This is a genomic window from Klebsiella sp. H-Nf2 (assembly GCF_002806645.1).
GTDB classification, from domain to species: Bacteria; Pseudomonadota; Gammaproteobacteria; order Enterobacterales; family Enterobacteriaceae; genus Klebsiella; species Klebsiella variicola.
Genome location: NZ_PIBL01000002.1, coordinates 55,986 through 512,650, shown reverse-complemented (window position 1 = coordinate 512,650; position 456,665 = coordinate 55,986). Strand labels below are relative to the sequence as shown.

Annotated in this window: 454 protein-coding genes, 6 tRNA genes, 2 other RNA genes, 5 pseudogenes and 2 riboswitches (2 of these 469 cut by a window edge); of the genes and pseudogenes, 213 read left to right on the top strand and 254 right to left on the bottom strand. The window is 57.6% G+C overall.

Annotation, left to right across the window (positions count from 1 at the left end):
* From CWM58_RS09220 to syd, 5 genes are all read right to left on the bottom strand, one after another.
* Nucleotides 1–1,353, bottom strand: the 5' portion of a protein-coding gene (locus CWM58_RS09220) for an MFS transporter (protein WP_061153492.1). Its footprint begins 6 nt before the window's first position; the window shows 1,353 of its 1,359 coding nt (coding positions 1–1,353); the start codon lies at nt 1,351–1,353; its stop codon lies off the left edge, out of view.
* 471 nt (nt 1,354–1,824) lie between these two features.
* Nucleotides 1,825–2,268: a flavodoxin gene (locus tag CWM58_RS09215; protein ID WP_008806253.1), complete on the bottom strand. Its 444-nt coding sequence runs from the start codon at nt 2,266–2,268 to the stop codon at nt 1,825–1,827.
* A gap of 4 nt (nt 2,269–2,272) precedes the next feature.
* Nucleotides 2,273–3,067, bottom strand: a complete 795-nt coding sequence (gene truC / locus CWM58_RS09210; RefSeq protein WP_100680784.1) for a tRNA pseudouridine(65) synthase TruC — start codon at nt 3,065–3,067, stop codon at nt 2,273–2,275.
* Nucleotides 3,067–3,396, bottom strand: coding sequence for a YqcC family protein (locus CWM58_RS09205; protein WP_100680783.1), 330 nt, complete (start codon nt 3,394–3,396; stop codon nt 3,067–3,069). The genes truC and CWM58_RS09205 overlap by 1 nt, the downstream gene beginning before the upstream one ends.
* Before the next feature lie 631 nt (nt 3,397–4,027).
* Nucleotides 4,028–4,573 (bottom strand): SecY-interacting protein, encoded by a 546-nt coding sequence (syd, locus tag CWM58_RS09200; RefSeq protein ID WP_061153491.1) that lies wholly within the window; start codon nt 4,571–4,573, stop codon nt 4,028–4,030.
* Nucleotides 4,574–4,641: 68 nt separating this feature from the next.
* Between syd and queF the strand changes: the two genes are divergently transcribed.
* From queF to CWM58_RS09175, 5 genes are all read left to right on the top strand, one after another.
* Complete coding sequence (queF, locus tag CWM58_RS09195) at nt 4,642–5,487, top strand: NADPH-dependent 7-cyano-7-deazaguanine reductase QueF (protein WP_100680782.1); 846 nt, start codon at nt 4,642–4,644, stop codon at nt 5,485–5,487.
* 111 nt (nt 5,488–5,598) lie between these two features.
* Entirely contained in the window at nt 5,599–6,966 is a 1,368-nt protein-coding gene (ppnN, locus tag CWM58_RS09190; protein ID WP_061153489.1) for a nucleotide 5'-monophosphate nucleosidase PpnN, read from the top strand.
* Nucleotides 6,967–7,475: 509 nt separating this feature from the next.
* The gene (locus tag CWM58_RS09185) at nt 7,476–8,765 is read left to right on the top strand and encodes an HAAAP family serine/threonine permease (protein ID WP_032731171.1); all 1,290 of its coding nucleotides are present in this window, start codon (nt 7,476–7,478) and stop codon (nt 8,763–8,765) included.
* Between the two features lie 65 nt (nt 8,766–8,830).
* Nucleotides 8,831–10,198: an L-serine ammonia-lyase gene (locus tag CWM58_RS09180; protein ID WP_012540721.1), complete on the top strand. Its 1,368-nt coding sequence runs from the start codon at nt 8,831–8,833 to the stop codon at nt 10,196–10,198.
* A 138-nt stretch (nt 10,199–10,336) separates the two neighbouring features.
* Nucleotides 10,337–11,278 (top strand): aliphatic sulfonate ABC transporter substrate-binding protein, encoded by a 942-nt coding sequence (locus tag CWM58_RS09175; RefSeq protein ID WP_061153486.1) that lies wholly within the window; start codon nt 10,337–10,339, stop codon nt 11,276–11,278.
* 45 nt (nt 11,279–11,323) lie between these two features.
* On the opposite strand, the gene CWM58_RS09170 is transcribed toward CWM58_RS09175, so the two are convergent.
* From CWM58_RS09170 to CWM58_RS28515, 9 genes and pseudogenes are all read right to left on the bottom strand, one after another.
* Nucleotides 11,324–12,547, bottom strand: a complete 1,224-nt coding sequence (locus CWM58_RS09170; RefSeq protein WP_100680781.1) for an acyl-CoA dehydrogenase family protein — start codon at nt 12,545–12,547, stop codon at nt 11,324–11,326.
* 10 nt (nt 12,548–12,557) lie between these two features.
* Entirely contained in the window at nt 12,558–13,979 is a 1,422-nt protein-coding gene (locus CWM58_RS09165) for an MFS transporter (protein WP_074387726.1), read from the bottom strand.
* A gap of 194 nt (nt 13,980–14,173) precedes the next feature.
* Nucleotides 14,174–15,052 carry a MetQ/NlpA family ABC transporter substrate-binding protein gene (locus CWM58_RS09155; RefSeq protein ID WP_100680780.1) on the bottom strand — a complete coding sequence of 293 codons (879 nt, stop codon included), beginning with the start codon at nt 15,050–15,052 and terminating at the stop codon, nt 14,174–14,176.
* A complete protein-coding gene (locus CWM58_RS09150) occupies nt 15,049–15,747 on the bottom strand; it encodes a methionine ABC transporter permease (protein WP_061153483.1) in 699 nt (232 codons plus the stop codon). The genes CWM58_RS09155 and CWM58_RS09150 overlap by 4 nt, the downstream gene beginning before the upstream one ends.
* Nucleotides 15,744–16,765: pseudogene (locus CWM58_RS09145) on the bottom strand (methionine ABC transporter ATP-binding protein). Before CWM58_RS09145 ends, CWM58_RS09150 begins: the two are co-directional and overlap by 4 nt.
* On the bottom strand, nt 16,762–18,168 hold the full coding sequence (locus CWM58_RS09140) for an LLM class flavin-dependent oxidoreductase (protein ID WP_100680779.1): 1,407 nt from the start codon (nt 18,166–18,168) through the stop codon (nt 16,762–16,764). The pseudogene CWM58_RS09145 and the gene CWM58_RS09140 overlap by 4 nt, the downstream one beginning before the upstream one ends.
* A gap of 73 nt (nt 18,169–18,241) precedes the next feature.
* Entirely contained in the window at nt 18,242–19,639 is a 1,398-nt protein-coding gene (locus CWM58_RS09135) for an FAD/NAD(P)-binding protein (RefSeq protein WP_100680778.1), read from the bottom strand.
* 46 nt (nt 19,640–19,685) lie between these two features.
* Nucleotides 19,686–20,858 carry an FMNH2-dependent alkanesulfonate monooxygenase gene (ssuD, locus tag CWM58_RS09130; RefSeq protein ID WP_100680777.1) on the bottom strand — a complete coding sequence of 391 codons (1,173 nt, stop codon included), beginning with the start codon at nt 20,856–20,858 and terminating at the stop codon, nt 19,686–19,688.
* A 77-nt stretch (nt 20,859–20,935) separates the two neighbouring features.
* Nucleotides 20,936–21,052 carry a hypothetical protein gene (locus CWM58_RS28515; protein WP_162676980.1) on the bottom strand — a complete coding sequence of 39 codons (117 nt, stop codon included), beginning with the start codon at nt 21,050–21,052 and terminating at the stop codon, nt 20,936–20,938.
* A gap of 77 nt (nt 21,053–21,129) precedes the next feature.
* Between CWM58_RS28515 and CWM58_RS09125 the strand changes: the two genes are divergently transcribed.
* Complete coding sequence (locus tag CWM58_RS09125) at nt 21,130–23,073, top strand: sigma-54-dependent Fis family transcriptional regulator (RefSeq protein ID WP_100680776.1); 1,944 nt, start codon at nt 21,130–21,132, stop codon at nt 23,071–23,073.
* Nucleotides 23,074–23,169: 96 nt separating this feature from the next.
* Nucleotides 23,170–23,925 (top strand): flap endonuclease Xni, encoded by a 756-nt coding sequence (gene xni / locus CWM58_RS09120; RefSeq protein WP_100680775.1) that lies wholly within the window; start codon nt 23,170–23,172, stop codon nt 23,923–23,925.
* 70 nt (nt 23,926–23,995) lie between these two features.
* Here xni and fucO read toward each other — a convergent pair whose 3' ends face one another.
* Together fucO and fucA are read right to left on the bottom strand one after the other, a co-directional pair.
* Nucleotides 23,996–25,144, bottom strand: coding sequence for a lactaldehyde reductase (gene fucO / locus CWM58_RS09115; protein ID WP_100680774.1), 1,149 nt, complete (start codon nt 25,142–25,144; stop codon nt 23,996–23,998).
* 27 nt (nt 25,145–25,171) lie between these two features.
* A complete protein-coding gene (fucA, locus tag CWM58_RS09110; protein ID WP_064187453.1) occupies nt 25,172–25,819 on the bottom strand; it encodes an L-fuculose-phosphate aldolase in 648 nt (215 codons plus the stop codon).
* 566 nt (nt 25,820–26,385) lie between these two features.
* Here fucA and fucP point away from each other — a divergent pair.
* From fucP to fucR, 5 genes are all read left to right on the top strand, one after another.
* Nucleotides 26,386–27,696 carry an L-fucose:H+ symporter permease gene (gene fucP, locus CWM58_RS09105; protein WP_061153477.1) on the top strand — a complete coding sequence of 437 codons (1,311 nt, stop codon included), beginning with the start codon at nt 26,386–26,388 and terminating at the stop codon, nt 27,694–27,696.
* Nucleotides 27,697–27,728: 32 nt separating this feature from the next.
* The gene (gene fucI / locus CWM58_RS09100; RefSeq protein WP_046622622.1) at nt 27,729–29,504 is read left to right on the top strand and encodes an L-fucose isomerase; all 1,776 of its coding nucleotides are present in this window, start codon (nt 27,729–27,731) and stop codon (nt 29,502–29,504) included.
* Nucleotides 29,505–29,611: 107 nt separating this feature from the next.
* Nucleotides 29,612–31,030: an L-fuculokinase gene (fucK, locus tag CWM58_RS09095; protein ID WP_100680773.1), complete on the top strand. Its 1,419-nt coding sequence runs from the start codon at nt 29,612–29,614 to the stop codon at nt 31,028–31,030.
* A gap of 1 nt (nt 31,031) precedes the next feature.
* Nucleotides 31,032–31,454, top strand: coding sequence for an L-fucose mutarotase (gene fucU, locus CWM58_RS09090; protein WP_017899197.1), 423 nt, complete (start codon nt 31,032–31,034; stop codon nt 31,452–31,454).
* Nucleotides 31,455–31,512: 58 nt separating this feature from the next.
* Nucleotides 31,513–32,223 (top strand): L-fucose operon activator, encoded by a 711-nt coding sequence (fucR, locus tag CWM58_RS09085; protein WP_012540709.1) that lies wholly within the window; start codon nt 31,513–31,515, stop codon nt 32,221–32,223.
* 56 nt (nt 32,224–32,279) lie between these two features.
* Here fucR and rlmM read toward each other — a convergent pair whose 3' ends face one another.
* From rlmM to CWM58_RS09065, 4 genes are all read right to left on the bottom strand, one after another.
* Nucleotides 32,280–33,380, bottom strand: coding sequence for a 23S rRNA (cytidine(2498)-2'-O)-methyltransferase RlmM (gene rlmM, locus CWM58_RS09080; RefSeq protein ID WP_061153473.1), 1,101 nt, complete (start codon nt 33,378–33,380; stop codon nt 32,280–32,282).
* Entirely contained in the window at nt 33,373–33,768 is a 396-nt protein-coding gene (locus tag CWM58_RS09075; protein WP_002915543.1) for a DUF423 domain-containing protein, read from the bottom strand. Before CWM58_RS09075 ends, rlmM begins: the two co-directional genes overlap by 8 nt.
* A gap of 19 nt (nt 33,769–33,787) precedes the next feature.
* Complete coding sequence (gene gcvA, locus CWM58_RS09070; RefSeq protein WP_002915545.1) at nt 33,788–34,705, bottom strand: glycine cleavage system transcriptional regulator GcvA; 918 nt, start codon at nt 34,703–34,705, stop codon at nt 33,788–33,790.
* A 351-nt stretch (nt 34,706–35,056) separates the two neighbouring features.
* Complete coding sequence (locus CWM58_RS09065; RefSeq protein ID WP_002915549.1) at nt 35,057–35,281, bottom strand: YgdI/YgdR family lipoprotein; 225 nt, start codon at nt 35,279–35,281, stop codon at nt 35,057–35,059.
* 197 nt (nt 35,282–35,478) lie between these two features.
* On the opposite strand from CWM58_RS09065, the gene csdA reads away from it, so the two are divergent.
* The gene (csdA, locus tag CWM58_RS09060; RefSeq protein WP_008806276.1) at nt 35,479–36,684 is read left to right on the top strand and encodes a cysteine desulfurase CsdA; all 1,206 of its coding nucleotides are present in this window, start codon (nt 35,479–35,481) and stop codon (nt 36,682–36,684) included.
* Nucleotides 36,684–37,121 carry a cysteine desulfurase sulfur acceptor subunit CsdE gene (csdE, locus tag CWM58_RS09055; protein WP_100680772.1) on the top strand — a complete coding sequence of 146 codons (438 nt, stop codon included), beginning with the start codon at nt 36,684–36,686 and terminating at the stop codon, nt 37,119–37,121. Before csdA ends, csdE begins: the two co-directional genes overlap by 1 nt.
* A 141-nt stretch (nt 37,122–37,262) precedes the next feature.
* Here csdE and tcdA read toward each other — a convergent pair whose 3' ends face one another.
* Together tcdA and mltA are read right to left on the bottom strand one after the other, a co-directional pair.
* Nucleotides 37,263–38,072 (bottom strand): tRNA cyclic N6-threonylcarbamoyladenosine(37) synthase TcdA, encoded by an 810-nt coding sequence (gene tcdA / locus CWM58_RS09050; protein WP_008806278.1) that lies wholly within the window; start codon nt 38,070–38,072, stop codon nt 37,263–37,265.
* 88 nt (nt 38,073–38,160) lie between these two features.
* Nucleotides 38,161–39,258 (bottom strand): murein transglycosylase A, encoded by a 1,098-nt coding sequence (gene mltA, locus CWM58_RS09045; protein ID WP_071839043.1) that lies wholly within the window; start codon nt 39,256–39,258, stop codon nt 38,161–38,163.
* Nucleotides 39,259–39,468: 210 nt separating this feature from the next.
* On the opposite strand from mltA, the gene CWM58_RS09040 reads away from it, so the two are divergent.
* A tRNA-Met gene (locus CWM58_RS09040) sits at nt 39,469–39,545 on the top strand.
* A 32-nt stretch (nt 39,546–39,577) separates the two neighbouring features.
* Nucleotides 39,578–39,654, top strand: a tRNA-Met gene (locus tag CWM58_RS09035).
* A 94-nt stretch (nt 39,655–39,748) separates the two neighbouring features.
* Here the strand turns inward: CWM58_RS09035 and cobT are convergent.
* The 21 genes from cobT to pduF form a co-directional block, all read right to left on the bottom strand.
* Nucleotides 39,749–40,804: a nicotinate-nucleotide--dimethylbenzimidazole phosphoribosyltransferase gene (cobT, locus tag CWM58_RS09030; protein ID WP_100680771.1), complete on the bottom strand. Its 1,056-nt coding sequence runs from the start codon at nt 40,802–40,804 to the stop codon at nt 39,749–39,751.
* Between the two features lie 43 nt (nt 40,805–40,847).
* Nucleotides 40,848–41,393: a bifunctional adenosylcobinamide kinase/adenosylcobinamide-phosphate guanylyltransferase gene (cobU, locus tag CWM58_RS09025; RefSeq protein ID WP_004205511.1), complete on the bottom strand. Its 546-nt coding sequence runs from the start codon at nt 41,391–41,393 to the stop codon at nt 40,848–40,850.
* Nucleotides 41,387–42,910 carry a cobyric acid synthase gene (locus CWM58_RS09020; protein ID WP_100680770.1) on the bottom strand — a complete coding sequence of 508 codons (1,524 nt, stop codon included), beginning with the start codon at nt 42,908–42,910 and terminating at the stop codon, nt 41,387–41,389. Before CWM58_RS09020 ends, cobU begins: the two co-directional genes overlap by 7 nt.
* Complete coding sequence (locus CWM58_RS09015; RefSeq protein ID WP_100680769.1) at nt 42,907–43,731, bottom strand: energy-coupling factor ABC transporter ATP-binding protein; 825 nt, start codon at nt 43,729–43,731, stop codon at nt 42,907–42,909. Before CWM58_RS09015 ends, CWM58_RS09020 begins: the two co-directional genes overlap by 4 nt.
* Nucleotides 43,732–43,739: 8 nt before the next feature.
* The gene (locus CWM58_RS09010; protein ID WP_023323211.1) at nt 43,740–44,417 is read right to left on the bottom strand and encodes an energy-coupling factor ABC transporter transmembrane protein; all 678 of its coding nucleotides are present in this window, start codon (nt 44,415–44,417) and stop codon (nt 43,740–43,742) included.
* Nucleotides 44,404–44,685: an energy-coupling factor ABC transporter substrate-binding protein gene (locus CWM58_RS09005; RefSeq protein WP_012967312.1), complete on the bottom strand. Its 282-nt coding sequence runs from the start codon at nt 44,683–44,685 to the stop codon at nt 44,404–44,406. Before CWM58_RS09005 ends, CWM58_RS09010 begins: the two co-directional genes overlap by 14 nt.
* 1 nt (nt 44,686) lies before the next feature.
* Entirely contained in the window at nt 44,687–45,424 is a 738-nt protein-coding gene (gene cbiM, locus CWM58_RS09000; RefSeq protein ID WP_061153455.1) for a cobalt ECF transporter S component CbiM, read from the bottom strand.
* Entirely contained in the window at nt 45,421–46,134 is a 714-nt protein-coding gene (locus tag CWM58_RS08995) for a cobalt-factor II C(20)-methyltransferase (protein WP_100680768.1), read from the bottom strand. Before CWM58_RS08995 ends, cbiM begins: the two co-directional genes overlap by 4 nt.
* Nucleotides 46,131–46,925 carry a sirohydrochlorin cobaltochelatase gene (gene cbiK, locus CWM58_RS08990; protein WP_100680767.1) on the bottom strand — a complete coding sequence of 265 codons (795 nt, stop codon included), beginning with the start codon at nt 46,923–46,925 and terminating at the stop codon, nt 46,131–46,133. Before cbiK ends, CWM58_RS08995 begins: the two co-directional genes overlap by 4 nt.
* Nucleotides 46,926–46,935: 10 nt before the next feature.
* The gene (locus tag CWM58_RS08985; RefSeq protein ID WP_008806289.1) at nt 46,936–47,721 is read right to left on the bottom strand and encodes a cobalt-precorrin-6A reductase; all 786 of its coding nucleotides are present in this window, start codon (nt 47,719–47,721) and stop codon (nt 46,936–46,938) included.
* Nucleotides 47,718–48,443, bottom strand: a complete 726-nt coding sequence (locus CWM58_RS08980; RefSeq protein WP_025713317.1) for a precorrin-3B C(17)-methyltransferase — start codon at nt 48,441–48,443, stop codon at nt 47,718–47,720. The genes CWM58_RS08985 and CWM58_RS08980 overlap by 4 nt, the downstream gene beginning before the upstream one ends.
* Nucleotides 48,443–49,498: a cobalt-precorrin 5A hydrolase gene (gene cbiG / locus CWM58_RS08975; protein WP_100680766.1), complete on the bottom strand. Its 1,056-nt coding sequence runs from the start codon at nt 49,496–49,498 to the stop codon at nt 48,443–48,445. Before cbiG ends, CWM58_RS08980 begins: the two co-directional genes overlap by 1 nt.
* The gene (locus CWM58_RS08970; protein WP_004149602.1) at nt 49,479–50,252 is read right to left on the bottom strand and encodes a cobalt-precorrin-4 methyltransferase; all 774 of its coding nucleotides are present in this window, start codon (nt 50,250–50,252) and stop codon (nt 49,479–49,481) included. The genes cbiG and CWM58_RS08970 overlap by 20 nt, the downstream gene beginning before the upstream one ends.
* On the bottom strand, nt 50,245–50,814 hold the full coding sequence (locus tag CWM58_RS08965; RefSeq protein ID WP_016161750.1) for a decarboxylating cobalt-precorrin-6B (C(15))-methyltransferase: 570 nt from the start codon (nt 50,812–50,814) through the stop codon (nt 50,245–50,247). The genes CWM58_RS08970 and CWM58_RS08965 overlap by 8 nt, the downstream gene beginning before the upstream one ends.
* Complete coding sequence (locus tag CWM58_RS08960) at nt 50,804–51,409, bottom strand: cobalt-precorrin-7 (C(5))-methyltransferase (RefSeq protein WP_016161751.1); 606 nt, start codon at nt 51,407–51,409, stop codon at nt 50,804–50,806. Before CWM58_RS08960 ends, CWM58_RS08965 begins: the two co-directional genes overlap by 11 nt.
* A complete protein-coding gene (gene cbiD, locus CWM58_RS08955) occupies nt 51,403–52,542 on the bottom strand; it encodes a cobalt-precorrin-5B (C(1))-methyltransferase CbiD (RefSeq protein WP_100680765.1) in 1,140 nt (379 codons plus the stop codon). The genes CWM58_RS08960 and cbiD overlap by 7 nt, the downstream gene beginning before the upstream one ends.
* Nucleotides 52,539–53,174: a cobalt-precorrin-8 methylmutase gene (locus CWM58_RS08950; RefSeq protein WP_061153447.1), complete on the bottom strand. Its 636-nt coding sequence runs from the start codon at nt 53,172–53,174 to the stop codon at nt 52,539–52,541. Before CWM58_RS08950 ends, cbiD begins: the two co-directional genes overlap by 4 nt.
* Before the next feature lie 10 nt (nt 53,175–53,184).
* On the bottom strand, nt 53,185–54,144 hold the full coding sequence (gene cbiB / locus CWM58_RS08945; RefSeq protein ID WP_100680764.1) for an adenosylcobinamide-phosphate synthase CbiB: 960 nt from the start codon (nt 54,142–54,144) through the stop codon (nt 53,185–53,187).
* A complete protein-coding gene (locus CWM58_RS08940) occupies nt 54,141–55,517 on the bottom strand; it encodes a cobyrinate a,c-diamide synthase (protein WP_032755427.1) in 1,377 nt (458 codons plus the stop codon). Before CWM58_RS08940 ends, cbiB begins: the two co-directional genes overlap by 4 nt.
* Nucleotides 55,518–55,609: 92 nt before the next feature.
* A riboswitch (cobalamin riboswitch) is annotated at nt 55,610–55,788 on the bottom strand.
* Nucleotides 55,789–56,068: 280 nt separating this feature from the next.
* Nucleotides 56,069–56,980 (bottom strand): transcriptional regulator PocR, encoded by a 912-nt coding sequence (gene pocR, locus CWM58_RS08935; protein WP_012967304.1) that lies wholly within the window; start codon nt 56,978–56,980, stop codon nt 56,069–56,071.
* Nucleotides 56,981–57,182: 202 nt separating this feature from the next.
* Nucleotides 57,183–57,992: a propanediol diffusion facilitator PduF gene (gene pduF, locus CWM58_RS08930; protein WP_012967303.1), complete on the bottom strand. Its 810-nt coding sequence runs from the start codon at nt 57,990–57,992 to the stop codon at nt 57,183–57,185.
* A gap of 524 nt (nt 57,993–58,516) precedes the next feature.
* Here pduF and pduA point away from each other — a divergent pair.
* The 21 genes from pduA to CWM58_RS08825 all read left to right on the top strand — a co-directional run bounded on the left by pduA (nt 58,517) and on the right by CWM58_RS08825 (nt 75,296).
* On the top strand, nt 58,517–58,801 hold the full coding sequence (gene pduA / locus CWM58_RS08925) for a propanediol utilization microcompartment protein PduA (RefSeq protein WP_002915737.1): 285 nt from the start codon (nt 58,517–58,519) through the stop codon (nt 58,799–58,801).
* The gene (pduB, locus tag CWM58_RS08920) at nt 58,798–59,610 is read left to right on the top strand and encodes a propanediol utilization microcompartment protein PduB (RefSeq protein ID WP_012540676.1); all 813 of its coding nucleotides are present in this window, start codon (nt 58,798–58,800) and stop codon (nt 59,608–59,610) included. The genes pduA and pduB overlap by 4 nt, the downstream gene beginning before the upstream one ends.
* Nucleotides 59,611–59,628: 18 nt before the next feature.
* Complete coding sequence (gene pduC / locus CWM58_RS08915; RefSeq protein ID WP_100680763.1) at nt 59,629–61,293, top strand: propanediol dehydratase large subunit PduC; 1,665 nt, start codon at nt 59,629–59,631, stop codon at nt 61,291–61,293.
* A 10-nt stretch (nt 61,294–61,303) separates the two neighbouring features.
* Entirely contained in the window at nt 61,304–61,984 is a 681-nt protein-coding gene (gene pduD, locus CWM58_RS08910) for a propanediol dehydratase medium subunit PduD (protein ID WP_100680762.1), read from the top strand.
* Between the two features lie 14 nt (nt 61,985–61,998).
* The gene (gene pduE, locus CWM58_RS08905; RefSeq protein WP_012540674.1) at nt 61,999–62,523 is read left to right on the top strand and encodes a propanediol dehydratase small subunit PduE; all 525 of its coding nucleotides are present in this window, start codon (nt 61,999–62,001) and stop codon (nt 62,521–62,523) included.
* 12 nt (nt 62,524–62,535) lie between these two features.
* Nucleotides 62,536–64,368, top strand: a complete 1,833-nt coding sequence (locus tag CWM58_RS08900; protein ID WP_100631316.1) for a diol dehydratase reactivase subunit alpha — start codon at nt 62,536–62,538, stop codon at nt 64,366–64,368.
* On the top strand, nt 64,358–64,708 hold the full coding sequence (locus CWM58_RS08895; protein WP_100680761.1) for a glycerol dehydratase reactivase beta/small subunit family protein: 351 nt from the start codon (nt 64,358–64,360) through the stop codon (nt 64,706–64,708). Before CWM58_RS08900 ends, CWM58_RS08895 begins: the two co-directional genes overlap by 11 nt.
* 18 nt (nt 64,709–64,726) lie before the next feature.
* Nucleotides 64,727–65,002, top strand: coding sequence for a propanediol utilization microcompartment protein PduJ (gene pduJ / locus CWM58_RS08890; protein ID WP_002915806.1), 276 nt, complete (start codon nt 64,727–64,729; stop codon nt 65,000–65,002).
* Between the two features lie 21 nt (nt 65,003–65,023).
* On the top strand, nt 65,024–65,491 hold the full coding sequence (locus tag CWM58_RS08885) for a BMC domain-containing protein (protein WP_012967299.1): 468 nt from the start codon (nt 65,024–65,026) through the stop codon (nt 65,489–65,491).
* Nucleotides 65,491–66,123, top strand: a complete 633-nt coding sequence (locus tag CWM58_RS08880; protein ID WP_008806307.1) for a phosphate propanoyltransferase — start codon at nt 65,491–65,493, stop codon at nt 66,121–66,123. Before CWM58_RS08885 ends, CWM58_RS08880 begins: the two co-directional genes overlap by 1 nt.
* The gene (gene pduM, locus CWM58_RS08875) at nt 66,120–66,611 is read left to right on the top strand and encodes a microcompartment protein PduM (protein ID WP_100680760.1); all 492 of its coding nucleotides are present in this window, start codon (nt 66,120–66,122) and stop codon (nt 66,609–66,611) included. Before CWM58_RS08880 ends, pduM begins: the two co-directional genes overlap by 4 nt.
* 3 nt (nt 66,612–66,614) lie before the next feature.
* A complete protein-coding gene (locus tag CWM58_RS08870; protein WP_008806309.1) occupies nt 66,615–66,890 on the top strand; it encodes a EutN/CcmL family microcompartment protein in 276 nt (91 codons plus the stop codon).
* A 10-nt stretch (nt 66,891–66,900) separates the two neighbouring features.
* Nucleotides 66,901–67,917 carry a two-domain cob(I)yrinic acid a,c-diamide adenosyltransferase PduO gene (pduO, locus tag CWM58_RS08865; protein WP_100680759.1) on the top strand — a complete coding sequence of 339 codons (1,017 nt, stop codon included), beginning with the start codon at nt 66,901–66,903 and terminating at the stop codon, nt 67,915–67,917.
* A complete protein-coding gene (pduP, locus tag CWM58_RS08860; protein WP_100680758.1) occupies nt 67,914–69,302 on the top strand; it encodes a CoA-acylating propionaldehyde dehydrogenase PduP in 1,389 nt (462 codons plus the stop codon). Before pduO ends, pduP begins: the two co-directional genes overlap by 4 nt.
* 11 nt (nt 69,303–69,313) lie before the next feature.
* Nucleotides 69,314–70,426 carry a 1-propanol dehydrogenase PduQ gene (gene pduQ / locus CWM58_RS08855; protein ID WP_032740964.1) on the top strand — a complete coding sequence of 371 codons (1,113 nt, stop codon included), beginning with the start codon at nt 69,314–69,316 and terminating at the stop codon, nt 70,424–70,426.
* Nucleotides 70,423–71,775, top strand: coding sequence for a 4Fe-4S dicluster domain-containing protein (locus tag CWM58_RS08850; protein WP_100680757.1), 1,353 nt, complete (start codon nt 70,423–70,425; stop codon nt 71,773–71,775). Before pduQ ends, CWM58_RS08850 begins: the two co-directional genes overlap by 4 nt.
* 2 nt (nt 71,776–71,777) lie before the next feature.
* The gene (gene pduT / locus CWM58_RS08845) at nt 71,778–72,332 is read left to right on the top strand and encodes a propanediol utilization microcompartment protein PduT (RefSeq protein ID WP_100680756.1); all 555 of its coding nucleotides are present in this window, start codon (nt 71,778–71,780) and stop codon (nt 72,330–72,332) included.
* Nucleotides 72,332–72,682, top strand: a complete 351-nt coding sequence (gene pduU / locus CWM58_RS08840) for a propanediol utilization microcompartment protein PduU (protein WP_016161761.1) — start codon at nt 72,332–72,334, stop codon at nt 72,680–72,682. Before pduT ends, pduU begins: the two co-directional genes overlap by 1 nt.
* Nucleotides 72,683–72,686: 4 nt before the next feature.
* The gene (gene pduV, locus CWM58_RS08835; protein ID WP_100680755.1) at nt 72,687–73,127 is read left to right on the top strand and encodes a propanediol utilization protein PduV; all 441 of its coding nucleotides are present in this window, start codon (nt 72,687–72,689) and stop codon (nt 73,125–73,127) included.
* Nucleotides 73,124–74,338, top strand: coding sequence for an acetate/propionate family kinase (locus CWM58_RS08830; protein ID WP_100680754.1), 1,215 nt, complete (start codon nt 73,124–73,126; stop codon nt 74,336–74,338). Before pduV ends, CWM58_RS08830 begins: the two co-directional genes overlap by 4 nt.
* 91 nt (nt 74,339–74,429) lie before the next feature.
* Nucleotides 74,430–75,296, top strand: coding sequence for an L-threonine kinase (locus tag CWM58_RS08825; protein ID WP_133122420.1), 867 nt, complete (start codon nt 74,430–74,432; stop codon nt 75,294–75,296).
* A gap of 3 nt (nt 75,297–75,299) precedes the next feature.
* Here the strand turns inward: CWM58_RS08825 and cobD are convergent, their stop codons facing one another.
* Nucleotides 75,300–76,376 carry a threonine-phosphate decarboxylase CobD gene (cobD, locus tag CWM58_RS08820; protein WP_100680753.1) on the bottom strand — a complete coding sequence of 359 codons (1,077 nt, stop codon included), beginning with the start codon at nt 76,374–76,376 and terminating at the stop codon, nt 75,300–75,302.
* Nucleotides 76,377–76,393: 17 nt separating this feature from the next.
* Nucleotides 76,394–77,647: an N-acetylmuramoyl-L-alanine amidase AmiC gene (gene amiC / locus CWM58_RS08815; protein ID WP_008806319.1), complete on the bottom strand. Its 1,254-nt coding sequence runs from the start codon at nt 77,645–77,647 to the stop codon at nt 76,394–76,396.
* A gap of 227 nt (nt 77,648–77,874) precedes the next feature.
* On the opposite strand from amiC, the gene argA reads away from it, so the two are divergent.
* The 3 genes from argA to CWM58_RS08800 all read left to right on the top strand — a co-directional run bounded on the left by argA (nt 77,875) and on the right by CWM58_RS08800 (nt 80,147).
* The gene (gene argA, locus CWM58_RS08810) at nt 77,875–79,206 is read left to right on the top strand and encodes an amino-acid N-acetyltransferase (protein WP_061153427.1); all 1,332 of its coding nucleotides are present in this window, start codon (nt 77,875–77,877) and stop codon (nt 79,204–79,206) included.
* A gap of 231 nt (nt 79,207–79,437) precedes the next feature.
* Nucleotides 79,438–79,758 carry a hypothetical protein gene (locus tag CWM58_RS08805; RefSeq protein ID WP_100680752.1) on the top strand — a complete coding sequence of 107 codons (321 nt, stop codon included), beginning with the start codon at nt 79,438–79,440 and terminating at the stop codon, nt 79,756–79,758.
* A gap of 68 nt (nt 79,759–79,826) precedes the next feature.
* A complete protein-coding gene (locus CWM58_RS08800) occupies nt 79,827–80,147 on the top strand; it encodes a hypothetical protein (RefSeq protein ID WP_100680751.1) in 321 nt (106 codons plus the stop codon).
* Nucleotides 80,148–80,206: 59 nt separating this feature from the next.
* Here the strand turns inward: CWM58_RS08800 and recD are convergent, their stop codons facing one another.
* From recD to rppH, 12 genes are all read right to left on the bottom strand, one after another.
* On the bottom strand, nt 80,207–82,051 hold the full coding sequence (gene recD / locus CWM58_RS08795; protein WP_100680750.1) for an exodeoxyribonuclease V subunit alpha: 1,845 nt from the start codon (nt 82,049–82,051) through the stop codon (nt 80,207–80,209).
* Entirely contained in the window at nt 82,048–85,584 is a 3,537-nt protein-coding gene (gene recB / locus CWM58_RS08790) for an exodeoxyribonuclease V subunit beta (RefSeq protein WP_100680749.1), read from the bottom strand. Before recB ends, recD begins: the two co-directional genes overlap by 4 nt.
* A complete protein-coding gene (ptrA, locus tag CWM58_RS08785; protein WP_061153423.1) occupies nt 85,581–88,466 on the bottom strand; it encodes a pitrilysin in 2,886 nt (961 codons plus the stop codon). Before ptrA ends, recB begins: the two co-directional genes overlap by 4 nt.
* Nucleotides 88,467–88,586: 120 nt before the next feature.
* The gene (gene recC / locus CWM58_RS08780; RefSeq protein WP_100680748.1) at nt 88,587–91,964 is read right to left on the bottom strand and encodes an exodeoxyribonuclease V subunit gamma; all 3,378 of its coding nucleotides are present in this window, start codon (nt 91,962–91,964) and stop codon (nt 88,587–88,589) included.
* A 12-nt stretch (nt 91,965–91,976) separates the two neighbouring features.
* Nucleotides 91,977–92,300, bottom strand: coding sequence for a prepilin-type N-terminal cleavage/methylation domain-containing protein (locus CWM58_RS08775; protein ID WP_074387663.1), 324 nt, complete (start codon nt 92,298–92,300; stop codon nt 91,977–91,979).
* The gene (locus tag CWM58_RS08770) at nt 92,285–92,692 is read right to left on the bottom strand and encodes a DUF2509 family protein (RefSeq protein WP_061153420.1); all 408 of its coding nucleotides are present in this window, start codon (nt 92,690–92,692) and stop codon (nt 92,285–92,287) included. The genes CWM58_RS08775 and CWM58_RS08770 overlap by 16 nt, the downstream gene beginning before the upstream one ends.
* On the bottom strand, nt 92,689–93,246 hold the full coding sequence (locus CWM58_RS08765) for a prepilin peptidase-dependent protein (protein WP_100680747.1): 558 nt from the start codon (nt 93,244–93,246) through the stop codon (nt 92,689–92,691). The genes CWM58_RS08770 and CWM58_RS08765 overlap by 4 nt, the downstream gene beginning before the upstream one ends.
* Nucleotides 93,243–93,794: a prepilin peptidase-dependent protein gene (locus CWM58_RS08760; protein WP_061153418.1), complete on the bottom strand. Its 552-nt coding sequence runs from the start codon at nt 93,792–93,794 to the stop codon at nt 93,243–93,245. The genes CWM58_RS08765 and CWM58_RS08760 overlap by 4 nt, the downstream gene beginning before the upstream one ends.
* A gap of 185 nt (nt 93,795–93,979) precedes the next feature.
* On the bottom strand, nt 93,980–94,774 hold the full coding sequence (gene thyA, locus CWM58_RS08755; protein WP_061153417.1) for a thymidylate synthase: 795 nt from the start codon (nt 94,772–94,774) through the stop codon (nt 93,980–93,982).
* A 6-nt stretch (nt 94,775–94,780) separates the two neighbouring features.
* Nucleotides 94,781–95,656, bottom strand: a complete 876-nt coding sequence (gene lgt, locus CWM58_RS08750; RefSeq protein ID WP_100680746.1) for a prolipoprotein diacylglyceryl transferase — start codon at nt 95,654–95,656, stop codon at nt 94,781–94,783.
* Nucleotides 95,657–95,902: 246 nt separating this feature from the next.
* A complete protein-coding gene (gene ptsP, locus CWM58_RS08745; RefSeq protein ID WP_100631300.1) occupies nt 95,903–98,149 on the bottom strand; it encodes a phosphoenolpyruvate--protein phosphotransferase in 2,247 nt (748 codons plus the stop codon).
* Between the two features lie 12 nt (nt 98,150–98,161).
* The gene (gene rppH / locus CWM58_RS08740) at nt 98,162–98,692 is read right to left on the bottom strand and encodes an RNA pyrophosphohydrolase (RefSeq protein WP_004205443.1); all 531 of its coding nucleotides are present in this window, start codon (nt 98,690–98,692) and stop codon (nt 98,162–98,164) included.
* Nucleotides 98,693–99,145: 453 nt separating this feature from the next.
* Here rppH and CWM58_RS28510 point away from each other — a divergent pair, with 453 nt between their 5' ends.
* The 5 genes from CWM58_RS28510 (at nt 99,146) to CWM58_RS08715 (ending at nt 102,450) form a co-directional block, all read left to right on the top strand.
* Entirely contained in the window at nt 99,146–99,295 is a 150-nt protein-coding gene (locus CWM58_RS28510) for a hypothetical protein (protein ID WP_165785751.1), read from the top strand.
* A gap of 79 nt (nt 99,296–99,374) precedes the next feature.
* Nucleotides 99,375–100,070: a DNA mismatch repair endonuclease MutH gene (gene mutH, locus CWM58_RS08730; protein ID WP_008806331.1), complete on the top strand. Its 696-nt coding sequence runs from the start codon at nt 99,375–99,377 to the stop codon at nt 100,068–100,070.
* Between the two features lie 63 nt (nt 100,071–100,133).
* A complete protein-coding gene (locus CWM58_RS08725; protein WP_074387658.1) occupies nt 100,134–100,847 on the top strand; it encodes a TerC family protein in 714 nt (237 codons plus the stop codon).
* Between the two features lie 123 nt (nt 100,848–100,970).
* Nucleotides 100,971–101,189, top strand: a complete 219-nt coding sequence (locus CWM58_RS08720) for a YgdI/YgdR family lipoprotein (RefSeq protein WP_002915974.1) — start codon at nt 100,971–100,973, stop codon at nt 101,187–101,189.
* Nucleotides 101,190–101,409: 220 nt separating this feature from the next.
* Entirely contained in the window at nt 101,410–102,450 is a 1,041-nt protein-coding gene (locus tag CWM58_RS08715; protein WP_008806332.1) for an NADP(H)-dependent aldo-keto reductase, read from the top strand.
* A gap of 103 nt (nt 102,451–102,553) precedes the next feature.
* Here the strand turns inward: CWM58_RS08715 and lplT are convergent, their stop codons facing one another.
* Nucleotides 102,554–103,747 (bottom strand): lysophospholipid transporter LplT, encoded by a 1,194-nt coding sequence (gene lplT / locus CWM58_RS08710; protein WP_061153413.1) that lies wholly within the window; start codon nt 103,745–103,747, stop codon nt 102,554–102,556.
* Nucleotides 103,740–105,899: a bifunctional acyl-ACP--phospholipid O-acyltransferase/long-chain-fatty-acid--ACP ligase gene (gene aas, locus CWM58_RS08705; RefSeq protein ID WP_100680745.1), complete on the bottom strand. Its 2,160-nt coding sequence runs from the start codon at nt 105,897–105,899 to the stop codon at nt 103,740–103,742. The genes lplT and aas overlap by 8 nt, the downstream gene beginning before the upstream one ends.
* Nucleotides 105,900–106,520: 621 nt before the next feature.
* Here aas and galR point away from each other — a divergent pair.
* Nucleotides 106,521–107,537 (top strand): HTH-type transcriptional regulator GalR, encoded by a 1,017-nt coding sequence (gene galR / locus CWM58_RS08690; RefSeq protein WP_008806335.1) that lies wholly within the window; start codon nt 106,521–106,523, stop codon nt 107,535–107,537.
* Here the strand turns inward: galR and CWM58_RS08685 are convergent.
* The 4 genes from CWM58_RS08685 to CWM58_RS08670 form a co-directional block, all read right to left on the bottom strand.
* Nucleotides 107,498–107,977 (bottom strand): GNAT family N-acetyltransferase, encoded by a 480-nt coding sequence (locus CWM58_RS08685; protein WP_080835452.1) that lies wholly within the window; start codon nt 107,975–107,977, stop codon nt 107,498–107,500. The two genes, galR and CWM58_RS08685, sit on opposite strands and share 40 nt — an antisense overlap.
* The gene (locus CWM58_RS08680) at nt 107,974–108,747 is read right to left on the bottom strand and encodes a GntR family transcriptional regulator (protein ID WP_004205433.1); all 774 of its coding nucleotides are present in this window, start codon (nt 108,745–108,747) and stop codon (nt 107,974–107,976) included. Before CWM58_RS08680 ends, CWM58_RS08685 begins: the two co-directional genes overlap by 4 nt.
* A 67-nt stretch (nt 108,748–108,814) precedes the next feature.
* Nucleotides 108,815–110,242, bottom strand: coding sequence for a glycoside hydrolase family 1 protein (locus CWM58_RS08675; RefSeq protein ID WP_100680743.1), 1,428 nt, complete (start codon nt 110,240–110,242; stop codon nt 108,815–108,817).
* A gap of 7 nt (nt 110,243–110,249) precedes the next feature.
* Nucleotides 110,250–111,587, bottom strand: a complete 1,338-nt coding sequence (locus CWM58_RS08670; RefSeq protein WP_061153407.1) for a PTS sugar transporter subunit IIC — start codon at nt 111,585–111,587, stop codon at nt 110,250–110,252.
* Nucleotides 111,588–111,886: 299 nt separating this feature from the next.
* On the opposite strand from CWM58_RS08670, the gene CWM58_RS08665 reads away from it, so the two are divergent.
* Nucleotides 111,887–112,888, top strand: coding sequence for a LacI family DNA-binding transcriptional regulator (locus tag CWM58_RS08665; protein WP_162493303.1), 1,002 nt, complete (start codon nt 111,887–111,889; stop codon nt 112,886–112,888).
* Here CWM58_RS08665 and lysA read toward each other — a convergent pair.
* A complete protein-coding gene (gene lysA / locus CWM58_RS08660; RefSeq protein WP_100680742.1) occupies nt 112,881–114,143 on the bottom strand; it encodes a diaminopimelate decarboxylase in 1,263 nt (420 codons plus the stop codon). The two genes, CWM58_RS08665 and lysA, sit on opposite strands and share 8 nt — an antisense overlap.
* A gap of 137 nt (nt 114,144–114,280) precedes the next feature.
* Here lysA and CWM58_RS08655 point away from each other — a divergent pair, with 137 nt between their 5' ends.
* Nucleotides 114,281–115,207 (top strand): LysR family transcriptional regulator, encoded by a 927-nt coding sequence (locus CWM58_RS08655; protein ID WP_100680741.1) that lies wholly within the window; start codon nt 114,281–114,283, stop codon nt 115,205–115,207.
* Here CWM58_RS08655 and CWM58_RS08650 read toward each other — a convergent pair.
* Nucleotides 115,173–115,886, bottom strand: a complete 714-nt coding sequence (locus tag CWM58_RS08650) for an aspartate/glutamate racemase (RefSeq protein ID WP_074387652.1) — start codon at nt 115,884–115,886, stop codon at nt 115,173–115,175. The genes CWM58_RS08655 and CWM58_RS08650 overlap by 35 nt on opposite strands.
* Before the next feature lie 139 nt (nt 115,887–116,025).
* Here CWM58_RS08650 and CWM58_RS08645 point away from each other — a divergent pair, with 139 nt between their 5' ends.
* The 5 genes from CWM58_RS08645 to CWM58_RS08625 all read left to right on the top strand — a co-directional run bounded on the left by CWM58_RS08645 (nt 116,026) and on the right by CWM58_RS08625 (nt 121,035).
* The gene (locus CWM58_RS08645) at nt 116,026–116,352 is read left to right on the top strand and encodes a cupin domain-containing protein (protein WP_012540645.1); all 327 of its coding nucleotides are present in this window, start codon (nt 116,026–116,028) and stop codon (nt 116,350–116,352) included.
* A gap of 454 nt (nt 116,353–116,806) precedes the next feature.
* A complete protein-coding gene (locus CWM58_RS08640; protein WP_004205419.1) occupies nt 116,807–117,697 on the top strand; it encodes a carbohydrate ABC transporter permease in 891 nt (296 codons plus the stop codon).
* Nucleotides 117,690–118,592 (top strand): carbohydrate ABC transporter permease, encoded by a 903-nt coding sequence (locus CWM58_RS08635; RefSeq protein WP_008806346.1) that lies wholly within the window; start codon nt 117,690–117,692, stop codon nt 118,590–118,592. Before CWM58_RS08640 ends, CWM58_RS08635 begins: the two co-directional genes overlap by 8 nt.
* A 12-nt stretch (nt 118,593–118,604) precedes the next feature.
* Nucleotides 118,605–119,732, top strand: a complete 1,128-nt coding sequence (locus CWM58_RS08630; RefSeq protein WP_008806347.1) for an ABC transporter ATP-binding protein — start codon at nt 118,605–118,607, stop codon at nt 119,730–119,732.
* A 16-nt stretch (nt 119,733–119,748) separates the two neighbouring features.
* Nucleotides 119,749–121,035: an ABC transporter substrate-binding protein gene (locus tag CWM58_RS08625; RefSeq protein WP_061153405.1), complete on the top strand. Its 1,287-nt coding sequence runs from the start codon at nt 119,749–119,751 to the stop codon at nt 121,033–121,035.
* Nucleotides 121,036–121,094: 59 nt separating this feature from the next.
* On the opposite strand, the gene CWM58_RS08620 is transcribed toward CWM58_RS08625, so the two are convergent.
* The 4 genes from CWM58_RS08620 to CWM58_RS28505 form a co-directional block, all read right to left on the bottom strand.
* The gene (locus CWM58_RS08620) at nt 121,095–122,438 is read right to left on the bottom strand and encodes a carbohydrate porin (protein ID WP_100680740.1); all 1,344 of its coding nucleotides are present in this window, start codon (nt 122,436–122,438) and stop codon (nt 121,095–121,097) included.
* Nucleotides 122,439–122,559: 121 nt separating this feature from the next.
* Nucleotides 122,560–123,993 (bottom strand): glycoside hydrolase family 32 protein, encoded by a 1,434-nt coding sequence (locus CWM58_RS08615; protein WP_100680875.1) that lies wholly within the window; start codon nt 123,991–123,993, stop codon nt 122,560–122,562.
* 19 nt (nt 123,994–124,012) lie between these two features.
* Complete coding sequence (locus CWM58_RS08610; RefSeq protein WP_100680739.1) at nt 124,013–125,254, bottom strand: MFS transporter; 1,242 nt, start codon at nt 125,252–125,254, stop codon at nt 124,013–124,015.
* A 12-nt stretch (nt 125,255–125,266) separates the two neighbouring features.
* Entirely contained in the window at nt 125,267–125,401 is a 135-nt protein-coding gene (locus tag CWM58_RS28505; RefSeq protein WP_046621754.1) for a hypothetical protein, read from the bottom strand.
* Nucleotides 125,402–125,495: 94 nt separating this feature from the next.
* On the opposite strand from CWM58_RS28505, the gene CWM58_RS08605 reads away from it, so the two are divergent.
* Nucleotides 125,496–126,491 (top strand): LacI family DNA-binding transcriptional regulator, encoded by a 996-nt coding sequence (locus CWM58_RS08605; RefSeq protein ID WP_100680738.1) that lies wholly within the window; start codon nt 125,496–125,498, stop codon nt 126,489–126,491.
* Here the strand turns inward: CWM58_RS08605 and araE are convergent.
* Nucleotides 126,488–127,909, bottom strand: a complete 1,422-nt coding sequence (araE, locus tag CWM58_RS08600; protein ID WP_061153401.1) for an arabinose-proton symporter AraE — start codon at nt 127,907–127,909, stop codon at nt 126,488–126,490. The genes CWM58_RS08605 and araE overlap by 4 nt on opposite strands.
* Nucleotides 127,910–128,207: 298 nt before the next feature.
* Nucleotides 128,208–128,969: a 2-dehydro-3-deoxy-D-gluconate 5-dehydrogenase KduD gene (gene kduD / locus CWM58_RS08595; RefSeq protein ID WP_057213035.1), complete on the bottom strand. Its 762-nt coding sequence runs from the start codon at nt 128,967–128,969 to the stop codon at nt 128,208–128,210.
* Nucleotides 128,970–129,455: 486 nt separating this feature from the next.
* On the opposite strand from kduD, the gene CWM58_RS08590 reads away from it, so the two are divergent.
* Entirely contained in the window at nt 129,456–130,631 is a 1,176-nt protein-coding gene (locus CWM58_RS08590; RefSeq protein ID WP_012967272.1) for an oligogalacturonate lyase family protein, read from the top strand.
* Nucleotides 130,632–130,764: 133 nt separating this feature from the next.
* Here the strand turns inward: CWM58_RS08590 and ompK26 are convergent, their stop codons facing one another.
* From ompK26 to CWM58_RS08575, 3 genes are all read right to left on the bottom strand, one after another.
* Nucleotides 130,765–131,460, bottom strand: a complete 696-nt coding sequence (gene ompK26, locus CWM58_RS08585) for a KdgM family porin OmpK26 (protein ID WP_012967271.1) — start codon at nt 131,458–131,460, stop codon at nt 130,765–130,767.
* A gap of 257 nt (nt 131,461–131,717) precedes the next feature.
* A complete protein-coding gene (locus CWM58_RS08580; protein ID WP_100680737.1) occupies nt 131,718–132,896 on the bottom strand; it encodes an acetyl-CoA C-acetyltransferase in 1,179 nt (392 codons plus the stop codon).
* 118 nt (nt 132,897–133,014) lie between these two features.
* Nucleotides 133,015–133,884 (bottom strand): LysR family transcriptional regulator, encoded by an 870-nt coding sequence (locus CWM58_RS08575; protein WP_100680736.1) that lies wholly within the window; start codon nt 133,882–133,884, stop codon nt 133,015–133,017.
* 102 nt (nt 133,885–133,986) lie between these two features.
* Here CWM58_RS08575 and CWM58_RS08570 point away from each other — a divergent pair, with 102 nt between their 5' ends.
* From CWM58_RS08570 to mkrJ, 6 genes are all read left to right on the top strand, one after another.
* Nucleotides 133,987–134,448: a multidrug/biocide efflux PACE transporter gene (locus CWM58_RS08570; protein ID WP_061153397.1), complete on the top strand. Its 462-nt coding sequence runs from the start codon at nt 133,987–133,989 to the stop codon at nt 134,446–134,448.
* A 124-nt stretch (nt 134,449–134,572) separates the two neighbouring features.
* On the top strand, nt 134,573–135,802 hold the full coding sequence (locus CWM58_RS08565) for an amino acid permease (RefSeq protein ID WP_061153396.1): 1,230 nt from the start codon (nt 134,573–134,575) through the stop codon (nt 135,800–135,802).
* Between the two features lie 119 nt (nt 135,803–135,921).
* Nucleotides 135,922–136,800 carry an aldo/keto reductase family oxidoreductase gene (locus CWM58_RS08560; protein WP_100680735.1) on the top strand — a complete coding sequence of 293 codons (879 nt, stop codon included), beginning with the start codon at nt 135,922–135,924 and terminating at the stop codon, nt 136,798–136,800.
* Between the two features lie 381 nt (nt 136,801–137,181).
* Nucleotides 137,182–137,886, top strand: coding sequence for a transcriptional activator MrkH (gene mrkH, locus CWM58_RS08555; protein WP_061153394.1), 705 nt, complete (start codon nt 137,182–137,184; stop codon nt 137,884–137,886).
* A 17-nt stretch (nt 137,887–137,903) separates the two neighbouring features.
* Entirely contained in the window at nt 137,904–138,476 is a 573-nt protein-coding gene (locus CWM58_RS08550) for a LuxR C-terminal-related transcriptional regulator (RefSeq protein ID WP_100680734.1), read from the top strand.
* 143 nt (nt 138,477–138,619) lie between these two features.
* Nucleotides 138,620–139,336 carry a phosphodiesterase MrkJ gene (gene mkrJ, locus CWM58_RS08545; protein WP_074387641.1) on the top strand — a complete coding sequence of 239 codons (717 nt, stop codon included), beginning with the start codon at nt 138,620–138,622 and terminating at the stop codon, nt 139,334–139,336.
* 34 nt (nt 139,337–139,370) lie between these two features.
* Here the strand turns inward: mkrJ and mrkF are convergent, their stop codons facing one another.
* The 5 genes from mrkF to mrkA form a co-directional block, all read right to left on the bottom strand.
* Nucleotides 139,371–140,006, bottom strand: coding sequence for a type 3 fimbria minor subunit MrkF (gene mrkF / locus CWM58_RS08540; RefSeq protein WP_049008697.1), 636 nt, complete (start codon nt 140,004–140,006; stop codon nt 139,371–139,373).
* A gap of 13 nt (nt 140,007–140,019) precedes the next feature.
* Complete coding sequence (gene mrkD / locus CWM58_RS08535; protein WP_061153390.1) at nt 140,020–141,015, bottom strand: type 3 fimbria adhesin subunit MrkD; 996 nt, start codon at nt 141,013–141,015, stop codon at nt 140,020–140,022.
* On the bottom strand, nt 141,006–143,492 hold the full coding sequence (gene mrkC / locus CWM58_RS08530) for a type 3 fimbria usher protein MrkC (protein WP_100680733.1): 2,487 nt from the start codon (nt 143,490–143,492) through the stop codon (nt 141,006–141,008). The genes mrkD and mrkC overlap by 10 nt, the downstream gene beginning before the upstream one ends.
* Nucleotides 143,493–143,503: 11 nt before the next feature.
* Nucleotides 143,504–144,205: a type 3 fimbria chaperone MrkB gene (gene mrkB, locus CWM58_RS08525; protein WP_061153388.1), complete on the bottom strand. Its 702-nt coding sequence runs from the start codon at nt 144,203–144,205 to the stop codon at nt 143,504–143,506.
* A 95-nt stretch (nt 144,206–144,300) separates the two neighbouring features.
* Nucleotides 144,301–144,909, bottom strand: a complete 609-nt coding sequence (mrkA, locus tag CWM58_RS08520) for a type 3 fimbria major subunit MrkA (RefSeq protein WP_100680732.1) — start codon at nt 144,907–144,909, stop codon at nt 144,301–144,303.
* A 716-nt stretch (nt 144,910–145,625) separates the two neighbouring features.
* Between mrkA and CWM58_RS08515 the strand changes: the two genes are divergently transcribed.
* Nucleotides 145,626–145,835, top strand: coding sequence for a DUF1471 domain-containing protein (locus CWM58_RS08515; protein WP_002916131.1), 210 nt, complete (start codon nt 145,626–145,628; stop codon nt 145,833–145,835).
* A 95-nt stretch (nt 145,836–145,930) separates the two neighbouring features.
* Here the strand turns inward: CWM58_RS08515 and CWM58_RS08510 are convergent, their stop codons facing one another.
* A complete protein-coding gene (locus CWM58_RS08510) occupies nt 145,931–146,827 on the bottom strand; it encodes an EamA family transporter (protein WP_012540631.1) in 897 nt (298 codons plus the stop codon).
* An 81-nt stretch (nt 146,828–146,908) separates the two neighbouring features.
* Between CWM58_RS08510 and CWM58_RS08505 the strand changes: the two genes are divergently transcribed.
* Nucleotides 146,909–147,415, top strand: a complete 507-nt coding sequence (locus CWM58_RS08505; protein ID WP_012540630.1) for a MarR family winged helix-turn-helix transcriptional regulator — start codon at nt 146,909–146,911, stop codon at nt 147,413–147,415.
* Here CWM58_RS08505 and CWM58_RS08500 read toward each other — a convergent pair.
* From CWM58_RS08500 to yehD, 5 genes are all read right to left on the bottom strand, one after another.
* Nucleotides 147,412–148,368 carry a nickel/cobalt transporter gene (locus tag CWM58_RS08500; protein WP_100680731.1) on the bottom strand — a complete coding sequence of 319 codons (957 nt, stop codon included), beginning with the start codon at nt 148,366–148,368 and terminating at the stop codon, nt 147,412–147,414. The genes CWM58_RS08505 and CWM58_RS08500 overlap by 4 nt on opposite strands.
* 154 nt (nt 148,369–148,522) lie before the next feature.
* A complete protein-coding gene (locus tag CWM58_RS08495) occupies nt 148,523–149,512 on the bottom strand; it encodes a fimbrial protein (protein WP_100680730.1) in 990 nt (329 codons plus the stop codon).
* A 12-nt stretch (nt 149,513–149,524) separates the two neighbouring features.
* Complete coding sequence (locus CWM58_RS08490) at nt 149,525–152,005, bottom strand: fimbrial biogenesis outer membrane usher protein (RefSeq protein ID WP_100680729.1); 2,481 nt, start codon at nt 152,003–152,005, stop codon at nt 149,525–149,527.
* Between the two features lie 12 nt (nt 152,006–152,017).
* Nucleotides 152,018–152,701 carry a fimbria/pilus periplasmic chaperone gene (locus CWM58_RS08485; protein WP_061153383.1) on the bottom strand — a complete coding sequence of 228 codons (684 nt, stop codon included), beginning with the start codon at nt 152,699–152,701 and terminating at the stop codon, nt 152,018–152,020.
* A 61-nt stretch (nt 152,702–152,762) separates the two neighbouring features.
* Nucleotides 152,763–153,305 (bottom strand): fimbrial protein YehD, encoded by a 543-nt coding sequence (gene yehD, locus CWM58_RS08480; protein WP_061153382.1) that lies wholly within the window; start codon nt 153,303–153,305, stop codon nt 152,763–152,765.
* A gap of 351 nt (nt 153,306–153,656) precedes the next feature.
* Between yehD and CWM58_RS08475 the strand changes: the two genes are divergently transcribed.
* Nucleotides 153,657–153,902 carry a hypothetical protein gene (locus CWM58_RS08475; protein ID WP_061153381.1) on the top strand — a complete coding sequence of 82 codons (246 nt, stop codon included), beginning with the start codon at nt 153,657–153,659 and terminating at the stop codon, nt 153,900–153,902.
* Between the two features lie 408 nt (nt 153,903–154,310).
* On the opposite strand, the gene CWM58_RS29390 is transcribed toward CWM58_RS08475, so the two are convergent.
* The gene (locus CWM58_RS29390) at nt 154,311–154,439 is read right to left on the bottom strand and encodes a hypothetical protein (RefSeq protein WP_264753724.1); all 129 of its coding nucleotides are present in this window, start codon (nt 154,437–154,439) and stop codon (nt 154,311–154,313) included.
* A gap of 313 nt (nt 154,440–154,752) precedes the next feature.
* On the opposite strand from CWM58_RS29390, the gene fimB reads away from it, so the two are divergent.
* The 10 genes from fimB to CWM58_RS08415 all read left to right on the top strand — a co-directional run bounded on the left by fimB (nt 154,753) and on the right by CWM58_RS08415 (nt 164,901).
* Nucleotides 154,753–155,355 (top strand): type 1 fimbria switch DNA invertase FimB, encoded by a 603-nt coding sequence (gene fimB, locus CWM58_RS08465; protein ID WP_061153380.1) that lies wholly within the window; start codon nt 154,753–154,755, stop codon nt 155,353–155,355.
* Nucleotides 155,356–155,823: 468 nt separating this feature from the next.
* Entirely contained in the window at nt 155,824–156,432 is a 609-nt protein-coding gene (fimE, locus tag CWM58_RS08460) for a type 1 fimbria switch DNA invertase FimE (protein ID WP_074387636.1), read from the top strand.
* 480 nt (nt 156,433–156,912) lie between these two features.
* Nucleotides 156,913–157,461 (top strand): type 1 fimbrial major subunit FimA, encoded by a 549-nt coding sequence (gene fimA / locus CWM58_RS08450; RefSeq protein ID WP_061153378.1) that lies wholly within the window; start codon nt 156,913–156,915, stop codon nt 157,459–157,461.
* Between the two features lie 70 nt (nt 157,462–157,531).
* Complete coding sequence (locus CWM58_RS08445; RefSeq protein ID WP_012967260.1) at nt 157,532–158,068, top strand: fimbrial protein; 537 nt, start codon at nt 157,532–157,534, stop codon at nt 158,066–158,068.
* Between the two features lie 49 nt (nt 158,069–158,117).
* Complete coding sequence (locus tag CWM58_RS08440) at nt 158,118–158,822, top strand: fimbria/pilus periplasmic chaperone (protein WP_162676943.1); 705 nt, start codon at nt 158,118–158,120, stop codon at nt 158,820–158,822.
* Nucleotides 158,823–158,902: 80 nt separating this feature from the next.
* On the top strand, nt 158,903–161,518 hold the full coding sequence (locus CWM58_RS08435) for a fimbrial biogenesis usher protein (protein WP_100680727.1): 2,616 nt from the start codon (nt 158,903–158,905) through the stop codon (nt 161,516–161,518).
* A 10-nt stretch (nt 161,519–161,528) separates the two neighbouring features.
* Nucleotides 161,529–162,056 carry a fimbrial protein gene (locus CWM58_RS08430; RefSeq protein ID WP_100680726.1) on the top strand — a complete coding sequence of 176 codons (528 nt, stop codon included), beginning with the start codon at nt 161,529–161,531 and terminating at the stop codon, nt 162,054–162,056.
* A 27-nt stretch (nt 162,057–162,083) separates the two neighbouring features.
* On the top strand, nt 162,084–162,569 hold the full coding sequence (locus tag CWM58_RS08425) for a fimbrial protein (protein WP_074194464.1): 486 nt from the start codon (nt 162,084–162,086) through the stop codon (nt 162,567–162,569).
* 17 nt (nt 162,570–162,586) lie between these two features.
* Complete coding sequence (locus CWM58_RS08420; RefSeq protein WP_012540615.1) at nt 162,587–163,492, top strand: fimbrial protein; 906 nt, start codon at nt 162,587–162,589, stop codon at nt 163,490–163,492.
* Nucleotides 163,489–164,901 (top strand): EAL domain-containing protein, encoded by a 1,413-nt coding sequence (locus CWM58_RS08415; RefSeq protein ID WP_100680725.1) that lies wholly within the window; start codon nt 163,489–163,491, stop codon nt 164,899–164,901. Before CWM58_RS08420 ends, CWM58_RS08415 begins: the two co-directional genes overlap by 4 nt.
* A 42-nt stretch (nt 164,902–164,943) precedes the next feature.
* Here the strand turns inward: CWM58_RS08415 and CWM58_RS08410 are convergent, their stop codons facing one another.
* Entirely contained in the window at nt 164,944–165,216 is a 273-nt protein-coding gene (locus CWM58_RS08410; RefSeq protein ID WP_002916201.1) for a GNAT family N-acetyltransferase, read from the bottom strand.
* Between the two features lie 11 nt (nt 165,217–165,227).
* Nucleotides 165,228–165,458, bottom strand: a complete 231-nt coding sequence (gene yjdI / locus CWM58_RS08405) for a 4Fe-4S mono-cluster protein YjdI (RefSeq protein ID WP_012540613.1) — start codon at nt 165,456–165,458, stop codon at nt 165,228–165,230.
* Between the two features lie 206 nt (nt 165,459–165,664).
* Here yjdI and CWM58_RS08400 point away from each other — a divergent pair, with 206 nt between their 5' ends.
* From CWM58_RS08400 to CWM58_RS08385, 4 genes are read left to right on the top strand one after another with little or no spacing between them, the layout of a single operon-like run.
* Nucleotides 165,665–165,937 (top strand): YtcA family lipoprotein, encoded by a 273-nt coding sequence (locus tag CWM58_RS08400; protein ID WP_008806389.1) that lies wholly within the window; start codon nt 165,665–165,667, stop codon nt 165,935–165,937.
* Between the two features lie 6 nt (nt 165,938–165,943).
* The gene (gene mdtN / locus CWM58_RS08395; protein ID WP_008806390.1) at nt 165,944–166,969 is read left to right on the top strand and encodes a multidrug transporter subunit MdtN; all 1,026 of its coding nucleotides are present in this window, start codon (nt 165,944–165,946) and stop codon (nt 166,967–166,969) included.
* Between the two features lie 12 nt (nt 166,970–166,981).
* A complete protein-coding gene (gene mdtO / locus CWM58_RS08390; RefSeq protein WP_100680724.1) occupies nt 166,982–168,919 on the top strand; it encodes a multidrug efflux transporter permease subunit MdtO in 1,938 nt (645 codons plus the stop codon).
* On the top strand, nt 168,916–170,364 hold the full coding sequence (locus CWM58_RS08385; protein ID WP_100680723.1) for an MdtP family multidrug efflux transporter outer membrane subunit: 1,449 nt from the start codon (nt 168,916–168,918) through the stop codon (nt 170,362–170,364). The genes mdtO and CWM58_RS08385 overlap by 4 nt, the downstream gene beginning before the upstream one ends.
* Nucleotides 170,365–170,426: 62 nt before the next feature.
* Here the strand turns inward: CWM58_RS08385 and CWM58_RS08380 are convergent, their stop codons facing one another.
* Entirely contained in the window at nt 170,427–170,726 is a 300-nt protein-coding gene (locus tag CWM58_RS08380; RefSeq protein ID WP_061153372.1) for a DUF1889 family protein, read from the bottom strand.
* A 184-nt stretch (nt 170,727–170,910) separates the two neighbouring features.
* Nucleotides 170,911–172,464, bottom strand: coding sequence for a peptide MFS transporter (locus tag CWM58_RS08375; RefSeq protein WP_100680722.1), 1,554 nt, complete (start codon nt 172,462–172,464; stop codon nt 170,911–170,913).
* A 583-nt stretch (nt 172,465–173,047) separates the two neighbouring features.
* Between CWM58_RS08375 and CWM58_RS08370 the strand changes: the two genes are divergently transcribed.
* A complete protein-coding gene (locus CWM58_RS08370; protein ID WP_061153370.1) occupies nt 173,048–173,341 on the top strand; it encodes a YciI family protein in 294 nt (97 codons plus the stop codon).
* Between the two features lie 26 nt (nt 173,342–173,367).
* Complete coding sequence (locus tag CWM58_RS08365; RefSeq protein ID WP_100680721.1) at nt 173,368–173,940, top strand: DUF1349 domain-containing protein; 573 nt, start codon at nt 173,368–173,370, stop codon at nt 173,938–173,940.
* 6 nt (nt 173,941–173,946) lie between these two features.
* Here the strand turns inward: CWM58_RS08365 and CWM58_RS08360 are convergent, their stop codons facing one another.
* Nucleotides 173,947–174,222 (bottom strand): hypothetical protein, encoded by a 276-nt coding sequence (locus CWM58_RS08360; RefSeq protein ID WP_061153368.1) that lies wholly within the window; start codon nt 174,220–174,222, stop codon nt 173,947–173,949.
* A gap of 170 nt (nt 174,223–174,392) precedes the next feature.
* On the bottom strand, nt 174,393–175,292 hold the full coding sequence (locus CWM58_RS08355) for a LysR substrate-binding domain-containing protein (protein WP_100631284.1): 900 nt from the start codon (nt 175,290–175,292) through the stop codon (nt 174,393–174,395).
* Between the two features lie 138 nt (nt 175,293–175,430).
* On the opposite strand from CWM58_RS08355, the gene CWM58_RS08350 reads away from it, so the two are divergent.
* The 3 genes from CWM58_RS08350 to CWM58_RS08340 all read left to right on the top strand — a co-directional run bounded on the left by CWM58_RS08350 (nt 175,431) and on the right by CWM58_RS08340 (nt 177,210).
* On the top strand, nt 175,431–175,739 hold the full coding sequence (locus tag CWM58_RS08350; RefSeq protein WP_004151785.1) for a superoxide dismutase: 309 nt from the start codon (nt 175,431–175,433) through the stop codon (nt 175,737–175,739).
* Nucleotides 175,740–175,741: 2 nt separating this feature from the next.
* The gene (locus CWM58_RS08345; RefSeq protein ID WP_100680720.1) at nt 175,742–176,305 is read left to right on the top strand and encodes an NAD(P)H-dependent oxidoreductase; all 564 of its coding nucleotides are present in this window, start codon (nt 175,742–175,744) and stop codon (nt 176,303–176,305) included.
* A gap of 101 nt (nt 176,306–176,406) precedes the next feature.
* Nucleotides 176,407–177,210: a carboxymuconolactone decarboxylase family protein gene (locus CWM58_RS08340; protein ID WP_100680719.1), complete on the top strand. Its 804-nt coding sequence runs from the start codon at nt 176,407–176,409 to the stop codon at nt 177,208–177,210.
* A gap of 351 nt (nt 177,211–177,561) precedes the next feature.
* Here the strand turns inward: CWM58_RS08340 and CWM58_RS08335 are convergent, their stop codons facing one another.
* A complete protein-coding gene (locus CWM58_RS08335; protein ID WP_100680718.1) occupies nt 177,562–178,491 on the bottom strand; it encodes a LysR family transcriptional regulator in 930 nt (309 codons plus the stop codon).
* A gap of 129 nt (nt 178,492–178,620) precedes the next feature.
* Here CWM58_RS08335 and CWM58_RS08330 point away from each other — a divergent pair, with 129 nt between their 5' ends.
* The gene (locus tag CWM58_RS08330; RefSeq protein WP_100680717.1) at nt 178,621–180,009 is read left to right on the top strand and encodes an MFS transporter; all 1,389 of its coding nucleotides are present in this window, start codon (nt 178,621–178,623) and stop codon (nt 180,007–180,009) included.
* A gap of 164 nt (nt 180,010–180,173) precedes the next feature.
* On the opposite strand, the gene CWM58_RS08325 is transcribed toward CWM58_RS08330, so the two are convergent.
* Both CWM58_RS08325 and actS read right to left on the bottom strand, forming a co-directional pair.
* Nucleotides 180,174–180,247 (bottom strand) — tRNA-Gly (locus CWM58_RS08325).
* Nucleotides 180,248–180,327: 80 nt separating this feature from the next.
* Nucleotides 180,328–181,041: an amidase activator ActS gene (actS, locus tag CWM58_RS08320; protein ID WP_061153362.1), complete on the bottom strand. Its 714-nt coding sequence runs from the start codon at nt 181,039–181,041 to the stop codon at nt 180,328–180,330.
* A gap of 278 nt (nt 181,042–181,319) precedes the next feature.
* Between actS and idi the strand changes: the two genes are divergently transcribed.
* Entirely contained in the window at nt 181,320–181,874 is a 555-nt protein-coding gene (idi, locus tag CWM58_RS08315) for an isopentenyl-diphosphate Delta-isomerase (RefSeq protein WP_100680716.1), read from the top strand.
* Nucleotides 181,875–182,105: 231 nt separating this feature from the next.
* On the opposite strand, the gene lysS is transcribed toward idi, so the two are convergent.
* The 5 genes from lysS to xerD all read right to left on the bottom strand — a co-directional run bounded on the left by lysS (nt 182,106) and on the right by xerD (nt 188,188).
* Nucleotides 182,106–183,623 carry a lysine--tRNA ligase gene (gene lysS / locus CWM58_RS08310; RefSeq protein ID WP_061153360.1) on the bottom strand — a complete coding sequence of 506 codons (1,518 nt, stop codon included), beginning with the start codon at nt 183,621–183,623 and terminating at the stop codon, nt 182,106–182,108.
* Between the two features lie 9 nt (nt 183,624–183,632).
* Nucleotides 183,633–184,731 (bottom strand): peptide chain release factor 2 gene (gene prfB / locus CWM58_RS08305; RefSeq protein ID WP_100631279.1). Its coding sequence is split into 2 segments (ribosomal slippage): nt 183,633–184,655 and nt 184,657–184,731, totalling 1,098 coding nucleotides; the frame shifts between segments, so codons are not numbered across the junction.
* A gap of 85 nt (nt 184,732–184,816) precedes the next feature.
* Nucleotides 184,817–186,550, bottom strand: a complete 1,734-nt coding sequence (gene recJ / locus CWM58_RS08300) for a single-stranded-DNA-specific exonuclease RecJ (protein ID WP_100680715.1) — start codon at nt 186,548–186,550, stop codon at nt 184,817–184,819.
* Nucleotides 186,551–186,555: 5 nt separating this feature from the next.
* Nucleotides 186,556–187,269: a bifunctional protein-disulfide isomerase/oxidoreductase DsbC gene (gene dsbC, locus CWM58_RS08295; protein ID WP_008806425.1), complete on the bottom strand. Its 714-nt coding sequence runs from the start codon at nt 187,267–187,269 to the stop codon at nt 186,556–186,558.
* Between the two features lie 22 nt (nt 187,270–187,291).
* Nucleotides 187,292–188,188, bottom strand: a complete 897-nt coding sequence (xerD, locus tag CWM58_RS08290; protein WP_043876074.1) for a site-specific tyrosine recombinase XerD — start codon at nt 188,186–188,188, stop codon at nt 187,292–187,294.
* 100 nt (nt 188,189–188,288) lie between these two features.
* On the opposite strand from xerD, the gene fldB reads away from it, so the two are divergent.
* Nucleotides 188,289–188,810, top strand: coding sequence for a flavodoxin FldB (fldB, locus tag CWM58_RS08285; protein ID WP_008806427.1), 522 nt, complete (start codon nt 188,289–188,291; stop codon nt 188,808–188,810).
* A 6-nt stretch (nt 188,811–188,816) separates the two neighbouring features.
* On the opposite strand, the gene CWM58_RS08280 is transcribed toward fldB, so the two are convergent.
* Nucleotides 188,817–189,227, bottom strand: coding sequence for a protein YgfX (locus tag CWM58_RS08280; RefSeq protein ID WP_002916310.1), 411 nt, complete (start codon nt 189,225–189,227; stop codon nt 188,817–188,819).
* A complete protein-coding gene (gene sdhE, locus CWM58_RS08275; protein ID WP_002916312.1) occupies nt 189,208–189,474 on the bottom strand; it encodes an FAD assembly factor SdhE in 267 nt (88 codons plus the stop codon). Before sdhE ends, CWM58_RS08280 begins: the two co-directional genes overlap by 20 nt.
* Before the next feature lie 245 nt (nt 189,475–189,719).
* Between sdhE and ygfZ the strand changes: the two genes are divergently transcribed.
* The gene (gene ygfZ / locus CWM58_RS08270; protein WP_061153357.1) at nt 189,720–190,703 is read left to right on the top strand and encodes a tRNA-modifying protein YgfZ; all 984 of its coding nucleotides are present in this window, start codon (nt 189,720–189,722) and stop codon (nt 190,701–190,703) included.
* Nucleotides 190,704–190,897: 194 nt separating this feature from the next.
* Here the strand turns inward: ygfZ and trhA are convergent, their stop codons facing one another.
* Both trhA and yqfB read right to left on the bottom strand, forming a co-directional pair.
* Nucleotides 190,898–191,557, bottom strand: a complete 660-nt coding sequence (trhA, locus tag CWM58_RS08265) for a PAQR family membrane homeostasis protein TrhA (RefSeq protein WP_061153356.1) — start codon at nt 191,555–191,557, stop codon at nt 190,898–190,900.
* A 163-nt stretch (nt 191,558–191,720) separates the two neighbouring features.
* Nucleotides 191,721–192,032: a N(4)-acetylcytidine aminohydrolase gene (yqfB, locus tag CWM58_RS08260; protein WP_061153355.1), complete on the bottom strand. Its 312-nt coding sequence runs from the start codon at nt 192,030–192,032 to the stop codon at nt 191,721–191,723.
* Nucleotides 192,033–192,082: 50 nt separating this feature from the next.
* On the opposite strand from yqfB, the gene CWM58_RS08255 reads away from it, so the two are divergent.
* From CWM58_RS08255 to CWM58_RS08230, 6 genes are all read left to right on the top strand, one after another.
* Nucleotides 192,083–192,811: a MurR/RpiR family transcriptional regulator gene (locus tag CWM58_RS08255; protein ID WP_061156320.1), complete on the top strand. Its 729-nt coding sequence runs from the start codon at nt 192,083–192,085 to the stop codon at nt 192,809–192,811.
* Nucleotides 192,812–192,930: 119 nt separating this feature from the next.
* Nucleotides 192,931–194,364: a 6-phospho-beta-glucosidase BglA gene (gene bglA / locus CWM58_RS08250; protein ID WP_061153354.1), complete on the top strand. Its 1,434-nt coding sequence runs from the start codon at nt 192,931–192,933 to the stop codon at nt 194,362–194,364.
* Between the two features lie 124 nt (nt 194,365–194,488).
* The gene (locus CWM58_RS08245) at nt 194,489–194,848 is read left to right on the top strand and encodes a copper resistance protein (protein ID WP_100680714.1); all 360 of its coding nucleotides are present in this window, start codon (nt 194,489–194,491) and stop codon (nt 194,846–194,848) included.
* 49 nt (nt 194,849–194,897) lie between these two features.
* Nucleotides 194,898–196,907, top strand: a complete 2,010-nt coding sequence (locus CWM58_RS08240) for a protein-disulfide reductase DsbD family protein (protein WP_100680713.1) — start codon at nt 194,898–194,900, stop codon at nt 196,905–196,907.
* A 1-nt stretch (nt 196,908) separates the two neighbouring features.
* Nucleotides 196,909–197,520, top strand: coding sequence for a DsbA family protein (locus CWM58_RS08235; protein WP_100680712.1), 612 nt, complete (start codon nt 196,909–196,911; stop codon nt 197,518–197,520).
* Nucleotides 197,510–198,013 carry a protein disulfide oxidoreductase gene (locus tag CWM58_RS08230; protein ID WP_100680711.1) on the top strand — a complete coding sequence of 168 codons (504 nt, stop codon included), beginning with the start codon at nt 197,510–197,512 and terminating at the stop codon, nt 198,011–198,013. The genes CWM58_RS08235 and CWM58_RS08230 overlap by 11 nt, the downstream gene beginning before the upstream one ends.
* 147 nt (nt 198,014–198,160) lie before the next feature.
* Here the strand turns inward: CWM58_RS08230 and CWM58_RS08225 are convergent, their stop codons facing one another.
* The 8 genes from CWM58_RS08225 to CWM58_RS08190 form a co-directional block, all read right to left on the bottom strand.
* Nucleotides 198,161–198,904 carry an SDR family oxidoreductase gene (locus CWM58_RS08225; RefSeq protein WP_100680710.1) on the bottom strand — a complete coding sequence of 248 codons (744 nt, stop codon included), beginning with the start codon at nt 198,902–198,904 and terminating at the stop codon, nt 198,161–198,163.
* A gap of 60 nt (nt 198,905–198,964) precedes the next feature.
* On the bottom strand, nt 198,965–201,838 hold the full coding sequence (gene gcvP / locus CWM58_RS08220) for an aminomethyl-transferring glycine dehydrogenase (protein ID WP_100680709.1): 2,874 nt from the start codon (nt 201,836–201,838) through the stop codon (nt 198,965–198,967).
* 206 nt (nt 201,839–202,044) lie between these two features.
* Entirely contained in the window at nt 202,045–202,434 is a 390-nt protein-coding gene (gcvH, locus tag CWM58_RS08215; protein ID WP_023290979.1) for a glycine cleavage system protein GcvH, read from the bottom strand.
* Between the two features lie 24 nt (nt 202,435–202,458).
* Entirely contained in the window at nt 202,459–203,553 is a 1,095-nt protein-coding gene (gene gcvT / locus CWM58_RS08210) for a glycine cleavage system aminomethyltransferase GcvT (protein ID WP_008806440.1), read from the bottom strand.
* Nucleotides 203,554–203,975: 422 nt separating this feature from the next.
* Nucleotides 203,976–205,178: an FAD-dependent 2-octaprenylphenol hydroxylase gene (gene ubiI, locus CWM58_RS08205; RefSeq protein ID WP_061153347.1), complete on the bottom strand. Its 1,203-nt coding sequence runs from the start codon at nt 205,176–205,178 to the stop codon at nt 203,976–203,978.
* 10 nt (nt 205,179–205,188) lie between these two features.
* Nucleotides 205,189–206,367, bottom strand: coding sequence for a 2-octaprenyl-6-methoxyphenyl hydroxylase (gene ubiH, locus CWM58_RS08200; RefSeq protein ID WP_100680708.1), 1,179 nt, complete (start codon nt 206,365–206,367; stop codon nt 205,189–205,191).
* Entirely contained in the window at nt 206,364–207,680 is a 1,317-nt protein-coding gene (gene pepP, locus CWM58_RS08195) for a Xaa-Pro aminopeptidase (RefSeq protein WP_100680707.1), read from the bottom strand. The genes ubiH and pepP overlap by 4 nt, the downstream gene beginning before the upstream one ends.
* A 23-nt stretch (nt 207,681–207,703) precedes the next feature.
* Nucleotides 207,704–208,282: a YecA family protein gene (locus tag CWM58_RS08190; RefSeq protein WP_008806444.1), complete on the bottom strand. Its 579-nt coding sequence runs from the start codon at nt 208,280–208,282 to the stop codon at nt 207,704–207,706.
* Between the two features lie 166 nt (nt 208,283–208,448).
* Between CWM58_RS08190 and zapA the strand changes: the two genes are divergently transcribed.
* The 3 genes from zapA (at nt 208,449) to CWM58_RS08175 (ending at nt 209,699) form a co-directional block, all read left to right on the top strand.
* Nucleotides 208,449–208,778 (top strand): cell division protein ZapA, encoded by a 330-nt coding sequence (gene zapA / locus CWM58_RS08185; protein ID WP_004205298.1) that lies wholly within the window; start codon nt 208,449–208,451, stop codon nt 208,776–208,778.
* 41 nt (nt 208,779–208,819) lie between these two features.
* A non-coding RNA gene (ssrS, locus tag CWM58_RS08180) (6S RNA) lies at nt 208,820–209,003 on the top strand.
* 99 nt (nt 209,004–209,102) lie between these two features.
* Nucleotides 209,103–209,699, top strand: coding sequence for a 5-formyltetrahydrofolate cyclo-ligase (locus CWM58_RS08175; RefSeq protein ID WP_100680706.1), 597 nt, complete (start codon nt 209,103–209,105; stop codon nt 209,697–209,699).
* Between the two features lie 83 nt (nt 209,700–209,782).
* On the opposite strand, the gene serA is transcribed toward CWM58_RS08175, so the two are convergent.
* Together serA and rpiA are read right to left on the bottom strand one after the other, a co-directional pair.
* On the bottom strand, nt 209,783–211,015 hold the full coding sequence (gene serA, locus CWM58_RS08170; protein ID WP_074387601.1) for a phosphoglycerate dehydrogenase: 1,233 nt from the start codon (nt 211,013–211,015) through the stop codon (nt 209,783–209,785).
* Between the two features lie 269 nt (nt 211,016–211,284).
* Entirely contained in the window at nt 211,285–211,944 is a 660-nt protein-coding gene (gene rpiA / locus CWM58_RS08165) for a ribose-5-phosphate isomerase RpiA (protein ID WP_061153342.1), read from the bottom strand.
* Between the two features lie 167 nt (nt 211,945–212,111).
* Here rpiA and argP point away from each other — a divergent pair, with 167 nt between their 5' ends.
* Nucleotides 212,112–213,005 carry a DNA-binding transcriptional regulator ArgP gene (argP, locus tag CWM58_RS08160; protein ID WP_008806448.1) on the top strand — a complete coding sequence of 298 codons (894 nt, stop codon included), beginning with the start codon at nt 212,112–212,114 and terminating at the stop codon, nt 213,003–213,005.
* A 54-nt stretch (nt 213,006–213,059) separates the two neighbouring features.
* Here argP and CWM58_RS08155 read toward each other — a convergent pair whose 3' ends face one another.
* From CWM58_RS08155 to tkt, 7 genes are all read right to left on the bottom strand, one after another.
* Complete coding sequence (locus CWM58_RS08155) at nt 213,060–213,818, bottom strand: oxidative stress defense protein (RefSeq protein ID WP_061153341.1); 759 nt, start codon at nt 213,816–213,818, stop codon at nt 213,060–213,062.
* Nucleotides 213,819–213,907: 89 nt separating this feature from the next.
* Nucleotides 213,908–214,543: an arginine exporter ArgO gene (gene argO / locus CWM58_RS08150; protein WP_008806450.1), complete on the bottom strand. Its 636-nt coding sequence runs from the start codon at nt 214,541–214,543 to the stop codon at nt 213,908–213,910.
* A 151-nt stretch (nt 214,544–214,694) separates the two neighbouring features.
* Entirely contained in the window at nt 214,695–215,552 is an 858-nt protein-coding gene (locus CWM58_RS08145) for a small-conductance mechanosensitive channel MscS (RefSeq protein WP_061153340.1), read from the bottom strand.
* Between the two features lie 191 nt (nt 215,553–215,743).
* Nucleotides 215,744–216,823 carry a class II fructose-bisphosphate aldolase gene (fbaA, locus tag CWM58_RS08140; protein ID WP_008806452.1) on the bottom strand — a complete coding sequence of 360 codons (1,080 nt, stop codon included), beginning with the start codon at nt 216,821–216,823 and terminating at the stop codon, nt 215,744–215,746.
* A gap of 97 nt (nt 216,824–216,920) precedes the next feature.
* On the bottom strand, nt 216,921–218,084 hold the full coding sequence (gene pgk / locus CWM58_RS08135) for a phosphoglycerate kinase (protein WP_039102545.1): 1,164 nt from the start codon (nt 218,082–218,084) through the stop codon (nt 216,921–216,923).
* A 39-nt stretch (nt 218,085–218,123) separates the two neighbouring features.
* A complete protein-coding gene (gene epd, locus CWM58_RS08130) occupies nt 218,124–219,152 on the bottom strand; it encodes an erythrose-4-phosphate dehydrogenase (protein WP_061153339.1) in 1,029 nt (342 codons plus the stop codon).
* Between the two features lie 385 nt (nt 219,153–219,537).
* Entirely contained in the window at nt 219,538–221,529 is a 1,992-nt protein-coding gene (gene tkt / locus CWM58_RS08125) for a transketolase (protein WP_100680705.1), read from the bottom strand.
* A 279-nt stretch (nt 221,530–221,808) separates the two neighbouring features.
* On the opposite strand from tkt, the gene CWM58_RS08120 reads away from it, so the two are divergent.
* Both CWM58_RS08120 and CWM58_RS08115 read left to right on the top strand, forming a co-directional pair.
* Nucleotides 221,809–222,567 (top strand): M48 family metallopeptidase, encoded by a 759-nt coding sequence (locus CWM58_RS08120; RefSeq protein WP_012540572.1) that lies wholly within the window; start codon nt 221,809–221,811, stop codon nt 222,565–222,567.
* Nucleotides 222,568–222,945: 378 nt separating this feature from the next.
* On the top strand, nt 222,946–224,214 hold the full coding sequence (locus CWM58_RS08115) for an OprD family outer membrane porin (RefSeq protein WP_100680704.1): 1,269 nt from the start codon (nt 222,946–222,948) through the stop codon (nt 224,212–224,214).
* 131 nt (nt 224,215–224,345) lie between these two features.
* On the opposite strand, the gene speB is transcribed toward CWM58_RS08115, so the two are convergent.
* From speB to CWM58_RS29240, 4 genes are all read right to left on the bottom strand, one after another.
* Entirely contained in the window at nt 224,346–225,266 is a 921-nt protein-coding gene (gene speB, locus CWM58_RS08110) for an agmatinase (RefSeq protein WP_002916572.1), read from the bottom strand.
* A 233-nt stretch (nt 225,267–225,499) separates the two neighbouring features.
* Nucleotides 225,500–227,476 carry a biosynthetic arginine decarboxylase gene (gene speA, locus CWM58_RS08105; protein WP_008806456.1) on the bottom strand — a complete coding sequence of 659 codons (1,977 nt, stop codon included), beginning with the start codon at nt 227,474–227,476 and terminating at the stop codon, nt 225,500–225,502.
* Between the two features lie 8 nt (nt 227,477–227,484).
* Nucleotides 227,485–227,616 (bottom strand): acid stress response protein YqgB, encoded by a 132-nt coding sequence (gene yqgB / locus CWM58_RS08100; RefSeq protein ID WP_002916578.1) that lies wholly within the window; start codon nt 227,614–227,616, stop codon nt 227,485–227,487.
* A gap of 287 nt (nt 227,617–227,903) precedes the next feature.
* A complete protein-coding gene (locus tag CWM58_RS29240; protein WP_136027425.1) occupies nt 227,904–228,179 on the bottom strand; it encodes a hypothetical protein in 276 nt (91 codons plus the stop codon).
* Nucleotides 228,180–228,317: 138 nt separating this feature from the next.
* Between CWM58_RS29240 and metK the strand changes: the two genes are divergently transcribed.
* From metK to ruvX, 8 genes are all read left to right on the top strand, one after another.
* Nucleotides 228,318–229,472, top strand: coding sequence for a methionine adenosyltransferase (metK, locus tag CWM58_RS08090; protein WP_061153336.1), 1,155 nt, complete (start codon nt 228,318–228,320; stop codon nt 229,470–229,472).
* A 380-nt stretch (nt 229,473–229,852) separates the two neighbouring features.
* Nucleotides 229,853–231,247 carry a sugar porter family MFS transporter gene (locus CWM58_RS08085; RefSeq protein ID WP_061153335.1) on the top strand — a complete coding sequence of 465 codons (1,395 nt, stop codon included), beginning with the start codon at nt 229,853–229,855 and terminating at the stop codon, nt 231,245–231,247.
* A gap of 77 nt (nt 231,248–231,324) precedes the next feature.
* Nucleotides 231,325–231,825 carry a SprT family zinc-dependent metalloprotease gene (locus tag CWM58_RS08080; RefSeq protein WP_061153334.1) on the top strand — a complete coding sequence of 167 codons (501 nt, stop codon included), beginning with the start codon at nt 231,325–231,327 and terminating at the stop codon, nt 231,823–231,825.
* 94 nt (nt 231,826–231,919) lie between these two features.
* Nucleotides 231,920–232,627, top strand: coding sequence for a deoxyribonuclease I (endA, locus tag CWM58_RS08075; RefSeq protein WP_100680703.1), 708 nt, complete (start codon nt 231,920–231,922; stop codon nt 232,625–232,627).
* A 91-nt stretch (nt 232,628–232,718) separates the two neighbouring features.
* Complete coding sequence (rsmE, locus tag CWM58_RS08070) at nt 232,719–233,450, top strand: 16S rRNA (uracil(1498)-N(3))-methyltransferase (protein ID WP_061153332.1); 732 nt, start codon at nt 232,719–232,721, stop codon at nt 233,448–233,450.
* A gap of 20 nt (nt 233,451–233,470) precedes the next feature.
* The gene (gshB, locus tag CWM58_RS08065; RefSeq protein ID WP_008806462.1) at nt 233,471–234,421 is read left to right on the top strand and encodes a glutathione synthase; all 951 of its coding nucleotides are present in this window, start codon (nt 233,471–233,473) and stop codon (nt 234,419–234,421) included.
* Nucleotides 234,422–234,595: 174 nt separating this feature from the next.
* On the top strand, nt 234,596–235,159 hold the full coding sequence (locus CWM58_RS08060; RefSeq protein WP_012540566.1) for a YqgE/AlgH family protein: 564 nt from the start codon (nt 234,596–234,598) through the stop codon (nt 235,157–235,159).
* Nucleotides 235,159–235,575, top strand: a complete 417-nt coding sequence (gene ruvX, locus CWM58_RS08055) for a Holliday junction resolvase RuvX (protein ID WP_012540565.1) — start codon at nt 235,159–235,161, stop codon at nt 235,573–235,575. Before CWM58_RS08060 ends, ruvX begins: the two co-directional genes overlap by 1 nt.
* 52 nt (nt 235,576–235,627) lie before the next feature.
* On the opposite strand, the gene CWM58_RS08050 is transcribed toward ruvX, so the two are convergent.
* Together CWM58_RS08050 and CWM58_RS08045 are read right to left on the bottom strand one after the other, a co-directional pair.
* Complete coding sequence (locus tag CWM58_RS08050) at nt 235,628–236,281, bottom strand: LuxR family transcriptional regulator (protein ID WP_100680702.1); 654 nt, start codon at nt 236,279–236,281, stop codon at nt 235,628–235,630.
* A gap of 348 nt (nt 236,282–236,629) precedes the next feature.
* Nucleotides 236,630–237,610, bottom strand: a complete 981-nt coding sequence (locus tag CWM58_RS08045; protein WP_061153330.1) for a type IV pilus twitching motility protein PilT — start codon at nt 237,608–237,610, stop codon at nt 236,630–236,632.
* Nucleotides 237,611–237,626: 16 nt separating this feature from the next.
* Here CWM58_RS08045 and CWM58_RS08040 point away from each other — a divergent pair, with 16 nt between their 5' ends.
* The 8 genes from CWM58_RS08040 (at nt 237,627) to CWM58_RS08005 (ending at nt 244,079) form a co-directional block, all read left to right on the top strand.
* Complete coding sequence (locus CWM58_RS08040; RefSeq protein WP_061153329.1) at nt 237,627–238,328, top strand: YggS family pyridoxal phosphate-dependent enzyme; 702 nt, start codon at nt 237,627–237,629, stop codon at nt 238,326–238,328.
* A 20-nt stretch (nt 238,329–238,348) separates the two neighbouring features.
* Nucleotides 238,349–238,915 (top strand): YggT family protein, encoded by a 567-nt coding sequence (locus CWM58_RS08035; RefSeq protein WP_004205182.1) that lies wholly within the window; start codon nt 238,349–238,351, stop codon nt 238,913–238,915.
* The gene (yggU, locus tag CWM58_RS08030) at nt 238,912–239,202 is read left to right on the top strand and encodes a DUF167 family protein YggU (RefSeq protein ID WP_002916614.1); all 291 of its coding nucleotides are present in this window, start codon (nt 238,912–238,914) and stop codon (nt 239,200–239,202) included. The genes CWM58_RS08035 and yggU overlap by 4 nt, the downstream gene beginning before the upstream one ends.
* A 12-nt stretch (nt 239,203–239,214) precedes the next feature.
* On the top strand, nt 239,215–239,808 hold the full coding sequence (locus CWM58_RS08025; protein ID WP_012540562.1) for an XTP/dITP diphosphatase: 594 nt from the start codon (nt 239,215–239,217) through the stop codon (nt 239,806–239,808).
* Nucleotides 239,801–240,937, top strand: coding sequence for a radical SAM family heme chaperone HemW (gene hemW, locus CWM58_RS08020; protein ID WP_100680701.1), 1,137 nt, complete (start codon nt 239,801–239,803; stop codon nt 240,935–240,937). Before CWM58_RS08025 ends, hemW begins: the two co-directional genes overlap by 8 nt.
* 305 nt (nt 240,938–241,242) lie before the next feature.
* Complete coding sequence (locus CWM58_RS08015) at nt 241,243–242,229, top strand: TRAP transporter substrate-binding protein (protein ID WP_100680700.1); 987 nt, start codon at nt 241,243–241,245, stop codon at nt 242,227–242,229.
* A gap of 45 nt (nt 242,230–242,274) precedes the next feature.
* Nucleotides 242,275–242,778, top strand: coding sequence for a TRAP transporter small permease (locus CWM58_RS08010; protein ID WP_100680699.1), 504 nt, complete (start codon nt 242,275–242,277; stop codon nt 242,776–242,778).
* Nucleotides 242,778–244,079, top strand: a complete 1,302-nt coding sequence (locus CWM58_RS08005) for a TRAP transporter large permease (protein WP_100680698.1) — start codon at nt 242,778–242,780, stop codon at nt 244,077–244,079. The genes CWM58_RS08010 and CWM58_RS08005 overlap by 1 nt, the downstream gene beginning before the upstream one ends.
* 47 nt (nt 244,080–244,126) lie before the next feature.
* On the opposite strand, the gene CWM58_RS08000 is transcribed toward CWM58_RS08005, so the two are convergent.
* The 3 genes from CWM58_RS08000 to trmB are packed head-to-tail and all read right to left on the bottom strand — an operon-like array spanning nt 244,127 to nt 245,942.
* Nucleotides 244,127–244,846, bottom strand: a complete 720-nt coding sequence (locus CWM58_RS08000; protein WP_100680697.1) for a DUF2884 domain-containing protein — start codon at nt 244,844–244,846, stop codon at nt 244,127–244,129.
* Between the two features lie 50 nt (nt 244,847–244,896).
* Entirely contained in the window at nt 244,897–245,223 is a 327-nt protein-coding gene (locus tag CWM58_RS07995; RefSeq protein WP_012540559.1) for a YggL family protein, read from the bottom strand.
* Nucleotides 245,223–245,942 carry a tRNA (guanosine(46)-N7)-methyltransferase TrmB gene (trmB, locus tag CWM58_RS07990; protein ID WP_061153326.1) on the bottom strand — a complete coding sequence of 240 codons (720 nt, stop codon included), beginning with the start codon at nt 245,940–245,942 and terminating at the stop codon, nt 245,223–245,225. The genes CWM58_RS07995 and trmB overlap by 1 nt, the downstream gene beginning before the upstream one ends.
* A 136-nt stretch (nt 245,943–246,078) precedes the next feature.
* Here trmB and mutY point away from each other — a divergent pair, with 136 nt between their 5' ends.
* The 4 genes from mutY (at nt 246,079) to CWM58_RS07970 (ending at nt 250,015) form a co-directional block, all read left to right on the top strand.
* The gene (gene mutY, locus CWM58_RS07985; RefSeq protein ID WP_061153325.1) at nt 246,079–247,137 is read left to right on the top strand and encodes an A/G-specific adenine glycosylase; all 1,059 of its coding nucleotides are present in this window, start codon (nt 246,079–246,081) and stop codon (nt 247,135–247,137) included.
* Nucleotides 247,138–247,164: 27 nt separating this feature from the next.
* A complete protein-coding gene (locus tag CWM58_RS07980) occupies nt 247,165–247,440 on the top strand; it encodes an oxidative damage protection protein (RefSeq protein ID WP_004105744.1) in 276 nt (91 codons plus the stop codon).
* Between the two features lie 48 nt (nt 247,441–247,488).
* On the top strand, nt 247,489–248,571 hold the full coding sequence (mltC, locus tag CWM58_RS07975; RefSeq protein ID WP_100680696.1) for a membrane-bound lytic murein transglycosylase MltC: 1,083 nt from the start codon (nt 247,489–247,491) through the stop codon (nt 248,569–248,571).
* A 190-nt stretch (nt 248,572–248,761) separates the two neighbouring features.
* Nucleotides 248,762–250,015, top strand: a complete 1,254-nt coding sequence (locus tag CWM58_RS07970) for a nucleoside permease (RefSeq protein WP_061153323.1) — start codon at nt 248,762–248,764, stop codon at nt 250,013–250,015.
* Nucleotides 250,016–250,126: 111 nt separating this feature from the next.
* On the opposite strand, the gene CWM58_RS07965 is transcribed toward CWM58_RS07970, so the two are convergent.
* Complete coding sequence (locus tag CWM58_RS07965) at nt 250,127–252,265, bottom strand: ornithine decarboxylase (protein ID WP_100680695.1); 2,139 nt, start codon at nt 252,263–252,265, stop codon at nt 250,127–250,129.
* Nucleotides 252,266–252,684: 419 nt separating this feature from the next.
* Between CWM58_RS07965 and CWM58_RS07955 the strand changes: the two genes are divergently transcribed.
* Together CWM58_RS07955 and CWM58_RS07950 are read left to right on the top strand one after the other, a co-directional pair.
* Complete coding sequence (locus tag CWM58_RS07955) at nt 252,685–253,398, top strand: DUF554 domain-containing protein (RefSeq protein ID WP_061153321.1); 714 nt, start codon at nt 252,685–252,687, stop codon at nt 253,396–253,398.
* 105 nt (nt 253,399–253,503) lie between these two features.
* Nucleotides 253,504–253,579 (top strand) — tRNA-Phe (locus CWM58_RS07950).
* A gap of 320 nt (nt 253,580–253,899) precedes the next feature.
* Here CWM58_RS07950 and CWM58_RS29235 read toward each other — a convergent pair.
* The 9 genes and pseudogenes from CWM58_RS29235 to CWM58_RS07905 form a co-directional block, all read right to left on the bottom strand.
* Nucleotides 253,900–254,400 carry a site-specific integrase gene (locus tag CWM58_RS29235; protein ID WP_227509574.1) on the bottom strand — a complete coding sequence of 167 codons (501 nt, stop codon included), beginning with the start codon at nt 254,398–254,400 and terminating at the stop codon, nt 253,900–253,902.
* Between the two features lie 595 nt (nt 254,401–254,995).
* Nucleotides 254,996–255,271, bottom strand: coding sequence for a hypothetical protein (locus CWM58_RS07935; RefSeq protein ID WP_023323268.1), 276 nt, complete (start codon nt 255,269–255,271; stop codon nt 254,996–254,998).
* A gap of 51 nt (nt 255,272–255,322) precedes the next feature.
* Nucleotides 255,323–255,892, bottom strand: coding sequence for a hypothetical protein (locus CWM58_RS07930; RefSeq protein ID WP_227520706.1), 570 nt, complete (start codon nt 255,890–255,892; stop codon nt 255,323–255,325).
* 55 nt (nt 255,893–255,947) lie between these two features.
* A pseudogene (locus tag CWM58_RS07925) lies at nt 255,948–256,427 on the bottom strand (TIGR03747 family integrating conjugative element membrane protein); the annotation flags it as partial.
* Nucleotides 256,428–256,756: 329 nt separating this feature from the next.
* Entirely contained in the window at nt 256,757–257,905 is a 1,149-nt protein-coding gene (locus tag CWM58_RS07920) for a DUF3322 domain-containing protein (protein ID WP_061153318.1), read from the bottom strand.
* Entirely contained in the window at nt 257,906–259,252 is a 1,347-nt protein-coding gene (locus CWM58_RS29475) for an SbcC/MukB-like Walker B domain-containing protein (protein WP_319826644.1), read from the bottom strand.
* A gap of 1,740 nt (nt 259,253–260,992) precedes the next feature.
* Nucleotides 260,993–261,196: pseudogene (locus CWM58_RS29470) on the bottom strand (ATP-binding protein); the annotation flags it as partial.
* Nucleotides 261,193–261,942, bottom strand: a complete 750-nt coding sequence (locus CWM58_RS07910; protein WP_077274660.1) for a DUF4194 domain-containing protein — start codon at nt 261,940–261,942, stop codon at nt 261,193–261,195. The pseudogene CWM58_RS29470 and the gene CWM58_RS07910, both read right to left, overlap by 4 nt.
* A gap of 5 nt (nt 261,943–261,947) precedes the next feature.
* Nucleotides 261,948–263,444, bottom strand: coding sequence for a DUF3375 domain-containing protein (locus tag CWM58_RS07905; protein ID WP_100680692.1), 1,497 nt, complete (start codon nt 263,442–263,444; stop codon nt 261,948–261,950).
* Nucleotides 263,445–264,311: 867 nt separating this feature from the next.
* Here CWM58_RS07905 and CWM58_RS07900 point away from each other — a divergent pair.
* Together CWM58_RS07900 and CWM58_RS07895 are read left to right on the top strand one after the other, a co-directional pair.
* Nucleotides 264,312–265,688, top strand: a complete 1,377-nt coding sequence (locus tag CWM58_RS07900) for a pyridoxal-phosphate dependent enzyme (RefSeq protein WP_165785748.1) — start codon at nt 264,312–264,314, stop codon at nt 265,686–265,688.
* Between the two features lie 10 nt (nt 265,689–265,698).
* The gene (locus tag CWM58_RS07895; protein ID WP_100680691.1) at nt 265,699–266,847 is read left to right on the top strand and encodes a trans-sulfuration enzyme family protein; all 1,149 of its coding nucleotides are present in this window, start codon (nt 265,699–265,701) and stop codon (nt 266,845–266,847) included.
* On the opposite strand, the gene CWM58_RS07890 is transcribed toward CWM58_RS07895, so the two are convergent.
* Entirely contained in the window at nt 266,848–267,759 is a 912-nt protein-coding gene (locus CWM58_RS07890; RefSeq protein ID WP_100680690.1) for a LysR family transcriptional regulator, read from the bottom strand.
* A 97-nt stretch (nt 267,760–267,856) separates the two neighbouring features.
* Between CWM58_RS07890 and CWM58_RS07885 the strand changes: the two genes are divergently transcribed.
* From CWM58_RS07885 to CWM58_RS07875, 3 genes are all read left to right on the top strand, one after another.
* A complete protein-coding gene (locus CWM58_RS07885; RefSeq protein ID WP_100680689.1) occupies nt 267,857–268,459 on the top strand; it encodes a short chain dehydrogenase in 603 nt (200 codons plus the stop codon).
* Nucleotides 268,460–268,545: 86 nt separating this feature from the next.
* Nucleotides 268,546–268,890 (top strand): hypothetical protein, encoded by a 345-nt coding sequence (locus CWM58_RS07880; protein ID WP_032733813.1) that lies wholly within the window; start codon nt 268,546–268,548, stop codon nt 268,888–268,890.
* A gap of 199 nt (nt 268,891–269,089) precedes the next feature.
* Nucleotides 269,090–269,278, top strand: coding sequence for a hypothetical protein (locus CWM58_RS07875; RefSeq protein WP_032733814.1), 189 nt, complete (start codon nt 269,090–269,092; stop codon nt 269,276–269,278).
* A gap of 196 nt (nt 269,279–269,474) precedes the next feature.
* On the opposite strand, the gene CWM58_RS07870 is transcribed toward CWM58_RS07875, so the two are convergent.
* The 3 genes from CWM58_RS07870 to CWM58_RS28480 all read right to left on the bottom strand — a co-directional run bounded on the left by CWM58_RS07870 (nt 269,475) and on the right by CWM58_RS28480 (nt 272,866).
* Nucleotides 269,475–270,656: a PLP-dependent aminotransferase family protein gene (locus tag CWM58_RS07870; protein ID WP_100680688.1), complete on the bottom strand. Its 1,182-nt coding sequence runs from the start codon at nt 270,654–270,656 to the stop codon at nt 269,475–269,477.
* Between the two features lie 145 nt (nt 270,657–270,801).
* Nucleotides 270,802–272,667 carry a bifunctional glutathionylspermidine amidase/synthase gene (gene gss / locus CWM58_RS07865; protein WP_100680687.1) on the bottom strand — a complete coding sequence of 622 codons (1,866 nt, stop codon included), beginning with the start codon at nt 272,665–272,667 and terminating at the stop codon, nt 270,802–270,804.
* A 76-nt stretch (nt 272,668–272,743) separates the two neighbouring features.
* Nucleotides 272,744–272,866: a hypothetical protein gene (locus tag CWM58_RS28480; RefSeq protein WP_046881918.1), complete on the bottom strand. Its 123-nt coding sequence runs from the start codon at nt 272,864–272,866 to the stop codon at nt 272,744–272,746.
* A gap of 20 nt (nt 272,867–272,886) precedes the next feature.
* On the opposite strand from CWM58_RS28480, the gene CWM58_RS07860 reads away from it, so the two are divergent.
* Together CWM58_RS07860 and yghU are read left to right on the top strand one after the other, a co-directional pair.
* Complete coding sequence (locus CWM58_RS07860; protein WP_004150918.1) at nt 272,887–273,447, top strand: DsbA family protein; 561 nt, start codon at nt 272,887–272,889, stop codon at nt 273,445–273,447.
* Nucleotides 273,448–273,494: 47 nt separating this feature from the next.
* Complete coding sequence (gene yghU / locus CWM58_RS07855; protein ID WP_061153312.1) at nt 273,495–274,361, top strand: glutathione-dependent disulfide-bond oxidoreductase; 867 nt, start codon at nt 273,495–273,497, stop codon at nt 274,359–274,361.
* Between the two features lie 72 nt (nt 274,362–274,433).
* Here the strand turns inward: yghU and CWM58_RS07850 are convergent, their stop codons facing one another.
* The 5 genes from CWM58_RS07850 to exbB all read right to left on the bottom strand — a co-directional run bounded on the left by CWM58_RS07850 (nt 274,434) and on the right by exbB (nt 277,607).
* Nucleotides 274,434–274,721, bottom strand: coding sequence for a DUF2623 family protein (locus tag CWM58_RS07850; RefSeq protein ID WP_061153311.1), 288 nt, complete (start codon nt 274,719–274,721; stop codon nt 274,434–274,436).
* Between the two features lie 77 nt (nt 274,722–274,798).
* On the bottom strand, nt 274,799–275,686 hold the full coding sequence (gene yghX, locus CWM58_RS07845) for a YghX family hydrolase (protein WP_100680686.1): 888 nt from the start codon (nt 275,684–275,686) through the stop codon (nt 274,799–274,801).
* A gap of 122 nt (nt 275,687–275,808) precedes the next feature.
* Nucleotides 275,809–276,303 (bottom strand): TIGR00645 family protein, encoded by a 495-nt coding sequence (locus CWM58_RS07840; RefSeq protein WP_008806498.1) that lies wholly within the window; start codon nt 276,301–276,303, stop codon nt 275,809–275,811.
* Nucleotides 276,304–276,443: 140 nt separating this feature from the next.
* The gene (gene exbD, locus CWM58_RS07835) at nt 276,444–276,869 is read right to left on the bottom strand and encodes a TonB system transport protein ExbD (protein WP_002916785.1); all 426 of its coding nucleotides are present in this window, start codon (nt 276,867–276,869) and stop codon (nt 276,444–276,446) included.
* A 6-nt stretch (nt 276,870–276,875) separates the two neighbouring features.
* Nucleotides 276,876–277,607, bottom strand: a complete 732-nt coding sequence (gene exbB / locus CWM58_RS07830; RefSeq protein ID WP_004174395.1) for a tol-pal system-associated acyl-CoA thioesterase — start codon at nt 277,605–277,607, stop codon at nt 276,876–276,878.
* A 250-nt stretch (nt 277,608–277,857) separates the two neighbouring features.
* Between exbB and metC the strand changes: the two genes are divergently transcribed.
* Both metC and yghB read left to right on the top strand, forming a co-directional pair.
* Nucleotides 277,858–279,045 (top strand): cystathionine beta-lyase, encoded by a 1,188-nt coding sequence (metC, locus tag CWM58_RS07820; RefSeq protein ID WP_100680685.1) that lies wholly within the window; start codon nt 277,858–277,860, stop codon nt 279,043–279,045.
* Between the two features lie 131 nt (nt 279,046–279,176).
* Nucleotides 279,177–279,836, top strand: coding sequence for a DedA family general envelope maintenance protein YghB (yghB, locus tag CWM58_RS07815; protein WP_061153306.1), 660 nt, complete (start codon nt 279,177–279,179; stop codon nt 279,834–279,836).
* A 49-nt stretch (nt 279,837–279,885) separates the two neighbouring features.
* On the opposite strand, the gene CWM58_RS07810 is transcribed toward yghB, so the two are convergent.
* A complete protein-coding gene (locus CWM58_RS07810) occupies nt 279,886–280,785 on the bottom strand; it encodes an AraC family transcriptional regulator (RefSeq protein ID WP_100680684.1) in 900 nt (299 codons plus the stop codon).
* Nucleotides 280,786–280,981: 196 nt separating this feature from the next.
* Between CWM58_RS07810 and yqhD the strand changes: the two genes are divergently transcribed.
* Nucleotides 280,982–282,145: an alcohol dehydrogenase gene (yqhD, locus tag CWM58_RS07805; protein WP_100680683.1), complete on the top strand. Its 1,164-nt coding sequence runs from the start codon at nt 280,982–280,984 to the stop codon at nt 282,143–282,145.
* Between the two features lie 145 nt (nt 282,146–282,290).
* A complete protein-coding gene (gene dkgA / locus CWM58_RS07800) occupies nt 282,291–283,118 on the top strand; it encodes a 2,5-didehydrogluconate reductase DkgA (RefSeq protein WP_061153303.1) in 828 nt (275 codons plus the stop codon).
* A gap of 86 nt (nt 283,119–283,204) precedes the next feature.
* On the opposite strand, the gene CWM58_RS07795 is transcribed toward dkgA, so the two are convergent.
* From CWM58_RS07795 to CWM58_RS07770, 6 genes are all read right to left on the bottom strand, one after another.
* Nucleotides 283,205–285,478: a YgiQ family radical SAM protein gene (locus CWM58_RS07795; RefSeq protein ID WP_165785745.1), complete on the bottom strand. Its 2,274-nt coding sequence runs from the start codon at nt 285,476–285,478 to the stop codon at nt 283,205–283,207.
* Between the two features lie 33 nt (nt 285,479–285,511).
* A complete protein-coding gene (ftsP, locus tag CWM58_RS07790) occupies nt 285,512–286,924 on the bottom strand; it encodes a cell division protein FtsP (protein ID WP_061153301.1) in 1,413 nt (470 codons plus the stop codon).
* 83 nt (nt 286,925–287,007) lie between these two features.
* A complete protein-coding gene (gene plsC, locus CWM58_RS07785) occupies nt 287,008–287,745 on the bottom strand; it encodes a 1-acylglycerol-3-phosphate O-acyltransferase (RefSeq protein WP_061153300.1) in 738 nt (245 codons plus the stop codon).
* Nucleotides 287,746–287,936: 191 nt separating this feature from the next.
* A complete protein-coding gene (gene parC, locus CWM58_RS07780; RefSeq protein WP_061153299.1) occupies nt 287,937–290,195 on the bottom strand; it encodes a DNA topoisomerase IV subunit A in 2,259 nt (752 codons plus the stop codon).
* A 121-nt stretch (nt 290,196–290,316) separates the two neighbouring features.
* On the bottom strand, nt 290,317–291,186 hold the full coding sequence (locus CWM58_RS07775) for an AraC family transcriptional regulator (RefSeq protein ID WP_100680681.1): 870 nt from the start codon (nt 291,184–291,186) through the stop codon (nt 290,317–290,319).
* Nucleotides 291,187–291,263: 77 nt separating this feature from the next.
* A complete protein-coding gene (locus CWM58_RS07770) occupies nt 291,264–291,653 on the bottom strand; it encodes a YgiW/YdeI family stress tolerance OB fold protein (RefSeq protein ID WP_100680680.1) in 390 nt (129 codons plus the stop codon).
* Between the two features lie 149 nt (nt 291,654–291,802).
* On the opposite strand from CWM58_RS07770, the gene qseB reads away from it, so the two are divergent.
* The 4 genes from qseB to CWM58_RS07750 all read left to right on the top strand — a co-directional run bounded on the left by qseB (nt 291,803) and on the right by CWM58_RS07750 (nt 294,892).
* Nucleotides 291,803–292,462 (top strand): quorum sensing response regulator transcription factor QseB, encoded by a 660-nt coding sequence (qseB, locus tag CWM58_RS07765; protein ID WP_100680679.1) that lies wholly within the window; start codon nt 291,803–291,805, stop codon nt 292,460–292,462.
* On the top strand, nt 292,459–293,808 hold the full coding sequence (gene qseC / locus CWM58_RS07760) for a quorum sensing histidine kinase QseC (protein WP_100680678.1): 1,350 nt from the start codon (nt 292,459–292,461) through the stop codon (nt 293,806–293,808). The genes qseB and qseC overlap by 4 nt, the downstream gene beginning before the upstream one ends.
* Nucleotides 293,809–293,914: 106 nt before the next feature.
* Nucleotides 293,915–294,496: an NAD(P)H-dependent oxidoreductase gene (locus tag CWM58_RS07755; protein WP_100680677.1), complete on the top strand. Its 582-nt coding sequence runs from the start codon at nt 293,915–293,917 to the stop codon at nt 294,494–294,496.
* Nucleotides 294,497–294,577: 81 nt separating this feature from the next.
* Nucleotides 294,578–294,892, top strand: coding sequence for a putative quinol monooxygenase (locus tag CWM58_RS07750; protein ID WP_008806512.1), 315 nt, complete (start codon nt 294,578–294,580; stop codon nt 294,890–294,892).
* A 72-nt stretch (nt 294,893–294,964) separates the two neighbouring features.
* On the opposite strand, the gene parE is transcribed toward CWM58_RS07750, so the two are convergent.
* Genes parE through nudF form a run of 5 tightly spaced genes read right to left on the bottom strand, consistent with a single transcriptional unit; the run spans nt 294,965 to nt 299,369 of the window.
* A complete protein-coding gene (gene parE / locus CWM58_RS07745) occupies nt 294,965–296,860 on the bottom strand; it encodes a DNA topoisomerase IV subunit B (protein WP_061153293.1) in 1,896 nt (631 codons plus the stop codon).
* Between the two features lie 30 nt (nt 296,861–296,890).
* Entirely contained in the window at nt 296,891–297,466 is a 576-nt protein-coding gene (yqiA, locus tag CWM58_RS07740) for an esterase YqiA (RefSeq protein WP_100680676.1), read from the bottom strand.
* The gene (cpdA, locus tag CWM58_RS07735; RefSeq protein WP_100680675.1) at nt 297,466–298,293 is read right to left on the bottom strand and encodes a 3',5'-cyclic-AMP phosphodiesterase; all 828 of its coding nucleotides are present in this window, start codon (nt 298,291–298,293) and stop codon (nt 297,466–297,468) included. Before cpdA ends, yqiA begins: the two co-directional genes overlap by 1 nt.
* Nucleotides 298,294–298,317: 24 nt before the next feature.
* Nucleotides 298,318–298,740 carry a DUF1249 family protein gene (locus tag CWM58_RS07730; protein WP_002916847.1) on the bottom strand — a complete coding sequence of 141 codons (423 nt, stop codon included), beginning with the start codon at nt 298,738–298,740 and terminating at the stop codon, nt 298,318–298,320.
* Entirely contained in the window at nt 298,737–299,369 is a 633-nt protein-coding gene (nudF, locus tag CWM58_RS07725) for an ADP-ribose diphosphatase (protein ID WP_100680674.1), read from the bottom strand. Before nudF ends, CWM58_RS07730 begins: the two co-directional genes overlap by 4 nt.
* Nucleotides 299,370–299,565: 196 nt before the next feature.
* On the opposite strand from nudF, the gene tolC reads away from it, so the two are divergent.
* From tolC to CWM58_RS07710, 3 genes are all read left to right on the top strand, one after another.
* Nucleotides 299,566–301,038: an outer membrane channel protein TolC gene (gene tolC / locus CWM58_RS07720; protein ID WP_100680673.1), complete on the top strand. Its 1,473-nt coding sequence runs from the start codon at nt 299,566–299,568 to the stop codon at nt 301,036–301,038.
* A 168-nt stretch (nt 301,039–301,206) separates the two neighbouring features.
* On the top strand, nt 301,207–301,878 hold the full coding sequence (locus CWM58_RS07715; protein WP_061153288.1) for a DUF1190 family protein: 672 nt from the start codon (nt 301,207–301,209) through the stop codon (nt 301,876–301,878).
* Between the two features lie 5 nt (nt 301,879–301,883).
* Complete coding sequence (locus CWM58_RS07710) at nt 301,884–303,044, top strand: glutathionylspermidine synthase family protein (protein ID WP_100680672.1); 1,161 nt, start codon at nt 301,884–301,886, stop codon at nt 303,042–303,044.
* 45 nt (nt 303,045–303,089) lie between these two features.
* On the opposite strand, the gene ygiD is transcribed toward CWM58_RS07710, so the two are convergent.
* Nucleotides 303,090–303,881 (bottom strand): 4,5-DOPA dioxygenase extradiol, encoded by a 792-nt coding sequence (gene ygiD / locus CWM58_RS07705; RefSeq protein ID WP_100680671.1) that lies wholly within the window; start codon nt 303,879–303,881, stop codon nt 303,090–303,092.
* Between the two features lie 186 nt (nt 303,882–304,067).
* On the opposite strand from ygiD, the gene zupT reads away from it, so the two are divergent.
* Nucleotides 304,068–304,838, top strand: a complete 771-nt coding sequence (gene zupT, locus CWM58_RS07700) for a zinc transporter ZupT (RefSeq protein ID WP_100680670.1) — start codon at nt 304,068–304,070, stop codon at nt 304,836–304,838.
* A 61-nt stretch (nt 304,839–304,899) separates the two neighbouring features.
* Here the strand turns inward: zupT and ribB are convergent, their stop codons facing one another.
* The gene (ribB, locus tag CWM58_RS07695; protein ID WP_061153284.1) at nt 304,900–305,553 is read right to left on the bottom strand and encodes a 3,4-dihydroxy-2-butanone-4-phosphate synthase; all 654 of its coding nucleotides are present in this window, start codon (nt 305,551–305,553) and stop codon (nt 304,900–304,902) included.
* Nucleotides 305,554–305,658: 105 nt separating this feature from the next.
* Nucleotides 305,659–305,810: riboswitch (FMN riboswitch) on the bottom strand.
* Between the two features lie 120 nt (nt 305,811–305,930).
* On the opposite strand from ribB, the gene ubiK reads away from it, so the two are divergent.
* On the top strand, nt 305,931–306,203 hold the full coding sequence (gene ubiK, locus CWM58_RS07690; protein ID WP_002916856.1) for a ubiquinone biosynthesis accessory factor UbiK: 273 nt from the start codon (nt 305,931–305,933) through the stop codon (nt 306,201–306,203).
* Between the two features lie 35 nt (nt 306,204–306,238).
* Here ubiK and glgS read toward each other — a convergent pair whose 3' ends face one another.
* Nucleotides 306,239–306,436 carry a cell surface composition regulator GlgS gene (glgS, locus tag CWM58_RS07685; protein ID WP_004205248.1) on the bottom strand — a complete coding sequence of 66 codons (198 nt, stop codon included), beginning with the start codon at nt 306,434–306,436 and terminating at the stop codon, nt 306,239–306,241.
* Here glgS and CWM58_RS28475 point away from each other — a divergent pair.
* Nucleotides 306,428–306,577 (top strand): hypothetical protein, encoded by a 150-nt coding sequence (locus CWM58_RS28475; RefSeq protein ID WP_032431268.1) that lies wholly within the window; start codon nt 306,428–306,430, stop codon nt 306,575–306,577. The two genes, glgS and CWM58_RS28475, sit on opposite strands and share 9 nt — an antisense overlap.
* Before the next feature lie 77 nt (nt 306,578–306,654).
* Here the strand turns inward: CWM58_RS28475 and hldE are convergent, their stop codons facing one another.
* Genes hldE through CWM58_RS07670 form a run of 3 tightly spaced genes read right to left on the bottom strand, consistent with a single transcriptional unit; the run spans nt 306,655 to nt 312,303 of the window.
* Entirely contained in the window at nt 306,655–308,088 is a 1,434-nt protein-coding gene (gene hldE / locus CWM58_RS07680; RefSeq protein ID WP_008806524.1) for a bifunctional D-glycero-beta-D-manno-heptose-7-phosphate kinase/D-glycero-beta-D-manno-heptose 1-phosphate adenylyltransferase HldE, read from the bottom strand.
* 58 nt (nt 308,089–308,146) lie between these two features.
* Complete coding sequence (glnE, locus tag CWM58_RS07675) at nt 308,147–310,984, bottom strand: bifunctional [glutamate--ammonia ligase]-adenylyl-L-tyrosine phosphorylase/[glutamate--ammonia-ligase] adenylyltransferase (protein WP_165785744.1); 2,838 nt, start codon at nt 310,982–310,984, stop codon at nt 308,147–308,149.
* Nucleotides 310,985–311,004: 20 nt separating this feature from the next.
* The gene (locus tag CWM58_RS07670; protein ID WP_100680669.1) at nt 311,005–312,303 is read right to left on the bottom strand and encodes an inorganic triphosphatase; all 1,299 of its coding nucleotides are present in this window, start codon (nt 312,301–312,303) and stop codon (nt 311,005–311,007) included.
* A 214-nt stretch (nt 312,304–312,517) separates the two neighbouring features.
* Here CWM58_RS07670 and CWM58_RS07665 point away from each other — a divergent pair, with 214 nt between their 5' ends.
* Nucleotides 312,518–313,138, top strand: coding sequence for a TIGR04211 family SH3 domain-containing protein (locus CWM58_RS07665; protein WP_008806527.1), 621 nt, complete (start codon nt 312,518–312,520; stop codon nt 313,136–313,138).
* A gap of 61 nt (nt 313,139–313,199) precedes the next feature.
* The gene (locus CWM58_RS07660) at nt 313,200–314,441 is read left to right on the top strand and encodes a multifunctional CCA addition/repair protein (protein ID WP_100680668.1); all 1,242 of its coding nucleotides are present in this window, start codon (nt 313,200–313,202) and stop codon (nt 314,439–314,441) included.
* Between the two features lie 11 nt (nt 314,442–314,452).
* Here the strand turns inward: CWM58_RS07660 and bacA are convergent, their stop codons facing one another.
* The gene (gene bacA, locus CWM58_RS07655; RefSeq protein WP_061153280.1) at nt 314,453–315,274 is read right to left on the bottom strand and encodes an undecaprenyl-diphosphate phosphatase; all 822 of its coding nucleotides are present in this window, start codon (nt 315,272–315,274) and stop codon (nt 314,453–314,455) included.
* Between the two features lie 199 nt (nt 315,275–315,473).
* Nucleotides 315,474–315,857 (bottom strand): bifunctional dihydroneopterin aldolase/7,8-dihydroneopterin epimerase, encoded by a 384-nt coding sequence (gene folB / locus CWM58_RS07650; RefSeq protein WP_004150923.1) that lies wholly within the window; start codon nt 315,855–315,857, stop codon nt 315,474–315,476.
* Between the two features lie 107 nt (nt 315,858–315,964).
* Between folB and plsY the strand changes: the two genes are divergently transcribed.
* Both plsY and CWM58_RS29465 read left to right on the top strand, forming a co-directional pair.
* A complete protein-coding gene (gene plsY, locus CWM58_RS07645) occupies nt 315,965–316,582 on the top strand; it encodes a glycerol-3-phosphate 1-O-acyltransferase PlsY (RefSeq protein WP_061153279.1) in 618 nt (205 codons plus the stop codon).
* Between the two features lie 170 nt (nt 316,583–316,752).
* Entirely contained in the window at nt 316,753–316,833 is an 81-nt protein-coding gene (locus tag CWM58_RS29465) for a hypothetical protein (RefSeq protein WP_319826643.1), read from the top strand.
* A 73-nt stretch (nt 316,834–316,906) separates the two neighbouring features.
* Here the strand turns inward: CWM58_RS29465 and CWM58_RS29230 are convergent.
* A pseudogene (locus CWM58_RS29230) lies at nt 316,907–316,990 on the bottom strand (short-chain dehydrogenase); the annotation flags it as partial.
* Here CWM58_RS29230 and CWM58_RS07640 point away from each other — a divergent pair.
* From CWM58_RS07640 to CWM58_RS07605, 8 genes are all read left to right on the top strand, one after another.
* On the top strand, nt 316,980–317,804 hold the full coding sequence (locus CWM58_RS07640; protein WP_100680667.1) for an urease accessory protein UreD: 825 nt from the start codon (nt 316,980–316,982) through the stop codon (nt 317,802–317,804). The pseudogene CWM58_RS29230 and the gene CWM58_RS07640 overlap by 11 nt on opposite strands.
* A gap of 9 nt (nt 317,805–317,813) precedes the next feature.
* Nucleotides 317,814–318,116: an urease subunit gamma gene (locus tag CWM58_RS07635; RefSeq protein WP_002916871.1), complete on the top strand. Its 303-nt coding sequence runs from the start codon at nt 317,814–317,816 to the stop codon at nt 318,114–318,116.
* Nucleotides 318,117–318,125: 9 nt separating this feature from the next.
* The gene (locus CWM58_RS07630) at nt 318,126–318,446 is read left to right on the top strand and encodes an urease subunit beta (RefSeq protein ID WP_061153276.1); all 321 of its coding nucleotides are present in this window, start codon (nt 318,126–318,128) and stop codon (nt 318,444–318,446) included.
* Nucleotides 318,439–320,142, top strand: a complete 1,704-nt coding sequence (gene ureC / locus CWM58_RS07625) for an urease subunit alpha (RefSeq protein ID WP_061153275.1) — start codon at nt 318,439–318,441, stop codon at nt 320,140–320,142. Before CWM58_RS07630 ends, ureC begins: the two co-directional genes overlap by 8 nt.
* Before the next feature lie 9 nt (nt 320,143–320,151).
* On the top strand, nt 320,152–320,628 hold the full coding sequence (gene ureE / locus CWM58_RS07620; RefSeq protein WP_061153274.1) for an urease accessory protein UreE: 477 nt from the start codon (nt 320,152–320,154) through the stop codon (nt 320,626–320,628).
* Between the two features lies 1 nt (nt 320,629).
* Nucleotides 320,630–321,304, top strand: a complete 675-nt coding sequence (locus CWM58_RS07615) for an urease accessory protein UreF (RefSeq protein ID WP_100680666.1) — start codon at nt 320,630–320,632, stop codon at nt 321,302–321,304.
* Nucleotides 321,305–321,312: 8 nt separating this feature from the next.
* The gene (gene ureG / locus CWM58_RS07610) at nt 321,313–321,930 is read left to right on the top strand and encodes an urease accessory protein UreG (RefSeq protein ID WP_002916877.1); all 618 of its coding nucleotides are present in this window, start codon (nt 321,313–321,315) and stop codon (nt 321,928–321,930) included.
* Between the two features lie 152 nt (nt 321,931–322,082).
* Nucleotides 322,083–323,690: a purine-cytosine permease family protein gene (locus CWM58_RS07605; RefSeq protein WP_032731264.1), complete on the top strand. Its 1,608-nt coding sequence runs from the start codon at nt 322,083–322,085 to the stop codon at nt 323,688–323,690.
* 44 nt (nt 323,691–323,734) lie between these two features.
* On the opposite strand, the gene tsaD is transcribed toward CWM58_RS07605, so the two are convergent.
* Nucleotides 323,735–324,748, bottom strand: a complete 1,014-nt coding sequence (tsaD, locus tag CWM58_RS07600; protein ID WP_100680665.1) for a tRNA (adenosine(37)-N6)-threonylcarbamoyltransferase complex transferase subunit TsaD — start codon at nt 324,746–324,748, stop codon at nt 323,735–323,737.
* 237 nt (nt 324,749–324,985) lie between these two features.
* Between tsaD and rpsU the strand changes: the two genes are divergently transcribed.
* The 3 genes from rpsU to rpoD all read left to right on the top strand — a co-directional run bounded on the left by rpsU (nt 324,986) and on the right by rpoD (nt 329,117).
* On the top strand, nt 324,986–325,201 hold the full coding sequence (rpsU, locus tag CWM58_RS07590; protein ID WP_001144069.1) for a 30S ribosomal protein S21: 216 nt from the start codon (nt 324,986–324,988) through the stop codon (nt 325,199–325,201).
* 111 nt (nt 325,202–325,312) lie between these two features.
* The gene (gene dnaG / locus CWM58_RS07585; protein WP_061153271.1) at nt 325,313–327,058 is read left to right on the top strand and encodes a DNA primase; all 1,746 of its coding nucleotides are present in this window, start codon (nt 325,313–325,315) and stop codon (nt 327,056–327,058) included.
* Nucleotides 327,059–327,275: 217 nt separating this feature from the next.
* Nucleotides 327,276–329,117: an RNA polymerase sigma factor RpoD gene (gene rpoD, locus CWM58_RS07580; protein ID WP_061153270.1), complete on the top strand. Its 1,842-nt coding sequence runs from the start codon at nt 327,276–327,278 to the stop codon at nt 329,115–329,117.
* A 99-nt stretch (nt 329,118–329,216) separates the two neighbouring features.
* Here the strand turns inward: rpoD and mug are convergent, their stop codons facing one another.
* On the bottom strand, nt 329,217–329,723 hold the full coding sequence (gene mug, locus CWM58_RS07575; RefSeq protein ID WP_061153269.1) for a G/U mismatch-specific DNA glycosylase: 507 nt from the start codon (nt 329,721–329,723) through the stop codon (nt 329,217–329,219).
* A gap of 124 nt (nt 329,724–329,847) precedes the next feature.
* Here mug and CWM58_RS07570 point away from each other — a divergent pair.
* Nucleotides 329,848–329,923: transfer RNA gene (locus CWM58_RS07570), tRNA-Ile, on the top strand.
* 157 nt (nt 329,924–330,080) lie between these two features.
* Here CWM58_RS07570 and CWM58_RS07565 read toward each other — a convergent pair.
* From CWM58_RS07565 to CWM58_RS07495, 15 genes are all read right to left on the bottom strand, one after another.
* Complete coding sequence (locus CWM58_RS07565; protein ID WP_032420109.1) at nt 330,081–330,299, bottom strand: DNA-binding transcriptional regulator; 219 nt, start codon at nt 330,297–330,299, stop codon at nt 330,081–330,083.
* A gap of 67 nt (nt 330,300–330,366) precedes the next feature.
* Entirely contained in the window at nt 330,367–331,524 is a 1,158-nt protein-coding gene (locus CWM58_RS07560) for a phage late control D family protein (protein ID WP_100680664.1), read from the bottom strand.
* Nucleotides 331,524–332,003 (bottom strand): phage tail protein, encoded by a 480-nt coding sequence (locus CWM58_RS07555; RefSeq protein WP_100680663.1) that lies wholly within the window; start codon nt 332,001–332,003, stop codon nt 331,524–331,526. The genes CWM58_RS07560 and CWM58_RS07555 overlap by 1 nt, the downstream gene beginning before the upstream one ends.
* Before the next feature lie 10 nt (nt 332,004–332,013).
* Entirely contained in the window at nt 332,014–334,455 is a 2,442-nt protein-coding gene (locus CWM58_RS07550) for a phage tail tape measure protein (protein ID WP_100680662.1), read from the bottom strand.
* A complete protein-coding gene (locus CWM58_RS07545) occupies nt 334,448–334,567 on the bottom strand; it encodes a GpE family phage tail protein (RefSeq protein WP_014838982.1) in 120 nt (39 codons plus the stop codon). The genes CWM58_RS07550 and CWM58_RS07545 overlap by 8 nt, the downstream gene beginning before the upstream one ends.
* Before the next feature lie 32 nt (nt 334,568–334,599).
* A complete protein-coding gene (locus tag CWM58_RS07540) occupies nt 334,600–334,875 on the bottom strand; it encodes a phage tail assembly protein (RefSeq protein ID WP_040230585.1) in 276 nt (91 codons plus the stop codon).
* A 60-nt stretch (nt 334,876–334,935) separates the two neighbouring features.
* On the bottom strand, nt 334,936–335,451 hold the full coding sequence (locus tag CWM58_RS07535; protein ID WP_014838984.1) for a phage major tail tube protein: 516 nt from the start codon (nt 335,449–335,451) through the stop codon (nt 334,936–334,938).
* 13 nt (nt 335,452–335,464) lie between these two features.
* Nucleotides 335,465–336,646: a phage tail sheath protein gene (locus CWM58_RS07530; protein ID WP_100680661.1), complete on the bottom strand. Its 1,182-nt coding sequence runs from the start codon at nt 336,644–336,646 to the stop codon at nt 335,465–335,467.
* A gap of 110 nt (nt 336,647–336,756) precedes the next feature.
* Nucleotides 336,757–337,836: a phage tail protein gene (locus CWM58_RS07525; RefSeq protein ID WP_100680660.1), complete on the bottom strand. Its 1,080-nt coding sequence runs from the start codon at nt 337,834–337,836 to the stop codon at nt 336,757–336,759.
* Between the two features lie 51 nt (nt 337,837–337,887).
* The gene (locus CWM58_RS07520) at nt 337,888–339,006 is read right to left on the bottom strand and encodes a hypothetical protein (RefSeq protein WP_048290778.1); all 1,119 of its coding nucleotides are present in this window, start codon (nt 339,004–339,006) and stop codon (nt 337,888–337,890) included.
* A 10-nt stretch (nt 339,007–339,016) separates the two neighbouring features.
* The gene (locus tag CWM58_RS07515) at nt 339,017–340,966 is read right to left on the bottom strand and encodes a CotH kinase family protein (protein ID WP_100680659.1); all 1,950 of its coding nucleotides are present in this window, start codon (nt 340,964–340,966) and stop codon (nt 339,017–339,019) included.
* Between the two features lies 1 nt (nt 340,967).
* Complete coding sequence (locus CWM58_RS07510) at nt 340,968–341,627, bottom strand: phage tail protein I (protein WP_100680658.1); 660 nt, start codon at nt 341,625–341,627, stop codon at nt 340,968–340,970.
* A 7-nt stretch (nt 341,628–341,634) separates the two neighbouring features.
* Complete coding sequence (locus tag CWM58_RS07505; RefSeq protein ID WP_100680657.1) at nt 341,635–342,543, bottom strand: baseplate assembly protein; 909 nt, start codon at nt 342,541–342,543, stop codon at nt 341,635–341,637.
* Nucleotides 342,544–342,547: 4 nt separating this feature from the next.
* On the bottom strand, nt 342,548–342,895 hold the full coding sequence (locus tag CWM58_RS07500) for a GPW/gp25 family protein (RefSeq protein ID WP_100680656.1): 348 nt from the start codon (nt 342,893–342,895) through the stop codon (nt 342,548–342,550).
* On the bottom strand, nt 342,892–343,527 hold the full coding sequence (locus CWM58_RS07495) for a phage baseplate assembly protein V (RefSeq protein ID WP_100680655.1): 636 nt from the start codon (nt 343,525–343,527) through the stop codon (nt 342,892–342,894). Before CWM58_RS07495 ends, CWM58_RS07500 begins: the two co-directional genes overlap by 4 nt.
* An 85-nt stretch (nt 343,528–343,612) precedes the next feature.
* On the opposite strand from CWM58_RS07495, the gene CWM58_RS07490 reads away from it, so the two are divergent.
* On the top strand, nt 343,613–344,683 hold the full coding sequence (locus CWM58_RS07490) for a hypothetical protein (protein ID WP_100680654.1): 1,071 nt from the start codon (nt 343,613–343,615) through the stop codon (nt 344,681–344,683).
* A 46-nt stretch (nt 344,684–344,729) separates the two neighbouring features.
* On the opposite strand, the gene CWM58_RS07485 is transcribed toward CWM58_RS07490, so the two are convergent.
* The 11 genes from CWM58_RS07485 to CWM58_RS07440 form a co-directional block, all read right to left on the bottom strand.
* Nucleotides 344,730–345,185 carry a phage virion morphogenesis protein gene (locus CWM58_RS07485; protein WP_100680653.1) on the bottom strand — a complete coding sequence of 152 codons (456 nt, stop codon included), beginning with the start codon at nt 345,183–345,185 and terminating at the stop codon, nt 344,730–344,732.
* A complete protein-coding gene (locus CWM58_RS07480) occupies nt 345,178–345,645 on the bottom strand; it encodes a phage tail protein (protein WP_100680652.1) in 468 nt (155 codons plus the stop codon). Before CWM58_RS07480 ends, CWM58_RS07485 begins: the two co-directional genes overlap by 8 nt.
* Complete coding sequence (gene lysC, locus CWM58_RS29225) at nt 345,608–345,859, bottom strand: Rz1-like lysis system protein LysC (RefSeq protein WP_133122418.1); 252 nt, start codon at nt 345,857–345,859, stop codon at nt 345,608–345,610. Before lysC ends, CWM58_RS07480 begins: the two co-directional genes overlap by 38 nt.
* Nucleotides 345,741–346,172: an Rz-like lysis system protein LysB gene (gene lysB, locus CWM58_RS07475; RefSeq protein ID WP_100680651.1), complete on the bottom strand. Its 432-nt coding sequence runs from the start codon at nt 346,170–346,172 to the stop codon at nt 345,741–345,743. The genes lysC and lysB overlap by 119 nt, the downstream gene beginning before the upstream one ends.
* Nucleotides 346,169–346,666, bottom strand: a complete 498-nt coding sequence (locus CWM58_RS07470) for a glycoside hydrolase family protein (RefSeq protein ID WP_085898483.1) — start codon at nt 346,664–346,666, stop codon at nt 346,169–346,171. The genes lysB and CWM58_RS07470 overlap by 4 nt, the downstream gene beginning before the upstream one ends.
* Nucleotides 346,653–346,943, bottom strand: a complete 291-nt coding sequence (locus CWM58_RS07465) for a phage holin family protein (RefSeq protein ID WP_004195910.1) — start codon at nt 346,941–346,943, stop codon at nt 346,653–346,655. The genes CWM58_RS07470 and CWM58_RS07465 overlap by 14 nt, the downstream gene beginning before the upstream one ends.
* Before the next feature lie 4 nt (nt 346,944–346,947).
* Nucleotides 346,948–347,151, bottom strand: coding sequence for a tail protein X (locus CWM58_RS07460; RefSeq protein WP_004175163.1), 204 nt, complete (start codon nt 347,149–347,151; stop codon nt 346,948–346,950).
* Nucleotides 347,151–347,657 (bottom strand): head completion/stabilization protein, encoded by a 507-nt coding sequence (locus tag CWM58_RS07455; RefSeq protein WP_100680650.1) that lies wholly within the window; start codon nt 347,655–347,657, stop codon nt 347,151–347,153. The genes CWM58_RS07460 and CWM58_RS07455 overlap by 1 nt, the downstream gene beginning before the upstream one ends.
* A gap of 96 nt (nt 347,658–347,753) precedes the next feature.
* Nucleotides 347,754–348,497, bottom strand: a complete 744-nt coding sequence (locus tag CWM58_RS07450) for a terminase endonuclease subunit (protein WP_100680649.1) — start codon at nt 348,495–348,497, stop codon at nt 347,754–347,756.
* Nucleotides 348,498–348,500: 3 nt separating this feature from the next.
* Nucleotides 348,501–349,559, bottom strand: a complete 1,059-nt coding sequence (locus CWM58_RS07445; protein WP_100680648.1) for a phage major capsid protein, P2 family — start codon at nt 349,557–349,559, stop codon at nt 348,501–348,503.
* 73 nt (nt 349,560–349,632) lie between these two features.
* On the bottom strand, nt 349,633–350,487 hold the full coding sequence (locus CWM58_RS07440) for a GPO family capsid scaffolding protein (RefSeq protein ID WP_100680647.1): 855 nt from the start codon (nt 350,485–350,487) through the stop codon (nt 349,633–349,635).
* 165 nt (nt 350,488–350,652) lie between these two features.
* On the opposite strand from CWM58_RS07440, the gene CWM58_RS07435 reads away from it, so the two are divergent.
* Nucleotides 350,653–352,422, top strand: coding sequence for a terminase ATPase subunit family protein (locus CWM58_RS07435; protein ID WP_100680646.1), 1,770 nt, complete (start codon nt 350,653–350,655; stop codon nt 352,420–352,422).
* Nucleotides 352,422–353,465: a phage portal protein gene (locus tag CWM58_RS07430; RefSeq protein ID WP_100680645.1), complete on the top strand. Its 1,044-nt coding sequence runs from the start codon at nt 352,422–352,424 to the stop codon at nt 353,463–353,465. Before CWM58_RS07435 ends, CWM58_RS07430 begins: the two co-directional genes overlap by 1 nt.
* A 319-nt stretch (nt 353,466–353,784) precedes the next feature.
* Here the strand turns inward: CWM58_RS07430 and CWM58_RS28120 are convergent, their stop codons facing one another.
* The 11 genes and pseudogenes from CWM58_RS28120 to CWM58_RS07375 all read right to left on the bottom strand — a co-directional run bounded on the left by CWM58_RS28120 (nt 353,785) and on the right by CWM58_RS07375 (nt 361,025).
* The gene (locus CWM58_RS28120; protein WP_133122417.1) at nt 353,785–354,447 is read right to left on the bottom strand and encodes a hypothetical protein; all 663 of its coding nucleotides are present in this window, start codon (nt 354,445–354,447) and stop codon (nt 353,785–353,787) included.
* Complete coding sequence (locus CWM58_RS07420; RefSeq protein ID WP_204274266.1) at nt 354,428–354,817, bottom strand: STAS-like domain-containing protein; 390 nt, start codon at nt 354,815–354,817, stop codon at nt 354,428–354,430. The genes CWM58_RS28120 and CWM58_RS07420 overlap by 20 nt, the downstream gene beginning before the upstream one ends.
* Entirely contained in the window at nt 354,814–355,944 is a 1,131-nt protein-coding gene (locus tag CWM58_RS28115; RefSeq protein ID WP_133122416.1) for a hypothetical protein, read from the bottom strand. The genes CWM58_RS07420 and CWM58_RS28115 overlap by 4 nt, the downstream gene beginning before the upstream one ends.
* Before the next feature lie 406 nt (nt 355,945–356,350).
* Complete coding sequence (locus CWM58_RS07410; RefSeq protein ID WP_100680642.1) at nt 356,351–356,791, bottom strand: DinI-like family protein; 441 nt, start codon at nt 356,789–356,791, stop codon at nt 356,351–356,353.
* Nucleotides 356,792–356,905: 114 nt separating this feature from the next.
* Nucleotides 356,906–358,978 carry a replication endonuclease gene (locus CWM58_RS07405; protein ID WP_165785755.1) on the bottom strand — a complete coding sequence of 691 codons (2,073 nt, stop codon included), beginning with the start codon at nt 358,976–358,978 and terminating at the stop codon, nt 356,906–356,908.
* A 148-nt stretch (nt 358,979–359,126) separates the two neighbouring features.
* Complete coding sequence (locus CWM58_RS07400) at nt 359,127–359,348, bottom strand: TraR/DksA family transcriptional regulator (protein ID WP_064388422.1); 222 nt, start codon at nt 359,346–359,348, stop codon at nt 359,127–359,129.
* Nucleotides 359,348–359,579: pseudogene (locus tag CWM58_RS07395) on the bottom strand (DUF2732 family protein). Before CWM58_RS07395 ends, CWM58_RS07400 begins: the two are co-directional and overlap by 1 nt.
* A 66-nt stretch (nt 359,580–359,645) precedes the next feature.
* A complete protein-coding gene (locus CWM58_RS07390) occupies nt 359,646–359,933 on the bottom strand; it encodes a hypothetical protein (protein WP_100680640.1) in 288 nt (95 codons plus the stop codon).
* Nucleotides 359,934–360,013: 80 nt separating this feature from the next.
* On the bottom strand, nt 360,014–360,214 hold the full coding sequence (locus CWM58_RS07385) for a phage filamentation protein Fil family protein (RefSeq protein ID WP_100680639.1): 201 nt from the start codon (nt 360,212–360,214) through the stop codon (nt 360,014–360,016).
* 7 nt (nt 360,215–360,221) lie between these two features.
* Nucleotides 360,222–360,731 (bottom strand): phage regulatory CII family protein, encoded by a 510-nt coding sequence (locus CWM58_RS07380; protein ID WP_100680638.1) that lies wholly within the window; start codon nt 360,729–360,731, stop codon nt 360,222–360,224.
* A 30-nt stretch (nt 360,732–360,761) separates the two neighbouring features.
* A complete protein-coding gene (locus CWM58_RS07375) occupies nt 360,762–361,025 on the bottom strand; it encodes a hypothetical protein (RefSeq protein ID WP_100680637.1) in 264 nt (87 codons plus the stop codon).
* 130 nt (nt 361,026–361,155) lie between these two features.
* On the opposite strand from CWM58_RS07375, the gene CWM58_RS07370 reads away from it, so the two are divergent.
* From CWM58_RS07370 to CWM58_RS28465, 4 genes are all read left to right on the top strand, one after another.
* Nucleotides 361,156–361,737 (top strand): phage repressor protein CI, encoded by a 582-nt coding sequence (locus tag CWM58_RS07370; protein ID WP_100680636.1) that lies wholly within the window; start codon nt 361,156–361,158, stop codon nt 361,735–361,737.
* Nucleotides 361,734–362,735, top strand: a complete 1,002-nt coding sequence (locus CWM58_RS07365) for a tyrosine-type recombinase/integrase (RefSeq protein WP_100680635.1) — start codon at nt 361,734–361,736, stop codon at nt 362,733–362,735. Before CWM58_RS07370 ends, CWM58_RS07365 begins: the two co-directional genes overlap by 4 nt.
* Before the next feature lie 15 nt (nt 362,736–362,750).
* Nucleotides 362,751–363,686: a hypothetical protein gene (locus tag CWM58_RS07360; protein WP_165785741.1), complete on the top strand. Its 936-nt coding sequence runs from the start codon at nt 362,751–362,753 to the stop codon at nt 363,684–363,686.
* 49 nt (nt 363,687–363,735) lie between these two features.
* Nucleotides 363,736–363,861, top strand: a tRNA-OTHER gene (locus CWM58_RS28465).
* 159 nt (nt 363,862–364,020) lie between these two features.
* On the opposite strand, the gene CWM58_RS07355 is transcribed toward CWM58_RS28465, so the two are convergent.
* The 3 genes from CWM58_RS07355 to CWM58_RS28110 are packed head-to-tail and all read right to left on the bottom strand — an operon-like array spanning nt 364,021 to nt 366,339.
* Complete coding sequence (locus CWM58_RS07355) at nt 364,021–364,593, bottom strand: GNAT family N-acetyltransferase (protein ID WP_100680634.1); 573 nt, start codon at nt 364,591–364,593, stop codon at nt 364,021–364,023.
* Between the two features lies 1 nt (nt 364,594).
* On the bottom strand, nt 364,595–365,407 hold the full coding sequence (locus CWM58_RS07350) for a sulfite exporter TauE/SafE family protein (protein ID WP_227520705.1): 813 nt from the start codon (nt 365,405–365,407) through the stop codon (nt 364,595–364,597).
* 11 nt (nt 365,408–365,418) lie between these two features.
* On the bottom strand, nt 365,419–366,339 hold the full coding sequence (locus CWM58_RS28110) for a TauD/TfdA family dioxygenase (RefSeq protein ID WP_133122415.1): 921 nt from the start codon (nt 366,337–366,339) through the stop codon (nt 365,419–365,421).
* 749 nt (nt 366,340–367,088) lie between these two features.
* Between CWM58_RS28110 and CWM58_RS07340 the strand changes: the two genes are divergently transcribed.
* Nucleotides 367,089–367,934 (top strand): MBL fold metallo-hydrolase, encoded by an 846-nt coding sequence (locus CWM58_RS07340; protein ID WP_100680632.1) that lies wholly within the window; start codon nt 367,089–367,091, stop codon nt 367,932–367,934.
* A 270-nt stretch (nt 367,935–368,204) separates the two neighbouring features.
* A complete protein-coding gene (locus CWM58_RS07335) occupies nt 368,205–368,474 on the top strand; it encodes a hypothetical protein (RefSeq protein WP_100680631.1) in 270 nt (89 codons plus the stop codon).
* A 68-nt stretch (nt 368,475–368,542) separates the two neighbouring features.
* Here CWM58_RS07335 and CWM58_RS07330 read toward each other — a convergent pair whose 3' ends face one another.
* Nucleotides 368,543–368,908: an HdeA/HdeB family chaperone gene (locus tag CWM58_RS07330; RefSeq protein WP_165785739.1), complete on the bottom strand. Its 366-nt coding sequence runs from the start codon at nt 368,906–368,908 to the stop codon at nt 368,543–368,545.
* A gap of 301 nt (nt 368,909–369,209) precedes the next feature.
* On the opposite strand from CWM58_RS07330, the gene evgA reads away from it, so the two are divergent.
* Both evgA and CWM58_RS07320 read left to right on the top strand, forming a co-directional pair.
* A complete protein-coding gene (evgA, locus tag CWM58_RS07325; RefSeq protein ID WP_074387553.1) occupies nt 369,210–369,824 on the top strand; it encodes an acid-sensing system DNA-binding response regulator EvgA in 615 nt (204 codons plus the stop codon).
* 4 nt (nt 369,825–369,828) lie between these two features.
* Nucleotides 369,829–373,071, top strand: coding sequence for an ATP-binding protein (locus tag CWM58_RS07320; RefSeq protein WP_100680629.1), 3,243 nt, complete (start codon nt 369,829–369,831; stop codon nt 373,069–373,071).
* Nucleotides 373,072–373,160: 89 nt separating this feature from the next.
* On the opposite strand, the gene CWM58_RS07315 is transcribed toward CWM58_RS07320, so the two are convergent.
* A complete protein-coding gene (locus tag CWM58_RS07315) occupies nt 373,161–373,823 on the bottom strand; it encodes a YfdX family protein (protein WP_162678240.1) in 663 nt (220 codons plus the stop codon).
* A 237-nt stretch (nt 373,824–374,060) separates the two neighbouring features.
* Between CWM58_RS07315 and CWM58_RS07310 the strand changes: the two genes are divergently transcribed.
* A complete protein-coding gene (locus tag CWM58_RS07310; protein ID WP_061153259.1) occupies nt 374,061–374,636 on the top strand; it encodes an HdeD family acid-resistance protein in 576 nt (191 codons plus the stop codon).
* 26 nt (nt 374,637–374,662) lie between these two features.
* Nucleotides 374,663–374,968, top strand: coding sequence for an acid-activated periplasmic chaperone HdeB (gene hdeB, locus CWM58_RS07305; RefSeq protein WP_012540524.1), 306 nt, complete (start codon nt 374,663–374,665; stop codon nt 374,966–374,968).
* A gap of 68 nt (nt 374,969–375,036) precedes the next feature.
* Here hdeB and CWM58_RS07300 read toward each other — a convergent pair whose 3' ends face one another.
* Genes CWM58_RS07300 through CWM58_RS07280 form a run of 5 tightly spaced genes read right to left on the bottom strand, consistent with a single transcriptional unit; the run spans nt 375,037 to nt 380,422 of the window.
* Complete coding sequence (locus CWM58_RS07300) at nt 375,037–375,840, bottom strand: MIP/aquaporin family protein (protein ID WP_100631944.1); 804 nt, start codon at nt 375,838–375,840, stop codon at nt 375,037–375,039.
* Between the two features lie 53 nt (nt 375,841–375,893).
* A complete protein-coding gene (locus CWM58_RS07295; RefSeq protein ID WP_100680628.1) occupies nt 375,894–377,717 on the bottom strand; it encodes a diol dehydratase reactivase subunit alpha in 1,824 nt (607 codons plus the stop codon).
* 12 nt (nt 377,718–377,729) lie between these two features.
* Nucleotides 377,730–378,155 (bottom strand): glycerol dehydratase small subunit DhaB3, encoded by a 426-nt coding sequence (locus CWM58_RS07290; RefSeq protein ID WP_023291057.1) that lies wholly within the window; start codon nt 378,153–378,155, stop codon nt 377,730–377,732.
* 2 nt (nt 378,156–378,157) lie between these two features.
* The gene (locus tag CWM58_RS07285; RefSeq protein WP_074387547.1) at nt 378,158–378,742 is read right to left on the bottom strand and encodes a propanediol/glycerol family dehydratase medium subunit; all 585 of its coding nucleotides are present in this window, start codon (nt 378,740–378,742) and stop codon (nt 378,158–378,160) included.
* Between the two features lie 12 nt (nt 378,743–378,754).
* Nucleotides 378,755–380,422 (bottom strand): propanediol/glycerol family dehydratase large subunit, encoded by a 1,668-nt coding sequence (locus tag CWM58_RS07280; RefSeq protein ID WP_061153254.1) that lies wholly within the window; start codon nt 380,420–380,422, stop codon nt 378,755–378,757.
* Nucleotides 380,423–380,836: 414 nt separating this feature from the next.
* Between CWM58_RS07280 and CWM58_RS07275 the strand changes: the two genes are divergently transcribed.
* Genes CWM58_RS07275 through CWM58_RS07260 form a run of 4 tightly spaced genes read left to right on the top strand, consistent with a single transcriptional unit; the run spans nt 380,837 to nt 383,355 of the window.
* Entirely contained in the window at nt 380,837–381,265 is a 429-nt protein-coding gene (locus CWM58_RS07275; protein ID WP_100680871.1) for a GlcG/HbpS family heme-binding protein, read from the top strand.
* A 21-nt stretch (nt 381,266–381,286) separates the two neighbouring features.
* Nucleotides 381,287–382,450, top strand: a complete 1,164-nt coding sequence (gene dhaT, locus CWM58_RS07270; RefSeq protein WP_100680627.1) for a 1,3-propanediol dehydrogenase — start codon at nt 381,287–381,289, stop codon at nt 382,448–382,450.
* 20 nt (nt 382,451–382,470) lie between these two features.
* Complete coding sequence (locus CWM58_RS07265; RefSeq protein WP_061153252.1) at nt 382,471–382,824, top strand: glycerol dehydratase reactivase beta/small subunit family protein; 354 nt, start codon at nt 382,471–382,473, stop codon at nt 382,822–382,824.
* Complete coding sequence (locus tag CWM58_RS07260) at nt 382,825–383,355, top strand: cob(I)yrinic acid a,c-diamide adenosyltransferase (protein WP_100680626.1); 531 nt, start codon at nt 382,825–382,827, stop codon at nt 383,353–383,355.
* Here CWM58_RS07260 and dhaR read toward each other — a convergent pair.
* Both dhaR and CWM58_RS07250 read right to left on the bottom strand, forming a co-directional pair.
* Nucleotides 383,333–385,258, bottom strand: coding sequence for a dihydroxyacetone kinase operon transcriptional regulator DhaR (gene dhaR / locus CWM58_RS07255; RefSeq protein WP_100631950.1), 1,926 nt, complete (start codon nt 385,256–385,258; stop codon nt 383,333–383,335). The genes CWM58_RS07260 and dhaR overlap by 23 nt on opposite strands.
* 101 nt (nt 385,259–385,359) lie before the next feature.
* Entirely contained in the window at nt 385,360–386,457 is a 1,098-nt protein-coding gene (locus CWM58_RS07250; RefSeq protein ID WP_061153249.1) for a glycerol dehydrogenase, read from the bottom strand.
* 252 nt (nt 386,458–386,709) lie between these two features.
* Here CWM58_RS07250 and CWM58_RS07245 point away from each other — a divergent pair, with 252 nt between their 5' ends.
* The 5 genes from CWM58_RS07245 (at nt 386,710) to CWM58_RS07220 (ending at nt 391,939) form a co-directional block, all read left to right on the top strand.
* Nucleotides 386,710–386,913, top strand: a complete 204-nt coding sequence (locus CWM58_RS07245) for a hypothetical protein (protein WP_100680625.1) — start codon at nt 386,710–386,712, stop codon at nt 386,911–386,913.
* Nucleotides 386,914–387,068: 155 nt separating this feature from the next.
* Nucleotides 387,069–388,139, top strand: a complete 1,071-nt coding sequence (gene dhaK, locus CWM58_RS07235) for a dihydroxyacetone kinase subunit DhaK (RefSeq protein ID WP_100680624.1) — start codon at nt 387,069–387,071, stop codon at nt 388,137–388,139.
* A 10-nt stretch (nt 388,140–388,149) separates the two neighbouring features.
* Nucleotides 388,150–388,782 (top strand): dihydroxyacetone kinase subunit DhaL, encoded by a 633-nt coding sequence (gene dhaL / locus CWM58_RS07230; protein WP_032736444.1) that lies wholly within the window; start codon nt 388,150–388,152, stop codon nt 388,780–388,782.
* A gap of 10 nt (nt 388,783–388,792) precedes the next feature.
* Entirely contained in the window at nt 388,793–390,214 is a 1,422-nt protein-coding gene (gene dhaM, locus CWM58_RS07225) for a dihydroxyacetone kinase phosphoryl donor subunit DhaM (RefSeq protein WP_100680623.1), read from the top strand.
* A gap of 75 nt (nt 390,215–390,289) precedes the next feature.
* Nucleotides 390,290–391,939: a glycerone kinase gene (locus tag CWM58_RS07220; protein WP_100680622.1), complete on the top strand. Its 1,650-nt coding sequence runs from the start codon at nt 390,290–390,292 to the stop codon at nt 391,937–391,939.
* Between the two features lie 101 nt (nt 391,940–392,040).
* On the opposite strand, the gene CWM58_RS07215 is transcribed toward CWM58_RS07220, so the two are convergent.
* On the bottom strand, nt 392,041–392,817 hold the full coding sequence (locus CWM58_RS07215) for a siderophore-interacting protein (RefSeq protein ID WP_165785735.1): 777 nt from the start codon (nt 392,815–392,817) through the stop codon (nt 392,041–392,043).
* Between the two features lie 237 nt (nt 392,818–393,054).
* On the opposite strand from CWM58_RS07215, the gene CWM58_RS07210 reads away from it, so the two are divergent.
* Both CWM58_RS07210 and ygjG read left to right on the top strand, forming a co-directional pair.
* The gene (locus tag CWM58_RS07210) at nt 393,055–393,609 is read left to right on the top strand and encodes a PadR family transcriptional regulator (RefSeq protein ID WP_004181384.1); all 555 of its coding nucleotides are present in this window, start codon (nt 393,055–393,057) and stop codon (nt 393,607–393,609) included.
* 257 nt (nt 393,610–393,866) lie between these two features.
* Complete coding sequence (ygjG, locus tag CWM58_RS07200) at nt 393,867–395,246, top strand: putrescine aminotransferase (RefSeq protein WP_100680620.1); 1,380 nt, start codon at nt 393,867–393,869, stop codon at nt 395,244–395,246.
* A 53-nt stretch (nt 395,247–395,299) separates the two neighbouring features.
* On the opposite strand, the gene lsrG is transcribed toward ygjG, so the two are convergent.
* The 6 genes from lsrG to lsrA are packed head-to-tail and all read right to left on the bottom strand — an operon-like array spanning nt 395,300 to nt 401,012.
* A complete protein-coding gene (lsrG, locus tag CWM58_RS07195; protein WP_100680619.1) occupies nt 395,300–395,596 on the bottom strand; it encodes a (4S)-4-hydroxy-5-phosphonooxypentane-2,3-dione isomerase in 297 nt (98 codons plus the stop codon).
* Nucleotides 395,593–396,480 carry a 3-hydroxy-5-phosphonooxypentane-2,4-dione thiolase gene (gene lsrF / locus CWM58_RS07190; protein WP_012967199.1) on the bottom strand — a complete coding sequence of 296 codons (888 nt, stop codon included), beginning with the start codon at nt 396,478–396,480 and terminating at the stop codon, nt 395,593–395,595. The genes lsrG and lsrF overlap by 4 nt, the downstream gene beginning before the upstream one ends.
* 11 nt (nt 396,481–396,491) lie before the next feature.
* Nucleotides 396,492–397,493 carry an autoinducer 2 ABC transporter substrate-binding protein LsrB gene (lsrB, locus tag CWM58_RS07185; RefSeq protein ID WP_004144833.1) on the bottom strand — a complete coding sequence of 334 codons (1,002 nt, stop codon included), beginning with the start codon at nt 397,491–397,493 and terminating at the stop codon, nt 396,492–396,494.
* 1 nt (nt 397,494) lies between these two features.
* Complete coding sequence (gene lsrD / locus CWM58_RS07180; protein ID WP_100680618.1) at nt 397,495–398,493, bottom strand: autoinducer 2 ABC transporter permease LsrD; 999 nt, start codon at nt 398,491–398,493, stop codon at nt 397,495–397,497.
* Nucleotides 398,494–399,528, bottom strand: coding sequence for an autoinducer 2 ABC transporter permease LsrC (gene lsrC, locus CWM58_RS07175; protein ID WP_100680617.1), 1,035 nt, complete (start codon nt 399,526–399,528; stop codon nt 398,494–398,496).
* Nucleotides 399,525–401,012 carry an autoinducer 2 ABC transporter ATP-binding protein LsrA gene (lsrA, locus tag CWM58_RS07170; protein ID WP_100680616.1) on the bottom strand — a complete coding sequence of 496 codons (1,488 nt, stop codon included), beginning with the start codon at nt 401,010–401,012 and terminating at the stop codon, nt 399,525–399,527. Before lsrA ends, lsrC begins: the two co-directional genes overlap by 4 nt.
* Nucleotides 401,013–401,230: 218 nt before the next feature.
* On the opposite strand from lsrA, the gene lsrR reads away from it, so the two are divergent.
* From lsrR to CWM58_RS07155, 3 genes are all read left to right on the top strand, one after another.
* Nucleotides 401,231–402,202: a transcriptional regulator LsrR gene (gene lsrR, locus CWM58_RS07165; protein ID WP_100680615.1), complete on the top strand. Its 972-nt coding sequence runs from the start codon at nt 401,231–401,233 to the stop codon at nt 402,200–402,202.
* Nucleotides 402,203–402,239: 37 nt separating this feature from the next.
* Nucleotides 402,240–403,838 carry an autoinducer-2 kinase gene (gene lsrK / locus CWM58_RS07160; protein WP_100680614.1) on the top strand — a complete coding sequence of 533 codons (1,599 nt, stop codon included), beginning with the start codon at nt 402,240–402,242 and terminating at the stop codon, nt 403,836–403,838.
* Between the two features lie 185 nt (nt 403,839–404,023).
* The gene (locus CWM58_RS07155; RefSeq protein ID WP_100680613.1) at nt 404,024–406,045 is read left to right on the top strand and encodes an NADPH-dependent 2,4-dienoyl-CoA reductase; all 2,022 of its coding nucleotides are present in this window, start codon (nt 404,024–404,026) and stop codon (nt 406,043–406,045) included.
* Between the two features lie 245 nt (nt 406,046–406,290).
* On the opposite strand, the gene rlmG is transcribed toward CWM58_RS07155, so the two are convergent.
* On the bottom strand, nt 406,291–407,421 hold the full coding sequence (gene rlmG, locus CWM58_RS07150) for a 23S rRNA (guanine(1835)-N(2))-methyltransferase RlmG (protein ID WP_100680612.1): 1,131 nt from the start codon (nt 407,419–407,421) through the stop codon (nt 406,291–406,293).
* Nucleotides 407,422–407,491: 70 nt separating this feature from the next.
* On the opposite strand from rlmG, the gene CWM58_RS07145 reads away from it, so the two are divergent.
* The 4 genes from CWM58_RS07145 (at nt 407,492) to sstT (ending at nt 411,776) form a co-directional block, all read left to right on the top strand.
* Entirely contained in the window at nt 407,492–407,992 is a 501-nt protein-coding gene (locus CWM58_RS07145) for a M48 family metallopeptidase (RefSeq protein WP_061153236.1), read from the top strand.
* Between the two features lie 73 nt (nt 407,993–408,065).
* Complete coding sequence (locus tag CWM58_RS07140) at nt 408,066–409,055, top strand: Gfo/Idh/MocA family protein (RefSeq protein WP_100680611.1); 990 nt, start codon at nt 408,066–408,068, stop codon at nt 409,053–409,055.
* A gap of 271 nt (nt 409,056–409,326) precedes the next feature.
* Nucleotides 409,327–410,298 carry a TerC family protein gene (locus tag CWM58_RS07135; protein ID WP_008806577.1) on the top strand — a complete coding sequence of 324 codons (972 nt, stop codon included), beginning with the start codon at nt 409,327–409,329 and terminating at the stop codon, nt 410,296–410,298.
* 230 nt (nt 410,299–410,528) lie between these two features.
* Nucleotides 410,529–411,776 carry a serine/threonine transporter SstT gene (sstT, locus tag CWM58_RS07130; protein WP_100680610.1) on the top strand — a complete coding sequence of 416 codons (1,248 nt, stop codon included), beginning with the start codon at nt 410,529–410,531 and terminating at the stop codon, nt 411,774–411,776.
* Between the two features lie 15 nt (nt 411,777–411,791).
* Here the strand turns inward: sstT and CWM58_RS07125 are convergent, their stop codons facing one another.
* The 3 genes from CWM58_RS07125 to uxaC form a co-directional block, all read right to left on the bottom strand.
* Nucleotides 411,792–412,346 (bottom strand): YgjV family protein, encoded by a 555-nt coding sequence (locus CWM58_RS07125; RefSeq protein WP_100680609.1) that lies wholly within the window; start codon nt 412,344–412,346, stop codon nt 411,792–411,794.
* 129 nt (nt 412,347–412,475) lie between these two features.
* Nucleotides 412,476–413,963: a UxaA family hydrolase gene (locus CWM58_RS07120; protein WP_100680608.1), complete on the bottom strand. Its 1,488-nt coding sequence runs from the start codon at nt 413,961–413,963 to the stop codon at nt 412,476–412,478.
* Nucleotides 413,964–413,981: 18 nt separating this feature from the next.
* Nucleotides 413,982–415,394 (bottom strand): glucuronate isomerase, encoded by a 1,413-nt coding sequence (gene uxaC, locus CWM58_RS07115; protein ID WP_100680607.1) that lies wholly within the window; start codon nt 415,392–415,394, stop codon nt 413,982–413,984.
* A 480-nt stretch (nt 415,395–415,874) separates the two neighbouring features.
* Here uxaC and CWM58_RS07110 point away from each other — a divergent pair, with 480 nt between their 5' ends.
* The 11 genes from CWM58_RS07110 (at nt 415,875) to CWM58_RS07060 (ending at nt 423,342) form a co-directional block, all read left to right on the top strand.
* Complete coding sequence (locus CWM58_RS07110) at nt 415,875–417,176, top strand: MFS transporter (RefSeq protein ID WP_061153230.1); 1,302 nt, start codon at nt 415,875–415,877, stop codon at nt 417,174–417,176.
* Nucleotides 417,177–417,303: 127 nt separating this feature from the next.
* Nucleotides 417,304–418,080: a transcriptional regulator ExuR gene (exuR, locus tag CWM58_RS07105; protein WP_012967188.1), complete on the top strand. Its 777-nt coding sequence runs from the start codon at nt 417,304–417,306 to the stop codon at nt 418,078–418,080.
* Nucleotides 418,081–418,421: 341 nt separating this feature from the next.
* A complete protein-coding gene (yqjA, locus tag CWM58_RS07100) occupies nt 418,422–419,084 on the top strand; it encodes a DedA family general envelope maintenance protein YqjA (protein WP_004206121.1) in 663 nt (220 codons plus the stop codon).
* An 8-nt stretch (nt 419,085–419,092) separates the two neighbouring features.
* Nucleotides 419,093–419,470 carry an EnvZ/OmpR regulon moderator MzrA gene (gene mzrA / locus CWM58_RS07095; protein WP_162493301.1) on the top strand — a complete coding sequence of 126 codons (378 nt, stop codon included), beginning with the start codon at nt 419,093–419,095 and terminating at the stop codon, nt 419,468–419,470.
* A 149-nt stretch (nt 419,471–419,619) separates the two neighbouring features.
* Nucleotides 419,620–419,988 carry a DUF1090 domain-containing protein gene (locus CWM58_RS07090; RefSeq protein ID WP_008806585.1) on the top strand — a complete coding sequence of 123 codons (369 nt, stop codon included), beginning with the start codon at nt 419,620–419,622 and terminating at the stop codon, nt 419,986–419,988.
* Nucleotides 419,989–420,033: 45 nt separating this feature from the next.
* Complete coding sequence (locus CWM58_RS07085; RefSeq protein ID WP_061153229.1) at nt 420,034–420,339, top strand: DUF883 family protein; 306 nt, start codon at nt 420,034–420,036, stop codon at nt 420,337–420,339.
* Between the two features lie 2 nt (nt 420,340–420,341).
* The gene (locus CWM58_RS07080) at nt 420,342–420,740 is read left to right on the top strand and encodes a phage holin family protein (protein WP_061153228.1); all 399 of its coding nucleotides are present in this window, start codon (nt 420,342–420,344) and stop codon (nt 420,738–420,740) included.
* Nucleotides 420,737–421,033 (top strand): YqjK-like family protein, encoded by a 297-nt coding sequence (locus CWM58_RS07075; protein WP_061153227.1) that lies wholly within the window; start codon nt 420,737–420,739, stop codon nt 421,031–421,033. The genes CWM58_RS07080 and CWM58_RS07075 overlap by 4 nt, the downstream gene beginning before the upstream one ends.
* Nucleotides 421,034–421,388: 355 nt before the next feature.
* Nucleotides 421,389–421,781: a DoxX family protein gene (locus tag CWM58_RS07070; protein ID WP_015703571.1), complete on the top strand. Its 393-nt coding sequence runs from the start codon at nt 421,389–421,391 to the stop codon at nt 421,779–421,781.
* A gap of 79 nt (nt 421,782–421,860) precedes the next feature.
* A complete protein-coding gene (locus tag CWM58_RS07065) occupies nt 421,861–422,847 on the top strand; it encodes a glutathione S-transferase family protein (protein WP_100680606.1) in 987 nt (328 codons plus the stop codon).
* Nucleotides 422,848–422,973: 126 nt separating this feature from the next.
* A complete protein-coding gene (locus tag CWM58_RS07060; RefSeq protein ID WP_008806590.1) occupies nt 422,974–423,342 on the top strand; it encodes a DUF805 domain-containing protein in 369 nt (122 codons plus the stop codon).
* Nucleotides 423,343–423,383: 41 nt separating this feature from the next.
* On the opposite strand, the gene CWM58_RS07055 is transcribed toward CWM58_RS07060, so the two are convergent.
* A complete protein-coding gene (locus CWM58_RS07055; RefSeq protein WP_061153225.1) occupies nt 423,384–424,280 on the bottom strand; it encodes a LysR family transcriptional regulator in 897 nt (298 codons plus the stop codon).
* A gap of 104 nt (nt 424,281–424,384) precedes the next feature.
* On the opposite strand from CWM58_RS07055, the gene CWM58_RS07050 reads away from it, so the two are divergent.
* On the top strand, nt 424,385–425,086 hold the full coding sequence (locus CWM58_RS07050; RefSeq protein WP_100680605.1) for a pirin family protein: 702 nt from the start codon (nt 424,385–424,387) through the stop codon (nt 425,084–425,086).
* Nucleotides 425,087–425,110: 24 nt separating this feature from the next.
* Nucleotides 425,111–425,278 carry a hypothetical protein gene (locus CWM58_RS28455; protein WP_008806592.1) on the top strand — a complete coding sequence of 56 codons (168 nt, stop codon included), beginning with the start codon at nt 425,111–425,113 and terminating at the stop codon, nt 425,276–425,278.
* 73 nt (nt 425,279–425,351) lie between these two features.
* On the opposite strand, the gene CWM58_RS07045 is transcribed toward CWM58_RS28455, so the two are convergent.
* Entirely contained in the window at nt 425,352–425,762 is a 411-nt protein-coding gene (locus tag CWM58_RS07045; protein ID WP_100680604.1) for a Spy/CpxP family protein refolding chaperone, read from the bottom strand.
* 312 nt (nt 425,763–426,074) lie between these two features.
* On the opposite strand from CWM58_RS07045, the gene CWM58_RS07040 reads away from it, so the two are divergent.
* Entirely contained in the window at nt 426,075–426,539 is a 465-nt protein-coding gene (locus CWM58_RS07040) for an OB-fold putative lipoprotein (protein WP_100680603.1), read from the top strand.
* A gap of 114 nt (nt 426,540–426,653) precedes the next feature.
* Here CWM58_RS07040 and rnpB read toward each other — a convergent pair.
* The 4 genes from rnpB to garL all read right to left on the bottom strand — a co-directional run bounded on the left by rnpB (nt 426,654) and on the right by garL (nt 429,966).
* Nucleotides 426,654–427,036, bottom strand: an RNA gene (gene rnpB, locus CWM58_RS07035) — RNase P RNA component class A.
* 32 nt (nt 427,037–427,068) lie between these two features.
* The gene (gene garK, locus CWM58_RS07030) at nt 427,069–428,214 is read right to left on the bottom strand and encodes a glycerate 2-kinase (RefSeq protein ID WP_100680602.1); all 1,146 of its coding nucleotides are present in this window, start codon (nt 428,212–428,214) and stop codon (nt 427,069–427,071) included.
* A gap of 64 nt (nt 428,215–428,278) precedes the next feature.
* Nucleotides 428,279–429,169, bottom strand: a complete 891-nt coding sequence (garR, locus tag CWM58_RS07025) for a 2-hydroxy-3-oxopropionate reductase (protein WP_100680601.1) — start codon at nt 429,167–429,169, stop codon at nt 428,279–428,281.
* 26 nt (nt 429,170–429,195) lie between these two features.
* A complete protein-coding gene (gene garL / locus CWM58_RS07020) occupies nt 429,196–429,966 on the bottom strand; it encodes a 2-dehydro-3-deoxyglucarate aldolase (RefSeq protein ID WP_023298255.1) in 771 nt (256 codons plus the stop codon).
* A 523-nt stretch (nt 429,967–430,489) separates the two neighbouring features.
* Here garL and garD point away from each other — a divergent pair.
* Entirely contained in the window at nt 430,490–432,061 is a 1,572-nt protein-coding gene (gene garD, locus CWM58_RS07015; RefSeq protein ID WP_022066325.1) for a galactarate dehydratase, read from the top strand.
* A 188-nt stretch (nt 432,062–432,249) separates the two neighbouring features.
* Here the strand turns inward: garD and rsmI are convergent, their stop codons facing one another.
* A complete protein-coding gene (gene rsmI, locus CWM58_RS07010) occupies nt 432,250–433,113 on the bottom strand; it encodes a 16S rRNA (cytidine(1402)-2'-O)-methyltransferase (protein WP_074387506.1) in 864 nt (287 codons plus the stop codon).
* 63 nt (nt 433,114–433,176) lie between these two features.
* Here rsmI and CWM58_RS07005 point away from each other — a divergent pair, with 63 nt between their 5' ends.
* The 4 genes from CWM58_RS07005 to dolP are packed head-to-tail and all read left to right on the top strand — an operon-like array spanning nt 433,177 to nt 436,830.
* Nucleotides 433,177–435,285 carry a penicillin-binding protein activator gene (locus tag CWM58_RS07005; protein ID WP_100680600.1) on the top strand — a complete coding sequence of 703 codons (2,109 nt, stop codon included), beginning with the start codon at nt 433,177–433,179 and terminating at the stop codon, nt 435,283–435,285.
* The gene (locus CWM58_RS07000) at nt 435,243–435,629 is read left to right on the top strand and encodes a YraN family protein (RefSeq protein WP_061153215.1); all 387 of its coding nucleotides are present in this window, start codon (nt 435,243–435,245) and stop codon (nt 435,627–435,629) included. The genes CWM58_RS07005 and CWM58_RS07000 overlap by 43 nt, the downstream gene beginning before the upstream one ends.
* 25 nt (nt 435,630–435,654) lie before the next feature.
* Nucleotides 435,655–436,245: a DnaA initiator-associating protein DiaA gene (gene diaA, locus CWM58_RS06995; protein WP_002918211.1), complete on the top strand. Its 591-nt coding sequence runs from the start codon at nt 435,655–435,657 to the stop codon at nt 436,243–436,245.
* Nucleotides 436,246–436,254: 9 nt separating this feature from the next.
* Entirely contained in the window at nt 436,255–436,830 is a 576-nt protein-coding gene (gene dolP / locus CWM58_RS06990) for a division/outer membrane stress-associated lipid-binding lipoprotein (protein ID WP_002918214.1), read from the top strand.
* Between the two features lie 121 nt (nt 436,831–436,951).
* On the opposite strand, the gene CWM58_RS06985 is transcribed toward dolP, so the two are convergent.
* Together CWM58_RS06985 and CWM58_RS06980 are read right to left on the bottom strand one after the other, a co-directional pair.
* Complete coding sequence (locus CWM58_RS06985; protein ID WP_061153214.1) at nt 436,952–437,992, bottom strand: permease; 1,041 nt, start codon at nt 437,990–437,992, stop codon at nt 436,952–436,954.
* A 75-nt stretch (nt 437,993–438,067) separates the two neighbouring features.
* Complete coding sequence (locus tag CWM58_RS06980) at nt 438,068–438,715, bottom strand: NAD(P)H-binding protein (protein ID WP_061153213.1); 648 nt, start codon at nt 438,713–438,715, stop codon at nt 438,068–438,070.
* A 128-nt stretch (nt 438,716–438,843) separates the two neighbouring features.
* Between CWM58_RS06980 and CWM58_RS06975 the strand changes: the two genes are divergently transcribed.
* Complete coding sequence (locus tag CWM58_RS06975) at nt 438,844–439,380, top strand: type 1 glutamine amidotransferase domain-containing protein (protein ID WP_008806618.1); 537 nt, start codon at nt 438,844–438,846, stop codon at nt 439,378–439,380.
* Here the strand turns inward: CWM58_RS06975 and CWM58_RS06970 are convergent.
* Complete coding sequence (locus CWM58_RS06970; protein ID WP_008806619.1) at nt 439,342–439,785, bottom strand: YhbP family protein; 444 nt, start codon at nt 439,783–439,785, stop codon at nt 439,342–439,344. The genes CWM58_RS06975 and CWM58_RS06970 overlap by 39 nt on opposite strands.
* Nucleotides 439,786–439,834: 49 nt before the next feature.
* Between CWM58_RS06970 and CWM58_RS06965 the strand changes: the two genes are divergently transcribed.
* Nucleotides 439,835–440,125 carry a GIY-YIG nuclease family protein gene (locus CWM58_RS06965; RefSeq protein ID WP_032731566.1) on the top strand — a complete coding sequence of 97 codons (291 nt, stop codon included), beginning with the start codon at nt 439,835–439,837 and terminating at the stop codon, nt 440,123–440,125.
* Here the strand turns inward: CWM58_RS06965 and CWM58_RS06960 are convergent.
* Entirely contained in the window at nt 440,112–440,615 is a 504-nt protein-coding gene (locus CWM58_RS06960; RefSeq protein WP_100680599.1) for a GNAT family N-acetyltransferase, read from the bottom strand. The genes CWM58_RS06965 and CWM58_RS06960 overlap by 14 nt on opposite strands.
* Nucleotides 440,609–441,133: a ubiquinone anaerobic biosynthesis accessory factor UbiT gene (gene ubiT, locus CWM58_RS06955; protein ID WP_008806622.1), complete on the bottom strand. Its 525-nt coding sequence runs from the start codon at nt 441,131–441,133 to the stop codon at nt 440,609–440,611. The genes CWM58_RS06960 and ubiT overlap by 7 nt, the downstream gene beginning before the upstream one ends.
* 221 nt (nt 441,134–441,354) lie before the next feature.
* On the opposite strand from ubiT, the gene ubiU reads away from it, so the two are divergent.
* From ubiU to CWM58_RS06940, 3 genes are all read left to right on the top strand, one after another.
* Complete coding sequence (ubiU, locus tag CWM58_RS06950) at nt 441,355–442,350, top strand: ubiquinone anaerobic biosynthesis protein UbiU (RefSeq protein ID WP_004206164.1); 996 nt, start codon at nt 441,355–441,357, stop codon at nt 442,348–442,350.
* Between the two features lie 5 nt (nt 442,351–442,355).
* Nucleotides 442,356–443,234: a U32 family peptidase gene (locus CWM58_RS06945; RefSeq protein WP_100680598.1), complete on the top strand. Its 879-nt coding sequence runs from the start codon at nt 442,356–442,358 to the stop codon at nt 443,232–443,234.
* A gap of 143 nt (nt 443,235–443,377) precedes the next feature.
* Nucleotides 443,378–444,385, top strand: coding sequence for a luciferase-like monooxygenase (locus CWM58_RS06940; protein WP_100680597.1), 1,008 nt, complete (start codon nt 443,378–443,380; stop codon nt 444,383–444,385).
* A gap of 44 nt (nt 444,386–444,429) precedes the next feature.
* On the opposite strand, the gene mtr is transcribed toward CWM58_RS06940, so the two are convergent.
* From mtr to nusA, 10 genes are all read right to left on the bottom strand, one after another.
* Entirely contained in the window at nt 444,430–445,674 is a 1,245-nt protein-coding gene (gene mtr / locus CWM58_RS06935; protein WP_061153208.1) for a tryptophan permease, read from the bottom strand.
* A gap of 143 nt (nt 445,675–445,817) precedes the next feature.
* Nucleotides 445,818–447,782 (bottom strand): DEAD/DEAH family ATP-dependent RNA helicase, encoded by a 1,965-nt coding sequence (locus CWM58_RS06930; RefSeq protein WP_100680596.1) that lies wholly within the window; start codon nt 447,780–447,782, stop codon nt 445,818–445,820.
* A complete protein-coding gene (gene yrbN, locus CWM58_RS06925) occupies nt 447,775–447,855 on the bottom strand; it encodes a protein YrbN (RefSeq protein ID WP_085954934.1) in 81 nt (26 codons plus the stop codon). Before yrbN ends, CWM58_RS06930 begins: the two co-directional genes overlap by 8 nt.
* Before the next feature lie 104 nt (nt 447,856–447,959).
* On the bottom strand, nt 447,960–448,844 hold the full coding sequence (gene nlpI / locus CWM58_RS06920) for a lipoprotein NlpI (RefSeq protein ID WP_002918241.1): 885 nt from the start codon (nt 448,842–448,844) through the stop codon (nt 447,960–447,962).
* 108 nt (nt 448,845–448,952) lie between these two features.
* Complete coding sequence (pnp, locus tag CWM58_RS06915) at nt 448,953–451,088, bottom strand: polyribonucleotide nucleotidyltransferase (protein ID WP_061153206.1); 2,136 nt, start codon at nt 451,086–451,088, stop codon at nt 448,953–448,955.
* Nucleotides 451,089–451,330: 242 nt separating this feature from the next.
* Nucleotides 451,331–451,600 carry a 30S ribosomal protein S15 gene (gene rpsO / locus CWM58_RS06905; RefSeq protein ID WP_004106090.1) on the bottom strand — a complete coding sequence of 90 codons (270 nt, stop codon included), beginning with the start codon at nt 451,598–451,600 and terminating at the stop codon, nt 451,331–451,333.
* A 148-nt stretch (nt 451,601–451,748) separates the two neighbouring features.
* Nucleotides 451,749–452,693 (bottom strand): tRNA pseudouridine(55) synthase TruB, encoded by a 945-nt coding sequence (truB, locus tag CWM58_RS06900; protein ID WP_100680595.1) that lies wholly within the window; start codon nt 452,691–452,693, stop codon nt 451,749–451,751.
* The gene (gene rbfA, locus CWM58_RS06895; protein ID WP_002918248.1) at nt 452,693–453,094 is read right to left on the bottom strand and encodes a 30S ribosome-binding factor RbfA; all 402 of its coding nucleotides are present in this window, start codon (nt 453,092–453,094) and stop codon (nt 452,693–452,695) included. The genes truB and rbfA overlap by 1 nt, the downstream gene beginning before the upstream one ends.
* A 102-nt stretch (nt 453,095–453,196) precedes the next feature.
* The gene (gene infB, locus CWM58_RS06890; protein ID WP_061153204.1) at nt 453,197–455,887 is read right to left on the bottom strand and encodes a translation initiation factor IF-2; all 2,691 of its coding nucleotides are present in this window, start codon (nt 455,885–455,887) and stop codon (nt 453,197–453,199) included.
* A 24-nt stretch (nt 455,888–455,911) separates the two neighbouring features.
* Nucleotides 455,912–456,665, bottom strand: partial view of a transcription termination factor NusA gene (gene nusA / locus CWM58_RS06885; protein ID WP_008806630.1) — the 3' portion only. The gene runs 734 nt beyond the window's last position; only the last 754 of its 1,488 coding nucleotides appear in the window; the start codon falls outside the window, past its right edge; its stop codon occupies nt 455,912–455,914.

Below are 456,665 nucleotides of genomic sequence, written 5' to 3'. Positions count from 1 at the left end.
TGAGCGCCCCACCACAGGTTTCAGTTCGATGCGTTTGATATCGCCCACCAGCACCAGGTAGCTCAGCACCGCCACCAGGGCATGGATGCCGACGTAGATCAGCGCGCCGTTGAACGAGCCGGTGGTGCCAACGATATAGCCGATGGCGATGGGAGTGACGATACCGGAGATATTGCCGAACATGTTGAACAGACCGCCGGAGAGACCGCTAATTTCTTTCGGCGCGGTATCCGCCATCACCGCCCAGCCGAGCGCGCCAATCCCTTTACCGAAGAAGGCCATTGCCATAAAGCCGATCACCATCCACTCCACGTTGACATAGTTACACATCAGCATGGTCATGGAGAGCAGCATCCCCAGCACGATCGGCGTTTTGCGCGCGATGTTCAGCGAGCCGGTGCGGCGCATTAACCAGTCGGAAATCACCCCGCCCAGCACCCCGCCGACAAAGCCGCACACCGCCGGAATCGACGCGACAAAGCCGGCTTTGAGGATCGACATACCGCGCGCCTGCACCAGGTAAACCGGGAACCAGGTGATAAAGAAGTAGGTTAAGGCGTTGATGCAGTACTGACCGATATAGATGCCGATCATCATCCGCGATCCGATCAGCTGTTTGATCTGCCCCATTTTGACGCTAAACGGCACTTTCTGCGCGCTGCTCTTCTGATCCATGTTGATCAGCGCCCCGCCTTCGGCGATATAGTCCAGCTCTTTCTGGTTCACGCCCGGATGGTTGTTCGGATCGTGGATCACTTTCAGCCACACAAAGCTGATCACAATCCCCAGGCCGCCCATAAAGAAGAACACGTGCGACCAACCCACCTCATGCGTCAGCCAGCCCATGATCGGCGCGAAGATAACGGTGGCAAAGTACTGGGCGGAGTTAAAAATCGATACCGCCGTCCCCCTCTCCTGCGCCGGGAACCAGGCGGCGACGATACGGCTGTTGCCGGGGAATGACGGCGACTCGGCAAGGCCGACGAGGAAACGCAAAGTGAACAGCGCGATGATAATGCCAAAGCCGCTGAAGATATCGACGAAGCCCTGCAGCAGGGTAAACATCGACCAGATGAAGATCGACCAGAAATAGACGCGCTTCGAACCGAAGCGGTCGAGCAGCCAGCCGCCCGGGATCTGGCCGATGACATAAGCCCATGAGAACGCGGAGAACACATAACCCATGCCAACAGGATCGAGGCCGATATCTTTGGCCATTTCCGAACCGGCGATCGACAGCGTCGCCCGGTCACCATAGTTAAAAGAAGTGACGATAAACAGCATCACCACTATCCAGTAGCGGGCGTTGGTGCGCTTTTCAGCCGCCGTCGCCGCCTGACTTAATGAACTCATTGTTGTACTCCTGAATCATAGCGTTTAGCTACGTTCATTCTGAACAGCACAACCTGTAGGGTAATCAGAATGACGTGGTCGTGTTTTGATAGTTGTCGTTATATCTGGCACTGCATTTATCACTGGCTGGAGCAGTATATGAAGAGGCACACCGCGGCTCACCGTGCATCTACACAGTTTTTATGCCGCTATTACAGGTGGTTTGTGGCGAATGCCTGAAAGAATGGGGGGAAGTTCACGGAAATGAAAAACCAGCGCCGCTGGAGCCGCAAAGCGCAGCAAAAAGAGCCGGAGTGTGAAATACCTCACTTGACCCGGTGAAACTGGCTGGCTTAAGCCATGATCTTTCTAAGGATATTGTGGCGTTTGCCTAAAGGCGTGGCGCCAGGAACGCGCTACCATTGTGACGTCCGCATATCTGGCCGCGACGTATTGAAAGAGCGCCCTCTGCGTAGGGAGAGGGCAGCGCTTTTATTCGAGCAGGGTGGCCCACTGCTCAACCCACGGATTGGAGACGCTCTCCGGCTCCGGGTCTTCGCTGGCGTCAATCTTCAGCATCTCGCCGATGCGCTTCGCGCCCTGCTCCTGCAGCAGCTGGTCGAACTTCAGCCCACCGCCGCAAAAGTTAGCATAGGTGCTGTCGCCGAGCGCGATAATGCCGTAGCGCAGATGGGGCTGATACATATCTTTCATCCCCTCATACAGCGGGACAATGCTGTCCGGCAGATCGCCCTGCCCGGTGGTGGAGGTGACCACCAGCACATATTTACCGGTATAGGATTCCCAGTCGTTGACCTGCGGATCCTCATACACGGTTGCCTTGTGTCCCAGTCCGCTGAGGATCGCTTCCGCTTCTTCCGCGACCAGCAGCGAGTTGCCGTACATGGTGCCGACAAAAATTCCGACTTCCGCCATGCTATTATCTCCCTGGATTGACCTTATTTACTTCATCCTGACCGCAGTCGTCGGCAAACTCAACCCTTTCATTTAGCGGGAGAAGCCCGCGCCAGCCAAACTGCGACAGGGCGCGCATCCAGACCTCGTCAAAACTGGCGCGCAGAGTCAGCGGCTCGCCGGTAAACGGATGGGTTAGCGACAGCTCGCTGGCGTGCAGCATCAGGCGGTGACAGCCAAAATGTTCCGCGGCGCTGCGGTTTTGCCGCAAGTCGCCGTGCTTGCTGTCGCCAAGGATCGGATGACGCAGATGGGCAAGATGGCGGCGCAGCTGGTGCTTACGGCCGGTTTTCGGCTCCAGTTCCACCAGCCCGTAGCGCGTAGTGGGATAACGCCCGGTTGCCACCGGCATCTCCACCGTCGCCAGGCCGCGGTAGTGGGTCACCGCCGGCTGCGGATCTTTGTCCTCACGAGCAAATTTATCGGCGATTTTATCCAGCTCTTCCACCAGCGGGTAATCCAGCAGCGCTTCGTCCATCAGCCAGCCGCGAACGATCGCATGGTAGCGCTTTTGGATCTGGTGCTGTTCAAATTGCTGCGCCAGCAGCCGGCCCGCTTCGCTCGACAACCCCATCAGCAGGACGCCGGAGGTGGGCCGGTCGAGACGATGGGCGGTAAAGACATGCTGGCCAATCTGATCGCGCACGGTCTGCATCACCACCACTTTCTCGTCGCGATCGAGCCAGCTGCGATGCACCAGCCAGCCCGAGGGTTTGTTGACCGCCACCAGCCAGTCGTCCTGGTAGATAATCTCCAGCATCAGGCCTGCTCACCGGCAAACAGCGCATCTAACAGCAGAAGTTCCGCCAGCATGGCTTCGCGAACCGGGTGGGCCTGATCCAGGGCCATCTCGTAATAAGGCGCGACGGCAAAATTTTGCGGCAGCGGCTGACCGCTCTCCAGCAGCTGATGCATACGCGGGATCAGCACCCATTGCAGCCACTCCAGCGGCTCCAGGGTATCCAGGCAAAACGGCTTATCGCTGGCGAAGGCGCTGCTGTTCGGCGCCGTCGCCTGCCAGTGCTCTGTTTCGCGCAGCAGGGCTTCAATGGCGCGCAGGCGATCGCGCACGCTATCGTGAAGAGTCATGGGAAACCTCGATGAGTTAAAAACCGGGCGCAGGATAGCAAATCCGCAGAAGAAATAAAAAAAGGGAGCACTGTAAAAACAGTGCTCCCGGTTCGTTTTGCAGCATTCCCGCTACATTGGTGCTCCCTGCTCGTCCTTGAAAACTTTTCCTGAGGTCTCCTGACCAATGTTCATCCATAAACTCGTGCATCCTGCTTTCACACCACCCCGATGTGAAATGACTTATCCATAAGTTTGTCCCGATCTTCCTGATCCACCGTTCATCCTGAGCGGCTCTCGTTCTCCATCCTGGAGGTGTCCATTACGCGATCCTGCGTTATCCTTGCTTCATCCTGAAGCCTGTCCTTGCAACGCCATCCTGACGGGTCCTGCAGAAGCGCCATCATCCTGATGTTCGCTTCATTTCGCGACTCCCTGTCGACAGACATAGGATCACTGATTCTGCCTCGTCTTACAACCCTTCTTGAGACAATCTCTTAAGATTAGTCCCCACTCAAAAGGACGAAAAAATTAAGATCTGATTTAATACCAATGAGTTATAAAAAAATGAAGGGATTAAATTTGCCTTAAATGATGACGATCTCTTACAGGTTTTGTAAGAGATCTCTCACAAACGACCAGGTAGACTGGATTACAGAACCGGCTCAAGGTGGCTAAGGAAACTCGCAAGCGAGGGGGAAAGCGTGATGCGTTTGGCGGTACCGAGGGTCTCTTTGATCACCTCGCCGCTGAGATTACAGACGGAAATAACATCCCGTTCACTCTCGAGGGTGGCGATAAACAGCGTCGGCGCCAGCTTCAAGCGCTTCTGTACCACCAGGTGTCCGATTAAGTTTTCCTGCACCCGCTGGAAATCCTCTTCACTCCAGGTCTGCAGCAGCGTCAGCGTTTCGCCGTCAAACCGGCCGGTCATGTCGCCGGCAAACTGAGTGGTATAATAAGAATGAAGCGGCTGTTGTACCACAATATCCAGGGCGCGTTCAACCGCGCTAATATTTTGCGCCAGCGAAAACGGCTGCGGCTGCCAGAATACGGCCTCGCCCTGGGTATCAACGACGCAAGGCGACGGGACGCCGTAAAGCTCTTCACTGCGCGGCAGGCTGTTACGCTGCTGCTGCCAGGCGGCGCAATAACGTTGGGTAAAAGCGCGCAGCGCTTCTGCGGTCTGATGGTCCACCGGTTTCTCTCTTCACGTTAGACAGGATACACTGGAGAGATAGTGTACCCGCTTTACTATGGTGAAACATGTCTTCTTACGATAATCATCAGGCGCTGGCCGGCCTGACGCTCGGTAAATCAACCGATTACCGCGATACTTATGACGCCTCGCTGCTGCAGGGCGTTCCGCGCAGCCTTAACCGCGATCCGCTGGGCCTGCATGCCGATAACCTGCCGTTTCACGGCGCCGATATCTGGACGCTGTACGAACTCTCCTGGCTGAACGGCAAAGGTCTGCCGCAGGTCGCTGTCGGCCACGTCGAGCTACCCGATACCAGCGTCAATCTGGTGGAGTCGAAAAGCTTTAAGCTGTACCTCAACAGCTTTAACCAGACGCGTTTCGCCAGCTGGCAGGACGTTGCAGAGACGCTGACTCGCGATCTCAGCGCCTGCGCGCAGGGTGAGGTCAAGGTGTCGCTGTATCGGCTGGATGAACTGGAAGGCCAGCCGATCGCCCATCTGCACGGCGCCTGCATCGACGATCAGGATATCGAGATCGATAACTATCAGTTCAGCGCCGACTATCTGCAGGGTGCCGCCAGCGGCAAAATCGTTGAAGAGACGCTGGTCAGCCATCTGCTGAAATCCAACTGCCTGATCACCCATCAGCCGGACTGGGGCTCGGTGCAGATCCAGTATCGGGGGGCGAAAATCGACCGTGAGCAGCTCCTGCGCTATCTGGTCTCATTCCGCCACCATAACGAATTCCATGAGCAGTGCGTCGAGCGCATCTTTAACGATATTCTCCGTTTCTGCCAGCCGGAATCGCTTTCCGTTTACGCCCGCTATACGCGACGCGGCGGTCTGGATATCAACCCCTGGCGCAGCAACGGCGACTTTTCCCCCGCCACTGGCCGCCTCGCCCGACAATAATAAATAATTTCACAATTTGCGTGCGTTTAGGCGCGCGCAAGGTTGTGGAAACGCCGCTCGCAGGGCTATTGTAATCACAGGAAGACCATAAGCGTCCTGTAAGGAGTTCACTTGATTACACATGTTAGCCCGCTTGGTTCAATGGATATGCTGTCGCAGCTGGAAGTGGATATGCTTAAGCGCACCGCCAGCAGTGACCTGTATCAACTCTTTCGCAACTGCTCGCTTGCTGTGCTCAACTCGGGGAGCCTGACCGATAACAGCAAGGAGCTGCTCTCCCGTTTTGAAAACTTCGATATTAACGTGCTGCGTCGCGAACGTGGCGTGAAGCTGGAACTGATCAACCCGCCGGAAGAAGCTTTCGTTGACGGGCGCATTATCCGTTCCCTGCAGGCCAACCTGTTTGCCGTGCTGCGCGATATCCTGTTCGTTTACGGCCAGATCCACAATACCGTTCGCTTCCCGAACCTCGATCTGGAAAGTTCGGTCCATATCACCAACCTGGTGTTTTCGATCCTGCGCAACGCCCGCGCGCTGCACGTCGGCGAAGCGCCGAACATGATCGTCTGCTGGGGTGGCCACTCCATCAATGAAAACGAATATCTCTACGCCCGCCGCGTCGGTACCCAGTTGGGACTGCGCGAACTGAACATCTGCACCGGCTGCGGACCTGGCGCGATGGAGGCCCCGATGAAAGGCGCCGCCGTCGGCCACGCGCAGCAGCGCTACAAAGACAGCCGCTTTATCGGCATGACCGAACCGTCCATTATCGCCGCAGAACCGCCGAACCCGCTGGTCAACGAACTGATCATCATGCCGGATATCGAAAAGCGTCTGGAAGCCTTCGTGCGTATCGCCCACGGGATCATTATCTTCCCGGGCGGCGTCGGTACTGCCGAAGAGCTGCTCTACCTGCTGGGTATTCTGATGCATCCGGAGAACAAAGCGCAGGTGCTGCCGCTGATCCTCACCGGACCGAAAGAGAGCGCCGACTACTTCCGCGTGCTGGACGAGTTTATCACCCATACTCTGGGCGAATCCGCCCGTCGTCACTATCGGATCATCATCGACGATCCGGCGGAAGTGGCGCGGCAGATGAAAAAAGCGATGCCGCTGGTGAAAGAGAGCCGCCGCGAAACCGATGATGCCTACAGTTTCAACTGGTCGATTCGCATCTCGCCGGACCTGCAGATGCCGTTCGAACCGACCCATGAAAACATGGCCAATCTCAAGCTCTCCCCGGACCAGCCAGTAGAAGTGCTGGCCGCCGACCTGCGTCGCGCCTTCTCCGGGATTGTCGCGGGTAACGTCAAAGAGGTGGGCATCCAGGCCATTGAGCAGTACGGTCCTTACAAGCTGCATGGCGACCCGGAGATGATGCGCCGCATGGACGATCTGCTGCAGGGCTTCGTCGCCCAGCACCGTATGAAACTACCGGGCGGCACCGCCTATATTCCCTGCTACGAAATCATCGCCTGATTTCTCGCTCTCCCGCCGGGGTATCTTCTGCAGCCTGCCCCCGGCGGGCTCTCTTCCTCTGACTTCCAGATCGCGCTAAAAACCTTTCTGTTATTATTCAGTCACCTGAATCATTTCTACAAAGCCAATCGTTTGCGTTTGTAAAAACTGCGACAATTATCACTGCAAAAAATGGTTTTAAGCGCAAAAACGTCGACTACTTCTCTTTTTTACAGTAAATCCCTCGTTATTACGCCACTCCGCTTTTATCTCATATGCTGCAAATGGTAGCCTGCGCGCCACAAATCGCTGGCTGATCACCAGAAACAGGCTGTTGGACTAAAAATACGCACATTGAAAGTGGATTATTGCATTTGAGATCGCGATCACTGATGCATAAACCATATAAATGTATCTTTCCGGCCCAATTATTACGGAGAAAATTTCTAAAAAAACCGTAATTAAACGAATTTCATGTTACGCAATTGTATTTGTTCATTAGATTTTGTTGATTCCTCCAGGAGATACAGATGGAAACCACTCAAACCAGCACCATCGTTTCGGGCGAAACCCGCAGCGGATGGCGTAAAACCGACACCATGTGGATGCTGGGCCTGTACGGTACAGCGATCGGCGCGGGCGTCTTGTTCCTGCCGATCAACGCCGGCGTCGGCGGCATGATCCCCCTGATTATCATGGCGATTCTGGCCTTCCCGATGACCTTCTTCGCTCACCGCGGTATGACTCGCTTCGTCCTCTCCGGGAAAAACCCGGGCGAAGACATCACCGAAGTGGTGGAAGAACACTTCGGCGTAGGCGCAGGGAAGCTGATTACCCTGCTCTACTTCTTCGCTATCTACCCGATCCTGCTGGTGTACAGCGTGGCGATCACTAACACCGTCGAAACCTTCATGTCGCACCAGCTGCACATGACGCCGCCGCCGCGCGCCATTCTGTCGCTGATCCTGATCGTCGGCATGATGACCATCGTGCGTTTCGGTGAGCAGATGATTGTGAAAGCGATGAGCATCCTGGTGTTCCCGTTCGTTATCGCCCTGATGATTCTGGCGCTGTACCTGATCCCGCAGTGGAACGGCGCGGCGCTGGAGACGCTCTCCCTGAGCAGCGCCTCCGCAACCGGCAATGGCCTGCTGATGACCCTGTGGCTGGCGATCCCGGTGATGGTCTTCTCCTTCAACCACTCGCCGATCATCTCCTCCTTCGCGGTGGCCAAGCGTGAAGAGTACGGCGCAGGCGCCGAGAAGAAATGCTCCAGCATCCTGGCCCGCGCTCACATTATGATGGTGCTGACCGTGATGTTCTTCGTATTCAGCTGCGTCCTGAGCCTCTCTCCGGCGGACCTGGCGGCGGCGAAAGAGCAGAACATCTCGATTCTGTCTTACCTGGCAAACCACTTTAACGCGCCGGTTATCGCCTGGATGGCGCCGATCATCGCGATGATCGCCATCACCAAATCCTTCCTCGGCCACTATCTGGGCGCCCGCGAAGGCTTTAACGGCATGGTGATTAAATCCCTGCGCAGTAAAGGCAAATCTATCGAAGTCAACAAACTGAACAAGCTGACCGCGCTGTTCATGCTGGTGACCACCTGGATTGTGGCGACGCTGAACCCGAGCATCCTCGGGATGATCGAGACCCTTGGCGGCCCGATTATCGCGATGATCCTGTTCCTGATGCCGATGTACGCGATTCAGAAAGTGCCGGCGATGCGTAAATACAGCGGCCATATCAGCAACGTCTTCGTGGTGATTATGGGTCTGATTGCCATCTCCGCGATCTTCTACTCGCTGTTCAGCTAATTCAGTCAATACCTCCCCCCGCGCCGCTTAACGGCGGCGCGCTTTCCGACAGCACGGGAATACATATGATCAGCGTATTCGATATCTTTAAAATCGGCATTGGCCCTTCCAGCTCCCATACCGTTGGACCGATGAAAGCGGGCAAACAATTCACTGACGATCTGATCGCACGCGGCCTGCTGGCCGACGTCAGCAAAGTCGTCGTCGACGTCTATGGCTCCCTCTCCCTGACCGGTAAAGGCCACCATACCGACATCGCGATTATCATGGGACTCGCCGGCAACCTGCCGGACACCGTCGACATCGACGCCATTCCGGGCTTTATTCAGGACGTTAACACCCATGGCCGCCTGATGCTGGCCAACGGTCAGCACGAAGTGGACTTCCCGGTCGATCAGTGCATGAATTTCCATGCCGACAACCTGTCGCTGCATGAGAACGGCATGCGCATTACCGCCCTGGCCGGTGACAAGGTGATCTACAGCCAGACGTATTACTCTATCGGCGGCGGCTTTATCGTCGACGAAGCGCACTTCGGCCAGATCGCCGATGCGCCGGTTGCGGTTCCTTACCCTTATAAAAACGCCGCCGACCTGCAGCGTCACTGCCGTGAAACCGGGCTGTCGCTCTCTGGGCTGATGATGCAGAACGAACTGGCGCTGCACAGCAAAGAAGCGCTGGAGCAACACTTTGCCGCGGTATGGGAAGTGATGAGCGCCGGTATCGAACGCGGCATCACCACCGAAGGCGTTCTGCCGGGCAAACTGCGCGTGCCGCGCCGGGCCGCCGCGCTGCGCCGCATGCTGGTGAGTCAGGACACCACCAACAGCGATCCGATGGCGGTGGTCGACTGGATCAATATGTTCGCCCTGGCGGTGAACGAAGAGAACGCCGCCGGTGGCCGGGTCGTTACCGCGCCAACCAACGGCGCCTGCGGTATCGTGCCGGCGGTGCTGGCCTACTACGACAAGTTTATCCGCAAGGTGAACAGCAACTCTCTGGCCCGCTATATGCTGGTCGCCAGCGCGATTGGTTCGCTGTATAAGATGAACGCGTCCATCTCCGGCGCCGAAGTCGGCTGTCAGGGTGAAGTGGGCGTCGCCTGCTCGATGGCGGCGGCCGGTCTGGCGGAACTGCTGGGCGGTAGCCCGGGTCAGGTGTGCATCGCGGCAGAGATCGCCATGGAGCATAACCTCGGCCTGACCTGCGACCCGGTTGCCGGCCAGGTGCAGGTACCGTGCATCGAACGCAACGCTATCGCCGCCGTGAAAGCGGTCAACGCCGCGCGAATGGCGCTGCGCCGGACCAGCGAGCCGCGCGTCTGCCTCGATAAAGTGATCGAGACCATGTACGAAACCGGTAAAGACATGAACGCCAAGTACCGGGAAACCTCTCGCGGTGGCCTGGCGATGAAGATCGTCGCCTGCGATTAATCCTCAGACCCGGCACGCGTCGGCGTGTCGGGTCATCGTCCTGAACAACTCTTTTTGTTATATCAATAAAATTTTAGTTATTTAATGGTTATAAGCGCTGTTTGTTACCTTACGCAAAACCGCTAAGGAGAACAGACAATGTCCAACCGATTCCGCCCCGCCTGGCTGCTGGTCCTCGCCGCCCTCTCTACCTCCACGCTGGCCAAAGCGCCGGAAACCGTCAACATCGGTTATCAAAAAGCGAATATCTTCGCGCTGCTGAAGTATCGCGGCACGCTGGATGAGAGCCTGAAAAAACAGGGCATTGCCGTACGCTGGGTCGAATTCCCCGCCGGACCGCAAATGCTGGAGGGGCTGAACGTCGGTAGTATCGATCTGGCCGCGACCGGCGATGCGCCTCCGGCCTTTGCCCAGGCGGCGCAAGCCGATCTGGTCTACCTTGCCCACTCCCCTGCTAACCCGAAAACGGAAGCGATTGTGGTGCCTGAACAGTCGGCAATCCACAGCGTGGCCGATTTGAAGGGCAAGCGTGTGGGGTTGAACAAGGGGTCTGACGTCAACTACCTGCTGGTTGCCGCACTGGAAAAAGCGGGCCTCAGCTATAAAGACATCACCCCGGTCTATCTGCCGCCGGCGGACGCCCGCGCCGCTTTCCAGCGCGGGGCGATTGATGCGTGGGTGATCTGGGATCCGTTCCTCGCAGAAGTGGAAACCAACGCGAAAGCCCGACAGATCCGCAATGCCGAGGGGCTGGTGCCGCACTACACCTTCTATCTCGCCAGCCGTAAGTTTGCAGATACCTACCCGGAGACAGCAAAGCAGGTGGTGGATGAGTTGGGTAAACTCAGCGCGTGGGCGAACAGCCATCAGGACGAGGCCGCCGGGCTGCTGTCGACCTCAACCGGGCTGGATAAAGCCATCTGGCTGAAGACCCTGGCCCGCCTGCCCTACGGTGCCGAACGCATGACGCCGGCGGTGTATAACGAACAGCAGGCGCTGGCGGATACCTTTACGCGCATTGGCCTGCTGCCGGTGAAAGTCGACGTGCGCAGCGCCACCTGGTCGCTGGATAAACCTTGATTTTTCTGACGACGGGAGGCACTGCGCCTCCCGTCGCCGACAGGCTTACCCCGCCGTTTTCTCACCATTGCCAATCTGCCAGATAAAGGTGGGCGCTTCACCGTTCACCAGCCAGTTACCGATATTGCGTGCCTTATAAATCACCGGATTATGTGAGGCGACCGTCCGCGCATTGCGCCAGTGGCGATCCAGCGCCAGACGGGTTCGCGTATCCGACGCCCCGAGGGCATTAAACAGCTCCGTCGCCGCCCGCGGGATCCAGTCGCTGGCGATCACCTGCGCCTGCGCCGCTTCCACTTCCGCCAGCTGGTTACGCTGGGCAATCAACGCGTCGTCGTCGCTGGCGTGCACCACATAGGCCTGTTGCAGCGATTCCGCGGCCTGCAGGACCGCGGCCCGGGTCGCCCATGCCCAGCTGCTGATCTGCCCAACGACCTGCAGAACCTGGGCGTCATCGCGCGGCACGGCGGCGTTACCGTGGCTGTACATCCGGGAGCGGTGTTTGACGCCCTGCGCGGCATCCCGCTCAACCGCCAGGCCAATGCCCGCGAGGGTCGCCAGCAGTACATGCTGGTAGAAAGCGGTCTGATAGCGAAAGCGCCGGGCAAAATCATAGACATGTTCGGTTTCCACCCTGGCGTCGGTGAAGCGGGTGGTTCCGCTGCCGGTCAACCGCTGGCCAAAGCCATCCCAGTCATCTTCCCGCGCCACGCCGGTCTGATGGGTGCTGACCAGGGCAATCACGTCGCCGGCGGTATCACTGCGCCGGGCAAACACATCGATCCAGTCGGCGTATAACGCGCCGGTGCTGTAAAACTTCTCGCCGTCGAGTCGCCAGCCGCCCTCTGTCGGCGTCACCCTGGTGTTCACCTCTCCCAGCTTCACCGCGCCGATCTCCGTCCAGCCGCTGCCCACCAGCTCGCCGTCGAGGAAGCGACGAAACCAGCGGTCGCGCCCGGCAGAATCCGGCTGATTCAGTTGATCTTCCACAAAGGCAAAGTGCGCGCGCAGGGCCTGCGGCAGGTTAGAGTCCGCTTGCGCCAGCTCGATCAGCAGCGCGCTGAGCTGCGGCAGCGAAGCGCCCCAGCCGCCCTTCTCGCGCGGGATACGCAGCGTGCCGAAGCCCGCTTCCTTCAGCCAGCGGATCGGCTCATCGGGCAGAGTGCGCTGCTGTTCGCGCTCCGCGGCGCCCTGGGCGATACGGGTGAATATCGGGCGGAAGGCGGCCGCCAGCGCGTCATAATCGGTGCCTGTGGAGAGCAAGGTCATGGTCAGTTCCTTATTCATGGATTGCGTCGATATCTTCTCGCGTCGGTTCATGACGGACCGCCAGCAGGAAGAAAATGGGAATAATGGCGGCAAGCGAGACCACCCAGAACATCTGCGTGCCGAGCGAGGCCTGCAGCAGCGGCAGAATAAACAGCGCCAGCGCACTGCCGATCCCGGAGAGCGCCCGGCTGAAACCGACCCCGGTGGCGCGAATGGCAGTAGGATAGGAGAGCGCCGGGTAGATCATCAGCTGCGCACCCGGGCCAAACCCTTCGGCGAATAGCCACAGCCCCAGCATCGCGATGGCCAGCACGATGCCTGCCGTCGCGTGCGGTTGCCCCACCAGCGCCAGCACAATCAGCGCCACAAACTGCAGGGCGAAGCCGGCTATCGCCACATGACGCGAAGGATATTTCCACGCCAGATGCATACCGAGCAGCCCGCCGGTAAAAGCAAACAGGGCGTTCAGCCCCAGCGATGCCGAAATAGTTTCGAAGACGCCAGCCCCGAGGAACTGGGCAAGAATTGACGGCAGGAAAAAGGCAATCGCCGTGTACTCGAAGGAGATACAGATATTCATCACCCCGGCGACGATAGTCCGCTCACGGTACGGTTTTTCGAACAGCACGCGGAAGCTCACTTTCGGCGCTGGCGCGGGCTTCGCCGCCGGGACCTCATGGGCATGGATCCCCCAGGAGTCGCGTAGAATACGCACCGCAGAGGTCAGATCGCCCTGGTTTGCCGCCCACAGCGGGGATTCGTTCATAAACCGGCTGCGGACGGCAATAATCAGCAGTGCCGGCACGGCGCCGAACAGCAGGGAGGCGCGCCACAGCCAGTCAAGATGCTCCTGCGGCAGCAGGAAATAGAGGCCGAAGATAATGAGAAAGCAGACGGTTGAGGCGGCGTACCACATCGGGCACCACGCCGCGAGGCGAGCCGCTTTGTTGCCTTTGCCGGCAAAGCGGGAAAACTCGGCCAGATAGGACATCGCCACCGGCAGGTCGATGCCGACGCCGATGCCCATCAGGAAGCGGGCGCCAATCAACACCCAGACGTTCGGCGCCAGCCCGGCGGCGATAGCCGAAATCACGAAAAAGAACATATCGGCCATAAAGACCGAATAGCGACCATATTTATCGGTCAGCCAGCCGCCGATAATATTGCCGACGATGGTTCCGACCATAATGGACGAAGTCACCAGGCCGGTCAGCAGCGGTGAGAGCTGAAATTCACGCACGACGTCATCAATACCGTAGGAGAGCGTGGTTAAGTCATACGCGTCGAGAAAGACGCCCCCCAGCGCGAGGAAGACAATCATCCGCGCATATTTCGCTTGTTCCTTGCCGGAATTAATTAACCGCGCCACATCCCCGACGCTACTGACCGGTACCGAAGCGATACCGGGATTATCCACTGGAAATGTACTCATTTTTTTCACCTTATTATTTTGTGCAGGTCATTAGCGGTTATAGACCGCGCGCGGCGAGAATCAAAACAACAAATCATTATATAAAAATCAATATAATCAATAAGTTAATAAATATTGCCAGCACAAAAAGGACGCGCTTTCGCGCATCCTCAAGGGAAATAAATAACAACGAAAATAGACGTCGTGCAGGATGCTTATTCCGCGGACACCGGAACTAATACGTCTTTTACCAGCGGGTCATCGGTGGTTTTTAACCACGTCTGGATCCGTTGGTCAGAAAAAGCCTGTTTTAATTTGACGATATTTTCCTGCGATAAATACGGCGTACCAATCACTAATTGCGAAGCAAAGGTGCGCGGCGCCGGCGGGAATAATATGCCTTTCTCCCGCGGGACTTTCCCGGCGTCAAATTGAGAAACATAGCCGATGGCGGCATCCACCGAATTTAACGCCCGCGGCATGGTCAGCAGATCCAGCTCTTTAAAGACAAACTGATGCGGGTTACCGACAATATTTTTCAGCTTCGCCGTGCGCGGCTCCACCGCCGGGTCGAGCGAGATCAACCCAATGCGCTGGAGCAGCCACAGAGCCTGCCCCTGATTGGCGCCGTCGTCAGGCACGACAATAGTCGCGCCGTTAGGCAATGCCTGTACCGACGAGTAGCGGTCGGAATAGATACCGAACGCCCACTGGAACACCGGCACCGTGGTCGACAGCGCAAAGCCGTTAGCGTCCACCACCTGTTTAAGCCACCACTGATGCTGATAGATCGTCCCGGCATACTGTCCTTCCGCTACTGCGCGGTCAGCCTGGACCGGATCCTGCACCCCCACCGCCTCCAGTTTCAGACCGTAATCGGGCGCAATATGCTGATTAATATACTCAATGATCCGCTGCTCTCCAGCCATCGCCGGCTCGTAGTGAATTTTTAACGTGCTGCCGAAGACCACCTGCTGGCTTTGGGTATGTCCCCGCCACCACCAGAAGGCGATGGCGAGCAGGATAATCACCGCCAGCGCTGCCAGCCAGGGCCAGCGCCGCGCTTTACGTAACTCAAATTGTTCTGTTGTCATACAAGGTTCCCCTGCGTGTGGCGTAAACGGTTGACCAGACGGTCACCCAAAAATTGAATCAACTGGATCGTGGCGATCAGGGCAACGATCGTCGCGATCATGATGTGGTTGTCGAAGCGCTGATAGCCGTACACCACGGCCAGGTAGCCGATGCCGCCAGCACCGATGGTCCCGGCGATAGCCGAATACTCGATCATCGAGACCAGGTTTAGCGTCACCGCCGCCACCAGCGCGGGCAAGGCTTCACTGAGCTGCGCGCTGGCAATGATTTGCCAGCGTGACCCGCCGCAGACGATCCCCACCGCGGTGACCTCCGCCGGTAATTCGCGCAGCGCGTTCTCCACCAGACGGCCAAAGAACGGGACGCCGGCGGCGATCATCGGCACCACCGCGGCGGGGATGCCAATCGTGGTGCCGGTCAGCCAGTATGTGAACGGGATAATGGCGGCCATCAGCACCAGAAATGGCAGCGAGCGTCCCATGTTGACCACCCAGTTCAGCAGCCGGTACAGCAGCGCGTGCGGAAATAAACCCCGCGGCGAGGCGTTAAACAACACCACCCCCACCAGCCCTCCCAGCGTGACGACAAACAGCATCACAATGGCCACCATCAGCCAGGTTTCGCCATAAGCGGGGAGCAGCAGCGAAGGGATTTCGCCCCAGGGGGTATCCTGGCTGATGACTGTCGGTTTCATACCGCCTCCCTGAGCAATGGCGCGCTGCCGAGGATCTCCGCCGTAATGCCGAGCTGCGCCAGCAGGCCCTGCAGTCGCGCGGGCGACAGGCGTTCGCCCTGAAAACGCACTCCGGCCTGCAGGCGACCGGCCAGCCGACCATTGATCACCTCGACGTGACCGCCAAGGAGATCGATCTGCAGCGCCCACTGCTGGCTCAGGCGGCTGATCCAGTCGGTGGCCACCGGCACATCCCAGGGTAGCTCAGACGCAGCAGCAGATCGCTGTGGGTCGCTGCCGCCGGCGTCAGCGGCAACAGCTGCTGGCCGAGCAGAGAATCGGGGCGCGCCAGCAGATCTTCGATCTGCCCGTACTGGACGATCGTCCCGTCGCGGATCTCCGCTACCGCATCCGCCGCCGTGCGCACCGCGTCCATTTCATGGGTGATCAGGACGATCGCCAGCTGGTACTCGTCACGCAACCGCTTGAGCAGAGCCAGCACCGAGGCCGTGGCCTGAGGATCGAGGCCGGAGGTGGCTTCATCCGCCAGCAGAACGGACGGGCGCAGCGCCAGCGCGCGGGCAATGCCGATCCGCTGGCGCTGGCCGCCTGAGAGCTGGGCCGGCCAGGCATCCGCTTTGTGGCTCAGGCCAACGCTCTCCAGCAGCTCGCCAACCCGCGCCTTGATATCGCGCTCCACCACACCAAGCCACGCCAGCGGCAGGGCGACATTCTCCCAGGCGGTCCTGCGGCTCAACAGCGCCGAAGACTGGAAAACGGTGCCAATCGCCCGCCGCTCCCGGCGCAGCGCCTCGCCGGACAGCGCCGACAGATCCTGGCCATTGATACGAATGCTGCCGCTGTCCGGTTGCTCCAGCAGACTGATGCAGCGCGCCAGGGTTGATTTACCGGCGCCGCTCGGCCCCACCACCGCGGTGATGGAGCGCTCAGGCACCTGCAGCGACAGCCCTTTCAGCACCGCGCTGAGCCGGCCATCCGCCGTGCGATAACTTTTATGCAGGTCATCGATAGCGATCATGTCACCTTCTCCTCTACCGATGCCGCCGTGCGCGCATCGCGGCGGTAGCTGGCGCCCGGGTGAGGCGCGGCCAGACGCGGGCCGGCGCCGAACAGTTTTTCGCGCAGGGTCCCCTCGCGGTACTCCTGCTTAAAGACGCCGCGCTTTTGCAGCTCAGGCACCAGCAGCTCGACGACGTCGCGGAAGGTTTCGTGAGTGACGGCATAGGCGAGGTTAAAGCCATCGACGTCCGTCTCTTCGACCCAGGACTGCAGTTCGTCCGCCACGGTTTGCGCGCTGCCGACCACCAGCGGACCGAAGCCGCCGATCCCCGCCCAATCGGCCAGAGCCTGCACCGTCCACTGGCGGTTCGGATCAGCGGTCGAAAAGGCCTCCACCGCCGACTGAATGGCGTTGGTGTGCAGATACTTCAGCACCTGATCCGGCTGATACTGGCCGAAATCGATCCCCGTCCAGCCGGAGAGCAGCGCCAGCGCGCCTTCATAGCTGACGTACTGCTTATATTCCTGCCACTTCGCCTGCGCTTCGCGATCGGTGTCGCCGACAATCACCGTCTGCAGGTTGAAGATCAGGATGCTGTGCGGATCGCGCCCCGCCTCAGCCGCCCGGCGGCGAATATCCGCCACCGTCTTCTTCAGCAGCACCTTCGACGGCGCAGCGACGAAGACGCATTCGGCATGGCCGGCGGCGAACTGTTTGCCGCGGCTGGACGCCCCCGCCTGATACAGCACTGGCGTGCGCTGCGGGGATGGCTCGCAGAGGTGGATCCCCGGCACGGAAAAGAACTGTCCCTGATGGTTAATGGGATGGATTTTCCGCGGATCGCTGAAGATCTTACGCTCTCTGTCGCGCAGCACCGCCCCGTCCTCCCAGCTTCCCTCCAGCAGTTTGTAGATCACCTGCAAATACTCATCGGCATAGTCATAGCGGGTGTCATGGTCGGTCTGGATTTGCTGACCGATATTACGCGCCCCGCTCTCCAGATAGGAGGTGACGATATTCCAGCCCACCCGCCCTTTGGTCAGATGGTCGAGCGTCGACAGACGACGAGCGAAAGGGTAAGGGTGCTCAAACGACAACGAGGCGGTCAGGCCGAAGCCCAGATGCTCCGTCACCAGCGCCATCGGGGTGATCAGAGCCAGCGGATCGTTGACCGGGACCTGCGTCGCCTGGCGGATCGCCGCGTCGCCGCTGCCGTCCAGCACGTCATAGATCCCCAGCACGTCGGCGATAAACAGCCCGTCGAACTTGCCGCGCTCCAGCAGCCGCGCCAGATCCACCCAGTACTCCAGATCTTTATACTGCCAGGAGCGATCCCGGGGATGCGCCCACAGGCCCGGCGACTGATGGCCGACGCAGTTCATATCGAAAGCGTTAAGACGAATTTCACGTTGTGATGACATAGCAATCTCCATAGCGCGGCCCGTCGCCAGGGCGCACGCGGCAAAATGAATCAGGGAAAATAAAGGGAGGTATTCAGTACGCAGGACATCGGGAGTCCTGCGGGATCCCGAGCGTGAGTAACGCTTGCGCCGCCACGTCAGCGGCATGGTCGGCTACCTGCGGCAGGCCCATCAGTTCGCCAAAACGCCCGCGGGCGGCCGGACCAGCCACCAGCACTGGCAGCGCCTCAACGTGCGGCTCAGCCACTGCCCGGGAACGGCTGTCTACTTCCAGGCCCATGCCGAGGGCATCGGCGCGAATCAGGCCGCGGCGGGCGAGGTCCTGTAAAAATGGCTGGCTGTCGGTCAGGGCGCGGTGTGCGGGTCCGGTGGTCAGGATCAGGTGATCGACGCTCAGCGTCTGCACGCCGCCGCCGCGCCGCGACAGCGTCAGACGTAACGTCTCGCCTTCACCGCTCATCGACAGTAACCTGGCCGCCTGCACCTGCAGACTGCCCGTGTGCTGGCGCGCCTCCAGTACCTCGGCGACCTGCGGCGCCACGCGGTAGCGGTGGACATCCCAGTAATGGCGCAGATGGCGCAGAAAACGCTGGCGATCGGCGACGCTGAGCGCCTGCCAGATCCGCTGCCCTTGTTGACGAACCGCGTCCAGCACCACCTGCCAGCTCAGGCCCTGCTGCGCCGCATAGGCGACGTCGAGGCGGATCTGGCGCAGGCGCTGACGCAGGCTGCCCTGCTGATAGTCGCCAGGCCAGGTTGCACCCGCGCCGCTAAGGTTGCCGCGCGACAGCAGGCCGTGGCGCGAAAAGGCGACGATACTGCCGCGGTGGCCCAGCCGGTCCAGCGTCGCGACCGTATCGGCCATGGTTAATCCGGTGCCCATCACCGCCACCCGGGCATGCGGGGCGATGGCATCGAGCGCGCCGGGCTGCCACGGGTTGGCAATCAGCGCCGGATGATGGCGCCAGGCTTCGACCTGCGCCGGCAGCGAAGGCGGTGGATGACTGATCGCCAGCACCAGCAGATCGGCCTTAAGCTGCAGGCCGCCGTCGGTGGTCACCGTCCCCTGATGAAAAGCGAGCGCCCGATCGCGCAGGTGGCGAAGCCGTCCGCCGCTGGCTACCGCGGCGTCGGCAAAACGCTGTGCCACATAGCGACCAAACTGGCCGCGCTGAGGATAGACAGAACCGTCCGGGCGCAGCGCCTGCACATCGACGGCAAAGGCAGGCTGATGGCGGTACCAATGATCGAAGGCGCCCTCTTCGTCGCCGGCCAGCTGCATGCGAGCGGCCGGGACGTTAATCCGGTGCGTCGGCTCCGCAGTGGAGTAGGCCACCCCTGCCCCGGGGGACTGGCGCGGCTCCAGCAGCGTCACGCGCACCCCGTTCGGCGCCAGGCGCAGCAGCTCAATCGCCACCGCCGCGCCGCTAAAGCCGCCGCCGATAATCACGATATGTGGTTCTGCACTCATCGCTGCCCTCCTCCGGTATGCTGTCTCATGGTCGCGCTCCGGGCCATTAGCTGGCGCTGACCTGGCGCACCGGGCGCTTATCGCCGCCGATGGTTTCGCCAAACGGACCGGTGTTCACGCTACGCGCCTTCGACGAGGCCGCGTTTTCCAGCGGCAACAGAGGCATCACCAGCTCAGCAAAGCGGTGCGCTTCTTCCAGATGCGGGTAGCCGGAAAAGATAAAGTTACTGATGCCGAGCGCCTGATATTCGCGGATGCGTTCCGCCACCTGCTGTGGATTACCCACCAGCGCGGTACCCGCGCCACCGCGCACCAGCCCGACGCCGGCCCACAAATTGGGCGCAATGCGCAAATTATCGCGCGATCCCTGATGCAGGGCGCTCATCCGCGCCTGGCCGGCCGAGTCCATGCGGGCGAAGATCTTTTGCGCCTGGGCGATGGTATCGTCGTCAAGATGGGCGATCAGCCGGTCGGCGGCGGCCCATGCCTCTTCTTCCGTTTCGCGCACAATGACGTGCAGACGAATGCCATACTGCAGGGTGCGTCCGCGGACCGCGGCGCGCTCGCGCACCACCGCCAGCTTCTCCGCCACCAGTTCCGGGGGTTCGCCCCACGTCAGATAGCTGTCGATCTGCTCGGCCGCCACATCAATGGCCGCATCAGAAGAGCCGCCGAAATAGAGCGGCGGGCCATTCTCCTGCACCGGCGGGAACAGCACTTCAGCGCCTTCCACGTGAATATGCTCGCCGTGATAGTCCACTTTTTCCCCGCGCAGCAGGCGGGTGTAAACATCGAGAAATTCGCGGGTCACCTGATAGCGCTCGCTGTGGCTGAGGAAGATACCGTCGCCTTTGTTTTCCACCGGGTCGCCGCCGGTGACGACGTTGATCAGCAGCCGACCTTCCGATAAACGGTCGAGGGTGGCCGCCATCCGCGCCGCCAGGGTTGGCGGCTGCAGGCCCGGCCTGACCGCCACCAGATAGCGCAGACGGCGAGTCAACGGCGCCAGCGCCGAGGCCACCAGCCACGAATCTTCACAGCTTTTACCGGTGGGGATCAGCACGCCGTAGTAGCCCAGGCTGTCGGCCGCCAGCGCCACCTGCTGCAGATAAGGTAAATCGACAGGGCGTCCACCCTCGGTGGTACCCAGATAGCGGCCATCGCCATGAGTAGGTAAGAACCAGAAGACATTGATCTTGTCGGGAGCTTGCTGCGTCATTATCTATTTCCTATATAACCATATCCGATATTTATCGAAGAGATGTTTTAATTTGGTTATATGAGTGTTAGCGATAATCATGCCAATGGTGAATAAAAAATTAATCTTTTAAAAACAATGGGATAAAAACAGCTTCGCCGCGCCACGCTGTTGCAAATCACGCAGCCGCCGCGCATCCGCTGGCGCATTTGCAACAGCCGCTGGCCTTCCCCCTCTGGTTTCCGCTGCCGCCGCAGGATAAGTTCAGAGCGTCAATGATCGGAGGCCCGCTATGCTGAACCCAGAATCCCCTTCCACCGCTCCTGCGCTGATCGACCCGGCGTCGAAGGCTTTCCAGAGCCTGCTGGACAAGCTCGCGCCGACGGAGGCTACCGTGCTGATCGTGGGCGAAACCGGCACCGGCAAGGAGGTGGTGGCGCGCTATCTCCATCATCACAGCGCCCGTCGTCAGCAGCCGTTTCTGGCGGTCAACTGCGGCGCACTGACCGAGAGCCTCGCCGAAGCCGAACTGTTTGGCCATGAGAAAGGCGCCTTCACCGGCGCACAGCAGGGGCAGCCCGGCTGGTTTGAAGCCGCGGAAGGGGGGACGCTGCTGCTGGACGAGATCGGCGAATTAAGCTTGCCGCTGCAGGTCAAGCTGCTGCGGGTACTGCAGGAGCGTGAAATTACCCGCGTCGGCTCACGCAAAGCGATTAAAGTGAATGTCCGGGTGATTGCCGCCACCCACGTTGACCTGGCCCAGGCGATCCGTGAGCGCCGCTTTCGCGAGGATCTCTACTATCGGCTGAATATCGCGGTGGTGCCGCTGCCGCCGCTGCGCCAGCGTCGGCAGGATATCCCGCTGCTGGCGCACCACTTTTTATCACTCTACGCCCGGCGCCTCGGGCGGCCAACCCTGCGTCTGGCGCCGGAATCACTGGCCCGGCTGATGGACTATTCGTGGCCGGGCAACATTCGCGAGCTGGAAAACACCCTGCATAACGCAGTGCTGCTCAGTAAAGAGGAGGAAATTAGTCCTGCCCAGCTGCGCCTGGCGACGCTCAACGACGCCCCGTCGCCAGCGAACGACCATGAACTGGATGACTTTATTCGCCACCAGCTGGCGCTTCCCGGCGAGCCGCTGTGGCAGCGAGTCACCAGCGCCCTGATTCGCCACGCCATGGTGCATTGCGATGATAACCAGAGCCAGGCGGCCGCGCTGTTGGGGATCAGTCGGCATACCTTGCGCACCCAGCTTGCCAACCTCGGGCTGATCAAAAGCCGCCGCCGCCCGCCTGCGCCGCCGCGGGTGTTCGCCAGCGAGGCCGGGGCCGATCGCGAACTGCGCATTGGCTACCAGCGCTTCGGCAGCCTCGGGATCCTGAAAGCCCGCCAGAGTCTGGAAACCGCCTTCGCCAGCCTCGGCGTCAACGTGCTGTGGAGTGAGTTTCCTGCCGGACCGCAGCTCCTCCACGCCCTCGCCTGCAACGAGATCGACTTCGGCACCACCGGGGAAGCGCCGCCGGTGTTTGCCCAGGCCAGCAATAGCGAACTGATGTACGTCGCATGGGAGCCGCCGGCACCGCGCAGCGTGGCGATGGTCGTCCCGCAGGAGAGCGACATTCGCCAGCTCAGCGATCTGCGCGGCAAACGCATCGCCCTCAATAAGGGATCGAATGTCCACTGGCTGCTGCTGCAGATCCTCGAAGACGCCGGGCTGGGGCTGAACGACGTGCGGGTGGTCTATACCCCGCCGAAATACCCGCTGACCGCCAGCGACTACCTGGCGGTTGACGCCTGGATGATGTGGGACCCGCTGCTCAGCGACGCCGAGCACACCGGCGAGCTGCGGGTGGTCGCCAGCGGCGAAGGACGGGTCAACAACCATCAGTTTTATCTTTCGCGACGGGACTACCTCGCTCAGCATGGCGATATCATGCGCCGTCTGCTGACGGAGCTGACCCACACCGGGCAGTTTATCGACTCACATCGTGGCGAAGCGGCCCGCTTACTCTCGGCAGAGCTGGGGATTGACGCCCGGTCACTGAGCATGGCCCTCGCCCGCCGCAGCCATCGCCCAAGGCCGATGGATCTGTCAGTGATCCGCGCCCAGCAGACTATTGCCGATCGCTTTTACGCCCTTGGGCTTATCGCCAAACCGGTTTCGGTGCGCGAAGCGGTGTGGTACGGCGAACCCGCGCCCGGTATCGTCAGCCCGATGATGGCGGTCAGTTAGCGAAATTTGCGCGTTATCTTCCTGATTGTTCAGGCGCAGATAGCCTCGATCCGATGGCGATGTTACCCTAAAGACGCTGAGAATAAGGGGGTATCTGTGGCTGTTCATCTGTTAATCGTCGACGCGTTAAATCTGATCCGCCGCATCCATGCGGTGCAGGGTTCGCCCTGCGTCGATACCTGCCTGCATGCGCTGGAGCAGCTGATCGTCCACAGTCAGCCCACCCACGCGGTGGCGGTGTTTGATGATGAAGATCGCGCCCACGGTTGGCGCCACCAGCGCCTGCCGGAGTACAAAGCCGGCCGCGCGCCGATGCCGGAAACGCTGGTGGACGAGATGCCAGCGCTGCGGGCCGCCTTCGAACAGCGGGGGATCCGCTGCTGGGCCTCGCCGGGCAGCGAAGCGGACGACCTCGCCGCCACTCTGGCGGTGAAGGTAGCTCAGGCGGGTCATCAGGCCACCATCGTCTCCACTGACAAAGGCTACTGTCAGCTGCTGTCACCCACCATCCGCATCCGCGACTACTTTCAGAAGCGCTGGCTGGACGCGCCCTTTATCGCCAGCGAGTTCGGTGTCACTCCGGAGCAACTGGCGGATTACTGGGGGCTGGCGGGGATCAGCAGCTCGAAGGTGCCGGGCGTGGCGGGCATTGGACCCAAAAGCGCCGCCCAGCTGTTGAACGAGTTTCAGGACCTGGAGGGGCTGTACGCCCGTCTGGCCGAGGTCCCGGAGAAGTGGCGCAAAAAGCTGGCCGCGCATCAGGAGATGGCCTTCACCTGCCGGGAAGTGGCCCGCCTGCAGACCGACCTACAGCTGGACGGTAATCTGCAGCAGCTGCGGCTGATGCGCTGACTATCGTTAAGAGAGGTGTCGGTGCAGGGTAACGGCTCCCGGCACCGACTGCTTCCCCCGGGACGGGCAATCACCAGGCCGCCTGATATAACCCGACGATATCGGCCAGGCGCGCCTCGCGCGGGTTACCACCGGTACACACATCCTCCAGCGCCGCCTGCGCCAGCGCCGGAATATCTTCTTTCCTGACGCCCACCTCGCGCAGATGGCCGGGAATACCGACATCGCGGTTTAGCTGGCAGACCGCCTCCACTGCCGCCTGGCGCGCGGCAGTCAGGCTTAACGCTTCCACCCTGACGCCCATCGCCCTGGCGATATCGCGATATTTTTCCCCCGTCGCCTCAGCATTAAAGCGCATCACGTGCGGCAGCAGGATGGCATTCGCCACGCCGTGCGGCGTGTTGTAAAAAGCGCCGAGCGGATGCGCCATGCCGTGCACCAGCCCGAGCCCGACGTTGGAAAATCCCATTCCCGCGACGTACTGGCCCAGCGCCATGGCTTCGCCCGCGCCGGCGTCCCCGGCAACTGAGCCGCGCAGCGCCCCGGCAATGATCTCGATGGCCTTGAGGTGCAGCGCATCGGTCAAAGCCCAGGCGCCGCGAGTGAGATACCCTTCGATAGCGTGCGTCAGAGCGTCCACGCCGGTGGCCGCCTTCAGCGCCGGCGGCATGGCGTCCATCATATCGGCATCGATAAAGGCCACCTGCGGAATATCATGCGGGTCGACGCAGACGAACTTGCGCCGCTGTTCTTCATCGGTGATAACATAGTTAATCGTCACCTCCGCCGCGGTACCCGCGGTGGTCGGCACCGCGAAGATCGGCACGCTGGGCTGACGGGTGGGCGACAGCCCCTCCAGACTGCGGACATCGGCGAATTCCGGGTTACGCTGAATAATACCGATCGCTTTACAGGTATCCTGCGGCGAACCGCCGCCGATGGCGATCAGGTAATCCGCCCCGCTGCGCTGAAAGGCCTGCAGTCCCTGCTGAACCACGGCAATGGTCGGGTTAGGGATCACGTCGCTGAACATATCCCATGCCAGCCCGGCGGCATCCAGTTTGTCGGTGACTTTCGCCACCACGCCGCACCGGGCGAGCGTGCTGTCGGTCACGATCAATGCTTTGCGATAACCGCGCCGCGCCACTTCATCGGTTAATGCGTTTATCGCCCCCCGGCCAAACCACGCCGTTTCGTTGAGGATCATTCTGTTTGCCATCGCGTCTCTCCTGTTAGCGTTGCGGCATCACTCTTCAATGCGTAATCCGTAGGTTTTGAACTTCTCCAGCACGATGGCGATCGCCTCGTCATCCAGCACCGGTACCGGGTCGGTAATCGCCAGGGTGCTGAGATAGAGCTGGGCCAGAACTTCCACTTCATGCGCCAGCCAGAGCGCTTTCTCCAGGCTGGCCTCGCAGGCGATCAGGCCATGATGTTGCAGCAGCGTCGCCTTGCGGTGCTTCAGCGCCACAGCGACATGTTCAGACAGCTCGCGGGTGCCGAAGGTGGCATAGGGCGCACAGGGGATCGAATTCCCGCCGGCCGCGGCGATCATATAGTGGATGGCCGGGATGGGCCGGTTGAGGATCGACACCGCCGTACAATGGACAGCGTGATTGTGGACCACCGCCTGGGCATCGGGCCGCGTCTGGTAGGCCGCCTGATGAAAACGCCATTCGCTGGAGGGCAGTTTTCCCTGCTCATGCTGGCCGTCGGCATCAATAAAGACGATCTTGTCTTCCGTCAGCTTTTCATACGGGATACCGGTGGGGGTGATCAGCATTCCTCCCTGATAGCGCACGCTGACATTGCCGGCGGTCCCCTGATTTAACCCCAGGTGGGTCATTTCCAGGCAGGTATCGATAATCTGCCGGGCCAGTCTGTTTCTTTCCATTGCGTTCCTCTTTTGGTGACTCATCATCCGTCAACGGCAGGGCAACGAAAATATCGTCGGCTACCGTGGGATAGGGTGAATAATGGTCTTCATCATCAACCTGAATAATCAAAGGGGAATTTTCATGACTATATTTTGTGAACCGCGTCAATAATTCCGCCATGGAAAGATGAATTACGTCCGTTAAGAGAGCGTTTAAAATGCCCGTTCTTAATAATATTTAATCAAGCGGGCATTTTATTTTCTTGTAACATTTGCCCGTTTTCCACGATATACATTCATTCGGTCATTAGCGTTGTGGTTTTGTGAATTTATTTTCTCAAACGGTCAGCGTTTTTGAAAAATTAAAGTGACAATTATCACATAAAATGGCCCGCAGAACGTTAAGTGTGACCATCATCATATTAACAGGCGGTTTTTATTTGAAAATGAAGCCATGAGTTCCGCCGTGACTTTCATTTCACTCACCGGCGCGTCACCTGAGCTCACTTAATTTTGCGGTCTGCTGCAGCACCAGACTGCGCCCTGAACGCTGTTGTAAATGCTTCTGAACCGATGAGGACGCTATGGGAAACACAACGATACCAACGCAAAGTTACCGCGCCATGGAGAGCGGGCAGAGTAAGAGCTACATTATTCCTTTTGCTCTGCTGTGCTCCCTCTTTTTTCTGTGGGCCGTGGCCAATAATCTGAATGATATTTTATTACCCCAATTTCAACAGGCCTTTACCCTGACTAATTTTCAGGCCGGATTAATCCAGTCGGCTTTTTATTTTGGCTATTTTGTTATTCCCATCCCCGCCGGGATGCTGATGAAAAAATTCAGCTATAAAGCAGGTATTCTTACTGGCCTGTTTTTATATGCCTGCGGCGCCGCGCTGTTCTGGCCTGCCGCCGAAGTGATGAATTACACCTTATTCCTGATTGGATTATTTATTATCGCCGCCGGGCTTGGCTGTCTGGAAACGGCAGCCAACCCATTTGTGACCGTCCTCGGTCCGGAAAGCGGTGGTCACTTCCGCCTTAATCTGGCCCAGACCTTTAACTCCTTTGGCGCCATTATTGCCGTGGTATTTGGCCAGAGTCTTATTTTGTCTAACGTCCCGCATCAGCCGCAGGAGGTGCTGGATAAAATGACGCCGGAACAGCTCGGCGCCTGGAAGCACAGCCTGGTCCTGTCGGTACAAACCCCCTATATGATTATCGTGGCCATCGTCCTGCTGGTCGCCCTGCTGATCGTCTGCACCCGCTTCCCCTCCCTGCAGAGCGATGACCACAGCGACAGCGCGCAGAGCACCTTCCTCGCCTCGCTGACGCGCCTGATGCGCATCCGTCACTGGCGCTGGGCGGTGCTGGCCCAGTTCTGCTACGTCGGCGCGCAAACCGCCTGCTGGAGCTACCTGATTCGCTACGCTATCGAAGAGATCCCGGGCATGACGGCCGGTTTCGCCGCCAACTACCTGACCGCCACCATGGTCTGCTTCTTTATTGGCCGTTTTACCGGCACCTGGCTTATCCGCCGCTTTGCGCCGCATAACGTGCTCGCTATCTATGCGTTTATCGCCATGCTGCTCTGTTTGCTCTCCGCCTTCAGCGGCGGCCACGTCGGTCTGCTGGCCCTGACCCTGTGCAGCGCCTTTATGTCCATTCAGTACCCGACCATCTTCTCGCTGGGGATTAAGCATCTGGGCCAGGACACCAAATATGGCTCGTCCTTTATCGTCATGACCATTATCGGCGGCGGGATCGTCACCCCGGTAATGGGCTTTGTCAGCGACGCCGCCGGCAATATCCCGACCGCCGAACTGGTCCCGGCGCTGTGCTTCGCCATCATCTTTATTTTTGCCCGTTTCCGTTCACAAGCGGCGACGAACTAAACCTGTTATCCGCATAACCTGAGGGATCTGTAATGAAAAAAATCAGCTTACCGAAGATCGGTATCCGCCCGGTAATCGATGGTCGTCGCATGGGGGTCCGCGAGTCGCTGGAAGCGCAAACCATGAACATGGCGAAAGCCACCGCCGCGCTTATCAGCGAGAAACTGCGCCACGCCTGCGGCGCCCGGGTGGAGTGCGTGATTGCCGATACCTGCATCGCCGGCATGGCCGAGTCGGCCGCCTGTGAAGAGAAATTCAGCAGCCAGAACGTCGGCGTCACCATCACCGTCACCCCCTGCTGGTGCTACGGCAGCGAAACCATCGACATGGATCCGCTGCGCCCGAAGGCCATCTGGGGCTTTAACGGCACCGAACGTCCGGGGGCGGTCTATCTGGCCGCCGCGCTGGCGGCCCATAGCCAGAAAGGGATCCCGGCGTTCTCCATCTACGGGCATGACGTACAGGATGCCGATGACACCTCGATCCCGGCGGACGTCGAAGAGAAGCTGTTGCGCTTCGCTCGCGCCGGCCTGGCCGTCGCCAGTATGAAAGGGAAAAGCTATCTGTCGCTGGGCGGCGTCTCAATGGGCATCGCCGGCTCCATCGTCGATCATAACTTTTTTGAGTCCTGGCTCGGCATGAAGGTACAGGCTGTCGACATGACGGAGCTGCGCCGGCGAATCGATCAGAAAATCTATGATGAAACCGAGCTGGAGATGGCGCTGGCGTGGGCGGATAAACACTTCCGCTACGGCGAAGATCAGAACGCCGAGCAGTATAAGCGCAATGAAACACAGAGCCGCGCGGTGCTGAAAGAGAGCCTGCTGATGGCGATGTGCATCCGCGACATGATGCAGGGCAACCCGAAACTGGCGGAAAAAGGGCTGGTGGAGGAGTCGCTGGGCTACAACGCCATCGCCGCCGGTTTCCAGGGTCAGCGCCACTGGACCGATCAATACCCCAATGGCGATACCGCCGAAGCGCTACTCAACAGCTCTTTTGACTGGAACGGGGTGCGCGAGCCGTTTGTCGTCGCTACCGAAAACGACAGCCTCAACGGCGTGGCCATGCTGATGGGTCATCAGCTCACCGGCACCGCCCAGGTGTTTGCCGACGTGCGCACCTACTGGTCGCCGGACGCCGTTGAACGGGTCACCGGGCAGCCGCTCACCGGGCGGGCGGAGCACGGCATTATTCACCTGATTAACTCCGGCTCTGCGGCGCTGGACGGCTCCTGCCAGCAGCGTGACGCGCAGGGCAACCCGACGATGAAACCTCACTGGGAGATTGAACAGAACGAGGCGGATGCCTGCCTCGCGGCGACCGAATGGTGCCCGGCGATCCACGAATACTTCCGCGGCGGCGGCTTCTCTTCCCGCTTCCTGACCGAAGGCGGCGTGCCGTTCACCATGAGCCGGGTGAACATCATCAAAGGCCTGGGGCCGGTGCTGCAAATTGCCGAAGGCTGGAGCGTGGCGCTGCCCAAAGCGATGCACGACCAGCTCGACGCCCGTACCAACTCCACCTGGCCCACCACCTGGTTTGCCCCACGCCTGACCGGCAAGGGTCCGTTCAGCGATGTTTACTCAGTCATGGCCAACTGGGGCGCCAACCACGGCGTGCTGACCATCGGCCACGTTGGTGCGGATTTCATTACCCTCGCCGCCATGCTGCGCATTCCTGTCTGCATGCACAACGTGGAAGCGGCGAAAATCTACCGCCCTTCCGCCTGGGCCGCTCACGGCATGGACATCGAAGGTCAGGACTACCGCGCCTGCCAGAACTACGGGCCGCTGTATAAGCGTTAACAGGTTGGTTTTGCCCGGTAGCGCAGGCTTACCGGGCCTACCGACGCGCTCTGTTAGTAGGCCGGATAAGCGCAGCGCCATCCGGCCATGTTGTTTCGGGAGTCACTATGAAGCAAGACGTTATCCTGGTCCTCGACTGCGGCGCCACGAACGTGCGGGCGATGGCCGTTGACCGACAGGGAAACATTATCGCCCGCGCCGCAACGGCGAACGCCAGCGACATCGCGGCGGAGAGCAGCGACTGGCACCAGTGGTCGCTGGAGGCCATTATGCTGCGCTTTGCCGACTGCTGTCGGCAGATCCATGACCAGCTGGCCTCCTGCACGGTGCGCGGCATCACCGTCACGACCTTTGGCGTCGATGGCGCGCTGGTGGATGAGCAGGGTGCCCTGCTGTATCCGATCATCAGCTGGAAATGCCCGCGCACCGCGGCGGTGATGGAGAATATCAGCCAGTATATGCCAGCACACCAGCTGCAGCAGATTACCGGCGTCGGCGCGTTTGCGTTCAACACCCTGTATAAGCTGGTGTGGCTGAAAGAGAACCACCCGCAGCTGCTGGCGCAGGCCCATGCCTGGCTGTTTATTTCATCGCTGATCAACCACCGGCTGACCGGGGAGTTCACCACCGACCTCACCATGGCAGGCACCAGCCAGATGCTCGATCTCCGGCAGCGCGATTTCAGCGCGCCAATCCTGCAGGCGACCGGCCTGCCGCGCCGCCTGTTCCCGCGGCTGGTTGAAGCAGGCCAGCCGATCGGCGCCCTGCAGCCAGATGCCGCTGCGCTGCTGGGCCTTCCCGCCGGGATCCCGGTTATCTCGGCCGGGCATGACACCCAGTTCGCTCTGTTTGGCGCTGGCGCCGGGCAGGATGAGCCGGTGCTCTCTTCCGGGACCTGGGAGATCCTGATGGTACGCAGCGCCCAGGTTGACACCTCGCTGCTCTGTGGCTACAGCGGCTCCACCTGCGAACTGGACAGCCAGCCGGGCCGCTATAACCCCGGGATGCAGTGGCTGGCCTCCGGCGTGCTCGAGTGGGTGCGCAAACTGCTGTGGAGCGCTGACACCCCGTGGCAGACGCTGATTAACGAAGCGCAGGCGATCCCGCCCGGCGCCCAGGGCGTCAGGATGCAATGCGACCTGCTCGCCAGCCAGCACGCCGGCTGGCAGGGTGTCACGCTCACAACCACCCGCGGCCATTTTTACCGCGCCGCGCTGGAGGGGTTAAGCGACCAGCTGGCGCAGCATCTGCAAACGCTGGAAAACATCGGCGGCTTCAGGGCGCAAGAGCTGCTACTGGTCGGCGGCGGCAGCCGCAACGCGCTCTGGAACCAGATCAAGGCCAACCGACTCGGGATACCTGTCAAAGTCCTCGATGATGCCGAAACCACCGTGGCCGGCGCGGCGATGTTTGGCTGGTATGGCGTGGGCGAGTTCTCTTCGCCGGAACAGGCCAGAGCGCAGGTCGCGTACCGCTACCGCTATTTCTGGCCACAAACTGAACCTGAACTGATAGAGGAAGCCTGAGATGCTCAAAACCATTTCCCCGCTGATATCGCCGGAACTGCTGAAAGTGCTGGCCGAAATGGGCCATGGGGATGAAATCATTTTTTCCGATGCCCACTTCCCGGCGCACAGCATGGGGCCCCAGGTGATCCGCGCCGATGGCCTGCGGGTCAGCGATCTGCTGCAGGCGATTATCCCGCTGTTCGAGTTAGACAGCTACGCGCCGCCGCTGGTGATGATGGCCGCCGTCGAAGGCGATGCGCTCGACCCGACGGTGGAACAGCGCTATCGGCAGGCGCTCTCGGCGCAGGCGCCCTGCCCGGACATCGTGCGGATTGACCGCTTTGCCTTCTACGACCGGGCGCAAAAAGCCTTTGCGATCGTTATCACAGGAGAGTGCGCTAAGTACGGAAATATCCTTTTAAAAAAAGGAGTCACGCCGTAATCTCATGCCGGAGCGTCTGCATCAGGCAGACGCTCAATCAATGATGGGGTGAGAATAAATGAAAGCGGCCCGCCAGCAGGCGATCGTCGATCTCTTGATCAACCACAGCAGCCTGACCACCGAAACCTTGTCAAAACAGCTCAACGTCAGCAGGGAAACCATTCGCCGCGATCTGAGCGAGCTGCAGGCGCAGGGCAAAGTGCTGCGCAACCACGGCCGGGCCAAAGTGATCCACCAGCGCAGCCAGGACAGTGGCGACCCTTTTCACATGCGGCTGAAAAGCCATTACGCGCATAAAGCCGATATCGCCCGCGAAGCGCTGGCCTGGATTGACGAAGGGATGGTGATCGCCCTCGATGCCAGCTCCACCTGCTGGTATCTCGCCCGCCAGCTGCCCGACCGCCCGCTGCATGTCTTTACCAACAGCCAGCCCATCTGCCAGGAGCTGGCCAAACGCGACCAGATCACGCTCACCTGCTCCGGCGGCACGCTGCAGCGGAAATATGGCTGCTACGTGAACCCGGCGCTGATTTCCCAGCTGAAATCGCTGGAGATCGATCTGTTTATTTTTTCCTGCGAAGGCATCGACCCGCAGGGCGCGCTGTGGGACTCCAATGCGTTCAATGCCGACTTTAAATCGATCCTGCTAAAACGGGCGGCACAGTCGCTGCTGCTGATCGACAAAAGCAAGTTCAACCGCTCCGGCGAGGCGAGGATTGGTCATCTGGATGACGTGACGCACATCGTGTCGGATGCGCCACAGCCTTAATAACAGGGCGGGAAGGCCGGAGAACACCCACGCGTCTCCGGCCTGCGGTGTAGTGATTAACGCTCGTCGCGACGTCCGCCGACGGCGGCCCACAGACGACGCACGTGAACGGTCACCTCTTCACGATCGTGATACAGCTGACGCGCCTGGATCTGGGCGTTGATACCGTGCTCGTCCAGCTGTTCCTGGATATAGGCCAGGTTGCGCGAAAGCTCTTCGTAGCGCTTTTTCATCGGCAGCTTAAGGTTGAAGATGGTTTCACGGCACCAGCCGTTGACCAGCCACTGCGCCATCAGCGCCGCCACTTTCGCTGGTTTCTCTACCATGTCGCAGACCATCCACGAGATGTTGTTGCGGTTCGGACGATAGCGGAAGCCATCTTCGCGCAGCCAGGTCACCTGGCCGGTGTCCATCAGGCTCTGCGCCATTGGGCCGTTATCCACCGAGGAAACCCACATATTGCGTTTCACCAGCTGATAGGTCCAGCCGCCCGGGCAGGCGCCGAGATCGACGGCATACATACCGTTCGCCAGACGCTCATCCCACTCATCCGCCGGAATAAAGACGTGGAACGCCTCTTCCAGCTTGAGGGTGGAGCGGCTCGGCGCATCGGACGGGAATTTAAGACGCGGAATGCCCATATAGAACGGCGAGTTGTTGTTAGACAACGAGTAGCCGGTGTAGCAGCAACCGGGGGCGATAAAGAACACATGGACCACCGGACGTTTTGACGTTTCATAGTTGGTCAGCACGCCCGCCTCACGCAGCGCCGCACGTAACGGTACCGTAAACTTACGGCAGAACTTCATCAGCTCTTTGCTTTCGTTGGTATCCGCCACTTCCACGCGCAGCTCGCCACCCTTCTCCACCACGCCCTGCAGCATACCGACGATCGGGGAAATCCGGTCTTCCGGCGGCAGATCGCGCAGCAGTTCGCCGACCACAAACATCTGGCGGGCGAACACCAGGGAGCTGAACGGCAGTTCGCGCACCAACTTTTCGCCATCTTCGGCCTGATAGCACTCAAAAATCACATAGCCGGAGTCATCTTTGACCCGGGCAAAACCAAATACCTCAAGGCGGGCGGCCTTATCGGTAATTTCTGCTGCGCACTCTTTCTCAAACCCAGGGCGACAATAGAGGACAACCTTATTCATGAACAACGCCCTTACGTTTCAGACGAATTGCACCAATTAACATTAAAACCCAACCGGCGAGGAAGCTTACGCCGCCCACCGGGGTCACGAACGCCCACAGACGTAAATGAGACAGCGCCAGACAATAGAGGCTGCCGCTGAACAGCACGGTCCCTAACGCCAGAAACACGCTGCTCCAGTAGAACCAGATACTGATCCGACGCTGCATCGCCACCGCCAGACCAAAAATCGCCAGGGTATGGAAGGCCTGATACTCCAGGCCGGTATGGATCCAGGCCATCTCCGCCGCGCCGAGCGATTGACTTAATACATGCGCGCCAAAGGCACCCAGAGCCACAAAGATAAAGCCGCTAATCGCGGCGAATATCAGCATAAAACGGCTGGTCATGTTTTTACCCTACAAGTATTTATTGTTCATAACGAAAGCGGAATTTTTCTTGCTCACTTGCCGCTTTCGCCAGGATCCATTGCCGGAAAGCGGCTATTTTACCCAGTTCTGCCTGACTGTCATGGCAAACAAGGTAAAACGCATTCTTACTGACCAGAACATCATTAAACGGACACACCAGACGACCGGCTTCAATTTCGGACTGCGCCATCACGTTGTTGGCCAGCGCCACACCCTGCCCGTGAATGGCCGCCTGCAGCACCATCGCGCTATGGCTGAAAATCGGCCCCTGTTGCACATTAATATGGCTTAGACCAAGCTGGCGGGTATAAGTTTGCCAGTCGCGACGGGACGCATCGTGAAGCAGCGTATGTTGCGCCAGATCGGCAGGCGTTTTCAATGCTTTGTCGCCGGTGAGCAAGAGCGGGGAACAGACCGGCAGCAGATACTCGGCGTACAATTTTTCCACACGCAGGCCCGGCCAGTTGCCGCGGCCGTAAAAAATCGCCACATCGACATCGTCCGCCAGCTTATCCTCCTGGCGGTCCACCGCCTGGATCCTGACGTCGATTCCCGGATAAGCTGAGTTAAAGCTTGTCAGTCTCGGCACCAGCCACTGAATGGCGAAACTTGGCAATAAACTGACCGTTAATGCCCCTTTGGCGCTGCGCGCCTGCAGTTTACGCGTCGCTTCCGTCAGTTGCGAAAAAATCTCTTTAATATCCTGAAAATAGCTCTGCCCTTCTTCCGTTAACAGCAGCGAACGATTGCGCCGCCGGAACAGCTTAAGGCCCAGAAAATCCTCGAGAGACTTGATTTGATGGCTGACTGCGGCCTGCGTCACAAAAAGCTCATCGGCTGCCCGAGTGAAGCTGAGATGACGTGCGGCTGCATCAAAAACACGTAATGCATTCAGAGGTGGTAATCGCTTCGACATGGTTATTCTGGCTTAGATGTTAACTCAATTTAACAAATAGGAAACAATGATTAACCTATTAGTTTTTTTTATCTGAGCCATTATAAATTGTCCGTTGAGGTTCTACCAGCAAATACCTATAGTGGCGGCACTTCCTGAGCCGGAACGAGAAGCTTTTTTTGGAATGCGTGTTCCATCAAGCTTTTGGCTTACGGTTGTGATGTTGTGTTGTTGTGTTTGCAATTGGTCTGTCTTTGCAGACCCTGGTAGCAAAGCTACCCCTTTTCACTTCCTGTACATTTACCCTGTCTGTCCATAGTGATTTAATGTAGCACCGCAACGCGCGGTGCTTTTTTTTGCCTTTTTACTGCCTTACTCGTCCAGCTCACCCAGCTGTTTCACGTCAGAGCGATTGATCTGCTGTTTGTTGCCCCACGCGTCCTTATACGAGATCATGCCAGTATCATTATCGGTTTGCGGTTTCCCGTCGGTAACGATGGTTCGCCCATCATTGGTATGCATCACATAGTTAGAGGAACAGGCGCTCAGGCCTAAAGTCAGCATACAGGCAGAGATAATCGCAGCGGCCTTAGTCATTTTCATTTTTCTCTCCTTACGGCTATTTATACTATTCGTGACTCGTTAAGTAATAGGTTAAAACACAAACCCAACACTTTTCAGCATAACCCTCTTTGACCCACCTGGAGTCACATTCGGACAATTCCACAGGGCGCAGAGGCCTTGTCACGCCCGGCAAATTGCGCGACGATCGCGGGATTGATACGAGGAATTCCATGAACGCATTCAACCCGGCGCACTTTCGCGCGCAGTTTCCGGCTCTGGCCGATGCCGGCGTCTATCTCGACAGCGCGGCGACCGCGCTCAAACCGCAGGCGGTGATCGACGCCAGCGACCAGTTTTATCGCCTGAGCGCCGGCAACGTCCATCGCAGCCAGTTCGCCGCCGCCCAGCGGCTGACCGAGCGCTACGAGGCGGCCCGCGAGCGCGTGGCGGCGTGGCTTAACGCCCCGTCCGGCAAAGATATCGTCTGGACGCGGGGAACCACCGAGGCCATCAATATGGTGGCGCAGAGCTACGTCCGGCCGCGCCTGCAGCCTGGCGATGAAATTATCGTTAGCGAAGCCGAGCATCATGCCAACCTCGTGCCCTGGCTGATGGTGGCCGGGCAGACCGGCGCCAGAGTGGTCAAACTACCGCTTGGCGCTGACCGCCTGCCGGATATCGCCAGCCTCAGCGCGCTCATCACCCCGCGCAGCCGGGTGCTGGCCATCGGTCAGATGTCCAACGTCACCGGCGGCTGCCCGGACCTGGCGCAGGCTATCCGCCTTGCTCACGCCGCCGGGATGGTGGTGATGGTCGATGGCGCCCAGGGAGCGGTGCATTTCCCCGCTGACGTGCAGGCGCTGGATATCGATTTTTACGCTTTTTCCGGTCATAAGCTGTATGGCCCAACCGGGATCGGCGCCCTGTACGGCAAAAGCGAGCTGCTGGCGGCGATGTCGCCCTGGCTCGGCGGCGGGAAAATGATCGCCGAGGTCAGCTTTGACGGCTTTACGCCGCAGCCGGCCCCTTATGGTCTCGAGGCCGGTACGCCGAATGTCGCCGGGGTTATCGGCCTTAGCGCCGCCCTGGAGTGGCTGGCGCAGAGCGATATCGGCCAGGCGGAAAACTGGAGCCGCAGTCTGGCGAGCCTGGCGGAAGAGGCGCTGGCGAAACGGCCGGGCTTCCGCTCTTTCCGCTGCCAGCAGTCAAGCCTGCTCGCCTTTGAATTCGACGGTGTTCATCACAGCGATCTGGTGACGCTGCTGGCGGAGTCGGGCATTGCCCTGCGTGCCGGGCAACACTGCGCCCAGCCACTGCTGGCGGCCTTAGGGGTCAGCGGCACGCTGCGGGCCTCTTTCGCCCCCTACAATACCCAAGACGATGTTGCGGCGCTGGTCCACGCGGTGGATCGCGCCCTGGAAATTCTGGTGGATTAATGACAACTCTGCACCCCTTCGGCACAACCATTACCGACGCCACGCTGCGCCAGACCTTCGCCCCGCTGAACCAGTGGGAGGATAAATATCGTCAGCTGATTTTATTGGGCAAAAAGCTGCCGACGCTGACCGATGAGCGCAAAGCGCAGGCCCGGGAGATTGCCGGGTGTGAAAACCGCGTCTGGCTGGGCTATGAGGAGGATGCCGAGGGCAGGCTGCACTTCTTTGGCGACAGCGAAGGACGGATTGTGCGCGGTCTGCTGGCGGTGCTGTTGACCGCCGTGGAAGGAAAAACCCGCGCCGGGATCCTGGCACAGGATCCGCTGGCGCTGTTCGACGAGCTGGGGCTGCGCGGCCAGCTCAGCGCCTCGCGCAGCCAGGGCCTCAGCGCCCTGAGCGAGGCAGTGCTCGCCGCCGCCCGCAAGGTTGAGGTTTAAGCTCATCCCGGGGGCGGCGCTTGACGCGCCTTGCCCGGGCTACGGGCTCGTGCAGTTTTGTCGCCCGGACAGGTGCGCAGCGCCGCCTCCGGGGAATTGTCCTGTAGACCGGGTAAGGCGCCTGCGCCGCGACCCGGGAATTTACGTCGTCTGCCGCTCCGCTTTCGCCAGCATCTTCTTCAGAGCATGCGATACCGCGACAAAACCAAAGGTCGCGGTCACCATGGTGGCCGCGCCAAAGCCGGAAGCGCAATCCATCCGTTTCGGCCCTTCCGCCGTGCTCTTCATCGCGCAGACGCTGCCGTCCGCTTGCGGGTAGACCAGCGCTTCCGTAGAGAAGACGCAGTCCACGCCGAGCTTACCTTTACTGTTTTTCACCACTCCAAACTGACTTTTCAGCCGCTCGCGCAGTTTAGCCGCCAGCGGATCCTGGATGGTCTTCGCCAGGTCAGCGACCTGGATCTGCGTTGGGTCAATCTGACCGCCCGCCCCGCCGGTGGTGACCAGCGGCACTTTGTAGCGGCGACACCAGGCGATCAGCGCCGCTTTCGGCCGGACGCTATCGATCGCGTCGATGACATAGCTAAAGCCGACGCCCAGGTATTCGGCCACGTTTTCCGGGGTCACGAAATCATCCACCACCGTCACCCGACACTCCGGGTTGATGAGACGAATACGTTCCGCCATCACTTCCGCTTTCGCCAGCCCGACGTTGCCGCTCAGGGCGTGGATCTGACGATTAGTGTTGGTGACGCAGACATCATCCATATCAATAAGGGTAATCGCCCCGATGCCGGTTCTCGCCAGCGCTTCCGCCGCCCACGAGCCGACCCCGCCAATCCCGACCACGCAGACGTGGGCATCAGCAAAACATTGCAGTGCTTTTTCACCATATAAACGTGCCGTACCGCCAAAACGCTGGCGCCAGGCATCGCTGATTACAACAGACATAGAACCTCAGAACAAAATGACAGCGCCCGGAGGCCGCCGTAAAACGGCGTCATCCGGGCGCCCAGGTCAACAGGCATGGCCAGGGGAGTTAGCCGCTAAAGACGTTCCCCGCGCCCGGGGCGTTTTTCAGCACCCATACGCGGCCGTAATGGTTATACCAGCCGGCACGGTGGCCTGCGTCAGGCCCAATGCCCTGATAAATGTCGAAATGCTGGCCTTTGATGGCCCCGCCGACGTCGAGAGCGACCATCAGGCGCAGTTCGTACTGGCCGTTAAACTTGCCGTTATTATCCAGCAGAGGCACCTCGGCCAGCAAGGTAGTTCCCGGCGGAATAATCGACCGGTCGGAAGCCACCGAAGCGCGGCCGATCAGCGGCACGGCGCTGGCGCCTTTCACCGGCGCGAAGGACTGTGGTTTAAAGAACACAAACGACGGGTTCTGCTCCAGCAGCTCGCGCACTTCCGCTTCGCTGTGCTTTTCACCCCACTCGCGGATCGCCTGCATCGACATATCTTCTTTCTTGACTTCCCCACGGTCGATCAGCACTTTGCCGATACTCCGGTAGGACCAGCCGTTTTTCCCGGCATAGCTAAAGAAGTTGAGCGGCGAACCATCGCCAAAATCGATATAGCCGCTGCCCTGCACGTCCATGATGAAGTTATCCATCAGCGAATTGCTGTACGCCAGCACATAGTTGTCGCTCAGCGCGCCGGCATAAATGCTGGCGCGGGACGGCAGCTTGCCGCGTTTCGGCGGCATACGGTAAATGGGGTACTGGAATTCACCCTGACGGGTGTGGCGCGCCTGCACGACCGGCGTGTAGTAGCCGGTAAACTGGACGTTGCCATAGTTGTCGGTGCCCTGCATCTGCCAGGCGTCAATGCCGAACTGGCGCAGCGTACGCGTGTCACCGCCCGCGCGCAGCCACTCCTGCAGCGCATTATAGACGTTGCTCTGGCTATTATAGAGGCGCGGCGAGGCGTTACGAATTTGATTAACCTGTTCGGAGAAGTCGCCGGCGTTGATCGGCGCTCCGACGGCATCCGGCTGGTTTACCAGTGAAAACGGCTGGGTGAACTTGCCATCGCTATATTGCTGACCGCGGTCGGTCGGTTTTGAGGAACAGGCGGCGAGCATAGCCAGCATTGCCCCCGTCGCTACATATTTTGCCCAACGTCCTTTCATGGTGTCTCATCTTTTGCTGCGAAGCCTTAGTGCGTGTTGAAGATAACAAAGCGCCGGGGCTATTGAAATGCGCGATCTCATCGATGGCACAGATTTGTGTAAAAAAAGACCACAACATGGCGTTTTATAAGCCAATTCTTACAAAAATGTCGATTTGGTCGAAAAAAGGTTGCAACATCTCGCTAGCGGAGTATAGTGCGCTTCCACGGACGCGGGGTGGAGCAGCCTGGTAGCTCGTCGGGCTCATAACCCGAAGGTCGTCGGTTCAAATCCGGCCCCCGCAACCAATCAAATTTGACAAAGTGAAGCAGTACGGTGACGCGGGGTGGAGCAGCCTGGTAGCTCGTCGGGCTCATAACCCGAAGGTCGTCGGTTCAAATCCGGCCCCCGCAACCAACATTATAAACACCCTCAAGGGTGTTTTTTTGTTTCTGCCGCCGGCAAAACCTCTGCCGAAAACGGGAACGGCTATTGCCGCCCCCTCACCGGTTTACCCCTTCGGTAACACAATATTGCTTGCCGACAGCATGCCCATGCGATGGTACATCGCACAGGCCGCCTCGACGATCGGCATCGCCAGCGCCGCGCCGCTGCCTTCTCCCAGACGCATACCCATATTGAGATACGGTTCGAGTCCCAGGTGCGCCAGCGCGATACGCGCCCCCTTCTCCGCCGAATAGTGGGACGGGATCAGATACGGTTTCACCTCCGGCGCTATCTGACACGCCGCCAGCGCTGCCGCGTAGGAGAGAAAGCCATCCAGCACCACCGGCAGCCCGCAGGCCGCCGCCCCCAGCATCACCCCCGCCATTCCCAGCAGATCGAAACCACCGACTTTGCTCAGCACGTCGAGACCATCATTCGGGTCGGGCTGATTGACGGCGATAGCCCGCCGCACCACCTCCACCTTGTTGCCAACCTTCGCCAACGGCAGATTGGCGCCAATCCCGACCACCTCCTGCGCATCGCTGCCGGTCAGAACACTGACGATCGCCGCCGCCGGCGTGGTATTGGCCATCCCCAACTCGCCGACGCCAAACAGAGTAACGCCCTCCTGGGCCAGCGCGCGGGTGTAGCGCATCACCTCCAGCAGCAATTCCTGCCCCTGCTCGCGGCTCATGGCCGGGCCGCGGGCAATATTGCCGCAGCCCCGCGCCACCCGCATATTCACCACGCCGGGGAGCGGTTCGCTATCGATACCGACATCAATCACATGCACTTTCGCCCCGGCCTGGGCGGCGAGCACGCAGACGCCGGTGGTGCCGCGGGTCATATTCGCCGCCTGGATGGCGGTGACTGCCTTCGGCGAAATCGCCACCCCTTCGTCCCACACCCCATGATCGGCGCACATCACCAGCAGGGCCTTTTTCGCCACCTGCGGCTGGCCGCCCAGGCCGGGCATTCCCGCCAGCTGCACCGCCAGCGCCTCCAGACGCCCGAGGCTGCCGGGGGGCTTGAGTAAGCCGTCGATGTGTTGCTGTGCCCGCGCCATGGCGTCGGCGTCCGGCGCGGGGATCGCCCGCAGAACCGTGTTTAAATTTTCCATACAGAATCCCTGCCAGGGCTGGCCCGGTCAGCCAGCGATTGAGTTATTTGATTTTGACGCCGATGCCGGAGACCACCAGCCAGACCGCATCCGCCGCGGCCGCCAGGCGCTGATTGACCCGCCCGGCAATATCGCGAAAATGCCGCGCCAGGCGATTCTCCGGCACAATGCCCATCCCCACCTCGTTGGTCACCAGCACGACGTGCGCCGGGCAGCGCTGACAGGCGGCAATCAGCACGCCAATTTCGTCATCAATAGCCCGCTCCATGGCGGCGTAATCCCAGCCATCGGGGTCGCTGTCGCCGCCGAGCGCGAACAGCAGGTTGGTGACCATGGTGGTGATGCATTCCAGCAAAATCGCCTCCTCTGGGGCGATATCCGGGGTGATCAGTTCATCAAGCTGCTGCCAGCGCTCGGCGGTGCGCCAGTGGGCGGGCCTGCCGTCGCGATGATGCTGGATCCTTGCGGCCATCTCGTCGTCAAAGATTTGCGAGGTGGCGATATATAAAACCTGCGGCGCATCGGCAATCAGCGCCTCGGCATGGCGGCTTTTGCCGCTGCGCGCGCCGCCGGTAACCAGAGTCAGCATAGGGGCTCCTGATGTTGGCGCATGATGGCGTAAATTTTATCGATGGCGATATGTTCGCGCATGGCGTCCGCCAGCCGATCAAACTGCCGGGTTTTATAGCGGGCATATTCCAGCGCGCTATCCAGAGGCGCCAGCCCTTTGCGCTGACGCAGGCCGTTGAGCAGCGCCCGGGTAAAGGCATCGCTGTCGAACAGGCCATGGAGATAGGTGCCGAATGCCAGGCCGTCGTCGCTTATCGCCCCGTCCTCTACTGACTGCCCCGCTTTATGCAGTTGCAGCAGCGGCGGGCAGCCTGCCTCGCGGCGCGTCTCGCCCATATGAATTTCGTAGCCACTGACGCGCAGACCCGCCGCGTCGGCTAACCAATCCGGGAGCGCAGACCCCAGGGTCGCCTGTACCTGGGTGGTGGTTTTGTGCTGGGCGAAGTGGGTCACGGTCTTCAGCACCCCCAGTCCGGGCTGGGTGCCAAGGCCAGACTCCACCTCATCGATAATGGTTTCGCCCAGCATCTGATAGCCGCCGCAGATCCCCAGCAGCGGCACCTTGCGCTGCCGGGCCTGCTCTACCGCATGCGCCATGCCGCTCTCGCGCAGCCAGCACAGATCGCCGAGGGTATTTTTACTGCCCGGGAGAATGACCAGGTCGGCGTCGGCCAGCGCCTGCGGATCGCGGACATAGCGCACCCGGACGTCAGGCTGCGCCGCCAGGGCGTTAAAGTCGGTAAAATTGGCGATATGTGGCAGGTGAACCACGGCGATGTCGATGTCGCGCCGGTCGGTGCGATGGTATTTCCCGGCCTGCAGCGCGACGCCGTCCTCATCCTCCAGATCCACATCAAGCCACGGCATAACGCCCAGCACCGGCACCCCGGTCAACGCCTCAATTTGCTCGATCCCCGAACGCAGGAGCGCCACATCGCCGCGGAATTTATTGATGATCACTCCTTTGACCCGCGCCCGCTCCTCGGGCTGGAGCAGCGCCAGCGTGCCGTAAATCGCGGCAAACACCCCGCCGCGGTCGATATCGGCCACCAGGATCACCGGACATTGCGCCATCTCGGCCATGCCCATATTGACGATATCGCGGTCGCGCAGGTTAATCTCCGCCGGACTGCCGGCGCCTTCCAGCACCAGCGCCTCATACTCCCCGGCCAGGCTCTGGTAGACCGCGAGGATCTGCTCGCGCAGGCGCGGCTTGTACTGGTGATAGCTCACCGCGTCCATGCTGGTCGCCACCTGCCCCATCAGCACCACCTGCGCCTGACGGTCGCTGGTGGGCTTGAGCAAAATCGGGTTCATGCGGACATCCGGCGCGATCCCTGCCGCTTCGGCCTGGAAAATCTGCGCCCGGCCCATCTCTTTGCCATCCGGCGTAATGCCGGAGTTCAGCGCCATATTCTGGGATTTAAACGGCGCGGTGCGCAGCCCATCCTGATGAAAAATGCGGCACAGTCCCGCCACCAGCACGCTTTTCCCGACATCGGAAGCCGTGCCCTGTAACATCACTGCCAGCGTCATGACGCCTCCTTTATCGCGCCTATCGCGTTGTTGTGCATCCGCTGAAAAAACTCCGCTTCGGTTTTACACAGCGGCAACCCCAGTTCGCTATGAAGTTTCACCAGCCACGGCTGCGTCAATCCCGCCTGGGCCATGATCGCCGCGCAGGCAAATACCTCGCCAGGATCCCCCTCGGCCAGCACTTCGCCGTGACGCAGAACGTAAACGGCGTCGCTCACCTCATAGATCAGATCGATATCGTGACTGGAGATCACCACGCGTCGCCCCTGCCCGACAATGCGCTGGATGATGGCGATCATCTGCGCCCGCCCCCGGGGATCGAGGCCCGCGGTGGGCTCGTCAAGCAGCAGGTAACGCGCCTGCAGCACCAGCGCCCCGGCGATCGCCACCCGTTTTTTCTGCCCATGGCTGAGGCACTGGATCGGCTGCTGGCGAAACCCCTGGGCATCGACGAGGGTCAACGCTTCATCCACCCGGCGGGCGATCTCCTCTTCCGCCACCCCGAGGTTACGCAGACTAAAAGCGATATCGCTGTCGATATCGGTATAGAAAATTTGCTGGTCCGGATCCTGAAACACCGTCGCCACCTGCTGGCGCAACGCCAGCAGGCTGCGCTTGCTGTAATTCAGCGCCTCTCCCTGCCACAGCACCGCCCCCTGCTGCGGGCGCAGCAGGCCGCTCAGGTTCATAAACAGCGTCGACTTTCCGCAGCCGTTGGCCCCCACCAGGCCGGTCACCGCGTGGCGGGAAAAATCCAGCGTCAGCCCTTTGAGTACCGGCTCATCCTGATAGCGAAACCAGAGATCGGTTGTGGCAAGCATACTTATCCTTAGAGGTGAAAATCACCCTGGTACAATTTGATATCCAGCGCCGTGCTCATCTGCTGATAGCGCAGGAGGACGCGGGTGAACAGCAGTCCCACCAGCATCGCCAGCGAGCGATAGCCCTGCGGCACGCTACCATAGCCAAAACGCAAAGTTTGCGCGCGGTGAATCGCCATCGCCTCGTCTAACAGAATAAAAATGAAGCGCCAGGTCAGCAGGATCTGCTCCGTCAACAGTCGCGGTACGCGACCGCGTTTGAGTAAGATAATCAGCTGCGGGAAAGGCAGATTAAGCACCAGCCAGAGCGTGGCCGCCATCGCCGCCAGGCTGCGCCAGAAGGTCTCCCCGGCCACGGCCAGCCCCTGGGCGGAAATCCCTATCGAGAAAGCGCCCAGCCGAAAGCTCGCTAACAGCATCTGCGGGTCGCGGCTGATGCTGAACAGAATGGTCAGCACGCCGACCAGCAAAAAGCCAAAGGGCAGCGCCATCCACCGGCACCAGCGCCAGAATGAGACCCGCAGCAGCCAGCAGGTCAGCGCGGCGGTCAGCGCCAGCGTCAGCGCCTGGCCCCACGCCGGCAGCGTAAAGGCCAGCACCATCAGCAGCAGCCAGAGCAGAAACTTCCGCTCTGGCGCCACGTGCAACCAGCGGCTCTGGTAGCTGAGTCGGTCAAACCCGGTCATCACGGCGCTGTCTGCCCCTCGCATACCCGAGAATGTAAAAAATCACCGCCGCGCCCAGCGAGCCCTGCAGGGTAAACAGCAGACTCTCAATTTCACCACTCGCCGGTTCGTACAGCGGCTGGAACCAGGGTTGATAATCTGGCGCCACCACCTGGATCTGGCTCTCCGCTTCACCGTCCGAGCCGCCAAACTCACCGCCGTGGTTAATAAAAAATGGCAGGATCATCAGGGCAACTACCATCGCTAACAGGATCAGCGTCTTTTTCATATTAATGTCCCTCCGCGGCGATCAGTCGCCGTTTGGTCAGTTGATCGTAGATCATCACGGTGAGCAATCCTTCCGCGATGGCGATCGGGATCTGCGTCAGGCAGAAGATCCCCATAAACTTGACGATCGATCCACCTGCCCCGGTGGCCGGATCGGGAAAAGCCACGCCGAGCTGGACGGAGGTGACAAAGTAGGTCATCAGATCCGCCAGCATCGCGCAGAGAAAGACCCCGACATCGCGACGGATCCCCGCCCGGCAGGCCAGCTTCCACACCAGATAGCCGACCATCGGGCCGATCACCGCCATCGACATCCCGTTGGCGCCAAGGGTGGTCAGGCCGCCATGCGCCAGCAGCAGCGCCTGGAACAGCAGAACGATCGCCCCCAGCACCGCCACCACGCCAGGCCCGAAGAGGATCACCGCCAGACCAACGCCGGTCGGGTGCGAGCAACTGCCGGTCACCGACGGGATCTTCAGCGCCGAAAGAACAAAAATAAACGCCCCGCAGAGGGCCAGCAGCACCTTCTGATTGCTCTCCTCCTGGACGATACGCCGCAGGCGCACCAGGCCGTACCACAGGCAGGGTAAAAACAGCAGCCACCACGCCAGCGCCCACATCGGCGGCAAAAAGCCCTCCATGATATGCATGGCGAACGCCTCCTGCGGGACGATGATCAGCAGAACAGCCGCCGCCAGCCCCCCGTACGAAAGCTGCTTCAGCGATTTCACCTGATTCATTGTGCGTCCTCCCACTGTTTGTTAACCAGGATGGTCGAGAAATAGGGCAGCGGCTGGTCATCGCTGACCTCACGCAGACGGCGCCAGCACTGTTCGCCCGGCAGGGTGGCCTCTGACATCATCAGCGCCGCATCCAGCAGCCCCGCCTGCGCCAGCAGCGCCTTAATGCGGGCGAAGCGGCCGTAGACTTTCATCAGCACCAGACTGTCATGCTGGCGCAGCGCCGCGGCAATGTCCGCTTCCGGCGCGGTACAGGAGATCACCGCCAGCGACTGCTGCTCCATAGCCAGCGGGGTTTTCGCCCGCGCGGCAATGGCGGCGAAGGAGGTAACGCCAGGGACAATCTCCAGCCAGTCCGGGCAGCCAATCCGCTGCAGCAGAAAGACCCAGGTGCTGAACAACATGGCGTCGCCGAGGGTGATAAACCCGACCTGCCTGCCCGCCGCCACCTCCTGGGTCAGTGCCGCGGCGACGTCATTCCACACCGCCTCTTTTTCCGCGCTGTCGGCGCTCATTGGAAAATGGCAGCAGCGGACCTCCGTGTGTGCGCCAAGGTACTCGCGCACGATGGAGAGGGCCAGGCTGTCGCCGCCTTTGCGGCCGGCTGGCGCATACAGCACATCCAGCTGGCCGAGGATCCGCGCCGCACGCACGGTGATCAGATCGGCCGCCCCCGGCCCGGTGCTCAGGGCGTATAGTTTGCCGCTCATGCTGCTTTCTCCATTGCGTCGTTCAGCGCCTGCTGCAGATGGGCAACAAACATCGCCCGCACCGCCGGATTCTCCCCTAACCCGTTCAGCCACGGCGTGGCGGGGATGCCGGCGGCATTGAAGCGGGTTTTCCACGAATCGTCTTCGTCGGAGGCCATATCATTAATGGCATGATCGCCGGCCACCAGCATCAGGGGCATCAGATGCACGCCGGTCACGCCCTGGCGGGAGAGTTCGTTAATGACGATGTCCACTTCGGGATAGCTTTCCACCGCCCCGACCCGCGCCGGAAAACCCTGCACCGCCATCATATGATCCAGACAAGCGTAGGCCGCGAAAGCGTGGTGGCTGGCGCCGTGCCCCATAAACACCACTCGCTCCGTCGCCGCCAGCGGCGGCATCTGCTGGCGCAGGGCCTGCATCAGCTGAACATAATCGCTATGCCCACTCAGCAGCGGCACGCCCAGCGTCAGACGCTGAAAGTGCGGGCGCAGGCTCTGCACTTCGCGAACGATCTTCTCGTACTCGTCGCCGTTGATAATGTGCAGGGACTGGATCGCCACATCCTGATACCCCTGCTCAGCCAGCTTTTGCAGGGCCTGCAGCGGGGTATCGATATGGATACCGTCGCGCTGCCGCAGTTTGCGAATAATCATCCCCGAGGTGAAGGCGCGGAACAGCGTGCGATCCGGACAGCTGGCGGCCAGATCGCGCTCGCAGGCGGTAATGTTCTTCTCGCGGGTGTCGTGATAGCTGGTGCCGAAGCTCACCACCAGAAGTGCTTTTTTCATATCCTGTTCCTCAAGTCGCCGACAGCCAGCGCGTCAGCCGCGTAGCGAAATCGGCCTGGCTTTCCAGTAATTCATCGCCCTTCACCAGCGGCGCCGGGCGGGTAATGACGATGCAGGGGATCCCCGCATCAAGACAGGGTTGTACTTTTTCCTGATAGCCCCCTTCCGCGCCCGAGGCTTTCGTGACCACAACATCAGCCCGGCACTGGCGATAAAAGGCGGCGTTAAATTCGGCGCTGAACGGCCCGCAGAGGGCAAAGATTTCCCCGACGCCAAACCCCAGATCGCTACAGTGCTGAACCACCTCCGGCACCGGCAGCACCCGGGCGAGCAGCGTTTTCTCCGCCAGTCCCGCCCGCCAGGCCGCCAGATCTTTGCTGCCGGTGGTCAGCAGGATCCGCTCCCCGAGGCGACGGGCCAGCGCGCAGGCCTCGTTCAGATCGCCGACCACGTGAAGTAGCGGATGGCGCAGATCGCTCAGCTGCTCCGGCCTTTGATAGCGGCTGAGCAGGACCCCGACGCTGGCGCAGGCGCGCACAATATTCTGGCTGACCACCTCGGCGTAGGGGTGAGAGGCATCGATCACCCAGCGGGTGCGCTGCGCCCTCAGCCACTCAGCCATCTGCTGCCACTCCATGCGCCCGCAGCGTATCCGCCCGCGGATATCGCCGGCCAGCCGCTCGCCGGTGGGGGTCGCCACCGACAGGGTGTAGCGCACGCCAGCGGCGTCCAGCTGCTGGCAGATCGCCCGCGCATCGCTGGTGCCCCCGATAACCAGCACGTCGCCGTGGTTCACAGCGCGTAGCCTCGCGGGGTGATCATCAGACCGTTGTCGATGTAAGTCGCTTTGTTGCCGACGATGACCAGACTGGTCATATCCACCGGGGCAAAATCCATCTCTCCGAGGGTGGTCAGCCATTTCTCCTGCTTTTTGCGCCCGGCGGATTTGACTACGCCGACCGGCGTGTCCGGGCTTTTGCTGGCCGCCAGCAGCGCAAAGGCGCGCGCCAGATGCCCTTCGCGGCCGCGGCTGCGGGGGTTGTAAAAACAGATAACGAAGTCTGCTTCCCCTGCGGCGACAATGCGTTTTTCAATCACCGGCCACGGCGTCAGCAGATCGCTGAGGCTGATATGGCAGAAATCATGCATCAGCGGCGCGCCGAGCAGCGAGGCGGCGGCGATACTGGCCGTCATCCCTGGGATCAGACGGACCTCAATGTCCAGCTGCTGCTTATTGACCAGCTCCAGCACCAGCCCCGCCATGCCATAGATGCCGGCGTCGCCGCTGCTGATAAGCGCAACGTTGTGCCCGGCCTGCGCCAGCTCGATGGCCGCCTGGCAGCGTTCAATCTCTTTGCACATGCCGGTTTTGATCACCTGCTTGTCGCCGGTAAAGGCTTTTACCAGGTGGGTGTAAGTCTTGTAGCCCACCACAATCTCTGCCGCCTGCAGGGCCTCCACGGCTTCCATGGTCATCATCGCCTGCGAGCCAGGGCCAATTCCGATTACGCTTAACATCAGTGTGTTACTCCCAAAGTAATGGTCACGCCCTGCTCGCGCAGGGTTTCGCCGGACAGGTTTCCCTGACTCAGCAGCCAGGCCACCGGGCCGGAGACGCTGCCGACGCCGACCGTCTCCCGGACAAAAGACGAGGCCGGAAAGCGGTGCTCGTGCTCGCGCAGCGCCTCGGCGCTGAAGGTTTCGAACGGCACCCGGCAGCGGTGAGCCAACTGGCGCAACCCCGGCTCGTTTGCCTTCAGGCTCACGCTGCCAATCGCTTTCAGCGCCAGCGGGTCAAGACGCTGAGCGGCAAGCTGGCGATCCAGCAGCGTACAGAGCAAGGAACAGGGGGTGTCGCGCCGACAGCCGATCCCCGCCACCACCCGCTGGGGCACCAGCTTCCAGTGAGGTACCGGCAGCGGCGGCAGCGACCGGCGCAGGGTGACGCAGATCAGCGCGTCGAGCGCCGGCAAGCGCGCCAGGTCGCTTACCGGGATAAAGCCGCGTTGGTCGCACCGGCTTAGCGCCTCGGTGAATTCGCCGTCGCACCACAGCCCCACCCGCTTGCCGCTCACCAGCATCTGATTGACGGTTTTCACCGCCGCGCGAAAATCGGTCATCCGGGCGTTCAGCTGGAAGGCCAGCGTGTCGAGGGCGGCCAGCTCGTTAACGTCAGTCGCTGTGGTGATCACCGGATCAGCATCAAGCATCCCGGCCAGATAGCGGGTCAGCGCATTCGCCCCCCCGGCATGGCCGGAGAGCAGGCTGATGACGTGCCGGGCGCGCTCATCAATCACCACCACCGCCGGGTCGCTGAACTTGTCATTCACCAGCGGGGCCAGCACCCGCACGGCAATCCCGGTGGCGCCGATAAAAATCAACGCCGAGAAGCTGCTGAATGCCTCGCGGGCTGCGCTGGCAAAGCCGCCATTGAAGGGGATAAACCCCTCTTCCTGCAGCGCTTCGCTGGTGTAGCAGGTGAGCGGCAGCATGGCCGCCAGCCGTTTTGCCAACCGCACGCCGCCGGGCGTCAGGCAAAACAGGGCAATGGATTCAGGCTTTACGGTATTCATGGCTAAAATCCGCTGCGTACAGTTTTGAGTAGTGATACTCATCGCCGAGGAAGGGGCCGACCAGGATCAGCGCCGTTTTGCGGATCCCGGCGTCGCGTACTTTGTCGCCGATGTCCGCGAGGGTACCGCGGACGGTCTGGCTTTCCGGCCAGGTGGCCTTGTAAATCACCGCGACCGGGGTGGTCGCGGGGTAGCCGCCCTCCACCAGCCGCTCCGCCACCCGGTGAATACGTTGCACCGACAGGTAAATCGCCATCGAGGTTTGATGGCTGGCAAAGGCCTCCAGCTGTTCGCGCGCGGGAACCGGCGTGCGCCCTTCCAGACGGGTAATAATCAGACTCTGCGAGACTTCGGGCACCGTATACTCCACCCCCAGCTCCGCCGCCGCGCCGAGGAAAGCGCTGACGCCCGGCACCACCTGCCAGCGGATCCCGCGGCGGGTCAACTCTTCGCCCTGCTCGCGCACCGAGCCATACAGCGAGACGTCGCCCGTCTGCAGACGCACCACCGTTTTTCCCGCCTTCACCCCCGCCTCCATCAGGTCGAGGATCTGCTCCAGATGCAGCGCGGCGCTGTCGTGGCACTCCGCCTGTGGCGGACAGTAGGCCAGCAGCTCGGTGTTGATCAGCGACCCGGCGTAGATCACCACCTGCGCCTGCTGCAGCAGACGGTAGCCTTTGAGAGTAATCAGTTCACGATCGCCCGGACCGGCGCCGACGAACCACACGCAATGGGGATCAAAAGTCTCAGCCATGGTTTTCTTCCTTCTGACAGGCGATGACAAAAACGGGATTATGGGGTTTGAAATAGTGGCCGCTGCCCAGGGTAGCCAGGGTGGAGACCGCCAGCTGCTGGCAGTCCACCTCGTGGATGCCGCACTGCTGCAGGTGCCCCAGGGCGCTATGAAGGTTTTCCTGCAAAATAAAAGTCATCACCAGCCGGCCGCCGGGATGCAGCTGCGCCAGCGACCAGTCGATCAGCGCCGTCAGGTGGCCGCCGCTGCCCCCCATAAAGATCGCGTCGGCTTTGTCGGCGACCGCCAGCGGCGCAACGCCCGCCACGATAGCGATGTTGTCGCAGCCAAAGCGCTGCCGGTTCTCCGCCAGCAGGCGCAGCGCGTCGGCCTGACGCTCAATCGCCGTCACCCGCAGCGCCGGGTTCTGCAGGGCGGCCTCAATGCTGACGCTGCCGGTGCCCGCGCCGATATCAATCAGGTGGCGCGCCCGGTGCAGCTCCAGCTTCGCCAGCGCCAGCGCGCGCACGGCCTCTTTGGTCATCGGCACCTGGGCGCCGCGCAAAAACAGCTCATCTTTCATCGAGGATCACCACCGCATTCATCTCATATTCGTCCTCCACGGCGCTGACCGGCAGCCAGTGGATCCGCTCGTTTTCCATCGCCAGATTTTCGCCGATCACCATCCAGCGGTGGCCTTTGCCGCGGGCCGTCAGTTGGGCGGCAATCTCCCGCGGCCCGCAGCGGCCGTCGGTCACCATGGCGACTTTCCGGTGGGCGGCCAGCGCATCGACGCTCAACTCCCGGCCATGGCTGCTGGTCAGCCACATGTCGTTCATGTCGATGCCCGCCCGGGCGCAGAGGTACTGCACCGCGCTGATGCCAGGGATCACCTGCACCCGTTCCCGGCCAAAATGGGCAATCAGCCGGGTGCCAATGCCATAGAACAGCGGATCGCCGGAGGCCAGCACCACGACGCGGCGCCCGGCGCGGGCCTCGATCCACGCCAGCAGCGCCGGAATATCAGCCCCCAGCGCAAAGCGCTCGCCGGCGAAGGCGGGAAACTGCCGGAGGTGGCGGCTGCCGCCCACCAGCGCCTCGGCGGCGGCGATTGCCTCGCGCGCGGCCGGGGCCAGCCACTGCAGCCCCGCCGGGCCCATTCCCACGACCGTCAACATGTCAGCTCCCGGGCAATCGCCGCCAGCGGACGGCTGCTGCCCAGCACCTGGTTATCAAAAGAAAACAGAACCGCGTCGCAGGTGGGCGGGTGCTGAGTGAAGCGCAGCATCTCAAGAACGCGCTGGCAGATACGCTCAGCCAGATGGTTATAGAGGCGCTGGTATCCCCAGGCGTCGATATGCTCCATTGCCGCTTCGGTGGTGTCGCACTCGCTGACCAGCGTCAGCAGCGGCAACGGCGCGCCAAGCAGCGCCAGATGGGCGACGAGGGTTTCCATCCGCGCATCGGCGATATGGCTGTGGGTATGAAAGATCCCGGCGGCGATTTTGATCAGTTTGCCGGGGTGGCCGATGAGCACAATCTGGCGGAAACCGAGCCGGACCGCCTCTTCAATCATGTAGCCGACGAAGTTGCTCATGGTGACCACCACCTGCGGGTCGATGCCCATCTGCTCGCGGACAAAGCGCTCGCCGTGGTTGCCCGGCACCAGCACCACGCGCTCCAGCCCGGCGGCGCGTTTTATCTCCAGCTCGAGGGAGAGCGAGCGCTTCCAGCTCTCTTCCGACATCGGGGTAACGATCCCCGTGGTGCCGATAATCGAGATGCCGCCGAGGATCCCCAGCCGGGCGTTATAGGTTTTTTGCGCGCGAAGCGCGCCTTCCGGGGCAAAAATCTCCACCTGCGCGCCGCGGGTAGGACCTATCGCTTCGCGCACGGCGGTCTCGATGGTGTGCCGCGGAGTGCGGTTTATCGCCGGGCTGCCTGTCGGCAGGCCGATCCCTTTGCGGGTCACCGTGCCGATACCCTCCCCGCCCTGCAGGCTAATCTCTCCGCTGTCATTGAGGGTGACCCGGGCAAAAATCAGCATGCCGTGGGTGGCGTCGACATCATCGCCGCCGTCTTTACGGATCGCGGCGACCGCCTGCTGCCCTTCGACGTGCGGGGACTCAACGTTCAGGCACAGGGTGACGCCGGAGGGGGTGACGATCGAGACCTGATGAATCAGATGCTGGCGCATCACCATCAGCGCCGCCACTTTTGCCGCCGCTGTGGCGCAGGAGCCGGTGGTGTAGCCCTTGCGCAGCGCTTTGCCGTGATGCCACACCGGGGCGTCAAAGGTCTGATCGCTCATTGCGCCTCCCGCAGGTGGTAAAGCAGAGCGTTCACAATCGCTGCCGCCACGTTGCTTCCCCCTTTGCGGCCGAGCGCGGCGATGGCCGGCAGGCCGCTCTCGCTGAGCGCCGCTTTCGACTCCGCGGCGCCGACGAACCCGACCGGCACCCCCACCACGCCGCCGATGGCGGTCTCGCGATGTTCCAGCAGGCGAAACAGCGCGGTTGGCGCATTGCCGAAGACGAACACTTTCTCCCCGGGCTCCTGCACCGCAATATCCACCGCCGCCATCGAGCGGGTCATCCCCCGGCTTTGCGCCTCGCGCACCACCCGCGGGTCGCTGATATAGCAGCGGCATTCGCCGCCAAAGCGGGCCAGCAGGGTTTTGTTGATCCCGGACAGCGCCATGGTGGTATCGGTATACAGCGTGCAGGGCCGGCTCAAGGCCTCACTCAGCGCGATCAGGGCATCCGGAGAAAACCACAGAATATCCAGCCAGTCGAAGTCAGCGGTGGTGTGGATAACCCGCTTGATAATCGCCTCGTGCAGCGGGCTGGCGAAACGGTAGTCCGGTCGCGTTTCAGCGATGATATCGCTGATGATGTCGAAGCTTTTCGCCTCGATCGCCTGCGGTTGTTGGATGTACTGCATCAGGTTCTCCTCAGGCCGCGCCGACCAGCCAGTAGCGCACGCCGATAAATAGCGCCAGCGCCAGGCTTGACGCCACCCACATTAATCGAATGGTTCGGGAAATATCGTCCACCGCGATGTCGCGGACGGCGTCGCCTATCCAGGGCTTTTCAACGCGCTGGCCGAAGTAATCGTTCGGGCCGCCAAGGCGGACCCCCAGCGCGCCGGCGACGGTCGCTTCCGGCCAGGCGCAGTTAGGACTGCTGTGCTGATAACGATCGCGCCAGCCCGTACGCAGCGCCCGGGCGCCATCTTCCCGGCATAGCACTGCGGCAAGGCTGAGCAGCAGCCAGCTCAGCCGGGCGGGAAGGAAGTTGGCCACATCATCAAGACGGGCGCTGACCATGCCGATCGCCCGGTATTTTTCGTGTTTATAGCCGACCATGGAATCGAGGGTGTTGACCGCTTTATAGGCCATGGCCAGCGGCGCGCCGCCCAGCAGCAGGAAAAAGAGCGGCGCGATAATGCCATCCACCGTGTTTTCCGCCACGGTCTCCACCACCGCACGGTTGATCTGCGCTGGCTGGAGCTGAGAGGTGTCGCGCCCGACAATCCAGGAGAGCTTATGCCGGCTTTCGGCGAGATCCCCGGCCTGCAGCGGCCGGGCCACCGCCATCGCCGACTGCGCCAGACAGCGCCCCGCCAGCGCGGTGAAGATCATCCACACTTCCACCAGCCATCCCAGCCAGGGGTGGATCTCACGCGCCAGCGCCAGTGCGCCCCAGGCCACGCCCCACGTCAGGCCGGTCACCACCAGCCACATCACCCCGCCGCCAATACGCAGCGCCCGGTCGCTATGGCAGACGCGCCGCACTACACGCTGGCTGACGGTGATCAGGCGACCTATCCAGCGCACCGGATGCGGCCAGTGCGGCGGATCGCCAATGAGCACATCAAGTATCCAGGCCACACACCAGGCGAGAAGAGTCATTGCGCCCTCCTTGCCGCTCGCAGCCAGTGGTTGAGCATGGTGGGGCGCTGGGCAAAGTGGACATGGAGATAGCTGGCAAAGGCGCTGCCAGACTGCCATCCTCCCGGCCACTGCTGGAGCGTCTTACCGTCTCGCTGTTTACGGCAGGCCAGTACGGCAGGGGTGGCGGGCGAAAAATCGGAGTAATGAAATTCATGGCCGCGCAGCCACTCGCCAGGAGCGGCCAGCAGCGTCTGCTGCTGCGCCTGCGCTTCGCAGTAGCCGAACCGGGTCAGACGCGTCCCCATTCGGCTGTGTCCAGGAATAATATCCGCCATGGCGTAGCGCTCGCCGCCGGTGACTTCCAGGGTCGTGCCCAGATACATCAGGCCGCCGCACTCGGCGTAGATCGCCACCCCGCGCCGGTGCGCCGCGCGAAGCTGCGCCAGCATCTCATGGTTGGCGGACAGCCCGGCCGCATGCAGCTCCGGGTAGCCGCCGCCGAGCCAGATCATCTGGCAGGCCGGCAGCTGGCGATCGCGCAGCGGGCTAAAGCGCACCATCTTCACGCCGCAGCGCGCCAGCAGCGCCAGGTTATCGGGGTAATAAAAATTGAAGGCCTCATCGTCGGCGAGGGCCAGCGTCAGTCCTTCGCCGGCGTCGGCGGCAAGCTGTTCCCCCCACTCGCCGGCCGGCATGGCGGCCAGTTCGCTGAGGGCCAGTAGCCGGTCTATGTCGAGGGTGCGCCCCAGCAGGCTGGCAAAATCCCGCCATGCCTGCTGATTGACCACCGACTCGCGGGCGGTCACCAGCCCCAGATGCCGTTCGGGCAGCGCCACGCCTTCCACGCGCGGCACATAGCCGAGCACTGGCACCTGACAGTAGCGCTCAATGGCGCTTTTCAGCAGCTGGAAGTGCGCGTCGCTGTTAACCCGATTGACGATAACGCCAGCGATGTTGAGGGCCGGATCAAAGTGTTGAAAGCCCATCACCGTGGCGGCGACGGAAGTCGACACCGCTTTGCCATCCACCAGCAAAATCACCGGGCAGCCAAGCTGTTTGGCCATGGCCGCGCTGCTGCAGTAGTTGGGGTCGATGCCGTAGCCGTCATACAGGCCCATCACCCCTTCGATAACCGCGATGTCGGCCTGCTGCAGTTGTTCGGCAAACAGCGCGTTGAGTATCGGGGCGGGAAGCATAAAGCTGTCGAGATTGCGGGAGGCGATGCCGCTGATGGCGGTGTGCCAGGCGGTGTCCAGGTAGTCTGGCCCCACTTTACACGGTTGCACCCGCAAACCGCGCTGTTGGAGCAAGCTGAGCAGGCCAAGCGTAACGGTGGTTTTGCCACAACCGCTGCCGGTACCCGCAAGAATAAACGCACGCCTGGTTGCCATACCCTGTCCTGTTCAGGTGGTCGGGGTATAGCTGCGCGCATGCCTGGTCCTGCGACCACGCACCGCTAAGCCACCCACTTCCCACCGAAGTTGTTGGTCAGTTACCGGCAGGCAGGTCTTCTGGCTTAGCCTCGTTCTCGCCCGCCCTTCCCAATCTTACGATCAGTGGTTTTTGCGGGGTCGTCAGCATCACAGCAGCGGGGGCTGCGGGGGATTTACACCCCCTTCCCTGACACCAAACTGGTGTCGAACCTGTCGGTTGTATTCGCCGATGCGCCATGCATCCGCGGTTAATGTTTCACGCTTACTTTTACCGCCTCATCGCCTGCAAAATGACGTCCGCGAGGTGAAGCGGTGTTGTGATATTCATCAGTCTCGTATTAACGGACACTCTATCCCATCACAAAAATAAAAACTGGTGTAGTTTATCCCTCGAATATCACTATTTTGTTGCGCTATGACAATTTATTGCTCTACTGTCGTTTTTTTCATTTTATAATGATGAAGATACTCCGGGATATCAAAAATCGGCAATAGCAAAATATTGTCATTTAAAAAGACTCAGTTTGTGATCCGGCATTAATTTGCTGACGAAATGCCTGCGGCGTTACCTGATAGGTCTGGCGAAACACTTTGCAAAAATAGCTGGTTTGCGAAAAACCTAAATTCCGCGCGATGCTGGCAATGCTCCAGTCGCTGTGGCATAGCAGCTCTTTTGCGCTCGCCATCCGCTGCTGATTGACCCAGGCGTTAAAGCCGATCCCCTGATACTTTTTAAACAGTTTGCTGAAGTAGTACGGGCTGAGATAGACGTGCGCCGCCACGTCCTCCAGACGCAGCTCATCGGAGAGATGCGCGTCGATATAGCGCAGCGCCTTCTTCATTTTGCCATCGTGCGGCGAGGCCGCCCGGCAGGCCTGCGCCGGGTCGTTCTGCGGCGGGTTATCTTTGATAACCACAAAGTTGAGCTGTTTTTTCAGGCAATTCTCGACGATCAGCTTCAGCAGATCCGCCGAAGCGATAACCCGCGAATAGTCCATCTCAGGCACATCGCGAAACGCCTGGACCAGCGCCGGATCGTCCTGCCAGCGGTCATCCACGTTCAGAATATCAACCAGTTCAATATCATTGCTCAGACGCACCTGGCCGCACAGCACGAAGCCAACGAGGTGGCCGGCGATCACCAGCGGGATGGAAAAATCAGTTAACCCCGCGTGACAGCGGTAGATACACAGCTGGTCATTTTTCGAGGCTTCCAGCCCGCCGCAGCGGTCGCTCATGCGACAGCGTCCGCTGTGCTCCGGGTGCTGACGCATGAGTTGGCAAAACGGCGTGAAATTAAACAGTTCAGAAATCTCATCACCGTGAATATTGACGACCACAACCGCCAGACTGGTGGCTTGCGCAAAATCCTGTGCGATTTTATTGATGAGTTCTGAGTTCAGGGTACTCGCAGAAATCATGATAAAACCCCTCAGTTAATTTTTTGTTATAAATAAAACATATTATTCATATTTCCCTTTTTTAGCATCAGATCCCGTCGACGATAAAAAAGTGCATTGACAATAACAAAAGTCTCCCACCCCGGGGAGACTTTTTGAGCGGTTCGTGATATCGGTTCATGAAATAGTTTTGCTATTTCAGTAATACATTTTTCACTGGATGCTAACGCGTATTTTTCTCCTCAACGCAGGTATGACAGGGAAGATTATTAGCGATGAGAAAACGATAAATTGCGGCGCCGAGGCAGGCGCCCAGCAATGGCGCGATGATGGGCACGATAAAATAGGGAATATCCCTTCCGCCAGTCATCGCGATGTCGCCCCACCCGGCGAGCCAGGCAAATAGTTTCGGGCCAAAATCGCGCGCCGGGTTCATCGCAAAACCGGTAAGCGGCCCGGTCGAGGCGCCGATCACCGCTACCAGAATGCCAATCAACAGCGGCGCCAGCGGGCCCTTGGGTACGCCATTGCCATCATCGGTGAGCGCCATGATCATCCCCATCAACATCGAGGTGATCACCACCTCCACCAGCGCCGCATGCCAGATGCTGAGCTCAGGCGCCGGGTAGGTACTGAAGATACTGGCCAGCTGCAGGCTTTCCAGGCTGCCACGCACCATATGATGTACCGTTTCAAATTGCGTAAACAGGGTGCTGTAAAGTATCCAGGCCAACACGGCGCCGCCAAACGCGCCGGCGACCTGGGCCACGATATAGGGCAACACTTTTCTGCCCGGGAAGCAGGCAAACAGCCACAGGGCGACGGTGACGGCGGGGTTCAGATGCCCCCCCGAAATGCCGGCCGTCAGGTACACCGCCAGAGAAATACCCAGTCCCCAGATAATACAGATCTCCCACAGCCCCAGGCTGGCGCCAGCCAGCTTCAGAGCACTCAGGCAGCAGATACCAAAAAACAGAAATAGCCCGGTGCCTAAAAACTCGGCGATACATTGCGCACGTAAAGAACCATTCATTGTGACACCTCTTGACGTAGTTCGTGTCCAGGCCAGCCAACCATCCGCTGGCTCGTTGGGTACGGCGAGGCCCACTATAGAAACCGGCGGCAGCAAAGTGTTGGCATCCTGCGGAAAACGGGCGGCGTAAAGTCGCTGAAGAAGAGCAATTTATTGCTATTTGCTCGCGAATCCATGCAGCAATGGCGGGCGTTCAGGGGATATTTTTATTTCCAACTCAATAATAAAAAATTGCAAAAGCGCAGTGCTTATTTTCCAACAAATATCACACCACGCAAAATATCGCATAGCAAAAACAATTTAAAAAATCACGCCAAAAAATGTAAATACGGAACAGCATCCGCAAGATAATCACATTAATAAGTAAAATAAAAACCAATAAAAACAACAATATAAAATAAATCATGACTATTTATTATTATATAAAAACCACTATTTTTTCGTTCTACACCATCAACTCAGCCATTCTTTTTCGCCGCCCCGCCATATAGTTCCCTCACTGGAACATACCCTGCGAGGTCTTTATGCAACAAGAAGCATTAGGAATGGTAGAAACCAAAGGCTTAACCGCAGCCATAGAGGCCGCTGACGCAATGGTTAAGTCGGCCAATGTTTTATTAGTTGGCTATGAAAGGATCGGTTCAGGCCTGGTGACCGTCATCGTGCGTGGCGACGTGGGAGCCGTAAAAGCCGCCACCGACGCCGGTGCCGCCGCAGCCCGCCACGTGGGCGAGGTGAAAGCCGTACACGTCATTCCCCGCCCCCATACCGATGTTGAAAAAATCTTACCGAAGGGGAATAGCCAATGAGCAGCAATGAGCTGGTTGAACAGATCATGGCGCAAGTCATAGCCCGTGTGGCGACGCCAGAGCAGCAGGCGCTTCCCGATACCCCCCATCCCACAGGAGAGACGGCTATGGCAGAGAAAAGCTGCAGCTTAACGGAATTTGTCGGGACCGCCATTGGCGACACCCTCGGGCTGGTCATCGCCAACGTGGATGCCGCATTGCTGGAAGCCATGAAGCTTGAAAAACGCTATCGCTCTATCGGCATCCTCGGTGCGCGCACCGGCGCCGGGCCGCACATTATGGCCGCCGATGAAGCGGTCAAAGCCACCAACACCGAAGTGGTCAGCATTGAGCTTCCTCGCGACACCAAAGGCGGCGCAGGCCATGGCTCACTGATTGTGCTGGGCGGGAACGATGTTTCCGACGTCAAACGCGGGATTGAGGTCGCGCTGAAAGAGCTGGACCGTACTTTCGGCGATGTCTACGGCAACGAGGCGGGTCATATCGAGCTGCAGTATACCGCGCGCGCCAGCTATGCCCTGGAAAAAGCCTTCGGCGCTCCGCTCGGCCGCGCCTGCGGCATTATCGTCGGCGCGCCGGCGTCCGTTGGTGTGCTGATGGCCGATACCGCGCTGAAATCAGCCAACGTCGACGTGGTGGCTTACAGCTCACCGGCCCACGGCACCAGCTTCAGCAACGAAGCTATCCTGGTGATTTCCGGCGACTCTGGCGCGGTGCGCCAGGCGGTGATCTCCGCCCGGGAGATCGGCAAAACCGTACTGGGGACGCTGGGCGCCGAACCGAAAAACGATCGCCCCTCCTACATTTAATACCCGCGAGGCTGATTCATGAGATCGAAAAGATTTGAAGCACTGGCGAAACGCCCTGTGAATCAGGATGGTTTCGTTAAGGAGTGGATTGAAGAGGGCTTTATCGCGATGGAAAGCCCTAACGATCCCAAACCCTCTATCCGCATCGTCAACGGCGCGGTGACCGAACTCGACGGCAAACCGGTTGACCAGTTCGACCTGATTGACCACTTTATCGCGCGCTACGGTATTAATCTGGCACGTGCCGAAGAAGTGATGGCCATGGATTCGGTCAAGCTCGCCAATATGCTCTGCGACCCGAACGTTAAACGCAGCGACATCGTGCCGCTCACTACCGCGATGACCCCGGCGAAAATCGTCGAAGTGGTGTCGCATATGAACGTGGTCGAGATGATGATGGCGATGCAAAAAATGCGCGCCCGCCGCACGCCATCCCAGCAGGCGCATGTCACCAATATCAAAGATAACCCGGTACAGATTGCCGCCGACGCCGCTGAAGGCGCATGGCGCGGCTTTGACGAGCAGGAGACCACCGTCGCCGTGGCGCGCTACGCGCCGTTCAACGCCATCGCCCTGCTGGTCGGTTCACAGGTGGGCCGCCCCGGCGTCCTCACCCAGTGTTCCCTGGAAGAAGCCACCGAGCTGAAACTGGGCATGCTGGGCCATACCTGCTATGCCGAAACCATTTCGGTCTACGGTACGGAACCGGTGTTTACCGATGGCGATGACACCCCATGGTCGAAAGGCTTCCTCGCCTCCTCCTACGCCTCGCGCGGCCTGAAAATGCGCTTTACCTCCGGCTCCGGCTCTGAAGTGCAGATGGGTTATGCCGAAGGCAAATCGATGCTGTATCTCGAAGCGCGCTGCATCTACATCACCAAAGCCTCCGGGGTGCAAGGCCTGCAGAATGGCTCCGTCAGCTGTATCGGCGTGCCGTCCGCCGTACCGTCGGGTATCCGCGCCGTACTGGCGGAAAACCTGATTTGCTCAGCGCTGGATCTGGAGTGCGCCTCAAGTAACGATCAAACCTTTACCCACTCGGATATGCGGCGTACCGCGCGCCTGCTGATGCAGTTCCTGCCAGGCACCGACTTTATCTCCTCCGGTTACTCGGCGGTGCCGAACTACGACAACATGTTCGCCGGTTCCAACGAAGATGCCGAAGACTTCGACGACTACAACGTGATCCAGCGCGATCTGAAGGTCGATGGCGGCCTGCGGCCGGTGCGTGAAGAGGACGTGATCGCCATTCGTAATAAAGCCGCCCGCGCGCTGCAAGCGGTATTTGCCGGCATGGGTTTGCCGCCAATTACGGATGAAGAGGTGGAGGCCGCCACTTACGCCCACGGTTCAAAAGATATGCCTGAGCGCAACATCGTTGAGGACATCAAGTTTGCCCAGGAGATCATCAACAAGAACCGCAACGGCCTGGAGGTGGTGAAAGCCCTGGCGAAAGGCGGCTTCCCCGATGTCGCCCAGGACATGCTCAATATTCAGAAAGCCAAGCTCACCGGCGACTACCTGCACACCTCCGCCATCATCGTCGGCGAAGGCCAGGTGCTCTCGGCCGTGAATGACGTGAACGATTATGCCGGTCCGGCAACAGGCTACCGCCTGCAAGGCGAGCGCTGGGAAGAGATTAAAAATATCCCGGGCGCGCTCGATCCCAATGAACTTGGCTAAGGGGTGAAAAATGGAAATTAACGAAACGCTGCTGCGCCAGATTATCGAAGAGGTGCTGGTGGAGATGAAATCAGGCGCAGATAAGCCGGTCTCCTTTAGCGCGCCTGCCGCTTCTGTCGCGTCGGCCGCTGTTGCGCCTGTGTCCAGCGACAGCTTCCTGACGGAAATCGGCGAAGCCACACCCGGTACACAGCAGGATGAAGTCATCATTGCCGTCGGGCCCGCCTTTGGCCTGGCGCAAACCGCCAATATCGTCGGCATTCCGCATAAAAATATCCTGCGCGAAGTGATCGCCGGCATTGAGGAAGAAGGCATCAAAGCCCGGGTGATCCGCTGCTTTAAATCTTCTGACGTCGCCTTCGTGGCGGTGGAAGGCAACCGCCTGAGCGGCTCCGGCATCTCGATCGGTATTCAGTCGAAAGGCACCACCGTCATCCACCAGCGGGGCCTGCCGCCGCTTTCCAATCTGGAACTCTTCCCGCAGGCGCCGCTGCTGACCCTGGAAACCTACCGCCAGATTGGCAAAAACGCCGCGCGCTACGCCAAACGCGAGTCGCCGCAGCCGGTGCCGACGCTCAACGATCAGATGGCTCGTCCCAAATACCAGGCGAAGTCGGCCATTTTGCACATTAAAGAGACCAAATACGTAGTGACCGGCAAAAACCCGCAGGAACTGCGCGTGGCGCTTTAACAAAGGATATCCCGATGAATACTGACGCAATTGAATCCATGGTACGCGACGTGCTGAGCCGGATGAACAGCCTACAGGACGGGGCAACGCCCGCGCCAGCCGCCCCGACAAACGACACCGCTCGCCAGCCTAAAGTCAGCGACTACCCGTTAGCCACCCGCCATCCGGAGTGGGTCAAAACCGCTACCAATAAAACGCTCGATGACCTGACGCTGGAGAACGTATTAAGCGATCGCGTTACGGCGCAGGACATGCGCATCACCCCGGAAACGCTGCGCATGCAGGCGGCGATCGCTCAGGATGCCGGACGCGATCGGCTGGCGATGAACTTTGAGCGGGCCGCCGAGCTCACCGCGGTTCCCGACGACCGGATCCTTGAGATCTACAACGCCCTGCGCCCATACCGTTCCACCCAGGCGGAGCTACTGGCGATCGCTGACGACCTGGAGCATCGCTACCAGGCCCGGCTCTGTGCCGCCTTTGTTCGGGAAGCGGCCGGGCTGTACGTCGAGCGTAAGAAACTGAAAGGCGACGATTAACAGGGGGCAAGCATGCGCTATATCGCTGGCATTGATATTGGCAACTCATCGACAGAGGTCGCCCTGGCGACGGTCGATGACGCAGGTGTGCTGAACATCCGCCACAGCGCGCTGGCTGAAACCACCGGTATTAAAGGCACATTACGTAATGTGTTCGGTATTCAGGAGGCGCTAACACAGGCGGCAAAAGCGGCAGGCATTCAGGTCAGCGATATCTCGCTTATTCGCATTAACGAAGCTACGCCGGTCATTGGCGATGTGGCGATGGAGACCATTACGGAAACCATCATCACCGAGTCCACGATGATCGGCCACAACCCGAAGACACCCGGCGGCGTCGGACTAGGGGTCGGTATCACCATCACACCGGAGGCGTTGCTGTCCTGCTCCGCGGAGTCCCCCTATATTCTGGTGGTCTCCTCGGCCTTTGACTTTGCCGATGTCGCCGCGATGGTCAATGCGGCAACGGCGGCGGGCTATCAGATAACCGGCATTATCTTGCAGCAGGATGACGGCGTGCTGGTTAATAACCGGCTACAGCAACCGCTGCCGGTGATCGATGAAGTTCACCATATCGACCGTATTCCACTTGGCATGCTGGCGGCGGTCGAGGTCGCTTTACCCGGCAAGATCATCGAAACGCTCTCCAACCCCTACGGTATTGCCACCGTTTTCGATCTCAACGCCGAAGAGACCAAAAATATCGTGCCAATGGCGCGGGCGCTGATTGGCAATCGTTCGGCCGTAGTGGTGAAAACCCCCTCCGGCGACGTCAAGGCCCGCACTATTCCGGCGGGGAATCTGCTGCTCATCGCTCAGGGGCGCAGCGTACAGGTTGATGTGGCCGCCGGGGCGGAAGCCATCATGAAGGCGGTTGACGGCTGCGGCAAACTGGACAACGTCGCGGGAGAAGCGGGCACAAATATCGGCGGCATGCTTGAGCACGTGCGCCAGACCATGGCAGAGCTCACCAATAAGCCAGCTCAGGAGATTCGTATTCAGGATCTGCTGGCCGTTGATACGGCGGTGCCGGTCAGCGTGACCGGCGGCCTGGCGGGAGAGTTCTCGCTGGAGCAGGCGGTGGGTATCGCCTCGATGGTCAAGTCGGATCGCCTGCAGATGGCCCTCATTGCGCGTGAAATTGAACACAAGCTGCAGATCGCCGTTCAGGTGGGTGGCGCCGAGGCGGAAGCGGCTATTCTCGGGGCGCTCACCACTCCCGGCACCACGCGCCCGCTGGCGATCCTCGATCTGGGCGCTGGGTCGACCGACGCTTCCATTATCAATGCGCAAGGAGAGATCAGCGCCACTCACCTGGCCGGCGCCGGCGATATGGTCACGATGATCATCGCTCGCGAGCTGGGGCTTGAGGACCGCTACCTGGCGGAAGAGATCAAAAAATATCCACTGGCGAAAGTCGAAAGTCTGTTTCATCTGCGTCATGAAGACGGCAGCGTCCAGTTTTTTCCGTCGGCCTTACCACCGGCGGTATTTGCCCGCGTCTGCGTGGTGAAACCGGATGAACTGGTTCCCCTGCCCGGCGATCTGCCGCTGGAAAAGGTACGCGCCATTCGTCGTAGCGCCAAATCACGCGTCTTTGTCACCAACGCCCTGCGGGCGTTACGCCAGGTGAGCCCTACCGGCAACATTCGCGACATCCCGTTCGTGGTGCTGGTGGGTGGCTCGTCCCTCGATTTCGAGATCCCCCAGCTGGTCACCGACGCGCTGGCGCATTACCGGCTGGTTGCCGGGCGCGGCAACATCCGCGGCAGTGAAGGCCCGCGCAATGCGGTCGCCAGCGGATTACTCCTTGCCTGGCAAAAAGGAGGTACGCATGGAGAGTAGCCTCGTCGTCCCGGCCATCGTCATTGCGGTCACTGACGAATGCAGCGAACAGTGGCGCGATGTCCTGCTGGGCATTGAAGAGGAAGGCATTCCTTTCGTTCTGCAACCGCGGACCGGCGGCGATCTTGTCCATCACGCCTGGCAGGCGGCGCAGCGTTCGCCGCTGCTGGTGGGCATCGCCTGCGACCGGGAACGGCTCATCGTGCACTACAAAAATTTACCCGCATCAGCCCCGCTGTTTTCGCTGAGGTATCACCAGGACAGGCTGGCCCGGCGAAACACTGGCAACAATGCGGCTCGTCTCGTCAAAGGGATCCCATTTCGGGATCGCAATGCTTAATCCACAGGAGAACACAGTATGAATAACGCACTAGGACTGGTTGAAACGAAAGGCCTGGTTGGCGCCATTGAAGCCGCTGATGCAATGGTGAAATCCGCCAACGTGCAGTTAATTGGCTACGAAAAAATCGGCTCCGGGCTGATTACCGTGATGGTCCGCGGAGACGTCGGCGCGGTCAAAGCCGCCGTTGACGCCGGGAGCGCGGCAGCCAGCGTGGTCGGCGAGGTCAAGTCCAGCCATGTGATCCCACGCCCGCACAGCGATGTTGAGGCCATTCTGCCGAAATCCGTCTGACCTGGAAAGAAGGAGCACTGCGTGAAGCAATCACTGGGATTACTTGAGGTCAGCGGCCTGGCCCTGGCCATCACCTGCGCCGACGCCATGGCGAAAGCGGCCGCCATCACGCTGCTCGCCCTGGAAAAGACCAACGGCTCCGGCTGGATGGTGGTGAAGATCGCCGGTGATGTGGCCTCTGTCCAGGCGGCGGTGATGACCGGGGCCGAACTCGCCGACCGGCAGCAGGGGCTGGTGGCGCAGAAGGTTATCGCCAGGCCCGGCGCAGGCCTGCTGCCAGCCCGCGTCGAAGCGCCTTCACCAGCGCCTGACGCTGCTCTGGAAGAGGAGAACGCCACCGTAATGGATGAGCGCAGAGATCCCGCAGACACCCTCCCCCGCCCTGCGGAGCAGGTGACCTGCAACCTGTGCCTGGACCCGCACTGTCCACGGCAAAAAGGCGAACCTCGCTCGCAGTGCCTGCACGCCGGTAAACGAGGTGACGCGTAATGGATAAACAACAGCTGGCTTCAACAGTCAACAAAGTGCTGGATGAGATGCGCCAGCGTCCCATCCCAATCGGTATCTCCAGTCGCCATATCCATTTAGCGGCAGCTGACTATGCCAGGCTTTTTCCCGCTCAGCCCATCCAGCCGAAAAAAGCGCTGCTGCAGCCCGGACAGTATGCTGCAGAGCAGACGGTGACCCTGGTTGGCCCCAAAGGACGATTAAACAACGTGCGCCTGCTCGGCCCTTTGCGCCAGACCAGCCAGGTGGAAATCTCACGCACCGACGCCCGGACTCTCGGTATCGCCGCGCCGCTGCGCATGTCCGGCAATCTGCAGGACACGCCGGGGATCCGCCTGATAAGCCCCTTTGCCGAACTGGAGCTGAGCAGCGGGACGATCGTCGCCCAACGACATATTCATATGTCCCCGCTTGATGCCCTGATCCTGCGTGTCGCCCATGGCGATAGCGTCGCGGTGGCGATCGAAGGCAGCGACAGGCGGCTTATCTTCGACAATGTAGCGGTCCGCGTAGCCCCGGATATGCGTCTTGAGATGCACATCGATACTGACGAAGCCAATGCGGCAGGCGCTGACGCTGCGCAGGCCTGGGCTACGCTGGTGACGAAGCCATGAACCACGCGATGCTGCAGCGTATCGTCGAGGAGGTCGCCGCCCGCCTGCGCCGTCGCGCCCTGAGTACGGCCACGCTCAGCGTGGCCCAGCTCGGCGAAGCGGATATCCGCAGCCTGCTGTGCCAGCACGCTTCACTGCGCATCGTGCAGGTGGATTTACCGCTGCTGGAACAGCTTATCGGCCAGCGCGCGCTGGCGGCCGCCGGTTGCGCACTGCATGAGGCGATGGCCTGGGGCGTTCGGGTACAGCTAACGCTGCTTCCCGCCCTGCTCCCCGCGCTGGCGGTAAAAAAACTCGCCCGCTTGCCGCTGACGTTCAGCGACCCGCTTGGCCAGCCCGTCAGACTTCACGCCGCGTCGGTGCTCACCTACGCCGACGTGGCCCGCCTCCACGGAGGTTATCTGGTGCTGCGCCGCCACCCCATTATCACCGCCCTCGCCCGCGAAGCGGCCGTCGCGCGGCATGTTCAATTGATTAAGCAGGAGTGAACTATGCATCTGGCACGCGTGACCGGCGCCGTCGTCTCGACGCAAAAATCGCCCTCTCTGAACGGCAAAAAACTGCTGCTGGTGCGCCGGGTAAGCACAGACGACGAACATCCATTTCCGCCCGCGAGCGGCGATGAAGTGGCGGTAGATTCGGTTGGCGCTGGCGTCGGCGAGCTGGTGCTGCTCTGCAGCGGCTCGAGCGCACGCCACGTCTTTAGCGGCCCGAATGAGGCCATCGATCTTGCCGTTGTGGGCATTGTTGACTCACTTTCACGCTAAGGGGGCGCCTGTGGCTATCTATACCCGAACCGGCGATGCCGGCAGTACATCACTCTTTACCGGCCAGCGGGTCAGCAAGACGCATCCGCGCGTCGAAGCCTACGGCACCCTGGATGAACTGAACGCGGTGCTGAGCCTGTGCGTCTGCGCCGTCGCTGAAGAGGAACATCGCGTCCTGCTCGAAGCCCTGCAGCAACATATTTTCTGGTTCAGCGCGGAGCTCGCCAGCGACAGCGAACAGCCATCACCGGGTAAGCGCTATATCAGCAGCGAAGAGATTGCCCTGCTGGAGCAGACCATCGATCGCGAGATGGCCCGCGTGCCGGCACTGCACCAGTTTGTGTTGCCCGGGCGGTGCGAAGCCGCCAGTCGTCTGCACCTGGCCCGCACCGTTGCCCGTCGGGCGGAGCGTCGGCTGGTCGAGCTGGCGGCAGAGGTCACTCTCCGTCAGATACTGCTGCGTTATCTGAACCGCTTATCTGACTGCCTGTATGCCCTAGCGCGCGGCGAGGATCATGCCGATCATCAGCGCCGGCTCGTCGCGGAGATCGCGGCCCGCTACCTGGCCGCCAGCGGGTCGCCTTCGCCCGACGCGCCCAAAGCCCAGGCCGGGGCACTCTCCTTTCACGAGCTGCATCAGCTTACCCGTCAGGCTATCGAACACGCCCGCCAGCTGCAGGTGCCGGTGGTGGTCAGCATCGTTGACGCACACGGTACCGAAACCGTGACCTGGCGAATGCCCGATGCGCTGCTGGTCAGCAGCGAGCTGGCGCCAAAAAAAGCCTGGACCGCCGTCGCCATGAAAACCGCCACCCACGAGCTCGCGACGACCGTACAGCCAGGCGCTGCGCTGTACGGTCTGGAGAGCCATCTGCAGGGCAAAGTCGTCACCTTTGGCGGCGGATATCCGCTGTGGCGCGATGGCCAGCTAATAGCCGGCCTCGGGATTAGCGGCGGCAGCGTCGAGCAGGATATGGCTATTGCACAGGCTGCCATGGCGGCCATTAACGTGAGAACACATCAATGAATACAGCAGAACTGGAAACCCTTATCCGCACCATTCTCAACGAAAAGCTCGCGCCGACGCCTCCTGTCCCTCAGCAAGAGCAGGGCATTTTTCGCGACGTCGGCAGCGCCATCGGCGCCGCCCATCAGGCTTTTCTGCGCTATCAGCAGTGTCCGCTAAAAACCCGCAGCGCCATTATCAGCGCCCTGCGGGAGACGCTGGCCCCCGAGCTGGCGACGCTGGCTGAGGAGAGCGCCACGGAGACCGGCATGGGCAACAAAGAAGATAAATATCTGAAAAATAAAGCCGCGCTTGAAAACACGCCGGGCATTGAGGATCTCACCACCAGCGCCCTAACCGGCGATGGCGGGATGGTGCTGTTTGAGTACTCGCCGTTTGGCGTCATTGGCGCCGTGGCGCCCAGCACCAATCCAACAGAAACCATTATCAATAACAGTATCAGTATGCTGGCGGCGGGCAACAGCGTCTATTTCAGCCCTCATCCCGGCGCGAAAAAGGTCTCGTTAAAGCTTATTGCCAGGATCGAAGAGATCGCCTACCGCTGCAGCGGGATCCGTAACCTGGTGGTAACCGTCGCCGAGCCGACCTTTGAGGCCACCCAACAGATGATGGCCCACCCGCAGATCGCCGTTCTGGCTATCACCGGCGGCCCTGGCATTGTGGCGATGGGGATGAAAAGCGGTAAAAAAGTGATCGGCGCTGGCGCTGGCAATCCACCGTGCATCGTTGATGAAACGGCCGATCTCGTCAAAGCCGCCGAAGATATCATCAGCGGCGCCGCCTTCGATTACAACCTGCCCTGTATCGCCGAAAAAAGCATGATCGTCGTCGCCTCCGTCGCTGACCGCCTGATCCAGCAGATGCAGGATTTTGACGCGCTGCTGTTGAGCCCGCAGGAGACCGATACCCTGCGAGCCGTCTGCCTGCCCGACGGCGCGGCGAATAAAAAACTGGTTGGTAAGAGCCCGGCTGCGCTGCTGGCGGCCGCCGGTCTCGCCGTCCCTTCCCGCCCCCCTCGCCTGCTGATAGCCGAGGTGCAGGCGAACGACGCCTGGGTGACCTGCGAGCAACTGATGCCGGTGCTGCCGATCGTCCGGGTCGCCGATTTTGATAGCGCCCTGGCGCTGGCCCTGCGCGTTGAGGAGGGTCTGCACCACACCGCCATTATGCACTCGCAGAATGTCTCGCGGCTCAATCTGGCGGCACGCACGCTGCAGACCTCCATTTTTGTCAAAAATGGTCCGTCTTACGCGGGTATCGGCGTCGGCGGCGAAGGGTTTACCACCTTCACCATCGCCACGCCAACCGGAGAAGGCACCACCTCCGCGCGGACGTTCGCCCGCCTGCGGCGCTGCGTGTTGACCAACGGTTTTTCCATTCGCTAGCCGGGGGCGCCATGCACACCTTTTCTCTGCAAACGCGCCTCTACAGCGGCCCGGGCAGCCTGGCCGCGCTGCAGCGCTTTAGCCATCAGCACATCTGGATCGTCTGCGACGGCTTCCTGGCGCGCTCGCCGCTGTTCGAGCGGCTGCGCGCCGCGCTGCCCGCCAGCAACCGCGTCAGCGTGTTCAGTGATATTACACCGGATCCGACCATTCACACCGTGGCGAAAGGGATAGCGCAGATGCAGGCCCTGCGTCCGCAGGTGGTGATCGGCTTCGGCGGCGGCTCGGCGATGGACGCCGCCAAGGCGATCGTCTGGTTCAGCCAGCAGGGCGGGCTGCCTGTCGACACCTGCGTGGCGATCCCCACCACCAGCGGTACCGGGTCGGAAGTGACCAGCGCCTGCGTCATCAGCGACCCGGAAAAAGGGATCAAGTACCCGCTGTTCCATGAGGCGCTCTGTCCCGACATGGCGATCCTCGACCCAACGCTGGTGATCAGCGTACCGCCCACCATCACAGCCCATACCGGACTGGACGTCCTGACCCACGCCCTTGAGGCATGGGTATCGCCGCAGGCCACCGATTTTACCGATGCGCTGGCGGAAAAGGCCGCCAGGCTGGTGTTTCGCGCCCTACCCGTTGCGGTTCGCCAGGGCGACTGCGTTGCGACCCGCAGCAAAATGCACAATGCTTCAACCCTCGCCGGTATGGCCTTTAGCCAGGCTGGCCTTGGGCTCAATCATGCTATCGCCCATCAGCTTGGCGGCCAGTTTCACCTTCCCCATGGCCTGGCCAACGCGCTGCTGCTGACCGCGGTGATCCGCTTTAACGCCGGCGAGCCGCGAGCGGCGAAGCGCTATGCGCGCCTGGCCAGGGCCTGCCGGTTCTGCCCGCCGGAAGCTGGCGAACAGGAGGCTCTCCAGGCGCTGCTTGCCGCGGTGGAAACACTGAAACAGCAGTGCGCCATTCCCACCCTCAAGGGTGCCTTGCAGGAAAAATATCCCCTTTTCTTATCGCGAATTCCCGCCATGGTGCCGGCCGCGCTGGCCGACGCCACCCTGCGCACCAACCCGCGTCCGGCCGATGGCGCGGCCATCGCGCAACTGCTGGAGAGCCTGCAATGAGTGAAGCGATAGTGCCACTACCAGACATGGACGCGGCGGAGATCCGCGAGCGCGTCCGGGCCGCCGGCGTGGTGGGCGCCGGTGGGGCGGGCTTTCCGACCCACATCAAACTGCAGGCCAGGGTGGATACCGTGCTGGTGAACGCCGCTGAATGCGAACCGATGCTGAAGGTTGATCAACAGCTGATGGCGCAGCAGGCTGACCGACTGATTCGCGGCCTGGGTTACGCGATGACCGCCACCGGCGCCCGGGAAGGGATCATTGCCCTGAAGGCGAAATATGCTCCGGCGATTGCGACGTTAACCCCGCGCCTCCCGGAATGGGCCCGGCTGCATATTCTACCTGACGTCTATCCGGCCGGGGATGAGGTGCTCACTATCTGGCTGGCGACGGGACATCGCGTGCCGCCCGCCGCGCTGCCGGTCAGCGTCGGCGTAGTGGTCAATAACGTGCAGACGGTGCTGAATATCGCCAGAGCCGTGGAGCAGGGCTATCCGGTGACCCGCCGGACGTTGACCGTCAATGGCGCTGTCGCCCGTCCGCTGACGCTGACCGTACCACTGGGCATGTCGTTGCGCGAGGTGCTGGATCTGGCCGGCGGCGCGACGGTTGCCGATCCGGGCTTTATCAACGGCGGGCCGATGATGGGCTCGCTTATGACCTCCCTGGAGACACCGGTCACCAAAACCACCGGCGGCCTGCTGGTGCTCCCGGGCAACCATCCACTGATCCAGCGACGGCGGCAGGATGAACGAACGCAGCTCGCCATCGCCCGCACCGTCTGTGAACAGTGCCGTTTATGCACAGATTTATGCCCCCGGCACCTGATCGGCCATGAGCTTTCCCCTCATCTGCTGGTGCGGGCGGTGAACTATCGCCAGGCGGCCACCCCGTCGCTGCTGCTCAGCGCCCTGACCTGTTCGGAGTGCAACGTTTGCGAGAGCGTCGCCTGCCCGGTGGGTATTTCCCCCATGCGCATCAACCGTCTGCTGAAACGTGAGCTGAGGGCGAAAAATCTGCGCTACGAAGGACCGCTGCGTCCGGCGGACGAGATGGCGAAACACCGCCTGGTGCCGGTCAAACGGCTCATCAGCAAGCTGGGGCTTGATCCCTGGTATCAGGAGGCGCCGCTGACGGCGGTGGAACCGGAGGTGGCCTGTGTCACCCTGCCGCTGCGCCAGCATATCGGCATCAGCGCCGTTCCCTGCGTCGCACCGGGAGAGCGAGTAACGCGCGGCCAGCTGCTGGCAGACATCCCTGCCGACGCCCTCGGTGCACCGGTACACGCCAGTATTGACGGCCTGATCTCCGCCATAACGGAGCAGGCCATTACGCTTGTAAGAGGTTAATCATGACCCAGGCTATCGGAATTTTAGAACTAACCAGCATCGCCAGGGGGATGGAGCTGGGCGACGTCATGCTGAAAAGCGCGAACGTACAGCTCCTGCTTTGCAGAACCCTTTGCCCGGGAAAATTCCTGCTGATGCTGGGCGGCGACGTCGGCGCCGTGCAGCAGGCAATCGCCGCTGGCACGGCGCGCGCCGGGGAGATGCTGGTGGACAGCCTGGTGCTGGCCAACATTCACCCCAGCGTACTGCCGGCGATCAGCGGCCTCAACGTGGTCGAGCAGCGGCAGGCGGCGGGGATCGTCGAAACCTGGAGCGTGGCGGCGTGCATCAGCGTCGCCGACCGTGCGGTGAAAGCGGCCAACGTCACCCTGGTGCGCATCCATATGGCGTTTGGTATCGGCGGCAAGTGTTACATGGTGGTGGCTGGCGATATCGCCGATGTCGACAACGCCGTCACGGTGGCCAGCGACAGCGCAGGTGAGAAAGGATTACTGGTTTACCGGGCAGTGATCCCGCGACCGCACGACGCGCTGTGGCAACAGCTGATGGAGGGATAATGGAACCGCAAACCCCTACCGAACGCATGATCCAGGAGTATGTCCCGGGCAAACAGGTCACTCTGGCACACCTCATCGCCAATCCGGGCAAAGATCTGTTCAAAAAGCTGGGCCTGCCGGACGCGGTCTCCGCTATCGGCATTCTCACCATTACCCCCAGTGAGGCGTCGATCATCGCCTGTGACATCGCCACTAAGTCCGGCGCGGTGGAGATCGGCTTTCTCGATCGCTTCACCGGCGCGGTGGTGTTGACCGGCGATGTCTCCGCCGTGGAGTACGCGCTAAAGCAGGTTACGCGCACGCTCGGCGAGTTGATGCGCTTCACCGCCTGCCCGATCACCCGGACCTGAGCCCATGAAGCGCCTGATGCTTATCGGACCCAGTCAGTGCGGCAAAACCTCGCTGACCCAGGTATTGCGTGGCGAAACGCTGCGTTATCAGAAAACGCAGGCCATCGTCTGGACGCCGGCCGCGATCGACACCCCGGGGGAATATCTGGAAAACCGCTGCCTGTACAGCGCGCTGCTCACCAGCGCCTGCGAGGCCGATGTCATCGCGCTGGTACTGAATGCCGATGCGCCCTGGTCACCTTTTTCTCCGGGTTTTACCGCCCCGATGAACCGCCCGGTTATCGGAGTGGTCACCAAAGCCGATTTGGCCGCCCCGCCCCGTCTGCAACAGGTCCGGGCATGGCTCGAGGCGGCAGGCGCCGAACATATCTTTATCACCAGCGCGTTAACCGGCGACGGGCTTGACGACCTGCTCGCCTGCCTGAATGTAGAGGAACATCAATGACCTATAAAATCATGGCGATCAACGCCGGCAGCTCCTCCCTGAAGTTTCAGCTGCTTAACATGCCGCAGGGGGCGTTGCTCTGTCAGGGGTTGATCGAACGTATCGGCTTGCCCGAGGCCCGCTTCACGCTGAAAACGCCGGCGCAGAAATGGCAGGAGACGCTGCCCATCGCCGATCACCACGAGGCCGTGACCCTGCTGCTGGAGGCGCTGACCGGCCGCGGGATCCTGAGCAGCCTGCAGGAGATAGACGGCGTTGGCCACCGCGTCGCCCACGGCGGCGAACGCTTCAAAGACGCCGCGCTGGTCTGCGACGACACCCTGCGGGAGATCGAACGCCTGGCGGAGCTGGCGCCATTGCATAACCCGGTCAATGCGCTGGGCATTCGTCTCTTTCGCCAGCGGCTGCCGGCGGTACCGGCGGTGGCGGTCTTTGATACCGCCTTTCACCAGACCCTGACGCCGGAGGCCTGGCTCTACCCCCTGCCCTGGCGCTATTACACCGAGCTGGGCATTCGCCGCTACGGTTTTCACGGCACCAGCCATCACTATGTCAGCAGCGCGCTGGCGGAAAAGCTGGGGGTACCGCTGAGCGCCCTGCGGGTAGTGAGCTGTCACCTGGGCAATGGCTGCAGCGTCTGCGCCATCAAAGGCGGGCAGTCGGTGAATACCTCAATGGGCTTTACCCCCCAGTCCGGGGTGATGATGGGCACCCGCAGCGGCGATATCGACCCGTCGATTCTTCCCTGGCTGGTGGAGAAAGAGGGGAAATCCGCCCAGCAGCTCAGCCAGTTGCTGAATAATGAATCTGGGCTGCTTGGCGTCTCCGGTGTGTCCTCTGACTACCGCGACGTCGAACAGGCAGCCGACGCCGGCAATGAACGCGCAGCTCTGGCGCTGTCGCTGTTTGCCGAACGCATTCGCGCGACTATCGGCAGCTATATCATGCAGATGGGAGGCCTGGATGCGCTGATCTTTACCGGCGGCATTGGCGAGCATTCCGCCCGGGCGCGGGCGACAATCTGCCGCAATTTGCACTTTCTCGGCCTCGCGCTGGACGACGAGAAAAACCAGCGGAGCGCGACCTTTATTCAGGCGGATAATGCGCTGGTCAAAGTCGCGGTGATCAACACCAATGAAGAGCTAATGATCGCCCGCGACGTCGTGCGTCTCGCATTGCCGCAGGCGCGAGAGCTGGCGGTATCGGCATAAACGACGCGCCTCGTCTTGCGGAGAATCATGGTAACCGGCGGGTCGCCATGCCACTATGCGCCCTGGCGAAGGTAAGCGGAAAGGTGAAAACGTGGCTGTTGCACAATGTCCCGCCTCGTGCGGAGAACTTATCCAGGGCTGGATCCTCGGCAGCGAGAAACTGGTCTCCTGCCCGGTGGACTGGTACAGCACCGTCGAGGTCGAGACCGGGGTGCCGCGAAAAGATGAGCGGCCGCTGTCACGGGCGATGGTCGACCAGCTGCTGGCCCACTGGGGCTACCCCCCAGCACTGAGCCAGCAGATCCGCATCACCCTGCACTCAACGATCCCGGTGGCCAAAGGGATGGCCAGCAGCACCGCCGATATCGCCGCCACCGCCGTCGCCACCGCCCACCATCTGGGCCATCCGCTGGATGAGCCGACGCTGGCGCGTCTGTGCGTCGCGCTGGAGCCTACCGACAGCACCCTGTTTCGCCAGCTGACGCTGTTCGACCATAATACCGCCGCCACGCAAATCGCCTGCCCTGCGCCGCCGGCGCTCGACCTGTTAGTACTGGAGAGCCCGCTGACGCTGCGCACCACCGACTACCACCAGCTGCCACGCGAGGCGGGTCTGTTGGCTAACGCCTCCCGGCTGCAGCTGGCGTGGGAGAAAGTGCAGCAGGCCTGCCACTGCGGCAGCCCACAGCTGCTGGGCGAAGCAGCGACCATCAGCGCCATCGCCAGCCAGCAGCTGTTGCCCAAACCGGGGTTTGACGCGCTACTGCAACTGGTGGAAAGCGCAGGATTGTATGGCCTTAACGTGGCGCACAGCGGCAGCGTCGTCGGCCTGCTGCTGGACCGCCGTCGTCATGACGTCGAATTTCTCCAATGGCGACTGGCAGACGGCGACATCGCCGCCCACTGGCCGCAGCAGCATCTGCTGGCGATGGTGAGCGGGGGCGTCACCCTGCAGTAGGCCTCAGGCCAGCGCCCGGCGCAGCGCCGCCAGCAGTTGATCGTTTTCGCTGGCGCTGCGGATCGCCACCCGGAAATAACGGCTATCCAGCCCCGGGTAGTTGGCGCAGCTGCGGATCAGCACATGCTGGCGCAACAGGGCGTATTGCAGGTCAAGCCCTGGCCTGTCGCAGCGCAAGAACAGATAGTTGGCGCGCCCGGGCCACACGGTCAGCCCGGCAATCTCCTGCAGTTGCGCGTAGAGACGCGTCCCCTCCTCCTGCAGCCACTGCCAGGTGGCCCGCTGATAGTCCCGGTCATGGAGGATAATCTCCCCGGCCAGAGCGGCATAGGCATTGATGGACCACGGCATTTGTCGCTCGCGTAGCCGGGCCACCGCCTGTGCGTCAGCGTTCAGCAGGTAGCCAAGACGCAGCCCCGGAATGGCATAAAATTTGGTGAGAGAACGCAGAACCCAAACGTGCGGGTACTGCGCCAGCAGGGGAATAAATCCCGGCTGGTCGGGCATAAAATCGAGGAAGGCCTCGTCAAGGATCAGGCTGATGTTCAGCGCCCGACAGCGCTGCGCAATGGCTTCCAGCAGGCCCCGCTCCGGCAGCAGGCCGGTGGGGTTATTCGGGGTGCAAAGAAACAGGCAGTCCAGCCCCGGAGTGAGGGCATCGAGGATCGCGTCAGTCAGTTGCCAGCCATCGCACTCCCGGAGGGCATACTCCACCACCTCGCAATCCACAATCTGCAACGCCCGCCGGTACTCCGCGAAACCGGGAATGACGATCATCGCCCGCCGCGGCTTAAGGCCGTGGACGAGGGTGAAGATCGATTCAGTTTCGCCGTTGCCGGCAAGGATATGCGCCGCCGGCAGCTGATGGTGGGCCGCCAGCGCCTGGTGCAGCTGTTGATACTCAACGTCAGGGTAGCGCTCGGCGCAGCCTGGGTTGTCGACGATCGCCTGCCTGAGCGAAGCTGGCATCCCCAGCGGATTGATGTTGGCGCTAAAATCCAGCAGCTCTGCGGGGGCAATACCCAGCAGGGCGGCGGCCTCGCGGATATTGCCGCCATGGGCGCTTTTCAGTAAGGCCATGTCCCTTTCCTGTGTGGTTATCCGCGACGGGCCAGCGTCGCGCCGTCGGCGAAGTAGGCTTTAATCCCGGCGAGGATCGACTCGGCCACCTCCTGCTGAAATTTGGCCGTTTTCAGCTTCCGCTCTTCTTCCACGTTACTGATAAACGCCGTCTCCACCAGAATGGAGGGGATATCCGGCGCCTTCAGCACCGCAAAGCCCGCCTGCTCTACCCGATTCTTGTGCAGGTTATTGATGTTGCCCATTTTCTCCAGCACCGCCTTGCCAAATTTGAGGCTGTCGGCAATGGTCAGGGACTGCACCATATCGAACATGGTGTGGTCGACATAGCGGTCACCGCTCTTGCTGACCCCACCGATCAGATCCGAGGCGTTCTGCGTCTGGGCGAGATATTTTGCCGCGGTACTGGTTGCCCCCCTGGTGGAGAGGGCAAACACTGAGGAACCGCTGGGCTGGCGGCTGGTAAAGGCGTCGGCGTGAATCGATACGAACAGGTCGGCGCGCTGCTTCTGTGCCTTGGCGACACGCACCTTCAACGGGATAAACACGTCCTCGTTGCGGGTCATATAGGCCTTCATATTGCCTTCTTTGTCGATCAACGCCCGGAGGCGGCGGGCAATCTGCAGCACCACATCTTTCTCGCGGGTGCGATACTTCCCCACGGCGCCGGAGTCTTCGCCGCCGTGTCCGGGATCGAGCATAATGACAATCGGCCGGTCACGCCCGGCTTTGCCCGGCTGCGGTCCGCTTTGCGCTGGCGGCACCTGACGCTCCAGATCGCCTTTGTTGTAATCCTCGAGCAGCGCCAGCAGCGGATCCTGAACATCGGTGGCGTTGGCGGGGTAGAGGTCCATCACCAGACGCTCTTTAAAGCCGGCCACCGGCGCGAGAGCAAACAGCTGCGGCTTAACGTTCTGCTTGAGCTCAAAGACCATGCGCACGGTTTGCGGATCAAACTGGCCCACGCGGGCGGACTGAATAAAGGGGTCGTCATCGCGGATCTGCCCCCCCATGCCCTTCAGCACAGAGTTCAGGTTAACCCCTTCCAGATCCACCACCACCCGCTCCGGGTTACTGAGGGCAAACTGCCGGTATTTCAGCACATGATTCGATTCTACCGTGACGCGCGTGTAGGTCGATGCTGGCCAGACACGGACGGCGACCACTCGCGCATCGGCAGCCAGCCCCACAGGGCTCACGCTCATTAACCACATGGCGCCCGCGCCCTGCAACAGACGGCGACGGCTTAATCCAGAGTTGTTTCCCGACATGCCACTCCCAAGCAATAAAAACGCATTTGTACCCAAAACAAACAGATTGACCAGAAACTTTAACGAAAGCCATATAACCTGTCATCTATAAAAGGGTAAACATTCATTGACACCCTGCGCCGGGTCACATGTTTTTCGTGGCTTAGCCTAAAATTGGCACTTGCGTTTAACGGCAAAACAGAATAAAAATACAATAATTACGAATAATCATGCATTGAGGGTTTGTCATGGTGAAGGAACGTCGCACTGAACTGGTAGAAGGATTCCGCCATTCTGTTCCCTATATTAATGCCCATCGGGGAAAAACGTTTGTCATCATGCTGGGCGGTGAAGCCATTGAGCATGAGAATTTTTCAAGTATTGTCAATGATATAGGATTACTGCATAGCCTGGGCATTCGTCTGGTCGTGGTCTATGGCGCCCGCCCGCAGATTGACGCTAACCTCGCCGAGCACCATCACGAGCCGGTCTATCACAAGCAGACGCGAGTGACTGACGCTAAAACGCTTGAGCTGGTTAAGCAAGCGGCGGGGATGCTGCAACTGGAGATCACCGCCCGCCTGTCGATGAGCCTCAACAATACCCCGCTGCAGGGAGCCCATATCAACGTCGTCAGCGGCAACTTTATCATTGCCCAGCCGCTGGGTGTCGATGACGGTGTCGATTATTGCCACAGCGGACGCATTCGCCGCATTGACGAAGAGGCGATTCATCGTCAGCTCGACAGTGGCGCCATTGTGCTGATGGGGCCGGTCGCGGTGTCGGTCACCGGCGAGAGTTTTAACCTGACCTCTGAAGAGATCGCCACCCAGCTGGCCATTAAGCTGAAGGCAGAGAAAATGATCGGCTTCTGTTCGTCGCAGGGGGTCTACAACCAGGAAGGGGAAATTGTCTCCGAACTGTTCCCCAACGAAGCACAGGCCCGGGTCGAAGAGCTGGAAGCGGACGAAGATTATAACTCCGGTACCGTGCGCTTTCTGCGCGGGGCCGTGAAGGCCTGCCGCAGCGGCGTGCGGCGCTGCCACCTGATCAGCTATCAGGAAGACGGCGCACTGCTGCAGGAGCTGTTCTCACGCGACGGCATCGGCACCCAGATCGTGATGGAGAGCGCGGAGCAGATCCGCCGGGCGACCATCAACGATATCGGCGGTATTCTTGAGCTGATAAGCCCGCTTGAGCAGCAGGGCATCCTGGTGCGCCGCTCCCGCGAGCAGCTGGAGATGGAGATCGACAAATTCACCATTATTCAGCGCGATAACACCACTATCGCCTGCGCTGCCCTCTATCCTTTCCCGGAAGAGAAGATCGGCGAAATGGCCTGCGTGGCGGTGCATCCGGATTACCGGAGCTCGTCGCGGGGAGAGGTGCTGCTGGAGCGTATTGCCGCCCAGGCCAGACAGATGGGGCTGAGCAAGCTGTTCGTGCTAACCACCCGCAGCATCCACTGGTTCCAGGAGCGCGGCTTCACGCCGGTGGATATCGACCTGCTGCCAGAGAGTAAAAAGCAGATGTATAACTATCAGCGCCGGTCGAAGGTGCTGATGGCCGACCTCGCTTAAGCCCTTCTTCACTCTTTCTAACGGCCCGGGATAGCGCGACGCTTATCGCTTTATCCTGGGCCGGTCTCCCGCCACTCTTCGCGCCAGCGTTCGTCTGCGGTACGCGGGCGAAATTCCTGGTTTCCGCGCAGACCATTTCTTTCTCGCTGGCTCACCGATATGCTACTGACTGTCGACAGGACGTCGACTGGCGCAACGGCCACCACCCGCCCTGCAAGGATCGCTGAAATAATGGAAACCAAACCGAACTGGCTGGTCAGACATATCAACCTCATTACCGCCACGGTCGCCCTCTATCCGTGGTTACTGATGATACTGCTCCTCTGGGATAACCAGCGCCATCATCAGCATGGTTATGCCGCACTCGGCGCCGCCATCGCGATATTATTTCTGCTGGCCCTGACGTCCGGCATGAATGTTCTCATCTCCTCGCTGGTGATTTTTTGTGCCCGCTGTTCCACCCCACCGCTGGCCAGCGGCGCGGCAGTCCGCTTTTTCGCGATGAATTCGATATCACTATTGTGGCTCGGTCTGCTGGTCATATGGCCTTAAAGCGCCCCGCCGTCATCATGATTCAGGCGAAACGCACGATAAATATTTCATTACGCTAAGGACAGATAATGACTATAGAAAAGCAGCCCAACTGGGTGACCCGAAACATCAAAAATATCGTGCTGGTCATCTCCCTTTATCCCTGGGTACTGTTGCTGATAACGATGATGGCGGGTAGCGGAGGCCCCTCATCCGGTGCCATGGCGGCCGGGCTGATGGGGGTATTGCTGTTTATCGTCATGTCGATAGCCAACCTGATTATTTCACTGGCTGTTATCGTTATTGCCGATCTCTCAACGTCATCACTCCCCATGCGCTATGGGGCCTATTTTTGCGCCATGAACTCGATATCGGTGCTCTGGCTCATCCCCTTGTTCTTCAGCTACTGATTTTTCTGCCAGTCCGGGCAACGGGCTGCATTATTTTCCCATCGCCCGGATGCGGCCTCTCAGGGGGCTTCGCGCCCGGCGAAAATCTCCGCCAGGCCGCTGCGCCGCTCGGTGCGCGTCACAATGGCCTGGGAGAGCACCTGCTCGTCGGCATAGAGCGACAATCGCTGTTTCGCGCGGGTGATTGCCGTGTAGACCAGTTCGCGGGTCACCAGCGGGACGCTGCGCGCCGGCAGGATCAGCGCCGCATGTTCGAACTCGGAGCCCTGCGATTTATGCACGGTCATCGCCCAGGCGGTATCATGCTCCGGCAGGCGACTCGGCTGCACCGACTTGATGGTGCCGTCGGGCATCAGGAACCACACCCGCAGCTCGCCGTTGCGCTCCAGCGCTATCCCGATATCGCCGTTAAACAGCCCCAGCGCGCTGTCATTGCGCGATATCATGATCGGTCGGCCGTCATACCAGCGGGAGTGGCGCGGCAGGGCGATCGCCCGCTGGCGGTTGAGCCGCTGCTCCAGCCGCTCATTGACGCCGCTCACGCCGTACGGCCCTTCGCGCAGCGCGCACAGCAGCTGGAATTCGCTGAAAGCGGCCAGCATGGCCTGCGGTTCGGCCCGCTCGCGGCGCAGCTGCAGGTAGCGTTCATAGCCCTGCTGGGCCGCGCCGAGCATGGCCTCGTACTCGTCGGTCGTGCTGAGGGGATGAAGCGCGATATCGTCAAACGGCTGGCGCAGCGTGGCCTTCACCTCCGCGCGCGCGCCAGCATTCACCGCCCGCGCCAGGCTCCCGATACCGGAGTGACTGCCGAAGCGATAGCTCTTTTGCAGCAGGCACAAGCTGTCTCTCAGCGCACCAGCGATAGTCCCATCGCCCGCGGGCACCGGAGAACCGGTCAGCCGGGTCAGCTCCTGCGCCCGCGCGGCAGTGTAGCCCGAGCTCGCCCAGGCGCAGATATCCCCCAGTACCGCCCCCGCTTCCACGGAGGCCAGCTGGTCGCGATCGCCAAGGAAAATCACCCGCCCGTGGGCCGGCAGCGCGTCGATAAGCCGCGACATCATCGGCAGGTCAATCATCGAGGCTTCATCCACGACCAGCACATCCAGATGCAGCGGGTTGCCGGCGTGATAGCGCATGCGCTGGCTGCCGGGCTGGGCGCCCAGCAGACGATGCAGCGTGCTGGCCTCGGTGGGAATTAACGCTTTCTGCGCATCGGTCAGCGGCAGCTTTCTCAGCGCCGCGCCCAGCGATTCGGTCAGGCGCGCCGCCGCTTTCCCCGTCGGTGCCGCCAGGCGAATACGGCAGCGCGGACTGTCGTCAATCTGGATCAGCGCCGCCAGAAGCTTCGCCACGGTGGTGGTTTTCCCGGTCCCGGGACCGCCGGAGATCACCGAGATGCGGCGAGTCAGCGCCACCGCCGCGGCCACTTTTTGCCAGTCGGTTTCGCCAGTGGCGGGAAACAGCGCATTTAGCGTTGACGCCAGCCGCGCCTCATCCATCTCCAGCACCCGGTTGGCTTCGTTAAAGAAGCGGGCGACGGTCAGCTCGTTGCGCCACATCCGATTCAGATAGAGCCGGTCGCCGCACAAAATCATCGGCGTCGGGGCATCGCCGCTGCTTACCGCCGATGAGGAAAGCAGCAACGCTGGCCAGTCCTCTGGCGCGCCGGCTTCGGCCAGCAGCCGATCGCGGATCTCCCCCGCTTTCCCGCTCAGCGCCTCATTGTCGTTCAGCCGCGAGAGCGGCAGGCAGACGTGCCCTTCTCCGGCATCCCGGCTCAGTAACGCCGCCGCCAGCTTAACCGCCGGCGGGTCGTTTTGCGCCACCATCAGGGCAAACTGGACGTCCAATGGCCGCAGCAGACGCTGCTCCACCGCGGCCAGCAGTAGTTGTTCGAAAGTCATGAGGCCTCCTCCTGAGTTTCTCCGGCAAAAAGCTGATCCAGACCGTCAATCAGCGGTCGCACCGGCCGGGTGGTGAAGATCCCCTGCTCCCCCTCCTGCCCGTCCATGCCGCGCAGGAAAAGATAAATCACGCCGCCAAAGTGGCGGTCGTAGTCGTAATCGGCCAGCCGGTGGCGCAGATAGCGGTGCAGCGCCAGGCTGTACAACTGATACTGCAGATCGTAGCGGTGGGCACGCATCGCCTGCTCCATCGCCGGCCGGGTGTAGGCCTCGCGATCTTCCCCCAGCCAGTTGGATTTGTAATCCAGCAGGTAATAACGGCCTTCGTGGCGGAAGACCAGATCGATAAAGCCCTTCAGCATGCCGCGCACCTGACGGAAATCCAGTGGCGGCGTGTCGGCGGAAAGCGGATCGTACTGGCGGATAAGCGCATCAAGGCGCTCCGCCGTCAGCAGTTGGGCGATAGGCAGGTAAAACGCCATCTCCACCTGTTTGTCCCGCGCCGCAAGCTGATTGAGCGCGATATCCGCCCCCGGCAGGCGGGTCTTCAGCACGCCGCCCAGCCAGTCGGTCAGCACCGGCGCCCACTGCGCATCAAACCCGCTCAGCTGCAGCTTCTCTGTCATCCATCCGTCGGGCACCGGCTGGGTGAAGTCCAGCTCCTCAAACAGGCTGTGCAGGAAGGTCCCCGGCGCGGCGCCGCGCGGGAACTGGTGTGGCGTCAACTGCGGCTCTTCCACGACTTCGCCGACGCCGGCGGCATCGACATCCAGGCGCGGCAGCAGATCCTGCCCGCCGCTGAAACCATGCTGCTGCAGTCCGGAGTAGCTGGTCACCCGCCAGTCGTCGGCGATGCGGCGCTGCAGCTCACGCGCCGACAGCGGGGGGATGGTCGCCGCAGGCGCCTGCCACGGGGTCAGATCCAGCTCGCCCGGTCTCTGTAATGCAATATCGCCATGACAGAAGTCCGCCAGCCGCTCGGCCAGCCCGGCGGCGTCCATGGCTTCGCCCGCCTGCAACAGCCGCCCCAGCGCGCTGAGGTGGAAATCGCTGTTGCCAGATTTCCGGCTGCTGAGCGGCGCCACCCCGAGGCTGCAGTGCCAGACCGCGCGGGTCAGGGCGACGTACAGCAGGCGCAGATCCTCCGCCAGCCGTTCCGCCTCCGCCAGCTCGAGGCTGGATTCAGCCTGGCCCAGATCCAGCACCGCCGCGAAGGTGTCGCGATCGTGGTAGAACGCCTGGTCCTGTTTACGAAACCGGGCGATAAACGGCAGCCAGACCAGGGGGTATTCCAGCCCTTTTGACTTGTGAATGGTGACAATTTGCACCAGGTGCTTATCGCTTTCGAGACGCATCTGCTGGCTGGCGGCGTTGCTATCCGGCTCGGCGATATGCTGCGTCAGCCAGCGCACCAGGGCATGCTCGCTTTCCAGTTGGCTGGCCGCCTCCTGCAGCAGTTCGCTGATATGCAGAATGTCGGTTAAGCGCCGCTCGCCGCCGCGGGTCGCCAGCAGGTTCTCGGCGATATGCCGGGCCGTCATCAGCGCCCGCAACATCGGCATCACCCCGCGCTGACGCCAGATCTGGCGGTATTCGCTGAACTCCTCCACCAGCGCGTCCCACGCCTGCTCATCCTGATTCAGGTTTTCAATATCCAGCGCGGTCAGGCCAAACATCGAGGTCGCCAGCGCGCTGCGCAGGGTATTTTCCCGCTCCGGAGCCAGCACCGCCTGCAATAGCCAGAGCAGTTCCTGGGCCTCCAGCGTCTCGAAAACGCTGTCGCGGTTGGAGAGGTAGACCGAGGGAATGCCCAGCGTCTGCAGCGCTTCACGCACCTGTGCCGCCTCCAGCCGGTTGCGCACCAGCACGGTGATATCCGAAGCCTGCACCGGGCGCGAGGTTTCCCCGCGCCACAGCAGCGCGCGCCCCTGCTGGCCGGCGCTCAGCCAGTCGCGGATCTGCGTGGCGCAGAGCTGCGCCATAAACGTCTGATAATCGCCAGAGCCGACGGCATCGCCGGGCATCAGCCAGACGTTCATCGCCGGTACGTCCGCCGCGTCAACGGTAAAGCGCAGCCCCTGGTTCTTTGCCGCCGCCTTCACCGGCAGAAACGGGATCTCACGAAACATGAAGGGGTTATCGCTGAGGCTGAACAGTCGGTTGACGCTGCCCACCATGCCCGGCGATGAGCGCCAGTTGGTATCGAGGGTGTAGTGCGCGGCAACGTCGCCGCGCGCTTTCATATAGGTAAAGATATCGGCACCGCGAAAGGCGTAGATGGCCTGCTTCGGATCGCCAATCAGCAGCAGCGCCGTCTCCGGCTGCTGGCGCCAGATGCGGCGGAAAATACGGTACTGCTGGGGATCGGTGTCCTGAAATTCGTCGATCATCGCCACCGGAAAACGCTGGCGAATGGCGCTGGCCAGCGCCTCGCCGCTGTCGCCGCGCAGCGCCTCGTCAAGCCGACTAAGCATATCGTCAAACCCCAGCTCGCCGCGGCGGCGCTTTTCGCGCGCGACCGCATCGCGGATCTCGACCATCGCTCTCGCCAGCACCAGATCGGTGAGCGTTAGCGACGAGGCCAGCAGCGACTCCACGGCGCTAAACAGAGGGTGCACCGGCGGTTCGCCACCGGCTTTGGTGCGCTCATGCAGAAACGACTGGGCAAATTTCTCCAGTGCGTCGGGCAGCAGGTAGCTCAACGTCTCTTCCTGCGCCCAGGCGTTCACTTTCTCAATCCACTTGCCCTGGTTGCCACGATTGAACTTCCGTCGGTCGAGCCCGGAATTTTCCAGCACGCCTTCTATCTCGCCCACCTGATCGCGCCACTGCTGCTTGAGCGAGTCAATGCGGCCGATGATCTGCTGATGGCGTTCGGCCAGCGTCTCGTCGGGGGCTGGCGGCGACTTAAGCTGCGGTGCTTCGCCCTGCAGCCAGCGGTCAAGGGACTTCAGCAGATCGCGCGGCCCTTTCCAGACGTCGTGGATCACCGCCGCGATATCACGGGTCAGCGGATAGCAGTGGCGGCGCCAGAAGTCAGCGCAGGCCTGATAGCGCAGGCGGGATTCATCCTCGATCAGCTGCTGCTCGAACAGCATGCCCGACTCGAAGGCGTTAAGGCTCAGCATCCGTTGGCAAAAGCCGTGGATGGTGAATACCGCTGCCTCGTCCATCTGCCGTTCGGCCAACAGCAGCGTCTTCGCGGCGTCGTCTTTATCGGCGATCTCCGCCAGCAGCGCGCTGTAGAGCGGGTTGTCGGATTCGCCGCGCAGGCAGGCGATGCGCAGTTCGTGGATGTTGCTGCGGATACGCCCGCGCAGCTCTTCGGTCGCCGCCTCGGTAAAGGTCACCACCAGCAGCTCTTCAACGCTGATGGCGCGGGGATAGGCAGACTCGCCGCCCAGCCCCAGCAGCAGCCGCAGATACAGCGCGGCGATGGTAAAGGTTTTTCCGGTGCCCGCAGAGGCTTCTATCAGGCGCTCGCCCCTCAGGGGCAAGCGCAGGGGATCCAAAGACTCAGCGGTGTCGGTCATTCATTCTCTCGCATCAGGGGTAAGGATTGCTGCAATGCGCTGACGTTTTCCCACACTTTGCCGCCTTTCGGCTGGGCATAGTCCGCTTTGCCATTCTGGCTACCGGAAATCTGGGACAGTATCGTCATGCCCTGCGGATCCACCACCGTCTGATGGAAGAAGTCGGCAAGTTTTTGCGGCGTCAGCAGTTTAATCTGAGCCACTACTTTATCACGTGAATCAAAACGCATATTACCGCGATCGAAATCTTTGCTCAGTTTCGAGGCTTCATCGCCCAGCGTCTGCGGCGCCTGCAGCATCTGGCTTATCACCGCCTGCTGGAGCTGAGCAAACTCTTCCGGCTTCATCGCCCGCAGCTTCGCCTCCGCGGTGGGGAAGAAGGCCTGGAACCGCTGCCAGAGGAAGGCCGGCTGCTTATCGCTACTCTGCAGCAGGAAGCCCATGCCCCACTGGCGCCCCACGTTCATCGGGAAGGCAAAGACCGCATAGCCGAGCTGCTCTTCGGTACGCAGCTGGTTGTAGAACCACGGCTGAATAATCTGTCCCAGCAGGGTGCTGGCGGCGGTACTGCTGAACTCATCAACATTGGGCGGCGCGAACACCGCGGCCAGCGCGGAGTCGGTGCTGTTGCCCGCTTTGTTGAAGATCGCCAGCTGCTGCCGGTTCACCACCACGTCTTTGTTGCGGCACCATTCGTTGCCGTCAGCGCCCAGCTGCTGCTGGATCTGGCGGGCCAGCGTCGTGGCGGCATCGGCGGTCATATTGCCGATCACCATCAGTTCAGGACGCCCCTTGGTTTTCAGGTTGGCGCGGTAGTCGAGCACCTCTTTAAGAGTGATGGAGGGCAGCAACGCCCGGCGCACTTCGCGCTGGAAGTACGGCACCTGGGAGACCATCTGGATCGGCATTATCGCCTGATCGTAGGCTTTGCCTTTCTCGGCGGAGTCCATCATCTGCGCATACCAGGATTTGGCCTGCTCCAGCTGCTCCTCGGTCGGCGTATAGCTGAAGTATCCCTGCAACAGATCGCTGAACAGCGCCGGAAGGTGCTGGGTATAGCCGTTGGCATTAACCATTAATCCGTTATTAGCGCCGGTGGAGAACGAAATGCCGCCGACCGCCGCCTGGTTACTGAGCTGATCGAGGGCGATGCCGGCGAGATAATCGTTGAGGGCAAACATCACCTGCCGGCGAGCGCTGTCCATCGCCTGGGGATTACGCAGCACCAGGGAGATATCCGCCTTCGGCTCGCTGGCAAAATACTGGCTCGGGGCATACACCACCCGCAGCGTCGGTTCATCCAGGATCAGCTGCGGATGCGGCCAGGCTTTATCGCTTTTGATGAGGGTGAAATCATCCGGAATATAGGGGTTGAGCACCGGCAGCTGTAGCTGGATGGCCTGCGATTTTTGCTGCCAGTCAGCGAATGTCTGCTCGCTAATCTTATCCACCTGATACGGCGCATCGACAAAATAGGCCGTCTTGTTATGCGGCTCCTGGGGGCTGATATACCAGATACGGGCGTTCTGCGGGGTCATCATCGCCAGCCGGTCTTTGATCGCCTGCGGGTCGTACTGGTCGGCAATATTCACCACGTCCAGCGCATGCTCGACCGGCACCCGGATCATGGTATCCGCCAGCCATTCCACGTAGTCCATGTCGCGGTTGATCGACGGATAGCGGAAATCCAGCGCCAGCACATGCGCCAGTTCGTCGAAGTACCGTTTGTCGATGCCCTGGGTACGCAGGAGGTCAAGGTAGCTGAAAATGGCCGCCGTCACTTCGTCGCGGTGCGCCAGGCCTTTATCGGTGAGAGTGGCAGAGATCGCCAGCACACCGCTGTTGCCGTTTACCACCGGATCGGAATCCGCGCGGATACCTTCCGCCAGCCCCTGCTTTTGCAGCCAGTCGGAGAGCGTGCCCGGGCTGCGGTTGCCGATGAGATAGGTGACCAGCTCATCAGTTTTGCTGCGGAAGCGATCGCTGTTGTTGTCGATGCGAAACTCGACGCGCAGCACTTTACGCGGCATCGCTGGAACATAGTGAATAATGATGCCTTTTTGCGCATCCGTTACCACCGGGACGGTAATTTCCGGCCTGCTGATCTGACGATTCGGCACGCGGCCAAAAGTGTCAGCAGCCATGCGCGCCAGCTCCGGCAACGGCTTGTTGCTGTAGATCACCGCTTTCATCAGGTTGGCGGAGTACCAGCTATCGCGGAAGGTGTGCAGCGCATCAAGCACCGGACTGCCGGGCTTATCGCTGAGCGTCTCGAGGTTACCACCGGAGAAGTGGGCCGCCGGGTGGGCCGGGTTGATGGTCTCCGCGCTGACCTGGGCCATACGCATCCCGTCTCGCGTCCGGGCCATCGTCAGCTCGGCGTTGACCGCGTTACGTTCGCGGTCGGCATATTTTTTATCCAGCAGCGGCGCGGCGATGGCGTCGGCCAGGCGGTCTACGGCCCCGTCCAGGGCATCATTTTCCACTTCGAGATAAAACGCGGTGCGGTAAGGCGCGGTGCTGGCGTTATGGCTGCCGCCGTGCAGCTTAAGAAACTCTGCAAGGCTGTCAGGCTGGGGATATTTTTGCGACCCCATCAGCGTCATATGTTCCAGAAAATGCGCCAGCCCCTGATGATCGGCCGGATCCTGCAGGGATCCCACCGGCACCACCAGCGCCGACAGCGATTTCACCGCCTGCGGATCGGAAACCAGCAGCACGACCATGCCGTTATCAAGGCGGATCGCCTGATACTGACGCGTATCTTTTTCGCTTTTGCGGATCGTCTCCTGAATCGGCTGCCATCCGGTGTCGGCCTGACTAAACGGCGCCCAGAGGGCGGCCAGCACAACAAAAACCTTGAACCATAAACTGCGGGGCATTCACGAACCTCATCATTAACAAACTTGCGCTGCACAGCGTGCAGCCTTTTATGTCCATCAGTCCGTGATACGTTGCGCATAATAAATGAACCGCCATTCACTGCGCAATTTTTATACTATTTAAATTTGTGTGGACTGATGGTAACGATATAGCGGTAACAGATAACGCTGCGTCTGGGCAATGATTTCTTCGTAATGCGCCGGCTCCAGCGAACGCCACAGGCGTTGATACCAGATATCGGCGCCCTCCCCGCTGACCACCATGTTACCTTCGTAGGTCTGCAGGAATTTGCTCCGCGCTTTCTGCTGCGTCTCTTCGTCCATTAAGATGACATCCTTTTCGGCGTCGTAACAGGCTTTCAGCCAGGCACCACCGCTTTCCGGCAGCAGCAGCAGCGGCTGTGACATCCCCTGCAAATAGCCATCCACCAGCGCATTAAGGTACGCCTGCGCCTCGGCGGGCGCCAGCGCCGGGAAGCGCCACTCTCCCTCTTTACGCACAAACAGCCGGCTCTCGCCGGTGCCGCCGCTGGCACAGTAGACAAGATGTTCCAGCCAAAGTTGCATCCCCTGGGAGACGCTCAGCAGCGAAGGTCGCCAGCGCAGCAGGCCGTCCGGCTGCACCTGCTGCAGCCAGCCGGTGAGATTTACGCTGCCGCACTGGAGATCAATCTCCATACTCTGCGCCTGCTGGCGCTCGGCCATCACTCGCTCGGCCAGGGCCTGCATCTCCAGGCGCTGCGTCTCCCAGACCAGCTCGCCAAAGGCGCCATACGGCAGCTCGCCGGCGGCGCGAAAGCGGCGGAACATAGCCGAGACGTCCTGCTCCTCGATAAGTGTATTGAGCAACTGCTGATTCAGTTGATAACGGCTCAGCCCTTCAAGAGTGAAGGGTTCGTCGTCAGGAATATCGTCCTCTTCCGCGCGGAAATTGACCCGCAGACGCTGCTGAAAGAACGCGCGAACCGGGTGCTGCCAGAAACGTAAGAGCTGCTCGAACGGCAGGCTGTCAATCGGCGGCGCGGTGAGCGGCTGAATGAAATCGCTATGCGCTTCCCCCTGCTGACCGGCGGCGGCCAGCCATTCGCGGGCGTAGCTTTTGTTCTCGTCCTCCTGAAAATTGGCGACGTCGAACGGCATGCGCGTATGCAGATGGGTGATATGAGCTTTGACCCGGGCTTCGCTGGCGTCACAATCAAGCTCCTCGTCGCCAGCGAGACAGTGGCTCTGGCCGATATAATCCGCCAGCTCCTGCACCAGCACCGAGGGAAAGCGCTCGCTGTTGTCCTGGATAGAACGGCCGATGTAGCTGATATACAGCGTCTGTTCGGCGGACATCAGCGCTTCGAGGAACAAATAGCGGTCATCATCACGCCGGCTGCGGTCGCCGCGCTGCGGCTTCTGGCTCATCAAATCAAAGCCCAGCGGCGGCAGCGTTCGCGGATAAACCCCGTCGTTCATCCCCAGCAGGCAAACCACTTTGAAAGGAATAGAGCGCATCGGCATCAGGGTGCAGATGTTGACCGGGCCGGCAAGAAAGCGCTGACTGATCCGCTGCTGATCGAGACGCTGGGCCAGTTCGTCGCGCAGCAGCGTCAGTGGCACCTGGTCGCCATACTGTGCTTCCAGACCGCTATCAATAACCGCCAGCCATTGTTGCTCAATCAGCGCCAGCGCCGCTTCGGTCTCGCTGTCCGGCAGGAAAAAGTCATTCAGCAGATCGCGACAGACCGGCAGCCACTCCGCCAGCGGCCGCTGCTGGGCGAGGCCACGTCGCCACAGATTAAGCTGCATCAGCAGCGACGCAAGGTTGCCCACCAGTTCGGCGATCAAACCGCTGGATTCGTCATACGGCAGCACCGACTGCCATTCTCCCTCGCGGCTGTCCATGGCGTAGCCCAACAGCATGCGGGTGAGGCCGAACCGCCAGGTATGCTGCCCGGTCGCCGGCAGGTCCAGCTCGCGGACGTTGTCGTCATCCATTCCCCAGCGGACGCCGGACTCGTTCACCCACTGACGCAGGTAGCGCAGCCCTTCTTCCGTGATATTAAAGCGCGCCGCCAGCACCGGCACATCCAGCAGCGCCAGCACATCTTCGCTGGCGAAGCGGCTGTCCGGCAGCGAGAGCAGCGTAATAAACGCCTGCAGCACCGGGTGCGACTCGCGGGCGCGCCGGTCGGAGATCGCCCACGGCAGCCAGCGATCGCCGCTGGCCGCGCCAAACACCGCCTGAATATAGGGACTGTAGCTGTCGATATCCGCCACCATGACGATGATATCCCGCGGCGTGAGCGTCGGATCCGCCTCCAGCATCGCCAGTAGCCGATCGTGAAGAACCTCCACTTCGCGCTGCGGACTGTGGCAAACGTGAATGCTCAGACTGCGGTCATCCAGCGCCAGCGGACGTTTGTCGCGACTGTGGGCGAACGCCTCTGCGCTCTGCCCGGCCACCGCCGCGTTGCGCAGTTCGAGGACATCCGACTGCAGGTTATGCAACAGGTTATCAGGGGCAATGTCGACAAAGGCGTCCAGCTCCTCATAGCGCTCCAGCCCTGCCAACAGGTAGATATAATCACGCCCCAGTTTGCCCCAGGAGGCGAGCAACGGGTTGCCGACATCCTGCTCCCCGGCGTCATTAAACAACCCTGGCGCCTGCTCGGTGTCGCGAAACAGGGGTAGCGCGCGCCCCTCGCGGTGATGGCGCCGCTGACGCGACAGCAGCTTCGCCAGAAACGCCGGATCCTTAATGTCTCCCCAGTAGTAGCGGCAGGGGTTGGTGAACAGCACATAGACATCAACATGCTTACCCAGCGCCTGCAGCGCCTGCAGGTAGACCGGCGGCAGCGCAGAAATCCCGCAGATGAAAACGCGCGACGGCAGCCCGGCGGGCGGTTCGTCCGCTTTCTCCAGGGTGCTGATAAAGCGCTGGTAGAGATTGGCGCGGTGCCACTGCGGTTGCCCCAGCTCGGCGGTGTAGCTCACCAGCGCCTGCCACAGCGGCGCCTGCCACTGCTGTGCGTCGCCGAGGCCATCAACCCGCTGGCCGGCCTCCCAGCGCATCAGCCACTCCGGGCGATAGACGAGGTACTGGTCATAGAGGTCCGCCACCCGGGCGGCGAGTTGAAACAGCTTGCGCTTGTCACCGTCATCGCTCAGATACTGGCGCAGCAAGATAAAATCGTCTTCCTCCAGGTGCTGCGGCAGGAGGGTCATCAGCTTCCAGCTCATGCTCTGCTTGCTGAAGGCGCTTTCGCCCGGAATATCTTTCAGGACGCGCACAAACATGTCCCAGATAAAGCTCGCCGGCAGCGGGAACTCGATATTGGCGGCAATCCCGAAGCGCGAGGCCAGGGTCATCTGCAGCCACTGCGCCATGCCGGTACTCTGCACCAGCACCATTTCGGCCTGAAAAGGGTCATCCAGCCGCTGGCGCTCGACGATAAATTCCATCAACGCCTCGAGAACATCCAGCCGGTTTGAGTGGTATACCCTTAACATAATTGCTCCTGACTACTGACTGACCGGGCAATGCAGCCGGGTCATCTGCGCCCGCTTTGCAACGGGCCTACTGATCGTTACTGTGATGCTGACACATCTTTGCGTCGATGTCTGCATACGGCTTACCTGCCCGTGTTCCGGCGACGGCGGCGCGGAGAGCTGGCTATAGCGCCACGCGTCGCGCCACAGCTGACGCGTCTGGTTCAACTGGTGAACCCCTTGCGCCATTCCGCGCTGATAGCCGCCCAGCGCGGTGACCGTCAGCACCATCAGCGCCATCGCCAGCACGGTCTCCGGCAGGCTAAACCCCCGCTGACGCTTCAGGGCATTTGACATAAGCTCACCTCCCTGAGCGGGCAAAAATCGCTCCAGCCGTGGGCGGAAAAACGCACCTGTCCGCCGCGCACCTCGCCGGACTGCCAGACCTGCACCTCGCCGCTGGCGCTGCTGAGCAGCAGCGAACCGTCGCTGAAGATACGCAGACAGGCACGCCAGCCCTGCTGTGCCTGCTCCCGGCAGGCCAGTGGTACCTGCGCCGACCAGGCCTGCTGTTTTCCCCACTGCAGCGCCGAATGGGCGATGGCCGTATCGCGGATTGCCTGCGTTTCGCTGGCAGTTTGCGCCAGCAGCGCCCGCTGCTGCAGGTTAAGCCCCTCGAGTAACAGGCTGCCGAGAGTCAGCAACAGTAGCACCATCAGCAGCGACGACATCCCACGCTGGCGGATCACAGGTTATACCCCGTCACCCGCTGCTCCACCTCACTCACCAGCCCCGCCTGCCGGGCAGAGCGCGCCGCCAGCGTCACGCTCAGCTCCGGCGCAAAGCCCGTGGTGACCAGACGCTGTACCGAGAAGCGCGTCACTACGATAGCGGCCGGGTTGGTGATTTTTTCCCATCCGCTGCCGCGGCAGTCGCTGGCCCCGCGCAAGGTCTCCAGCGCACCGTCGCGCAGGCGAAAGCCAGTACTCTCCGCCATTGCCGCAGGGGAGGTTTCCCATGTCCCGTTGCTGTTCGCATCCCAGCGCACAATCAGGCACTCGCCGCCGGCGGTTAGCTCCAGCCCGGCTCCGCCGCACGCTCCCCGGCAGTACCCGGCGCGCTGCAGGTGTTTCCCCACGGCATACACGCGCTGCCACAGCTCATTCTCCAGGGCCAGCTGTTCGCCCTGACGCAGAATATGGCGCTGCAGGGCAGGCAGAAAGCGGCAGGCTCCGATCAGCAGCAGCGAGCCAATTGCCATGGCGATAAGCGCCTCCGCCAGGGAAAATCCGCGGCGGCTCACTGGCATCCTCCTGCGCTGTCGCTGGGGCATAAACGAATCCGCCCCCAGTGTGAGATCACGATGCTCCAGCTGCCGGCCGCGCTCTGCAGCCGCAGATTCCCCGCCCAGGCGGTGCTGCGCAGACCATAAAACCCCAGACCAGGCGTAACACCGACCAGCGTGATCCCCGGCCAGCGCGGGCGCAGCGTGAAGGCCGACCCGGCGGTGCAGTCCGCCCCTTCCCCCTGCGCACTCAGGCACCAGCCCTGCTCGTCCTGGCCGACGCGAAGCACACGGTCACGGTTGTACGCGTTGGCGTCATCGCGCAGAAAGACCAGAAAATCCCGCACCTGGGCGGCGGTTTGCCACAGACGTTGCTGTTGCTGCCAGCGCTGCCAGCCGTACAGGCCGCCGACGCTGAGGATCATCATCAATGTCAGCGTTACCAGGGTTTCCATCAGGGTATAGCCATGTTCTCTGTTCATGGCGTCGAGTATGCCGCGGCGGTTGGCCCTGGCGCGACGACGGAAAATAGCTTTCCCGGCCAGATACGCAAAAAAGGTTTGCATACTCGACAGAAGAACATTTTTTTGCGAGCGTCTACCCAACTTCGCCCACCGCAACCGCCGGGGGGCAGTGGGCTGGCTGAAGCGAACTTATCCCTGTGGCTATGGAGATAGCCTCCATTCTGATGGTGCAAAAGGCATAAAAAAACCGGCGCCATCGGGCGCCGGTTGGTCATCTCTGCTGGGGGTTAAATCGCCACCGGCGCTTTAATGCCCGGGTGCGGATCGTAACCTTCAATCTCGAAGTCTTCAAAGCGATAGTCGAAAATCGACGCCGGCTTGCGTTTGATGACCAGCTTCGGCAGCGGACGCGGTTCGCGGCTTAGCTGCAGGTGAGTCTGCTCAAGATGGTTGCTGTACAGATGGGTGTCGCCACCCGTCCAGACGAAATCACCGACCTGCAGATCGCACTGCTGCGCCACCATATGCACCAACAGCGCGTAGCTGGCGATGTTAAACGGCAGGCCGAGGAACACGTCACAGGAGCGCTGGTACAGCTGGCAGGAGAGCTTGCCATCGGCGACGTAGAACTGGAAGAAGGCGTGGCACGGCGCCAGGGCCATTTTATCCAGCTCTCCGACGTTCCACGCCGAGACGATGATCCGGCGGGAGTCCGGGTCGTTTTTCAGCTGGTTCATCACCGTGGTGATCTGGTCGATATGACGCCCATCCGGCGCAGGCCAGGAGCGCCACTGTTTGCCGTAGACCGGCCCCAGGTCGCCGTTTTCATCTGCCCACTCATCCCAGATCGTGACGTTGTTGTCGTGCAGATAGGCGACGTTGGTGTCTCCCTGCAGGAACCACAGCAGTTCATGGATGATGGAGCGTAAATGACAGCGCTTGGTGGTCACCAGCGGGAAGCCTTCCTGCAGGTTAAAACGCATCTGATGGCCGAAAATAGAGATCGTGCCAGTGCCGGTGCGGTCATTTTTTGGCGTGCCCTCGGTGAGCACTTTCTGCATCAAATCAAGATACTGTTTCATGGTTCCTCAAGAATTCTGTTGCTGCGGACGGCGGCGGTAAGCCCAAACCATCATAATGATACCCGCAAGCACCATCGGGATCGAAAGAATCTGCCCCATGCTGATGTACTGCACCCAGCCGCCGGTGAACTGAGCGTCGGGCTGGCGGAAAAATTCCACGATAATGCGGAACAGGCCGTAGCCAATCAGGAACAGACCGGAAACGGAGCCGGTCGGGCGCGGTTTACGGATAAACAGGTTCAGGATCAGGAACAGCACCACGCCTTCCAGCGCCAGCTCGTACAGCTGCGACGCGTGACGCGGCAGCGCGCCGTAGGTATCGAACAGCGATTGCCATTCCGGATGCGTCGGCAGCAGCGCCAGGTCTTCGGCACGGGAGCCCGGGAAAATCATCGTGTAGTGGAAGCTCGGGTCCACGCGGCCCCACAGCTCACCGTTGATGAAGTTGCCCAGACGTCCGGCGCCAAGGCCAAACGGGATCAGCGGCGCGATAAAATCGGAGACCTGGAAGAAGGTGCGTTTGGTGCGTCTGGCGAAGATAATCATCACCAGGATCACGCCGATCAGGCCACCGTGGAACGACATGCCGCCGTCCCAGACGCGGAACAGATACAGCGGATCGGCAAGAAATACCGGCAGGTTGTAAAACAGCACGTAGCCGATACGGCCGCCCAGGAAGACGCCGAGGAAACCCGCGTAGAGCAGGTTTTCCACTTCATTTTTCGTCCAGCCGCTGCCCGGACGATTCGCGCGACGGGTGGCCAGCCACATCGCAAAGACAAAACCCACCAGGTACATCAAACCGTACCAGTGGAGGGAGACCGGGCCTAGAGAAAAAATGACCGGATCGAACTCCGGAAAATGCAGGTAGCCACTATTCATCTGTCACCATAAAGACTTGTTATTCCGCCGAAAGTGGACAGCGGTGATGATCTATGCCCGATAAAAACGGGCACGCCGAAGGAGGCGAATCATAGCATAAGCCTGGGGTGCGATCCGCGCCGAACGTGTAAAAGATATGTATACGGATGCTAACAGAATGCCGTTTTCCCGGCGGTACCCTCATTTTGCCGAATGGCGCGAACAGAGGATCCCCGGGTTACGGCTTACGCCTCACCCGGGCTACCGCTATCGCCCACCGCGGATCAGGCCGCCGAGACCGCGACGCTCCATAAAGGCCGCCACCTGATGGCGCACCTCGGCGGTCATCTGGGCATCGAGGCTGCGACGCGACAGCTCCTGCGCCTCTTCGATATCAATGCGGCGCAGCAGATATTTCACCCTCGCCACCGAGCGGCCGTTCATCGACAGATGGCGATAACCGAGGCCGATAAGGATCGTCACGCACATCGGGTCGCCTGCCATCTCGCCGCACAGTCGCAGATCGATGCCAAAGCGCTCAGCATCATGGGCGATCATCGCCAGCGCCCGCAATACCGCAGGATGCAGGCTGTCATACATGCTGGCGACCCGGGTATTGTTGCGGTCGACGGCCAGCAGGTACTGGGTCAGGTCGTTCGTCCCTACCGAGATAAAATCGATCCGACTGGCCAGCTGCGGCAGCATAAAGACCATCGACGGGACCTCCAGCATCACCCCCAGGCGTGGACGTGGGATGGCGTAGCCGATCATCTCTTCCACTTCCCGGCTGGCGCGGTCGATCAGCCGACGGGCCTCATCCACCTCCTCCAGACTGGTCACCATCGGCAGCAAAATGCTCAGGTTGCCGGTGGCGGCGTTGGCGCGCAGCATCGCCCGCACCTGGATCAAAAAGATCTCCGGCTGATCGAGGGTGATGCGGATCCCGCGCCAGCCGAGGCACGGGTTCTCTTCACTGATCGGCATATACGGCAGCTGTTTATCCGCGCCGATGTCCAGGGTACGCAGGGTCACCGGTTTGCTGTTAAACATCTGCAGCATGCCCTGATACTGCGAGACCTGCTCCTCTTCAGAGGGGAAGCCGCTCTGCAGCATAAAGGGAATTTCGGTACGGTAGAGGCCAATGCCGTCAACAAAGCTGCCGAGCTTCTCTTCGTGCTCCGGGCTTAAGCCGGCGTTGAGCATGACTTTCACCCGCTCGCCGCTTTTCAGCTCCGACGCGCGCTGGAGATCGTCCTCCGCCAGGCGGCTGAGCTCGTTCTCTTCGCTAATAAGGCGCTGATATTCCTGCAACAGGACAGGTTCTGGATCCACCAGCAGCTCACCGCGATAGCCATCGACAATCAGGGTATGGCCATGCAGCAGAGAGGGCTGGATATCGGCACCCATCACCGTCGGGATCCCGAGGGCGCGTACCATAATGGCGGCATGGGAGTTGGCGGCGCCATCGCGCACCACCACGCCGACCAGACGATCCTGCGGCACTTCGGCGAGGGTGGTGGCCGACAGCTCGTCCGCCACGAGGATAATGCGCGCCGGCCAGGTGTTGGGCCCCTGAATGCTGTCGTCGAGATGGAACAGCAGACGCTGACCCAGGGTACGCAGATCGCCGGCCCGCTCTTTCAGATAACCGTCGCTGAGCGCGGCAAACTGTTCGGCGAACTTCTCAATGATCTTTTTGACCGCCCACTCAGCCACCGCGCCTTTGTCGACTTCGGCAAACAGCTCGCGACGCAGGCGGGCGTCAGAGAGGAGGTGCGAGTAGAGATCGAAAATCGCCGCCGTCTCTTTTTGCGCGCCGGCAGCATAGCGTTTGCTGTAGCGACGAAATTCGTTAGCCGCCTCTTCCAGCGCGCCGGTCAGGCGTTCGCGTTCCGAGGCGGTGTCCAGCGTCGAGGCTTCATACACCTGCTCCATCAGCGGCAGGCTGACGTCCATCCAGCCCTCGGCAATCGCCACCCCGGAAGAGGCCGGCAGGGCGCGAATGCGCGTCTGACGATACTGGCCGAACAGGGCGTTCAGCTGGGACTGGGAGAGGATCGCCGCCATCTGGGTGGCGAGGGTGACGAGGAAAGACTCTTCGCTTTCATCAAACTGACGCAGCTCGCGCTGCTGGACCACCAGCACGCCCAACAGCTGGCGGCGCTGAATGATCGGCACGCCAAGGAAGGCGCGGAAGCGGTCCTCTTTGACGGCAGGGATATATTTGAAGCTGGGGTGTTTTTGCGCATCAGCGAGGTTGATGGGCTCCGCCAGACGGCCAACCAGCCCCACCAGGCCTTCATCGAACGCCAGCGCAACGGTGCGCCCGCGAGGTTTTTTTAACCCGCGGGTGGCCATCAGGTAATAGCAGCGTCGGTCATTGTCAGCCAGGTAAACCGAGCAGACTTCCGTCTCCATCGCCTGGCAGACATCCGTCACCAGAATATCCAGCGCCTCGTTTAAACGCGGCGCACTCGCGACCTTCTCGACTATTTCTCGCAACCGAGTGAGCATAATGTGCGTGGCTTAACCTCTTTTACGTCGATATGCAGGCGCACTTTGCGGCTTAGGTGCACTCTCCGCCAGCGACATGGTCACGCTGGCGAACTCTTTCATCACCCGGCGGTAGACGTCGCGCTTGAACGACACCACCTGGCGAACCGGGTACCAGTAACTCACCCAGCGCCAACCATCAAATTCAGGTGTACTGCTGGTTTGCATATTGATGTCCGCATCGTTGCCGATCAACTGCAAAAGAAACCACTTTTGTTTCTGGCCGATACAAACCGGCTTTGTGTCCCAACGCACCAAACGTTTAGGCAACTTGTAACGCAGCCAGTTACGGGTTGAGGCAAGGATCCGCACATCTTTACGGCTTAACCCGACCTCTTCAAACAATTCCCGATACATCGCCTGCTCTGCGGATTCTCCTGGATTTATGCCCCCTTGCGGGAACTGCCACGAGTGCTGACCATAGCGTCGGGCCCACATGACCTGGCCCTGACGATTACAGATTACAATACCGACATTTGGGCGGTAGCCATCGTCATCAATCACCGGACTACCTCAAGATAAGCTTCAATGTGAATGATTGTTTCACACTCGCCGGAAACGGTAAACCACTCTGTTCGCACACTGAGAACGGATAACATTTGAATAACTCACAGTAATTGCCAGAGTTATAAACAATGAATGCGGTTGGCGCCCTATTTTATTCACTTTTTCTGTGGATAGAGTTGTGAAGAAGTACGGAATTACCCCGGGAAAACCCGGAGTAATCTGAACATCGCACCGCTAACACCTTAAAATAATGATAGCATATTCATTAAGTTAGAATATATTCCTTTCACTTATTACAGCGTAACGTGACGATCATCACATATGCGATCCGCTGACTGATGAAAGATCGAGCAATGTCGATTTTATCCACAGATTACGCGCAGACCGCGGGCAGGTTTTCTCTAAAATTTCGATTTTCGTCGCACGTCAAGGCTGTAAATCGAACCAGTAGTGAGGCTTTTCCCCAGTTATCCCACTTTTCTGTGGATAACATGGTGTAAGATCCTGTTTATTGTCAGTGACCAGTTCTGGAAAACCTGTTTTCACGGTTTTCACCCGCGGCGCAATAAGTTTAAAAACTCATATAAATCATGGCATTGATATAGTTACTCAGAAAACGGTAAACTCTATCCACAACGCGCAAAAATAGCGCTCATTTTTTAGCCAAAGGTAGCGCCCTATGCCCACTATCGCCCCTCTCTCCTCGCCGCCGCAAAGTCAGGAACAGTTGCTGGCCCAGGCCCGTCAGCTGGCTGGCTATTCGCTGGGCGAGCTGGCGGCGCTGGCCGGGATCCCCATTCCGCGCGATCTGAAACGCGATAAAGGCTGGACGGGCATTCTGCTGGAGCTGTGGCTGGGCGCCAGCGCAGGCAGTAAACCCGAGCAGGATTTCGCCGCGCTGGGGGTCGAGCTCAAAACGATCCCCATCGACAGCCGGGGGCGTCCGCTGGAGACCACCTTCGTCTGTGTCGCCCCGTTAACCGGCAATAGCGGCGTCACCTGGGAGAGCAGCCATGTGCGGCATAAGCTGCAGCGCGTCCTGTGGATCCCGGTGGAGGGTGAGCGCACCATTCCGCTGGCGGCGCGGCGCGTCGGCGCACCACTGTTGTGGAGTCCGGACGAAGACGAGGAGCGCCAGTTGCGCATGGACTGGGAGGAACTGATGGATCTCATTGTTCTGGGCGAAGTTGAGCGCATTACCGCCCGCCACGGCGAGGTGCTGCAGTTAAGACCGAAAGCCGCCAACAGCAAGGCGCTGACCGAGGCCATCGGCGCGCACGGGGAGACGATCCTGACGCTGCCGCGCGGCTTTTACCTGAAAAAGAATTTTACCGCCGCCCTGCTCGCCCGCCATTTCTTGTTACAACACGATTAATTTTTTGTTCTGCGTTAGGGCTTGCATATAATTGCTGCTTTCTATTTTGCAGGACTTTGAACAATGTTATTTGCATGGATAACCGATCCTAACGCCTGGCTGGCGCTGGGCACATTGACGCTGCTGGAGATCGTGCTCGGGATCGATAATATTATTTTTCTCTCTCTGGTCGTGGCCAAGCTCCCCACCGCCCAGCGCGCCCATGCGCGTCGGATCGGCTTAATGGGGGCGATGATCATGCGCCTGGCGCTGCTGGCCTCTATCGCCTGGGTGGTGAAACTGACTAACCCGCTGTTCAGCGCCTTCGGACAGGAGATTTCGTTTCGCGACCTGATCTTGCTGCTCGGCGGACTGTTCCTTATCTGGAAGGCCAGTAAAGAGATCCATGAATCTATCGAAGGTGAAGAAGAGGGGCTGAAGACGAACGTCCACTCCTTCCTCGGCGCTATCGTGCAGATCATGCTGCTGGATATCATCTTTAGCCTCGATTCAGTGATCACCGCCGTCGGCCTGTCGGATCATCTGTTCATCATGATGGCGGCGGTAGTGATTGCGGTGGGGGTGATGATGTTCGCCGCGCGACCTATCGGCGATTTTGTTGACCGTCATCCTTCGGTGAAAATGCTGGCGCTGTCGTTTCTGATCCTCGTCGGCTTTACCCTGATGCTTGAAAGCTTCGACGTCCATGTGCCGAAGGGATACATCTACTTCGCCATGTTCTTCTCTATTGCGGTGGAGAGCCTTAACCTGCTGCGCAATAAGAAAAACCCGCTGTAAACCACAAAATTGCAGCCTGGTCACAGGCTGCAACCCTTTTTCAGACTTTACTGCTTTTTATGTCTCACAAATCAGGCTATTAATAGACGGGTATGGGGTGCAGCTACTCAAGAGGTGATGACGATGAAAAAATGGGCAGTATTGATTTCCGCCGTAGGACTGGCGTTCTCGGTTTCCGGTTGCAGCAGCGATTACGTCATGGCGACCAAAGATGGGCGAATGATCCTGACCGACGGTAAACCTACCGTGGATGATGATACCGGTTTAATCAGTTACGAAGATCAGCAGGGTAATAAAATGCAGATCAATCGTGACGACGTTTCGCAAATCATTAAGCGTTAATCTTTCCCCGTCGGCCCCAGCCTCTGTTGACGCTGCGCTTACCGACAACCAGTCTTTTGAGAAGAGTCGGGATACACCAGGACACCGCGGGTTCCACCCACCGCCCCTCCTCGTCACCCGGCTTTTTTGATTTTTTACTTCCTCTTTTTCTCACCCTCTGCCATGTTGATACTCCTTTGTCGGGGAATGCCTGACCTTATAAATAAAAAGGAAGCTGGCTATGCAGTATCACCGTATCCCACACAGTTCTCTTGAAATCAGCACCCTCGGGCTGGGGACCATGACCTTTGGCGAGCAGAACAGCGAGGCCGATGCCCATCAGCAGCTCGACTATGCGGTTGCCAATGGCATCAATCTGATCGATGTCGCCGAAATGTACCCCGTCCCGCCGCGCCCGGAAACTCAGGGGCTGACCGAAACCTACGTCGGCAACTGGCTGGCGAAACGCGGCAATCGCGAAAAGCTGGTGCTGGCCTCCAAAGTCAGCGGGCCCGCGCGCAATAACGACAGCAGCATTCGGCCCAATCACGTCCTGGACCGCAAAAATATCCGCGAGGCGCTGCACGCCAGCCTGAAGCGGCTGCAGACCGATTATCTCGACCTGTATCAGGTACACTGGCCGCAGCGCCCAACCAATTGCTTTGGCAAGCTGGGCTATACCTGGGCTGATGCCGCGCCCGCCGTGACGCTGCTGGATACTCTCGAAGCGCTGACCGAGTTCCAGCGCGCCGGGAAGATCCGCTACATCGGCGTGTCGAACGAAACCGCCTTCGGCGTGATGCGTTATCTGCACCTGGCGGATAAGCACGACCTGCCGCGGATCGTGACCATTCAGAACCCCTACAGCCTGCTGAACCGCAGCTTTGAAGTTGGCCTGGCGGAAGTCAGCCAGTTCGAAGGCGTGGAGCTGCTGGCCTACTCCTGCCTGGCTTTCGGCACACTGACCGGGAAATATCTCAACGGCGCCAAACCGGCAGGGGCGCGTAACACGCTGTTCAGCCGCTTTACGCGCTACAGCAGCGAACAGTCGCAGAAAGCGGTAGCGGCCTATGTGGATATCGCCAAACGCCACGGCCTCGATCCGGCGCAAATGGCGCTGGCCTTTGTGCGTCGGCAGCCATTTGTCGCCAGCACCCTGCTGGGGGCGACGACCATGGCGCAGCTGCAGGCCAACGTGGAAAGTTTGCAGCTTGAGCTGAGTGAAGAGGTATTAGCGGAGATTGAAGCGGTGCATCAGGTTTATACCTACCCGGCACCGTAAGAAAGCAAAGCCCCGGGTGGCGGCGTATACGCCTTACCCGGGCTACCGAAGAGCAGACATTGGTGAACCCGTCGCCCGGTTAAGCGCAGCGCAAGCCGGGAGGTTATTTACGCCGCCCCCAGACCCACAGCGCAGCAATGGCCACGGCAAAAACCGCACCAAACCCTAACCCAACGGCGACCGGCGGAACGCCCACGCTCACCGCCAGGGAATAGAGCCCCAACATCAGCAGCATCGCCACGTTTTCGCCCAGGTTCTGTACCGCAATCGCGTTACCTGCCCCGACCGAATGTTTCCCACGCTCCTGCAGCAGCGCGTTCAACGGTACGATAAAGAACCCGCCGAACACCCCGAGCAGTAACAGCAGACCGAACGCCGGCAGCAGCGACTGCTGCACCGCAAAGGCCATCACCGCGATACCGATCAATATTCCCGCCGGCATACAGCGCGATACCGTCTCCAGGGTCACCAGCTTCGCCGCCGCCCCGGCCCCCAGCACAATCCCCACCGCCACCATCGCATTGAGATAGGTCGGCATGGCGTTGCTGGTAATCCCCAGCGCCACCGGCACCCAGATCACCAGCAGGAAGCGCAGGGTCACGCCAGCGCCCCAGAACAGGCTGGTCCCCATCAGCGAAAAACGGGTTTCGCCGTTGCGCCACAGCGTGCGGCAGGCGCTGAAGAAGCTGTGCGTCATTGGCTTAAAACGCCACGACTGCCCCGGACGCGCCGCCGGCAGCCTGGGTATCCACAGGTTTGCCACTACCGCACCGCCGTAGACCAGCGCGCAGACGATCAGCGCCGCCAGTACGTGCCAGTCGGCGAGGATCCCGCCAGCCATCGAGCCCAGCAGGATCGCCGCGATGGTCGAGGACTCCATCAGTCCGTTAGCCTTCACTAACTTATCGCCGGTGGTCAGTTCGCCGAGAATGCCATACTTGGCCGGCGAGTAGGCGGCGGCGCCAATCCCTACCAGCGTATAGCCGATAAACGGATTGACGCCGAAGCAGATACAGCCGGCGCCGAGCAGCTTCAGGCCGTTGGCCACCATCATCACCCGGCCTTTGGCAAAGCTATCGGCAAACTGGCCGACAAAAGGAGCAAAAAGAATGTAAGCGCCCACAAACAACATCTGCAGGACCGGCTGGCTCCACTCCGGATAATAGAGCTGCTTCATCAGCGCCAGGGTGGCGAAGAGAAGCGCGTTGTCGCCGAAGGCCGACAGGAACTGGGCGCAGATCACCGCCATCATCCCTTTCGAGTACAGCGAAGGGTTAGTATGTACTGACTCACTCATGGGTTGTTTCCGCCTCGTCGACCATGTTTTTCAGGGTGACATAGTCTGGCTTGCCGCTGCCGAGCACCGGCAGTTGCTTCAGCCAGCGTATATCTCGCGGTACCGCCAGCTCCGGTACTCCGTGCTGGCGAGCGTAGCGCAGCAGGGCTTCGCGAGTCAGTTCATTATCGGTGGTAAACAGCACCAGCGCCTCGCCTTTGCTGGCGTCCTGTTTAATCGCTGTGGCGTGCATCTTGTCCGGCGACGCGCCGAGGGCCACCTGCTCCACCATCTCCAGGGAGATCATCTCGCCGGCGATTTTGGCGAAACGCTTAGCGCGGCCCTGAATGCGAACATAGCCCTGCTCGTCGAAGGTCACGATATCGCCGGTGTCATACCAGCCCGCTTCCTTCTCACCGTGCTGGTTTTCCGCCGTCGGCGTTTCCAGTACCCCGGGGTTTTCCACCCGCAGGTAGCCTTTCATGATGTTTGGCCCTTTCAGCTGCAGTCGTCCCCCTTGCTCGATGCCTGGCATCGCCAGCAGGCGGGCGTCCATCCCCGGCAGGATACGGCCCACGGTGCCAACCTTCGCCGCCATCGGCACGTTAATCGATACCACCGGCGCGCACTCGGTCACGCCATAGCCTTCAAGAATGCGCAGGCCGAATTTATCCTGCCACAGCTGTTTGGTGCTCTCCTGCAGCTTCTCCGCGCCGGCGACCACGTAGCGCAGGCGGTAGAAATCATACGGATTAGCGAAGCGGGCATAGTTGGCGAGGAAGGTCGAGGTACCGAACAGCACCGTGCAGTTGCGATCGTAGACCAGCTCCGGCACCACGCGATAGTGCAGCGGGCTGGGATAGAGAAACACTTCTGCCCCGGTAAACAGCGGCGTCAACAGACCGACGGTGAGGCCAAAGGAGTGGAACAGCGGCAGCGCCGACATAAAGCGGTCGTTGGCGGTAAAGTCGGCGATGGTTTTGATCTGCTCGACGTTGGCCAGCAGGCTCTTATGGCTGTGCACCACCCCTTTCGGATTACCCTCTGAGCCGGAGGTGAAGAGGATCATCGCCGCGTCTTCCGGCTGCTGCTTAACCTGCGCCAGACGCGGCGCCAGCAGATGACCGAAAATCCATAGTTTGTCCGCGGGGGTGATATCGCCTTTGAGATCTTCCAGGAACACCCAGCGCACCTGGGTCAGCTGCTCCGGCAGATGCCAGAGTTTGCCTTTATCAAGGAAGGTGCGTGAGGTAAAAATAGTGTTGATTTCCGCAGCGGCTATCGCACTGCTGAGCCCTTTCACCCCAGCGGTATAGTTCATCATCGCCGGAATGCGCCCGCGAGCGATAGCGCCGAAAATCACCGCCGCGCTGATGCCGGCGTTGGGTAGCATCAGGCCGATCTTCTCGCCCTGCTGGCTGTATTTTTCCAGAATGCGGGCGACAAACAGGGTTTTGGTCAGCAGCTTGCGATAGGTATCCGGCTGGAAGTTGATATCCTCCACGCAGGGTTTGCGCGCGCCGAAGCGGTCCTGCGCCGCCAGCAGCGACTCATACAGGGTTTCCCGCGGACGCACTGCCATCCGGGCTTCCATCATGATTTGATGCAGCATTTCTCCAGCGATTTTCCGCCGGTCGCGGGCGCGCGGCGCTTCGGGCATCGGCAGATGGGTGGGCGGCAGCAAATGCAGCTGAATACGCGGGAACAGGCGACGTTTCACCAGCCCCTTCAGCCGGCTGAACGGCGTCAGTTCGGCGCCTTCAATGCGTAACGGCACGATGGTCGCCTGCGATTTGGCGGCGACAAAGGCGGCGCCGTCATAAATTTTCATCAGCGAGCCGCTGACCGAAATTCGCCCCTCCGGGAAAATAACCACCGGCCGCCCCTGCTCAATCAGGCGCACCAGATGTTTGATCGACATCGGTTTAGTCGGGTCCAGCGGCACAAAGTCGATAATCGGCGTCAGCGCGCGCATAAACCAGCGCTGGCTGATTGAGCTATAGACCGCAAAAACCGGTCGGACCGGCAAAAACAGTGCCAGCAGAATGCCGTCGAGGAAAGAGACGTGGTTCGGGGTAATTAAGACCTTTTGCTGGTATAAAGCCTGCGTGTCGCCGGTCAGTCTGACCCGGTATAACCCCTTGAACAGCAGTCTGAAAAATCCCAAAAGCATAACAACTCCATGTGACCGGTTGATGAGTCAAAGCAGGTTACACGAGAAGGCGTGGGAAAGCAGTGCAGCGGGGAGATTTTCGGAATAAAAAAAACCTGCGCATCTGCGCAGGTCGGTGTAAGACGTTCAGTACGAAGAGCGTACTTAAGAAACTCACCTATCAATACCTCTGGGATCTCGATTGTCGCGTTTTTCACCCGGCCCGGGCCAGCAGGAAAACGCAAGGGAGTGAGCCTAAGTGCAACCAGGTATTACGATTTTCGGTATCTGTAACAACGTCGACGGCGGGCAAAAAAAAACCTGCGCATCTGCGCAGGCTGGTGTAAGTAAAGTGGTCAACGTGACGTTGACTCCACCTATCAATACCTCTGGGATAGCCAGAATATCAACCTGATCCGCGAACAAACCAGCGAACATTCGCAACAGCACATCGCAAAGTGTAAGCAAAGGTTTGTATTTCCCTGCGCCGGTTTCAATTAGCGATGGCGTCAATGTAAACAGGTTACCCATAAGCCCGGTCTGAATCACATTTGCGCCATTCCTTCGCCGCCGCGCCTTGAATCTGCCGCTCTTTCCCGTAACATAGCAGTATGTAAACGCTTACCCTATAAAAGGCATGGTATGGCGACAATTAAGGATGTAGCCCGACTCGCAGGAGTCTCCGTCGCTACCGTCTCCCGCGTCATCAATAACTCTCCCAAAGCCAGCGAAGCCTCGCGTCAGTCCGTGGGCGCGGCGATGGAAACCCTGAACTATCACCCCAACGCGAACGCCCGGGCACTGGCCCAGCAGTCAACGGAAACCGTCGGCCTGGTGGTGGGTGATGTCTCCGACCCCTTCTTCGGCGCGATGGTCAAAGCCGTCGAACAGGTGGCTTACCGCACCGGCAACTTTTTGCTGATTGGCAATGGCTACCACAACGTGCAGAAGGAACGCCAGGCGATAGAGCAGTTGATCCGCCACCGCTGCGCGGCGCTGGTGGTGCACGCCAAAATGATCCCCGATGAGGAACTGGCGGGGTTAATGAAGCAGATCCCCGGCATGGTGCTGATCAACCGCATCCTGCCCGGGTATGAAACCCGCTGCGTGGCGCTGGACGACCGCTATGGCGCCTGGCTGGCGACCCGTCATTTGATCCAGCAGGGGCACACGCGTATCGGCTATCTGTGCTCAAACCACCATATCTCCGATGCGGAAGATCGACTGCAGGGGTACTACGCGGCGCTGGAAGAGAGCGGCCTGCCGTGCAATGACCGGCTGGTCGCCTTTGCTGAACCGGATGAAAGCGGCGGCGAACTGGCAATGACCGAACTGCTTGGCCGCGGCCGCCACTTTAGCGCCGTCGCCTGCTATAACGACTCGATGGCCGCCGGCGCGATGGGCGTACTCAACGACAACGGCATCGACGTCCCGCGGGAAATTTCGCTGATTGGCTTCGACGATGTCCTGATTTCGCGCTATGTCCGTCCGCGGCTGACCACTGTCCGCTACCCGATCGTCACCATGGCGACCCAGGCGGCCGAGCTGGCCTTAGCCCTGGCGGAGTACCGCCCGGCCCCGGAGATCACCCACCTGTTCAGCCCGACGCTGGTGCGCCGTCACTCGGTGGTCGCCCCGCTGGAAGGCGATAAATCGTAGCGATAGAGATGCACGGCGGTGGCCGGATAATCCAGCCCCTCGCCGATGTAGCGCCAGCCGAAGCGTTCATAGAAATCCCGGCAGGCGGAGTAGAGATAGAGCTCCCGAAAGCCCGCGCGGCGGGCATAATCGATCACATGCCGCTGCAGTTTTCCGGCCAGCCCCTGACCGCGGGCGGCGGGCGCGACGTACAGCGCCGCCAGCCAGGGAAACAGATCCTGGCGGCTGATCAAGTCGCAGCGCCAGAGGCCAATCGTGCCGAGCAACAGCTCGCCTTCCACGGCAATAAAGGTCAACGGCAGCGCCTCCGCCGTCTGGCTATGCTGCACAATGCTGGCGAAAAACTCCCGCGGCAGCGTCTCGCCGCCAAAGGCGTGCCACAGCCAGTCGGTTACCTGCGAGGCGTACTGCGGCGCAGCGTACAGCGGCAGGATCGTCATACCAGCTTCCCCTGAAAAATCGGCACCGAGTCGAACAGATAGCCGTCAAAGTCGGGGGCGTCTTCATCGGACAGCTCCAGCAGACTGTTTTTGACGTTTTCCAGATGCTGCCACATCGCCTGCCAGGCGCCCATCACATCGCGACGCCGCAGCGCGGCGAGCAGCGTCTGTCGGTCACCGAGCCACTTCAACCGCCAGGCGCGGCTGGCAATATGCACATTGAACTGCTGCCACAGCGGGCTGCTGTCCATCTGCAGCCAGATCCGCTCCACCGTCGCCAGCAGCATCTGGTTCTGCGTCGCCCCGGCCAGCACCAGATGGAACAGACGAGCGTTATCCTGCGCGGTGTCGTTGAGGGCGATAGCCCGCTGCTCCTGCTCGATAATCCGCTTCAGATTGTCGATATCGGCGCGGGTGGCCATTTTCGCGGCAAAGGCAGCGATATTGCTCTCCAGCAGCTGGCGCGCCTGCAGAATTTCAAACGGACCGACGTCGCTGCTGAGCAGTTGCTCCTCTTCGCTGTCGTTCTCGTGGGGAATACGCATGACGTACACCCCGGATCCCTGACGAATATCCACCGTCCCCTGCAGCTCCAGCATCAGCAGCGCTTCGCGCACGATGGTCCGGCTGACGCCGTAGGTTTCGGCAATATGGCGTTCCGGCGGCAAACGCGACCCGACCGGGTAGCGCCCCTGCGCGATCTGGGCGCGTAAGTCATCACCAATCTCCTGATAGGGCTTCTTTTCCGGCGGAATTATCGCTTTTTCCACAAAATCACCTGTGCGTTACATGCCTGCGAGTCAAATACGCCGCTATCTTAGCAAATATTGCCCCCGGTTAGCGGTATTCATCATCGATATCCAGCACCAGTTCACGCCGTTCGCCCAGCTGACGAAACCAGTGCGCCGAGGCTTTGGGTCGCCGGGCGCGATGGTTTTGCAGGTCGATTTCGATAAGCCCGTAGCGGTTTTTAAAAGCGTTCATCGGCGATACGTTGTCAGTAAACGCCCACAACATATAGCCCTGGCAGTTGGCCCCTGCCTCGCGGGCGCGCAGGGTGTGCCCCAGATGTTCGCTGATAAAACGGATGCGGTAACTGTCATCGATGGTGCCTTCGCGGTTACGGAACTGGTCTTCGTTTTCCACGCCCATCCCGCTCTCCGCCACGAACCAGGGGATGTTGCGATAGTCATTTTTTATCCGCATCGCCATATCAAAGATGATTTGCGGGTAGATTTCCCAGCCGCGGGAGGCGTTCATTCGCCGGCCGGGCAGCTCAAACGGCTCATAATACCAGGCCGGATGAAACGGGGTATGCGGATGCCAGGCCCGCGACGGGGCTTTGACCCGGTGCGGGTAGTAAAGATTAATCCCCAGCTCATCGACGGTGTGCTCGCGGATAATCGCCAGATCCTCCTCGCTGGCGTCCCACGTCACCTGATGCTGCTCGAGCAGTGCAAGAAGCTCCGGCGGCCAGACCCCGTGCACCAGCGGGTCGAGGAACATGCGGTTGTAGAACAGATCGTAGATCTCCGCCGCGCGCAGGTCATGGGGGGCGCGTGAGCGCGGATAGGTCACCTCCGGATTGAGGATGCAGCCGACGGTCCCGGGATAGCCGAGCTCACGAAACCGCTTCACGACGTTGGCGGTGGCCAGCACCTTATGGTAGTTCCACTGCATCCAGGTGCTGGTGTTCTGCTCATAGGGCCAGCGCAGGGCATCCAGATAGACCCGGGTCTGCACCACGATCGGCTCATTAAAGGTAAACCAGCGGGTCACCTTCGGGTGGTAGCGGGCAAAGACCTGCTCCGCGTAGCGCACAAACAGCTCGACCACCGTTTTCGACCCCCAGCCGCCATACTTTTCCAGCAGATAGCCGGGTAATTCATAATGCTCAAGGCAGATCATCGGCGTAATGCCGTTGGCCAGCAGCGCATCGAACAGCTGGTCGTAATAGGCGGCATACTCCTCATCCACCGTGACGTTTTCATAGTTGGTCAGAAAGCGCGACCAGTTGATTGAGGTGCGGTAGTGGGTCAGCCCGGCCAGCTTCATCAGCTGCACATCTTCCTGAAAACGGTTGATAAAATCGGTGGCCACCGCCGGGCCATAGCCGTTATGCCAGACGTGACGGTCGTTTTTGTACCAGAGATCGGGCCAGGAGTCCTGCCCCGGTTTTTTCCCGCTCCAGCCCTCGGTCTGCCAGGCGGAAGCCGCCGCGCCAAGGATAAAATCATCGGGAATGGTCATCCGTACGGTAGTCATAGGCTCCTCAGACAGGGTTGGCGGTCTGTTGATTGTCGGCCTGACGCTGTGCGGCATCGGCACGGCGGGAGGCGATTTTGACGAAAGGCAGATAGATAAGCACCGCGGCCACGATGCAGATAAGCTGAGTCACCACCGCCCCCATCGAGCCGGCGGTGGAGAGCCAGGCGTTGATCAGCGGCGGCGTAGTCCAGGGCACCATCACCACCGCCTTGCCGGCGAAGCCGGTCAGGGTGGCGAAATAGCCGATGCTGCCGGTCACCAGCGGGGTGATGATAAACGGGATGGCGAGGATCGGGTTGAGCATGATCGGCATCCCGAAGATCACCGGCTCGTTAATATTGAACAGTCCCGGGCCTATCGACAGCTTGGCGATCTCTTTCATCTCTTTGCGCTTCGTGGCGATCATCACCGCAATCAGCAGGCCGATGGTCAGCCCCGAGCCGCCGATGCTCATGTAGACGTCCCAGAAGGGCATCGTGATAATGTTCGGTACCTCTTTTCCCTGCTCAAAAGCGCTCATATTGACGGTGATCGCCCCCAGCAGCAGCGGCTCGCGGATCGGCTTGATCATCTGGTTGCCGTGAATGCCGATCACCCAGAACAGCTGGGCGACGAACATCAGCAGCAGGATCCCCGGCAGGCTCTGCACCACCCGCTCCAGCGGCTGCTGCACCACCTGGTAGACCGCATCGTAGAGATACATCCCCGTCAGCTGGTGAAAGAGAAAACCCAAGGTGGCGATCGCGGTGGTGGTGATGATCGCCGGGATCAGCGCCGAAAAAGAGGCGGAGACATTCGGCGGCACAGTATCCGGCATTTTAATTTTCAGTCCCTTGCGCCCCTCCAGCCAGCAGTAGATCTCCACTGACAGAATGGCGATGAACATCCCAAGGAACAGACTGCGGGTATCGGAGAACTGGCGCAGCAGGACATCTTTCACCACGTGCATCTGGCCATCGACCATCATCTCCACCGTCGTCGGCGTCACGCAGATAAAGCAGATCACCGCCAGCAGGCCGGGAAACAGGCTTTTGATGCCGTTGATCCGCCCCAGCTCAATACCGATCAGAAACACGGCGCCGATATTGAGGAAATTAAGCGTGGCGTAGTTGAGCGCGCTGGTGATCGGCTTCAGCGCCGCGAGAAAGGAGAGCGAGGAAAAGCTGGCGAGCCCATTCTTCGGATCCAGCACCATATTGGAGATCAGTACCGAAAAGGCCCCGACGATGATCACCGGCATCAGGGTAATAAACGCCGATTTGATCGCCATAATGTAGCGATAGCTGTTGAATGTCGTCGCGAAACGCCCCAGCGCGTCGATCAGTTTGTCCTGTAATGCCATAAAAGAGTACCTCAGAGTAAAGGGCTTATTGCGGCCAGGTGAACAGCCAGAGACTTTTGGCATACCAAAACATAGTCGCCAGGCAAAAACAGTTCTGTGACAGCGCTCGCAACGCGCAGTGTGGTATCCCAAATAACTGATAAAATCGACATTGGCATGCCAGAGTATGTCGGCTCGTCAGTTCCTGCCAAAAGCGTGATCGCGATGGTTTTTCCGCCCCGCCCCGTCGATATGTCCCTTTTCGGTCTGTGATAAACTGCGCCTTACCACGTGAAATCAGGAATCGATGAATGGCTACAATGCTGGATGTCTCAATTCGCGCAGGCGTCTCGAAAGCGACGGTTTCCCGCGTGTTGAACGGCACAGGTCAGGTGAAAGAGAGCACCCGCCAACAGGTCTTTAAAGCGATGGAAGAGCTGGGCTACCGGCCGAATTTTCTCGCGCGCTCGCTGGCCAATCAGACCAGCAATAGTATCGGGCTGGTCGTCTCCACCTTTGACGGCTTCTATTTTGGCCGTCTGCTGCAGCAGGCGTCACGCCAGACGGAAGCCTGGGGAAAGCAGCTTATCGTCACTGACGGCCATGATACGCCGGAGCGCGAAGAGGAAGCGGTGCAGATGCTCGCCGACCGGCAATGCGATGCGATCATCCTCTATACCCGGCACATGAGCGAGAAGGCGATCATGTCGCTGATTAATTCGATCGCCATGCCGCTGGTGGTGATTAACCGCGATGTGGCGCAGGCCCGCGAACGCTGCGTGTTCTTCGAGCAGCAGGAAGCCGCCTTTCAGGCCGTGGAGTATCTGATTACCCAGGGCCACCGCGATATCGCCTGCATGACCGTCCCGATGCACACCCCTACCGGCCAGGCTCGCCTGCAGGGCTACCGCAACGCGCTGATAAAACATGGTATTGAGTGGGATCCGAGCCGGGTGAAGTATGGGGACTCGACGATGACCCGCGGCTACGAACTGTGCCGGGAACTGCTGGACGAGAAAGCCCGCTTCAGCGCGCTGTTTTCCTGTAACGATGATATGGCGCTGGGGGCGTCAAAGGCGCTGCATCAGGCAGGGCTGCGTATTCCTCAGGATGTGTCGCTGTTTGGCTTCGACGATGCGCCAAGCGCGAAATGGCTGGAGCCGGGGCTGTCGACGGTCTATCTGCCGATCGACAACATGATCACCACGGCTATCGATCAGGCGATCAAGCTTGCTAACCAGCAGCCGATAGAAACGATCCCGCCGTTTACCGGCACGCTGGTGTTGCGCGAGTCGGTAACGACGGGACCTTTTTTTAAATAAGCTCTAAGGCCAGCAGCTCCTGAATGGTCTGGCGACGGCGGATCAGCCGCGCCTTGCCGCCATCAAACAGCACCTCCGGCAGCAGCGGACGGCTGTTATAGTTGGATGACATCGAGGCCCCGTAGGCGCCGGTGTCATGGAGCACCAGATAATCCCCTGGGGCCACCGCTGGCAGCAGGCGGGTCTCGACTTTGCCCCCTTCCTGCTGGGTAAAGACGTCCCCGGATTCGCACAGCGGCCCGGCCACCACGGTTTCCACCTGCGGCGCGGCGCTGAGATCGCGGCCATCCGCCGCCAGGGTGGTGATATGGTGATAGCTGCCGTACATCGCCGGACGCATCAGATCGTTAAAGCCGGCGTCAATCAGCACAAAGTGACGGCTGCCCATCTCTTTCACGCTGCGCACCTGCGACACCAGCACGCCGGACTCGGCCACCAGGAAGCGTCCTGGCTCAATCTCCAGTTTCACCGGGTGCCCCAGATGGGCCGCGATCTGCTCCCGGGCGCGGTTCCACAGGCCATAATAGTGGGCGGTGTCGATGGCTTCTTCACCTTCGCGGTAAGGAATCGACAGACCGCCGCCGGCGGAGATGGCCTGCAGATCCTGGCCAAAGTCGACGACCTGACGCACCATCGCGCCGCACACCTGCTCCAGGTGACCATAGTCAACGCCAGAGCCAATATGCATATGGATCCCGACCAGCTGCAGCTGATAGCGACGCATCACTTCCAGCGCCGCCGGCAGGTGGCTGTACCAGATGCCATGCTTGCTGTTCTCACCGCCGGTATTGGTTTTCTGGCTGTGGCCGTGACCAAAGCCCGGGTTGACGCGTAGCCAGACGCGATGGCCCGGCGACACCTCGCCCAGCTGGCTCAGCATGTCGATCGAGCCGGCGTTCACCGGGATCTGTAACGCCTTCACCCGATCGAGGGTGGCGTCGTCGATCAGATCGGCGGTAAAGACGATATCCTCTGGATTCTGCTGCGGATCGTAGCCCGCCGCCAGCGCTCGCTCGATCTCCCCCAGCGACACCGAGTCCACCTTCACCCCCTGCTCACGCATCAGACGCAGAATATGAATGTTAGAGCAGGCTTTTTGCGCAAAACGCACCACGTCAAACTGGCTGAGCTGGGCAATCTGGCGGCGAATAATCTGCGCATCATAGACCCAGACCGGACAGCCAAATTCCGCGGGCAGGCGCAGCAGGTTGTCTGCGGTCAGGTCAGTATCGGTGGCGTAAAGCGAGTGTGGCATAAGAACTCCGGTGCAGTGCGTGTGTTGGTCGCTGTTTTTTTTCGATTACGCCACAGTGGCGGACGAATAAAAAATATCGTTTTATCGCGACTCTATGCAAAAATGATATGGTTACAGCCAAGCCTCACGGAGACCGCATGCCAGCCGTTAATTTGCGTCATATCGAAATCTTTCACGCGGTGATGACCACCGGCAATCTGACCGAAGCGGCGCGGATGCTGCACACCTCGCAACCCACGGTCAGCCGCGAGCTGGCGCGCTTTGAGAAAGTGCTCGGCCTGCAGCTGTTTGAACGGACCCGCGGTCGCCTGCAGCCGACGGTGCAGGGCCTGCGTTTGTTTGAGGAGGTTCAGCGTTCCTGGTACGGCCTGGACCGCATCGTCAGCGCCGCCGAGAGCCTGCGCGAGTTCCGCCAGGGCGAGCTGTCGATCGCCTGCCTGCCGGTCTTTTCCCAGTCCTTTCTGCCGCTGCTGTTGCCACCGTTTCTCGCTCGCTACCCGGAGGTCAGCCTGCAGATCGTCCCCCAGGAGTCGCCGCTGCTGGAGGAGTGGCTCTCCGCCCAGCGCCATGACCTCGGCCTGACGGAGACCCTGCATACCCCGGCAGGCACCGAACGCACCCCACTGCTGACGCTGAATGAAGTCTGCGTGCTGCCTGCCGGCCATCCGCTGGCGTCGCAGACGACGCTGACCCCCGCCGATTTTCAGGGCGAAAACTACATCAGCCTGTCGCGCACCGACAGCTATCGCCAGCTGCTCGACGCCCTGTTCCTTGAGCATCAGGTTAAACGGCGGATGGTGGTCGAAACCCACAGCGCGGCCTCGATCTGCGCCATGGTGCGCGCCGGCGCCGGGATCTCGGTGGTGAATCCCTTGACCGCCCTGGATTATGCCGATAGCGGCGTGGTGGTGCGCCGCTTTAGCGTCGAGGTGCCGTTTACCGTCAGCCTGATCCGCCCGCTCCACCGCCCGCGATCGGCACTGGTCGACGCCTTTGTTGCGCACCTGCAGGAGAGTCTGCCGCAGATCCTCACGCCGCTGGCGTCGGTCCTGCAGAGAGCATAAAGTTGACCGCGTCTTCTGCGTGGATCGCCGCAGTGTCAAAGACCGGCAGCGGGCTGAGCTCGGCAGGCACCAGCAGGCCAATTTCCGTACAGCCGAAAATAACCCCTTCCGCCCCCTGCTCCGCCAGGGCGGCGATCACCTGCAGATAATAATCCCGCGACGCCTCGCTGAAGGTGCCGAGACAGAGCTCGTCGAAGATGATCTGATTGATCCGCGCCCGATCGTCGGCCTCGGGGATCAGCGTCTCGATGGCAAACTGCTCCTGCAGACGGCCGCGGTAAAAGGTCTGCTCCATGGTATAGCGGGTGCCCAGCAGCGCGACCCGGCGCTGGCCTTTGGCGGCAATCGCCCGCCCGGTGGCATCGGCGATATGCAGGAAGGGAACCTGGCAGCGGGCGGCGATGGCATCCGCCACCTTGTGCATGGTGTTGGTACACAGGACAATGCCTTCGGCCCCCGCCTGCTGCAGCCCGACCGCGGCGTCGGCAAGGATCGCCCCGGCGCGCTCCCAGTCGCCAGCGGACTGGCACGCTTCGATGTCGTGAAAATCGACGCTGTGCAGCACCAGGCTGGCAGAGTGCAGGCCGCCCAGTCGCGCCTTAACGCCCTCATTGATCAACCGATAATAGGGGATCGTGGACTCCCAGCTCATGCCGCCTAACAGGCCAATGGTTTTCATCTTCTGCTCCTTATGTCGTTTCTGCCAGTGAAGCAAACTTGTGATCAACTTTCCACTTCTCTGGCCGTGTATTTCTTTTTTATGAAGAGTGAGATAAGTTAAATGAAACAATGTTTCACTTTAACAACAGGACCGCCCGATGTTTATTTTCCATAAAGACACCACCCTTGAAGACCTCGGCAATGGCGTAACCCGCCGCATTCTGGCCCACGACGGTAAAATGATGGCCGTGGAGGTGAATTTTGCCGCCGGCGCCGTCGGCCCGATGCATAACCATCCCCACGAACAGCTCACCTATGTGCTCTCCGGTGAGTTTGAATTCACCATCGGCGAGGAGACGCGCGTCGTCAGCGCCGGCGATACGTTGTATAAGCAGCCAGGGATCATGCACGGCTGCGTCTGCCTGCAGCCAGGCACGCTGCTCGATACCTTCACGCCGGTCCGCGAAGATTTTCTCTCTCGCTGATCCATGACGGGGGCGTTCACCGTCCCCGGTTTACGTCTTACCGCAGGCATTAAAAAAGATGCCGTCACAATCATTATCCTGGTAATAATATTTTTCGCTCAGTTAACGCTGAATCTTCATTCTTTTCAGGTTCCCGCAGGCCCCTAAAATGCTTACCACCTCACCTTTTTGAAACATCGTTTCGACTTTGATCACATTTCCGCCCAGATCTGCATGACGCAGAAACAAATTGCAATAAAATGAAATTAAAACGGTGTTTTATAAAAAATATAGCCGTATAAAAGCGAGCCTGAAAGCACGCTATTTGTCGGCCCAGTTAGAGGCTAACCCATTTATTAACAAGGAAATGTTATTCGGGGAAAACGTTCAGACACTTTTGCGTTGTCAGCAGTAAAAGGCCGACAGCGCCGCATCACCGAATCCGTATTACAACGCGTAAGCCAGGTAGGTATGTATGAATGAAAACAAGCTGCTGGGATTGGCATGGATATCGCCCTATATCATCGGGCTGATCGTCTTTACCGCTTTTCCCTTTGTTTCATCTTTCTTTCTCAGTTTTACTGAGTACGACTTGATGAGCCCGCCGGTATTTAACGGCATCGAAAACTATCGCTATATGTTGACCGAGGACAGCCTGTTCTGGAAATCGATGGGCGTGACCTTTGCCTACGTTTTTTTAACTATTCCCTTAAAACTGGCTTTCGCCCTCGGCATTGCTTTTGTGCTCAATTTCAAACTGCGCGGCATCGGCTTTTTCCGTACCGCCTACTACATTCCGTCGATTCTCGGCAGCTCGGTGGCTATTGCCGTGCTGTGGCGCGCCCTGTTCGCCATTGACGGTCTGCTGAATAGCTTCCTCGCCGTCTTTGGCATCGATGCCGTCAACTGGCTGGGGGAGCCTTCGCTGGCGCTGATGTCGGTCACCCTGCTGCGCGTCTGGCAGTTTGGCTCCGCGATGGTCATCTTCCTCGCCGCGCTGCAGAACGTTCCGCAGTCGCAGTATGAGGCGGCGATGATCGACGGTGCCTCAAAGTGGCAGATGTTCATGAAGGTCACCGTGCCGCTGATCACTCCGGTCATTTTCTTCAACTTTATTATGCAGACCACTCAGGCGTTCCAGGAGTTTACCGGCCCGTACGTGATAACCGGCGGCGGCCCGACCTATTACACCTACCTGTTCTCACTCTATATCTACGATACCGCCTTTAAGTACTTCGACATGGGCTATGGCGCCGCGCTGGCATGGGTGTTGTTCCTCGTCGTCGCGGTCTTTGCATCGATAGCCTTTAAGTCATCGAAATACTGGGTCTTCTACTCCGCCGATAAGGGAGGCAAAAATGGCTGATATTCAACAGATGGCGCCGGTAATGAGCAACGCCGATCGTGAGGTCGCTCGTACGCTGCGTCGGGAAAAGGTAAGTCGGGTGGTACGCTACGTCGTGTTGATATTCGTCGGCCTGCTGATGCTCTACCCGCTGGCGTGGATGTTCTCCGCCTCGTTCAAGCCGAACCATGAGATCTTCACCACCCTCGGACTGTGGCCTGCCCACGCGACCTGGGACGGGTTTATCAATGGCTGGAAGACCGGCACCGAATACCATTTCGGCCACTATATGCTTAACACCTTTAAATATGTGATCCCGAAGGTGGTGTTAACGATCATCTCCTCCACCATCGTGGCGTACGGCTTTGCACGCTTTGAGATCCCGTGGAAGAAGTTCTGGTTCGCAACGCTCATCACCACCATGCTGCTGCCAAGCACCGTCCTGCTGATCCCGCAGTACCTGATGTTCCGTGAAATGGGGATGCTGAACAGCTATCTGCCGCTGTACCTGCCGCTGGCCTTCGCCACCCAGGGATTCTTTGTCTTCATGCTGATCCAGTTTCTGCGCGGCGTCCCACGCGATATGGAAGAGGCGGCGCAGATCGACGGCTGCAACTCCATCCAGGTGCTGTGGTACGTGGTCGTGCCGATCCTCAAGCCGGCCATTATCTCGGTGGCGCTGTTCCAGTTCATGTGGTCGATGAACGACTTTATCGGCCCGCTGATCTACGTCTACAGCGTCGATAAGTATCCCATCGCGCTGGCGCTAAAAATGTCCATCGACGTCACGGAAGGCGCGCCGTGGAACGAAATTCTGGCAATGGCGAGTATCTCCATTCTGCCGTCCATCATTGTCTTCTTCCTGGCTCAACGCTACTTCGTGCAGGGCGTGACCAGCAGCGGAATCAAAGGTTAAGAGGGAAATATCATGGCTGAAGTCATTTTCAACAAACTGGAAAAAGTCTACTCCAACGGTTTCAAAGCGGTGCATGGTATCGACCTGAAGATTGCCGATGGCGAATTTATGGTGATCGTCGGCCCCTCCGGCTGCGCCAAATCGACCACCCTGCGCATGCTGGCGGGTCTGGAAACCATCAGCGGCGGCGAGGTGCGGATTGGGGACAAAATCGTCAACAACCTGGCGCCAAAATCACGTGGCATCGCGATGGTATTCCAGAACTACGCTCTCTATCCGCATATGACGGTGCGCGAAAACCTCGCGTTCGGCCTGAAGCTGAGCAAGCTGCCGAAGGCGCAAATCGACAGACAGGTGGAAGAAGCGGCGAAAATTCTCGAACTGGAAGAGCTGCTGGATCGCCTGCCGCGCCAGCTCTCCGGCGGCCAGGCGCAGCGCGTGGCGGTGGGGCGGGCGATCGTCAAAAAACCGGACGTTTTCCTGTTCGACGAACCGCTCTCCAACCTTGACGCCAAACTGCGCGCCTCGATGCGGATCCGCATTTCCGATCTGCATAAGCAGTTGAAAAAATCCGGCAAACCGGCGACCACCGTCTACGTCACCCACGATCAGACGGAAGCGATGACCATGGGCGACCGCATCTGCGTGATGAAGCTCGGCCACATTATGCAGGTTGATACGCCAGACAATCTCTACCACCAGCCGAAAAATATGTTTGTCGCCGGGTTCATCGGCGCGCCGGAGATGAATATTCGCCCCAGCCAGCTGGTTGAGCACGACGGTCGCCTGCATCTGACGCTGGGCGATCAGCGACTGCCGCTCAACGACCTGCTGCAAAGCAAAGTTGAGACCCATAAGAATCAGCAGGTTTTCTTTGGCGTGCGCCCGGAGTTTGTCTCTCTCTCCGATGAACCCTTTGCCGAGGGTTCCTGCACGGGTGAAATGGTACGTGTGGAAAACATGGGACATGAATTCTTTGTTTATCTGAAGGTTGCTGATTATGAGCTGACCGCCCGCGTGCCGTCCGATGAAGCGAAACCCATGCTCGAGAAGGGCCTTCATCGCAAGGTGTATTTCAAATTTGATCTCAATAAGTGTCACATCTTTGACGCGAAAACCGAACAGAACCTCTCTCTGTGAACACTGGAGTATTAAAATGAAAAACGTGCTTTTAAGCGCCGTCATCTCCGCCACTCTGGGCCTTACCGCATTACCTTCAATGGCGAAGGATGTCGACCTTCGTATGTCCTGGTGGGGGGGCAACGGCCGCCATCAGGTCACCCTCAAGGCGCTGGAGGAATTCCACAAACAACATCCAGATATCAACGTCAAAGCAGAATACACCGGCTGGGACGGCCATCTTTCGCGCCTGACCACCCAGATTGCCGGCGGCACTGAGCCTGACGTGATGCAGACCAACTGGAACTGGTTGCCGATCTTTTCGAAAAATGGCGATGGCTTTTACGATCTCAATACCCTGAAAGACGAGATCGACCTCAGCCAGTTCGATGCCAAAGAGCTGCAGTCCACCACGGTCAACGGCAAGCTTAACGGTATTCCCATTTCCGTCACCGCCCGCGTCTTCTACTTTAACGACGAAGCGTGGAAAAAGGCGGGCATCGCCTTCCCGAAAACCTGGGATGAGCTTATGGCGGCGGGCAAAACCTTCGAAAGCAAGCTCGGGAAACAGTACTACCCGGTCGTGCTCGAACACCAGGACGTGCTGGCGCTGCTCAACTCTTATATGGTGCAAAAATACAATCAGCCGGCCATCGATGAGAAGGGCCGCAAATTCTCCTACAGCAAAGCGCAGTGGGCAGATTTCTTCGGCATGTATAAGAAGCTTATCGACAGCCATGTGATGCCGGACACCCGCTACTATGCCTCGTTCGGCAAGAGCAACATGTACGAGATGAAGCCGTGGATCCAGGGTGAATGGGGCGGCACCTACATGTGGAACTCCACCATCAACAAATATTCCGATAACCTGAAGCCGCCGGCGAAGCTGGTGCTGGGGGAATACCCGATGCTGCCGGGCGCCACCGACGCCGGACTGTTCTTCAAGCCCGCGCAAATGTTGTCGATTGGCAAATCGACGAAAAACCCGCAGGCGGCGGCGAAAGTGATTAACTTCCTGCTGAACAGTAAAGAAGGGGTGGATATTCTCGGACTGGAGCGTGGGGTGCCGCTGAGTAAAGCGGCGGTCAACTACCTGACCGAGGACGGGATCATCAAAGCCGACGATCCGGCGGTGTCTGGCCTGAAACTGGCGCAATCCCTGCCGACTACCCTGCCGGTCTCCCCGTACTTCGACGACCCGCAGATCGTCGCCCAGTTCGGCACCACCCTGCAGTACATCGACTACGGTAAAAAGTCGGTGGAAGAAGCGGCCGAGGACTTCCAGCGCCAGACCGACCGCATTCTGCGCCGCGCAATGCGCTAACCTGTCCGTCTGAACTCTCCCGCGGCGTCCGCTGCGGGAGAGCCTGCCTGAGTATCCTGTCAGAAGAAATATTTAAAGCGTACCCGAGCGCCGTAGCGTTCATCGGGATTCCCGCTCTTCGCTGCCGTGGAATCGAGCCACGAGGCATAGGCGCCAAGGTAAATATTGAAGTTCGGCATCGACATCATATTCGGCAACTGCCAGGAGGTGTGCAGGGTATGGATGTCATAGCGCCCCGGCGCCAGGATAGCGCAGTCGCCATCGCATTCGCTGGTCACCCCGGCCATATTGAACTGGTCGATTTTATTGTGCGCATAGATATAGCCCAGCTCCACGCGATGCCACAGGGCGTTAATTCCGGCGCTGAAGTCGGTTTCGTCCGCCGCGTCCAGCAGGGCGGTACTCAGGTTGACCACCGCCCCATCCTGCGGATCGCTTTTCAGGGTGTTCCAGCTCATGGTCAGCCCGTAGCCGGTGCGGTTTGACTGGTCGACCCAGCGTCCGCTCTGGTTCTGATAGCCGTAAGCATTGTTGACGAGGTTGCTCTCTACGGCCGCGGCCGCCGACCAGGCGCCAGACTGCCACACCGCCACCGGCCGCACGTACACCACATTTTTGCGGTTTTCCAGCGCGTTACCGTGATAGTTCTGATCGACAAACAGCGAACTGCCGTCCTCCACCAGGGTGTTAACCTCGAAATACCAGTTATCCACCGTTTTGCTGAACAGGAGGTTGCCGCCGCTGCTGCTGCGCCCGCGCCCCTCTTTCATCATGTAAATATAGCCATAGCCGTCGGAATAGAGATCGTTGGCGGTATTGCCTGAATATTCAATAAAGGTGTCCTGATTCAGCGGGAACATATCCCAGGCTTCAAAGCGGCCTATTTTTATTTTCCAGTCATCCTGCTGACCAAAGAAAAATACCGCATCATCAAGATTCATTTTTCCGTTAATATCCGCCAGGGGCTGTACGCTGAATCCGGCATATTGCCCATCAGCGCCATTACGCCTGCCGTCAATCCCCAGCAGAATACGACCATTAATATCCCAGCGCTCTTTATCGCCGGGCGCCCAGCTTTTATTCGCGCTGGTTTTGACCGACGTCAGACTGCCGGTGCGGCTGGCGCCATCGAGGTTAAATTCGACGTCGCCATAAAATTTTAATTCGCCATTGTCGTTTAGCTGCAGGCGCGGCGTAGCCGGCGCCGTGCGGGCAACCGTCGTGGCCTGCTGCTGGCCTTTCAGCGTCTTAATTTCCGCCTCTGCGCTGGCGGCGCGCGCCTCCGTTGCCTTTAGCCGCTGCTCCATTTGCGCCAGTCGATCCTCCAGCGATAACGGCGCCTGCGCCATAACGGATGGCAGATACAGAGACGTGAGAAAACACCCGACCCAGATTTTATTCATCGGTAAACCCTTTTATTATGGAATGAACTGAATTTGTTATTAATGGGTAACGCACGACGATGCAGGCAATAATAACCCGCCCATCGTCAAAGACGGGTTATTAACGACAACAGCCTTATTATTATTCGAGCTGCCAGGCGCCGGCTTCAGTTAATGCAGCTGAGCCGCTCCAGGCAAATAACGCTAATTCACGGCAAGGGACCTGCGGATAGATACGGCTGCTCAGGCAGGCTTCGCCATCATTGACGAAAACCTCGACCGAAGAGCTATCGAAAAATATCCGCAGGTTGAGATCCGCCCCGGCGATCAACGGCACGCTGCGCGTCCCGCACAGGCCAAACTGCGGATAATGCCGCTCCAGCACCAGACGCTGCTGTTGGGCATCCACGTAGATGCGCAGGCCATCGCCAAAGCGCAGACCATACTGCTCAGCGCTGCTGCGGGCGCAGTCCCAGCGCAGGTGCACCTCCATCGCCTCGCAGTTGTCGACCATCGTCGTCTGCTGGTTGTTCAGGGTGCTGACCGGCCACGGGAACCAGGCGCCACGCAGGCTCTCCACTTCTTTCGCCGGGCGCATCTGCAGACGGTTATCCGCGCTCAGGCTCAACTCGCGCGGCAGGGAGAGCATGCCCGCCCAGCCGTCCTGCTGCTCCGGCAGCGGCGATTCCCACATATCCAGCCAGCCAATCACGATCCGCCGGCCATCGGGGGTGGCGAAGCTTTGCGGGGCATAGAAATCGTGGCCGTGGTCCATCTCCCTGAATTCGCCGTGGCGAATAAAACGCTGCCCCGGCTGCCACTCGCCGATCAGATAGCCGCTCTGGAACAGATTGCGGTTGCGGAACCCTTCGGCCTGCATCCCCTGTGGGGAAAACATCAGGACACGCTTGCCGTTGAGGGTGAAGAAGTCCGGGCACTCCCACATGTAGCCCATGGTGCTTTCCGCTTCATCCAGCACGCCCGCATCCTGCCACTGGCGCAGATCGGTTGAACGGTACAGCCGCACCTGGCCGGTATCGCCTTCACGCGCGCCGACAATCATGTACCAGCTATCCCCTTCCCGCCAGACCTTCGGGTCGCGGAAGTGGTGCATGCCTGGAGGGGTGTCGACCACCATCCCCTGGCGCTCAAAGTGGATCCCGTCGCGGCTGGTGGCCAGACACTGCACCTGATACAGATTGGCTTCGTCGCCAGGATCGCCGTGGAACTTATGCCCGGTGTAAATCAGCGCCAGGGTATCGCCATCAACCACCGCCGAACCGGAGAAGCAGCCGTCTTTATCTTCCGGCCCTTCCGGCGCCAGCGCCACCGGCAGGTGCTCCCAGTGCACCAGATCCTTACTGCGCGCGTGCCCCCAGTGCATCGGCCCCCACTGGGTGGAATACGGGTGATGCTGATAAAAGGCATGGTACCAGCCGTCGAACCACACCAGACCGTTTGGGTCGTTAATCCATCCGGCGCGGGCCGCCAGGTGATAGTGTGGATACCAGCGCAGATTAAGCGCCTGGCGTTGTTTCTGCAGTACCTGTTCAGCCCGGGAGATTGTGTAAGTCATCATTTTCACTCTTTTTGATTCAGATAGCGGTAGGTTGCGACACCAGCGGATCGGCCGAGGATTTACCGGAGCGCAACAAGAAGATGGAGATAAAGGTGGTGCAGAACACCAGCAGGCCCATGATCAGATAGGACTGGGCGAAGCCATATTTTTCATAGCTGTAGCCCGCCAGCGGCGACAAGATGCTGGCAATGATCGAGCTGGTGCAGGCGAAACCCACCAGATAGAGGGTGGAGGAGAGGCGTTTATCGAAGTTGATGCTGTTGTACTTAAAGATAGCCACCAGCAGTATCGGCAGCTCCACCGCGTGCAGCAGTTTGGTAATGGAGATCAGCAGCGGCCCCTCCACCAGGCCGGAAGCCACCATGCGCATCGCCATCACCATGCCGGCAAAAATCAGGCCGTTCTTGGCGCCGATGCGGTTCACCAGCCACGGCGCGCAGAACATGCCGGCCGCCTCGAGGAACACCTGGAAGGAGTTGAGATAACCATACATCTCATTGCCTTCCTGCAGGGTCGCGAACTGCGATGAGAAATAGACCGGGAACTGCTGGTCATAGACGCCGTAGATGCAGGTGCCGATGACGAAAAAGACCAGCGCCCAGAACCGCGGCAGCGTCAGCAGGCGCAGCGCATCTTCCAGCGTCACCTTACCGCCCGATACCGCCTCCTGCATCGCATGCGGCGCCGAGGAGACCCGCAGCCGCGCCAGCAGGATAAAGAACACCAGCCCTGAGCAACTGGCGACGAGGAAATTAAGCTGCGGATTGATATTAAACAGCAGGCCGGCGAAGAAGGTGGCCACCGCCCAGCCGAGCGAGCCCCACATCCGTGCCCTGCCGAATTCAAACTGGCTCTGACGCGCCACGCGCTCGGTGTAGGATTCCAGCACGCCAATGCCGCCGTTAAAGGTCAGGCCGATGTAGATCCCGCCGAAGATGCTGCCCAACAGGACGTTAATCTTCAGCAGGTGGCCGAACAGCAGATACGCCGGACCGGAGAGGATCAGCAGCGCGGTGATATACCAGAGCAGATGTTTGCGCAGCCCCAGTTTGTCCTGAATGAAGCCATAGCAAACTTGCGCAAACAGCGCGGAAACCGACAGTACGGCATAGATAATACCGGTATCGCCAGCCTTTAACCCAACCTCCTGGTGAAGCCAGATAGAGAGCAAGGAGCCGGATGACGACCAGGTCACGAAAAAGAAAAACAGTAAGGCACTGAGCAACGGGTAGCTGTGTGAGTGATGCGCTTTCATCATGACATTCTCGTGTTAGAGGAATGCAATTATGGTAACGTTAACAAAAAACAAAACGCAGGGGGATTCGCTGCGATACATGATGTTAATCACAAAAGTTAACGTTAACATAATGAAGATGCGATCGCGATCAAATATTAACCGCGGCAGCGTTCAGGACGACGATAGCAGAAAATCGTTTCACTCTTTTACATCAGCGACTTAGTTGTATAGCCTGTACTCTGCAGCCACGGCGGAGGAAAAAATGGCGTCCCTGAAAGATGTAGCAAAACTGGCGAATGTATCTCTGATGACCGTCTCGCGGGCGCTGAACACCCCGGAGCGGTTAAAGCCGGAGACCCTGGCCCGCGTGCAGGCCGCTATCGCCGAGACCAACTACGTCCCCGACCTGTCGGCGAAGAAGATCCGTGGGGCGCGCGCCACCCCCAGCACCATCGGCGTGCTGGCGCTGGATACCGTCACCACGCCCTTTTCGGTGGAAATCACCCTCTCGATCGAAGAGACCGCCCGCGCCCATGGCTGGAACAGCTTTGTGGTCAACATGTTTTCGGACGATAGCCCGGAAGCGGTGGTCGACCTGCTCCTCTCCCACCGCCCGGACGGCATCATCTTCACCACCATGGGCCTGCGCCAGGTGCCGCTGCCGGACAAACTGCTGACCCTGCCCTGCGTGCTGGCCAACTGCGAAAGCCTCAGCCAGCCGGTGGCCAGCTATATCCCGGACGATGAACAGGGCCAGTACGACGCGGTAAAAGCCCTGCTTGCCGCTGGCTATCGTCGTCCGCTGTGCCTGCACTTACCCGCCAGCCAGCTGGCGACGATCCGCCGCCGCCAGGGGCTGGAGTGCGCCTGCCGGGAGGCGGGTATCGAACCGGACCATCTGATCCATTCGTATATGGGCCAGGGCGATGAGCATTACCACGATATCCCGGCGGTGGTGCTGGCGCATATCCGCGAGGGTAAACCTGGCTTTGACTCGGTGATCTGCGGCAACGATCGCATCGCGTTTATGGTCTATCAGACGCTGCTGGGCCAGGGGTTACGCATTCCCCAGGACGTGGCGGTGGTGGGATACGACAATATGGTGGGCATTGGCGATCTGTTTCTGCCGCCGCTCTCCACGGTGCAACTGCCGCACTACGACATCGGGCGCCTGAGCGCCCTGCATATCATTCATGGCGACAACCATCGGGAGACGCGCAAAGTCGCCAGCCCGTGGTTGCCGCGCGCCTCACATTAACGGTTACCGATGTTGCGCAGCTTCTCACCCGCCATCAGGTTGCGCTCAATGTGCTCGAGGGTGACATTCTTGGTTTCCGGGATCAGCCAGAAGGTGACGCCGATAAAGGCCACGTTGAGCACCGTGTAGAGCCAGAAGGTACCGGCGGCGCCAATCGCGTCAAGCAGCGTCAGGAAGGTGGCGCCGATGATCATGTTCGACACCCAGTTGGTGGTGGTCGAGCAGGTGATACCGAAGTCGCGGCATTTCAGCGGCTGGATCTCGGAGCAGAGGATCCACACCACCGGCGCCGCGCTCATCGCATACCCGGCAATACACATCATGGTCATGCCGACGGAAAGCCAGGAGAGGCCGCTGGAGGCTGTGCCATTGTCGAACTGCATCAGGCAGTAGCCCAGCACCAGGGTGCCCAGCGCCATCACGCTAAAGCCGATTTTCAGCGCCGGCTTGCGGCCCGCTTTATCCACCGTGAACACCGCGATAAAGGTGGCAAACATAAAGGTCAGGCCCACCACCAGGGTGGCGATCATCTGCTGTTCGGTAGTGGTAAAGCCCGCCATTTTAAAGATACGCGGCGCGTAGTACATGATGATGTTCATGCCGGTGAACTGCTGCATCGCCTGTAGCAGCATGCCAAGGAACACCGCCCGGCGCACGTTACGATTGATCTTAAACAATGCCCAGCCGCCCTGCTTCAGCTTCAGGCTCTCGCGGATCTCGTTAAGTTCATCGCGCGCCTTTTCCGAGGTATCGCGCAGCATCCGCAGCACCTCTTCCGCTTCGATATGGCGCCCCTTCTCCGCCAGCCAGCGCGGGCTGTTCGGCAAAAAGACCACCAGAATAATCAGGATCACCGCCGGCAGCGCCAGCACGCCTAACATGGCGCGCCAGTTACCGCTGTAGCTAAAGGCGGTATCGGAAAGAAACGCCAGCACAATGCCGAGGGTCACCATCAGCTGATACATACTGATCATTTTCCCGCGCACGTTCTCACTGGCCATCTCGGAGAGATACAACGGCGCGGTATAAGAAGCGATCCCGACGGCCACCCCCAACACCACGCGGGCCATCAGCAGCACCTCCACGCTGGCGGCAAAAGCGGAGCCGATAGAGCCGGCAACAAAGAGCACAGCCCCCGCCATCAGGCTGTATTTACGGCCAAGGCGGAACGACAGCCAGCCATTAAACAGCGCACCGATCGCCGCCCCCAACATCATACTGCTGACCACCCACTCCTGAAGCTGGCTGGATAAGGTGAAATGGTCGGTAATAAAGGGTAGCGCCCCGGATATCACGCCGATATCCAGGCCAAAGAGCAACCCCGCCACCGCCGCAGCGATAGAAACAAACCAGTTCATCCGCCGGGTGTCACGTTGCGTCCGCGGCGTTAATGCAGAGTCGTTACTGATTGAAGTCATTTTTATTCCTGCCACACAGAGAAAGACATAGGACGAAAGTACGTGACTGGCGGAGGAGTTTGTCAGGCTGGATAAGCCAAAGATATGGACTATTTTGCTGGCAGGAGAGGTTTTGTGATGGACATTAAACTTTCGAAGTAACAAAAAATGCCTTTGTCATAGTGAATAACCCTGTTCATACAGGGCAGTAACATTAATCAGGCGATATGGAATATGGACGATTATCACTTCTTGATATGGACAATAATTGCTCACTCGGCCGGTGCGATACTCACCGCCCCGGCCGTCGCGGAGGCGTTTAGCGCGCCAGCCAGCCGCCGTCCACCGCCACCGTGTAGCCATTGATGTAATCGGAAGCTGGGGAGGCAAGGAATACCACCGGCCCCATCAGATCGGCCGGCAGGCCCCAGCGCCCGGCGGGAATGCGGTCGAGAATTTCGCTGCTACGCTGCTCGTCGGCGCGCAGCTGCTGGGTGTTATTGGTCGCCATATACCCCGGGGCGATGGCGTTGACGTTGATATTGTGTTTGGCCCATTCGTTCGCCAGCAGGCGGGTCACGCCCATCACCGCGCTTTTGGACGCCGTATACGATGGCACGCGGATCCCGCCCTGGAATGACAGCATGGAGGCGATGTTAATGATTTTCCCGCCGTTGCCCTGGGCGATAAAGTGCTTCGCCGCCGCCTGGGACATGAAAAATACGCTCTTGATGTTCAGGTTCATGACGTCGTCCCAGTCCTTTTCGCTGAACGCCAGCGCGTCCTCACGGCGGATCAGCCCGGCGTTATTGACGAGAATATCAATATGGCCGAACTCGGCCACCGCACGCTCCAGCAGCTGGGGGATACCGTCGATCTGGCGCAGGTCGGCGGTCAGGCTGAGAAAGCGGCGTCCCAGCGCCGTCACCCGCTCGATGGTTTCCACTGGCTCAACGATATTGATACCAACAATATCGCAACCCGCTTCCGCCAGCCCGAGGGCCATCCCCTGACCTAAACCGGTATCGCATCCGCTCACGACGGCCACTTTTCCCTGCAGGGAGAATGCATCAAGAATCATAATGTGTTCCTTAATCGTTCAGAGCCTGCTGCATGCAGGCAAGGTTCTCTCGGCCCGGCCAACGCCGATGGCGGAGCTGAGCGTGGGGCGAACTCTCGGGCATAGCCCACCATAATGAAAATAAAACAGAGTTCCGTTTTGCTGATGGGAGCCATCTTAGCCTCGCCCCTTGTCATTTTCAATGATAATTAAAACGATGTTTCATTTTTTATGATGTCGATTGCAAAAAAAGAAAAAGCGAAGGCACCTGGCGGCACGCGCCGGGCCGGAAGCGATTTTAAAAGGATGATGATTCAATCGGTTGTCTGAAGAGACGGCAGAAGACAGGCAAACAGGCCGCTGAAAATGCGGGAATTACGCTGAACTGCGTGAAGCATCACAAATAATGAAACAATGTTTTGATAAATTAACACTCATCTTTTAAAACACATCACTCAGCGACACGCCTCTGGTCCAGCGGCATCGCAGGAAAGAAAGGAGCACTACATGGCTAAAGGCATGCGGGTCAAACTGAATTATCAGGTCAGCCACGATCCGGATACCGGAGCGGAAGTTACCCGCTTAACCCCTCCGGAGGTCACCTGTCATCGCAACTACTTCTATCAGAAGTGTTTTTTTAACGATGGCAGCCATTTACTGTTCGCCGGCGAGTTTGACGGCCACTGGAACTACTATCTGCTGAATATCGCCAGCGCCGAGGCCATCCAGCTGACGGAAGGCGCCGGGGATAACACCTTCGGCGGCTTCCTCTCCCCGGACGATAAGTCGCTTTATTACGTGAAAAATGACCGCACCCTGCTGGAGGTGAACCTGACCACCCTCGCCGAGCGCGAAGTTTATCGCGTCAGTGATGACTGGGTCGGCTACGGCACCTGGGTGGCAAACAGCGATTGCAGCAAACTGGTGGGCATTGAGATTGCGAAAAGTGACTGGACGCCGCTCAACGACTGGCAGATTTTCCATGACTTCTTCCACAAAGGACCGCACTGCCGCCTGCTGCGCGTCGACCTGCACAGCGGAGAGAGCCAGGTGATCCATGAGGAAAAAATCTGGCTGGGACACCCAATCTATCGTCCCTTCGACGACCACACCGTCGCCTTCTGCCATGAAGGGCCGCACGATCTGGTGGACGCCCGCATGTGGCTGGTCAATGAAGATGGCAGCCACGTCCGCAAAGTGAAAACGCATGCCCCGGGCGAAAGCTGCACCCATGAATTCTGGGTACCGGACGGTTCGGCGCTGATCTACGTCTCCTATCTGAAAGGTCAGCAGGGGCGGACTATCTATCGCTTTGATCCCGAAAGCGGCGTCAACGAGGCCCTGATGACGATGCCGGCCTGCTCGCATCTGATGAGCAATTTCGACGGCACGCTGCTGGTGGGCGATGGCTCAGGGACCCCGGTGGATGTCAAAGATACCGGCGGCTACTCCATTGATAACGATCCTTATCTGTATGTCTTTAACGTGGCGCAAAAACGCTACTTCCGCGTCGCGCGTCATGATACCTCGTGGGCGACGGTGGCCAACAGCCGTCAGGTGACTCACCCACACCCCTCGTTTACCCCGGACGACAGCGCCATTCTGTTCAGCTCCGATAAAGACGGTAAACCGGCCATCTATATCGCGAAATTACCCGAGCATCCGCCAATGCTCAGCGCCTGATCCACGCCACACGTCTTTCTGTCACTGGCCTTGCCCTCCTTCGCGGAGGGCTTTTTTGTCCCTTCTCTTTCACCCATAAAAAACCCCGGCTGACGGCGCCGGGGAAAACAAACGATGAGGGCTGAATGGTCTGTCAGAATGAGTAGGCGACCCCAACGCGGAAGCGGGTCTGACGATCGCTGCGGTCGTTCACCCCGACGTTGCCAATTTCACCATACGGTGACCAGTTGTTATCCAGCTTATAAGCCACCTTCACGTTATATTCCTGCGAGTAGGGTTTGTTGTCGTTACGGCTGACCCCCTCGGAACTGCGGGCATAGACATAGTTCAGCTCTGTACGCCAGTCGCCGAGCGCAAACCCGGCCCACGCGTCGCCGCGGTTAACTTTGTCATCATCTTTGCCGGCGTTGTTCGGATAGCGGGTGTATTCATAGCGATAGCGAGCGGCGACATAGAAGCCGTTGTCGAAGCTGTATTGCACGTGGAGGTGCGGCTTGTAGATGGAGCGGCTGTCGTTGCTCTCAATGGTAAATCCGGGGGTGAGGAAAAAGTTCGACGTTGCTTTCCAGCGCCAGCTGATGGTGTCTTCATGACCATTACCCACCACGTCTGAATAGGGCTGCGAACCGTTGTCGCCACCCGAACGCCATTTGGCCTCGACGGTAAAGCCTAACCCGTTGGCAAAACGGTGGGAAACGGAGACGCGGTCGGCATTACTTTTATCGCTCTTGCCGCCATCAATAAATTCATGACGTAAATCTATCGTTACCGCAGTCGCCGCAAAAGACATACCACAGAGGGCGGCCAGAACCAGAGATCGTTTTAACATAGGGTACCCCTTATAATAAATAAAATGTCATTTCGTTTTTATGAAACGTTATTTTATTTTTTAAGCAACTTAGTTTTAGTGACCAGGATCGTAGTTATTTGTTTCAAAAAATGTGGCACAACAAGACGTGACGGAGCTCAATAAATTCGCTGAGGGGAAAGTGAAATACAGGAGAAAAAGCAGGGTTCGGCAAAGCGCGGCGCATAAAAAAGCCTCCCGCAGGAGGCCATGGTCAGTGAGGTGTGACTGTCGTCGCGTCAGGCGCGCTCTACCGCCAGCGCCACGCCCTGACCGCCGCCGATGCACAGCGTCGCCAGCCCTTTACGGGCATCACGCTTGATCATTTCATGCACCAGCGACACCAGAATCCGGCAGCCGGAGGCGCCGATGGGGTGGCCGAGGGCGATAGCGCCGCCGTTGACATTGACCCGCCGTTCATCCCACTCCAGTACCCGGCCAACCGAGATCGCCTGAGCGGCAAAGGCCTCATTGGCTTCGATCAGATCGACGTCGTCCAGCCGCCAGCCGGCCCGCTCCAGACAGCGACGGGTGGCGTGCACCGGGGCAATACCCATCAGCGCCGGATCGACCCCGACGCTGGCGAAGGCGCGGATCCGCGCGAGGATCGGCAGCCCCAGTTCAAGGGCTTTGGCTTCACTCATCATCATGACCGCCGCCGCGCCGTCGTTGATGCTGGAGGCGTTGCCGGCGGTCACTGACCCGAGGCGGTCGAAGGTAGGCTGCAGGCTGGCCAGCCCTTCCGCGCTGGCATCCACCCGCGGCTGTTCATCGGTATCCACAGCGCGCGCGGCGCCGTTATGCTCGGTGATAACCGGGACAATCTCGTCGCGAAAGCGGCCGGAATCAATCGCCTTGCGTGCCTTGTGCTGTGAGCTGAGCGCCCAGGCATCCTGCAGTTCGCGGCTGATGCCGTATTCCCGGGCGAGGTTTTCCGCCGTGACGCCCATATGATAATCGTTGAAGGCATCCCACAGGCCGTCATGCACCAGGCTGTCAATCAGCTGGCTATTGCCCAACTGGGCGCCGGTGCGGCTGTCGGTGAGCACATGCGGGGCGCGGCTCATGTTCTCCTGGCCGCCGGCGATCACCACATCCGCTTCCCCACACTGGATCGCCTGGGTGGCGAGGTGCAAAGCCTTCAGGCCGGAACCGCAGACGTCGTTGATGGTAATGGCCGATACGGTGTTAGGCAGCCCGCCGCGAATTGCGGACTGCCGCGCGGGGTTTTGCCCGGTACCGGCGGTCAGCACCTGGCCGAGGATCACCTCATCCACACTCTGCGGATCGATCCCTGTCTGCTCAACCAACGCTTTCAACACCACGCTCCCCAGCTCGACGGCTGAATGGCGCGATAAGGCGCCCTGAAAGCAGCCAATCGGCGTTCGCAGCGCCCCGACGATCACGACATCCTTCATCCTCTACCCCTGCCCGTGCTTTTGCGCAAAGAAACAGCGATATACTAGATAATTGTTATCAAAAAACTTTGTAATTGTTTAAAAAAAGTGAAGCCAATCACAAAGAAACCGCTTTTTATTAACGTTCACGCCGCTGCAGATGCTCGCGCAACCAGCTGCCAGCTGCCCCCGGCGGCGTTTTCTTATTCCACAGCAGATCGACCGAAATCGCCCGCGGCCAGCCGGGAATATCAAGCGCCACCAGCCCGCCCTGTGGGGCAAACTCCGCCACCAGCGCACAGGGCAGAATGCACCAGCCAAATCCCTGTACTGCCATGCTGAGCAGCAGCAGGTAGTTTGGCGCCGACCAGACCTGACCTGCGGCAGGTTCGGTGGCGCTGGCCAGAAAGGTGCTCAACCGCAGCTCACGCCAGCTGCGCAGCTCATCCCAGACGACCTTGCCCTGCGCCGCCAGCGGATGGTCAGGCGCCACGTAAATGCCCATCGCCGTCTGCAGCGGCAGGCGGGTGCTGCCGATGTCGGTCGGGTAGCGATCTCTGGCCTCAATCAGCCCCACCTGGGCGCGGGCTTTTTGCAGGAGATCGATCACATCCTCGTCTTCGCCAATCAAACACTCAAACTCGGTGTGGGGGAAGCGGCGGTCAAACTGCACCAGCAGATCTTCCAGCACGTCCGGGTGCAGGGTGTCCGAGAGGACGAAGGTCAGCCGCGGTTCCGTTTCACCGGAGAGCGACACCGCCAGCTCATCCAACCGCTCGCTGGCGGCGAGGATCGCTTTGACATAGCTCAGCACCTGCTCCCCCTGTGGCGTCAGCGTCGGCTGCCGCGTTGCCCTGTCAAAGAGGGTCACGCCGAGATCGGCCTCCAGGTTGGCGATAGCGGTACTGATCGTCGACTGGCTTTTACGCAGGCGACGGGCGGCGGCGGAAAACGATCCGCTGTCGACCGCCTCCACAAAGGCGGTTAACGCTTCCGGGGAATAACGCATAATCTATCTACTTTATCGATGGTTTCTATCTTTTGTTTATCATATTTTTCCATAAAATGCCGGGTAATTTCCTGTTCAGGCTATAACTGGAGGTCGCTCGCCATGCAACAGATCCCTCATCAGCGCAAGACGCTCACGGAACGCGTTATCCACGCCATCACCTTCGAAGGACTGGCGACGCTGATCCTCGCCCCTACCGCCGCCTGGCTGATGCAGCGCTCGGTCGTCGAGATGGGCGGGCTGAGCATTCTGCTCGCCACCCTGGCGATGGTATGGAACATCATCTATAACGCGGCGTTCGATCGCCTGTGGCCGGTCTCCCGCTTTCCCCGCCAGCTGAAAGTACGTGCGCTGCACGCGCTGGGCTTTGAGACCGGATTCGTCATCATTGGCGTCACCATGGTGGCCATCGTGCTGGGCGTATCGCTGCTGCAGGCGTTTATGCTGGAGATCGGCTTCATGCTCTTCTTCCTGCCCTACACCATGGCGTTTAACTGGGTATGGGACACTCTGCGCGAGCGCGTTATCCGCCGCCGCCGCCCACGCCAGCCGGCGCGCGGGTAGTGCCCCGGGCGGATCCTCCTCGATCCGCCGCGACTTTATCACCAAAAACTATCGCAACAGACGAACCATAAATATGGTAAATTGCACTCCTTTTTTTTGGTTTACCGGTTGATAAAGTCGCATAATGTCTAAAATTTGGTCTAAAGAAGAAACTCTATGGAGTTTTGCCTTATATGGCACTGCAGTAGGCGCTGGGACGCTATTTCTACCGATCCAGCTGGGTTCGGCTGGCGCCATTGTCCTTTTCATCACCGCGCTGGTCGCCTGGCCGCTCACCTACTGGCCTCACAAAGCGCTGAGCCAGTTTATTCTCTCGGCCAATATCGCGCCGGGAACCGGGATCACCGGCGCAGTCAATCACTACTATGGTAAGAAAATTGGCAATCTGATCACCGGCCTCTATTTCCTCGCCTTCTTCGTCGTGGTGCTCATCTATGCCGTGGCCATCACCAACTCGCTGGCCGAGCAGGTGGCGCACCGTACGCCGGTGACCCCCGCGCTGCGCGCGCTACTGAGCCTGGGCGTCGTGCTGGTCCTCAACCTGATCTTTCTCATGGGACGGCAGGTCACCATCAGGGTAATGGGCTTTCTGGTCTTCCCGCTTATCGCCTGCTTCCTGTTTCTCTCCCTCTATTTAATCCGCGACTGGCATCCCGAGCACCTCACCAGCCAGATGCAGTTCAGCACCCACACGCTCCACCAGATCTGGATCTCCATTCCCGTGATGGTTTTCGCTTTTAGCCATACGCCGATCATTTCTACTTTTGCTATCGACCAGCAGGAGAAACATGGCGACCTGGCCATGGGTAAATGCAAAAAAATCATGAAGGTGGCCTACACCATCATCTGCGCCAGCGTGCTGTTTTTCGTCTTCAGCTGTCTGCTGGCGATCCCGGCGACCTATATTGAAAGCGCCCGCGATCAGGGGGTGACCATCCTCTCCGCCCTGTCGATGGTGCCAGGCGCCCCCGGCTGGCTGGCGGTGACCGGCATCATCGTCGCCGTGGTCGCCATGTCGAAATCCTTCCTTGGCACCTACTTCGGGGTGATTGAAGGCGCCAGCGAAATCGTCAAGAGTTCGCTGGCGCTGGTCGGCGTGCGTAAGAGCCGCGCTTTCAATCGGGCGATGTCGATCCTGCTGGTCTCCGCCTTCACCTTTGCGGTGTGCTTTATCAACCCGAATGCCATTTCGATGATCTACGCCATCAGCGGGCCGCTTATCGCCATGATCCTGTTTATCATGCCCACGCTGTCCACCTGGCTTATTCCGGCGCTTAAACCGTACCGCTCGGTGGGTAACGCCATTACGCTGGTGGTCGGCCTGCTCTGCGTTTCAGTGATGTTCTTCGGCTAATCGCCTCTGGCGGCAGCGGCTTATCTGAGCCGCTGCCGCACATTCTGACAACATTCTCGCCCTTCCCTTTCCCCTGAGCGGATTACACTTACGGCTTAGTCACCGTAAGGAGAGTTCGTATGTCCAGTGTCACCTTATCCGGTCGCGGCACGCTCGGCGATCGCCAGGTTTATCGGTTGGGTTATGGCGCGATGCAGCTGGCCGGCCCCGGCGTCTTCGGCCCGCCGAAAGATCCCGAGGAGGCGGTGCGCGTCCTGCAGGCCGCCGTCGAGGCCGGGGTAAACCATATCGATACCTCTGATTTTTACGGTCCGCATGTGACCAATCAACTGATCCGCAAAGCGCTCCATCCCTATCCTGACGACCTGTGTATTGTCACCAAGGTTAGCGCCCGCCGCGACGAGAAGGGCAACTGGCTGCCGGCCATGTCGCCTGCCGAACTGACCCAGGCCGTCGAGGATAATTTGCGTAACCTGGGGCTCGACGTGCTGGAGGTGGTGAACCTGCGCAGTATGCTCAGCCCTCACGGCCCGGTGGAAGGCTCGCTGGAGGCGCCGCTCACTACCCTGCTGGAGCTCAAAGCGCGGGGATTGATCCGCCATATCGGCCTCAGCAACGTGACGGCAAAACAGGTCGCGGATGCGCAGAAAATGACGCCCATCGTCTGCGTGCAAAACCTCTATAACATTGCCCATCGCGCCGACGACGCGCTGATCGATGCGCTGGCCGCGCAGCACATCGCGTGGGTGCCCTTCTTCCCGCTGGGCGGTTTTACGCCGTTGCAGGCGCAGGAGCTGAACGAGGTCGCAGCCTCGCTTGAGGCGACGCCGATGCAGGTCGCCCTGGCCTGGCTGCTTCAGCGTTCACCGAATATTCTGCTGATCCCCGGCACGTCATCCCGCACGCATCTGGCGGAAAATATTGCCGCCGCGCAGCTGGTCCTGCCGGCAGACGCCCTGCGCATCCTCGATAATATCGCCACCAGCGCACGCCCCTGACCCGTGGGGAGAAAGGGGGGAACGACATCTATCCTTAATATTTGCCTGGAAAAACCTCAACACTGCTGGCACTATAGATCTTACAAATGGGGTGTGATCGACGATCGTTTTCTCATTATCCCCGTTAATCAAACTACTGTTTTTATCCTTCGACCGGTCTCCAGCATGGAGGCCGTTGTCGTTTTTGTCATGACCAAAATTTGAAACTCTTGATTACAGGAAACACAATATCGAATTCCAAGTTTATACATATCAATCTGGCTGCAAAGATAGTCAATAACATCAAACGCTCATAAAAACATCTGATTAACCCAATCAGAATGTTGCTATTGCTATAAGAAAAATCAAACGCCTCACGACAACTATTTACAAGGGAAGCACATGACAGAGGGAACGATAAAGACCAGTAAGTATGAAATTATTGCTATTTTCAGAGAGGAGTTGCGCAAACGTACTGAAATTGAAATATTTTTTAACAACACTAGTATCGTAACCCAACTGACACGTGTGGATTTTGCCGAGTTCCATATTCAGACCCATCGCAAAATCCCGCCGGGGCATAAAATTCGCTTTCTCCTGCATAGCGATTCAGGGAAAATTGAGTTTAATGCACCCCTGACAAAACATGACAATAGCGGTGTGGATAAAGGTATCCGCTACGCCTTTTCTTTGCCTGAATGTCTGCAGGTCGTACAGCGCCGCCGCGATCCCCGCTTTCGTTTACGCCACGAACATGACTTTTATTGCCGTGGTCGCCATAAAAATGGCGAAAACTATCTTTTCGATATCAAAGACATTTCAGATGGCGGCTGCGCATTGATCACCAGGACGCCGAATCTGAAATTTCTCAACCATAACGCCTTGCTGAAAAATGCTGTGCTGATGCTTGCGGAATATGGTGAGATCACCATCGACCTGGTGGTAAAGAATGTCATTGTTATCACCCTTGATGACGCCAATGAAGAGAGTGAAAGCTACTACCAGATATCCTGTCAGTTTAAGTTTCGCCATCTCGACGACCAGCGCAGAATAGAGAAGATACTGCTGGACCTGATCTTAGAAGCCAAGCGCAAAAAGAGAATCTGATACCCTTGGACAGTATATTGCTGTACTCCAATGATAATCTCATTGGTCACTCAATCTATCACTACCTTATTGATAGCCATGAAAATACCACGCGTCTGGGTTATGGCGATGTTATCCATGGGAAACATCTACCTCTGGCCCAGACGGTTATTTTCAATTTAATTAATAAGGATATTTCTGCCATCAGAATCGTCGACCTGCTGAACGCGCTCCGCCTTTCCCTGCAGCGCTGCCAGCAGCCGGTGCTGGTAGTAAAAAGCGACATTGCCGGGCTGTGCAGAGAGTTGATAACTGTTGATAATGCTATGATTATTAGCGAAAAATGTCCGTTATCTATTTTTTCTTCTATCGTCAAGCGCGCAGAGGGTGCCAGCGAGCTGCCACCGCGAAGGTTGCGCAAACAGCTTTCGCCGCGGGAGTGCCAGATCCTCGAATTGCTGATTGCCAACAATAATAACAAGCGCATTGCCGCCCTGCTCGGCATTGCCCATAAAACGGTTCACAGCCATCGTATCCATATCATGCAAAAGCTGGGCATTGATAATTCCCGCGCGATGAACCAGCGTATTGCCGCACTCCATCAATGTTAAATTATGCTCCAGTAAATCAATAGCGGATAAAGCGTACTTATTCGCTGTTGATTTACATTTCCTGCCATTCCCATTAATCATCAGGTAGCCTATAATTAGTGTATCCTCTGCCTATTGTCTGACTAACCTCGTGATGAGGGATAATGAACACTAAAATAACCGAAGACAACATTTTATCTCGTAATGATATCGCTGTACGCTACGTCTTTCAGAAAATGTTTTCCCCACAAGGTACCTTAGTCGCGGTCGAATGCCTGAGCCGCTTCGATAATCTTCCCGTCTCTCCTGAATACTTTTTTCGTCATGCTACCGCGGCGGTTCGTGAGCGTATTTTTCTCGAGCAACTGGCATTGATTGAAAAACATAAAGAATGGTTTTTACGCAACAACATTTCCGCCACGATTAACGTCGATGACCATATCCTGAATCTGCTGCGCCAGAAGGAAATAAAAGATAAAATTACCGCACTCACCTGCGTCCATTTTGAAGTGACCGAAAACGCCGAGAATCTTCTCAATAATTCCCTGGCCGCCTGGCAAAGCCCGCAAGATACCTCGCTGTGGCTCGACGACTTCGGCTCAGGCTATGCGGGGATTAACGCCATCAGAGGTTATCATTTTGACTATGTCAAAATTGATAAAGATTTTTTCTGGCATCTGATGCGCAAAGAGTCCGGCCGCCAGTTGATGGATGCGCTGGTGACCTTTTTATCCCGCAATCATCACAATGTGATTATTGAAGGTGTGGAAAGCGAAGCCCATAAAAAATGGCTGCAGGGAATGGAGTGGTTTGCCATTCAGGGGCATTACTGGCAGGAAGTTAGTATTGAACAACTGGTCGCTGACGATATTCGCAGATAAAAAAGCCGGGGATTTCCCGGCTTTTTTACATTGCTTAATTATAAACTAATTCCCACGTTGCCCAGCTGGTAATCGGTCCGCTAGTGGCACTTTTTGGCGTTGGGGAAACGTAGCCCACGTAATAGGTAAACAAGCCACCGCTGACCGCGCTTTCCTGCAAATGCACCTGATTTTGCTGCGGGTCCGTCGGGACAATTTTATTACTTTTATCCAGCGTATTATTATCATTGGTCGACAGTGCCAGATAAATATTCTGCGCCCCATCTGGCAAGGTATTGGCCAGATAGCCCGCATTCTCATTCCCAACCGCCGTCAGTAAAAAACCGTCGATCCAGCGAACGCTGACACGTCGCACTTCGTCCTGCGAGGCGGCCCCGCCATCATGGCGCAACTGGCAGTTTGACAGCGCCAGGGTAAAAGACTGCGGCTTCATAAACGCCCCGGCCCCGCGATCATGTACTTCCGCCAGACTGACCGGCGCCAGCCAGACGTTGCCATTGCCGGCATGCTGACCGCCATTCAGCGCGACGCTGCAGGAGATATCCGTCACCCGCCCGGCAAATTCGACCCGTCCGCGGTCATAATTAGTCTCGAAACCCCACGCCGAGGGGGCGGCGAGGCTGCCGCAGAATAGCAGCCACGCGATAGTGTGTTTCGGCAATCCCTTCATTCCCCCTCCCGTATTAATCGTACGTCAGGTTAAAGATCATATGCGACTCCACCTCGCCGGTGCTGGTCGTCGGCCCATACTGATAAAAGCGCGCGTGCAGCGGTATGGTGATGTAGCGAGTCTCCTGGTTGTTCAAGCGACCAACGGTGTATTTCTTATTAAACTGCAGCGGCGATCCATCCTTCAGCACCTGAATACCGACGCCTTTCGCCATGCCGCTGCCAGCCTTTTCATTGAGCAACGCGCCCATGGTCGCCGTCGTGCTGGTAGCCAGCGTTCCGGAGAACGACGTGCTGATATTGGCATACCCGGTTTCACTCAGGCCGCCGCTGCACTGCAGGTCGATATTAAAATCTTTCCCGCCCGCGGTAGTGCCCACCCCTTTCAGGTCACTGCGTCTGATGGAACCGACATCGACATTCATATTCTTCCCGCTCATCACCGTACAGGAGGGCGAGACCACGGTGATGGCGTTGGCGCTCAGATAGGTTTCGAGGATCGGGTTGCCGCCGCTCTCCCAGTCATAGGAGGTGTATTTCCCTGTTGCCAGGGTGCCGCTGCCGGTGGTCGCCGCGGTTTTAATAATCTCCAGCGTAAAGCGCGACCCCTCCAGCGAATAGTTGGTGGTACCTGATACCCGCGACGAAAAGACGTCGGGATAGACGATATTGACCGTCGCGCCGCCGCGGCTGAAACGCATGCCGATACCCGGCACGTTGGTGGAATAGATTTTATTCCCGAGGTCAGTGGCCCCTGGCGCAACAATCTTCGCCGCGAAGCGGTTGGTGCCGGAGGTACAGCGATAGCTCGCGCCGCCGGGGGCGCTCATCGTCCAGTCGCGGGTGAGGATCACCGATCCCACCGGCAGATCCGGGGGGACCACCACCCTGCCCACCACCATGTCCAGCATCACCGTCGGCGAAGTGAGGCGCGTACAGACGGCCCAGGACGAGGTGGTTCCCAGCGCCATTAAGACGATAAAAAGCGTTAGTAATTTCCTCAGCGACATACGCTATCCTTTGTTGTTTGCTGTCCCAGATCTACCGAACACTGCCCACCGCTCCACTTCACAATTGCGCGTTTGGCATTCGCATCGCTGATAAACATCATGCTGCCCTGGCCGACAACGCCGATCTCCTTACCGTCAGGGGAGAAAATACTCGCCGCAAACGGCAGCGGCTCATGGTTCGCCTGGCGCACCTGCAGCGTGAGGTTGTTCTGCACCGTGGTGCCGAACGCCACCTTAACCACGCTGCCTTCCCACGGCACAACCTGCGCCACGGTGCGATCGAAGGCGACATCGTCAAGGCTGCCTTTCGGGTCGATCTCGACGGCGTTAATCCGGTACGGGCGCAGATACGGCAGGATGGCGTAACCATTGCTGTCCACGCGGGTGCCCGGCGATCCCGGGAGCATGGCGCCGGCAGCGTCTTTGGCTTCAATCAGCGCCATCGTCGAACCGCTTTCCGGCGAGAGCACCACGCCGCCGCTATGGGCGATCATCGTCCCGCTGGCGCCCAGGCCGCTCTGGCGATAGCCTTCACCCTGGCTGTAGCTGCCGTTGAGCGTGGTCCATGGCGTACGGTAGCTGCCGTTGAGCGCCACATCGTGCTGGCCGCCGGTGGCCGTGGTGGTCGACACGCCGTAGTTAAGGTTGTTTTCACTGTCCAGCGAACCGTTGATACCAATCTGCGAGCTGGCAAAGCGCGAGTTGTTGAACGAGGTGTTCGACGTCAGGTTGGCAGTACGGTTATCGCCAAACCACAGCGGGTAGCTGAAGTTGAGTGAAATACGATCGTCGCGGCGATGACCGGAGCTGTCTGGCGTGTAAACGCGCTGCGCGCTCGCCGACCAGGAGAGACGACCAAATGAGTTGTTGTAGCTGACCTGATACTGCTTCTCGGTCCCGGAGCGGTTCCAGTAGTCGGAGACGCGACCGCTCAGATAAAACCCGCCCCAGCCGTCCGGCAGGTTCTGGTTCACGGTGAAGGTCATGCCGTTTTTCTGCCGCCACAGGTTGTAGTTGCTGCGGCTGTTTTTTTCCTGATCGACGGCATACAGCGCGTCGTTGAGGTTGTAATAGCCTTTTGTCGAATAGCGGTACGCCGCCAGCACGATGCTGGTCTGGGTATCGGTAAACATACGGTTAAAGGTGGCTCGATAGCTCTGCCCCGAATCATCATGGGTATCACTCTTCAGCCGCGAATGGGTCACGTCAAAGGAGAGCGCGCCGATGCCGGTGTTCATCCCGGTCCCCACCAGGAAGGCCTGATAGTCGTCGAAACCCGTGACCCCGGTATAGCCGGTCAGCAGATTGTTGATACCGTGCTGCCAGGTGGCCTGATAGAGCATCGGCTTGTTACGCAGAGAACTGTCGTCCACTTTACCGGCGGAAAGGGCGTAGCGGGTCATTCCCGGGCGCAGCAGCTGGGCGACGGAAGCGTAAGGCACGCTAAACACTTCCACCGAACCATCCGCCTCTTTCACTGAGACCTCAAGATCGCTGCCATAGCCGGAAGGATAGACATCCTGCAGGGTAAACGGCCCGGGCGGAACGGTGGTCTGATAGATAATGTTGCTGCCCTGGCGCACGGTGACGAGGGCGTTGCTCTGCGCCACGCCGCGAATTTCCGGGGCATACGAGCGCATGCCGTCCGGGAACATATTGTCATCGGTGGAAAGGTTGACCCCACGCAGACCGATGGTGTCGAAAAATTCACCATTGGTAAAAATCTGCCCGCCGCTGACTATGGAGTTGAGTTGCGGGATGGGACGCTGGAGATAGGTCTGGTTGCTGTTCCAGTGCGCTTTGCCCTGCTGCTGCTGCCAGTTCAGGTTACCGATGTGCTTCAGCAGCCAGCCGTCCCACGACAGACCGGCGTTGACGCCAAGATAGGCGCTGCTGTTATCCGAGCCGCCGACCGAAGAGGTGTGGCTGTTCCAGGCGTTGGCCATCCAGCCCAGATTGAGCGCAGTAATGCCTTTGTCCCAGAACTCCGGGCTGACATAGTTTTTCAGACGTTGATCTTCATAGATCTGCGGCACCGAAATGTTCAACCGCAGGGAGGACTGGACCAGGTTGTCTTTGACGTTTTCTTCGTTACGCCAGGATTTAAGGCTACCGCAATAGCCTTCCTGTTCGCTCAGCTGTGGGTTCAGCTTTTCCGCAGCGATACCGTACTGCGTCAGCATCGCTTTGGTGTAGCAAACGCCAAGGTTACCGTCTTTGTCACGCGCGATGCGCAGATCGTAGCGCCCTTTCCACTCGTCGTTGGTGTAGACGTCAAGGGAGTAAGTGCCTTCGGTAATCGCGCTGGTCGAAAAGCGTGACAGGTCGACCTTTTCGCGACTGCCGACAATAAAGCCGTCGTTAAATTGATATACCGTTCCCGGGTTTTCCTGTCCGCTGGAAAATGGCGGAAAGCAGCACAGCGCGAGGGCGATCGCGGTGCTTAATCTTCCCGGGCAGAATGACCTCTGCTTCATTAGCTTTTCCCTTATTTAACGGCCACTTTCACTGCGACATCGGCGCCATAGTCATTAATGTTGTTAACGGTCAGGGTTTCGCCGCGGTTGACGGCGGAGGAGAGTGCTACCGTCTGGCTGGACTGCGGCGCCAGCATCACGGTTTTGCTGTTCAGGGCTTTACCGCCGTCGCGGGAAATACGGCTGACGGTAATGTAGAACGGCGTCGGGTTGTTGATGGCGAGACTGCTGCCGCTGGCGGTGAGCACCAGCTTCTCGGCCGCCGCATCGCGGTTGCCCAGTCCGGCAGGACGGTAAATAAATTTAAAGCGGGAACGGATCGCCAGCTGCAGCACGTTCTGGCCTTCATTTTTCTGATCGGCCACCACTGGCGGAATTTCCAGCAAATTCAGCCACCACAGTGTCTCTTTATCTTTTGCCAGACCAGCGCTGCTGCCGAGCTTAATACGCAGCGTCTGGCCGCTTTTGGCGTCAACGCGCGAGATCGGCGGGGTGATAATAAACGGGGTGGTAATGGTATCTGGTGTGGCATCGGCGTCGCCATTATCCAGCCAGGCCTGTGCCAGTGCCGGACGGTCGGCGTTATTTGAAAGCTGTACCGTTATTTCTTTTTCATTTCCTGGATAAATAAAGCGGGTACCGTTAACAATAATGTTGTTGGCATGGGCCGCAAAACTAAAAATGAAACAGAAAAAAAGGGCAATACGCTTCATGCTGACCTCAGAATAAAAATACAAGCGGCGGACATCGCCGCTTTATTATTGTTATTAACTGCCCCATACCGGGGCAGTTTTATTTTCTGGCGGAATTACTGATAGGTAATTTCGTAAGTCGCGTAGCTGTTGACCACACCGGTGGTTACCGTGGTCGGTGCGCTGGTCGCATAACCAACGTAGTAGGTGAAGCGCGCGCCATCGGCTACAGCAGCAGCATCGCCTTTCGCTTTCGGCTGAGTGCTGTCACCCGGGATGATTTTGTTGGTCAGCGCGGTGGCGTTGTCGGTAGACAGCACCAGCTGGATGTTCTGGGCACCGGAAGCTTCGGTGTTCGCCAGGTAACCCTGCTGTTTGCTGCTTGCGCCAGCCAGCAGGTTACCGCCGGTCCAGTTCACGCCCAGTTTGGTTACGTCATCCTGTTTGGTGCCGTCAGCAGCCTGGCAGTTAGAGACGTCAATGGTGAAAGATTTCGGTTTCAGGTAAGTATCCGCTGCTGCCGCTTTAACTTCAGTCAGGGTTACCGGAGACAGGTAAACGTTCGCATCGCTGCCCTGGCCGTTAACAGAAACAGTACAGGATACATCGGTAACTTTACCGAAGAAATTAACCTGGCCGCCGCCAACATTGGTATCAGCTGCATGGGCAGCAGTCATGCCAAAAAACGCGGTTGCCATTGCTGCAGAGAGAAGAACCTTTTTCATTGCCATTTCCTTGTCAGAGTGAATTACGAATCAATGAGCACACTGTGAATTCGCATAGAACCAGAAACATCAGGCGATGCTGATTTATGCCACTGCTAATAGAATCTTCGACTGACCGGGAGCCGCAATATTTAAGGCGTCAGGTGACGAACTTAAAAATATAAGTTCGCTGGTGCTATCGGCGTCAAAGAATGCTATTTATTCGCCGACAAATATACATTTGTTCACGTTTCATTAAGTTATATAACAGATATCAATCAACTATTAATAAATGGTTATTGATAGGTGAAAACGAGGCAGTGGTTGTTTACAGCGCAGGAAGTCTAACGCAAGACCATAAGAGAAATGACCGTAACAGCATGCCGAAAAAGCCGTCGGGAAGCCATCGCGATAAGTCTGAATCCGTCCTGAAAGTGGTGAAAATAGCACCAATCCATTCACGCATTGAATGACCTCAGCGTGAATGAGGCGCATTCCTTCCCCTGAATGTGAGCAGTTCGTCCGATATCCCCTTCCAGAGGGAAATATTTAATCCATTGTTTTTAAAGTAAAAAAATAAATTCATTCATCTCTTTGTCATCTTTTCATCATCTCACCGCCATAAAAATGTGATCTAAATCGCACTTTTTGCAACGCACGTTATAGTTAGCAGACTTATTATAAGTCCATCGAAAGCAAACACGCTTTCCACCATAAAAGTTAAAAGGACAAACACCATGAAAAACGTAAAATTACTCGCCGCTGCCGGTATGCTCTCCCTGGTTTCTTTTGCTAGCTTCGCTCATCCGGTGAGCGTGACAGCAGATACCCTGGACAGCGCAGAAGCGAAAATCGCGACCATTGCGAAAGAACAAGGCGCTTCCTACCACATCACCGAAGCGTACACCGGCAACCAGGTCCATATGACCGCCGAGCTGTCTAAATAAGCGAATGGTTGCAGAGGGAGCTGCCGGACAGGCCGCCTGCGGGTGGCTGGTCTGGCTCCCGCCGCCCACCCCGTACGCAGCAATGTCGAGCCCCGTTATGGGGCTTTTTTCGTTTTTGCTCCCGCCGCCTGGCGCGCCAGCGCGCGCTGGATAGACAGCACGCTCGCCAGCACCACGATCAACCCCACCAGCGCCATCCCCTGGATCTTTTGTCCAAGGAAAATCCATCCCAGCACCACAGCGGTCACCGGGCTCAGCAGACTCATCGCCGACACCGCCACCGGCGAGAGGCGGCCAATCCCCCGGAACCACAGGCCATAGGCCAGCATGGCGCCCGCGACGCACAGCCACAGATAGCCTGCGACCTGCAGCGCTGTCACCTGATGCAGAGGGGGGTCAACAATCAGCGCCACCGGGGCCAGCACCACTCCCCCAATCGCCAGCTGCCAGCCGGTCAACGCGACAATCGGCAAGGAGAGCGCCCAGCGGCGGGAAAGCCAGGTGCCCAGCGCCATACTGATCGCGCCGAGAAACGCCGCGCCGATCCCCAGCGGGTCGAGGACGGTGTGCGGCGACAGCAGCAGCATGGCCATACCGAGTATACCGGCGATGGCGGAGAACACCGCCAGCCAGGGCGAGCGCTGCCGATCAACGCACCAGGCGAGGAGCATCACCAGCAGCGGCTGGATCGCGCCAATCACCGCCGCCAGTCCACCGGGTAAGCGATAGGCAGCGATAAACAGCAGCGCCTGGAAAGCGCCGATATTTAAAATGCCGGTAACGATAAGCTTTGCCCACTCGCCGCGCTGCGGGAAACGACGGCTCCAGATCAGCAGGGCGATGCCTGCCGGCAACACCCTCAGCAGCGCAGCGATAAATGGCCGATCGGGAGGAAGGAACTGGGAGGTGACGATATAGGTCGTCCCCCAGATAGCGGGCGCCAGCGCGGTGAGCAGTAAGTCGATCATCAGACTACGTGAGAGAAAAGCCATGATTTTATCTTCACTTCAAGCTAAATTGGTGACTGAAGTATGTACCGACAAGTATCTTGATATCAAGACAAGTGAGCACTGATGGACAAATCACCCGCGATCGACGCCGTGGATCGCATTCTCGCCCAGTGGCAGCGGGAGCGACCGGATCTGGACTGCAGCCCAATGGGACCGATAGGCCGCCTGAAACGATGCGCCATGCTGCTGGAGCCGCAGGTGGAAGTGGCCTTTACGCGCCACGATCTGGTGCGCTGGGAGTTTGATATGCTGGCGACGCTGCGCCGCGCCGGCCCCCCTTTCACTCTTTCGCCGACCCAGCTCTTCTCCACGCTGATGATCACCTCCGGCACCATGACTCATCGCCTGAAGGCGCTGGAGAAACGCGGATTTATTACCCGCCTGCCGAACCCGGAGGATGCCCGCAGTATGCTGGTCGCCCTGACCCCTGTCGGGCGTGAGCGGATCGATGAGGCGGTGGAAACGCATGTCGATAATGAACGGCAGCTGCTGGCAGGACTCAGTGACAGCGAACGCCTGCAACTGGATCAGGCGCTACGGGTATTGATGCACCTGCTGGAAAGTCGTTAACAGCCGGCGGCGATAAAGTCGCCGTTGGCGCTGATCGGCACCACGGTGAAAAACAACCCGGCGGCAAAGAGGATCAGCGCCAGCCCGCCGAGGATCTTCACCAGCGGCACCAACCAGGGCCGCGGACGCCTCCCCACCGTCAGCCTGTTGACCGCCCGGTGGCGGGCATAGTGCACCGTCAGTGACAGCGCGAGGATCGAAAGTCCGGTACCCAGCGCCATGGTCATCACCGCGGCGATGCCCCAGCTGACAATCCCCAGCGCGTTGGCGAACAGCAAAATCATGATTGCCCCGCTGCAGGGGCGGGCGCCGATGGCCAGCACCACGCCAAGGCGTGTCTTCCAGTCGGCGCCGTGCAGATCGTGCCCCACGCCGTGGTGGCCGCAGCCGCACGAGGCATCATGCTGATGCGCCGGTGTTATGGCGCTAAGCACTCTCTTGCCCGGCCCCAGGCTCTGCAGCGCGCGAAAGATAATGTAAATTCCAAAGGCGCCGATGGTCAGGGCGCTGATCTTCTCAACGTACCAGCGGCTGGCGCTGAGATCGCCGGCGGCCAGATTCAGTCCTACCGCGAGAATAAAGACAAAGAGGATGGCGCTGACGCCCTGCAACAGGCTGCCGAGAAAGGGCACCACCCGCGCCGCCGTCAGGCTCTCCTGGTTGGTGCTCAGGTAAGTCGTGACGATAAACTTGCCGTGACCCGGCCCGATGGCGTGCAGCACGCCGTAGAGAAAGGCGCCCACTAACAGCCAGACGCCGCCGCTGTACTGGTGATTATTCAGCAGCAAAAGATACATCACCAGATAGCGATGTAAGGTTATTTGGGTGGCGAGGCACCACTGGAGAAAATCGCCCCAGTGGCTATGCAACATGGTGCCGGCCACCAGCAAAAGGAGCCCGCCGCTCCCGGCCGCCAGCAGGCGCCAGTCGCGCTGCGCAATCGGAGTATTCATCATTATGCCATTGCGTAAAGAGGTTATCTCACCGGACGGCGAACTCACGTCCGGCGAGCGGTCTGTCTGCCCTGTCGGCCAGGGAAAGCGATATGCCGCCCCTGACAGATAGAGATAACATTAGCCTGGGCTGGCGTCGACAGGCAAAGCGGGGTTAGTTGTTGTTGACCACGATGATGACCCGGCTTTTAATCTCTCCGGTACGAATATTCTCGCCATACTTCATTGGCTTGATATTCAGTGTAATCGGATTTTTGCCGTGCACGGCTTCCTGTGGCGTTTCGTACAGGTAGCCATTGTCATACTGGATATCCGCCCCGCTGGCATCCTGAATATGGAACCCGACCTCACCGGCGCCGGTGGCAGATAATTCCTCATCGTTAGCTAACACCTGACCGTTTTTCAGTCCCGATGCGCTCCTGAACGAGTACTCAATCTTGCCCGGCGTCAGCTCCAGCACACCGGACTCCCCCTGGCGACAGTCGATATTGATCACCTCCGGGCGGTACGCTACGGTTCCCTGTTTAATATCGATGAAATTATATTCACCCATTTTGATTTCCGTCGTCGGATTCTCAAAACCACAGGTCATCACGTTGATTTGCAAAATGATATGATAAATATAGGTAATGGGGATATCGGTGCACTCTTTATCCTTATTCTGACAATATCTTAGATTGAGTTTATAACTTACCGTAAAGGGCTGACCGGGGGTGATGACCGGCCTGCCTGCGACCTCTCCCTTACTGATGGCATAGCTAATAGAGGCGGTATCATTAAAAATGTCAGACAATTTATAGTGAATTTTTTCGGTCAAATCGGTGCCGGAAATATTATGCGGCGACAGGTCGAATTTAATTTTATATTTTTCGTGGCCCACCAGGAAATTATACTCGGTGCTGTGCTGCGCCTCTCCTGTCAGGGTAATCACGACGTTCTGTAATGACTGACAAACAAACAGCCAGTCATCATTGGTAAAGGTGCCTTCGCGTAACGCCAAAGTACCGGAGAGGGTGACGGGTTTGAAAATATAGGTACCGTACCCCTCAATCCCTTTCTGGATATGACTGGTGTTCAGGTCGCAGTTCCCCGCCCAGGCGCCAAAGGTACTGAAGGTGAATAGCAGAAACAGTAGCCATCTCATCGTAATATTCCTTTACCGGCAGACATAGGTCTGCTCTTCATCAATGGTTTGTTTAAAGGTGATCGTGCAGTACTGATTATTTGCTTTATCAACAGCCACTTTCAGCGTCGACGGAAGAGTATCCGTGCGGATGTATAATAAGCTGCCCTGGCCCACGACCCCGACATTCTGCCCCTGGTTATCCTCGATTTCATAACCAAACGGCAGCGGCTCACCAGCAGCTCGACGAGCATGAATCAACCACGGCTTACGCTGGTCGGTATCAAAGTGGCTAACCACCACAGCGCCCCGATACGGGGCCACCATTTTCCGGTTGCCTTTCAGTTCCGTTGTACTGTGGGAATCCGACACATCCAGCATCAGGGCGTTTTCACGGAACGGAGTGAGGTTGTCGTAGAGCACGATCCCTTTCCCGTTGGTGGTGCGGTATTTCTGACCATTGACATAAGCCCCCTCCAGCCCCGGCGCCTGCAAAATCGCGAAGGTGTCTGATAACCGATTCGCCAGGCTGACGCCCCCGGACCAAAGCACCACGCCTCCGGAGAGGCTTCCGCTGGCCTGGGTGTAGTTTGACGACTGGCTGTAACTTCCGCTCAGTGTGGCCAGCGGGGCATTCCAGGTGAGGTTGGCCCCGGCAGCGGTTTCATTATTTTGCTGCTGATGACTGAGATTAACCCCGTAGCTGAACTGATCGCGGGAGCCGGCAATGCCGTTCAGTCCGGTGTTATTGGAGGCAAAGCCACTGTTATCGAAGGTAGTGGAGTTAGACAGATTCAACCGACGACGCGGCGCGGTCAGGTCGTCCCCCCAACTGAACGGAATGGAGAAATAAAGATTAAATCGCTTATCCTGGTGATGATATTCGTCATAGGTTTGGCTGGCCGATAGCGTATAGGTCAGCCGCTGCCAGGTATTCGAATAGCCGAGCTGATAATCTTTATTGCTGCCGCTTTTTCCCCAGTAGTCGCGCCACAGGGCGCTTAGGGAAATCGCGCCATAGCCCGCCGGGAGCGCCTGGCTCAAACTGGCCGACAGGGAATTTTTCCTGCCGAAATCATATTGATAATAATCGGCAATATCGTAGACATCATTTTCGTCACGGTGATAGTGGGTTCTGTTCTTCGCCCACACGTGATCGTTAAAGGTGCGGTAATCCCGGCTGGAATAGCGGTAGGCCGCCAGGCCAAAACGGGTCTGGGTTGGCGTCAGGAATTTACTGTAAGCTACCTGATAGCTTTGTCCATCATAGGTGCCGTTATCCTGCTCGCTATGCGACTGGGTGGCATCGACGGAAATAGCGCCGAGCCAGGTATTCCAGCCGGTCCCTAAAGTAAAAGCAGAATAGTGATTCGACAGCATCGAACCACCGTACAGCGTCAGCAGGTTGTTCAAACCATACTGATAGGTCCCCTGGATAAAATCAGCCTGCCGATCGGCCCCCTCAATATGGCTGCGTCCGGCAGCAAGATCGTATTTCGAGACACCTGCCTGCAGCATGTTGGGAACGGAAGAAAAGGGCACCAGATAGCTGGTGATCGTCCCGTCAGCTTCTCTGATGCTCACGTCAAGGTCGGCCCCGCCGCCGGCCATCTGTAAATCAGCAATAGCAAAGGGACCGGGCGGCACCTCTTTCTGATAAATGACAAAGCCATTTTGCTCAATGGTGACCAGGGCATTGCTTTGCGCAATCCCCTGAACGATCGGCGTAAAGTTGCGCCTGGAGTTGGGCAACATTTGCATATCGCGATATAAGCGCACCCCGCGAAAGCGCACGGTGTCGAAAATATCGCCTGATGTGTACATATCCCCGGCGCGAAGCGTACTCTCTATCTCGCCGAAGCCTCTCTCCAGATAAAGCGTGTTACTTTTCCACTCACCGGCGCCAGAATCATTGTTGTTATAGCTGGCGTCAGAGTGCAGTTGCCATCCCAATAGATTTAAACCGCTGGTAAAACGGGCAAAGGTACTTTTGTTATTCCCGGCGCTTTTATAATCGCTGTAATACTGACTGGCATAATAGGACGTATAGAAGGCATTGACCCCGCGGTCCCAGCTTTCCGGGGAAGCATAGCCTGCTTCCAGTTCATTAACAAAAGCCTGCGGGACAGTGAGCGCGAGGGTCAGGGTGGAGATATCAAAATGATATTTCCCCCCCTGCACAGCCTCGCGTAGCGTGATGCATTGCGCCTGGTTCTTATTGTCCAGCCCCTCGGCTTTAATACCGAGCTGCTGCAGTTGGGAGTGCGACAAGCAGCTTTCCCCTGGCTGCTCCTTCACCGTCAGGTCATACTTCCCACGCCACTTGTTATTGACATACACATCCAGGTTATATTCACCCGCAACCGGCGCGTCATCTGTAAACTGATAGTGACTGTCTTTGACCCCTTTCATTCCGCCGAACATAAAGTTGGTATCAAAGGTCTCTTCTGCCGCCAGAGCTTCAGCAAATAACGATGCTATAATCGCCAGGGCAAGTGATGTCATCCTTAACATAACCACCTCTTTTTATTTTACGCCGATGCTATCACTAATATAATTTCCATGATCATCAATAATCGTTATATTATATTGTCTGGCACCGGTGCCACTGAGGGTAATCATCTGTTGTGAAAATGGCGCCAGCATAATAGCTTTACTGCTTGCCTTCACATTATTCATTTTAATTTCAGGGATCGTGATCCAGTTTGCACTGTTATTTTTAACCAGTACATTTTTGCCTTTTTGCTGCAGGCCTAAATGATGAAAACTGGCCTGCGTAACGCCAGCGACACCTTCCGGGCGATAAAACAACTTAATTCGGTTTTGGATCGCAAATTTCACCACATTCTTACCATCGTTCACGCTGGCATTGGGTGGAATATCGAGGACATTGAGGTAAAATAAACTTTCCTGGTTTTGCGGTAACGTATTGGATAATGCTTTTATTTTAAGCTGCTGACCGGTATTGGCTCTAACGCGCACCACCGGCGGTGAAATAAGAAAAGGAACGCGGATATTCTCCGGAGCAATGGAAGTATTACCGTCGTCGATCCACGCCTGTACCAGGGCGCCGCGATCGCCGCGATTCATTAACTGCACCATCACCTCATTTTTACCGGCCGGATAAATAACGCGCGTCCCATAGATCACAATACCCGCCTGCGCGGGGATAATGAAAAATGTCAGTAGCAGCAGAATGAATCCTTTCATCTCTTTCACTCCATGTAAACAGAGACCCGGCGAACGCCCTGCGTCTCGCCGGGTGACAACATCACTCGGTTACCACGGTCAGCGTAAGGGTTGACTCAACATCGCCCTGGGTGACTGCGTTACCTGCGGCCACCAGCGCATACTGCGCTGAAAAATCAATGGTATATACACCGTTCTCATCAGGATCCCCATTAAGAGGAATCAGCGAGTTGGCGTTTAGTTCGGCGTTATTCGCTGTCACCACAAAGCCGACGCCGGATGCGCCACCCGCTACGGTATTTTTAGTGATGTTCGGGTAAGTCGTATCAAACTGGTTACGTGCCAGGCTGATTTTCGGCGCAGTACCGGTACATTTTAATTTTAATGGCACCGTGGTGCTGTTTTTAATCCCGGTATAGGTGGCGCCGGCATTGAGACCAGCAAGACTTTCCTGCCCGACCTGGTTCATCGTAATAGTGGTAGAGTTGTTGCCGTCAAGAAACTGACAAGTGGTACCCACAACGCGTCCGGTGATAATAACTTCACCCTGGTCAGTATCCGCAAAAGCACCGGCACTCATAAATACGGTAGACAGGACTGCTGCAGCAACAGTTAAACGCTTCATAAAATAGTTCCTTTTATTTGTTTATCCATTTGGTTTGTGAGATGAGAAAAAACTCATGAGTTAAATATTGCACGCGATTTAACCATTCACAACATGCTTATTTAATTCACTTGACCAATATCAAGCCAATTAATTCATTATGTCTACGACTCATCCAAAGGCCATAGTGTTTATATATTGTTAAAAGACAATAAAAACATATACATCAGAAACAACTGAACTCCATTTAATAAAAAACAAAGTTGCCACAGACAACGATGCATTTTGTGCTATCCTCGCTTAAACCATATGATAACTTTATAATTAGCTGCTAATTATTTATTGTGTTTATAAAAACAGAAGGCCATCCTAATGAAAAAAGGCTTACTTGCCCTGGTCTGCGTCGCGCTGCTGGTGCCATCGCTTTCGGCGCAGGCGACCTGGCGCGGCGAAAAGCGCCAGGACGCCCGCGATATCCGTCAGGATAGTCGCGAGCAAGGTCGTGATACCAAGCAGGAATGCGTCCGCAATAACAATCAAAGCAACGCCAGCTGCCGTCACGATAAACGGGAAAACCGCCGTGAAGGTCGTCAGGAAGCACGTGACGAAAAATGGTGAACCTGCAGGCTTCGACGTCTCCAGGACGTAAGTCCTCCCGCCGCCGGAGCCTTTAACGCCCCCTCATACTTCAGCTGTCTGGCTGACGTTTTCTGCCTGCACCTTATTCTTAGCATAGAGCAGAATATTCCCACCTAATCGTCAGACATTATCCCGATACTCATGATGCCCCCTTTTCTTCCAGCCCACTGATATCGCCGCTACCGGCGCTTACCGTGCCTGATTCCTATCAACTTTACTCCCCTTTAGATTAAGCTTATTTTCTGAAATACAGCGTAAAGTGCCCTCATACAGACAATGGCTATTATCCCCAGGCTTTTTGCAGTATGGTTTAATCGCTGTTGTAGTTTTGCAGTGAATGCTATCCAGACGATTCAGTGTTGTATTCTGTCTGAGACGTTTCTCACGCTATTCCCGGGCGTTGTCGGCGCGGGAGAGTGCTTTGCTGGCGAGATGTTGCCCAGCATGCAGGCAATAAATCATGACGGCATTGATGGCCGTCTTGCCGTGGCCGGAAGCCCGTGCCTTCATCATCATGCGGGCATCATCAAGAGGATCAGGGATGTACAGGACGTGGAAACCACCAGGAAAGCGACGCCACTTCAACCCGCTAGCCCTTTCTTTACCCTTCAGCTTGCGGCGTCTTATCGTTGGTAATGGAGATAGCCTATGATACCGCACGCTCACTCAGCGATAACGTTCAGATTTTGCCTTCACCCGGTGAAACGCTTTCGCATGAGATTAAAACGTTATCAGCACGCTGCTTCAAAATAAAAAGGCTGTCGAATTTAACAATGACCTGACGCAGGCCTGGACAGAGAAAAATATGCCTGCAATAAAAGGGAAAACCATGACGAATAACGCCGATATAAAAAAAAGGAACTTCCTGACTCAGAATGAAATCGAGTCTTTACTTAAAGCCGCCGATACCGGCCTCTATGCCGCACGGAATTATTGCCTGACATTACTATGCTTCATCCATGGTCTGCGAGCCAGCGAGATCTGCCGTCTACGAATATCGGATATCGACCTTGCTGCCCGATGTGTTTATATCCATCGGCTCAAAAAGGGGTTTTCGACCACTCATCCGTTGCTGGAGAAAGAGATCCACGCCCTAAAGCGATGGCTGGCCATTCGCAACAGCTGGCCGCAGGCAGCCAGCGAATGGCTGTTTCTCTCCCGCAAAGGTAATCCCCTTTCACGCCAGCAGTTTTATCAGATTATCGCCTCATCAGGGGATCTTGCGGGATTACCGCTGGAGATCCACCCGCACATGCTGCGCCACTCCTGTGGCTTTGCGCTGGCCAATATGGGGATCGATACCCGTTTGATCCAGGATTACCTCGGGCATCGCAATATCCGCCATACCGTCTGGTATACCGCCAGCAACGCGGGGCGCTTCTATGGCATTTGGGACAATACGCGCGACAAACAGCGATCGTCTTTGATCTAATAACCTTGACGCCACGGATGGCGTTGTCCCGCAACCTGCCCGAAAATTAAAATATTTATTATCATTAACCCTGCGTTAATTATGCTTACTGTTCCCGCAAGTTCTTATTTATTCCCTCCAGCTCCGCGCCAATTTAACCCTGTGTTCATTCTGGATTTGACCAAATTATTTATTGCTCGAACAAAATTTCTGCACCGCTTTTTTCAATTACAGCACTTATCAGAAAAAAGTCCTTTTAATTTATGCACCTGGCGATAACATCTATAGATGCTATTGAGACAACCATTAAAATCTTTAAAATTAAGAATTATCGCCCGGCGATATTTTTAGTATCAGTCAATGTAATGTGCTATCTATTCGTGGTTAATCAACTTCACCCTACAACGTTTTAGCATTACGTATTCTTTTCGTCATGGCGTAAGGTTTCGCCGTGACGGTCATTCATCCCCTTTTTCAGGAGCCAATATTGTGAACCGACGTCGTTTTCTTACCGCCAAAGAAGTTCAGGCAATGATGCAGGCCGCTCGACAGGGACCCACCGGCGAACGGGACTACTGTCTCATCCTGCTTGCCTTTCGTCACGGCATGCGCATCAGCGAACTGCTGGATCTGCACTATCACGATCTGGATCTGCATGAAGGACGGGTCAATGTGCGGCGGCTAAAGAATGGTTTTTCGACTATTCATCCGCTGCGCTTTGATGAGCGCGAGGCGATCGAACGCTGGAGTCTGGTCCGCGCCGGCTGGAAAGCGGCGGCAAAAACCGACGCGCTGTTTATCTCTCGTCGCGGAACGCCACTCTCACGCCAGCAAGCGTATCGTATTATTCGCTCCGCCGGCGAAAATGCGGGCACCGTCACGCACACGCACCCCCATATGCTGCGTCACGCCTGCGGCTATGAACTGGCGGAAAGAGGTACAGATACCCGTTTGATACAGGATTATCTGGGACATCGTAATATTCGTCACACGGTACGCTACACCGCCAGTAATGCGGCACGTTTTGCCGGAATTTGGGAAAGAAATAATCTTCTAGAGGAAAAAGGCCTGCAACAGAAAAATGATTTAACTGATTGATTTAATGCAATATAATTAATTACGAACAGGTCAATTGGGGCCAAACTGTTTATATCATAAAAATGTTTTGTAATGTTTTGCAACTCACTGCGCCATATTTCTGCAGAAAAAATCATATTGTATTGATTATTATGCGTTTTTAATCCCGCAATCACTCACTTTTCTCTCATCAGATTCCAGCTGTACCGGCGATCCTTCGCCAGCACCATCGCTATACCTTTCGCACTCCCTCCCACTACGACAGATAATATACCCACAAAAAGCCAATTATACAGAATTTAAAACCACAAAAACGCCATAGTAAAACCAAAAACAGGTCACTTATCCTGACGAGTCAAAATGGCCCCAATTGTCTCATCAGTTGGGTGAAAACTGTGCAGAGCCGGCAGCCTGACTACTCGGCTGGAATCTGAAATGCCTGGAAGGCACATCGGCTGCCAATCCGGTTCGTTATTTCGACATCGTTCAAAGGAAAACAGTATGAAAATCAAAACACTGGCAATGGTTGTTGTGTCAGCCCTGTCTCTGAGCTCCGCGGCGGCGCTGGCCGATACCACCACGGTCAACGGCGGGACAGTGCATTTTAAAGGGGAAGTCGTCAATGCGGCCTGTGCGGTGGATGCCGGCTCTATCGATCAAACCGTCCAGTTAGGTCAGGTGCGTTCCGCGAAACTTGCCACCGCGGGTAGCACCAGCTCCTCCGTCGGTTTCAACATCCAGCTGGATGACTGCGACACCACAGTGGCGACCAAAGCATCTGTCGCTTTCTCCGGTACCGCCATTGACAGCAGCAACACCACCGTTCTGGCACTGCAAAACTCTGCCGCTGGCGGCGCAACCAACGTTGGCGTGCAGATCCTCGACAACACCGGCACGCCACTGGCGCTGGACGGGGCCACCTTCAGTGCCGCGACCACCCTGAATGACGGCACCAACATTATCCCGTTCCAGGCGCGTTACTACGCGACCGGCGCAGCGACCGCCGGTACGGCGAACGCGGATGCCACGTTCAAAGTGCAGTACGAGTAAGGCCCGATCCACGCAGGGAGGCAATCAGGGCCAGGAGGGCCCGCTCTCTATTTCCAACTGGAGTGAAACGATGCAGGGAATGAAATCAGGTCTGCTGCTGCTACTACCCCCGCTGGCCCTGGCTGGTAATCAGTGGAACGTCACGCTGCCTGGGGGCAGCATGCGTTTTCAGGGCCTGATTATGGCGAGTTCCTGCCGCGTCGAAGCGGGCGATCGGCAGATGACAGTCAATCTGGGGCAGATCAGCAGTAACCGATTTCATGATGTCGGGGAAGACAGTAACCCGATCCCTTTCGCGATTCATTTACAGGATTGCAGTACCGCAGTCAGCCAGCATGTGGGCGTGGCATTTCACGGTGTGGCTGATGGTAAAAATCCCGATGTGCTCTCGGTGGGCGAAGGCCCGGGGATCGCCAGCGGGATTGGCATTGCGCTGTTCGACAGTCAGGGCCAGCAGCTGCCGCTCAATCGTCCGCCGGATCGCTGGGTGCCGCTCTACCGCGGACCGACGACGCTCAATTTTGTCGCCAAATATCGGGCGACCGGACGCCAGGTCACCGGCGGCGCGGCCAACGCCCAGGCCTGGTTCTCATTGACCTATCAGTAATTAATCCGCAGACAAACAGGACAACACGGTGAGCAGACAAGGAGATAACGTGAGAAAAATGGCAACGACGACACGCGGCATACTGGCGGGATGTTTACTTTTCGTCGCCGGTGCGTTGAGCGCCAGCGCGCAGGCGGGCGTCGCGCTTGGCGCGACCCGGGTTATCTACCCGGCGGGACAGAAACAAGTCCAGCTCGCGGTGACCAATAATGATGACAACAGCACCTGGCTTATTCAGTCATGGGTGGAAAATGCCGATGGTCAGCGAGACGGCCGGTTTGTCATCACTCCCCCGCTGTTTGCCATGCAGGGCAAAAAAGAGAACACCCTGCGCATTATCGACGCCACCAATAACCAGCTGCCGCAGGATCGGGAAAGCCTGTTCTGGATGAACGTGAAGGCGATCCCCTCGATGGATAAATCCAAGCTCAGCGACAATACCCTGCAGCTGGCGATTATCAGCCGCATCAAGCTCTACTACCGTCCGGGAAAACTGGCCCTGCCCCCGGATCAGGCAGCGGAAAAGCTGACCTTTAGCCGCAGCGGATCGTCGCTGACGCTGACGAACCCAACCCCTTATTACCTGACGGTGACCGAACTGAACGCCGGGACGCGCATTCTGGAAAACGCCCTCGTGCCGCCGATGGGCAAAACCAGCGTCAAGCTGCCCGCAGATGCCGGGAACACCATCACCTATCGCACGATTAACGATTACGGCGCGCTGACGCCGAAAATGAATGGCGTACTGCGTTAACCCAGAGTACCCCGCCGCGCGGGCCACGCTGCGCATGACCAGAAGCACTGACAGCCGGGCAACGTCGGACCGGAGGGATTATGTCACATCGAAAATATGGACTGGACCATTGGGGTTGCCGAAGCGCCCGGCGCCTGATTACTCCGGCGCTGACGCTGTGGCTCAGCTCACTGCCGTTTGCCGCGCTGGCGGACCTCTATTTTAACCCCCGCTTTTTAGCTGACGATCCGGCGGCGGTGGCTGACCTGTCGGGATTTGAAAAAGGCCAGGAGGTGCCTCCAGGCACCTATCGCGTCGATATTTATCTCAACAATGGTTTTATGACCACCCGGGACGTCACTTTCCAGGCCGACGCGCAGGGCCATGGTATGTCACCCTGTCTGACGCGCGGCCAGCTGGCGAGCATGGGCGTGGATACCGGGCGGGTGCCGGGCATGGCGACGCTGGACAGCGCAGCCTGCGTGCCGCTAACGACGCTTATCAGCGAAGCCACTACGCGCTTTGACGTTGGCCAACAGCGTCTGTATCTCACCGTGCCCCAGGCATTTATGGGCACCCGCGCGCGCGGCTATATTCCGCCGGAGCTGTGGGATGACGGTATCACCGCCGGGCTGATTAACTATAACTTCACGGGCAATAACGTCCATAACACCACGGGTGGCAGCAGCCGTTACGCCTATCTGAATCTGCAGAGCGGCCTGAACGTTGGCGCCTGGCGTCTGCGCGATAACAGCACGTGGAGCTACAGTAGCGGCAGCGGCAGCGCTTCCTCCAGTGAAAACCGCTGGCAGCACGTTAACAGCTGGCTTGAGCGGGACATCACGCCTCTGCGTTCGCGACTCACCCTCGGGGACAGCTATACCAACGGCGATGTCTTCGACGGGATCAATTTCCGCGGCGCCCAGCTGGCCTCGGACGACAATATGCTACCGGACAGCCAGAAAGGCTTCGCGCCGGTGATCCACGGGATCGCCCGCGGCACGGCGCAGGTGTCAATCAGGCAAAACGGCTATGAAATCTACCAGAGTACGGTGCCACCGGGGCCGTTTACCATCGACGATCTCTACGCCGCGGGCAATGGCGGCGATCTGCAGGTCACGATTAAAGAAGCGGATGGCTCCCGCCAGGTCTTCAGCGTGCCCTGGTCAACGGTGCCGGTGCTGCAGCGTGAAGGCCATACCCGCTTCGCCCTCACCGCCGGGGAGTACCGCAGCGGCAACAGCCAGCAGGAGACGCCCGATTTTTTCCAGAGTACGGCCATGCATGGCCTGCCGGCGGGCTGGACCCTGTACGGCGGCACTCAGCTGGCGGACCGCTATCGCGCCTTTAACCTTGGGGTGGGGAAAAATATGGGCTATTTCGGCGCCCTGTCGCTGGATATCACCCAGGCCAACGCCACGCTGGCGGACGACAGCGAGCATCAGGGGCAGTCGGTGCGTTTTCTCTATAACAAATCCCTGGATGAGACCGGGACTAACCTGCAGCTGGTGGGCTACCGCTACTCCACCCGCGGCTACTATAACTTTGCCGATACCACCTACCGCCGGATGAGCGGCTACAGCGTGGAAACCCAGGACGGCGTTATCCAGGTGAAACCCAAATTTACCGACTACTACAATCTGGCTTACAGCAAGCGCGGCAAGGTGCAGCTGAGCGTGACCCAGCAGTTGGGGCGCACCGCCACCCTCTATCTGAGCGGCAGCCACCAGACCTACTGGGGTACCGACGATGCCGATGAGCAACTGCAGGCCGGCCTCAACGCCGCCGTAAACGATATCAACTGGTCGCTAAGCTACAGTCTGACCAAAAACGCCTGGCAGCAAGGGCGCGATCAGATGCTGGCGGTCAACGTCAATATCCCCTTCAGCCACTGGCTGCGTTCCGATAGCCGCTCGGTCTGGCGGCACGCCAGCGCCAGCTACAGCCTTTCGCACGATCTCAATGGCCGCATGACCAATCTGGCGGGCCTGTACGGCACCCTGCTGGAAGACAACAACCTCAGCTATAGCGTGCAGACCGGCTATGCCGGCGGCGGCAACGGCGACAGCGGGAGCACAGGCTATACCGCGCTCAACTACCGCGGCGGCTACGGCAACGCCAACGTCGGCTATAGCCGCAGCGATGGCTTTAAACAGCTCTACTACGGCGTCAGCGGCGGCGTGCTGGCGCACGCCAACGGCATCACCCTGAGCCAGCCGTTGAACGATACCGTGGTGCTGGTGAAAGCCCCCGGCGCTGGCGGCGTGAAAGTGGAAAACCAGACCGGGGTACGCACCGACTGGCGCGGGTATGCCGTCCTGCCCTATGCCACCGAGTATCGCGAAAACCGGATCGCGCTGGACACCAACACCCTGGCAGACAATGTCGACCTTGATGATGCAGTGGTCAGCGTGGTGCCCACCCATGGGGCGATCGTCCGCGCCAACTTTAACGCGCAGGTGGGGATGAAGATCCTGATGACACTGACCCATCGCGGCAAACCGGTGCCGTTTGGCGCCCTCGCCACCGGCGACAGCAACCAGAGCGGCAGCATCGTCGCGGATAACGGCCAGGTCTACCTGAGCGGGATGCCGCTGGCGGGCAAGGTGCGGGTGAAATGGGGCGATGGCCCGGACGCTCAGTGCGTGGCCGATTATCGTCTGCCGCCGGAGAGTCAGCAGCAGGCGCTCAGCCAGCTGTCGGCCGCGTGCCGCTAAGGAGATCATGATGAAAACACTGCAGTATCTGCTGGGCGCCCTGCTCACCCTGGTGACGCCGTTTGCCTTCGCTGCCGATAGCACGATCACCATCAGCGGCTATGTGCGCGACAACGCCTGCGCAGTGGCCGGCGAGTCGAAGGATTTCACCGTCGATTTTCAGGACAACGCCGCGAAGCAGTTTTATGCCGTCGGGGCGACGACGACGCCGGTGCCGTTCCGCATCGTGCTGTCGCCCTGCGGCACTTCCGTCACCGCGGTGAAGGTCGGTTTCACCGGCGTGGCGGACAGCGTCAACACCAGCCTGTTAAAACTCGATGTCGGCGCCTCGGCGGCGGCGGGAATGGGGGTGGAAATTCTCGATCAGCAGCAGTCCCGGCTGCCGGTCAATGCGCCGTCGTCAGCCATGTCCTGGACCACGCTGACGCCGGGCCAGACCAACATTCTCAACTTTTACGCCCGTCTGATGGCCACTCAGGTGCCCGTCACCGCCGGGCATGTCAATGCGACAGCGACATTCACGCTGGAATTTCAGTAAGCGGAGGCTGAAATGAAATGGACCCACGTGGGCTGGCTGCTGGCCGGCCTGTTAACCGCGAGCGCTTCCCTGCGGGCGGCCGACGTCACCCTCACCGTCAACGGGAAGGTGGTGGCCAGACCCTGCACGGTTTCCACCGTCAATGCCACCGTCGAGCTGGGCGATCTCTATACCTTTAGCCTGATCGGCGCGGGCTCGGCATCGGCCTGGCACAGCGTGGCGCTGGATCTCAGTAACTGCCCCGTGGGTACTTCACGGGTGAAGGCCACCTTCAGCGGGACGGCGGACAGCACCGGCTATTACAAAAACCAGGGAACGGCGGGCAATATTCAGCTCGAACTGCAGAGCGAGGATGGCACCACGCTGAACAATGGCAGCAGCCAGTCGGTACAGGTGGATGAGGCCAGCCAGTCCGCTCGCTTCCCGCTGCAGGTTAGAGCCCTGTCCGTCAACGGCGGCGCCACGCAAGGCACCATTCAGGCGGTGATTAACGTCACCTATACCTACGCCTGAGCCAGGAGAGCATCATGATGAAAAAAATTATCCCCCTGTTCACCACCCTGCTACTGCTGGGCTGGTCGATGAACGCCTGGTCCTTTGCCTGCAAAACGGCCACCGGGGCGACGATCCCCATAGGCGGCGGGTCAGCCAACGTCTACGTTAATCTGACACCGGCGGTTAACGTCGGGCAAAACCTGGTGGTCGACCTCTCCACGCAGATTTTTTGCCATAACGACTATCCGGAAACGATCACTGACTACGTCACCCTGCAGCGCGGATCCGCCTACGGCGGCGTGCTGTCGAGTTTCTCCGGCACCGTGAAATATAACGGCACCTCTTACCCCTTCCCGACCACCACGGAAACGGCACGGGTGGTTTACGATTCACGGACCGATAAGCCCTGGCCCACCGTTCTGTATCTGACGCCGGTCAGCACCGCCGGTGGGGTGGCGATCACCGCAGGATCGTTAATCGCGGTGCTGATCCTGCATCAGACCAACAACTACAATAGCGACTCCTTCCAGTTCATCTGGAACATTTACGCCAACAACGACGTGGTGGTCCCCACCGGCGGCTGCGATGTCTCCGCCCGCGATGTCACCGTCACCCTCCCCGACTACCCGGGATCGATGGCCGTGCCGCTCACCGTGCACTGCGCGCAAAGCCAGCAGCTGGGGTATTACCTCTCCGGCACCACCGCGGATAGCGCCAACGCGATCTTCACCAATACCGCCTCCGCCTCGCCGGCGCAGGGGATAGGCGTTCAGTTGACCCGCAACGGCAGCGCCGTGCCGGCGAACAGCACGGTCTCGCTGGGCACCGTCAGTACCTCGCCAGTTAATCTCGGCCTCACGGCAACCTATGCCCGGACCACAGGCCAGGTCACCGCCGGCAACGTGCAGTCGATCATCGGCATCACCTTTGTCTATCAATGATGACCGATTATATCCTCTCACCCTGCTCGCTGGCCGCCCGCGGGTTGAGCCAGCTGATGCTGAACGCCGCGAAGCGGCCCGTTGAGCTGCCGGTCGAGGGCGTGTCCCTCCGGGAGCTGACCGCCGTGAAGCGGATCGTGGTGTTTCTCCCTGACGATCCCCTGTGGATGCTCACCACGCTGCGCCAGGCGGCAAGGCTGCTCGACCAGGCCTTGCAGCCGTTACCGATGTTGATTCTGAGCCGCAGCCCGGCCATCTGGCTGTGGCAAACGCTGCTTTATCAGGTGAGTCATCCGGATCGTCTGCGCAACGTCCATACCGCCCCCGCCGATCTGTCCTGCACGGAGCTGGCCGATCGGCTGGAGAACGCACCGCGACTTGAGCGGCTTGCCAGTGAAGCCGCCCTGCTCCACGACAAACGAGCCGCCGGGTTGAGCCATGCTGAGTTCAAAGTGATCCTCGCCCTGCTGCAAGGGCAGACGATAGGCGAGCAGGCCCGGCGTCTCGGATTGAGCCAGAAAACGCTCTACACCCAGCGGCTGGCCGGGGTGAAAAAGCTGGTGGAATATCACCCGCATCTGGCCCCCCGCTTTCCGCGCACGCTGCTACCGCGCTCATCCGCCAGCTCACTGTCGGCGTTTGAACAGGAATGGGTACAAGCGATCCACGATCGCCAGGTCTTCCCGGTTTTTCAACCTATCGTCGATAGTCGCTCACAGCTACAGGGGGTGGAGATCCTGATCCGCTGGCGCCACCGCGGCCAGGTTCTCCACCCGCAGGCTTTTTTGCCGCAGTTCCGCGCCGACTACGCCTGGCTTCTGCTCACGGCCTTTGTCCTGCAGGAGGCCGTGCAGAATATTAATGAGCATCCGGGTACTTTCTATTTTTCGGTCAATATTCCTTCCTCGCTCGCCGCCAGCGATAGCCTGCTGCGGATGGTGGAAGCCGCTCGCCAGCAGCTCCGGCAGACAGAGGGCGTGGAAAGGCTGGTACTGGAATATGCTGAAACCATCGATTTTCGCCGTCAGAGCCGCTCCACCGCCCAGGTGGAGGAACTGCAACGTGCTGGCGTGCGGGTGATGCTGGACGACTGCTTTTCTCAGGGGAGCGTCATTTTTCCGGCGCGTCGCCTGCACTTCAATGCTTATAAACTGGATATGAGCATCGTCAACGACGCCCAGCACGATCCAAAGGCGCTTGCGCTGATAAAAAGCCTGGCCTACTACTGCCAGTTAAGCGACAGCCGCTGTGTGGCGGAAGGGGTGGATTCGCTGGCGAAGTTTACGCAGTTAAAATCGTTGGGTATTGACCGTTTCCAGGGCTATCTGTTTTCACCGCCGATGCGGCGCGAGCATCTCCCGGATCTGATCCGCCGCTTTTCCCATCAGCGCGATCCGGCGGATCGTTGATGGCGCGAGAAAAGCGCACCGGCTGGCACCGGTGCCGGTACGTCAGGCGCGAATATCGTCGTATTCGCGGGTGTTATCGAATTCATGTTTGGCAAACGGGCAGAGAGGGATGATCTTCCGCTGCTCCTGGCGCATTTTTTCCACCACCTTCGCCACCAGCTGTTTCCCCACGCCCTGGCCTTTCAGGCTGGGATCAACATCGGTATGTTCGATAATACTGAGGTGTTCGCCGGTGGGAACAAAAACAATTTCCGCCACCTGGTTTCCCTGCGCGTCGTTAACATAAAACTTGTTGTGCCCTTCCAGTATTTCCATCTTCTCCTCGCTTATTTATGACGATAGTGCAGGGCGCCACTCGGGCAGGTATCGATCACTTTTACCACCGTTGCCACATCCACTTCATCCGGGATAATCCACGGTTTACGCTTCAGGTTAAAAAGCTTCGCGCTGCCGCGCACGCAGTTCCCCGAATGCTGACAGATCGCCGTATTAAAGTAGACGTCGATTTTCTCTCCGGTGTAGGCCCGGTAGCCCGCTTCCAGTAATTCCTTATCCATGACATTGCCTCGTTCTTTTTTTATGTTTCAGGCTAAGCATAGTCCTACACGTCGAGGCTGACTACGCGTAAGCGTGGGAATTGGCGCCTCACATCATGCTTTCCCATCGGGTAAGGATCCCGCAGTCGGCGATCCGTTGACTTTCATTCCCGCAACGAGGCGATTACACTCATCACACACTGGTATGATCACTCAGGGATGCTCTATTGAATCATATTGCCACCATCGCCCGCCCGGCGCGGTTACTGCTCGTCTTACCGCTTTCCGGCTGCTCACTTTCGCCCGCGATCCCGGTATTGGGCGCCGCGTTCCCCGGCTGGTTTTTCTGCTTATTGGGCGGGGCGTTTTTACTGATCCCCTGCCATATCCTGATTACCCGTAAAGGCTGGCAGCCACGCTTTTCTCCCCTGGTCTTCAGCTATGTCGCGCTGATGTTCCTGTTCGCCACGCTGCTGTGGTTTCTGTTTTTTGTTCACTGATCGCTTATGACAACTTCCCGCACTCCCCTGTTACGCAAAAAGTGGCCTCTGCTGGCGCTGGTCCTTGCCGCTATCCTGGCGCTGATCCTGGTTATCTGGCAGTTGCAAACCTCGCCGGAGACCAATGACGCCTATGTCTATGCCGATACCATCGATGTGGTGCCCGAGGTCAGCGGACGCATCGTGGAGATGCCCATTCGCGATAACCAGCGGGTGAAAAAAGGCGATCTGCTGTTCCGCATCGACCCCCGCCCCTATCAGGCGATGCTCGATGACGCGAAAGCGCGGCTGACGACCCTCGACGCGCAGATCATGCTGACCCAGCGTACCATCAAAGCGCAGGAGTATAACGCCCAGTCGGTGGCGGCCGCCGTCGAGCGCGCCAGAGCGCTGGTCAAGCAGACCACCTCCACGCGCACCCGCCTTGAGCCGCTGGTGCCGCAGGGGTTTGCCTCCCAGGAAGATCTCGATCAGGCGCGCACCGCTGAGAAAGCGGCGCGGGCGGAGCTGGAGGCCACGCTGCTGCAGGCCAGACAGGCCTCGGCGGCCGTGACCGGCGTGGATGCCATGGTAGCGCAACGCGCCGGGATCCTGGCGCAAATCGCCCTCGCTGAACTGCATCTGGAATTTACCGAAGTGCGCGCGCCGTTCAACGGCGTGGTGGTGGCGCTGAAAACCACCGTCGGCCAGTACGCCTCGGCGCTGAAGCCAGTCTTTACCCTGCTGGATGACGATCGCTGGTATGTGATCGCTAACTTCCGCGAAACCGACCTGAACAACGTGCGCCCCGGCGTGGCGGCGCGGATCACCGTGATGACCAACCACAACCGGACCTTTAACGGCGTGGTAGATTCGGTCGGCTCCGGGGTCCTGCCCGAAGGCGGGAGCGTCATCGAAGGGCTGCCGCTGATCCAGAAAAGCATTAACTGGGTTCACGTCTCGCAGCGCTTCCCGGTGAAAATCGCCGTCAGCGATCCCGATCCGGCGCTGTTCCGCATGGGCGCCTCGGCCAGCGCCGTGCTGCAGCCGTAGCCGGGCGACGCTATGTTTCCTCTCGCCCATTTTTTACGCCAGGAGCTGCGCGACGCGCCAGGACGCGCCAGCTACACGCTGCGCCTGACGCTGAGCTGCGCGGTGCTCATCACCCTGTTTATGACCCTGCAGATCCCCTTCCTGGCCGTTGCGCTGATCGTCGTGTTCTACGTCAGTCAGCCTAACGTGTTGATGATCAAGCTGGTCAGCGTGGTCTTTTTTGTCACCGTCACCGTGGCGCTCGGCGGCGTACTGCTGATCATCAAGTGGACCTATGACTACCCGCTGATCCGTCTGGCGGCCTCCGTGGCGCTCTTTTTCTGCGCCATCTACCTGATGCGGGTGCTGGGTAAGCTGGGACTGGCTTTTTTCGTGGTGGCGCTGGCGGTGATTTACGCTCAGACCTTCCCGTCAATGACCAGTCAGAGCGAGATCCTGGTGCGGCTGCTGCTCTGGCTGTGGGTGGCGATTAACACCGCGATCCTCGTCACTTTGCTGGTCAACGCCTGTTTTCAGCAGGCCTTTCCCGGCAACCAGTTTAAGGCGCGCCTGGCAGGGATGCTGCACGAGGTCGCCCGGCGGCTGACGGCTCCTGGCGATGAAGCGCCACCGACCTTCGGCGAGACCGCCGCGCAGTTCAACCAGCTGCAGTCGCTGTTCGCCCAGGCCAGCCGGGCCACGCCGGAGATAGCCGCCGAACCGCAGGCCTGGCGCTCGCGGCTGGCCGCCACCCTGCGCTGCTACCAGCTGGCGGCGCTGCTGCAAGCGGACGAGGCGGATAGCGACGATCGTCAGCAGTTGTCGCAGGCGGTACTGAAGCTGAAGAGTGCCCTCAGCGAGGAACAGTTTGACGGCGCTATTCCTCCCCTGACGCTCAGCGGTCGTGGCATTAATCGCGCCGTTCTGCAGGAGATGGCTACCCTCCTGCAGCAGCTGGCGCAGGGTGAGCCCGTCGCCTTGCCGCAGGGTGAGGTGGAGAAGGCGCCCCTGCTGGCGCCGGATGCCTGGCGCAACCCGGCTTATCTCCATTTTGCGCTCAAGACCCTGCTGGCGACGCTAATCTGCTATGTCTTCTATACCGCTGCCGACTGGCAGGGGCTGCACACCATCATGCTGAGCTGCGTCATCGTCGCCCAGCCCGGGCTGGGCGCCACGATGCAAAAGACATGGCTACGCATCGGCGGGGCGCTGCTCGCCACCCTGCTGGCGCTGCTGTTAATCGTTTTTGTCCAGCCCTGGACCGATTCGCTGTCGGGCCTGCTGGCGATGTCCCTGCCGGTGCTGGCGCTGGCGGCGTGGATTGCCGCCGGCTCGGAGCGTATCGCCTACGCCGGGATCCAGATTGGTTTCACCTTTGCGCTGGCCTTCCTCAGCTGGTTTGGCCCGCTGACGAACCTCACCGAGCTGCGGGATCGGGTGCTCGGCATCCTGCTCGGGGTGCTGGTCTCCTCCATTGTCCATTTGTATCTCTGGCCGGACAGCGAAGCGCCACAGCTGAAATCCCGTCTTGCGGCGCTTTATCGCCGGCTGGCGGACTGTCTCGCCGCCCCGAAGGAGGCGGTGCCGCTGGCCCCTCTGTTTGTCGCCTTCACCGACAGCGAAGCGCTGCTCCATCGGGTTCGCGCTGAACCGCTGGGCACCTGGGCCCATCCCTGGCCCCAGGCGAAAGGCTGGCCGATGCGCGCCACCCTCGCCCAGGCCGAGGAGATCGCCCGCCTCAGCGAAGGCTATCGGCTCAACGCCGCGCCGGGAGACCCGACGCTGGCCCGCTGCGCCGAACAGCTGCGGCGCTACGCCGAACGTATCGAACAGGAGGCGGCAGCACCTGACGGGACGCTGGCCGCCGATCTCAGCAACCCCTTTGGCCCGGCGCTGGCTGCCGCGCTGGCCACCCTGCCCGACTGGGGCCCGACACCGATAGCGACTGAGCAACAGGCTAAAACGTCATGATGATGCTTCCTTTCCCCGCGCGACTGCGGGTCACTCTCTTTACCCTGACGCTGACGCTGCTCAGCGGCTGCGCGCTGATCCAGGATGAGCCTTCCCAGGTCGCCATCGTCAATCCGCAGCAGGCCCAGCTGGCCCAGGTGATCCACCTGGCGAACAGCGACTGGCCGGCAGCCCGCTGGTGGGAGGCCTATGATGATCCTCAGCTCAACCTGCTGATCAACCGGGCGCTGCAGAACTCGCCGACCATGCAGGCCGCCCGGTTGCGCATCTCCCAGTCGCAGTCCACGGTGGAACTCGCCCAGTCGGCAATGGGCCTGCAGGCCACCGCTGTCGCGGCGCAAAACCGCCTGCGGATCACCGACAAATCCTTTAGCTGGCCCTACTCGTACTCCCTGCCGGTGGATAAGAACGGTCCCTGGTATACGCTGAATACCGTTGGCGTCGGGGCGCAGCTGAATATCGATCTCTGGGGAGCCGATCGCGCCCGGGTCGCCGCCGCCATTGGCGAGAAAAATGCCCGGCTGGCGGAAACCGCCGGCATTGAGCTCGACATCGCCAGCAGCGTGGCGCAGCTCTATTTCGCCATGCAGGCGACGTTCCAGAAAATCGCGCTGCTGCAGGAGCTGGAGGGTATTGCCCAATTCTCGGTAGCGGCCCACGAGCACCGGACCCAACGCGGCGTGGAAGACAGTGTGGATGTGGCCAATGCCCGGGCCGAGCAGCTCGCCGCTCGCCAGCAGATCATTAGCGCCGAGGGAACGCTGACCCTGTATCGTGAAACCCTGCGGGCGCTGATCGGCGCCGATGCACAGAGCATGCCGGCCATCCATCCGGTGGCGCTGCCGGCGCTCCAGGAGACGCTGCCGCCATCGCTCTCATTCGAGCTGCTGGCCCGCCGCCCGGACCTGCAGGCGCTGCGCGGCTACGTCACCGCCTCCCTGAGCCAGGTCGATGCGGCGAAAGCGGCCTTCTATCCTCATTTTGATATCAAAGCGTTCTGGGGATATAACGCCCTAAGCGTCGGGGATCTGTTTAAGTCCTCTTTCCAGCAGATCAACCTGCTGCCCGGGCTGTATCTGCCGATCTTCGACGGCGGTCGTCTGAACGCTAATCTGCAGTCGGTGCGCACCGCCAGCAACATCCTGATCAAACAGTACAACCAGGCGGTGCTGGACGCAGTTCGCGATGTCGCCATCAGCTCCAGCCAGCTTAACGATCTGAACCAACAGCGTGCGCTGCAGCAGCTAAAAGTCACCGCGGCGCAGACCACCACCGACAGCGCTCGCGCCCATTATCAGCGCGGCCTGCTCAGCCGCTACGCCGCCGAAGAAGCCCGCCGGGCGGTCCTCGTCCAGCAGCTGTTGCTGCTGGACATTGAGGCCCAGCAGCTAAGCACCGACATTACCCTGATCAAAGCCCTGGGCGGCGGCTATCGCGGGCAGTAACAAAAATGCCTTCCCAATAGGGGAAGGCATTAAGCTGAAGAGGCGGGGTGGATGCGCGGCGATTACACCAGGGCGCGCAGCTCCTCCTGCATATAGGTGGAAAAGAATTCCGGATGCTTGATGACCATCCGCTCGCCGGCGGCGACCCGTTCAGCCCATTCCGCCACTTTGTCGGTAAACCCGGCGCTCCAGCCCTGCTGCTGACCGCGTTCAGCGACGTCGGCCGGGGTGGCGGGCACGCCCAGTTCTTTCAAATATTTGAGAATTCCCTTCGCGGTACTTTCATCCATAGACTGTGGTACTGGCTCAGACGTATTCATACCACCAATAAAATCCAATGCTTTATCAATGACTGCTGGCATAGGTGTGTCCTTATATTAACCACATAGTAAACCTGACTACACTATGGACCGGAAAGCGACGTAATTTCAAAGAACACGCTCACGTTATGGGACATCGCGCATTCTGAAAAACGGATTTTGTTCTGCTGAGGCGGGTTTCGTGCAAAAAATAAGCCGGCCCCGTAGGGCCGGCCTGAGGAGCGCGTCAGGCGTTGCTGACGGATTTTTGCCCGGCGCTGGACCGACTGTTCTCCAGCATCCGGCGGACCGGGACAATCAGCACAGCCAGCACGGCGGCGCAGATCAGCAATGCGATGGAGCAGCGGGCGAAGAGGTCAGGCAGCAGCGACAGCTGATCGGCCTTCACATGACCGCCAATCAGGCCCGCCGCCAGGTTACCCAGCGCGCTGGCGCAGAACCACAGCCCCATCATCTGGCCGCGCATTCTCTCCGGCGCCAGCAGGGTCATGGTCGCCAGACCAATCGGACTCAGGCACAGCTCACCGAGCGTCAGCATCAGGATGCTGCCCACCAGCCACAGCGGCGACACACCGGCCCCGCCGTTACTCAGGACGTTCTGCGCCGCCAGCATCATCAGGCCAAAGCCCGCCGCGGCGCACAGGATACCAATGACGAATTTGGTCATACTGCCCGGACGCACGTTTTTGCGCGCCAGCGCAGGCCACGCCCAGCTGAATACCGGCGCGAGCAGAATGATAAATAAGGCGTTAATCGACTGGAACCAGACCGCAGGGATCTCAAAATCACCGATCATCCGGTTGGTGTAGTCGTTGGCAAACAGGTTAAAGGAGGTCGGTTTCTGTTCAAACGCCGACCAGAAAAAGGCCGCCGAGACCAGCAAAATAAAGCACACCAGCAGGCGCGCCCGCTCTTTACGATTCAGCCCGGCGAAGACGAACAGCCAGATGAAATAGAGCGCTACGGAGGCGGCAATCACATAGACCAGCACGCTGGCCACCGCCACCGGGTTAATCACGATCGTGCCCAGGCTAATGAGCGTGACCAGCACCGCCACTCCCAGCGCCAGCGCCAGCAGCCACGCTCCGACGCCATTCTTTTTCGCCACCGGGCTGTTCCAGGTGGAATCAAGGCCGACCTCCGCGTCATAGCGCTTCATCGACGGCACGGCAAAGACGCGGAAAATGACCAACGCCACCAGCATCCCGATCCCCCCGATGCCGAAGCCCCAGTGCCAGCCATGGGATTTAATCAGCCAGCCGGAGATCAGCGGCGCAATAAACGAGCCGATGTTGATCCCCATGTAGAACAGAGAAAAACCGCCGTCGCGACGCGCGTCGCCTTTTTTATACAGGGTGCCGACCATCACCGAGATACAGGTTTTAAACAACCCGGAACCGAGGACGATAAACATTAGGCCGATAAAGAACAGGTCGTTGCCCAGCCATGCCGACAGGGCGATCGACAGGTGCCCCAGCGCAATCAGGATAGAGCCGTACCAGACGGCCCGCTGCTGACCAAGCCAGTTATCCGCCAACCAGCCGCCCGGCAGCGCGGCCAGATACATACTGCCGGCAAAAATTCCGACGATCGCCGAGGCGTTCTCCCGCGCCAGTCCCATCCCGCCGTCGTACACCGTCGCCGCCATAAACAAGATCAGTAAGGGACGGATGCCGTAAAACGAGAAACGCTCCCACATTTCCGTGAAAAACAGGGAGCCCAGGGGGTAAGGATGACCGAAAAAGGTTCGGCTTTCGTTTTTATTAACAGAGGAATGCATAAATTCTCCAGGTAAGGTGCGCCACAGCGCAAGTTAACCGTATAAAGCGGGCTGACGATTTATAATTTGTTTGCATTAACATAAACTACAAGAATTTTTAACCATTTGATAACCACGCAATGGTTTTGTCCAGCCCCACACCCTCTCTTTTTAGATGAAAACTCGACAAACATCTAGTTTTATAGATTTAACAGCCACAAAAACCACAAGAGCATTGACATTGTACTTTCGCGCACAAATCCTTAACTTAAACATTAAAATCAATGAGTTGATTAAATAATCAAGGACAACCGCAGCACGTATTGGTGCCAAAGATAACGACAGGAAAAGTAAGGAAAATAAGCATGAGCGTGATACACCCGCGCTAAATAGCAAAATTGCCCAATCATCTTCGTCCCTGGCAAGCACCCGCCTACCGCAGCAGAATCGCTTATCTACGACTATCAGCGCAGCGCAATAGGTTAAAAACAGTAGGAAAGCAAAAGGGGCGTGTTCAATAGCACGGAAAAATGCCGCGCTTTCTTTTATCCCTCATCGAAATGTGTCAGGCTGAAGATCCCATCGGATTGACAGGGTTTTCAGGATGAGTACGATTTATGTGGTTGTTTTAACGTATATAAAACCGCTCGAAGAGGTGGATGACGCCATTCCCGCGCACGTCGAATGGCTCAAAAAAGGCTATGCTGATGGCCTCTTTCTCGCCTCTGGCCGCCGCCTTCCCCGCACCGGCGGGGTGATTCTGGCGAAATGTGACAGCCGGGAAATTCTGGAATCGCGTCTGAGTCAGGACCCCTTCCAGCAGCTGGGTCTCGCCCGTACAGAGATTATTCCCTTTGAGGCCAGCATGGCGTCACCCGCGCTGCAGTCGCTGTTATAGGTCGTCTGAACGGTTCCGGAGGATAAATGCAGCCGTCATTTCACTGGATCAATGAACCTGCCGAATGGCGCTGCACTTCCGGCGGTCTGACGGTGGTCACCAATAAGCATACCGACTTCTGGCGCCATACCTGGTATGGCTTCGAGCGCTTCTCTGGCCATCTTTACGCTGCTGAGGTGGAAGGCGATTTTACCCTGCAGGCAAAAGTATGTGCGGATTTCACCACGCTTTACGACCAGGCCGGGCTGATGATGATGGCGGACGAGCAGACCTGGCTGAAGGCGGGAATTGAATTCAATGACGATGCCCCGGCCATCGGCAGCGTACTGACGCTGAATCACTCCGACTGGGCCACCGGGCTTTTTCCCGGCGACCCACGCACCTTCTGGCTGCGGCTGACCCGCAAAGGCGATGCGTTAAGGCTGCAATATTCGACTGACGGCGAGCGCTGGCCGCTGCTGCGTCTGGGCTACTTTCCGCCAGGCCCGGTGAAAGCGGGCGTCATGTGCTGCTCACCGGAGCGTGGCGGACTGGCGGTTGAGTTTCAGGATATTCAGCTTTCCCCGCCATCAGACAAAGCGCTACACGATCTGAGCTGAGCGGCGCTAGCGGGAGGACCTGACTTTCTCTGCATCCTGAGTGCCAGGATTGCAGGGTTCGCTGGTGCCAGGCAGGTAAAAATGGCCGTGCTTATCAGGATCGGTGCCACCCGGGCACCCTGCTCGGCCCGATGAGTTATCGCTATCGCCACCGTCTGAACCGTTGCCGCCGTCGGCGCCAGCGATCACCGACTGGCCGTTATGGCCACCGTGAACGCCCTGCGCTGCACTGGCCGAAAACGCCACCAGCGCGAACATACAGACCATTAAGCGTCTGCCCATTGCTGCCTCTCCCTTATTGATATTTCCCGCCCATCGCGTTGACGATGGGATGGCCGTTGAACGGCAAAATGCACCGCGATAAAAACTGATTTATCCGCAGGGAGTATAGGGTTAAGAGTGAGGGAAAGACAGGGCCTGCGCCTTCAGACATTTCGCACGCAAAATAGCCTCTATTCCGCGGTATGCGCTATCAGAAAATCAATCAGGGCTTTCACTCTTTTCGTTCTGCCCGCGTTTTTCGGGTAATAGAGATAAACCGGCGGGTAGGTTTTCCAGTAGTCTTCCATCACCGGTATAAACTGTTCTCGATCGGGCTGAAGCCGCCATATGGGTTCAAATAAGCGGCCAATCCCCAGTCCATGGCGGATACCATCTGCCATGACGTCAATATCATTGCTGATTAACTGTCCGGGCATCTCAACGGTCAGTTGCTCGCCGTGGTCATTGAGGATCAGCGGCAGGATGCGGTTGTTGGTAATAAAGCGATAGCCAATCAGCCGGTGAGGGTTGAGGTCGGCGGGCACCTCAGGCACGCCATATTCGGCAAGATAGGCTGAGGAGGCATACAACCCTTCTCGAAACGGTTTCATTAATGGGCGGGCAACCACTCCGCCTTCAAGAATATCGCCAAAGCGGATCCCCAGGTCGAAACGTTCTTCAATGATATTAACGGTACCGTCATAGACCGATATTTCCAGCTGGATCCCCGGATATTGCTGACAGAATGCCGCCATCGCCGGTTTCAGAATGAGCAGGTAGGCAAAGCGCGAGAGCGTAATCCTCACCGCCCCGGAGGGTTCCTGATTCTGGTCGCGGAGGCTCTCCAGCGATGTTTCCAGAACCTCCACCGCCGCCGCAGTTTGCTCCAGCAGCTGCTGGCCGGTTTCCGTCAGCTCAATTCGCCGGGTGGTGCGCACAAAAAGGGGGTGGCCAATATGTTCCTCCAGCAGTTTAAGCGCATTGCTGACGGAGGGAGGCGTAATTTCCAGTTTTCTTGCGGCTGCCGAAATATTGCCTTCGCGCGCAATGCTCTGAAAGATGCGTATCTGATTATAAAGGGCGTTATTCATAGCATCTCCTTAAGCCAACCTCGCCTGATTATTAAGTACAGGCTAAATATTCTTAAGTCAATGACCGCCTAATCTTCGCCAGCTGTGGCTCGTATACTTTTGTCTCTTCCCGCTGATAACTGAATTCTGGAGACCATCATGCGAATTTTATGTCTGGATATTCCCGCGCCCGGCGCGACGCTGGAACACTATGCGCCGCATCTTACCGCGGAAGCCCTGCATGCCTGGGGACTGTATAAGTCTGGCTTTATCCGTGACATTTATTTCCGTCAGGACAGACCCGGCGTCGCTATTTTCCTCGAATGCGACACCGTGGAAGAGGCGAATAACGTCATGGCCGAATTTCCGCTGGCAAAAGCGGGTTTATTAACCTTCGAGTGTATTCCACTCGGCTCGTTTATTAGCTGGGAAAATCTCTTCTCAGCCGAATTTAAACATCAGGAGTAACGATGGGAACGCCTCATATCCTTGTCGTTTCCGGGCATCCGGACCTCAACCATTCCATCGCCAACGCCACCATCCTCGACGAAGTGGCAACCGCCCTGCCCGACGCGGAAATCCGCCGTCTGGACTGGCTCTATCCGCACGGCAACATCAACATCACCGCAGAGCAGGAAAGCCTGCTCAGGGCCGATGTGATTGTCTGGCAGTTTCCTTTTTCCTGGTATGGGCTGCCCGGGTTAATGAAACAGTGGCTGGACGAGGTCTTTGTTCACGGCTTCGCGCATGGCTCAACGGCGAAACTGGGTGGTAAAAAGCTGATCCTCTCCTTCACCACCGGGGCGCCGCAGGCGGCGTATAGCGCTGACGGTTTCTTTGGCCATGCCATTGAAGAGTATCTTATTCCGTTCGAGACCACGGCAAGGCTGTGCAATCTTGAGCTGCTGGCGCCGGTTTATACCTGCGGCATCAGCTATGCCGACCGGGATACCGACAAAATCGCCCAGCAAAAAGCGCGTGCCCGGGAACACGCGGCCAGACTGATCGCACAGCTTAAATCCCTGGCCGAATAAACTAAAGCAGCAAATGAAGATGCCGTTGATGGGGCTAAATCTTCTGCAAGCAAAGGCATGGGTGCAGTCGTTTTTCGTTCTTTGAGCAGGGAGAATAAAACATGAAAAGGGCGATTGCCGCGGCGGTCATGTCGCTTGTGCTGTCTGATTTTGCTTATGCCAACGAAAAAAGAGATCAAATGATGATGAAAATACCCCCTTCCACTCTTTCGGACGCTGACATTCACGCGGTCTCCCCGGCGCTGGCACGCTTCGGCCGTGAAGCGATTACTAACGACCTGTGGCAACGTGACGCCCTGTCCACCCGCGACCGCAGCATCGTGACTGTGGCCATGCTGATTGCCCGCAACCAGCCAGGCGAGCTTAAGCACTATATTGAAGTCGCCCTCGATAGCGGTGTAACGCCAGCGGAAGTATCAGAGATCATTACCCATCTGGCGTTCTACTCAGGTTGGCCCAATGCGATGTCAGCCGTCAGCGTGACCAAAACGATCTTTGCAGCCCGCGGCATCACGGCAGAGGCCCTGCCCGCCGCCTCGCCGACACTGCTGCCACTCAATGAACAGGTAGAGAAACAGCGTGCAGAGACCGTGGAGAAAAATGTCGGTCCCATTTCGCCTGGCCTGGTTAAATTTACCGCCGACCCGCTGTTTCTCGACCTCTGGCAACGGCCCGCGCTTACGCCCCGCGACAGAAGTCTGGTGACGGTCAGCGCGTTAATCGCCGCCGGACAGAGCGCGCAGATTGGCTACCACCTAAACAGAGCCATGGATAATGGGCTTTCGGCTGAAGAGGCCGGAGAAGTGGTCGCCCAGGCGGCGTTCTACGCGGGATGGCCAAATGCGTTTACCGCTGCCCCGGTGGTCGGTGAAGTGTTGCGATCGCGCGAGAGCAAAGCTGAATAAAAAAGGATAAAGGACAGGAAAGCTGTCCTTTATTTATCAGTTTAAAGGTAGCACGAGGGCTTTCGATTAAATCTCGCGGAAAGGACATAAACGGTCTATCGACGCGTGGAAACTTCGATCGTGAGTCTGTTCACATCGCTCATTGAGAAAATTTCCGTTCCGTATGCCGTCATGAGTCTCATCCTTTGAAAGTAGCGATCGCTGTGGTGAGACGGTAGCGCGGACATGTCTATTTGGTCAGAGATGGACATCTCAATTTAGCTACTACACCGCTACTTCGTTTGATTTTTTTATCTTAAATATCAGTAATTTGAACTATTCATTTAATATAAATTGATGTTATAGCAATCGCTATACAGGCTCCTTAGTCATGACTGACCTCCCCACACCGCATATCGCAAGAATTTGCTCTCTCAGCCAGCGGTGACCGGGGTCGCGTTCCATTCTTGGGTGCCACATCTGCGATACCGTAATACGACGGCTTTTGAACGGCAGCTCGAAAACGTGTACCTGGTCCGTTACCTGCTGATTGAGTAAATAGAGTGCGGGTATCATGGCGATAAGATCCGATTCCAGCGCCACGGACAGTGCCGTCGGAAATCCCGGTACGACGCTCGCAATTTTACGTTTTGTCCCCAGTTCGGCCAGCGCATCGTCAACGGATCCGTGCAACGCGCCCTCGGGTGACGCTATCACATGGCCCCAGGCGACATAATCACCCACGCCTATTTCTGCCTGCTTAGCCAGAGGGTGCCCTTTACGCACGACGCCAACAAACCGATCCTCAAACAGTCGTTGCAGCCGTATTTCTGGCCCCATATTACTCTGAACGCCAATCTCCAGATCAACCAGCCCTTCCCGAAGATAGCGCGACGTTTTTTCCGGCTTAGGCGCGAAGCGTATACAGACGTCCGGCGCGGCATCGGCAACCGCGGCTATGAGCGCAGGCCCAAACGCCACCACAAAACCATCGTTTGCCCTGATGGTAAAAAGACGCGCCAGACTTCTCGCGCTGAACGTTTCAGTTGAGGGCTGCAATACCGCCCTGGCCTCGTACACTGCACGCCTGGCGCGATCCCGGGTCGCTTCGGCCCACGGGGTCAGTACCATGTTACGCCCGGCGCGCACCAGGATCGGGTCTCCTGTGACATCGCGTAACCTGCTTAATGTCCGGCTCATGGCCGAGGTGCTGAGGTTCAGACGACGAGCCGCTCCTGCGACACTCGCTTCACTCAGCAATATGTCGAGTGCTACCAGCAAATTAAAATCGGGATCAGACATCACCCTTCCTCCCAGCACATTAAGATAAGGCGTTTGATGCAACAATAAAGTGAAAATAGTGCGTCTTCCGCCCAGTAAAAGCCATCTTTATAGTTTTGTCATCCATACACTCTTCTCAGAGGACAAATGATGACGCTCTTTTCCAGTCAACCCGGCGACGAAGGACTGCCTGGCCCGGCGCGCGCACGGGTGATGGCCGCAATAATGACCACCACCTTAATGGGCGTGTTTGATGGCACCATGATCAACATTGCCCTGCCCTCAATGGCTCAGGAGATGCAGGTACCTGCCAGTATTGCCGTCTGGTTCGCCAACGGGTATCTGCTGGCGGCTGCGATGACGCTGGCGATATTCGCGGCGCTTGCGGCCCGCCTGGGTTATCGCCCTGTATTTCTGGCGGGCCTGACGACCTTTACCCTGACATCACTGGGTTGCGCGCTGGCGAATAAGCCCGAAGTGCTAATCGGTATGCGCGTGCTTCAGGGGATCGGCGGCGCGGCGACGCTGAGTATTGCCCCCGCAATACTCAGGTCCGTATTTCCCGGACGATTACTTGGCCGCATTCTGGGGTTCCATGCCCTGCTCATTGCCTCCAGCTCCGCTATCGGCCCGGTATTGGGCGGTACGATCCTTCACACCCTGAGCTGGCAATGGCTGTTTGCGATAAACGTTCTTCCCGGCACCCTCGCCTTACTGCTGGCGGTCAAAGCGCTGCCGCGTGATGCGATCCGTATGCAGGCGCCCTTCGACACCCTGGGCGCCATATTGTCGGCGCTGCTGTTGGGTTCGACGATCATGGCGGCGAACAGCCTACAGGACGCTACTCATCAATTCGGCAGCCTTTGCTGGATGATTCTCGCTGCGCTGAGCGGCATGGCTTTTATCTGGCAAATCCGCCGCTCGGGTCATCCCTTACTGCCGCCGACCATGTTTAAAAATGAACGTTTTACCCTCGCGGCCTTCACGTCGATGATTGCTTTTGTCAGCCAGGGGATCACCTTTATTGCGCTGCCCTTTCTGTTTCAGAGCGAATACGGCTACAGTCCGGTGATGTCTGCCCTGCTGTTTACGCCGTGGCCGTTAGGGATCGTGCTGATTGCGCCGCATGCAGGCCGTTGGGCGGACACGATATCAGCCCCGGCGATATCCACCCTGGGGCTGGTGATTTTTGTCGTCGGTTTGATCCTGCTGGCGACGTTACCCGCCAGCCCTTCAATGTGGGATATCTGCCTGCGAAGTCTGGTGTGCGGAATAGGGTTTGGCTGCTTTCAGAGTCCCAATAACCGGGAAATGCTCTCAAACGTTATTCGTGAGCACGCGAGTTATGCGTCCGGTGTTTTATCCATTATGCGCACTTTCGGGCAGTGTCTGGGAGCCGCCGCCGTAGGCGTTCTGCTGGCAGCAGATGAAAGGTCAATTCATGTTGCGCTGTGGTGCGCTGCCGCGGCCTCTGCGGTATCGGTCATCGTCAGCGCGAGCCGGTTGCGTAAAATTACTCATCCTGCGGAAACAGGATAAATGCGAAAATATCACTAAACGCTACTCCAGCGCCAGCAGCGCAAGACGCTGATCCCGCAACCAAAGTGGAGTCCTCCGTCGGAGTTCAATAGACTAACAGAATGCTATAACCGCTGATTTATCAAGGGAAAATTGAGTTGGGTAGACTTCAGGAGACTTGAGTTTGGAGCGGGCGAAGGGAATCGAACCCTCGTATAGAGCTTGGGAAGCTCTCGTTCTACCATTGAACTACGCCCGCGAAGAGGTGCGAGAAGCATTATAGCCCTTACGCACCCTGTGACAAGCCCGCCGGATGCTGACTGGCGATAAAATAACCTTTTAGCACTTAGGTTTACTGCCCTGCGGCGGCAGATAGCGCAGCGGATCGATGGCCGTCGCCCGATAGCGGATCTGGAAATGCAGGCGCACTGAATCAGCATCCGTACTGCCCATGGTGGCAATTTGCTGGCCGGCCTTCACGCTCTGGCCATTATTCACCATCAGCTTATCGTTGTGGGCGTAGGCGGTGATGTAATCCTCACTGTGCTTAATCATGATCAGGTTGCCATAGCCGCGCAGCTGGTTGCCGACGTACACCACCTTGCCCGCCCCGGCGGCATACACCGGCTGCCCGCGGGTCCCGGCAATATCAATGCCCTTATTGCCGCCATCGGCGGTGGAATAAGGCAGGACCACTTTGCCACTGGTCGGCCAGCGCCAGCAGCGCTGTCCCACCGGCGGCCAGGAGGATTGAGGTACCGCAGAAGAAGGGGTGACCGCCGCAGTGCGCGTAGAGGAAGACTTTTTCTTCGTCGTCTTTGACGCGCCACTACCGTTAAGCTTCAGCTTCTGCCCCACCTCAATGGTGTAAGGCGGGGAGATGTTATTCAGGCGAGCCAGATCGCGAACGCTGGTGCCGGTGGTGCGGGAGATGCCATACAGGGTATCGCCACGTTTGACGGTGTAGGTCGCACCGGAATCGGAGGTGCTGGAGCAACCGACCAGCACCAGACTTGCCACCAGCATCAGTGTCATATAAAAGCGTTTCATCATCAGGCATCCTGCACTTAACACAACCACTTACCTCGCAACCAGGGCGATTATCATACCAGTCCGCGGCGCAAGGCGTCATCCCTGATGGCTAACAGATGCCCCTCAGGCATCGCATGCGGCCAGCGACGGAAAGATTCACGCCCGTACCACGCGTCGTGAGACCAGCCTCCAGGGCTTGTTTTGGTAATGCCTTTCTGCCGTTTATGGGCTACCCTAATGGCCTGTGTACATGACCCGGCGGGTTTGTGCCGGGTCATTTTTTATTTTCAGGAGTCGTCATGGCCGGGGAACACGTCATTTTACTGGATGAGCAGGATCAGCCTGCCGGTATGCTGGAGAAGTATGCCGCCCACACGCTTGATACCCCTTTGCATCTCGCGTTTTCCTGCTGGTTGTTTAATCGGCAGGGTCAGTTTCTGGTCACCCGTCGTTCGCTGGGCAAAAAAGCCTGGCCCGGGGTGTGGACTAACTCGGTCTGCGGACACCCCCAGCAGGGCGAGACCTTCGAGCAGGCCGTCACACGCCGCTGTCGTTTCGAGCTCGGCGTGGAGATCGCCGATATCGCGCCGATTCACCCGGCCTTCCGCTACCGGGCGGTCGCCCCGAACGGTATCGTTGAGAACGAAGTGTGTCCGGTGTATGCCGCGCGCGTAGTGAGCGAAGTGCAGCCTAACGATGATGAAGTCATGGACTATCAGTGGGTTGACCTGCCAACCATGTTAAGCGCGCTGGCCGCCACGCCGTGGGCGTTTAGCCCGTGGATGGTGCTGGAAGCCGAAAACCAGGACGCCCGCCAGGCGCTGAACGACTTCGTTGCGCGTCTGCGCGCGTAAGCTGACTATTCTCGCAGCCGCCCCCCCTACCTGTCATCATTGCCTGGCGGCGCTACGCTTGCACAGGCCTACGGTTCTGCGCCGTTGCGTAGCCCGGATAAGGCGTTTTACGCCGCTATCCGGGATCCCCCGGCTTGCGCTGCGCTGAGCCGGGCTACGTCAGGCTTCGGACCTCACATCAGACATAAAAAAACCCGGCAAGCCGGGTTTTTTGTCTTTCGCGAGACGCGATTATTTCTGCGGACGCATCGCCGGGAACAGGATCACGTCGCGGATGGTGTGGCTGTTGGTGAACAGCATGACCATACGGTCGATACCGATACCCAGACCAGCGGTCGGCGGCAGGCCGTGTTCCAGCGCGGTGACGTAGTCTTCGTCGTAGAACATCGCTTCGTCGTCGCCAGCGGCTTTCGCATCAACCTGATCCTGGAAGCGCTGCGCCTGATCTTCAGCGTCGTTCAGCTCGCTAAAGCCGTTACCGATCTCACGACCGCCGATGAAGAATTCAAAGCGGTCGGTGATTTCCGGGTTCTCATCGTTACGGCGCGCCAGCGGAGAAACTTCTGCCGGGTATTCGGTGATGAAGGTCGGCTGGATCAGGTGTGCTTCCGCCACTTCTTCGAAGATCTCGGTCACGATACGGCCCAGACCCCAGCTCTTCTCAACTTTAATGCCGATGGACTCAGCGATCGCTTTCGCGGAATCGAAGTTATCCAGATCCGCCATCTCGGTTTCCGGACGGTATTTCTTGATCGCTTCGCGCATGGTCAGTTTTTCGAACGGCTTGCCGAAGTCGAACACCTGGTCACCGTAAGGCACTGCGGTGTTACCGAGGATATCCTGCGCCAGGGTGCGGAACAGGGATTCGGTCAGCTCGATCAGATCTTTGTAATCCGCGTACGCCATATAGAGTTCCATCATGGTGAACTCTGGGTTATGACGAACGGAAATCCCTTCGTTACGGAAGTTACGGTTGATCTCGAAGACGCGTTCGAAGCCGCCAACCACCAGACGCTTGAGGTACAGTTCCGGCGCGATACGCAGGTACATGTCCAGATCCAGCGCATTGTGATGGGTGATGAACGGACGCGCGGAAGCGCCGCCCGGGATCACCTGCATCATCGGGGTTTCCACTTCCATAAAGCCGCGGCCAACCATGAACTGACGGATACCCGCCAGGATCTGCGAACGCACTTTGAAAGTATTGCGGGATTCATCGTTGGAGATCAGATCGAGGTAACGCTGACGATAGCGCGCTTCTTGATCCTGCAGGCCGTGGAATTTGTCCGGCAGCGGACGCAGGGCTTTGGTCAGCAGACGCAGCTCGGTACAGTGAATGGACAGCTCGCCGGTTTTGGTCTTGAACAGCTTACCGCGGGCGGCAATGATGTCGCCAAGATCCCATTTTTTGAACTGGTCGTTATAAACGCCTTCCGCCAGGTCATCACGCGCGACGTACAGCTGAATGCGGCCGCCAACGTCCTGCAGGGTAACGAAAGACGCTTTACCCATAATACGACGGGTCATCATGCGGCCAGCAACGGCCACTTCAACGTTCAGCGCTTCCAGCTCTTCGTTTTCTTTCGCATCGAAGTCAGCGTGCAGTTGGTCAGAGGTATGGTCACGACGGAAATCGTTCGGGAAAGCGACGCCCTGCTCACGCAGCGCGGCCAGCTTCTCACGGCGGGTTTTCAGTTCATTATTAAGGTCAATTGCCGCGTCAGCGCCCTGTGCTTGTTGTTCAGACATGTTGGTTCCTCATAACCCTGCTTTCAAACTTGCTTCGATAAATTGGTCCAGGCTGCCGTCGAGCACCGCCTGAGTGTTGCGGGTTTCCACCCCGGTACGCAGATCTTTAATACGCGAGTCGTCCAGCACGTAAGAGCGGATCTGGCTGCCCCAGCCGATGTCGGACTTGTTGTCTTCCATCGCCTGCTTCTCGGCATTTTTCTTCTGCATTTCCAGCTCATAAAGCTTCGCTTTCATCTGCTTCATGGCCTGGTCTTTGTTCTTGTGCTGCGAACGGTCGTTCTGGCACTGCGTCACCAACCCGGTCGGAATGTGGGTGATACGCACCGCGGATTCCGTACGGTTAACGTGCTGTCCACCGGCGCCGGATGCGCGATAAACGTCGATACGCAGATCGGCCGGGTTAATTTCGATATCGATATCGTCATCCACTTCCGGATAAACGAACGCCGAGCTAAAGGAGGTATGACGACGGCCGCCGGAATCGAACGGGCTTTTACGCACCAGGCGGTGAACACCGGTTTCCGTACGCAGCCAGCCATAGGCGTAATCGCCAATGATTTTGATGGTCACGGATTTAATGCCCGCGACTTCACCTTCGGATTCTTCGATGATTTCGGTCTTAAAGCCGCGTGCTTCCGCCCAGCGCAGGTACATGCGCGTCAGCATGCTGGCCCAGTCCTGGGCTTCGGTGCCGCCAGAACCGGCCTGAATGTCGAGGTAGCAATCGGCGCTGTCGTATTCGCCAGAGAACATGCGGCGGAACTCAAGCTGCGCCAGCTTCTCTTCCAGCCCGTCCAGCTCAGCAACCGCTTCGTTGAAGGTCTCTTCGTCTTCGGCTTCAACCGCCAGCTCCAGCAGACCAGCCACGTCTTCCAGCCCCTGGGACATCTGATCCAGGGTATCCACGATGGCTTCCAGGGAAGAACGCTCTTTACCCAGCGCCTGGGCGCGTTCAGGTTCGTTCCAGACGTCCGGCTGTTCCAGCTCGGCGTTTACTTCTTCGAGACGCTCTTTCTTGGCATCGTAGTCAAAGATACCCCCTAAGAACGTCGGAGCGCTCCGTGAGGTCCTGAATGCGGTTTTTTACCGGATTTATTTCAAACATGGTCGGTTTCTTTTAATGGATTTGTCAAAATGCGGTGATAAGAGCGGAATTCTACCGGATTCGCGCCCTTATTAATACACTGTTGTCAATTTGGCCAGAGGTGATCGATGATCAGCTGCAGGCTGCGGTTGCCGCGGAACTCGTTGATGTCGAGCTTGTAGGCTAACTGCACTTCGCGCACGCCGTTGTCCGGCCAAATGGAAGTATCAACGTTGAAAGCAATACCGTCCAGCAGCGGGCCGCCGCCAACCGGTTCGACCATCACTTTCAGGTGACGCTCGCCTACCAGCCGCTGCTGCAGCAGGCGGAAACGGCCATCAAACAGCGGTTCCGGGAACATCTGCCCCCATGGTCCGGCATCGCGCAGCATCTGCGCCACTTCCATGCTCATCTCCGCCGCTGCCAGCGGGCCATCGGAAACCACCTCGCCCTGCAATAATGCGGGATCCAGCCATTCGGTCACCAGCTCGCCGAAGCGCTGTTGAAACTCCTCAAAGCGCGCCTCTTCCAGCGATAAGCCCGCCGCCATCGCGTGGCCGCCGAACTTCAGGATCAGCCCCGGATAGAGCGTATCCAGGCGCTCCAGCGCATCGCGCATGTGCAGCCCCTGAATGGAGCGTCCGGAGCCTTTCAGCGTGCCGTCGCCGGTAGGGGCAAAAGCGATAACCGGGCGATGGAAGCGCTCCTTAATGCGTGATGCCAGAATGCCGACCACCCCCTGATGCCACTGCGGATGATACATCGCCAGCCCGCCGGGCAGGGTGTCGCTGCTGCGCTCCAGTTGCTGACACAGGGTCAGCGCTTCGGCCTGCATTCCCTGCTCAATCTCTTTGCGCGTCTGATTAAGCGCATCGAGCTCGTTGGCTAACACGCGCGCTTCGCCGATGTTATCGCACAGCAGCAGCGCGACGCCGACGGACATATCATCCAGCCGTCCCGCCGCGTTCAGGCGCGGCCCGAGGGCGAACCCAAGGTCGCTGGCCGCCAGTTTTTGCGGGTCGCGGTTGGAAATTTCCAGCAGCGCTTTAATGCCTGGGCGACATTTACCGGCGCGAATACGGCTTAATCCCTGCCAGGTCAGAATGCGGTTATTGGCATCCAGCGGCACGACGTCCGCGACGGTGCCAAGCGCCACCAGATCCAGCAGCTCAGCCAGGTTTGGCGCGGCGATACCGCGGGCGTCGAACCAGCCTTTATCGCGCAGGAAGGTACGCAGCGCCAGCATCAGATAGAACGCCACCCCGACCCCGGCCAGTGATTTCGAGGGGAAATCACACTCGCGCAGGTTAGGGTTAACGATGGCCTCGGCCGCCGGTAGCGTCTCGCCCGGCAGATGGTGATCGGTCACCAGCACCGGAATGCCCAGCGCATGGGCATGGTCGACGCCGGCATGTGACGAAATCCCGTTGTCGACGGTCATGATCATCTGCGCGCCACGGGCGTGCGCCTGATCGACCACTTCCGGGCTTAAGCCGTAGCCGTCTTCAAAACGGTTCGGCACCAGATAGGAGACGTTGCCGTAGCCCAGCGCACGTAAAGCGAGCACGCTGAGCGCGGTGCTGGTGGCGCCGTCGGCGTCAAAATCGCCGACCACGACAATGTGCAACCCATTCTCGAAAGCCTCATGCAGCATTTCAACCGCTTTTTCAACGCCGGTGAGCTGCGTCCACGGCAGCATGCCTTTGACGCTGCGCTCCAGCTCCTGCGCACTGCGCACCCCGCGGCTGGCGTACAGCCGCTGCAGCAGCGGCGGCAGGTCGGCGGGGAGAGCGACGCCGTCAACCGCCTCACGGCGGCGTAGTTGTATCTGTTGTTTCACGCGAATCAGTTACCGCTTGTCTGTTTTTTATGCTCGTCGAGGAACGCTTTCAGCTCTTTCGGCCCCTGATAGCCCGGCAACACCATACCGTTGCTGAGAACCATCGCCGGGGTGCCGTTGACGCCCATCTGCACGCCGAGGGTGTAATGTTTGGCGATATCCACATTGCAGCTTGCCGGCTGTACGCCTTTGCCGTTCATAGCGTCATCCAGCGCTTTGTTGCGATCTTTCGCGCACCAGATGGCTTTCATGTCCTGCTCGGCCTGGCTTTGCAGCCCCTGGCGCGGGAAGGCCAGATAGCGCACGGTAATGCCCAGCGCGTTGTAATCGCTCATCTGCTCGTGCAGTTTATGGCAGTAGCCGCAGGTGATATCGGTGAAGACGGTGATGACGTGCTGCTCCTTCGGCGCTTTATAGACAATCATCTCGTTGCTCAGCGCGTTCAGCTTACCGACCAGCAACTGGTTGGTGACGTTGACCGGCTGCGCGCCGCTCACATCGTACATCGGCCCCTGGATGATGTGTTTGCCATCGTCAGTGACGTACAGGACGCCGCTGTCGGTCAACACCGTGCTCATCCCGGAAACCGGCGACGGTTGGATATCGGTACTCTGCACACCCAGCTTCGCCAGCGACTGTTTGATCGCCGCGCTATCGGCATGCGCCGCGCCGGAAAGCGAGGCCGCCAGCAGAGTGAACATCAATAAACCTTTTTTCATACTCAGTCCTTTTGTTCAGCACTCACGCCCGCGGGTGGTGCTGTTGATGAAGTTGTCGCAGACGCTCGGTCGCCACGTGGGTGTAGATCTGCGTGGTGGAGAGATCGCTGTGTCCTAACAGCATCTGCACCACGCGCAGGTCGGCGCCGTGATTGAGCAAATGCGTGGCGAAGGCATGGCGTAATACGTGCGGGGAGAGCTTCGCGCTATCGATCCCCGCCAGGACGGCATAGTGTTTAATGCGGTGCCAGAAGGTCTGGCGCGTCATCTGCTGCGCGCGCTGGCTGGGAAATAAGACATCCGACGCCACGCCGTTCAGCAGCCACGGGCGACCGTATTCGAGGTAATTTTCCACCCACATTACCGCCTCTTCGCCCAGCGGCACCAGCCGTTCTTTGTTGCCTTTACCAATGACCCGCAACACGCCCTGACGCAGGCTGATATCGCTCATCGTCAGGCCAACCAGCTCCGAGACGCGCAGGCCGGTGGCATACAGTACCTCCAGCATCGCCTTATCGCGTAATTCCAGCGGTTGCTCCACCAGCGGCGCCTGCAGCAAGCGTTCAACCTGCGCCTCGCTGAGATCTTTCGGCAACCGCTGCGGCAGCTTCGGCGAAGCCAGCAGCGCGCTGGGATCGTCCGGGCGAATTTTCTCCCGATACAGATGCTGGAAGAACCGGCGCACGGCGCTGAGCAACCGCGCGGTGCTGGTGGCTTTGTAGCCGCCGGACTGCCGCTCGGCCAGCAGCGCCTGCAGATCGTCGCTGCCGACGCTTACCAGCGACAGGCCGCGATGGTGCAGCCACTCGACTAACATCGTCAGATCGCGACGGTAGGCGCTGAGCGTATTCTCCGCCAGATTCCGCTCCAGCCAAAGGGCATCGAGAAACTGTTCGATTTGTGCCAGATCCTGTTTCACATCGGCCTCTTTGTTCGTTATACGGTCTCATTATGCCTTAAGAGGCCGCCTTTCTGGTACACTGGGCGCAATTCACGGCAAGAATTGAGACGTTTACGCGATGAATATAGGTCTTTTTTACGGCTCCAGTACCTGCTACACCGAAATGGCTGCGGAGAAAATCCGCGATATCATCGGCCCCGAGCTGGTGACGCTGCACAATCTGAAAGACGATTCCCCCGCGCTGATGAGCCAGTACGACGTACTGATCCTCGGCATCCCGACCTGGGATTTCGGCGAAATTCAGGAAGACTGGGAGGCGGTCTGGGAGCAACTGGATACCCTGGACCTGGAAGGCAAAATCGTCGCGCTGTACGGCATGGGCGATCAGCTGGGCTATGGTGAATGGTTCCTTGACGCACTGGGCATGCTGCACGACAAGCTGGCGACCAAAGGCGTGAAATTTGTCGGCTACTGGCCAACCGAAGGCTATGAGTTCACCAGTCCAAAACCGGTTATCGCCGATGGCCAACTGTTCGTTGGCCTGGCGCTGGATGAAACCAACCAGTACGACCTGAGCGACGAGCGCATCCAGAGCTGGTGCGAGCAGATCCTTGGCGAAATGGCCGAACACTTCTCCTGACGCCGCTTACTCCTGCGCCGGTTTTTGCAGCACCAGCCGGCGCAAATCTCGCCATTCTCCGGCATCCATACTATCCGCCGCCAGCCACAGATGCTGTCCGCGCCGGGTATCGACATGGCGTAACCGCAGCAACATACCGCTATTGATGACCCACGGGGTCCCGAGGATCTCCCATTCGGCGTTTTGCCAGCGAAGACGGGAATCGGTGAGCAGTTTTATCTCTCCGCGACGGGCATGGATCCGCCGCTGGCTGCGCACGCAGTCAAATACCACCAGCGACAACAGCAGCAGCCAGATCGGGGTATAGCTCAGCGGCCAGGGGACCAGTAGCACCAGCGCCGCCACAACGCCGTGGAGCAGCAGGGAAAACCACTGCGCGCGCCAGGAGATACGGAGATCAGATTGCCACAGGACCACGTTCCCGATTCCGTGTCTGAATTAAGGTTACCATCCGCTGCAGCTCCGCATCGGCCGGTTTGCCGTGGTTCATCAGCCAGTTGAACAGATCCGGATCGTCATTTTCCAGCAGGCGAATGAACAGCTGTTTGTCAGCGTCGCTGAGGGTATCGTACTCATACTCAAAGAACGGCATGATGGAGATGTCGAGTTCGCGCATCCCGCGGCGGCATGCCCAGTGGATACGTGCTTTATTGTTAATGTCCATGTTGACCTTCCAGCAGCAAAATATAGGTTAGTTTAACCCGTTTTATGCCGTAACTTTACAGGAATATCGCTGAATGCGAGCATCATTCCATAAAAACCATAAAATAATGATGGGCTTATTGATTCCCTGCGTCAGGCGGCTGTCTCACGCCAGCGCACAAATGGCCTGTTGAAAGCACTTGCAATGCACTATAGCTCTTTTACCATTGGTCACACACACTGCGTTAAGCGATTCAGGATATGACTATGGCTTTTACACCTTTTCCTCCGCGTCAGCCTTCCTCTTCCGCTCGTCTGCCGTTAACGCTGATGACCCTGGATGACTGGGCGCTGGCGACGATTAGCGGGCCGGATAGCGAAAAATATCTGCAGGGCCAGATTACCGCCGATGTGAGCAGTCTCACCGATGCTCAGCATCTGCTTGCCGCCCACTGTGACGCCAAAGGCAAGATGTGGAGCAATCTGCGCGTGTTCCGCCGCGACGGCGGCTTCGCATGGATCGAGCGCCGCAGCCTGCGCGACGTACAGCTGACCGAACTGAAAAAATATGCCGTCTTCTCCAAAGTCACCATCGCCGCCAACGACGATCTGGTCCTGCTGGGGGTGGCCGGCTTCCAGGCGCGCGCCGCGCTGGCGCCGTTGTTCGCCGCCCTGCCCGACGCGGCCACCCCGGTGGTCAGCGAAGGCGCCACCAGCCTGCTGTGGTTTGACCATCCGGGCGAACGCTTCCTGCTGGTGACTGATGTCGACACCGCTAACCGCATTACCGACGCGCTGCGCGGCGAAGCGCAGCTCAACAACAGCCAGCAGTGGCTGGCGCTGAATATTGAAGCCGGTCTGCCGGTTATCGACAGCGCCAACAGTGCGCAGTTCATTCCTCAGGCCACCAACCTGCAGGCGCTGGGCGGTATCAGCTTCAGGAAAGGCTGCTACACCGGCCAGGAAATGGTCGCGCGGGCAAAATTCCGCGGCGCCAATAAACGCGCGCTGTGGACGCTGTCAGGGACCGCCAGCCGGGTGCCGGAAGCCGGGGAAGACCTGGAGCTGAAGATGGGCGATAACTGGCGCCGTACCGGTACGGTGCTTGCGGCGGTTCAGCTGGATGATGGCCGTCTACTGGTGCAGGTGGTAATGAATAACGATATGGAGCCGGACAGCGTGTTCCGCGTGCGCGACGATGCCGGCAGCCTGCGCATCGAACCGTTGCCCTATTCGCTGGAAGAAGAGTAGTAAGGCGTCATGATTCCCGGCTTGCGGCGCTTGCGCCTTAGCCGGGCTACCAGGCCGCATAATACCGTAGCCACGGTAAGCGTAGCGCCACCGTGGAATTTCCAGGTCGCAGAGTATCGTAGCCACGGTAAGCGTAGCGCCACCGTGGAAGTAATCAGAACGAGTCACCAAAAAGCCCCTGTTGGGGCTTTTTGTCAGTGTTGACCGATGTAAAGATAGATCGCCAGGAAGTGACACACGCTGCCGCCGAGCACGAAGCCGTGCCAGATAGCGTGGTTATAGGGAATGCGTTTGCAGACGTAGAAGATGACCCCTAGCGAGTACACCACCCCGCCGACCGCCAGCAGCGTTACGCCGCCCACCGCCAGCTTCACTGCCAGCTGATAGACCACGATAAGCGACAGCCAGCCCATGGTCAGATAAGTCACCAGCGACAGAATTTTAAAGCGGTGCGCGATGGTCAGCTTAAACAGGATCCCCAGCAGCGCCAGGCTCCAGATGACGATCATCAGCCCCTTCGCCAGCGGTGAATTCAACCCCACCAGCAAGAACGGCGTGTAGGTCCCGGCAATCAACAGGTAGATAGCGCAGTGGTCGAACTTTTTCAGCCACTGTTTCGCCCGCTGATGCGGGATAGCGTGATAGAGCGTGGAGGCGAGGAACAGCATAATCATGCTGCCGCCGTACAGGCTGTAGCTGGTGATCGCCGTCGCGCTGGCGTTCGTGTCTACCGCCTGTACCAGCAGCAACACGAGGCCAACAATACCGAACACCAGCCCGATCCCGTGACTGATACTGTTGGCAACTTCCTCTGCCAGAGAATATCCCTGAGTGATTAATGGTTTGCGCACCATATTTGACTCCGTGAAAACAAAAACGCTTTCATTGCCCACTTAGGGTAACTGAGAATGATTCCAGTGAACACCTGTTAGCTAAAATAAAACGATGTATATTTGTAAATACATTAAAATCATAATGTTACAATATTATTTCAACTAACAGCTGTGCTGATTTTATTTAAAGGCGTTTGAATTCAATAACATAAAACCGATCTTCCGCAGGATAGATTTCCATGATGACCTGCCGCAGTTGTTCGAGGGTCATATTCTCCTGCCGGGCATGCTGTTCAGTTAGCGTATCGAGCGTCACCGTCGAGGTGGCGGTCACGGCGATGGTGCAAAAATAGCCGTCATCTTCATAGCGCCCGACGCGCAGGACGTCACCCGGTTTAAAATGCGATTCCGCCGCATCGCGGATGGTAATCGTTTTGCGCCCGGCGAGGATGTCGTCCTGAAAGCGCTGAAAAAAGGTAATGTCATTGGCCTGCATGATATAATTCCGTCCTGGTCATTATGAATTGTGAGTTCGCCACTGTGAGTATGTTCTCCCACGCCGCTGTCGCCAGTCTCAATAATCTTGAGATGATGGTCTACCACTACGTCATTAAGAATCGTGACAAAGTGATGTACATGACCATCCGCGAACTGGCCGAAGCCGCCGGGGTCTCCACCACCACCGTGTTGCGCTTCTGCCGCAAACTGCAGTGCGAGGGCTACTCTGAATTTCGCGTACGCTTTAAATTATATCTTGAGCAGAATGAGCCTCAACAGGCAAATATCGGCGCCAGCGAAATAATGAGTTTTTTTAAAAGCGTCAATAATGACGAGTTCGATGCGTTACTCGAACAGGCGGTCGATATTATTCTCGCCTCCGAACGTATTATTTTCGTCGGTGCCGGCACCTCCGGCGCGCTGGCGAAATATGGCGCACGCTTCTTTTCCAACGTCGGTAAATTCAGCAACCATATTGACGACCCCTATTTTCCGGTAACCAATGATATGGCCCGTAACGCGCTGGCGATCGTGCTTTCCGTCTCCGGTGAAACCGAAGAGATCCTGCGCTTCGCCAGCCAGTTCAGCCTGCACCGCTGCAAGGTGATGTCGATTACCAGCCACGAACATTCGCGGCTGGCCAAACTGGCCGATTTCAATCTCTCGTGGCACGTGCCGCAGACGCGCATCGGCGGCGTCTACGATATTACGACGCAAATTCCGGTGATCTATATCCTTGAATCGCTGGGACGTAAATTAGCGCGCAAAATCAGCTAAAAATAACAGCCTGTTTTTTCGATGTAACATATTACGTTTGGCGGGATTTGTTATATCGTGACATTCAATTTCGCTTTGCTAGACTCAATCGCAATAGTTATTCAGAGAGATTAGCAAAGATGAAAAAATTGACTCTTCCAAAAGACTTTTTGTGGGGCGGCGCGGTCGCCGCGCATCAGGTTGAAGGCGGCTGGAATAAAGGCGGCAAAGGCCCGAGCATCTGCGACGTGCTGACTGGCGGGGCGCACGGCGTACCGCGCGAAATCACCCACCAGGTCGAAGCGGGTAAATATTACCCTAATCATGAAGCGGTCGATTTCTACGGCCACTATAAAGAAGACATCAAGCTGTTCGCCGAGATGGGCTTCAAGTGCTTCCGCACCTCAATCGCCTGGACCCGCATCTTCCCGCAGGGCGACGAGACCCAGCCGAATGAAGAAGGGCTGCAATTCTACGATGACATGTTCGATGAACTGCTGAAGTACAACATCGAGCCGGTTATCACCCTTTCCCACTTTGAAATGCCGCTGCATCTGGTACAGCAGTACGGCGGTTGGACCAACCGCAAAGTGGTCGATTTCTTTGTGCGCTTCGCCGAAGTGGTCTTCGAGCGCTATAAGCACAAAGTGAAATACTGGATGACCTTTAACGAGATCAATAACCAGCGTAACTGGCGCGCGCCGCTGTTCGGCTACTGCTGTTCCGGCGTGGTCTATACCGAGCATGAAAACCCGGAAGAGACCATGTACCAGGTGCTGCATCACCAGTTCGTCGCCAGCGCGCTGGCGGTGAAAGCGGCGCGGCGTATCAACCCGGACATGCAGGTCGGCTGCATGCTGGCGATGGTCGCCCTCTACCCCTACTCCTGCAAACCGGAAGATGTCATGTTCGCCCAGGAGTCGATGCGCGAACGCTACGTCTTTACCGATGTCCAGCTACGCGGTTACTACCCGAGCTATGTGTTGAATGAATGGGAACGCCGCGGCTTCAACATCAAGATGGAAGACGGCGATGCGCAGATCCTGCGCGAAGGCACCTGCGCCTATCTCGGCTTCAGCTACTACATGACCAACGCGGTGAAAGCCGAAGGCGGCACCGGTGATGCCATTTCCGGCTTCGAAGGCAGCGTGCCGAACCCGCACGTCAAAGCCTCCGACTGGGGCTGGCAGATTGACCCGGTTGGCCTGCGCTACGCTCTGTGCGAACTGTATGAGCGTTACCAGAAGCCGCTGTTTATCGTGGAAAACGGCTTTGGCGCCTACGACAAAGTCGAAGCTGACGGCAGCATCAACGATGACTACCGCATCGATTATCTGCGCGCCCACGTCGAAGAGATGATTAAAGCGGTGACTTATGACGGCGTCGATCTGATGGGCTATACCCCATGGGGCTGCATCGACTGCGTCTCCTTCACCACCGGCCAGTACAGCAAACGCTACGGCTTCATCTACGTCAATAAACACGACGACGGCACCGGCGATATGTCCCGCTCGCGCAAGAAGAGCTTTAACTGGTACAAAGCGGTTATCGCCAGCAACGGTGAGAATCTGTAACTGACCGCCCTCTCCCGGCCGGGAGGGGGCAAATCACTTATCCGCCAGACACTTCTTTACAGCTTTACCATTGCCAAAACGCGTTCGCCCGATAAGATAGGCCTCGTGAATATTTGAGGCAATCATGATTAAGCGACAACGCAAAGCCATTCTTTTTGTCCTCCTGGCCTGTCTGGTGGTGCTAACCTGCACCGCCCAGCGGATGGCCGGGATGCACGCGCTGGTCATGAACCTCACCGCCGACAGCCCGTCGCTACAGCAACATCAGGATAAGGCCGATGCGCCGGTTACATCGTGCGAGCTCAGCGCCAAGTCGCTGATGGCCGTTCCGCCGATGCTGTTTGAAGGGGCGCTGTTGGCTATCGCCCTGCTGCTGGCGGTGCTGGCGGCGATCCCGCCGCGTATCGAACGCCAGTGGCCTCCCCGCGTTATCTCCCCACCCCGATTGCGGGTGCATCTGCGATTATGCGTCTTCCGTGAGTGATTAATTCTCCTGACAGCTCAGGTTAATTTATTACTTACGGAGAAAATTTATGTTTATGGTATTCAGGCGACTGCTGGTCTGCCTGCTTTGGCTATGGCTGCCCGTCAGCCAGGCCGCCGACAGCGGCTGGCTGCGCGTCGCCGACAATCAACACGCCAGCGTGCGCCTGCGGGCGCAAAGCGAAAGCAATGGCGAAACCCGCCTGCTTTTAGACGTGGCGCTGGAAAAAGGCTGGAAAACCTACTGGCGTTCGCCGGGCGAAGGCGGTATCGCGCCGGCTATTGCCTGGCGCACGCCGCTGGAGGTGAACTGGCGCTGGCCGACGCCGCAACGCTTCGACGTCGCGGGTATTTCCACTCAGGGGTATCACGGCGACGTCAGCTTCCCGATGACCCTGCGCGGCAAAATACCGCCGACGCTTAGCGGCGTCCTGACGCTCTCTACCTGCAGCAATGTCTGCATTCTCACTGACTACCCCTTTGCGCTGGATATGACGACTGCGGCGGGGGAGCGATTTAATTACGATTTCACCCGCGCGATGGGCACGCTGCCCCTGCGCGACGGTCTCACCTCGGCGCTTAGCGCCAGCTACGTCAGCGGTAAGCTGACGGTAACCGCCCGCCGCGATGCCGGCTGGCAGCAGCCAGCGCTGTTTATCGACAGCATGGAGGATGTCGATTTCGGCAAGCCGAGTTTTACCAGCCGCGGCGATACGTTGATCGCCACCGTACCGGTCACCGATAGCTGGGGCGAAGCGGCGCCGGACCTAAGCGGCAAAACGCTGTCGCTGGTACTGGCCGATAGCGGCCAGGCGCAGGAAAGCCATATCGCCATCGCCGCCGGCAGTGCGGCGCCGGGGCTGGCCTTAGGCTGGGTGCTGCTGATGGCGCTGACCGGCGGGCTCATTCTCAACGTAATGCCCTGCGTGCTGCCGGTGCTGGCGATGAAGCTCGGCTCGCTGGTGCAAACCGAACGTCGCGAACGCGGCGCGGTGCGGCGACAGTTCCTCGCCTCGGTGTGCGGGATCGTCGCCTCTTTTCTGGCGCTGGCTTTGATGATGACGCTATTGCGTTTAGGTAATCAGGCGCTCGGCTGGGGGATCCAGTTCCAGAACCCGTGGTTTATCGGTGCGATGGCGCTGGTGATGGTGCTGTTCAGCGCCAGTTTGTTGGGGCTGTTCGAAATCCGTCTCTCCTCCAGCGCCAGTACCTTCCTCGCCACCCGCGGCGGCAACGGCTTAATGGGCCATTTCTGGCAGGGCGCCTTCGCCACTCTGCTGGCAACGCCCTGCACCGCGCCGTTCCTCGGCACCGCCGTGTCGGTGGCGCTGGTGGCGCCGCTGCCGCTGCTGTGGGGCATTTTCTTCGCCATGGGGATCGGCATGAGCCTGCCGTGGCTGCTGATCGTTGCCTGGCCGGGTCTGGCGCAACGTCTACCACGCCCGGGTCGCTGGATGAATCATCTGCGGGTGGTGCTGGGGTTGATGATGCTTGGTTCAGCGCTATGGCTGGTCAGTCTGCTGACAATCCACATCGGCCGCACGCCAGTGCTTACCCTGCTGGTGATTCTGGCCATCGCCCTGCTGCTGGCTACCGCCTGGCGCTACCGCTGGCGTACGGCGCTGCGCGCGAGCGCCCTGGCCATCGTAGCGGCGGGCACCGTCGCCTTTGTCGCCCAACAGGACGGCCAGGGCCCGCGCCGCGACCGGGTTAACTGGCAGCCGCTCAGCGAGCAGGCTATCGCTAACGCCCTTGCGGAGCATAAACGGGTATTTATTGATGTCACCGCCGACTGGTGCGTGACCTGTAAAGCCAATAAATACAACGTGCTGCTGCGCGATGACGTCCAGCGGGCGCTGTTAGCGCCAGACGTGGTCGCCTTACGCGGCGACTGGAGCCGCCCCTCCGCCGACATTAGTCAGTTTTTAACCGCTCGCGGCAGCGCCGCGGTGCCGTTTAACCAGATTTACGGACCGGGATTGCCGCAGGGACAGATTCTGCCTGCGCTGTTAGATCGCGAACACCTTCTCGCCACCCTGTCCGCCGCTAAAGGAAAATAACATGAGAGCTATCATCGCCTTATTGCTGCTGTGCGTATCGGCCTTCAGCGTCGCCGCCCCGGCGGAAGAACCACAATCGAACGGTAATGACCAGTTAGCCCAGCTGCTGTTTAACGATCCGAATAGCCCGCGCACCGGCGCGAAAGCGCCGAAGCTCACGATCGTCTCGTTTACCGATTACAACTGTCCTTACTGCAAACAGTTTGATCCGATGCTGGAAAAAATCGTCCACGATAATCCGGATATTCAACTGATCGTTAAGCTGCTGCCGTTTAAAGGGCAAAGTTCGGTTAATGCCGCCAAAGCCGCGCTCTCCACATGGCGCCAGCAGCCTGATAAGTTTTGGGCGCTACACCAGCGCCTGATGGCGAAAAAAGGCTATCACGATGATGCCAGCATCGCCGCGGCGCAGAAGAAAACCGCCACCGATAGCGTGAATATCGATGACAAGACTATGGATTCGCTGAAGATGAACCTGATTTTGTCGCAGGTGCTGAATATTCAGGGCACCCCGGCGACCATCATCGGCGACCAGATGGTGGCCGGCGCGATCCCTGCTGAAGACCTGGAGGGGCTGGTGAAAGAACAGCTGGCGAAAGCCCGTGGCCAGTAAAATCAGGCGCTGGCTGCGCGAGCTGGCGGTGTGGCTGCTGATTGGCGGGGCGGTGAGCCTGGCGGTGGATTATTTTCGCCAGCCCGCGTTGCCGCAAAACATCAGCGCCACGCCGCTACAAACCCTCGACGGCAGGACGCTGGATCTGAACGCCATGAGCCAGCAAAAGCCGCTACTGCTGTACGTCTGGGCGACCTGGTGCGGGGTTTGTCGCTATACCACGCCGTCGGTGGCATCGCTCGCCGCCGACGGCGGCAATGTGCTAACGGTAGCCCTGCGTTCCGGCGATAACGCCGCGCTGGAGAAGTGGCTGACCAGGAAGAAAATGGCGCTGCCGACGGTGAATGATCCAAGCGGCCAGCTGGCGCGGCAGTGGGATATCCAGGTAACGCCAACGCTGGTGGTCATTTCTCAAGGCGAGGTGAAGTCGGTTACCACCGGCTGGACCAGCAGTTGGGGAATGCGCCTGAGGCTGTGGCTGGCCTCCTGGTAGACCGTCGGGTTACCCGGCTCGCGCTGCGCTCAGCCGGGCTACGGGTACGCATCGTTGGGTAGCCCGGATAAGGCGTAGCCGCCATCCGGGAAGGTTACCCTGTAGGCCCGGCAAGCGCAGCGCCGCCGGGCAATTGACATCAGCGGGTTATTTCCCCCCCGCCAGTTCAAGGAAACTGCCCGTCACATACGACGCTTTGTCGCTCAGCAGCCAGGCAATGGCCTGAGCGACCTCTTCCGGCTGGCCGCCGCGCTGCATCGGCAGCGAATGCTTCACTCGATCCACGCGTCCTGGTTCGCCGCCGGAGGCGTGCATTTCGGTATAAATCAGCCCCGGACGCACGCCGTTCACCCGGATCCCTTGCGCCGCCACTTCCAGCGCCAGCCCGGTGGTCAGGGTATCTACCGCTCCCTTTGAAGCGGCATAGTCAACGTACTCCCCCGGCGCGCCAAGGCGCGACGCCGCCGACGAAACGTTAACTATCGCTCCGCCCTTGCCGCCATGCCGATGCGACATACGCTTGACCGCCTCACGGCAGCAGAGGAAGTAGCCGGTGACGTTGGTGGCCAGCACGCGGTTAATACGCTCGGCGCTCAGGCTCTCCAACGTACATTGGGTAAACAGGATCCCGGCGTTGTTGACCAACGCCGTCAGCGGTTCGCCCATGCGGTCAATCGCCTCAAACATCGCCATCACCTGAGCTTCATCGCTGATATCCGCCCGCAGCGCCGTGGCTTTGCCGCCAGATTCAACAATGCTATTCACGACTTCGGTGGCGGCTTTAATGTTGTGATGGTAATTGACCGCGACGGTATACCCTTCCTGCGCCAGCAGCAGCGCCGTCGCCCGGCCTATGCCGCGGCTCGCGCCGCTAATCAGTGCTATTGCCATACCTTCCCTCCAAAAAATAAAGGCGCCGCAGCGCCTTTAAAAGTTTAGCTAATTCACCACTTACTGGTATTCGCTCATCGGTACGCAGGAGCAGAACAGGTTACGGTCGCCGTAGACATCGTCCAGGCGTTTTACCGTCGGCCAGTACTTATTGTGCAACCCTGCCGGGAATACCGCCAGCTCGCGGCTGTACGGATGGTTCCACTCGCTCACCAGCTCGCCCTGGGTGTGCGGCGCGTTCACCAGCGGGTTATCTTCCAGCGGCCATTCACCAGCTTTAACGCGATCGATTTCCGCGCGGATCGCCAGCATCGCGTCAATAAAGCGGTCCAGCTCGACCTTGCTTTCCGATTCCGTCGGCTCAACCATCAGCGTCCCGGCGACCGGGAAGGACATGGTCGGCGCATGGAAACCAAAGTCGATCAGACGCTTGGCGATATCCAGTTCACTGATGCCAGTCTCTTCTTTCAGCGGACGAATATCGAGAATACATTCGTGCGCCACGCGACCATCGCGGCCGGTATAGAGCACTGGGTAAGCATCTTTCAGACGGGTAGCGATATAGTTGGCGTTAAGGATCGCGTTCTGGCTCGCCTGTTTCAGCCCTTCCGCGCCCATCATGCGGATATACATCCAGCTGATCGGCAGGATGGAAGCGCTGCCGAACGGCGCGGCGGAGACCGCGCCCTGACGGGTCAGCATGCCTTCAATCTGTACCACGCTGTGGCCCGGTACAAACGGCGCCAGGTGCGCTTTCACGCCGATAGGGCCCATACCCGGACCGCCGCCGCCGTGCGGAATGCAGAAGGTTTTATGCAGGTTGAGGTGCGAAACGTCAGCGCCGATAAAGCCCGGAGAAGTGATCCCAACCTGGGCGTTCATGTTGGCGCCGTCGAGATAAACCTGGCCGCCGAACTGGTGCACTATCTCGCACACTTCACGGATGGTCTCTTCATACACGCCGTGGGTCGACGGATAGGTGACCATGATGCAGGAGAGATTCGCCCCCGCCTGCTCTGCTTTTTCACGCAGATCGGCAAGATCGATGTTGCCGTTTTTATCGCAGGCAACGACCACTACCTGCATACCCGCCATCTGCGCGGAAGCCGGGTTGGTGCCGTGCGCGGAGCTTGGGATCAGGCAGATATCGCGATGGCCTTCGTTGCGGCTCTCGTGATAGTGGCGAATCGCCAGCAGGCCGGCATATTCGCCCTGCGCGCCGGAGTTCGGCTGCATACAGACGGCGTCATAGCCGGTCAGTTTCACCAGCCAGTCGGAAAGCTGGGCGATCATCTGATGATACCCTTCCGCCTGGTCGACCGGGCAGAACGGGTGCAGCTCGGCAAATTCCGGCCAGGTGATCGGGATCATCTCCGCCGCGGCGTTCAGTTTCATGGTGCAGGAGCCCAGCGGGATCATCGCCTGGTTCAGCGCCAGATCCTTACGCTCCAGGGCGTGCATGTAGCGCATCATCTCGGTTTCGCTATGGTAGCGGTTAAACACCGGATGGGTGAGGATCGCATCGTCGCGCAGCATCGCCGCCGGGATCGAACGACTATCCAGCGCCACGTCTTTATCCAGGGTATCGATATCCAGACCGTGATCGTCGCCGACGATGGCGCGGAAAAGGTTCAGCACATCTTCGCGGGTGGTCGCTTCATCAAGCGTAATGCCCACCGCGCCGAGAATATCGCTGCGCAGGTTAATCTGCAGCGCTTCGGCACGCGCCAGCACCGCGGCTTTATCCGCCACTTCGACGCAAAGGGTGTCGAAGTAGTGCGCATGGCGCAGCTTCAGCCCTTTCTTCTGCAGGCCGTCGGCCAGAATGTCGGTCAGGCGATGAATGCGGCCAGCGATACGTTTCAGGCCCGCCGGGCCGTGGAATACCGCGTACAGGCTGGCGATGTTGGCCAGCAGGACCTGCGAGGTACAAATGTTGGAGTTCGCTTTCTCGCGGCGGATGTGCTGCTCGCGAGTCTGCATCGCCATGCGCAGCGCGGTATTACCCGCCGCATCTTTCGATACGCCGATAATACGGCCCGGCATGGAACGTTTGAATTCATCTTTCGCCGCGAAGAAGGCCGCGTGCGGGCCGCCATAGCCCATCGGCACGCCGAAACGTTGGGCGGAACCGAAGACAATATCGGCGCCCTGCTTGCCCGGCGCCGTCAGCAGCACCAGCGCCATAAAGTCGGCGGCGACGCTGACAATCACTTTGCGCGCTTTCAGCTCGGCGATCAGTTTACTGTAATCGTGGATTTCACCGGTGGTGCCCACCTGCTGCAGCAGCACGCCAAAGACATCCTGGTGATCGAGCACTTTGTCGGCGTCATCGACAATCACGTCGAAGCCGAAAGTTTCCGCACGGGTGCGAACCACGTCCAGGGTTTGCGGATGGACATCGGCGGCAACGAAGAAACGGTTGGCGTTCTTCAGTTTACTGACGCGTTTGGCCATCGCCATTGCTTCGGCGGCGGCGGTGGCTTCATCGAGCAGCGAAGCGGAAGCGATATCCAGCCCGGTCAGATCCAGAGTGACCTGCTGGAAGTTGAGCAGCGATTCCAGACGGCCCTGGGAGACTTCCGGCTGGTAAGGGGTATAGGCGGTATACCAGCCCGGGTTTTCCAGCATGTTGCGCTGAATGACCGGTGGCAGCTGCACGGCGGTGTAGCCCATGCCGATGTAAGACTTGAAGCGCTTGTTGCGACCGGCAATCGCCTTCAGCTCCGCCAGCGCGGCGAATTCGGTAGTCGCGTCACCCACCTGCGGTGGGGTCGCCAGCTGGATATCCTGCGGCACAATCTGGCCAATCAGGGCGTTAAGCGAATCCGCGCCGACGGTCTTCAGCATCTCTTGCTGCTGCTGAGCGTCCGGGCCAATGTGACGTTCAATAAAGGCGTCGCGGTTTTCAAGCTGACTTAAAGTCTGAGTCATGAGCGATGGTTCCTGAAACGTGCGGTGAATCGTGATTGTCTGACTGGTTTGCCCGGCAAGCGCTGATGCGTACCGGGCCAGAATACGCAAAATCATTCGCGTTGCAGGAAGGCGGCGACACAGCGACTCCCCGGGAGCTTACAAAAGTAAGTGACCGGGGGGAGCACGGAAGCCAACGCCCCTGCAGCGTGAAGGATGAAGCGTATTTATTCGTCTTCTAACAGAGCTTCATAGGCGGTCGCATCCAGCAGCGCGGCAACCTGCGCTTCGTCGCTGGCTTTGATTTTGAAGATCCAGCCGTCGGTATACGGGTCGCTGTTGACCAGTTCCGGCGAGTCGTTCAGTTCTTCGTTGACGGCAACGATTTCACCGCTAATCGGCGCGTAGATATCAGAAGCCGCTTTCACGGATTCAGCAACGGCGCAATCGGCGCCCGCTTCAACGGTGGCGCCCACTTCCGGCAGGTCAACGAAAACCATATCGCCAAGCAGCTCCTGCGCGTGCTCGGTGATCCCGACGGTATAGGTGCCGTCCGCTTCTTTACGCAGCCACTCGTGTTCTTTGCTGTATTTCAGTTCTGCTGGTACGTTGCTCATCAATTCATCTCCAAAAAAGGGAAATCACACAATGGCTTTGCCATTGCGTACAAAACCAGGTTTAGTCACTTTTACCGGCATTTCACGGTTACGAATCTGCACCACCGCGGTGTCGCCAATCCCGGCCGGTACGCGAGCCAGCGCGATGCTGTAGCCCAGCGTCGGCGAGAAGGTGCCGCTGGTGATAATGCCTTCTTTTTGATTACCGTCGCTATCGGTAAAACGTACCGGCAGGCCGCCGCGCAGGACGCCTTTCTCGGTCATCACCAGGCCCACCAGCTGCTCGGTGCCTTTTTCACGCTGCATCTCCAGCGCTTCGCGGCCGATGAAGTTACGATCTGCCGGTTCCCAGGCGATAGTCCAGCCCATGTTCGCCGCCAGCGGCGAGACGCCTTCGTCCATTTCCTGGCCGTACAGGTTCATCCCGGCTTCCAGGCGCAGGGTATCGCGCGCGCCAAGACCACACGGCTTAACGCCAGCGTCCAGCAGACCGCGCCAGAAATCCGCCGCCTGCTCGTTCGGCATCGCGATTTCATAACCCGCTTCGCCGGTATAACCGGTGGTGGCGATAAACAGGTCGCCGGACTGCACGCCAAAGAACGGCTTCATGCCCTCCACGGCCTGGCGCTGAGCGTCGGTGAATAGCGTCGCCGCCTTCGCTTTCGCCTGCGGACCCTGCACCGCGATCAGAGACAGATCGTCGCGAACGGTAATTTCAAGGCCGTAAGGTTCCGCTTGCTCGGAGATCCAGGCGAGGTCTTTTTCGCGGGTGGCGGAGTTAACAACGAGGCGGAAATAATCTTCAGAAAGGAAATAAACAATCAGGTCATCGATGACGCCGGCGGAGGCGGTAAGCATTCCCGTGTAGAGCGCTTTGCCTGGCGTGGTCAGCTTCGCCACATCGTTGGCCAGCAAATAGCGCAAGAACTCTCTGATCCGGCTGCCGTGGAAATCGACGATAGTCATATGCGACACATCGAACATCCCTGCATCGCCGCGCACCGCGTGGTGCTCATCAATCTGGGATCCGTAATGCAGCGGCATCATCCAGCCATGGAAATCCACCATGCGAGCGCCGCACAGCGTGTGTTGTTCATACAACGGAGTCTGTTGAGCCATCTTTTCCTCATCGAATAAAACGGAACCAGCCACGAGATTGTCGGCGATTTTGCGCCACGAAATTCGGCGACGGCACCGCTGACGGACGCCGACGCAAACGTTCTCTTTTGCCTGAACTTACCACCGAACCCGGCGCTAAACCATAAGCTCATTCAGGGCATCACATTAGCTTATGACTAAAATCCGTCGAAAAGCCTACAGAGTTATTGACTGGAAAAAAGCGATTTATGCCACATAAAATTAACATCAAGCTTTCATCGATAAGGCAATGATGGTGTTTTATGCGATTTTACGGGCCTAATTTCTTTAACAAAAAAAAGAGCGCATTAATAAAACTAATGCGAAAAAAGAGGTGAAATTAGAATATTTCAAATGAGGGAGAAAACCCGGCGCGCAGGCCGGGTAAAAGAAGTGTGACGCGGTTAACGTAACCAGGCGGGGAGATCGTTCAGGCCCATCGCCTGGCGAATCAACTGCGGTTTCACGCCTGGCAACGTATCGGCCAGTTTGAGTCCCATATCGCGGAGGAATTTCTTCGCCGGATGGCTACCGGAGAACATTTCGCGGAAGCCCTGCATACCCGCCAGCATCAGCGCAGCGCTGTGCTTGCGGCTGCGCTCGTAGCGGCGCAGATATAAATGCTGGCCGATATCTTTCCCCTGCGCGTGCAGGCGCTTCAGCTCGTCGATAAGCTCGGCGGCATCCATAAAACCGAGGTTAACCCCCTGCCCGGCCAGCGGGTGGATGGTATGCGCGGCATCGCCGACCAGCGCCAGGCGGTGGGCGGCAAACTGACGGGCATAGCGGCCGGTCAGCGGGAAGACTTCACGTTCGCTTGCCAGCTGGCAGAGGCCGAGGCAATTATCGAAGGCGATATTCAGCGCCTGGTTGAAAGTGGCTTCATCAGCCTCCTGCATCCGCTTCGCTTCCGCTGGCGACAGCGACCAGACGATCGAGCACAGGTGCGGATCGCTCAGCGGCAGGAAGGCCAGAATGCCCTCGCCATGGAACGCCTGGCGTGCCACCGCCTGATGCGGCTCAGTGGTGCGTATCGTCGCCACCAGCGCATGATGGTGGTAATCCCAGAAAGTCAGCGGAATATCGGCCTTATTACGCAGCCATGAATTCGCGCCATCAGCGCCAACCACCAGCCTCGCGGTCAACATGCTGCCGTCCTGCAGGCTGAGAAAGGCTTCGTTTTCACCCCACGCCACCTGCTGCAGCTCCGCAGGCGCCAGCAGGGTGACGTCAGCGCAGCGCTGCGCTTTCTGCCACAATGCGTGATGCACCACGGCATTTTCAATAATATGGCCCAGATGGCTGAAGCCCATGCTCTGGTCATCGAAGCTAATGCGGCCAAAGCTGTCTTTGTCCCACACTTCCATGCCGTGATAGCAGCTGGCGCGCTGGGCGACGATCTCATGCCAGACATCCAGCTTAGTCAGTAGCTTTTCGCTGGCGGCATTGATCGCCGAAACGCGCAGCGCCGGCGGCGCATCGGCGGCCAGAGGCTGCGGCGCTGCTTTCTCCAGCACCGCGACGCGCAGGCCGCTGCCCTGTAAACCGCAGGCTACCGCCAGTCCCACCATTCCACCGCCAACAATGGCAACATCAACACTTTGCACGTTTTACTCCTTAACGGGGAACCCAACCGAGGGTACGCTGCGCCAGCGCATCGCGCGCTGGGGTAAATAATTCCATGGCCATCAGACCGACGTTGCGCCCCGCCACCAGCGGCGCCCAACGGTTGGCAAACAGATGCACCAGCCCATCGGTGACACCAATAGTGGCGGCTTTATCACCTGCCCGCCGTGCCTGGTAGCGGCACAGCAGGGAATAATCGCCCACATCGTCGCGGGCCACGTGCGCGTCGGCAAGCATCTCCGCCAGGCTCATCACATCGCGCAGGCCGAGATTAAAGCCCTGTCCGGCGATCGGATGCAGCGTCTGCGCCGCGTTGCCGACCAGCGCCAGACGGTGTGACACCGCACGGGTGGCGGTCGTTAAGGCTAACGGATAGACGCTGCGCTTACCGGCATGGGTAATACGCCCCAGCCGCCAGCCGAATGCTTGCTGTAACGCCTGACAAAAACGTTCGTCAGACCAGCTCAGCACCTCGTCGCGCCGCGACTGCGGATGGCACCACACCAGCGAACAGCGTCCTTGCGACATCGGCAGCATCGCCAGCGGACCGTGCTCGGTAAAACGCTCGAAGGCGCGGCCTTCGTGCGGCAAGGCGGTGCTAACGTTGGCGATAATCGCCAGTTGCTCATACGGCTGCTGCTGCCAGCTGATGCCGCAGTGAGCGCCCAGCGCCGAACGGGAACCGTCCGCCGCCACCAGCAGCTTACCGTTGATGATTTCGCCGCCCTCAAGCGTAAGGCTGACGCTCTCCTCCCGGCGGCTGACCGCTTCCACTTTCGCCGGACAGTGCAGCGTGACGCCTGGCGCCTCGCGCAGCAGGCTAAACAGCCGCTGGCCGACATCGTGGAGTTCAACCACCTGCCCCAGCGCCGACAGACCGTAATCGGCCGCCGCCAGGTTTACAAACCCGGCATGGCCGCGGTCGCTGACATGTACCCGCTGGATAGGCGTTGCTCGTTTAGCAAGGTTCTGCCAGATACCGATGCGCGCCAGCTGCTGGCAGGTGCCCGCAGCCAGGGCAATCGCCCGATCGTCAAAGCCTGGGTGGCGTGACGAATGCGGATCCTGCGCTTCAATCAGATGGACCGGCAGGGCGCCGCCGGTCAAACGGGAGATGGCCAGCGCGAGCGTCGCCCCGGTCATCCCGCCACCGACGATCAGCACGCTCATGACTGGCGCGCCGCCGCCATCAGCGCCTCGATCTCATCCGCCTTCTTCACCACGCTGGCGGTGAGATTTTCGTTGCCGTCTTCGGTAATGACGATGTCATCTTCAATACGGATGCCGATACCGCGATACTGCGCGGGGACATCGGCGTCGGTAGCGATATACAGCCCCGGCTCGACGGTCAGCACCATCCCCGGCTCCAGTATGCGCGAACGGTCGGTATCGTAATTGCCGACATCGTGCACATCCAGCCCCAGCCAATGGCTCAGGCCATGCATAAAGTACGGGCGGTGGGCATTATTGGCGATGAGTTCGTCAATCTCGCCTTTCAGGATCCCCAGCCGCACCAGGCCGGTGATCATAATGCGCACCACTTCCTGGTTAACCTGATAGATCGAAGTGCCCGGGCGATAAAGCTCCAGCGCGGTTTCCAGCGATTCCAGCACGATGTCGTAGATTTCACGCTGCGGTTTAGTGAATTTGCCGTTTATCGGGAAAGTGCGGGTAATGTCTCCCGCGTAGCCGCGATATTCGCAGCCGGCGTCAATCAGCACTAAATCGCCATCACGCAGTTCGGATTCGTTTTCGGTGTAGTGCAGAATGCAGCCGTTTTCGCCGCCGCCAACGATGGTGTTATAGGACGGGAAACGCGCGCCGTGGCGGTTGAATTCATGGAGAATTTCACCTTCCAGCTGATATTCGAACATGCCGGGGCGGCATTTTTCCATCGCCCGGGTATGGGCAAGGGCGGAAATTTCGCCGGCGCGGCGCATCACTGCCAGCTCTTCCGCGGATTTAAACAAACGCATTTCATGAACCGCAGGCCGCCAGTCGATGACGGAGTTCGGCGCCTGCAGATTCTGGCGCGAGCCTTTGCGCAGTTTTTCGAGGGCGTTAAACACAATCTCATCGGCATAGGCATATTCGCCCTGGGCGAAATAGATAGCGTCCAGACCATTGAGCAGCTGATACAACTGCTGGTTGATTTCACTAAATGCCAGCGCGCGATCCACACCGAGCTTCGCCGGCGCGGCATCCTGGCCCAGACGGCGACCGAACCAGATCTCAGCGGTCAGATCGCGAACCCGGTTAAACAGCACGCTATGATTGTGCGTTTCATCGCTTTTAATCAACACCAGCAGCGCTTCCGGTTCGTTAAAGCCGGTGAAGTACCAGAAATCGCTGTTCTGCCGGTAGGGATACTCTGAATCTGCGCTACGCACCGCTTCCGGTGCGGCGAAAATCAGCGCCGCGCTGCCTGGCTGCATCTGCGCCAGCAGCGCCTGGCGACGCGAGAGAAATTCCTGCTGAGTCATGACGCCCCCTGAACGAATTTTAGTTAGTGTAATGTCGGTTTGCGGACTTCCGGTGCGGTTGGCTGCTGACGAGAAAAAGTGTCGTGGCACAGCAGTGCGGCAACGCGGACATACTCGATAATCTCCTCCAGAGACATCTCCAGCTCTTCCTGATCTTCGTCTTCATCGTAGCCCAGCTGGGCGATATTACGCAGATCGTCAATCGCTTCCCCGGTCTCGTCTTTCACTTTATCCAGCTTCGGCTGGCTGACGCCAAGGCCGAGCAGGAAGTGGTTAACCCAACCGGCGAGAGCGTCGGCGCGGTCAAAGACGCTTACCGCATCGCCTTCCGGCAGATACAGTTGAAAGAGGAAACCGTCGTCATCCAGTGAATCGCTGATGGCGGAATGCATGTTACGCAGCGCCTGGGCCAGTTCATGACCAAAGGCGAGACCTTCGTTGGTCAGGTCGTGTACCAGCGGCAGCCAGCTGCTGTCAGTGTTGCCGCCGCACAGCAATCCGCTGATTAAACCGTGCATTTCGGCCGGGGTGAGGCCTACCCCTTGTTGGTTCAGTAACTGGTCTACATCGTTGTAACCAGGCATTTCGTTCTGTATAGACATGCGCATTCGTCATCGTTGGGAGGAATATTCATGATATGCTACCACTTTGGACCCTGGTGAACCAGAAAAGGGCTTGTATCCCCGCACCAGGGTAGCTATAGTGTCGCCCCTTCGCAGACCCGGGCTCGGATGTGAAGGCAGCGCAGTCAATCAGCAGGAAGGTGGCATGTCTGCACAACCCGTAGATCTCCAAATTTTCGGCCGTTCACTGCGAGTGAATTGCCCGCCTGAACAAAGGGATGCCCTGAATCAGGCAGCTGAAGACCTTAATCAGCGGTTGCAAGATTTAAAAGAACGCACTAGAGTCACAAATACTGAGCAGCTGGTCTTCATCGCCGCGTTGAACATCAGCTATGAGTTGACTCAGGAAAAAGCGAAGACCCGCGACTACGCTTCGAGCATGGAGCAGCGCATTCGGATGCTTCAGCAGACCATCGAACAAGCATTGCTTGAGCAAGGTCGCATAAGCGAAAGACCAGGGTCAAAGTTTGAATAACACTTTGCAGTTAACTGTGTTAGAGTAATTCCAGGAACAAAATTTCTCTGAGATGTTTGCAAGCGGGCCAGTCCCCTGAGCCGATATTTCATACCACAAGAATGTGGCGCTCCACGGTTGGTGAGCATGCTCGGTTCGTCCGAGAAGCCTTAAAACTGTGACGACACATTCACCTTGAACCAAGGGTTCAAGGGTTACAGCCTGCGGCGGCATCTCGGAGATTCCCTTCTTTAGTTCGCATTATCCCAACGCTCTAGTTTTCGGCTACTGCCGCCCTGTATTACACTTCCTCGTATTGTTTCGCTTGCTCGTAATGAGACCTGCATGACTATACAGCCAGATACCCCGCTCTCCAGACAGCAAATTCGCCAGCAGATCCGCGATCGTCGCCGCGCGCTCAGCCCGGAGCAACAGCGCCTGTTTGCCCAACAGGCCGCGGAGCGGATGATGGCCTGGCCGCCGGTCGTACTCGCCCATACCGTGGCGCTGTTCCTCTCCTTTGACGGCGAGCTGGACACCCAGCCGCTAATTGACCAGCTATGGCGCGCCGGCAAACGGGTGTATCTGCCGGTGCTGCATCCGTTTAGCCCCGGAAACCTGTTGTTTTTACACTACCATCCGCAGAGCCAACTGATAGTGAATCGCCTGAAAATCCGCGAACCGAAGCTCGATGTGCGTGACGTGCTGCCGCTCGCTGAACTCGATGTGCTGGTGACCCCGCTGGTAGCCTTCGATGTCAGTGGTCAGCGACTGGGAATGGGTGGCGGTTTTTACGACCGTACGCTGCAAAACTGGCAGCAGTATCGCCTGCAGCCGGTAGGCTACGCGCACGACTGCCAGCAGGTGGATAGCCTGCCGAGCGAACAGTGGGATATCCCGCTACCCGCGGTGATCACCCCGGGAAAAACCTGGAGTTGGTAGGTACGCGGGGACGAGAATTTCAGCCTGGAAAGTATTAACAAAAAAACGGGCAGGTACGCAACCTGCCCGAGAGGCAAAAATGATTAGAACAACAGACGGGCGCGGATAGTCCCCGGGATCGCTTTCATTGCCTGCAGCGCCTGCTGGGCAACATCTTCTTCCGCTTCAATATCAATAACCACGTAGCCCATCTGCGGCGACGTTTGCAGATACTGCGCGGCAATGTTGATGCTCTGCGCGGCGAAGATCTGGTTGATAGCGGTCAGGACGCCCGGTCGGTTCTCATGGATATGCAGCAGACGGCGACCGCCGTGCAGCGGCAGAGAAACTTCCGGGAAGTTGACCGCTGACAGGGTTGACCCGTTGTCAGAGTACTTCGCCAGCTTGCCGGCCACTTCCAGACCGATGTTCTCCTGCGCTTCCTGGGTTGAACCGCCAATATGCGGGGTCAGGATCACGTTATCAAACTCGCACAGCGGTGAAGTGAAGGGATCACTGTTGGTCGCGGGTTCGGTCGGGAAGACGTCGATAGCCGCCCCGGCCAGATGCTTACTCGCCAGCGCATCGCACAGCGCCGGAATATCCACCACGGTACCGCGGGAGGCGTTGATCAGCAGCGCGCCCGGCTTCATCAGCGCCAGCTCTTCCGCGCCCATCATGTTTTTGGTGGAGGCGTTTTCCGGCACATGCAGGCTGACCACATCGCTCATGTTCAGCAGGTCGGAGAGATGCTGAACCTGGGTGGCGTTGCCGAGCGGCAGTTTGTTTTCAATATCATAGAAGAAGACATGCATCCCCAGCGATTCCGCCAGAATGCCGAGCTGGGTACCGATATGGCCGTAACCGATAATCCCCAGTTTCTTGCCGCGCGCTTCAAAGCTGCCCACCGCCAGCTTATTCCATACCCCACGATGCGCTTTGGCGTTGGCTTCCGGCACGCCGCGCAGCATCAGCAGCAGTTCGCCGATGACCAGCTCCGCCACCGAGCGGGTGTTGGAGAACGGGGCGTTAAATACCGGGATACCCCGCTTCGCTGCCGCGTCCAGATCCACCTGGTTAGTACCGATACAGAAGCAGCCAACTGCTACCAGTTTTTCTGCCGCGGCGAAAATCTCTTCAGTCAGATGAGTACGGGAACGCAGGCCGATGAAATGGGCATCACGGATCGACGCTTTCAGCTCTTCGGAGTCCAGCGCGCCTTTGTGAAATTCGATGTTGGTGTAACCTGCTGCACGAAGGTTATCGATTGCCTTTTGATGCACACCTTCAACCAGCAGAAATTTAATCTTGTCTTTTTCCAGTGATACCTTAGCCATTTCCCCGTCCTGTTTTGTCTTAACTAATGTCGTGCTGAACGAAAGTTCGTCTCAGCAACATATCAAAAAAAACTATCGCGGCAATATGAACGTTTGCGTCGCCGTCCTGAAGAAATGTCATCCAGAAGCAAATGGCAGGACAAAACACCAGAAAGAAGATTAATGGTAGTTTGTTAATCAGGATGGTTGCATAAATGTGACAGAAGTCACCAAATTGCACCAGGTGAAAAAATATTTGCGAGGGAGCCGGTTGGCTCCCTGCGGACAGACTATTTTACGATGGTTTTCACGCCATCGGCAGTTCCGATCAGCGCCACGTCAGCCCCGCGGTTGGCGAAAAGCCCCACGGTCACGACGCCCGGAATGCTGTTGATGGCATTCTCCAGCGCGACGGCATCAAGAATTTCCAGGCCATGCACGTCCAGGATCACGTTGCCGTTATCGGTCACCACGCCCTGACGGTACTCCGGACGACCGCCCAGCTTGACCAGTTGACGCGCGACGGCGCTGCGCGCCATCGGAATGACTTCAACCGGCAGCGGAAATGCACCGAGAATATCAACCTGCTTGGAGGCATCGGCGATACAGATAAATTTATCGGCGACCGAGGCAATGATCTTCTCACGGGTCAGCGCCGCGCCACCGCCTTTGATCATTTGCATATGGCCGTTGATCTCATCTGCGCCATCAACATAGATCCCCAGGCGATCGACGCTGTTGAGATCGAAGACGGTGATCCCGAGGCTTTTGAGCTTTTCGGTAGAGGCATCGGAGCTGGAGACCGCGCCTTCAATCTGCCCCTTCATCGTGCCCAGCGCGTCAATAAAATGGGCCGCCGTCGAGCCGGTACCCACGCCGACAATGGTCCCTGGCTGTACGTATTGCAGCGCCGCCCAACCTACTGCTTTTTTCAGTTCATCCTGCGTCATAATTATGGTCCGAGATGTGAATGCCTGTGGCGCATTATAGAACATCGACAGTGGAAATGTCCCTGCGATGCAGATCACACAACTGAGCAGACCAATTTCGTCTGTATCAAATAAAAATTTATGTCATAGTGCGAGATAACGATTAGTTATGGGGGCACGCCAGAATAATGAAACGACCGGACTACAGAACACTACAAGCGCTGGATGCGGTGATTAGGGAACGAGGATTTGAGCGCGCCGCGCAGAAGCTATGTATTACCCAGTCCGCCGTCTCACAGCGTATTAAGCAGCTGGAAAATATGTTCGGTCAGCCGCTGCTGGTGCGCACCGTGCCGCCACGCCCTACCGAGCAGGGGCAAAAGCTGCTGGCTCTGTTGCGCCAGGTTGAACTATTGGAAGAAGAGTGGCTGGGCGACGAGCAGACTGGCTCCACGCCGCTACTGCTGTCGCTGGCGGTGAACGCCGACAGTCTGGCAACCTGGCTCCTGCCGGCGTTGGCCAATGTTCTGTCAGACTCCCCTATTCGTCTCAACCTGCAGGTGGAAGATGAAACCCGCACCCAGGAGCGCCTGCGCCGTGGTGAAGTGGTGGGCGCAGTGAGTATCCAGCCGCAGGCGCTGCCAAGCTGCCTGGTGGATCAGCTCGGCGCGCTCGATTACCTGTTTGTCGCCTCAAAAGAGTTTGCGCAACGCTATTTCCCGAATGGCGTGACGCGTTCTGCGCTGCTGAAAGCGCCGGTCGTCGCCTTTGATCATCTGGACGATATGCATCAGGCGTTCCTGCAACAAAACTTCGACCTGCCGCCGGGTAGCGTCCCCTGCCACATCGTCAACTCGTCGGAAGCCTTCGTGCAACTGGCGCGCCAGGGCACTACCTGCTGTATGATCCCGCATCTGCAAATCGAAAAAGAGCTGAAAAGCGGCGAGCTTATCGACCTCACGCCCGGTCTGTTCCAGCGTCGTATGCTGTACTGGCACCGCTTTGCACCGGAAAGCCGCATGATGCGCCGGGTGACCGATGCGCTTATTGATTACGGCCACAAAGTGCTGCGCCAAGATTAAATCGCAGGCATAAAAAAAGCCACTTCAGGGAAGTGGCTTTTTTGTTTCTATCGCTTACTGCGCTGGTTTCGGCTCTTCCGCCGGTTTCGCTGGCGCGGCGGCCTGAGCTGGCTGCAGCTCAAAGACCACGTCAACCTGGTCGTCAAACTGGATAGTCGCCTGCTCGTAGGTTTCCTGGGCAGAAACTGGCGCTGCGTCAGCGGCCTTCATCATACGAACCATCGGGCTCGGCTGATAGTTGGAGACGTGGTAACGCACGCTGTAGACCGGCCCCAGCTTGCTGTGGAAGCCAGCCGCCAGCTCCTGCGCCTGATGCACCGCGTCATCAATGGCCGCTTTACGCGCCTTATCTTTGTAGGCATCCGGTTGCGCAACACCCAGCGAAACGGAGCGAATTTCGTTCAGTCCCGCCTTCAGCGCACCGTCCAGCAGGCCGTTAAGTTTATCCAGCTGGCGCAACGTCACTTCCACAGTGCGCACCGCGCGATAGCCTTTCAGAATGCTTTTCCCGTTCTGATAGTCATAATCAGGCTGGGTACGCAGATTCGCCGAGCTGATGTCTTTTTTCGCGATACCGCTCTTTTCAAGGAAAGAGAGATACTGCGCGACGCGGTCGTCTGCCTGCTTTTTCGCCGATGCGGCATCTTTCGCCGCGACGTTCACTTCGATCGCCAGGGTGGCAATATCCGGAACCGCGGCAACGCTTGCTGTGCCTGAAGTCACAATGTGCGGACCGTCTGGCAATTCGTTTGCCTGTGCCGCCATTGTGCTAAATCCGAGTGCTGCCGCCAGGGCCAAGATTTTTAACTTCACTGTCGTTTCTCCATGTTACTTAAATCGCCCTTACGGGACGCATGCCAGCAAGCTTAGCGCGTACAGCAGGAAAGTCCATCGGACAACGCTTAGTTGAGCAACGCCAGGATATGGCCGACGCCCTCTTTTGCCAGCTGAAACGCAATAAACCACATGACGGCACCGACCACAATATTGATGATCCGCTGGGCTTTGGCGGTACGCAGCCGAGGCGCCAGCCAGGCGGCTAACAGCGCCAGGCCAAAGAACCACAGGAAAGAGGCGCTAATGGTCCCCAGCGCAAACCAGCGCTTCGGCTCCACCGCCAGTTGACCTCCCAGGCTGCCCAGCACCACAAAGGTATCCAGGTAAACGTGCGGATTTAGCCAGGTGACCGCCAGCATGGTGATAATGATTTTCCAGCGCCCCTGCTGCATCACCTCGGCGCTGGCGAGCTCAAGATTCTGACTGAACGCCGTTTTCAGTGCGCCGAAGCCATACCACAACAAAAAGGCCACGCCGCCCCAGGTCACTATCGCCAGCAGCCACGGGGATTGCATCAGCAGCGCGCTACCGCCAAAAATACCGGCGCAGATCAACAGCAAGTCGCTGACCGCGCACAGCAGGGCAATCATCAGGTGATACTGACGACGGATCCCCTGATTCATCACAAAAGCATTTTGCGGGCCAAGCGGCAAAATCATTGCCGCTCCCAGGGCAAGGCCCTGAAAGTAATAGGTAAACATAAGGATTTTTCCGCTGTGTTCGAGAGTGGCGCTGACTATAACGCGAATGGATTATTAGCGGAAATTGAAAGTATTAATCGTTAATTAGAGAAGCTAATAACACGCCATTAAAAAAGGCCGGCATGGCCGGCCTGAATCTGTCACTGGCGATTTACTCTGCTTTTTCCGGCAGGCGGACCACATGAACATCCATCTGCGGATACGGGAAACTGATGCCGTTGGCGTCGAAATCACGCTTAATACGCTCCAGCACGTCCCAATAGACGTTTTGCAGATCGCTGCTTTTGCTCCACACGCGAACCACGAAGTTCACCGATGAGGCGCCAAGTTCGTTCAGGCGTACAGTCATTTCGCGATCGCGCAGAATACGATCGTCAGATTCGATAATCGAGGTCAGCAGCTGCTTCACCTTGTCGATATCGGCATCGTAGGATACGCCAATGATAAACTCATTGCGGCGCGCCGGTTCGCGGGAGAAGTTAATGATGTTGCCGGCGATGATTTTGCCATTCGGCACCACCACGATTTTGCCGTCTGCGGTACGCAGGGTGGTGGAGAAAATCTGCACGTTCTGCACGGTGCCGGCGATGCCGCCGAGATCGACATATTCACCCGCGCGGAACGGGCGGAACATCACCAGCAGTACGCCTGCGGCAAGGTTCGACAGCGATCCCTGCAGCGCTAAACCCACCGCCAAACCGGCGGCACCCAGCACAGCAATGACCGAGGCGGTCTGCACACCGACCCGGCCCAGGGCGGCAATCAGGGTGAAGGCGATAACCGCGTAACGCACCAGCGCCGAGAGAAAATCAGCAACGGTGGCATCAATCTTACGCGCCAGCATCAGGCGGTTGACGGTGTTAGAGACGATGCGCGCCACGATCATCCCGATAATCAGGATAACGATAGCGGCAACGATGTTGACGGCATAGCTCAGCAGCAGCTCCTGGTTGCGTGCCAGCCACGTCCCGGCGTTGTTGATGCTATCGACAACGTTCAAATCTTCCATTTAACATTCCTTATGAATCCCCGAACGGGGAAGTAAATAACTCAGCCTGCAACAGGGCAGTCAGGTTATAGGGTAAACAATAAGTGCACGTTTTGCCAAATGGATCACAGTTTTCCTGCTCGCTATCCTGTTGTTAAAGTAATAAAAAAGCCCGCATTGCTGCGGGCTTCAGGGTAAGAAACAGATTTTTCTTACAGAACGTCGATCGCGTTCAGCTCTTTAAATGCCTGCTCCAGACGGGTCACCATGGAAGTCTGTGCAGCACGCAGCCATACGCGCGGATCGTAGTATTTCTTGTTCGGCTGGTCTTCGCCTTTCGGGTTGCCCAGCTGGCCCTGCAGGTAAGCTTCGTTCGTTTTGTAGTACTGCAGGATACCGTCCCAGGTCGCCCATTGGGTGTCGGTATCGATGTTCATTTTCACTACGCCGTAGCTGACGGAGTCTTTGATTTCCTGAGCGGAAGAACCGGAACCGCCGTGGAAGACGAAGTTCAGGCTGTTGTGCGGCAGGTTGTGTTTCTTGGAAACATATTCCTGAGAGTCGCGCAGGATGGTCGGGGTCAGAACCACGTTACCCGGTTTGTACACGCCGTGTACGTTACCGAAGGAAGCGGCGATGGTGAAGCGCGGGCTGATTTTGCTCAGCTCGGTGTACGCGTAATCCACGTCTTCCGGCTGGGTGTACAGGGCAGAAGCGTCCATGTGGCTGTTGTCCACGCCGTCTTCTTCGCCACCGGTGCAACCCAGTTCGATTTCCAGGGTCATGTCCATTTTGGCCATGCGCGCCAGGTACTTAGAGCAGATTTCGATGTTTTCGTGCAGGGACTCTTCAGACAGGTCGATCATGTGAGAAGAGAACAGCGGTTTACCGGTAGCGGCGAAGTGTTTTTCACCCGCGTCCAGCAGACCGTCGATCCACGGCAGCAGTTTCTTCGCGCAGTGGTCAGTGTGCAGGATAACCGGCACGCCGTAGTGCTCAGCCATCTGGTGCACGTGGTGCGCGCCAGAGATAGCGCCGAGGATAGCAGCACCCTGAGGAACGTCAGTTTTCACGCCTTTGCCCGCGATGAACGCTGCGCCGCCGTTAGAGAACTGAACGATAACTGGAGAACGAACTTTCGCAGCAGCTTCCAGAACGGCGTTGATGGAGTCAGTACCCACGCAGTTTACCGCCGGCAGAGCGAAGTTGTTTTCTTTAGCTACCTGGAACACTTTCTGAACGTCGTCGCCAGTGATGACGCCCGGTTTTACGAAATCAAAAATTTTAGACATGTTACTTAGTCCTGTATCTGTATCTTCGACCGTTGAAGAAGGTTCGCGAGCCCTTAAGCGCGCTGAAAAACAGGCGGGTTTCCCCGCCTGAACTGAATTACTGCTTAGCGCGCTCTTCGAGCATCGCTACTGCCGGCAGGACTTTGCCTTCGACGAATTCAAGGAACGCGCCGCCGCCAGTGGAGATGTAGGAGATTTTGTCAGCGATGCCGAACAGGTCGATCGCTGCCAGGGTGTCACCGCCGCCGGCGATGGAGAAACCTTCGCTGTCCGCGATAGCGTTAGCCACGATCTCAGTCCCTTTACGGAAGTTCGGGAATTCGAATACACCGACCGGGCCATTCCACAGGATGGTTTTGGCATTTTTCAGGATATCAGCCAGTTTCTGTGCGGAAACGTCGCCAAGGTCGAGGATCTGCTCTTCATCTTTAATGTCGTTAACAGACTTCAGGGTTGCAGTCGCGGTTTCGGAGAACTCAGTCGCCACGCGAACGTCCGTCGGAACCGGGATATCACAGGTGCTCAGCAGGCGCTTAGCTTCATCAACCAGGTCTGCTTCGTACAGGGATTTACCGACGTTGTGGCCCTGGGCAGCAACGAAGGTGTTGGCGATACCACCGCCGACGATCAGCTGGTCAGCGATTTTAGACAGGGAATCCAGCACGGTCAGTTTGGTGGACACTTTAGAACCACCCACGATAGCGACCATCGGACGAGCCGGCTCTTTCAGCGCTTTACCCAGCGCGTCCAGTTCAGCGGCCAGCAGCGGGCCTGCGCACGCCACGTCAGCAAATTTGCCGATGCCGTGGGTGGAAGCCTGCGCACGGTGCGCAGTACCGAAAGCGTCCATGACGAACACGTCACACAGCGCGGCGTATTTTTTGGACAGCGCTTCGTCGTCTTTTTTCTCGCCTTTGTTGAAGCGAACGTTTTCCAGAACCACCAGCTCACCGGCAGCCACTTCCACGCCGTCCAAGTAGTCTTTAACCAGACGTACCGGGTTGGACAGTTTGTCTTTCAGGTAATTAACAACCGGCAGCAGAGAGAATTCTTCGTTGTACTCGCCTTCGGTCGGACGACCCAGGTGAGAAGTAACCATGACTTTCGCGCCCTGCTTCAGCGCCAGTTCAATGGTCGGCAGAGATGCACGGATACGTGCGTCGCTGGTTACTTTCCCGTCTTTAACTGGTACGTTCAGATCCGCACGGATAAAAACGCGTTTACCAGCCAGATCCAGATCGGTCATCTTAATTACAGACATGGTGAATCCTCTCGTTGATTCATAAAGTTTTGTCGACGTTTACGCGTCGAACCTGAAACCAATAGCCGCCATCGCTAACGTCGTGTCGAGCATTCGGTTAGCAAAGCCCCATTCGTTATCGCACCAGACCAGCGTTTTGATCAGATGCGCGCCACTGACCCGGGTTTGCGTGCCATCAACAATAGCACTGTGCGGATCGTGGTTAAAATCTGTCGAGACCAACGGTAATTCCGTATAGTCAACTATACCATGAAATGCACCTTGTGCTGCTTTTTGCAGCAACTGGTTGACTTCACATGCTTTTACCGGTTTTTTCACCGTCACGCTCAGGTCAATTGCCGTCACGTTTATCGTCGGTACTCGCACGGCAATCGCTTCAAAACGGTCGTTAAACTGCGGGAAAATACGGGTGATCCCTGCCGCCAGTTTGGTATCCACCGGAATGATCGACTGGCTGGCCGCGCGGGTACGCCGTAGATCCGGATGGTAGGCGTCAATCACCTGCTGGTCATGCATCGCCGAGTGGATAGTAGTGACGGTGCCGGACTCGATGCCATAGGCATCATCTAACAATTTAATGACCGGAATAATGCAGTTGGTAGTACAGGAAGCGTTGGAGACAATGCGGTGCTCGGCGCGGAGCTCGTCCTGATTAACGCCATAGACCACCGTCGCGTCGAGATCGTTGCCGCCAGGATGGGAGAAGAGCACTTTCTTCGCGCCAGCCTGCAGATGGGCTTCGCCGTGTTCACGACTACCGTATACGCCGGTGCAGTCGAGCACCACGTCAACCGCCAGCTCGCGCCAGGGCAACGCCGCAATGGTCGGCTCGTGTAACAGGCGGATGGCATCATCGCCAACAAACAGCTGCTCGCGCTCCTGGCGGACATCCCAGGCGAAGCGGCCATGGCTGGTATCATATTTCAACAAATGCGCGATACCCGCCGCATCAGCCAGCTCATTGATTGCCACCACGGTGATTTCCGCACGACGCCCGGATTCATACAAAGCGCGAACCACGTTGCGTCCTATGCGACCGAAGCCATTAATCGCGATGCGAATGGTCATAGATCTCCTGCAAGGCTAACCCTGTTTTGAGGTGGCTGACAGAGTAATCCAGCAACGCTCTGAGGGGAACCTTACCAGCTGCAAACTGCGACTGATTGATTAATTGTCGAACATTTAAACGACTGAAACGCTTCAGCTAGAATAAGCGAAACAAGGAATAAAAGGAATGTTTGTCCAGCGCAATAAACCAGCTACATGACTTGCGTCACATTTCCTTTGGAATAATTCACAGGGTAGTTACATGTTCGAAGAATAGTGCATACAAAAAAGCCGGGTGGCGAGGTAAAAGCAAAACGGTAACCCAGGGGTTACCGTTTTTGGTGTTTGCACCCTCTCCTGTGGGAGAGGGTTGGGGTGAGGACATCAGCCCGCACCGTACCAGCCATTACAGCAGTGCTTTGGCTTTAGCAACCACGTTGTCGACGGTGAAGCCGAACTCTTCGAACAGCTGCTCAGCCGGTGCAGACTCACCGAAGGTGGTCATGCCAACGATAGCGCCGTTCAGGCCAACGTATTTGAACCAGTAGTCAGCGATACCGGCTTCTACCGCGACGCGGGCAGAAACGGCTTTCGGCAGTACGGATTCGCGATAAGCGGCATCCTGCTTGTCGAACGCGTCAGTGGACGGCATGGAGACCACGCGCGCCTTCACGCCTTCGGCAGTCAGTTTGTCCCACGCGGCAACCGCCAGCTCTACTTCTGAACCGGTGGCGATGAAGATCAGCTCCGGCTGGCCGGCACAATCTTTCAGCACGTAACCGCCGCGAGCGACGTTTGCCAGCTGCTCTGCGGTACGCTCCTGCTGCGCCAGGTTCTGACGGGACAGAATCAGCGCGGTCGGGCCGTCGTGACGCTCTACGCCATATTTCCACGCAATCGCGGATTCAACCTGGTCACACGGACGCCAGGTGGACATATTCGGGGTCACGCGCAGGGAAGCCACCTGCTCTACCGGCTGGTGAGTCGGGCCGTCTTCGCCCAGACCGATGGAGTCGTGGGTGTAGACCATCACCTGACGCTGTTTCATCAGCGCGGCCATACGTACCGCATTACGCGCGTACTCCACGAACATCAGGAAGGTGGAGGTGTACGGCAGGAAACCGCCGTGCAGCGCGATACCGTTGGCGATAGCGGTCATACCGAATTCACGCACGCCGTAGTGAATGTAGTTACCGGCAGTGTCTTCGTTGATCGGCTTAGAACCAGACCACAGGGTCAGGTTGGACGGCGCCAGGTCAGCGGAGCCGCCGAGGAATTCCGGCAGCAGCGGGCCAAACGCTTCAATCGCGTTCTGCGATGCTTTACGGCTGGCGATTTTCGCCGGGTTCGCCTGCAGCTTAGCGATGAATTCGTTGGCTTTGGCGTCGAAGTCAGACGGCATCTCACCTTTCATACGACGGGTGAATTCGGCCGCTTCCTGCGGGAAGGCCTTGGCATAGGCAGCGAACTTCTCATTCCATGCGGCTTCTTTTGCCTGGCCAGCTTCTTTTGCATCCCACTGCGCATAGATGTCAGACGGGATGTCAAACGGCGCGTGTTTCCAGCCCAGCACTTCGCGGGTCAGCGCGATTTCTGCGTCGCCCAGCGGTGCGCCGTGGGAGTCGTGGGTACCGGCTTTGTTCGGCGAACCAAAACCAATGATGGTTTTGCACATCAGCAGGGACGGTTTGTCGGTGACCGCACGCGCTTCTTCTACTGCGCGTTTGATGGCGTCAGCGTCGTGACCGTCAACGCCGCGCACCACGTGCCAGCCGTAGGCTTCAAAGCGTTTCGCGGTATCGTCGGTGAACCAACCTTCAACGTGGCCGTCGATGGAGATGCCGTTGTCATCATAGAAGGCCACCAGTTTGCCCAGTTTCAGGGTACCGGCCAGGGAGCACACTTCGTGAGAGATGCCTTCCATCATGCAGCCGTCGCCCATGAAGGCGTAGGTGAAGTGGTCGACGATGTCGTGGCCCGGACGGTTGAACTGCGCCGCCAGGGTCTTCTCGGCGATAGCCATCCCGACCGCGTTAGCGATACCCTGGCCCAGCGGACCGGTGGTAGTTTCCACGCCCGCGGTGTAGCCGACTTCCGGGTGGCCCGGCGTCTTAGAGTGCAGCTGGCGGAAGTTTTTCAGCTCTTCAATCGGCAGATCGTAGCCAGTGAGGTGCAGCAGGCTGTAAATCAGCATCGAACCATGGCCATTTGACAACACAAAACGGTCACGGTCAGCCCAGGCCGGATTGTTCGGGTTATGGTTCAGGAAATCACGCCACAGCACTTCGGCAATGTCAGCCATACCCATCGGGGCCCCCGGGTGGCCGGATTTGGCTTTCTGTACAGCGTCCATGCTCAGCGCACGAATAGCGTTAGCAAGCTCTTTACGTGAGGACATTTTGACTCCAGTTCGGACTGTTGAAGGCCATGCCCTTAACGACTTGACGAGAGCGCGTTTTGGGCTACGCCGGAAAAAAGTGTGAACAATGTAACCCAAGCGACAAGTCATGTACATGGAGCATCCTTTTGCCCTTTAAGAAATCTCTGGAACAGGTTGTGCTACCCCGGAATCCGCTCGCCCGCATCCTGCGATACTCTTTATAATTTAGGCAGAATACGGTTCCCTGCCGTCGCCGTATTTTCGGATAAACAACCATAAGATTGTGGAAGATAAAAAATGAAAATTCGCTCAACCGTACTTGCTCTTGGGATCGCAGCAACCCTCACCGGATGTCAGAACATGGACTCCAATGGTCTGCTCAGCTCAGGCGCCGAAGCCTTCCAGGCGTACTCCCTCAGCGACGCGCAGGTGAAAACCTTAAGCGACCAGGCCTGTAAAGAGATGGACGCCAAAGCGAAAATCGCCCCGGCCAGTAGTGAATACAGCCAGCGTCTGAGCAAAATCGCGACCGCGCTGGGCGATAACATCAATGGCCAGCCAGTGAACTACAAAGTCTATGAGACCAAGGATGTGAACGCCTTCGCGATGGCGAACGGCTGCATCCGCGTTTACAGCGGGCTGATGGACCTGATGAACGATAATGAAGTTGAAGCGGTTATCGGCCACGAAATGGGCCACGTTGCGCTGGGCCACGTGAAGAAAGGCATGCAGGTCGCGCTGGGCACCAACGCCGTGCGTGCGGCGGCGGCCTCCGCCGGCGGCATCGTCGGCAGCCTGTCGCAGTCGCAGCTGGGCGATTTAGGCGAAAAACTGGTGAACTCACAGTTCTCCCAGCGTCAGGAATCGGAAGCGGATGACTACTCTTATGACCTGCTGCGTAAGCGCGGCATCAATCCGTCGGGACTGGCCACCAGCTTCGAAAAACTGGCCAAGCTGGAAGCCGGTCGTCAGAGCTCTATGTTTGACGATCACCCAGCCTCAGAAGCGCGCGCCCAGCATATTCGCGATCGCATGAAAGCCGACGGGATTAAATAATCGACAGCGGGAGGCATTATCGCCTCCCTTTTTTATATCCCTGTAAAAATATTTAGCCGCATAAATTGATAATTTAAGCGCACAAACCGTTAATTATTGCTACACCTCGTCACAGCCAATTATTTTAAGCGCTGTCACTCAGCAAGATATTATTTGGCAAATAAAAAACAGCGTACACAATCCGCCTTTCAGAACCGCGTTCCGCCAGATAATAAAATAGTCCACCCCTCTTCGCCAAACGCAGCCGGCGTGCGCCACACAGCTTGTTTCCTGGCGATACCATTGCTCACACAATGATTGCTTTCGACATTATTTCAGGAGAATATCGCGACTGCAGTGATTCCCTTGAATATATCGACAGACAGAGAAGTGCCTTCAGTGAAAAAAGAGTTATCGTTAATCGCACTTGGCATAATTGCCGCCGCACCGACTTTCGCCAGCCAACAATCCGCCAGTCAGGGCTTTATTGACGACAGCCATCTGGATCTCTTTTTGCGTAACGCGTATATCAAACGTGATTATCGCGATGGGTTGCCGGATAAAGCCGAATGGGGCCAGGGGATTATCGCCACCTTCGAATCGGGCTTTACCCAGGGACCGGTCGGCTTTGGCGTGGACGGTATCGCCCAGTATGCGGTGCGCCTTGACGGCGGTCGCGGGCGCAGCGGCGCGGGCGGGATCGACTTTTTCGCCCAGGATGACGACGGTCGCGCGAAATCCGACCTCGCGAAATTCGGCGCTACCGGCAAAATGCGCTTTTCGAATACCGTGCTCAGCTACGGCAGCCAGCGGCCGATGCTGCCCATCGTCTACGCTGACGATTCACGCCTGCTGTACGAGAGCTATACCGGCACCATGCTCACCTCCCGCGAAATCGACGGTCTGGAAATTAACGCCGGCTACCTGACCGATCAGCAGCGCAAAAGCGACGACAGCCATAACAGCGGCCTGAAAAGCCTGACCTTCGGCGGGGCAAGCTACCGGTTCAACGACCAGCTCAGCGGCGCGCTGTACGCGTCACACGTCGAAGATGTGCTGAACAAACAGTATCTTGGCCTGAACTATAAGCAGCCGTTCGCCGCCAACCAACAGCTGGTTCTCGATTTCAACGGCTATAACTCACGCCTGGATCAAGAATATGCCGACGCCAATGACACCGGGCGCAGCAACAGCATCTGGAGCCTGGCCGCCAGCTACATCTGGGATATTCACACCTTTAAAGTCGCTTATCAGCAAAGCAGCGGCAGCACCGGTTACCACTACGGCGGTTACCAGAACCAGGGCGGCGTCGGCGATGGCGGGAACACCATCTGGCTGGCCAACTCCTACTGGTCTGATTTTAACGGTGAAGATGAACGCTCCTGGCAGGCATCGTACGGACTGGACTTTGCCGGGCTGGGATTACCGGGGCTGACCTGGACCACCGCCTACGTGCGCGGTGATAACATTAAAACGTCAGAGACCAGCAATGGCAAAGAACACGAATGGTTCAACCAGGTTCAATACCAGGTGCAAAACGGCGTGGCGAAAGATTTGAAATTCAGACTACGCTATTCGGTGCTGCGCGTTTCCAGCAACGCCAGCGACTATAACGTTAGCGGGAATGAAGTCCGGTTATACGTCGAATATCCGTTTAACGTGTTTTGACGCGATGATGACCCCTCTCCTGTGCGCCGGCCCTCTCCCGGCGCGCAGGAGTACTCGCCCGGTGCCTTGATAACCCCTCTGTGCCGCGCGCAACCCTCTCCCGGGAAGGGAGAGGGTCGGGGTTACCCGGCTTATTCGCCCTTCTTCGCCGCCTGGATGTAGAGCATTTCCAGAGCGAGGGTCGCCGCCGCCAGAGCGGTGATTTCGGACTGATCGTAGGCCGGAGCGACTTCCACCACGTCCATCCCAACGATGTTCAGATCCTTCAGGCCACGCACCAGTTTGATCGCCCGGTCTGAGGTCAACCCGCCGATAACCGGGGTCCCGGTGCCTGGCGCAAACGCCGGATCCAGACAGTCGATATCAAAGGTCAGGTACACCGGCATGTCGCCGACGATCTGCTTCACCTGGGCAATCACGTCATCAACGCTGCGGTCGTTGACCTGGCCGGCGTCCAGCACCGTAAAGCCATTATCTTTGTCGAACTCGGTACGGATACCGATCTGCACGGAGTGGTTCGGATCGATAAGCCCTTCGTTCGGCGCGGTATAGAACATGGTGCCGTGGTCGAACTCGCAGCCGTTGGCGTAAGTGTCGGTGTGGGCATCGAAGTGCACCAGCGCCATTTTACCGAAGTGCTTAGCGTGGGCGCGCAGCAGCGGCAGGGTAACAAAGTGGTCACCGCCGAAGGAGAGCATGCGCTTGCCTGCCGCCAGCAGTTTCTCGGCGTGGGCCTGCAGTTTCTCGCTCATTTCGCGCGCGTCGCCGAAGGCGTATACCAGATCGCCGCAGTCCACCACGTTCAGGCGTTCGCGCATGTCGAAGTTCCACGGGAAACGGTTGTGCTCCCAGGCGAGGTTAGTGGAAACCTGACGGATCGCCGCCGGACCATGACGGCCACCCGCGCGCCCGGAGGTCGCCATATCAAACGGCACGCCGGTGATGACCCAGTCCGCATCGCTTTCATACGGCATGAAGTTCATTGGCAAACGCAGAAAGCCAAAGGCGTTGGATACCAGGGAGTTATCGTATTGATGACCTAAAGTGCTCATGGATATGACCTCTTCTCGCAGTCGTGGAACGTAAAAAATAAGTATAAAAAAACCCCTCCGCGTCGTTAGGCCCGACGAGGAAGGGTTTGATAGATAAATCGCTTATTGGCGTGAATTATCGCCGGTAATGCATACGGGTTCAAGTGAGTATCGCATTCCGCCGGATGACGGCTTCGCCTTATCCGGCCTACCTTCGCAGGCCCGGTAAGCGCTACGCCACCGGGCATCAATGGTTACTCGTCTTCCAGATAAGTATAGCCGTACAGTCCCGCCTCAAACTCTTCGAGGAACTGCTGCTGCAGCGCGTCGTCCAGGCCGGTATTTTTCACCTGATCGCGGAACTGGGTCAGCAGCGTGTTCGGATCCAGCTGCACATACTGCAGCATATCCGCCACGGTATCGCCCTCGTCGGACAGCTCAACCTCAACGCTGCCGTCAGGGAAGACGAACACGTCCACCGCCTCGGTATCGCCGAACAGGTTATGCATGTTGCCGAGGATCTCCTGATAGGCGCCGACCATAAAGAAGCCCAGCATCGGCGGGTTCTCCGGGTCGTATTCCGGCATCGGCATGGTGGTGGCGATCCCGTCGCCGTCCACATAATGATCGATGGCGCCATCAGAGTCGCAGGTGATGTCCAGCAGCACTGCGCGGCGCTCCGGCGACTTGTTCAGCCCTTCCAGCGGCATGACCGGGAACAGCTGATCGATCCCCCAGGCATCCGGCATCGACTGGAACAGCGAGAAGTTGACGTAGATTTTATCCGCCATGCGTTCCTGCAGCTCATCGATGATGGGACGATGCGCGCGGTTGCTCGGGTCGAGCTGCTTCTGCACTTCATGACACATGTTCAGATACAGCTGCTCAGCCCAGGCGCGCTCCTGCAGGTTGAAAGTGCCGGAGGAGTAGCCGATATGGATATCGTGCAGGTCCATCTGGCTATCGTGCAGCCATTCGCGCAGCGAGCGGCGGTTGCCGGTCTCGTGCATTTCCAGCCAGGTTTCCCACATGCTCTGCAGCGGACGCGCGGCGTCTTCCGCCGGCGGGGTCGCCTCAGTGTATTCGTTACGCTCCACGCCGATAATGTTGGAAACCAGCACGGTATGGTGCGCTGTCACCGCGCGGCCGGATTCGGTGATCACCGTCGGGTGCGGCAGGCCGTTCTCTTCGCAGGCATCACCGATCGCCCAGATGATGTTGTTGGCGTATTCATTCAGACCGTAGTTCACCGAGCAGTCAGACTGCGAGCGGGTCCCTTCATAGTCCACCCCCAGACCGCCGCCGACGTCAAAGCACTGAATGTTGACGCCCAGCTTATGCAGTTCGACGTAGAAACGCGCCGATTCACGCACGCCAGTGGCGATGTCGCGAATGTTGGCCATCTGCGAACCGAGGTGGAAGTGCAGCAGTTGCAGGCTCTCAAGATGCCCTGCGGCACGCAGGATCTCGACCAGCTGTAGTACCTGGGTCGCCGCGAGGCCAAACTTGGACTTCTCTCCGCCGGAGGATTGCCATTTGCCGGAGCCCTGCGAGGCCAGACGCGCACGCACGCCAAGGCGCGGCACCACGTTCAGGCGCTCGGCCTCTTCCAGCACGATGGCGATCTCGGACATCTTCTCGATGACCAGATAGACCTTGTGGCCCATCTTCTCGCCCACCAGCGCCAGGCGGATATATTCGCGGTCTTTATAGCCGTTACAGACGATGACGCTGCGGGTCATCCCGGCGTGCGCCAGCACGGCCATCAGTTCCGCTTTCGAACCGGCTTCCAGTCCCAGCGGCTCGCCGGAATGGATCAGCGATTCAATCACGCGACGGTGCTGGTTAACCTTAATCGGGTAGACGAGGAAGTAATCGCCGTTATAACCGTACGATTCACGCGCGCGTTTGAAGGCGGCGTTGATCGAGCGCAGGCGGTGCTGCAGGATCTGCGGGAAGCAGAACAGCGCCGGCAAACGTTGCCCTTGCGCCTCGCGGGCTTTGACTAATTCCGCGAGGTCCACGCGCGCTTCCGGGACGTCCGGATCCGGGCAAACGCTGATGTGGCCCAGTTCGTTGACGTCATAATAGTTATTGCCCCACCAGGCAATATTATAAGTACGCAGCATCTTGCTGGCTTCCTGGGAGCTCATCGCTACCTCCTGCATGGAACGTAGTACACCGTGTTCGCCTGCTGACGAAGGCGAAACCATAGACATGTCGTCAGACATAGCGAACCTCAATTTTTAATAATAAGTGTAAGACAGTTAACTACTATCGCAGTCCAAAGATGCGATAACAACCCATGAACAGTCCTAAAGCCCAGCACTATCTGCTGGTTTTGCGACTGCGCGACCGGTTTCTTATTCATATCATCGTAAAACACGTAGCCGAACAGAGTATGACAGTCCGGAGAAACCACGAGAAAACTCTTGCCTGGCAAGAGCGCCCTTGTTCAGTTTTCTGACGACCGACCGGCCCTGGAATCCTGAGAAGCGCCGAGATGGGGTGAACATCGGCTGGTTTGCATGAGAGAGATGCAGGTTGCGGAGTGCTGACGCGCGACAGAACGACGCGACGAATCAAGCGAAAAACGTTGGTTCATTATCTGGTATCACCTCCACACCGCCCTGCGACAGGGTCGGCGACAAGCCAAAGCTATACATACCGGGCAACAGGCGCTACGCCGCTGCGAGATTCTGTAAATACAGACTGCTTAACCCGGCTGGAAGTGGCACCACAGGGCGATGCCCCGTGCGCTTTTTTAATGAGCCGCGCGCGGCGTTTTATACCGAGAAGCAGGGTAAAAAGCAAAATAAAAATGTGTGCGTTTGCGTGGTTGTCAGGAAAATTTGCCAGGCGGGTTTTCCCATAAATGCGACCGCCATCAAAAAAGGCTGGAAATGGGCTCAAGAATTGACCTAAAATAGCCATCCAGAAGTTAATCCGTCTATACTGATTAACACTCAGACTGCTCGTGTCGCTACCTGCGCGGCTTTGCGCTGATTATCCACCAAAGCCACATTACACAACAGTATGAGCTATCCGAATCGTCCACAGGTGAAATAAAATATGGCAAAACACCTTTTTACGTCTGAGTCCGTATCAGAAGGGCATCCTGACAAAATTGCTGACCAAATCTCTGATGCCGTGCTGGATGCGATCCTCGAGCAGGATCCGAAAGCACGTGTCGCATGTGAAACCTATGTCAAAACCGGCATGGTGCTGGTAGGCGGCGAAATCACCACCAGCGCATGGGTTGATATCGAAGAGATCACCCGTAACACCGTCCGCGAAATTGGCTACGTGCATTCCGATATGGGCTTTGACGCCAACTCGTGTGCCGTTCTGAGCGCCATTGGTAAACAGTCTCCGGACATCAACCAGGGCGTTGACCGTGCCGACCCGCTGGAACAGGGCGCAGGCGACCAGGGTTTGATGTTTGGCTATGCGACCAACGAAACCGACGTGCTAATGCCGGCGCCGGTGACCTATGCTCACCGTCTGGTGCAGCGCCAGGCTGAAGTGCGTAAAAACGGCACCCTGCCGTGGCTGCGTCCGGATGCGAAAAGCCAGGTGACCTTCCAGTATGACGACGGCAAAATCGTCGGCATCGATGCGGTGGTTCTGTCCACGCAGCATGCGGAAGATATCGACCAGAAATCTCTGCAGGAAGCGGTGATGGAAGAGATCATCAAGCCGACCCTGCCGACCGAATGGCTGAGCGCTTCGACCAAGTTCTTCATCAACCCGACCGGACGTTTCGTTATCGGCGGCCCGATGGGCGACTGCGGTCTGACCGGTCGTAAGATCATCGTTGATACCTACGGCGGCATGGCTCGTCATGGCGGCGGCGCGTTCTCCGGTAAAGATCCGTCTAAAGTTGACCGTTCCGCAGCCTACGCGGCGCGCTATGTGGCGAAAAACATCGTTGCCGCAGGCCTGGCCGACCGCTGTGAAATCCAGGTCTCCTACGCTATCGGCGTTGCTGAACCGACTTCCATCATGGTGGAAACCTTTGGCACCGAGAAAGTGCCTTCTGAACAGCTGACCCTGCTGGTGCGCGAGTTCTTCGATCTGCGTCCGTACGGCCTGATTCAGATGCTGGACCTGCTGCACCCGATCTACAAAGAAACCGCTGCCTACGGTCACTTTGGTCGCGAGCATTTCCCATGGGAAAAAACCGACAAAGCGGCTCTGCTGCGCGAAGCGGCCGGTCTGAAATAACCTCCCCGTTTCCTCTCTTCAAGGCCAGCCTCGCGCTGGCCTTTTTGTTTCCGTCGCCCTCCCCCTGCGCCTCGCTTCAGCGGAACGCTGCAACATGATGAAAGCGATTACATAGTGATGAATGCCACTTCCTGCCTACAGCAGGCATTTCATGCGTGTTTTTTTCACAATGTTACATATTGTTTCGGTCAACTCTGATTACCGTTTTTCAAATTGTCGACTATCCTTGCATATACTGCTGATTTAAAAAGCATTTAATGCATTACGTTTCTTTACCTTTGTGTAAACGATTACACAGCAGTGACTATAATCACGTTTTTTTACCGTCGAGTGTCCTACCCTAACCATCGACAGAATCAATAACTCAACTGGAGGGCGTTATGCCTGACAACAAAAAACAAGGGCGTTCGAACAAGACCATGACGTTCTTCGTCTGCTTCCTCGCCGCACTGGCTGGCCTGCTGTTCGGCCTTGATATCGGTGTTATTGCGGGTGCCTTACCCTTTATTGCCAATGAGTTCCAGATTTCAGCCCATACCCAGGAGTGGGTGGTCAGCTCCATGATGTTCGGTGCCGCCGTCGGTGCGGTCGGCAGCGGCTGGCTCTCCTTCAAACTGGGCCGTAAAAAAAGCCTGATGATCGGCGCCATCCTCTTTGTCGCCGGCTCTCTGTTCTCCGCTGCCGCGCCAAACGTCGAGATCCTACTGGTTTCCCGCGTGCTGCTGGGCCTGGCGGTGGGCGTTGCCTCTTATACTGCACCGCTGTATCTGTCGGAAATTGCGCCAGAGAAAATTCGCGGCAGTATGATTTCGATGTACCAGCTGATGATCACCATCGGGATCCTCGGCGCCTATCTCTCTGACACCGCCTTCAGCTACAGCGGCGCGTGGCGCTGGATGCTCGGTGTCATTATTATTCCGGCGATTTTACTGCTGATCGGTGTCATCTTCCTGCCGGACAGCCCGCGCTGGTTCGCTGCGAAACGTCGCTTCGTCGATGCTGAACGCGTGCTGCTGCGTCTGCGCGATACCAGCGCCGAAGCGAAACGTGAGCTTGACGAGATCCGTGAAAGCCTGAAGGTGAAACAGTCCGGCTGGTCGCTGTTCAAAGACAACAGCAACTTCCGCCGTGCGGTGTTCCTCGGTATTCTGCTGCAGGTGATGCAGCAGTTCACCGGCATGAACGTCATCATGTACTACGCACCGAAGATTTTTGAGCTGGCGGGCTATGCCAACACCACCGAGCAGATGTGGGGGACGGTGATCGTCGGTCTGACCAACGTGCTGGCCACCTTTATCGCTATCGGTCTGGTCGACCGCTGGGGTCGTAAACCGACGCTAATCCTCGGCTTTATCGTGATGGCCGCGGGCATGGGCGTGCTGGGTAGCATGATGCACATCGGCATTCACTCCTCTACCGCGCAGTACATCGCCGTCCTGATGCTGCTGATGTTCATCGTCGGTTTCGCCATGAGTGCCGGTCCGCTGATTTGGGTACTGTGTTCCGAAATCCAGCCGCTGAAAGGCCGCGACTTCGGCATCACCTGCTCCACAGCGACCAACTGGATTGCCAATATGATTGTCGGCGCCACCTTCCTGACCATGCTCAACTCGCTGGGCAGCGCCAATACCTTCTGGGTGTACGGCGGTCTGAACGTGCTGTTTATCCTGCTGACTATCTGGCTGATTCCGGAAACCAAAAACGTCTCGCTGGAACATATTGAACGTAACCTGATGCAGGGCCGTCCGCTGCGCGAAATCGGCGCCCGCGACTAACCCGCCTGAGCTTCCTCCCCTCCCGGGAGGAAGCTTCCTCTTGCTCTCCCCTGCCCGTCGCACTATCCTCTGGCGCTATGAAAACACCCCGTATTCCCATCGCTATTCAGCAGGCCGTGATGCGCAGCCTGCGGGAGCATCTCGCCAAAGCGAACCTCAAACTGGAACGCCGCTACGCTGAGCCGGCGCTGGTCTACCAGCAGCGCGGTACCTCCGCCGGCACCGCCTGGCTGGAGAAAAACGAAATTCGTTTAAACCCGGTGCTGCTGCTGGAAAATCAGCAGGAGTTTATCGATGAAGTGGTACCGCATGAGCTGGCGCACCTGCTGGTCTGGCAGCACTTTGGCCGCGTCGCGCCGCATGGTAAAGAGTGGAAATGGATGATGGAGAGCGTCCTTGGCGTTCCCGCGCGTCGCACCCACCGTTTTGAACTCGATTCGGTCCGCCAGAACACCTTCCCCTATCGCTGTCGCTGTCAGCAGCATCAGCTCACCGTCCGTCGCCATAACCGGGTGGTGCGCGGCGAGGCCACCTACCGCTGCGTTCACTGCGGCGATCTGCTGGTGGCTGAAAAATAACCATCAGAATTTATTAGAAACTTTCTGATCTGACTGATTGCATCCAGCACCCTCATTCGCTACGTTGCGGGCTCGTTTTGACACGGAGTTAACGATGTCCCGTATGCATATTTTAGCCGTTGCGGTATTGAGCACGGCAGTCAGTGGCCCGCTCGCGGCCGCCGGTATTAATAGTTTTTCCCAGGCCAAGGCCGCTGGCGTCAAAGTGAACGCCGACGTTCCGGGCGACTTTTATTGCGGCTGTAAAATCGACTGGCAGGGTAAAAAAGGCGTTATCGATCTGGAATCTTGCGGCTATAAAGTGCGTAAAAATGAGAACCGCGCCAGCCGGGTTGAATGGGAACACGTGGTGCCGGCGTGGCAGTTCGGCCATCAGCGCCAGTGCTGGCAGGAAGGCGGGCGGCAAAACTGCGCCAAAGATCCGGAGTACCGCAAGATGGAAAGCGATATGCACAACCTGCAGCCGGCGGTGGGAGAAGTGAATGGCGATCGCGGCAACTTTATGTACAGCCAGTGGAACGGCGGTGAAGGCCAGTACGGCCAGTGCACTATGAAGGTCGATTTTAAAGATAAAGTCGCTGAGCCCCCTGCCCGCGCCCGCGGCGCCATCGCCCGCACCTACTTCTATATGCGCGACCGCTATCAGTTGAATCTTTCCCGCCAGCAAACTCAGCTGTTTATCGCCTGGGATAAGCAATACCCGGTCACCCCCTGGGAGTGTGAACGCGATGAGCGCATCGCGAAAGTGCAGGGCAACCATAATCCGTATGTCCAGCAGGCTTGCCAGGCGCAAAAGAGCTAACCTACACTAGCGGCAATTGTTAATTTGCAGCCCTGTGCTTCCCACCTCAAGGCGGGAAGCTGGCATCTGCGCAACGTACGGAATATCAAGCATGCGCATTCCTCGCATCCATCATCCAGAACGCCTCATTGTCGGCAGCCAGATTGCGCTGAGCGATGACGCGGCCAACCACGTCGGTCGCGTCCTGCGCATGGCCACCGGTCAGCACCTACAGCTTTTTGACGGCAGTAACCAGGTGTTTGACGCCGTCATCACCGAGGCTGGCAAGAAAAATGTCACGGTTGAGGTGCTCAGCGGCGACCCCGACGATCGTGAATCGCCGCTGCATATTCACTTAGGCCAGGTGATGTCGCGCGGTGAAAAAATGGAATTTACTATCCAGAAATCGATCGAACTCGGGGTAAGCCTCATAACGCCACTGTTTTCCGAGCGCTGCGGCGTTAAACTGGACGCCGAACGTTTGCAGAAGAAGATCCAGCAGTGGCAGAAAATCGCTATTGCCGCCTGCGAACAGAGCGGTCGTAACGTGGTACCGGAAATACGTCCGGCTATGCAGCTGGAAGAGTGGTGCGCCGAGCAGGACAGCGGGCTGAAGCTCAACCTGCACCCGCGCGCCAGCGCCAGCATTAATACGCTGCCGCTACCGGTTGAACGCGTCCGTCTGTTGATTGGTCCGGAAGGTGGGCTATCGGCAGAAGAGATAGCGATGACCGCGCAATACCAGTTTACTGATATCCTGTTGGGACCGCGCGTTCTGCGTACAGAGACTACTGCGCTCACCGCCATCACCGCCCTGCAGGTGCGTTTTGGCGACTTAGGTTGAGGCGTTAACGGAGAAGAACCATGATCAAGCTCGGCATCGTGATGGATCCCATCGCAACCATCAACATCAAGAAAGACACCAGCTTCGCTATGTTGCTGGAAGCGCAGCGTCGCGGCTATGAACTCCATTATATGGAGATGAACGACCTCTATTTGATCAACGGCGAAGCCCGCGCCCGTACGCGCACGCTGAGCGTCGAACAGAACTACGATAAATGGTATGACTTCACCGGTGAGCAGGATCTGCCGCTGGCGGATCTTGACGTTATTTTGATGCGTAAAGATCCGCCGTTCGATACCGAATTTATTTATGCCACCTACATCCTGGAGCGGGCGGAAGAGAAAGGCACGCTTATCGTCAACAAGCCGCAGAGCCTGCGCGACTGTAACGAGAAACTGTTCACCGCCTGGTTCTCTGAACTGACGCCGGAAACGCTGGTCACCCGCAATAAAGCCCAGCTGAAAGCCTTCTGGGAAAAACACGGCGATATCATCATGAAACCGCTCGACGGTATGGGCGGTGCCTCTATTTTCCGCGTCAAAGCCGGCGATCCGAACCTTGGCGTGATCACGGAGACCCTGACCGAGCTCGGCAGCCGCTACTGCATGGCGCAGAACTATCTGCCCGCCATTAAAGACGGCGACAAGCGCGTGCTGGTGGTGGACGGCGAGCCGGTGCCTTACTGCCTGGCGCGTATTCCGCAGGGTGGCGAAACCCGCGGTAATCTGGCCGCTGGCGGCCGTGGCGAAGCTCGCCCGTTGACCGAAAGCGACTGGGAAATTGCCCGCCGCGTCGGCCCTACGCTGAAAGCCAAAGGTCTTATCTTCGTCGGCCTGGATATCATCGGCGACCGTCTGACGGAAATTAACGTCACCAGCCCCACCTGCGTGCGTGAGATTGAAGCCGCCTTCCCGGATATTTCGATCACCGGCATGCTGATGGACGCTATCGAAAGACGTATCACCAAATAAACACCAGGGCGGATAAACGTCCGCTCATGGCGCAGCGAGCGCGGTTGACCGCGCTCGTGAAACGCTGCCAGCCAGGCGCCACTCGGGCGCCAGCCAGATAAAGTGCATCGACACTATTCTACTTTGCCCGCATACTGGGTGTTGCTTTTTGAACCAGGAACAGAACCTCTGACAATGAATTTACAGCATCACTTTCTGATTGCCATGCCTGCGCTTCAGGATCCTATTTTCCGCCGCTCCGTGGTCTATATCTGCGAGTATAACGACGAGGGAGCCATGGGCATTATTATCAATAAGCCGCTGGAAAATCTGCAGGTGGAAGGGATCCTTGAGAAGCTCAAGATTGTTCCGGAGCCGCGCAATCCGGAGATCCGTCTGGATAAACCGGTGATGCTGGGCGGCCCGCTGGCGGAAGACCGCGGCTTTATTCTGCATACCCCGCCCTCTGACTTCTCCTCGAGTATCCGCATTTCGGATAACACCGTGGTCACCACCTCGCGGGATGTTCTTGAAACCTTAGGTACCGACAGACAGCCGGGCAACGTACTGGTTGCGCTGGGCTACTCCTCATGGGAGAAAGGGCAACTGGAGCAGGAGATTTTAGATAATGCCTGGCTCACCGCCCCTGCCGACCAGAATATTCTCTTCCGCACGCCCATCGCCGATCGCTGGCGCGAGGCGGCTAAACTGATTGGTATCGACATTGTGACGATGCCAGGCGTCGCGGGGCATGCATGATGAGCGGAACCTTTCTCGGCTTTGATTTCGGCACCAAAAGCATCGGCGTGGCGGTGGGGCAACGCATCACCGCAACCGCGCGACCATTACCGGCGCTGAAGGCGCAGGACGGTAAACCGGACTGGAATGTCATCGAAAAACTGCTCAAAGAGTGGCAGCCTGAGGCGGTGATCGTTGGCCTGCCGCTGAATATGGACGGCACCGAGCAACCGCTGACGGCGCGCGCACGGAATTTCGCCAATAAAATTCATGGCCGCTTTGGCGTCGCGATCGTCCTTCACGATGAACGTCTGAGTACGGTGGAGGCTCGGGCAGGCTTATTTGAACACGGCGGCTACCGGGCGCTGAATAAAGGTAGCGTTGATTCGGCTTCAGCCGTGGTCATTCTGGAAAGCTACTTCGAGCAGAGCTTTTAGGCTCTGCTCTCCTGCGCCGCAGGCAAATTGCTGACGGCGCGCTTCCGGCCGCTTAGTGGCGCAGATGTTCGTTCGCCCAGCTCACCGCTTGAGTACGATTCTTCACACTCAGTTTACGAAACACATTGTACAGGTGCGTACGCACCGTGTTCTCGCTGATAAACAGGGCACGGGCAATATCCAGATTCGTCGCCCCACAGCGCAGCTCGTTGAGGATCTCACATTCCCGCTCGGTGAGTGGCGAGTTCTCAACGGGCGCCGATGCATGGTCCGCAGCGTACATCGCCGGGTGCATCACGCTCAATTCAGCCGTCTGTTCGCCGTTCAGTACGGCCTTAACGCCCTCAATTAAGCGCGATTCATCATCGTCATGGCGGAACACGCCATATAAAGCCGGCCACTGCGCCATTTCGTATAACTCATACTTTTGTGCGCTATTAATAATCAACAAGCGAGGATTATCTGCCTGCAGTCGAATAATGTCTCGCCACACCCCATTTAATTTCTTATTTGACACTGCAATATCAAATAATATTACAGAATCTTTCGTCAGGCGCTGCGCCAGTGGTTTATTAATGTTTTGTAAAACCACTGGTGCCATCAGGGTTTCACTCAGATAGCTGGCAAAGGCTTTGCTCTGAATTGACGGGTGGGTAATAAATGTAATCTGACGAGAAGATGATGAATTTCCATTAAAATTAATCACTTAAAACTCTCCTTAGCTGCTACCCACCGTCATGGTGGTTAAATGAATAAAAAAATATACAAACAGTGGTGAATTTATAAATAGCCTTGGTAATTTACAAATTGAAACGTTATTCCATGAGAATCATCCTATTCCCGTAAACAGCATAAATCGAATACCTCAAAGCTGTCAAAAGGTAATCAAACTTTTTTCCTGGAAATGCGTATTCACTGTCGACATATCGCAACTGAATGTGTTATTTGAATTTATTCAGAATGGTTATTTGTATTACCAAATAATATAAATAAACAGCCATCAAACATTCAGTTAACATATCATTTAACCCACCCTGCCTGCTTCACGCTTCTCTTACAGCTCGCCTGCGGCGACACGTTGCTGAAAACTCTGCGTAAATGTCAGCATTCCGGCCTGCATCCCGGTCTGCATCACGCCGGGCAACTGGTGCACTTTTCCTTCACGGATCAAATTCGCCACTGCGGGGGTATTGACCAAAAGCTCGTATAGCGCAACTCTCCCGCCCTGACGCGCAGGTAACAATTTTTGCGCCAGCACCGCGCACAGGCTTCCGGCCAGCTGACTACGAACCTGATCTTTCTCCTCTGCCGGAAAAACATCGATCAATCTCTCCACTGCCGGCGCCGCACCGCGGGTGTGTAACGTCGCCATCACCAGATGCCCGGTCTCCGCAGCCGTTAACGCCAGACGGATGGTTTCGCTGTCGCGTAGCTCGCCGAGCAGGATCACATCCGGATCCTGGCGCAGCGCCACGCGGAGCGCCGCGGCGAACGAAGGACAGTGACGGCCAATCTCCCGCTGCTGGATCAGGCAGCGCTCGCTGTGATGAATAAACTCCACCGGGTCCTCCAGGGTCAGAATATGGCCATCAAGACGCTGGTTGAGATGCCCCACCATCGCCGCCAGGGTGGTCGACTTGCCGCTGCCCGTCGCTCCGGTGACCAGCAGCAGGCCACTCTCTTCCGCCAGCAGTTCGCTCAGGGCAGGCGGGGCGCCCAGCGTCTCCAGACGCGGGCACTGTTCAGGAAGGAGCCGCAGCACCAGCGATATTCCACGCGTATGGGCGAAAGCGCTGGCGCGCAGCCGCGAACCGCAGGCCAGGGTCAGCGCAAAGTCAATCTGGCCGTGTTCCTGCCAGTGCTGTAACTGTGCGGCATCAAGCCAGCAGTTGAGTAAATCCGGGATATCCGGCGCGGGAAAGGGGGCGGGCTCCAGCCTGCCCTGCCGCCGCCAGCGCGGTGCGGCGGAATTGCACAGGTGTAGATCGGAGACATTATGCTTTACACTAAGGGCTACGATTTCTTCCAGCTTCATAACTCATCCTCGGAATATGAACGATATTGCGCATAACCTGGCACAGGTCCGGGACAAAATCTCCGGTGCCGCCGCTCGTTGCGGGCGTGCGCCAGAAGAAGTGACATTGCTTGCAGTGAGTAAAACAAAACCTGCGAGCGCGATCGAAGAAGCCATCGCGGCAGGCCAGCGGGCATTTGGTGAAAACTACGTCCAGGAGGGCGTGGAGAAGATTAACCATTTCCAGCAGGCCGGCGTCAGTGGGCTGCAGTGGCACTTTATTGGCCCTCTACAGTCCAACAAAAGCCGGCTGGTGGCAGAGCATTTCGACTGGTGCCATACCGTCGATCGGCTGAAAATCGCCACCCGCCTGAGCGAACAGCGCCCGGCGCATCTGCCGCCGCTGAAAGTGCTGATTCAAATCAACATCAGCGATGAGCAGAGCAAATCCGGCATCCCGCTGGAAGCGCTCGATGCATTAGCGGCGGAGATCGCTGAATTACCTCATCTGGAGCTGCGCGGCCTGATGGCCATCCCCGCACCTGAGTCAGAATATGTAAGGCAGTTTGCCGTCGCCCAGCAAATGGCGGTAGCATTTGCGCGATTAAAAACGCGGTACCCCACGGTCGATACGTTGTCTCTGGGAATGTCGGACGATATGGAAGCCGCAATCGCGGCGGGAAGCACGATGGTGCGCATCGGCACAGCCATTTTTGGTGCGCGCGACTACAGCAAATAATAAGGAATCTGAGGAACGCCATGAAGACGTTGACTTTCCTGCTTTCAACGGTCATTGAGCTTTACACGATGGTCGTGTTGTTACGCGTCTGGATGCAGTGGGCGCGCTGCGACTTTTACAACCCGTTTTCGCAGTTTGTGGTGAAGGCCACGCAGCCGATTGTCGGGCCGCTGCGCCGGATTATCCCGGCGATGGGGCCGATTGACAGCGCCTCGCTGCTGGTGGCATTTATTCTCTGCGTCATCAAAGCGATCGTGCTGTTTATGGTGATCACCTTCCAGCCGATCATCTGGATCTCCGCCCTGCTTATTCTGCTGAAAACCATCGGCTCATTGATCTTCTGGGTGCTGCTGTTGATGGCGATCATGAGCTGGGTCAGCCAGGGCCGTAGTCCGGTGGAGTACGTGCTGATGCAGCTGGCGGACCCGCTGCTGCGCCCTATCCGCAACCTGCTGCCGTCGATGGGCGGTATCGATTTCTCGCCGATGGTGCTGGTGCTGCTGCTGTACGTGATTAATATGGGCGTCGCCGAGGTGCTGCAGGCCACCGGTAACGTGCTGCTGCCGGGGCTGTGGATGGCGCTATGAGTGCCGTTGAAACCTGTGCTGACGGGCTGGTGCTGAGGCTGTACATTCAGCCGAAGGCCAGCCGCGATAGCATCGTGGGCGTACATGGCGACGAGCTCAAAGTCGCCATTACCGCCCCGCCCGTTGATGGCCAGGCCAATGCCCACCTGGTGAAATTTCTCGCCAAACAGTTCCGCGTCGCCAAAAGCCAGGTACTGATTGAAAAAGGCGAGCTGGGTCGCCATAAGCAAGTTAAAATCATCGCCCCACAACAGATCCCGACTGCGGTCGCGGCGCTAACTGAATAAACAGGATTCATCATGCAAAAAGTCGTCCTCGCGACCGGCAACGCCGGTAAAGTGCGCGAACTGGCCTCGCTGCTGGAAGATTTTGGCCTCGATATCGTCGCTCAGACTGAGCTGGGCGTGGACTCTGCGGAAGAGACCGGCCTGACCTTTATTGAAAACGCGATTCTGAAAGCGCGTCATGCGGCACAGATCACCGGCCTGCCGGCCATCGCCGACGATTCCGGTCTGGCCGTCGATGCTCTTGGCGGCGCGCCGGGTATTTACTCCGCCCGCTATTCCGGCGTCGACGCCACCGACCAGCAGAATCTTGAGAAGCTGCTCGACGCGTTAAAGGACGTGCCGGACGACCAGCGTCAGGCGCAGTTCCACTGTGTGCTGGTCTATCTGCGCCATGCCGAGGATCCCACGCCGCTGGTGTGCCACGGCAGCTGGCCTGGGGTAATCACCCGACAAGCCGCCGGTACGGGTGGCTTCGGCTACGACCCGATCTTCTTCGTCCCGTCAGAAGGGAAAACCGCGGCCGAACTGAGCCGTGAAGAAAAGAGTGCGATTTCCCATCGTGGGCAAGCGCTAAAACTGTTACTGGAAGCATTACGTAATGGCTAATTTGCCGCCGCTGAGTCTCTATATTCATATTCCCTGGTGCGTGCAGAAATGCCCGTACTGCGACTTTAATTCGCATGCGCTGAAAGGCGAGGTGCCGCATGACGATTACGTCCAGCATCTGCTAAACGACCTGCAGGCCGATGCGCTATATGCCCAGGGACGGGAAATAGGCACTATTTTTATCGGCGGCGGTACGCCGAGCCTGCTGTCCGGCCCGGCCATGCAAACTCTGCTGGATGGCGTCCGCGCCTGCCTGCCGCTGGCAGCCGGGGCGGAAATCACCATGGAAGCCAACCCGGGCACCGTGGAGGCCGATCGCTTCGTTGATTACCAGCGCGCCGGGGTGAACCGTATCTCCATCGGCGTACAAAGCTTTAGCGAACCGAAGCTGCAGCGCCTGGGGCGGATCCACGGTCCGGAGGAGGCCAAGCGCGCAGCACGTCTCGCCAGCGGCCTCGGCCTGCGCAGCTTCAATCTCGACCTGATGCACGGCCTGCCGGACCAGTCGCTGGAGGAGGCGCTGGACGATCTGCGTCAGGCGATTGCGCTGAATCCACCGCACCTGTCGTGGTACCAGCTGACCATTGAGCCGAACACCCTGTTCGGTTCCCGGCCGCCGGTGCTGCCGGATGACGACGCGCTATGGGATATTTTCGAGCAGGGGCATCAGCTGCTGAGCGCCGCCGGCTATCAGCAGTACGAGACTTCCGCCTACGCTAAACCGGGCTTCCAGTGTCAGCATAATCTCAACTACTGGCGCTTCGGCGACTACCTCGGCATCGGCTGCGGCGCGCACGGTAAGATAACCTTCCCTGACGGACGCATCCTGCGGACCGCCAAAACCCGCCACCCGCGCGGGTATATGGAGGGCCGCTACCTCGAGCGTCAGCATGATGTGGAAGAGGCGGATAAACCGTTTGAGTTCTTTATGAACCGTTTCCGCCTGCTGGAGGCCGCGCCGCGCGCAGAATTTAGCCGCTATACCGGTCTTGAGGAAGCGGTGATCCGCCCGCAGCTGGACGCGGCGATAGCCCAGGGGTATCTACAGGAAGACGAGCAGAACTGGCAGATCACCGAGCACGGTAAGCTGTTTTTGAATTCCCTTCTCGAACTCTTCCTTAACGAATAAATATCACCACTGTCCTTCCTTTTATCGTTTTAACGGGAAGGACAATAGTTCGAATTTATCGACATATCAACCTCACCATTCCCGAACCATTCTTTTAAAATATTCCACCCTCTAATTAATTCATTTTTATTTATAGAAACCAAATATAATTAAACCCATAAAAGCCGTTATTTCATTGCCTCATTGAGAAAAAGTGTGAGTCAGGCAGCTTAAAGATGTACGACAACAAGGATAATATGTCATACAGAAACAAAGCATGACGCTTAAGATATTGACCAATTACCACAAGTGCATGGAGCCAACTCATGAAAAAATACGCTTTTTCTCGTTCTCTGATAGCAATATCTTTGCTTGCTCTATTCTGTTCAGGAGCCAGCGCAGCTGAAAAAATCACGTTAAAACTGGCACATAACCTTGAACGCAGCCACGTGGTGCATCAGGCGTTTGAAGAGATGGCCAAAGAGGTAAACCAGCTTTCTGACGGTAATATGAAGATTCGTATTTACCCCAGTAGCCAGATGGGCAGCGCACGCGAAACGATGGAGTTATTACAAAATGGCGCGCTGGATTTGACCAAAGGTTCTGCCAGCGATCTGGAGTCATTTGATAATATCTACGCGATATATAATTTACCGTTTCTGTTTAACGATCAAAATCATTTCAATAAGGTGGTCTTCGGGGAAGTGGGCAAGGAAATAATGGATTCGACGAAAGAGAAAGGATTCTTTGCCCTTTCCGCTTATGTCGCCGGAACCCGAAGTTTTTATGCCAAAAAGCCCATCACCAAACCGGAAGATTTAAAAGGACTGAAGATCCGCGTGCAGGCCAGCCCGACGACATTAAAAATGATTGAATTAATGGGCGGCTCCCCGACACCAATCTCCTTTGGTGAGGTTTATACCGCCATGCAGCAAGGGGTGGTGGACGGCGCGGAAAATAACGTGCCCTCCTGGGTGCAGACTCGCCATATCGAAATCGCGAAAGTGTTCTCTGAAGATGAGCATGCCTCCATCCCTGACTTCCTCGTTATCTCCAGCAAAACCTGGGACAAACTGACGCTGGAGCAGCAGCAAATCCTGGTCAAAGCGGCGAAAGCCTCAGAGGTTTATCAGCAACAGCTGTGGCAGAAGATCGACGCCGATACCCGCGCGCAGGCCAAAGCCCTGGGGGGCGAAATTATCAAAGTGGATAAAGCGCCGTTCCGCGCCGCCGTGCAGCCGCTATTTGATGACTTTAAGAAAGATCCAAAACAGGCCGCTCTGCTGGCCAAATTTGACGCTGCCGCTGAATAACCTTTAACGGGCCAGCCCCTGGCCCGCTTCACCAGGAAATCAATGATGATACTTAACCGCATAAAGCTAGCGGTGGACCGCACCATCGCCGCATTCTCTGTCGTCGTAATGATTGCGCTGGTTGTCTGCGTCGTCTGGCAGGTGTTCAGCCGCTACGTGCTCAACCAGCCTAGCACCCTGACCGACGAACTGGCGCGTTTCTTAATGATCTGGGTCGGGCTACTGGGTGCGGCCTATACCGTCGGCGCCCAGCGTCATCTGGCGATCGATTTACTTACACTGATGCTCTCTTCCCGCAAGCAGGCACTGCTCAGCGTCATTATCAATCTGCTTATCTTTCTGTTTGCTGGCTCAGTGATTGTTACCGGCGGCGTAAAACTGATTGAAAAAACGCTGTCGACCGCCCAGGTCTCAGCCGCGATGCAGATCCCGATGGGCTATGTGTATCTGATCCTGCCGCTCACCGGCATCATGATGATGTTTTACGCGTTGTGTTTTATCAGCAACGGTCTAAAAAGCATGAAACATTCAGAAGCAGGAGCAAATTAATGGATAGCTATATTGCACTGACGCTGTTTGGCTCGTTCTTTATTCTGGTCTTTATTGGCGTACCTATCTCTTTTTCCATCGGTCTCGCTACCGTCGGCTCAATGCTGCTGATGTTTCCCTGGGATATCGCAGTGATTACCGTTTCTCAGCGCCTGGCGAATGGACTCGATAACTTCGCGCTGCTGGCTATTCCCTTCTTTATCTTTGCCGGTACCCTGATGAACAGCGGGGGGATTGCTATACGCTTAATCAATCTGGCGCAGGTGATGGTTGGGCGGGTACCCGGATCGTTGGGGCACGTCAACGTGCTGGCCAATATGATGTTCGGCTCGATCTCCGGTTCGGCGGTCGCAGCCGCCGCTGCGGTAGGGGGGACGCTCAATCCCATTCAGACACAGAAAGGCTACGATCCGGCGTTCTCCACTGCGGTAAACGTTTCATCCTGCATCACGGGCTTGCTCATTCCGCCATCAAACGTGCTGATCGTCTTTTCTCTGACGGCCGGCGGCGTCTCGGTCGCCTCGCTGTTTATGGCCGGTTATTTGCCGGGCATTCTGATGGGTCTGTCTATCATGCTGGTCTGCGCCGGTATCGCTAAACATCGCGGCTATCCGGTTTCCGAGCGCCCGACCTGCGCCCAGGCGGCAAAGGCTTTTTTTGACGCCCTGCCCAGCCTGCTGCTGGTCATTATTGTGATGGGCGGGATCCTCGGCGGTATTTTCACCGCCACTGAAGCTTCCGCCATCGCCGTGGTCTATACCTTTATCCTCTCGGTGCTGATTTATCGGGAAGTCAAATGGCGCGACCTGCCAAAGCTGATCCTTGAATCGGTGGTGATGACCTCTATCGTCCTTCTGCTGATCGGTTTTTCCGTCGGCATGTCGTGGGCAATGACCAATGCCGATATTCCCTACATGATAAGCGATGCGCTCATGGGGTTTTCTGAAAATCCGCTGGTGATCCTGCTGCTGATTAACATCGTGCTGTTAATCGTCGGTATCTTTATGGATATGACCCCAGCAGTACTGATTTTCACGCCGATATTTCTGCCCATCGCTGAGGATTTAGGCATGAACCCGGTCCATTTTGGCATCATGATGGTCGCCAATCTGTGCATCGGCCTGCTGACCCCGCCGGTAGGCAGCGCGCTGTTTGTCGGCTGCTCCATTTCAGGGGTTAAAATTCAGCAGCTCATCAAACCGCTGCTGCCGTTCTACGCCGCCCTGTTGATCGCGCTGATGATGATTGTTTATATCCCGCAGCTCTCGCTGTTTATTCCACAGCTGCTGGGGCTGATGTGATCGACTGAGCCTAACCGCTACCTGCAGGCGCAGGTAGCGAAATCAACTTACTTTAACGAGCCAACCAGCGATTTCCGGCTATCCTCCAGCGAGACCACCCGGCTGCAGACGTCCTTACCAAACTGCTGGAAATCGGCCTCCTGGTTTTTCCATTCATCCTGAATCGCCGTTTGCAGGCCGCCGAGGCTGCCGAGAATGCCCTGCAGTGGGTTGCCGCCGCCTTTGAGCACTGCTTTCGCGCCCATCTCGTTAATACTGTCCTGCAGAATGCCGCCCATCGCCTGATTCACTAGTTGCTGGCCATCGGCGCGTACCTGGTCGATAGCTTTATAGTGGAAGGTCAGGCCATCGCTGCGGCGCTCAATGATGCGGTTCATCTGTTCTTTCAGCTGCGCGTCCAGCTTGGTCAGGCGACCGTGCATGCTGCTGTTGGCGCCAACCTGTTCAGTGATGATTTTATCCAGCGCCTTATGGCCTTTTTCGACTCGCGAACGCGCACCTTCGTCAATCCACGGCAGGCTGCTGCGCAGGCTGGCCTGGTAATCCTGCGCCTGTTCGCGCTGGGCGGCGCTCAGAGTATAGGCTTTACCGTTAAAGGTCAGGTTGCCGTCCGGCTTTATCACCAGATTGCCGTTTTCCCCTTTCACCTGCACCTGCTGCGGGCTAAGGATCACATCGTCACGCGGCGTGACGCTACACTGGTAGTCCGCATGGGCAGACAAAGCGGTGACGGAGAGCGCCACCGCCAGCAGCGTTTTACGCATCATAAAACTCCCTTAAGACAAAACGGGCCGGCAGTTGCCGACCCTTGTCAAACTTAGTCCCACCAGACGTCAAAAAGTTCGCTGGTGCGCACATCCTCTAACTTACGCGCTTCCAGCCATTTGCGTACGATGGCCTGATGCTCTTCGGTGCACTTACCGATCTCCTGCATGCAGATGAGCCCTTCCCAGGAGAGATAGCCGCTGCCGTCGAAGGCCAGCTTGTTCGGCTCGATCACCTCTTCGATCAGATCGTTGACCGTCTGGTCGATCTGCTCTTCGGTGGTCCCTTCCGGGAAACGCCAGGCGACGGAGAAGCCTAACTCCTGAAACTCATCGATATGCATTTTTTTACGCAGACGACGGCTACGATTCTTGGCCATTATTTCACCCTCTCGAACATTAAGTCCCATACGCCGTGGCCAAGACGATGACCACGCTGTTCAAATTTGGTTACCGGGCGCGATTCCGGGCGCGGTACGTAATCGTTGCTTGCCGACTGGTTACGATAGCCTTCCAGCGAGGACATCACTTCCAGCATATGCTCGGCATAGGCTTCCCAGTCGGTCGCCATATGGAAGACGCCGCCGAGTTTCAGTTTGCTTTTTACCAGCTCAGCGAAAGGCGGCTGCACGATACGACGTTTATTATGACGCGCTTTATGCCACGGGTCAGGGAAAAACAGCTGCACCATATTCAGTGAGTTATCCGGGATCATGGTATGCAGCACTTCCACCGCATCGTGACACATCACACGCAGATTTTGCACACCTTCTTCTTCAGCAGAAGCCAGACAGGCGCCAACGCCCGGGGAGTGCACTTCAATGCCGAGGAAATTCTGTTCCGGTTTGGCTTTTGCCATCGCCACCAGCGAAGCCCCCATGCCGAAACCAATTTCTAGTGTGACCGGCGCTTCGCGGCCAAACAGGGCAGCGAAATCGAGCGGCGCATCGTTGAATTCAACGCCCATCACCGGCCAAATGTTATCCAGCGCATGCTGCTGCCCTTTCGTCAGGCGCCCCTGGCGACGGACGAAGCTACGAATACGGCGCAGCGGGCGGCCGTTTTCATCGAATTCCGGAGAAATGACGTCGTTTTTCATAAAAGTTAAGTCTGCTAGTGAAAGTGTTCGGAAAACGGGCATTATCCAAAGTTACCCGGCGGATGCAAGGGTTTACAGCCACTCGCCCTTGTGCTGCAATCTGCCACCCTGTAATCGCGATCCCGGAGCCATAGCTTTGACTTTTCTCGCCGCGCAATTTTCAGCCCAGGTCCTGGACTGGTACGACAAATACGGGCGTAAAACCCTGCCCTGGCAAATCGCCAAGACGCCCTACAAAGTATGGCTCTCCGAAGTGATGTTGCAACAAACCCAGGTGACCACGGTAATCCCGTATTTTGAACGCTTTATGGCGCGTTTCCCAACGGTAGTGGATCTCGCCAACGCGCCGCTGGATGAAGTGCTGCATCTGTGGACCGGACTTGGCTACTACGCACGGGCGCGCAACTTACATAAAGCCGCCCAGCAGGTGGCGACACAGCATGGCGGCATCTTCCCGCAAACCTTTGACGAAGTGGCAGCGCTGCCCGGCGTCGGGCGTTCAACGGCAGGGGCGATTCTGTCGCTTTCGCTCGGTCAGCATTATCCGATTCTCGACGGCAACGTGAAGCGCGTGCTCGCCCGCTGCTATGCTGTCAGCGGCTGGCCGGGGAAAAAAGAGGTCGAAAAACGGCTGTGGGATATCAGCGAAGAGGTGACTCCGGCGCAAGGGGTAGAACGCTTCAACCAGGCGATGATGGATCTCGGGGCGATGGTTTGCACCCGCTCGAAGCCGAAGTGCGAGCTGTGCCCGTTGAGCAACGGCTGCGTGGCCTATGCGAACCATTCATGGGCGGAATATCCGGGCAAAAAACCGAAGCAGATCATCCCGGAACGCACCGGCTATTTCCTGCTGATGCAGCACGGCGACGAGGTGTTTCTCTCCCAGCGTCCACCGGTGGGTTTGTGGGGCGGATTATTCTGTTTTCCGCAGTTTGCAGACGAAGCCGGGCTGCGCGAGTGGCTGGCGCAGCGTCAGATAAAGACCGATAATCTGACGCAATTAACCGCCTTTCGCCACACTTTCAGCCATTTCCACCTGGATATTGTGCCGATGTGGCTTACAGTGCACTCATCTGGCGCATGCATGGATGAAGGCAACGCACTCTGGTATAACTTAGCGCAGCCGCCGTCGGTCGGACTGGCGGCCCCCGTGGAGCGCTTGTTGCAACAGTTAAAAGCCGGAACGCCGGTATAAATTTTCGGCTATCAAAGAGGAGTGATTATGAGCAGAACCATTTTTTGTACTTTCCTGCAGCGTGAAGCGGACGGCCAGGATTTCCAGCTGTATCCGGGCGAGCTCGGCAAGCGCATTTACAACGAAATCTCCAAAGAAGCCTGGGCGCAGTGGCAGCACAAGCAGACCATGCTGATCAACGAGAAAAAACTCAGCATGATGAACCCGGAGCACCGCAAGTTGCTGGAGCAGGAGATGGTGCAGTTCCTGTTTGAAGGGAAAGACGTGCATATCGAAGGCTACACGCCGCCAGAAAAACAGTAAGGGCCCTGTGGCCTTTTAAAAACAAACACAACACGCACGCCCGGAATGATGAAAAAATACTTAGCGCTCGCGCTGATTGCGCCGTTGCTCGTTTCGTGTTCCAGCTCCAATAAAAAAGGCACCGAATATAACGAGGCCTGGGTCAAGGACACGAACGGATTCGATATCCTGATGGGCCAGTTTGCCCACAACATCGAGAACATTTGGGGGTATAACGAAGTCCTGCTCGCCGGGCCGAAGGACTACGTCAAATACACCGATCAATATCAAACCCGTAGCCACATCAACTTTGATGCCGGGACGATCACCGTCGAGACCATCGCGGGCACCGATCCGCGCGGGCGACTGCGTCAGGCGATCATCAAAACGCTGCTGATGGGCGATGACCCCAACTCCATTGACCTCTACTCCGACGTCGATGATATTCAGATCTCCAAAGAGCCGTTCCTCTATGGTCAGGTGGTCGATAACACCGGTGAATCCATCCGCTGGGAGTGGCGCGCCGCGCGCTATGCCGATTATCTACTGCAAACCCGTCTGAAGAGCCGCAGCAACGGCCTGCGCGTGATCTACAGCATCACCATCAATCTGGTACCGAACCACCTCGACAAACGTGCGCATAAGTATCTCGGCATGGTGCGTCAGGCCTCGCGTAAATACGGTGTTGATGAGTCGCTGATCCTCGCAATTATGCAAACAGAATCATCGTTTAACCCGTATGCGGTGAGCCACGCCGATGCCATGGGGCTGATGCAGGTCGTCCAGCACAGCGCCGGGAAAGACGTTTTCCGCTCGCAGGGTAAATCGGGTCTGCCGAGCCGCAGCTATCTGTTCGACCCGGCAAATAACATTGATACCGGTACCGCCTATCTGGCGATGCTGAACAACGTTTATCTCGCTGGCATCGATAACCCCACCTCGCGTCGCTACGCGGTGATCACCGCCTATAACGGCGGCGCCGGCAGCGTGCTCCGCGTCTTCTCCAGCGATAAAGTGCAGGCGGCTAACATCATTAACAGCATGGCGCCGGGCGATGTCTATCAGGCGCTGACCACCCGTCACCCGTCGGGCGAATCACGCCGCTATCTGTATAAAGTTAACACCGCGCAGAAAAGCTATCGCCGTAAATAACGCTCCTCTCTCACAGGCCCGGACATCGCACTGGGCCTCTCTATTTATATGACATACTTCGTCATATCTTTTCGATTTTCTGCGGCAGTTAACAGAAGCATCTCACAGCTGAATGATAGAATCGCATCAAAATAACGGTGGTTATGTTATTTAAAAAACATAACAAGCCCACATTCGTGAGGATAAATACATGAATCTTAAGCTGCAGCTAAAAATACTGTCGTTCCTGCAGTTCTGCCTTTGGGGGAGCTGGCTGACCACGCTTGGCTCATACATGTTTGTCACGCTGAAGTTTGACGGCGCGGCAATCGGCGCAGTGTATAGCTCGCTCGGTATCGCCGCGGTGCTGATGCCGACGCTGCTCGGCATCGTCGCCGATAAGTGGATCAGCGCTAAATGGGTTTACGCCGTTTGCCACCTGGTGGGCGCGCTGACGCTGTACCTCGCGGCGCAGGTCACCACGCCGGGTGAGATGTTCCTCGTGATCCTCCTCAACTCGCTGGCCTATATGCCGACGCTGGGGCTGATTAACACCATCTCCTACTACCGCCTGCAGTCGGCAGGACTGGATATCGTCACCGATTTCCCGCCGATTCGTATCTGGGGCACCATCGGCTTTATCTTCGCCATGTGGGGCGTGAGCTTCTCGGGCTTTGAGCTGAGCCATATGCAGCTCTATATCGGCGCGATCCTGTCGGTGGTCCTGGCGCTGTTCACCCTGACGCTGCCACATATTCCGGTCGCTAACGCCCAACGCAATCAGAGCTGGACCGAGATGCTCGGCCTGAACGCCTTTGCGCTGTTTAAAAACAAGCGTATGGCAATCTTCTTTATCTTCTCGATGATGCTCGGCGCCGAACTGCAAATCACCAATATGTTCGGCAACACCTTCCTGCATAGCTTCGATAAAGATCCACTGTTCTCCGGCAGCTTTATCGTCGAGCACGCCTCGGTGCTGATGTCGATTTCGCAGATCTCCGAAACGCTGTTTATCCTGACCATTCCGTTCTTCCTCAGCCGCTACGGCATTAAGAACGTGATGCTGATGAGTATCGTCGCGTGGATGCTGCGCTTCGGCCTGTTCGCCTTCGGCGACCCGACGCCGTTCGGCACCGTACTGCTGGTGCTGTCGATGATCGTCTATGGCTGCGCCTTCGACTTCTTCAACATCTCCGGTTCGGTATTCGTTGAGAAAGAAGTGCGTCCGGAAATCCGCGCCAGCGCCCAGGGGATGTTCCTGATGATGACCAACGGCTTCGGCTGCATTCTTGGCGGGATGGTGAGCGGCAAAGTGGTTGAGCACTTTACCGTCGAGGGGATCACTAACTGGCAGAGCGTATGGCTGATTTTCGCCGGCTATTCGCTGGTGCTGGCCTTTGCCTTCGTGGCGCTGTTCAAATACAAACACGTCAGACAACCGACCGCCGCGCAGCAGAGCGCCTGATCGTCATTGCCCGGTGGCGGCTGGTGCCTTACCGGGCCTACAGAATTTGTAGGCCGGATAAGGCGCCAGCCGCCATCCGGCAAAAATACGCGCACAATGCCTGGGCCCGGTTTACGCTTTCAACACATACCCATACAGCCGCTTAATACCATCAGCATCCGTTTCGCTATAAACCCCCTGCAGTTCCGGCGAAAAGCCCGGCAGCATATTGACCCCCTCTTCCAGCGCGAGGAAGTAGCGCAGCACCGCGCCGCCCCAGATCTCGCCCGGCACCACGCACAGCACGCCCGGCGGATAGGGCAGCGCCCCCTCTGCCGCAACGCGGCCTTCCGCCTCGCTCAGACGCACCAGCTCCACGTTGCCGCGGATAAATTCGCGGTTAGCATCCTGCGGATTCATCACCACGCGCGGGAAGCTCCGTTTACGGAACATCTCCTTTTGCAGGCTCTTCACATCAAAGCTGACGTACAGATCGTGCATCTCCTGGCACAGTTCGCGGAGGGTATAATCGCGATAGCGCACCGGATACTTGTTGTAGATGGTCGGCAGCACGTCGACCAGCGGCGTATCCGATTCAATATGCTGTTCGAACTGTCCCAGCATCGCCACCAGCTGCGCCATTTTTTCGGCGCTCTCCGCCGGCGTCAGCAGGAACAGAATCGAGTTGAGATCGCACTTCTCCGGCACGATGCCGTTTTCACGCAGATAATGCGCCAGAATGGTTGCCGGGATGCCAAACTCACTGTACTCCCCACTTTCAGCGTCAATGCCCGGGGTGGTCAGCAGCAGCTTGCACGGGTCGACAAAATACTGGTCGTCCGCATAGCCCTCAAAACCATGCCAGCGCGCGTCCGGTTCAAAGCTGAAGAAGCGGCGCTCCCGGGCGATCGCCTCGGTCGGGTGATCCTGCCATGGCCGCCCCGCCACCACCGGCGGAATAAAGGGCTGGATCATCTTGCAGTTAGCGATGATCGCTTTCCGCGCCTCGATGCCCAGCGCCACGCACTCGGCCCACAGGCGGCGGCCGCTCTCACCTTCATGAATTTTGGCGTTGACGTCCAGCGCGGCAAACAGCGGATAGAACGGGCTGGTGGAGGCATGCAGCATAAAGGCGTTATTCAGCCGCTTGTGCGGACAGAAGCGCGCCTGGCCGCGCAGATGGTTATCCTTTTTATGGATCTGCGACGTCTGCGAGAAGCCAGCCTGCTGCTTGTGCACGGACTGGGTGACAAAAATACCCGGATCGTCCGGGGTCAGCTCCAGCAGCAGCGGCGAGCAGTCGGCCATCATCGGGATAAACTGCTCATAGCCCACCCACGCCGAGTCGAACAGGATGTAATCGCAGAGGTGGCCTATTTTATCCACCACCTGGCGGGCGTTATAGACCGTGCCGTCGTAGGTCCCCAGCTGGATCACCGCCAGACGAAACGGGCGGGAGGCATTGGCTTTCTCAGGCGCCGCTTCGCGGATGAGATCCCGCAGGTAATGCTCATCAAAGCAGCGCTCGTCAATGCCGCCGATAAAACCGAACGGATTGCGCGCGGCTTCAAGATAGACCGGCGTCGCCCCCGCCTGAATCAGCGCCCCGTGATGGTTTGACTTGTGGTTGTTACGATCGAACAGCACCAGATCGCCGCGGGTCAACAGCGCATTGGTCACGACTTTGTTGGCCGCCGAGGTGCCGTTGAGGACGAAGTAGGTTTTATCCGCATTGAACACCTTCGCTGCGAATTTCTGCGCGTGCTTGGCCGAGCCTTCGTGGATCAGCAGATCGCCTAATTTCACGTCGGCGTTGCACATATCGGCGCGAAAGACATTTTCGCCAAAAAAGTCATAGAACTGACGGCCCGCAGGGTGCTTTTTGAAAAACGCCCCGTGCTGATGCCCCGGACAGGCAAAGGTGCTGTTATCCATCTCGACGTACTGGGTCAGAGTATTGAAAAACGGCGGCAGCAGACGCGCTTCATAATCACAGGCCGCCGCCTCCAGCTCCAGCCACTCCTGATCTTTACCGGCGATCACCGCCTGTACACCCTCTGGCTTTTCGACCGCCGTCTCACTCAGCAGGTAGACCGGCAGATTAAATCCGCTGCGTCTGAGGAGGGCAAGGATGCCGCTGCGACTGTCAGCCGCAGTGATGACGACGGCCGCCACATCGGTAAAATCGGTACTGTCCAGCGCCACAACGCGACGATGGGTGGACAAGCGGGTGACCAGCTCGCAGCTGGCGGCAATGTGCATGGATTTCATAAGCGCAAATGCCCGTATCGGGAGTGTAAAAATCTCAGACAAGGAAACCTTGCCCAACGATGTGTCCGGGTCTGACGGATTTCAGCTCCGACCGCCGGACATCAGTAAAAGCAGACGCGTCCGATCTTACTGTTGCCCTACAGTGAGCATACGTGTCCTTCACCGCATGGTGAACAGAGGGGTAAGCGTAGCAAGATGAGGCAGCCCGCGCATCTGTGCGCGACGTCGCTGGCGAGATAATGGCAGTGTCGTCATCGGCGGCCTCATATCAGGGAGGAGAAAATTCGCGCAATCATGGCACCTTTCCCGAACAGGCGCAAGATGAAAACCGTATGCACTTATATCACGGATACACAAGCTTTCGCGATGGGTTAACGTCATAATAATGCGGTTATCAGGGATATTTAACAGGAGTCAGCGTGGTTACAGGACCTTTTATTAACGCCAGCGCGGTGCTGGTCGGCGGTGTGCTGGGCGCCTTGCTCAGTCAACGGTTGCCGGAACGGATCCGCACATCAATGACCTCAATTTTTGGCCTGGCGTCATTAGGCATCGGCATTTTACTGGTCATTAAGTGCGCCAATCTGCCGGTGATGGTGCTGTCGACCCTGGTGGGGACGCTGCTCGGCGAAATATGCAATATGGAAAAAGGCATCAATACGCTGGTCAGTAAGCTCCAGCAGTTGCTGTCATCGAAGGGTAAGAAAAAGGCCTCGGCTCATGACTCTTATATTCAGAGCTATGTGGCGATTATCGTCCTGTTCTGCGCCAGCGGCACCGGCGTCTTCGGCGCCATGCGCGAAGGGATGACCGGCGACGCCAGCATTCTGATTGCCAAAGCGTTTCTCGACTTTTTCACCGCCACCATTTTCGCCTGCACCCTGGGCATTGCCGTCGCCGCTATCAGCGTGCCGATGCTGCTCATCCAGCTGACTCTTGCAGCCTGCGCGGCGATCATTATGCCGCTTACCACGCCGATGATGCTGGCGGATTTCAGCGCCGTCGGCGGTATGCTGCTGGTGGCCACCGGGCTGCGCATCTGCGGGATAAAAATGTTTGCGGTGGTGAATATGCTGCCTGCGCTGGTGCTGGCGATGCCAATTTCAGCGGCCTGGACGCTATTTTTTGCCTGAAGACGCGTGCTTTTAGCGCAATGTGGTGATAGATTGTTCAGTCTGCTGCAAAACAGATAAATTTCGTTGACGAGGCGCGGCGATTACGGTTTAATGCGCCCCGTTGCCCGGATAGCTCAGTCGGTAGAGCAGGGGATTGAAAATCCCCGTGTCCTTGGTTCGATTCCGAGTCCGGGCACCACTTATTCAGAGCCGGTTGGTCAGTTTTGCAAGATGCAATCCTGACGGACACGAAGGCGAGCCAGTAAAAACACGATGTAACGCTGTTACTTGTTGTTGAAAATAGGCTCTTGAGAAACAGACTTGTTGTAGCAAGTCTGTTTTTTTTGCGTCTGATATTTACAAGCATCTTTTCAATGTCAAATGATGTCAATATTTGACGCCATTCCTGAAGCCTTCCTCACTACATCAATTCGGTTTCCAATATACCCCGCAGGCTATCAACACTTTCATCAATGTATTCAAGCGTTGATGTAATGCTGACATGACCCAGCAGTTTCTTCACCGCGTAAAATTGCGCTCGGTTGATTTCATCACGTCTGTTGCCGTTGCCACCGTATGGCGGGACCGGTGTGGCGTGATCGTAAACTTATACTCCCGGGATAAACGGCGGAAGAACGCTCTCAGCGGGTACTCGTTCATCACCTCCGGGTACTTACTCTTTCTCATCAGGTCAAACCAACCCACATTGAATACCTGATCACCCGACTCCATCCCAGCCTCACCGGCTTTTCTCACCAGTACCTCCAACGATGGATACAACGACGAGACAATCGGAACCCGATGCTCGCGATGGTTTTTCGCTCCCTCAATGTTCAGGTCAATCCACCGTTCCTCAACAGGCACCATGCCCGGGTTTGTGTCATGCGTATGTGAACCTCCGTCAATGCGATTGCATGTACGAAGGAAGAGTGGCGAAAAGCGTCCTGGCGGGCAGTAAGAAAACAGAAGTGGAATATTGAAAATTATGGAAGGGATAAGGCGTGGCGCAGAATGCGCCATCGGGGTTCTTTGCCACCCCAGCGCAAGCAAGCTTGCTCTCCCGGCAAGGCCCGTCCAAAAGCCAGGAAGACGTACAGGCTTGCTATTCTGATTTTTAGACCGGCTGGATTTAAGTGAGACTCATCGGTAATAACTGAAGGATAGGCTGAAATTAAAAGATATCGTAGCCAACCATAAGACAAAAAACAGCGACCCCGCCTCCTAAATAAGTCAGTATCAGCCGAATCCTCTTTGCAATAACGGAACTGGTATCCGCAGAAAACAAATAGAATAAAATAGTCGTTACTCCAAAAAGCCAACCAAAAACACGGAATAGAGTGCCGATCCCATCATATAAAGACCCATATATTCCCATCATACATTCACCCATTAAATTCCATTTCAATTACAACGTAGATAGGTTTCAGAAGTAAAAAACCGACTTAACGTCGGCTTTTACTGTTCCAGTCGAGACTGGTAACTCTGGCCGGTGTGAAGCTGTCCACATCTAACATAATCAGTATACTTATTAATCACCTTTGTATGAAATGGGTATCTAACCCCACCAATTAGAGAATCAACAAAGTTGAGCAAGGCCGCGAGCGCGGCCTTTAAACTATTTGGAAAGAAGCTCGTATCTGGTCAGGTCGCAGATACCTTCAGAGATCGGTCGTGGCTGGCGTGTTGATTTTGCTGAATTCAACAGCACGTTGAAAACTTCGCCTTTTGAAGCGCTAATCTTCTGGCCTTTTGGGGTAGTGAACGTCACTTTTTTGCCATTACGGCCACGGACCACGCTCTCCGTACTCCCATCCTCATGAACCTGCGTCGTTTCTGGCACCTGGAAAAAAGGGGATTCAGGCGCGACTAATTTTCTCTTTCTCGTCACCATACCTAACTCCTTAGTTCGTCGCGTATGTTGTCTTACATTATCGCTCATAAATCACTCACCATCAACTAAAGCAGCGTCACGCCTGAACCAATCAACCAAGTCTGCCGCCGAACGATAGAGGATATCTCTTGAGCCATCGTCAGTAATATCCAGGAAGCCATGTTCTTCAATGTAATAGGCCGCAACCGCCTGATTAATGGGAAACATCAAACGCACACCCGAGCCTTCCGTTTCCAGAAGAAACAAAACAATGGCATAGAGTGCAAACTTCAACATGTTGCCATCAAGAATAGATGGCTGGATCTGAAAATTCTGCAACATCTCAACATTCAGTACATCATCCCCCGGGCAGTATTCACAGATACATGCACCTGCGGGTCGATGACGGGCATCCAGCAACTTAAAACAAAAATTGAAGGCGTTATCGTCTCGCAGCATCGCACCAATTTGATCCCAAGGGAGTTGTCTTTCCTCAGGCATATTCCGCACAGCGGAAATACACCATTCCAAATCCAGTTCACTCAATAGGCAAGCAACGAGGGGCTTATCAGCCTGTCGGAATAATTCATTTGTTTGCTCGACCGCTACTTCACCAGATTCTCGTATCGTCGGTTCAGGCATTCGCGACTCCATCGCATCAAGAATAAGCCATTATAAATAAATCGATTTTTATACCCTACAAATACTTCTTAAAACTTCCCATCGTCACTGAAATCGCCAGCCCCATCAGCAATGCCGCCGGTAACAGCAACAAGTTCGGATATACCGCGAACGGCGCAGACAGATAGAGCACGCATGGAATATACGCCACAGGCTTCACCACGCGCTTGGCATGATGATAAAGAAAGCTCGACTCATAGACCGCACCGTAGCGACGAAGATCGCGTCGTACCATTCCATCCGCGATCTCCTCAATGGCAACTAGGATAAATAACGGCACCGACAGCACCAGAATGGTGACCCGCATCAGAAAGACCAGCGACACATAAATCGTCGCCATCAGGTATTCATATGCAACCTGTAGCGCCCAGGCATTCCAGGAATTCAGCTCATCCGTAACGCCATTACCGCTTCAAGCAGTCGGTGTCTGAATCGACTGCAACCAGCCCATAAATCCGCTGTTCACAAACAGCCGCTGATAGCCCAGCGCGATCCAGCCCTGTAGGGGAGCGTTATCAGCAACTATTTGGCACAGCCTAAGATTTATATTTTTACAGCATTTAAACTTAAAATAGACATATAAGAAATTATCAAACCTACGTATTTAAAATCAGGTTACTGAATTACCACACCAAACTTTAAATCCACATTTCAATTTAAAATTCAAAGAGGAGTGACGGCTCAGCATTCCACAAGCGAGAGGTTTGTTTTCGCGGCGCTATATGTTGACCGCCTCCACGTACCACAAAGCTATTACCATTTTAGCACCGGCTTTATTGGCAACCTTCAGTAAATACCGCCCCCTCCATCGCCAGCTCGATCTCCTTAACTCTCTTTTCTCCACCTAACCAGTTCCTCTTCAACTACCCCCGCAGGCAAAAACTCTTGCTCCAGACGACCACGCGGTAAGCAGGTTAAGTAGCGATAAAAATCGCCTTCTTCATTAAGCAAACCATCGGGTATGGCTTCCTGTGCTTTTACCGGTTCAGGAACGGCGCTGTGGCTGGCATATTGCTCAAACAACTCACGATTCATGAGGAGAACATCAAGCGTCGGACGACAGCGCCTGGCTCTCGCCAGCATCAGTAGCCCCCAGCTATCCATGTCCCCCCAATAGGCAACGCGTTTTTTATCCAGAACAACGCTGGATAACCATTGCACGTCAAGGCCACACCCTAAAACCGCGATAGTGTCAGATAACTCTGGAAGTTGATGCAGACACTGTTCATTTTCAATCATCAGCACACGCGACGCGGGCAATGTCGTTTCCGCCAGTTCCGCTGTTGTCACCCGGCATTTTGTAAAAGGAAGCAAGCCGGGTGATAGCGGCACAACCAAAACCCAGTGGCTGGACTCATCAAAAGCATCAAGAAAGGTGGTTAACCCCTGCTCGCTGGCTTCGCCGGAAAAACGCACATCCAACAGTCGGGTTAATAACGAAATATTATTCTCAATAAATTTGGTATCCACCCCTTGCCCGGAAAGCAGTCTTAGCGGCAGCCCTTTTGCGCAGCCCGGCTCTAATCGGCTGGCCAGCCTGGCAGCGCTGATGATGTCCTGCGAGCCTTTGTTCCGCCAGAGCGAACGATGACTAACCAACAGCGGATGGAAAATGGGTTCAACCTGCTCAATAATTCCCTCCAGCAAGCGAAATTCCCGGCTTACCGTCGCATCTGCCGCTGCGTTGATCCAGTCAGAAGGGCCATTCATGATCCAGCGCAATGGCATTGATACCGGTCCGTCGCTCGCCCGATAACTGACCTCTTCCCATTCCACACGCCCAACCGCGACTTGCCGCCATAACTGCACGTGTTGTAAAACACGCTGAGGCTGCTCTGCGAATATTTTCGCGGAAGGTTTGCCAATGGTCAGACAGAGCGGCCAGTTACCGGGTGGAAGTAAACGCTCGGCCCGGAGCTTTGCGTTATCCCACTGCCGGGCAAGCTTTTCACGCAGTTCATCAGGAGAATACATTTACGCGTTCTCCCGTCGTCGGGAGTGTTGTTCAAGTTCTTCCCAGCTCAGCGAAGCCATATTTGAATCCTGACCGCGCCGGTGGACGACAATCGCCGACCGGGTATGGTCACGCAACAGGCGCATTTCCTTATTGGGGGTGATAAATACTGCATGTAAGCCAAATTCTCTGAGCGCGGCGATGATTCTGCCCGCCACGGCATGAGAGCTGCGGGAGAATGCTTCATCAAGGACAATAGTGCCGAAAAGCGGATAACGACTCCCCGCAGGACAAAGCGCATAGCTAAGTGATGCGGTCAATACGTAAGACGCGATAATCTCTTTTTCTCCACCGCTACCGCCCTGCGAGCCAGTACGCGACTCAATCACATTACCACTCTGGCGATCCATCACCGACACGGCGAACTCCAGACGAAAACGGGGATCCAGCAGCGCTTTCGCCCCCAGGGTACGGTTTCGTTCACAGGCATCCCGCAGTTGCGCCACCAGCACCTGCAACGCCTTATAATGGCTCTCGCCGTTATCATCAACAAACCGAGCTGCATTTAGCTGACGCTGCGCTTTTTCAAGCGTGCGCAGGCTTTCATGGACAACTTTTTTGGTATCCAGACGCAGGTAACGATCCGGCTGAAAATCGACCCTAAACATGGTTTCATTGAGTTCGCTGAGTCGCGCTTCAATCACCAGCACCTCATGATCGATATGGCTGAGCAGTTGCGTTACGCCGTCGTCAGATGAACGGTTCAAATAGTCAAGAAAGCGGTTGAGCTTTTCTGGCAGGGCTTCTTCGGTCAGTTCCTGCAAACGCTGTAAATAGACAGGAATATCGTCCAAATCAGCCCCTGCCTCAACGAGCGCCCCAGTATCCACACGTTTGGCTTCAGACATACGTTTCGTCAACTCAATGTTCAGTCGATGCAGTTCACCTTTAATACCCTCAATTTCTTGTTGAATTCCCCGCTCATGTTGACGTTCCAGATCGCGAATGTCAGGCAGTTGAACCAGAGCCACCACAGGAAAATGTGACGCGCACAACTCTCGCTCTTCATCCTGCATACCTTGTTGCGCAGTTTGCTGGGCCTTACGTTCTGCTGCCCGGGCTGAGGTGAGTTCTGTATCCAGCCCATTAGTGACTTTATTGGCGGCTCTGAGCTGCTTATCGAGTTCAGATTCAACCGTTTGAGCCTCATCAAGTTTTGCTTTCGCTACACTGGCGTCAGAATCCGGGCGGATCAGATTCTCCAGCCGCTCCCTGAGCGCGTCCAGTTGGCTCTTTGCGCCGGGAACATCGATGCTATCGTAATCAATTTGTTGTATTTTCTGGAATGAAATGGCCTGATTTTGCAAAAACCCCACCTCGCCTTTCGCAAACTCAAACGCTGCGTTTGCGGTTTTAACCTGCTCCTGGAGGGCGGCGATTTCTTTGGCAAGGAAGTTCAGGCGATCGCGGTTATCGAACCCCGTTAGCCAGTCTTCATCAAGACGTTTCTGATCCTGTTTGTCATAGAAACGCTGTTTACCAGACATTAACCCCTGCACCGTCATAGCATGAGGTGTGTCACGCAGTTGTTCAGGGCTGTCAACACAATGCCTGTCGTTCTCGGCCAGTAATGCTTTGACGGCCTCTCGCCACGGATGATCTTTCCACAACAGCTTACGGGTAAAACCATCATCAAAAAACCTAGCGGGAGAGTGCGGTAATTTGACCTCCAGTAGGCGCACGTGCAGACGATTGTTGCGCTGGTTTACCCAGCGAAGCGCTTCCTGAGCAGATTCAGGAGCAACCAGAATACGTAGCCTGTTACTCCCGACAGCGCGCTCAATCGCACCGCGCCATTGCGCCTCTTCCGGTTTAACCTGTATCAGTTCAGCAACGAAAGGCAGTTCAGACTCATCGACGTTCAGCGCTTCTGCCAGCTCGCTGCGAAATGCCTGATAATGGGCGGGAAGGTTAGAATCCGGACGACGCGCGATCTCGGCGCGTTCAGTTTCCCGTTCCCGAAGTTCTTCGGTCATGCGATGGCTGAGCACGCCTTTTTGATACACCTCTTCCTGTTTCAACTTTATATCATCAGCAAACTGCTCACATCGGGCCTCGGCTTCATGCTGATTCGCCTCCAGCTGTGGTTGGCTCAGGTCAGGCGGCAATCCAAGATTGCGGGTCAGCTGTTGATACTGGTGCGCCAGAGTCTCCCGACTGCCGAGCGTTTTTTGCCAGTCCTTGATACGCTCGTTCAGTTCATCAATATTGGCGCCGCCGACCTGGAGATAGCGCTGTAAGCAGTCCGTCACCACTTTTTTCTGCAACTCGAGCTGCGACTGGATCTGTTCTTCGCGAGTCTGTGACTCACCAAGCTCGACTTCAATATGGCTGACCTTTTCTCGCCAGAGCTGGCTTGCCTGTTGTGCAAACCAGATTGGTAACAGCGACTCCAGCGCCTTCCTGTCAGCAAGTTGTTGCTCTTGCTTCTGATACTTATCCCAACTCAGGGCTACAGGTTGCAAGGACTGCTGCTGTTTACGCGCCGTTTCCAGTTCCTGATGGATTTCTGTCAAACCATCAAAACTATTAGCTACTTCCGTCGCGCGATCAAAAGCAGAGTGATCGTCCAGTACCAGCTCGCGGAAAATCTCATCGATACTGTTGAGTTGTTTTAATCCTGCCGCCCGATTTAACAGCGTAAAGGCGTTTTCCCCCACTTCGAAGAAGTCCCGCAGGCGCGCCAGATACTGTTTTTTATTGTTCAGCCAAATCCAGATTCCGGTCGTCTCTTTTTCCATTTGCTTCAACGACCGTGCGCCACCGTCATGCCAGATATTCAGCCAATGATCCAGCGTCTGTGTAGGGTTATCACTAAACACCCAAAGCTTTTTCAAATCTGCCGCGCTGGAACTGGTGGAATCAAACCACAATAGCGCCCCCAGACGTACCTGCTGCCCTTCACGCTCCAGCGTCGCGGCAATGCCGGTCACGGTTTTCCCCGGTCTGGCAATATGCGATTGCCCCTCCCCGCCATCGCCGGGTCCGGATACACCGCGCACGTAGGAGATAAGATCTCTGTCGCTTTCATGCCCCCCGGTTGAGGCCAGGTTGTAACGGGGATTGGCACAGAGTAGCGTCATTAAGGCATCGACCAGCGTCGTTTTTCCGCTTCCGGTTGGACCAATAACGGCGGTACCTTCCTGATGGATTGCTGCCTGATGCAATCCATGAAAACCGCCCCAGTTGAACAACTCGATACGGGTGAGAATAAAGGATTCCTTTCCAGCCAGACGCGCTATTTGATTCATACGTCCTCCTCACTACTCTCCTTTGCTGACGAATCATCCGGGGAAGTTTGTTGCGTAATTTGTTCCCGCAGCCATGCCAGTAATGCCTGAAGATTCATCGGGTCGGCAAGATGAGCAATAATTGGCCGAATCACGATCCGCTCATGCGCATCCGGCGACGTGACCAGCCCATGCCCCTTTAATTGATCCAACAGGGTGAGCAACCGGGTGCGTTCTTTTGATTCGCTGCCCGGATCGCCAAGGTAAATCTGGAGCTGAGGGAGGAGATCGTCGATAGCGATCTGTGCCTGGCTGGCACCAGTTCCACTTTCTTGCTCCCAGGCAACAAAATGCTGGCGTAGTATGGCAACTAATAATGATTGTTCCAGATTAAGCCGTTGCCGCCTCACCAGAGGATGGGACCATTCATCCTGCTCTGGCGTTTCGTCAAGTCTGACTTTGACATACAGCAGGCCGCGGATCTCATCAATGCCGATATCCAGATCAAGAGGTTCCAGAATGCGAGTAACCTCTTCAGGATGGGTCAGTACGACACGGTACAGATTGGGTTTACTGGCCTCTTCCAGCAGGCCGTATTTGAGCAATTCCTGAATCGCTTCGCGTATTTTCTTCAGGGTCCGCGTTTCGCCACTGGCCGCACTGTCTTCAACCAACTCATCAGTAATTTCTTCGTCCGATGTTTCTGGTTCACTACCTGCATTTGCAGCGACGCTCCGGTTAATCAGTTTGTCAAAAAAGCCCGCCATACCTGTTACTCCCAATCGATATCCATTAATGCCTGACTTTCCAGACCGGTCGTGGGCAGATTAAATCGCCAGCGGCGACCTTCCCCATCACTAAGTTCAGTAAATTCGCGCTGTGAATCAATAACCTCAATGCCTGCTTCTCTCGCCATGCCAATCCAGACGGCGAAGGTTTCGAGATCGTGAGCCGGGGGCAACAGCGCCGCCAGTTCAGCCAGACCAACGGGGCGATTTTCTTTTGCCAGAAGCTGCAACGTCTGCTGAATCAACGCCTCACGATCAAGGCCATTGAAAGCATCCCAGAAATCATCGCCAATCTGCGTCAAATCCGCCGCATGATTACTGAGATCCAACGTTTGTTCCGCTTCATCATCCACTTCTTTAAAACGTAAACGCTCAATTGCGGGGACTCCCGTCACCGCCACACCAACGGCAGGAAGCGGAACCTCTTGTTTACGAATCATCTGGCGCTGCCAGTCGAGTTTTAACGCCAGATTCAGAAACTCGTTAAGCAGATGACCAACGCGGTGATGTTCAGCAGCAAGCCCGGTTTTCATAAAGCCGCGGACATCTCGCTCGCTTCGGGCACGAGCCTGGAGTACGGTTTGCGATTCATCGACCAGGCGTTTAACCAGCCAGCGTAAATCATGACGCTGTAGACGGTTAAGCGCATTGGAAGCAGAAGGATGGCTAAGGATTACGCGCAGTCGCTCGCTCATTGCCGTTAACTCAACTGACTGGCGTAGCTGTTGCTGAAAACTGTCGAAGACTCTTCCTTCGGGGGTATTAAGCAGCGCGTCCTGATCGTTAAGCAAGCGTTCTACGATATCGCCGCGATGATACTGCTCACCAATAATGGATTGACGAAGCGCACGGTCGGCCTCACGCCAGGAGTCTTCAACGCGACGAAAGTCAGCCCGCAGGCTGGAAGCTAAATTGAAGACCTCTCGAATATGTTCAACCGCCTGATGCGTTTCCAGCACTTCAATATGCCCGGCTTCCGCCTCCTGTAATTCACGCTCCAGTTCAGCAATACGACGACGTAAGGTTGCAACCCGGTTCGCCGGATTAGGATTAAGCCGGGTTTCCAGGTTTTCAATTTCTCGCTGTACGGTAGACAAACGGGAAGCCGTAGAGGTCATGAAACGATTATCCAGCGACTCAACAAACGTAATCGCAACCTCAAGCGCATCGGTGGCGAAGATACGGCCATCCCGTTCTACAATTAAGCGGCGTTTAATCCATTCCCGCAGTTCACGACTGGCCTGAAGAGAGGGATTGTCCTGATTAATGTCATACTGTTCCTGACTCACATGCTCGATGAGAATGCCGGAAAGAGACTGAATCGCGTCCTCAAGGGGGATACCATCATGAGCTTTTTCAAACAACGTTTTCAGGCAACTCAGCACCAACGGGGCACGGCGGGAAGCCAGAAGTATCCATGCGGGATGCTGGTTTTTGGCTGAAATATAATTTTCCGTACGCTGCCTAGTGTTTTCTTCCATATAGCAGAGCCTTCAAAAAGAGAAGCGAAATGCATAAATCACGATAATTCTACATGGCAGAGTTTTAACCTTTCCAAAGATTATTTTGCGACTTTCATCACAACATTCACTCTACCTACTTTCCGCTATTAATGAGGATTTATAAATACATGAGTTACATTTTTGCATCTGTATAAATGGTTGTATACCGATGCGATCTTATATAGAAATTCGTACAACCATGTGATTATGAAAATTGAAATTTGTCAATACTGTTGATAGAAAAGTACTGTATTTCGAAATGATAAGAAAGTTTATGATATAAATCAGATAACATCTCATAAGCGTGTGGGCTAAAGCATCCCGGTTCCAATTGTTAATGATTATCGTTGAAAAGAATGTAATTTTTTAGTTCTCATTTAATCGTAAATTCATTTTCATAAAGTACAAATAACGATAAAAAACAAATTATTGGTGGCATATTATCTACCATCCAGATATGTCTACTCCTAGCAATGGTCTTTTACTTTTGTGCATCCGGACACTCCATCGAACGACGCTAACACGTGATTTCCCTACTGCGCTTTTCCCCTGGCGAGCCAACTGCCACTTAACGACGAGCACAGGCTGCATTTCCCCATAGAATCTTTTCGAAAATGCATTTTCAGATATCAGATAACACGCTGATTCAAATCGCCATTTTGTCGCTAAAAGCGGCTAAAAACGCTCTTTTCTGGCAATCAATCCGCCCAGGTGGCTACCCTGCTTTCCCTCCAGATGGCCAAATAGCATCTTATATTCCATTTGACGCTAACAGGCAGAGAAATGTTCTTTAAATTACCGTTTTCACAGCTCTACCATGCAAAAATATCTTAAACGAGTGGGTAAATGGTTATGTCACTGTTTCATTCCGTGAGCGACCTGATCGGTCATACTCCCCTGCTCCAGTTGCACAAACTGGATACCGGCCCCTGCAGTCTGTTTTTAAAACTGGAAAATCAGAATCCCGGCGGGTCAATTAAAGATCGCGTTGCGCTGTCGATGATTAATGAAGCCGAGCGCCAGGGAAAACTGGCGCCCGGAGGAACGATAATCGAAGCCACCGCCGGCAACACCGGCCTCGGCCTGGCGCTGATCGCGGCGCAGAAAAATTACCGGCTGATCCTGGTGGTGCCGGACAAAATGAGCCGCGAGAAAATCTTTCACCTGCGGGCGCTGGGCGCGACGGTGCTGCTTACTCGTTCCGACGTCAATAAAGGCCACCCGGCCTATTATCAGGATTATGCCCGCCGCCTTGCCGATGAAACGCCGGGCGCCTTTTATATCGACCAGTTTAATAACGACGCCAATCCGCTGGCCCATTCCACCTCCACCGCGCCGGAGCTTTATCAGCAGCTGGAGGGCGATATTGACGCCGTCGTTGTCGGCGTCGGCTCCGGCGGCACGCTGGGCGGGCTTCAGGCCTGGTTTGCTGAACACTCGCCGAAAACGGAATTTATTCTCGCCGATCCGGCGGGTTCGATCCTTGCCGATCAGGTTGATACCGGTCGCTATGGCGAAACGGGATCCTGGCTGGTCGAAGGGATCGGCGAAGATTTTATCCCGCCGCTGGCCAGGCTGGAGGGGGTGCATACCGCGTATCGCGTCAGCGACCGCGAAGCATTCCAGACTGCGCGCCAGCTGCTGCAGGTCGAGGGCGTGCTGGCCGGCTCCTCCACCGGCACCTTGCTCAGTGCCGCGCTGCGCTACTGTCGGGCACAAAGCCGTCCGAAACGGGTGGTGACCTTCGCCTGCGATAGCGGCAATAAATACCTGTCAAAAATGTTCAACGACGACTGGATGCGCCAGCAAGGACTGATCGCCCGGCCCGAACAGGGCGATCTCAGTGATTTTATCGCCCTGCGTCATGATGAAGGCGCCACCGTCACCGCCGCGCCGGACGACACCCTGGCCGCGGTCTTTGCCCGCATGCGGTTGTATGACATCTCCCAACTGCCGGTGCTGCAGGATGGTCGCGTCGTTGGCATCGTCGATGAGTGGGATTTAATCCGCCACGTACAGGGCGATCGCCAACGCTTCTCCCTGCCGGTCAGCGAAGCGATGAGCCGCCATGTTGAAACCCTCGATAAGCAGGCGCCCGAGAGCGCGCTGCAGGCCATTTTCGATCGCGGCCTGGTAGCGGTGATCACTGATAACGCACGTTTTCTTGGTCTGGTCACCCGTAGCGATGTACTGACCGCCTGGCGTAACCGACTTGCACAATAAGGAATTTTTTATGTCATCTATCCACACCCTGAGCGTACATAGCGGAACCTTCACCGACAGCCACGGCGCAGTGATGCCGCCGATTTATGCTACCTCCACTTTTGCTCAGCCGGCGCCGGGGCAGCATACCGGCTATGAATATTCCCGTAGCGGGAACCCTACCCGCCACGCGCTGGAGACGGCGATAGCCGACCTGGAAAACGGCACGCGCGGCTACGCGTTCGCCTCCGGGCTGGCCGCCATCTCCACCGTACTGGAGCTGCTGGATAAGGACAGTCACCTGGTGGCGGTCGATGATGTGTATGGCGGTACTTACCGCCTGCTGGAAAACGTTCGCCGCCGTAGCGCTGGTCTGCAGGTGAGCTGGGTGAAACCCGACGACCTGAAGGGGATTGAAGCGGCGATCCGCCCCGATACGCGCATGATCTGGGTGGAAACGCCCACCAACCCGCTGCTGAAGCTGGCGGATCTCAGCGCCATCGCCGCCATCGCGCGACGCCATAACCTGATCAGCGTCGCCGATAACACCTTCGCCTCGCCGGCGATCCATCGCCCGCTGGAGCATGGGTTTGATATTGTGGTGCACTCCGCGACCAAGTACCTCAACGGCCATTCCGATGTCGTCGCCGGCCTGGCAGTGGTTGGCAATAACTCCGACCTCGCGGAAAAGCTTGGCTATCTGCAGAATGCGGTAGGCGGTGTACTCGACCCGTTCAGCAGCTTCCTGACGCTACGTGGTATCCGTACCCTGGCGCTGCGGATGGAGCGCCACAGCGCGAACGCGCTGCAGCTCGCCGAATGGCTGGAACAGCAGCCGGAAGTGGAGCGAGTCTGGTTCCCCTGGCTGGCCTCGCACCCGCATCATCAGCTGGCGCGCCAGCAAATGGCGCTGCCCGGCGGCATGATTTCGGTGGTGGTGAAGGGCGATGAAGGTTACGCCGAGCGCATCATCAGCAAGCTGCGCTGGTTTACGCTTGCGGAGAGCCTGGGCGGCGTGGAGAGTCTGGTGAGCCAGCCCTTCAGCATGACCCATGCCTCGATCCCGCTGGAGAAACGTCTGGCGAACGGCATCACGCCCCAGCTGATCCGCCTGTCGGTGGGGATCGAAGATCCCAACGATCTGATTGCCGACTGGCAGCAGGCGCTGCGGGAGGAGTGATTATTCCGACGCGCGGGTCATTGTCAGCGCGTCGGCCATTCCCTGCTGAAGATGGGCGATAAACTGCGTCAGCTTCGGCAGGGGCCGACGATCCTGGCGCCAGAGCAGATGCACGGGTCTCGGCTGCGGGGTCCATGCCTCCAGCACCCGCATCAGACTGCCGCTGGCCAGCGCATCGGCCAGTAGCACCTCCGGCTGCATCAGCAGCCCGGCCCCGGCGATCGCCGCCTGGCGCAGCGCGTAGCCATCATTGCAGCGTAAAATCGCATCGCGTTTCCAGCGCACTTCCCCCTCCATGCCCGGCAGCCGCCACTCGTTGCGGGCGGTCCAGACCGTATGGGACAGGCAGAGATGATCGGCGAGATCCTCTGGCGTCCCGGGGGTCCCGTAACGCGCCAGATAAGCCGGCGCGGCGCAGATCACCATCCGATACGGCGCCAGATAGCGGGCCACCAGATCCTCCTGATGGATCTCGCCAATGCGGATCGCCAGATCGACCCCCTCATCCACCAGATCGACCATCCGGTTAGTCAGATCAAGCTCCACCCGGACCGCAGGCCAGGCCTGCAGGAAGGTGGCGGTCAGGGGCGCGATCACGCTGGCGCCAAACGAGGTGGGGGCGCTCACTCGCAGAGTGCCGGCGGGCGCCAGCCGTAGCCGCTCGACCGCGCTTTCGGCGATGGAGACCTGCTCCATCACCCGTTTCGCTTCGTCAAAATAGACCCGCCCGGCGTCGGTGAGGCTCTGGCGTCGGGTGTTACGCTCCAGCAGACGCGTCGCCAGCTGGCTTTCCAGCTGGGCGATATATTTCCCGACCATCACCGCCGACAGCCCCAGGCGCGACGCCGCCCCGGTAAAGCTGCCACACTCCACCACGGCAATAAACGTCTCCATCCCTCGTAACTTATCCATATTGCTAACCTCTGGTTAGTAATGTTCTAACTTTTAGCCAGTTTATCCGATATTAGTTTTATTAAAGAATAGCCTCTCACCTCATCAGGAGACAGCCATGAAAATTATCGTTATCGGTGCCAGCGGCACCATCGGTCGTGCGGTCAGCGAAGAGCTGAGCCAGAGACATGACGTTATTCGCGTCGGCCGCACCCGGGGGGATTATCAGGTGGATATCACCTCGCAGGAGAGCGTCCAGGCGCTGTTTGCCCAAACGGGCGAAGTAGATGCGATTGTCTCCACCACCGGCAATCTGCACTTTGGGCCGTTAAGCGCCATGACCGACAGCCAGTTCAACCTCGGGCTGCAGGACAAGCTGCTGGGGCAAATTCGCCTGGCGCTGATCGGGCAGCATTTCCTGCGTGACGGCGGGTCGATTACCCTGGTCAGCGGTATTGTCGCCCAGGAGCCCATTGCTCAGGGGGTCAATGCCACGACGGTCAACGCCGGTCTGGAAGGCTTTGTGCGCGCCGCCGCCTGCGAACTGCCGCGCGGGATCCGCATCAATCTCATCAGCCCCACCGTGCTCAGCGAGTCGCTGGCGGCCTACGGCGACTTTTTCCCGGGCTTTGCCAGCGTCCCCGCCGCCGCTGTGGCGCAGGCCTATCGTCGCAGCATTGAAGGCGTTCAGACCGGCCGCATCTACCCGGTCGGCTACTAGCCTGTGCCGGCCCGCCGGGGCCGGCGCTTACATCAGGCCGTCATTGCAGGTACACTGACGGCTGATTGTCTCCGGCCGAAAAACTGATGTTGAAAAAATTACCTTTTATTATCCCGCTTTTGGCGCTTATCGCGCTGCTGGTCTGGTGGTTCACCCCGCATTACACCGCAGATGAAGAAGCCTACTACCGGGCAGTCTTTTGCATGATCGATCATGACGACAGCCGCCAGTTCCTCCACGATATGCAAAATATCGTCGAAGGGGGAAATTCTGACTATGCATTGCATAAAACCCATTACCTGCCGGCGCTGGGGCAGCGGATGCTGGACACCTGGCGCCAGCTCAGCGCGCAGGAGCAGCAAACACTGAGCGAAGATCGGCAGCGCTGTGGCGAGATATTGCGCGAAAAACAGCAGGGAAAATCATCCTGATGGGTGGCGAAATCGCAGTATATCTTCAGCGTCGAATGAGATTGTGCTGTTGATGACCAGATGACTGCCACAAAACCCCCCGCCCTTGCGAGGCCGCGATATGACGTTTTTTTCTGCAGCGACATACTATAAAAAGTAGTTGATCTGGTACGAACTAACTCTTATTTTGCTTCTCAGTTTTCAAAATGAGATAAAACTGATGCCAGTCATTATTGCCAGTAGTATTAAAGAAGCCAAAGCGTTGATTAACGGTGGGAAATACAGAGAAATTATTCTCAACTTCGATATTGATGCCGATGACTTTTTCTCTCTCGCCAGCCATTCTGCTGGGACAAAAATCTCCATCTCCGACCGAAACGATCGCTCTCCGGTAAACTCAGAAAAATAATTAACCCGCGAGGGACGTTTATGTGGTTGTTTATTGGCACCTTTGCGGTTGCTTTTCTCGCATCGCTGATGCTGGTCTGGCTGGATGACCGGATCGCCGAAACAGATTGATCCTGGGGCTGGACGCTAACGTCAGTTCCTCTCGCTCTCGTCGCGAAGGGCTGTGCGCCGTCGTTAAGCGGCGCACAGCAGAGTCGTTACAGGGAGGCCGCCAGCCGCTCTACGGCCGTCAGCAACCCGGCCTCAGACACCGTGGAGTAGGAGAGACGCAGAGTACGGGTATCCGGCTTATCGTGATAGAACGCTTCACCAGGAACGTAGACCACGCCGTTTTCCAGCGTTTTCTTCATCCATTCCATGGTATCGAACGGATAGCGGAAACGCGCCCACAGGAACATGCCACCCTGCGGGCGGCTGAATTCCAGGTGCTCGCCAAGGCGGCTTTCCAGCGCGTCGGCCAGCGCCACACACTTCTTGCGGTAGTCTTCGCGAATCAACGCGATCTGGTTCTCCAGCCGGTTCATGCCGAGGTACTCCGCGGTAATCACCTGCGACAGCATATTGGTATGCAGATCCGCCGCCTGCTTCACGATCACCGTCTGCTGAGCCAGCCAGTCCGGCATCACGACCCAACCGATGCGCATCCCCGGCGCGAGGATCTTCGAAAAGGTCGAGGTGTAGACCACCTGATCTTCACAGCCCAGCTCAACCGCGTGCTGATAGAGCGGGCGTCGAACGGCGTCAGTGAAGCTAATTTCGCCATAGGGATCGTCTTCCAGAATGACGAAGTCATATTTTTTCGCCAGCTCAACCAGCCGGCGACGACGCGTCTCGCTCAGCGTTTTGCCGCCGGGGTTGCCGAACGTCGGCACCAGATAAACGGCTTTGACGCGGGTGGTCTCCAGCAGGTCGGCCAGCTGATCCACCAGCATCCCGTCATCATCGGTGTCGACGCTGAGGATATTGGCCTGCGCCAGCTGAAACACCTGCAGCGCCGCCAGATAGGTGGGACGTTCAACGACGACTGTGTCGCCCGGATCGAGCAGCGTACGGGCAACGATATCCAGCGATTGCTGCGAGCCGGAGGTGATATAGACCTGGGCGGGAGAACAGGTCACGCCACGGGCGTGGCAGATTTCACTCACCGCCTGACGTAGCGGCGGGTAGCCCTCCGTCAGACCGTACTGGAATGCGTCATGAAAACGTTCGCTCATCACCTTCTGCACCGCCAGCTCCAGGCCTGCGGTATCAAACAGTTCCGGGGCCGGAATGCCGCCGCCAAGCGAGATCACGCCGGGCAGTTTACTGTGCTTGAGAAGTTCGCGGACGGCGGAGGGCTTGAGTTCACCCGCGCGGGCGGCGAGACGCCGATCGTGCATACTATTTTCCTTTTCTGTCTTGTTGTTGTGTTAATTATCTTCGCTTCGTTGCAGGTGTTCCCCGGCGGCGCGTACCATGCCGGGGCTATCCTTTTCAGTACGTTGTCATCCGGACCGGGGTAAGCCGCTATCCGGGTTGCGTACATCACGCTTTGTCTTTCAATACGACAAGCGGCTCGATATCGCTCTCTTTTTTCACCACCAGCGACGTATCGCCGCGCAGACAGGTACCGCCGTAATTACCGCCAACGGTAAACGTGCACACCTGAATGTACTTACCGTCGACTTTCGGCAAGCACCACAGCTGCTGGTAGATATTCTTGCGATCGACAAACTGGCCGCTGGTCTTATCCAGAACCTCATCCTGAGGACCGATCAAATCGATATTGTTCCCGCAGCGTCCGGAAATGGGCTTAACCGCGTAGCCGGTTTTCGCCAGCTCGTCGTTAACCACAAAATCGGTATCCAGCAGATAGCGATGATGCGGGAACAGCGACCACAGCACCGGCAGAATCGCTTTGTTGCCCGGGATCACCGTCCACAGGGGTTCGAATACCAATACTTCAGGACGCAGCAGGACGTCAATCAGTCGCACCTCATTCTGCGGATGTCCGGTACGAATCGGCACCGCCGCGTACTCATCAGCGCTGACTTCGCGCACCTGCTCAATGGCGGTTTCCCATGCCCAGGTTTTCCAGACGCAGTTGACCAGCCGCCCGTCAGCGTCAATCAGCTGGCCGGCAGCATCCCAGCGCAGCTCATCAAGGCCAAAGAGAATTTTGCTCTCAAAACCGGCCTGGGTCAGCGAACGCTGGATAAATTTCGCGTGGTAATTCTCTTCCAGATCTTTGTCCTGCATGATGTGCACGAAAGGCCGCGCCCGGCTGTGTTTCCACGCCCCCGCCAGCTCATCGAGCAGACCTTCCGCCGGATTGTGGCCGGTGCCGTAGTAGCCCTGCTTCAGCCACTGCTCAAGGATCAGCCCGCCTTCGGTATGGCAGGAGGCGGAGTCGGCATTGTACTCGTACACCTTCAGCCCGCGCTCGTCCATGCAGAAATCCATGCGCCCGGTGATCATATGATGACGACGGCGCTGCCAGGAGAGACGCAGACGCGGCCAGAGGATTTTCGGGATATCAAACAGCGCCAGCAGGTTATCATCCTTCATCACCTTATCGGTGGCGTGCAGATACATCAGGTGCAGCTCGTTAGTCGCTTTGATCAGCTCCTGTTCGGCGCTTTCGCTGATGGTGAAATACTGGTAGGGATCCTGGTTGATGAAATGGCCGTTGGCCGCCACGTAGGCTTTCTGCAGCGGATCTTTCTCGTTCAGCCATTTGCCGCGGAACTGGCCGTTGTTCGGCAGCCGCGCGCCTTTGATCGCCATCGCCTCACCCGGCAGCACCGGCTGCGGCAGGCTGTGTTCGGTATCGGCGGTCTGGATCATCCAGCCTAAAATTTCGGTATCGGCAAAGGTATCTTTGATGGTGTACTGGCCGGCGTTGACCTCGAGGGTCAGCTCGCGGGTCCACTGCTGGCCCTGCGGCAGCGGCGAGTGAATGACGTTCTGTTCGGCGATACGCACTTTATTGCCGACAAGCTGGGTGATCACCGCGACGTGGCCGGTGTGCTTAAACTCGCCTCCCTTCTGCCAGATCAGTAACGAACCGGCGATGGGCGGACGGCGGGAACCGTTGGCGAAGGCCTGCAGCGGCAGAATATTGTCATTGACCACTTCACGCAGGAAACGCAGGGAGAAGATTTCATACGCCATCCCCACATCGGTAAAGACAAACCCGTAGGTCAGGAACAGAAAGCGGCGTGCAAACTCGACGCACTGCCATTTATGTCCCATATACTCATTATCGATGTAGCTGCGAAAGGTCGCGTCATCCGGGTAGTCTTGCGGATTTAAGCTACTGTAATTCGATGAATAAATCGCTACGCCGCCGGGCGCGTAGCCTAACAATGTCCCAAACGGGGCGTCACTGCTTGTCGATCCTTTGCTCATTTAGCCTGACCTCAAATTAATGCAGCCCGGGCAGTTGGCGAAACAAAACTCCCTCTTCTTATCCTGCCGCAGGCACTTACCAGACAGAGGTGTAACGATGATACCACTCATTCGTTTCGCTAATCGTGCCGTTAAGGAAAATAACCCTGCAGCCGGAAGCAAAAGTGATATCGTTATCGGTGATATAACAAAAAAACAACGCAACATCAGGAGTCGACAATGAGCACACCCTCGCATCTGAATGCCCAACCGCTGGTCTGGGGACACGGCCCGCGGACGTTTGAGGTGTTCCTTGAGCCCACCTGCCCCTACTCTGTCCGCGCGTTTAATAAACTCGACGACCTGCTTGATGAGGTCGGCGCCGATAACGTCACCATCAAGATACGCCTGCAGTCGCAGCCGTGGCATCTGTTCTCCGGGGTTATCGTCCGCTGCATCCTCGCCGCGTCCACCCTGCCGCACGGTAGAGAGCAGGCGCATAAGGTGATGCAGGCCGTGGCCGACCATCGGGAAGAGTTTGAGTTTACCGATCACTGCAGCGGGCCGAACATGAACGCCACGCCGCAGCAAATCATTGAACGCATTGAACGTTACAGTCACGTGCTGCTGGGGGCCGCCTTTGCCCGCCCGGAGCTGCAGGACGTGATCAAGTGGCACAGTAAATACGCCCGTCAGAACGGCATCCACGTCTCGCCGACCTTTATGGTCAATGGCCTGGTGCAGCCGGATCTGGGCAGCGGCGATGATGTCAGCGTGTGGGCTGCGCGCATTATGGCCTGAGGTCACCTGCTACACTTTTTGTACATCCACGAAAAAGGCAAACCAGCATGTCAGAGCAAAACTACCAGCCACCAAAAGTGTGGGAATGGAAGCAAAACAGCGGCGGCGCGTTCGCCAATATCAACCGTCCCGTTTCCGGCGCGACCCATGAACGCGTCCTGCCGGTCGGCACCCATCCGCTCCAGCTATACTCACTCGGTACACCCAACGGCCAGAAGGTGACCATCATGCTGGAAGAGCTGCTGGCGCTGGGCGTCAGCGGCGCGGAATACGACGCCTGGCTGATACGCATCGGCGAAGGCGATCAGTTTTCCAGCGGCTTTGTCGACATCAACCCGAACTCGAAGATCCCAGCCCTCAGCGACCACTCCACCACGCCGCCGACCCGGGTATTTGAGTCCGGCAACATTCTTCTCTATCTGGCGGAAAAATTTGGCTTCTTCCTGCCGAAAGATCCTGCAGGTCGCACCGAAACCCTCAACTGGCTGTTCTGGCTGCAGGGCGCGGCGCCGTTCCTCGGCGGCGGCTTCGGCCACTTCTATAACTATGCGCCGGTGAAGATCGAGTACGCGATCGACCGCTTTACGATGGAAGCCAAACGCCAGCTCGACGTGCTGGACAAACAGCTCGCCCGTGGTCGCTATGTAGCTGGAGAGGAGTACACCATCGCCGATATGGCTATCTGGCCGTGGTACGGCAACGTGGTGCTGGGCAATGTCTATAACGCGGCGGAGTTTCTCGACGCCGGGAGCTATAAAAACGTGCTGCGCTGGGCGCAGGATGTCGGCAACCGTCCGGCCGTCAAGCGCGGACGCATCGTCAACCGCACCAACGGCCCGCTCAATGAGCAGCTGCATGAGCGCCACGACGCCCGCGACTTTGACACCCAAACGGAAGATAAGCGCCAGGCGTAAGGTCTTTACCCTTTCCCGCTGACGGGAAAGGGCACACACCACAGGACGGCTCCGCCTGCGAAGCCGTCCTGTTTAGCTTTCCAGCCGATATCCCGCCAGAAAATAGCGCATCGCCATACCCGAATCCCCTTCTTTGAAGAAATCCATCACCATATCTCTGTCAAGGCCATAGCGACGGGTCAGGATCCCCGCCTCCCACGCACTGAGCTGGCGGTCGCCGGTTTTTTCAAACATGCGGTGCGAGTAACCGAGCACAAACCCGCGTTTATAGTCGGCGCAAAAATTCACCGCATGCGCGGCGGTGTCAGCATAGGATGCCTGTAGCCCCGCCATTAAGCCTTTTCCAAAATGATTTTCCATCGCGCCCTCCAATCGCTATATAATAAATTATATAGCGTTTTTTTGAGCGAGCGGTAGCGCTATTTATGTCGTTTGCGCTAGCGTAAATACTTCTCAAACCATGCCAGCGTTCGTTGCCAGGCCAGATCAGCCGCAGCCCGATCGTAGCGCGGCGTGGAATCATTATGAAAGCCGTGATTCACGCCCTGATAGAGATAGGCCTCGTAAACTTTATGGTGTTCCTTCAACGCCTGTTCATAGGCGGGCCAGCCTTCATTAATGCCGCTATCGAGGCCGGCATAGTGCAGCAGCAGCGGCGCTTTAATTTTATCGACCTCCTTCAGCGGCGGCTGGCGGCCGTAAAACGGCACCGCGCAGGCTAGCTCCGGGATCGCCACCGCCGCCGCGTTGCTGATGCCGCCGCCGTAACAAAAACCGGTGATACCGACCTTCCCCGTCGCCTGTGGATGCTTCGCCATAAACGCGACCGCCGCAAAAAAATCATTCATCAGCTTCACGGGATCGACTTTCTGCTGTAGCAAGCGGCCTTCATCATCATTCCCCGGATAGCCGCCGACGGAGCTCAGGCCATCAGGCGCCAGCGCGATATATCCCGCTTTCGCTACCCGCCGGGCTACGTCTTCAATGTAGGGATTCAGGCCTCGGTTCTCATGTACCACCACAACGGCGGGCGCTTTGTCGGCTATTTTCGTCAGCGTCACCAGGTAAGCCCGCACTTCGCCGTGGCCGTCAGGAGAGGGATAATGAATATACTCCGGACGGATATCCGGATCGGTGAACAGTACCTGCTCTGCCAGGGCATAGTCGGGCTTCAGCAGATTAAACAGCGCCAGCGCGGTCATCCCGCCGACAGTATATTTCCCCGCCAGCTGGAGAAACTCGCGTTTGCTGATTTTGCCGTGGGCATAGTAGTCATAATACTCGAGCAGCTGCTGCGGGAAATCTTTGGCCGTTAATCGCGTCATCACCCTGCCTCCGTTGTTAAGCGCCCTTTAAGCAAAGCAGAAGCCCGGACATACGCCAGCGCAGAGAAGCAGAAACGGGGGAGAAAAAAGCCCAGCGGCTAACACCGCCGGGAGAGAAGAGATCAGTGTTTCACTTTGTTCAGACGATCGAGATAGCCCATCACAAAGGCCGAAAGGACGAAGGTCAGGTGGATAATCACGTACCACATCAGCTTGTTGTCCGGCACATTTTTCGCATCCATAAACACCCGCAGCAGGTGGATAGATGAGATCGCCACAATTGACGCCGCGACTTTATTCTTCAGAGAGGTGGCGTCCATTTTACCGAGCCAGCTCAGCTTCTCTTTCCCTTCATTGATATCCAGCTGCGACACGAAATTTTCATAGCCCGAGAACATCACCATCACCAGCAGGCCACCCACCAGGGTCATGTCCACCAGCGACAGCAGCGTCAGGATCAATTCCGACTCGCTGACGCTGAAGATATGCGGCAGAACGTGGACGATCTCCTGAAAAAATTTGATGGTCAGCGCAACCAGCCCCAGCGAAAGGCCAAAATAAACCGGTGCCAGCAGCCAGCGCGAAGTGTACATAGCGTTTTCCAGAAAGCGTTCCATATAATCCTGTTAGTTAACAAAAAGAAGCGACATTATATCTCAGACAGATAACGTGATGGCAACGCCAGGCCAACACGTCGCCGACAAACGGCCATAAAAAAAGGCCGGCGCGTGGCCAGCCTTTCAGAAGCGTCATCGGATTATTTGGCTTTGACGGTCTCTTCGCCCACCAGCCCGATCTTGAGATAGCCCGCCTGATGCAGGGTATCCATCACTTTCATCATCGTCTCGTAATCGACGGTTTTATCCGCGCGGAAGAAGACGGTGGTATCTTTTTTGCCGGCAGTCAGGCTATCCAGAGCGTTAATCATATTCGCTTCGGTCACCGGGTCGTTGCCAAGGAACATACTCTTATCCGCCTTCACCGACAGATAGATAGGTTTTTCCGGTCGCGGTTGCGGCTGGCTGGAAGAGGCCGGCAGATTCACCTTTACGTCAACCGTCGCCAGCGGCGCAGCCACCATAAAGATAATCAGCAGAACCAGCATGACGTCGATAAACGGCGTCACGTTGATCTCATGCATTTCGCCGTTATCGTCCAGATTTTCATTAAGACGCATCGCCATAGCCGATCAACCTACCCGTAATTTCTGCGCGCTGCGCACCGGCTTCACACCGCTGGCGCTGAGGTCCAGGTCGCGACTTTGCAGCAGCAGCACCTGAGCGGCGACGTCGCCGAGCGAGGCCTTGTAGCTGCCGATCATGCGGGCGAAGATGTTATAGATGACTACCGCCGGGATGGCGGCGAACAGGCCGATGGCCGTCGCCAGCAGCGCTTCCGCGATGCCCGGGGCTACCACCGCAAGGTTGGTGGTCTGCGTCTGGGCGATACCGATAAAGCTGTTCATGATGCCCCAGACGGTCCCGAACAGACCCACAAACGGCGAAATGGCGCCGATGGTGGCCAGATAACCATTGCCGCGCCCCATATGGCGACCGACCGCCGCGACACGGCGCTCAAGGCGGAAACCGGTGCGTTCCTTGATGCCTTCATTGTCTTCCGCACCGGCAGAGAGTTCGAGTTCGTTCTGCGCTTCATTGATAAGCTGGGTGGTCAGGCTTTTCGCTTCAAAGGCGCTGGCGATATCGCTGGCCTGATCGAGAGAGCGGGCTTCTGCCAGCTGCTGCTGTTCACGTTTGAGGCGGCGCTTGCTGGCGAGGATTTCCGCCCCCTTGCCGAAAAAGATGGCCCAGGTGACGACCGACGCCAGAATCAGGCCAATCATCACCACCTTAACGACAATATCGGCATGATGATACATACCCCAAACGGAGAGATCCGCCTGCATCAAATTATTACCCACGCTCTATCTCCACGACGATAATCACAAAATCTGCCCACAATAATATCAAAACGACATCGAATTGATAGTGGTTCTCATTAGTATTTACACTGTGCAGCAAATCACGTTTATTTTCCTTGCGCTCACGCAGTAAAAAAGCGGCTTACCGCGGGCCTGGTAAAATTTTCGCCTGTATCGGCGCCGCGCTGGTACAGAAAAGAAGATTCATGCTAGTTTAGACGTCCAGACGTATAAAAACAGGTTCATCAACATGGCTGATAAACATCTTGATACCGCGCTGGTCAACGCCGGGCGGAGCAAAAAATATACTCAAGGCTCAGTGAACAGCGTGATCCAGCGCGCTTCATCGCTGGTTTTCGACACCGTAGAAGCCAAAAAACATGCCACCCGCAACCGGGCCAACGGCGAGCTGTTCTACGGACGCCGCGGCACCCTGACTCACTTCTCGCTGCAGGAAGCGATGTGCGAGCTGGAAGGCGGCGCCGGCTGCGCCCTCTTCCCCTGCGGCGCGGCCGCGGTGGCCAACACCATCCTGGCGTTCGTCGAACAGGGCGACCATGTGCTGATGACCAATACCGCCTATGAGCCAAGCCAGGATTTTTGTACCAAAATTCTCGCTAAACTCGGCGTCGCCACCAGCTGGTTCGATCCCCTCATTGGCGCCGATATTGCCCAACTTATTCGGCCGGAGACCCGCGTGGTGTTCCTGGAATCGCCTGGCTCCATCACCATGGAAGTGCATGATGTGCCTGCAATTGTCGCCGCCGTGCGTAAAGTCGCCCCGGAAGCGATTATCATGATCGATAACACCTGGGCGGCGGGGATCCTGTTTAAAGCGCTGGATTTTGGCATCGACATTTCCATTCAGGCGGCCACCAAATACCTGATCGGCCACTCAGACGGCATGGTCGGCACCGCGGTAGCGAATGCGCGCTGCTGGGCGCAGCTGCGTGAGAATGCCTACCTGATGGGGCAAATGCTGGACGCCGATACCGCCTATATGACCAGCCGCGGTCTGCGCACCCTGGGCGTGCGCCTGCGTCAGCACCATGAAAGCAGCCTGCGCATCGCTGAGTGGCTGGCGCAACATCCGCAGGTGGCGCGGGTAAACCACCCCGCCCTGCCCGGCAGTAAAGGCCATGAATTCTGGAAGCGCGACTTCACCGGCAGCAGCGGTCTGTTCTCGTTTGTGCTCAACAAACGTCTTAGCGACGCCGAGCTGGCCGAGTACCTCGACAATTTCAGCCTGTTCAGCATGGCCTACTCGTGGGGCGGCTTTGAATCGCTCATTCTGGCCAATCAGCCGGAGCAAATCGCCCATATTCGGCCGGAGGCTGAAGTGGATTTCAGCGGCACGCTGATCCGCCTGCACATTGGTCTCGAAAATGTTGACGATCTGCAGGCGGATTTAGCAGCGGGCTTCGCGCGTATCGTGTAAAGTGACAGTCAGTGGCAACAATGGCGGACGTTTTTTATCGAAGCGGCCGCTTTTGTTGCGCCCGGGATCAAGGTGCTCGGGTCTCTTCAGGAGTACACTAGTCAACAATACGGTACCACTTAGGAAAGTCCATGGTTGTCATTCAAGAGATTGTCGCCGCGCTGTGGCAACATGATTTTGCCGCATTGGCGAACCCTCACGTTGTGGGCGTTGTATATCTGGTTATGTTCGCCACCCTGTTTCTGGAAAACGGGCTGCTGCCCGCGTCCTTTTTACCGGGAGACAGCCTGCTGCTGCTCGCCGGCGCGCTGATTGCTAAAGGCGTCATGGACTTTGTGCCCACTATCGCCATTCTGACCGCCGCCGCCAGCCTCGGCTGCTGGCTGAGCTATGTGCAGGGGCGCTGGCTGGGCAATACGCAAACGGTGAAAGGCTGGCTGGCGCATCTGCCGCATAAGTACCATCAGCGCGCCACCTGTATGTTTGATCGCCACGGTCTGCTGGCGCTGCTCGCTGGCCGCTTTCTGGCGTTTGTCCGCACTCTGCTGCCAACCATGGCGGGGATTTCCGGCCTGCCGAACCGCCGCTTTCAGTTCTTCAACTGGCTGAGCGCCCTGCTGTGGGTTGGCGTGGTCACCGGTCTTGGCTATGCGCTGAGCATGATCCCGTTTGTGAAGCGCCATGAAGATCAGGTGATGACCTGCCTGATGATCCTGCCGATTGTCCTGCTGCTCGCGGGCCTGCTCGGCACGCTGTTCGTGGTTATCAAAAAGAAATACTGCAGCGCCTGACGGCCACCTGCCGGGGGGCCTGTGCCCACCCGGCTTGCCCTTCCCGATATTACATGCCCTGCATCGTGCGAATTCGTGCGGCATCTTCCCCGGGCGTCATACCGAAGTAGCGCTTAAACTCGCGGCTGAACTGCGAAGGACTTTCATACCCCACCCGCATCGCCGCCGCGCTGGCCTTCATGCCGTCATGGATCATCAGCATGCGCGCCTTGTGCAAACGGTAGGTTTTCAAATACTGTAGCGGTGAAGTACTGGTCACCGATTTAAAATTATGGTGAAACGCTGAGACGCTCATATTCGCCTCTGCCGCTAGCCGATCGACGCTCAGGTTTTCGGTGTACTGGCTCTCGATGTGTTTCAGCACGCGGCTTATCAAACTGAAATGGGTCTGCCGGCTGACCAACGCCAGCAGTGCGCCGCCGCAGGGGCCCGTCAGCACATAGTAGAGGATTTCGCGGATAATCTGCTTGCCAAGGATACGGGCATCCAGCGGCCGATCCATGACGTCGAGCAGCCGTTCGGCAGCGCACAAAATATCTTCTGAAAGCACTGCCGAATTTATTCCGCTGGAGGCAACGGCGGGCTGAAACAGCGGATCCTCGCCAATATCCATCAGCAGCTCCTGCAGTTGCAGGATATCGACGTTCAGACGCATCCCGGCGAGGGGCACCTCGGGGGTCGCAAAGGTTTCGCACTCGAAGGGCAGCGGCACGGTCAGCAGCAGATATTCATTTGTGTCGTAGCGAAATGTCCGTTCATTGATATAACCAATTTTATGGCCCGAAAAGAGAAAAACGATCCCTGGCAGGTACATCACTGGCGTCCGGGTACCCGGCTGTGTCCCATACAGCAGGCGGACGTCAGGCAGCAGCGAACTTAACAGTTCGTGCTTATCTTTCAGATGGTTAACCTTCTCTGTCAATATCTGACATATCTGTGCGTGTTGCATTGCCACCGTCCCTCCCGATGTTTCTTCACCCGTACATTGTGCGCAGGCTGGCGAAAATTCTCCAGCCATATGGAGAAATAGGCAAGACATCGGCAGAAATGTGCATTGAGGGTCAACGGCGCCAGGACCACAATAACCGTCATCTGGCAGCGGTATCGTCCCTGTCGGCGGTTTTACTCTTTTGAGGACACTAGCAATGAATAATTTTGACCTGCATACCCCAACCCGCATTCTGTTTGGTAAAGGCGCGATTGAAAAGCTGCGTGAACAGATCCCGGCGGAGGCTCGCGTACTGATCACCTACGGCGGCGGCAGCGTGAAAAAAACGGGCGTCCTGGATCAGGTACTCACCGCCCTGAATGGCCTGGATGTCCTTGAATTTGGCGGCATCGAGCCGAACCCGTCTTACGAAACCCTGATGAACGCCGTGAAGCTCGCCCGTGAAGAGAAGGTCACTTTCCTGCTGGCGGTCGGCGGCGGTTCAGTACTGGATGGCACCAAGTTCATCGCCGCGGCGGCCCATTACGACGTCGCTATCGATCCGTGGGAAATTCTGGAAACCTATGGCAGCAATATTGCCAGCGCCATTCCAATGGGTTCCGTACTCACCCTGCCGGCGACCGGCTCCGAGTCTAACAAAGGGGCGGTCATTTCGCGGAAAACCACCGGCGACAAACGCGCGTTTATGTCTTCGCACGTTCAGCCGCAGTTCGCAATCCTCGATCCGGTTTACACTTATACTCTGCCGCCGCGCCAGGTCGCCAACGGCGTGGTTGACGCCTTCGTCCATACCGTTGAACAGTACGTCACCTACCCGGTTGACGGCAAAATTCAGGACCGTTTCGCCGAAGGCATTCTGCTGACGCTGGTGGAAGATGGCCCGAAAGCGCTGCAGGAGCCAGAGAACTACGATGTGCGCGCCAATATTATGTGGGCGGCGACTCAGGCGCTGAACGGTCTTATCGGCGCAGGCGTGCCGCAGGACTGGGCGACGCATATGCTCGGCCACGAACTGACGGCGATGCACGGCCTGGATCACGCCCAGACGCTGGCTATCGTTCTGCCGGCGCTGTGGAATGAGAAGCGCGACAGCAAACGTGCGAAACTGCTGCAGTATGCCGAGCGCGTGTGGAATATCACCGAGGGTTCCGACGACCAACGTATTGATGCCGCCATCGCCGCGACGCGCCAGTTCTTCGAGCAGATGGGGGTGCCGACCCGTCTATCCGATTACGGTCTCGACGGTAGCTCCATCCCGGCGCTGCTGGCGAAACTGGAAGAGCACGGCATGACCAAACTGGGCGAACATCAGGATATCACGCTGGACGTCAGCCGCCGTATTTACGAGGCAGCCCGCTAATTTATCCCCGCCTGATTCACCTCTCCTTACGTTAAACAAACGTCGGGGAGAGGTGTTTTTACTACCGTTTTTAGCTATTTCGTCCAGACTTAATGCTACCCCTCGGCGGATTCTGCCTCGCCGAGTTCATTAACAGGAGGAAGGCATGACACATCCAACCGTTATAAAACTACACGACGGCAACCTGATGCCGCAGCTGGGTCTCGGCGTGTGGAAAGCTGGCAACGAGGAAGTCGTCTCTGCCATTCATAAGGCGCTGGAAGTCGGTTATCGCTCTTTTGACACCGCCGCCGCGTACCAAAATGAGGCTGGTGTCGGCAACGCGCTGCACAGCGCAGGTGTCAATCGCGATGAGCTCTTTATCACCACCAAGCTGTGGAACGACGATCAAAAACGGCCGCACGAGGCGCTGAAAGAGAGTCTCAGCAAGCTGAAGCTGGACTATGTGGATCTCTATTTAATCCACTGGCCTGTGCCGGCGATCGGCCATTACGTCGAGGCCTGGCAGGCGCTGATCGAACTGCAACAGCAGGGGCTGGCAAAAAGTATCGGCGTGTGTAATTTCCAGGTCCCGCATCTGCAGAAGCTGATTGATGAAACTGGCGTCGCCCCGGCGATCAACCAGATTGAGCTCCATCCGCTGCTGCAGCAGCGTCAGCTGCACGCCTGGAACGCCACCCACAAGATCCAGACCGAATCCTGGAGCCCGCTGGCCCAGGGCGGTAAAGGGGTTTTCGATCAGAAAGTCATCCACCAGCTCGCCGATAAATACGGCAAAACGCCGGCGCAGATTGTCATCCGCTGGCATCTTGATAGCGGTCTGGTGGTGATCCCGAAATCAGTGACGCCGTCGCGTATCGCCGAGAACTTTAACGTCTGGGATTTCCGTCTCGACAAAGACGAACTCAGCGAAATCGCCAAGCTGGACCAGGGCAAGCGTTTAGGGCCCGATCCGGATCAGTTTGGCGGCTAACATATAAAAAAGCCGGATAGCGCTGACGCCTGTCCGGCTCTCAAGCTGGCCCGGTCAGCAAAGCGCTACCGGGCACAACGTCAGGCTTAACGCCCGGCGACTTTACCGCGTTTGACGGGCTTTTTCGCCGTCGCTTCACCGTTAGAACGCTGATGCACAATTGGCGTGTGCTTGGTTAGTGCCGGGCGGGTATGGCGGTTCTGGCGACGCGCTTCGCGCATCTCATCCAGCGTCGGGGCTGGCACCAGGCAGTCGCGACGTGAGCCAATCAGGTGCTTCTTGCCCATCGACTCCAGCGCCTGACGGATCAGCGGCCAGTTTGCCGGATCGTGATAACGCAGCAGCGCTTTATGCAGACGGCGCTGTTTCTCGCCCTTCGGCACCACCACCTCTTCGCTCTTATAGCCAATCTTACCCAGCGGGTTCTTGCCGGTGTAATACATGGTGGTCGAGTTCGCCAGCGGCGACGGATAGAAGTTCTGCACCTGATCAAGACGGAAGCGATGTTTCTTCAGCCACAGTGCCAGGTTCACCATATCTTCATCGCGCGTTCCCGGGTGGGCGGAGATAAAGTACGGGATCAGATACTGTTCTTTACCCGCCTGCTTCGAATAGGTATCAAACAGCTCTTTAAAGCGGTCGTAGCTGCCCATCCCCGGCTTCATCATCTTCGACAGCGGCCCCTCTTCGGTATGCTCCGGAGCGATCTTCAGATAGCCACCGACATGGTGGGTTGCCAGCTCTTTGATATAGCGCGGATCTTCTACCGCGATGTCATAGCGTACGCCGGAGGCGATAAGGATCTTCTTGATGCCCTTCAGCTCACGGGCGCGGCGATAAAGATTGATCGTCGGCTCATGGTTGGTATCCATGTGCGGGCAGATATCCGGGTAGACGCAGGAGAGACGGCGGCAGGTCTGCTCGGCGCGTGGCGATTTACAGCGCAGCATGTACATGTTGGCCGTTGGTCCGCCGAGATCGGAGATCACCCCGGTAAAGCCGGGCACCGTGTCGCGAATGGCTTCGATTTCATTAATGATCGAATCTTCTGAACGGCTCTGGATAATGCGCCCTTCGTGCTCGGTGATTGAGCAGAACGAACAGCCGCCGAAGCAGCCGCGCATGATGTTGATCGAGAAACGGATCATCTCATACGCCGGGATACGCGCGTCGCCGTAAGCAGGATGCGGCACACGCTTGTAAGGCAGCGCGAAGACGCTGTCCATCTCTTCAGTCGAGAGCGGGATTGCCGGCGGGTTGATCCAGATATAGCGTTCGCCATGCTTTTGCATCAGCGCCCGGGCGCAGCCAGGGTTAGTTTCGTGGTGCAGAATACGCGAAGCGTGAGCGTACAGGACTTTATCGCCTTTCACCTTCTCGAAGGAAGGCAGCAGCACGTAGGTCTTTTCCCACGGTTTGGGCCGCGGCGGCTGCACGGTGATGCTTTTGGCTTCCTGCTTTTTCGGCGCAACCGGTTTGTTATCGGCGCACGGCAGATCCTCACCATACGGATGCGGGATCGGGTCGATTTTCCCCGGGGTATCCAGGCGGGTGGAATCGACGCCGCTCCAGCCCGGCAGCGCCTCTTTCACCATGATGGCGGTATTGCGCACATCGCGGATCTGGTCGATGGTTTCGCCCATCGCCAGGCGATGCGCGACTTCCACCAACGGGCGCTCGCCGTTACCGAACATCAGCATATCGGCCTTGGAGTCCACCAGCACCGAGCGGCGCACGGTATCGGACCAGTAATCATAATGCGCGGTACGGCGCAGGCTGGCCTCGATGCCGCCGAGGATCACCGGCACGTCTTTCCACGCCTCTTTACAGCGCTGGGTGTAGACCAGGGTGGCGCGGTCCGGACGCTTGCCCGCCACGTTGCCAGCGGTGTAAGCATCGTCATGGCGCAGCTTACGGTCGGCAGTGTAGCGGTTGATCATCGAGTCCATATTGCCCGCCGTCACGCCGAAGAACAGATTCGGCTTACCCAGGCGCATAAAGTCTTCTTTGCTGTTCCAGTCCGGCTGGGAAATGATCCCTACCCGGAAACCCTGCGCTTCCAGCATACGGCCGCAGATGGCCATCCCGAAGCTCGGGTGGTCGACGTAGGCGTCGCCGGTCACCAGAATAATGTCGCAGCTATCCCAGCCAAGTTGGTCCATCTCTTCACGCGACATCGGTAAAAATGGCGCAGGGCCAAAACAGGCAGCCCAGTATTGCGGCCAGGAAAAAAGGTCACGATCCGGTTGGATCAGGGATATTGCGCTCATATTGCTTCCGGGGGAAATGATAAAAAAATAACCAAAAGGGCGTGGATTATAAGCCGGAATGATAGTGGAAATGAAGGAGGATTTTCTCAAACCCTGACCGTGTTCCGGCCAGGGTTGCGAAGATTACGGCGCCGGATTCACCAGCATCTGGCCAATCGAGCCGCGGTCGGCAAGCTCCAGCGTCTGGCTCAGATACTGGAACGGGAAGTGCGACCACGATGGCTGGGCGTAGTAGACCAGCAGTTCAACCTGCCCGTCGACCCACACGGTGTCCTTCCAGCCACGGTCTTCCGGGAAGGGCGTCGAGCCGTTGACGTTACGGATCTGGAACATCACCCCTTCAATATGGAACGACTGCGGGCGGTCGGCACGCACCGTCCAGCGCTCCCAGGTCCCCTGTTGCGCCGTGATATCGATACGCTGCGGATCCCACAGCTGGCCGTTGATACCCGGATCGTCGCCGAGGGTGATATCCCGGCTGCGGATCGGCGTGCCGGAGAGCAGTTCGGTCGGCAGCAGGCGCACCGGCAGGCTGTCGGTGACCAGCGGCAGCAGCCCGGTCGGCCGCAAGGTCAGCACCAGCGTGGAGACCAGGATGCTTGACGGTTCAAAAAAGCCGCGGATACGGTCAACAATGCTGGCCGCTTCGCCGCAGGTAATGGACACTTCATCGCCGTTGGTCATATCGATCAGAATTTCACGCCGTTCCCCTGGCCCCAGCGACAGCTGTTTGAGCGAGACAGGCGCCGGCAGGAACCCCTGGTCGCCGGAAATCACATGCAGCAGTCGGCCATCGCTCATCTGCAGCTGATAGCGCCGCGAGTTGGAGGCGTTCAGCAGGCGCAGGCGCACCCAGCCGCGCGACACTTCGACATACGGGCTCTGCACGCCGTTAACCAGCAGCGTATCGCCAACGAAGCCGCCGCTCCCCGGTTCGCTATATTCCGGCGTGCCGAAGTTATCCAGCCGCTTGTCCTGAATAATCACCGGGAAGTCATCAACGCCGTAGTGGTTAGGGATTGGCAGGTTCTTGCTGACCTCATCTTCCACCAGCCACATGCCGGCCAGGCCGTTGTATACCTGCTTCGCCATCCGGTTCGGCGTGTTGGCCTGATACCACAAGGTGGCAGCGCTCTGGCGGATAGGCAGCACCGGCGCCCAGTCGGCGTTCGGCGACATCATGCGCGCCGCGCCGCCGATCAGCGGGCCAGGCACCTGCAGGCCGCGGATGGTCATCGCGACATTCTCTGTCAGACGGTTGCTGTAGATAAGCTTGACGTCGTCCCCGCTCCAGACGCGGATCGTCGGCCCCATGTAGCGGCCATTGATCCCCCAGACGGGGGCGCGAGTGCCTGGCGTAAACGACCAGTGCGAACGCTGCAGCGTCAGAAACAGCGGCTGACCGCGACGCGATTCCAGCAGCGGCGGAACCGGCAGCGCGAGCTGCTGGCCGGCGGCATGGGCTTTCAGCGGCGCGGCGCCAGCGCACAGCGCTACGCCGGAAGCCTTAATAAACTGACGCCGACTGAGTGACATATTAACTCCATGACATACTGACAAATGAAAAAGGGAATTCGTTTCCCGCCAGCAATACGCGCGCGTTGGCGGCGTTTCCTGTCTTATGACTTTTTAGCCGCTTCGCGCTCGGCCACTTCGTTGTCCAGCTCAGCAATTTTGGCGGCCATCAGCTCGCGGCAATGCGTCGCCAGCGCGCGCACGTTGTCTTTACCGAACTGACTGGTATCCACCGGCGGCAGCATCTCAACAATCACCAGACCGTTGTTCCAGCGATTGAGCTTAATTTTGTTCGATGTGTTGGACACGCACACCGGAATAATCGGCACTCCGGCGGCAATCGCTGCGTGGAAGGCACCGGTTTTAAAAGGCAGCAGGCCGCGGCCGCGGCTACGGGTTCCTTCCGGGAACATCCAGAACGAAATTTTACGCTTTTTAAACGCATTCACCACTTCAGCAATGGTGCCATGCGCTTTGGTTCGGTTATTACGGTCAATCAGCAGGTTGCCCGTCAGCCAGTAGAGCAGGCCAAAGAACGGGATCCACAGCAGGCTTTTTTTACCCACGGTGACCGTCGGCGGCTGCACGATGTTCGACGCCGTCACCATATCATAGTTGTTCTGGTGGTTAGCGATGTAGATCGCGTTGCCATAGCTTTCCGCATCGGCAGGTTTACGCAGTTCTACCTTCAGGCCAAATACCGGAGATAAGCGGCCAAACAGATGGCCGAAAGTGGCGACATGTTTTGGATTACGCGGGCTGAACAAGCAGTACAAACAGCCAAGTATGCACACTACGATGCAATAAATGACCACAAAAATTACTCGAAAAATTAATAGCATAGCTACCTCTAAAACCCAAATCGCTTAGAATTATTCGCTGCTGACAGAAGGCAGGCTCATCAGTTCTGCGCAGGCCGGGACCGTTCTTCCTGGGTCCCTGGTGATGGACATTGTTAATCGCAACGTCTGAATAAACAACGATTTTGCGGCATTTTTTCGCCTCCTCCCGTCAACGACGGGAGGAGTGGCGTTTACTCTTCGCTATCGCCTGCCGCGGCGCGGCGCGGCGAGTCGATTTCGACACGGTCAATCTTCTGCAGTCCGCGCATCAACGAACCGCGACGGCCACGCTCGCCGGTGACTTTTTGCAGCTCTTCCGGACGCAGTTTGATCTTCCGTTTGCCAACATGGATGGTGAGCGTGCTCTGCGGAGCCAGGATAAACAGATGCGCCAGGCCATCCTGCCCGGCTGCGGCTTCCGCCGCCGGAATACTGATAATTTTGTTGCCCTTGCCTTTCGACAACTGCGGTAGATCGCTCACCGGGAACATCAGCATCCGCCCGGCGGCGGTGATGGCCAGCAGCATATCGGACTCGTCCTCAATCACCAGCGGCGGCATCACGTGCGCATTGTCAGGCAGGGTGATCAGCGCTTTACCGGCACGGTTGCGCGCCACCAGATCATTGAAGGTGCAGACAAAACCGTAGCCAGCGTCGGAAGCCATCAGCAGCTTGCGATCGTCGCTTTCCATCAGCATATGTTCCACGGTCGCACCCGGCGGCAGAGTCAACTTACCGGTAAGCGGCTCACCCTGGCCACGCGCGGAAGGCAGGGTAATCGGATCGATGGCATAGCTGCGCCCGGTGGTATCGATAAACACCACCGGCTGGTTGCTCTTGCCTTTCGCCGAGGCCTTCCAGCTGTCGCCCGCTTTATAGCTCAAGCCCTGGGCGTCAATGTCGTGCCCTTTGGCGCTCCGCACCCAACCCATCTGCGACAGGACGATTGTCACTGGCTCAGACGGCTGCATATCATGCTCGCTCATCGCTTTCGCTTCTTCACGTTCGTGAAGCGGCGAGCGGCGATCGTCGCCGAAAGCATCGGCATCAGCCTGCAGCTCTTTTTTCAGCAGGTTGTTCATCTTACGTTCAGAAGCCAGAATCGCCTGCAGCTGGTCGCGCTCTTTTTCCAGCTCGTCCTGCTCGCCGCGGATCTTCATCTCTTCCAGTTTGGCGAGGTGGCGCAGTTTTAATTCCAGAATCGCTTCCGCCTGGGTTTCGCTGATGCCAAAGCGCGACATCAGGGCTGGCTTCGGTTCATCTTCGGTGCGGATGATCTCGATTACTTCATCGATATTGAGAAACGCCACCAGCAAACCTTCGAGGATATGCAGGCGCTTAAGCACTTTCTCTAACCGATGGTTCAGACGGCGACGCACGGTATCGCGACGGAACACCAGCCATTCGCTGAGGATCTCCAGCAGGTTTTTCACCGCCGGGCGTCCGTCGAGGCCGATCATATTGAGGTTGATGCGGTAGCTTTTTTCCAGATCGGTAGTGGCAAACAGGTGGTTCATCACCTGTTCCATATCCACCCGGTTGGAGCGCGGGACGATCACCAGACGAGTCGGATTTTCGTGGTCCGATTCGTCGCGCAGGTCGTCGACCATCGGCAGCTTTTTATTGCGCATCTGCGCCGCAATCTGCTCCAGCACTTTGGCGCCGGAGACCTGGTGCGGCAGCGCGCTAATCACCACCGCGCCGTCCTCTTTGCTCCACACTGCGCGCATGCGCACTGAGCCGCGTCCGTTTTGGTAGATTTTGCGAATTTCCGCCCGCGAGGTGATGATCTCCGCCTCGGTCGGGAAATCCGGCCCCTGCACGATATCCAGCAGTTCGTCGAGGGTCGTTTTCGGCTGCTCAATCAGCGTAATGGCCGCTTTGGCGACTTCACGCAGGTTGTGCGGCGGAATATCAGTGGCCATGCCCACCGCGATGCCGGTGGTGCCATTAAGCAGGATGTTCGGCAGACGCGCAGGCAGCATTTTCGGCTCCTGCATCGTACCGTCAAAGTTCGGTACCCAATCAACGGTGCCCTGCCCCAGTTCGCTGAGCAGCAGTTCGGCATATTTCGACAGGCGGGACTCGGTGTAACGCATAGCCGCGAAGGATTTCGGATCGTCCGGCGCCCCCCAGTTCCCTTGCCCATCTACCAGCGGGTAGCGGTAAGAGAACGGCTGCGCCATCAGCACCATCGCTTCATAGCAGGCGCTGTCGCCGTGCGGGTGATATTTACCCAACACGTCGCCGACGGTGCGGGCGGACTTTTTGAATTTCGCGCTGGCGTTCAGCCCCAGCTCGGACATCGCATAGACGATGCGACGCTGGACCGGTTTTAAGCCATCGCCAATAAACGGTAATGCCCTGTCCATGATCACGTACATGGAGTAGTTCAGGTAAGCATTTTCCGTAAATTCATGCAGCGCAAGGCGCTCTGCCATATCGCTCATTAATCGTGGATCCTCAATCTGGGTACCGACCGTTCGGACGGCAAAACTACCCGCGATAATACCCGATCTCACGCCCTGAGTCACAGGGCGTGAGATCGGCTGAGGATTCCGTCACGCTTAATCAGGCCAGCGGCAGATAAATATCGGTTTGCAGTTCATGCTCAGCCACCTCATGGACAAAATTGAGGTAACGGAAGTACACCGGATAATCCCGTAACGTCTCGCCTGACGCGGGTAACCAGTCGCGATAGAGAAACCAGACGCTGTTCGCCAGCGTGTCCAGCGAGCCGTGATGGCGCACGACGGCGCAGCGTCCGCCGGGGATTTCGCCGTTAATCACGCCAAAGGCGTTTTCACCGACCGGCCGTTCGACCGTGCCGCAGATATCAAACCGAAATGCCTCCTGCGGGGTGGTCTGCGGATCGTCCCAGGCGATCCCCCAGGTATCGCTGGTGGCGACGGGCGATAATCCGCTCGTCTTACGCCAGGCGATAAAACGCGCGGCGGTAGCGTTGACAAGGTCCGGGCTACCGCGATGCTGCAGTACGGCTACCCGGGTGGTGGGGAACGAAATAATATTGACGTCCATCGACGTTTGCTCCTGTAGCGTATGTTTCGGTACGCGTCGATGCCACTCGGCCCAGTCCGGTTGCTGACGAAATTGGGTCGGGCTTTGGTCAAACGCGGTACGGAAGGCACGACTGAACGACTCCGCATTCTGAAATCCGGCATCAAGGGCAATATCGATGACTTTATCGCGTGGGTTGAACGCCAGGCGCCAACAGGCGCGTCGCAGACGCAACCACTGAATATACCGGTACAATGGAATACCGGTATAAGCGCTAAATTGCCGGTGAAAATGGTAAGGCGAACTGTGCGCTATCGCGCTCAGCACCTCCAGCGACAGCGGCTCATCAAGATGGCGCGCAATGTACCTACAGACACGCTGGAAGCGCCCGGCATACGCCGGGCTGGCCTTAATATCGTTCATCGTCTCCTCCTCGCGACATACTCTGACAGAGCGAGGATAGCGATTCCTGACCGATCTTGCGCTTATCTGACGAAGACTTATGGCGCGATTTTACGGATCTGTTTAACGTCGATTTCTACCGAGTTCCAGTCCTTATCGACTTCCCCCTGAATTTCTACCGTGTCCTGCGGGCCGACGGTCACGCCGTTCCAGCGCTTGTGGTCAATATCGACATTGATCACCCCGGAAGCATCCTGAAACTTATACAGATCGTCAGAAATGCGCTCGGTTATCTTGCCGCGCAGGGTCACCCAGGTATCATCCCGCAGCGATTTGGCATTGGCGACAGTGGTCACCGCGCCGCTCGGGCCGGTGAATCCGCCAGCCTGCGCGGTCGAAGAAGGACCGGTAAACCCGCCCTGTTCGGCAGCCAGCACCGGCATGGAAACCAGGGCAACGATCGCGGTCATCGCAGCAATTTTCTTCATGATGTGTTCTCCCTTCGTGTTGATATGGCTCCTATTACGCCTGACAAAACTTAACGACTTCTTAAGCGGAAAAAAGAAATTTTAATGCTGTACATCGCCGGCTTCAACGCGGTTTACTGCGCTAAGAAACAGGATCGTCGGAGGGAAACATGCGCATATTATTGGTGGAAGATGACAAGCTGATCGGTGACGGCATCAAAGCCGGCCTAAGCAAAATGGGCTTCAGCATCGACTGGTTTACCGCCGGACTGGAGGGCAAAAACGCCTTATACAGCGCCCCCTACGACGCCGCAATCCTGGATCTCACCCTCCCCGGCATCGATGGCCTCGATATTCTGCGCGAATGGCGGGACAAGGGCCACCATGAGCCGGTGCTGATCCTCACCGCCCGCGATGCGCTCAGCCAGCGAGTGGAGGGGCTACGGCTCGGCGCCGATGACTACCTGTGCAAACCTTTCGCCCTGATTGAAGTGGCGGCGCGTCTTGAAGCGTTGATCCGTCGCGCGCACGGCCAGAGCAGCAGCGAGCTGCGCCACGGCAAGGTGAGCCTCGACCCGAGCCGCTTAACCGCCAGCCTCGACGGCGAGAGCCTGGTATTAAAGCCGAAAGAGTTCGCCCTGCTGGAACTGCTGCTGCGTAACGCCGGTCGCGTGTTGCCGCGCAAGCTTATCGAAGAAAAGCTCTACACCTGGGACGACGAGGTCTCCAGCAACGCCGTGGAAGTTCATGTCCATCATCTGCGCCGCAAACTCGGCAGCGGGTTTATCCGCACCGTCCACGGCATCGGCTATACCCTGGGTGACGCATGAAACGACTTGCCCGCCTGAGCCTGCGCGTCCGTCTGACGCTGCTGTTTGCTGTGCTGACCGCGGCCGCCTGGGGCGTCGCCAGCGTGATCGCCTGGCAGCAAACCAGCAAAAAGCTGGATAAGCTGTTCGATACCCAGCAGCTGCTGTTCGCCCGCCGCCTGAGCGCCATGCATTTCGATGAACTCCGCGCCCCACCCGCATCGCTCGGTGAAAAGAAAAAGGTGCGGCATGGACACATCGACGACGACGCGCTGGCGTTCGCCATCTTCACCCGCGACGGCACCATGGTGCTCAACGACGGCGAGAACGGGGAGGATATCCAGTGGAGCTCGCAGCGCGAGGGGTTCAGTGATGGCTACCTGCGCGGCGATGATGACGAATGGCGCTTCCTGTGGCTAACCACCGCCGACGGTCGCCATCGCATCGCCGTCGGCCAGGAGTGGGATTATCGGCGTGAAATGGCGATGGATATCGTGACCTCGCAGCTCACCCCGTGGATGATCGCCCTGCCGCTGATGTTCGTGCTGCTTATCGTGCTGTTAAGCCGCGAACTGGCGCCGTTGAAAAAGCTGGCGCGCACGCTGCGCCTGCGCGCGCCGGATTCAGCGGAATCGCTCAGCGTGGAGAAGATCCCCTCCGAAGTCCGCCCGCTGGTCGAGGCCCTGAATCAGCTGTTCCAGCGCACCCACGACGCCATGCTGCGCGAACGTCGATTTACCTCTGACGCCGCCCATGAGCTGCGCAGCCCGCTGGCGGCGCTGAAGGTGCAGACCGAAGTCGCCCAGCTCTCTATGGACGATGCAGAAGGACGTGAGAAAGCGCTGGCCCAGCTCCACCAGGGGATCGATCGCGCCACCCGGCTGGTCGATCAGCTGCTGACGCTGTCGCGGCTGGACTCACTCGCCCAACTGGACGACGTGCAACCGGTCGCCATCGACGACCTGCTACAGTCGGCGGTGATGGAGATGTATCACCACGCGCAGCAGTCCGGGATTGAGCTGCGCCTGCATCTTAATGCCGCCGGCATCGCCCGCACCGGCCAGCCGCTGCTGCTCAGCCTGCTGGTGCGCAACCTGTTGGATAACGCCGTACGCTACAGCCCGCGCGGCAGCCAGGTTGATATCACGCTCAACGCCCGCGAGTTTCGGGTGCGTGATAACGGCCCAGGCATTAGCCCGCAGGCACTGGCGCGCATCGGCGAGCGTTTTTATCGCCCGCCGGGGCAGGACGCGCCGGGCAGCGGCCTGGGCCTGTCGATCGTCCGGCGCATCGCCTCGCTGCATGGCATGCAGGTTGATTTCGCCAACGCGCGCGACGGCGGCTTCGAAGCCCGCGTGTACTGGTAGCGAGATTATTGCTCATTTGGCAAAAGACTTTGCACATTTTGCTCATTTTACTGCCCCGCTTCGCGGGGTAAGATCGTCGGCAAATTTTCAAGATTGAGGACAAATGATGAGCAACATCCTGATTATTAATGGCGCAAAAAAGTTCGCACACTCCAATGGCCAGTTGAACGACACCCTGACCGAGGTCGCGGAGAGTTATCTGCGCGACGCCGGGCACGATGTTAAAAGCGTTCGCGCCGAAAGCGAGTACGACGTAAAAGCAGAAGTGCAGAATTTCCTGTGGGCCGATGTGGTGATCTGGCAGATGCCTGGCTGGTGGATGGGCGCGCCGTGGACGGTGAAGAAATATATGGATGACGTCTTTACTGAAGGCCACGGCTCGCTGTACGCCAGCGACGGTCGTACCCGCTCCGACGCCAACAAAAAATATGGCTCCGGCGGCCTGGTGCAGGGGAAAAAATATATGCTCTCCCTGACCTGGAACGCGCCGATGGAAGCCTTCACCGACGAAGACCAGTTCTTCCACGGCGTTGGCGTTGACGGCGTTTACCTGCCGTTCCATAAAGCCAACCAGTTCCTGGGAATGGAAGCGCTGCCGACCTTTATCGCCAACGACGTGATTAAAATGCCTGATGTCCCACGGTATATCGCAGAATATCGCAAGCATCTGGCGGAAATTTTTGGTTAACTACAAGTCTACGCTCTACATATTTCGAGTTATTCGAACCTGGAGTATGACGAGATACACACAGAAGGAGTTGAGTTAACCATGTTAACAGTGATTGCAGAAATCCGTACCCGCCCGGGCCAGCACCACCGTCAGGCGGTTCTCGATCAGTTCGCGAAAATCATTCCGACCGTTTTGCAGGAGGCCGGCTGCCACGGCTACGCGCCGATGGTAGATCATGCCGCCGGCGTCAGCTTCCAGACCACGGCCCCCGACTCTATCGTCATGGTGGAGCAGTGGGAAAGCGTCGCGCATCTTGAAGCGCACCTGCAGACGCCACACATGAAAGCCTGGTCGGAAGCGGTCAAAGGCGATGTGCTGGAAACCACCATCCGTATCCTGCAGCCTGGCGTCTAAGCCCGCCGACGCAGTCGTGAAATGAAAAAGGGAGCCTGAGGCTCCCTTTTACGTCTGGTGAAACGTGCAGACTCAGGCTTCCAGGTCCGCCATATCGCCCTTCTCCTGCAGCCAGTTGCGACGGTCTTCGGAACGCTTCTTGGCCAACAGCATATCCATCATCGCCGTGGTCTGCTGCTCATCCTCATCGCTGATCACCAGTTGCACCAGGCGGCGGGTGTTCGGATCAAGCGTGGTTTCCCGCAACTGCATTGGGTTCATCTCACCCAGACCTTTAAAACGCTGGACGTTTGGTTTGCCCTTCTTGCGCTTCAGCTGCTCCAGCACGCCGGTTTTTTCTTCTTCCGTCAGCGCGTAGTAGACCTCTTTACCAAGGTCGATACGGTACAGCGGCGGCAGCGCGACGTAGACGTGCCCCTCTTTCACCAGAGTACGAAAATGTCTCACAAACAGCGCGCACAGCAGGGTAGCGATGTGCAGACCATCGGAGTCCGCATCCGCCAGAATACAAACTTTGCCGTAGCGCAGCTGGCTTAAGTCATCGCTATCCGGATCAATACCAATTGCCACCGAAATGTCGTGCACTTCTTGCGAAGCTAACACTTCATCGGAAGAGACTTCCCAGGTATTCAGGATCTTGCCTTTCAGCGGCATGATCGCCTGATATTCGCGATCGCGCGCCTGTTTCGCCGAGCCTCCCGCCGAGTCCCCTTCGACGAGGAACAGCTCGGTGCGGTTCAGGTCCTGCGCGGTACAATCCGCCAGCTTACCCGGTAATGCCGGACCGCTGGTCAGCTTTTTACGCACCACTTTCTTAGCAGCGCGCAGACGACGCTGGGCGCTGGAGATAGCCATCTCCGCCAGCAGTTCAGCAGCCTGCACGTTCTGGTTCAGCCACAGGCTGAAGGCATCTTTCACCACGCCAGAGACGAACGCCGCGCACTGGCGCGACGACAGACGCTCTTTGGTTTGCCCGGCGAACTGCGGATCCTGCATTTTCACCGACAGAACATAGGCGCAGCGATCCCAGATATCTTCCGCTGACAGCTTCACGCCGCGCGGCAGGATATTACGGTATTCGCAGAACTCCCGCATCGCATCCAGCAGTCCCTGACGCAGACCGTTAACGTGCGTCCCACCCTGCATGGTCGGGATTAGGTTGACGTAGCTTTCGGTCAGCAGCTCGCCGCCTTCCGGCAGCCACAGCAGCGCCCAGTCCACGGCTTCCGTCTCGCCGGAGAAGGTGCCGACGAACGGTTTTTCCGGCAGCAGCGGCAAGCCGTTTACGGCTTCGCACAGGTAGTCGTTAAGGCCATCGGCATAGCACCAGCGCTGCTCGCTGTCGTTGACCTGATCGCGAAACACGATTTCCACGCCGGGGCACAGCACCGCTTTCGCTTTTAGCAGGTGGGTCAAACGCGAAACGGAGAAACGCGGGCTGTCGAAGAAGCTTTCGTCCGGCCAGAAATGGACGCTGGTCCCGGTATTGCGTTTGCCACAGGTACCGGTGACATGCAGATCTTCTACTTTTTCACCGTTTTCAAAGGCGATGCTGTAGACCTGACCGTCGCGACGAACATTCACCTCTACGCGTTTTGACAGGGCGTTGACCACCGAGATCCCGACCCCGTGCAGGCCGCCGGAAAACTGGTAGTTTTTGTTGGAAAACTTCCCGCCCGCGTGCAGTCGGCAGAGGATCAGCTCGACCGCCGGCACCCCTTCTTCCGGATGGATGTCGACCGGCATGCCGCGCCCGTCGTCAATGACTTCCAGGGACTGGTCGGCATGAAGGATAACTTCCACGCGTTTGGCGTGGCCTGCCAGCGCTTCATCCACACTGTTATCAATAACTTCCTGACCAAGATGGTTAGGACGGGTGGTGTCGGTATACATGCCCGGACGGCGGCGCACCGGCTCTAGCCCGGTGAGTACCTCAATGGCATCAGCGTTATATGAAGATTGCGTCATGGTGTGTATTCGTAGGTCGTTCAGGGCCGTTTAGCACAGGCCGAGAAATTCGATAATCTGAGTGAAATGATCGTCAAAGCCGACAAATGCGTGATTACCGCCCTCCTCCACCGTTTGCCGGCAGGAGGCGTAGTAATGAACGGCCTGGCGGTAATCAAGCACTTCATCCCCGGTCTGCTGCAGCAACCAGAGTAAATCCGGCGCTTCAAGCGGGTCGATTTGCATGACTTTGAGATCGTAAATATGGCGAGACTCTAGCACATATTGCTGCCCGGTGTATGGATTCTCATTGTGGCCGAGAAAATTGTTCAGCAGTTCAAACGGGCGCACCGCCGGGTTGACGACCACTGCCGGCACCATAAAGCACTGCGACAGCCAGGTCGCGTAGTAGCCGCCCAGCGACGACCCCACAACCCCGAGTGGCTCGCCGCCATGCTCCAGCAAAATAGATTCCAGCAGCTCTGCCGTTTCAGCCGGATAAGGCGGCAGCTCCGGTACCACCATGGTGATGTCGGGGTGCTGCTGCGACAGCCAGGTGTTTAACGCCATCGCCTTCGCCGAGCGCGGGGAACTGTTAAAGCCGTGCAGATAAAGAAGCGTCGCCATCAGTAGCCTTCTGAAGCTATATCCGGGTGGAACTCGGCGCCTTCCAGGCGGCACACTTCGGTGATCAGCGTCCCATCAGGATGCAGCTCCAGCCAGCGCCAGCCGGGTGAGACGGTATCCAGAGTGAAATTGGCGCAGTGCGGTTTGAACTGAACGCAGGTCGACGGCGTCGCCATCATGCGCCGGCCATTCCAGTCCAGATCCAGCTCCTGATGAATATGGCCGCACAGCAGATGCCTCACCCGCGGCCAGGCGCTCAGCGCGCGGTCCAGCGCGCCAGCGTTGCGCAGGCTGTGCTGATCCAGCCAGCTGCAACCAGCAGGCAGCGGATGGTGGTGCAGCAGGAGTAAGGTATAACGCTCCGGCGCTTCCGCCAGCTTGTGTTCGAGCCACTCCAGCTGGAAGTCGCTCAGCTCGCCATGGGGAACGCCAAATACCTGGCTGTCCAGCAGCAGGATCTGCCAGTGGTCGCCGAGAAACACACGTTTGGCGGGTGAAATGCCTGACTCCTGCAGCGTACTGTACATCGCCGGCTGGAAATCATGGTTACCCGGTAGCCAGACGCAGGGTGCAGCAAAACTCGCGATACCCTCAGCAAAATGCTGATAGGCCGCGGAGGAGTGGTCCTGCGCCAGATCGCCTGTTGCGACAATCAGATCACATGGACGCTGTGAGGCATGAATAGCCGACAGTACGGCCTGATAACTTTCCCAGGTATTAATGCCTAACAACGTTTCATGTTTTTCAGCAAACAGGTGAGTATCAGTAATTTGTAAGATCCTGACTCTGGCCTCACCAGCCAGAGGTAGGTTTAACAGGCTTTCCAAATGGTGTCCTTAGGTTTAACGACGCTAACAAACCGGAATCGCCATCGCTCCATGTGCTAAACAGTAACGCAGCCAGTCGGCCAGAAACTGGTTAATTTGATGCTTTTCGTCGCGTTGATGCAACTTTTTATTAGGATAATCATACCGCGCTTTGAAGCGAAAGATCTGCTGACTCGAACACACTTCGGCCACCATGGCATCATGGTAGAGGCGAACGGTCATGGATGGCAGGCTCCAGTAGCTCACCGCAGGCAGAGTCTGTTCTATCGCCACCAGAGTAGTGTAGCGGGTCGATTCAACTATCGTTAACCGATACTGCGCGCTTCCCACCTGATAGCTTACCTTCTCACCCGCTGCATCCGTTCGCGGCAACAGGCGGCGCAACTGCGCGAAGTTGGTCTCGCACAGGCGCATCATCTCAGGGAAGTCAGGTGTATAACGCTTCATTTTGTCCACTCGTTTCGTAAATTGTGATAATGCAATTGCAGCCATTGCAAGGCGATGACAGAGGCTGCGTTATCGATTTTCCCCTCTTCTACCCACTGGTAAGCCTGTTCCCGGCTCACCACATGCACCCGAATATCCTCGTTTTCCTCGGCCAGGCCGTGAATGCCTTTTGCCGTGGATGCATCAATTTCTCCCACCAGGATCGATAACCGTTCGCTGGTGCCGCCAGGGCTGGCCAGATAGCTTAATATTGGTTTCGTCCGCCCGACTTCAAGTCCGGCCTCCTCCAGCGCTTCACGACGGGCAACGTCTTCCACCGTTTCCCCCTCTTCGATCATGCCAGCGACCATTTCGAGCAGCCACGGGCTCTCGCTGGTATCATAGGCGGCGATACGGATTTGTTCGACGAGCACCACTTCGTCCCGCACCGGGTCAAAGGGTAGCAAGACGGCGGCATGCCCGCGCTCAAAAATTTCACGGGTGACTTCGTCGCTCATGCCGCCGTTAAACAGACGGTGGCGAAAACGGTATAAATCGAGCGAAAAAAAACCACGATACAGCGTTTCGCGTGCAATAATTTCTACATCATTTTTGAAGAAGGTAATTCCCTGCTGAATGGGTTTGCTCATTGTCATGTCCTGCGAATCCGAAATTAGGGATTTCCAGACCGTTTGGCTACCGTTTTACGGTCCGTATGTTAGATTGGTGCAAATTACCGCCGGATGGCACGTAACGCCAACTTTTTACGGCGGCAGAATCGATACAATCAGCGGAATTTTTCTTAGAATTAGACCAGCGCTAAATGCTTCACAACAAGGAATGCAAATGAAGAAATTGCTCCCCATTCTTATCGGCCTGAGCCTGACCGGGTTCAGCGCCATGAGCCAGGCGGAAAACCTGCTTCAGGTTTACCAGCAGGCGCGCATCAGCAACCCCGATCTGCGTAAATCGGCAGCCGATCGTGACGCCGCGTTCGAAAAGATCAATGAAGCGCGCAGTCCATTACTGCCTCAGCTTGGGCTGGGAGCGGATTATACCTATAACAATGGCTACCGCGACAGCAACGGCATCAATTCAAACGTCACCAGCGGCTCGCTGCAGTTAACGCAGGTTCTGTTTGATATGTCGAAATGGCGCGCCCTGACGCTGCAGGAAAAAACGGCAGGGATTCAGGATGTCACGTATCAGACCGATCAGCAAACGCTGATTCTGAATACCGCGACGGCCTATTTTAAAGTGCTGGCCGCCATCGACACGCTCTCCTATACCGAAGCGCAGAAACAGGCTATTTACCGTCAGTTGGATCAAACCACGCAGCGCTTTAACGTAGGCCTGGTGGCAATCACCGACGTGCAGAACGCCCGTTCACAATACGACGCCGTGCTGGCGAACGAAGTCACCGCGCGTAACGATCTCGACAACGCCGTCGAAGAACTGCGCCAGGTCACCGGCAACTACTACCCGGAGCTGGCCTCGCTGAACGTGAATGGCTTCAAAACCAACAAGCCGCAGGCGGTCAACGCCCTGCTGAAGGAAGCGGAGAACCGCAACCTGTCGCTGCTGCAGGCGCGTCTGAACCAGGACCTGGCTCGCGAGCAGATTCGCCAGGCGCAGGACGGGCATTTGCCGACGCTCAGCCTATCCGCGTCGAGTGGGGTATCGAATACTAGCTACAGTGGTTCAAAAACCCATAATAATCCTCAGCAATACCAGGATAACGATGCAGGGCAGAACCAAATCGGCCTGAACTTCTCTCTGCCACTGTATCAGGGCGGCGCGGTGACCTCGCAGGTCAAACAGGCGCAATACAACTTCGTTGGCGCCAGCGAGCAGCTGGAAAGCGCCCACCGTAGCGTCGTGCAAACGGTCCGCTCTTCGTTTAACAACGTGAATGCCTCCATCAGCAGCATCAACGCCTACAAACAGGCGGTGGTCTCTGCGCAAAGCTCCCTGGATGCGATGGAAGCAGGCTACTCGGTGGGTACGCGTACCATCGTTGACGTCCTCGACGCCACCACTACGCTGTATAACGCCAAGCAGCAGCTCTCTAATGCGCGCTATAACTACCTGATCAACGAGCTGAATATCAAGTCGGCGTTAGGTACCCTGAACGAGCAGGATCTGGTGGCGCTGAACAACACGCTGGGCAAACCGATCCCCACCTCCGCGGACAGCGTCGCGCCGGAAAATCCGCAGCAGGATGCCACCGCCGATGGCTATGGCAACACCACCGCAGCGGTGAAACCGGCGTCCACGCGGACGACGCAGACCAGCAGCAGCAATCCGTTCCGTCAGTAATTCGCATTACTGTGACGTGCATCGCCTGTCCGTCGGACAGGCGATGCGTTAAACGTAAGGCAACGTAAAGATCCCCCGCTTATCGCCCCTCTTCGCTTCATTTTCCACCACTCATCCTCTATCCTGAGCGTTAACACACGCCATACCACTGGGTCCTGGAAGACAAATATGAAACGGACAAAAAAAATTAATCACTCGTCATTCCGCAAAAGCTGGAGCGCACGTCATCTGACGCCGGTCGCGCTGGCCGTCACCGCGGTTTTTATGCTTGCCGGTTGTGAAAAAAGCGACGAAACGGTGTCGCTGTACCAGAACGCTGATGACTGCTCCGCCGCTAACCCGGGCAAAGCAGCTGAGTGCACCACGGCCTACACCAACGCGGTAAAAGAAGCCGAACGCACCGCGCCGAAATATGCCACCCGTGAAGACTGCGTCGCCGAGTTTGGCGAAGGCCAGTGCCAGCAGACGCCAGCCCAGGCGGGCGTCGCCCCGGAAAACCAGGCGCAGGCGCAAAGCAGCGGCAGCTTCTGGATGCCGCTGATGGCCGGCTATATGATGGGCCGCCTGATGGGCGGCGGCATGGCGCAACAGCAGCCGCTGTTCAGCTCGAAAAATCCGGCCAGCCCGGCTTATGGTCAGTACACCGACGCCAGCGGCAAGAACTATGGCGCCGCCCAGCCAGGGCGCACCATGAACGTGCCGAAAACCGCGATGGCGCCGAAGCCGGCCACCACCACCACCGTGACCCGCGGAGGTTTCGGCGAGTCGGTGGCGAAGCAGTCGACCATGCAGCGTAGCGCCGCAGGCTCAACGTCCTCTTCTCGCTCGATGGGCGGCTAACTCGCATGGAAAGAGTCAGTATTACTGAGCGCCCGGACTGGCGCGAGAAAGCGACCGAGTACGGCTTCAACTTCCACACCATGTACGGCGAGCCCTACTGGAGCGAAGAGGCTTATTACAAGCTGACCCTCGCGCAGGTGGAAAAGCTGGAGGAAGTCACCGCCGAGCTGCACCAAATGTGCCTCCAGGTGGTGGAGAAAGTGATCGCCAGCGATGAGCTGATGGCCAAATTCCGCATCCCTAAACACACCTGGGGCTTTGTGCGCCAGTCGTGGAAAACCAACCAGCTGTCGCTCTACTCGCGTCTCGACCTGGCCTGGGATGGTGTTGGCGAACCGAAGTTGCTGGAGAACAATGCCGACACCCCGACCTCGCTGTATGAAGCGGCCTTCTTCCAGTGGATCTGGCTGGAAGACCAGCTCAACGCTGGCAAGCTACCAGCGGGCAGTGACCAGTTCAACAGCTTGCAGGAAAAGCTCATCGAGCGCTTCGGCGAGCTGCGCGAGCAGTTTGGCTTCCAACTGCTGCATATGGCCTGCTGCCGCGATACCGTTGAAGATCGCGGCACCGTGCAGTACCTGCAGGACTGCGCCGCCGAAGCTGGCCTGGCGACGGAATTCCTCTACATCGAAGATATTGGCCTTGGCGAAAAAGGCCAGTTTACCGATCTGCAGGATCAGGTGATTGGTAACCTGTTCAAGCTCTATCCGTGGGAGTTTATGCTGCGGGAGATGTTCTCCACCAAGCTGGAAGACGCCGGCGTCCGCTGGCTGGAGCCGGCGTGGAAAAGCATTATCTCCAACAAAGCGTTGCTGCCGATGCTGTGGGAAATGTTCCCCAATCACCCGAATCTGCTGGCGGCCTACTTCAGCGAAGATGCCCACCCGGAGATGGAGAAGTACGTCATTAAGCCGATCTTCTCCCGTGAAGGGGCCAACGTCTCCATTGTTGAGCAGGGCAAGGTCGTGGAGTCGGTGGAAGGTCCGTACGGGGAAGAAGGGACCATCGTGCAGGAGTTTTACCCCCTGCCGAAGTTTGGTGACAGCTACACGCTGATTGGCAGCTGGCTCATCAACGATCAGCCCGCCGGGATCGGCATTCGCGAAGATCGGGCGCTGATCACCCAGGATCTGTCGCGCTTCTATCCGCACATTTTCGTCGAATAATGTCGCGCTCCGGCGACGATATCGCCGCCGGAGCACAATCTCTTATCAGGCGCCCACCACCACCGACAGCATACTCAGTGAGCCCATCTCGATGCCATCGACCGGGATCGTAATCGCTTCAACACCATCCCACGCTCCCAGGACATACAGCAGCGGCAGAAAATGCTCCGCCGTTGGGTTGGAGAGCGATCCCCCCTCATGCGCCAGGTAGTTAACCAGCGGGTGCTGATCGTCCGGCCCCTGCCATTGCAGATTCGCCTTCACGTAGTTATTGAAGGACTCTGCCCATGGGTACGGCGTGTTCTCGCCGTGCCAGCGGGCGGTGCGCAGGTTATGCACCACGTTGCCGCTGGCCACCAGCATAATGCCTTCATCACGCAGCGAGGCCAGCTTCCGCCCCATTTCGAGATGCCAGGCCGGCGGTTTGGTGCTGTCGATGCTCAACTGAACCATCGGGATATCCGCCTGCGGATACATTTTAATCAGCACGCCCCACGAGCCATGGTCAAATCCCCAGGCTTCTTTATCGAGAGTGACCGGCACTGGCGAGAGCAGCTCCACCAGGCGTTGTGCCAGCGCCGGAGAGCCCGGCGCCGGATAATGGGTGTCATACAACGCCTGCGGGAAACCGCCGAAGTCGTGAATGGTCTTCGGGGCTTCCATCGCCGTCACGCCCGTACCGCGCGTAAACCAGTGCGCAGAGACCACCACAATCGCCTTCGGACGCGGCAGGGTTTCGCCCAGATGAGCCCAGGCGCGAGTATAAATGTTGTCTTCCAGCACGTTCATTGGGCTGCCATGGCCGAGAAACAACGCGGGCATTCGGGTACGGGACATGATGATATCCTTAGGGTGTCAATGTGATGTGCTCACATTACGCGCTTTTGCGCCAGGATAAACTCAGATAACCATGATGATGATCGTCAGAAAATTTGAATGTAATTCGCGGTAAAGGGACGTGTCCCGTACGCGCATCCTCAGGCAATATACTCATATGCACTTATTTTCACAGGGAGAGTAGCGATGTCATCACCCTTAATATTGACGCTGTTAGCCGGTAGCGCAACCTTTATTGGCGCCATATTTGGCGTGATTGGTCAGAAACCCTCTAACCGTCTGCTTGGCTTCTCCCTCGGCTTTGCCGCCGGGATCATGCTATTGATTTCGTTGATGGAAATGCTGCCTGCCGCGCTGGCCGCAGAAGGCATGTCGCCGCTACTCGGTTACGGGATGTTTGTCATCGGCCTGCTGGGCTATTTTGGCCTTGACCGCCTGCTGCCGCACGCCCACCCGCAGGATCTGATGACCCCCGCCACGCCACGCCCGCGTAATTTACGTCGCACCGCTATTCTGCTGACGCTGGGTATCAGCCTGCATAACTTCCCGGAAGGGATCGCCACCTATGTCACGGCCAGCAACAACCTGGAACTCGGCATGGGCGTGGCCCTCGCCGTTGCCCTGCACAATATTCCTGAAGGACTGGCCGTTGCCGGGCCAGTGTATGCCGCCACCGGATCGCGCAGCAAGGCGGTGCTCTGGGCCGGGCTTTCCGGCATGGCGGAAATTTTGGGCGGCGTGCTGGCGTGGTTGATTCTGGGCAGCCTGGTCTCACCGCTGGTGATGGGCGCGATCATGGCTGCCGTCGCCGGGATTATGGTGGCACTGTCCGTCGATGAACTGATGCCGCTGGCGAAAGAGATCGATCCGCAAAGCAACCCAAGCTATGGCGTTTTGTGCGGGATGACGGTGATGGGGCTGAGCCTGGTGGTACTCCAGACGATGGGCATCGGGTAAGGCGCAGAAACAACACAGCCCACTAAAAAGTGGGCTGTGTTCAGGCGTAGCGAACCACTATTTAGCTGGCTTTACGCTCATGTTCGCGACGATAGGCCACCAGATCTTCAATCGTGACCACCGCCATATTATGCTGCTGAGCGAACTTGATGCACTCCGGCGCGCGCGCCATGGTGCCATCGTCATTGGTCAGCTCGCACAGCACGCCTGCCGGTTTAAAGCCAGCCAGGGTCACGAGATCGATAGTGGCTTCGGTGTGGCCGCCGCGGGTCAGTACGCCACCCGGCTGCGCACGCAGCGGGAAGACGTGGCCTGGACGGTTGAGATCGGAAGGTTTCGCGCCGTCGGCGATGGCCGCGCGGACGGTGGTCACACGGTCGGCAGCGGAGACGCCGGTGGTCACACCTTCGGCCGCTTCGATGGTCACGGTAAAGCCGGTGCCGTAGGCGCTGGTGTTGTTCTCCACCATCATCGGCAGATCCAGCTGTTTGCGGCGATCGTCGGTCAGGCACAGGCACACAATGCCGCTGCCGTGACGAATGGTCAGCGCCATCTGCTCAACGGTCATGGTTTCGGCGGCGAAGATCATATCGCCTTCGTTTTCACGGTCTTCATCATCAAGCACCATCACGCCGCGGCCTTCGCGCAGGGCGTCCAAAGCGTGTTCCACACGTTCAAAAGCGGTACCAAAAGAAGAAAGGAGCGTCTGATTCATGGTAAAAAAACCTCATTAAAATTATGGTTACCAGAATCAGGGCAGTCTTAGGAGCGCCGGTTTAGCGGCAAAAGTCAACGTGAGCGGGCCTGGGCCCGACTGTGCCGTTACTCTCTCCCATCCGGACTTTAACCGTCGGCCCCGGAATTACACCGGATCTGCTGACCTTCCCGTAGTCACGGGAAGCGCTCGCGGGCTTTCAACGCAATGGTTGATTTACCGCCGGTGGGGAATTTCGCCCCGCCCTGAGAATAAGCGAGATAACTATAACGCTATTGACTATCCTCGGCAATGCATAAGCTTCAAACATTTCTGGTTTATAGGCGGCCTGGTTCGCACTACAATGATCAATCATCCGACCCGAGCAGGAAACCACCATGATTGACCCGAAAAAAATTGAACAAATCGCCCGCCAGGTCCATGAGTCGATGCCAAAAGGACTTCGCGATCTGGGTGAGGATGTTGAGAAGAAAATCCGCCAGGCGCTGCAGTCGCAGCTGACCCGCCTGGATCTGGTCAGCCGCGAAGAGTTTGACGTACAGACTCAGGTTTTGCTGCGGACCCGCGAAAAACTGGCGCTGCTGGAGCAGCGTCTGAATGACCTCGAAAACCGCCCGGCAGCGACGCCTGGCAGCGAAGAGCAGCAGTAAAAAACGGGCCCCTGGGGGCCCGTTTTGCGTTTGGCTTAGTGTGCGGCTTCCGCCGGGCTGTTCACCTGACGACAGTAAAGTTCATAACGCTGGCAAAACCATTCACGATGCTCTTCATCCATATTGCCGACAATGGCCTGAAGATCAACTGGCTGGCCTTGCGCGTGCATTCTGGCGAAACTCCGCGCCAAAAAATCAAAATTCTTCATTGAATACATATCGTTATGGTTCATGCGCATACTCCTTCAGCGGTGGATGTTCTGATCAGTCATATGCCTTTTACTTACTTCAGTATTTACGCTTACCTTAACGCCATTTGTACGAAAAATGCGCTTAACATGATTATTTATTGCGCTAAATCATTTTCCACATGATTAAATAAAAACGGCCCGCGATATCTCTATCGCGGGCCGTGATGCTTCACCGTACAAGCCAGTGAATAGCGGAAAGCTTATTTGTCGCTATCTTTTTGTATTTTCTTAATAATATTGGTGGTCGAGCAGCCATCTTCAAAGTTGAGCACCAGCACTTCACCGCCGTTAGCCCAGACCTCTTCACTGCCGGCGATCTGTTCCGGCTTATAATCGCCGCCTTTGACCAGCAGGTCCGGCAGGATGCCGGCAATCAGTCGCTGCGGAGTATCTTCCTCGAAGGAGACCACCCAGTCGACGGCCTCCAGCGCCCCCAGCACGATCATCCGCTGCTCCAGCGGGTTCACCGGACGGGTTTCGCCTTTCAGACGTTTGGTTGAGGCATCGCTGTTAACCGCCACGATCAGACGGTCGCCCAGCTTGCGCGCATTCGCCAGATAGGAGACATGGCCGGCATGCAGAATGTCGAAGACCCCGTTGGTCATCACCACTTTCTCGCCGCGCTTGCGCGCCGCCGCAACCGCCTGTTTGAGTTCCTCTTCGCTCATCACGCCAAAGCCGGTCTCAGCCCGGCCGCGGACCGCGTTTTCCAGCTCGACAGGGGAAACGGTGGAGGTCCCCAGCTTGCCGACCACCACGCCCGCCGCGGCGTTAGCGAAATAGCAGGCCTCTTCCAGGGTGTTGCCGGACGCCAGGGTCGCCGCCAGCACGCCAATCACCGTGTCGCCGGCGCCGGTCACGTCGTACACTTCCTGTGCCTGGGTCGGCATATGCAGCGGCGGACGCCCCGGCTGCAGCAGCGTCATCCCCTGCTCAGAACGCGTCACCAGCAGCGCCGACAGTTCAAATTCAGCGATGAGCTTCATGCCGCGTTCAACGATCTCCGCTTCATCCTGACACTTGCCCACCACCGCTTCAAACTCAGAGAGGTTCGGGGTGAGCAGCGTCGCGCCGCGGTAGCGTTCGAAATCGGTGCCTTTCGGATCGATCAGCACCGGCACGCCCGCTTCACGTGCGAGCGCGATCATGGTCTGGACGCTGGTCAGCGCCCCTTTGGCGTAGTCCGAGAGGACCAGCGCGCCAATGGATCCCAGCGCCTGCTGAATGCGCTCGTGCATCGGCTGCGGATCCACGCCGGAGAAACCCTCTTCAAAGTCGAGGCGGATCAGCTGCTGATTGCGCGACAGCACCCGCAGCTTGGTGATGGTCGGGTGAGTCGGAACGGAGACGAAGTCGCACTTCACATTAACATTGGCCAGCGCCTGGCTCAGCGCGCGGGCAGCGTCATCAATCCCGGTCAATCCCACCAGGCGCGACGTTGCCCCCAGGGAGGCGATGTTCATCGCTACGTTTGCCGCGCCGCCAGGACGTTCTTCGATATTTTCCACCTTCACCACCGGCACCGGGGCTTCCGGGGAAATACGACTGGTGGGGCCGTACCAGTAGCGGTCCAGCATCACATCACCCACCACCAACACTCCTGCACGTTCAAACTCCGGCAGCGTTACTTTCATGACTCTCTCCTGCGAGACGCAAACTTTGCGCGCGATAATAGCACACCCGATTTTATAGTTAAGCCATCAGCCACTTCTGCCAGCTGGCGCTGACCTGCTCGCGCTCCCGGCTGAAGGCCTCTGGCGCCACGTGTCCCGGCAGCTCCTGCAGGGCCAGATGATGGAGCGCATCACGCAAGGTGGTGTACGCATGCGTTAAGGCGCGCGCCTCCTCCTCGTCCATGATGTCGTTCTGCGCCAGCAGCTCGAGAATACGCACGTTATCAGACCAGCGGGTCAGCTTCGGCTTGTCGCTGGCATAGCGTAGGACCAGATACTGGGTAATAAATTCAATATCCGTGATCCCACCGGCATCGGCTTTGATATCAAAACGATCGGGATGTTTGTTGCCAAGGTGGGCGCGCATCTTCTCGCGCATCTCGCGAACCTCGGTCTGCAGGGTGGCGCCCTCCCGCGGGGTGGTCAGAATATCGCGACGAATGGCGTCAAAGCGTGCCTGCAGCGCCGGGTCGCCATAGACCACGCGGGCGCGCACCAGCGCCTGATGTTCCCACGTCCAGGCTTCGTTCTGCTGATAGTCAGCAAACGCGTCGGCGGTGGTGACCAGCATCCCCGCCGCGCCAGAAGGGCGCAGCCGGGCGTCCACTTCGTAGAGAATACCGGACGAGGTACGGGTGCTGAACAGATGCATGATCCGCTGGGCCAGCCGCAGGTAGAACTGACGGCCGTCGATCTCCCGCTCGCCGTCGGTCATCACCTCCGCCGGGCAGTCATGGAGGAACACCAGATCGAGATCGGAGCTGTAGCCCAGCTCCCAACCACCGAGCTTACCGTAGCCGACGACGGCAAAGCCGCGCCCCTGGCGATCGTGCAGGTGGGTCGGCTGGCCATAGCGGGCCACCATCTGCCCCCATGCCTGCTGCACCACCGCATCGAGGATCGCTTCGGCAAGCCAGGTTAAGTGATCGCTGACCTTCATCACCGGCAGGGTGCCAGCGATATCCGCCGCCGCGATATGCAGCTGCTGCGCCTGCTTAAACTGGCGCAACGCCTCCAGCTGCTGCTCTTCATCCTCTTCCGGCACACGCAGCAGGTACTGGCGCAGCTCGTCGCGATAGGCATCGGTCGCCGTCGGCTGATAGAGGGTGTTGGGATCCAGCAGCTCATCCAGCAGCAGCGGGTGGCGCGCCAGCTGGCTGGCGACCATCGGCGACGCCGCGCAGAGCGTGATCAGGTGCTTCAGCGCGCCGGGGTATTCGCTCAGCAGCTCAAGATAAGTGGTGCGGGTGACGATGCCAGTCAACAGCGGCGTGATCCGCGCCAGAGGCAGCGGCGCATCGGCACGCGAGCAGATTTCGCTCAGCAGATGCGGCATCAGTTGATCCAGCACCTGGCGGCCGCGCGGGCCGATGGTGCGCCGATCCAGCTCTTTGCGGAAATCGGCAATCAGCGCCAGCACGCTGCGGCGGTCGGTATCGTTTAAATGCGCCAGCGCCGGGCTGGTGTCATCTTCTTCCAGCGCATCCTGCCACAGCTCGCGCCAGTACTCGGCCAGTTGCTCATCCGGGGACTGATCCTCATCATCGCCGATCAGTTCATTAAACACTCGCCGCACGTTGGCCATCTGGCTCGCCAGCTGCGCGCTCAGCGTCTCCCAGTCTTCGGTATGCATCCCCCACGCCAGCCTGGCGCGGTTGAGGTCATCCTGCGGCAGAGTCTGGGTCTGCTCATCGTTGATGCTTTGCAACAGGTTTTCCAGCCGGCGCAGGAACAGATAAGCCTCGCGCAGCAGCGCCGCGTCGCCTTCCGGCAGCAGATGTAGCTCATCAATCGCCGCCAGCGTCGGCAGCAGGGCGCGCTGTTGCAGCGCAGGTTCGCGACCACCGCGGATCAGCTGAAAGACCTGAACGATAAACTCAATTTCGCGGATCCCGCCGGCGCCGAGCTTGATGTTATCTTTCAGCCCGCGGCGCCGCACTTCGCGGGCGATCATGCCTTTCATGTTACGCAGCGACTGGATCACACTGAAGTCGATATAGCGGCGGAAGACGAAGGGACGGAGCATCGCGCGCAGCTCGCTGGCGTACACGCCGTCGTTATCTCCCATGATCCGCGCTTTCACCATCGCATAGCGTTCCCAGTCCCGACCCTGCTCCTGGTAATAATCTTCAAGCGCCGCAAAGCTGAGCACCAGCGGTCCACTGTCGCCAAACGGCCGCAGGCGCATGTCAACCCGATAGACAAAGCCGTCCTGCGTTGGCTGGTCAAGGGCCTTGATCAGCCGCTGCCCCAGACGGGTAAAGAACTGGGCGTTATCCAGCTCGCGGCGGCCGCCGCGGGTGGCGCCATGCTCAGGCCAGGCAAAGATCAGATCGATATCGGAAGAGAAGTTCAGCTCGCCGCCGCCCAGCTTTCCCATCCCGAGGATCAGCAGCGGCTGCGGCTGGCCCTCGGCATTGCATGGCGTTCCCCACTCCTTACAGCAGGCGGCGTACAGCCAGTCACGGGCGGCGACAATCAGGGTCTCCGCCAGCGCGCTCAGCTGCTGCAGAGTCTCTTCTTCGCTCACCAGCGACAGCGCCTGCGCCCAGGCAATGCGGACCATCATCTGGCGGCGGAAGAGACGCAGCTCTCGCATCAACCCCGCTTCGTCAGTGACTGCCAGCAGGCGATCCTGCAGCCAGGCCTCGTAATGCCGCCACTCTTCCGCCTCCGGCGAGGAGTCCGCAAGCTCATTCAGCCAGCCCGGCTGGGCGATCACACTCTGTTCGACAAAATCGCTGAACGCCATTACCGACCTGGCCTGTGGGCTCAGTTCGGCAACGGGAAAATCCGCTGGCAGACGGTCAGCGACCGTCTGCCAGTGCTGCTGTAATTGCGGAGAAAGCGGCATCATAAGGGCTCCCTGGCCTGAAATTATCGTTTTCCACTATGCAGCCAGAACGGCTCGGCAGCCAGCGCCTGGCGACGGAAATATTCAAAGACGCTGCGATCGTCATGTTCTATTGCACGGTGAAGCTCCTGCCAGTTCTCCAGCCACGGCGCGACGGCGTCGCCATAGGCGCCCGCCAGCAGCTGGACGCTGTCGATGTCACGGGACAGCTTCGGCAACTGGTCGGCGGCATCTTCGACCGCCAGATGCTGCACGGCGCTGCGCAGCTCGGCCGCCACCCGCGAGAGGTTAATATCGGCAAAGCGTTTGAAAGATCCGGCTATTTTTTTCTCTCCCGCCTCGTTGAGGAACGGACGCCAGCCGCGCTGGACCAGCCATTCGGTCAGGGCCAGTTTGGCGCCGACGACCTCGGTGCGGAATAACGCCTCGTCGGCGGTGTCCGCGGCCAGCAGAACGGCTTCGGCGTCGTTCAGCAAGGCGCGGAGCTGGGTGGTCGCCTTACGCGGCACGATGCCGCCGAACAGCACGAGGGTATGGCGCACGCGGGCTAACGCCAGAAGGATTTCCGCTTTGGCTTTCGCATTGCCGCGCAGCCATACTTCGTCGTGATACAGCCAGTGCGCCAGGGCGCTCTCCAGCGCCGCCTCCAGCCCCTGCTCCACGCTGGCCTTCGCCGGCACCGTTAGCAACGTCAGCGAGGTGACGGGACGCTCGCCATTGCCTTGCGCCAGATGATACCCGCGTGCAGCCTTGCTCAGGCTCCCCTGGCGCAGTACGCCGCTCTCCAGCAGACGGTGCGCAAGGCGCAGCAGATCGGCGGTCTCCCCGGCAAGCAGCTCCAGCTCCAGCTCGCAGATCGGCTCCTGATGTTCGCCAGCCTTCACTTCGCCGCGATCGAGGGCGATCTCAATCTCACTATTCCCTTCCTGTATCACCCAACGTTCACGGGCAAAATCAGTGCTGAACAACGGCTGGACATGCTCCGCCAGCGCGGCCGGAAGCTCGCCTTGCGGCCAGACCACCTCCGGCAGACGCTCAAGCGCCAGCTCCGGTTTATCCAGTGGAATGTTGTATTCCGGACGCTGGTGCAGCCCCCCTACCACCCGGCCGGCAATTTTCAGCGTCATTTCATAACGCCCCTGGTCGCCGCGGATGCGCAGCCCCATATCGTGACGACGCAGCCAGTTATCGGCGGTTTCGTAATAAATGTTCAGTAACTGGCCCGCAGGCGTATGTTTCGCCTCGAGCGCATTGAGCTGCTCGCGCAGCGTCTCTACCCCATTCTGAGCGACGATAAACTTGAGTTCGATTTCTTGAGCCATGACTGAATTCTTCCGCTTCTGTGCTGCGCCGACAAATTGCGGCGAACTTACGACGATATTTTTTGTCAGTAGATAGTATTTTGCGGCGAATCGCCATGCAACGCGCTTTTTGCCGGGCCACCTCCTGGATGATTCCGATTGTGGTGGAAAACTTTGCGTCGCTCTGGCGATGCCTCTACTATCGTTCCACTTTTTATGACCAAACGATGACCTGATGCCAAAATTACGCCTGATTACTTTTACTTTGCTCGCGCTTAGCGCCGCTACGGCGGTTCACGCAGAAGAAAAGCGCTACGTTTCCGATGAGCTGAACACCTGGGTTCGCAGCGGCCCGGGCGATAATTATCGTCTGGTCGGCACCATCAACGCCGGGGAAGAAGTGTCTGTGCTGCAGACAAACGACAGCACCAGTTATGCGCAGGTCCGCGACAGCAATGGCCGTACCGCCTGGATCCCGTTGAAAGAGCTGAGCAATGAGCCCAGCCTGCGCACCCGCGTCCCGGATCTGGAAAACCAGGTCAAAACGCTGACTGATAAACTGAACAACATCGACGCCACCTGGAACCAGCGCACGGCGGATATGCAGAAGAAAGTCGCCGGCAGCGACAGCGCGATTAACGCGCTGAAGGACGAGAACCAGAAGTTGAAAAACGAGCTGGTGGTCGCGCAGAAGAAGGTGAATGCGGCGAATCTGCAGCTTGATGACAAACAGCGCACCATTATCATGCAGTGGTTCATGTACGGCGGCGGCGTGCTCGGCGTCGGTCTGCTGCTGGGTCTGGTGCTGCCGCATCTGGTGCCAAGCCGCAAACGTAAAGACCGGTGGATGAACTAATTCGTCTTCTCTGCCAGACTTACGTATCATCTTGCGAAAAACAGATACGGGAGAATCGGGCGTGAAGAGCTATCTGGTCGGCGGTGCGGTGCGCGATGCGCTATTAGGACTGCCGGTCAAAGACCGAGACTGGGTGGTGGTGGGCGCCACCCCGCAACAGATGCTTGACGCGGGCTACCAACAGGTAGGCCGCGACTTTCCCGTGTTCCTCCATCCGCAAAGCCGGGAGGAGTATGCCCTGGCCCGCACCGAACGCAAATCCGGCGCGGGCTATACCGGTTTTACCTGCTATGCCGCCCCGGACGTCACCCTCGAAGCCGATCTGCTGCGCCGCGACCTGACGGTCAACGCCCTCGCCCAGGATGCCGATGGCACGATCATCGACCCCTACGGCGGGCAAAACGATCTCCGCCTGCGCCTGCTGCGCCATGTCTCTCCCGCCTTTAGCGAAGATCCGCTGCGCGTGCTGCGTGTGGCGCGCTTTGCTGCCCGCTATGCGCATCTGGGCTTTCGCATTGCCGAAGAAACCCAGGCCCTGATGCATGCGATGGTTGAGGCCGGTGAGCTGGCGCATTTAACGCCGGAGCGGGTGTGGAAAGAGACGGAAAGCGCGTTAACCACCCGCAATCCGCAGGTCTTTTTCCAGACGCTGCGCGACTGCCAGGCTCTTAAGGTGCTGTTCCCGGAAATTGACGCGCTGTACGGCGTGCCCGCCCCGGCGAAGTGGCACCCGGAAATCGACACCGGCCTGCACACCCTGATGACCGTCACGATGGCCGCGATGCTGTCGCCGGATGTCGACGTGCGTTTCGCCACCCTGTGTCATGACCTCGGTAAAGGGCTGACGCCGAAAGCGCTCTGGCCGCGTCACCACGGCCATGGCCCGGCGGGCGTCAAGCTGGTAGAACAGCTCTGCGCGCGTCTGCGGGTGCCAAACGATATCCGCGATCTCGCGAAACTGGTGGCGGAGTACCATGACTTGATCCACACCCTGCCGATCCTGCAGCCGAAAACCCTCGTCAAACTCTTCGACAGCATTGACGCCTGGCGCAAACCGCAGCGCGTACAGCAGATAGCCCTCACCAGCGAAGCCGACGTCCGCGGACGCACCGGTTTCGAGGCCAGCGATTACCCACAAGGGCGTCTGCTGCTGGAGGCGTGGGAAGTGGCGCAGTCTGTCTCCACCAAAGAGGTGGTGGCGACGGGATTTAAAGGGGTGGAAATTCGCGAAGAGCTGACGCGGCGGAGAATTGCGGCGGTGGCGCAGTGGAAGGAACAACGTTGCCCCCAGCCGCAAGGCTGAGGGCACTGGTCTTAGAAAAAGACCACGTAAACGGCTGCCGCCACGATAAAGCGGTAGATAGCGAACGGGATAAACGAGATCCGTTTGATCAGCTGCAGGAAGGTTTTAATCGCAATCAGCGCCACGATAAACGCCATCACGAAGCCGACGGCAAACATCGGGATATCGCCCGCGTTCAGGAAGCCGATGCTCTTGTAAACGTCCAGCACGGTGGCGCCCATCATCATCGGTACCGCCAGCAGGAAAGAGAACTCCGACGCCGCATAACGACTGACGCCCATCAGCATGCCACCGGAAATGGTTGCCCCGGAGCGCGAGAAACCCGGCCACAGCGCCAGGCACTGAAAGCAGCCGATGACAAACGCCTGACGATAGGTCATATCGTCAATGCCGACCGCGCGCGGCTGTTTCGGCTTGAGTACTTCCGCCGCAATCAGCAATACGCCGCCGACAATCAGGGCGTACATCACGTTTACCGGGTTAAATAAGGATTTAATGGTGTCGTGGAAAATCAGCCCCAGCACCACCGCGGGGATCATACCGAGGAGGATATGGATAAGCGACAAGCGACCGCTGCCTTTGCCTTCATGCTCCGGCGGCCTGCCGAAATGAATGCCGATCAAACCGAACAGACGACGCCAGAACATCACCACCACGGCGAGTATCGAGCCTAGCTGAATAACCACTTCAAAGGTATTTGCCGTATCACCTTCAAACCCCAGAAGGTGTCCAACAATAATCATATGACCGGTACTGGAAACAGGTAAAAACTCTGTCAACCCCTCAACCACACCCAATATTGCCGCCACCAGCAGCGAGTGTATATCGCTCATTCAATTAAACCCTTTAAAAAGTAAAATGAAAAAAACCAGGAACACGCTATCGTTCAACAGACACAACCCGGCAGCCAGACCGCACAAGCCCCCCTCAGCGTACACGGAGTACACGAGGATTCGCTCACCGTTCTGAAAGAACATCGCCAGTTAAATCGCCTGATGACCGGATGCTATGACCGGTATAAACGCAATTTGTTTAACAAGTATGACCTGAAAAGTTTTGTTTCAGATTAAGGCCACGTTCAATAATCACACCGACATTTGCCGCGCGGGCCACGGCGCCAGGTTTGCTGACTTTAATACGCACCCATGGCGACTGGAATGTTTCCAGCAGCAGGTCGGCCACTTCTTCCGCCACCCGCTCCACTAACGCGAATTTCCCCCCCTCCACATGCGCGATCACTCGCTCGCTGATATCAGCATAGCTGAGGCAATCGCTGACATCATCGCTGGCAGCGGCCTTGCGGTTATCCCATGCAATTTCGATATCGAACACCAGCTTCTGCTCAATGGTTTGTTCCCAGTCATAAACACCAATGGTGGTGATTACCGAAAGTTGCTCTATAAATACAATATCCATCACGCCCTGCCTGCTTTTTAGCTAAACCGGATACCACTTCCGGCGAATTATGCGTATTATCCACAGATGCAGAGAATACAACGACATTTTCAAAACGGAACAGCGTTATGAGTGCAATCGCGCCTGGACTGGTACTCCTCGCCTACCTCTGCGGCTCCATTTCCAGCGCCATTCTGGTATGTCGCCTTGCTGGCCTGCCCGACCCACGCGACAGCGGCTCAGGCAACCCCGGGGCCACTAACGTACTACGAATTGGCGGAAAAGGGGCGGCCGTAGCGGTACTTATTTTTGATGTGCTGAAGGGCATGCTCCCGGTGTGGGGCGCCTGGGCGCTGGGCCTTACGCCGTTCTGGCTGGGGTTAGTGGCGATTGCCGCCTGTGTAGGCCATATCTGGCCCATCTTCTTTCATTTTCGCGGTGGTAAAGGCGTCGCCACGGCCTTCGGCGCTATCGCGCCCATCGGTCTCGATCTGACCGGGGTGATGGCCGGGACCTGGCTGCTGACCATCCTGCTCAGCGGCTACTCGTCCCTTGGCGCTATCGTCAGCGCGCTTATCGCCCCTTTCTACGTCTGGTGGTTTAAACCGCAGTACACCTTTCCGGTGTCGATGCTCTCCTGCCTGATCCTCCTGCGCCATCATGACAACATTCAGCGTCTGTGGCGTCGCCAGGAGAGCAAAATCTGGCCCCGGGTGAAGAAGAAAAAAACGCCAGAGCAGAAGTAATCTCCCCTCCCGGCCCCCCATGCCGGGGGGATCCTCGGTCCGGTTTACCCATCTCACCCGCACTTTTGCTCCACGTCGTCATGATACGTGGTAATCGCCACATCCCCCTTTTGTAACAACGTGTTAGCCGTGACTAAAAGCAAAAGTTCCGCCGCCTGCTGGCATCGCGGATGGGCCCGTCCTCCCGCCTTATCCGCCGCGGCCAGTCGGCGGATAAGGATATTGACGGCAAAGATTATCCGGGTGAATAATTCAGAGCGGTTATGCCGCTTTCCCCTCGCGCCCGTCGCGACGCGCCGGGTAACGGATGACATAAGCGTTTCATATGACCGGGATAATCTCCCACCGATCAATACTCATTGCTGCTGTTTTATCTTGATTTTGCAGGGGCGCAACATTGCACGGCACCGTGTTATCACCACTCAAAAAAGGCTGGCAGGCCACGCTGGATCTCCGCTTTCAGCAGGCCGGAGGCAAGACCGTTCTCGCCCGCGCCCAACACGTCGGCCCGCTGACCGTCCAGCGCCCGTTTTACCCGGAAGAAGAGACCTGTCACCTCTATCTGCTTCACCCGCCCGGCGGCATCGTCGGCGGTGATGAGCTGACAATTAGCGCCCACGTTGACCCCGGCTGCCATACGCTGATAACCATGCCTGGCGCCAGCAAGTTTTACCGCAGCAGCGGTGCGCAAGCGCTATTGCGCCAGCAGTTGACCCTCGCCCCGCAGGCGACCCTGGAGTGGCTCCCGCAGGATGCCATCTTCTTTCCCGGGGCGAATGCCCGGCTGTCCACCACCTTTCATCTTTGCGCCTCCAGCACGCTGCTGGCCTGGGATCTGCTCTGCCTTGGCCGCCCGGTGATTGGCGAAACCTTCAGCCACGGCACCCTCAGCAACCGGCTGGAAGTGTGGGTGGATGAGATACCGCTGCTGGTTGAGCGCCTGCACCTGCAGGAGGGAGAGCTGTCCAGCGTCGCCGAACGTCCCTGGGTCGGCACTTTGCTGTGCTATCCGGCTACCGATGCCCTGCTCGACGGGGTGCGCGACGCGCTGGCGCCGCTCGGTCTCTACGCTGGCGCCAGCCTGACCGACCGCCTGCTAACGGTGCGTTTCCTCAGTGACGATAATCTGATTTGCCAGCAGGTGATGCGCGACGTCTGGCAGTTTCTGCGCCCTCATCTCACCGGCAAGTCTCCCGTACTTCCCCGAATCTGGCTGACTTAAGAGAACGTTATGGAACTGACCCCCCGAGAAAAAGACAAGCTGTTGCTGTTTACCGCCGCGCTGGTGGCGGAACGCCGCCTGGCCCGCGGCCTGAAGCTCAACTATCCGGAGTCCGTGGCCCTGATCAGCGCTTTTATTATGGAAGGCGCCCGCGACGGCAAAAGCGTGGCCTCACTGATGGAGGAAGGCCGTCACGTCCTGACCCGCGAGCAGGTGATGGAGGGCGTCCCGGAAATGATCCCGGATATCCAGGTCGAAGCCACCTTTCCGGACGGCTCGAAGCTGGTCACCGTTCACAACCCGATTATCTGAGGTAGCGCCATGATCCCCGGTGAATATCACGTTAAGCCCGGTCAGATAGCCCTTAATACCGGCCGGGCGACCTGTCGCGTGGTCGTTGAGAACCACGGCGATCGACCGATTCAGGTCGGTTCGCACTACCATTTCGCCGAGGTCAACCCGGCGCTGAAGTTCGACCGTCAGCAGGCCACTGGCTATCGCCTGAATATCCCGGCCGGCACGGCGGTACGTTTTGAACCCGGCCAGAAACGCGAGGTCGAGCTGGTGGCCTTCGCCGGTCACCGCGCCGTCTTCGGCTTCCGCGGCGAGGTCATGGGCCCTCTGGAGGCAACTGATGAGTAATATTTCACGCCAGGCCTATGCCGATATGTTCGGCCCCACCGTCGGCGACAAGGTGCGCCTGGCGGATACCGAGTTGTGGATCGAGGTGGAAGATGATTTGACCACCTACGGAGAAGAGGTCAAATTCGGCGGCGGCAAAGTGATCCGCGACGGGATGGGCCAGGGACAAATGCTGGCCGCCGACTGTGTCGACCTGGTGCTCACCAATGCGCTGATCGTCGATCACTGGGGGATCGTCAAGGCCGATATCGGCGTGAAGGACGGGCGGATCTTCGCCATCGGCAAAGCCGGTAACCCCGACATCCAACCCAACGTCACCATCCCCATCGGCGCCGCGACGGAAGTGATTGCCGCCGAAGGCAAGATCGTCACCGCCGGCGGGATCGATACCCATATTCACTGGATCTGTCCGCAACAGGCGGAAGAGGCGCTGGTCTCCGGCGTGACCACCATGGTCGGCGGCGGCACCGGCCCGGCCGCAGGCACCCACGCCACCACCTGTACCCCGGGCCCGTGGTATATCTCACGCATGCTGCAGGCGGCCGACAGCCTGCCGGTCAATATCGGCCTGCTGGGCAAGGGCAACGTTTCTCAGCCGGATGCCCTGCGCGAGCAGGTGGCGGCGGGCGTCATTGGCCTGAAAATCCACGAGGACTGGGGCGCCACGCCGGCGGCGATCGACTGTGCGTTAACCGTCGCCGATGAAATGGATATTCAGGTCGCCCTGCACAGCGACACCCTCAATGAGTCCGGTTTTGTGGAAGACACCCTCGCCGCCATCGGCGGGCGCACCATACACACCTTCCATACCGAAGGGGCCGGCGGCGGCCATGCGCCGGACATCATCACCGCCTGCGCCCATCCGAACATTTTGCCGTCGTCCACCAACCCAACGCTGCCCTACACCCTCAACACCATCGATGAACATCTCGATATGCTGATGGTCTGCCACCATCTGGACCCGGACATTGCCGAGGACGTGGCCTTTGCCGAGTCGCGTATTCGCCGGGAAACCATCGCCGCGGAAGACGTGCTGCACGACCTCGGCGCCTTCTCGCTCACCTCCTCCGATTCGCAGGCCATGGGTCGCGTCGGGGAAGTGGTCCTCCGCACCTGGCAGGTGGCGCATCGCATGAAGGTACAACGCGGAGCGCTGGCGGAAGAGACCGGGGATAACGACAACTTCCGTGTGAAGCGCTACATCGCCAAATACACTATCAACCCGGCACTGACCCACGGCATCGCGCACGAAGTCGGATCCATTGAGGTGGGTAAGCTGGCGGACCTCGTGGTCTGGTCACCAGCCTTCTTTGGTGTGAAACCCGCTACCGTGATCAAAGGCGGCATGATCGCCATCGCGCCGATGGGCGATATCAATGCCTCGATTCCGACCCCGCAGCCGGTGCATTACCGTCCGATGTTTGGCGCCCTGGGCAGCGCTCGTCATCACTGCCGCCTTACCTTCCTGTCGCAGGCGGCGGCGGACAACGGCGTTGCCGAGCGGCTGAACCTGCACAGTGCGATCGCCGTAGTGAAAGGCTGCCGTACGGTGCAGAAAGCCGACATGGTGCACAACAGCCTGCAGCCTAACATTACCGTCGACGCGCAAACCTATGAGGTGCGGGTGGATGGGGAACTCATCACCAGCGAGCCGGCAGACGTTCTGCCGATGGCGCAACGGTATTTTCTGTTTTAAGGAGAGCGGATGCTTTATTTAACTCAACGTCTGGAGATCCCCAGCGCCGCGACCGCCAGCGTTACGCTGCCGATTGATGTTCGCGTCAAAAGCCGGGTTAAGGTCACCCTCAACGATGGCCGGGAAGCCGGCCTGCTGCTGCCCCGCGGCCTGCTGCTGCGCGGCGGCGATGTGCTCAGCAACGAAGAAGGCACCGAGTTTGTGCAGGTGATTGCCGCTGATGAAGGGGTGTCGGTGGTGCGCTGCGACGATCCGTTTACGCTGGCGAAGGCCTGCTACCACCTCGGCAACCGTCACGTGCCGTTGCAGATCATGCCAGGCGAGCTGCGCTACCATCACGATCACGTGCTGGACGATATGCTGCGCCAGTTCGGCCTGACGGTGACCTTTGCCCAGCTGCCGTTCGAGCCGGAAGCCGGCGCTTACGCCAGCGAGAGCCACGGTCATCATCATACTCATCATGCCCACCACGCTCACAGCCACTAGCATGTCGACAGCAGAACAACGCCTGCGGCTGATGCAGCTGGCCAGCAGCAACCTGCCGGTAGGCGGTTACAGCTGGTCCCAGGGGCTGGAGTGGGCTGTGGAAGCCGGCTGGGTATCGGATGTCGCGGCCTTCGAGCGCTGGCAGCGGCGGCAGATGACGGCGGGCTTTTTTACCGTTGACCTGCCGCTGTTCGCCCGCCTGTACCGCGCCTGCGAACAAGGCGATATCGCTGCGGCCCAGCGCTGGACCGCCTATCTGCTGGCCTGCCGGGAAACCCGTGAGCTGCGGGACGAAGAGCGCAACCGCGGCGCGGCGTTTGCCCGTCTGCTGAGCGACTGGCAGCCGGACTGTCCGCCGCCGTGGCGCACGCTGTGCCAGCAAAGCCAGCTCGCCGGGATGGCCTGGCTCGGCGTTCGCTGGCGCATCGCGCTGCCCGAGATGGCCCTCAGCCTGGGCTACAGCTGGATTGAGAGCGCCGTGATGGCTGGCGTCAAGCTGGTGCCCTTCGGCCAGCAGGCCGCCCAGCAGCTGATTTTACGTCTTTGCGACCACTACGCGGCCGAGATGCCCCGCGCGCTGGCCACGCCGGACGGCGATATCGGATCGGCCACCCCGCTCGCCGCCATCGCCTCTGCCCGGCATGAAACCCAATACTCCCGATTATTCCGTTCCTAGGAGAAGCCATGAATTCTTATAAACACCCACTGCGCGTCGGCGTCGGCGGCCCGGTCGGCTCCGGTAAAACCGCTCTGCTGGAAGCGCTGTGCAAAGCGATGCGCGATACCTGGCAGCTGGCGGTGGTCACTAACGACATCTATACCAAAGAAGATCAGCGTATCCTTACCGAAGCGGGCGCGCTGGCGCCTGAACGCATTGTCGGTGTGGAAACCGGCGGCTGCCCGCATACGGCGATCCGCGAAGATGCCTCGATGAACCTCGCTGCCGTGGAAGCACTGAGCGAAAAATTCGGTAACCTCGACCTTATCTTCGTGGAAAGCGGCGGCGACAACCTGAGCGCCACCTTCAGCCCGGAGCTGGCGGATCTGACCATCTACGTCATCGATGTGGCTGAAGGGGAGAAGATCCCGCGCAAAGGCGGGCCGGGGATCACCAAATCCGATTTCCTGGTGATCAATAAAACCGACCTTGCCCCCTATGTGGGCGCGTCGCTGGAAGTGATGGCGAGCGATACCCAGCGTATGCGCGGCGATCGCCCATGGACCTTCACCAACCTGAAGCAGGGCGACGGCCTGAGCACCATTATCGCCTTCCTTGAAGACAAAGGCATGCTCGGCAAATAGACCTTTTGCACCAGCCGGGCGCAGGCGCGTCCGGATGGTGCAGCCCCTGCTCTCTCTTCTATCACCCTGCACCACCCTCCCCGCCACGCCTGCCCTGCAATATGGCATAAGGTTTGCTAATTCAAGTCATGCCTAACCATTAAGGAATGACTATGTCATCACTGGATCTCAACCCTGAATTACCTGCGACAACGCGGACTTCCGGCTCCCGGGAAACCTTAGAAGATTACACCTTGCGTTATGCCCCGCTGAGCTTCCGCCGCTGGGGACCTGGCGTCGTCGCGGTCACGGCGCTGGGCGGCATCGCCTACCTGGCCGACTTTTCCATCGGCGCCAGCATCGGTATGGCCTGGGGTACCAGCAACGCCATCTATTCGATCCTGGTGGCGGCGCTGGTGATCTTCCTCACCGGCATTCCGCTGGCGATCACCGCCGCGCGCTACAACATTGACCTTGACCTGATCACCCGCAGCGCCGGCTTCGGCTATTTCGGCTCGGTGATCACCAGTATTATTTTTGCCGGCTTCACCTTTATCTTCTTCGCCCTTGAAGGCTCGATCATGGCCCAGGGGCTGCTGGTGGGCCTCGGGATCCCCCTGTGGATGGGGTATCTGATCGCCACCCTGATGGTGCTCCCGCTGGTGGTCTATGGCATGAAAGCCCTGACCCGCCTGCAGGTGTGGACCACTCCGCTATGGCTGGTGCTGATGGTGGTGCCGGTGGTGTGGCTGATTGTCAAAGATCCGCAACTGGTGGACGGCTTCCTGCATTTCGCCGGTAAAAACAGCGCGTCGACGGTGGATATCACCGCCATCATGCTCGGCGCCGGGGTATGCCTGTCGCTGATCATGCAGATTGGCGAGCAAATTGATTACCTGCGCTTTATGCCGCCTAAAACCGCTGAGAACCGTAAAAGCTGGTGGCTGGCGGTCTTTTCCGCCGGCCCGGGCTGGGTGGTGTTAGGCGCGATCAAACAGATCATCGGCGCCTTCCTCGGCTTCTATCTATTGACCCGTTTCCCGGCGGTGCACAATACCGAACCAGTGCAGCAGTTCGTCAGCGTCTTCGATAACCTGGTGCCCGGCTGGCTGGCTCTGACGCTGGCGGTGGTGCTGGTGGTGATCTCGCAGATCAAAATTAACGTCACCAATGCCTACTCCGGCTCGCTGGCGTGGACCAGCGCCTGGACCCGCACCACCAAACGCTATCCGGGACGGATTATTTTTGTGGTGGTCAACCTGGCGATTGCCCTGGCGCTGATGGAAGGTGATATGTTCAGCGCCCTGTCGTGGATCCTCGGCTTTTACTCCAACTTCGCCATCGCCTGGGTCGTGGTGGTGGCGACCGACATCACCTTTAATAAAGGCCTGCTCAAGCTGGCGCCGGCGCAGCCGGAGTATCGTCGCGGCATGATCTACAACGTTAACCCGGTGGGCGTGGTCTCCTTTGGCCTGGCCGCCGGGCTATCGATCTGCGCCTTCTTCGGCCTGCTGGGCGCGACGCTGGCACCGTTCTCGCCGCTGATTGCGCTGGTCGTCGCCTTTGTCATGACCCCGCTGATGGGGATCCTTACCCGCGGGCGCTACTATATTAAGCAGGTGGATGACGGCATCGCCGAACCGCGCTATGACGCGGCGGGGAACGCCTCCACCACCGTGTATCAATGCGTTAGCTGTGAGGAAGAGTATGAGCGCCCGGACGTGATGCACTCGCACAAGCATCAGGGAGCGATCTGTTCGCTGTGTAAAAGTATGGAGTAGTCAGGAAGGCAGGCCGACGTGACGTCGGCCTGTTTCAGGAGGCGTTAGGCGGCAGGCAGCTCGGCCAGCGGCCAGCGCGGACGAACCGTCACGCCGAGCTCGGCTTTGGCGCCGGTTTGCAGACGCACCATGCCGGCGTAGGCAATCATCGCGCCGTTGTCAGTACAGAACTCAGGGCGGGCGTAGAACACCTCGCCGCCGCGTTTTTGCATCATCTCCGCCAGCTTCGCCCGCAGGGTACGGTTGGCGCTCACGCCTCCCGCCATCACCAGACGCTTAAAGCCGGTTTGCTCCAGCGCGCGGCGACATTTAATCATCAGCGTATCGACGACCGCATCCTCAAACGCGCGGGCGATGTCGGCGCGGGTTTGCTCATCGTCGCCATTATTACGAATGGTGTTGGCGGCGAAGGTTTTCAGGCCCGAGAAGCTGAAATAGAGCCCCGGACGGTCGGTCATCGGCCGCGGGAAGACGAAGCGGCCTTCGGTGCCCTGAGCGGCCATTTTCGACAGCATCGGCCCACCGGGATAATCCAGCCCCAGCAGTTTCGCCGTCTTATCAAAGGCTTCGCCCGCCGCATCGTCAATCGACTCGCCCAGCAGTTCATACTGACCAATACCGGTGACGCTAATCAACTGGGTGTGGCCGCCGGAAACCAGCAGCGCCACGAACGGGAACGCCGGCGGGTTATCTTCCAGCATCGGCGCCAGCAGATGCCCTTCCATATGGTGTACCGGGATCGCCGGCACGTTCCAGGCGAAGGCCAGCGACCGGCCAACGGTCGCCCCGACCAGCAGCGCCCCAACCAGGCCAGGGCCCGCCGTATAAGCGACGGCGTCGATATCTTTCGCCGTCAGACCGGCTTCTTTCAGCGCCGCCTGGATCAGCGGCACCGTTTTGCGCACATGGTCACGCGATGCCAGCTCCGGCACCACGCCGCCGTAATCCGCATGCAGTTTCACCTGACTATACAATTGGTTGGCTAACAGACCTTGCTGGTCGTCATAAATCGCGATGCCGGTTTCATCGCAGGATGTTTCAATGCCCAGTACACGCATGAGTTGTTTTACCTCGCTTCAATACCGCGCAGTGTAGGTCCAATGACCGGCGATGTAAAACTTTGCTCACCCCTGGTGCTCTGTTCGTGTATACTCCTCACCCTTATAAAAGTCCCTTTCAAAAAAGGCGCCGGTGCTTTACAAAGCAGCAGTAGTTGCAGTAAAATTCCGCACCATTTTGAAATAAGCTGGCATTGCGGCCAGCGGCAAACCGAATTAATCAAAGGTGAGAGGCACATGCCGGTAATTAAAGTACGTGAAAACGAGCCGTTCGACGTAGCTCTGCGTCGCTTCAAGCGTTCCTGCGAAAAAGCAGGTGTTCTGGCGGAAGTTCGTCGTCGTGAGTTCTATGAAAAACCGACTACCGAACGTAAGCGCGCTAAAGCTTCTGCAGTGAAACGTCACGCGAAGAAACTGGCTCGCGAAAACGCACGCCGTACTCGTCTGTACTAATCTGTTGAGAGCGACGCTCTCAATTCAGACCGAGTTGTAGTTGTAAGGCCGTGCTTCCGAAAGGAATGCGCGGCTTATTTTCGTTTATAGTCATCAGAAATAACGGGGCTTATGGCTGGACGAATTCCACGTGTATTTATTAGCGATCTGCTTGCCAGAACCGACATCGTCGATTTGATCGATGCGCGGGTAAAGCTGAAAAAGCAGGGCAAAAATTTTCACGCGTGCTGTCCGTTCCATAACGAAAAAACCCCCTCTTTCACCGTCAATGGTGAAAAACAGTTTTACCACTGCTTCGGCTGCGGGGCGCACGGCAATGCTATCGACTTCCTGATGAACTACGACAAGCTCGAGTTCGTGGAAACGGTCGAAGAGCTGGCCGCCATGCACAACCTCGAAGTGCCTTATGAAGCAGGCAACGGACCCAGCCAGATAGAGCGCCATCAACGGCAAAATCTCTACCAGTTACTGGATGGTCTGAATGCGTTTTACCAACAGTCTCTGATGCAGCCCGCCGCCGACCCTGCGCGCCAGTACCTGGCAAAACGGGGGTTAAGCAGCGAGGTGATTACGCGCTTTGCCATCGGCTATGCTCCCCCCGGGTGGGATAACGTTTTAAAACGTTTTGGCGGCAATCAAGAAAACCGCCAGTCGCTTATTGATGCCGGCATGCTGGTCACCAACGATCAGGGACGCAGTTATGACCGCTTCCGCGAACGGGTGATGTTCCCCATCCGCGATAAGCGAGGCCGGGTGATTGGGTTTGGCGGACGAGTGCTGGGCGATGCCCTGCCGAAGTATCTGAACTCCCCGGAAACCGACATATTCCATAAAGGCCGCCAGCTGTATGGCCTGTATGAAGCACAGCAGGACAACCCCGAACCACCGCGTTTGCTGGTTGTCGAAGGGTATATGGACGTCGTAGCGCTGGCGCAATACGACATCAACTATGCCGTGGCCTCGCTGGGTACCTCGACCACGGCCGACCATATCCAGCTGCTGTTTCGGGTGACCAATAACGTCATCTGCTGCTACGACGGCGATCGGGCTGGCCGCGATGCCGCCTGGCGCGCGCTGGAGACGGCGCTACCGTACATGACCGATGGTCGCCAGCTGCGTTTTATGTTTCTGCCTGACGGCGAAGACCCGGATACGCTGGTGCGTAAAGAGGGCAAAGCGGCGTTTGAGGCGCGGATGGAGCAGGCTCAGCCGCTCTCCACGTTCTTGTTTAACAGCCTGCTGCCGCAGGTCGATCTGAGTACCCCAGACGGGCGCGCGCAGCTGAGCACGCTGGCGCTGCCGCTGATCACTCAGGTACCCGGCGAAACGCTGCGCATCTATTTGCGTCAGGAACTGGGCAACAAGCTGGGCATTTTAGATGACGCACAGCTTGAACGTTTAATGCCAAAACAGTCTGAAAATGGCGCGCCGCGTCCCGTACCACAGCTAAAACGCACGACCATGCGTATACTGATAGGACTGCTGGTGCAAAACCCGGATCTGGCGCCGTTAGTCCCACCGCTGGAGGGACTGGACTCGCGCAAAATGCCAGGGCTTAGCCTGTTCAGCGAACTGGTGAAAAGCTGTCTGGCGCAGCCTGGTCTGACAACCGGGCAACTTTTAGAGCAATATCGCGGCACAAAAGAGGCCGCAACCCTTGAAAAACTGTCGATGTGGGACGATATAGCAGATAAAGATATCGCTGAACAGACCTTCACCGACTCGCTCAATCATATGTTTGATTCACTGCTGGAACTGCGACAAGAAGAGTTGATAGCTCGCGATCGCACACACGGTTTAAGCAGTGAAGAACGCCGGGAACTCTGGACTATCAGCCAGGAGCTGGCGAAAAAATAAATGACAGACAACATCATTCACGTTGTATCAAGGCAGCAAGAAAACGCAGAACAACGTGAAGGATCAGAATTTAACGGCTTAAGTGCCGAGTATCGATCGGGAAGCCCCCGACAGCCGCGCAGAGGCGCAGCGGCAATAATATAAGTACGCCCTCGCTTTAAATGTCGACAGCCCGCTGCCGACACCAATCAAACGAATTAAGTGTGGATACCGTCTTATGGAGCAAAACCCGCAGTCACAGCTGAAGCTTCTTGTCCAACGTGGTAAGGAGCAAGGCTATCTGACCTATGCCGAGGTCAATGACCATCTGCCGGAAGATATCGTCGATTCCGATCAGATCGAAGACATCATCCAAATGATCAACGACATGGGCATTCAGGTGATGGAAGAAGCACCGGATGCCGATGATCTGATGCTTGCCGAAAACACCGCGGATGAAGATGCTGCCGAAGCTGCCGCGCAGGTGCTCTCCAGCGTAGAATCCGAAATCGGGCGGACAACCGACCCGGTGCGCATGTACATGCGTGAAATGGGTACCGTAGAGCTGCTGACCCGTGAAGGCGAAATCGACATCGCCAAACGTATTGAAGATGGGATCAACCAGGTTCAGTGCTCCGTTGCCGAATACCCGGAAGCGATCACCTACCTGCTTGAGCAGTACGACCGCGTCGAAGCGGAAGAAGCCCGTCTGTCCGATCTGATCACCGGTTTCGTCGATCCGAACGCCGAAGAAGATATGGCGCCGACCGCCACCCACGTTGGTTCCGAACTGTCTCAGGAAGAGATGGATGACGACGAAGACGAAGACGAAGAAGACGCCGACGACGACAGCAGCGATGACGACAACAGCATCGATCCTGAGCTGGCCCGCGAGAAGTTCGCCGAGCTGCGTACCCAGTACGAGCTGACGCGCGACACCATCAAAGCCAAAGGTCGTAGCCATGCCACCGCGCAGGAAGAGATCCTGAAGCTGTCTGAAGTCTTCAAGCAGTTCCGCCTGGTGCCGAAGCAGTTCGATTACCTGGTCAACAGCATGCGCAGCATGATGGATCGCGTTCGTACTCAGGAACGTATCATCATGAAGCTGTGCGTTGAGCAGTGCAAAATGCCGAAGAAAAACTTCATCACCCTGTTCACCGGCAACGAAACCAGCGAAACCTGGTTCAACGCTGCGGTAGCGATGAACAAGCCGTGGTCCGAGAAGCTGCTGGAAGTGAAAGAAGACGTGCAGCGCGGTCTGCAGAAACTGCACCAGATCGAAGAAGAAACCGGCCTGACCATCGAGCAGGTGAAGGACATCAACCGTCGCATGTCCATCGGTGAAGCGAAAGCCCGCCGTGCGAAGAAAGAGATGGTGGAAGCGAACTTGCGTCTGGTTATCTCTATCGCCAAGAAATACACCAACCGTGGTCTGCAGTTCCTCGATCTGATTCAGGAAGGCAACATCGGTCTGATGAAAGCGGTCGATAAGTTCGAATACCGTCGCGGCTACAAATTCTCGACCTACGCAACCTGGTGGATCCGTCAGGCTATTACCCGCTCCATCGCGGATCAGGCGCGCACCATCCGTATTCCGGTGCATATGATTGAGACTATCAACAAGCTCAACCGTATCTCCCGTCAGATGCTGCAGGAGATGGGACGTGAACCGACGCCGGAAGAGCTGGCTGAGCGCATGCTGATGCCAGAAGACAAAATCCGTAAGGTGCTGAAGATCGCCAAAGAGCCTATCTCCATGGAAACGCCGATCGGCGACGATGAAGATTCGCATCTGGGGGATTTCATCGAGGATACCACCCTCGAGCTGCCGCTGGATTCTGCGACCACCGAGAGCCTGCGCGCGGCAACGCACGACGTGCTGGCCGGCCTCACCGCTCGTGAAGCGAAAGTCCTGCGTATGCGTTTCGGTATCGACATGAACACCGACCACACGCTGGAAGAAGTGGGTAAACAGTTCGACGTTACCCGCGAACGTATCCGTCAGATCGAAGCGAAGGCGCTGCGTAAACTGCGTCACCCAAGCCGTTCTGAAGTGCTGCGTAGCTTCCTCGACGATTAATCGTCGCGGGACAGCGCTCACAGCCTGTTAAAAAGCTCCCTGCGGGGAGCTTTTTTTATGGCGTTCTGGTGGCCATCCGAGGAAAGTGGCATATCTCCGCTACTGGCCGCGCGTCGCCAGGGCATCATCCAGTTCACGATAGGCCGCCACCAGCTTATCGAGCGTCGCCCGGTTTAAGCCGCTGGGATTGGGCAGCACCCACACCTGAGTCATGCCGATAGTCATGGCCTGTTTGCCCCACTTCGCGCCGCGCTGGTTAAAGGCCTGCTCGAAGGCCTGCTTGCCGAGAACCGCCAGCGCCCGCGGCTGATACTCCTCTATTTTCCGAACCAGCTCACGACTGCCGCTGCGCAGCTCCTGCAGGGCGACCTCGCTGGCCTGCACCGTCGGACGCTCAACCAGCATGGTGATGCCGCAGCGCGTATCCAGCAGCTGCAGCTCCTCTTCCGGCCTCAGCAGCCGATCGGTAAACCCGGCCTGATGGATGACCTTCCAGAAGCGATTGCCAGGATGGGCAAAATGAAAGCCGGTATGGGCGGAAGACTTCCCCGGGTTGATACCACAAAAGACCACGCGCAGGCCCGGCGCAAGGATATCGCTAATCATGTTTTCTCCGGCTGTATGGCTAAAACATGATTATAAAGGATTGAAAATGCATTGTTTATAAAAACAGCAGCTGCGCGCTTTACGCTGGATTGCAACCGTCAGTTACTTTATAATCCCTCGCCACGGCCCCTTAGCTCAGTGGTTAGAGCAGGCGACTCATAATCGCTTGGTCGCTGGTTCAAGTCCAGCAGGGGCCACCAAATTTTAGCTTTAAAATCATATAATTAAGCCACTCAAAAGAGTGGCTTTTTTGTTGTCTTGTTTTTGAGTGGCGATAGAATGGCGGTGGATTTTTTACCGCCACTAAACTGAGGGCATAAAAAAACCCGCACGCGGCGGGCATTTAGCAGAAATTTATCAGAGCCACAATGGCCGCTGACCACCAACAGTCGGGTGCGGTGGGGCCGGAACTATCGTACCAGGTGTAACAATAAAACGTTCCACCGATTCCATCGTTACAAACGTACAACTGCAATTTATGTTCGTGCATTGATGGTAACGCTCTTTGGTATTCTCACTAAGATAGCGACTGGTGCGCGCATGTGCCGCGTGCTGACATTTCGGACAATGGAACATTTCACACCCAATAAATTCACATAAAGTGAATAAATGATACTCACATTTTCACCATTTGAGAATAACTTTATTCTTCTGCCTCTTCAGAACCGTAATCTACATCCAACAATCTAACCTCAAGCTCCAGGCTCGTCGTGAAGCCGATATTACTTAGAGAATGAGTAACCTTCGTGATTGTCCATGATTGCTCGTCTATGACGCGCTTAAACCCCGACACTTGCACCGGCGTTTCAGGGTAGAGGTCTGCGCGCCCCATCGCCAGTCTGATAGAAAACTCAGCCACCCCACGTTGTAGTTTGTCCCATTTGGCCTGGGCGGCTCGCATGGCCTGCGCTTTGGTAGAAAAAATCGTCGTCAGGGCAAACACGTTGTCATCCTCACCGACCATATACTCACCCTCCCTGGCTTCCGGCGTCTTCACCGTTTTTTTCTTCGTTACCGGTTTGGCTTTGGGGTGCTGTAGCGCGCGTAAATGCTGTTCTTTGGGTTTGCGTTTTAGGGCGATCTTTTGCTTTTGTGGCTTCGGGTCTTTAGTGTGCAACCATTTTGCCGTAACGCCGGTATACGCCCCACGGTCAGCAATCGAAAACTGATGGCGGTCGCCATCGCTGCGGGTGATCGTGACTTGTGGAATAGCCTTTCCACTGGCTGTTAACGCACGACCGGCTTTCAGAAAAAGCAACTTTCCCGCTTTTACCGAAACCTCACCACCGTTTCGCTCGGCGAGCCGTGTCAAAAATTTGGCATCCGATTCCTGTGACTGGTCGATATGCGGAATTTTTATTCCGGCCAGCTCCGGTATAACGCTCGACGTCAGCTTGTTACGTGTCGCTATCGCCGCCACGATTTCGCCGAGCGTCTTATCATGCCAGGACTCCTCACGACGTGAGTTCAGCGTTCCCCGAAAATCCGCGCTGCGGGCGCGAATGGTCACCGTATCCGGCGCGCCATGATGTTCAACCTCATCGACGGTAAAACTTCCCTTACCCATCAACGCAAAACCTTTCCACCCGAGGTAAAGCGTCAGTACGGCACCGCGTAACGGCAGCTCGACCAGCCCGTCAGCATCGTCGAGTTCGATATCGAGCTGGTCGGCATCAAATCCGCGATTGTCGGTCATCGTCAGGCTCATCAACCGGTTACTGATATTGCCGGTAATATCTTTGCTGTCGAGCATCAGCATAAAATCGGGCGTCAGTACGCCACCCGCATTCAGATTCAGCATCAGCTAATCCCCACCATGCCAGCCACTGACGAGGCCATATTTCCCGCCTTGCCAATCAGTGATTTTGCCTGTTCGCCGATATCGCCATAAAGCGACGCAAGGGATTCATCCACGCGGGTGAGCGTCAGCGTAAAATCAATTTTGCGCGCCGTGCCGTCAGCAAAAAACAGGCTTCCTGTCTCGCTGATATTATTAATGACGTACATACCGTAAATCGTGCCGGTGCCATCCAGTAACGGCCAGGCGCGCCCCTGGTCAGCCATCAGGCGGATAGCCGTCATCGTCAGCTTTCCGCCAGTGAGCTCCGGGTAAAGCGTTCCGGCCAGGGTGATTTTTTCCTCACCCGGGCCTAAAAACTGAAACGAATCCCGTTTCCCGACGCGGGAATTTGACGGCCATCGATACTCTGCATCGCGTTGCATCGTCTGGTGTGGCAACGTCTGACGCATAAAAACAAACATACCGAGTGCGAGCATCATGATGACCTCCTTAGCCGTCGTGGTTCATGCTGGCGCGCTGGCGGGCGCGCTTCTCACGCTCAAATTTTTCGAGCGCATCCTGTAGCTGGCGATCGAGCGGCGTGCCGCTGCCGCCCCCCTGAACGTCAATGTGATATTCGTTTTTACTCTGGTCGACATAAGAACGGCCCGCCGGTGCGGTGATGGGTTGATATGCCTGATAGCCGCCGTAAGCGCTGGTTGCCGGGATATAAGTGCCTCCCTGCGTAGCGGCATTGGCTTTCGCGGCGGTCTGGTCAAGCGTGCTGGACTCTTTATTGATAACGCCGAGCTTCTCAAGCACCCAGTCAATACCACTGCGCAGCTTATTAAATGCCGTCAGCGGCAGCGTTAAGGCATCCGCCAGTCGCTGGCCGAACAACACACCGGCATCACGAAAACGGTTTAACGTCTCCTGCGAGGATTTGACCGGCGCGATCAGGTTGTTAAACCAGTCCCACGCGGCTTTAAGCTTTCCTCCCAGCCAGTCAAACATCGGTTTAAGTGGCGCAAACAGGTCAGCTACTGGCGCAAAGGCGGCCCGCAAGCCGTCAATTACACCGCCGAAAAATGCGCTGACAGGTTCCCAGTATTTACGGATGAGCAATGCCCCGGCGACAATGGCGGCCGCGACCGCAACAACCGGCCAGGAAATCGCGCCGATAGCGGTAATGATGCCGCCGGCCACCGTAGTAAATACGGCACCGAGAGCAGTCGCAGCGGCGATGATGGCATTCACGCCTGTTATCACCGGCCAGGCAATCAGCCCAATGGTCCCGATCATACCCACGACACCGATAGCCACGGCGGTAATGACGCCAAGGGTCTGCGCGAGCGCTTTATTACGCTGGATCCACTTATCAAGTTTGAGCACGTAGCCGGTTGCAGTCTGCACCAGTCTGCGTAAAGAGGATTCCTGCTGGTCAAACAGGTCAGTCCCCACGGCCTCATAAGCAGACTGAAATTCTTTAAAGTCGCCGCCGAGGTTATCCTGCATAACCTTAACCAGTTCCTCTGTCTTGCCGTCCGAGGCTTTAAATGCCGCAGTGAGTTGGTCCAGCTTTCCCGATTGCGCTGCGTTCATCAGAACAGCGGCGGCCGAGCTGGCCTCTTCACCGAATATCGTTTTCATGTATTCAGCGCGCTGACCGGTACCCAGCTTATTTTTTTCAAAACTGGCCTGCATTTCCTTCAGGATGGTAAATACAGGGCGGGTATTTCCTTTACTGTCTGCTGTTTTAATCCCGAGCTCTTTAATCGCCGTGTATGCCTGCCCGGTGGGTGCCTGTAGTCGACTTAAAATGGCACGACTCCCCGTCCCTGCCATTGAACCTGTAATTTTCGCATCATGAAGTGCGCCAACCATTGCAGCGGCTTCCTCAATACTGACACCGGCATTTTTCGCCACCGGCGCGGTATAGGTCAGCGCATCACTCAATCCGTCAAAATCTGCGGCGGTTTTATTCATTGTCATCGACAGGACATCACCGATGTGAGAGACCTGATCGTTAGTAAGCTGGAAAGCTGATTTCATCCCCATCAGCAAACCGGCGTTCTCCTCCATCGTCCGACGGTTAGCAAGCGCCATATTCAGCGTGACGGGGGTCGCCGCCTGGATTGCTGCCGCATCGCCGCCCGCTTTCGCGATAATAATCTGAGCCCCGGCCGCATCATCGGCGGAGGCGGCAGTATTGTCGCCCAGCAGCCGGGCCTGTTTTCGCAGCGCTGACATTTCTGCCGAGTCTTTTGCCACACCGAGCACCGCCTGTAACTCAGCGTTTTTCTGCGCAAAATCATAACCGGGCTTCATCAGTGCCACCCCGGCAAGCGTGCCGGTTGTCGCCATACCAATACCGGCAGCCCCCATTGTCGCCGCGTTTCCGGCCAGCGCTTTACCGGCCTGATATCGCTGCTTAACCGCGTTGAGCTTTGCCTGTTGCGCGCTGACGCGCGCCAGTGCCTCGCGCTGGCGATTAAGCTGCGCTGTCGTTTCGCTGATTCGGTTTTTTAGCCCTTTTTCGTCGTTAGCGAGATTGCGGGTATTAATGCCCATGGCACCGAGTTCACGCTGTTGCCGTTTCACTGACTCAGTAAGGCTGTTGTATTTCTTCTGTAACCCTTCCGCAGAACGTTTAGCGGATTCCAGTGCCTGCGCCTGTGCCCGGGTCGGGCGCTCAGTATTTTTAAACTGAGTACCTAACGCCTCTGCCTCTGCTTTGGCTTTCTCAAGCGCATGACCGGTAACGGCGAGCTGCGCGCTGGCCTTGCGAAACCCGTCAATACGGGAGGCCTGACCGTTCAGTTCACGCAGTGATTTTTGAGTGTCCCGGATATCCCCGGACAGCGCTTTGCTCGCTGTCTGGATGGTTTTAAACGGGCGGGTCGCCTGGTCAACAGCCTTGAGTAAAACCTGTAATTTAACGTCGCTACTCATTCGTGTTTCCGCTTCGTTGAATGGCCTTTTCTCGCCAGGTGGTGAGCTCGGTCAGGCTCATGGGATACAACTCTGATGGCGGCCAGTGAAAAATCACCGCGATATCCGCCATCAGGTCATCGACCGACAGGTTTTTCGGGAAATTTAATCCGCCAAATTCGGCGACAAAAAACCGATCACCTTCGTTGCCAGCGCCATCAGGTCGGGCAAATCCATCATCACGACATCCGACTCAGTCAGTGACGGGCTGGTCATACGCGGCAGCACCTTAATCAGGGCGTCGACTTCAGAGCGGGCGACATCGGCCAGGCTGACGCCGCGCAGGGTTCCGGCGTTGGGCTTCATCAGGGTGATGGTTTCGATGACCTGCTCGCCGCGTTTGATGGGGTTTTCCAGGGTGACGATATTTTCTTTGCTCATAAGTTTCTCGCTGTTTACGGATTCGGGGTTAACCGGCCAGCCGTGCTGACCGGGGGAAAATTACAGACCGATATTGCGGCGGTGCTGGTCGAGTCGATCGACGCCGTTCACCTTCTCAATCATGTTGAGGACGTCGATTTCGACCAGCTCTTTACCGTTCATGGTCAGCCTGTAGTACGTGCAGACCAGCGATAATTTGCTGCTGGTATCCTCGCCCTGTTTGCTCTCGCCGTTATCGACTTCCTTCACCTTGAAACGGGTCTCCACTTCAACCGCCACGGTTTCGCCGGTATCGTCCCGCTGGTACGAGCCTGCATAGCGCAGCAGCGTCCCGGTACCGACGGCACCGTAAAGCGACCAGATAGCATCGTCAGGGAAGCCGCCGAGGGAAATTTCCATCGTCAGCGCATCATCGTCGAGGCCGAAATCGACCGGTGCTGAGCCGGACATCCCGCCGCCCCGGTAGTTTTCCAGCTTACGGGTCAGTTTTGGCAGGGTGACGGACTCGATAACGCCGAGATAGCTGACGCCATCCAGAAATGTGTTCAGGAATTTAAGTTTGCGCGGCATTGCCATGGGTTAAGGCTCCTTAATTGCTGTTCACCGATGACACCAGATTCGCCAGGTATTTATCGGTAATACGCTGGCGCAGCGTCAGGTTTTCGAGAGGGGGAACCGGCGTATAGTCGTAATCGATATACAATTTCCCGGCTTTGAGGGTTGCCGCGTCGTTGGCCGCTTCATCAAACCAGCAGATCGCATCGACGATATAGCCCGCCGTTTTCATCTCGCGGAATTTCGCATTGATACCCGCAACGATGTCCCGGATCAGGGTGGCGGTGATGGGCTTGTCGACTGCCCACATGTGACCGGCGGCCATGGTGTCGGCGATAACCTGCGCGGTGCGGGTATAGTTCTCAAACAGGAACAGCGGGTCATCAGAGCAACAGCGGTTGCCCCAGAAGCGGAAACCGTCTTTGCGAATGAGTGTGGTGACGCCAGCCTCGTTCAGCAGGTCGGCATCGGTGCCGGACTCCTGCAAATCCCAGAACACCGACGCGCTGATGCCGGTGACGCCATTCACACCGATGTTTGACAGGGTTTTATGCCAGCCTGTTTCCTGGTCGATTCTGGCGCGCAGGCCCAGCGCGCGGGCGGTCGCCCAGGCGGTTTCGGTCGCGTTCGCCGTGGTATCCCATGCCAGAAAATCCGGCCAGATAACCATCAGCTCGCGCTGGCTGAAATTCTTACGATAAAGCATGGCCTCGGAAAGGGTCTGACAGTTCCAGGCGCTGATATAACCAAAGGCGCGCAGCTTCTGACAAACCGGCACGAGCGCGGTCGCCACTTCGAGGGAGTCGAGGCCCGGCACGCCGAGGATGCGCGGCTTAACGCCGGTGACGGCCTCCGCCGTGAGCAGCGCTTTCAGCCCGGTGTAATTGCCGCTTTCGTCGGTGCCGCCGATGATATTAGAAATGGTCTGTGCTTCGGCATCGTTGCCCGCCCCTTCAGCAACACGAACAACGACAATGACCGGTTTTGACTGGTCGGCAATCGCCTGGAGGGAGGCAGACAGGGTGCCTTTGGTACCCGCTTTCGCAATGGCGCTTTGCACGCTGGTGATCAGGACGGGCTTGTTGAGCGGGAAGGTGGCGGCATCGGCATCGCTGGCCGTGCAGACCATGCCGATAATCGCTGTGGATACGGTGGAAATGACGCGGGTGCCGTCGTTAATCTCGACAACCTGGACGCCGTGATGAAAATCGCTCATCCGTTTAACTCCGTGGTTAAGGGTGAGCATTATTTTCAGTCGTGGGGGAAAGAGTGACGAGTCATCCCCGTTGGGACAGGGGCAGTACAACAGGAATGACCGTCAGAGAGTCAGGCAACGCGGCTCCAGCACATCAGCAGAGTGTGAGCCTCCACCACGCTGAAAGATTTACTCTCGCCGAGGTTATCGGTTTTGCCGCTGACTGAGTGACCGTGACCGGGTACCGTGTATTCGTGGTCATGCTCACCTTCGTCAGAGGTATAGTTTCGCGTCCTGCGGCTGTCATTATCGGAGCCCACAATGTAATTACTGTCCCAGGCCTCGCCTGGCCCCGCCATCCCGCCTTTGTGCTTATGTCCGCCGCCTTTGCCGGTTCTCAGTTTCTGCTCCTTCACCTCAGAGGCTGAGCCGGTTACATCAATCTGCACCGCGGGGAGATTAGCCCGCTGCAGGGTTACGGTATCGCTGCCGCCGTTGGCGCCGACGTTCGAACCGTCCGCTTTTGCCACACGGATGGTTCTGTTCTCACCGGTATACGTCCACGTTGACCACGGGTAGCGTTCATTCGGATCCACATGCTGGCTGTAAAACCGGACCGTGCCGACAGGGTTTTCCGCTTCCCAGAAATCACGAATGGCGGTGCTGACCGCTGATGCAATGGCCTCCCTTGTCTCATTCTCCAGGGTGGAAACAATGTCATCGGCATAATCTTTGGCGTTGTTCCCCGCCCGGCGGACTTCTTCCACCGTCGCCAGAATGACTGACGGGTCTGCAATCATCTGCACATCGGCAGTCTGGCTCACCATCAGCCAGATATTAATCACCTGAAAACGTCCTGAGCCTTCCGCCAGAAGCGGCTTGTAGGATTCGGGCAGGTTCGCCACCGCCAGGCAGATGCCGGTCTCGTCAAAGAGGGCGGCCTCGCGTATCCAGAAGCCCCCGGCCTGCGGCGGCATAATCATTTCGGCGCGGATAACATTTGCCGCCTGGTCGGCGATAACCAGCCGGTTTAACGGTGCGCGGTACTGCTCGTTCATCAGGGCGGTCTGGTCCGGGGACGGCACCGGCAGGACGCCGCCCCCGTCGCCGACGGCCATGTGAGTGATACCCAGGGGGATACCCTTCACCGCCGCAGCGGCCAGACGTTCAGCCCCCTGCGTGGTCAGTATGGCGCTGAATTTTTTACTCATAAGGCAGTCCGTAATAGCGGGCTTCCCCGCCGGAGCGGGGCGGCCTCGTGATTAACTCAGGGGCGCGTAATACACCGGACGCAGGCCCATCTCGGAATTCAACACCTCGATATTGTTGGCAAAGCCAAACTGGAAAATATCGTTCTTACCGCGCACCGGATGCATGCAGCTTGTCGCGCCCGCGTTGTAGTTGACGGTGGACCCTGCCGGGACAATCGCCTTCCCGGTCAGGGACGGCCACACGCCATACAGCTCCAGAAGATTTTTTACCGCTTCCGGCAGCGTGTTCTGCGGCTGAACGAAGGTCCCGCCCCAGGCCGGGTGATAAAACTCGTTGTCAGCCAGCCCGGTGGTCTTTGTCACCGCCCGCACGCTGTTGGGGGTGGTGGCCACATAGTCCGCCGTGGTGGTGTTCCCGGTATGTGTCGGGGTGATAAAGGCCCCGGTCACCGCATGGATGGCGTACCAGCCCGGCACATCAGCGCCATGCGCACTGAACACCGCGGAGGCGGCGAGCGCGGCCTCATTGCCGGTCCCGTAGAGCTGGATTTCGCCACCCACCACACGTGCGCCGTAGGTACGCTCCCAGACGTTTCCGGCAAGGTCGCTGATGCCGTTGTATTTTTTGTCCTGGCGATAAGAGACCGGACCGGAGCCGGTATAAATGCGCGGAGACTGCGAGGACAAATCGCCCGCCTCTTTGCCGTCGATACGGCGTCCGGTCTGGGTCGCATCCAGCGCGGACTTGCCGTACACATCGGCACCCAGGGGACTGTACCGGCTTTTCACTGCCATCGCCTGCATCAGCGCCCACTCGACCGACGTCATGCCGTGCCAGGTGCTGCCCATCGCTTTCAGTAACGGGATAAGAGTGGCGCTGGTTGCGTTACAGGCATTCGCATCCACGTTGGGCAGACTCAGGACCTCGCCGTTCAGCACGCATCCCTGATAGGTTCCGACATACAGGTACGGGATTTCCCTGTCGCCCTGCTTAAAGGCCGGGTGTACGCCGGAAATCCCCAGCGCCGGGTTCAGGCTTTCGATACTCACCTTCGGGATAATATTCACAAAGGTCGGCTGTCCCTTCGGGGTATACAGCACCGTCTGTTTTCCGCCCGAAGCCGCCTCGACGGAGGTCCGCAGCGCATCTTTGACTAAAATCGTGGTCATGGTGGTGTCCTTACTGGTGGTAGCTGAAAAAAGTGTCCAGGTATGCAATACGCTGTCGGGTCCAGTCCATCATCTGGTCCAGACTGGTGATGCTCAGGGAGGGCACATTCGGCCATTTTTCATATTCAGCCTGCATCAGTTCCGGGGTGTAGCGCCCCAGCAGGTCGCGGGCCAGCTCCAGCACGCCGCACTGTGAAAACAGGCCGTTATCCCGCAGCTCGGCATAGCGGGCATTCATTTCCGCCTGGAAGGTGGTACGGACCTTCTTCCAGAAGGTGCGGTTGACCTGCATGGCGAGGCCGTTATCAAACAGATTCAGGTCTGGCGGATAGGCAATCGACGTCCCGGCGTAATGCAGACCAAAGGTGGTATCCAGGTCATAGGGCATGAAAAACCATTTTGTGCCGTCCCAGGTGATAAACGTGGTGTTCTTCTGCACGCAGTCCGGGGCGCAGATAAAGCTGAGGAAGACGTAGAAATCCACCACGTTGTTTTTATCCAGATGCGTACCGGCAGCGGCGGTAAACGCGTCCTGCGCGGACTGCGCGAAGTCCCGCCAGCGGTCGAGGCAGGCAGCCGTTTCCGCCGTGGGTTTCGAAGGTGAGTCCATCACCCAGGTGCCGTTATCCGTGAGCGCCGGGATGTTAATCGCCCCGTCCCAGATAATCATGATTTGCTCCGGGCTGTTTTTGGCGATGTTGTAATCCTTGCGGGACGAGTTGTAGAGAAAATCCCCTATCCCGTAAAACTCACCGTTGATATACAGCACGCAGGCGTACCCCTTCGGGCAGCCGATGGCACCGGTATCGATGGCGCTGGCCCCCAGCTTCCCCACGTAGCTGTTATCAATATCCCGGCGCGGCCAGCCGCTGCGGGTCGCCATCACCTTCTGCCACAGGTTGTAGCAGAGCACATTGCGCAGATGGGTCGAGTCAATCCAGTTCGCCTTGAAAATCCATTTGTCCTTCGGCACCACATCGCCGATTTTCAGGCTGACGCTTTCGGTATGTGCCGCGTCGGCAAACAGCTCAAATTTCATGTTCTTTTTCGGGTATCCCGCCGACGAGGCCCCCTGAACCTTGAAGGACACGTATGCCGTGAACACCTCCCCGTCGACGTCCACCTTTAAGGTGCCGTTAACCGGGTTATCCTTGCTGGTCGGCGCGCCGCTGTCGGAGGTCACGTCCAGGCGAATCAGACCGCGCGGCTCACCGAAGGCAAACACGCCCGGATATTTCGCCTGCGCCTCCCGGTTTCCCGTGCCGGTGCCTGCCGCTGAGGGGTCGAAGCCGTCGAGCGGGAGCAGCTGACGGGCCAGCACCTGGAAGGCATAGAGGTTACTCAGTTGATGACTTTCCACCTCCTCGGGGGTGGCCTCCACCAGAGCCAGCGCCCGCATACCGGACTGAAACGCCAGCATCAGCGCCTGAATCTGGTCTGACTGGCTTTTTTGCGAGGCGGCCATGCTGGTCACCTGCGCGGCCATCTCATCGAGACCGAGCTGCATCAGGGCGGCCGTCAGCGACTGGAGACCGGACTGCAACGCGGTCAGGCCATTCAGCGCCGCGCCGGTGTCCTGCTCCAGTTGCTGGCGCAGGGACGTAATCGCCTGCTGACTTGCCAGCGCATTCAGCCGGTTCGCCTGGCCGTTGCGCTTCTGGTAATAGATAAAGGCCAGCAGTTGCCCCTCACTGTCAGGCACCACCACGCGAAAGAGTTTCCCCTCCGGCGTACCGGCAAGCCCCGCAAGGGTGCCGTCCGGGTCATCCTGGGTCATGAAGAAGGTGTAATCCCGGTAGTCCTGCAGCGACTCAACGGCGGTTTTTAAATAGCGGGTACGGTTCGCCAGCTGCCGGGCCTGTTTGTTTGACGGGCCATAAATCCCGCCCTCCACCCGGTCTTCACGCGCCAGCAGGTAAACCTCATCTTCCCATTTCGTCTGTTCGTTAATTGCACTCATGTTATTCTCCTGCGTAAACGCCACGGCCATCGTGAAAAGTGCGCCCGTCATAGCGATGAGGGTCTTCCCCGCGCTGATTTTCGGTATAGGTGACCGACCCGGAATGGAACCCGCCGCCGTCGTAACGGGCGGCCTCATCCGGCGTATATTCCGGCGGATACACGCTGATAACCTCCCCGCCGCACGAAGCCGCGCCGGTATACACCGGACCGGTGGTCCCCGCTGACAGTGACAGGCGGGCAATATGGCGGCTGACCGGTCGCGCATCGCCAATAATCCGTTCCAGCTCCTTAATCATCGTCTCGGTAATACCGATATCATTCAGGTCAATCTCAAGGCGGAATGTCCCGGCGGGGTCGGCCACCTCCCACCACTCCTGTAACGTCATGCTGTAGCCGAGGTTTTCAATCACCCGGCGAACCGCCGCCACCGTCCCCTTACGTTGGTGGATCCAGAACGCATCGCTGACCGCCTGGCGCTTTTCCCTCTCTGACCAGGTTTCCTCCCAGCGGTCGACGGAAAACGCCCACGCCAGATACGGCAGGAACCTCACCGGGCATTTCCACGGATCCCACAGGTCACGCAAGGGGACATTCAGGTCACTGATGACGGCACACGCGGCGGCAGCGCGCTGTTCCAGCTGTGATGACCCGGTCGCCATCAGTGAATTACTCATCCGAGCCCCCAATCACCACGCGGGTGTCGGTGCAGTACGCGGCCTGAGTTTTATCGAGCACCACATCCGCCCGTGGCTGAAGCAGCTCAACGCGCTGGACACCCTGCACATGCAGTGCGGCGTATATCGCTGACATCCGGATGTCACGACCGAGGCGGCGCTGCTCAGTGATATAGGCAGTTAACTGTGTTCTGGCGGCGGCCAGAATGGGCTCAGTCGCCGGACCTGGGTACACGTACAGCACGGCGTCGACCGCATAAGGGATAATCTCAGCCGAGACGACTGTCAGACGGTCACCGACCGGGCGTACCGTCTCATCATTCAGCGCCGTACTGACGGCCAGCAGCAAATCATTCGATGCCGTGCCGTCACCTTCCCGCGACAACACCGCGACAGTGACTTCTGCGGGGGCGGGACTGTTCGCCGAGGCATCCGCCACACGACCATCGGCGCTCATGGCGTGAAATTCATAGGCACCGGCTGGCCCGGCAACGCTCATGCCTTCAAAGGCCGCCGGGATGCGCTGACGTAAATCGCTGTCGGACTCCATGACCGCCGCCACCGGCGGGATTTGGGTGTCGTCTGCGGCGGTGATGACCAGGCGCTCAACGTTATTATTTGCCGCAAGCTGGTCGAGGTCGTTTTTAATGGCATAGGCCACCATGCCGGCCTGTGCCGCCTCGTTAATACGCTGGCGTAAAATCACCTCCCGGTAGGCATTCTCTTCCAGATATTTCACCAGTGGCTCTGACTCCAGCGTCAGCGCTCTGGCGACCGCCTCCTGCTCATCCTCCGGGTAGAGCGAAACCAGCGTAGCCTTACGCTCTGCGAGGATGGTTTCAAAATCCAGCGTTTCCACCACATCTGGCGCGGGGAGCTGGCTCAGGTCGATAACTGCCATAGATTCAACTCACAGGAATGGTTAAGGAAAGGCTCTCGCCGGTATCGGTGATTTGTCCGGTCACCTCGACGCCCATCTGCCCGTCAAACTGGCGCGCGGTAGTGATACCGGTCAGCCTGACACGAGGCTCCCATTTGAGGATCGCCATGTAGCACGCCGCCATAATTTGCAGCTCAAGCGCCGGGGTCTGGGGCTGGTCAATCATCTGCGACAACAGCGAGCCGTACTCACGACGCATGACGCGGGAACCAACGGGCGTGCGCAGAATATCCCCGATGCTCTGGCTGATATGGTCCACGTCTGCAATGCGCTCGCCGGTCGCGCGGTTCATACCAAGGTAACGGGCGGTCATCGGGTCCCCTCCGTCCATTCATCGCCGCGCCTGATGCCGCCGTGACCGTGTTTATCCACCTGAACACCATTGGAAGTGAAAGCACCGCCGCTGTGCTCGATATCGCCGGACATCTTTCCGCCCTGCTTCACCTCGAGTGTGCCGGTCGTCAGCTTGTTGGTGCAGACCACCTCCGGCGTATCGAGGGTGACGCGGGTGGAGGCTTTGACCAGCACCACCGGCACGCTGACGGCAACCGAACCGGATGCGGTCACATCGGCCGTTTTAATGCCGGTGACGGTCAGCGCGCCGGTTTCCGGCTCATAACTCATGACAGCACCGTCGGGAAACTCAACGTGCCAGGCATCCGCCGAGGCCGAGGGTGCGGGGTTGTCGTCGGAATAAATGCCCGGCAGCACAAAGGCAGTGTCGAGTTCACCGCCCACGGCCAGAATCATCACCTGTTCACCAACAGAGGGGGCCCACCAGGTGCGCGAGCGCCCGGCGCGGTGGGTTAACCACTGGAGCCAGTCGGTATAAATGCCGCCGGTCTGCACGCGACAGCGCCCGGCGTCGAGGTCAGTTTCGACGACGATGCCGGTGCGAACTATGTTGCGAACTAAACGCAAAATCTCATTGAGTTGACTAATCATGTTGGCATAATAAAAGTAATAGATAGTGAAAAGTACTTAACACTGTTTTGTTACGCACCACACAACCCAACAAGAAGGGAAAAGCATGGATACTAATTTTTTTAGTCATGAGCAAACCACTAGCGCAATTAATAAATTTTTAAATGAATTAGAAAAATATGGTAGTGAGACTAACTTTCAGAAAGATAGAAACAATCTTACAGAATCAATTTTAAAAAACTTCATTGGCAACCCAACATTTTGGCTTGAAAGCTCAACCTATAACACAAAAAATAGCGGGGGCTATCTTTTGGAAGCCTTGGGCGACCGCCCCATCAATGATGAGAATATCAACCTAGTGTTTTCCATATGTTACGAATTTATTCTTGAAGCTTATATTTTATCAAATCAAATAGAAGAAACTTTCAGTCTATCAAAGAGAGTTAAAGACTTTGGAATATATAGACACAGTGAATTTGACGAAAAAAGCAAAATACTTATAGACTTCACCCTTAGGGAAATGCCTATAAGGATGCTGAAAACCTTCATTAACAGCAACGAGATTCAACCCTATAAAAACATAACAACCAATCTAAAGGACGCAAAAGAATTTAATAATAGCTGGCAGAGTGACTTTAACTCAAAAAAAGATGCGGTAGATAGAATTAAAGGTGAGCTAGACAAATATTACACCAGTGCCAATTTCACATTACTACACGAAGGATTTAACAATCTTAGCAATAAAAAAAATAGAGATATATTCTGGACCAGAACCTTGCTGTTTATACTATCACTACTAATTCTCACACCTCTTATTTACGAGATTTACTATACTCATACTTCAGCCGAGCCCATTAACTTAACAGCAGCATTACCATCTTTAATTCCAGTTATGTCGATCACAATAATATTTATTTATTTTTTCAGGGTGGCCTTATCAAACTACAATTCACTGCGCGCACAAATCATACAACTTGAATTAAGAAAGAGTTTAATCCAATTCATTCAGGACTATCCCAAACATGCAAAAGAAATTAGCAACGGAAACCCTGACACATTAAAGAAATTTGAAGACATTATCTTTTCAAATATTATGACTAGCGATGACAGAATACCACCAACCTTTGATGGAGTAGAACAAATAGCGAACCTCATCAAAACCATAAAAGCATCCTAATCAAATGCAAAAGCATTCATTTAAATAAAAATGAATGCTCAACCCCTTAGCTATGAAAATTTATATAACCAACCACTCTGGCCTCAATGAATTCTCTATCATAAACCGAGATACCCAATAATCTACGTGATGGATAATCCACAAAATTACTATTCCTAGTCGGTGCATCCTTCAGCCCGAGCTGATGCACACGGGCGATACGCTGCACTTTCCCGGTAAATTCCACAACCGCAGCGCTGTCGTTGCCGCTCGCTTTCATATAGCGGTTGGTACGCAGTTTCACGAACATCTCGCGCTTAATCCGGCCTTTCTTTGCCCTGACGGGCTGGCGCTTACGCGGGGCAAAGGGCGAACCGTCCGGCGCTTTCTGCGATTTAATGCGCTGCTGTTGCCGCTGGCGCAGTTTCTTCGCAATGTCGGCGGTCATCCGACGCCGCCCGGCAGGGGAAAGCGCCGCTATCAACCCGGCGAGCTTGTCCTCAAAGGGTTTGAAGTCATTCATCCCATTTACTCACCCGTTCGCCATTACTCCACATCTCGACAGGCCGCGTCACCGGCCCCGGCGGTGGCGGCTCCGGGATGTTCTCAACATGCAGCGCGCCGTCGGCCTCTTTGACCAGCGTGCGCTCGGTCAGCAACAGGCTGATGCTGACATCGAGGCTGCTGTCATTATTGATATCGGCATACCAGACAAAGCCCTTTTTTCTCCCTTCCTCGGTTGTCATGATGTCCGGCTGATTGACGCGCAGCCAGGCCATAACCGGCACAAACAGCAGGTCAATATCGTCGGTAAAATCCGTGACCACGACGTTGAGCGTGTACCGCTTTTCAAATGACAGTGAGCGCGCCAGCGTCGCCGTGTTGTTCCCGTTATCGATAAAGATGCGCAGCATATCGGGGTTGGTACGCAGTGCCGGCACCGCATCAGTTAAGGCTTTTCGCAGACTGTTGGGCTTTTGCATCGGTTTCATCCTGGCATTGTTTAACCGTATCGACCTGGATTGCGCAGCTTTTCAGGGCGTTTTCGAGCTGGCGTATATCCGCACTCAGGTCGCCATTACTCAGCGGGTCGCTGCCAGGCATCGGGCAGGGGCTGACCTTCGGGCAGGCGTTGTAAACAATCACCGGCGGCGGCGTTGGTGCAGGCGGCGCGCTGGTGCAACCGGCGCACAGCATCAGGTAAATCAGCGCGATACCAGCGGCGAAACACGTCATTTTCATTGAGTAACCTCGTGATAGTTTGTTCACGCCTGAAAGCCAGCAGGTTAGCCGCCGTGAGCTTATCCCTCATGGCGACCTGCGCCCGCTCTTTGCGCTGCGACTGCTCTGCGGCAACGTTGAGCTGATTTTTCAGCATGGTGATTGTCGTTTTGTGTTCACTGGCGACCCGGTTCGCACGCTCAAATGAGGTGCGCAGATTGCTGTTATCGTGGCGCATCCACAACAGACCCGCACAGGCCAGCGCCAGCAGGATAATAACTATTTTCATGCGGATACCCCTCCGGCCCTGCGCCACACGGCGACCAGTTTGTCGAGGCTGTGCTCACGCTGACCATACCCCGCGCCCGGCAATGATGCCCAGATGTTGCGACAGCGGGAAATGGCGCGTTCAATGCGCCCCTGTTGCAGGTCTTCCAGCGCGCCGCGCTCACGAATCAGCTGAATAGCGAGCCTGTCCTGTGATGCCGGGCTGAAATCCGGCAAAGCAAGCTGCTTTTTATAATGCGGCCAGAACAGGTAAAGCTGCTGGTAACGCCCGGATGCCGTGGATTTTTCCCCGCGACGATTAAAGACCTTCGCCGGGCGCCCACCGGCAAATGGATGTTCACGATAATCGGTAAAAATCTCTGGCCTGCCATCGAAGCCGGTGACAATGACATCGTACCCATTGTTTCTGGTCAGCGGGTGCGTCGCCGTCCCCTCTGAAAACGCCAGCGTGTCGAGGAATGCCGCGACGTTGGGGTGTGTCTTAATGACCGCCATCGCTTTCCCCTTTTTTAATCCTGCGCTGGATCGCAATCTCCACCGCCTGATAACCGGCGATACCCAGCATGGAGCCAAATCCGCACACGGCGGCGGGCGGCAGGTCGGGAAACTGCACCAGGGCCACCCCGGCCACCATTGAGACAAAGCCGCCCAGCAACATGCGACCAATAAAAAGCCGGGCGGTGATGGGCTCGCCACCGGCCAGCACTTTACCGACGACAATCAGCACGCCGATAACAAAGAGGGACAGGACGCTTTTTTCACCTTCCGTCATGTGTTTACTCCCAGAGATTAATTGTTTCAGTTACGGGGGATGACTGGACGTCGGGCAATTCGACCACCGTGCCATGTGGCAGCACAGCGCCGAGTTCGGCCAGCCCCGGATTGGCGGCCAACACCGACTCGAAGACCCCCTCAGTACGCCCGTAATAGCGGGCGCAAATCATGTCGAGCGTGTCGCCCTGTTGCGCGATGGCCTGCATCAGATTTGGCTCACGATGCAGCGGGGTTTGTCCTGGACGCGTGATACGGCCCAGCGCATGTCCCGCCACAGCTCGTCGACCGTGGTGTCGATACTGTCTGCCTTTTTATCGCCTCTGGCGCTGGCATCCACGCCGCGATAACGCTCGTAGAGCGTGGCGGTCGCCATCGAAGTTATGGCGCGCAGGTAATAGAAAATGCGCACGCTCTCGCCGTCGAGGTCGTCAGCCGGTACGTCGGCCAGCTTGCTAAAACCCCAGGCAATCTGCTGTTCCCGCCACAAAAACAGCTCGGCATTGGTTTCGGCGATGCCGGTTTTGATGGCCTCACGCAGCCGGGCCGGGGCAACAGTCTGCTCAAGACGCATCCCTTCACGCACGCGTTTCGGGTCGATGTCAGGAAAGAAAAAGGTATTTTTAACCACCGGCTCATCGCTGGCAGGCGGCGGGATAACCACCATGCCCCCCAACTGCGGCTCATCGTTCTTTTTAATAATCAGCGTCGTCATGACTACCTCTGAATAGGTGGGCGGTGGACGCCGGTCTCAGGTCGGGTAAAACACCCTCATCGACCGGCGTGCCGCCCTGGCGCGGGGCGCATTCTGTTAACCGGGATTCTTTTTCGGTCGGCCACGTTTAGCCGGTGCCGTGGTTTTCACGGCGCGAGGCGCTCTTACCGGGGCTTTAACGACCGTTGCCGGTTTGGGCTTCAGCTCACGCTCAAGCCGTTCAATGTCTTTTTTAACGCCTGCCTGACAATCGAGCTGCATCGCGCGTTTGAGGTGAGCCAGCGCGTCGGCGGGCTGTTTGTTATCCCGCAACACCTGGCCGGCGATTTTGTGCAGTTTTGCGCGCACTTCGTCCGGCATATCGGCGGCGGCGGTCAACGCCAGCGTGTCGAGCAACTGGCTGATGACGACAGGTTCACCGGCGGCATGGGCGCGCATAGCGGCGAGCGCCACCTCTTCGGTAAACATGTACTGCGGCGGGCGGCGGTGTTTGCCAGGCATGGTCAGACCGTACTTAAACGCGTAGCGGGCAATATCCATCGCGCCGCCGATATCGCCGACATCAAGACGCCATAGCATGACGGTCATCACGATGTCATCCTGCGCGCCTTTGCCCTGTTCCAGCACGCCACTGATCCACGGCAGATAGAACGGTAGCAACTCGCGCTTTTTCCTGGCTTTCAGCTCTTTACCAAAGATGGCTTTTAACGTGCGTTGGTCTGCGGCCAGCTTAACCAGCATCTGCTCGTAGGCAGTGGCATGCCGCAGCGGGTTATTTTCCCGCTGCGCGGTTTCAATGGCCGAGACCCGCATCATGTGACGCTGTGCGGGGCTCGTCATCGGTTAGCCCTCCGGTTGCGCAGCAGAGAAATCGCCCAGCTTGATATTTTCGATGAAGCACCCGGCAGCGTAGGTTTCGACCACGTAATCGATGTTCATTGATTCGTAGTTTTCCACCTGGTCGAGTCTCGGGTTTTCGATGATGGAGCGGCGGTGGCTTTCGTCCATGAAATAGATGGACAGGTTATCCAGGCGCGTCACCATAATCGCGTTCGGCGGGAAATACGGCACACGCACGGCAGGCAGGTTGCCGATACGTTTCTGGCTGATGATGATGTCAGCCGCGAGCGCTTCGCTGTTCGGCTGGTCTTTGTTGACGATAGGGAAATATTTGTCGGCCAGCAGTTTACGCCCCACAATCGCGACAAGCTCCGAATCCTCCTGATAAATCTCATCAATCAGGTTGTCGGTGGCATCCATGACCAGCGCATCAAGGTTAACGTAATCGCCGTTTTTACCGACGCGGATAACAGCGGAAACCACTTTCCCTTCCTCGTCGACGATTTTGCTCATCACGCGGGTCGGCGCTTCATTGCGGTATTTCTGCGGCCAGCCCACGGCGACATCCTGCAACATCGGATGGGCTTTGCGGTCAGAGGTTTCGGCACGCTCAACGCCGTTGAACCCGGCCATGATGAAATCAAGCGCCTGTCGCTGGATGATGGCATCGCGAATACGGCGCTGGAAGTCCTGGAAGCGCGCCCACAAATCCAGCTTTTTATATTTGAAATGGAAGTCAAAGTTGACCTGATCGCATTCGTACTTTCTGGACTCCAGCGCGGTAAAGTCGGCGGTTTTACGCTCCTTGCCGCTGTTGGTGTCGGTGGTGCTGGCGATGGTGCCATTGACGCCGACGCCAATTTTTTCCCCCTTCAGCTCATCCACCGGCACGATATTAATTTTCTGCAAAAAGGCCGAGGACATCTGCACGGTGTTCATCATGGTTTGCGTGACGGACGGCTCGACGGAGAATTTTTTACTCACATCGTCCGGGTCAATGCCGTTCAGCTCGGCAACGCGGGACAGATAGCCATTGAATTTAAAACGGGTTTCCTGACGCATAGTCTTTCCTGTTGGGTTAAATCGGGTTGTCTGACCGGGCTGGTCTGTCGCCCGGCGATAAATTCACGACCGTTTAGCAGTCGGTCAGCAGCTCATCGCCACCGCCACCGGTGGAGAGCTTGCGACGTGGCTGCGTGGTGCTTTCGGTGTTATCCAGCGACGTTTTTAACTGGCTGAATGCCTGGCGGGTCTGGTCGGCTTTACTGGTGACGTCCTGTTTCAGTGTCGCAAAGGCATTTTCCAGTTCGGCAAGACGTTGCCCGGTAGCGGTGAGGTTTTCCTGCACATGCTCACTGACGGTCGTCACGGCTTCATGCACATCCTGAAAACGGGCATCATCACTGGCTTGTTTGCGGCTGAAAATCGTCTTCACCTTGTCGCTCAGGGCGGTAAAGACATTTTCCGGCAGGTCTTCGAACTCCAGCTCGGCGAGGGTGGCAACAGAAATCAGGTTGCCCGGTGCGGCTTTGAAGCGGTTAAGGGGGTTGAATTTGGCCCCCCGGCAAAATTCGAGGTATTCAGTGCCGAGGCTGGCCGGGTCATCGGTCACGGCGAGGCCGACCAGGTAGCATTTGCCGCTATTGGCAAAATTCGGCTGGATTTCCATGGAGGTGTAAACCTTCTGCAATTTTTTATTCATTGCGATCAGGTCATCGGTCGGGGTGATTTTAGCGAACAGCGCCAGCTTGCCTTTCAGTACCGAGTCGTCGTCAATTTTTTCAGACTTCAGCTCAACCACATCGCCGTAACGGCTGAACGGACCCTCAGGCAGGATGCCTTTCAGGTGTTCGAGGTTAATGCGGCAACCGTAGACGCGGGGGTCAAAGGTCTCAGCCATTTCCTGAATATCCGTCGCGCTGATAACGCGGCCGTCACAGGTATCGCCTTCGACGCCGATGCGAAACCATTTTGAAACTTTTTTTGCCATTGTCAGGAGTCCTGATGTCGGGTTAACGGGTCGGGGCTAGTTTCCCGACGTCGCCACTCTCCCGCCATCAGTCCCGGATGGCTTATCCCTCACACAACAGCACCTTAGCGATTCACATCCCCCGTTTCTTTAGCCTTGCCCTGTATCAATCACGGCGAGGCATCCATGACCATCACCACCGACACCACTTTGTTAAACGACCCGCGACGCCAGGCGGCCTTGCTGTACTGGCAGGGATTCTCCGTGCCGCAGATTGCCGACATGTTGCAGACCAAACGCCCCACGGTGCAAAGCTGGAAACAGCGCGACCACTGGGAGGACACGGCACCACTGAACCGGGTCGAAAGCACCCTGGAGGCCCGGCTGATTCAGCTTTATGCGAAACCCAGCCTGACGCCCCATGATTTCAAGGTCGCCGATTTTCTGGCCCGGCAGATGGAGCGCTTCGCGCGGATTAACCGCTATGGCCAGACCGGAAACGAGGCTGACCTGAATCCCCGCGTGGCCAACCGCAACAAAGGTGAACGTAAAAAGCCGACAAAGAACTTTTTCAGCGACGAGGCTATCGAAAAACTGGAAGAGATTTTTTTCGCGGAGTCTTTCGAATATCAGCTCCGCTGGCACCGCGCGGGGCTTGAGCACCGCATTCGCGACATCCTGAAATCACGCCAGATTGGGGCGACGTTCTACTTTTCCCGCGAGGCGCTGCTGCACGCGCTGAAAACCGGCCATAACCAGATTTTTCTGTCGGCGAGTAAAACGCAGGCGTATGTATTCCGCGAGTACATCATCCAGTTTGCCCGCCGGGTTGATGTTGAGCTGACCGGCGACCCGATTGTTATCGGCAACAACGGCGCAAAACTGATTTTTCTCGGCACCAACTCAAACACCGCGCAGAGTCATAACGGCGACCTGTATGTCGATGAAATTTTCTGGATCCCCAACTTCCAGAAACTGCGCAAAGTATCGTCGGGCATGGCCTCACAAAGCCACCTGCGTAGCACCTATTTTTCAACACCGTCCACCCTGGCGCACGGCGCTTACCCGTTCTGGTCCGGGGAATTATTTAACCGTGGCCGCGCCCGCGTCAGTGAACGCGTCGACATCGATATCAGTCATGATGCCCTCGCCGCTGGCGTGGCATGTCCTGACGGCCAGTGGCGGCAGATTGTCACCATTGAGGATGCGCTCGCCGGGGGCTGTACGCTGTTTAACCTTGAGCAACTCCGGCAGGAAAACAGCGTCGACGACTTCCGTAACCTGTTTATGTGCGAGTTCGTTGACGACAAGGCGTCGGTGTTCCCGTTCGAGGATTTGCAACGCTGCATGGTCGACAGTCTGGAAGAATGGGAGGACTTTGCGCCGTTCGCCGACAATCCGTTCGGCTCCCGCCCGGTGTGGGTGGGATACGACCCCTCGCACAGCGGCGACAGTGCCGGGTGCGTGGTGCTCGCGCCGCCGGTTGTCGCCGGTGGCAAGTTCCGCATTCTGGAGCGTCACCAGTGGAAAGGGATGGACTTTGCAACGCAGGCCGAATCCATTCGCCAGCTCACCGAAAAATACAACGTCGAGTACATCGGTATCGATGCGACCGGACTCGGTATTGGCGTCTTCCAGCTGGTTCGCTCGTTTTATCCCGCAGCCCGCGATATCCGCTACACGCCGGAAATGAAAACCGCGATGGTGCTGAAGGCAAAAGACGTTATTCGCCGCGGCTGTCTCGAATATGACGTCAGCGCCACCGACATCACCACCTCGTTTATGGCAATCCGCAAAACCATGACCAGCAGCGGGCGCAGTGCCACCTATGAGGCCAGCCGTACCGAGGAGGCCAGTCACGCGGACGTTGCCTGGGCGACCATGCACGCGCTATTAAACGAACCGCTCACCGCTGGCAGCGGCCAGGCAACATCTTCCATTCTGGAGTTCAACTGATGAGTAAATACAAAGGCCGCAAGCCACAGCCCCAAAAGCGCCCGCGCAACATGAAAGACAGCGGGCCCCAAAAAATGGAGGCGTTTACCTTTGGTGAACCGAGCGCCGTGCTCGACCGCCGCGATATTCTGGATTACGTGGAATGCGTCAATAATGGCCGGTGGTTCGAACCACCGGTCAGCTTTAACGGGCTGGCGAAAAGCCTGCGCGCCGCCGTTCATCACAGCTCGCCGATTTACGTTAAGCGCAACATTCTGGCCTCAACGTTTATTCCGCACCCGCTACTGTCACAACAGGACTTTAGCCGCTTCGCGCTTGATTTTCTGGTGTTTGGCAACGCGTTTTTAGAGCTTCGAAAGAGTGTCACCGGTCGCCCTCTGAAGCTGGAAGCGTCACCGGCAAAATACACGCGACGTGGTATTGAAGATGATGTCTATTGGTGGGTGCCGTCATTTGACCAGCCGCACCCGTTCGCGCCGGGAGCCGTATTCCACCTACTGGAGCCAGACATCAACCAGGAGCTGTACGGCATGCCGGAATATCTCAGCGCGCTAAACTCCGCCTGGCTGAATGAAGCGGCGACGCTCTTCCGTCGCAAGTATTACCAGAACGGGGCTCATGCGGGTTACATCATGTATGTGACGGACGCCGCGCAAAGCAGTAGCGATGTTGAGGCGTTGCGCGATGCGATGCGCAGTTCGAAGGGGCTAGGCAACTTCAAAAATCTGTTTTTCTACGCACCGCACGGAAAACCGGACGGCATAAAAATTGTCCCGCTCAGTGAGGTGGCAACGAAAGACGATTTCTTCAATATCAAAAAAGTCAGCGCCGCCGACCTGCTCGACGCTCACCGCATCCCGTTCCAGCTGATGGGCGGCAAGCCGGAAAACGTCGGTTCGCTCGGCGATATCGAGAAGGTGGCAAAGGTGTTTGTCCGTAACGAGCTCATCCCGCTACAAGACCGGATGCGCGAGGTCAACGCGTGGGCCGGTCAGGAGGTGATCCGGTTCAAAAGTTACACCCTCGACACCGAAAGTGACTGATTTCCGCCGCCTCCGGGCGGCTTTTTCTCACCCCCACCCCTGACCGCCTCAGAAGCCCGCCACTCCCTCAAATACCACCGCACCACCCACAGACGCCCTCGCGAACCCGCGCGGCATAGCGACGCGCTCAGGCTGCGAAAATAAATGCGCAAACGTACGCTGGCGCGCAGTGCTTTCCCCGCCTCGCCTGCCCGCTTCGTGGGTCGGATTTAATGCAGTTGCATTCATCGCCCACGCCGTATAAACACCAGAGTCGAGCGACAAAACCTGATTTAAAAAATGAATGCAAATTCATGCATCAAGCAAATGCATGACCTATTTAGAATTTAATGGTATTCAACAACACGCGAAATGCCACACACTTTGTTGAGATAGCAGAAACCTTACCTTTATCTTGTTTTCTGGTCTGAGTTTCAAAGTCATCACCGGTTATGATATCAAAAAGCTCATTGTGGAAACCCCTTAACTTTAACTCAATTTCTTTTCTTTTTAACCTGGACACCTGTGCAACATATATAGTTATAGTCGAATTTATTATATTCAAACTCGCTTTAATTCTCATTTCCTCTTCTAAAAGAGATTTAGCTGATTTTTTTGAATAACCTTTCAACCAATAACTTATTGCATCTGTACGTAATTCGTTAACTACATCTGAAATGCTCTCAAGCAGTTTGGTCTTAGCCTCTCTCTTGATAACAGAGTGCCAATGTATTTTATTATAAATAAATGCAGCAGTAGCAGCGCACGTTGTGCTTATCAAGGCAGTGATAAGCGAAGATGATACAAGAGGAGCCTTAGGCGGGTTTTGTATTGCATCAACAATATTCGAACTGGCAACTTCAATTATTGCACCAATATCTTTCACCGGATGATTGGAACTCAATACTTCAGAATCATCCGTCTTAACAATCAGTAAATTAGGTGAAAACTTGCTAGAGTTTTCACCTAAAATAAATATCGTATTATTCGGCAGTTGGCTCATATGGTTTTGAATTAAACTGTGCCTCTTTGATATATTGTTCTATTTTCTTTTTATAGAACTCGAAGTCAGGGTTGGTATATTTAATTTCAATTTTAGCAAGTAACTCATTTGCTTGCATGTATCCATATTTCACCATGCCCGCAAAGCCTTCCACTAAAAAAGACGAACCATATCCTTCGACATCATCATCGATGACTATCTGTAGTTTTTCCCCGGAGTGCAGCGAATTAAGACGATTCCGTAAAAAATCCTCTCTGAAACGCTCGCCACTTGCCGTCCCGTCGCTACGGTATCGGCCTCTAGGGACCTTTGAGAACTCTGAACCAATCTTCAATGTTTTCATGAGGCTAGCAACCAATTTAACAATCATAGCTTTGTACTCCATACTATCAGTGTACCACAAACAGGTAGAGTGAAGCTTACTGATTTTACCTCAGTTTTGTTATTGTGCTGTGAATATTTGTAAAGTCCTTTACCACTCATAATGGAAAGATAGCCTTCGCCTCTTTGCTTGATGAATTCCAACAAATCCTGCAGGCCTTTACCTCTATCTATCTCACCAGTACTTGAACGTTTAATTTCAACAGCCGCTTTTAATAATTGCTCATCTCTTTTACGCTCTGCCAGAGGTAACTTAGAAAGATAGCTCAATACTTTTTCATGGATTTTAGATTCAGGTAGTGAACCAGGAATGGTTATCCCCTGATCGTAAAAGACTACCTTTATAATTCTATTCTCACCATCATATGAAGCTGTCAAATACCATTTTTTATCATCTTCATGATATCCTTTATTGTCAGGATATGCATGATGAACAACATTTGTGATAGCTTCAGATAATCCACTATACAGAAAAGTCCATTTCCCTAAGTCCTCCCCAACGATACGTTTTATTTCTCTTTTCAAATGTTGAGTTTTTTCATCGTCATGCAAGTGGCCTTTCATATACTTTACAAAACTAATATTGCTTGGTTCTTTTTCTTTTTCAAGCTCGAAACTATCTTTATTATTAAATAAATCAAAAAAACCTAACTCATCGAATTGAGAAAGTATGTTTTTATCCCAAGATTTAACTTTCGGTCGCAAACGCTTCCTTACAGAGTCATCCCATTTTGATAACTCCGCCGTTAATACCAAAGCAGCAGAAGCAGAGATGTATCTTATCTTTGAAAAATCAACAAAACAAAGTCGGTAACATTGATTATTAAACATCCTACGCCCTGTAAGGTGTCTTATCGTTTGTATCGCCTGCATTGTTCTATGATAATTGTTTGAAAAATTCATTACTGTTGGTAATGTAAGAAAAAGATCTCTATTTCTCTTGATTTCACAATCCAATCCACTTTTGATTTGGGCAGTGATCCAACGATTAATTTTAGATGCTTTTGAAATAGGGGTAATTTTGGCGCGACCAGCCTCCAAGATATCTCTTCCTGTGCGATGTAAATAAGCACGTAAGATATCCCTCTCTCTCTCTCTTTTGGTTATTTTTTTCATTTCGCCCCCTCAGGAAATCGTCGCATTTAACAACGTTTTCGCACCTTTTTCAATTGGTTGTATCAAATTTTGTAGATAGTACGGAACTAAACTTTTTTCGCTATAGCTCGCACTATTACGCTCCCAAGAACTCCAAGTCAAGTTGGATAATTTATTGTTTATCCTTAAAAATTTATTTGCTCCCCCATAAACCAAGTTCTGAAGTGCCCAAGACTGCCTAGTATAGCTACTAGTTGCATCAGTTTGTAACGAATGAGCGCAGCAGCTAGTGTTCTGCTTTGTTCATCTGGATCGAAGGCGCATCAAAATACGAGTTCAACTTATGATTTTCCTATATCTTTAATCCTCAGAAAAGACAACCCCATGCTATAAAACATAGGGTCTAGGCTTGCACACTTTTCAGGAACTAACGCCAGTTCTCGTCTTCCCACACTTCCTGAAGGATACCGTCCAACGCTTCTCGGTCTGACTCCTGGTCGAACCCAACCAGCTCTACTCCTGTCATTGACCCTTTTTTTACCGTCACTCTCGTTGATGGGAAAATTGATTGTACGCGTCGAGTCAACTCGCACTGAAAAGCATCGACAACCTGCTGCCCAATTTTTTGGTCTTTATCCAACGTGATGTTAACCCTCACTTCATCGCTTTTTTTTAATCTTTGTTCAACAGGAGTGGGAGCGAAAACAACTGAAAAAGATTTGTTTTTCATCAAGTTCCCTCTCGCAATTTCCGCAATTAAATTCAAAGCAATTTCACGATCTCTTTCCTGACAAACACCCTCTGTCGTCAGACGCGCAATCATCTCGACCCGTTCAATCATGACTTGCTCGTTTAACTCTCTATCCACACAACCTCCAATACGAAATACTGTATAAATAAACAGTATCACGTGTCGGTAAAAAGATGAAAGAAAAACTTACGCCACAGAATGACGTATGTGCATGATATGGATATGAATTAGTTACAGTCTCAACTTAGTAACAGACGCTAACCCCGCGACTCGATTTAGGATTTGTCTGGCCTGCGCCTGGTGCGACGGTGCTGCCGGGAAAATATCACCGGTTGCTGAACCACGGCACCATTTGCCGTTTATGCAACTTTTGCCACCAGTCATCAGGTGCAGGGCCTCCCCCCGGCTGATGGTTTCGCCGGTCGTGAGCTGAATCTCGTCTATTGTCCTGTCAATGGCTGCGCTTTGTTTATCCGTTCCGTGGACAAAATCACGCCGGGTGGCCCGTTTTTTGTCCCTGAGTCTGGTCGTTAGCTTCCGCTTTTCACTTCGACTCAACGGTTTGGATAAATCCAGCTCCGGCGGATCGCTTTCGCTTCCCGTACAGTTATTGACAGAACTCCGAGAGGGCGCAGGAGCGCCCTTAACGTCAACGGCCAAATCAACGGCACGCTTCGGCACAATTTTCCACTGCGTTAGCCGGGTTAAAATCGGGGTGTCAGCGCCGACAGCGGAATCGTACACGCCACGAATGCAGACAGTTTCCTCGCCATACTGGTTAAACTCGGCCCGCGGTTCATATAGCGTGCGCACCTGTAAATCATCGCGACGGACAAACGGGCCTCCCTGCGCATTAACGTAACCAGCCCAGTCACCGGCGTCAGCGGCATCATGAACTGCGGCAAACTCAACGCTTAAACCGTGCGCGGTCTCGGTATCAGCGAGACGACGTAACTCACGATATACCGTCACCGGCGCGCCACCGATAAACTGAAATTGACGAATGTGCCAGCGCGCCGCCCATGCTGCTACGGCAGGAGCTGTATCTTTCAGCAGCTCACCGCTTTCGTCATCGGTTTCACCATCAAGAGCATAGCCGTCGATATTTTTTGAAATGTATTTAGCAACATAGCCGGTTGCGCTGCCCTTTTCCGGGTCAATGGCCTCAGCATGAAAGCGCGCTTTTTTTGCTTTATCGCTTCTCAGTTCGTGGCGGTCTTCCTCCCACGCATAATCACGGATGATAAGGCGCACGCGCTCGACGTCTTCCGGCAACATGAACATAAGCATGTGCCAGTGCGGCGTTCCGTCGTGATGAGGCTCGGCAACACGTATGCCGAAAATGCGGATTTCTTCCCGATGCAGCTTGGCGCGAATGCGCGCCCAAATGCCGGTTAGATAGTTCTGCGTGTTCGACGGGCTGGCTCCGTTCCATTTGCTGTTACGGTATCCCGCTTTAGTAGTTGCGTGATATTTAGACGGTGCAGTCAGGGTGTAAAACTCCCCGACATAACCGAGCTCATTACAGATATTTTCAAACCCACGAATGCGAGTCATCAGCTCACACCGGCGTATTGCTGGGTTAGCGACTGAGCCGTCATATTTTTCTATCAGGCTGATGCGGTTGCCGTCTTCGTCTTCGAGATCCAGTCCCTTGAGAAATTCGCGCGTGCGGCGCTTCTGCTCGCGCCAGTCAGTCACGCAGTTTTTACTCGCGTAGGCGTGTCGTTTCTTGCTGACGTTGCCAACTGCAATTTGTAGATGTTCGCACCATGCCGACGCGACACGACGCAGACGACTACGCCACCATGACTCAGTAAACATACGGATTGCTGCGGGGGCGATATCATCTTTGTTGAAGTATTTATTTGTCACGCGATCCCAATGAGGAGGGGTGACATTGAATTGCAGAGAAATAAAACCAGCATGCATGTACCAGGTGTATAGCGTTTTGAGCTCACCAAAACCTGAATCATCAATATTTGCCAGCTCAGAACGAATGAAATTAGCAATGTCACCGGCCAGCAGGTCAATATCGGCACGCGACATATCCGGGAGGCGGTTATATCTGGCGACCATATTGACCATACGTGACGCCAGATATTGCATAAGCTGGGTATCAAAATGACCACCAAAAACAGTGACTGATACATTGCTGTTGATACCCGCGCCCTCGTATTTTTTTGCGACCAGTTCAAGACGTGGCAATGCCTTTTTACAGAAGCTGATTAAAAAGGCATTCGCTCGTTGACTGCCCTGATTTTGCTCCAGTACTGCAGCAGTGCGATAAACATCAAAACGCACGCACTCAGGCTGGAGAGAAAGCACCTTTCTCGCATGCAGCAAAGCCGCGAACATACGATCGCGGCGATGCTGTTGGTCATAGGTAAGATATGGGCTGGCTATTGCCGACCGTGGAGCATTCCACGGAAAAGCGAATTGAACAGCCAATTCATACCCCCCGATAGTGTTTTAATTTAAGCTCGGCAATTTGCTGGCAGGTCACGCAAAAGGTCACGCCCGGAATCGCAATACGGCGAGCTTCCGGGATTGGTGCGTCACATTCCTCACAGAGAAAGCGGGAAGGTGCAGCGATACGGCTGCGCGCGTTGTTGATGTGGCGTTCGCGGTCTTCTTGCTCGCGCAGTTGTGCTAAATCCATTGCGTCGGCCATTAGTGGATCTCCATAGCCTGATGGCGGTAAATTTCGCTTTCCTGCAACAACAGCTCCAGCGCCTCGTTAATGTCGAGTTGGTTGGTTTTAATGTGGTTAGCGAGGTTAACCATACGGCTTGCCATAACTTCCGCGCGCGCGGCGCTCTTGCATCCGCGCGTCCGTCAGCAACTGGTTAAGACCAGACTTATCTACTGTGGTTTTAGTGGTACGAGTTGCGGTATTACACATAATTGACTCTCCTGATTTCGGGCAATAAGAAGCCCGGCGGGTTTACGCCATTAATTACGAGTTTATTTAATTAGCTAAAAAGCATTCATGGATGGAAATATGCCGTGGTAAAATCCCACCCCAGCGGGAAATTTTATTCATTGACGCAATAATTAGCTTGCGGCGATCCATGTCAAAATATTCATATGGCTTACCGACTTCATCAGAGCGAAACACGCCCGGGCTATTTCGGTTAGCAAGCGTTAAAACCACAAATTTAAAATCTTCATCAAGCTTATTGAAATTACGCAGGGCCTTATTTTCTGTTGCTTTCATTTTTTGATGAAACCGTGCAAAACACTCTTCGCCGGTCATGGTCTTCGGTTGCTCAGTAGAACAATCTACATTGCTAAAAAGCTTGCTCGCCTGGGTGTCATGAGCTGAAATTCTTTCGTTCATTTTGCCCCCATTAATGCATTTAAAAGCCGCTTAACCGCAGAGACTTTTTTTTCTGTTAAGCCGTTCAACAATTCGGACTGAGAGCTGCAAGGGTGCCAGCGCTGGCCGTCGCTATCCATTATCCAGCCGTGCCCGTAGTGCATAGATGGGCTACGTTTTTTGAGCAGAGAGGCGAATGACGGTTCGTTAGTCAACATAAGCACCTCAAATCAAACCGAATGACGCGCCGATGCCGCTGACGGTATCGACGACACTCGTCATTGCCGGGTTAGCCTGGAGCCGGGCCTGCAACGCCATTGCCGACAGGGACAGCATGCGGATACCCGCATTTACGCTCGCAATCATGTTTTGCTTACTGGCCGGGGTAAGACGGTCTCCTGAAACGGCACCGCTCGCCAGCTCGCCGAGTTCACTCATGGCGCGCATGACGTAGGATTGCAGTTTCTCTTTTGCCAGCTCGTTGACCGGCACGCATGGCAAACAATGGATCTGCGCCAGAAAACCATCGACGAGGGTCGAATCTTCGGTCAGGTCTGTCAGCGTCCAGATTTCGCGCGGCGTTAACTGGTGCGGCTGTTCCGGGTTTAGTTTGTTGTAAAGCGTATGCGGCTTGATACCGGCTTTATCCGCCAGTTCTTTCACGTTATGCGTGGCCGCGAATTTTCTGCATGCATCATCAAAGTGTGCATGTGACGAAATGCGAAAATCTAACATGCTGCATCCTTACAGTTCACATAAAGTGAATTAATCGCCGATGACGAGTTGAAAACGGGAATGCCCCAATGCCTTACGCATTTGATCCTCTTTCCAGCGTGCATAGTAGATACGAATCTGACCGCCAGCACGTTTACAGCCCTTACGGATAACGCGAGGTTCGATAGGTAAACGCGGATTATCTCCGGTAGTCCAGCGGCGCGCGGTGCGGTATGACACCCCCTCAAGTTCTGCAAACTGTTGCAGGGTAACGATGGGTGCAAGCACTTTGATGATTGCGATTTCAGAAGCCATGTTGCATGATTCCCTATTTGCCAAAGATTGCAATTAAAGGGCCATCGTTTGCCAACATAGGGCCATCAATTGCGTAGGTTTAGCCAAAATATACTTCCCAATTGAGAAGTAGTAAATAGGTTTTATCGATATGAGAATAGATTCTTTAGGATGGAGCAACGTTGATGTACTGGATCGCATCTGCGAGGCTTACGGATTTTCACAGAAAACTCAGCTCGCTAACCATTTCGATATTGCATCGAGCTCCCTCTCTAACAGATATACCCGAGGCGCTATTTCGTATGACTTTGCGGCACACTGCGCTCTTGAAACAGGGGCCAATCTGCAGTGGTTACTTACTGGAAAAGGGCAACCGTTCACATCTTCTGCGTCAGCCGAGGACACAATGAGCATTGAGTCATTCACATTAAGTGAAGAAATTCTCAAAAGTGATGGTTCTATTACAGTCGACGCTCATTTTTTCACAAAGCCGCTTACAGATGCGATGGCTATAAGAACGGAAGGAAAACTCCATTTCATTGATAAGCAGGCATCACTCTCTGACGGCCTTTGGCTGGTCGACATAGAGGGTGGAATTAGTATTCGAGAGCTAACAAAACTCCCGGGTAGAAAATTGCACGTTACTGGTGGAAAGGTTCCTTTTGAGTGCGGTATTGATGACATAAAGACGCTGGGTAGAGTAGTAGGTGTGTACAGTGAGGTTAATTGGTGACTGTCCGTAAAAACCCCGCTGGAGGTTGGATTTGCGAGCTTTATCCTAACGGGGCAAAAGGCAAACGTATCAGAAAAAAATTCGCCACCAAAGGTGAGGCGCTGGCCTTTGAACAATACACCTTACAAAATCCGTGGCAGGAGGAAAAGGAAGACAGGCGAACGCTAAAAGAATTGGTCGACGCATGGTATAGCGCTCATGGTATTACCTTGAGAGACGGACTAAAACGCCAGCTAGCTATGTACCATGCCTTTGAGTGTATGGGCGAACCACTCGCATGCGATTTCGATGCGCAGATGTTTTCCCGCTACCGGGAAAAACGGTTAAAAGGTGAGTATGCCCGTTCAAACAGAGTGAAAGAAGTATCGCCTCGCACGCTTAATCTTGAGCTGGCCTACTTCCGGGCAGTGTTCAATGAGCTAAACCGCCTCGGAGAATGGAAGGGGGAAAACCCACTGAAAAATATGCGCCCATTCCGCACGGAAGAAATGGAAATGGCTTGGCTAACTCACGACCAGATTTCGCTACTGCTTGGCGAGTGCAAACGGCATGACCACCATGATTTAGAAACCGTGGTAAGAATCTGTCTCGCCACTGGTGCTCGATGGTCAGAGGCTGAGAGTCTGAAAAAAAGCCAGCTCGCGAAATACAAAATCACTTACACCAACACAAAAGGCAGAAAAAACCGCACAGTTCCCATCAGCAAAGAGCTTTATGACTCCCTACCTGATGACAGAAAAGGTCGACTGTTTAGTGATTGTTATGGCGCATTCCGGTCTGCGCTGGAAAGGACAGGAATCGAACTACCTGCAGGGCAACTTACCCATGTATTACGTCACACCTTCGCTAGCCATTTTATGATGAATGGAGGGAATATATTGGTGCTACAGCGTGTGCTTGGCCATACAGATATAAAAATGACGATGCGGTACGCGCATTTCGCTCCGGATCACCTTGAAGATGCGGTAAAACTAAACCCATTATCAAATCTTAAATAATCACAAGGAAAAATCATGAAACTCAAAAGACTACAAACTTTGGATTTTATACAACGCTTCAGTAGACAATTAGAAACTGATTTTGAAAAAAACCTATTTAATTCATGTCTTCGGAATTACGCCTCGCATGGAAACCCATTAAGATTTCATAACTTCGCTTTTGTATTTAGAGAACTAATGAACCATATCATCGCTCGAAAGGCTCCATTGACAAAAGTAATGGAGGCACCATGGTATAAGAAGATCAGCGAAGTTAGAGATGTAACAAGAAAACAGCAGCTTAAGTATTGCGCACAATACAAATTGTCTGATGAATATTTGGGGGAAGAATTTTTAGAAATCCTAGATGAATCGTTAAAAGAGATGGAAGCAGGATATGTTTACCTAAACAAACATACCCATATAACGGAAAAGTACTTAACCCCCTCCCCTGTAGATTTTTTTAACACTGCAAGATATATAATTCAGACAGCAACACAAATTTTAGAGGCTATTGAAGATTGCAAAGATGAAATAATCTCTATTCTTAAAGACAAAATACATGATGCAGTTGACGATATGGCTACTAGTAGTCTTCCAGATGAATTGTCAATCATTGCAAATCATTCAAACATTGAATATGCAAGCGTAGAGGATTTTGAAATAGAATCCTTTGATGATGAGTTCATCAACATTCATGCCTCAGGGACTGTCAGTGTTACGCAAGAGTATGGCCCAAGTAATGACGCCCTAGTTCTTGACGAAGAGTATCCTTTCTCTGTACGAATGCGATCTCGTCTAGATTCACCAGAAACGCTTGAGATTCTTTCTAAAGACCTAGAGGTAGATACTTCGTCATGGTACGGGGAAGAAGAAGAAAATGATGATCATGAAATTACGGGTCAAAGCCAACGCCAAGCAATTTCCCCATTGCATAACTTTTATGGACTTGACGAAAATACCCCTTTTTAAAATGAGTTGGATAAGTGGCGATAAAGTGGCGGTAGGGATGGCTCAAATTGGCCCTTGATTGGTCATTAGTGGCCCATTATCCATATGATTTATAAAGCAACATATTGTTTTTCGGTTGTTTTGACAGGAACTCATAATCGCTTGGTCGTTGGTTCAAACCCAACAGGGGCCACCAGATATCAAGGGCTTACGTGCAAACGTAGGCCCTTTTCCTTTTCAGCCTTCCCTGAAGAGAACAGCGATCGGCAAACCACCGGCTTAACCTGGACCTGCGCTTATGCCGGCAGGCGCCGAAGACGCCCGCCGGGTATACCGCACTATTTCAGCCCAACGCTCAGGAGGTCGGTAATGCCATCATGTGGTACTTATTGCCATTGAAGTTAAAGAAACCGACGTCTTCGAACTGGTTTCGGGTATGAAACGCATACGAGCGCGGGTTCAGTACATTGACGAAAGTAACGATGACGGGATAACGCGGGGCGAACACCTTGCGCTGATACTCAAGCAGCAACTCGCCCACACCCTGACCACGATACTCTTCTGCGACGCAGATGGGGCCATACTGATATGAGCTAGCCGCATCCAGTTTTTTCCCCTGGTAGCGATATTCGTTGAGAATACTTGCCATGTATTTAAACATGGGCCAGGGGCTGAGAAATTGCCACGATCCGCCGAGCAGCAGGCCAATGACCTTGTCGCATGAACGATCAACAGCGATCACCACACCACTTTCGGCTGAACTCAGTTCACTTAATTGCTGCTCCGTCATATCGGTGGTGACAAATCCATTCGCCCGCTGCTCGCCTGCAAGATTTTTTGCATGATAGCGCTCCAGCAGTTGTTTCACCTCAGGGATGTCTGCATCTTGCGCCAGACGAATGACGATATTTTCATTGACCATTGCCATTTCATACTCCTGTAAAATATTTTACTGAAAGCGTCACCATCATCGCACCTACGGTGACAAACAGAACTTTGCGAATGATTTCACCATTGGTTTTAATGGCATGCAGACTGCCAATGTGATTACCTGCCAGGCTGGCAATAATCATCGGAATGCCGATTAAATAAGCCATCTTACCGGCAATCGCAAAAGCAACAAACGCCCCTATATTGGATGCAAAATTAAATATTTTGCTGGTTGCGGACGCTTGCAGCAGTCCAAACTTATTAATAACCGTTAATGCAATGATGAAAAGGCTACCGGTCCCAGGGCCAAAAAAACCATCATAAAAACCAACGATAAAACACACGACAAAGATTGCCAGGAAGTTAGTCCTGGCGGAGTCGTCTGCGGACTCTTTAATTTTTCCCTTGATCGTTGCTGCGAGTAAACCAACCGGTAATAGCACAACGATGACGATCGATAAGGTCTCCACGGGCAACAGTAATATCACCTTCGCGCCCACATAGGCTCCCGCCAGGGCAGAAATCAATCCCGCAGGGATAACGCGCCATATCACGGACTTATTTTTAACAAAGTTCTTGATGGCAGCGATGGTACCAATGGTACTGACCAGTTTTTCCTGTCCCAGCGCAAGCTGAGGTGGCAGGCCTGTCAGGATGAAGGCTGGAATTAACACCAGACCAGCCCCGCCAGCAATCGCATCAATATAACCCGCGATAAATGATGCAATAACCAGCAGGACCAACCCGAGAACCAGGTAATGAGCAATAACGCTTCCCTCAATGAACATTGAGTGATTAACTAAATCTGACATTTTTCGTACCGTTATATTGTGCGCAGGTGATGAAGACAAACTGAAGAATCGACAAGCTGCGTATCGGTGGGTCTGTTTTTCATAGCAAAAACCCGTAATAACCACCTGTCCGAGCCATCAAAACGAGGTTCAAAAGCATTTCTGGTATGCATTGTCCTTTGGTTTAAAAAAGTCACTGCATCTCCAGGCTCCAGCGGAACATTAAACCACAGGCCATGTTCCAGGGTGATAAATCGCATTTTTTCCAGCGCGGCTTCGGCCTCGAGGGTCATACCTTGAGTGTTATGCCAGTCAAATCGCGAATACCAAACGCCTTTATCTTTAACAATAATCGGTACCCCCTCAATACTGGCTCCCTCTGTAAAGCTGGCTGGTCGCTTAATTTTAAACGAGGGTCTGGCAAGAATAGCGATATCCTTATCAGAAAGCTTATCCAGAATCTGATCCAGTTTTAACAGACTGGTGTGCACGCCCTCCTCCTTCCTGAGGCACAATAACGTCAGGGTATCAGGACAGCCGCCAAGCCTGTTAGAGGGTGTCTCCCCGGTAATGTACAGGTCGGGATTATCAACATGAGGGTAAAAGTCATACTTAGCGCCCTGAGAACTTATTTTCTCTTCCGCCTGGAGCATCGGGCAGACATGCCTTATTAGATGTCCGTCATTTTCCCCCTGATATACCACAGGCCATAAGCCGGCCTGAAAATGTGCAGAAAGATAAGCGCCATGTAACTCTGCGTTTTTTGATTCTACATAATCAGCATAGGAGGGAACGACGGGGGTTTGGGTGATTTCTTGTGCATCAAATTGTGGCAATTTCCATATTACATAACAGTCCTCTTCAAGCCTTTTCCTGAATTCGTCTGTTGGTATGGGAAGCGCGTCTTTGATACGATCTGCGATTGATAGAATAATTCCATTCTTCATAAACATACCCTGTCCTGAAGCTACCAGTATAATAAGATTTGTTTCACTATTTATCTGAATAACGCATTCAGATATTTCCATTTCATTCTAAATAGTGCGGTTAATTTATAACGCAGATTTATTAACCCCTTCAAGATAGCGGATAAAATCCAGACGATCTTTCTACCTTGCGAGCTGATTACAAACCTTTAAATTTTAACTACATAATTTTTACAAAATTTTATCCTGCGGGGCCAAAGCTGAATCAGTTCAGCCAAATACTGTCAATGATTCATTAATAACAAATAGAAATAATATATATCAATATTAGCAATGCTACTGGATACGATGTTTCTCAAGTCAGGTCAGCGATGCGGGCAATTGCGCATTTCCATCCCTGCTACCCTCAGGATCGTTGATGTCGAACGGCCCGACCTGACGGTCGCGTTCATTCGGTCGACCACGAGGGCGTAGCGCAATGCCGGTATACTCATAGACTGGTTAAGTTGTCAGGGATGAAAGACAGCGATTGCCCTGCCACCGTCTTCATTGACATGATAATTGCAGCGCCTGCATTAATGGCTAACTCAAGCAAGAAGCGGGCTTTGCGAATTTTTTAGCGATGCGCATTCTTTTTCCTGCAGGTGGCTAGTCAGCATTAACCTGCAAGCCAAATGTTGGTGAATTGCTTATCCGCAATGAATGTGGCATAACACCGGTCCATAATAGAAAGAGTTTCCTTTTCATATTGTTGGCGCAACATCGAGGATTTGCTGATGCAATTAACGGTTCTGGTTGATAATAATACATTAATTGACAGGTATCTTGTCGGTGAGCCTGGTGTATCCTATCTGATTGAGCATGATGGACAAAAAATCCTTTTCGATACCGGATATTCGGATGTTTTTTTGCAGAATGCGCAAACGTTGAAAATTGATTTAACCACTATCGATAGTATCGTTTTATCTCATGGGCATAACGATCATACCTGGGGCCTCAATCATTTAACCCAACATTATGACCGCCTAAATTTCACGCCTGAGAAAAAGATAAACTTAGTTTGCCATCCAGATGCATTAAACCCAAAGTATTTTGATGCAAAATCTATAGGGATCAACTACAGATTCGATCAAAATGATCTCTTCTTCGACAAAATTTGCAGCATAAAACCTTATCCACTCTCTGAAAACATCATCTTCCTTGGTCAAATACCAAGGGACAATAAATTCGAGATGCTGACACCGGTTGGCCAAACGGTAGATGATAAAGGCGAAATCACTGATGATTACGTTATGGATGATTCTGCGTTGGCAATAAAGACAGAAGATGGACTGGTGGTAGTCACAGGCTGTTCTCACGCGGGAATAGCTAACATTATCGAATATGCAAAACAGGTTACCGGAGAAAATCACATTGTTTCGGTCATTGGTGGGTTCCATCTGCAAAATGCCGATGAAGATCGCCTCACACAGACAGGGGATTACCTTAAAGCATTGTCCCCAGATTCCCTCTATCCATGCCATTGTACCGATCTTGCGGCTAAGATTAGCCTGGCGCGTTTTATCAAAATTAATGAGGTCGGCGTTGGGCTAAAACTACATTTTTCTGCCGCCGGGAAATGAATGAAAAAGAAGGTAGCCGGCACGCAGGAGAGCAAACGGCAGCGGCCGCAGCGACCAGGCTCGTTAAATTTCAGGTCAATTTCCGAAAAATAACCATAGCCTGCTCCAGCTGATCAAAATCAATACTCTCTTCCCGCCGCTCTTATATATAACCCGTTGACTCACAAAAAGGATGAAATGATGAAAATACGGGATATATCAGTCAGTACTTGTCTGGCACTGTTATTGATGGGTTGCGTAGCTAAACCGCCAATGGCGACGGAAAGTGAAATGAAAGAGGCGGCCGCCTTTGCTTTTAATGTCGATGCTTCGCAGGTGACAATTTCCGATGCGAAGCAGCAGGATGTGAAAACCAACTTTGTGGCAACTATCGGCAAAACCAGCCATCGCTGCTATGTGACCAAGACCGACGGGCCAAAGCTTTACGGGCTGATCCCAATGGGTGGTAGCACCGTCTCGGATGCCATCTGTGCAGGCAGCAACCCGACGTCAGCGAACAAAACCTGCGACGCCCTGTCAAAACAAGCGGGCCGCTGCTAATTCACCGAGCAGCAGAAGGCCGTTAACTGCACATTTAGTCACTTTTTCTGCCGCTTTACCGCGGTCGCTTAATTCAGCGACCGCACCTGCTGGTAAGAGTTGAGCCGTTCACGCAGCGAAGTCAGCCACGCATCTGGTTCCTGGCGGCAGATTTCGGTGAGGATCGGCGTCAACACCAGTTCAGCTTCATGAAAGTCGGTCCACTCTGACGGCTGCAGTGAAAAAGGATCGTTCATCAACCAGATCACCATCGGCGTCCAGGTGCGCGGGTCCAGCTGCAGATAATCCTGACAGCGCATCATATCGCGGGTCTGCACCACATCGGGCGCTACCTCCTTTCCCACCACCGCGCTACTCATTGCCAATACGATTATTCCTGCCATCAGACGTTTCCAAACCCATTTTCGCCAGAGAGTGTGCTTTTCTTTTGCCATTGTTATTATTTTACCTGCCAGCTGTCACCGGAGAGAATTCCCGGCAACTCACCTTAAAAAGAGCAGATTAATCGTTTGCATTTTTTTTAACAGCAGACAGCGCTGAAGTCAGTGAACGCCTGTTCCTACAACTGTCATCCAGATATGCAAATATATTCAACAAGCACTCATCCACAATATTTTCCCGGCCGAAAACGATTTGTGTTACAATTGCGACTTATTCCGGCACCTATAAAAAATAATCCCCGCCGCACCTGCACCAGGCATCGCTATTCTTTTTTATATCAGGATTTACACCCCCATGAATGCGATAATCATTGACGATCATCCATTGGCACGTATTGCCATTCGCAACCTTCTCGATACCAACGGCATTACCGTCGCGGCAGAACTCGACAGCGGCGCCCATGCGGTGCAGACCGCAGAAAGCATGCAGCCTGACCTGCTGATCGTCGACGTCGATATTCCCGAGCTCAGCGGCATCGACGTTCTGGAGCAGCTGCGCAAACGCCGCTACCAGGGAAAAATCATCGTCATTTCCGCAAAGAATGAACGGTTCTACGGCAAACGCAGCGCCGACTGCGGGGCCAATGGTTTTGTGAGTAAAAAAGAGGGAATGAATAATATTCTCGCCGCGATCGACGCGGCCAATAATGGCTACAGCTATTTCCCTTTTTCACTGGAGCGCTTCTGCACACACGGCATCACCGATCAGGACCGGCTGGATACGCTGTCAACGCAGGAGATGAAGGTCTTCCGCTATATCCTCTGTGGCGTCGACTACACCACCATCGGCAGCAAAATGAATATCAGCAATAAAACGGTAAGTACCTATAAGGTCCGTCTGATGGATAAATTAGGCTGCAGCTCCCTGCTTGAGCTTTATGACTTTGCGCAACGCAATAAAATAGGGTGATGGCATGGTGGTTCGTCTTATTTTATCCGTCGTTGTCGGGCTGACGCTGAGCCTGTCTCCTGCCGCATATGCCATGAAACAGCTGGAGCTGAAGAGCCATTCTCATATCGCGGCGATCGATATCCCGCTTAGCGTTAAGGAGAAAGCCTGGCTTGCCGGGCAACCGACGCTGACCATCGGCACCTGGCTTCCCGAGATGACGCCCATCGTCTATGACGGCGATGAGGAAAGCTATCAGGGGATTAACGCTGACTATCTGGCGCTGATGAAGCGCAGCCTCGGACTGAAGGTGATTATCCGCCAGTATGACACCGAGCAGCAGGCGCTGGCCGCCCTGGACGATCGGCAGGTCGATACCTTGCTCACTCAGGTGGCGCACCGGGATGCGCTCACCGCGGGCCTGGAGCGAACCGCACCGCTGATTAAAACCTGGCCGGCGCTGGTTACCTCGCTGAAGTCCCCCCTGCCGCCGCTGACCACTGACCGCCGCGTCACGCTGGCCTGCACCCGCGAATGCGCCTTTTTCGATATTATTCAGCAGGCGTTTCCCAACGCCAAAATCACCCTTTACGATAGCGACTACCAGGCGCTTGCCTCGGTGGTCAGCGGTGAAAATCAGTATTTCATTGGCAACAACATCACCACTGGCCACTGTATCTCGAAGTATTTCTCGCAATCGTTGGTCATTGCGCACTATTTTCGTCAGCAGGAACAACACAACCGCTTCGTCACCCGCGACGATCGGCCGGAGTTACACCAGATCCTCGATCGTTTCATTCATGCCATCGACAGCGATACCGCGATGCGGATCATGCAAAACTGGCTCAACCGCGGCGATCTGTCGTTTCTCAATACCCCCCTCCCCTTTAGCGCCGAGGAGCAGCGCTGGCTGCAGAAGCATCGTCGCGTCCGCCTGCTGGTCAACCCCTATTTTCCGCCCTTTACCCTGGTGGATGACGAAGATGAGCTACGCGGCATCATGGCCGATATGCTGAATATTTTCTCACTGCAGACCGGACTACAGTTTGAACCCATCCTGGTGCGCAATCGCCACGATCTGGCAAAGCGCATGGAAAAAGAGGACTGGGCGATCATGCCCGCCGCCACCCTCAATTCGCAGCCGCAGGACTATATCACCCTCAGCGATCCGCTCATTAACGTGGCTTTTGTGCTGGTCGCTCGCGGCAGCGCGGCTGACCAGCGTCTGCTGACGCGAGCGGCGCGGATCGCCCTGCCAGTGGGGCCGATTGCCGCCCACGACCTGAAAGCGCGCTTTCCACAGGTCAACTGGGTGGAGACAGATAACATTGGTATCGCCATGAAGATGGTGGAAGAAGGCGAAGTGGATGCCGCAGTGGCCTCGGAACTCTCCGCCCGCTATATGATCGATCATTACTATCCACAGGGTCTGCACTACACCCGCATCGACGGACTCCCGGTCGCCGCCATTCGGTTGGCCATCCCGCGCGATGAACCGGTGCTGGCCGCCATTCTTGGCAAAGCGCTGCAGGCGATTCCGCCACGGGATATTCTGCAGATGACCGAGAAGTGGTCGAAAATATCCAGCCAGCAAATAGAGAACTGGAGCCAGTACAGCCGACAGTTTTACCAGCTGATCGCCTTTGCGCTGGTGCTGATCGCCATCAGCCTCGGCTGGGGACTCTCCCTGTGCCGGGAAGTGCGCAAACGCAAAGACTCCCAACAGCGGCTGGAAGAAGAACTGGCGCAGAAGGAGGCGCTCTCCTGTGCGCTGGAGCACGAGAAAGATAAAGCGATTCAGGCGACAAAGGCGAAGAGCCGCTTTCTGGCCAGCATGAGCCACGAGCTGCGCACGCCGGTGAGCGCCATTGTCGGCTTTCTGGAACTGCTGGCGAACCCGGAGCTGAACGTCGGCCAGCGTAAAGAAGCGATCGAGCTGGCGGGGTCAACGGCGCAAACCCTGCTGGGGCTTATCGGCAATATTCTTGATATCGACAAGATTGAATCGGGAAAATACCAGGTCACCCCGCAGTGGAGCGATGTCGCACAGTTAGTGTCCCAGCAGTGCCACACCTTCGGCGCGCTGGCGCAGCAAAAGGGCATCGTTCTGCACCACCATAACGCGCTGCAGGAAGGGACCATGCTGTGGCTCGACCCGCAGGCGCTACGGCAAATCCTCAATAATCTCATCGGCAATGCGCTGAAGTTCACCGCCGAGGGCGCGATTCAGGTCAGCTGCCGGCTGGTGCAAGCGGATGAGACGCAGGGGGAGCTGACCCTCACCGTCAGCGACAGCGGCTGCGGGATCAGTGAAGCAGAGCAGGCTACCCTCTTCCACCGCTATGCTCAGGCGCGCCAGGGGCGCCAGCAGACCGGCTCCGGACTGGGGTTGGTCATTTGCAAAGAGCTGGTTGCGCTGATGCAGGGTCGGCTGGAGATGGTCAGTCGCCCGGGTGTAGGGACAACTTTCACCCTCACTCTGCCGGTCAAGGCGAGTCGCTGCGCGATTCATGCGCCGCAGGCATTGCCCGCCAGGCCGCAGGCCCTGCCCGGGCTGGCGATTTTGATAGCGGACGACCATCCCACCAACCGGTTGCTACTTAAACGCCAGCTCAGCACCATCGGCTATAGCGTCGATGAAGCCTGCGACGGTGAAGAGGCGGAGAATAAGCTCGCCAGCAAACATTACGATTTGCTGATAACGGACCTCAATATGCCGAAGAAAGATGGTCTGGCGCTGGCGGCCTCGTTACGACGTCGCTATCCGGGCCTGGTCATTTGGGGCGTGACCGCCAGCGCACTCCCGCAGTCGCGTGAGGCGTGTCTGACCAGCGGGATGAATATGTGTCTGTTTAAGCCGGTGTCGGTTCAGACGCTGAGCCATGAGCTCAGCCGTTTAGCGGAGGGCCACGCATCACCTCACGCTACCCGGCACCTGAAGCTCAGCGTGCTGACCGAAAATACCGGGGGAGACCAGGCGCTGATGACTGAAATGCTGGAGACGTTCCGCGATGCGTCGGCCACAGATTTGCAGGCCGCCGGACAGGCTATCGTCCGGCATGAACCGCAGATCTTTCTGCGGGCGCTGCACCGTCTGCACGGTTCAGCACAAATTCTGGGGATTACTGCGCTACAACAACTGTGCGCCCCTTTTGAGGCTAAGCGACCTGATTCGCTGACGCCGGCAAGCTGTCTGGAGGTGGTACAGCACATCACCGGCGTCATGCGCGAGATCGACGGCGAAATCAACGCCCTGATCGGCCGCTAGCCGTTCCGCTCGGGCAGTCCGCTGCCCGAGCGTTAAGGGGACATCCTTGTCAGTTTCTTCCTCTGCGCTCTCTCAGGGTGGAACGAGGATCAGTTGCCTGCCACCAGCATCTCGCTGTCCACCACAATGCCCTCTTCAGCGCCTTTCAGCACCAGATTCGCTTCGTAATACTTCCCGGCTTTCAGCAGTTTTTGCGCCTGCGCCACCGCTTTGCGGGTCTGGTTGAGCGGCATCAGATACTGGTTCTCGATCACGCCAATGCCAGCCAGGCGCAGGGTATCGATAGCCCCTTTCTGGTCACCTTTCGCCAGCTTTTCGTTGGCAGATTTAATGGCACTCTCTTTTTCCGGCGTGGCCACGTAGTCTTCAGACAGGGCGACGGTCGCGTTGATCACCACATAGCGATCGGCGATCATTTTTGCTGTGGCGTCAGTTTTCACGAACTTTGCCCAGCTGGCGTCATCGGCGGCCAGCAGCGCGGCGGCGTCGTCTGTCAGTTTTTTGGCGCTATCCGGCTGGCCGTGGAACAGCGCCAGACGGGCGAACTGGACGTCGCGCATCGCGTTCGCGCCCTGCACCGCCACCTGCAGCACATCGGCAGCTTCTTTCTGAACCTGCGCCGTGGCCGCCGCGGCTGGCGCTGCCGTCGCGCTGTCTGCCGCCCACACCGGAGAGGTACTCATCATGGTTGCCAGCAGGCTCGCCAGAATAACTTTTTTCATTGTTGACTCCTGATTAAAATCGGTAAGCATCACCAAACGCAGCCAGCTTAAAAAATATCGTGGTTATTGAGAATCAGAGCCCGGAAGCAATATTGCGGGCCTTGTCTGACAGCTGTCAGACCAGGCGTATAAAGTGACCTCGGCGCTCTTATTTACGCCTGGCGATAGCGCGGCCTACTATTTTCATTAGACATTTATTTTGGCCCGCTGAATAAACCATACATTTATTTCAGCGCCAGGCCGCCAACCGGGATCTGCGGAGCAATTATGTTTATGTTTAGCCATTACACCTTAAATGCGTTTAGCCCACGCGTCTTCTTACGATATAAACGGCATGCCGGCATGATGGCCGCCCTGCTGTTTATCTGCGGGGCCTGTTGCCTGGCCTGGCCGTTGGTCGCTGGTTGGTATCTCGCCGTCGTCACCGGCATGTTGTTGATGATCTGTGGTTTCTATTCGCTGTACAGCTTGATTGTCTTCCGTCAGCAGCACTGGAAATCGCGCCTGGTGGCGCTGATCTTCGCCATTGCCTGGATCGTGCTCGGCCTGAGCTTTGTCGTCAATCCCCTCAATGGCATGAGCAGTCTGGCCTTCTTATTCGGCTTTTTATTTGTTCTCGGCGGTATTTCCCGCATCGTCAGCGGATGTAAAACCCGAAAACAAAGCGGCGCTGGCTGGAATATTTTTATCGGTTTGCTGGATTTAATTATCGCCTGCCTGTGGCTGGCAATGAACCCGCAGCAAAGCTGGTTATTTATCACCGCATTTATCGGCGTTGAAATGATATTTAGCGCCATCGGCTTTCTGGTCCTGCGCAATAAGATGAAGCATGCTCAGGCTTAAGCCGTATTTTATCACTGGAGAAGAAAATGAATTTACCTAAAGCACTCGTGTTGACCGCGGCGGCCACCACATTCTGTCTGATGACCAGCCCGGCGTTTGCGGTTCAGGAAACCACACCGCAGAATATGACCTGTCAGGAATTTATGGATATGAACCCGAAAAGCATGACCCCCGTGGCCTTCTGGGTCGTGAATCGCAACACCGACTTCAGCGGCGGCGACTATGTCGACTGGCATGAAGTCGAGACCGTCTCGGTGCCAAAAATGTTGCAGCAGTGCCACAAGAACCCCGCCGCTAAACTCGGCGACCTCAGCGCGGTCATCAAAAAATAATCCTGCTCCCCGGCGTTCCGCCGGGGAAAGTTAACCTCGTTACCCGCCGTGACGCGGCGGGCCCCGTCTCACTTATCGATACCGCATTCGCACGGCAGATGGTGGCCGATAAGCTTGCGGTATAAAAACGCCCCCATAATCGCCCCCACCACCGGCGCCAGCAGCGGCACCAGAAAGTAGGGGATCGCCAGCCCGCCGGTAAAGGCAATCGAGCCCCACCCGGCCAGACCGGTAAACAGTTTAGGGCCGAAATCGCGCGCCGGATTCAGCGCAAAGCCGGTTAGCGGTCCCATCGACGCGCCGATCACAGCGATCAGTAAGCCAATCAGCAACGGCGCCAGCGGCCCGCGCGGAATTCCGTTGCCGTCGTCGGTCAGGGCCATGATCATCGCCATCAGGATAGCCGTAATGGTGGTCTCCACGACAAACGCTTGTGTAAAGGTGATATGCGCATGCGGGTACGTGGAAAAGACCCCGGCCAGGTTAAGGCTGGCGGCAGTGCCGCGAACGATATGCTGGCTCTGTTCAAGATCGAGAAACAGCTGACGATAGAGTCCATACACCAGCGCGGCGGCGCAGAAAGCCCCGGCCGTCTGCGCGACAATAAACGGCAGCACCTTGCGGCGTTCAAAACAGGCGAACAGCCACAGGGCAATGGTCACCGCCGGATTAAGGTGCGCGCCAGAGACGCCGGCCGTCAGGTAGATGGCCATGGCGACGCCAAGGCCCCAGATAATACTGATCTCCCACTGACCAAAGCTGGCCCCGGCGACCCGCAGCGCAGCGACACAGCCCGCGCCGAAGAAGATGAGCAGTCCGGTGCCAAGAAACTCGGCCACGCACTGCCCGGTTAAGGTAGAAGTCTGGTTCATTATCGGCATCCTGAAATAGCACGTTAAAGAGAGAGGCTGGCGCGAGCGCCCGTTTAATTCGCCTGACCGGCCAGTACCAGCCCGGTGGCGACCGCATTGCGCGGCCCTTCTGTTCCCCGAATATTGCCCTGCCCGGCGACCACGCCATAATGCGACAGGGCTTCCGTGATAAGCTGCGGGATCTCAAAGTCCAGCGATGAGCCGCCCACCAGCACCACAAAGGCGATATCGCGAATGGAACCGCCGGGTGAAACCTGGCGCAGCGCGCGCAGGCAGTTGGTGACAAAGACTTTCTCTTTCGCCTGGCGGCGCACGAGACGAATTTTTTCCAGCGGGCTGGCGTTATCGATCGGCACCAGTTCGCCCTCCCTGATGTACACCACTTTGGCGAACACCGCCGGGCTGAGGGCTTCCCGAAAGAACTCCACCGCGCCATTCTCATGACGAATACTGAACAGGCTTTCCACTTTGGCCAGCGGGTATTTTTTAATCGCTTCCGCCAGCGAAAGATCCTCGAGGCCTAACTCGGTTTTAATCAGCAGGCTGACCATATTCCCCGCTCCGGCGAGATGCACCGCCGTTATCTGCCCCTCCGCGTTGACGATCGCCGCATCCGTCGAACCGGCGCCAAGGTCGAGGATCGCCAGCGGCGCCGCACAGCCGGGAGTGGTTAACGCCCCGGCGATGGCCATGTTGGCCTCCACGCCGCCCACGACCACCTCCGTCTGCAGTCGGGCGCTCAGTTCGCGGGCGATAACCTGCATCTGCAGACGATCCGCTTTCACCATCGCCGCCATCCCGACGGCATTCTCCATGGCGCACTCGCCGGCCATCCCGCCCTGCACCTTGCGCGGAATAAACGTATCCACCGCCAGCAGATCCTGGATATATATCGCGCTCATCTCATGGCCGGTCAGGGACGCCATCACTTTGCGAACCCGCTCGAGCATACCGCCGGCATGGGTACCCGGTTCGCCGCGGATGTCGCGTACCGGGGCGCAGGCGCTCATCGCCTGCATGATCGCTTCCGCGCCCTCGGCAACATCGGCCTCTCCGCGGCGCTTTTCGCCGCTAATGTAGAGGTTGCCCGCCGGGATCACCCGCGACTGCACGTCCCCCTGCGGGGTCTTGAGCACCACCGCTGAACGGTTGCCAATCAGGGCGCGGGCGATGGGGACGATGGCCTGGGTCTCTTCCGGGCTTAGCCCGAAGAAGGTGGCGATCCCGTAGGGATTCGACAGGATCCGCACCACCTGGCCCGGCGCAGCCACTTCCACCGCCGCCATCACCCCCTCGGGGACCTGCTCCAGCAGCGTCACTTCATCCACCACCGGCAGGGTTTTACGCAGGCGGTTGTTCACCAGCACGCCGTCGTCCTTTTTGAGGATCGCCGCCACGACGTTGATCCCCCGCTCGAGTGCCTCATTGAGCAACCACACGGCGTCAAGGAAATCGACGGCGTCGTCAATCAGTACGATCCACCCCTCGGCATACTGCGCCGCCGACAGCGTCGCCAGCCGCCCGAGGGCGATGGTCGTCCCCACGCCAACGCCCACCCCGCCCGGGGTTTGCGGGTTATGACCGATCATGGTCGACTCGGTGATAATGGTCTCGGTGATGGTCTCCATGGCCACATCGCCAATCACCGGCGCGGCTTCATTAAGGTAAATGCGAGCCACATCGGCCATTGACCACGGCGTCTTCGCCAGGGCCTGCTCCAGCGCGGCGAGGGTCCCGGCGATATTGTCCCGCGTCCCTTTCATGCCCGTCGTCGCGACGATCCCGCTGGCAACAAACGCCCTCGACTGCGGGTCGTCGGACGCCAGCGCCACCTCGGTGGTGGCATTGCCGATATCAATCCCGGCTATTAACGGCATGCTGACCTCCGCTTAGCTTCCTTTACGCAGCTTATGTCGCTGCTGATACACTTCCGCCGCCTCCCGAACAAAGGCGGCATTCACCGTCGCATGCCAGGTGTGCTCCAGCTCGTCGGCGATCGCCAGCAGCTCCGCCTGCGAGGAGCGGAACGGGCGCAGCGCGTTATAGATAGCCAGAATGCGCTCGTCAGGAATGGCAATAAGCTCCGCCGCGCGGCGGAAATTGCGCGCCACCGCATGGCGCTGCATCTGCTCGGCAATCTGCGCCTGGTACTCAAGGGTCTGGCGGGAGATCCGCACATCCTGCGGGCCCACCTCGCCAGAGAGCACTTTCTCGAGGGTGATGTCGGTCAATGGTTTGCCGGTAGGCGTCAGGATATGCTCCGGGCAGCGGGTCGCTAACGGATAATCCTGCACGCGCATGGTTTTCTCGCTCATGGTCACTCCCTTACTAAGTCGACGTGCAGGGTGACGGGCTCGGCGTCCTGCACCACATGTTTGGTCTCTTTGATATGAAACAGGGCGGCTTTGGCCATAAATTTCGGCCGCACCATCTGGTCGTTCACCACCGGCACCGGCGAAGGTGACTCTTTGCGCGCATAGCGCGCGGCGTTTTTGCCAATCTGCCGGTAGGTCTCCAGCGTCAGCAGCGGCGCCTGGGAGAACAGCTCCAGGTTGCTGAGCGGCAGCAGATCGCGCTGATGGATGACCGTGGTCCCCTTCGACTGGATACCAATGCCGATCCCCGAGCCGCTCAGGTTCGCCGCATCCCAGGCCATAAAGGAGACGTCGGACGTGCGCAGAATGCGCACCACCCGGGCGTGAAGCCCCTCTTCTTCCACTCCGGCAATCAGCTCTTTGAGGATCGCGCCATGGGGCATATCGATCAGGGTGTGATGCTGGTGTTTATCGAAGGCAGGGCCGACACCAATCACCACTTCATCGGCGCGCTCATCGGCAGAAGCCGCCTCGCCCTCGCGGGTCTTCAGGGTAAAAGAGGGCTGATTTTGGGTTGTCTGTTGCACAGGAATACCGCCTTATTCAATGGTGTCGGGCTGAATCACGCCCGGAATATTTTTGATCTCCGCCCAGCGTTCGGCGGAGATGCGATAGCCGGTGCCCGGCCCCTGATAGTCATTGATGTCGTTGACCGCGCTCACCACCTCGAACTGCCGATCGAGAATGGCCGAGGTCTGCAGGTAATCGCCGGTGACCCGCTGGCGCAGCATATTGAGAATATTGCTGGCGATATCCTCAAAGCCGCTGCGGCTCAGCGCGCCGACAATATCGAGGCCGGTGATGTTGCGCTTCATCATCTCTTCCACCGCGCTCAGATCCTCCACCACGTTACGCGGCGGCATCTCGTTGCTGCCGTGCGCGTAGGTGGCGGCCTCCACCTCCTCGTCGGCGATCGGCGGCAGCCCCAGCTCGCGGAAAACCGCCTGGATCGCCCGCGCCGCTTTCTGGCGAATGGCAATGGTTTCCGCCTCGGTCACCGGACGCAGGCCGCCGTCAACCATCAGGTCACGCTGCAGGATGTTGTAATCATCAAAATCTTCCGCATCGAAGTTCGAGCCGGCGAACATGTTGTCGTAGTTCGGCACCGCGCTGTAACCGGAGAAAATAAAGTCGGTACCCGGCAGCATCTGCATCAGGGTGCGCGCGGTGCGGCGGATATCCGAGTGGGAGAAGGTCTGGTCGTTGGCCGATGCCACCTCGAGATCGAGCATGGAGGCGATCAGGTTTTCCGCCAGCACCGCCCGAATGCCCGACGGCACGGCGCCGGTCATGCCGATGCAGCTCACCGCCCCGTTCTGCAGCCCCTGCACCCCAGCGCCTTTGGTAATGAAGATGCAGCGCGATTCGAGGTAGAGCATCGACTTGCTCTCCGAATAGCCCATCAGCGCTTCGGAGCCGGTGCCGGAGGTGTAGCGCATTTTCAACCCGCGGGAGGCGTAGGCCGAGGCGAGGAACGCCTTTGACCACGGCGTATCATCGCCGTCGGTAAATACCGCCTCGGTACCGTAGACCGATACCGTCTCGGCATAGCTGGTTAAGCCACGCATGCCCAGCTCCAGCTCGGTGGCCTCTTCCACCGAGCATTGCGTCAACACGCCGGGGCGGCCGCACTGCGAACCGACCAACAGCGCCAGGGCGTTAAACGGCGCGTAGCGCGCGATACCGACCGTGGTCTCCTGCTCGGAGAAGCCGCGGATCCCGGCCTCGGCGGCGTCGGCGGCAATCTGCACCGGATTATCTTTGAGGTTGGTGACGTGGCACTGGTTGGAGGGGGTCCGACGGGCGCGCATCTTCTGCAGCGCCATCATCATCTCCACCACGTTCATCTGCGCCATCACTTCAACCGCTTTGGCCGGCGTGATGGCGGTGGTGATGGCAATGATCTCCTCCCGGCTGACGTGAATATCCACCAGCATGCGGGCTATCTCCAGCGCCTCCAGGCGCATCGCCTGCTCCGTGCGCTCAACGTTGATCGCGTAATCGGCGATAAACCGGTCGATCATGTCAAACTGGTCCCGGCGCTTGCCGTCCAGCTCGACGATCAGACCGTTTTCCACTTTTACCGACGAGACCGGGTCAAAGGGGCTTTCCATCGCGATCAGCCCCTCTTCAGGCCACTCGCCAATCAATCCGTCCTGATTAACAGGGCGCTGGGCCAGTACTGCAAATCGTTTTGATCTTTTCATTGTTCATGGGCTCAAAAGGTGAAATCCGCAGGCGGTAGCGAACACGCCGGGCCAGCGTCACCGCCCACCCGGCCATTACCGGCAATAGCGGAACTTTAAATGAGCCAGTGCTGAAAAAAATAAAATTAATTTCGTTTCAATTTGGCACGTTAAATCGGCAAACAGTTTCACTATGAAACTCCATCTCCACGGCAAAAATAAAAAATGTGATCATCAGCAATGATATAAATCAATTAATGAAAAAAGCCTCCCCTCGCGTTTTTCCGAAGCCGTTTTAGACCTGTTGACTAAATCATGGCGGGCGACAAAATAACGCTAACAAAAATAAAGCAAGACAACCGTCTGGTGATAGTTTTTTACTATCGCCCCCTACTGACTATGCGCGACAGCATTATCCTGGCGCGGGAGAGAATGATGAAAAAGAGCCAACAAGTTCAGACAATCACCCTGGCCGCCGCCCAGAAAATGGCGGCGGCGGTGCAACAAAAAGCCACTGAGATCAACGTACCTGTGGTATTTTCCGTGGTCGACCGCGGAGGTAATACGCTGCTTATCCAGCGGATGGACGAGGCCTTCGTCTCCAGCTGCGATATTTCCCTGAATAAAGCCTGGAGCGCCTGCAGCCTCAAACAAGGTACCCATGAAATTACGCCAGCGGTCCAGCCCGGACAATCTCTGTATGGTCTCCAGCTAACCAACCAACAGCGAATTATTATTTTTGGCGGTGGCCTGCCCGTTATTTTTAATGAGCAGGTGATTGGCGCCGTCGGCGTTAGCGGCGGTACGGTTGAGCAGGATCAATTATTAGCCCAGTGCGCCCTGGATTGTTTTTCCGCATTATAACCTGAAGCGAGAAGGTATATTATGAGCTATCGTATGTTTGATTATCTGGTGCCAAACGTTAATTTTTTCGGCCCCAACGCTATTTCCGTGGTCGGCGAACGCTGCCAGCTGCTGGGGGGGAAAAAAGCCCTGCTGGTCACCGACAAAGGCCTGCGGGCAATTAAAGATGGCGCGGTGGATAAAACCCTGCATTATCTGCGGGAGGCCGGTATCGAGGTGGCGATCTTTGACGGCGTCGAGCCCAACCCAAAAGACACCAACGTGCGTGACGGCCTCGCCGTATTTCGCCGCGAACAGTGCGACATCATCGTCACCGTGGGCGGCGGCAGCCCGCACGACTGCGGCAAAGGCATCGGCATCGCCGCCACCCATGAGGGCGATCTGTACCAGTATGCCGGAATCGAGACCCTGACCAACCCGCTGCCGCCCATCGTCGCGGTCAACACCACCGCCGGCACCGCCAGCGAGGTCACCCGCCACTGCGTCCTGACCAACACCCAAACCAAAGTGAAGTTTGTGATCGTCAGCTGGCGCAACCTGCCGTCGGTCTCCATCAACGATCCGCTGCTGATGATCGGCAAACCGGCCGCCCTGACCGCGGCGACCGGGATGGATGCCCTGACCCACGCCGTCGAGGCCTATATCTCCAAAGACGCCAACCCGGTCACTGACGCCGCCGCCATGCAGGCGATCCGCCTCATCGCCCGCAACCTGCGCCAGGCCGTGGCCCTCGGCAGCAACCTTCAGGCACGGGAAAACATGGCCTACGCCTCTCTGCTGGCCGGGATGGCCTTCAATAACGCCAACCTCGGCTACGTGCACGCCATGGCGCACCAGCTGGGCGGGCTGTACGACATGCCGCACGGCGTGGCCAACGCCGTCCTGCTGCCGCACGTGGCGCGCTATAACCTGATCGCCAACCCGGAAAAATTCGCCGATATCGCTGAACTGATGGGCGAAAACATTGCCGGACTGTCCACCCTCGACGCGGCGGAAAAAGCGATCGCCGCTATCACGCGTCTGTCGATGGATATCGGTATTCCGCAGCATCTGCGCGATCTGGGGGTAAAAGAGGCCGACTTCCCGTACATGGCGGAGATGGCCCTGAAAGACGGCAACGCATTCTCGAACCCGCGTAAAGGCAACGAGCAGGAGATTGCCGTGATTTTCCGCCAGGCCTTCTAAGGGTTAACGAGGGGACCGTCATGACGCTTTCACCGCCAGGCGTACGCCTGTTTTACGATCCGCGCGGGCACCATGCCGGCGCCATCAATGAGCTGTGCTGGGGGCTGGAGGAGCAGGGGGTCCCCTGCCAGACCATAACCTATGACGGAGGCGGTGACGCCGGTACGCTAAGCGCGCTGGCAGCCAGAAGCTCGCCCCTGCGGGTGGGCATCGGGCTCAGCGCGTCCGGCGAGATAGCCCTAACCCATGCCCAATTGCCGGCGGACGCGCCGCTGGCTACCGGGCACATCACCGATAGCGGCGATCATCTGCGTACGCTCGGCGCCAACGCCGGGCAGCTGGTAAAAGTTCTACCGTTAAGTGAGAGAAACTGAATGTACCGTATCTATACCCGCACCGGGGATAAAGGCACCACCGCCCTGTACGGCGGCAGCCGCATCGAGAAAAACCATATTCGCGTCGAAGCTTACGGTACCGTCGATGAACTGATATCCCAGCTGGGCGTCTGCTACGCCACGACCCACGACGCCGGGCTGCGGGAAAGCCTGCATCAGATTCAGGAGACGCTGTTCGTGCTGGGGGCTGAACTGGCCAGCGATGAGCGGGGCCTGGCCCGCCTGAGCCAGACGATCGGCGAAGAGGAGATCACCGCCCTGGAGCGGCTTATCGACCACAATATGGCCGAGAGCGGCCCGTTAAAACAGTTTGTGATCCCGGGGAAGAATCTCGCCTCCGCCCAGCTGCACGTGGCGCGCACGGTGGCCCGTCGGCTCGAACGCTTGCTGATGGCCATGGACCGCTCGCATCCGCTGCGCGACGCGCTCAAACGCTACAGCAATCGTCTGTCGGATGCCCTGTTCTCTATGGCGCGTATCGAGGAGACTAGGCCTGATGCTTGCGCTTGAACTGGCTGGCGTCAATATCGTACTGCTTCATTTTACGCCACAGGGTAGTGCGGCCGATATTGAGCAGCTGCGACATCTCCTGCACCCGCCCGCTGGTCACCCGGGCGGCGTGAATGATGGCTTCCTTTTCGATGGCGCTAAAGGTCAGGCTGGCCGGCAGCAGCGATGACGCGCTATCCCCGCCCGGCCGCTCGGAAAAGAGATATTCCGGCAAATTACTCAGGCGAATGTGGCCGTTATCGCTGCTGATGGCGATGTTTTCAATGACGCTGTTGAGTTCAAAATCATTCCCCGGCCACGAGTAGGCCACCAGCTGCGCCAGCGCGTCATCGTCCACTTTCAGTCGCGAAGAGAAACGCTTCTCCAGGCTTTTCAGCCGGTTATGCACCAGCGATGGGATACTGTTGCGCCGGGCGCGCAGCGGCGGGATGACGATCTCGAACGAGTGCAGCGCATAGTACAGCTGGCGGCTAAAGCGGTTCTGTTCCACCAGGTTGGCCAGATCGACGGTGGTGGTGGCAATCACCTTCACATCCACCGGGATCAGGCGCCGGGCGTCGAGGCGAGTGAGCACCCCCTGCTTAATCACCTGCAGCAGGGCCGACTGCAGCTCCGGCGCCAGATACTCAATCTTTTCCAGAAACAGGGTGCCGCCGTTGGCCAGCTCAAGCCGGCTCAGGCGGCCATTCTCATCGTCAGTGGGGGCGCTGCCCATAAAGTCCTGGCCCAGCACGCTGTCGGCATACAGCTGGCAGTTGACGGCGATGTAGGGGCCGCCCGCCCGCTCGCTTTCATTGTGGATGGCCTGGCTCAGCAACTCTTTCCCGACTCCTTCTTCGCCGCACAGCAGCACCGGGAAGCCGCCGCGCGCCGCCTGACGGCCAAAGTGGATCAGGCGCCGGGTTTCCGGATCGTCGGCTGACATCTGCTCAAAGGTGTGGCTGACTTTACCCAGCTGGCTAGTCATCAGCTGTCGCATCTGCTCCACCGGGTGCAGGAGCAGGATAAAGCTGTTGCCTTGTGCCTCGACAATCGGTTTTAAGGTGATCACCGCGTCGACAAACTGATGCTGGCTTTCGAAAGTGACTTCAACGTGATTCAGGCCGCGGGCGTGCTTGATGGCGCGGCGCAACAGCGCCGGGAGGGTCACCAGATCGGCGATATTTTTTCCCTGGCTGGCCTGGGTATCAAGATGCAGCAGTCTTGCCGCCTGAACATTGAGAAACTGCAGGACGCCCTGCTCGTTCCACGCCATCACGCCATCGTCCATGCTCTCCAGCAGGCCATACATCTGATTGAGGTGGCGGTTGGACTCCGCCAGCAGGCTGTCAGTGAGCAGGGAATTACCCACTTCGCGGGCGATGGCCAGCGTCAGGGAGAGGTCGGCGCTGGACTGCTGCTCCACCAGGCAGCCGAGGGAGATGGAGCCGAACAGCCGCCCGTGGTTATCAAACACCGGCGTCGAACAGAAACTCCACGGCTGCAGCGCCTGCTTAAAATGCTGATCGCCGGCGGTATTAATCGGCTGCCCCTGCATCGCGGCAAGTGACAGCGCGCAGCTGCCGATAATGCTCTCCGCGCAGTAGCTGCCGTCGCGAAATCCCAGTTCAGCCAGCTGCGCCAGGGTTTGCGGTTCACCGCAGCGACTCAGGATGCAGGCGGACTCATCAAGAATAAACAGCGCGCAGGGACGGCCGTCCATAAACTCCCAGGCGTCCTCCAGCGCCGCCTGACCAATGGTCAGCAGCGCAGTTTTACGCCGACAGATCGAGTCGAAGGTCAGGCCCTGGGCCTGGTGCGGCGTTTGCCAGGTTTCGCGCTGCATAAACTTGCTGCAGCGATGCCATGACTGGGCGATGACGGAAGAGACCGCCTTCCCGGTATCCTGAGTCTGAACAGTCATATCCTTTTCCGCGTTTTACCATAGAGAACCCCTCCGGCAGCAACTGCCAGAGGGGAGAAAGAAAAACCGCTGACCTGCGCCAGCGGTTTAGTCACAGCGAATTAACGCGCCAGCCACTGCTGGCCTAACAGATCGGCGGTGAGGATAGCGGCGTGAACGCTCTCCGGGGTCACTGCAAACGGCATATTGTGAATGGTTTCCCCTTCCGCGCAGGTGGCTTTCGCCACCGCGGCGATTTTCGCGTCGATCCCCTCTTTGACGCCCATCTGCGCGAGCGTCACCGGCAGACCAACGCGCTGACAGAAGCCCAGCACGGTTTCAATCTCGTCCAGCGGGCTGTTCTGCAGCACCAGCTGCGCCAGGGTACCGAAGGCCACTTTCTCACCGTGATACAGATGATGGCACTCTTCGAGGATAGTGAAGCCATTGTGGATCGCATGGGCGGCGGCGAGGCCGCTGCTTTCAAAACCAATGCCGCTGAGGTAGGTGTTCGCCTCGATGATGCGCTCCAGCGCTTCGGTCACCACCCCGGCCTGCGCCGCCAGACGCGCCTTTTCGCCCTCTGCCAGCAGCGTATCATAGCACAGGCGGGCGAGGCTCAGCGCCGCCTCGGTGGACTGCCCCCCGGCCATGCTGGTGGCGCGCGCATCGTAGCAGGCCTTGGCCTCAAACCAGGTGGAGAGCGCATCGCCCATGCCGGAGACCAGCAGACGCACCGGCGCTTTAGCAATAATCGCCGTGTCCATCACCACCATATCCGGGTTTTTCGGATAGATCAGATATTCTTCAAATTCGCCCGCTTCGGTGTAGATCACTGACAGCGCGCTGGTCGGCGCATCGGTCGAGGCGATGGTCGGGATCACCACCACCGGCAGCTTCTGGTAATAACCGATCGCCTTCGCGGTATCGAGGGTTTTACCGCCACCGATGCCGACCACGCCGCGGCAGCCCTGTTTTTGCAAAATCGCCATCAGCCGGTTAATTTCCGCATGGCTGCATTCGCCGTTAAACCGTTCCGCATGGCAGCGAATATCGTGACTCTGCAGGCCATTCACCACTTTCTCCCCCGCCAGCTTCATCACGAAGTCGTCGGCGATGACGAAGAAGCTCTCCGCCAGGTTTTTGGCATATTGACCGAACAGGACAGCAGCATCAGGACCCTGAAGATATTTGGCTGGAGATTGAATAACTTTTAGCATTCCTTTCACCCTCAAATAAGTGCGCATGTAGACATGATGAGCCCTGGCGTTATCCGCGCCGGCCGGTAAAACGCGGCCTGAATGGAACGGTACCGGAGCAGTGCGATCACTGTAGGGCCGGCAGGGAACAAAAAAATCTTTCGCCTTTTTGTTCTGATATGAAACACAGCTTAAATTTTTACGTTTCATATTGGAACAAAAAACCCTACTCTCCGTCAGGATTGCGATCGCGATCCGCTCCTCTGCCGCATAATGCCCTTACCATCCCCCTTTTTCGGCCGTCTTTTCTCCCACTGTCGGATGAAAATCAGCAAAAAATTTTTTCCCACCCGCTTCGTCAGCCACCCTGACCGGCGCCTATGGCAGGAGAAAAAAAGCGCGCCAGCTCGCATTTTCATCGTTTCCTCAGCAAAAACGTTCCATAAAGAAACAAAACCAGGAAGCAATGTTTCGTAATGGAACCTAATCGCCGGGGCATTCTTTTTTTCGCCCGCTCAGCCAGAATCATCATATCGCCAGGCACGCTGCACCGTCAGACGATACCCCTACACGATGACCGCCTCCGTCAGCAGAGAGGCTGCATCGAACCTTCTCCAACGGAGCACTGAATAATGAAAAAGCTGATTAACCGTGTTGAAGATGTACTGAATGAACAATTACAGGGGCTGGCTAAAGCCCATCCGCAATTGACCCTGCATCAGGACCCGCTGTATGTCACCCGCGCCGACGCGCCGGTGGCCGGCAAGGTTGCCCTGCTCTCCGGCGGCGGCAGCGGCCATGAGCCGATGCACTGCGGCTACATCGGCCAGGGGATGCTCGCTGGCGCCTGCCCGGGGGAAATCTTCACCTCGCCGACGCCGGACAAAATGTTCGAATGCGCGATGCAAATTGACGGTGGCGAAGGTGTTCTGCTGATTATCAAAAACTATACCGGCGACATCCTGAACTTCGAAACCGCCACCGAGCTGCTGCATGAGAGCGGCATTAAAGTCACCACCGTAGTGGTCGACGACGACGTGGCGGTGAAAGACAGCCTCTATACCGCCGGTCGCCGCGGCGTCGCCAATACCGTGTTGATCGAAAAACTGGTCGGCGCCGCCGCCGAGCGCGGCGACTCGCTGGAAGCCTGTGCTGAACTGGGCCGCCGCCTTAACAATCTCGGCCACTCGATTGGTATCGCCCTCGGCGCCTGCACTGTACCCGCCGCCGGGCAGCCCTCCTTTACGCTGAAAGATGACGAGATGGAGTTTGGCGTCGGCATTCACGGCGAGCCGGGCATCGACCGCCGCCGCTTCAGCTCGCTGGACCAAACCGTCGATGAGATGTTCGATACCCTGCTGGAAAACGGCGCCTACAGCCGCACGCTGCGCCAGTGGGATACCGTCAAGGGCGCGTGGCAGGAAGTGAAGCAGAACAAAACCGCGCTGCAAAACGGCGACCGGGTTATCGCGCTGGTCAATAACCTCGGCGCCACCCCGCTTTCTGAACTGTATGGCGTGTATCACCGCCTCGCCCAGCGCTGCGAAGCGTCCGGCATCATCATCGAACGCAACCTCATCGGCAGCTACTGTACCTCGCTGGATATGTCGGGCTTCTCCATCACTCTGCTGAAAGTGGATGATGAGACGCTGGCGCTATGGGACGCCCCGGTTCATACCCCGGCGCTGAACTGGGGAAACTAAGGAGCACACCATGTCACTGAACAGAACGCAAATCGTCGACTGGCTGTACCGCTGCGGCGATATCTTCACCAAACAGAGCGATTTTCTCACCGGCCTCGATAAAGAGATCGGCGATGCTGACCACGGCCTCAATATGCACCGCGGCTTCAGCAAGGTGGTGGAAAAGCTGCCGTCGATCGCCGATAAAGACATCGGCTTTATTCTCAAAAATACCGGTATGACGCTGCTCTCCAACGTTGGCGGCGCCAGCGGCCCGCTGTTCGGCACCTTCTTTATTCGCGCCGCGCAGGTCACCCAGGCCCACCAAAGCCTGACCCTTGACGAACTGTACCTGATGATCCGCGAAGGTGCGGACGGGGTGGTCAACCGCGGCAAAGCGGAGCCAGGGGATAAAACCATGTGCGACGTCTGGCTGCCGGTGGCGGACTCCCTGCGCCAGTCCAGCGAGCAGCACCTGTCGATCGCCGCCGCGCTGGATGCCGCCTGCGAAGTGGCCGAGCGTGCGGCCCACGCCACCATCACCATGCAGGCGCGTAAAGGCCGCGCCAGCTATCTCGGCGAGCGCAGCATCGGACATCAGGATCCCGGCGCAACCTCGGTGCTATTTATGGTTCAGATGCTGGCCGCCGCCGCCAAAGAGTAAGGAAATCGCGATGGTAAACCTGGTTATTGTTTCTCATAGCGCCCGGCTGGGCGAAGGTGTCGGAGAACTGGCCCGGCAGATGTTAATGAACGATGGCTGCAAGCTGGCGATCGCCGCCGGGATCGACGATCCCGACAGCCCGATCGGCACCGATCCAATAAAAGTCATGGAGGCGATCGAATCCGTGGCCGATACCGATCACGTGCTGGTGATGATGGATATCGGCAGCGCGTTGCTCAGCGCCGAAACCGCCCTCGATCTGCTCGATCCGGCGATAGCCGCGAAGGTGCGGCTTTGCGCCGCGCCGCTGGTGGAAGGGACGCTGGCGGCCACCGTCAGCGCTGCCTCCGGCGCCGGGATCGACAAGGTGATAGCCGACGCCATGAGCGCTCTGGAAGCCAAGCGGATCCAGCTGGGTTTACCTTCGCCAACCCCTGACGCCGCCCCGGCGCCGACGCTTGCCGACGACGGCGACCGCAAATCGCTTGCGGTGATCATTCAGAACCACAACGGCCTGCACGTGCGACCGGCGTCGAAGCTGGTCGCCGCGCTGGCGGGTTTTAATGCCGATCTGCTGCTGGAGAAAAACGGGAAGTGCGTCAAACCGGACAGCCTTAACCAAATCGCGCTATTGCAGGTGCGCCGTAACGATAAACTGCGGCTGCTGGCCCGCGGTCCGGATGCCGACGCGGCGCTGGCGGCGTTTCAGGCGCTGGCCGCCGATAACTTCGGTGAATCACCTGCGGGGCAACCGGCAGCGGCTCCGGCAACGCCCGAGCGCGTCGAAGGCGTTGCGCTGCGCTATCCGCTGGCCCTGATCCAGCCAGTCAGCCCGGCTGCCGCCGATGTCGCCCGCGAACAGCAGCGCCTGCGCCAGGCCATCGACCAGACGCTGGCGGATCTCACCGCCCTGACCGAGCTGGCAGAAAATAAATTAAACGCCGACATCGCGGCGATCTTCGCCGGGCACCACACTCTGCTCGATGATGACGATCTGTTTGATGCCGCCAACGATCGTCTGCTCACCGAACAATGCTCGGCGGAATGGGCGTGGCATCAGGTGCTGATGGAGATCAGCCACCAGTACCGCCAGCTGGATGACCCCTATCTGCAGGCGCGCTATATCGATATCGAAGATATTCTGCAGCGCACGCTGCGCCATCTGCAGGGTATTCAGGAGACGCTGCCGACGCCCGGCGAGCCGACGATTATTATTGCCGACAACATTTATCCATCGACCGTCTTACAGCTGGATGCCAGCCTCGTCAAAGGCCTGTGCCTGCGCGACGGCAGCGAACAGGCCCACGGCGCGATTATCGCCCGCGCCGCGGGGATCGTCTGGCTGTGCCAGCAGGGCGAGGCGCTGAACAGCGTGCAGCCCGGCGAGACTATCGCGCTCGATATGCGTAACCAACGCCTTATCCGTGACTAAAATTCACGTTGACCGTTACCGCTCCGGAGGCCTGCCTCCGGAGGGTGAGTTTTCGCTTACTCTTCAGGAACCACTATGTCTCAATTCTTTTTTAACCAGCGCGCCAGCCTCGTCAACGATGTGATTGAGGGAACCATTATCGCCAGCCCGTGGAATAACCTCGCCCGGCTGGAGAGCGACCCGGCGATCCGGGTAGTGGTCCGTCGCGACCTGAATAAAAACAACGTGGCGGTGATCTCCGGCGGCGGCGCCGGCCATGAACCGGCGCACGTCGGCTTTATTGGTAAAGGCATGCTGACCGCTGCAGTCTGCGGCGATCTGTTCGCCTCACCGAGCGTCGACGCGGTGCTTACCGCTATTCAGGCGGTGACCGGCGAGGCAGGTTGCCTGCTGATCGTCAAAAACTACACCGGAGACCGGCTTAACTTCGGCCTGGCGGCGGAGAAAGCGCGCCGACTCGGCTATAACGTTGAAATGCTGATCGTTGGCGACGACATTTCGCTGCCGGATAACAAACAGCCGCGCGGCATCGCCGGGACCATTCTGGTACATAAAGTGGCGGGCTATTTCGCCGAGCGCGGCTTCAACCTCGCCACCGTCCTGCGTGAAGCGCAATACGCCGCCAACCATACCGCCAGTATCGGGGTGGCGCTGGCCAGCTGTCATCTGCCGCAGGAAGCGGAAAGCGCACCGCGCCATCAGGCCGGTCACGCCGAGCTGGGAATGGGCATCCACGGTGAGCCCGGGGCCTCAACCATCGCCACGCATAACAGCGCGGAAATCGTCAACCTGATGGTGGAAAAACTGACTGACGCCCTGCCGGAAACCGGCCGCCTGGCGGTGATGCTTAATAACCTCGGCGGCGTGTCGGTGGCTGAGATGGCGATCCTCACCCGCGAGCTGGCCAACACCCCGCTGCAGGCGCGCGTTGACTGGCTGATAGGCCCGGCCTCGCTGGTGACAGCGCTGGATATGAAAGGCTTCTCGCTGACCACCATCGTGCTGGAAGAGAGTATTGAGAAAGCCCTGCTGTCGGATGTGGAAACCGCCAGCTGGCAGAAGCCGGTGCAGCCGCGGGCAGTTAACATCATGCCGTCCACTCTCGCCAGCGCGCGCGTCGACTTTACGCCCTCAACCAACCCGCAGGTGGGCGATTACGTCGCGCAGGTGACCAGCACCCTCTCCGGCCTTGAAGCCCATCTCAACGCGCTGGACGCCAAAGTGGGCGACGGGGATACCGGCTCCACCTTCGCCGCCGGGGCGCGTGAGATTGCCGACCTGCTGCAGCGCCAGCAGCTGCCGCTAAACGATCTGCCAACGCTGTTCGCGCTGATCGGCGAACGCCTGACGGTGGTGATGGGCGGCTCCAGCGGGGTATTGATGTCGATCTTCTTCACCGCTGCCGGGCAGAAGCTGGGGCAAGGCGCCAGCGTGGCCGAGGCGCTGAACGCCGGCCTGGAGCAGATGAAGTTTTACGGCGGCGCCGATGAGGGAGACAGGACGATGATCGACGCTCTGCAGCCGGCGCTGGCGACGCTGCTCGCCGAACCGGATAATCTGCAGGCCGCTTTTGCCGCGGCGCAGGCCGGCGCGGATCGCACCTGCCAGTCGGGCAAAGCTGGCGCCGGACGCGCGTCCTATCTCAATAGCGATAGCCTGCTCGGCAATATGGACCCCGGCGCCCACGCGGTGGCGATGGTGTTTAAGGCGCTCGCGGAACGATAAGTCTCCCCCGGTGGCGCTGCGCTTACCGGGGCTACAAATCGGCGCCAACCGTAGCCCGGATAAGGCGCAAGCCGCTATCCGGGTTTTACCACGATGGCTTTTTACTTACTGTGCCAGTACGCCTGGGAACGCACCAGCTGCTGATCGATACTCTCGTCTTCAAAGCGCGCCAGCAGCGATTTCACCACCGCGCCTTCGCCGGTCAGCCAGATAAAATAATCCTCCGCCGGCACCTTAACCTGCGCCAGGCGCTCGGCGACGAACGCCGGGTTGTGGCCCACCACCCACTCGATGTTAAAGCCGTCGAGATCCGCCAGATAATCTTTATATGACGCATCGGCGATTGTGACGATGGCCGTCACCTGCAGCGTCACCGGCAGCTGGCGTAATCCCAGCAGACGACGGCGCAGCGCCGGCATGCCGGACTCATCGCAGACATACAGCTGCCAGGCATAATCTTCCGGCACCACCAGCGAGCCGCGCGGCCCGCCGATCACCAGCTTATCGCCCACTTTTGCTTCCAGCGCCCAGCGGCTGGCAATTCCGCCATCGTGGATATAGAAATCGTAAGCCAGCTCGTGACGTTCGGCATCGTACAGCGGCGTATAGTCGCGGGTGGCTGGCCGCACGCCCTCGCCCCAGTCAATCCCCTCCTCGGTCACCTGCGGTGGGGCAAATGCCGCGCCCGGCTCCGGGAAGAAAAGCTTGGTATGGTCGTCAAAACCGTGAGAAGCGAAGCCTGCCAGCGCCTCGCCTCCCAGCACGATACGCTGGAACGCCGCGCCAACGCGCTCCACGCGCAGGACCGTCAGCTCACGGAAACGCAGCTCATTGCGGACACGCTGCGGGTACTTGTCTGCTTTTGTTTTTGTCATCATCGTTCGCCTTCGTGACAGGAAATAGATATATCTAAATTTGATGCAAATGATAATGATTGCCAACTAAAAACAATGCAAGTCTTTTTTTGATATAGTCAAAACAAACCGCATCAAAATCCACAACTCAAAAATAAAAACATAAATATCAACACCTTAAAAAACAAATGGCAACCAGCATTGCGAACATTCATTTTTTAGATATAAATTAGATATATCAAAACACAACAGGAGGTAACCATGCGACATCATCATGAAGAAGGGCGTGGGCCACGCGGGCGCCACGGTGACCCCAGCGAACACGGCGACCATGGCCGCCGCGGCGGCGGACGTCGCCAGCGTTTCTTTGGCCACGGCGAGCTACGGTTGATCATTCTGGACATCCTCAGCCGCAGCGCCAGTCACGGCTATGAGTTGATCAAAGAGATCGAAACGCTTACCCAGGGGAACTACAGCCCCAGCCCGGGAGTGATCTACCCGACGCTGGATCTGCTCCAGGACCAGGGCCTTATCAGCGTGGAAGACGACAACGGACGCAAAAAAATCGTCATCAGCGAGGAGGGAAAACAGCTGCACGCGGAGAACCAGGAGCACCTGGCCCATATCCAGGAGCGTCTCCAGGCGCGGATGGTCGGCTGCGAGCTGCGCCGGGATCCGCAGATGAAGCGCGCGCTGGAAAACTTCAAAGCGGTTCTCGACCTGAAAGTGAACCAGCAGGCCAGCAGTGCCGCCCAGCTCAAGCAGATCATCGGCATTATCGACCGGGCGGCGATGGAGATCTCTCAGCTCGACTAAGCCTCTTTTGTTACCACCGGCTGCCCCGCCCTGGGGCAGCTCGCACCACGACGGATCGCCCCGTTCATCGCCGCCAGGCAGAAAATCTCGTCAGCTCAGGAATAAAACGTGCCAATAGTGGCGCAATGAGATTAAATTTTACACATTTCGTCTTTTACTTTGCATTTATCCCGATTTTCACCGCTTCTGCCGAACTGGCGTAATCCCTGCAATACTTAATCCAGTATCGTGTGATACGTCCGCCCCAGGAGCACATTTTGAACAGGTTACCTTCCAGCGCATCGGCTCTGGCCTGCAGCGCACACGCACTGAATCTCATTGAAAAGCGCACGCTTGATCATGAGGAAATGAAAGCACTTAACCAGGAGGTCAGGGAATACTTTAAAGAGCATGTGAATCCGGGGTTTTTAGAGTATCGAAAATCGGTCACAGCCGGCGGGGATTACGGAGCCGTAGAGTGGCAAGCGGGAGGGTTAAATACGCTTGTCGACACCCAGGGACAGGAATTTATCGACTGCCTTGGTGGGTTTGGCATCTTCAATGTAGGGCACCGTAATCCAGTTGTGGTATCCGCCGTCGAGAATCAACTCGCGAAACAACCGCTTCACAGTCAGGAACTGCTGGATCCGCTACGCGCGATGCTGGCGAAAACCCTGGCGGCCTTAACGCCCGGCAAACTAAAGTACAGTTTCTTCTGCAACAGCGGTACCGAATCGGTAGAGGCGGCCATCAAGCTGGCGAAAGCCTATCAGTCGCCGCGCGGTAAATTTACCTTCATCGCCACCAGCGGCGCCTTCCACGGTAAATCGCTGGGCGCGCTGTCTGCCACCGCGAAATCGACCTTCCGTAAACCGTTTATGCCGTTGCTGCCGGGTTTCCGCCACGTGCCGTTCGGTGATATCAACGCCATGCGCTCCATTCTTAGCGAGTGCAAGAAAACCGGCGACGACGTCGCGGCGGTGATCCTCGAGCCGATTCAGGGCGAAGGGGGCGTGATCCTCCCGCCGCAGGGGTATTTGCCGGCGGTGCGTAAGCTGTGCGATGAGTTTGGCGCCCTGCTGATCCTCGACGAAGTGCAGACCGGCATGGGCCGCACCGGCAAGATGTTCGCCTGCGAGCATGAGAACGTCCAGCCCGACATTCTGTGTCTGGCGAAAGCGCTCGGCGGCGGCGTGATGCCGATCGGCGCAACGGTGGCGACGGAAGAGGTCTTCTCGGTGCTGTTCGACAACCCGTTCCTGCACACCACCACCTTCGGCGGTAACCCGCTGGCCTGTGCGGCGGCGCTGGCGACGATCAACGTGCTGTTGACGCAAAACCTGCCGGCGCAGGCGGCGCAGAAAGGCGATATGTTGCTGGACGGTTTCCGCCTGCTGGCGCAGGAGTATCCGGACCTGGTGAATGAAGTGCGCGGGAAAGGCATGCTGATGGCCATCGAGTTTGTCGATAACGAGATTGGCTATAACTTCTCCAGCGAGATGTTCAGACAGCGGGTGCTGGTCGCCGGGACGTTAAACAACGCCAAGACGATCCGCGTTGAACCGCCGCTGACCCTCACCCTGGAGCAGTGCGAGCAGGTGCTGAAAGCGGCGCGTAAGGCGCTGGCGGCCCTGCGCGTCTCGGTTGAAGAAGCGTAATAAGTGCCCCTCACCCTCTCCCTCAGAGAAAGGGTGAGGGTGAAGGAACTCCCTCACATCTGCGGTAACAGGCCGATAAAGCTGCGTTTCTGCCGCGGCTGCGACATCATCTCCTCCAGCTTTTCGACGCAGGCTAAATAGTGCGGCGTCTTCTTATGCGCCAGCACCGCCTCATCGTCTTTATAGGCTTCGTAGATAAAAAAGCGGGTTTTCACTTCGGGATCCTGCAGGACATCAAAGCGCAGGTTGCCCGGCTCCTGCAGCGCGCCTTCGTGGTTGGCGCGAAACACCTCGAGAAACTCATCCACCCGCTCGGGTTTAATATTGATCTCCACCAGCGTCACGTTCATTTCAGCTCTCCCTGTTTCTCTTCCTGCCAGAACTGATACGCTTCGCGCGCGTTCAGATTCTCATGCACCACCTTTTTCACCGCCTTCAGCATCGCGCGCGGGGCGCTGGACTGGAAGATATTGCGCCCCATATCCACCCCGGACGCCCCCTGATCGATCGCCCGCCAGCACATCTCCAGCGCCTCATGCTCCGGCAGTTTTTTACCGCCGGCGATCACGATCGGCACCGGACAGCTGGCGGTCACTTTTTCAAAACCTTCCTCAACAAAGTAGGTCTTCACGAACTGCGCCCCCATTTCGGCGGCAATCCGGCTGGCCAGCGAGAAGTAGCGCGCATCACGGGTCATCTCTTTGCCGACGCCGGTAACCGCCAGGACCGGCATACCGTAGCGATTGCCGGCATCCACCAGTTTGATGATGTTATTGATCGACTGATGTTCGTATTCGCTGCCGATATAGACCTGCGCCGCCACCGCGCAAACGTTGAGACGCAGCGCGTCTTCCATCGCCACCGCCACGCATTCGTTGGAGAGTTCGCTCAAAATCGAATTGCCGCCGGAGGCGCGGAGCACCACCGGCTTATTGGTGGCCGCCGGTACCTGGCTGCGCAGTACGCCGCGGGTGCACATCAGCACATCGGTGTCGGCAAACAGCGGCGCAATCGACAGGTCGATACGCTCCAGCCCGGTGGTTGGCCCCTGGAAGTAGCCATGATCGAAGGCCAGCATCACCGTGCGGTTGCTGTGCGGATTAAAGATGCGCGCCATCCGCGACTGCATCCCCCAGTCCAGCGAGCCGCAGCCTTTCAGGGTATACAGCGTATTCTGCTGCGGGCGGTCGATACCGAAGTCCTTACCTTCTTTGATGTCGTCTAAATCAGCCATCTCATCCTCCGTCAGAAGTCGTAGTTATTGATGTTCTCTTTGCTGAACACCACGCGCTCCGGCAGCAGCACGATACCGTTGCCCTTCGCCTCATACTGGTAGCCCTGCACGCTATTCGGTTCGACCTTCAGCGAGCCGATATCTTTCACCTCAACGCTATCGCCTACGTTAAGATCGCCCTTTTTCAGCAATCGATCGGCGACGTTAACCGCAATTTTGCCCTGCTGAACCACATCCCACAGGCCGAACGCTTTTACCGTGCCGCGCTCAACGTACGGGCGCATCACGTTCGGTGTACTAAAGCCGACGATCGCCACGCCCTGACGCTTGAGGTTCTCCGCCGCCTGCGCCGCCGCCGGCAGCGCATTGGCATCCGGCGCGATAATGGCATCGAGATCCGGATAGGCTTTTAAGATCCCCTCGGCGGTTTGCAGCGATTTGGTGGCATCGTTATAGCCGAACTGGGTGGTGACGATTTGCCACTGCGGATGCTCTTTTTCGATTTTGGCTTTGGCTTCCTTCACCCACTGGTTCTGGTCGGTCACCGTTGGGCTGGAGTAGAAAAACGCGACTTTGGCGGCAGGTTTGCTGACCTGCTTTTCCGCCATCTCGACCAGCAGGCCGCCGAGCTGCTGCGGCGTGCCCTGGTTGATATAGATGCTGCGGCACTCCGGCTTGGTATCGGAATCCCAGGTCAGGACTTTCACCCCGCGCTGCATCGCCCGCTTCAGCGCCGGACACAGGCCATCCGGCGAGACGGCGGAGACGATAATCGCGTTGTAGCCCTGGTTGACGAAGTTGTTGATAAGCTGCACCTGGCCGGAGACGCTGGGCTCGGTGGGACCGTCATAGGTGACATCCACGCCCAGCGCTTTCCCCGCCTCTTTCGCGCCGTTACCGCCGCTGGTAAAGAAGCCGACGCCGACCAGCTTAGGAATAAAGGCGATGCGGTCCGCCGCCTGTGCGGTGACTACGCTCATCGCCAGCGCCAGCACGATCAGTTTTAATTTCATTTTATGCTCCGATTGTTTTATGCGAGAAAAGACGCCGCCAGGTCGCGCGCACCCATTCACGGTGCAGGCTCAGCGAACGCCCCATCACCACCACAACCAACAGCGCCCCTGACAGCGCGCTCGACACCTGGTTGGGGATGCCGACCATCTGTAAACCCTGTTGCAGATACCCCACCAGCAATGCCGCCAGCGCGGTACCCAGTATCGATCCCGAGCCGCCGTATATATTGGCCCCGCCGAGCACCGCCGCGGTCAGCGCCGGCATCAGCAGGTCGCGGCCTAAATCCGAACGCGCCGAGCCGAAATAGGAGACCATCACCAGCGCCGCGGCCGCCGAGGCGACGCCAACCAGGCCATACAGCACGTACGGGATGCCGTTCACCGACAGCGCGGCATAGCGCGCGGCGCGCGAATTTTGCCCGAGTAAAAAGAGATGGCGGCCAAAGCGACCACGATGGGCCAGCAGCCAGAAGAAAAAGGTGATAATCGCGAACAGCACCAGCGGTAGCGGCAGTCCGGCGAAAGTTAAATTGGCGAAGGCGGTGAAGCTATCGGGGAAGCCGCCAATCCCCTCGTAACCGGTCGCGCCGGCCATGCCGGAAAGCAGCAGCGCGCCGCCGCCGTACAGATACAGCGTCCCGAGGGTGATCACCAGCGGGCTGATGCCGGTGTAGTGAATCAGCGCGGCGTTGAGTAACCCGCACAGCAGCCCCAATAGCAACGTCAGCGATACCGCCAGCCACAGCGGCCAGCCCGCCTGGGTCATCACCCCGAGGGCGATGGCGCACAGGCCGATGGTCGAGCCCAGCGAAATATCGATCCCGCCGCTGATGATCACCAGCGTCAGCGGCAGCGCGACGATGCCGATGCAGATAAAGTCGCTGGTGCTAAAGAGCAGCATATTGAGATCCAGCATGCGCGGATTCAACGCGCCGAATAGCAGGATTTCCGCGATCAGTAACGCCAGCAGCGCGCTTTCCCAGTTAAGCTTCAGCTTCATTTAAGCCACCTCTTTGCTTTTGCGTTCGGGAAAGCGGGCAATCTGTTTGCCCCCTTTGTTACCGGGCTGGAAACGGCAGTACTTTAGCGCCCGTTGATGGCGGGCCAGCGCCTGGCGCAGGCGGCCATCAAGCACCAGCACGCCGAGCAGCACCAGGCCGGCAATAAAGTCATTCCACCAGGCGGGAAGGCGGAACAGCACCAGCACGGTGTCGATTTGGGTGAGGAAAAAGGCGCCGAGAAACGCGCCGAGCAGCGTACCGGTGCCGCCGAGCAGCGAGATCCCGCCCAGTACGCAGGCGGCGATGGCTTTCATCTCCAGCCCGCTGCCGGTCTGATTAGGCACAAAACCAATTTGCGCGGCGAAGACGATCCCAGCGCAGGCCGCCAGCATGCCGTTGAGGGTAAAGGCCAGCATCCGCGTACGGTTGACCGCCACGCCCAGCTGACGCGCGGCGGCGAGATTATCGCCAACGGCGTAAAAATCACGACCAAAGGCGGTGCGCGACAGCAGCCAGCCGCCCGCCAGCAGCAGCGCCAGCACCAGCAAGCCCAGCGGCGACACGCCAATAAACGCGGGCTCCGAGAGCGATTTCAGGCTGTCGGGCAAGCCCTCGATCCATTTCCCGCCGGTCCACAGCAACATCACTCCGCGATACAACCCCAGCGTACCGAGCGTCGCGACGATCGCCGGAATGCGCAGCCCCACGACCAGCAGGCCGTTAAAAGCCCCGGCCAGCGCGCCAATCGTCAGCGCGAAGGCGATAGCCGTCGCCAGCCCGTAACCGTTGTTCAGCGCCACGCCGACGGCGATGGCGCACAGCCCAACGGTCGAGCCTACCGACACATCAATATTGCGGGTCAGCATCACCAGCGTCGCGCCCAATGCCAGCAGGCAGAGGATCTGCGAGCTGGCGAAAATCATCGCCAGGGTCTGCAGGCTGAAATAGGCTGGATTGAGCGCCACCAGCACGACAAAGAGCGCCACGATGGCAAAGAAGGCGCTCAGTTCGCGATTCTTCAGTAACGTTTTCATGCCTGCCCTCCGAAGGCCAGGGTCATCATGCGATCGACGGTCACCGCCTGCCGCGCCAGCTCGCCGCTGTAGCGGCCCTGATGCATCACCAGCACCCGGTCGGCAAGGCCGACGAACTCATCCAGATCGGAGGAGATCATCAGCACCGCCACGTTTTGCGCGGCAACGCTTTTTAGCAGTTGATAGATATCGGCGCGGGCGGAGACATCCACGCCGCGCGTCGGCTCATCGACAATCAGCAGTAACGGATTAGCTTCCAGACAGCGAGCCAGCAGCACCTTCTGCTGGTTGCCGCCAGAGAGCGTGCGCACCGGCCGATCGCCATCGGCCAGCTTGATCCCCAGCGCCCGGTGATAGCGTTCAACCACCGCCGCCTCCCGTTTCCCCTGCTGCCACCACGACGGCTGATTGAACATCACCGTGTTCCAGCGCACCGGCGCATCAAGAAACAGCCCCGAGACCTGGCGGTCTTCCGGCAGATAGACCAGCCCGCAGGCCAACCTGGCGCGGGTGCTGTCGCGGCTAATCTCGCGGTTCTCAAGCCAGATCCGCCCGGCGCGCGGTGGACGCAGGCCGTATAGGGTTTCAGCAAACTCGGTGCGCCCGGATCCTACCAGCCCGGCCAGACCGACGATCTCTCCGGCGCGGATCTCCAGATTGAGATCGATAAAACCTTCGCCGGTAAGATCCTCCACCCGTAGCACGGGAAAGTCCTGCGGTTGAGTACGGCGGTTGCCCGGTAGCGACAGCCACAGCTTTTGCGTGTCGCTCAGCGTATGGTCGCGGCTGACCGGCGTCATCGCGTTAATCAGTTGCTCATCGCGGTATGCCGCGGTCTCGCCGCTCAGCACCACCGCGCCGTCGCGCATCACCGATATATGGCTGGCAAGCTGGCGGATTTCGGGCAATTTGTGTGAGATAAAGACGATCCCAACGTCCAGCGCCTGTAACGCGCGGATCTGGCTAAACAGTCTCTCGGTTTCACCCGGCGTTAAAGAGGCGGTGGGTTCATCAAGGATCAGGATCCTGGCTTCGCGCATCAGCCCGCGCAGGATCTCGACCATCTGTTGATCGGCCACTTCGAGCGTGCTGGCGCTGGCATCGAGGTTGATCTGGCAGTTCAGCTGCTGCAGTTTGTCCTGCAACCGCGCGGCGGTATCCGCCCGCTTCGGCAGGCGGAAGAGAATGTTCTCGCGCACGCTGAGGTTGGGAAACAGCATCGGCTCCTGCGGCACCAGATAGATGCCAAGCTGGTGCGCCAGCGCCGGGCTGAGGCGCGCAAACGCGCGGTCGCCGATCGTCAGTTCACCGCTGTCCGGCGTTTCAACACCGGCGATGATCTTCATCAGCGTCGATTTACCCGCGCCGTTCCCCCCCATCAGCGCATGCACCTGGCCCGCGCCTAGCGTGAAATCAATGCCTTTCAGCACCGCAACGCCGGAGAACTGTTTGCAAATCTGGCGAGCTTCAAGCAGTGGCTTCATCGTCGCGCCTCGATTGAACAAATGATTTTTAGATTTAATAATGTTCAAAAGCGTAGACGGTGAACTATATTTACAACCGTGCGAAGATCACAGTTTGGCGCTTTAGATCGTCAGGAAGAAAGGCGCCAGCGATGAAAGATCCGTTTTGCCAGTCGGCTCACACTTTCCGACCGCGCAATAGCGAACATATGATCTAAATTTTTATAAGAGTTCAATTTATGAGCGAAAAACGCATTACGGAAGAGAACCGCTACGCCGGGCTGGCGTTAGCCGAGGAAGAGCTGGTGGCGCGGGTGGCGTGGTGCTACTACCACGACGGCCTGACGCAAAATGACATCGGCGAGCGTTTAGGGTTGCCGCGACTGAAGATTTCTCGCCTGCTGGAGAAAGGCCGTCAGTCCGGGGTGATCCGCGTGCAGATCAACTCGCGCTATGAGGGCTGTCTGGCGCTGGAAAGTGAACTCCAGCAACGCTTTGGCCTCAAGATTGCCCGCGTGCTGCCGGCGCTCAACACCCCGCCGATGAATACCCGGCTGGGGATCGGCGCGGCGCAGTCGCTGATGGGCATTCTGCAACCGGGGCAATTATTGGCAGTCGGCTTCGGCGAAGCCACCATGAGCTGCCTGCAGCACCTCAGCGGCTTTATTGGCTCGCAGCAGGTGCGGCTGGTGACCCTCTCCGGCGGCGTCGGCCCTTATATGACCGGCATCGGCCAGCTTGATGCCGCCTGTAGCGTCAGCATTATCCCGGCGCCGCTGCGGGTCTCTTCGGCGGATGTCGCCGAGATCCTGCGCCGCGAGTCGAGCGTGCGCGACGTGATGCTGGCGGCAACGGCGGCGGACGCGGCGGTGGTTGGCATTGGCGCCATCGATCAGCGGCGCGACGCCACCATTTTACGCTCCGGCTATATCAGCGAGGGTGAACAGCTGATGTACGCGCGCAAAGGCGCGGTCGGCGACATTTTAGGTTATTTCCTGCAGGCCGACGGCCGGCCGGTAGAAGGACTGGAGATCCATCGGGAACTCCTCGGCGTAACCCTCGATGAACTGGCGCAGCTGCCAACCATCGTCGGCGTCGCCGGGGGCGAACAAAAAGCGCAGGCGATTCATGCCGCTCTGATTGGCAAGCGCATTAATGGCCTGGTAACGGAAGAGACAACAGCACGCGCGGTGCTCGCACTGGCCTCCTGACGGCCTGGCGCCGCGCGACAACAGCGAGGCGCATGTCATGAGTTACCTGTTAGCGTTAGATGCCGGGACCGGCAGCATTCGGGCGGTCATTTTCGATCTCAATGGCCACCAGCTGGCGGTGGGCCAGGCCGAATGGAAACACCTGAGCGTTGAAAACGTCCCCGGCTCGATGGAGTTCGACCTTACCACCAACTGGCAGCTGGCCTGCCAGTGCATTCGCCAGGCGCTTGACGTCGCCCGGCTCTCTGCCGCCGATATTCAATCCGTCGCCTGCTGTTCGATGCGCGAAGGGATCGTCCTCTATGACCGCGACGGCGAGGCCATCTGGGCCTGCGCCAACGTCGATGCCCGTGCCAGCCGCGAAGTGGCGGAGCTGAAAGAGATCCACGACTATCGCTTTGAATCCGAGGTATACGAGGTCTCGGGACAAACCCTGGCGCTAAGCGCCATGCCGCGCCTGCTGTGGCTGGCGCACCACCGCCCCGATATCTACCGTAAAGCGGCGACCATCACCATGATCAGCGACTGGCTGGCAGCGAAGCTTTCCGGCGAGCTGGCGGTCGACCCGTCAAACGCGGGCACCACCGGCATGCTCGATCTGTTCAGCCGCGACTGGCGTCCGGCGCTGCTGGATATGGCCGGGCTGCGCGCCGATATGCTGTCGCCGGTCAAAGAGACCGGTACCCTGCTGGGCGCCGTCACCGAAGCGGCGGCGCATGAGAGCGGGCTGCGCGCCGGGACGCCGGTAGTGATGGGCGGCGGCGACGTCCAGCTCGGCTGCCTGGGCCTTGGGGTGGTGCGCGCCGGGCAAACTGCGGTACTCGGCGGCACTTTCTGGCAGCAGGTGGTCAACCTGCCGCAGGTGCGTACCGATCCGCAGATGAATATTCGTGTTAATCCTCATGTCATTCCCGGCATGGCGCAGGCGGAATCGATCAGCTTCTTTACCGGTCTGACCATGCGCTGGTTTCGCGACGCCTTTTGCGCTGAAGAAAAACTGATTGCCGAGCGGCTCGGCGTCGATGCCTATTCGCTGCTGGAGGAGATGGCCAGCCGCGTGCCCGCCGGTTCCCACGGCGTGATGCCTATTTTTTCCGACGCCATGCACTTTAAGCAGTGGTACCACGCTGCGCCGTCGTTTATTAACCTCTCCATCGATCCGGAAAAGTGCAATAAAGCGACCCTGTTCCGCGCGCTGGAGGAGAACGCGGCGATTGTCTCCGCCTGCAACCTGGCCCAGATTTCGCAGTTCTCCGGGGTAACATTCGAGAGCCTGGTGTTTGCCGGCGGCGGCTCGAAGGGGGCGCTATGGAGCCAAATCCTCAGCGACGTCACCGGCCTGCCGGTGCGGGTGCCGGTGGTCCGCGAAGCCACCGCTCTGGGCTGCGCTATCGCCGCCGGAACCGGCGCCGGACTGTATGGCGATATGGCCAGTACAGGAGAACGGTTAGTGAGCTGGCACCGCGAGTTCACCCCAAATCCGCAGCATCGCGAGCTGTATCAGGAGATGATGAGCAAGTGGCAGACGGTGTACGCCGATCAGCTTGGCCTTGTCGATAGCGGGCTGACCACCTCAATGTGGCAGGCGCCGGGCCTGGAGCGCCGCCAGCGTGTTGCGTCTTCCCCCTCACCCTAACTACCGGTGCCGCTCCGCCTCACCCCGGCCCTCTCCCTTTGGGAGAGGGCCGGGGTGAGGGACAACGAGTTCCGTTCTTTGAATCCCATCACAATCACCGCACTCCCCTTTTCCCTTTTTCTCCGCGACGGCTAAATTAGTAACTCATCCGACCACATAACAATAATTTTACATTGGAAGCCACTATGAGCCGCTATCCGTCGCTTTTCGCCCCGCTTGAGCTGGGCTTCACAACGCTCAAAAACCGCGTGTTGATGGGCTCGATGCACACCGGGCTGGAAGAACTGCCGGACGGCGCGCAGCGGCTGGCGGCCTTTTACGCCGAACGCGCCCGTCACGGCGTGGCGCTGATCGTCACCGGCGGCATCGCTCCGGCGTCCTCTGGCGTTACCATGGCCGGCGGCGCGGTACTCAACGATGCCAGCCACCTGGCGCACCATCGCCATATTACCGACGCGGTACACCAGGAAGGCGGCAAAATCGCCCTGCAGATCCTGCATACCGGGCGCTACAGCTATCAGCCCGCGCTGGTGGCCCCCTCGGCGCTACAGGCGCCGATTAACCGTTTTACGCCCCATGAACTGAGCCACGATGAGATCCTGACGCTGATCGATGATTTTGCCCACTGCGCCCAGCTGGCACGGGAGGCGGGCTATGACGGCGTCGAAGTGATGGGTTCTGAGGGCTATCTGATTAACGAATTTCTCGCCGCGCGTACCAACCAGCGCGACGATCAATGGGGCGGCGATTATGCCAGGCGCATGCGTTTCGCCATTGAAGTGGTTAAGGCGGTGCGCCAGCGCGCCGGCCACGATTTCATTATCATCTACCGCCTGTCGATGCTCGATCTGGTCAACGACGGCAGCACGCTGGCGGAAGTCACCGAACTGGCTAAAGCGATTGAAGCGGCGGGGGCGACAATTATCAACACCGGGATTGGCTGGCACGAAGCGCGCATTCCGACCATCGCCACGCCGGTACCGCGCGGAGCGTTCAGCTGGGTCACCCGCAAGCTGAAAGGCGCGGTGTCGATCCCGTTGATCACCACCAACCGCATCAACGATCCGCAGGTCGCGGAGGATATTCTCGCCCGCGGCGATGCCGATATGGTATCGATGGCCCGCCCGTTCCTCGCTGACGCCGAATTTATGTCAAAAGCGCAGAACGATCGTGCCGATCAGATCAATACCTGCATCGGCTGTAACCAGGCGTGTCTCGATCGGATCTTCGTCGGCAAAGTTACCTCCTGTCTGGTCAACCCGCGCGCCTGTCATGAAACCCTGATGCCGGTCCTGCCTGCCAACGCGCCTAAACGGCTGGCGGTCGTCGGCGCCGGTCCTGCCGGTCTGGCCTTCGCCGTTAACGCCGCCGCCCGCGGCCATCACGTCACGTTGTTCGATGCGCTCCCGGAGATCGGCGGTCAGTTTAATATCGCCAAACAGATCCCCGGAAAAGAGGAGTTCCACGAGACGCTGCGTTACTACCGCACCATGCTCGATCTTCATGGTGTCGATCTACGCCTGAACACCCGCGCCACGGCAGACGATCTGCTGGCGTTCGATGAGACGATCCTCGCCACCGGTATCGCCCCGCGCCTGCCGGCGATCGCCGGGATCGATCATCCTAAAGTGCTGAGCTACCTGGATGTCTTACGCGATAAAGCACCTGTTGGCACGAAGGTGGCGATTATCGGCTGCGGCGGTATCGGCTTCGATACCGCGATGTATTTAAGCCAGTCAGGCGCGGCCACCAGCCAGGATATCGGCGAGTTCTGCCGCGAATGGGGCATCGATACCAGCCTGCAAACGGCGGGAGGGCTGCGTCCTGAAGGCCCGCAGTTGAGTAAAAGCCCACGACAGATTGTGATGCTGCAGCGCAAAGCCAGCAAACCGGGCGAAGGGCTCGGCAAAACCACCGGCTGGATCCACCGCGCGACGCTGCTGGCGCGCGGCGTAAAAATGATCCCGGCGGTCAGTTATGAAAAGATCGATGATGAAGGGTTACATGTGACTATTGGCGGCGAGCGCCAACTGCTGGCGGTCGATCAGGTGGTTATCTGCGCCGGTCAGGAACCGCGCCGCGAGCTGGCGGATCCGCTGCGCGCGGCGGGGAAAACGGTGCATTTAATCGGTGGTTGCGACGTGGCGGCAGAGCTGGATGCGCGCCGGGCGATTGCCCAGGGCACTAAACTGGCGCTGGCGATTTAGCGCTGTCCCGGGGGCGGCGCGATGCGCCTTCCCCGGGCTACCACGATAATCCCGGACGGTAGCCCGGATAAGGCGACAGTCGGTAGCCCGGCTAAGGCGACAGCCGTAAGCCGGGGAGACAGCGACAACAATCAGCGCTGCTTGCGCACCTTGGTTGCTTTCAAAACCACGAACTTGTTATTGGTCGCAATAGTCGGTAGCCCGGCTAAGGCGACAGCCGCAAGCCGGGGAAACAGCGACACGAATCAGCGCTGCTTGCGCACCTTGGTTGCTTTCAAAACCACGAACTTATTGTTGGTCGCAATGGTAGTGCAATTACCAAACGCGCGCTTCAGTTTACGGAAGTAATCAAGATGGCGGTTGCCGACAACGTACAGCTCGCCGCCGTATTTCAGGCTGCGACGGGCGTCGTTAAACATCTGCCAGGCAATATGATCGGTAATCGCGTGCTGCTGATGGAACGGCGGATTGCACAGAATCGCCGTAAAGCGATCCGGCTCAATGCCGGAGAGCGAGTTGTTGACCATAAATTCGCAGCGCTCGATATCATCCGGCAGGTTGTGCTCGACGTTCAAACGGCTGGAAGCCACCGCCATATGCGACTCATCGGTGAACATCACGCTGGCGTTCGGGTTCTGCGCCAGCGCCTGCAGGCCAATCACCCCGTTGCCGCAGCCGAGATCGGCGATCTCGCCTTCCAGATCGGACGGCAAATGTTCGAGGAAGAAGCGCGCGCCGATATCCAGGCCGCTGCGGGCAAAAACGTTGGCATGGTTATGGATGGTCCACGGCGTGCCGTCCAGCTTCCAGCTGTAGGTTTGCGGCGCATCGGCAAGCTTAGGCGCGGTGAAAACGCAGTGGATCAGACGCGCTTTTTTCCATGCCAGCGAGGTGGTGGTGGTGCCAAGGATTTTTTCAAACAGCGCCAGCGTCGAGTTGTGCACATCACGGGCTTTCGCCGCGGCGATAATGCGGGTTTCCGGCGTCACCACTTCGCGCAGGGCGCGCAGCTGCTGTTCGAGCAGCGCCAGCTGTTTTGGCACCTTAATCAGCACCAGCGCCGGCGCTGCCGGCAGTGGGCTCAGGCTATCCTGAAAGCGCACGCTCTCTTCATCGATACCGTTCATCCGCAGGTTGTGGCGGGTCGCCAGCTCAGAGATAAAGGAATCGTTGATGCTGACCGGGTTGCGCTCCGCCAGCGCGCAGGCGAGCGCGCCGAAGCCGTCGTTGAAGATGAGCGTCAGGCCGTCGACGTCATTCACCTGTTGCAGCAGATATTCATCCGCCGCTTCCCATGCCTGTAGCGCTTCTTCTTCAGCGTTAGGTGGGAACCGCTCTAATGTGAATAACTCACCGTTTAACTCTGCCTGGCTCATCGCCCCTCCGAAATGCTAAAATTCGCGCGTGTTATCGCTCAATTCTCCGGAGAAGTAAACTTTTTTCACCATGAACACGCTACCTTACCTTCAGGGCTACCCTGAATCGCTGCTGTCGCAGGTGACGACCTTAATCGAGCAAGACCGCCTCGGCGAGGTGCTGCAAAAGCGTTATCCGCAGGGGCATGACGTTAACAGCGATAAAGCGCTGTATCAGTACACCCAGGATCTGAAGGCCCGCTTTCTGCGCGGAGCGGCGCCGATCAACAAAGTGATGTACGACAGTAAAATCCACGTGCTGAACAATGCGCTCGGCCTGCATACCGCGATTTCCCGCGTTCAGGGCGGCAAGCTGAAAGCCAAAGCGGAGATCCGCGTAGCGACAGTGTTTCGCGACGCGCCGGAGGCCTTTCTGCGCATGATCGTGGTCCATGAACTGGCGCATTTGAAAGAGAAGGATCACAACAAAGCTTTCTACCAACTGTGCTGCCATATGGAGCCGCAGTACCATCAACTGGAGTTCGATACCCGCCTGTGGCTGACGCACCTTTCGTTAAATCGTTCTGCGTAGTGACGCACTGGTTTTGTCATGATGGCATGATAGAGTGACGACAGGTTCCCTTTAATGGAGTTCGTCAACGTTTATGATACGTTTCGCAGTTGTTGGCACAAACTGGATCACCAAGCAGTTTGTCGATGCCGCCCATGAAACCGGCAAATATAAACTTACCGCCATCTACTCCCGCAGCCTCGAACAGGCGCAAGCCTTCGCCAATGACTATCCGGTCGAGCATCTCTTTACCTCGCTCGATGAACTGGCACAGAGCCCTGACGTTGACGCGGTCTATATTGCCAGCCCGAACTCGCTGCACTTCCCACAGACCCGGCTGTTCCTGAGCCACAAGAAGCACGTCATTTGCGAAAAGCCGCTGGCATCGAACCTGCAGGAAGTCGAGGCGGCGATAGCGCTGGCGAAAGAAAATAACGTTGTGCTGTTTGAAGCCTTTAAAACCGCCAGTCTGCCTAACTTTCTGCTACTGAAAGAGACGCTCGCTAAAGTGGGCAAACTGCGCAAAGCCTTCATCAACTATTGTCAGTACTCCTCGCGCTATCAGCGCTACCTTGACGGCGAAAACCCCAACACCTTTAACCCGGCGTTCTCTAACGGTTCGATTATGGATATCGGCTTCTATTGCCTCGCGTCTGCCGTGGCGCTGTGGGGCGAACCGCGGGCCGTTCTTGCCACCGCCAGCCTGCTGGACAGCGGCGTAGACGCCCAGGGCACCGTGGTGCTGAGCTATGGCGACTTCGACGTGACGCTGCATCACTCCAAAGTTAGCGATTCCGCGATCCCCAGTGAAATTCAGGGCGAAGAGGGCGCGCTGGTGATTGAGAAAATCTCCGAATGCCAGAAGGTAGCCTTTATTCCACGCGGCGGCAAAGCGCAGGATCTCACCCAGCCTCAGCACATCAATACTATGCTGTATGAGGCGGAGACCTTTGCGCGCCTGGTGGAGACACAGGATGTTGATCACCCGGGCCTGGCAGTGAGCCGGATCACGGCCAAACTGTCGAGCGAAATTCGTCGCCAGACCGGAGTGATCTTCCCGGCCGATACGCAGCCGCTGGCGTAAAAGAGTGTAAAGGCCGGACCGGCCGCCATTGACGAAAACCGCCCTGTGACATATTTTGTTACGTGCAAAGGGGAGTAACTTCCTTGCCGGTTGATCGTCATTACGATGCGTGCAATACCGCATCCGGTCGCCGGGCAATAACCAAAGCCCATCGCGATGTACTTTGGTTGTTGTAAGTGAGACCTTGCCGGAAGGCGAGGTCTATGCATAAAAGCGCAGCGGCTGCCGTCTTCCGACGTCAGCCGTTTTGTTTTTATGTAAGGAATATCAAATGAATACTGTCGGCACGCCGTTGCTATGGGGTGGATTCGCTGTCGTCGTCGCGATCATGTTGGCGATCGACTTGCTGCTTCAGGGACGACGCGGTTCGCATAGCATGACCATGAAGCAGGCCGCGGGCTGGTCAATCCTCTGGGTTACACTTTCTCTGCTGTTCAACGCCGCGTTCTGGTGGTATCTGGTACAAACCCAGGGCCGGGCCGTCGCTGACCCGCAGGCCTTAGCCTTCCTCACCGGTTATTTGATTGAAAAAGCGCTGGCGGTCGATAACGTCTTCGTCTGGTTGATGCTGTTCAGCTATTTCGCCGTACCGCCTGCTCTGCAGCGCCGGGTGCTGGTGTATGGCGTGCTGGGCGCGATTGTTCTGCGTACCATCATGATCTTCGCCGGCAGCTGGCTGATTTCGCAGTTCGACTGGCTGCTGTATGTCTTCGGCGCCTTCCTGCTGTTTACCGGCGTGAAGATGGCGCTGGCGAAAGAAGATGACTCCGGCATCGGCGATAAACCACTGGTGCGCTGGATCCGCAGCCATCTGCGAATGACGGATAAAATCGAGAGCGAGCGCTTCTTCACCCGTAAAAACGGGGTGCTGTTCGCCACGCCGCTGCTGCTGGTGCTGATTCTGGTGGAACTGAGCGACGTGATTTTCGCCGTCGACAGTATCCCGGCGATCTTCGCAGTGACCACCGATCCGTTCATCGTCCTGACCTCTAACCTGTTCGCGATCCTCGGCCTGCGCGCGATGTACTTCCTGCTGGCGGGGGTCGCCGAGCGCTTCTCGATGCTCAAATACGGTCTGTCGGTGATCCTGGTGTTTATTGGCGTGAAGATGCTCATCGTCGACTTCTACCATATCCCGGTCGCCATCTCGCTGGGCGTGGTGGGGGGCATCCTGGCCGTCACGCTGTTGATTAACGCCTGGGTCAACAAGCAACACGACAAGCAGCGCAAACTGCCTGAGTAACCTGCGCAACGCGCCGTCGGCCATCGCCGGCGGCAACCACGCTTATGTCACATCGATGTTGCAACATAGTTAAAAAACAAGATCCAGATTAAAATCACAGCATTTTACGCTTCCCGCCTGCCATTCTTTCCGTATACTCGACTATGCAAACATCTACTTACATCCTGACATAAACGTAACAAATAATACGTGGCTGGGATGGCTTGCTACATCACTGGAAGGAATGAATTATGACAACACGCACTCCCCCATCGGGGTGGATTTCACGCCTGGCGCAAGGCAGCCTGGTGAAACAAATTTTAATTGGTCTGGTGCTTGGCGTGCTGCTGGCGCTGGTCTCTAAGCCAGCGGCCATTGCCGTCGGTCTGCTGGGGACCCTGTTCGTCGGCGCGTTAAAGGCGGTGGCGCCGGTGCTGGTGTTGATGCTGGTGATGGCCTCCATCGCTAACCATCAGCACGGACAAAAAACCAGTATTCGCCCCATTCTGTTTCTCTATCTGCTGGGCACCTTCAGCGCAGCCCTGACCGCGGTGTTGTTTAGTTTTGTCTTTCCGTCATCACTGCATTTAACCACCGCCGCCGACAGCATCACGCCGCCATCGGGGATTGTCGAAGTGCTGCGCGGCCTGCTGATGAGTATGGTATCCAACCCGATCGACGCCCTGCTGAACGCCAACTATATCGGCATTCTGGTGTGGGCGGTGGGGCTGGGCTTCGCCCTGCGTCACGGTAACGACACCACCAAAAACCTGATCAACGATGTCTCCCACGCGGTGACCTTCATCGTCAAAGTGGTGATCCGTTTTGCACCGCTGGGGATCTTCGGTCTGGTCTCTTCCACCCTGGCGACCACCGGTTTCGAGACCCTGTGGGGCTACGCCCAGCTACTGTTGGTGCTGGTGGGCTGTATGCTGCTGGTAGCGCTGGTGATTAACCCGCTGCTGGTGTTCTGGAAAATCCGCCGTAACCCCTATCCGCTGGTGCTGACCTGCCTGCGCGAAAGCGGTGTCTACGCGTTCTTCACCCGCAGCTCCGCCGCCAACATTCCGGTGAATATGGCGCTGTGTGAAAAGCTGAATCTGGATCGCGATACCTATTCGGTCTCCATTCCGCTGGGGGCGACCATCAATATGGCGGGCGCGGCGATCACGATCACCGTGCTGACGCTGGCGGCGGTGCATACGCTGAATATTCCGGTGGATCTGCCGACGGCGCTGCTGCTGAGCGTGGTCGCTTCGCTGTGCGCCTGCGGCGCCTCCGGCGTGGCGGGCGGTTCGCTGCTGCTGATCCCGCTGGCCTGTAATATGTTTGGGATCCCGAACGATGTCGCGATGCAGGTGGTTGCCGTCGGCTTTATTATCGGCGTGCTGCAGGATTCCTGCGAAACCGCGCTGAACTCCTCCACCGACGCCCTGTTTACCGCCGCGGCCTGCATAGCGGAAGACGACCAGCTCGCGAAAAACGCCCTGCGCAGCTAATGCCTTTCCCCTCTGCTATCGGGCGGAGGGGCTCTTTTCCTGGACTGCGTTTTCAACCTTAAACGGATCGATGCCGCGCTTTTGCATCCGGCGGAAGCGAATGATATTCAGCCCGTTGACGATCAGAAAACTGCCTTCAATCAGCGTCCCGCCAATCGAACCCAGCCACAGATTATGCGTGACCCAGCAGGCGGTGGAGCACCACATCACGCAGCGCACGGTCAGCCCTTTGCAACGAAACAGCGCCCAGGTGCTGGCAACGGTGCCAATGATCGGCAGCAGCTCCATGGCATGCTGCAGCTTGCCAAGGCCGAAGATCAGCGTCAGGAGAATGAATACCGTCATCACCCACAGGCTGCGGGTGCGCAGGGAAATGACCGTACGTAGCGCATTGAGCCCGGCGCTCATCCCGGCCGGTGCGGCGCCCATCAGGAAAAAATGGACGCCGATAATGGCGCTATAGCCCGCCAGCTGAAGCCTGAAGCGACGTTCGTCGCGGTTGATAAAGGTGGTAATACCGATAAGAAAGGCGATGACGCCGACACCCTGGGCCAGCCAATACGCGGTCATGAAAGCTCCCTGACTGAAAAAAACAAACGGCGCTTCACTGGCTGAAACGCCGCTGTTACGAGCCCGATGGCGCTACGCTATCAGGCCGATACACGATCCACGCCCCTGGGCGCCAATGTGAATACCCCTTTACAGGGTAACACCGCTTTTAAAGATGGCCAGCTCGCGGAAGTCATTCTGTTCATTACAGGTCGGTTTACCGTTGGCGAAAGCCACAATGGCATCCACAAACTCCTCCAGCAGCTGCGGCATCGCTTTGCCGTGGATCAGCTGCCCGGCATCAAAGTCGATCCAGTGCTTTTTCTTTGCCGCCAGTTCGCTATTGGTGGCGATCTTCACCGTCGGCACAAAGCCACCGTACGGCGTGCCGCGTCCGGTGCTAAACAACACCATATGACAGCCGGCACCGGCCAGCGCGCTGGTGGCGACCGCGTCGTTGCCCGGCGCGCTCAGCAAATTAAGACCATGAACCTTCAGGCGCTCGCCGTAGCGCAGGACATCCACCACCTGACTGGAACCCGCTTTCTGAGTACAGCCCAGCGACTTATCTTCCAGGGTGGTGATCCCCCCGGCTTTGTTACCCGGGGAAGGGTTTTCGTAAATAGGCTGGTCGTGGGCGATAAAGTACTGCTTAAAGTCATTGACCATGGTCACCAGCTTGTCGAAGGTCGCTTCGTCACGGCAGTGGCTCATCAGCAGCTGTTCAGCACCGAACATCTCCGGCACTTCGGTCAGCACGGTGGTGCCGCCGTTGGCGATCACATAGTCTGAGAAGCGGCCCAGCATCGGGTTAGCGGTAATGCCCGACAGGCCGTCCGATCCCCCGCACTCGAGGCCAAACTTCAGCTCGCTCAGTTTGCCCGGCTGGCGTTTATCCTGACGCATCACTTCATACAGCTGATGCAGATGCTCTACCCCCGCTTCCACTTCATCGTCCTGGTGCTGGCAAACCATAAAGTGCACACGCTGCGGGTCAAACTCGCCCAGCGTTTCGCGGAAGGCATCAACCTGGTTGTTTTCACAGCCAAGGCCAACCACCAGCACCGCCCCGGCGTTCGGGTGACGAACCATATTTTGCAGCATGGTGCGAGTGTTGATGTGGTCGTCCCCAAGCTGCGAGCAGCCATAGGTGTGGCTGAAGAGATGTACCCCATCGATATCCTCAGCGCCATATGTCTCTTTCAGGAAACGGTTCTGCATCTGCCGGGCCATGGCGTTGACGCAGCCGACGGTCGGCAGGATCCACAGCTCATTGCGCACGCCGACGTCACCGTTGGCGCGACGATAAATCTGCACTTCGCGATCCGCAGGCTGTGGCGGTTGGGCAACCTGGTCTGGTTGATAGCGATACGCGTCAAGGTCGCTGAGATTGGTGCGCGTATTATGCGCATGAACATGCTCGCCCGGCGCGATATCCGCCAGCGCATGGCCAATCGGCAACCCGTACTTAACGACGTTTTCCCCTTTCGCGATAGCGCGCAGTGCAAACTTGTGGCCGCGAACGATATCCTGGCCGAGGGTGACCGAGTCCTTATCAATCGTCACCACGCTACCGGCAGCGATATCCGCCAGCGCGACCGCGACGTTATCCTGCGAATGGATTTTAATGTATTGCATATCAACCGACCTCTGGCCTTAGTTCAGTTCAATGGCGAAATAGTCACGCGCATTGTTAAAGCAAATGTTTTTCACCATCTCGCCCAGCAGCGCGATATCCGCAGGCGCTTCGCCGGCAGCTACCCAACGGCCGATCATCTGACACAGAATGCGGCGGAAGTATTCGTGGCGCGTGTAGGAGAGGAAGCTGCGGCTGTCGGTCAGCATCCCCACAAAGCGGCTCAGCAGGCCGAGCTGCGCCAGCTGGGTCATCTGCCGCTCCATGCCGTCTTTCTGATCGTTGAACCACCAGCCGGAGCCGAACTGCATCTTGCCCGGCATGCCTTCACCCTGGAAGTTACCGATCATGGTGCCCAACACTTCGTTATCGCGCGGGTTCAGGCAGTAGAGAATGGTTTTCGGCAGCAGGTTTTCTTCGTTCTGCTTGCTCAGCAGCTTAGACAGCTCTTCAGCCATCGGGCGATCGTTGATCGAGTCGAAGCCAACGTCCGGGCCTAACAGTTTGAACTGACGCAGGTTGTTGTTACGCAGCGCGCCGATATGGTACTGCTGTACCCAACCGCGACGGGCATATTCTGCGCCGAGGAACACCAGCACCGCGGTTTTGAACTGCGCCACTTCGTGTTCGCTAAGGGACTGGCCTGCCAGACGGCGCGCCAGAATGGCGTCCAGCTCGGCGTCGGTCGCTTCCGCAAACAGCACCACGTCCAGCGCGTGGTCGGAGACCTTGCAGCCGTGTGCGGCAAAGTGGTCCAGACGTTTGGTCAGAGCGCTTTGCAGGTCCGCAAAACGGCGAATATCGGTATCGGACACCTCACCCAGCTTCGCCATGTAGTCATTAAAGGTCGCCTGTTCAATGTTGAATGCTTTATCCGGGCGCCAGCTCGGCAGCACTTTGATATCAAAGGAGGTATCTTTGGCGACAACCGCATGGTGCTCGAGAGAATCAATCGGATCGTCGGTGGTACCGACCATCTTCACATTCATCCGCTTCATGATCCCGCGGGCGGAGAAGGCGTCCTGAGCCAGTAAATCATTGCACTGGTCCCAGATCTCATCGGCGGTGGATGGAGACAACAGCTTACCTGTAATACCAAAAGGGCGACGCAGCTCTAAATGGGTCCAGTGGTATAACGGGTTGCCAATAGTGTGCGGCACCGTTGCCGCCCAGGCGTCAAATTTCTCGCGATCGGACGCATCACCGGTACACAGACGCTCCGGTACGCCGTTAGTGCGCATTGCGCGCCATTTGTAGTGATCGCCTTTCAGCCAGATGTCATACAGATTTTTGAAGCGATAGTTTTCGGCAACCTGCTGCGGCGGAAGGTGGCAATGGTAGTCGAAAATCGGCTGATCTTTGGCGTAATCGTGGTACAGACGGCGAGCAAATTCGGTATCGAGTAGAAAATCTTCAGTCATAAACGGTGTCATTCGCGTGTCCTCTTCGCTCCGTAGCGGGAGCCTTTCAGATGATTGACTACAATGCTGACAAAGTTATCACACCAATTTCTACAGACCGAGCTGTTTTTCGTGAGTTAGATCAATAAACGTCGATAAAAAAACGACCGCCTCATCGGAAATCACCCCGGCAGAGCGCGCCATTTCTGGCTTTCCCGGTAAGGGCTAAAGACCACACTAACTTTCCCACTTTTGTGACAGCACTCAACTTTTAAAGTTGTATGACAAGTTATCTTTCTGCCGTCGCAACATATAAACCGACGGAATGCATTACCGGTGTTTATGGCATCGGCTTATACGGAATGGATACCGACTTTCAACATAACAACTGATGGTAAGGTTCGGGCCAGAGGGGATCGCCCTCCTGAACCCCCCGTTTCGCTTTCCCGATCGCTTATCGCGCTCGGTAAAGGCCGCACCTGGTGCGGAAAGATAACAGACGATGAGGTTTACATGCGTAAAATTAAAGGGTTACGTTGGTACATGATTGCGCTGGTGACGCTGGGCACCGTGCTGGGCTACCTGACTCGTAACACCGTGGCGGCGGCCGCACCGACGCTGATGGAAGAGTTACACATCTCGACTCAACAATACTCCTATATCATTGCAGCCTATTCCGCTGCCTACACCGTCATGCAGCCTGTCGCGGGTTATGTCCTCGATATTCTCGGGACTAAAATCGGCTATGCCTTCTTCGCTATCGCCTGGGCGATATTCTGCGGCTCAACCGCACTGGCAGGCAGCTGGGGCGGCCTGGCGCTGGCTCGCGGCGCGGTCGGCGCAGCGGAAGCCGCAATGATCCCCGCCGGGCTGAAAGCCAGTTCCGAATGGTTCCCGGCAAAAGAGCGCTCTATTGCGGTGGGCTACTTCAACGTCGGTTCCTCTATTGGCGCCATGATCGCGCCGCCGCTGGTGGTGTGGGCGATTGTGATGCACAGCTGGCAGATGGCGTTCATTATCTCCGGGGTACTGAGCTTCGCCTGGGCCATCGGCTGGCTCATCTTCTACAAACACCCACGTGACCAGAAAAAATTATCCGACGAAGAACGCGACTACATTATTGGCGGCCAGGAGTCTCAGCATCAGACCAATAACGCGAAGAAAATGTCGCCGTGGCAGATCCTGCGTAACCGTCAGTTCTGGGGCATCGCCCTGCCGCGCTTCCTCGCTGAGCCGGCCTGGGGGACCTTTAACGCCTGGATCCCGCTGTTCATGTTCAAGGTTTACGGCTTTAACCTGAAAGAGATTGCGATGTTCGCCTGGATGCCGATGCTGTTCGCCGACCTCGGCTGCATCGTTGGCGGTTACCTGCCGCCGCTGTTCCAGCGCTGGTTTGGCGTCAACCTGATCGTTTCGCGTAAAATGGTCGTGACCATGGGCGCCGTACTGATGATTGGCCCAGGCATGATCGGCCTGTTCACCAGCCCATATATCGCCATCGCGCTGCTGTGCGTCGGCGGGTTTGCTCACCAGGCGCTGTCCGGGGCGCTGATCACCCTCTCTTCCGACGTCTTTGGCCGTAACGAAGTCGCCACCGCCAACGGCCTGACCGGGATGGCCGCCTGGCTGGCCAGCACCATGTTCGCCCTGGTCGTCGGCGCGCTGGCCGATACCATCGGCTTTAGCCCGCTGTTTGCGGTACTGGCCGTCTTTGACCTGCTGGGCGCGCTGGTTATCTGGACGGTGCTGAAAAACAAACCGGCTGACGATGACTCAACACCGCTTAGCAGCCGCAAACCGGCCACGCAGAGTTAGATCTTGTGCTGATATGACCGCTTATCGAGCCGCCTTCTCAGGCGGCTTTTTCATGCCTGCCAGTGGTGGAAAGCGTGTAAAAGTGGTATAACAAATCGAATATTGTCGCCATCTTCCGGGAGCGAATATGGAAATCATTGAACCACGCCGTCTGTATCAGCAGCTTGCCGCTGAGCTGAAGACGCGCATCGAACAAGGTGTCTACCTTGTAGGGGATAAGCTGCCCGCCGAGCGCTTTATCGCCGATGAAAAAAACGTCAGCCGCACCGTGGTTCGTGAAGCCATTATCATGCTGGAAGTGGAAGGGTATGTCGAAGTCCGCAAAGGGTCGGGTATTCACGTCATCTCCAACCATCCCAAGTACCAGCAGGTGGCCGATGAAAGCCTTGAGTTTGCCAACTATGGTCCCTTTGAACTGCTGCAGGCGCGGCAGCTGATTGAAAGCAATATTGCCGAATTCGCGGCGACTCAGGTGACCAAACAGGACATCATGAAGCTGATGGAGATTCAGGAGAAAGCGCGCAACGAGAAATGTTTCCGCGACTCCGAGTGGGATCTCCAGTTTCACGTCCAGGTGGCGCTGGCCACGCAGAACAGCGCGCTGGCGGCAATCGTTGAAAAAATGTGGACCCAGCGCGTGCATAACCCATACTGGAAAAAACTGCATGAGCATATCGACCTGCGCACGGTCGATAACTGGTGTGACGATCACGATCAGATCCTGAAAGCCCTGCTGCGTAAAGATCCGAACGCCGCCAAGCTGGCGATGTGGCAGCATCTGGAAAATACCAAGCAAATGCTGTTTAACGAAACCAGCGATGACTTTGAATTTAATGCCGATCGCTACTTATTTGCCGACAATCCGGTGGTTCATCTCGATACGGCAGCCAACAGCGCAAAATAATCACTTTTCCTGAGGGCGCGCGGTTCCTGCGCGCCTGCCCGCCAGGCAGGCTGGAGTAAGCAAAACATATATAGTGTCAGCCTGTGTAAATCCTCTCGCCTCCCATCGCCGCAATCAGCAAAATCAACGAGCAACACCTTGCAATTTCTCTGACGTAAAGTCAGCTGATTTGTTACAATTAGATGCATTTTGCCGTTCTGGGGGTAGGTGTTTACTTACTTCAGTCTTATACAGGGAAGCGTTCAGAGCGCCTAAGCAGCGACCAAAATCTCATAAAAATCTTGTCGCCCAACATGCCACGCGCTCAGACGTGCCGTTAACCGATGTACCAGGAATCGTGAATGGAACTTTTAACCCAGTTATTGAATGCCTTGTGGGCTCAGGATTACGAAACGCTCGCGAATCCCTCCATGATTGGCATGCTGTATTTTGTCTTGTTTATGATTTTGTTCCTTGAGAACGGGTTGCTGCCTGCCGCGTTTTTACCGGGGGATAGTCTGCTTGTGCTCGTGGGCGTGCTGATCGCCAAAGGGGCGATGGGCTTTCCGGAAACCTTGCTGCTGCTGACCGCCGCCGCCAGCCTCGGCTGCTGGCTGAGCTACATTCAGGGGCGCTGGCTGGGCAATACGCGGATCGTGCAAAACTGGCTGTCGCATCTGCCCTCTCACTATCATCAACGCGCGCATCACCTGTTTCATAAGCATGGACTCTCCGCGCTGTTGATCGGCCGCTTTATCGCCTTCGTGCGTACGCTGTTGCCGACGATTGCCGGCCTTTCAGGCCTCAATAACGCTCGCTTTCAGTTCTTTAACTGGATGAGCGGACTGCTGTGGGTACTCATCCTGACCTCGCTGGGCTATCTGTTGGGCAAAACCCCGGTATTCCTCAAGTATGAAGATCAGCTGATGTCCTGCCTGATGCTCCTTCCGGTCGCGCTGCTGGTCTTCGGACTGATCGGCTCGCTGGTGGTGTTGTGGAAGAAAAAATACAGAAGCCGGGGCTGAAGATGGTCATAAAACGCCCCTCCCTGCGCCAGCTGAGCTGGCTGCTGGGTGGCTCTCTTGTGCTCTGCGCGCTGTTCTGGCTCTGGCTGGCGGTGCAGCAGCAGGAGGCCACGCTGGCGATCCGTCCGGTTGGCCAGGGCGTCAGCATGCCGGACGGCTTCTCCGTCTGGCATCACCTCGACGCCAACGGTATCCGCTTCAAGAGTATTACGCCGCAAAAAGATGGTCTGCTGATTAAGTTCGACTCCACCGCCCAGGGTGCGGCGGCGAAAGAGGTTCTCGGTCGCGCTCTGCCACATGGTTATATTATTGCCCTGCTGGAGGACGATAACTCGGCCACCGCCTGGTTATCCCGTCTGCGCGACGCGCCTCACCGGCTCGGGTAAACTACCACCGTACTGCGTTTTTTACGCAGTCTGGTGGTTTCCTGCATTTGTTACTATGCTTAAACCTGCGGGAATCAACGCATTCCCGTTCACCATCGGGAACGGGTATATCCTCCGGGTATACCCTCAGACAATGGAAGGTACTATCCATGAAACACCGCATCGCTCTGCTTCTGGCCCTGACTTCACTTAGCGCCAGCGCCATAGCAGCCTCTCCCTGCCAGGAAAAAGAGCAGGATATTCAACGAGAGATCAGCTATGCCGAAAAGCATCATAATCAAAGTCGCATTGATGGGCTAAATACCGCGCTACGTCAGGTACGGGAGAACTGCAGCGACAGTAAACTCAAAGCCGATCATCAGCAAAAAATTGCCAAACAACGGGAAGAGATCGCCGAACGTCAGCGCGATCTGCAGGAAGCCCGGAAGAAAGGCGATGCGGACAAAATCAATAAACGCCAGCATAAACTCAATGAAGCGCAACAGGAGTTAAAAACGCTGGAGTCTCGGGACTACTAATAACAGTTAACTTTCGTAACACGGACCACGCTACAGGAGAACGACATGGCTAAAGAGAATGTGACTGAAGACCTTCGTGCAGAACTGAAAACGCTGGCGGATACCCTGGAGGAAGTTCTGAATTCCTCGGCGGACAAGTCGAAAGAAGAGATTGGTAAACTGCGTAGTAAAGCAGAGAGCGCGCTAAAAGAGAGTCGTGCCCGCCTGGGTGAAACCAGTGATGCGATTTTGCGTCAAACGCGTGAGACCGCCGCGCGGGCGGATGATTATGTTCGCGAAAACCCGTGGACAGGAGTCGGGATTGGTGCCGCCGTCGGGCTGGTACTGGGTGTCCTGCTGTCGCGTCGCTGATTATGGCGAACACTCAACACTCGCAGGGGCCGGGTCAGCGCGTGTTCTCCATTGGCCAGCGCATTGTCACGCTGCTGGTCGAAATGGTGGAAACACGGCTGCGCCTGGTCGTCGTGGAGCTGGAGGAGGAGAAAGCCAACCTCTTCCAGTTGCTGATCATGACCGGACTGACGCTGCTGTTTGCCGCGTTTGGCCTCATGAGTCTGCTGGTGCTGGTTATCTGGGCCGTTGACGCCCAGTACCGCCTGCACGTCATGATCGCCACCACCGTCGTTCTGCTCCTCGCCGCCGCGATCGTGGGTATCCTTACCCTACGTAAGGCGCGCCGCTCCACGCTGCTGCGCCTGACGCGTAAAGAGCTGGAGAACGACCGTGCCCTTCTGGAGGACGATAAACCGTGAATGGCCGACAGGAGCGTGAACGGCAAAAGGCGCTGTTACTGCGCCAGATCCAGCAGCAACGACTGGAGCTTAGCGCCTGTCGTCGCCACTGGCTGGAGGCGACAGCGCCCCTCGATCGCGGCTGGCATACGCTGCTGAGTTTACGTTCGTGGCTGATGGTTGGCAGCGGTCTGATGGCCGTCTGGTCCATACGCCACCCGCACTTTTTAATGCGCTGGACCAAACGCGGTCTCGGACTGTGGAGCACCTGGCGGATGGTCCGCGGGATCCTGCGCCAGTCGTCAATACGCTAGCAGCCCGGAGCGCGGGCGCTTATCCCGGCGCCCCGCTCTGCCATTTCCCCACCCGATACAATACGCCGTTCGCGGCAACCTGTGCCCTCGCCGCCAATCACGGTTAGCCCACCCTCTTATCTCAGTCCATTCCGCTCACCCGATACCGGGACAGGTGGTGACCCCTCGCGGCCAGAAAAATTTCACCTCACCGCACTTATTGCTCAGAAACTTTGAAGAAGAACTACAGTTTTCCTTGCTAACAATTCCTTCTCCGCCTCGTTACTATCCTCTCCATCGACAGCAATACTGCGTAACCACGCGGAATTGCGCTAAAAAACAAAACTGCCGCCCTTTGGGTTTTCTGGAGTAAGAAATGAAAAAATTAGAAGATGTTGGTGTACTGGTAGCGCGTATTCTGATGCCGATTCTGTTTATCACTGCAGGATGGGGCAAAATCACCGGTTACGCCGGAACCCAGCAGTATATGGAGGCCATGGGCGTGCCGGGAGCACTGCTGCCGCTGACCATCCTTCTTGAGTTCGGCGGCGGTCTGGCGATTCTGTTCGGTTTCCTGACCCGTACCACCGCGCTGTTCACCGCAGGCTTTACGCTGCTGACCGCGTTCCTGTTCCACAGCAACTTTGCGGAAGGTGTGAACTCGCTGATGTTCATGAAAAACCTGACCATCGCTGGCGGTTACCTGCTGCTGGCCGTGACCGGTCCGGGCGCATTCAGCATCGACCGCGTGCTGAATAAAAAGTGGTAAGCGCACTATACTGAACTGAGTAAAAATCTAAAAAAGCGAGGGGATATCTCCTCGCTTTTGCTATCTGCAGGAGGAAGTAATGGGACAATTAGTCGACGGCGTCTGGCAAGATACCTGGTATGACACCAAATCCACCGGGGGACGATTCAAGCGTTCCGTTTCGGCGTTCCGTAACTGGCTCACGGCCGATGGCGCGCCGGGGCCCGCGGGTGAAGGCGGCTTTGCCGCAGAAAAAGACCGTTATCATCTGTATGTTTCTCTGGCCTGCCCGTGGGCGCACCGCACTTTGATTCTGCGCAAGCTGAAAGGACTGGAACCCTTTATATCCGTCTCCGTGGTCAATCCGCTGATGCTGGAAAACGGCTGGACCTTCGCCGATGATTTTCCTGATGCTACCGGCGACCAGCTCTATCATCATCAGTTCCTTTATCAGCTCTATCTGCAGGCTGACCCGCACTATACCGGTCGCGTCACCGTCCCGGTGCTGTGGGACAAAAAACAGCAGACCATCGTCAGCAATGAGTCGGCAGAAATCATCCGCATGTTTAATACCGCCTTCGATGGTTTGGGTGCCAGAGCCGGGGATTATTATCCGCCGGCGCTGCGGGAAAAAATCGATGAGCTGAACGGCTGGATCTACGACAACGTCAACAACGGCGTGTATAAGGCCGGCTTTGCCACCAGCCAGCAGGCTTACGACGAAGCGGTCGATGCGGTCTTTACTTCACTGGAACGGCTCGAGCAGATCCTCGGTCAGCATCGTTACCTGACGGGAAATCAGCTGACGGAAGCCGATATTCGCCTGTGGACGACGCTGGTACGGTTCGACCCGGTGTATGTAACGCATTTTAAATGCGATAAACGGCGCATCAGCGATTATCTCAACCTGTACGGTTTTCTGCGCGACATCTACCAGATGCCCGGCATCGCAGAGACGGTGAGTATTCCGCATATCCGCCACCACTATTACCGCAGCCATAAAACCATTAATCCAACCGGCATTATCTCCATTGGACCGCAGCAGGATCTCAACGAACCCCACGGTCGCGATCAGCGCTTCCGTTGATCTGTCGGGCGCCAGTGATGGCGCCCAATAATTCAGAAAACAGATATTTACCCACCATTCATTCACGTCTATTCTTATTGCGATCGCTTAAAAAACAAGTGATTGACGGTTAATTGAGGCGTAGAAATGGACTGGTATCTCAAGGCATTAAAAAACTATATAGGATTTGGCGGCCGTGCGCGGCGCAAAGAGTACTGGATGTTTATTCTGGTCAACCTCATCCTGACCGGCGTATTGAGCATCATCGATAAAATGCTGGGCTGGCAGCGGGCGGGCGGCGAAGGCATTCTGACGACCATCTATGGCGTACTGGTCTTTTTACCGTGGTGGGCGGTGCAGTTTCGACGTCTTCACGACACCGACCGTTCAGCCTGGTGGCTGCTGCTGCTGTTGATCCCGGTCATCGGCTGGCTGGTGATCCTGATCTTTAACTGCCAGCGCGGCACTGAAGGCAACAATCGCTTCGGACCCGATCCGAAACCTTTCTCCTATTAATCTTCCCGCTCCTCCCGCTAGCGGGAGGAGCGTCTTCTTGACTATCTCCCCGCAAACAGCTTAGGGATCTCGCGCAGACACCAGGACTTCGCCTCGCCCATACTGTCCCGCCGCCAGGCCATGATTATGTCAATTTCATTGGTGTATTCCGGGCTGACGACCCGCAGACGCCCTTCGGCAATATCTTTCTCCACCAGCGGATAGGGCATGGTTGCCACGCCTAATCCGGCCAGCAGCGCCTGGCGCTTATCTTCAATGGTGCTCACCGTTAAGCGCGGCTGTTTATCCAGCAACTGAACGGTAAGGACGGGCCGCTCGCGTGCGGTATCCGCTACTGCGACGCCGCGGTATTTCACGCGGGTAACCTCAGAGAGCGGTTCCGGTTCCTGGTGGATCGGGTGGTCCGGCGCCGCGACGTACACGCTGAGCACCGAATAGAGTTTGCGCGAGTTTATCTCCGAGGAGGAACGAAAATGCATATCTGGCGCGACAACAATATCCGCCCGCCCCTGTTCCAGTCGCTCCCAGGCACCGGCCAGCACCTCGGTGATAATCGACAACTGCGTGTTGGATTTGGTCGCCAGTTTTTCAATCAGCGGAAACAGATCCGCGGTCGGAACCAGCGCTTCGGTGACGATTGTCAGATGAGTTTCCCAGCCACGCGACAACGCTTCCGCATCGGTGGTGAGTTTATCCGCCGCTTCGAGCAGCACGCGCCCACGCTCAAGCAGCATCCGTCCCACGTTGGTGAACTTCGTGCGATGACCTGAGCGGTCAAACAGCACCACGTCCAGCTCCTCTTCCAGTTTTTGCATGGTATAGCTCAGGGCGGAAGGCACGCGTCCCAGCTCATCAGCCGCGGCAGCAAAGCTCCCTCGGCGGTCGATCGCATCCATCACGCGCAACGCTTCCAGCGTTAATGCTCTCTCTTTGGCCATCGCTTTCTCATTCAGGAAATTTGAACATACCGGGCAGAATATCTGGCTAACAATACAGCGTCCATACCTTTACCATTGATTTAGTGTAAAGAGAGGTCAAGAACATGATTACTACCCGAACAGCCAAACAATGCGGACAAGCAGACTTCGGCTGGCTGCAGGCCCGCTACACCTTCTCCTTTGGCCACTACTTCGACCCGAAATTACTGGGCTTCGCGTCCTTACGCGTGCTCAATCAGGAAGTGCTGGCACCCGGCGCCTCGTTCCAGGCCAGGACGTACCCAAAAGTCGATATCCTGAACCTGATTCTGGAAGGCGAAGCGGAGTATCGCGACAGCGACGGCAACCATGTGCAGGCTAAAGCCGGTGAAGCGCTGCTTATCGCCACCCAGCCTGGCGTGAGCTATAGCGAGCATAATCTGAGCAAAGAGCAGTCGTTAACGCGGATGCAACTGTGGCTCGACGCTTGCCCACAGCGGGAAAACCCGCTGCAGCAGAAAATAGAAGTGGCGAGCGCACCGCTGCAGCTGCTGGCCTCGCCGGAGGGAGGGAATGGCAGTCTCCAGCTTCGCCAGCAGGCCTGGGTCTACCATATCGCACTGGAGGAAGGGGAGCAGATTAGCGTACAGCTGCATGGCCCACGCGCTTACCTGCAGTCGATCCACGGCACCGTCCATGCCGTTGCGCAGGAGCAACAAAGACAGGCTCTCACCTGTGGTGATGGGGCATTTATTCGTGACGAAGCTAACATTACCCTCGTCGCCGATACGCCGCTGCGCGCTTTGCTGATAGATTTACCGGTGTAACAACGGAAGTGATGGAGTCTGTCAGTGAGTAAAAAGAAAAACAGAAAAAAGGCGTCCCCGACGCCATCAGCCCCGACGCAGCCGGAAACCGCTGGGGTCGTCAGCTTTGGTTATGATGAGATGCTGAGCGAACTGGAAGCCATTGTTGTCGAAGCGGAGATTCGTCTGCGGGATGAAGAAAGTCTCGCCTGAAAAGGCAACATCAATGATTCGATTTTCGTTTATGGCCTGAAGATAATATCGGCCCCGAAAGGGGCCGATGGCATTATTCACTCAGCGCGTCGGCAAGATCTTTTTTCACCTGGGTACGCTGCTCTGGCGTCAGCACCTGATTCACATCGAAATAGTACTTCACGCGGTAATAACGCACCTGCTGATCGATCTTACTGAAGGCTGCCAGCTGATCCTTGACCGCTTTCTCATCCCATTTTCCGGAATCAATCACGTTAATCAATGCGCCATCTTTAATGTCTTGCTGTGAAATCTGCTGAACATTATTTTCCAGTTGCTGATGCAGGCTTTTAATTTTCGCGACCTGATCGCTGGAGAGTTTTAAGTGCTGGACAATGGGATCCTGCGCTGGCGCCAGCGCTGCCTTAACGTCCGCGGCCTGTGCCGTCAGAGAGAAACCGGTAGTCAGAAGGGCTGCAAACGCAATACGGGTCATTAATTTCATTGTTTTATCCTGAAGTGAAGGTAGCAGAAATAGCGTCTTATTATTTTTCAGTCTACAATGAATAAATGTAAAAAATAATTCATAAAGATTTTTATATTCACAGACATAATATATTCATAGAATATATATACAAAAAAGATATTTCCAAGCTTATTTATTATTCTAAAAAATATACCTTAACCATCACATTAACCTAACCATTTGCAGAGCGCAAATAATTGACAGCAGTGACACTTACTCTATTTAATAAGCGCGGATGAAGTTATCCAGCATGTTAGGGACATCATATTTAGAATAGAAAAGGAGATAGGTATGTCATTACGGTTTCGCATATTATCGTTGTTTTTTTCCATATCGCTGTTAAGCGGCTGTAGCCTGGCCTCGCAGGCCTTTTTTACCGCAGGGGATAAATTATTTCAACCCGGTGATAACGCTACCGCGTCGATGCCGACGTATTCGGTCGCGCAGTTTCTGCAGCCGTATGCCCTTAATCCTGCAAAAGCCAGCAGCGATAATCTGGGTAAATGGGTGAAGATTCGTGGCGTGATTGTTGACATTCGGCGGATGAGCGGTATCGCCGACAGCTACTATTATATCGTTACGATGAGAGATGAACAGAATAAAACGGATAAACTTCTTACCTTCAATTTTGGTTCACATACAAAATCAGACGTTGAGTCCTTAAGTAACGGCAGCATCGCCACGATAATAGGCCAGGTTCATCAGTTGCAAGATTCTACGATACCGAGGCTGCAAAATCCTAAGGTGGTTAAATAACGGTAGCTGACCGGTAAGCCGCGTTCTTTTGGTATAGCGTCGTGGACAGTTATTCATCCTGTTCCCGCTACCCGAATAGTCAAAACCCCGCCGGAGCGGGGTTTTGACATAAAAAGGTGAAACTGACCGATAAGCCGGGTTCTGTCGTGGACAGTCATTCATCTAGGCCAGCAATCGCTCACTGGCTCAAGCAGCCTACCCGGGTTCAGTACGGGCCGTACCTTATGAACCCCTATTTGGCCTTGCTCCGGGTGGAGTTTACCGTGCCGCGGACTGTTACCAGCCGCGCGGTGCGCTCTTACCGCACCCTTTCACCCTTACCTGATCCCGCTTGCGCGGGCCATCGGCGGTTTGCTCTCTGTTGCACTGGTCGTGGGCTGTGACACCCCCCAGGCGTTACCTGGCACCTTGCCCTATGGAGCCCGGACTTTCCTCCCCTCCGCCCGTCTCCCCCCGAAGGAGGACGACGACGAAGCGGCGACTGTCTGGTCAGCTTCGGCGCGCAGTATAGAGGGTTTACCGCCCGTTGTCATCCTTCTGTCGTCATCCCAACCTGCAGGGTGGCGGCGATATTACGCGACGCGCGGTAAATGTTATCAAACGCTCCACGAAATGCCTCTTCCAGCGTCGAAACTGTGGTTAACACGCTGAAAACAGCATCGATGCCGTGATGGTGAACCACGCCGACGTCGTGGGTCAGGCTGCCGGCTATACCGATCACCGGCTTGCGATATTTTTTCGCCACCCGGGCTACCCCCACCGGCACCTTACCGTGAATGGACTGGCTATCGATCCGCCCTTCTCCGGTGACCACCAATGAGCAGTCGAGGATCTGCTCCTCCAGATTCAACGCCTCGGTGACGATATCAATGCCGCTGCGCAATTCCGCATTAAGCAAGGCCATCAGCGCGGCACCCATGCCGCCTGCCGCCCCCGCGCCGGGGATCGCCTTAACGTCCATCTGCAGCGACGCCTTAATGACGTCGGCGAAGTGCGCCAGATTACGATCCAGCTCAACGATCATCGCCTCGGTCGCCCCTTTCTGCGGGCCAAAGATCCGCGACGCGCCGCGCTCGCCCACCAGCGGGTTAGTGACGTCGCAGGCCACGTGGATCATCCTGTCACGTAAGCGTGGATCGATGGCGGAAAGATCGATCCGGCTCAGACGGCTCAGGCTACCGCCGCCATGGCCGATCTCCTGCCCCTCGGCGTCGCAGAGACGGGCGCCTAGCGCCTGCATCATGCCCGCCCCACCATCATTGGTCGCACTGCCGCCGATACCGATAATGATCCGTTTCGCGCCATGTTCCAGCGCCTGTAATATCAGCTCGCCGGTACCGCGTGAAGTGGTGATGAGAGGGTTGCGTTTTTCGGGCGGAACGAGTCCCAGGCCGCTGGCCGCCGCCATCTCAATAAACGCAGTGACGCCATCGCCGGACATGCCCCAGCAGGCCTCCACTTTCTCGCCCAGCGGGCCAGTCACCCATGCGGAATGTTCCGTTCCCTGCGTCGCGGCAATCATCGCCTCCACCGTTCCCTCGCCGCCGTCGGCGACGGGCATGGAAACATACTGCGCGTCGGGGAAAATTTCACGGAATCCTTTTTCTATCGCCTGAGCTACCTCGGCGGCAGACAGGCTTTCTTTGTAAGAGTCTGGGGCAATGACGATTTTCATAAGTTTGTAGCCTGACAGTGCCGCGCAAGGCAAGAATAACAGGGCGCGTGGTGCGCCCTTCTTGTTAGCGAGTGACTTCCACTTTCGCCAGTTTTTCGTAGTAGCACGCCAGCGCGCTATGGTCCGCGGTGCCCAGACCGTCCGCACGCAGCGCCTGCATCATCTCCATTACCGCCGCCGTCAGCGGTAGCTGAGCGCCCACGCCATGGGACGTATCCAGGGCGTTCGCCAGATCTTTAATATGCAGGTCGATACGGAAGCCCGGCTTGAAATTACGATCCATCACCATCGGCGCTTTGGCATCCAGCACGGTACTGCCCGCCAGGCCGCCACGGATCGCCTGATATACCAGATCCGGATTGACGCCAGCTTTGGTCGCCAGAGTCAGCGCTTCAGACATCGCCGCGATGTTCAGGGCGACAATCACCTGGTTAGCCAGTTTGGTGACGTTACCCGCGCCGATGTCGCCGGTATGCACCACGGAGCCCGCCATCGCTTTCATCAGATCGTAGTATTTATCAAAGATCGCCTTATCGCCGCCGACCATCACCGACAGGGTGCCGTCGATGGCTTTTGGTTCGCCGCCGCTCACCGGCGCATCCAGCATATCAATACCCTTGGCTTTCAGCGCTTCGCTGATTTCCCGGCTCGCCAGCGGCGCGATAGAGCTCATATCAATCACCACGGTGCCCGGCTTTGCGCCTTCGATAATGCCGTTTTCACCCAGTGCCACCTCTTTCACATGCGGAGAGTTTGGCAGCATGGTAATGATCACGTCACATTGCTCAGCAATCGCCTTCGGCGTCGTCGCGGTCTCTGCACCCGCGGCAATCACGTCGGCAATCGCTTCCGGGTTACGGTCGGACACCACCAGCGAATAACCTGCTTTCAGCAAATTTTTGCTCATCGGTTTACCCATAATGCCAAGACCGATAAAACCTACTTTGATTTTCATAATGTTCTCTCTCTTCATCCTGGTGATTATTTTTTAAACGCATCAGCAAGTTTCTGCGTTGCTGAGCGGAAGACGCCCAGATCGCTGCCGACGGCGACGAAGGTCGCGCCCCATTCCAGATAGCGGCGCGCATCGGCTTCCACCGGCGCCAGAATGCCACTTGGCTTACCGTGTTTCTTCGCGCTGGCGAAGATATGCTGGATGGCGCGCTGTACCTCAGGATGGGCGGCATTGCCCAGATGACCTAAGGCCGCGGCCAGGTCGCTCGGGCCGACGAACAGGCCGTCGACGCCGTCGGTCGCGGCAATCGCCTCGACGTTGTCCACCCCGGTCTGGCTCTCAATCTGCACCAGAATGGAAATGTTCTTGTTGGACTGGGCGAAGTAGTCCGCCACGGTGCCAAACATATTGCCGCGGTGGGAAACGGAGACCCCGCGGATCCCTTCCGGCGGATAACGGGTCGACGCCACCGCCTGCGCCGCCTGTTCAGCCGTCTCGACAAACGGCACCAGGAAGTTATAGAAGCCGATGTCCAGCATGCGCTTGATGATGATCGGCTCATTGGTCGGCACACGGACTACCTGCGCGCTGGAGCTGCCCTTCAGCGCCATTAGCTGTGGGATAAGCGTGGTCACGTCGTTCGGCGCGTGTTCCGCATCCAGCACCAGCCAGTCGAAACCGGCCAGACCCAGCACCTCGGTGCTGATCGGGTTAGCCAGCGCGCACCAGCAGCCAATCTGCACCTGATGAGCCGCCAGCGCGGCCTTAAATTTGTTCGGGAAAATTGCGTTATCCATGATGTTTACCTTGCGTTAATCGTTGCTTACTTCTGCAATTCCAGGCGTTTAATCTCGCGAACCATAAATATAATCAGCAGAATAAAATAGCGAGTTGGTATTCCTTGTTTCTCATCCCATCCAGGATCATGAAGATATTCATCAAACACAGAACACCTTTTATTATTTTTTTAATCGGGTTCTTTATTTGTTAAATAGACGATATCAACGCTCTCTTATTGCCTATCGGCTACCTCAAAATCATGACACAGTATAATCAGCCTGCCATCGCCAGACACCATGCATAATCACAATATAAATGTCTTATCTGACGCTTTAGTTAGGCAAATGCCACAAGTCATGGGCGCTAATCCACAGTTCTCATGATTGCCTGTCGGTGCGTGAGCTTCGTCGCAAAGAGGGGTGATACAGATCACATTTTAAAGCCATTACTCCTGACATTCTTTATTTCATTATTCTTTTCTACAGCACCAGAATGACCATTTCATTCTTTTTTTAGCACCTTTTTGGAGATGACTGGACAATGGCTGACATTGCAATTCGACAACAATCGCCAACCGCGTTTTATATTAAAGTTGACCCGACAGATAACGTGGCGATTATTGTTAACGATCGGGGATTGACCGCCGGAACACGTTTCCCGGACGGCCTGACGCTCGTCGAACACATCCCACAGGGTCATAAAGTAGCCCTGGTGGATATCCCTGCCCGCGGTGAAATCATCCGCTACGGAGAAGTGATTGGCTTCGCCGTGCGCGACATCCCACAGGGAAGCTGGATTGACGAATCGCTGGTGGAACTGCCCACCGCCCCGCCGTTGAACACCCTGCCGCTGGCGACCAAAGTGCCTGAACCCCTACCGCCGCTGGAAGGCTATACCTTTGAAGGGTACCGCAATGCCGATGGCAGCGTGGGCACCAAGAACCTGCTGGGCATCACCACCAGCGTGCACTGTGTTGCGGGCGTGGTTGATTATGTGGTGAAAATCATTGAACGCGACCTGCTGCCGAAATACCCCAACGTCGACGGCGTGGTAGGCCTGAACCACCTCTACGGTTGCGGCGTGGCGATTAATGCACCGGCGGCGGTAGTGCCAATTCGCACTATCCACAATATCGCCCTCAACCCGAATTTCGGCGGCGAGGTGATGGTCATTGGCCTCGGCTGTGAAAAGCTGCAGCCGGAACGCCTGCTGCAGGGCACGGAAGACGTCAAAAGTATCCCGGTGGACAGCGCCAGCATCGTCAGCCTGCAGGATGAAAAGCATGTTGGTTTTAAATCGATGGTCGATGACATTCTGCAGGTCGCCGAGTGCCACCTGGCGAAACTGAACCAGCGCCAGCGGGAAACCTGTCCGGCTTCAGAGCTGGTGGTCGGCATGCAGTGCGGCGGCAGCGACGCCTTCTCCGGTGTGACCGCCAACCCGGCGGTGGGTTATGCATCCGACCTGCTGGTGCGCTGCGGCGCGACGGTGATGTTCTCGGAAGTGACCGAAGTCCGCGACGCCATCCATCTGTTAACCCCGCGGGCGATTAACGAAGAGGTCGGCAAACGCCTGCTGGAAGAGATGGCCTGGTACGATAACTATCTCGACATGGGCAAAACCGACCGCAGCGCCAACCCCTCCCCCGGCAACAAAAAAGGCGGCCTGGCTAACGTGGTGGAAAAAGCGCTGGGTTCTATTGCTAAATCAGGGAAAAGCGCCATCGTCGAGGTGCTCTCTCCAGGCCAGCGCCCGACCAAACGCGGCCTGATTTATGCCGCGACCCCCGCCAGCGATTTTGTCTGCGGCACCCAGCAGGTCGCCTCTGGCATTACCGTGCAGGTGTTCACCACCGGTCGCGGCACGCCGTATGGCCTGATGGCGGTACCCGTAATAAAAATGGCGACCCGGACCGAGCTGGCCAACCGCTGGTATGATTTAATGGACATTAACGCCGGGACCATCGCCACTGGCGAAGAGACGATTGAGGATGTCGGGCGGAAGCTGTTCGAATTTATTCTCGACGTCGCCAGCGGACGCAAGAAAACTTTCTCCGATCAATGGGGCCTGCACAACCAGCTGGCGGTGTTTAACCCGGCGCCGGTGACCTGATCGAGAGCGTGAGAATTTAACTACTTTTAGCCCGGATTTATCCGGGCTTGTTGGTTACGGATGCTGTGCGGCAAGGAAAGCGATTCTGCCCTTTTCTTCCGACATTTCTTCCGACATATCAGATGACGTTCAAGCCGCCCTTCAATTTCTGAAGAGCGGCTTGCTGATCCCAAAGTCAATTTACAGGGTTACTCCCCCTGCTGCTCCAGGGCGTACTTATACAACGCATTTTTCTTTACGCCGTGGATCTCCGCGGCCAGCGCGGCGGCTTTCTTCAGCGGCAGCTCTGCCTGCAGCAGCGCCAGGGTACGCAACGCGGCCGCCGGCAGCGCCTCTTCCTGGGCCTTGAAGCCTTCGACGATCAGTACCATCTCGCCTTTACGACGGTTTTCGTCTTCCTTCACCCAGGCCACCAGCTCGCCGATCGGCGCGCCGTGGATCGATTCCCAGGTTTTGGTCAGCTCGCGGGCCAGCACCACGTAGCGGGATTCCCCCAGTACCGCGCAGATATCTTCCAGACTCTCCACCAGGCGGTGCGTCGACTCATAGAAGATAATAGTGCGCGGCTCTTCTTCCAGCGCCTTCAGGGTATCGCGGCGGCCTTTCGATTTCGCTGGCAGGAAACCTTCATAGCAGAAACGGTCGGAAGGCAGACCGGCGGCGCTCAGGGCGGCGATGGCCGCGCAGGGGCCCGGCAGCGGTACGACGCGAATATTCGCTTCGCGGCAGGTGCGCACCAGATGGTAGCCAGGGTCATTAATCAGCGGCGTGCCGGCATCGGAGACCAGCGCAATGTTTTGGCCTGCCTTCAGTTTAGCAAGAAGTGTTTCCGCCTTTTGCTGCTCGTTATGGTCGTGAAGCGCAAATAAGCGGGCGTTAATCGCAAAATGTTGCAGCAGCAAACCGGTGTGGCGGGTATCTTCAGCAGCAATTAAATCAACAGCTTGCAACACTTCCAGTGCGCGCTGCGTGATATCAGACAGATTCCCTATCGGAGTGGGCACAATATAGAGCTGCCCCTGAGAATTATCCGCTGATTCGTGTTGTTTCATTGTCTCGTCCGTATTGCCGATTTAATATTGAGCATTGAGCCAAAAAAATATCACTGGACACTTATGGTACCGTCAACATTTCTTCGTTCTAAGCCCGCGCGCTGTCTGCCCGTATTGCTGGCGACGCTTCTTTTTGCTGGCTGCGGCACCCACACGCAGGATCAAAGCACGGCGTTTATGCAGGGTACATCGCAGGCCAACTCCAGTTTCTACCTACAGCAGATGCAGCAAAGCACGAATGATAGCAAGACCAACTGGCAATTACTCGCCATTCGTGCACTGCTTCAGGAAGGGAAGAAACAACAGGCCATCGACCTGTACAACCAGTTGCCGTCGAACCTGAACAGCACCCAGGCCCGCGAACAGTCGCTGCTGGCGGTGGAAGTGAAGCTGGCGCAAAACGACTACCAGGGCGCTCGTACTCTGCTGGCAAAGCTCGACCCGGCAAGCCTGGATCAACCCCAGCAGGCGCGCTACTGGCAGGCACAAATTGATGCCAGCCAGGGTAAGCCATCAGTTACGTTACTGCGTGCGTTAATCGCCCAGCAGCCACTGCTGAGCGATGCCAAACAACGCCAGCAAAACATTGACGCGACCTGGCAAGCGTTAACCACGATGACCCAGGATCAGGCCAATGCGCTGGTGATCAATGCCGATGAAAATACCCTCCAGGGCTGGCTGGATCTGCAGCGGATGTGGTTTGACAATCGCAACGATCCGACGCTGCTGAAGGCGGGCGTTAAAGACTGGCAGACGCGCTACCCGCAAAACCCGGGCGCCAAAATGCTGCCGACGGCGCTGGTGAACATGCAAAACTATAAGCCCGCATCCACCAACAAGATTGCGCTTTTTCTGCCGCTGAACGGTCAGGCGTCGATCTTCGGCCGCACTATCCAGCAGGGCTTTGAAGCCGCCAAAAATGGCGCGCCGCCAGTGAACGGCAGCGCGGTTCCCGCGCAGGTTGCCCAGGCGGCGAATGTCTCCGGGAATGATGATGTGGTGAGTCCGTCGCAGGCAGAAATCAGCGATCTTACCGCCACCGGAAGCCGCGCTGAACCGGTGCAGGCGCCGGCACAAGACCAGGCGGCGCCTGCCGCGGAACCTGCAGCCCAGGCGCCGGCAGCGGCCGCTACGCCGCAGACCACCGCATCCCCGGCTACCCAGCCGGTAACCGCCCCGACCGCGCAGCCTCAACCCGTGGTCGCCACCGCCGCCAACCCCTCTGCGGAACTAAAAATTTACGACACCACCAGCCAGCCCATCAGTCAGTTGCTTGCCCAGGCTCAGCAGGACGGCGCCACTTTAGTCGTCGGACCGCTGCTGAAAGAGAACGTGGATGAGGTGATTAAGAGCAACACGCCGCTCAACGTGCTGGCCCTCAACCAGCCGGAAAAAGTCGAAAGCCGCGCTAACATCTGCTATTTCGCCCTTTCTCCGGAAGACGAAGCGCGTGACGCCGCCCGACATATCCACCAACAGGGCAAACAGACGCCGCTGCTGCTGGTTCCGCGCGGTGCGCTGGGCGATCGCGTGGTTAGCGCTTTTGCCGACGAATGGCTGAAGCTGGGCGGCGCCAGCGTCCTGCAGCAGCGCTTTGGCTCCACGGCTGAGCTGCGCGCCGGCGTCAACGGCGGAGGGGGCATTGCGCTGAGCGGCACGCCGGTCTCCACCCTACCTTCGGCCCAGAACAGTTCCCTCGGCAGTGCGGATGAGATGCCAGTGAGCAGCGGCGGCAGCGTAGACGCCGCCTATATCCTCGCCACCCCGGAACAGATTGCCTATATCAAACCCATGATCGCCATGCGCAACGGCAGTCAAAACAATGTCACCCTGTACGCCAGCTCACGCAGCGCCCAGGGCACCGCAGGGCCGGATTTCCGTCTGGAGATGGAAGGCCTGCAGTATAGTGAGATCCCGATGCTGGCCGGCAGCAACCCGGCGCTGATGCAGCAGGCGCTGTCCGCTGTACGTAATGACTACTCGCTGGCGCGCCTGTATGCCATGGGCGCTGACGCCTGGTCACTGGCGAACCACTTCACGCAAATGCGCCAAACGCCGGGCTTCGAGCTGAACGGGAATACCGGCGATCTGACGGCCACCCAGGATTGTGTGATTAACAGGAAACTGTCATGGCTCAAATACCAGCAGGGAAAAATCGTTCCGGCCAGCTAAGCAAACAGACTGGCGACGCCTGGGAAAACCAGGCTCGCCGCTGGCTGGAAGGCCAGGGCCTGCGTTTTATCGCCGCCAATGCCCGCGAGCGTGGCGGCGAAATTGACCTCATCATGCGCGACGGCGCCGTCACCGTTTTTGTCGAGGTGCGCTACCGCCGGAGCGCCCAGTACGGTGACGCGGCGGCCAGCGTCACCCCGCAAAAACAACAACGACTGCTTAAAGCCGCCCGTTTGTGGCTCTGCCGACAGAATGGGAGCTTTGAGACTGTGGATTGCCGTTTCGATGTGGTAGCCTTCACCGGAAACGACATCCAATGGCTAAAAAACGCCTTTGGCGAATAGCGTAATACCAGAAGTAAGGGATCCCGTGCTCGACAGAATCAAAGCCTGCTTTACCGAAAGCATTCAAACCCAAATTGCCGCAGCAGAAGCACTCCCGGACGCTATTTCCCGGGCGGCGATGACGCTCGTGCAGTCCCTGCTCAACGGCAACAAAATCCTCTGTTGTGGTAATGGCACCTCCGCCGCCAACGCACAGCATTTTGCTGCCAGCATGATTAATCGTTTTGAAACGGAACGCCCTGGTTTACCCGCCATTGCACTAAATACCGATAATGTGGTCTTAACCGCGATCGCCAACGATCGCCTGCATGACGAGATCTACGCCAAGCAGGTGCGCGCCCTGGGACACGCCGGCGATGTGCTGCTGGCGATCTCTACGCGCGGTAACAGCCGGGATATCGTCAAGGCGGTGGAAGCCGCCGTGACCCGCGACATGACTATCGTCGCGTTAACCGGCTATGACGGCGGTGAGCTGGCTGGCCTCTTAGGTCAGCAGGATGTCGAAATCCGCATCCCCTCGCATCGCAGCGCGCGTATTCAGGAGATGCATATGCTGACCGTCAACTGTCTGTGCGATTTGATAGATAACACCCTTTTTCCACACCAGGACGATTAAGGAGAACACATGAAGGCTCTCTCGCCCCTCGCCATCCTGCTTTCTGCACTACTGCTGCAGGGCTGTGTTGCCGCCGCGGTAGTCGGAACGGCAGCTGTCGGCACCAAAGCCGCAACGGACCCGCGTACGGTGGGAACCCAGGTCGATGACAGCACCCTGGAACTGCGCGTCAATAGCGCCTTGTCGAAAGATGAACAGATTAAAAAACAGGCCCGTATCAACGTCACGGCTTATCAGGGCAAAGTCCTGCTGACCGGCCAGTCGCCAACGCCGGATCTCTCTGCCCGCGCCAAGCAAATCGCCATGGGCGTGGAAGGGACCACGGAAGTGTTTAATGAAGTGCGCCAGGGCCAGCCGATTGGTTTAGGGACCGCCTCGTCTGATACCTGGATTACCACTAAGGTGCGTTCGCAGCTGCTGAGCACCGATCAGGTCAAATCCTCGAACGTGAAGGTGACCACGGAAAACAGTGAAGTCTTCCTGATGGGGCTGGTGACCGATCGTGAAGGCCGGGCGGCCGCGGATATTGCCAGCCGGGTGAGCGGCGTGTCCCGCGTGACCACCGCCTTTACCTACATCAAATAAAGCTGCAGTCTCCCGGCTGGCGCTGCGCTTAGCCGGGCTACCGTCCCCTATGCGTTGGGTGCCGGGTAAGGCGTAGCCGCCGCCCGGCACCCAATCCGGCTATCCGTACGTTTACGGCAAACTACACCAGCGCCAGCGCACCGACAATCGCCCCGCAAAGCGCCACCAGTCCGCCAGTCAGCCACAGCGCTTTGGCCGGGAAGGCTTTGCGCAGCATAATCAGCGACGGCACGCTCACCGCCGGCAGAGTGATGAGCAGCGCCAGCGCTGGCGCCGTCCCCATGCCAGCCAGCATCATCGTCTGCACAATCGGAATTTCCGCCGCGGTAGGGATCACAAACAGGCAGCCGGCTATCGCCATCGCGATGACCCAGAATAACGTGTTATCCACCGCGCCATCGGCGTGCGGGAACAGCCAGACGCGCGCCGCTCCCAGCACCAGTACCGCAAGGATATAAACCGGGATCGTATTCCAGAACAGCGTCCACAGCGCCCGCAGCCAGCGGCTAAAGAAGCTGTCTCTGGCCGCTTCAGACGGTGCAGCAGGCACTGCTACCGGCTGCGTCGCCGCCTCTTTCACCCATTTCTGCACCAGGGTCGCGACAATCAGCACCGTCGCCAGGCCAGCGACCAGGCGAACCAGCGCAAACTGCCAGCCCAGGACAAAGCCCATAAACACCAGCGTCGCCGGGTTGAGCAGCGGGTTACCCATCCAGAACGCCAGCGCCCCGCCCATCGACACCTGCTGTTTGCGCATGCCGGCCGCGACCGGCGCGGCGCAGCAGGTGCACATCATACCGGGCAGCGAGAAAATCGCCCCCAGCAGCGTGCCCTGAAAACGCGATTGTCCAAGGGTGCGCAGCAGCCAGTCGCGCGGGATCAGCACCTGAATCAGCGACCCGAGCAGCACGCCGAGCACTGCCGCTTTCCAGACGGCAAGGAAGTAAACTATCGCGTAGTCCCACGCGGCTTTCAGCGGGTTAGCGTCGGCCTGGGCCAGAATGGATTTACCGATACTGTGGGTTTCCGCAGCGGTGAAGGCTTTCCCGTAATAGGGCTGCCATTTGACGAACCACAGGCCGACAATCACGACGAGAAAGAAAAGCGCAGGTTTCCACCATTGAAACGGTGACGCCGCCTGAGATGAAGACTGACCAGTCATAGCATTCCCCAGCAAGAAATGTGGATATGAATTGAAGCCGTGAATAGTACGCCGGATGTTTGCGTTTGCAAAACGCTATTCAGCCTGCTGCGCGGCGCGCTCCCGCAGTTGGGATGACGTCAGAATTTGCACGCCTTCCTGGGTGGGCGACAGCGCCTCCGCCAGCAGGGCAATCGCCACGTCACGGGCCGGAATCGCCTTCCAGTTTCCCGGCAGCAGCCGGAACAGCGGTTCGAGGAAAGTCTCATTGGCCCGCTTCTTTTCCCGCTCGCCTGACAGCATCGACGGCCGGGCAATGGTCAGCCGCGGCCAGGCCTGTTCGATCAACGCCGCCTCCATTTCCCCCTTCACCCGATTGTAGAAAAACGGCGAGTGGGCATTGGCGCCCATCGCGCTGACCACCAGCATATGCTGCGCGCCAAGCCGTTTTCCGGCCAGCGCCGTATCGATAACCAGCGTGTAATCAGCATGGACAAAGGCCTCTTTGCTTCCCGCTTCCCGACGCGTCGTCCCCAGGCAACAGAAGACGATATCGACCGGGTCGACCACCTGCGCCAGAGCATCGGTCAACTGGGGATCGTGAGGATTGAACACCCCTTCCGCCGGTGCCAGCGGGCGACGCGTCGGGGCGGCGATGGCGCTGATGCTCGGCTCATTCTGCAGCAGCCGGAGTAAGTGACCGCCAACTAACCCGGTCGCGCCGGTTAATAATACCTGACTCATTGATTCTCCTTTACAGAATTCTCCGCCTTGCACTTTCGGGCTCATGTTCCAGGCTTAATACCTTACAAGGTAAGTATCCACCATCATCATGGAATTACCTCATTGACCATCCAGATAGCGGAGGAAGCATGAGTAAAAAGATAGCCGTGCTCATTACCGACGACTTTGAAGATTCTGAATTTACCTCTCCCGCCGATGCGTTCAAGCTCGCCGGGCATCAGGTCGTCACGATCGAAAAGCAGGCTGGCAAGACGGTGAAGGGTAAACAGGGAGAAGCGGAGGTCGCCATCGACAGAGCCATCGATGACGTCACACCTGGCGAATTTGATGCCTTGCTGCTGCCCGGGGGCTATTCCCCTGATCAGCTGCGCGGGGATGAACGCTTCGTCACCTTTACCCGCGATTTCGTCAACGGCGGGAAGCCGGTCTTCGCCATCTGCCACGGCCCGCAGCTGCTGATCAGCGCCGATGTGATCCGCGGGCGTAAGCTCACGGCGGTGAAGCCTATCGTGGTGGATGTGAAAAACGCCGGGGGCGAGTTTTACGACCAGGAGGTGGTGGTCGATAACGAACAGCTGGTCACCAGCAGAACGCCGGACGATCTGCCGGCCTTCAATCGCGAAGCGCTACGCCTGCTCGGCGCCGGCATCACGCCGCCAGTGTAACTTTTTCCCGAAGCCCAGCGTGTTATCGGTAAACTTGATTTCGTCCGGACGAATCTCCCATACCGGCGCCGACAGCATGCGGGCCACCGGAAAGCGCTTAACGTAGCGCTGGCGCATCCGCGCCTCTTCGTCACCGCTCAGACGACGGATCTCGCCTTTGAACTGCACGCCGCGGATCAGGGCCACGGTTTTTGGCTGGCCATTAACCGTACCGGCCACTTTCGCCCGTTCGCCGGTCATCTGACCGTGGCGGGTGTGCTCATCGCTGAGCAGATAAAAGGCCACGGTATCCGGGTCATAGACGTAAAAGGCATTCGCACACCACAGCTCGTCGTCGCGGGAGACGCACCAGGTGACGACGTGCTGTTTACTCAGCCAGCGACCAATGGCAGCAAGGGTTTCCATCTTTCTTCTCCATTATGCTATGGTGCACACACCTTACCATAGCGACTTTGTGACCGTGTGCTGGTTTCTGTATCTCATTCGAACCGCGGATAATCGCCTTTATACCGGCATCACCACCGATGTGCCGCGCCGCTTTCGCCAGCATCAGGCGGGAAAAGGCGCGAAGGCGTTGCGCGGTAAAGGCGACCTGCTGCTGGCCTTTAGCCACGAGGTTGGTGAACACTCACTTGCGTTGCGACTGGAATACCGCGTTAAGCAGCTAACGAAGCGCGAAAAAGAGCGCCTCGTTGCCGGAGAGGATGCCTTCGATACCCTGCTGGCGAGGCTCAAAGACGATTAAAATGGTCGCTGTATTCTACCTGGCCGTGAACGCCTTCGAGAGCGTCATCCGCCAGACGGTGAACCTGGAACGCCTCCGCGCTGTCCGGCCAGCGGCAACGGAGATCGAAGCGCGCGGCCGGCTCAAAACCGAAGCGACGGTATAAATGCGGGTCGCCCAGCGTCACCACCGCGGCATAGCCAAACTCATTCAGCGAATCCAGCCCTTCATAGACCAGTTGCCGGCCGATGCCCTGTCCACGATAGTGTTCATCCACCGCCAACGGCGCCAGACCGACCCACTGCAGCTCTTCACCTTCCACCGCAACCGGGCTGAAGGCAACGTAGCCGATCACCTGGCCTTCATCATCCGTTGCCACTACCCCCAGCGTGATCAGTCCATCTTCACGCAGATCGTGCACCAGCTGCGCTTCGGCATCGCGGCCGAAGGTACGACGCAGCAGCGCGTCGATTCCCGGTGCATCAATCCCAATCTCCACTCGAATCAGCATGCCTCACCTACCGATGTCTGTTCAGGTTTCTGCGGGCTCTTCAGTCCAGCTTCGACAAAATCCGCCAGTTGCAGCAACATCACGCGCAGCGCTTTTGGCATCTGCTCGAGCTCAATGGCGTCCATCAAATTTTTTACGTACAGCCCCAGCTCCGTATCGCCTTCAATCACCAGACGACGCTGGAAGAATAGCGTATCCGGATCCTGCTTGCGCGCGGCAATCATTAACAGATCGCTGGCATCGGCGCTGAAGCTGACGTCGGCGTCGGCCTGCTGGCTGACCACCAGGCGACCATCGACTACCGAGGTATACCACAGCAGACCAATGTCACGCACATGAATACTTAACCAGCGCCCCTCGAGAAACTCCAGTTCTCCCTCTGCCAGCGCCTGACGGAACTGCCAGCTTAGCACCTGCTCCAGCACCTGGCGCTTGAGGGCAAAAGGCGCCAGCTTAACCGGCACGCTCAGTAAAGACGGGCCAAAGTGGACCAGCCGGGAACGCAGTTTATCCAACACAAGCTTTACTCCATGAATGCAATTGTTCCGCTATTGTGCCATATCACATAAACAACATAGCGGCGTAAATCAACAAAAACGCGATGACGCCCGCCAGTTATTGGCGCCGCCAATACACTTTTAACTGCCTCAAATCAAAAATTGTCACCAGAAGGTTAACTAAAATCCCTGCTCGTTAACCATTCAGCGTCCCTGACCGGCCGCATTTTTCAGGAAAAATTATGGAGCTGCTCTGCCCAGCCGGTAACCTTCCGGCGCTTAAGGCGGCCATCGAAAACGGCGCCGATGCCGTCTATATCGGGCTGAAAGATGACACCAACGCCCGCCACTTTGCCGGCCTTAATTTCACCGAAAAAAAACTGCAGGAAGCCGTCAGCTTTGTGCATCAGCACCGTCGTAAGCTGCATATTGCGATCAACACCTTTGCCCATCCCGACGGCTATGCCCGCTGGCAGCGCGCGGTGGATATGGCCGCCCAGCTGGGCGCCGATGCGCTCATCCTGGCCGATATTGCCATGCTGGAGTACGCCGCGGAGCGTTATCCACACATTGAGCGTCACGTTTCGGTGCAGGCTTCCGCCACCAATGAAGAGGCCATTCGCTTCTATCATCGCAACTTTGACGTGGCGCGTGTCGTACTGCCACGAGTGTTATCTATTCACCAGGTAAAACAATTGGCCCGCGCCACGCCGGTGCCGCTGGAAGTCTTCGCCTTCGGCAGCCTGTGCATCATGGCGGAAGGCCGCTGCTATCTCTCTTCCTACCTGACCGGCGAATCGCCGAATACCGTCGGCGCCTGTTCGCCTGCCCGCTTCGTGCGTTGGCAGCAAACGCCGCAGGGGCTGGAATCGCGCCTTAATGAGGTGCTGATCGACCGCTATCAGGATGGCGAAAACGCCGGTTATCCGACACTGTGCAAAGGCCGCTACCTGGTCGATGGCGAGCGCTACCATGCGCTGGAGGAGCCCACCAGCCTCAACACCCTGGAGCTGTTGCCGGAATTGATGGCCGCCAATATCGCCTCGGTGAAAATCGAAGGCCGTCAGCGCAGCCCGGCGTACGTTACCCAGGTGGCGAAAGTCTGGCGCCAGGCGATCGACCGCTGCAAAGCCGATCCGCAGAATTTTGTGCCGCAATCCGCCTGGATGGAAACCCTTGGTTCGATGTCCGAAGGGACGCAAACCACCCTTGGCGCCTATCACCGTAAATGGCAGTGAGAAACATGAAATATTCATTAGGGCCGGTGCTGTACTACTGGCCAAAAGAGACGCTGGAAGATTTTTACCAGCAGGCGGCAAACAGCAGCGCCGACACCATTTATCTCGGCGAAGCCGTGTGCAGCAAACGCCGCGCCACCAAAGTTGGCGACTGGATCGAGATGGCAAAAGCGCTGGCCGGTAGCGGCAAACAGGTGGTGCTGTCTACCCTCGCGCTGGTGCAGGCCTCTTCCGAACTGGGCGAACTGAAGCGCTATGTCGAGAATGGCGAGTTCCTGATTGAGGCCAGCGACCTTGGCGTGGTGAACCTCTGTGCCGAACGCAAGCTGCCGTTCGTTGCCGGGCATGCGCTGAACTGCTATAACGCCGTCACTCTGCGCCTGCTGCTGAAACAAGGCATGATGCGTTGGTGCATGCCGGTAGAGCTTTCCCGCGACTGGCTGGCAAATTTACTGACCCAGTGCGAAGAGCTGGGTATTCGCAACCAGTTTGAAGTGGAAGTGCTGAGCTACGGCCATCTGCCGCTGGCCTATTCCGCGCGCTGCTTTACCGCCCGCTCGGAAGACCGGCCAAAGGACGAATGCGAAACCTGTTGCATCAAGTACCCGACCGGACGCAGCATGCTGTCGCAGGAGAACCAGCAGGTGTTCGTGCTCAACGGTATCCAGACGATGAGCGGCTACGTCTATAACCTTGGCAACGAGTTAACCTCGATGCACGGCCTGGTGGATATGGTGCGCCTGTCGCCGATGGGCAACGAAACCTTCGCTATGCTAGAGGCCTTCCGCGCCAACGAAAACGGTGCTGGGCCACTGGATCTTACCAGCAATAGTGATTGCAACGGCTACTGGAAACGGCTGCCCGGTCTGGTGCTGCAAGCCTGATAAACCGCTCACTTTGTTAACAACAGTGCTCAGATTTTAATGCATTATTAAAGATGCAGCTTTTCTGGTTGGCGCGTCCAGGATGCGCCAGGCTGGAAGAAGACCTTCAATCTGATGACGATGCTGTAGCAAAGTGAGCCTTTATGACTGACAAATCTGTTCCGTTCTCGGTGCTCGACCTGGCGCCGATCCCGCAAGGATCTTCTGCCAAAGAAGCCTTTACCCACTCTCTGGATCTTGCCCGGCTGGCCGAATCGCGCGGCTATCACCGCTACTGGCTGGCGGAGCACCATAATATGGTCGGCATTGCCAGCGCGGCGACCTCGGTGCTGATAGGCTATCTCGCCGCCAATACCACCACTCTGCATCTCGGTTCCGGCGGGGTGATGCTGCCCAACCACTCACCGCTGGTGATCGCCGAACAGTTCGGCACCCTGAATACCCTTTATCCCGGGCGTATCGATCTCGGACTTGGCCGCGCGCCAGGTAGCGATCAGCCGACCATGCGTGCCCTGCGCCGCCATATGAGCGGCGATGTCGATAACTTCCCGCGCGACGTGGCGGAACTGGTGGACTGGTTTGACGCCCGCGATCCGAACCCGCACGTGCGTCCGGTTCCCGGCTATGGCGAACGAATTCCGGTGTGGCTGCTGGGCTCAAGCCTGTACAGCGCCCAGCTGGCGGCGCAGCTCGGCCTGCCGTTTGCTTTCGCCTCACACTTCGCGCCAGACATGCTGTTCCAGGCGCTACATCTGTATCGCAGCAATTTCAAACCTTCGGCGCGGCTGGAAAAACCGTACGCGATGGTGTGTATCAATATCATCGCCGCCGACAGCAACCGCGATGCGGAGTTTCTCTTCACTTCCATGCAGCAGGCGTTTGTGAAGCTGCGTCGCGGCGAAACCGGACAACTGCCGCCGCCGGTGGAAAATATGCATCAGCTGTGGTCAGCGTCTGAGCAGTATGGCGTGCAGCAGGCGTTAAGCATGTCGCTGGTCGGCGATAAGGCTAAGGTTCGTCATGGTTTAGCGTCGATTCTGCGCGAAACCGAGGCGGACGAAATCATGGTCAATGGCCAGATCTTCGACCATCAGGCGCGCCTGTATTCGTTTGATTTAGCGATGCAGGTGAAAGAGGAGCTGTTGGGGTAACACAAACGTCAGCCCGGTGGATGTCATGCCACCGGGCATTAACCTTACTGATAAACCGGCAGCAGATTAAAGCTCGACAGGAAGTGCACCACCGCGTTGCCGAGACCAAAGAGCAGGATCAGCACAATCATCGCTTTTCCGCCCCATACGCGGAACTGTGGGCTGCCGAAGCGTTTACGCGAAGCGCGGGCCAGCAGCGCTGGCACAATGGCCGCCCATACCGTCGCCGCCAGGCCAGCATAGCCGATGGCATACAGGAAGCCGTCAGGCTTCACCAGCCCGCCAATCATCGGCGGGATAAAGGTCAGCAGCGCGGTTTTAAAGCGCCCCATCGCACTATCGTCAAACCCAAACAGATCCGCCAGATAGTCGAACAGACCCAACGTGACGCCGAGGAACGAACTGGCGACGGCAAAGTTGGAGAACACCACCAGCAGCAGATCCAGACCGCGGTTATTCAGCACACCACTCAGGGCCTGCACCAGCACATCAATGTTACCGCCCTTTTGCGCGATATCGATAAACTGCGGACGGGGAATATTGCCCATCGTCACCAGCAGCCAGACCACGTACAGACCCAGCGCCAGCAGCGTACCGTAAACCAGGCAGCGGGTAATGGTGCGCGGATCCTTACCATAATATTTCATCAGGCTCGGCACGTTACCGTGATAACCAAACGAGGCCAGGCAGAACGGCAGCGTCATCAGCAGGTAGGGCGCATAGGAGGCATTCTTCTCCGCGACGTTAAACAGCGTCGTCGGTTCGACGTGTCCCAGCAGGCTGCCGAAGGTCAGGAAGAAGGTGATGACCTTGGCGCCGAGCACGATAGCCGTCATGCGGCTCACCGCTTTGGTGCTCATCCAGACAATAAACGCCACCAGCAGCGCAAAGCCGAAGCCTGCCGCGCGCGCCGGCACGTTCAGCGACATTTCACTGAAGGTGTGGTGCAGGATCGAACCGCTCGCCGAAATATAGGCGTAGGTCAGGATATACAGCACAAAGGCGATCGACACGCCGTTCACCAGGTTCCAGCCTTTGCCAAGCAGGTCTTTGGTGATGGTGTCGAAGCTGGAGCCAATCCGGTAGTTGAGGTTGGCTTCAAGGATCATCAGACCGGAGTGCAGCATGCAGAACCAGGTGAAAACCAGTGCCGCCAGCGACCAGAAGAACCACGCGCCGGACATCACCACCGGCAGCGAGAACATGCCCGCACCGATAATTGTGCCGCCGATAATCACCACGCCGCCAAATAAAGACGGTCGGGTGGTCGTAGTGGTTAGTGTCGCCATTTACCGAATTCTCCAGTCAAAAAAACTTTCCCACGATGGGTGCGACGCACTGTACCAGTACACGAGTACAAAAGGAATAAAAAAAGCCCCAATCATGACGATCGGGGCTGTATTATTTACTTTACGCTAGCGTGTTGTGCTAATTACGCATCGCCACCGAAACGACGACGACCGGCGGAGTCATCACGACGCGGAGCAGCACCAGCATCATCGCGGCGCGGTGCGCGGTTACCACCGTCACGACGCTCGCCGCTGAAACGACGACCATCACCACGACCGCCTTCACGACGCTCACCACCGAAGCTACGACCGCCTTCACGACGCTCACCGCCGAAGCTACGGCCACCTTCACGACGCTCACCACCACGGCGTTCACCGCCACGGTCTGGACGCGGCTGAGCATCACCCAGCAGCTGCATGTTCATCGGTTTGTTCAGGATGCGGGTGCGAGTAAAGTGCTGCAGTACTTCGCCCGGCATACCTTTCGGCAGTTCGATGGTGGAGTGAGAACCGAACAGCTTGATGTTACCAATGTAACGGCTGCTGATGTCGCCTTCGTTAGCGATCGCGCCAACGATATGACGAACTTCAACGCCGTCATCACGGCCCACTTCAATGCGGTACAGCTCCATATCACCAACTTCACGACGCTCACGCTTCGGACGATCTTCGCCACTACGCTCAGGACGATCACCACGCGGACCACGGTCATTGCGGTCGCCGCGACGTTCGAAACGATCGTCACGATCGCGGAACTCGCGCTTAGGACGCATCGGCGCGTCCGGCGGAACGATCAGAGAACGTTCGCCCTGGGCCATTTTCAGCAGCGCAGCAGCCAGCGTTTCCACGTCCAGCTCTTCGCCTTCAGCCGTCGGCTGGATTTGCGACAGCAGCGCACGGTACTGGTCCAGATCGCTGCTTTCCAGCTGCTGCTGAACTTTAGCCGCGAATTTTTCCAGGCGACGTTTACCCAGCAGTTCTGCGTTCGGCAGTTCTACTTCAGGAATAGTCAGCTTCATCGTACGTTCGATGTTACGCAGCAGGCGACGCTCGCGGTTCTCAACGAACAGCAGTGCGCGGCCAGCACGACCCGCACGACCGGTACGGCCGATACGGTGAACGTAAGACTCGGAATCCATCGGGATGTCATAGTTAACAACCAGGCTGATACGCTCAACGTCCAGACCACGGGCCGCAACGTCGGTCGCGATCAGGATATCCAGACGACCGTCTTTCAGACGTTCAAGAGTCTGCTCACGCAGCGCCTGGTTCATATCGCCGTTCAGCGCGGCGCTGTTATAGCCGCTACGCTCCAGCGCTTCAGCCACTTCCAGGGTCGCGTTTTTGGTACGCACGAAGATAATCGCCGCATCAAAATCTTCCGCTTCCAGGAAACGCACCAGCGCTTCATTTTTACGCATGCCGTAGGCAGTCCAGTAGCTCTGGCTGATATCCGGGCGAGTCGTGACGCTGGACTGAATGCGCACTTCCTGCGGCTCTTTCATAAAGCGGCGGGTAATGCGACGAATCGCTTCCGGCATGGTGGCAGAGAACAGCGCGGTCTGATGACCTTCCGGGATCTGCGCCATAATCGTTTCTACGTCTTCGATAAAGCCCATGCGCAGCATTTCATCGGCTTCGTCCAGTACCAGACCGCTCAGTTTAGAGAGATCCAGCGTGCCGCGCTTCAGGTGGTCCAGCAGACGACCCGGGGTACCGACAACGATCTGCGGCCCCTGACGCAGGGCGCGCAGCTGCACGTCATAACGCTGGCCGCCGTACAGGGCAACCACGTTTACGCCGCGCATATGTTTAGAGAAATCCGTCATTGCTTCAGCAACCTGTACCGCCAGTTCGCGGGTCGGTGCCAGCACCAGAATCTGTGGAGCTCGCAGCTCAGGATCAATGTTGTTCAGCAGCGGTAAAGAGAACGCTGCGGTTTTACCGCTACCCGTCTGGGCCATACCCAGAACGTCGCGGCCGTCCAGCAGATGCGGAATGCACTCAGCCTGGATCGGAGATGGTTTTTCGTAACCCAGATCGTTAAGCGCTTCAAGGATGGGAGCCTTCAGGCCCAGATCTGCAAAAGTGGTTTCGAATTCAGCCATGTAGTACGTGTGCCTCAAAATTAATGGCGGCCAGTCTACATAACTCATCGTGAAAATTTTCGGTAATTTTCATTGAAAAGTGTGAACCGGCTCAAAGTAGGTGTATTAACGAACAACAACGCCCTCACCCGCAAAGGTGATGGCAAGCAAAAAACTATGGGCTGATGTGTTCGTCAGCTATTGCTGGTCCGATTCTGCCAGGTCATCTTGCTCCTGGCCCAAGAGCGATAATTCCAACAATGCGTATCGGTGCTCAACGTAGTTATGTACGTTGTTGGCGACCGCCAGTTTGAACAGTGCCGTAGCGCTGTCCTTGTCCCCCAGACTTAGGTAGTACTTACCTAAATAGAAGTTGGTTTCACTGAGATGCTCAGCGAGCGAGGTGTTATCCGTTGCGTCTGCCTTCAGACGAGTCATCAGCTCTTTTTCGCTAATGTCGCCAAGGTAGAACTCGACAATGTTCCATCCCCATTGCTCTTTGTCCGACTTGTTTAAGCGCTCTCTGAGTGCTTCAAGCGCCCGCTTCTCGTCGAGTTTACGCTCGGCGATGTAAAGCCACAGGCTACGGAAAGGATCATTGGGATCGTCTTGATAAAACGCCAGCAGATCATCTTGCGCTAACTTAGCCCGGCCGCCGTAATACAGGGCGATACCGCGGTTCAAGTGCGCGTAGTTGTAAGTTGGATCAAGCTCAAGTACAGAATCAAACGCTTCATAGGCAGCATCAAAATTGCCTGCCTGCGTTAAGTAAATGCCTAAGTAATTGAATACTTCAGGCATATCGGGTCGGATTGCCAGCGCTTGTGAAAAATCATTTCGCGCTAATGCCCTCAGACCGAGACTATCATACAACACTCCGCGCTCATATAAAAGCTGTGCGCGTTCGTCATCGGATAAAGCCCGACTGGCAAGAATTTGTTCCATGCGTGCCAGAATCACTTCTTGCTGTAAAGTCGGTTGCAATGGTACTGCGAGGACGGCGTCCTTACGCCAGGCGGTGCTACTGCATCCTGCCAGCGTGAGAGCTGTCGCCACGAAACACCAGCGCAAAAAAGGCTTCATTTCCCACTCCCGAAGACAACGATTGGATGAACGTCCTGTTCCCCGGCTGCAAACGAGGCGTCCTGCCCGTAAAACGCCCTCCGCAAAAGCGGAGGGCTAACGGCAACCTTACTCGCCCTGCTCGGCGACCGGAGCTTCCGGCGCTGCGGCAGACGGAGTCTGTTCAGTTGCTTCTTTGATGCTCAGACGGACACGGCCCTGACGGTCAACTTCCAGAACCTTAACCGGTACTTCCTGACCCATCTGCAGATAGTCAGTCACTTTCTCAACACGCTTGTCAGCGATTTGCGAGATGTGAACCAGACCTTCTTTACCGCCGCCGATGGCAACGAACGCGCCAAAGTCAACGATACGGGTCACTTTACCATTGTAGATACGGCCAACTTCGATCTCAGCAGTGATCTCTTCGATACGACGGATAGCGTGCTGCGCTTTGTCGCCGTCGGTCGCTGCGATCTTCACGGTACCGTCATCTTCGATTTCGATGGTGGTGCCGGTTTCTTCGGTCAGGGCACGGATAACAGAACCGCCTTTACCGATAACGTCTTTGATCTTGTCCGGGTTGATCTTGATGGTGTGGATACGCGGTGCGAATTCAGAGATGTCGCCGCGCGGCGCGTTAATCGCCTGTTCCATCACGCCCAGGATGTGCAGACGCGCACCTTTAGCCTGGTTCAGAGCAACCTGCATGATTTCTTTGGTGATACCTTCAATTTTGATATCCATCTGCAGCGCAGAGATACCGTCGCGGGAACCCGCTACTTTGAAGTCCATATCGCCAAGGTGGTCTTCGTCACCCAGGATGTCAGACAGAACAACGAAGTTGTCGCCTTCTTTCACCAGGCCCATTGCGATACCCGCAACGGCGGCTTTCACCGGTACACCCGCGTCCATCAGCGCCAGAGAGGCGCCACAGACGGAAGCCATGGAAGAAGAACCGTTGGATTCGGTGATTTCAGACACCACGCGAACGGTGTACGGGAATTCGTCGATAGTCGGCATCACGGCCAGTACGCCGCGCTTAGCCAGACGACCGTGACCGATTTCACGACGCTTCGGAGAACCCACCATGCCAGTTTCGCCTACGGAGTACGGAGGGAAGTTGTAGTGGAACAGGAAGGAGTCCGTGCGCTCGCCCATCAGTTCGTCGATGTTCTGCGCATCGCGTGCGGTACCCAGGGTCGCGGTAACCAGCGCCTGCGTTTCGCCACGGGTAAACAGTGCGGAACCGTGAGTACGCGGCAGTACGCCGGTACGAACGTCCAGACCACGGATCATGTCTTTTTCGCGGCCATCGATACGCGGCTCGCCTGCCAGTACGCGGCTACGAACAACGTTCTTCTCGATAGCATGCAGGATTTCACCCAGTTCGTTAGCGTCGAGGGTTTCATCTTCTGCAACCAGCGTGGCGATGGTTTCAGACTTGATCACGTCAACCTGAGCGTAACGCTCTTGTTTGTCGGTGATACGGTAAGCATCGCTCAGGCGGGATTCAGCCAGTGCAGCCACGCGCGCGTTCAGCGCGGCATCAACGACTTCCGGCTGCCAGTCCCAACGCGGTTTACCGGCTTCTTTCACCAGATCGTTGATGGTCTGGATAACAATCTGCTGCTGTTCGTGACCAAAGACCACTGCGCCCAGCATCTGGTCTTCGCTCAGCAGTTCAGCTTCGGATTCAACCATCAGCACGGCCGCTTCAGTACCGGCAACCACCAGGTCCAGTTTGCTGGACTTCAGTTCTTCCTGGGTTGGGTTCAGTACGTACTGGTCGTTGATGTAACCCACGCGCGCGGCGCCGATTGGGCCATTGAACGGAATACCAGACAGGGACAGCGCAGCGGAAGCGCCGATCATCGCGACGATATCCGGGTTAACCTGCGGGTTAACGGAAACGACAGTGGCGATAACCTGAACTTCGTTAACGAAGCCTTCCGGGAACAGCGGGCGAACCGGGCGGTCAATCAGACGCGCGATCAGGGTTTCACCTTCGCTTGGACGGCCTTCACGACGGAAGAAACCACCCGGGATTTTACCGGCAGCGTAGGTACGCTCCTGGTAGTTAACAGTCAGCGGGAAAAAGTCCTGGCCTGGCTTCGCTTTTTTCTGACCCACAACGGTAACGAATACCGCAGTGTCATCCATGCTAACCATCACAGCGGCCGTTGCCTGGCGCGCCATCATGCCGGTTTCCAGGGTCACGGTATGCTGGCCGTACTGGAATTTACGAACGATCGGATTAAGCAAAATTCTATCCTTTTTATCTATAAATGACGCCATATCCACGACATAGCGTCTATTGACCCGATCCTCTGCATCCTCGCGACTAATGACAACCTTTACCCGCCCCTGCGGATGAAGCCTCTCATTAGCCGCGCGAACCTCTGCATGAAGATCATTACTAGCAACAATACATGAGTTTTGAATGAATTGCTGCCGCCCGGTCGAAAAAAGGGGCCGTCAGGCCCCTTTTTCTGAAACTCGCAGAATTAGCGACGCAGACCCAGACGCTCGATCAGCGAAGAGTAACGTGCAACATCTTTACGTTTCAGGTAGTCGAGCAGTTTACGACGCTGAGAAACCATGCGCAGCAGACCACGACGGCTGTGGTGATCTTTTTTGTGCTCTGCAAAGTGGCCCTGCAGGTGGTTGATCTGTGCGGTCAGCAGTGCAACCTGAACTTCGGTAGAACCGCTGTCGTTTTCGCCACGACCAAACTCAGAAACGATTTTTGCTTTAGCTTCAACGCTTAGAGACATTTTATAACTCCAAAAATTAAAAGAAAGAAAGGGTGCCGATCTCTAATTCAGCGACCCCTGATGCAACGCCCGAAAATGTTAAAACACTTTAGCGGACGTTAAGCGGCGATATTCTACTCGTAGCAGGCTTTTATCGCAAGAAAAGCGCTTACGCCGGGTATTCCACCACCAGACGACGCGGCGCCACGCGGCCTTCATCGTCAATTTCGCCCATGCCGAGAAACTTGCCAGACTCGTTTTCCATCACCCGCACCAGCCCGCTAAGCGGCGCGCCAGACTGACGTACCGGGTTGCCGTTCTTAAAGTAGACCGCGGAAGTCTCCGGAATCGTCACCAGCGGATAGTCCGAAGCCGGACTGTCCATCGGCATCAGCAGCGGATCAAGCAGTTGCGCGGCAGGGATATCCTGCGCCGCCGCCTGATCGACCAGTGCCTGCAGTTGCTCGAGGGTCACCATCCGCTCAACCGGGTATTTACTCACCGCCAGGCGACGCAGGAAAATCACGTGCGCGCCGCAGCCGAGTTTCTCACCTAAATCATCGATAATCGTCCGGATGTAGGTGCCTTTCGAGCAGTGGATCTCCAGCTCCAGTTCATCGCCTTCGTGGCGAATAAACAGCAGCTCATAGACCGTAATCGGCCGGGCCTCCCGCGGGACGTCAATACCCTGGCGAGCGTATTCGTACAGCTTCTTGCCCTGATATTTGAGCGCCGAGTACATCGACGGCACCTGCTGCGTCTCGCCGCGGAAACTCTCCAGCGCCGCCGCCAGCTGTTCGTCGCTAAAGGTTAGCGGACGCTCTTCCACCACCTGACCGTCGGCATCGGAGGTATCCGTGCGCTGGCCCAGTCTGGCAATCACGCGATAACGCTTATCGGAGTCCAGCAGATACTGGGAAAACTTGGTCGCTTCGCCAAGGCACACTGGCAGCATACCGGTCGCCAGCGGATCCAGCGCGCCGGTGTGCCCGGCGCGGTTGGCGTTATAAATACGTTTTACTTTCTGCAGCACATCGTTGCTGGAAGCGCCCTGAGGCTTATCCAGCAGCAATACGCCGTGCACGTCGCGGCCGCGACGACGAGGACGACTCATCAGTCCTCCTTGCTGTCGTCCGGGTTCACACGACGCTCATCGTCGTGTTTCACCACGCTGGTGACCAGATTGGACATGCGCATCCCTTCCACCAGTGAGTTGTCGTAGAAGAAAGTCAGTTCCGGCACGATGCGCAGACGCATCGCTTTACCCAGCAGAGAGCGGATAAAGCCAGAGGCTTCCTGCAGCGCTTTGATGCCCGCTTTTACCGCGGCTTCATCTTTGTCGTTCAGGAAGGTGACATATACCTTGGCATAGGCCAGGTCGCGGGACATTTCCACACCGGAAACGGTGGTCATCATGCCCAGACGCGGATCTTTGATTTCACGCTGCAGGATGATGGCAATCTCTTTTTGCATCTCCTGGGCCACACGCTGCGGGCGACCAAATTCTTTCGCCATAATAAGTTCTCCAGAATAAAGACAAAAAAGGGGCCAAAAGCCCCTTTTTAAAATGATTGCCGGGTGGCGCTTCGCTTCCCCGGCTGCTTAGCCATCAGATGATTAATCGATGCTACGCTGGATTTCGATGATTTCGAACACTTCGATCATATCGCCAACGCGAACGTCGTTGTAGTTCTTCACACCGATACCACATTCCATGCCGTTACGGACTTCGTTGACGTCATCTTTGAAGCGGCGCAGGGATTCCAGCTCGCCTTCATAGATAACCACGTTGTCGCGCAGTACGCGGATTGGGTTGTGACGTTTGATCGTCCCTTCGGTAACCATACAGCCTGCGATGGCGCCGAATTTCGGCGATTTGAACACATCACGTACTTCAGCCAGACCAATGATCTGCTGTTTCAGTTCCGGAGACAGCATGCCGCTCATCGCTGCTTTCACTTCGTCGATCAGGTTATAGATGACGGAGTAGTAACGCAGATCCAGGCTTTCCGCTTCGATAACTTTACGTGCAGAGGCATCGGCACGAACGTTGAAGCCAACCAGAATCGCGTTGGAAGCTGCTGCCAGGGTCGCGTCGGTTTCGGTGATACCACCTACGCCGGAACCGATGATCTTCACTTTCACTTCGTCGGTAGACAGTTTCAGTAAGGAATCGGAAATCGCTTCGACAGAACCCTGCACGTCCGCTTTCAGCACGATGTTCACTTCGTGAACTTCGCCTTCAGTCATGTTAGCGAACATGTTTTCCAGTTTAGATTTCTGCTGACGCGCCAGCTTAACTTCACGGAATTTGCCCTGACGATACAGTGCAACTTCACGCGCTTTTTTCTCGTCACGAACCACGGTCACTTCATCACCCGCAGCCGGAACACCGGACAGACCGAGGATTTCCACCGGAATGGACGGACCCGCTTCCAGAACTTCGCGACCCAGTTCGTCACGCATCGCACGCACGCGGCCATATTCAAAGCCACACAGTACGATATCGCCCTTATGCAGGGTACCTTCGCGAACCAGAACGGTAGCCACCGGACCACGACCTTTATCGAGGAAGGATTCGATGACCGCGCCGCTCGCCATACCGTTACGTACGGCTTTCAGTTCGAGAACTTCAGCCTGCAGCAGGATAGCGTTCAGCAGGTCGTCGATACCAGTACCGACTTTCGCGGATACCGGGATGAACTGCGCTTCGCCGCCCCACTCTTCCGGCATTACGCCGTACTGGGAGAGTTCGTTCTTCACGCGATCCATATCCGCTTCCGGCTTATCGATCTTGTTCACCGCAACCACTACCGGCACCTGCGCCGCTTTGGCGTGCTGGATAGCTTCCACAGTCTGCGGCATCACGCCGTCGTCTGCTGCCACCACCAGAACCACGATATCCGTTGCCTGCGCACCACGAGCACGCATGGAGGTAAACGCGGCGTGGCCCGGGGTATCCAGGAAGGTGATCATGCCGTTATCGGTTTCTACGTGGTAGGCGCCGATGTGCTGGGTAATACCACCCGCTTCGCCGGAGGCAACCTTAGTAGAACGAATGTAGTCCAGCAGCGAGGTTTTACCGTGGTCAACGTGACCCATGATGGTCACTACCGGTGCGCGCGGTTCAGCCGCAGCGCCGGTGTCACGGTCGCTCATTACTGCTTCTTCCAGCTCGTTTTCACGACGCAGGATAACTTTATGGCCCATCTCTTCGGCAACCAGCTGTGCGGTTTCCTGGTCGATGACCTGGTTGATGGTCGCCATGGCACCCAGCTTCATCATCGCTTTGATGACCTGAGAACCTTTCACCGCCATCTTGTTAGCCAGTTCGCCAACGGTGATGGTTTCGCCGATGATAACGTCACGGTTAACAGCCTGAGCCGGCTTCTGGAAGCCCTGCTGCAGAGCGGAACCTTTACGGTGCTTGCCGCCTTTGCCACCACGAACGGCCGCACGGGCTTCTTCACGGTCAGCTTTAGATTCAGCGTGTTTGTTGCCTTTTTTGGCCGGACGAGCCACTTTGCTGCTACGACTACGACCACGGCCGCCTTCGACTTCACGGTCGTTATCATCTTCAGCCTGACGCGCATGCTGAGAGGTGGTTACGTGGTAGTCGGTCGTTTCTTCAGGGGTTTCTGGAGTTTCAGTCCAGTTTTTTTCATTTTCTTCAGCCATACGGCGTGCTTCTTCCGCTACACGGCGCGCTTCTTCTTCAAGTTTGCGGCGTGCTTCTTCTTCCGATTTGCGCTTCAGCTCCGCTGCTTCGTTCTCACGGCGGGTCTTTTCAGCCTGGGCGGTCTTGGTCATTTCGTCGGTATGTTGATTGCTCACTTTGTCTTTTTCCGCGGCTTCACGTTTCGCTTTATCAGCGACTTCACGTTTAGCTTGTTCTGCGGCCTCACGTTCAGCTTTTAATTGCGCCTCGCGTTTCGCTGCTTCTTCAGCTTCACGACGGGCCTGCTCTTCCGCTTCACGCTGCGCCTGCTCTTCCGCGGCCAGGCGTTCAGCCTCTTGCGGATCGCGTTTCACAAAGGTGCGTTTCTTGCGGACTTCGATTTGTACCGATTTACTCTTTCCACCGGTACCTGGAATATTCAACGTGCTGCGCGTTTTACGCTGCAACGTCAGCTTGTCAGGCGCCGAACCGTGTTCACGATTCAGGTGCGTTAACAAGGTTTGCTTCTCTTGCGCGGTCACAGAATCATCAGCTGATTTGCGAATGCCTGCATCAGCAAATTGCTGTATCAGGCGATCCACAGAGGTCTGAATTTCTGAGGCCAGCGCTTTAATAGTCACATCTGTCATGCTGTTCCTTCCTGCTACAGTTTATTACGCTTCGTCGCCGAACCAACAAATGTTGCGAGCAGCCATGATGAGCTCGCCAGCTTTCTCGTCGGTCATCCCTTCGATATCAGCCAGGTCATCAACGCCCTGCTCGGCGAGATCTTCCAGCGTACAAACACCACGGGCGGCCAGTTTGAATGCCAGAGCACGATCCAGACCTTCCAGATTCAACAGATCATCGGCAGGTTTGTTGTCTCCCAGGCTTTCTTCCTGAGCCAGCGCCAGCGTAGTCAGTGCGTTTTTCGCACGCTCACGAAGTGCTTCAACGGTGGCTTCATCCAGACCGTCGATTTCCAGCAGTTCTTTCATTGGCACATAGGCCAGTTCTTCCAGCGAGGAGAAGCCTTCTTCAACCAGCACTGTCGCGAAATCTTCATCAATATCGAGATATTTGGTGAAGGTATCGATAGCGGCATGCGCTTCCGCCTGGTGCTTAGCCTGCAGATCGTCAACGGTCATCACGTTGAGTTCCCAGCCGCTGAGCTGCGAAGCCAGACGAACGTTCTGACCGTTACGGCCAATCGCCTGCGCCAGGTTGCCCGCTTCCACCGCGATATCCATGGTGTGTTTATCTTCATCCACCACGATAGACGCGACGTCTGCCGGCGCCATGGCGTTAATCACGAACTGCGCCGGGTTATCATCCCACAGGACGATATCGATGCGTTCGCCGCCCAGCTCAGTAGAGACGGCCTGCACGCGCGCACCGCGCATACCGACGCAAGCGCCAACCGGGTCG

Coding starts and splice junctions, on each gene's coding strand:
- CWM58_RS09180 (WP_012540721.1), top strand. CDS start 8,831: ATGATCAGCGTATTCGATATCTTTAAAATCGGCATTGGCCCTTCCAGC.
- galR (WP_008806335.1), top strand. CDS start 106,521: ATGGCGACAATTAAGGATGTAGCCCGACTCGCAGGAGTCTCCGTCGCT.
- CWM58_RS08950 (WP_061153447.1), bottom strand. CDS start 53,174: ATGCAGTACATCCAACAACCGCAGGCGATCGAGGCGAAAAGCTTCGAC.
- mrkF (WP_049008697.1), bottom strand. CDS start 140,006: ATGAAGGGATTGCCGAAACACACTATCGCGTGGCTGCTATTCTGCGGC.
- CWM58_RS06975 (WP_008806618.1), top strand. CDS start 438,844: ATGAGTAAAAAGATAGCCGTGCTCATTACCGACGACTTTGAAGATTCT.
- nlpI (WP_002918241.1), bottom strand. CDS start 448,844: ATGAAGCCTTTTTTGCGCTGGTGTTTCGTGGCGACAGCTCTCACGCTG.
- CWM58_RS08225 (WP_100680710.1), bottom strand. CDS start 198,904: ATGGCAATAGCACTGATTAGCGGCGCGAGCCGCGGCATAGGCCGGGCG.
- uxaC (WP_100680607.1), bottom strand. CDS start 415,394: ATGACACCGTTTATGACTGAAGATTTTCTACTCGATACCGAATTTGCT.
- cbiK (WP_100680767.1), bottom strand. CDS start 46,925: ATGAAAAAAGCACTTCTGGTGGTGAGCTTCGGCACCAGCTATCACGAC.
- CWM58_RS07965 (WP_100680695.1), bottom strand. CDS start 252,265: ATGAAATCCATGCACATTGCCGCCAGCTGCGAGCTGGTCACCCGCTTG.
- ygfZ (WP_061153357.1), top strand. CDS start 189,720: ATGGCTTTTACACCTTTTCCTCCGCGTCAGCCTTCCTCTTCCGCTCGT.
- aas (WP_100680745.1), bottom strand. CDS start 105,899: ATGCTTTTGGGATTTTTCAGACTGCTGTTCAAGGGGTTATACCGGGTC.
- CWM58_RS07770 (WP_100680680.1), bottom strand. CDS start 291,653: ATGAAGAAAATTGCTGCGATGACCGCGATCGTTGCCCTGGTTTCCATG.
- CWM58_RS08775 (WP_074387663.1), bottom strand. CDS start 92,300: ATGTCAAATGCCCTGAAGCGTCAGCGGGGGTTTAGCCTGCCGGAGACC.
- glgS (WP_004205248.1), bottom strand. CDS start 306,436: ATGAACCATAACGATATGTATTCAATGAAGAATTTTGATTTTTTGGCG.
- CWM58_RS07455 (WP_100680650.1), bottom strand. CDS start 347,657: ATGACGACGCTGATTATTAAAAAGAACGATGAGCCGCAGTTGGGGGGC.
- gshB (WP_008806462.1), top strand. CDS start 233,471: ATGATCAAGCTCGGCATCGTGATGGATCCCATCGCAACCATCAACATC.
- CWM58_RS28110 (WP_133122415.1), bottom strand. CDS start 366,339: ATGTTTATGAAGAATGGAATTATTCTATCAATCGCAGATCGTATCAAA.
- CWM58_RS08715 (WP_008806332.1), top strand. CDS start 101,410: ATGCAGTATCACCGTATCCCACACAGTTCTCTTGAAATCAGCACCCTC.
- recD (WP_100680750.1), bottom strand. CDS start 82,051: ATGACTTTCGAACAACTACTGCTGGCCGCGGTGGAGCAGCGTCTGCTG.
- CWM58_RS08670 (WP_061153407.1), bottom strand. CDS start 111,587: ATGGCATTACAGGACAAACTGATCGACGCGCTGGGGCGTTTCGCGACG.
- CWM58_RS09155 (WP_100680780.1), bottom strand. CDS start 15,052: ATGACAACAGAACAATTTGAGTTACGTAAAGCGCGGCGCTGGCCCTGG.
- CWM58_RS08245 (WP_100680714.1), top strand. CDS start 194,489: ATGATTAAGCGACAACGCAAAGCCATTCTTTTTGTCCTCCTGGCCTGT.
- CWM58_RS09020 (WP_100680770.1), bottom strand. CDS start 42,910: ATGACGCTGGCAGTGATGTTACAGGGCACGGCTTCCGATGTCGGGAAA.
- CWM58_RS08575 (WP_100680736.1), bottom strand. CDS start 133,884: ATGCGTTATTCCCCGGAAGCGTTAACCGCCTTTGTGGAGGCGGTCGAC.
- CWM58_RS08870 (WP_008806309.1), top strand. CDS start 66,615: ATGCATCTGGCACGCGTGACCGGCGCCGTCGTCTCGACGCAAAAATCG.
- CWM58_RS07850 (WP_061153311.1), bottom strand. CDS start 274,721: ATGGAAAATCATTTTGGAAAAGGCTTAATGGCGGGGCTACAGGCATCC.
- CWM58_RS07290 (WP_023291057.1), bottom strand. CDS start 378,155: ATGAGCGAGAAAACCATGCGCGTGCAGGATTATCCGTTAGCGACCCGC.
- CWM58_RS07935 (WP_023323268.1), bottom strand. CDS start 255,271: ATGGTGACGAGAAAGAGAAAATTAGTCGCGCCTGAATCCCCTTTTTTC.
- CWM58_RS08510 (WP_012540631.1), bottom strand. CDS start 146,827: ATGGCTTTTCTCTCACGTAGTCTGATGATCGACTTACTGCTCACCGCG.
- CWM58_RS08580 (WP_100680737.1), bottom strand. CDS start 132,896: ATGAAGGATGTCGTGATCGTCGGGGCGCTGCGAACGCCGATTGGCTGC.
- epd (WP_061153339.1), bottom strand. CDS start 219,152: ATGACCATTCGCATCGCGATTAATGGCTTCGGTCGCATAGGACGCAAC.
- CWM58_RS07665 (WP_008806527.1), top strand. CDS start 312,518: ATGCCAAAATTACGCCTGATTACTTTTACTTTGCTCGCGCTTAGCGCC.
- CWM58_RS08350 (WP_004151785.1), top strand. CDS start 175,431: ATGCGAATTTTATGTCTGGATATTCCCGCGCCCGGCGCGACGCTGGAA.
- fucP (WP_061153477.1), top strand. CDS start 26,386: ATGGGAAACACAACGATACCAACGCAAAGTTACCGCGCCATGGAGAGC.
- CWM58_RS07995 (WP_012540559.1), bottom strand. CDS start 245,223: ATGGCCAAGAATCGTAGCCGTCGTCTGCGTAAAAAAATGCATATCGAT.
- ruvX (WP_012540565.1), top strand. CDS start 235,159: ATGAGCGGAACCTTTCTCGGCTTTGATTTCGGCACCAAAAGCATCGGC.
- dhaK (WP_100680624.1), top strand. CDS start 387,069: ATGAAAAAGCTGATTAACCGTGTTGAAGATGTACTGAATGAACAATTA.
- CWM58_RS07080 (WP_061153228.1), top strand. CDS start 420,342: ATGGCGAACACTCAACACTCGCAGGGGCCGGGTCAGCGCGTGTTCTCC.
- CWM58_RS07390 (WP_100680640.1), bottom strand. CDS start 359,933: ATGACCGGCGAAGAGTGTTTTGCACGGTTTCATCAAAAAATGAAAGCA.
- CWM58_RS07070 (WP_015703571.1), top strand. CDS start 421,389: ATGAAAAAATTAGAAGATGTTGGTGTACTGGTAGCGCGTATTCTGATG.
- ribB (WP_061153284.1), bottom strand. CDS start 305,553: ATGAATCAGACGCTCCTTTCTTCTTTTGGTACCGCTTTTGAACGTGTG.
- mdtO (WP_100680724.1), top strand. CDS start 166,982: ATGTTTCCTCTCGCCCATTTTTTACGCCAGGAGCTGCGCGACGCGCCA.
- pduE (WP_012540674.1), top strand. CDS start 61,999: ATGAATACTGACGCAATTGAATCCATGGTACGCGACGTGCTGAGCCGG.
- CWM58_RS07370 (WP_100680636.1), top strand. CDS start 361,156: ATGAGAATAGATTCTTTAGGATGGAGCAACGTTGATGTACTGGATCGC.
- CWM58_RS08570 (WP_061153397.1), top strand. CDS start 133,987: ATGCAACAGATCCCTCATCAGCGCAAGACGCTCACGGAACGCGTTATC.
- CWM58_RS08805 (WP_100680752.1), top strand. CDS start 79,438: ATGGAAACCAAACCGAACTGGCTGGTCAGACATATCAACCTCATTACC.
- CWM58_RS08370 (WP_061153370.1), top strand. CDS start 173,048: ATGAGTACGATTTATGTGGTTGTTTTAACGTATATAAAACCGCTCGAA.
- CWM58_RS07350 (WP_227520705.1), bottom strand. CDS start 365,407: ATGTCAGATTTAGTTAATCACTCAATGTTCATTGAGGGAAGCGTTATT.
- lysS (WP_061153360.1), bottom strand. CDS start 183,623: ATGTCTGAACAACAAGCACAGGGCGCTGACGCGGCAATTGACCTTAAT.
- mrkD (WP_061153390.1), bottom strand. CDS start 141,015: ATGTCGCTGAGGAAATTACTAACGCTTTTTATCGTCTTAATGGCGCTG.
- lsrC (WP_100680617.1), bottom strand. CDS start 399,528: ATGAAAACGTTACTGAAGAATCGCGAACTGAGCGCCTTCTTTGCCATC.
- CWM58_RS08000 (WP_100680697.1), bottom strand. CDS start 244,846: ATGATGCGTAAAACGCTGCTGGCGGTGGCGCTCTCCGTCACCGCTTTG.
- fucR (WP_012540709.1), top strand. CDS start 31,513: ATGAAAGCGGCCCGCCAGCAGGCGATCGTCGATCTCTTGATCAACCAC.
- speB (WP_002916572.1), bottom strand. CDS start 225,266: ATGAGCACTTTAGGTCATCAATACGATAACTCCCTGGTATCCAACGCC.
- CWM58_RS07245 (WP_100680625.1), top strand. CDS start 386,710: ATGCCCTTACCATCCCCCTTTTTCGGCCGTCTTTTCTCCCACTGTCGG.
- dhaT (WP_100680627.1), top strand. CDS start 381,287: ATGAGCTATCGTATGTTTGATTATCTGGTGCCAAACGTTAATTTTTTC.
- mug (WP_061153269.1), bottom strand. CDS start 329,723: ATGATTAGCGATATCCTTGCGCCGGGCCTGCGCGTGGTCTTTTGTGGT.
- CWM58_RS07670 (WP_100680669.1), bottom strand. CDS start 312,303: ATGGCTCAAGAAATCGAACTCAAGTTTATCGTCGCTCAGAATGGGGTA.
- tcdA (WP_008806278.1), bottom strand. CDS start 38,072: ATGTCTGTTGTAATCAGCGATGCCTGGCGCCAGCGTTTTGGCGGTACG.
- CWM58_RS08375 (WP_100680722.1), bottom strand. CDS start 172,464: ATGCATTCCTCTGTTAATAAAAACGAAAGCCGAACCTTTTTCGGTCAT.
- speA (WP_008806456.1), bottom strand. CDS start 227,476: ATGTCTGACGACATGTCTATGGTTTCGCCTTCGTCAGCAGGCGAACAC.
- CWM58_RS07125 (WP_100680609.1), bottom strand. CDS start 412,346: ATGACCGCGTATTGGCTGGCCCAGGGTGTCGGCGTCATCGCCTTTCTT.
- CWM58_RS07630 (WP_061153276.1), top strand. CDS start 318,126: ATGATCCCCGGTGAATATCACGTTAAGCCCGGTCAGATAGCCCTTAAT.
- CWM58_RS09165 (WP_074387726.1), bottom strand. CDS start 13,979: ATGAGTACATTTCCAGTGGATAATCCCGGTATCGCTTCGGTACCGGTC.
- CWM58_RS07970 (WP_061153323.1), top strand. CDS start 248,762: ATGAATCTTAAGCTGCAGCTAAAAATACTGTCGTTCCTGCAGTTCTGC.
- pduA (WP_002915737.1), top strand. CDS start 58,517: ATGCAACAAGAAGCATTAGGAATGGTAGAAACCAAAGGCTTAACCGCA.
- CWM58_RS07045 (WP_100680604.1), bottom strand. CDS start 425,762: ATGAAATTAATGACCCGTATTGCGTTTGCAGCCCTTCTGACTACCGGT.
- CWM58_RS08420 (WP_012540615.1), top strand. CDS start 162,587: ATGAAAAAAATTATCCCCCTGTTCACCACCCTGCTACTGCTGGGCTGG.
- CWM58_RS08830 (WP_100680754.1), top strand. CDS start 73,124: ATGACCTATAAAATCATGGCGATCAACGCCGGCAGCTCCTCCCTGAAG.
- CWM58_RS07530 (WP_100680661.1), bottom strand. CDS start 336,646: ATGAGCGATTTTCATCACGGCGTCCAGGTTGTCGAGATTAACGACGGC.
- lysB (WP_100680651.1), bottom strand. CDS start 346,172: ATGAAAATAGTTATTATCCTGCTGGCGCTGGCCTGTGCGGGTCTGTTG.
- CWM58_RS08665 (WP_162493303.1), top strand. CDS start 111,887: ATGCTGGATGTCTCAATTCGCGCAGGCGTCTCGAAAGCGACGGTTTCC.
- CWM58_RS07900 (WP_165785748.1), top strand. CDS start 264,312: ATGGTTATGTCACTGTTTCATTCCGTGAGCGACCTGATCGGTCATACT.
- dhaM (WP_100680623.1), top strand. CDS start 388,793: ATGGTAAACCTGGTTATTGTTTCTCATAGCGCCCGGCTGGGCGAAGGT.
- CWM58_RS08430 (WP_100680726.1), top strand. CDS start 161,529: ATGAAAACACTGCAGTATCTGCTGGGCGCCCTGCTCACCCTGGTGACG.
- CWM58_RS07330 (WP_165785739.1), bottom strand. CDS start 368,908: ATGGCAAAAGAAAAGCACACTCTCTGGCGAAAATGGGTTTGGAAACGT.
- CWM58_RS09015 (WP_100680769.1), bottom strand. CDS start 43,731: ATGCTTGCCACAACCGATCTCTGGTTTCGCTATCAGGATGAGCCGGTA.
- pduU (WP_016161761.1), top strand. CDS start 72,332: ATGGAACCGCAAACCCCTACCGAACGCATGATCCAGGAGTATGTCCCG.
- recC (WP_100680748.1), bottom strand. CDS start 91,964: ATGTTAAGGGTATACCACTCAAACCGGCTGGATGTTCTCGAGGCGTTG.
- CWM58_RS07135 (WP_008806577.1), top strand. CDS start 409,327: ATGAATACTGTCGGCACGCCGTTGCTATGGGGTGGATTCGCTGTCGTC.
- ptrA (WP_061153423.1), bottom strand. CDS start 88,466: ATGCCCCGCAGTTTATGGTTCAAGGTTTTTGTTGTGCTGGCCGCCCTC.
- CWM58_RS07430 (WP_100680645.1), top strand. CDS start 352,422: ATGAGTAAATACAAAGGCCGCAAGCCACAGCCCCAAAAGCGCCCGCGC.
- tkt (WP_100680705.1), bottom strand. CDS start 221,529: ATGTCCTCACGTAAAGAGCTTGCTAACGCTATTCGTGCGCTGAGCATG.
- CWM58_RS08340 (WP_100680719.1), top strand. CDS start 176,407: ATGAAAAGGGCGATTGCCGCGGCGGTCATGTCGCTTGTGCTGTCTGAT.
- pduB (WP_012540676.1), top strand. CDS start 58,798: ATGAGCAGCAATGAGCTGGTTGAACAGATCATGGCGCAAGTCATAGCC.
- CWM58_RS07265 (WP_061153252.1), top strand. CDS start 382,471: ATGACGCTTTCACCGCCAGGCGTACGCCTGTTTTACGATCCGCGCGGG.
- rpsU (WP_001144069.1), top strand. CDS start 324,986: ATGCCGGTAATTAAAGTACGTGAAAACGAGCCGTTCGACGTAGCTCTG.
- CWM58_RS07360 (WP_165785741.1), top strand. CDS start 362,751: ATGAAACTCAAAAGACTACAAACTTTGGATTTTATACAACGCTTCAGT.
- yehD (WP_061153382.1), bottom strand. CDS start 153,305: ATGAAGCGTTTAACTGTTGCTGCAGCAGTCCTGTCTACCGTATTTATG.
- cbiD (WP_100680765.1), bottom strand. CDS start 52,542: ATGAGCGATCAGACCTTTGACGCCCCGGTGTGGCATCACGGCAAAGCG.
- fucI (WP_046622622.1), top strand. CDS start 27,729: ATGAAAAAAATCAGCTTACCGAAGATCGGTATCCGCCCGGTAATCGAT.
- glnE (WP_165785744.1), bottom strand. CDS start 310,984: ATGATGCCGCTTTCTCCGCAATTACAGCAGCACTGGCAGACGGTCGCT.
- dsbC (WP_008806425.1), bottom strand. CDS start 187,269: ATGAAAAAAGGTTTATTGATGTTCACTCTGCTGGCGGCCTCGCTTTCC.
- CWM58_RS09150 (WP_061153483.1), bottom strand. CDS start 15,747: ATGAAACCGACAGTCATCAGCCAGGATACCCCCTGGGGCGAAATCCCT.
- serA (WP_074387601.1), bottom strand. CDS start 211,015: ATGGCTAAGGTATCACTGGAAAAAGACAAGATTAAATTTCTGCTGGTT.
- CWM58_RS06985 (WP_061153214.1), bottom strand. CDS start 437,992: ATGACTGGTCAGTCTTCATCTCAGGCGGCGTCACCGTTTCAATGGTGG.
- CWM58_RS28475 (WP_032431268.1), top strand. CDS start 306,428: ATGGTTCATGCGCATACTCCTTCAGCGGTGGATGTTCTGATCAGTCAT.
- recB (WP_100680749.1), bottom strand. CDS start 85,584: ATGACCGACACCGCTGAGTCTTTGGATCCCCTGCGCTTGCCCCTGAGG.
- plsC (WP_061153300.1), bottom strand. CDS start 287,745: ATGCTATTAATTTTTCGAGTAATTTTTGTGGTCATTTATTGCATCGTA.
- CWM58_RS07500 (WP_100680656.1), bottom strand. CDS start 342,895: ATGACCGCCCGTTACCTTGGTATGAACCGCGCGACCGGCGAGCGCATT.
- CWM58_RS07310 (WP_061153259.1), top strand. CDS start 374,061: ATGTTTATGTTTAGCCATTACACCTTAAATGCGTTTAGCCCACGCGTC.
- lsrK (WP_100680614.1), top strand. CDS start 402,240: ATGAGTTACCTGTTAGCGTTAGATGCCGGGACCGGCAGCATTCGGGCG.
- CWM58_RS08720 (WP_002915974.1), top strand. CDS start 100,971: ATGAAAAAATGGGCAGTATTGATTTCCGCCGTAGGACTGGCGTTCTCG.
- CWM58_RS08380 (WP_061153372.1), bottom strand. CDS start 170,726: ATGCCAGCAGTCATTGATAAAGCATTGGATTTTATTGGTGGTATGAAT.
- cobU (WP_004205511.1), bottom strand. CDS start 41,393: ATGCTGACTCTGGTTACCGGCGGCGCGCGCAGCGGCAAAAGCCGCCAT.
- CWM58_RS07050 (WP_100680605.1), top strand. CDS start 424,385: ATGATTACTACCCGAACAGCCAAACAATGCGGACAAGCAGACTTCGGC.
- CWM58_RS07320 (WP_100680629.1), top strand. CDS start 369,829: ATGGTGGTTCGTCTTATTTTATCCGTCGTTGTCGGGCTGACGCTGAGC.
- CWM58_RS08330 (WP_100680717.1), top strand. CDS start 178,621: ATGACGCTCTTTTCCAGTCAACCCGGCGACGAAGGACTGCCTGGCCCG.
- folB (WP_004150923.1), bottom strand. CDS start 315,857: ATGGATATTGTATTTATAGAGCAACTTTCGGTAATCACCACCATTGGT.
- mtr (WP_061153208.1), bottom strand. CDS start 445,674: ATGGCGACACTAACCACTACGACCACCCGACCGTCTTTATTTGGCGGC.
- CWM58_RS28120 (WP_133122417.1), bottom strand. CDS start 354,447: ATGAGCCAACTGCCGAATAATACGATATTTATTTTAGGTGAAAACTCT.
- yqfB (WP_061153355.1), bottom strand. CDS start 192,032: ATGCAGGCCAATGACATTACCTTTTTTCAGCGCTTTCAGGACGACATC.
- CWM58_RS09010 (WP_023323211.1), bottom strand. CDS start 44,417: ATGACCGGGTTTGACCGACTCAGCTACCAGAGCCGCTGGTTGCACGTG.
- CWM58_RS08970 (WP_004149602.1), bottom strand. CDS start 50,252: ATGGCTGAGACTTTTGATCCCCATTGCGTGTGGTTCGTCGGCGCCGGT.
- CWM58_RS07480 (WP_100680652.1), bottom strand. CDS start 345,645: ATGCAAAAGCCCAACAGTCTGCGAAAAGCCTTAACTGATGCGGTGCCG.
- CWM58_RS09170 (WP_100680781.1), bottom strand. CDS start 12,547: ATGACCTTGCTCTCCACAGGCACCGATTATGACGCGCTGGCGGCCGCC.
- CWM58_RS08635 (WP_008806346.1), top strand. CDS start 117,690: ATGGCTGATATTCAACAGATGGCGCCGGTAATGAGCAACGCCGATCGT.
- ubiH (WP_100680708.1), bottom strand. CDS start 206,367: ATGAGCGTGCTGATCGTCGGTGGCGGGATGACCGGGGCGACGCTCGCG.
- actS (WP_061153362.1), bottom strand. CDS start 181,041: ATGATGAAACGCTTTTATATGACACTGATGCTGGTGGCAAGTCTGGTG.
- rpoD (WP_061153270.1), top strand. CDS start 327,276: ATGGAGCAAAACCCGCAGTCACAGCTGAAGCTTCTTGTCCAACGTGGT.
- CWM58_RS29235 (WP_227509574.1), bottom strand. CDS start 254,400: ATGGCGCATTCTGCGCCACGCCTTATCCCTTCCATAATTTTCAATATT.
- fucK (WP_100680773.1), top strand. CDS start 29,612: ATGAAGCAAGACGTTATCCTGGTCCTCGACTGCGGCGCCACGAACGTG.
- rbfA (WP_002918248.1), bottom strand. CDS start 453,094: ATGGCGAAAGAATTTGGTCGCCCGCAGCGTGTGGCCCAGGAGATGCAA.
- CWM58_RS09125 (WP_100680776.1), top strand. CDS start 21,130: ATGCTGAACCCAGAATCCCCTTCCACCGCTCCTGCGCTGATCGACCCG.
- CWM58_RS08685 (WP_080835452.1), bottom strand. CDS start 107,977: ATGACGATCCTGCCGCTGTACGCTGCGCCGCAGTACGCCTCGCAGGTA.
- CWM58_RS07715 (WP_061153288.1), top strand. CDS start 301,207: ATGAAACGGACAAAAAAAATTAATCACTCGTCATTCCGCAAAAGCTGG.
- qseC (WP_100680678.1), top strand. CDS start 292,459: ATGAAACGACTTGCCCGCCTGAGCCTGCGCGTCCGTCTGACGCTGCTG.
- CWM58_RS08495 (WP_100680730.1), bottom strand. CDS start 149,512: ATGAGATGGCTACTGTTTCTGCTATTCACCTTCAGTACCTTTGGCGCC.
- CWM58_RS07730 (WP_002916847.1), bottom strand. CDS start 298,740: ATGAAGCGTTATACACCTGACTTCCCTGAGATGATGCGCCTGTGCGAG.
- CWM58_RS07605 (WP_032731264.1), top strand. CDS start 322,083: ATGTCATCACTGGATCTCAACCCTGAATTACCTGCGACAACGCGGACT.
- lgt (WP_100680746.1), bottom strand. CDS start 95,656: ATGAATAGTGGCTACCTGCATTTTCCGGAGTTCGATCCGGTCATTTTT.
- CWM58_RS07400 (WP_064388422.1), bottom strand. CDS start 359,348: ATGGCCGACGCAATGGATTTAGCACAACTGCGCGAGCAAGAAGACCGC.
- CWM58_RS07750 (WP_008806512.1), top strand. CDS start 294,578: ATGTTAACAGTGATTGCAGAAATCCGTACCCGCCCGGGCCAGCACCAC.
- CWM58_RS07110 (WP_061153230.1), top strand. CDS start 415,875: ATGCGTAAAATTAAAGGGTTACGTTGGTACATGATTGCGCTGGTGACG.
- exuR (WP_012967188.1), top strand. CDS start 417,304: ATGGAAATCATTGAACCACGCCGTCTGTATCAGCAGCTTGCCGCTGAG.
- CWM58_RS08995 (WP_100680768.1), bottom strand. CDS start 46,134: ATGAGCGGCAAACTATACGCCCTGAGCACCGGGCCGGGGGCGGCCGAT.
- CWM58_RS07055 (WP_061153225.1), bottom strand. CDS start 424,280: ATGGCCAAAGAGAGAGCATTAACGCTGGAAGCGTTGCGCGTGATGGAT.
- CWM58_RS08630 (WP_008806347.1), top strand. CDS start 118,605: ATGGCTGAAGTCATTTTCAACAAACTGGAAAAAGTCTACTCCAACGGT.
- dolP (WP_002918214.1), top strand. CDS start 436,255: ATGAAGGCTCTCTCGCCCCTCGCCATCCTGCTTTCTGCACTACTGCTG.
- cbiB (WP_100680764.1), bottom strand. CDS start 54,144: ATGACTCTTCTCGCCTGGTGTGTGGCCTGGATACTTGATGTGCTCATT.
- CWM58_RS07440 (WP_100680647.1), bottom strand. CDS start 350,487: ATGGCAAAAAAAGTTTCAAAATGGTTTCGCATCGGCGTCGAAGGCGAT.
- CWM58_RS07155 (WP_100680613.1), top strand. CDS start 404,024: ATGAGCCGCTATCCGTCGCTTTTCGCCCCGCTTGAGCTGGGCTTCACA.
- fldB (WP_008806427.1), top strand. CDS start 188,289: ATGAATATAGGTCTTTTTTACGGCTCCAGTACCTGCTACACCGAAATG.
- csdA (WP_008806276.1), top strand. CDS start 35,479: ATGAACGCATTCAACCCGGCGCACTTTCGCGCGCAGTTTCCGGCTCTG.
- metK (WP_061153336.1), top strand. CDS start 228,318: ATGGCAAAACACCTTTTTACGTCTGAGTCCGTATCAGAAGGGCATCCT.
- thyA (WP_061153417.1), bottom strand. CDS start 94,774: ATGAAACAGTATCTTGATTTGATGCAGAAAGTGCTCACCGAGGGCACG.
- hldE (WP_008806524.1), bottom strand. CDS start 308,088: ATGAAAGTAACGCTGCCGGAGTTTGAACGTGCAGGAGTGTTGGTGGTG.
- CWM58_RS08360 (WP_061153368.1), bottom strand. CDS start 174,222: ATGGGCAGACGCTTAATGGTCTGTATGTTCGCGCTGGTGGCGTTTTCG.
- zapA (WP_004205298.1), top strand. CDS start 208,449: ATGTCTGCACAACCCGTAGATCTCCAAATTTTCGGCCGTTCACTGCGA.
- mltC (WP_100680696.1), top strand. CDS start 247,489: ATGAAAAAATACTTAGCGCTCGCGCTGATTGCGCCGTTGCTCGTTTCG.
- CWM58_RS07880 (WP_032733813.1), top strand. CDS start 268,546: ATGTTGAAAAAATTACCTTTTATTATCCCGCTTTTGGCGCTTATCGCG.
- tolC (WP_100680673.1), top strand. CDS start 299,566: ATGAAGAAATTGCTCCCCATTCTTATCGGCCTGAGCCTGACCGGGTTC.
- CWM58_RS09065 (WP_002915549.1), bottom strand. CDS start 35,281: ATGACTAAGGCCGCTGCGATTATCTCTGCCTGTATGCTGACTTTAGGC.
- rsmI (WP_074387506.1), bottom strand. CDS start 433,113: ATGAAACAACACGAATCAGCGGATAATTCTCAGGGGCAGCTCTATATT.
- fbaA (WP_008806452.1), bottom strand. CDS start 216,823: ATGTCTAAAATTTTTGATTTCGTAAAACCGGGCGTCATCACTGGCGAC.
- lsrG (WP_100680619.1), bottom strand. CDS start 395,596: ATGAACGTGACGCTGGTGGAGATCAATATTAAACCCGAGCGGGTGGAT.
- yghX (WP_100680686.1), bottom strand. CDS start 275,686: ATGACGCGATTAACGGCCAAAGATTTCCCGCAGCAGCTGCTCGAGTAT.
- garR (WP_100680601.1), bottom strand. CDS start 429,169: ATGAAAATCAAAGTAGGTTTTATCGGTCTTGGCATTATGGGTAAACCG.
- ubiK (WP_002916856.1), top strand. CDS start 305,931: ATGATTGACCCGAAAAAAATTGAACAAATCGCCCGCCAGGTCCATGAG.
- CWM58_RS07930 (WP_227520706.1), bottom strand. CDS start 255,892: ATGCCTGAACCGACGATACGAGAATCTGGTGAAGTAGCGGTCGAGCAA.
- CWM58_RS08500 (WP_100680731.1), bottom strand. CDS start 148,368: ATGAATACTCCGATTGCGCAGCGCGACTGGCGCCTGCTGGCGGCCGGG.
- trhA (WP_061153356.1), bottom strand. CDS start 191,557: ATGGTGCGCAAACCATTAATCACTCAGGGATATTCTCTGGCAGAGGAA.
- CWM58_RS08080 (WP_061153334.1), top strand. CDS start 231,325: ATGAAAACACCCCGTATTCCCATCGCTATTCAGCAGGCCGTGATGCGC.
- CWM58_RS09215 (WP_008806253.1), bottom strand. CDS start 2,268: ATGGCGGAAGTCGGAATTTTTGTCGGCACCATGTACGGCAACTCGCTG.
- pepP (WP_100680707.1), bottom strand. CDS start 207,680: ATGACTCAGCAGGAATTTCTCTCGCGTCGCCAGGCGCTGCTGGCGCAG.
- argP (WP_008806448.1), top strand. CDS start 212,112: ATGAAACGACCGGACTACAGAACACTACAAGCGCTGGATGCGGTGATT.
- CWM58_RS07545 (WP_014838982.1), bottom strand. CDS start 334,567: ATGGCGGATATCGCGGTGATTTTTCACTGGCCGCCATCAGAGTTGTAT.
- ftsP (WP_061153301.1), bottom strand. CDS start 286,924: ATGTCACTCAGTCGGCGTCAGTTTATTAAGGCTTCCGGCGTAGCGCTG.
- CWM58_RS08240 (WP_100680713.1), top strand. CDS start 194,898: ATGTTTATGGTATTCAGGCGACTGCTGGTCTGCCTGCTTTGGCTATGG.
- CWM58_RS08590 (WP_012967272.1), top strand. CDS start 129,456: ATGGCTAAAGGCATGCGGGTCAAACTGAATTATCAGGTCAGCCACGAT.
- CWM58_RS07355 (WP_100680634.1), bottom strand. CDS start 364,593: ATGGCAATGGTCAATGAAAATATCGTCATTCGTCTGGCGCAAGATGCA.
- yjdI (WP_012540613.1), bottom strand. CDS start 165,458: ATGGATAAGGAATTACTGGAAGCGGGCTACCGGGCCTACACCGGAGAG.
- fimA (WP_061153378.1), top strand. CDS start 156,913: ATGAAAATCAAAACACTGGCAATGGTTGTTGTGTCAGCCCTGTCTCTG.
- CWM58_RS07910 (WP_077274660.1), bottom strand. CDS start 261,942: ATGGCGGGCTTTTTTGACAAACTGATTAACCGGAGCGTCGCTGCAAAT.
- CWM58_RS07635 (WP_002916871.1), top strand. CDS start 317,814: ATGGAACTGACCCCCCGAGAAAAAGACAAGCTGTTGCTGTTTACCGCC.
- CWM58_RS07710 (WP_100680672.1), top strand. CDS start 301,884: ATGGAAAGAGTCAGTATTACTGAGCGCCCGGACTGGCGCGAGAAAGCG.
- mutH (WP_008806331.1), top strand. CDS start 99,375: ATGCCCACTATCGCCCCTCTCTCCTCGCCGCCGCAAAGTCAGGAACAG.
- CWM58_RS08355 (WP_100631284.1), bottom strand. CDS start 175,292: ATGAATAACGCCCTTTATAATCAGATACGCATCTTTCAGAGCATTGCG.
- CWM58_RS08880 (WP_008806307.1), top strand. CDS start 65,491: ATGGATAAACAACAGCTGGCTTCAACAGTCAACAAAGTGCTGGATGAG.
- CWM58_RS07565 (WP_032420109.1), bottom strand. CDS start 330,299: ATGTTCCATTGTCCGAAATGTCAGCACGCGGCACATGCGCGCACCAGT.
- CWM58_RS07840 (WP_008806498.1), bottom strand. CDS start 276,303: ATGGAACGCTTTCTGGAAAACGCTATGTACACTTCGCGCTGGCTGCTG.
- CWM58_RS07555 (WP_100680663.1), bottom strand. CDS start 332,003: ATGATGCTCGCACTCGGTATGTTTGTTTTTATGCGTCAGACGTTGCCA.
- exbD (WP_002916785.1), bottom strand. CDS start 276,869: ATGGCGATGCGTCTTAATGAAAATCTGGACGATAACGGCGAAATGCAT.
- gss (WP_100680687.1), bottom strand. CDS start 272,667: ATGAGCAAAGGATCGACAAGCAGTGACGCCCCGTTTGGGACATTGTTA.
- CWM58_RS08645 (WP_012540645.1), top strand. CDS start 116,026: ATGTTTATTTTCCATAAAGACACCACCCTTGAAGACCTCGGCAATGGC.
- CWM58_RS07335 (WP_100680631.1), top strand. CDS start 368,205: ATGAAAGAGGCGGCCGCCTTTGCTTTTAATGTCGATGCTTCGCAGGTG.
- rpsO (WP_004106090.1), bottom strand. CDS start 451,600: ATGTCTCTAAGCGTTGAAGCTAAAGCAAAAATCGTTTCTGAGTTTGGT.
- CWM58_RS06980 (WP_061153213.1), bottom strand. CDS start 438,715: ATGAGTCAGGTATTATTAACCGGCGCGACCGGGTTAGTTGGCGGTCAC.
- zupT (WP_100680670.1), top strand. CDS start 304,068: ATGTCATCACCCTTAATATTGACGCTGTTAGCCGGTAGCGCAACCTTT.
- CWM58_RS07215 (WP_165785735.1), bottom strand. CDS start 392,817: ATGATGACAAAAACAAAAGCAGACAAGTACCCGCAGCGTGTCCGCAAT.
- CWM58_RS07340 (WP_100680632.1), top strand. CDS start 367,089: ATGCAATTAACGGTTCTGGTTGATAATAATACATTAATTGACAGGTAT.
- argA (WP_061153427.1), top strand. CDS start 77,875: ATGGTGAAGGAACGTCGCACTGAACTGGTAGAAGGATTCCGCCATTCT.
- CWM58_RS07540 (WP_040230585.1), bottom strand. CDS start 334,875: ATGAGCAAAGAAAATATCGTCACCCTGGAAAACCCCATCAAACGCGGC.
- fucU (WP_017899197.1), top strand. CDS start 31,032: ATGCTCAAAACCATTTCCCCGCTGATATCGCCGGAACTGCTGAAAGTG.
- CWM58_RS07210 (WP_004181384.1), top strand. CDS start 393,055: ATGCGACATCATCATGAAGAAGGGCGTGGGCCACGCGGGCGCCACGGT.
- CWM58_RS07490 (WP_100680654.1), top strand. CDS start 343,613: ATGGATACTAATTTTTTTAGTCATGAGCAAACCACTAGCGCAATTAAT.
- CWM58_RS07485 (WP_100680653.1), bottom strand. CDS start 345,185: ATGAATGACTTCAAACCCTTTGAGGACAAGCTCGCCGGGTTGATAGCG.
- mltA (WP_071839043.1), bottom strand. CDS start 39,258: ATGAAAGGACGTTGGGCAAAATATGTAGCGACGGGGGCAATGCTGGCT.
- CWM58_RS08255 (WP_061156320.1), top strand. CDS start 192,083: ATGTTCTCCCACGCCGCTGTCGCCAGTCTCAATAATCTTGAGATGATG.
- pduM (WP_100680760.1), top strand. CDS start 66,120: ATGAACCACGCGATGCTGCAGCGTATCGTCGAGGAGGTCGCCGCCCGC.
- CWM58_RS06945 (WP_100680598.1), top strand. CDS start 442,356: ATGAAATATTCATTAGGGCCGGTGCTGTACTACTGGCCAAAAGAGACG.
- CWM58_RS07140 (WP_100680611.1), top strand. CDS start 408,066: ATGATACGTTTCGCAGTTGTTGGCACAAACTGGATCACCAAGCAGTTT.
- CWM58_RS07875 (WP_032733814.1), top strand. CDS start 269,090: ATGCCAGTCATTATTGCCAGTAGTATTAAAGAAGCCAAAGCGTTGATT.
- trmB (WP_061153326.1), bottom strand. CDS start 245,942: ATGAAAAACGACGTCATTTCTCCGGAATTCGATGAAAACGGCCGCCCG.
- CWM58_RS08675 (WP_100680743.1), bottom strand. CDS start 110,242: ATGACTACCGTACGGATGACCATTCCCGATGATTTTATCCTTGGCGCG.
- CWM58_RS08620 (WP_100680740.1), bottom strand. CDS start 122,438: ATGAATAAAATCTGGGTCGGGTGTTTTCTCACGTCTCTGTATCTGCCA.
- CWM58_RS06930 (WP_100680596.1), bottom strand. CDS start 447,782: ATGGCTGAATTCGAAACCACTTTTGCAGATCTGGGCCTGAAGGCTCCC.
- pduQ (WP_032740964.1), top strand. CDS start 69,314: ATGCACACCTTTTCTCTGCAAACGCGCCTCTACAGCGGCCCGGGCAGC.
- CWM58_RS07515 (WP_100680659.1), bottom strand. CDS start 340,966: ATGAGTGCAATTAACGAACAGACGAAATGGGAAGATGAGGTTTACCTG.
- CWM58_RS07445 (WP_100680648.1), bottom strand. CDS start 349,559: ATGCGTCAGGAAACCCGTTTTAAATTCAATGGCTATCTGTCCCGCGTT.
- cobT (WP_100680771.1), bottom strand. CDS start 40,804: ATGGAAAATTTAAACACGGTTCTGCGGGCGATCCCCGCGCCGGACGCC.
- truB (WP_100680595.1), bottom strand. CDS start 452,693: ATGAGTCGTCCTCGTCGTCGCGGCCGCGACGTGCACGGCGTATTGCTG.
- CWM58_RS08345 (WP_100680720.1), top strand. CDS start 175,742: ATGGGAACGCCTCATATCCTTGTCGTTTCCGGGCATCCGGACCTCAAC.
- CWM58_RS07890 (WP_100680690.1), bottom strand. CDS start 267,759: ATGGATAAGTTACGAGGGATGGAGACGTTTATTGCCGTGGTGGAGTGT.
- CWM58_RS09175 (WP_061153486.1), top strand. CDS start 10,337: ATGTCCAACCGATTCCGCCCCGCCTGGCTGCTGGTCCTCGCCGCCCTC.
- CWM58_RS07860 (WP_004150918.1), top strand. CDS start 272,887: ATGAGCACACCCTCGCATCTGAATGCCCAACCGCTGGTCTGGGGACAC.
- yghU (WP_061153312.1), top strand. CDS start 273,495: ATGTCAGAGCAAAACTACCAGCCACCAAAAGTGTGGGAATGGAAGCAA.
- CWM58_RS07000 (WP_061153215.1), top strand. CDS start 435,243: ATGGCTCAAATACCAGCAGGGAAAAATCGTTCCGGCCAGCTAAGCAAA.
- mrkB (WP_061153388.1), bottom strand. CDS start 144,205: ATGAAGCGTATTGCCCTTTTTTTCTGTTTCATTTTTAGTTTTGCGGCC.
- rlmG (WP_100680612.1), bottom strand. CDS start 407,421: ATGAGCCAGGCAGAGTTAAACGGTGAGTTATTCACATTAGAGCGGTTC.
- CWM58_RS08625 (WP_061153405.1), top strand. CDS start 119,749: ATGAAAAACGTGCTTTTAAGCGCCGTCATCTCCGCCACTCTGGGCCTT.
- garK (WP_100680602.1), bottom strand. CDS start 428,214: ATGAAAATCGTCATTGCCCCAGACTCTTACAAAGAAAGCCTGTCTGCC.
- mrkC (WP_100680733.1), bottom strand. CDS start 143,492: ATGAAGCAGAGGTCATTCTGCCCGGGAAGATTAAGCACCGCGATCGCC.
- pduC (WP_100680763.1), top strand. CDS start 59,629: ATGAGATCGAAAAGATTTGAAGCACTGGCGAAACGCCCTGTGAATCAG.
- parC (WP_061153299.1), bottom strand. CDS start 290,195: ATGAGCGATATGGCAGAGCGCCTTGCGCTGCATGAATTTACGGAAAAT.
- CWM58_RS07120 (WP_100680608.1), bottom strand. CDS start 413,963: ATGCAATACATTAAAATCCATTCGCAGGATAACGTCGCGGTCGCGCTG.
- rlmM (WP_061153473.1), bottom strand. CDS start 33,380: ATGAATAAGGTTGTCCTCTATTGTCGCCCTGGGTTTGAGAAAGAGTGC.
- CWM58_RS08335 (WP_100680718.1), bottom strand. CDS start 178,491: ATGTCTGATCCCGATTTTAATTTGCTGGTAGCACTCGACATATTGCTG.
- cbiM (WP_061153455.1), bottom strand. CDS start 45,424: ATGAATCAGGTGAAATCGCTGAAGCAGCTTTCGTACGGGGGGCTGGCG.
- lysA (WP_100680742.1), bottom strand. CDS start 114,143: ATGCCACACTCGCTTTACGCCACCGATACTGACCTGACCGCAGACAAC.
- CWM58_RS08725 (WP_074387658.1), top strand. CDS start 100,134: ATGTTATTTGCATGGATAACCGATCCTAACGCCTGGCTGGCGCTGGGC.
- CWM58_RS08010 (WP_100680699.1), top strand. CDS start 242,275: ATGATACTTAACCGCATAAAGCTAGCGGTGGACCGCACCATCGCCGCA.
- CWM58_RS07420 (WP_204274266.1), bottom strand. CDS start 354,817: ATGATTGTTAAATTGGTTGCTAGCCTCATGAAAACATTGAAGATTGGT.
- CWM58_RS07470 (WP_085898483.1), bottom strand. CDS start 346,666: ATGGCGGTCATTAAGACACACCCCAACGTCGCGGCATTCCTCGACACG.
- mkrJ (WP_074387641.1), top strand. CDS start 138,620: ATGAACACTAAAATAACCGAAGACAACATTTTATCTCGTAATGATATC.
- pduD (WP_100680762.1), top strand. CDS start 61,304: ATGGAAATTAACGAAACGCTGCTGCGCCAGATTATCGAAGAGGTGCTG.
- yggU (WP_002916614.1), top strand. CDS start 238,912: ATGAGTGCCGTTGAAACCTGTGCTGACGGGCTGGTGCTGAGGCTGTAC.
- infB (WP_061153204.1), bottom strand. CDS start 455,887: ATGACAGATGTGACTATTAAAGCGCTGGCCTCAGAAATTCAGACCTCT.
- CWM58_RS07885 (WP_100680689.1), top strand. CDS start 267,857: ATGAAAATTATCGTTATCGGTGCCAGCGGCACCATCGGTCGTGCGGTC.
- CWM58_RS08485 (WP_061153383.1), bottom strand. CDS start 152,701: ATGAAAGGATTCATTCTGCTGCTACTGACATTTTTCATTATCCCCGCG.
- CWM58_RS07505 (WP_100680657.1), bottom strand. CDS start 342,543: ATGGCAGTTATCGACCTGAGCCAGCTCCCCGCGCCAGATGTGGTGGAA.
- CWM58_RS08120 (WP_012540572.1), top strand. CDS start 221,809: ATGAAAATTCGCTCAACCGTACTTGCTCTTGGGATCGCAGCAACCCTC.
- CWM58_RS07465 (WP_004195910.1), bottom strand. CDS start 346,943: ATGACGGAAGGTGAAAAAAGCGTCCTGTCCCTCTTTGTTATCGGCGTG.
- yghB (WP_061153306.1), top strand. CDS start 279,177: ATGGTTGTCATTCAAGAGATTGTCGCCGCGCTGTGGCAACATGATTTT.
- CWM58_RS08640 (WP_004205419.1), top strand. CDS start 116,807: ATGAATGAAAACAAGCTGCTGGGATTGGCATGGATATCGCCCTATATC.
- gcvH (WP_023290979.1), bottom strand. CDS start 202,434: ATGAGCAACGTACCAGCAGAACTGAAATACAGCAAAGAACACGAGTGG.
- CWM58_RS07895 (WP_100680691.1), top strand. CDS start 265,699: ATGTCATCTATCCACACCCTGAGCGTACATAGCGGAACCTTCACCGAC.
- CWM58_RS08965 (WP_016161750.1), bottom strand. CDS start 50,814: ATGAAAGATGAGCTGTTTTTGCGCGGCGCCCAGGTGCCGATGACCAAA.
- cbiG (WP_100680766.1), bottom strand. CDS start 49,498: ATGAATACCGTAAAGCCTGAATCCATTGCCCTGTTTTGCCTGACGCCC.
- CWM58_RS07460 (WP_004175163.1), bottom strand. CDS start 347,151: ATGCAGGCCATCGCGCAACAGGGCGACACGCTCGACATGATTTGCGCC.
- CWM58_RS08615 (WP_100680875.1), bottom strand. CDS start 123,993: ATGACTTACACAATCTCCCGGGCTGAACAGGTACTGCAGAAACAACGC.
- pduT (WP_100680756.1), top strand. CDS start 71,778: ATGACCCAGGCTATCGGAATTTTAGAACTAACCAGCATCGCCAGGGGG.
- kduD (WP_057213035.1), bottom strand. CDS start 128,969: ATGATTCTTGATGCATTCTCCCTGCAGGGAAAAGTGGCCGTCGTGAGC.
- CWM58_RS09075 (WP_002915543.1), bottom strand. CDS start 33,768: ATGACCAGCCGTTTTATGCTGATATTCGCCGCGATTAGCGGCTTTATC.
- ptsP (WP_100631300.1), bottom strand. CDS start 98,149: ATGCTCACTCGGTTGCGAGAAATAGTCGAGAAGGTCGCGAGTGCGCCG.
- CWM58_RS08035 (WP_004205182.1), top strand. CDS start 238,349: ATGAAGACGTTGACTTTCCTGCTTTCAACGGTCATTGAGCTTTACACG.
- CWM58_RS07145 (WP_061153236.1), top strand. CDS start 407,492: ATGAACACGCTACCTTACCTTCAGGGCTACCCTGAATCGCTGCTGTCG.
- CWM58_RS07260 (WP_100680626.1), top strand. CDS start 382,825: ATGTACCGTATCTATACCCGCACCGGGGATAAAGGCACCACCGCCCTG.
- CWM58_RS07375 (WP_100680637.1), bottom strand. CDS start 361,025: ATGGCTTCTGAAATCGCAATCATCAAAGTGCTTGCACCCATCGTTACC.
- ureE (WP_061153274.1), top strand. CDS start 320,152: ATGCTTTATTTAACTCAACGTCTGGAGATCCCCAGCGCCGCGACCGCC.
- CWM58_RS08145 (WP_061153340.1), bottom strand. CDS start 215,552: ATGGAAGATTTGAACGTTGTCGATAGCATCAACAACGCCGGGACGTGG.
- ubiU (WP_004206164.1), top strand. CDS start 441,355: ATGGAGCTGCTCTGCCCAGCCGGTAACCTTCCGGCGCTTAAGGCGGCC.
- pgk (WP_039102545.1), bottom strand. CDS start 218,084: ATGTCTGTAATTAAGATGACCGATCTGGATCTGGCTGGTAAACGCGTT.
- CWM58_RS07060 (WP_008806590.1), top strand. CDS start 422,974: ATGGACTGGTATCTCAAGGCATTAAAAAACTATATAGGATTTGGCGGC.
- argO (WP_008806450.1), bottom strand. CDS start 214,543: ATGTTTACCTATTACTTTCAGGGCCTTGCCCTGGGAGCGGCAATGATT.
- qseB (WP_100680679.1), top strand. CDS start 291,803: ATGCGCATATTATTGGTGGAAGATGACAAGCTGATCGGTGACGGCATC.
- CWM58_RS08085 (WP_061153335.1), top strand. CDS start 229,853: ATGCCTGACAACAAAAAACAAGGGCGTTCGAACAAGACCATGACGTTC.
- yqgB (WP_002916578.1), bottom strand. CDS start 227,616: ATGAATAAGAAACCGGTCGCGCAGTCGCAAAACCAGCAGATAGTGCTG.
- lysC (WP_133122418.1), bottom strand. CDS start 345,859: ATGCTGTGCGCCGGTTGCACCAGCGCGCCGCCTGCACCAACGCCGCCG.
- lsrD (WP_100680618.1), bottom strand. CDS start 398,493: ATGAAGCTGAAGCTTAACTGGGAAAGCGCGCTGCTGGCGTTACTGATC.
- CWM58_RS07250 (WP_061153249.1), bottom strand. CDS start 386,457: ATGCTAAAAGTTATTCAATCTCCAGCCAAATATCTTCAGGGTCCTGAT.
- CWM58_RS08445 (WP_012967260.1), top strand. CDS start 157,532: ATGCAGGGAATGAAATCAGGTCTGCTGCTGCTACTACCCCCGCTGGCC.
- CWM58_RS09135 (WP_100680778.1), bottom strand. CDS start 19,639: ATGAGTGCAGAACCACATATCGTGATTATCGGCGGCGGCTTTAGCGGC.
- CWM58_RS08015 (WP_100680700.1), top strand. CDS start 241,243: ATGAAAAAATACGCTTTTTCTCGTTCTCTGATAGCAATATCTTTGCTT.
- sdhE (WP_002916312.1), bottom strand. CDS start 189,474: ATGGACATTAACAATAAAGCACGTATCCACTGGGCATGCCGCCGCGGG.
- CWM58_RS07775 (WP_100680681.1), bottom strand. CDS start 291,186: ATGAACGATATTAAGGCCAGCCCGGCGTATGCCGGGCGCTTCCAGCGT.
- rpiA (WP_061153342.1), bottom strand. CDS start 211,944: ATGACGCAGGATGAACTGAAAAAAGCAGTAGGTTGGGCGGCGCTGCAA.
- CWM58_RS08025 (WP_012540562.1), top strand. CDS start 239,215: ATGCAAAAAGTCGTCCTCGCGACCGGCAACGCCGGTAAAGTGCGCGAA.
- CWM58_RS09205 (WP_100680783.1), bottom strand. CDS start 3,396: ATGACTCTTCACGATAGCGTGCGCGATCGCCTGCGCGCCATTGAAGCC.
- yrbN (WP_085954934.1), bottom strand. CDS start 447,855: ATGAAAATTACCGAAAATTTTCACGATGAGTTATGTAGACTGGCCGCC.
- pduF (WP_012967303.1), bottom strand. CDS start 57,992: ATGAATGGTTCTTTACGTGCGCAATGTATCGCCGAGTTTTTAGGCACC.
- nudF (WP_100680674.1), bottom strand. CDS start 299,369: ATGAGCAAACCCATTCAGCAGGGAATTACCTTCTTCAAAAATGATGTA.
- CWM58_RS08760 (WP_061153418.1), bottom strand. CDS start 93,794: ATGCAAACCTTTTTTGCGTATCTGGCCGGGAAAGCTATTTTCCGTCGT.
- CWM58_RS08385 (WP_100680723.1), top strand. CDS start 168,916: ATGATGATGCTTCCTTTCCCCGCGCGACTGCGGGTCACTCTCTTTACC.
- CWM58_RS08610 (WP_100680739.1), bottom strand. CDS start 125,254: ATGATGAAAGCGCATCACTCACACAGCTACCCGTTGCTCAGTGCCTTA.
- cobD (WP_100680753.1), bottom strand. CDS start 76,376: ATGGCCTTACTGAAAAGCGCCCATGGCGGCAATATCCGCGAGGCCGCC.
- CWM58_RS07510 (WP_100680658.1), bottom strand. CDS start 341,627: ATGGCGACCGGGTCATCACAGCTGGAACAGCGCGCTGCCGCCGCGTGT.
- CWM58_RS08515 (WP_002916131.1), top strand. CDS start 145,626: ATGAAAAACGTAAAATTACTCGCCGCTGCCGGTATGCTCTCCCTGGTT.
- hdeB (WP_012540524.1), top strand. CDS start 374,663: ATGAATTTACCTAAAGCACTCGTGTTGACCGCGGCGGCCACCACATTC.
- CWM58_RS07810 (WP_100680684.1), bottom strand. CDS start 280,785: ATGCAACACGCACAGATATGTCAGATATTGACAGAGAAGGTTAACCAT.
- CWM58_RS07755 (WP_100680677.1), top strand. CDS start 293,915: ATGAGCAACATCCTGATTATTAATGGCGCAAAAAAGTTCGCACACTCC.
- fucA (WP_064187453.1), bottom strand. CDS start 25,819: ATGGAAAGAAACAGACTGGCCCGGCAGATTATCGATACCTGCCTGGAA.
- gcvT (WP_008806440.1), bottom strand. CDS start 203,553: ATGGCTCAACAGACTCCGTTGTATGAACAACACACGCTGTGCGGCGCT.
- CWM58_RS07550 (WP_100680662.1), bottom strand. CDS start 334,455: ATGAGTAGCGACGTTAAATTACAGGTTTTACTCAAGGCTGTTGACCAG.
- CWM58_RS07040 (WP_100680603.1), top strand. CDS start 426,075: ATGTCATTACGGTTTCGCATATTATCGTTGTTTTTTTCCATATCGCTG.
- CWM58_RS08605 (WP_100680738.1), top strand. CDS start 125,496: ATGGCGTCCCTGAAAGATGTAGCAAAACTGGCGAATGTATCTCTGATG.
- CWM58_RS08560 (WP_100680735.1), top strand. CDS start 135,922: ATGTCCAGTGTCACCTTATCCGGTCGCGGCACGCTCGGCGATCGCCAG.
- mrkH (WP_061153394.1), top strand. CDS start 137,182: ATGACAGAGGGAACGATAAAGACCAGTAAGTATGAAATTATTGCTATT.
- CWM58_RS08850 (WP_100680757.1), top strand. CDS start 70,423: ATGAGTGAAGCGATAGTGCCACTACCAGACATGGACGCGGCGGAGATC.
- tsaD (WP_100680665.1), bottom strand. CDS start 324,748: ATGCGTGTACTGGGCATTGAAACATCCTGCGATGAAACCGGCATCGCG.
- CWM58_RS07535 (WP_014838984.1), bottom strand. CDS start 335,451: ATGGCAATGCCGCGCAAACTTAAATTCCTGAACACATTTCTGGATGGC.
- gcvP (WP_100680709.1), bottom strand. CDS start 201,838: ATGACTCAGACTTTAAGTCAGCTTGAAAACCGCGACGCCTTTATTGAA.
- ssuD (WP_100680777.1), bottom strand. CDS start 20,858: ATGACGCAGCAAGCTCCCGACAAGATCAATGTCTTCTGGTTCTTACCT.
- csdE (WP_100680772.1), top strand. CDS start 36,684: ATGACAACTCTGCACCCCTTCGGCACAACCATTACCGACGCCACGCTG.
- amiC (WP_008806319.1), bottom strand. CDS start 77,647: ATGTCGGGAAACAACTCTGGATTAAGCCGTCGCCGTCTGTTGCAGGGC.
- lsrA (WP_100680616.1), bottom strand. CDS start 401,012: ATGAAGCCACTGCTTGAAGCTCGCCAGATTTGCAAACAGTTCTCCGGC.
- CWM58_RS29390 (WP_264753724.1), bottom strand. CDS start 154,439: ATGATGATGAAGGCACGGGCTTCCGGCCACGGCAAGACGGCCATCAAT.
- ureG (WP_002916877.1), top strand. CDS start 321,313: ATGAATTCTTATAAACACCCACTGCGCGTCGGCGTCGGCGGCCCGGTC.
- CWM58_RS08235 (WP_100680712.1), top strand. CDS start 196,909: ATGAGAGCTATCATCGCCTTATTGCTGCTGTGCGTATCGGCCTTCAGC.
- CWM58_RS08565 (WP_061153396.1), top strand. CDS start 134,573: ATGTCTAAAATTTGGTCTAAAGAAGAAACTCTATGGAGTTTTGCCTTA.
- lsrB (WP_004144833.1), bottom strand. CDS start 397,493: ATGAAATTAAAACTGATCGTGCTGGCGCTGGCGATGAGCGTAGTCACC.
- fucO (WP_100680774.1), bottom strand. CDS start 25,144: ATGGCAAACAGAATGATCCTCAACGAAACGGCGTGGTTTGGCCGGGGG.
- CWM58_RS07300 (WP_100631944.1), bottom strand. CDS start 375,840: ATGAACCAGACTTCTACCTTAACCGGGCAGTGCGTGGCCGAGTTTCTT.
- lsrR (WP_100680615.1), top strand. CDS start 401,231: ATGAGCGAAAAACGCATTACGGAAGAGAACCGCTACGCCGGGCTGGCG.
- CWM58_RS08895 (WP_100680761.1), top strand. CDS start 64,358: ATGGAGAGTAGCCTCGTCGTCCCGGCCATCGTCATTGCGGTCACTGAC.
- CWM58_RS07220 (WP_100680622.1), top strand. CDS start 390,290: ATGTCTCAATTCTTTTTTAACCAGCGCGCCAGCCTCGTCAACGATGTG.
- lplT (WP_061153413.1), bottom strand. CDS start 103,747: ATGAGTGAGTCAGTACATACTAACCCTTCGCTGTACTCGAAAGGGATG.
- CWM58_RS07085 (WP_061153229.1), top strand. CDS start 420,034: ATGGCTAAAGAGAATGTGACTGAAGACCTTCGTGCAGAACTGAAAACG.
- CWM58_RS06970 (WP_008806619.1), bottom strand. CDS start 439,785: ATGGAAACCCTTGCTGCCATTGGTCGCTGGCTGAGTAAACAGCACGTC.
- pduV (WP_100680755.1), top strand. CDS start 72,687: ATGAAGCGCCTGATGCTTATCGGACCCAGTCAGTGCGGCAAAACCTCG.
- CWM58_RS07615 (WP_100680666.1), top strand. CDS start 320,630: ATGTCGACAGCAGAACAACGCCTGCGGCTGATGCAGCTGGCCAGCAGC.
- yqhD (WP_100680683.1), top strand. CDS start 280,982: ATGAATAATTTTGACCTGCATACCCCAACCCGCATTCTGTTTGGTAAA.
- bglA (WP_061153354.1), top strand. CDS start 192,931: ATGAAAAAATTGACTCTTCCAAAAGACTTTTTGTGGGGCGGCGCGGTC.
- CWM58_RS08045 (WP_061153330.1), bottom strand. CDS start 237,610: ATGAAGCTGGAAGAAATCGTAGCCCTTAGTGTAAAGCATAATGTCTCC.
- plsY (WP_061153279.1), top strand. CDS start 315,965: ATGAGTGCAATCGCGCCTGGACTGGTACTCCTCGCCTACCTCTGCGGC.
- CWM58_RS06960 (WP_100680599.1), bottom strand. CDS start 440,615: ATGCTGATTCGAGTGGAGATTGGGATTGATGCACCGGGAATCGACGCG.
- fimB (WP_061153380.1), top strand. CDS start 154,753: ATGACGAATAACGCCGATATAAAAAAAAGGAACTTCCTGACTCAGAAT.
- CWM58_RS07295 (WP_100680628.1), bottom strand. CDS start 377,717: ATGCCGTTAATAGCCGGGATTGATATCGGCAATGCCACCACCGAGGTG.
- CWM58_RS07385 (WP_100680639.1), bottom strand. CDS start 360,214: ATGTTGACTAACGAACCGTCATTCGCCTCTCTGCTCAAAAAACGTAGC.
- CWM58_RS07905 (WP_100680692.1), bottom strand. CDS start 263,444: ATGGAAGAAAACACTAGGCAGCGTACGGAAAATTATATTTCAGCCAAA.
- CWM58_RS08175 (WP_100680706.1), top strand. CDS start 209,103: ATGACTATACAGCCAGATACCCCGCTCTCCAGACAGCAAATTCGCCAG.
- CWM58_RS08900 (WP_100631316.1), top strand. CDS start 62,536: ATGCGCTATATCGCTGGCATTGATATTGGCAACTCATCGACAGAGGTC.
- pduP (WP_100680758.1), top strand. CDS start 67,914: ATGAATACAGCAGAACTGGAAACCCTTATCCGCACCATTCTCAACGAA.
- metC (WP_100680685.1), top strand. CDS start 277,858: ATGGCTGATAAACATCTTGATACCGCGCTGGTCAACGCCGGGCGGAGC.
- CWM58_RS07090 (WP_008806585.1), top strand. CDS start 419,620: ATGAAACACCGCATCGCTCTGCTTCTGGCCCTGACTTCACTTAGCGCC.
- CWM58_RS07275 (WP_100680871.1), top strand. CDS start 380,837: ATGAAAAAGAGCCAACAAGTTCAGACAATCACCCTGGCCGCCGCCCAG.
- CWM58_RS07005 (WP_100680600.1), top strand. CDS start 433,177: ATGGTACCGTCAACATTTCTTCGTTCTAAGCCCGCGCGCTGTCTGCCC.
- rsmE (WP_061153332.1), top strand. CDS start 232,719: ATGCGCATTCCTCGCATCCATCATCCAGAACGCCTCATTGTCGGCAGC.
- parE (WP_061153293.1), bottom strand. CDS start 296,860: ATGACGCAATCTTCATATAACGCTGATGCCATTGAGGTACTCACCGGG.
- CWM58_RS08005 (WP_100680698.1), top strand. CDS start 242,778: ATGGATAGCTATATTGCACTGACGCTGTTTGGCTCGTTCTTTATTCTG.
- CWM58_RS08415 (WP_100680725.1), top strand. CDS start 163,489: ATGATGACCGATTATATCCTCTCACCCTGCTCGCTGGCCGCCCGCGGG.
- CWM58_RS08475 (WP_061153381.1), top strand. CDS start 153,657: ATGAAAAAAGGCTTACTTGCCCTGGTCTGCGTCGCGCTGCTGGTGCCA.
- araE (WP_061153401.1), bottom strand. CDS start 127,909: ATGACTTCAATCAGTAACGACTCTGCATTAACGCCGCGGACGCAACGT.
- CWM58_RS28115 (WP_133122416.1), bottom strand. CDS start 355,944: ATGAAAAAAATAACCAAAAGAGAGAGAGAGAGGGATATCTTACGTGCT.
- dhaR (WP_100631950.1), bottom strand. CDS start 385,258: ATGACTGTTCAGACTCAGGATACCGGGAAGGCGGTCTCTTCCGTCATC.
- ureC (WP_061153275.1), top strand. CDS start 318,439: ATGAGTAATATTTCACGCCAGGCCTATGCCGATATGTTCGGCCCCACC.
- CWM58_RS08040 (WP_061153329.1), top strand. CDS start 237,627: ATGAACGATATTGCGCATAACCTGGCACAGGTCCGGGACAAAATCTCC.
- CWM58_RS07525 (WP_100680660.1), bottom strand. CDS start 337,836: ATGAGTAAAAAATTCAGCGCCATACTGACCACGCAGGGGGCTGAACGT.
- hemW (WP_100680701.1), top strand. CDS start 239,801: ATGGCTAATTTGCCGCCGCTGAGTCTCTATATTCATATTCCCTGGTGC.
- yqiA (WP_100680676.1), bottom strand. CDS start 297,466: ATGGCGACGCTTCTTTATCTGCACGGCTTTAACAGTTCCCCGCGCTCG.
- CWM58_RS07560 (WP_100680664.1), bottom strand. CDS start 331,524: ATGCTGAATCTGAATGCGGGTGGCGTACTGACGCCCGATTTTATGCTG.
- CWM58_RS08980 (WP_025713317.1), bottom strand. CDS start 48,443: ATGTTAAGCGTAATCGGAATTGGCCCTGGCTCGCAGGCGATGATGACC.
- CWM58_RS06940 (WP_100680597.1), top strand. CDS start 443,378: ATGACTGACAAATCTGTTCCGTTCTCGGTGCTCGACCTGGCGCCGATC.
- dkgA (WP_061153303.1), top strand. CDS start 282,291: ATGACACATCCAACCGTTATAAAACTACACGACGGCAACCTGATGCCG.
- dnaG (WP_061153271.1), top strand. CDS start 325,313: ATGGCTGGACGAATTCCACGTGTATTTATTAGCGATCTGCTTGCCAGA.
- mdtN (WP_008806390.1), top strand. CDS start 165,944: ATGACAACTTCCCGCACTCCCCTGTTACGCAAAAAGTGGCCTCTGCTG.
- CWM58_RS07380 (WP_100680638.1), bottom strand. CDS start 360,731: ATGTTAGATTTTCGCATTTCGTCACATGCACACTTTGATGATGCATGC.
- queF (WP_100680782.1), top strand. CDS start 4,642: ATGTCTTCTTACGATAATCATCAGGCGCTGGCCGGCCTGACGCTCGGT.
- gcvA (WP_002915545.1), bottom strand. CDS start 34,705: ATGTCGAAGCGATTACCACCTCTGAATGCATTACGTGTTTTTGATGCA.
- CWM58_RS08190 (WP_008806444.1), bottom strand. CDS start 208,282: ATGTCTATACAGAACGAAATGCCTGGTTACAACGATGTAGACCAGTTA.
- CWM58_RS07315 (WP_162678240.1), bottom strand. CDS start 373,823: ATGCTTACCGATTTTAATCAGGAGTCAACAATGAAAAAAGTTATTCTG.
- idi (WP_100680716.1), top strand. CDS start 181,320: ATGGCCGGGGAACACGTCATTTTACTGGATGAGCAGGATCAGCCTGCC.
- pduJ (WP_002915806.1), top strand. CDS start 64,727: ATGAATAACGCACTAGGACTGGTTGAAACGAAAGGCCTGGTTGGCGCC.
- dhaL (WP_032736444.1), top strand. CDS start 388,150: ATGTCACTGAACAGAACGCAAATCGTCGACTGGCTGTACCGCTGCGGC.
- CWM58_RS07435 (WP_100680646.1), top strand. CDS start 350,653: ATGACCATCACCACCGACACCACTTTGTTAAACGACCCGCGACGCCAG.
- CWM58_RS07980 (WP_004105744.1), top strand. CDS start 247,165: ATGAGCAGAACCATTTTTTGTACTTTCCTGCAGCGTGAAGCGGACGGC.
- garD (WP_022066325.1), top strand. CDS start 430,490: ATGGCTGACATTGCAATTCGACAACAATCGCCAACCGCGTTTTATATT.
- CWM58_RS07065 (WP_100680606.1), top strand. CDS start 421,861: ATGGGACAATTAGTCGACGGCGTCTGGCAAGATACCTGGTATGACACC.
- endA (WP_100680703.1), top strand. CDS start 231,920: ATGTCCCGTATGCATATTTTAGCCGTTGCGGTATTGAGCACGGCAGTC.
- CWM58_RS08435 (WP_100680727.1), top strand. CDS start 158,903: ATGTCACATCGAAAATATGGACTGGACCATTGGGGTTGCCGAAGCGCC.
- CWM58_RS08650 (WP_074387652.1), bottom strand. CDS start 115,886: ATGAAAACCATTGGCCTGTTAGGCGGCATGAGCTGGGAGTCCACGATC.
- CWM58_RS07520 (WP_048290778.1), bottom strand. CDS start 339,006: ATGACCACGATTTTAGTCAAAGATGCGCTGCGGACCTCCGTCGAGGCG.
- CWM58_RS08060 (WP_012540566.1), top strand. CDS start 234,596: ATGAATTTACAGCATCACTTTCTGATTGCCATGCCTGCGCTTCAGGAT.
- garL (WP_023298255.1), bottom strand. CDS start 429,966: ATGGATAACGCAATTTTCCCGAACAAATTTAAGGCCGCGCTGGCGGCT.
- CWM58_RS08940 (WP_032755427.1), bottom strand. CDS start 55,517: ATGGCAACCAGGCGTGCGTTTATTCTTGCGGGTACCGGCAGCGGTTGT.
- bacA (WP_061153280.1), bottom strand. CDS start 315,274: ATGAGCGATATACACTCGCTGCTGGTGGCGGCAATATTGGGTGTGGTT.
- CWM58_RS09185 (WP_032731171.1), top strand. CDS start 7,476: ATGGAAACCACTCAAACCAGCACCATCGTTTCGGGCGAAACCCGCAGC.
- sstT (WP_100680610.1), top strand. CDS start 410,529: ATGACAACACGCACTCCCCCATCGGGGTGGATTTCACGCCTGGCGCAA.
- CWM58_RS07870 (WP_100680688.1), bottom strand. CDS start 270,656: ATGCACGATCGGCGTCTCGCCGCCCGCGCGGGTGAACTCAAGCCCTCC.
- evgA (WP_074387553.1), top strand. CDS start 369,210: ATGAATGCGATAATCATTGACGATCATCCATTGGCACGTATTGCCATT.
- mrkA (WP_100680732.1), bottom strand. CDS start 144,909: ATGAAAAAGGTTCTTCTCTCTGCAGCAATGGCAACCGCGTTTTTTGGC.
- CWM58_RS08490 (WP_100680729.1), bottom strand. CDS start 152,005: ATGTTAAGGATGACATCACTTGCCCTGGCGATTATAGCATCGTTATTT.
- ygiD (WP_100680671.1), bottom strand. CDS start 303,881: ATGTCCCGTACCCGAATGCCCGCGTTGTTTCTCGGCCATGGCAGCCCA.
- CWM58_RS09005 (WP_012967312.1), bottom strand. CDS start 44,685: ATGAAAAAGACGCTGATCCTGTTAGCGATGGTAGTTGCCCTGATGATC.
- CWM58_RS07280 (WP_061153254.1), bottom strand. CDS start 380,422: ATGAAAAGATCAAAACGATTTGCAGTACTGGCCCAGCGCCCTGTTAAT.
- CWM58_RS08655 (WP_100680741.1), top strand. CDS start 114,281: ATGCCAGCCGTTAATTTGCGTCATATCGAAATCTTTCACGCGGTGATG.
- pocR (WP_012967304.1), bottom strand. CDS start 56,980: ATGATTTCTGCGAGTACCCTGAACTCAGAACTCATCAATAAAATCGCA.
- CWM58_RS08800 (WP_100680751.1), top strand. CDS start 79,827: ATGACTATAGAAAAGCAGCCCAACTGGGTGACCCGAAACATCAAAAAT.
- CWM58_RS08365 (WP_100680721.1), top strand. CDS start 173,368: ATGCAGCCGTCATTTCACTGGATCAATGAACCTGCCGAATGGCGCTGC.
- CWM58_RS08410 (WP_002916201.1), bottom strand. CDS start 165,216: ATGGAAATACTGGAAGGGCACAACAAGTTTTATGTTAACGACGCGCAG.
- CWM58_RS07920 (WP_061153318.1), bottom strand. CDS start 257,905: ATGTATTCTCCTGATGAACTGCGTGAAAAGCTTGCCCGGCAGTGGGAT.
- CWM58_RS08505 (WP_012540630.1), top strand. CDS start 146,909: ATGGACAAATCACCCGCGATCGACGCCGTGGATCGCATTCTCGCCCAG.
- lsrF (WP_012967199.1), bottom strand. CDS start 396,480: ATGGCTGATTTAGACGACATCAAAGAAGGTAAGGACTTCGGTATCGAC.
- CWM58_RS08960 (WP_016161751.1), bottom strand. CDS start 51,409: ATGTTGACGGTCGTGGGAATGGGCCCGGCGGGGCTGCAGTGGCTGGCC.
- CWM58_RS29240 (WP_136027425.1), bottom strand. CDS start 228,179: ATGGCTATTTTAGGTCAATTCTTGAGCCCATTTCCAGCCTTTTTTGAT.
- truC (WP_100680784.1), bottom strand. CDS start 3,067: ATGCTGGAGATTATCTACCAGGACGACTGGCTGGTGGCGGTCAACAAA.
- CWM58_RS07495 (WP_100680655.1), bottom strand. CDS start 343,527: ATGATTAGTCAACTCAATGAGATTTTGCGTTTAGTTCGCAACATAGTT.
- CWM58_RS09140 (WP_100680779.1), bottom strand. CDS start 18,168: ATGTCATCACAACGTGAAATTCGTCTTAACGCTTTCGATATGAACTGC.
- CWM58_RS29465 (WP_319826643.1), top strand. CDS start 316,753: ATGGGCCCGTCCTCCCGCCTTATCCGCCGCGGCCAGTCGGCGGATAAG.
- yqjA (WP_004206121.1), top strand. CDS start 418,422: ATGGAACTTTTAACCCAGTTATTGAATGCCTTGTGGGCTCAGGATTAC.
- CWM58_RS07450 (WP_100680649.1), bottom strand. CDS start 348,497: ATGACGAGCCCCGCACAGCGTCACATGATGCGGGTCTCGGCCATTGAA.
- ompK26 (WP_012967271.1), bottom strand. CDS start 131,460: ATGTTAAAACGATCTCTGGTTCTGGCCGCCCTCTGTGGTATGTCTTTT.